Annotated in this window: 304 protein-coding genes, 1 tRNA gene, 8 pseudogenes and 1 riboswitch (1 of these 314 running past the window's edge); of the genes and pseudogenes, 117 read left to right on the plus strand and 196 right to left on the minus strand. The window is 69.8% G+C overall.

The window, feature by feature from the left end; genetic code table 11:
* Together PCC79_RS15810 and PCC79_RS15815 are read right to left on the minus strand one after the other, a co-directional pair.
* Positions 1-433: the start of an NAD(P)/FAD-dependent oxidoreductase gene (locus tag PCC79_RS15810; protein ID WP_342372400.1), read on the minus strand. Its footprint begins 632 nt before the window's first position; 433 of the gene's 1,065 nt are visible here — the first part of the coding sequence; its start codon is at positions 431-433; its stop codon lies beyond the left edge, outside the window.
* Complete coding sequence (locus tag PCC79_RS15815) at positions 430-1,749, minus strand: NAD(P)-binding domain-containing protein (protein WP_342372401.1); 1,320 nt, start codon at positions 1,747-1,749, stop codon at positions 430-432. Before PCC79_RS15815 ends, PCC79_RS15810 begins: the two co-directional genes overlap by 4 nt.
* 92 nt (positions 1,750-1,841) lie before the next feature.
* On the opposite strand from PCC79_RS15815, the gene PCC79_RS15820 reads away from it, so the two are divergent.
* Complete coding sequence (locus tag PCC79_RS15820) at positions 1,842-2,195, plus strand: metalloregulator ArsR/SmtB family transcription factor (RefSeq protein ID WP_342372402.1); 354 nt, start codon at positions 1,842-1,844, stop codon at positions 2,193-2,195.
* Positions 2,196-2,207: 12 nt separating this feature from the next.
* Here the strand turns inward: PCC79_RS15820 and PCC79_RS15825 are convergent, their stop codons facing one another.
* Complete coding sequence (locus tag PCC79_RS15825; protein ID WP_342372403.1) at positions 2,208-2,843, minus strand: DsbA family protein; 636 nt, start codon at positions 2,841-2,843, stop codon at positions 2,208-2,210.
* A 108-nt stretch (positions 2,844-2,951) separates the two neighbouring features.
* A complete protein-coding gene (locus PCC79_RS15830; protein ID WP_342372404.1) occupies positions 2,952-3,338 on the minus strand; it encodes a DF family (seleno)protein in 387 nt (128 codons plus the stop codon).
* Between the two features lie 21 nt (positions 3,339-3,359).
* Here PCC79_RS15830 and cmtR (PCC79_RS15835) point away from each other — a divergent pair, with 21 nt between their 5' ends.
* Positions 3,360-3,734: a Cd(II)/Pb(II)-sensing metalloregulatory transcriptional regulator CmtR gene (gene cmtR, locus PCC79_RS15835; protein ID WP_342372405.1), complete on the plus strand. Its 375-nt coding sequence runs from the start codon at positions 3,360-3,362 to the stop codon at positions 3,732-3,734.
* Positions 3,731-5,692: a cation-translocating P-type ATPase gene (locus PCC79_RS15840; protein WP_342372406.1), complete on the plus strand. Its 1,962-nt coding sequence runs from the start codon at positions 3,731-3,733 to the stop codon at positions 5,690-5,692. Before cmtR (PCC79_RS15835) ends, PCC79_RS15840 begins: the two co-directional genes overlap by 4 nt.
* Before the next feature lie 139 nt (positions 5,693-5,831).
* Here PCC79_RS15840 and PCC79_RS15845 read toward each other — a convergent pair whose 3' ends face one another.
* A complete protein-coding gene (locus PCC79_RS15845) occupies positions 5,832-7,238 on the minus strand; it encodes an ATP-binding protein (RefSeq protein ID WP_342372407.1) in 1,407 nt (468 codons plus the stop codon).
* A 114-nt stretch (positions 7,239-7,352) separates the two neighbouring features.
* Positions 7,353-7,823 (minus strand): hypothetical protein, encoded by a 471-nt coding sequence (locus tag PCC79_RS15850; RefSeq protein WP_232547110.1) that lies wholly within the window; start codon positions 7,821-7,823, stop codon positions 7,353-7,355.
* 387 nt (positions 7,824-8,210) lie between these two features.
* Between PCC79_RS15850 and PCC79_RS15855 the strand changes: the two genes are divergently transcribed.
* Complete coding sequence (locus PCC79_RS15855) at positions 8,211-9,443, plus strand: sensor histidine kinase (RefSeq protein ID WP_342372408.1); 1,233 nt, start codon at positions 8,211-8,213, stop codon at positions 9,441-9,443.
* A gap of 3 nt (positions 9,444-9,446) precedes the next feature.
* A complete protein-coding gene (locus PCC79_RS15860) occupies positions 9,447-10,106 on the plus strand; it encodes a response regulator (protein ID WP_232547108.1) in 660 nt (219 codons plus the stop codon).
* 17 nt (positions 10,107-10,123) lie between these two features.
* On the opposite strand, the gene PCC79_RS15865 is transcribed toward PCC79_RS15860, so the two are convergent.
* Complete coding sequence (locus PCC79_RS15865; RefSeq protein ID WP_232547107.1) at positions 10,124-10,801, minus strand: RNA polymerase sigma factor; 678 nt, start codon at positions 10,799-10,801, stop codon at positions 10,124-10,126.
* 250 nt (positions 10,802-11,051) lie between these two features.
* Positions 11,052-11,456, minus strand: a complete 405-nt coding sequence (locus PCC79_RS15870; protein ID WP_232547106.1) for a hypothetical protein — start codon at positions 11,454-11,456, stop codon at positions 11,052-11,054.
* 431 nt (positions 11,457-11,887) lie between these two features.
* Between PCC79_RS15870 and PCC79_RS15875 the strand changes: the two genes are divergently transcribed.
* Positions 11,888-12,640 (plus strand): Sir2 family NAD-dependent protein deacetylase, encoded by a 753-nt coding sequence (locus PCC79_RS15875; protein WP_342372409.1) that lies wholly within the window; start codon positions 11,888-11,890, stop codon positions 12,638-12,640.
* A gap of 6 nt (positions 12,641-12,646) precedes the next feature.
* On the opposite strand, the gene nagA is transcribed toward PCC79_RS15875, so the two are convergent.
* Genes nagA through PCC79_RS15890 form a run of 3 tightly spaced genes read right to left on the minus strand, consistent with a single transcriptional unit; the run spans position 12,647 to position 15,293 of the window.
* Positions 12,647-13,804: an N-acetylglucosamine-6-phosphate deacetylase gene (nagA, locus tag PCC79_RS15880; protein WP_342372410.1), complete on the minus strand. Its 1,158-nt coding sequence runs from the start codon at positions 13,802-13,804 to the stop codon at positions 12,647-12,649.
* Positions 13,761-14,558 carry a glucosamine-6-phosphate deaminase gene (gene nagB, locus PCC79_RS15885; RefSeq protein WP_342372411.1) on the minus strand — a complete coding sequence of 266 codons (798 nt, stop codon included), beginning with the start codon at positions 14,556-14,558 and terminating at the stop codon, positions 13,761-13,763. Before nagB ends, nagA begins: the two co-directional genes overlap by 44 nt.
* A gap of 15 nt (positions 14,559-14,573) precedes the next feature.
* A complete protein-coding gene (locus tag PCC79_RS15890; RefSeq protein ID WP_342372412.1) occupies positions 14,574-15,293 on the minus strand; it encodes a FadR/GntR family transcriptional regulator in 720 nt (239 codons plus the stop codon).
* 78 nt (positions 15,294-15,371) lie between these two features.
* Between PCC79_RS15890 and PCC79_RS15895 the strand changes: the two genes are divergently transcribed.
* The 6 genes from PCC79_RS15895 (at position 15,372) to PCC79_RS15920 (ending at position 22,486) form a co-directional block, all read left to right on the plus strand.
* On the plus strand, positions 15,372-17,015 hold the full coding sequence (locus tag PCC79_RS15895) for an ABC transporter substrate-binding protein (RefSeq protein WP_342372413.1): 1,644 nt from the start codon (positions 15,372-15,374) through the stop codon (positions 17,013-17,015).
* A gap of 102 nt (positions 17,016-17,117) precedes the next feature.
* Positions 17,118-18,083 carry an ABC transporter permease gene (locus PCC79_RS15900; RefSeq protein WP_342372414.1) on the plus strand — a complete coding sequence of 322 codons (966 nt, stop codon included), beginning with the start codon at positions 17,118-17,120 and terminating at the stop codon, positions 18,081-18,083.
* Between the two features lies 1 nt (position 18,084).
* Complete coding sequence (locus PCC79_RS15905) at positions 18,085-20,046, plus strand: dipeptide/oligopeptide/nickel ABC transporter permease/ATP-binding protein (RefSeq protein ID WP_342372415.1); 1,962 nt, start codon at positions 18,085-18,087, stop codon at positions 20,044-20,046.
* Positions 20,043-20,867 carry an ATP-binding cassette domain-containing protein gene (locus PCC79_RS15910; RefSeq protein ID WP_342372416.1) on the plus strand — a complete coding sequence of 275 codons (825 nt, stop codon included), beginning with the start codon at positions 20,043-20,045 and terminating at the stop codon, positions 20,865-20,867. The genes PCC79_RS15905 and PCC79_RS15910 overlap by 4 nt, the downstream gene beginning before the upstream one ends.
* A gap of 3 nt (positions 20,868-20,870) precedes the next feature.
* Entirely contained in the window at positions 20,871-21,809 is a 939-nt protein-coding gene (locus PCC79_RS15915; RefSeq protein WP_342372417.1) for a dihydrodipicolinate synthase family protein, read from the plus strand.
* Positions 21,806-22,486, plus strand: coding sequence for an N-acetylmannosamine-6-phosphate 2-epimerase (locus tag PCC79_RS15920; RefSeq protein ID WP_342372418.1), 681 nt, complete (start codon positions 21,806-21,808; stop codon positions 22,484-22,486). Before PCC79_RS15915 ends, PCC79_RS15920 begins: the two co-directional genes overlap by 4 nt.
* A 218-nt stretch (positions 22,487-22,704) precedes the next feature.
* Here PCC79_RS15920 and PCC79_RS15925 read toward each other — a convergent pair whose 3' ends face one another.
* Genes PCC79_RS15925 through PCC79_RS15945 form a run of 5 tightly spaced genes read right to left on the minus strand, consistent with a single transcriptional unit; the run spans position 22,705 to position 28,523 of the window.
* Complete coding sequence (locus PCC79_RS15925; protein WP_232547096.1) at positions 22,705-23,775, minus strand: ABC transporter ATP-binding protein; 1,071 nt, start codon at positions 23,773-23,775, stop codon at positions 22,705-22,707.
* Positions 23,772-24,833 (minus strand): ABC transporter ATP-binding protein, encoded by a 1,062-nt coding sequence (locus PCC79_RS15930; protein ID WP_342372419.1) that lies wholly within the window; start codon positions 24,831-24,833, stop codon positions 23,772-23,774. The genes PCC79_RS15925 and PCC79_RS15930 overlap by 4 nt, the downstream gene beginning before the upstream one ends.
* A gap of 4 nt (positions 24,834-24,837) precedes the next feature.
* Complete coding sequence (locus tag PCC79_RS15935) at positions 24,838-25,800, minus strand: ABC transporter permease (RefSeq protein WP_342372420.1); 963 nt, start codon at positions 25,798-25,800, stop codon at positions 24,838-24,840.
* Complete coding sequence (locus PCC79_RS15940) at positions 25,797-26,819, minus strand: ABC transporter permease (RefSeq protein WP_232547093.1); 1,023 nt, start codon at positions 26,817-26,819, stop codon at positions 25,797-25,799. Before PCC79_RS15940 ends, PCC79_RS15935 begins: the two co-directional genes overlap by 4 nt.
* Positions 26,820-26,822: 3 nt before the next feature.
* Positions 26,823-28,523, minus strand: coding sequence for an ABC transporter substrate-binding protein (locus tag PCC79_RS15945; RefSeq protein ID WP_342372421.1), 1,701 nt, complete (start codon positions 28,521-28,523; stop codon positions 26,823-26,825).
* 136 nt (positions 28,524-28,659) lie between these two features.
* Here PCC79_RS15945 and PCC79_RS15950 point away from each other — a divergent pair, with 136 nt between their 5' ends.
* The 3 genes from PCC79_RS15950 (at position 28,660) to PCC79_RS15960 (ending at position 32,824) form a co-directional block, all read left to right on the plus strand.
* Positions 28,660-29,544: a mechanosensitive ion channel family protein gene (locus tag PCC79_RS15950; RefSeq protein ID WP_232547091.1), complete on the plus strand. Its 885-nt coding sequence runs from the start codon at positions 28,660-28,662 to the stop codon at positions 29,542-29,544.
* Complete coding sequence (locus PCC79_RS15955; protein WP_342372422.1) at positions 29,445-30,104, plus strand: alpha/beta hydrolase family protein; 660 nt, start codon at positions 29,445-29,447, stop codon at positions 30,102-30,104. The genes PCC79_RS15950 and PCC79_RS15955 overlap by 100 nt, the downstream gene beginning before the upstream one ends.
* Before the next feature lie 158 nt (positions 30,105-30,262).
* Positions 30,263-32,824, plus strand: coding sequence for a glycogen/starch/alpha-glucan phosphorylase (locus PCC79_RS15960; protein ID WP_342372423.1), 2,562 nt, complete (start codon positions 30,263-30,265; stop codon positions 32,822-32,824).
* Between the two features lie 144 nt (positions 32,825-32,968).
* Here the strand turns inward: PCC79_RS15960 and PCC79_RS15965 are convergent, their stop codons facing one another.
* The 9 genes from PCC79_RS15965 to PCC79_RS16005 form a co-directional block, all read right to left on the minus strand.
* Entirely contained in the window at positions 32,969-33,091 is a 123-nt protein-coding gene (locus tag PCC79_RS15965) for a hypothetical protein (RefSeq protein WP_269778950.1), read from the minus strand.
* A gap of 44 nt (positions 33,092-33,135) precedes the next feature.
* Positions 33,136-33,261: a SapB/AmfS family lanthipeptide gene (locus PCC79_RS15970; protein WP_269778949.1), complete on the minus strand. Its 126-nt coding sequence runs from the start codon at positions 33,259-33,261 to the stop codon at positions 33,136-33,138.
* A gap of 49 nt (positions 33,262-33,310) precedes the next feature.
* Positions 33,311-33,436 (minus strand): hypothetical protein, encoded by a 126-nt coding sequence (locus tag PCC79_RS15975; RefSeq protein ID WP_269778948.1) that lies wholly within the window; start codon positions 33,434-33,436, stop codon positions 33,311-33,313.
* Between the two features lie 50 nt (positions 33,437-33,486).
* Entirely contained in the window at positions 33,487-33,612 is a 126-nt protein-coding gene (locus tag PCC79_RS15980) for a hypothetical protein (RefSeq protein WP_269778947.1), read from the minus strand.
* Between the two features lie 80 nt (positions 33,613-33,692).
* Complete coding sequence (gene lanKC / locus PCC79_RS15985) at positions 33,693-36,335, minus strand: class III lanthionine synthetase LanKC (RefSeq protein ID WP_232547088.1); 2,643 nt, start codon at positions 36,333-36,335, stop codon at positions 33,693-33,695.
* A gap of 252 nt (positions 36,336-36,587) precedes the next feature.
* Entirely contained in the window at positions 36,588-38,006 is a 1,419-nt protein-coding gene (locus PCC79_RS15990) for an FtsX-like permease family protein (protein WP_342372424.1), read from the minus strand.
* 3 nt (positions 38,007-38,009) lie between these two features.
* Positions 38,010-38,792 (minus strand): ABC transporter ATP-binding protein, encoded by a 783-nt coding sequence (locus tag PCC79_RS15995; protein ID WP_342372425.1) that lies wholly within the window; start codon positions 38,790-38,792, stop codon positions 38,010-38,012.
* 175 nt (positions 38,793-38,967) lie between these two features.
* Positions 38,968-39,867 carry an EamA family transporter gene (locus PCC79_RS16000; protein ID WP_232547085.1) on the minus strand — a complete coding sequence of 300 codons (900 nt, stop codon included), beginning with the start codon at positions 39,865-39,867 and terminating at the stop codon, positions 38,968-38,970.
* Position 39,868: 1 nt separating this feature from the next.
* Positions 39,869-41,311, minus strand: coding sequence for a CCA tRNA nucleotidyltransferase (locus PCC79_RS16005; protein ID WP_416046541.1), 1,443 nt, complete (start codon positions 41,309-41,311; stop codon positions 39,869-39,871).
* Between the two features lie 161 nt (positions 41,312-41,472).
* Here PCC79_RS16005 and PCC79_RS16010 point away from each other — a divergent pair, with 161 nt between their 5' ends.
* The 3 genes from PCC79_RS16010 to trxB all read left to right on the plus strand — a co-directional run bounded on the left by PCC79_RS16010 (position 41,473) and on the right by trxB (position 48,341).
* Positions 41,473-43,404, plus strand: a complete 1,932-nt coding sequence (locus PCC79_RS16010) for a hypothetical protein (RefSeq protein WP_342372426.1) — start codon at positions 41,473-41,475, stop codon at positions 43,402-43,404.
* Positions 43,397-47,260: a murein biosynthesis integral membrane protein MurJ gene (gene murJ, locus PCC79_RS16015; protein WP_342372427.1), complete on the plus strand. Its 3,864-nt coding sequence runs from the start codon at positions 43,397-43,399 to the stop codon at positions 47,258-47,260. Before PCC79_RS16010 ends, murJ begins: the two co-directional genes overlap by 8 nt.
* A gap of 112 nt (positions 47,261-47,372) precedes the next feature.
* Positions 47,373-48,341, plus strand: coding sequence for a thioredoxin-disulfide reductase (gene trxB / locus PCC79_RS16020; protein ID WP_232547081.1), 969 nt, complete (start codon positions 47,373-47,375; stop codon positions 48,339-48,341).
* Here the strand turns inward: trxB and PCC79_RS16025 are convergent.
* Positions 48,313-48,999, minus strand: coding sequence for an MOSC domain-containing protein (locus tag PCC79_RS16025; protein ID WP_342372428.1), 687 nt, complete (start codon positions 48,997-48,999; stop codon positions 48,313-48,315). The genes trxB and PCC79_RS16025 overlap by 29 nt on opposite strands.
* An 85-nt stretch (positions 49,000-49,084) precedes the next feature.
* On the opposite strand from PCC79_RS16025, the gene PCC79_RS16030 reads away from it, so the two are divergent.
* Positions 49,085-49,861, plus strand: coding sequence for a HEAT repeat domain-containing protein (locus tag PCC79_RS16030; RefSeq protein WP_342372429.1), 777 nt, complete (start codon positions 49,085-49,087; stop codon positions 49,859-49,861).
* Positions 49,862-49,873: 12 nt separating this feature from the next.
* Here the strand turns inward: PCC79_RS16030 and PCC79_RS16035 are convergent, their stop codons facing one another.
* Positions 49,874-50,944, minus strand: coding sequence for a HEAT repeat domain-containing protein (locus PCC79_RS16035; protein ID WP_342372430.1), 1,071 nt, complete (start codon positions 50,942-50,944; stop codon positions 49,874-49,876).
* Positions 50,945-51,044: 100 nt separating this feature from the next.
* Here PCC79_RS16035 and trxA point away from each other — a divergent pair, with 100 nt between their 5' ends.
* The gene (gene trxA / locus PCC79_RS16040) at positions 51,045-51,368 is read left to right on the plus strand and encodes a thioredoxin (RefSeq protein ID WP_342372431.1); all 324 of its coding nucleotides are present in this window, start codon (positions 51,045-51,047) and stop codon (positions 51,366-51,368) included.
* Here the strand turns inward: trxA and PCC79_RS16045 are convergent.
* The 4 genes from PCC79_RS16045 to PCC79_RS16060 form a co-directional block, all read right to left on the minus strand.
* Entirely contained in the window at positions 51,359-51,796 is a 438-nt protein-coding gene (locus tag PCC79_RS16045) for a hypothetical protein (protein WP_342372432.1), read from the minus strand. The genes trxA and PCC79_RS16045 overlap by 10 nt on opposite strands.
* 135 nt (positions 51,797-51,931) lie before the next feature.
* Positions 51,932-52,666: an FAD:protein FMN transferase gene (locus PCC79_RS16050; RefSeq protein WP_232547075.1), complete on the minus strand. Its 735-nt coding sequence runs from the start codon at positions 52,664-52,666 to the stop codon at positions 51,932-51,934.
* The gene (locus PCC79_RS16055; RefSeq protein WP_342372433.1) at positions 52,666-53,217 is read right to left on the minus strand and encodes an FMN-binding protein; all 552 of its coding nucleotides are present in this window, start codon (positions 53,215-53,217) and stop codon (positions 52,666-52,668) included. The genes PCC79_RS16050 and PCC79_RS16055 overlap by 1 nt, the downstream gene beginning before the upstream one ends.
* Positions 53,218-53,376: 159 nt before the next feature.
* On the minus strand, positions 53,377-53,934 hold the full coding sequence (locus PCC79_RS16060; protein ID WP_342372434.1) for a hypothetical protein: 558 nt from the start codon (positions 53,932-53,934) through the stop codon (positions 53,377-53,379).
* Positions 53,935-54,107: 173 nt separating this feature from the next.
* A riboswitch (TPP riboswitch) is annotated at positions 54,108-54,211 on the plus strand.
* 52 nt (positions 54,212-54,263) lie between these two features.
* Between PCC79_RS16060 and PCC79_RS16065 the strand changes: the two genes are divergently transcribed.
* From PCC79_RS16065 to PCC79_RS16075, 4 genes and pseudogenes are all read left to right on the plus strand, one after another.
* Positions 54,264-54,887, plus strand: coding sequence for a YkoF family thiamine/hydroxymethylpyrimidine-binding protein (locus tag PCC79_RS16065; protein WP_342372435.1), 624 nt, complete (start codon positions 54,264-54,266; stop codon positions 54,885-54,887).
* Positions 54,888-54,889: 2 nt separating this feature from the next.
* Complete coding sequence (locus PCC79_RS16070) at positions 54,890-55,528, plus strand: ECF transporter S component (protein ID WP_232547070.1); 639 nt, start codon at positions 54,890-54,892, stop codon at positions 55,526-55,528.
* Positions 55,525-55,767, plus strand: a pseudogene (locus PCC79_RS17445) (ATP-binding cassette domain-containing protein); the annotation flags it as partial. The gene PCC79_RS16070 and the pseudogene PCC79_RS17445, both read left to right, overlap by 4 nt.
* Positions 55,768-55,874: 107 nt before the next feature.
* Positions 55,875-57,650, plus strand: a complete 1,776-nt coding sequence (locus PCC79_RS16075; protein WP_342372436.1) for an ATP-binding cassette domain-containing protein — start codon at positions 55,875-55,877, stop codon at positions 57,648-57,650.
* Between the two features lie 38 nt (positions 57,651-57,688).
* On the opposite strand, the gene PCC79_RS16080 is transcribed toward PCC79_RS16075, so the two are convergent.
* Complete coding sequence (locus PCC79_RS16080; RefSeq protein ID WP_342372437.1) at positions 57,689-59,200, minus strand: ferredoxin reductase family protein; 1,512 nt, start codon at positions 59,198-59,200, stop codon at positions 57,689-57,691.
* Positions 59,201-59,364: 164 nt separating this feature from the next.
* On the opposite strand from PCC79_RS16080, the gene PCC79_RS16085 reads away from it, so the two are divergent.
* Together PCC79_RS16085 and PCC79_RS16090 are read left to right on the plus strand one after the other, a co-directional pair.
* On the plus strand, positions 59,365-60,228 hold the full coding sequence (locus tag PCC79_RS16085; RefSeq protein WP_342372438.1) for a glycerophosphodiester phosphodiesterase family protein: 864 nt from the start codon (positions 59,365-59,367) through the stop codon (positions 60,226-60,228).
* On the plus strand, positions 60,225-60,482 hold the full coding sequence (locus PCC79_RS16090; protein WP_342372439.1) for a hypothetical protein: 258 nt from the start codon (positions 60,225-60,227) through the stop codon (positions 60,480-60,482). The genes PCC79_RS16085 and PCC79_RS16090 overlap by 4 nt, the downstream gene beginning before the upstream one ends.
* 44 nt (positions 60,483-60,526) lie before the next feature.
* Here PCC79_RS16090 and PCC79_RS16095 read toward each other — a convergent pair whose 3' ends face one another.
* A complete protein-coding gene (locus tag PCC79_RS16095) occupies positions 60,527-61,042 on the minus strand; it encodes a mycothiol transferase (protein ID WP_342372440.1) in 516 nt (171 codons plus the stop codon).
* A 131-nt stretch (positions 61,043-61,173) separates the two neighbouring features.
* On the opposite strand from PCC79_RS16095, the gene PCC79_RS16100 reads away from it, so the two are divergent.
* On the plus strand, positions 61,174-62,520 hold the full coding sequence (locus tag PCC79_RS16100) for an HNH endonuclease signature motif containing protein (protein WP_342372441.1): 1,347 nt from the start codon (positions 61,174-61,176) through the stop codon (positions 62,518-62,520).
* A gap of 112 nt (positions 62,521-62,632) precedes the next feature.
* Here the strand turns inward: PCC79_RS16100 and PCC79_RS16105 are convergent, their stop codons facing one another.
* Entirely contained in the window at positions 62,633-63,610 is a 978-nt protein-coding gene (locus PCC79_RS16105; protein WP_342372442.1) for a phosphotransferase family protein, read from the minus strand.
* An 8-nt stretch (positions 63,611-63,618) separates the two neighbouring features.
* Positions 63,619-64,545, minus strand: coding sequence for a beta-1,6-N-acetylglucosaminyltransferase (locus PCC79_RS16110; protein WP_342372443.1), 927 nt, complete (start codon positions 64,543-64,545; stop codon positions 63,619-63,621).
* A 113-nt stretch (positions 64,546-64,658) separates the two neighbouring features.
* Here PCC79_RS16110 and PCC79_RS16115 point away from each other — a divergent pair, with 113 nt between their 5' ends.
* Positions 64,659-65,207, plus strand: a complete 549-nt coding sequence (locus PCC79_RS16115) for a YetF domain-containing protein (RefSeq protein WP_232547058.1) — start codon at positions 64,659-64,661, stop codon at positions 65,205-65,207.
* A 26-nt stretch (positions 65,208-65,233) separates the two neighbouring features.
* Here the strand turns inward: PCC79_RS16115 and PCC79_RS16120 are convergent, their stop codons facing one another.
* Genes PCC79_RS16120 through PCC79_RS16145 form a run of 6 tightly spaced genes read right to left on the minus strand, consistent with a single transcriptional unit; the run spans position 65,234 to position 70,434 of the window.
* Positions 65,234-68,329, minus strand: coding sequence for a LysM peptidoglycan-binding domain-containing protein (locus PCC79_RS16120; protein WP_342372444.1), 3,096 nt, complete (start codon positions 68,327-68,329; stop codon positions 65,234-65,236).
* On the minus strand, positions 68,326-68,772 hold the full coding sequence (locus PCC79_RS16125) for a TadE/TadG family type IV pilus assembly protein (protein ID WP_342372445.1): 447 nt from the start codon (positions 68,770-68,772) through the stop codon (positions 68,326-68,328). The genes PCC79_RS16120 and PCC79_RS16125 overlap by 4 nt, the downstream gene beginning before the upstream one ends.
* Positions 68,769-69,116 (minus strand): TadE/TadG family type IV pilus assembly protein, encoded by a 348-nt coding sequence (locus PCC79_RS16130; RefSeq protein WP_232547055.1) that lies wholly within the window; start codon positions 69,114-69,116, stop codon positions 68,769-68,771. Before PCC79_RS16130 ends, PCC79_RS16125 begins: the two co-directional genes overlap by 4 nt.
* Positions 69,117-69,145: 29 nt before the next feature.
* Complete coding sequence (locus PCC79_RS16135) at positions 69,146-69,340, minus strand: hypothetical protein (RefSeq protein WP_342372446.1); 195 nt, start codon at positions 69,338-69,340, stop codon at positions 69,146-69,148.
* A gap of 24 nt (positions 69,341-69,364) precedes the next feature.
* Positions 69,365-70,246: a hypothetical protein gene (locus PCC79_RS16140; protein WP_342372447.1), complete on the minus strand. Its 882-nt coding sequence runs from the start codon at positions 70,244-70,246 to the stop codon at positions 69,365-69,367.
* Complete coding sequence (locus PCC79_RS16145) at positions 70,243-70,434, minus strand: hypothetical protein (RefSeq protein WP_342372448.1); 192 nt, start codon at positions 70,432-70,434, stop codon at positions 70,243-70,245. Before PCC79_RS16145 ends, PCC79_RS16140 begins: the two co-directional genes overlap by 4 nt.
* A 29-nt stretch (positions 70,435-70,463) precedes the next feature.
* Here PCC79_RS16145 and PCC79_RS16150 point away from each other — a divergent pair, with 29 nt between their 5' ends.
* The gene (locus PCC79_RS16150; protein WP_342372449.1) at positions 70,464-71,885 is read left to right on the plus strand and encodes a recombinase family protein; all 1,422 of its coding nucleotides are present in this window, start codon (positions 70,464-70,466) and stop codon (positions 71,883-71,885) included.
* A 465-nt stretch (positions 71,886-72,350) separates the two neighbouring features.
* On the opposite strand, the gene PCC79_RS16155 is transcribed toward PCC79_RS16150, so the two are convergent.
* From PCC79_RS16155 to PCC79_RS16190, 8 genes are all read right to left on the minus strand, one after another.
* Positions 72,351-73,460 carry a hypothetical protein gene (locus tag PCC79_RS16155; protein ID WP_342372450.1) on the minus strand — a complete coding sequence of 370 codons (1,110 nt, stop codon included), beginning with the start codon at positions 73,458-73,460 and terminating at the stop codon, positions 72,351-72,353.
* 403 nt (positions 73,461-73,863) lie between these two features.
* A complete protein-coding gene (locus tag PCC79_RS16160) occupies positions 73,864-74,469 on the minus strand; it encodes a hypothetical protein (RefSeq protein WP_342372452.1) in 606 nt (201 codons plus the stop codon).
* A 26-nt stretch (positions 74,470-74,495) separates the two neighbouring features.
* Positions 74,496-74,780, minus strand: coding sequence for a hypothetical protein (locus PCC79_RS16165; protein ID WP_342372453.1), 285 nt, complete (start codon positions 74,778-74,780; stop codon positions 74,496-74,498).
* An 830-nt stretch (positions 74,781-75,610) separates the two neighbouring features.
* Positions 75,611-75,829 carry a helix-turn-helix domain-containing protein gene (locus PCC79_RS16170; RefSeq protein WP_342372454.1) on the minus strand — a complete coding sequence of 73 codons (219 nt, stop codon included), beginning with the start codon at positions 75,827-75,829 and terminating at the stop codon, positions 75,611-75,613.
* A 424-nt stretch (positions 75,830-76,253) separates the two neighbouring features.
* Positions 76,254-77,036 carry a type II secretion system F family protein gene (locus PCC79_RS16175; protein WP_342372455.1) on the minus strand — a complete coding sequence of 261 codons (783 nt, stop codon included), beginning with the start codon at positions 77,034-77,036 and terminating at the stop codon, positions 76,254-76,256.
* On the minus strand, positions 77,033-78,451 hold the full coding sequence (locus tag PCC79_RS16180; RefSeq protein WP_342372456.1) for a CpaF/VirB11 family protein: 1,419 nt from the start codon (positions 78,449-78,451) through the stop codon (positions 77,033-77,035). Before PCC79_RS16180 ends, PCC79_RS16175 begins: the two co-directional genes overlap by 4 nt.
* The gene (locus PCC79_RS16185; RefSeq protein ID WP_342372457.1) at positions 78,448-79,272 is read right to left on the minus strand and encodes a hypothetical protein; all 825 of its coding nucleotides are present in this window, start codon (positions 79,270-79,272) and stop codon (positions 78,448-78,450) included. The genes PCC79_RS16180 and PCC79_RS16185 overlap by 4 nt, the downstream gene beginning before the upstream one ends.
* Positions 79,269-79,907 carry an SAF domain-containing protein gene (locus PCC79_RS16190; RefSeq protein ID WP_232547050.1) on the minus strand — a complete coding sequence of 213 codons (639 nt, stop codon included), beginning with the start codon at positions 79,905-79,907 and terminating at the stop codon, positions 79,269-79,271. Before PCC79_RS16190 ends, PCC79_RS16185 begins: the two co-directional genes overlap by 4 nt.
* A 219-nt stretch (positions 79,908-80,126) precedes the next feature.
* Between PCC79_RS16190 and PCC79_RS16195 the strand changes: the two genes are divergently transcribed.
* The 4 genes from PCC79_RS16195 (at position 80,127) to PCC79_RS16210 (ending at position 83,514) form a co-directional block, all read left to right on the plus strand.
* Complete coding sequence (locus PCC79_RS16195; protein WP_232547049.1) at positions 80,127-81,038, plus strand: acyltransferase domain-containing protein; 912 nt, start codon at positions 80,127-80,129, stop codon at positions 81,036-81,038.
* A 78-nt stretch (positions 81,039-81,116) separates the two neighbouring features.
* Positions 81,117-81,770: an NUDIX hydrolase gene (locus PCC79_RS16200; protein WP_232547048.1), complete on the plus strand. Its 654-nt coding sequence runs from the start codon at positions 81,117-81,119 to the stop codon at positions 81,768-81,770.
* A gap of 79 nt (positions 81,771-81,849) precedes the next feature.
* Positions 81,850-83,040 (plus strand): cytochrome P450, encoded by a 1,191-nt coding sequence (locus PCC79_RS16205; protein WP_342372458.1) that lies wholly within the window; start codon positions 81,850-81,852, stop codon positions 83,038-83,040.
* 78 nt (positions 83,041-83,118) lie between these two features.
* Positions 83,119-83,514: an HsmA family protein gene (locus PCC79_RS16210; RefSeq protein WP_232547046.1), complete on the plus strand. Its 396-nt coding sequence runs from the start codon at positions 83,119-83,121 to the stop codon at positions 83,512-83,514.
* 500 nt (positions 83,515-84,014) lie between these two features.
* Here the strand turns inward: PCC79_RS16210 and PCC79_RS16215 are convergent, their stop codons facing one another.
* Together PCC79_RS16215 and PCC79_RS16220 are read right to left on the minus strand one after the other, a co-directional pair.
* Positions 84,015-87,182, minus strand: a complete 3,168-nt coding sequence (locus PCC79_RS16215) for a DEAD/DEAH box helicase (protein WP_342372459.1) — start codon at positions 87,180-87,182, stop codon at positions 84,015-84,017.
* A 308-nt stretch (positions 87,183-87,490) separates the two neighbouring features.
* Positions 87,491-89,719 (minus strand): esterase-like activity of phytase family protein, encoded by a 2,229-nt coding sequence (locus PCC79_RS16220; RefSeq protein WP_342372460.1) that lies wholly within the window; start codon positions 89,717-89,719, stop codon positions 87,491-87,493.
* A gap of 165 nt (positions 89,720-89,884) precedes the next feature.
* Between PCC79_RS16220 and PCC79_RS16225 the strand changes: the two genes are divergently transcribed.
* Positions 89,885-90,148: a YdeI/OmpD-associated family protein gene (locus PCC79_RS16225; protein ID WP_232547043.1), complete on the plus strand. Its 264-nt coding sequence runs from the start codon at positions 89,885-89,887 to the stop codon at positions 90,146-90,148.
* A gap of 7 nt (positions 90,149-90,155) precedes the next feature.
* On the plus strand, positions 90,156-90,743 hold the full coding sequence (locus tag PCC79_RS16230) for a GNAT family N-acetyltransferase (RefSeq protein ID WP_342372461.1): 588 nt from the start codon (positions 90,156-90,158) through the stop codon (positions 90,741-90,743).
* 9 nt (positions 90,744-90,752) lie between these two features.
* Here PCC79_RS16230 and PCC79_RS17450 read toward each other — a convergent pair.
* The 5 genes and pseudogenes from PCC79_RS17450 to PCC79_RS16250 all read right to left on the minus strand — a co-directional run.
* Positions 90,753-90,848 (minus strand): annotated as a pseudogene (locus tag PCC79_RS17450) (hypothetical protein); the annotation flags it as partial.
* A gap of 12 nt (positions 90,849-90,860) precedes the next feature.
* Positions 90,861-91,316 (minus strand): type II toxin-antitoxin system VapC family toxin, encoded by a 456-nt coding sequence (locus tag PCC79_RS16235; protein ID WP_232547041.1) that lies wholly within the window; start codon positions 91,314-91,316, stop codon positions 90,861-90,863.
* Positions 91,291-91,572 (minus strand): type II toxin-antitoxin system Phd/YefM family antitoxin, encoded by a 282-nt coding sequence (locus PCC79_RS16240; protein WP_232547040.1) that lies wholly within the window; start codon positions 91,570-91,572, stop codon positions 91,291-91,293. The genes PCC79_RS16235 and PCC79_RS16240 overlap by 26 nt, the downstream gene beginning before the upstream one ends.
* Positions 91,573-91,636: 64 nt before the next feature.
* Positions 91,637-94,273 carry a PEP/pyruvate-binding domain-containing protein gene (locus PCC79_RS16245; RefSeq protein ID WP_342372462.1) on the minus strand — a complete coding sequence of 879 codons (2,637 nt, stop codon included), beginning with the start codon at positions 94,271-94,273 and terminating at the stop codon, positions 91,637-91,639.
* A gap of 43 nt (positions 94,274-94,316) precedes the next feature.
* Entirely contained in the window at positions 94,317-96,287 is a 1,971-nt protein-coding gene (locus PCC79_RS16250) for an ABC1 kinase family protein (RefSeq protein WP_232547038.1), read from the minus strand.
* 266 nt (positions 96,288-96,553) lie between these two features.
* Between PCC79_RS16250 and PCC79_RS16255 the strand changes: the two genes are divergently transcribed.
* Positions 96,554-96,895: a hypothetical protein gene (locus PCC79_RS16255; protein WP_342372463.1), complete on the plus strand. Its 342-nt coding sequence runs from the start codon at positions 96,554-96,556 to the stop codon at positions 96,893-96,895.
* Positions 96,896-96,981: 86 nt separating this feature from the next.
* Here the strand turns inward: PCC79_RS16255 and PCC79_RS16260 are convergent, their stop codons facing one another.
* From PCC79_RS16260 to PCC79_RS16275, 4 genes are all read right to left on the minus strand, one after another.
* Positions 96,982-98,145 carry a uroporphyrinogen-III synthase gene (locus PCC79_RS16260; protein ID WP_342372464.1) on the minus strand — a complete coding sequence of 388 codons (1,164 nt, stop codon included), beginning with the start codon at positions 98,143-98,145 and terminating at the stop codon, positions 96,982-96,984.
* 127 nt (positions 98,146-98,272) lie between these two features.
* Complete coding sequence (locus PCC79_RS16265; RefSeq protein ID WP_342372465.1) at positions 98,273-99,763, minus strand: FAD-dependent oxidoreductase; 1,491 nt, start codon at positions 99,761-99,763, stop codon at positions 98,273-98,275.
* Complete coding sequence (locus PCC79_RS16270; RefSeq protein ID WP_342372466.1) at positions 99,760-101,889, minus strand: molybdopterin oxidoreductase family protein; 2,130 nt, start codon at positions 101,887-101,889, stop codon at positions 99,760-99,762. Before PCC79_RS16270 ends, PCC79_RS16265 begins: the two co-directional genes overlap by 4 nt.
* A gap of 16 nt (positions 101,890-101,905) precedes the next feature.
* Complete coding sequence (locus PCC79_RS16275; RefSeq protein ID WP_232547033.1) at positions 101,906-103,264, minus strand: MFS transporter; 1,359 nt, start codon at positions 103,262-103,264, stop codon at positions 101,906-101,908.
* Positions 103,265-103,491: 227 nt separating this feature from the next.
* Between PCC79_RS16275 and PCC79_RS16280 the strand changes: the two genes are divergently transcribed.
* Positions 103,492-105,144 carry an alpha/beta hydrolase gene (locus PCC79_RS16280; protein WP_342372467.1) on the plus strand — a complete coding sequence of 551 codons (1,653 nt, stop codon included), beginning with the start codon at positions 103,492-103,494 and terminating at the stop codon, positions 105,142-105,144.
* A 223-nt stretch (positions 105,145-105,367) separates the two neighbouring features.
* On the opposite strand, the gene PCC79_RS16285 is transcribed toward PCC79_RS16280, so the two are convergent.
* The 5 genes from PCC79_RS16285 to PCC79_RS16305 form a co-directional block, all read right to left on the minus strand.
* Entirely contained in the window at positions 105,368-107,320 is a 1,953-nt protein-coding gene (locus PCC79_RS16285) for a S9 family peptidase (RefSeq protein WP_342372468.1), read from the minus strand.
* A 26-nt stretch (positions 107,321-107,346) separates the two neighbouring features.
* A complete protein-coding gene (locus PCC79_RS16290) occupies positions 107,347-109,179 on the minus strand; it encodes an ABC transporter ATP-binding protein (RefSeq protein ID WP_342372469.1) in 1,833 nt (610 codons plus the stop codon).
* 161 nt (positions 109,180-109,340) lie between these two features.
* The gene (locus PCC79_RS16295; protein WP_232547029.1) at positions 109,341-109,484 is read right to left on the minus strand and encodes a hypothetical protein; all 144 of its coding nucleotides are present in this window, start codon (positions 109,482-109,484) and stop codon (positions 109,341-109,343) included.
* A gap of 25 nt (positions 109,485-109,509) precedes the next feature.
* The gene (locus PCC79_RS16300) at positions 109,510-109,635 is read right to left on the minus strand and encodes a hypothetical protein (protein WP_269778943.1); all 126 of its coding nucleotides are present in this window, start codon (positions 109,633-109,635) and stop codon (positions 109,510-109,512) included.
* Between the two features lie 161 nt (positions 109,636-109,796).
* Positions 109,797-110,504 carry a response regulator gene (locus PCC79_RS16305; protein ID WP_232547028.1) on the minus strand — a complete coding sequence of 236 codons (708 nt, stop codon included), beginning with the start codon at positions 110,502-110,504 and terminating at the stop codon, positions 109,797-109,799.
* A 197-nt stretch (positions 110,505-110,701) separates the two neighbouring features.
* Between PCC79_RS16305 and PCC79_RS16310 the strand changes: the two genes are divergently transcribed.
* The 3 genes from PCC79_RS16310 (at position 110,702) to PCC79_RS16320 (ending at position 114,581) form a co-directional block, all read left to right on the plus strand.
* A complete protein-coding gene (locus tag PCC79_RS16310; protein ID WP_342372470.1) occupies positions 110,702-110,830 on the plus strand; it encodes a hypothetical protein in 129 nt (42 codons plus the stop codon).
* Between the two features lie 8 nt (positions 110,831-110,838).
* On the plus strand, positions 110,839-112,041 hold the full coding sequence (locus PCC79_RS16315) for a sensor histidine kinase (protein ID WP_342372471.1): 1,203 nt from the start codon (positions 110,839-110,841) through the stop codon (positions 112,039-112,041).
* 101 nt (positions 112,042-112,142) lie between these two features.
* Positions 112,143-114,581: a sensor histidine kinase gene (locus PCC79_RS16320; protein ID WP_342372473.1), complete on the plus strand. Its 2,439-nt coding sequence runs from the start codon at positions 112,143-112,145 to the stop codon at positions 114,579-114,581.
* Here the strand turns inward: PCC79_RS16320 and PCC79_RS16325 are convergent.
* Complete coding sequence (locus tag PCC79_RS16325; protein ID WP_342372475.1) at positions 114,559-115,284, minus strand: sirohydrochlorin chelatase; 726 nt, start codon at positions 115,282-115,284, stop codon at positions 114,559-114,561. The two genes, PCC79_RS16320 and PCC79_RS16325, sit on opposite strands and share 23 nt — an antisense overlap.
* A 328-nt stretch (positions 115,285-115,612) precedes the next feature.
* Here PCC79_RS16325 and PCC79_RS16330 point away from each other — a divergent pair, with 328 nt between their 5' ends.
* The 5 genes from PCC79_RS16330 to PCC79_RS16350 are packed head-to-tail and all read left to right on the plus strand — an operon-like array spanning position 115,613 to position 122,259.
* Positions 115,613-117,862, plus strand: a complete 2,250-nt coding sequence (locus tag PCC79_RS16330) for a hypothetical protein (protein ID WP_232547024.1) — start codon at positions 115,613-115,615, stop codon at positions 117,860-117,862.
* A 2-nt stretch (positions 117,863-117,864) separates the two neighbouring features.
* Positions 117,865-119,385, plus strand: coding sequence for a GT4 family glycosyltransferase PelF (pelF, locus tag PCC79_RS16335; protein WP_232547023.1), 1,521 nt, complete (start codon positions 117,865-117,867; stop codon positions 119,383-119,385).
* Positions 119,382-120,662 carry a hypothetical protein gene (locus tag PCC79_RS16340; RefSeq protein WP_232547022.1) on the plus strand — a complete coding sequence of 427 codons (1,281 nt, stop codon included), beginning with the start codon at positions 119,382-119,384 and terminating at the stop codon, positions 120,660-120,662. Before pelF ends, PCC79_RS16340 begins: the two co-directional genes overlap by 4 nt.
* The gene (locus tag PCC79_RS16345) at positions 120,656-121,306 is read left to right on the plus strand and encodes a spherulation-specific family 4 protein (protein ID WP_342372476.1); all 651 of its coding nucleotides are present in this window, start codon (positions 120,656-120,658) and stop codon (positions 121,304-121,306) included. The genes PCC79_RS16340 and PCC79_RS16345 overlap by 7 nt, the downstream gene beginning before the upstream one ends.
* Positions 121,303-122,259: an endo alpha-1,4 polygalactosaminidase gene (locus PCC79_RS16350; protein ID WP_342372477.1), complete on the plus strand. Its 957-nt coding sequence runs from the start codon at positions 121,303-121,305 to the stop codon at positions 122,257-122,259. The genes PCC79_RS16345 and PCC79_RS16350 overlap by 4 nt, the downstream gene beginning before the upstream one ends.
* A gap of 27 nt (positions 122,260-122,286) precedes the next feature.
* Here PCC79_RS16350 and PCC79_RS16355 read toward each other — a convergent pair whose 3' ends face one another.
* Positions 122,287-122,964, minus strand: coding sequence for a response regulator transcription factor (locus PCC79_RS16355; RefSeq protein WP_342372478.1), 678 nt, complete (start codon positions 122,962-122,964; stop codon positions 122,287-122,289).
* Positions 122,965-123,048: 84 nt separating this feature from the next.
* Here PCC79_RS16355 and PCC79_RS16360 point away from each other — a divergent pair, with 84 nt between their 5' ends.
* Complete coding sequence (locus PCC79_RS16360; protein WP_342372479.1) at positions 123,049-124,278, plus strand: saccharopine dehydrogenase family protein; 1,230 nt, start codon at positions 123,049-123,051, stop codon at positions 124,276-124,278.
* A gap of 13 nt (positions 124,279-124,291) precedes the next feature.
* Here PCC79_RS16360 and PCC79_RS16365 read toward each other — a convergent pair whose 3' ends face one another.
* Positions 124,292-124,507 (minus strand): hypothetical protein, encoded by a 216-nt coding sequence (locus PCC79_RS16365; RefSeq protein ID WP_232547017.1) that lies wholly within the window; start codon positions 124,505-124,507, stop codon positions 124,292-124,294.
* Between the two features lie 414 nt (positions 124,508-124,921).
* Here PCC79_RS16365 and PCC79_RS16370 point away from each other — a divergent pair, with 414 nt between their 5' ends.
* From PCC79_RS16370 to PCC79_RS16380, 3 genes are all read left to right on the plus strand, one after another.
* On the plus strand, positions 124,922-125,323 hold the full coding sequence (locus PCC79_RS16370; protein ID WP_342372481.1) for a hypothetical protein: 402 nt from the start codon (positions 124,922-124,924) through the stop codon (positions 125,321-125,323).
* Positions 125,324-125,497: 174 nt separating this feature from the next.
* Positions 125,498-128,350, plus strand: coding sequence for a lamin tail domain-containing protein (locus tag PCC79_RS16375; RefSeq protein WP_342372482.1), 2,853 nt, complete (start codon positions 125,498-125,500; stop codon positions 128,348-128,350).
* A 199-nt stretch (positions 128,351-128,549) separates the two neighbouring features.
* Positions 128,550-128,942 (plus strand): antibiotic biosynthesis monooxygenase, encoded by a 393-nt coding sequence (locus PCC79_RS16380; RefSeq protein ID WP_342372483.1) that lies wholly within the window; start codon positions 128,550-128,552, stop codon positions 128,940-128,942.
* A 278-nt stretch (positions 128,943-129,220) separates the two neighbouring features.
* On the opposite strand, the gene PCC79_RS16385 is transcribed toward PCC79_RS16380, so the two are convergent.
* The 3 genes from PCC79_RS16385 to PCC79_RS16395 form a co-directional block, all read right to left on the minus strand.
* Positions 129,221-129,685 (minus strand): DUF6301 family protein, encoded by a 465-nt coding sequence (locus PCC79_RS16385; protein WP_232547013.1) that lies wholly within the window; start codon positions 129,683-129,685, stop codon positions 129,221-129,223.
* A 352-nt stretch (positions 129,686-130,037) separates the two neighbouring features.
* Positions 130,038-130,340 carry a helix-turn-helix transcriptional regulator gene (locus PCC79_RS16390; RefSeq protein WP_342372484.1) on the minus strand — a complete coding sequence of 101 codons (303 nt, stop codon included), beginning with the start codon at positions 130,338-130,340 and terminating at the stop codon, positions 130,038-130,040.
* A gap of 159 nt (positions 130,341-130,499) precedes the next feature.
* Positions 130,500-131,516 (minus strand): LLM class flavin-dependent oxidoreductase, encoded by a 1,017-nt coding sequence (locus PCC79_RS16395; protein ID WP_342372485.1) that lies wholly within the window; start codon positions 131,514-131,516, stop codon positions 130,500-130,502.
* A gap of 75 nt (positions 131,517-131,591) precedes the next feature.
* On the opposite strand from PCC79_RS16395, the gene PCC79_RS16400 reads away from it, so the two are divergent.
* On the plus strand, positions 131,592-132,398 hold the full coding sequence (locus PCC79_RS16400) for an alpha/beta fold hydrolase (protein WP_342372486.1): 807 nt from the start codon (positions 131,592-131,594) through the stop codon (positions 132,396-132,398).
* Positions 132,399-132,593: 195 nt separating this feature from the next.
* Here PCC79_RS16400 and PCC79_RS16405 read toward each other — a convergent pair whose 3' ends face one another.
* The 3 genes from PCC79_RS16405 to PCC79_RS16415 all read right to left on the minus strand — a co-directional run bounded on the left by PCC79_RS16405 (position 132,594) and on the right by PCC79_RS16415 (position 136,168).
* Complete coding sequence (locus PCC79_RS16405; protein WP_342372487.1) at positions 132,594-133,931, minus strand: ISL3 family transposase; 1,338 nt, start codon at positions 133,929-133,931, stop codon at positions 132,594-132,596.
* A gap of 178 nt (positions 133,932-134,109) precedes the next feature.
* Positions 134,110-135,858 carry a DNA/RNA helicase domain-containing protein gene (locus PCC79_RS16410; protein ID WP_342372488.1) on the minus strand — a complete coding sequence of 583 codons (1,749 nt, stop codon included), beginning with the start codon at positions 135,856-135,858 and terminating at the stop codon, positions 134,110-134,112.
* On the minus strand, positions 135,845-136,168 hold the full coding sequence (locus PCC79_RS16415; protein WP_342372489.1) for a nucleotide pyrophosphohydrolase: 324 nt from the start codon (positions 136,166-136,168) through the stop codon (positions 135,845-135,847). Before PCC79_RS16415 ends, PCC79_RS16410 begins: the two co-directional genes overlap by 14 nt.
* 229 nt (positions 136,169-136,397) lie before the next feature.
* Between PCC79_RS16415 and PCC79_RS16420 the strand changes: the two genes are divergently transcribed.
* The 7 genes from PCC79_RS16420 to PCC79_RS16450 all read left to right on the plus strand — a co-directional run bounded on the left by PCC79_RS16420 (position 136,398) and on the right by PCC79_RS16450 (position 146,848).
* Positions 136,398-137,612 carry a DUF6361 family protein gene (locus PCC79_RS16420; RefSeq protein WP_342372490.1) on the plus strand — a complete coding sequence of 405 codons (1,215 nt, stop codon included), beginning with the start codon at positions 136,398-136,400 and terminating at the stop codon, positions 137,610-137,612.
* On the plus strand, positions 137,599-139,440 hold the full coding sequence (locus PCC79_RS16425; protein WP_342372491.1) for a phospholipase D family protein: 1,842 nt from the start codon (positions 137,599-137,601) through the stop codon (positions 139,438-139,440). The genes PCC79_RS16420 and PCC79_RS16425 overlap by 14 nt, the downstream gene beginning before the upstream one ends.
* Positions 139,437-142,724 (plus strand): hypothetical protein, encoded by a 3,288-nt coding sequence (locus tag PCC79_RS16430; protein ID WP_342372492.1) that lies wholly within the window; start codon positions 139,437-139,439, stop codon positions 142,722-142,724. The genes PCC79_RS16425 and PCC79_RS16430 overlap by 4 nt, the downstream gene beginning before the upstream one ends.
* A gap of 386 nt (positions 142,725-143,110) precedes the next feature.
* Positions 143,111-144,364: an ISL3 family transposase gene (locus PCC79_RS16435; protein ID WP_342372161.1), complete on the plus strand. Its 1,254-nt coding sequence runs from the start codon at positions 143,111-143,113 to the stop codon at positions 144,362-144,364.
* Positions 144,365-144,374: 10 nt separating this feature from the next.
* Entirely contained in the window at positions 144,375-144,926 is a 552-nt protein-coding gene (locus PCC79_RS16440) for a YagU family protein (protein WP_342373638.1), read from the plus strand.
* A 105-nt stretch (positions 144,927-145,031) separates the two neighbouring features.
* Positions 145,032-145,367, plus strand: a complete 336-nt coding sequence (locus PCC79_RS16445; protein ID WP_342372493.1) for a TfoX/Sxy family protein — start codon at positions 145,032-145,034, stop codon at positions 145,365-145,367.
* Positions 145,364-146,848: an NAD-dependent succinate-semialdehyde dehydrogenase gene (locus tag PCC79_RS16450; RefSeq protein ID WP_342372494.1), complete on the plus strand. Its 1,485-nt coding sequence runs from the start codon at positions 145,364-145,366 to the stop codon at positions 146,846-146,848. Before PCC79_RS16445 ends, PCC79_RS16450 begins: the two co-directional genes overlap by 4 nt.
* 32 nt (positions 146,849-146,880) lie before the next feature.
* Here the strand turns inward: PCC79_RS16450 and PCC79_RS16455 are convergent, their stop codons facing one another.
* Positions 146,881-147,507: a GyrI-like domain-containing protein gene (locus tag PCC79_RS16455; RefSeq protein WP_342372495.1), complete on the minus strand. Its 627-nt coding sequence runs from the start codon at positions 147,505-147,507 to the stop codon at positions 146,881-146,883.
* Positions 147,508-147,815: 308 nt separating this feature from the next.
* On the opposite strand from PCC79_RS16455, the gene PCC79_RS16460 reads away from it, so the two are divergent.
* Positions 147,816-149,096 carry a hypothetical protein gene (locus tag PCC79_RS16460; protein WP_342372496.1) on the plus strand — a complete coding sequence of 427 codons (1,281 nt, stop codon included), beginning with the start codon at positions 147,816-147,818 and terminating at the stop codon, positions 149,094-149,096.
* 292 nt (positions 149,097-149,388) lie between these two features.
* Entirely contained in the window at positions 149,389-150,642 is a 1,254-nt protein-coding gene (locus PCC79_RS16465; RefSeq protein ID WP_342372161.1) for an ISL3 family transposase, read from the plus strand.
* A gap of 123 nt (positions 150,643-150,765) precedes the next feature.
* Here the strand turns inward: PCC79_RS16465 and PCC79_RS16470 are convergent, their stop codons facing one another.
* Both PCC79_RS16470 and PCC79_RS16475 read right to left on the minus strand, forming a co-directional pair.
* The gene (locus PCC79_RS16470) at positions 150,766-151,092 is read right to left on the minus strand and encodes a type II toxin-antitoxin system PemK/MazF family toxin (RefSeq protein WP_232547003.1); all 327 of its coding nucleotides are present in this window, start codon (positions 151,090-151,092) and stop codon (positions 150,766-150,768) included.
* A complete protein-coding gene (locus tag PCC79_RS16475; protein WP_232547002.1) occupies positions 151,089-151,295 on the minus strand; it encodes an antitoxin MazE-like protein in 207 nt (68 codons plus the stop codon). The genes PCC79_RS16470 and PCC79_RS16475 overlap by 4 nt, the downstream gene beginning before the upstream one ends.
* Before the next feature lie 690 nt (positions 151,296-151,985).
* On the opposite strand from PCC79_RS16475, the gene PCC79_RS16480 reads away from it, so the two are divergent.
* Entirely contained in the window at positions 151,986-153,074 is a 1,089-nt protein-coding gene (locus PCC79_RS16480; RefSeq protein ID WP_342372497.1) for a site-specific integrase, read from the plus strand.
* A gap of 99 nt (positions 153,075-153,173) precedes the next feature.
* On the opposite strand, the gene PCC79_RS16485 is transcribed toward PCC79_RS16480, so the two are convergent.
* Entirely contained in the window at positions 153,174-153,416 is a 243-nt protein-coding gene (locus tag PCC79_RS16485) for a helix-turn-helix domain-containing protein (protein ID WP_342372498.1), read from the minus strand.
* 159 nt (positions 153,417-153,575) lie between these two features.
* On the opposite strand from PCC79_RS16485, the gene PCC79_RS16490 reads away from it, so the two are divergent.
* The 3 genes from PCC79_RS16490 (at position 153,576) to PCC79_RS16500 (ending at position 156,740) form a co-directional block, all read left to right on the plus strand.
* Positions 153,576-155,237 (plus strand): N-6 DNA methylase, encoded by a 1,662-nt coding sequence (locus PCC79_RS16490; RefSeq protein WP_342372499.1) that lies wholly within the window; start codon positions 153,576-153,578, stop codon positions 155,235-155,237.
* Positions 155,221-155,955, plus strand: coding sequence for a hypothetical protein (locus PCC79_RS16495; RefSeq protein WP_342372500.1), 735 nt, complete (start codon positions 155,221-155,223; stop codon positions 155,953-155,955). The genes PCC79_RS16490 and PCC79_RS16495 overlap by 17 nt, the downstream gene beginning before the upstream one ends.
* A gap of 164 nt (positions 155,956-156,119) precedes the next feature.
* Positions 156,120-156,740 carry a hypothetical protein gene (locus PCC79_RS16500; protein ID WP_342372501.1) on the plus strand — a complete coding sequence of 207 codons (621 nt, stop codon included), beginning with the start codon at positions 156,120-156,122 and terminating at the stop codon, positions 156,738-156,740.
* Here the strand turns inward: PCC79_RS16500 and PCC79_RS16505 are convergent.
* The 5 genes from PCC79_RS16505 to PCC79_RS16525 all read right to left on the minus strand — a co-directional run bounded on the left by PCC79_RS16505 (position 156,737) and on the right by PCC79_RS16525 (position 162,699).
* A complete protein-coding gene (locus tag PCC79_RS16505) occupies positions 156,737-157,465 on the minus strand; it encodes an HIRAN domain-containing protein (protein WP_342372502.1) in 729 nt (242 codons plus the stop codon). The two genes, PCC79_RS16500 and PCC79_RS16505, sit on opposite strands and share 4 nt — an antisense overlap.
* 61 nt (positions 157,466-157,526) lie before the next feature.
* Positions 157,527-158,486: a hypothetical protein gene (locus tag PCC79_RS16510; protein ID WP_342372503.1), complete on the minus strand. Its 960-nt coding sequence runs from the start codon at positions 158,484-158,486 to the stop codon at positions 157,527-157,529.
* A 4-nt stretch (positions 158,487-158,490) separates the two neighbouring features.
* On the minus strand, positions 158,491-159,702 hold the full coding sequence (locus PCC79_RS16515; RefSeq protein WP_342372504.1) for an McrC family protein: 1,212 nt from the start codon (positions 159,700-159,702) through the stop codon (positions 158,491-158,493).
* The gene (locus tag PCC79_RS16520) at positions 159,677-162,310 is read right to left on the minus strand and encodes an AAA family ATPase (RefSeq protein WP_342372505.1); all 2,634 of its coding nucleotides are present in this window, start codon (positions 162,308-162,310) and stop codon (positions 159,677-159,679) included. Before PCC79_RS16520 ends, PCC79_RS16515 begins: the two co-directional genes overlap by 26 nt.
* An 80-nt stretch (positions 162,311-162,390) precedes the next feature.
* Entirely contained in the window at positions 162,391-162,699 is a 309-nt protein-coding gene (locus tag PCC79_RS16525) for a hypothetical protein (protein WP_342372506.1), read from the minus strand.
* A gap of 146 nt (positions 162,700-162,845) precedes the next feature.
* Here PCC79_RS16525 and PCC79_RS16530 point away from each other — a divergent pair, with 146 nt between their 5' ends.
* The gene (locus PCC79_RS16530; RefSeq protein ID WP_342372507.1) at positions 162,846-164,156 is read left to right on the plus strand and encodes an ISL3 family transposase; all 1,311 of its coding nucleotides are present in this window, start codon (positions 162,846-162,848) and stop codon (positions 164,154-164,156) included.
* On the opposite strand, the gene PCC79_RS16535 is transcribed toward PCC79_RS16530, so the two are convergent.
* From PCC79_RS16535 to PCC79_RS16600, 14 genes and pseudogenes are all read right to left on the minus strand, one after another.
* Positions 164,125-164,685, minus strand: a complete 561-nt coding sequence (locus PCC79_RS16535; RefSeq protein WP_342372508.1) for a hypothetical protein — start codon at positions 164,683-164,685, stop codon at positions 164,125-164,127. The two genes, PCC79_RS16530 and PCC79_RS16535, sit on opposite strands and share 32 nt — an antisense overlap.
* Positions 164,682-165,626 (minus strand): hypothetical protein, encoded by a 945-nt coding sequence (locus PCC79_RS16540; protein WP_342372510.1) that lies wholly within the window; start codon positions 165,624-165,626, stop codon positions 164,682-164,684. Before PCC79_RS16540 ends, PCC79_RS16535 begins: the two co-directional genes overlap by 4 nt.
* A 12-nt stretch (positions 165,627-165,638) precedes the next feature.
* On the minus strand, positions 165,639-168,581 hold the full coding sequence (locus tag PCC79_RS16545; protein ID WP_342372512.1) for an Eco57I restriction-modification methylase domain-containing protein: 2,943 nt from the start codon (positions 168,579-168,581) through the stop codon (positions 165,639-165,641).
* A 5-nt stretch (positions 168,582-168,586) separates the two neighbouring features.
* Complete coding sequence (locus PCC79_RS16550; protein ID WP_342372513.1) at positions 168,587-171,397, minus strand: helicase-related protein; 2,811 nt, start codon at positions 171,395-171,397, stop codon at positions 168,587-168,589.
* Positions 171,394-176,562 carry a DEAD/DEAH box helicase gene (locus PCC79_RS16555; protein WP_342372514.1) on the minus strand — a complete coding sequence of 1,723 codons (5,169 nt, stop codon included), beginning with the start codon at positions 176,560-176,562 and terminating at the stop codon, positions 171,394-171,396. The genes PCC79_RS16550 and PCC79_RS16555 overlap by 4 nt, the downstream gene beginning before the upstream one ends.
* Positions 176,563-176,637: 75 nt before the next feature.
* The gene (locus tag PCC79_RS16560; RefSeq protein WP_342372515.1) at positions 176,638-177,435 is read right to left on the minus strand and encodes a hypothetical protein; all 798 of its coding nucleotides are present in this window, start codon (positions 177,433-177,435) and stop codon (positions 176,638-176,640) included.
* Positions 177,432-177,884, minus strand: coding sequence for a hypothetical protein (locus tag PCC79_RS16565; RefSeq protein ID WP_342372516.1), 453 nt, complete (start codon positions 177,882-177,884; stop codon positions 177,432-177,434). Before PCC79_RS16565 ends, PCC79_RS16560 begins: the two co-directional genes overlap by 4 nt.
* Entirely contained in the window at positions 177,881-178,186 is a 306-nt protein-coding gene (locus tag PCC79_RS16570; RefSeq protein WP_342372517.1) for a hypothetical protein, read from the minus strand. The genes PCC79_RS16565 and PCC79_RS16570 overlap by 4 nt, the downstream gene beginning before the upstream one ends.
* Positions 178,187-178,611: 425 nt before the next feature.
* Positions 178,612-179,631 (minus strand): nuclease-related domain-containing protein, encoded by a 1,020-nt coding sequence (locus PCC79_RS16575; protein WP_342372518.1) that lies wholly within the window; start codon positions 179,629-179,631, stop codon positions 178,612-178,614.
* Positions 179,622-180,630: pseudogene (locus tag PCC79_RS16580) on the minus strand (catalase). Before PCC79_RS16580 ends, PCC79_RS16575 begins: the two are co-directional and overlap by 10 nt.
* Before the next feature lie 42 nt (positions 180,631-180,672).
* The gene (locus PCC79_RS16585; protein WP_342372519.1) at positions 180,673-181,182 is read right to left on the minus strand and encodes a ferritin-like domain-containing protein; all 510 of its coding nucleotides are present in this window, start codon (positions 181,180-181,182) and stop codon (positions 180,673-180,675) included.
* Positions 181,183-181,317: 135 nt separating this feature from the next.
* Positions 181,318-181,815: a TspO/MBR family protein gene (locus tag PCC79_RS16590; protein WP_342372520.1), complete on the minus strand. Its 498-nt coding sequence runs from the start codon at positions 181,813-181,815 to the stop codon at positions 181,318-181,320.
* A 168-nt stretch (positions 181,816-181,983) separates the two neighbouring features.
* Entirely contained in the window at positions 181,984-184,233 is a 2,250-nt protein-coding gene (locus PCC79_RS16595; protein ID WP_342372521.1) for an MMPL family transporter, read from the minus strand.
* Between the two features lie 68 nt (positions 184,234-184,301).
* Complete coding sequence (locus PCC79_RS16600; RefSeq protein ID WP_342372522.1) at positions 184,302-184,772, minus strand: MarR family winged helix-turn-helix transcriptional regulator; 471 nt, start codon at positions 184,770-184,772, stop codon at positions 184,302-184,304.
* Positions 184,773-184,965: 193 nt separating this feature from the next.
* Here PCC79_RS16600 and PCC79_RS16605 point away from each other — a divergent pair, with 193 nt between their 5' ends.
* Positions 184,966-185,412: an Hsp20/alpha crystallin family protein gene (locus PCC79_RS16605; RefSeq protein ID WP_425325645.1), complete on the plus strand. Its 447-nt coding sequence runs from the start codon at positions 184,966-184,968 to the stop codon at positions 185,410-185,412.
* 82 nt (positions 185,413-185,494) lie between these two features.
* Here the strand turns inward: PCC79_RS16605 and PCC79_RS16610 are convergent, their stop codons facing one another.
* The 3 genes and pseudogenes from PCC79_RS16610 to PCC79_RS17455 all read right to left on the minus strand — a co-directional run.
* Positions 185,495-187,855, minus strand: a complete 2,361-nt coding sequence (locus tag PCC79_RS16610) for an ABC transporter permease (RefSeq protein ID WP_342372523.1) — start codon at positions 187,853-187,855, stop codon at positions 185,495-185,497.
* Complete coding sequence (locus PCC79_RS16615) at positions 187,852-188,025, minus strand: hypothetical protein (RefSeq protein WP_342372524.1); 174 nt, start codon at positions 188,023-188,025, stop codon at positions 187,852-187,854. The genes PCC79_RS16610 and PCC79_RS16615 overlap by 4 nt, the downstream gene beginning before the upstream one ends.
* A 90-nt stretch (positions 188,026-188,115) precedes the next feature.
* Positions 188,116-188,478, minus strand: a pseudogene (locus PCC79_RS17455) (hypothetical protein); the annotation flags it as partial.
* A gap of 419 nt (positions 188,479-188,897) precedes the next feature.
* Here PCC79_RS17455 and PCC79_RS16625 point away from each other — a divergent pair.
* Both PCC79_RS16625 and PCC79_RS16630 read left to right on the plus strand, forming a co-directional pair.
* On the plus strand, positions 188,898-190,565 hold the full coding sequence (locus tag PCC79_RS16625; protein ID WP_342372526.1) for an HsdM family class I SAM-dependent methyltransferase: 1,668 nt from the start codon (positions 188,898-188,900) through the stop codon (positions 190,563-190,565).
* Complete coding sequence (locus PCC79_RS16630; protein ID WP_342372527.1) at positions 190,562-191,536, plus strand: hypothetical protein; 975 nt, start codon at positions 190,562-190,564, stop codon at positions 191,534-191,536. Before PCC79_RS16625 ends, PCC79_RS16630 begins: the two co-directional genes overlap by 4 nt.
* 18 nt (positions 191,537-191,554) lie before the next feature.
* On the opposite strand, the gene PCC79_RS16635 is transcribed toward PCC79_RS16630, so the two are convergent.
* A complete protein-coding gene (locus tag PCC79_RS16635; RefSeq protein ID WP_425325679.1) occupies positions 191,555-191,701 on the minus strand; it encodes a YdhR family protein in 147 nt (48 codons plus the stop codon).
* Positions 191,702-192,459: 758 nt separating this feature from the next.
* Between PCC79_RS16635 and PCC79_RS16640 the strand changes: the two genes are divergently transcribed.
* Both PCC79_RS16640 and PCC79_RS16645 read left to right on the plus strand, forming a co-directional pair.
* Positions 192,460-193,308 carry a plasmid pRiA4b ORF-3 family protein gene (locus PCC79_RS16640; protein WP_342372528.1) on the plus strand — a complete coding sequence of 283 codons (849 nt, stop codon included), beginning with the start codon at positions 192,460-192,462 and terminating at the stop codon, positions 193,306-193,308.
* A 351-nt stretch (positions 193,309-193,659) separates the two neighbouring features.
* Complete coding sequence (locus PCC79_RS16645) at positions 193,660-193,956, plus strand: hypothetical protein (protein WP_342372529.1); 297 nt, start codon at positions 193,660-193,662, stop codon at positions 193,954-193,956.
* A 116-nt stretch (positions 193,957-194,072) separates the two neighbouring features.
* Here the strand turns inward: PCC79_RS16645 and PCC79_RS16650 are convergent, their stop codons facing one another.
* Genes PCC79_RS16650 through PCC79_RS16660 form a run of 3 tightly spaced genes read right to left on the minus strand, consistent with a single transcriptional unit; the run spans position 194,073 to position 196,850 of the window.
* Positions 194,073-195,287, minus strand: coding sequence for an erythromycin esterase family protein (locus PCC79_RS16650; RefSeq protein ID WP_342372530.1), 1,215 nt, complete (start codon positions 195,285-195,287; stop codon positions 194,073-194,075).
* Between the two features lie 26 nt (positions 195,288-195,313).
* The gene (locus PCC79_RS16655) at positions 195,314-196,117 is read right to left on the minus strand and encodes a hypothetical protein (protein WP_342372531.1); all 804 of its coding nucleotides are present in this window, start codon (positions 196,115-196,117) and stop codon (positions 195,314-195,316) included.
* 25 nt (positions 196,118-196,142) lie between these two features.
* Positions 196,143-196,850 (minus strand): ABC transporter ATP-binding protein, encoded by a 708-nt coding sequence (locus tag PCC79_RS16660; RefSeq protein ID WP_131170189.1) that lies wholly within the window; start codon positions 196,848-196,850, stop codon positions 196,143-196,145.
* Between the two features lie 151 nt (positions 196,851-197,001).
* Between PCC79_RS16660 and PCC79_RS16665 the strand changes: the two genes are divergently transcribed.
* From PCC79_RS16665 to PCC79_RS16675, 3 genes are all read left to right on the plus strand, one after another.
* Entirely contained in the window at positions 197,002-198,168 is a 1,167-nt protein-coding gene (locus PCC79_RS16665) for a sensor histidine kinase (RefSeq protein ID WP_342372532.1), read from the plus strand.
* Positions 198,165-198,806: a response regulator transcription factor gene (locus PCC79_RS16670; protein WP_342372533.1), complete on the plus strand. Its 642-nt coding sequence runs from the start codon at positions 198,165-198,167 to the stop codon at positions 198,804-198,806. Before PCC79_RS16665 ends, PCC79_RS16670 begins: the two co-directional genes overlap by 4 nt.
* Positions 198,807-199,053: 247 nt before the next feature.
* Positions 199,054-199,572, plus strand: a complete 519-nt coding sequence (locus tag PCC79_RS16675; RefSeq protein ID WP_342372534.1) for a helix-turn-helix transcriptional regulator — start codon at positions 199,054-199,056, stop codon at positions 199,570-199,572.
* A gap of 63 nt (positions 199,573-199,635) precedes the next feature.
* Here PCC79_RS16675 and PCC79_RS16680 read toward each other — a convergent pair whose 3' ends face one another.
* On the minus strand, positions 199,636-200,739 hold the full coding sequence (locus PCC79_RS16680; RefSeq protein WP_342372535.1) for a tyrosine-type recombinase/integrase: 1,104 nt from the start codon (positions 200,737-200,739) through the stop codon (positions 199,636-199,638).
* 510 nt (positions 200,740-201,249) lie between these two features.
* Between PCC79_RS16680 and PCC79_RS16685 the strand changes: the two are divergent.
* The 4 genes and pseudogenes from PCC79_RS16685 (at position 201,250) to PCC79_RS16700 (ending at position 207,496) form a co-directional block, all read left to right on the plus strand.
* Positions 201,250-204,318: pseudogene (locus PCC79_RS16685) on the plus strand (glycoside hydrolase family 2 TIM barrel-domain containing protein).
* A 22-nt stretch (positions 204,319-204,340) separates the two neighbouring features.
* Positions 204,341-205,738, plus strand: a complete 1,398-nt coding sequence (locus PCC79_RS16690) for an MFS transporter (protein WP_342372536.1) — start codon at positions 204,341-204,343, stop codon at positions 205,736-205,738.
* A gap of 58 nt (positions 205,739-205,796) precedes the next feature.
* Complete coding sequence (gene galK, locus PCC79_RS16695; protein WP_342372537.1) at positions 205,797-206,963, plus strand: galactokinase; 1,167 nt, start codon at positions 205,797-205,799, stop codon at positions 206,961-206,963.
* Complete coding sequence (locus tag PCC79_RS16700) at positions 206,960-207,496, plus strand: NAD-dependent epimerase/dehydratase family protein (RefSeq protein ID WP_342372538.1); 537 nt, start codon at positions 206,960-206,962, stop codon at positions 207,494-207,496. Before galK ends, PCC79_RS16700 begins: the two co-directional genes overlap by 4 nt.
* Before the next feature lie 219 nt (positions 207,497-207,715).
* On the opposite strand, the gene PCC79_RS16705 is transcribed toward PCC79_RS16700, so the two are convergent.
* Both PCC79_RS16705 and PCC79_RS16710 read right to left on the minus strand, forming a co-directional pair.
* Complete coding sequence (locus PCC79_RS16705) at positions 207,716-209,161, minus strand: type IV secretory system conjugative DNA transfer family protein (RefSeq protein WP_342372539.1); 1,446 nt, start codon at positions 209,159-209,161, stop codon at positions 207,716-207,718.
* Positions 209,158-209,589 (minus strand): hypothetical protein, encoded by a 432-nt coding sequence (locus PCC79_RS16710; RefSeq protein ID WP_342372540.1) that lies wholly within the window; start codon positions 209,587-209,589, stop codon positions 209,158-209,160. Before PCC79_RS16710 ends, PCC79_RS16705 begins: the two co-directional genes overlap by 4 nt.
* A gap of 178 nt (positions 209,590-209,767) precedes the next feature.
* On the opposite strand from PCC79_RS16710, the gene PCC79_RS16715 reads away from it, so the two are divergent.
* The 4 genes from PCC79_RS16715 to PCC79_RS16730 all read left to right on the plus strand — a co-directional run bounded on the left by PCC79_RS16715 (position 209,768) and on the right by PCC79_RS16730 (position 213,968).
* A protein-coding gene (locus PCC79_RS16715; protein WP_342372541.1) for an IS3 family transposase occupies positions 209,768-210,933 on the plus strand; the annotation gives its coding sequence in 2 pieces (ribosomal slippage) (positions 209,768-210,014 and positions 210,014-210,933; 1,167 coding nt in all).
* A 50-nt stretch (positions 210,934-210,983) separates the two neighbouring features.
* Positions 210,984-212,111, plus strand: coding sequence for a reverse transcriptase domain-containing protein (locus PCC79_RS16720; RefSeq protein ID WP_342372542.1), 1,128 nt, complete (start codon positions 210,984-210,986; stop codon positions 212,109-212,111).
* A 90-nt stretch (positions 212,112-212,201) separates the two neighbouring features.
* A complete protein-coding gene (locus PCC79_RS16725) occupies positions 212,202-212,990 on the plus strand; it encodes an ISL3 family transposase (RefSeq protein ID WP_342372543.1) in 789 nt (262 codons plus the stop codon).
* A gap of 15 nt (positions 212,991-213,005) precedes the next feature.
* Entirely contained in the window at positions 213,006-213,968 is a 963-nt protein-coding gene (locus tag PCC79_RS16730) for a dihydrolipoyl dehydrogenase family protein (protein ID WP_342372544.1), read from the plus strand.
* Positions 213,969-214,227: 259 nt separating this feature from the next.
* Here PCC79_RS16730 and PCC79_RS16735 read toward each other — a convergent pair whose 3' ends face one another.
* Positions 214,228-215,409 (minus strand): beta-propeller fold lactonase family protein, encoded by a 1,182-nt coding sequence (locus PCC79_RS16735; RefSeq protein WP_342372545.1) that lies wholly within the window; start codon positions 215,407-215,409, stop codon positions 214,228-214,230.
* 240 nt (positions 215,410-215,649) lie between these two features.
* On the opposite strand from PCC79_RS16735, the pseudogene PCC79_RS17460 reads away from it, so the two are divergent.
* The 3 genes and pseudogenes from PCC79_RS17460 to PCC79_RS16750 all read left to right on the plus strand — a co-directional run.
* A pseudogene (locus PCC79_RS17460) lies at positions 215,650-215,802 on the plus strand (ATP-binding protein); the annotation flags it as partial.
* Positions 215,803-215,998: 196 nt separating this feature from the next.
* Positions 215,999-216,331: a heavy-metal-associated domain-containing protein gene (locus tag PCC79_RS16745; RefSeq protein WP_131169782.1), complete on the plus strand. Its 333-nt coding sequence runs from the start codon at positions 215,999-216,001 to the stop codon at positions 216,329-216,331.
* 71 nt (positions 216,332-216,402) lie between these two features.
* The gene (locus tag PCC79_RS16750; protein WP_342372547.1) at positions 216,403-218,637 is read left to right on the plus strand and encodes a copper-translocating P-type ATPase; all 2,235 of its coding nucleotides are present in this window, start codon (positions 216,403-216,405) and stop codon (positions 218,635-218,637) included.
* A 118-nt stretch (positions 218,638-218,755) separates the two neighbouring features.
* On the opposite strand, the gene PCC79_RS16755 is transcribed toward PCC79_RS16750, so the two are convergent.
* The 4 genes from PCC79_RS16755 to PCC79_RS16770 all read right to left on the minus strand — a co-directional run bounded on the left by PCC79_RS16755 (position 218,756) and on the right by PCC79_RS16770 (position 221,556).
* Complete coding sequence (locus tag PCC79_RS16755; RefSeq protein ID WP_342372548.1) at positions 218,756-219,328, minus strand: recombinase family protein; 573 nt, start codon at positions 219,326-219,328, stop codon at positions 218,756-218,758.
* On the minus strand, positions 219,294-220,229 hold the full coding sequence (locus PCC79_RS16760) for an alpha/beta hydrolase (protein ID WP_342372549.1): 936 nt from the start codon (positions 220,227-220,229) through the stop codon (positions 219,294-219,296). The genes PCC79_RS16755 and PCC79_RS16760 overlap by 35 nt, the downstream gene beginning before the upstream one ends.
* On the minus strand, positions 220,229-220,879 hold the full coding sequence (locus PCC79_RS16765) for a GNAT family N-acetyltransferase (protein WP_342372550.1): 651 nt from the start codon (positions 220,877-220,879) through the stop codon (positions 220,229-220,231). Before PCC79_RS16765 ends, PCC79_RS16760 begins: the two co-directional genes overlap by 1 nt.
* Before the next feature lie 65 nt (positions 220,880-220,944).
* Entirely contained in the window at positions 220,945-221,556 is a 612-nt protein-coding gene (locus PCC79_RS16770) for a TetR/AcrR family transcriptional regulator (RefSeq protein WP_211356503.1), read from the minus strand.
* A gap of 227 nt (positions 221,557-221,783) precedes the next feature.
* Here PCC79_RS16770 and PCC79_RS16775 point away from each other — a divergent pair, with 227 nt between their 5' ends.
* The 5 genes from PCC79_RS16775 to PCC79_RS16795 all read left to right on the plus strand — a co-directional run bounded on the left by PCC79_RS16775 (position 221,784) and on the right by PCC79_RS16795 (position 227,493).
* Positions 221,784-222,797: a saccharopine dehydrogenase NADP-binding domain-containing protein gene (locus tag PCC79_RS16775; protein WP_342373640.1), complete on the plus strand. Its 1,014-nt coding sequence runs from the start codon at positions 221,784-221,786 to the stop codon at positions 222,795-222,797.
* A gap of 125 nt (positions 222,798-222,922) precedes the next feature.
* Positions 222,923-223,519: a recombinase family protein gene (locus PCC79_RS16780; protein WP_010534181.1), complete on the plus strand. Its 597-nt coding sequence runs from the start codon at positions 222,923-222,925 to the stop codon at positions 223,517-223,519.
* Between the two features lie 7 nt (positions 223,520-223,526).
* Complete coding sequence (locus PCC79_RS16785; protein WP_342372551.1) at positions 223,527-224,072, plus strand: helix-turn-helix domain-containing protein; 546 nt, start codon at positions 223,527-223,529, stop codon at positions 224,070-224,072.
* Positions 224,073-224,722: 650 nt separating this feature from the next.
* Positions 224,723-226,684 carry a hypothetical protein gene (locus PCC79_RS16790; RefSeq protein ID WP_342372552.1) on the plus strand — a complete coding sequence of 654 codons (1,962 nt, stop codon included), beginning with the start codon at positions 224,723-224,725 and terminating at the stop codon, positions 226,682-226,684.
* Entirely contained in the window at positions 226,672-227,493 is an 822-nt protein-coding gene (locus tag PCC79_RS16795) for a TIGR02391 family protein (RefSeq protein ID WP_342372553.1), read from the plus strand. The genes PCC79_RS16790 and PCC79_RS16795 overlap by 13 nt, the downstream gene beginning before the upstream one ends.
* Before the next feature lie 194 nt (positions 227,494-227,687).
* On the opposite strand, the gene PCC79_RS16800 is transcribed toward PCC79_RS16795, so the two are convergent.
* A protein-coding gene (locus PCC79_RS16800) for an IS3 family transposase (protein ID WP_342372059.1) occupies positions 227,688-228,838 on the minus strand; the annotation gives its coding sequence in 2 pieces (ribosomal slippage) (positions 227,688-228,568 and positions 228,568-228,838; 1,152 coding nt in all).
* A gap of 75 nt (positions 228,839-228,913) precedes the next feature.
* On the minus strand, positions 228,914-232,333 hold the full coding sequence (locus PCC79_RS16805; protein ID WP_342372554.1) for a DEAD/DEAH box helicase: 3,420 nt from the start codon (positions 232,331-232,333) through the stop codon (positions 228,914-228,916).
* Between the two features lie 1,171 nt (positions 232,334-233,504).
* Here PCC79_RS16805 and PCC79_RS16810 point away from each other — a divergent pair.
* The 3 genes and pseudogenes from PCC79_RS16810 to PCC79_RS17470 all read left to right on the plus strand — a co-directional run bounded on the left by PCC79_RS16810 (position 233,505) and on the right by PCC79_RS17470 (position 235,502).
* Complete coding sequence (locus PCC79_RS16810; RefSeq protein ID WP_342372555.1) at positions 233,505-233,846, plus strand: hypothetical protein; 342 nt, start codon at positions 233,505-233,507, stop codon at positions 233,844-233,846.
* A gap of 669 nt (positions 233,847-234,515) precedes the next feature.
* Positions 234,516-234,962, plus strand: a pseudogene (locus PCC79_RS17465) (FAD-dependent oxidoreductase); the annotation flags it as partial.
* Between the two features lie 81 nt (positions 234,963-235,043).
* The gene (locus tag PCC79_RS17470; protein ID WP_425325680.1) at positions 235,044-235,502 is read left to right on the plus strand and encodes a hypothetical protein; all 459 of its coding nucleotides are present in this window, start codon (positions 235,044-235,046) and stop codon (positions 235,500-235,502) included.
* Here the strand turns inward: PCC79_RS17470 and PCC79_RS16820 are convergent.
* The 16 genes from PCC79_RS16820 to PCC79_RS16895 form a co-directional block, all read right to left on the minus strand.
* Positions 235,477-236,073 carry a cadmium resistance transporter gene (locus tag PCC79_RS16820; RefSeq protein WP_342372556.1) on the minus strand — a complete coding sequence of 199 codons (597 nt, stop codon included), beginning with the start codon at positions 236,071-236,073 and terminating at the stop codon, positions 235,477-235,479. The genes PCC79_RS17470 and PCC79_RS16820 overlap by 26 nt on opposite strands.
* Positions 236,070-236,429, minus strand: a complete 360-nt coding sequence (cmtR, locus tag PCC79_RS16825; protein WP_028708027.1) for a Cd(II)/Pb(II)-sensing metalloregulatory transcriptional regulator CmtR — start codon at positions 236,427-236,429, stop codon at positions 236,070-236,072. The genes PCC79_RS16820 and cmtR (PCC79_RS16825) overlap by 4 nt, the downstream gene beginning before the upstream one ends.
* A gap of 122 nt (positions 236,430-236,551) precedes the next feature.
* The gene (locus tag PCC79_RS16830; RefSeq protein WP_342372557.1) at positions 236,552-236,794 is read right to left on the minus strand and encodes a hypothetical protein; all 243 of its coding nucleotides are present in this window, start codon (positions 236,792-236,794) and stop codon (positions 236,552-236,554) included.
* Positions 236,795-236,805: 11 nt separating this feature from the next.
* Positions 236,806-236,946, minus strand: coding sequence for a hypothetical protein (locus PCC79_RS16835; RefSeq protein WP_282005150.1), 141 nt, complete (start codon positions 236,944-236,946; stop codon positions 236,806-236,808).
* Positions 236,947-236,952: 6 nt separating this feature from the next.
* Complete coding sequence (locus PCC79_RS16840) at positions 236,953-237,201, minus strand: hypothetical protein (protein WP_342372558.1); 249 nt, start codon at positions 237,199-237,201, stop codon at positions 236,953-236,955.
* 49 nt (positions 237,202-237,250) lie between these two features.
* Positions 237,251-237,976: a sigma-70 family RNA polymerase sigma factor gene (locus tag PCC79_RS16845; protein ID WP_342372559.1), complete on the minus strand. Its 726-nt coding sequence runs from the start codon at positions 237,974-237,976 to the stop codon at positions 237,251-237,253.
* A 79-nt stretch (positions 237,977-238,055) separates the two neighbouring features.
* Positions 238,056-238,334 carry a hypothetical protein gene (locus PCC79_RS16850; RefSeq protein WP_342372560.1) on the minus strand — a complete coding sequence of 93 codons (279 nt, stop codon included), beginning with the start codon at positions 238,332-238,334 and terminating at the stop codon, positions 238,056-238,058.
* A gap of 64 nt (positions 238,335-238,398) precedes the next feature.
* Positions 238,399-238,644, minus strand: coding sequence for a hypothetical protein (locus tag PCC79_RS16855; RefSeq protein ID WP_342372561.1), 246 nt, complete (start codon positions 238,642-238,644; stop codon positions 238,399-238,401).
* Positions 238,645-238,756: 112 nt separating this feature from the next.
* On the minus strand, positions 238,757-239,377 hold the full coding sequence (locus PCC79_RS16860) for a peroxiredoxin family protein (protein WP_342372562.1): 621 nt from the start codon (positions 239,375-239,377) through the stop codon (positions 238,757-238,759).
* 5 nt (positions 239,378-239,382) lie between these two features.
* Complete coding sequence (locus tag PCC79_RS16865) at positions 239,383-240,360, minus strand: cytochrome c biogenesis CcdA family protein (protein WP_342372563.1); 978 nt, start codon at positions 240,358-240,360, stop codon at positions 239,383-239,385.
* Positions 240,360-240,674 carry a glutaredoxin family protein gene (locus PCC79_RS16870; protein WP_246227504.1) on the minus strand — a complete coding sequence of 105 codons (315 nt, stop codon included), beginning with the start codon at positions 240,672-240,674 and terminating at the stop codon, positions 240,360-240,362. The genes PCC79_RS16865 and PCC79_RS16870 overlap by 1 nt, the downstream gene beginning before the upstream one ends.
* A 139-nt stretch (positions 240,675-240,813) precedes the next feature.
* Positions 240,814-241,434 carry a DUF305 domain-containing protein gene (locus tag PCC79_RS16875; RefSeq protein WP_129459424.1) on the minus strand — a complete coding sequence of 207 codons (621 nt, stop codon included), beginning with the start codon at positions 241,432-241,434 and terminating at the stop codon, positions 240,814-240,816.
* Between the two features lie 100 nt (positions 241,435-241,534).
* Complete coding sequence (locus PCC79_RS16880) at positions 241,535-242,710, minus strand: YibE/F family protein (protein ID WP_342373641.1); 1,176 nt, start codon at positions 242,708-242,710, stop codon at positions 241,535-241,537.
* 185 nt (positions 242,711-242,895) lie between these two features.
* Positions 242,896-243,357, minus strand: coding sequence for a hypothetical protein (locus PCC79_RS16885; RefSeq protein WP_051208216.1), 462 nt, complete (start codon positions 243,355-243,357; stop codon positions 242,896-242,898).
* Positions 243,358-243,403: 46 nt separating this feature from the next.
* A complete protein-coding gene (lnt, locus tag PCC79_RS16890) occupies positions 243,404-244,987 on the minus strand; it encodes an apolipoprotein N-acyltransferase (RefSeq protein ID WP_342372564.1) in 1,584 nt (527 codons plus the stop codon).
* Positions 244,988-245,015: 28 nt separating this feature from the next.
* A complete protein-coding gene (locus PCC79_RS16895) occupies positions 245,016-245,780 on the minus strand; it encodes a prolipoprotein diacylglyceryl transferase (RefSeq protein ID WP_342372565.1) in 765 nt (254 codons plus the stop codon).
* Between the two features lie 258 nt (positions 245,781-246,038).
* Between PCC79_RS16895 and PCC79_RS16900 the strand changes: the two genes are divergently transcribed.
* Positions 246,039-246,638, plus strand: coding sequence for a DUF305 domain-containing protein (locus PCC79_RS16900; RefSeq protein ID WP_342372566.1), 600 nt, complete (start codon positions 246,039-246,041; stop codon positions 246,636-246,638).
* A gap of 162 nt (positions 246,639-246,800) precedes the next feature.
* Here PCC79_RS16900 and PCC79_RS16905 read toward each other — a convergent pair whose 3' ends face one another.
* Positions 246,801-248,027: an IS256 family transposase gene (locus tag PCC79_RS16905; protein ID WP_342372567.1), complete on the minus strand. Its 1,227-nt coding sequence runs from the start codon at positions 248,025-248,027 to the stop codon at positions 246,801-246,803.
* A gap of 308 nt (positions 248,028-248,335) precedes the next feature.
* Between PCC79_RS16905 and PCC79_RS16910 the strand changes: the two genes are divergently transcribed.
* The 3 genes from PCC79_RS16910 to PCC79_RS16920 all read left to right on the plus strand — a co-directional run bounded on the left by PCC79_RS16910 (position 248,336) and on the right by PCC79_RS16920 (position 249,615).
* Positions 248,336-248,839: a hypothetical protein gene (locus tag PCC79_RS16910; protein WP_324511938.1), complete on the plus strand. Its 504-nt coding sequence runs from the start codon at positions 248,336-248,338 to the stop codon at positions 248,837-248,839.
* Positions 248,808-249,281 (plus strand): tyrosine-type recombinase/integrase, encoded by a 474-nt coding sequence (locus tag PCC79_RS16915; protein WP_232550221.1) that lies wholly within the window; start codon positions 248,808-248,810, stop codon positions 249,279-249,281. The genes PCC79_RS16910 and PCC79_RS16915 overlap by 32 nt, the downstream gene beginning before the upstream one ends.
* Before the next feature lie 181 nt (positions 249,282-249,462).
* A complete protein-coding gene (locus PCC79_RS16920; protein ID WP_324511937.1) occupies positions 249,463-249,615 on the plus strand; it encodes a hypothetical protein in 153 nt (50 codons plus the stop codon).
* Positions 249,616-249,629: 14 nt separating this feature from the next.
* On the opposite strand, the gene PCC79_RS16925 is transcribed toward PCC79_RS16920, so the two are convergent.
* Together PCC79_RS16925 and PCC79_RS16930 are read right to left on the minus strand one after the other, a co-directional pair.
* On the minus strand, positions 249,630-250,133 hold the full coding sequence (locus tag PCC79_RS16925) for a hypothetical protein (RefSeq protein WP_282006930.1): 504 nt from the start codon (positions 250,131-250,133) through the stop codon (positions 249,630-249,632).
* A 60-nt stretch (positions 250,134-250,193) separates the two neighbouring features.
* The gene (locus tag PCC79_RS16930) at positions 250,194-250,610 is read right to left on the minus strand and encodes a hypothetical protein (protein WP_324511936.1); all 417 of its coding nucleotides are present in this window, start codon (positions 250,608-250,610) and stop codon (positions 250,194-250,196) included.
* 252 nt (positions 250,611-250,862) lie between these two features.
* On the opposite strand from PCC79_RS16930, the gene PCC79_RS16935 reads away from it, so the two are divergent.
* The 6 genes from PCC79_RS16935 to PCC79_RS16960 all read left to right on the plus strand — a co-directional run bounded on the left by PCC79_RS16935 (position 250,863) and on the right by PCC79_RS16960 (position 258,287).
* Positions 250,863-251,057, plus strand: coding sequence for a gallidermin family lantibiotic (locus PCC79_RS16935; protein ID WP_324511935.1), 195 nt, complete (start codon positions 250,863-250,865; stop codon positions 251,055-251,057).
* A 103-nt stretch (positions 251,058-251,160) separates the two neighbouring features.
* Positions 251,161-252,354 (plus strand): lantibiotic dehydratase, encoded by a 1,194-nt coding sequence (locus PCC79_RS16940; protein WP_342372568.1) that lies wholly within the window; start codon positions 251,161-251,163, stop codon positions 252,352-252,354.
* Entirely contained in the window at positions 252,351-254,300 is a 1,950-nt protein-coding gene (locus tag PCC79_RS16945) for a thiopeptide-type bacteriocin biosynthesis protein (protein ID WP_342372569.1), read from the plus strand. Before PCC79_RS16940 ends, PCC79_RS16945 begins: the two co-directional genes overlap by 4 nt.
* A complete protein-coding gene (locus PCC79_RS16950) occupies positions 254,288-255,628 on the plus strand; it encodes a lanthionine synthetase C family protein (RefSeq protein WP_342372570.1) in 1,341 nt (446 codons plus the stop codon). The genes PCC79_RS16945 and PCC79_RS16950 overlap by 13 nt, the downstream gene beginning before the upstream one ends.
* Positions 255,625-256,572 (plus strand): DUF6895 family protein, encoded by a 948-nt coding sequence (locus tag PCC79_RS16955; protein WP_324511932.1) that lies wholly within the window; start codon positions 255,625-255,627, stop codon positions 256,570-256,572. Before PCC79_RS16950 ends, PCC79_RS16955 begins: the two co-directional genes overlap by 4 nt.
* Positions 256,569-258,287 (plus strand): ABC transporter ATP-binding protein, encoded by a 1,719-nt coding sequence (locus PCC79_RS16960; RefSeq protein ID WP_342372571.1) that lies wholly within the window; start codon positions 256,569-256,571, stop codon positions 258,285-258,287. Before PCC79_RS16955 ends, PCC79_RS16960 begins: the two co-directional genes overlap by 4 nt.
* A 65-nt stretch (positions 258,288-258,352) precedes the next feature.
* Here PCC79_RS16960 and PCC79_RS16965 read toward each other — a convergent pair whose 3' ends face one another.
* Positions 258,353-258,805, minus strand: coding sequence for a hypothetical protein (locus PCC79_RS16965; RefSeq protein ID WP_342372572.1), 453 nt, complete (start codon positions 258,803-258,805; stop codon positions 258,353-258,355).
* Between PCC79_RS16965 and PCC79_RS16970 the strand changes: the two genes are divergently transcribed.
* The gene (locus PCC79_RS16970; RefSeq protein ID WP_342372573.1) at positions 258,804-259,538 is read left to right on the plus strand and encodes a hypothetical protein; all 735 of its coding nucleotides are present in this window, start codon (positions 258,804-258,806) and stop codon (positions 259,536-259,538) included. The two genes, PCC79_RS16965 and PCC79_RS16970, sit on opposite strands and share 2 nt — an antisense overlap.
* 27 nt (positions 259,539-259,565) lie before the next feature.
* Here the strand turns inward: PCC79_RS16970 and PCC79_RS16975 are convergent, their stop codons facing one another.
* The 5 genes from PCC79_RS16975 to PCC79_RS16995 form a co-directional block, all read right to left on the minus strand.
* Complete coding sequence (locus PCC79_RS16975) at positions 259,566-260,045, minus strand: hypothetical protein (protein WP_232550225.1); 480 nt, start codon at positions 260,043-260,045, stop codon at positions 259,566-259,568.
* Between the two features lie 65 nt (positions 260,046-260,110).
* Positions 260,111-261,619, minus strand: a complete 1,509-nt coding sequence (locus PCC79_RS16980; protein ID WP_342372574.1) for a hypothetical protein — start codon at positions 261,617-261,619, stop codon at positions 260,111-260,113.
* Entirely contained in the window at positions 261,616-262,320 is a 705-nt protein-coding gene (locus tag PCC79_RS16985) for an ATP-binding cassette domain-containing protein (RefSeq protein ID WP_232550227.1), read from the minus strand. The genes PCC79_RS16980 and PCC79_RS16985 overlap by 4 nt, the downstream gene beginning before the upstream one ends.
* Before the next feature lie 96 nt (positions 262,321-262,416).
* On the minus strand, positions 262,417-263,076 hold the full coding sequence (locus tag PCC79_RS16990) for a response regulator (RefSeq protein ID WP_232550228.1): 660 nt from the start codon (positions 263,074-263,076) through the stop codon (positions 262,417-262,419).
* Positions 263,073-264,245: a sensor histidine kinase gene (locus tag PCC79_RS16995; RefSeq protein ID WP_342372575.1), complete on the minus strand. Its 1,173-nt coding sequence runs from the start codon at positions 264,243-264,245 to the stop codon at positions 263,073-263,075. Before PCC79_RS16995 ends, PCC79_RS16990 begins: the two co-directional genes overlap by 4 nt.
* 252 nt (positions 264,246-264,497) lie before the next feature.
* On the opposite strand from PCC79_RS16995, the gene PCC79_RS17000 reads away from it, so the two are divergent.
* Entirely contained in the window at positions 264,498-264,623 is a 126-nt protein-coding gene (locus PCC79_RS17000; protein WP_342372576.1) for a hypothetical protein, read from the plus strand.
* Positions 264,624-264,791: 168 nt separating this feature from the next.
* On the opposite strand, the gene PCC79_RS17005 is transcribed toward PCC79_RS17000, so the two are convergent.
* From PCC79_RS17005 to PCC79_RS17040, 8 genes are all read right to left on the minus strand, one after another.
* Positions 264,792-265,034: a hypothetical protein gene (locus tag PCC79_RS17005; protein ID WP_232550231.1), complete on the minus strand. Its 243-nt coding sequence runs from the start codon at positions 265,032-265,034 to the stop codon at positions 264,792-264,794.
* 10 nt (positions 265,035-265,044) lie between these two features.
* Positions 265,045-265,281, minus strand: a complete 237-nt coding sequence (locus tag PCC79_RS17010; RefSeq protein ID WP_232550232.1) for a hypothetical protein — start codon at positions 265,279-265,281, stop codon at positions 265,045-265,047.
* A gap of 565 nt (positions 265,282-265,846) precedes the next feature.
* Positions 265,847-267,073 (minus strand): IS256 family transposase, encoded by a 1,227-nt coding sequence (locus PCC79_RS17015; RefSeq protein WP_342372567.1) that lies wholly within the window; start codon positions 267,071-267,073, stop codon positions 265,847-265,849.
* Between the two features lie 111 nt (positions 267,074-267,184).
* Positions 267,185-267,526 carry a metal-sensitive transcriptional regulator gene (locus PCC79_RS17020; protein WP_342372577.1) on the minus strand — a complete coding sequence of 114 codons (342 nt, stop codon included), beginning with the start codon at positions 267,524-267,526 and terminating at the stop codon, positions 267,185-267,187.
* The gene (locus PCC79_RS17025) at positions 267,498-270,269 is read right to left on the minus strand and encodes a heavy metal translocating P-type ATPase (protein WP_342372578.1); all 2,772 of its coding nucleotides are present in this window, start codon (positions 270,267-270,269) and stop codon (positions 267,498-267,500) included. Before PCC79_RS17025 ends, PCC79_RS17020 begins: the two co-directional genes overlap by 29 nt.
* A gap of 103 nt (positions 270,270-270,372) precedes the next feature.
* Positions 270,373-272,817, minus strand: coding sequence for a heavy metal translocating P-type ATPase (locus PCC79_RS17030; protein ID WP_342372579.1), 2,445 nt, complete (start codon positions 272,815-272,817; stop codon positions 270,373-270,375).
* 89 nt (positions 272,818-272,906) lie between these two features.
* Positions 272,907-273,224, minus strand: a complete 318-nt coding sequence (locus PCC79_RS17035) for a hypothetical protein (protein WP_342372580.1) — start codon at positions 273,222-273,224, stop codon at positions 272,907-272,909.
* A 104-nt stretch (positions 273,225-273,328) separates the two neighbouring features.
* A complete protein-coding gene (locus PCC79_RS17040; protein ID WP_342372581.1) occupies positions 273,329-274,834 on the minus strand; it encodes a multicopper oxidase family protein in 1,506 nt (501 codons plus the stop codon).
* 753 nt (positions 274,835-275,587) lie between these two features.
* Between PCC79_RS17040 and PCC79_RS17045 the strand changes: the two genes are divergently transcribed.
* From PCC79_RS17045 to PCC79_RS17055, 3 genes are all read left to right on the plus strand, one after another.
* Complete coding sequence (locus tag PCC79_RS17045) at positions 275,588-276,301, plus strand: response regulator transcription factor (RefSeq protein ID WP_342372582.1); 714 nt, start codon at positions 275,588-275,590, stop codon at positions 276,299-276,301.
* Positions 276,298-277,443 carry a HAMP domain-containing sensor histidine kinase gene (locus PCC79_RS17050; RefSeq protein WP_342372583.1) on the plus strand — a complete coding sequence of 382 codons (1,146 nt, stop codon included), beginning with the start codon at positions 276,298-276,300 and terminating at the stop codon, positions 277,441-277,443. Before PCC79_RS17045 ends, PCC79_RS17050 begins: the two co-directional genes overlap by 4 nt.
* A gap of 176 nt (positions 277,444-277,619) precedes the next feature.
* On the plus strand, positions 277,620-278,873 hold the full coding sequence (locus tag PCC79_RS17055; protein WP_342372161.1) for an ISL3 family transposase: 1,254 nt from the start codon (positions 277,620-277,622) through the stop codon (positions 278,871-278,873).
* A 486-nt stretch (positions 278,874-279,359) separates the two neighbouring features.
* Here PCC79_RS17055 and PCC79_RS17060 read toward each other — a convergent pair whose 3' ends face one another.
* From PCC79_RS17060 to PCC79_RS17080, 5 genes are all read right to left on the minus strand, one after another.
* On the minus strand, positions 279,360-279,794 hold the full coding sequence (locus PCC79_RS17060) for an ATP-binding protein (protein ID WP_342373642.1): 435 nt from the start codon (positions 279,792-279,794) through the stop codon (positions 279,360-279,362).
* A 13-nt stretch (positions 279,795-279,807) separates the two neighbouring features.
* Positions 279,808-280,878, minus strand: coding sequence for an IS110 family transposase (locus PCC79_RS17065; RefSeq protein WP_342372584.1), 1,071 nt, complete (start codon positions 280,876-280,878; stop codon positions 279,808-279,810).
* A 219-nt stretch (positions 280,879-281,097) separates the two neighbouring features.
* On the minus strand, positions 281,098-281,541 hold the full coding sequence (locus PCC79_RS17070) for an ATP-binding protein (RefSeq protein WP_342372585.1): 444 nt from the start codon (positions 281,539-281,541) through the stop codon (positions 281,098-281,100).
* Entirely contained in the window at positions 281,541-282,770 is a 1,230-nt protein-coding gene (gene istA, locus PCC79_RS17075) for an IS21 family transposase (protein WP_342372586.1), read from the minus strand. Before istA ends, PCC79_RS17070 begins: the two co-directional genes overlap by 1 nt.
* Positions 282,771-283,188: 418 nt before the next feature.
* Entirely contained in the window at positions 283,189-283,605 is a 417-nt protein-coding gene (locus tag PCC79_RS17080) for a DUF305 domain-containing protein (RefSeq protein ID WP_342372587.1), read from the minus strand.
* Positions 283,606-284,307: 702 nt separating this feature from the next.
* Between PCC79_RS17080 and PCC79_RS17085 the strand changes: the two genes are divergently transcribed.
* The 3 genes and pseudogenes from PCC79_RS17085 to PCC79_RS17095 all read left to right on the plus strand — a co-directional run bounded on the left by PCC79_RS17085 (position 284,308) and on the right by PCC79_RS17095 (position 287,355).
* Positions 284,308-285,057: an SHOCT domain-containing protein gene (locus PCC79_RS17085; protein WP_342372588.1), complete on the plus strand. Its 750-nt coding sequence runs from the start codon at positions 284,308-284,310 to the stop codon at positions 285,055-285,057.
* 466 nt (positions 285,058-285,523) lie between these two features.
* Entirely contained in the window at positions 285,524-286,582 is a 1,059-nt protein-coding gene (locus tag PCC79_RS17090) for a hypothetical protein (RefSeq protein ID WP_342372589.1), read from the plus strand.
* Between the two features lie 210 nt (positions 286,583-286,792).
* Positions 286,793-287,355 (plus strand): annotated as a pseudogene (locus PCC79_RS17095) (DUF3090 family protein).
* A gap of 339 nt (positions 287,356-287,694) precedes the next feature.
* On the opposite strand, the gene PCC79_RS17100 reads toward PCC79_RS17095, so the two are convergent.
* Positions 287,695-287,883, minus strand: a complete 189-nt coding sequence (locus PCC79_RS17100; protein ID WP_342372590.1) for a hypothetical protein — start codon at positions 287,881-287,883, stop codon at positions 287,695-287,697.
* A 676-nt stretch (positions 287,884-288,559) separates the two neighbouring features.
* Here PCC79_RS17100 and PCC79_RS17105 point away from each other — a divergent pair.
* Complete coding sequence (locus tag PCC79_RS17105; protein WP_342371844.1) at positions 288,560-289,867, plus strand: ISL3 family transposase; 1,308 nt, start codon at positions 288,560-288,562, stop codon at positions 289,865-289,867.
* Here the strand turns inward: PCC79_RS17105 and PCC79_RS17110 are convergent.
* Entirely contained in the window at positions 289,850-290,392 is a 543-nt protein-coding gene (locus PCC79_RS17110) for a nuclease-related domain-containing protein (RefSeq protein WP_342372591.1), read from the minus strand. The genes PCC79_RS17105 and PCC79_RS17110 overlap by 18 nt on opposite strands.
* A gap of 280 nt (positions 290,393-290,672) precedes the next feature.
* Between PCC79_RS17110 and PCC79_RS17115 the strand changes: the two genes are divergently transcribed.
* Complete coding sequence (locus PCC79_RS17115) at positions 290,673-291,326, plus strand: endonuclease/exonuclease/phosphatase family protein (RefSeq protein WP_342372592.1); 654 nt, start codon at positions 290,673-290,675, stop codon at positions 291,324-291,326.
* A 106-nt stretch (positions 291,327-291,432) separates the two neighbouring features.
* On the opposite strand, the gene PCC79_RS17120 is transcribed toward PCC79_RS17115, so the two are convergent.
* From PCC79_RS17120 to PCC79_RS17130, 3 genes are all read right to left on the minus strand, one after another.
* A complete protein-coding gene (locus PCC79_RS17120; protein ID WP_342372593.1) occupies positions 291,433-291,900 on the minus strand; it encodes a hypothetical protein in 468 nt (155 codons plus the stop codon).
* 233 nt (positions 291,901-292,133) lie between these two features.
* Entirely contained in the window at positions 292,134-293,366 is a 1,233-nt protein-coding gene (locus tag PCC79_RS17125; protein WP_342372594.1) for a hypothetical protein, read from the minus strand.
* On the minus strand, positions 293,363-294,616 hold the full coding sequence (locus PCC79_RS17130; RefSeq protein ID WP_342372161.1) for an ISL3 family transposase: 1,254 nt from the start codon (positions 294,614-294,616) through the stop codon (positions 293,363-293,365). Before PCC79_RS17130 ends, PCC79_RS17125 begins: the two co-directional genes overlap by 4 nt.
* 491 nt (positions 294,617-295,107) lie before the next feature.
* Between PCC79_RS17130 and PCC79_RS17135 the strand changes: the two genes are divergently transcribed.
* Positions 295,108-295,761: a hypothetical protein gene (locus PCC79_RS17135; RefSeq protein WP_342372595.1), complete on the plus strand. Its 654-nt coding sequence runs from the start codon at positions 295,108-295,110 to the stop codon at positions 295,759-295,761.
* A 179-nt stretch (positions 295,762-295,940) separates the two neighbouring features.
* Here the strand turns inward: PCC79_RS17135 and PCC79_RS17140 are convergent, their stop codons facing one another.
* The 6 genes from PCC79_RS17140 to PCC79_RS17165 form a co-directional block, all read right to left on the minus strand.
* Complete coding sequence (locus PCC79_RS17140; RefSeq protein WP_166233252.1) at positions 295,941-296,855, minus strand: cation diffusion facilitator family transporter; 915 nt, start codon at positions 296,853-296,855, stop codon at positions 295,941-295,943.
* Complete coding sequence (locus PCC79_RS17145) at positions 296,852-298,804, minus strand: heavy metal translocating P-type ATPase (RefSeq protein WP_342373643.1); 1,953 nt, start codon at positions 298,802-298,804, stop codon at positions 296,852-296,854. The genes PCC79_RS17140 and PCC79_RS17145 overlap by 4 nt, the downstream gene beginning before the upstream one ends.
* A 41-nt stretch (positions 298,805-298,845) precedes the next feature.
* Positions 298,846-299,262 carry an ArsR/SmtB family transcription factor gene (locus PCC79_RS17150; RefSeq protein WP_166233251.1) on the minus strand — a complete coding sequence of 139 codons (417 nt, stop codon included), beginning with the start codon at positions 299,260-299,262 and terminating at the stop codon, positions 298,846-298,848.
* A gap of 78 nt (positions 299,263-299,340) precedes the next feature.
* A complete protein-coding gene (locus PCC79_RS17155) occupies positions 299,341-299,568 on the minus strand; it encodes a helix-turn-helix domain-containing protein (protein ID WP_166233250.1) in 228 nt (75 codons plus the stop codon).
* A gap of 387 nt (positions 299,569-299,955) precedes the next feature.
* Positions 299,956-300,303, minus strand: a complete 348-nt coding sequence (locus PCC79_RS17160) for a hypothetical protein (RefSeq protein WP_166233249.1) — start codon at positions 300,301-300,303, stop codon at positions 299,956-299,958.
* Positions 300,304-300,357: 54 nt separating this feature from the next.
* Positions 300,358-301,425 (minus strand): hypothetical protein, encoded by a 1,068-nt coding sequence (locus PCC79_RS17165; RefSeq protein WP_342372596.1) that lies wholly within the window; start codon positions 301,423-301,425, stop codon positions 300,358-300,360.
* 155 nt (positions 301,426-301,580) lie between these two features.
* Between PCC79_RS17165 and PCC79_RS17170 the strand changes: the two genes are divergently transcribed.
* The gene (locus PCC79_RS17170) at positions 301,581-302,234 is read left to right on the plus strand and encodes an endonuclease/exonuclease/phosphatase family protein (protein ID WP_342372597.1); all 654 of its coding nucleotides are present in this window, start codon (positions 301,581-301,583) and stop codon (positions 302,232-302,234) included.
* A gap of 85 nt (positions 302,235-302,319) precedes the next feature.
* Here PCC79_RS17170 and PCC79_RS17175 read toward each other — a convergent pair whose 3' ends face one another.
* Together PCC79_RS17175 and PCC79_RS17180 are read right to left on the minus strand one after the other, a co-directional pair.
* Positions 302,320-302,613, minus strand: coding sequence for a HigA family addiction module antitoxin (locus PCC79_RS17175; RefSeq protein WP_342372598.1), 294 nt, complete (start codon positions 302,611-302,613; stop codon positions 302,320-302,322).
* Between the two features lie 13 nt (positions 302,614-302,626).
* Positions 302,627-302,908 (minus strand): type II toxin-antitoxin system RelE/ParE family toxin, encoded by a 282-nt coding sequence (locus PCC79_RS17180; RefSeq protein ID WP_342372599.1) that lies wholly within the window; start codon positions 302,906-302,908, stop codon positions 302,627-302,629.
* A gap of 237 nt (positions 302,909-303,145) precedes the next feature.
* On the opposite strand from PCC79_RS17180, the gene PCC79_RS17185 reads away from it, so the two are divergent.
* The gene (locus PCC79_RS17185) at positions 303,146-303,862 is read left to right on the plus strand and encodes a glutamine amidotransferase-related protein (protein WP_282005683.1); all 717 of its coding nucleotides are present in this window, start codon (positions 303,146-303,148) and stop codon (positions 303,860-303,862) included.
* Positions 303,859-304,251, plus strand: a complete 393-nt coding sequence (locus PCC79_RS17190) for a Rid family detoxifying hydrolase (RefSeq protein WP_282005540.1) — start codon at positions 303,859-303,861, stop codon at positions 304,249-304,251. Before PCC79_RS17185 ends, PCC79_RS17190 begins: the two co-directional genes overlap by 4 nt.
* Positions 304,252-304,386: 135 nt before the next feature.
* Here the strand turns inward: PCC79_RS17190 and PCC79_RS17195 are convergent, their stop codons facing one another.
* The 27 genes from PCC79_RS17195 to PCC79_RS17325 form a co-directional block, all read right to left on the minus strand.
* The gene (locus PCC79_RS17195) at positions 304,387-304,644 is read right to left on the minus strand and encodes a hypothetical protein (protein WP_342372600.1); all 258 of its coding nucleotides are present in this window, start codon (positions 304,642-304,644) and stop codon (positions 304,387-304,389) included.
* 180 nt (positions 304,645-304,824) lie between these two features.
* Complete coding sequence (locus PCC79_RS17200) at positions 304,825-305,094, minus strand: hypothetical protein (protein WP_223202774.1); 270 nt, start codon at positions 305,092-305,094, stop codon at positions 304,825-304,827.
* Between the two features lie 5 nt (positions 305,095-305,099).
* Positions 305,100-305,330, minus strand: a complete 231-nt coding sequence (locus PCC79_RS17205; protein ID WP_342372601.1) for a hypothetical protein — start codon at positions 305,328-305,330, stop codon at positions 305,100-305,102.
* A gap of 261 nt (positions 305,331-305,591) precedes the next feature.
* Positions 305,592-306,767: an IS110 family transposase gene (locus PCC79_RS17210; RefSeq protein ID WP_342372602.1), complete on the minus strand. Its 1,176-nt coding sequence runs from the start codon at positions 306,765-306,767 to the stop codon at positions 305,592-305,594.
* Between the two features lie 293 nt (positions 306,768-307,060).
* Positions 307,061-307,429 carry a bleomycin resistance protein gene (locus tag PCC79_RS17215; RefSeq protein WP_342372603.1) on the minus strand — a complete coding sequence of 123 codons (369 nt, stop codon included), beginning with the start codon at positions 307,427-307,429 and terminating at the stop codon, positions 307,061-307,063.
* A gap of 119 nt (positions 307,430-307,548) precedes the next feature.
* Positions 307,549-308,397: a GIY-YIG nuclease family protein gene (locus PCC79_RS17220; RefSeq protein ID WP_342372604.1), complete on the minus strand. Its 849-nt coding sequence runs from the start codon at positions 308,395-308,397 to the stop codon at positions 307,549-307,551.
* Positions 308,398-308,938: 541 nt separating this feature from the next.
* Positions 308,939-309,499: a hypothetical protein gene (locus tag PCC79_RS17225; RefSeq protein WP_342372605.1), complete on the minus strand. Its 561-nt coding sequence runs from the start codon at positions 309,497-309,499 to the stop codon at positions 308,939-308,941.
* A gap of 23 nt (positions 309,500-309,522) precedes the next feature.
* Positions 309,523-313,272, minus strand: coding sequence for a LysM peptidoglycan-binding domain-containing protein (locus tag PCC79_RS17230; RefSeq protein ID WP_342372607.1), 3,750 nt, complete (start codon positions 313,270-313,272; stop codon positions 309,523-309,525).
* Positions 313,269-313,703 carry a TadE family protein gene (locus tag PCC79_RS17235; RefSeq protein WP_342372608.1) on the minus strand — a complete coding sequence of 145 codons (435 nt, stop codon included), beginning with the start codon at positions 313,701-313,703 and terminating at the stop codon, positions 313,269-313,271. The genes PCC79_RS17230 and PCC79_RS17235 overlap by 4 nt, the downstream gene beginning before the upstream one ends.
* A 5-nt stretch (positions 313,704-313,708) precedes the next feature.
* The gene (locus PCC79_RS17240; RefSeq protein WP_342372609.1) at positions 313,709-314,128 is read right to left on the minus strand and encodes a TadE/TadG family type IV pilus assembly protein; all 420 of its coding nucleotides are present in this window, start codon (positions 314,126-314,128) and stop codon (positions 313,709-313,711) included.
* Positions 314,129-314,136: 8 nt separating this feature from the next.
* Positions 314,137-314,526 (minus strand): TadE/TadG family type IV pilus assembly protein, encoded by a 390-nt coding sequence (locus PCC79_RS17245; protein WP_232549210.1) that lies wholly within the window; start codon positions 314,524-314,526, stop codon positions 314,137-314,139.
* 10 nt (positions 314,527-314,536) lie between these two features.
* A complete protein-coding gene (locus PCC79_RS17250; protein ID WP_166230675.1) occupies positions 314,537-314,725 on the minus strand; it encodes a hypothetical protein in 189 nt (62 codons plus the stop codon).
* Positions 314,726-314,763: 38 nt separating this feature from the next.
* Entirely contained in the window at positions 314,764-315,666 is a 903-nt protein-coding gene (locus PCC79_RS17255) for a type II secretion system F family protein (RefSeq protein ID WP_342372610.1), read from the minus strand.
* Positions 315,663-316,568 carry a type II secretion system F family protein gene (locus tag PCC79_RS17260; RefSeq protein ID WP_342372611.1) on the minus strand — a complete coding sequence of 302 codons (906 nt, stop codon included), beginning with the start codon at positions 316,566-316,568 and terminating at the stop codon, positions 315,663-315,665. The genes PCC79_RS17255 and PCC79_RS17260 overlap by 4 nt, the downstream gene beginning before the upstream one ends.
* Complete coding sequence (locus PCC79_RS17265; protein WP_342372612.1) at positions 316,565-318,100, minus strand: CpaF family protein; 1,536 nt, start codon at positions 318,098-318,100, stop codon at positions 316,565-316,567. The genes PCC79_RS17260 and PCC79_RS17265 overlap by 4 nt, the downstream gene beginning before the upstream one ends.
* On the minus strand, positions 318,097-318,906 hold the full coding sequence (locus PCC79_RS17270) for a hypothetical protein (RefSeq protein WP_342372613.1): 810 nt from the start codon (positions 318,904-318,906) through the stop codon (positions 318,097-318,099). The genes PCC79_RS17265 and PCC79_RS17270 overlap by 4 nt, the downstream gene beginning before the upstream one ends.
* 7 nt (positions 318,907-318,913) lie before the next feature.
* Positions 318,914-319,474 (minus strand): SAF domain-containing protein, encoded by a 561-nt coding sequence (locus PCC79_RS17275; RefSeq protein ID WP_342372614.1) that lies wholly within the window; start codon positions 319,472-319,474, stop codon positions 318,914-318,916.
* 163 nt (positions 319,475-319,637) lie between these two features.
* Positions 319,638-320,072 (minus strand): hypothetical protein, encoded by a 435-nt coding sequence (locus tag PCC79_RS17280; protein WP_342372615.1) that lies wholly within the window; start codon positions 320,070-320,072, stop codon positions 319,638-319,640.
* A 467-nt stretch (positions 320,073-320,539) separates the two neighbouring features.
* Positions 320,540-321,091, minus strand: coding sequence for a hypothetical protein (locus PCC79_RS17285; protein WP_342372616.1), 552 nt, complete (start codon positions 321,089-321,091; stop codon positions 320,540-320,542).
* Between the two features lie 12 nt (positions 321,092-321,103).
* Positions 321,104-323,140: a hypothetical protein gene (locus PCC79_RS17290; protein WP_342372617.1), complete on the minus strand. Its 2,037-nt coding sequence runs from the start codon at positions 323,138-323,140 to the stop codon at positions 321,104-321,106.
* 59 nt (positions 323,141-323,199) lie between these two features.
* Complete coding sequence (locus tag PCC79_RS17295; protein ID WP_342372618.1) at positions 323,200-324,645, minus strand: hypothetical protein; 1,446 nt, start codon at positions 324,643-324,645, stop codon at positions 323,200-323,202.
* Complete coding sequence (locus PCC79_RS17300; protein ID WP_342372619.1) at positions 324,642-324,932, minus strand: hypothetical protein; 291 nt, start codon at positions 324,930-324,932, stop codon at positions 324,642-324,644. Before PCC79_RS17300 ends, PCC79_RS17295 begins: the two co-directional genes overlap by 4 nt.
* A 178-nt stretch (positions 324,933-325,110) precedes the next feature.
* Positions 325,111-325,184 (minus strand) — tRNA-Ile (locus PCC79_RS17305).
* A gap of 39 nt (positions 325,185-325,223) precedes the next feature.
* A complete protein-coding gene (locus PCC79_RS17310) occupies positions 325,224-325,871 on the minus strand; it encodes a CDP-alcohol phosphatidyltransferase family protein (protein WP_342372620.1) in 648 nt (215 codons plus the stop codon).
* Between the two features lie 24 nt (positions 325,872-325,895).
* A complete protein-coding gene (locus PCC79_RS17315) occupies positions 325,896-326,396 on the minus strand; it encodes a DUF3566 domain-containing protein (protein WP_342372621.1) in 501 nt (166 codons plus the stop codon).
* A complete protein-coding gene (gyrA, locus tag PCC79_RS17320) occupies positions 326,389-329,187 on the minus strand; it encodes a DNA gyrase subunit A (RefSeq protein ID WP_425325646.1) in 2,799 nt (932 codons plus the stop codon). Before gyrA ends, PCC79_RS17315 begins: the two co-directional genes overlap by 8 nt.
* 15 nt (positions 329,188-329,202) lie before the next feature.
* On the minus strand, positions 329,203-331,257 hold the full coding sequence (locus PCC79_RS17325) for a DNA topoisomerase subunit B (protein WP_232549224.1): 2,055 nt from the start codon (positions 331,255-331,257) through the stop codon (positions 329,203-329,205).
* A gap of 573 nt (positions 331,258-331,830) precedes the next feature.
* On the opposite strand from PCC79_RS17325, the gene PCC79_RS17330 reads away from it, so the two are divergent.
* Positions 331,831-332,628, plus strand: a complete 798-nt coding sequence (locus PCC79_RS17330) for a response regulator transcription factor (RefSeq protein WP_232549225.1) — start codon at positions 331,831-331,833, stop codon at positions 332,626-332,628.
* A 21-nt stretch (positions 332,629-332,649) separates the two neighbouring features.
* Here PCC79_RS17330 and PCC79_RS17335 read toward each other — a convergent pair whose 3' ends face one another.
* A complete protein-coding gene (locus PCC79_RS17335; protein ID WP_342372622.1) occupies positions 332,650-333,726 on the minus strand; it encodes a hypothetical protein in 1,077 nt (358 codons plus the stop codon).
* Positions 333,727-333,954: 228 nt separating this feature from the next.
* Here PCC79_RS17335 and PCC79_RS17340 point away from each other — a divergent pair, with 228 nt between their 5' ends.
* Complete coding sequence (locus PCC79_RS17340) at positions 333,955-335,064, plus strand: winged helix DNA-binding domain-containing protein (protein WP_232549227.1); 1,110 nt, start codon at positions 333,955-333,957, stop codon at positions 335,062-335,064.
* Here the strand turns inward: PCC79_RS17340 and PCC79_RS17345 are convergent.
* The 3 genes from PCC79_RS17345 to dnaN are packed head-to-tail and all read right to left on the minus strand — an operon-like array spanning position 335,061 to position 338,077.
* On the minus strand, positions 335,061-335,651 hold the full coding sequence (locus PCC79_RS17345) for a DUF721 domain-containing protein (RefSeq protein ID WP_232549228.1): 591 nt from the start codon (positions 335,649-335,651) through the stop codon (positions 335,061-335,063). The genes PCC79_RS17340 and PCC79_RS17345 overlap by 4 nt on opposite strands.
* Entirely contained in the window at positions 335,644-336,876 is a 1,233-nt protein-coding gene (gene recF / locus PCC79_RS17350) for a DNA replication/repair protein RecF (protein WP_232549229.1), read from the minus strand. The genes PCC79_RS17345 and recF overlap by 8 nt, the downstream gene beginning before the upstream one ends.
* A 40-nt stretch (positions 336,877-336,916) precedes the next feature.
* Entirely contained in the window at positions 336,917-338,077 is a 1,161-nt protein-coding gene (gene dnaN, locus PCC79_RS17355) for a DNA polymerase III subunit beta (RefSeq protein ID WP_342372623.1), read from the minus strand.
* Between the last annotated feature and the right edge of the window lie 515 nt (positions 338,078-338,592).

Raw genomic sequence — 338,592 nt, forward strand, 5'->3', positions numbered from 1 at the left:
ACGCTTCGCGTCCTCGGATCTGCGGCACATACGGATTCCGGAAAGAACCTGTCGCCGCGATCACCACGTCCCCGACCACTCGACCGCCATCCGCGAGCACCGCCTCGAACCCGCCGTCGCGTGTGGTGAGGTCGGTGACGCGGGTGCGGGTGCGGATGTCGACATCGAGCCAGGTCGCATAACCGCGCAGGAAGTCGGCGACGTCATCGCGGTGCGGGTAGTCGTCGGGCAGTCCGGGGAACGGGTAGCCGGGGAAGCCGCTGAAGCGGTGCGGGGAGAACAGGCGCAGGCTCTCGTAGTACGCCGGCCACGACCCGACCGGTTCCGGTCCGGCCTCCACCACGACCGGCTCCCACCCGAGATCCCGGCCCACCCGGGCGGCGGCGAGCCCGGACTGGCCGCCGCCGACGATCAGGAGCCGCCCGTGGCTCATACCGCCGTCCTGGCGCCGAGCGGCACGAGCTGCGGACCCGTTCCGCAGCACCCGCCAGTGCTGTTCTCGGCCGGAGCATCGAAGAGACCGCTGCCGCCGCACGCTCCGGTGTCGGGTAGCTCGAGCTCGACCCGCCCGGCCGCCGCATGGTCACCCGAGAGTTCCGCGACGACGCTGCGGACCTGCTCGAACCCCGTCAGCGCCAGGAACGTCGGAGCCCGCCCATACGACTTCGCCCCGACGAGGTAGAAGCCCGGCTCGGGGTGGGCGAGATCGGCCGCGCCTGTCGCGCGCACGCTGCCGCAGGAGTGGAGGTTCGGGTCCACCTCGACCGCGACCCGGGCCGGGGCCTGCAACCGCACATCCAAGTCCAGGCGCACCTCGGACAGGAATGACAGATCCGGTCGGAACCCGGTCAGCACGATCACCCGGTCGGCCACCGCGAGTTCACGTCCGTCCTCCGCGACGAGCACTGCTCCGCCGTCTCGACGGATGATCCGTTCGGTGCGGAACCCGGTGACCAGATCCACGAGCCCGCCCGTCACGGCCCGGTGGGCGCGCTGGCCCAGTGCGCCGCGCTCGGGCAGCTCGTCCGCGGCACCGCCGCCGAAAGCGTTGCCGACCTGACCGCGCCGCAGCACCCAAGACACCCGCGTCGTCGGTTCCCGCTTCACGACCCGGGCCAGCAGACCGATCGCGGTCGCCGCCGAGTGCCCGTTCCCGAGCACGACCACATGCTTCCCGGCCAGCGCCGCCGCATCAGCACTACTCGGGATGCCGTAGTCCAGCACGCCGGCCACGGCGGCCGCCCGCTCGCCGAGGGCGGCGAGCCCATCCGCGCCCGCCGGCGCAGGCATCCCCCAAGTCCCGGAAGCGTCGATCACCGCCCGCGCCTCGACCCGCTCCTCACGCCCATCCGCGTGCCGCACATGAACGACGAACGGCTGCTCAGCACGGCCCGCATCAACCGAGAGATCCCGACCCTTCCGCCCGACCCCGACCACACGCGCCCCGTACCGGACCCGGTGACCCAGAGCGTCGGCGAGCGGCGCGAGATACCCTTCGACCCACTGCGCCCCCGTCGGATACCCCGACTCCGGCTCCCTCCACCCGCTCGTCTCCAGCAGGCGACGGCTCGCCGCATCGACCAGTTCCGGCCACGGGGAGAACAGACGCACATGCCCCCACTCGGACACCGCCGCCCCCGCACGGTCACCGGACTCCAGGATCAGCGGTTCCAGATCGCGTTCGAGCAGATGCGCCCCCGCGGCCAGCCCCTGCGGGCCGGCCCCGATCACCACGACAGGCAGCTCCATCACCACATCCTCCTCATATCGATAGACTTCAATACGTCAGAGCCTGGCATGACGCATCGACAAATGTCAATACGACGGGCAGAATGGGAGCCATGACCACCAGCACCGCGCCCGAGATCCTCGCCGACGCACTCGCCGGCTGCTGCAATACTGCCGGGCAGCCGCTCACCGACGAGCAGGCCGGCCAGCTCGCCCGCGTCTTCAAAGCGCTCGGCGACCCCAACCGCGTCAAGCTCTACTCTCTGATCGCCGCCTCCGCGTCCGGGGAGATGTGCGTCTGCGACCTGACCGAACCCGTCGGCCTCTCCCAGCCCACCGTCTCCCACCACATGAAGCTCCTCGTCGACGCCGGCCTCGTCATCCGCGAACAACGGGGACGCTGGGCCTACTACCAACCCGCCCCCGAACCGTTGACCGCCGCCGCCCGAGCCCTCACCCGAACGTGAACGGCTCTGGCCTCACTGACTGAGGGCTGCGTCCAACGCGTTGGGCAGGTCCTCGGGTGCGGTGAGTTCGAGCTGTTCCCCGTCGAGGAAGAACGTGGGCGTGCCCGACACGTCCAGGGCCAGCCCCGCGTTGAAGTCTTCCTCGACGCGTTCCTGCGTGGCCGGGTTCGCGACGGCCTGGTCGTAGGCGGCGAGGTCGAGGCCGAGGGTGTCGGCGTATCCGCGGAACCGTTCCGCCTCGGAGGTCTGTCCTTCGCCCCATTCGGCCTGCGTTTCGAACATCATCCGGTACATGCCCTCGAACTCGCCCTGCTGCGCGGCGGCCTCGACCGCGAGAGCGGCGTTCATCGAGTTGAAGTGGCCCTGGAGGGGGAAGTAGCGCACGACGTAGTTGATCTGCCCGTCGTACTGCTCGCGGATGTCTTCCATGTAGGGGTAGAACGCCCCGCACGCCTCGCACTCGAAGTCCAAGAACTCCACCAGCGTCGGCGCATCCTCTCCCGCTTCTTCCGGGTAGTGCGCGTTCTCCGACAGGGTGCGCGCCGCGCCCACACCTTCGGGCAACGCGACCGGCTCCGGTCGGTTCACGATCACGACGATGATCGCGACCGCGACGAGTGCGACGATCACCGTGACGGAGATCAGCATCGCTTTCATCGATGTGTTCAGTCGGCTCCACCAGGACGCAGGCGGGGACGGGGGCAGGGTCATGTGAAAGGCTCCTGGACGGTTGCGGCTAAGGGCGAGGACGGACGATTACTGCTGTTGGTCTGCGCGGGCGAGGATCGCGTCGACGATCTGCGCTCGACTGGGGTATCCCTTCGTGCCGGTCCCGGTGCGATAGATGCGGCAGGCGAGGGTGCTGGTCGGCGCGGTTCCGGGGATCACATCCACGCCGTCGATGAGCACCGTCGGCGACCCGGCGAACGCCGTCGCCGCTGCGTCCGCTGGTGACGTCACGCGACGCTCGACCACCGCCGTCGCCGACAATCCGAGCGACGCCAGTGCCGCTTCTGCTTCCTCGACGGCGATTCGGGAGTTCGGGCACTCATCGATGCTCAGCACTTCAACTCGCACACGCAAACCTTCTTCCTGCTCCACTCGACACTCACCATGATAGGTCACCCCTTGCTGAATGGTCACCGGCGGATGTATGGTCAGTGCATGCTGACTCTTGCTTCTCGGGTGGATGTGATGAACCGTCTCGGACGGGCGATGGCCGACCCCACCCGCTCGCGTATTCTGCTGGCGCTGCTGGGCGGGCCGGGGTATCCGGCGAAGCTCGCCCGGGAACTCGAGCTGACGCGCACGAACGTGTCGAACCATCTGGCGTGTCTGCGCGGGTGCGGGATCGTGGTCGCCGAGCCCGAGGGGCGGCAGACGCGGTACGAGATCGCGGACCCGCATCTCGCCGCCGCATTGACGGCGCTGGTGGATGTGACGCTCGCGGTGGACGAGCACGTGCCGTGCATCGACCCGGCCTGCTCGGTGCCCGGCTGTTGCGACACGCCCGCTGGCACCGGGGAGGATGTGTCGTGAGCGAGGACTGCTGCGCCCACGACGCCTCGGCCGCCGCCGGGAGCGAGGTGACGGAGGAGGCTGCGCGTGCGTGGTGGCGGGATCGGGGCATCCTGATCCCGATCTTCTCCGGTATCGCGTTCCTCACCGGCCTGGCCCTGGACTGGTCCGGGCAGGACACGCCCGCACTGGTGGTGTTCTGGGCGGGCCTGCTGCTGGGCGGCTCCACCTTTGTTCCGGGGGCGATCCGCGGCCTGGTGATGCGCCGCAAGGTCGGGATCGCGCTGCTGATGACGATCAGCGCGATCGGCGCGGTGATCCTCGGCTACGTCGAAGAAGCCGCCGCTCTCGCGTTCCTGTACTCCATCGCCGAAGCCCTCGAAGACAAGGCGATGGACCGGGCCCGCTCCGGACTGCGCGCCCTGCTGAAACTCGTCCCCGACACCGCGACCATCCGGCACAACGGCGCCACCGCGGAGATCCCGGCATCAGAGCTCACCGCGGGGATGGTCCTCGTCGTCAAACCGGGCGAGCGGGTCGCGACTGATGGCATCATCGAGGCGGGGCGGTCGAGTCTGGACACCTCGGCGATCACCGGGGAATCGATCCCCGTGGAGGTCGCCCCGGGCGACGCGGTCGCCGCTGGGGCGATCAACACCGCCGGCGTCCTGGACGTGCGCACCACGGCGAGCGGGAAGGACAACTCGCTGACCACGATCGTGGAACTCGTCGAGCAAGCCCAAGCGGAGAAGGGCGAACGCGCGCGGCTCGCCGATCGCATCGCGAAGCCCCTAGTGCCCGGTGTCATCATCCTCGCCGTCCTCGTCGGCGTCCTTGGTTCTCTCCTCGGAGACCCGGAAACCTGGATCACGCGCGCCCTGGTCGTTCTGGTCGCGGCGAGCCCGTGCGCGCTGGCGATCGCGGTGCCCGTCACGGTGGTGTCCGCGATCGGTGCGGCGAGCCGGTTCGGCGTCATCATCAAAAGCGGTGCGGCGTTCGAACGCCTCGGCACGATCCGCCACCTCGTCGTCGACAAGACCGGCACCCTCACCCGCAACCAGCCCACCGTCACCGCCATCGCCACCACCGAAGGGGTAAGCGAAGCGGAGGTGCTGGGCTGGGCGGCGGCGATCGAGCAACACTCCACGCACCCGCTCGCGACCGCGATCACCGCCGCCGCACCCGAGATCCCTGCTGCGACCGACGTGACGGAGGAGCCCGGAAACGGGATCTCCGGCACCATCGACGGCCACCGAGTCATGGTCGGTAGCCCCCGGTGGATCAGCCCCGGCCCGCTCACCACTCAGGTGGAGGCGATGGAGGCGGCCGGGCAGACCTGCGTCCTCGTCACCCGCGACGACATGCTCATCGGCGCGATCGGGGTGCGCGACGAGCTCCGCCCCGAGGTCCCCGACGTCGTCCAGACATTGACCGGGCAAGGCATGGCGGTATCGATGCTCACCGGCGACAACACCCGCACCGCCCGCGCCCTCGCCAACCAGGCCGGGATCAGCGACGTGCACGCCGAACTCCGCCCCGAGGACAAAGCCCGCCTCGTCGCAGCCTTCGCGACGGAACAGCCGACCGCGATGATCGGCGACGGCATCAACGACGCCCCCGCCCTGGCAGGTGCGACGGTCGGGATCGCGATGGGCGCCACCGGCTCCGACGCCGCGATCGAGTCCGCCGATGTCGCGTTCACCGGCCACGACCTGCGCCTCATCCCGCAAGCCCTGCACCACGCCACACGCGGCCGGGCGATCATCAACCAGAACATCGTCCTGTCCCTCTTGATCATCATCGTTCTGCTCCCACTCGCGATCACCGGCACCCTGGGTCTTGCCGCCGTGGTCCTCGTCCACGAAGTCGCCGAAGTCATCGTGATCGGCAACGGCCTCCGCGCCGCCCGCACACGACGCACCAGGCTCCCCACAACAGCAACTACCCGCCCACCGATCTCCGAGACCGCCACCCGATAGTCCCGCACACCTGATCGCGACGGATTGGATGCTCACCGAGGCCTGACCGATCCGGCAGGACATGCTGGGGTCGCATCTTCCCCGGAGATGCGACCCGACCACATCGCTGAGCACGCCTCGACCCGCATCTTCCGACGATTCAGGCTTCAGGATTCTTGAACTTGCGGGGAATTCCTGCCGCGCGGCTGCTGGTGTCGAACAAGGCGAGCTCGGCAGGGTGCAGCTGATGCTGTGTGACGAAGCTCCTGGCTTTGATTCGCCACAGCCCTTGGCCGACGCCGAGGTTCGGCAAGAGCTGTTGCTCGGTGCCGGTCAGGCCGAGGGCGGTCGCGGTCGGGCCGAGCTGGTCGGATTCCTGGCGGTACACGATCCGGGTCTCGGCGTTCGCGAGTAGCGAGTTGGCCAGCGACCGCATCGCGGAGCCTTGGTCGCCCACGTTGTCGAGGTCGGTGAGCTTGTGGAAGATCAGCATGTTCGCGATCCCGTAGTGCCTGGCGAGTCGCCAGTGCGCGTCCATCCGCCGCAGCAACGCGGGGTGGGACATGAGCCGCCAGGCTTCGTCGTAGATCACCCACCGTTGCCCGCCGTTCGGGTCGAGCAGCGCGGACTCCATCCACGCCGACGAGCACGTCATCAACACCGAGATCAGCGTCGAGTTCTCCGTGACACGGGAAAGGTCGAGGGAGATCATCGGCAACGACGGATCGAACCGGACGGTGGACGGACCATCGAACAGTCCCGCCAGGTCACCGGCCACGAGACGGCGCAGCGCGTGACCGACCAGACGACCGTCCTCTGTGAGCCTGCCGTCGGCATCCGCACTGGGGGCAAGGATGCGGTCGACGACCATCGGCAGGATCGGCACATCGTTCTCCCTAACTGTCTGGGTCAGGGCGATGTCGATCGCGGTGTGCTCCAACGGCGAGAGCCCTCGTGCGAGCACGGTCTCGGCGAGCGCACCGATCAGGTCACGGCGCCGGGCCGCGACTGTGTTGGTCCACTGCTCGTCCGAGAGGCCTGCTGGTCGGTGGCCTTCGTCGAGCGGGTTCAGGCGGGTGTTGAGTCCGTGGCCAAGGACGATCGCGCGTCCGCCGAAGGCGTTGGCGACCGCGGTGTGCTCGCCCTTCGGATCGCCGGGAACGTATACGCGCCGTCCGAACGGCAACGACCGCGTGTAGAGCGACTTCGCGAGGCTCGACTTCCCAGAGCCGACGATCCCGGCCAGCACCACGTTCGGTGCGGTAATAATCCCGCGCGCGTATAACACCCACGGGTCGTAGACGAAGCTCCCACCCGAGTACAGGTCCTGACCCACGAACACCCCATCGGCACCGAGACCACCCTCGGCGACGAACGGATACGCCCCCGCCAACGTCGCCGACGTGTCCTGATGCCGCGTCAGATGGAACCTGCCCGGCGTCCGCAACCGCGCGGCACCCGCTTCGCCCGCCTTCGGCAGGTAGATCGTGGCACGCCGCTCGGCCCGCTCTTGCTCGGCCTTTGCCTTCGCGGCCGTGAGCGCGGCCTGGCGCTGCTCGGCATGCAAGCGGGCTTCTGCGCGGCGGCGGTCGCCGCGGTCGTCGTGGTGATCGCGACGCTCGTGGCGCGGATGCGGACGCGCAGGCCCCTGGTGGGCTGAGGTCGGTGGCGCCGGGGCGGGTCAGTGCGTCGCGGTGCCGGACGCCCCGCCCAGGGCCTCGGCGCGGGCGGCCTCAAGCCGGTCACGCAGGCCCTCGAGGTCGACCAGGTGCCCGAGGCGCCCGAACCCCTTGAGCACCCGCTGCTGCAGATGGTCCCCCCGCACCACGTCGAGCACCACGGCGGTGGTCTCGATGCCCCACTCGGGCACCTCGGCCACGCGGATGGCGGTGACGGCCTCCCACGGCGTGCGCCGTTGGAACAGGGTGCGGAACCCCCGCCGGTCGAGCAGCAGGATGGCGTCGCCGGTCAGATTGCAAAAGACGCCGAACAGCGTCACGATCGCCGCCGCCGCGACGATCCTCGCCAACACATCCTCGGCCTGGACGGCCGCCACGATGAAGACGACCGACGACAGGGCCCCGAAGAGGACGATCACCCCCAACCATGGGGAAATGAGGATGCTGCGGCCACGAGAGCGCGACAGCTCCATGACCCCTTCACCCCCTTCCGTGCCCGGCGCCCCGGTGAGGCGGGACGCGGGTCGCCGGCGCCCCAGGTGGTCACCGTAGCGAATACTTCACCATTCATGTCGGGGGAGGTGGTGGGAGCCTCACCGGGAGTCACCGTGCCGGTTTTCACGGGTGCCGTCTCCGGCACGGACGCCTGGTCGCTCACACCGTGTCGGTGACGTTCGCCCACACCGCGGCGTCCCGGCGGACGCGTCGCGCGCGGAGCGCCCACGCCGCGCAGACGGCGGCGGTCACCACGGCGAGCAGACCCAACTTCTTCACGGCCCCATCTTAGGAAGGAAGGGTCCCCCAGGCTGTCCCACGCGCGAGCGACTGCGGATTCGTCCCGCCTCGTACGCTGGGGCCCGATGAGTGCGAGCGAACTGGTGTTCCCGCCCGGCGCCACCCGACGTGACTGGATGGCCGACGGGATCCTCGCCGTGTCCCTGTCCCTGGTCGTGATCGCGGTGCCGTTCGTCTGGCTCGGCGGCACCCAAGAGCCCGACCCCCGCGTCGTGGGCGTGTCGCTCGCCATGTTGCTGCCCCTGACCCTGCGCCGGCATGCCCCTCTTCTCATGCTCGCGCTCGTCAGCGTCGCCGGGGCGCTGCACCTGGTGCTCCTCGATGTGCCGTCGCCGTCGCTGATCGCCGTCCCGATCGTCGCGTACAGCGTGGCGCGCTGGGTGCCCGGCCACGCGTCGCGCTCCGTGCTGGTCATCGGCACCTTTGCCTCCCTGTTGGGTCCCATGCGCTGGTTCGAGAACACGACGTCCGGCAACCCGAGTGTCGACGTGCTCTCCTGGGGCGCCTGTCTCGGCGCGGTGCTGACCCCCTATGCCATCGGACGCCGCGCGCGCGAGGTCGCCGAGTCTCGGGGCGCCGAGGTCCGCATCGCCGAGGAGCGGTATCGCCTGCTGCTCGCGGAGCGGGAACAGCAGGGCAGGCTGGCGGAGGCGTCCGCCCGTGCCGTGATCGCGCGCGAGTTGCACGACATCGTCGCGCACTCGCTGTCGGTCATGATCGTGCAGGCCGAGGGCGGGCGGGCCGCGGCCGCGCGGAACCCCGACGTGGCCGCCGAGGCGCTCGACACGATCGCCGAGACGGGCCGCGAGGCGCTCCACGAGATGCGCCGCATCGTCGGCGTCCTGCGGGCGGGCCCCGAGGCCGGGGAGCGGCCCACGTACGCACCGACGCCCACCCTCGAGGACATCCCCGAACTGGTGGCGCGGACGAGCGACCGGGCGCGCCTCGTCGTGCACGGCGAGCCCGGCAACGTGCCTCCGGCCCTGGCCCTCACCATCTACCGCGTGGTGCAGGAGGCCCTCACCAACTTCCTCAAGCACGCCGGGGCGTCCGCCCACGCGACGGTCTCGCTGTCGTACGGCCCGCAGCACATCACGATCGATGTGCAGGACGACGGCGAGGGCGTCGAGGATCCGACCGACGGTGGCGGCAACGGCCTGCGCGGCATGTACGAACGCGTGGCGTCCATGGGCGGGTCGTTGCGGGCCGGCCCCCGCACCTCCTCCCCCCGGTTCCGCGTGCTGGCCCCGCTGCCCGCGCCACCACCGAGCCCCCCTCCCACCCACCGAAGGAGCTGACCCGTGCCCCCCATTCGCGTCTTCCTGGCCGACGACCAGTCCCTGGTGCGCAGCGGCTTCCGCATGCTGATCGACTCCTCCGAGGACCTCAAGGTGGTCGGGGAGGCGTCCGACGGCGCCGAGGCGCTGCGGGCCCTCACCGCTCACCCCGCCGACGTCGTGCTCATGGACGTCCGCATGCCCGTGCTCGACGGCGTGGAGGCGACCCGGCGCATCACCGAGGCGGGCCTGCCCTCGCGCGTGCTGGTGCTCACTACCTTCGACCTCGACGAGTACGCGTTCGCCGCCCTCAAGGCCGGAGCTAGCGGCTTCCTCCTCAAGGACGCCCGCCCGGCCGACCTGCTGAACGCCATCCGCAACGTGGCCGCCGGCGACGCCGTCATGGCCCCCTCCACGACCCGCCGCCTGCTGGACCACGTCGTGCCCACCCTCGACACCAGTCCCCACGCGCAGGATCCCCGATTGGCCCTGCTCACCGACCGCGAACGGGAGGTGCTGGGGGAGGTCGCGGCCGGCGCCACCAACGCCGAGATCGCCGCGCGGCTCTTCATGGCCGAGGGCACCGTCAAGACCCACATCGGCCGTCTGCTGACCAAGCTGCAGGCCCGCGACCGGGTGGGCCTGGTTCTCTTCGCCTACGAGAACGGGCTCGCCGGGCGCTGACCCGCCGGCGGCCGCCCTCACCCCACGAGCTCGGCGACGAGGTCGCCGGCGTGGGCGCGTAGGGCGCGCACCCCCTTGCTGCACCGCCACCGCACCGCGTCGCTGCTGGTGCCGAGTTCGCGCGCGGCGTCCGCGCTGCTGTGTCCCTCGACGTACACGCAGGCCAGGGTGCGGCGCGTCTGGGCGTCGATGACACCGAGCCGCAGGCCTGCGTCCAGCACGGCGTCGCCCACCAACGGGTCGTGCTGCTCGGCCACGGGCGCCCACGCGTGGGTCGGGCGACACGCCCGGGCAGATTTCACCGTTTTCAGTGCATCCAGTGCGAGGTTGGCCGCCACCCGGGTGGGGCGGCGCTCCACCGGATAGGTGGCGATCCGCTCCCACAACGCGGCCAGGTAGTCGGCCAGGCCCGCCTCGGCGTCGCGAGCGGCCATCCGCACCGCCTTCGGTGTCATCGCCCGCAGGACGGCCTGCCCGGCCAAGGTGTCCCCGGTGCGGTGGAGCCGCAGCAGGGCGAGCAGCACGGCGTCCGGATCGGTGCGGACGACGTCCGCAACCTCACACACCCACGTGGCCGGCGTCAACACCGGGCACGCGAGCAGCCACGCCGTCGGGACGGTCCGCCCCGGGGGCGCGAGGCGCTCCCACTCCGCATCCCACGCCCGCGCCGTCGCCTGCCAGTGCTCTGCTGTCATGGCCGCAAGATTCGCGTCCGGGTGTTGGCAGGAGTGTTGCCCGAACCACCCCCGGTGTTGTCCGCCGGATCACCCTGGGGTGGGGGGATTCATCGTTGGCGTGGTGCAGGCGCCCCCACCGGGCCGAGCAGCGAGAGCAGGGGCGGCGATGATTGCTCTGAACCCGGGGCTGGCTTACCCTTTTACTGCCCGGGGGGCTGCTGGTTGGGGTGCCGCAGCCTCTCGGTGCCTCACGTCAGGGCTGTGACGCTCACCGGCCGGCGAGAACACGGTCGAGAAACTCCTGCAGGTCACCACTTTCGCCGTCGCGTCCACCGCGGGCCACCACCAGCTCCGGCGGCGACGGCTGCAGCTTCACGCCGGTGAAACGGCTCATCCACGAGGTCGGCACCTGGAGGACGAACCACTCTCCCCCGGTGCCGATGGCGAGGGTCTGCTTCTTGTTGACGTACCACCCGATTCGGTCGGTGCGCACGCGGCGGCCGTCCAACTGGGTCGCCTCCAGCGGAACCGGCGCGATGCCCCGCGCGGTCGCCTGCTCCACGAACCGATCGACGATCCGTTGCGCTGCCCGCGACTCCCCGGCGCGCGCGGACACCGCCAGCTCGGCCATGCGCTGCGCGTCGGCGCGCCGCTCCTGCGAGGGGTCGGTCATGGTGGGGAGCCTAGCCCGTCGGGGGGCACCGGGGCAGGCTCGGGCCGCACCATCACCGGGGGCTCACCATCACCGGGGCCCACGGCCACCGGGGTCCACAGGCCCCCGCGGCCAACCTCGCTCCCCGGACGCAGCGCTGCTCCCCCGGCGCCGGAGTGCTCTCCTTGCGGGCCCCTTCCGGGCCACTCCCCTCCCTGGCCGTAGCGCCGCTCTCGCTGCAACGTGAGCACGGCGATGGGCGGGGAGCGACGTGCCTCGAGCCCCCGCCGCAGGCAAGCGGCGTGCCTGGAGCCGCCCTACGCGAGCCGCCGCCCCCCAGCCCGCCCCGCGCGGCGCAGTCTGCCCGGCGAGGGCGTCCGACAGGCCAGAGACGGAGCGGACTGGGTACGGTGTTCCCCACCGGCGACGCCGCCGGACCGCCAGGGGGTGGCATGACCGATCAGCAGTTCGAGCAGGCCCGCGCACTCGTCGCGGGGGCGTCCGCCGTGCTCGCCCTCACTGGGGCGGGGCTGTCGACGGCCTCGGGCATCCCGGACTTTCGTGGCCCCCGCGGCCGCTGGACCCTCGACCCGGACGCCGAGCGCATCTCCACGCTGAGCTGGTACCGCCGCGACGTCGAGATCCGCCGCCGCGCCTGGCAGATCCGCGCCACGTCCCCGGCTCGCACGGCGCAGCCCAACCCGGGCCACCACGCCCTCGTCACCCTCGAGCGTCAGCACCGCCTGGCCGGCATCGTCACGCAGAACACCGACGGCCTCCACCTGGCGGCGGGTTCGTCGCCCGAGCTCGTCCACGAGATCCACGGCAACGCCCGCTCGTGGCGCTGCGAGGGGTGCGACGCCACCGGCCCGCTCGCCGAGATGCTCGCCCTGGTCGAGGCCGGTGATCCCGACCCCCGGTGCCCGCGGTGCGGGGGGATCACCCGGGCGACCGTGGTGCTGTTCGGCGAGATGCTCGACCCGGCGGTGCTGGACGCCGCGGTGGACCTCGCCGACACCTGTGACCTGGTGCTCGCCGTCGGCACCTCGCTGCAGGTGCACCCCGTGGCCGGGCTGGTGCCCCGCGCGGTCGGTCGCGGCGCCCGGCTCGTCATCGTCAACGCCGAGCCCACGCCGTACGACCCGTGGGCGGACGCCCTCGTCCGGGACCGCATCGAGCAGGCCCTTCCCGCCCTGGTGGCCTGAGCCGGGTCAGGCCACGTTGACCCCGCTCCTCCACACCCCGCGCACGCTCCAGTCCGACGCCAACGCCACGGCGTCCGCGCGGGCCCCGGGGACGAGCTCGCCCACGCCATCCAGGCTGAGGTAGCGCGCCGGGTGCAGCGTCGCGGCGCGCACGGCGTCGGTCCACGGCACTCCCCAGCCGATGACGTTGCGCACCGCATCAGCGAGCACCAGCGTGCTGCCCGCGATGGTGTCGGTGCCGGCGACCAGCGCCTTGCCGTCGCGCACGTCCACCGCGAGCGAGCCGGAGGTGAAGCGCCCGTCCGGCATGCCGGTGGCGGCGAGCGCATCCGTGATGAGCACGACGCGTCCGGGCGCCTGGTCGAACACCCAGCCCACCAGCTCGGGGTGGAGGTGGACGCCGTCGGCGATGACCTCCAGCCAGACGTCGGCGTCCCGCAGCAGCGCCAGGATCGGCCCGGGGCGACGGTGGTGCAGCCCCGGCATGGCGTTGAACAGGTGCGTGACCCCGGTCACCCCCGCCGCCAGGGCGTCCCGGGTCTGGTCGAACGTGGCCGCCGTGTGCCCGATGGCGGCGACCACCCCCCGGTCGGCGAGCCAGCGGACGGCGTCCATCGCCCCGGGCCGCTCGACCGCGATGGTCACCATCCTGACGATCCCCTCGCCCGCCTCGACGATGCGGGCCACCTCCGCAAGGTCCGGGTCGCACAGGAGGTCCACGGGGTGCGCCCCGTGGAACTCCTCGGCGAGCCAGGGGCCCTCGAGGTGGACACCGGCGATCGTCCCCGCCGTGACGTGGGGCACCAGCGCCGCGACGCGCTCGGCCAACGACGCCACCGGCATGGTGACGAACGAGGCCACGACGCTGGTGGTGCCGTGCCGCAGGTGATGCTCGGCGGCGGTCACGGGATCGTCCGCGAGCTCCGCGCCGGCTCCACCGTGGGTGTGGACGTCCACGAACCCGGGGACGAGCGTGACGTCGCCGAGATCGATCTCGGCCACCGCCACCCCCTCGGACGGCGCGGACGAGACACGGGCCACCCGGCCGGCGGCGACCTCCACCACGCCGGGGGCGATCACCTCATGGCCGGTGAACACCCGTGCCGCGAGGAGGCGCGTGTCACAGGCCGGTGCGGAACCGCTGCCAGTCGGGCTTGCGCTCATAGGTCTCACGGTAGTAGTCGGCCAGCCGCAGGCCGGACGCCGCGGCCTCGTCCACGATCACGGTGGCGCGGCGCTGCAGCTGCAGCACCGAACCGGGCACCATCGCCGTGACGGGGCCCTCCACCAGACCGGCGATGGCTTCCGCCTTGCCGTCACCCTGGGCGACCAGCACCACCTCGTGCGCGGCCATGATCGTGCCGAGCCCCTGGGTGAGGCAGTGGGTGGGCACCTCGTCGGCGGACGCGAAGAACCGTGCGTTGTCGAAGCGGGTGCGGGCGGTCAACGTCTTGATGCGGGTGCGGGACGCCAGCGAGCTGGTGGGCTCGTTGAACCCGACGTGGCCGTTCGAGCCGATGCCGAGGATCTGGACGTCGACCCCCCCGGCGGCCGCGATGGCGTCCTCGTACGCCGCCGCGGCGGCCTCGAGATCCTGCGCCCGGCCGTCGGGCACGTGCACGCGGGCCGGGTCGAGGCGCAGCGGCTCGGTGACCGTGCGGCGGATCACCTCGGCGTAGGACTCGGGGTGCCCCGGCGGCAGGCCGACGTACTCGTCGAGGGCGAACGCATGGGCGTCGGAGAGGTCCAATTCTCCGGACGCGACCCGCGCGGCCAACGCGTCGTAGAGGGCGACGGGCGAGGAACCGGTGGCGACGCCGATGACCGGCTCCGGGCCCCGGTCGCGCGCCACGCGTTCGACCTTGGCGGCGGCCAGCTGGGCAACCGCCTCGGCGTCCGGGCAGATGATGACTTCCATGACTGCTGCTCCTGTTCAGGCGTCCCGCGGCGCGGGCCCGGGCTGACCCAGCATCCGCAGGATGGGTGTGTAGTGGTCCACCACCGCGGCGCGGTAGGCGTCGATGTCGCCGGCGATCGCAGCGTCCAGCATGCGTTCGTGCGCCAGCGCCGTGTCGGTCAGGTCGCGCGCACCGGCGAGACCGAGCCGGGGGGCAACCGTCATGTGGATGTCCCAGAACGCGGCGACGATCTCGCCGTACAGGTCATTGCCCAGCCGCTCCGCGAGGGTGAGGTGGAACGTGCGGTCCTCGGTGGTGAAGGATTCACCGCGGCCCGCGGCGTCCACCATCGCCTGGACGCAGGCCCTCAGTTCGGTGTCGTCGCGGCCGGCCAACCGCTCCACGATGCGCGGGGCGAGCCCCAGGTCGAGCCCGGTGCGCACCTCGACGACCTGGGTGAGCATCGTCGCGTCGTCCCCGGGGGCGAGCACGCCCCGGAAGACCATGCCCTCCACGAGCGGCCGCATCGACATCTGCCCGACGAACGTGCCGGTGCCGTGCCGCACTTCGAGGATGTCGAGGGCGGTCAGCGTCCGGACGGCCTCGCGCAGCTTGGAGCGCGACACGCCCGTCGTCTCCACGAGCTCGGATTCCGTGGGCATCGGATCCCCCGGCTTGAGGCCGCGCGCGAGCATCAGCTCCTTGATCGCCGTGGTGGTGCGCCAGCGCCCCCCCGGCAGCGGATCGTGATCCATTCGTGATTGCTCCTTCGCCTGCGTCCCTCTATATTGGCACAAACGTCAGACATCGGACGTCCGACATTAGGAGCTTCCATGAGCAACGAACTCATCCCCGGCACCACGCGCCGGCGCTTCCTGGGGCTGGCCGGGGCCATGGGCGCCGCCGCGGCTCTCACCGGCACGCTCTCGGCCTGCGGCACCACGCCGGCCCAGCGCGAGACGGCCGGCACCGACGCCGGCACCACCCCGGGCGCAGGCACGGCCGCCGAGGACGGCACCATCACCGCCGGCATCAGCTACGAGCTGGGCACCAACGGTTACGACCCCCTGACCACCACCGCCGCCCTCACGCTCGCCGCGAACTGGCACACGATGGAGGGTCTCACCGAGATCCTCCCCACCGGCGACCGGGAGGTGTACGCGGCCCTGGCCGCCGAGCTGCCCACGCAGGTCGACGACACCACCTGGGAGGCGACGCTGCGCGACGGCGCGGTGTTTCACGACGGCACCCCCGTCACCCCCGACGACGTCGTCTTCAGCTTCAACCGGGTCATGGACGAGGCCAACAACTCGCTGTACCGGCAGTTCATCACGTTCATCGAGTCCGTCGAACCGGCCGGCGACAACGGGGTTCGCATCAACCTCGCCTACCCCTTCTCCTTGGTGCCCGATCGGCTGAGCGTCGTCAAGATCGTCCCCCGCGCGGCCGTCGAGGCCGACGCCGAGGCGTTCGACGCCAACCCCGTGGGCACCGGCCCGTGGCGCATGACCGACAACTCGGCCACGTCGCGCGAGATCGTCTTCGAGCGGTTCGACGACTACACCGGCACCCACCCGGCCCGCGCCGCCCGCATGGTGTGGAGCATCATGCCCGACAACGCGACGCGCATGAACGCGCTGGGGTCGGGCGCCGTCCAAGCCATGGACCTCGTCCCGGAGCTCTCGATCGCCACCCTGGAGCAGAACGCCACGGTGGCGTCCGAGCAGGGCTTCGGTCTGCTGTTCGCCATGTTCAACCAGGGCAAGGCGCCGTTCGACGACGTGCGCAACCGGCAGGCGTTCCTGTACGCGATCGACATGGAGAAGGTCGTCCAGACCGCCTACCAGGGCAACGCCACCCCGGCCACCTCGTTCCTCCAGGAGACGCACCCCTCGTACGAGCGCGCGTCCACGGTGTACGCGCTGGACGCCGATCGCGCCCGCGCGCTCCTCGCCGAGACCGGCCTGACCTCGATGCGCATGATGTGCACCAACCACGGCTGGGTCCAGCTCGCGACCCCCATCATCAAGGAGTCGTTGGAGGCCGTCGGCCTCACCGTCGAGTTCGACGAGCGGCAGAGTTCGGAGGCCTACAACGCCATCACCGGCCCCGAGAACGTGAACGCCTACGACGTGCTCGTCGCTCCCGGTGACCCGTCGGTGTTCGGCTCGGACGCCGATCTGCTGATGCGCTGGTGGTACGCCGGGGACACCTGGACCGAGGCCCGGATGCACTGGAAGGGCACCGAGTCCTACACGCAGGTGCAGACGCTGCTCGACGAGGGCGCCCGGCAGACCGGTGCCGAGCAGGAGGCGACGTGGAGCGATATCTTCAACCTCCTCAGCGAGGAGGTGCCGCTCTACCCGCTGTTCCACCGCAAGACGACGACGGGCTACGACGCCGACACCCTGGTCGACTTCCAGCCCATCGCCCTGACGGGTCTGTCGTTCATCGACGTCGGCACGACCCAGTCCTGACCCCCCGACGCGGGTGGCCGGCCCCTCCCTCCGGGTCGGCCACCCCTCCCCGACCGGCGGCCCCTGACCGGTCCCGTCCTCGTCACCCACCTGGAGTCACCTGTGACCACCCTGCTCCGACTCATCGGACGCCGCCTCGTCGCGTTCCCCGTCATGGTGCTGGGCGTGACGCTGCTGGTGTTCCTGGTGATGTCCTTCTCCCCGGCCGACCCGGCCCGTCTCGCCCTGGGCGAGTCGGCGTCCCAGGAGGCCATCGAGGCCTACCGGGAGACCCACGGCCTCAACGACCCCTTGCTCGTGCGCTACGCCTCTTTCCTCGGCGGTCTGCTGCGCGGCGACCTCGGGATGAGCGCCGGCAACGTGCCGGTGACGGAGTACGTCGCCACGGCGTTCCCCATCACCCTGCAGCTCACCCTGGTGGGTCTGGTGCTCGCCGTCGTCCTGGCGCTCGTGCTGGGCATCACCGCCGCGCTGTACCGCGACCGCTGGCCCGACCAGCTCATCCGCGTCCTGTCGATCGCGTCCCTGGCGACGCCGTCGTTCTGGCTGGCGATCCTGCTGATCCAGTGGCTCTCGACGGTGCCGGGCGGCGCGGGCCTCTACCCGGCCGTCATCGCCCGCTGGGTGCCGTTCACCCAGGATCCGGGCATCTGGGTGAACAACATCTCGCTGCCCGCCATCGCGCTCGCGGTGCCCGTGGCCGGCTCCCTGACGCGCGTGGTGCGCACCTCGATGGTGGAGGAGCTCGACCGCGACTACGTCCGCACCGCGATCGGCGCCGGCATCCCCCGGCCGGTCGTGATCGCCCGCAATGTGCTGCGCAACGCGCTGATCACCCCGATCACGGTGCTGGGCCTGCGCGTCGGCTACCTGATGGGTGGTGCCGTCATCATCGAGATCATCTTCAACATCCGGGCCATGGGCCAGCTCATCCTCGACGGCGTGACCCGCAACGACGTGTTCCTCGTGCAGGGAGTCACGCTCACCGTCGCGATCGCGTTCATCGTCATCAACATCATCGTGGACGTGCTCTACGTCCTCGTGAACCCCAGGATCAGGACGGTCTGACATGCGCCGCCGCCTCACCGAACGCCTCTCCGAGCCCGGCCTGCGCCTGCGCGCCCTGCCGTGGGCATCCCGCATCGCGCTGGTGCTGCTCGCCGTGGTCGCTCTCATGGCGATCTTCGCGCCGCTCGTCGCCACGCAGAGCCCGCTGGCCACCGGCACCCCCGCCCAGCCGCCGAGCGCGGAGCACTTCTTCGGCACCGACCAGATCGGGCGCGACATCTTCAGCCGGGTCGTGCACGGTGCGCGCAGCTCGCTCGTGATCGGGCTGGCCGCGACCGCGGTCGCGCTGGTGGCCGCGGCCGTCCTCGGCTCGGTCGCCGCGACCAGCCACAAGTGGGTCTCCGAGGTGCTCATGCGCATCCTCGACATCATCATGAGCTTCCCCGGCATCGCGCTGGCGGCGGTGTTCGTGGCGGTGTGGGGGGCGTCCCTGCCGGTGCTCGTGTTCGCCATCGCCTTCCTCTACACCCCGCAGCTCACCCGCGTGGTGCGCGCGAACGTCCTCGCGCAGTTCGGGGAGGACTACGTGGCCGCGTCCCGCGTCATGGGTGCCGCGACGTGGTGGATCCTCGCCAAGCACGTCGCCCGCAACTGCATCGCGCCGATCCTGGTGTTCGCCACCGTGCTGGTCGCGGACGCCATCGTGTTCGAGGCATCCCTGTCGTTCATCAACGCCGGGGTCCGCCCGCCCAACCCGTCCTGGGGCAACGTGCTGGCCGACGGCAAGCAGTTGCTCCTCATCGGCGGCTGGTGGGCCACGTTCTTCCCGGGTCTCGCCATCCTCGTCACCACCCTGTGCCTCAACATCCTGTCCGAGGGGATGACCGACGCGATGGTCGCGCCGAAGGCGCGGCGTCCGGTCAGGATCCGCGACGCCGCCGCCGAGGACGGGACGGACGCCGTGGCGGCCGAGCTCGCCGCGGCCGGCGAGCCGACGGTGCCGCTGGAGGAGCGCCTGGCCGCGCTCGCCGTGGTGGAGGCCGAGCGGAACGACCGGCTCGTCTACACCGGGGACGCCCCGCCCCTGCTGGAGGTCGACAACCTGTCGATCCGCTTCCCCGAGCAGCACGGGGACGTCGCGGTGGTCGACCACGTGAGCTTCGCCGTGCGCCCCGGCGAGACGATGGGCCTGGTCGGCGAGTCCGGCTGCGGCAAGTCGATCACGTCGATGGCGATCATGGGGCTGTTGCCGCCGTCGGCGCGGCTGTCGGGATCGATCCGCTTCGACGGCACCGACCTGCTCACGCTCAGCCCGGCCCGGCACAACGCCCTGCGCGGCCACGAGATCGCCATGATCTACCAGGACGCCCTCAGCTCCCTGAACCCGTCGATGTTGGTGCGCACCCAGCTGAAGCAGCTCACGTCCCGCGGGGGGCAGCGGTCGGCCGAGGATTTGCTCGACCTGGTGGGCCTCGACCCGGCCCGCACGCTGGCGTCCTACCCGCACGAACTCTCGGGCGGGCAGCGGCAGCGGGTCCTCATCGCGATGGCACTGACGCGCAACCCGCGCCTGGTCATCGCCGACGAGCCGACCACGGCGCTCGACGTGACGGTGCAGAAGCAGGTCATCGACCTGCTCAACGACCTGCGCGAGAAGCTCGGCTTCGCCATGGTCTTCGTCAGCCACGATCTGGCGCTCGTCGCGTCCGTCGCCCACCGCGTCACCGTGATGTACGCCGGGCAGGTCGTCGAGTCGGGCGCGACAGCCGACCTGCTGCGCGACCCGCGCCACGAGTACACCCGGGGGTTGCTCGGATCGGTGCTCTCGATCGAGTCCGGGTCGGGCCGGCTGCACCAGGTGCCGGGCGTGGTGCCCAGCCCGCGGGAGTTCGTCGCCGGTGACCGCTTCGCGCCCCGCTCGTCCCACCCCGAGATCGGGCGGGACGTCCGGCCGCCCATGGTCACCGTGCCGGGCACCGACCACGTGTATGCAGCCCACCCCGAACTGGAGGCCCTCCGATGAGCCACGCAGCCACCACCGCCAGCCCCACCGACGACGCCCCGGCGCTGGAGCTGCGCGGCGTCCACGTGATCCACCGGACGCGGACCGGTGGGCTCTTCCGGCCGGGCACCGTCCATGCCGTGAACGACGTCGACTTCACCGTGCGCCGCGGCGAGACGGTGGGCATCGTGGGCGAGTCGGGCTGCGGGAAGTCTACGCTCGCCCGGGTGCTCGTGGGTCTGCAACGCCCGACGCAGGGCGAGGTGCTGTTCCGGGGCCGTCAGTTGCGCTACGGCGCCGGGTTCCGGCGCGAGCTGGGCCGCGCGGTCTCCGTGGTGTTCCAGGATCCTGCGACCGCCCTCAACCCGCGGATGCCCGTGCGCGACCAGCTGCTCGACCCGCTCGTCGTCCACCGGATCGGGACGGAGGCCGAGCGGGAGGCACGAGTGCGCCGGCTGCTGGAACTGGTCGGCCTGCCCGCCTCGGCGCTGGACGTCCTCCCCCGCCAGATCTCCGGCGGCCAGCGCCAGCGGGTGGCCATCGCCCGGGCCCTGTCGCTCGAGCCCGACGTCATCGTGGCCGACGAACCCACCTCCGCCCTCGACGTGTCGGTGCGCGCCCAGGTGCTCAACCTCCTCACCGACCTCAAGGACGGCCTCGGCCTGGGCATGGTGTTCATCAGCCACGACATCGCGACGGTCCGCTACGTCTCCGACCGGATGGCCGTGATGAACGCCGGGCAGATCGTCGAGACCGGCCCCGCCGAGGCGTTGTTCACCGACCCGCAGCACCCTTACACGCGCACCCTGCTCGGTGCCGCCCCGACCCTCCTGGAGAGGTGACCCATGTCCCTGTTGTCCGGCATCATCCCGCCCGTGCTGACGCCCCTGACACCCGGGGGTGAGCTCGACCTCCCGAGCCTCGACCGTCTCGTCGACCACCTGCTGGCCGGCGGCATGGACGGCTTGTTCGTCCTCGGTTCGTCCGGCCAGGTGGCCTACCTGACCGACGCGGAGCGCGAGGCGGTGGTCCGCCGCGTGGTGGAGCGCGCTGCCGGCCGGGTGCCCGTGTTCGTCGGGACGCCCGACCTGACCGCTCGCCGCGTCGCGGAGCTCGCGCGCCGCGTCGTGGACTGGGGTGCCGACGCCGTCGTCGTGACCGCCCCCTTCTACGCGTTGGCATCCGCCCCCGAGGTGGCCGAGCACTTCCGGATGGTCGCGCACGCCGTCGACGTTCCGGTGGTCGCGTACGACGTGCCGGTGCGCGTGAACACGAAGTTGGGCGTTGACCTCGTGGTGGAGCTGGGGCGCGAAGGGGTGTTGGCCGGGGTCAAGGACTCCTCCGGCGACGACGTCTCCTTCCGCCGCCTGGTGCGGGCCAACGCGGACGCCGGCTCCCCCCTGTCGATCTCGACCGGCCACGAGGTGATGGTCGACGGCATGGCGCTGCTGGGGGCCGACGGCGTGGTCCCTGGCCTGGCAAACGTCGATCCGGCCGGGTACCGGCGCCTCTGGGACGCCGCCCTCTTGGGCGACTGGGGTGCTGCCCGGGCCGAGCAGGATCGCCTGGCCCGCCTGTTCGAGATCGCGTTCACCACCGTGGGTCTTGGCGGCGACGCCGCCGGCATCGGGGCGTTCAAGGCAGCCCTGGCGCGGCTGGGTGTGATCGCCTCCGGAGCCATGCCCGCACCGCTCACGCCGCTGCCGGACGCGGCACTCGCCCGCATCGACGTCCTCCTGGCCGAGGTGGGCCTGGTGGCGTCGCCGCGGGGGGTGGCGTCATGACGGTGGATCTCGAGGCCCTGCGCGGTGGCCTGGTCGTGTCGTGCCAGGCCTACCCCGGCGAGCCGATGCTCGACCCGCGGACGATGGCGCAGGTCGCCCAGGCGGCGGTGGCCGGCGGCGCGGTGGGCATCCGCGGCAAGGGACTGGACGACCTGCGGGCGATGCGCCCCGTCCTGACCGTGCCGCTGATCGGGCTGGTGAAGGTGGGCGACTCCGGGGTCTACATCACCCCGACCCTCGACGACTGCCTGGCCGTGGCCGACACCGGGGTGGAGATCGTGGCCCTGGACGGGACGCGGCGGCCGCGTCCGGACGGGCTGTCCTTCGCCCGCACCGTCACGGAACTGAGGAACCGCTTCCCCGACGTGCTCGTGATGGCCGACTGCGGGTCGGCCGCCGACGCCGACGCCGCGCAGGACGCCGGCGCGGACATCCTCGGCACGACCCTGGCCGGCTACACCGGCGAGCGGCCCAAGACGGACGGCCCCGATTGGGAGTGCATCGACGAGGTCGTGGCGCTGGCGTCCGTGCCGGTGTTCGTCGAGGGCCGGATCCACACGCCGGCCCAGGCTGCACGCGCGATCCGGCACGGCGCATGGGCCGTCGTGGTCGGCACCGCCATCACCCACCCGACGACCCTCACGGGCTGGTTCACCGAAGCCGTGGCCTCGGCCTGAGTCCACCCGGCGCACCGCAGCTCCACCCGGCGCAGCTCAACACCACTGGGCAGACCTCAGTTCCACGTGGCGCAGCGCCGCTCACCTGGAGGGCCTTGGACGGGCCGCCACGTGAGCGGCACTGCGCCACGTCATTCTCGGGTGCGCCACGTGAATGCCGGGTGCGCCACGTGGACCGTCTGTTGGCCGACGCCGGGTGTTCCCGTGAATCGCCGGGGTCAGTCGCCGCGGGGCGGAACCACGGCGTCGGCGTCCGGGGCCAGCCGGCCCGCCGCGATGGACTCCGCCCAGTGGCACGCCACGCGCCGCCCCGGCGCGATCTCGCGCAGCGCGGGCACCTCGGTGCGGCACAGCTCGTCGCGCACCCAGGGGCACCGGGTGTGGAAGCGGCATCCGGTCGGCGGGTTCGCCGGGCTGGGCAGGTCGCCGGAGAGCAGGATGCGCTCGCGGGACGCCTCGGCGACCGGATCCGGCACCGGGATCGCCGAGAGCAGCGTGATCGTGTAGGGGTGCAGCGGCTCGGCGTAGAGGTCGTCGGCCGGTGCCTCCTCGACGATGACGCCGAGATACATCACCCCGATGCGGTCGCTGATGTGCCGGACGACCGCCAGGTCGTGGGCGACCACGACGTAGGTGAGGCCGAGGGCGTCCTGCAGATCCTCGAGCAGGTTGATGACCTGGGCCTGCACCGAGACGTCGAGCGCCGAGACGGGCTCGTCGGCGATCACCAGCTCGGGGTTCAGGATCACCGCGCGCGCGATGCCGATCCGCTGCCGCTGCCCGCCGGAGAACTCGTGGGGGTACTTCTCGAGCGTCGCGCGGGGCAGGCCCACCAGCTCGAGCATGCGCACCGCCTTGGCGAGGTGGGACGCCGACGAGTCGGCCCCGAACTCCTCCCGATCGGCCTCCGCCAAGCCGTGGACGCGCAACGGCTCGGTGAGCAGCGACTGGATCGACTGGCGGGGGTCGAGGCTCGCCATCGGATCCTGGAACACCATCTGCATCCGTCGGCGCAGCACCCGCAGCGGCTCGCCGCGGAGCTGGGTGATGTCGTCGCCGTCGAAGACGATCTGCCCGCCCGCGGTCTCCTCCAGGCGCAGCAGCGCCCGGCCGAGCGTCGACTTGCCGCAGCCCGATTCGCCGACGAGCCCGTAGGTGCTGCCGCGCGGCACGGCCAGGCTGACGCCGTCCACCGCGCGCACGTGGCCGACTGTGCGGTCGAACACCAGCCCCCGGCGGATCGGGTAGTGCACCTTGAGATCCTGGGCCTCGACGAGGTGATCGGTCACGGGGCCTCCTGGCTCGTGGCGGTGACGGCACCGGGCGCGGCGCCGCCCGCGGGGTGGACGCAGCGGACGTCGTGGCCCGGCCCCAGGGGGGCGAGGGCCAGGTCGCCGCGCACGCAGGCGTCCGTCACGAACCGGCAGCGGGGCGCAAACGCGCAGGCCCGATCCCACGCCACCACGTCGCGCGGCGTCCCCGGGATCGGCGTGAGCGGCAGCGACCGGTCGCCGTCCAGCCGTGGGATCGAGGCCAGCAGCCCCTCCGTGTAGCGGTGCCGGGGGCGCGCGAACAGCTCGTGACACCCCGCCCGCTCGACGATGCGGCCGGCGTACATGACGTTCACCTGGTCGCACAGCCCGGCGACGACCCCCAGGTCGTGCGTGATCATGACCATCGCCGTCCCCAGATCCCTGACCAGCTCGACCAGCAGTTCAAGCACCTGGGCCTGGATCGTCACGTCGAGCGCGGTGGTCGGCTCGTCGCAGATCAGGAGCTTCGGCTTGCACGCCAGCGCCGTCGCGATCAGCGCCCGCTGGCGCATGCCGCCCGACAGCTGGTGCGGGTACTCCCCCAGCCGGCGCGCCGGGTCGGGGATGCCGCACCGCCGCAGCAGGTCGACGGCCTGGTCGCGGGCGTCCGCCCGCGAGAGCCGCTCGTGGGCGTGCAGCACCTCGGTCACCTGGGTCCCCACGGTGACGACGGGGTTGAGCGAGGTCATCGGGTCCTGGAACACCATGGCGAGCTCGGCGCCGCGGTACCGGGCGCGCTCGCGGTCGGGCATCGTCAGCAGGTCGCGGCCGCGGTAACGCGCCTCGCCGCTGATCCGGACGCCGCGCGCCGGGAGCAGCCCCATCACGGCCATCGACGTCACCGACTTGCCCGAGCCCGACTCCCCCACGATGCCCACGACCTCGCCGCCCGCCACGTCGAACGACACGTGGTGGACCGCCGTGAACCCCGGCTGGCCGCGGCGTCCGAACACCACGCTCAGGTCACGCACGCTCAACAGGGGCCCGCCACCGACCGAACCGGACGCCGCCGCCCCACCCACCACGGTGCTCACGGCCTCACCCCCGCGACTTCGGGTCGAGGGCCTCGCGCAGGGCCTCCCCGAGCAGGGTGAACCCCAGCGCGGTCACGGCGATGCACAGGCCCGGCAACAGGGTCAGGTGCGGGTAGGACTGCAGCCGCTCCTGGCCGCGCACCAGCATGCGACCCCACTCGGCGACCGTCGGGTCGGGCGAGCCCATGCCCAGGTAGCTCAGCGCGGCCACCTCGATGATCGCGGTGGCCAGCACCAGCGTGGCCTGCACGATCACCGGCCCCAGCGAGTTCGGCAGCACGTGCGCCATCACGATCGTGCGCCGCCGCAGCCCGAGCGACGTGGAGGCCAGCACGTAGTCCTGCCCCCGCTGGCGCAGCATCGAGCCGCGCAGCAGCCGCGCGAAGATCGGCACCTGGGCGGCTGCGATCGCGATCATCAGCGCCTCGGGACGCCGCCCCACGATGGCCGCCACGCTGACGGCCAGCAGCAGGGCGGGGATGGACAACAGGATGTCGACGATCCGCATCACCAGCGTGTCCACCCACCCGCCGAAAGCGCCGGCGAGGCCACCCAGCAGCGCGCCACCGGCGAGGCCGAGCAGCGTCGAGACGATGCCGATGATGAGCGACTGCCGGGCGCCGTGGATGAGCTGGGTGAGGAAGTCCGAGCCGAACGAGTCGAGCCCCAGCGGGTGCTCGGCCGAGAACGGCGGCAGCGTGGTCGGGGTGATCTGGTTGGCCCACTGGGTGCGGGCCGGCTCGTAGGGCGCGAGCACGGGTGCGAACACCGCGACGAGCACGAAGATCGTCACGATCACGGCCCCCACGATGGCCGAGGGGTCGCGGCGCAGCCGCCGGAACGCGCCGGCCCACAGGCTGGTGCCGGTCTCCTGGGCGTCCAGGGCCGGACCCATGGCGTCCACCAGCGACTGCGGCCGGGGCAGGCCCTCGTCGGGCGTGAACGAGGCGGGGGTCACGGAGGTCATCGCACACGCATCCTCGGGTCGAAGAGGCCGTACACGATGTCGACCACCAGGTTCACCAGCGCGTAGATCAGCGCGATGAACAGGATGAAGCCCTGCAGCACGGCGTAGTCGAGCGTCGCGATGGCGTCGAACAGGTAGCTGCCGATGCCGTTGAACGCGAACACGCTCTCGGTGAGCACTGCCCCGGAGAGCAACTGCCCGGTGAGCAGGCCGATCATCGTGATGACCGGCAGCATGGCGTTCTTGAGGACGTGGCGGCGGGTGATGAGACCCCGGGCCAGGCCCTTGGCGCGGGCGGTGCGGACGTAGTCCTCGCCCAGCACCTCGAGCACCGACGCCCGCGTCATGCGGGTGATGGCCGCCAGGGGGATCGACCCCAGCGCCAGCGCGGGCAGGATGAGGTGGCGGACGGCGTCCCACGCCGCGTCCCACTCCCGTGTCATCAACCCGTCGAGCACGTAGAAGTTGGTGATGTGGGTGGCGTTGATCCGCACGTCCTGACGCCCCGACGGCGGCAGCACCGCCAGCCAGTCCAGGCCCGGCAGCCCGATCGCGAACACCACCTTCAGCAGGTAGGCGAGCACGAACACCGGGATGACGACGCCCGCGAGCGAGCTGCCGACGGCCACCAGGTCGAGGACGCCGCCCGCTCGCTTGGCCGCGAAATACCCGAGCGGGATGCCGACCACCACCGCGAACAGCAGCGCCGCCACCGAGAGCTCCACCGTGGCGGGGAAGCGCTCCACGAACGTGGCCAGCACCGGTTGGCCGGTGCGCGGGCTGTTGCCGAAGTTCCCCTGCAGCAGCTGGCCCATGTAACGCACGTACTGCACGGGCAGCGGCTGGTCGAACCCGTACTGCGCGTTGAGGCGCTCGATGCCCTGGGGCGTGGCCCGGTCCCCCAGCAGCGCGCGCGCCGGGTCACCCGGCAGCGCGCGCAGCCAGGCGAACAGCAGCAGGCTCAGCCCGAAGAGCACCGGAACCAGCAGCAGCAGCCGCCGGACGACGAAGCGCAGCATGCGTCAACGCGTGATGGTGATCGTGTTCCAGACCTCGTCCTGCACCGGGCTCGGCTCGTAGCCCTCGACACCGGGGCCCAACGCCAGCGACGGGGCCGGGTGCGCGATCGGCACGCCCGGCACGAAGTCGGCGATCATCTGGTTGATTTCGGCGTAGCGGGCCTCCTGCTCGTCGGCGGTCGCGAGCTGGCGGGCCTCGGCGAGCGCGGTGAACAGCTCGGTGTTGTCGAAGCCCCACTCGTTGCTGTGCTGGCCGAAGAACACGCCGATGAAGTTGTCCGGGTCGTTGTAGTCACCCGTCCAGCCGAGGAAGTGCACGTCGCGCTGGTCGATGCCGGCATCCGACTGCACCATGTCCAGGTAGTCGGGGCTCCAGCGGGCCGTCACCGGCTCCACCGTGATGCCCACGGCCTCGAGCTGGGCGCGGATCGCGACGAACGTGTCCTCCGGCGTGGGCATGTAGGGCCGCGAGACGCCGGTCGGGTAGGCGAACCGCAGCGTGAGGTCGGCCTGACCGGCCTCGGCGAGGAGTTCGCGCGCCCGGTCGGGGTCGTAGGCGTACTGCGTGACGTCGGGGTTGTAGCCGTTCACCGAGTCCGGCATGTACTCGATGGCCGCGATGGACCCCTCGGGCAGCGACTGGCTGATCACCGCGTCCTTGTCGATCGCGTGGTTGATCGCCTGGCGGACGCGGATGTCCTGCATCGCCGGGTTCACGTTCTGGTTGATGCCGAGGTACAAGATGTTGAAGGCGGGCCGGTTGAGCACCTGGAAGCCGGCGTCCTTCAACACCTGGATGTCGGCGGGGGCCACGAGGTCGTACCCGTCGATGTTGCCGGCCTGGAGCTCCTGGGTGCGGGCGCGGGCGTCGGAGATGATGCGGACGACGACGCGGCTGACCTGCGCGGCCTCGCCGTGGTAGTCGTCGTTGCGCACGAGCGTCACCTGCTGGCCGCGGTCCCAGCTCTCGAACGTGAAGGGGCCGGTGCCGGTCGGGTGGGCCGTCGCGTACTCGGAGAAGCGCGGGTCGTCGACGGTGCCCTGGGTGTTGTCGGCGTTGTACTGCTCCATCGCCGACGGGGACTGCATGGAGAACGCGGGCAGCGTCATCGCGTCCACGAAGGACGCGAACGGCGCGGTGAGGTGCACCGTCACCTCGTTGTCGCCGTTGGTCTCGCAGCGGTCGTAGATGCCGGGCTCGGCGCCGTCCTCGGGGTTGCGGTAACCACGGAAGAGCTTGCCGTAGTAGTAGGTGATGTTCTCGTTCTGGTTGATGCCGCTCCAGTTGGCCCAGCGCTCGAAGTTGGCGACCACGGCGTCCGCGTTGAACGGGGTGCCGTCGTGGAACGTCACGCCCTCCTTGAGGGTGAACGTGTGCGCCAGGCCGTCGTCGGAGCTCGTCCACTCCGTCGCGAGCAGGGGCGCCAGCTCGGTGGAGCCGGGCTCGACGGTCACCAGGCCCTCGAAGATCTGGCGGGCGATGCGGAACGTCTCGCCGTCCGACGCCATCGCCGGGTCGAGCATGACCGGGTCGGAGGACCCGGCGAAGATGAACGTCTCGGCCGTGGTGCCGGTGCTGCCCGGCTGGCCGGCGCTGGTGCTGGCGGAGTCCGGGGTGCGCTGGCTCTGGGCGCACCCGGCGAGGGTGCCGGCGGCGGCGACGGCGAAGATGCCGAACAGGGTCCGGCGGTGCAGGGTGCTCATGGGGTTCACCTCAGGATCGGGGAATCGGATGCGTGGCACCCTAGCCGCGGCGTCCGACACTCGAGGTTTCGTCCGGATCACGATTTGGCGTCGGTCGCCGGCAGGCAGGGTGCCTGGCCGGCCCGACAATGGGGGCATGACGCCGCTCATCACGTTCACCTGGCCGGAAACCGCCCTCGAGATCCTCACCGTGCTCGTCGTCGCCGGGATCGGCCGGCTGGTCGTGGCCCGAGCGATCAAACTGGGGGTCGCGGCGTCCCTGCACACGGCCGACCGGCGCCGCGAGGGCGTCACGGGGCGGGCCGAGCAGATCCTGCGCGAGGTCAGCGGCGCGAACGACGCGCGCCACGTCGCCCGGGTGAAAACGATCGGCTCGGTGCTGCGCAACGCCCTCGACGTGGTGGTGTTCGTGCTCATCGTGCTGACGATCCTGAGCATCCTGGGCATCCCGCTCGGCCCGCTGCTCGCGTCGGCCGGCATCGGTGGCGTGGCCATCGCGTTCGGCGCCCAGTCGCTGGTGAAGGACTACATCACCGGCATCCTGATGATCTTGGAGGACCAGTTCGGCGTCGGCGATCTGATCGACACCGGGGAGGTGACCGGCACGGTCGAGGAGGTCGGCCTGCGCGTCACGCGGCTGCGCGACTCCACCGGCCAGGTCTGGTACGTCCGCAACGGCGAAATCGTGCGCATCGGCAACCAGTCCCAGGGCTGGTCGACCGGCAGCGTCGGCGTCCCCATCGCCTGGGACGAGGATGCGGCGCGGGCCATCGACGTCCTGCAGGAGGTGGTGGACGCCGTCTACGCCGACCCGCGCTGGCAGGGCGTCCTGCTGGAGAAGCCCACGGTCGCAGGGGTGGACGCCGTCGCCGACGGGGCCGCCACCCTCCGCATCTTCGCCAAGACGGCACCGAACCAGCAGTGGGGCGTGCAGCGCGACCTGCTGGAGCGCTCGACCGAGGCGCTGCGGCGCGCCGGCGTCCGCGCACCGGCGTTGCGCCCCCCCGCCCCGCCGGCCTGACCGACCCACCGTCCCTGACCCTGCTGGCGATCACGGACGCCACCGAGGCGCGCGACGACATCGACGGGTCGAGGACGGTGGCGATGGGCGGCTCGTTCGGCGGCTACATGGCCAACTGGATCGCCGGGCACACCGACCGGTTCGCGGCCATCGTGACCCACGCCAGCCTGTGGGCGTTGGACCAGTTCGGCCCCACCACCGATGCCCCCTTCTACTGGTCGCGCGAGATGGGCGGCCTCGCCGAGGCGCACTCGCCGCACCGCTTCGTCGGGCAGATCACCACGCCGATGCTGGTGATCCACGGCGACAAGGACTACCGGGTGCCCATCGGCGAGGGGCTGCGGCTGTGGTGGGAGCTGCTGTCGGCGTCCGGCCTGCCGGCCGACGCCCACGGCCAGAGCCCGCACCGCTTCCTGTACTTCCCCGACGAGAACCACTGGATCCTGCAGGCCCAGCACGCAAAGGTCTGGTACGAGGTGGTGCTGGGGTTCGTCGGCGAGCACGTCCACGGCCGGACGCCGACGCTGCCGGACGTCCTGGGGGCACCGGCGCAGGGCTGAGTCGCGGGCCTGGGGGACGCCGGGCCGGCGCGCGCGGCGTCCTCACCCCCGGTGGCAACCGCTTTCCGGAGGAAACAGATGGAAACCCACACCGACGTCGGCAGTCGGGGGGCGTTCGCGTGACTTCGCCGTCACACAACACCCCTAGGCTTGAGGACATGCCTGATCACATCCAGACGTCCGGGCCGGCTCCCACTGCGGACGAGTCCCCGTCGACCGATCACCGCGTGTACGGCCCCAGCAGCACGCCGAGCCACCCGCTGGCGACGGCGCCCGTCTCCCCGCCGCCCTTCTCGGTGGACGGGTTCGTCAAGGAGTTCCTGCACGAGCTCAACACCAACCAGGGTGTGGCCCTGTCCCGCAGCTCGATCAACGACCAGTACCTCGCGCTCGCCAGCACGGTGAAGAACTACCTGATGGCCCGCTGGCTCGAGACCGGCCGCAAGACCCGCGAGTCGCAGGCCAAGACGGTCGGCTACCTCTCGGCGGAGTACCTGCTCGGCCGCCAGCTCGGCAACGCGCTGCTGGCCACCGACCTCGGCGACATAGCCCAGCGCGGCCTCGAGCTCTGCGGCCTCGATCTCGCGACGCTCCGCGCCCAGGAGGTCGAGCCCGGCCTCGGCAACGGCGGCCTCGGCCGGCTCGCTGCGTGCTTCATCGACTCCCTCGCCACGATGAACGTCCCGTGCATCGGGTACGGCATCCGCTACGAGTACGGCATCTTCCGCCAGACCTTCGTCGACGGACGCCAGGTCGAGCAGCCGGACACGTGGCTGGCGCTCGGCTCGCCGTGGGAGTTCCCGCACCCGGAGGCGTCCGTGACGGTGCACTTCGGCGGTCACACCGAGAAGTACACCGACGCCGCGGGCACCGAGCGCACCCGGTGGGTGCCGGAGTGGAACGTGCTCGGCGTCCCCTACAACTACATGGTGCCGGGCTACCTGAACGGCCGCGTCAACACGCTGCGGCTGTGGAGCGCCCAGGCCACGCAGGCGTTCGACCTCCAGATCTTCAATTCCGGTGACTACGCGGACGCCGTGCGGGCACAGACGTTCGCCGAGAACATCTCGAAGGTGCTCTACCCCGAGGACTCCACGCCGCAGGGCAAGGAGCTGCGCCTGCAGCAGCAGTACTTCTTCGTGGCCTGCTCGCTGCGCGACTTCATCGACAACGAGCTCGAGGAGGGCTTCGACCTCCACCGGCTGCCCGAGCGGATCCACTTCCAGCTCAACGACACCCACCCGGTGATCGCGGTGCCGGAGCTCATGCGCATCCTGGTCGACGACCACGGCTTCGACTGGGACGAGGCGTGGGAGGTCACGCAGCAGTGCTTCGCGTACACCTGCCACACGCTGCTGCCCGAGGCGTTGGAGATCTGGTCGACCGAGCTGCTCGGCCGGCTGCTGCCGCGCCACCTCGAGATCATCTACCAGATCAACGACGAGTTCCTCGCCCGCGTGCGGGAGGCCTTCCCCGGTGACGAGCTGCGCGCGCGTCGCATGTCGATCATCGCGGAGTACCCCTCGCGCGGCGTCCGGATGGCCTACCTGGCCACGGTGGCGGGCACGAAGGTGAACGGTGTGGCGGAGCTGCACAGCCAGCTGCTGCGCGACAAGGTGTTGCCCGACTTCTCCGAGCTGTACCCCGACAAGTTCACCAACGTGACCAACGGCGTCACGCCGCGCCGGTTCGTGCGCATGGCGAACCCGAAGCTCTCCGAGCTCATCACGGACGCCATCGGCTCGGGCTGGGTCACGGACCTCGAGCGCCTGCGGGAGCTGGAGCCCTACGCCGACGACCCGGAGTTCCGTGAGCAGTTCCGCGCGGCCAAGGCCTGGAACAAGTCGCGGCTCACCGACCTGCTGGCCCAGCGCGACGGCATCGAGCTGCCCGACGGGCACCTGCTCGACGTGATGGTGAAGCGCCTGCACGAGTACAAGCGCCAGTCGCTCAAGCTGCTGCACATCGTGTCGCTGTACGAGCAGGTGCACTCCGGCGCGATCGCCGCAGCCGACCTGACGCCGCGCACCGTCGTGTTCGGCGCCAAGGCGGCCCCCGGTTACAAGATGGCGAAGGACACGATCCACCTCATCAACAAGGTGGCCGCGATCGTCAACGCCGATCCCGTTCTCGAGGGACGCCTCAAGGTGGCCTTCCCCGCCAATTACAACGTGACGCTGGCCGAGAAGCTGATCCCCGCCGCCGACCTCAGCGAGCAGATCTCGCTGGCCGGCATGGAGGCGTCCGGCACGGGCAACATGAAGTTCGCGCTCAACGGCGCCCTGACGATCGGCACCGACGACGGCGCGAACGTCGAGATCCGCGAACTTGTGGGTGACAAGCACTTCTTCCTGTTCGGCATGAGCGAGCCGGAGGTCGCGCAGCTGGGTGCGCAGGGTTACCACCCGGGGTCGTACTACGAGAGCAACCCCCGCCTGAAGGCGGCGCTGGACCTGATCTGGTCGGGTCACTTCTCCGATGGCGACCGTTACCTGTTCGACTCGGTCGTGACCAACCTGGTGCACAACGATCGTTTCATGGTGCTGGCCGACTTCGACTCCTACCTCGCCACCCAGGCGAAGGTCGAGGAGAAGTACGCCGATGTCGACGCCTGGACGCGCTCGGCGGTGCTGAACGTCGCCCGCAGCGGGTTCTTCAGCTCCGATCGCTCGATGCGCGACTACCTCAAGCGGATCTGGCACACCCAGCCCGTCATCTGAGCCCGACCGCCGCGCGAGCGGCGAACGACCACCGCCGCCACCCGTGCCTCACGGGTGGCGGCGGCGTTTGTCACTCGGACCGCGGGGTCGAGGTCGGGCAGATAGGCGCTGCCCGCGTGGACCCCGGGTGATCCGGGTCGGTTGTCACCACTTCCAGCAGAACTTCTCACTGCGGTAGGAGTTGCGGCAGAACGCGTACGAGACGAACGAGCCCTTCTCCTCGGCGGGAACCTCGTCGGAATCCTGCAGATCGATGATGTCGGCCATGATGTTGTCACCTCCTCGGTGCGTGATTCGGGTGGTGCGCCTGCTCACTTGACGAAGCAGAGCGCGAGCGAGATGTAGGAGTTGCGGCAGAACCGCAGGCTCAGGCGCGACGCCTTCTCCTCCTGCGGTGCGTCCTCCGCACCATCCTGGAGATCGAGGATCTCGGCCATGGGTGTCACCTCCTTCGGGTGGTGGATGGGGATCGACGTGGTCGGCGCTTCACTTCACCCAGCACGCGACCCACGACTTGTAGCTCTTGTGGCAGAGCGCGAGGGAGTAGTTGGACGCCTTCTCCTCCTGGGGAGTGTTGTCCCAGGCTTCCTGGAGATCGATGACATCGGCCATTGAATTCACCTCCTCACATGGTGCTCGATAGGTTCACGTGCCTGCTCGCGTCACTTGACGAGGCAGAACACGTAGGACTGGTAGCTGTTGTGGCAGAAGCCCCAGCTGCGGTTGGACGCCTTCTGCTCGTCGGGAACCTCGGGGCTGTCGTCCTGGAGATCGATGATCTCGGCCATGTGCGATACACCTCCTCTCGGGTGTCGAAGGGTCAGGGGGTCAGGGGGTGCGGTCGGGGCGTGCTGCCCCGAGCCACGGGTCAGCCGTGGCCGACCATCGCGCCGGCCAGGCTGGCCGGGACAAATCCGGGCACCGGCTGCGGGGTGGGGAGCCCGGCGAGGGCGTCCGCCGTGCCCTTGGCGAGCGGCAGCCAGTCGAAGGGGCGCCCACGCCGGACGCTGTGCAGCCCGAGCGCGACCCCGGCGGCGCCGGTGGCCAGATCGGAACTCAGCCTGAGGAACCCGTCGCCGGCGGTGAAGGCCATGCCCTCGCGATGCAACAGGGTGTCGAGCACGAAGTCCTGTTGCCGCTGGATCTCCGCGTGGTCCGTCCCGTCCGCCGCGAGGGCCGCGAGCGTCCCGGCCCGACCGTGGAGCAGGCTCGGGTAGACGTAGAAGTCCGAGGAGCAGGCCCGGGCGAAAGCGGCGCGCTGTTCGTCGGTCAGGAGCTGCTGCTTGGCCAGCCGCTCCGCGATCATCACGACCACCCAGACGCCGGCGCTCCCCCACTCGAGGTAGGGCAGGGCGCGGTTGTTGTCGACGTCGCGGACCATCATGTCGCCGTCCGCCGTGACGAAGCACGCTGCCACCTCGTCGGTGATCCGGTCGATGGCGCGATCGAGCAGCGGGGCCTCGCCGGTGGCGCGGTGGGCGGAGAGGTCCACCAGCGCGAGCCCGCTGAGGCCGAAGTGGAGCCCACGGCGGTGCGTGAGTGCAGCCAGGCTGCTGCCCCCCGCCGCCACGGCCCGGTGGAGCCGTTCGTAGCTGGTGCGGCACCGCTCGAGGAGGTCGTCGTCCCGGGTCGCGCCGGCCAGCTCGAAGCCGGCGAGCAGGACGCCGGTCAACCCGGCCTGGAGGTCCAGTCGGCGGCGCGCCTCCGCACCCGCGAGGGCGGTTCGCGCGGCGGCGACGGCCTGCTCGGGTCGCCCCACCTCGCCGAGGGCCAGGGCGATGCCCGCGAGTCCGTCGACCAGGCCGGGGGCGTCCTCCGCCGTCCAGCCCTCGGCGGCGCGCTCCAGCGCCGCGATGTCGTCGTCCGGCACGGGCCGTCCGATCCGGGCCCGGGCCCAGGCCACACCGGCCCGCCCGTAGCCCCAGGTCTCGCTGACGTCTCCCGGCTGGGAGCAGTCCCCGGGGTAGGAGTTCCGGGGGGAAAACTGGCGCGACCAGGTGATGCCCTCGTCGAGGGCGACGATCGCGGCGTCCGGGTGGGGCCGCTCGTCCCACAGGCCCACCGGCTCGCGCGGTGAGAGCAGGTGACGCTCGGTCGCCGGGAAGAGCGCCATCACCTCGTCCAGCTGGGCTGCGGACTCGGCCCCGAACTCGGAGGCGAGCCGGCTCCGCGCGCGGTCCCAGAACGCGGGGGCGATCACCTCCAGCTCCCAGTCGGCGAAGTAGAGCAGCATGATCGAGCGCGACACCGCGTACCAGTCGGCCTGCTCGGCGCTGAACTCCTCGGGGGCGCAGAACTCGAAGACGCGGAAGCCGACGGCCCGGTCCTCGCCTCGTCGCGTGGCGTCCTCGAAGTCGAGAATCACCACCTCGTCGGACTCGGTGACCATGATGTTGCCGGGGTGGAGGTCCCCGATGCACCAGCCGCGCTCGTGGATCCGCTGAACCGTGTCGATGAGCTGCCGCACAACGTGGTGGGCACGCTGCACGTAGGCGCGCTTCTTCTCGCCGCCGTCGCGCACGTCGCAGGCACTGTTCTGCACCATCCACGCGGTGAGGGTGCGGCCGTCGACGTACTCGAGCTCGAGGTAGCGGTGCTCCCAGGCGCTGAAGCTGCCCAGCAGCCGCTGGACGCCGGGCACGTCAGCCAGCTCGGTGAGGGTGATCTCCTCGTCACGCTGCCGCGCGATGGCGTCCCGGCCGCGTCCGTCGAGCCCGGTGTGGGGCCGCGCCTCGCGCAGGACGTGGCGCGCGCCGTCGGGCAGGGTCGCCTTGTAGACGCCACCGGCGTTGCTGAAGTGGAGGGCCGAGATGGCCTTGAACTCGCGCAACCGGCTCGGGCTGCTCTGGCGCGACCGGGCATACGACTCCTCCAGGCAGGCCGGCAGCTGGACGCCGTCGGGGAGGCTGAACCGCGGCTGGCGGTGGTCCTCGGTGAGGGTCAGCGCGTCTCCGGTGACGATGGCGGCAACGGGCCGGTCCGTGGGGTCGGGGAAGTTGAGGGCCATGATGGCGCCGTAGCGGACGTACACGGGGGCGTCGCGGAAGCGGAGGTCGCTGAGGATGTAGGGGCCCTCCTGACCCGTCAGGGTCTCGTCGAGCTCGTCGAGCAGCTCGCCCAGCTGGGCGTCGTCGTCGGGGTAGATGGTGATGAACTTGCCCGATGCACCGCGGTCGTTCTGCTTGCCGTTGCTGTCGGCCAGCATGCCCTCGACGGGGAGGAACTTGAAGGCGACGCCGCGGGCGGCGCACACCCGCGTGGTGCGGGCCAGCGTCTCCCGCGCGCAGCCCAGGGAGGCCGACACGTGGATCTTCCAGCCCTGGAGGCGCGGCGTCCAGTCGCGGGGCGTCCAGCCCTCCCAGACGCCCCAGGTCTGCCGCAGCCAACCGGCGGGCAGTTCCTCGCCCTGGAGGCTCTCGCCGGGCCCGATCAGCTCGTCGACGCGCCGCGGACGGCCGTAGTACGGCGATCCGTGCTGCGCTGCCATGAAGTACTCGGGACGAACGCCCATGGTGGCCTCCTGGTGGGAATGGATGGGGGTGCTTTCGCCGGCAGGAATTTCAAGTGAGAACATTTCTCTTTTCCTGCCGATGACCCCATTCAACTCCGCGCGCCCCACCTCGTCAATGAAATACCGGCACCGGTGGCCGTTCGACAGCCTGGGGCTGACCATGTGGCCAAAACGATCAAGGCGGACGCCAACAAGGGCCCCGGTCACGATGACCGAGGCCCTTGCTGGGGAAATGGCGTGGTGGGTCGGGGCTCACTCCGCGGCGAGCCGGGCCACCACCCGGGGCTCGGGCAACCGGAGCGCCGAGAGCGTGGGCAGGAACGTGGCGGCCACCATGATCAGGCCGGTGGCTCCGACGCCGACCACCCAGGCGGACAGGGGTACGGACAACACCGCCACCAGGCCCGCGCCGGTGAACGAGATGTACAGGTACGTCAGCATCAGCGCCAGGGCGAGGACGGCGGGAATGGTCGCCGTCACGGTGAGGATGATCGCCTCCAGGATGGGCAACACCCTGCGCTGGGTCGGGGTCGCCCCCGTGATGCCGAACAGGGCCAGCTCGGCGTCGCGCTGCTTGCTCATCATGAAGAGGTTTCCCACCCCACCCGCGAGAGCGATGGCCAGCGCAGGCCCGAGCAGACTCAAGAATGCACCCATTCCCGCTTTGTCGAGGGTGATGGGCCCACCCTCGAAACCGCTCGCCGCCGAGGTCGCGAAAATGGTTGGCCCCAGGCTCAACAAGCCCAGCATCAGGGCGATGGTGAACACGATGGGGACGACCGAGCGGGAGAATCGTGAACCGCGGACGTAGACGTTCTTCCTCGCGATCTGCCACGTCGGGCCGCGGAAAGGCACGAGCGCCGTCCAACCGCGGGCCAACGGCCCGATGAGCAGGGGCGCCACCATGGCCACGAGCACCGTGAAGACCAACAACGCCGCCAGGGCCATCTGCATCAGCGTGCTGACCGTCTCGCTGGTGCGGAACTGCATCATCACGAAGATGCCGGCGAAGAGCGCCACGATCACCACCACGCACAGCGCCGCACCGATCCAGCGCAGCACGGTCATCCGTTCCCCGGGGGCGGCGACGGCCTGGCGCAGTGCCTCCACCGGCGGGATGGTCGCTGCCCGCCGCGCCTGGCCGTAGCCACCGAGCAGGGCCACCCCGATGCACACCGCATTGGCGAGCACCATGACCCCGACGTCGTAGACGGGGGCGGGCTGCTCGAGGACAAGGCCGGACTCGACGCCGACCGTCAGGAAGTGGAGGAACGGGTCCAGGGTTGCGGCCGCGATGATGTTGGCGATCAGGGCGCTCAGGACGGAGACCGCCACCAGCTGCGTCATGATCGAGCTGACGATCTGGCCCGGCGCGGCGCCGGCCACGCCCAGGCGCGCCAAGCTGCCGCGCCGCGAGTCGACCACCATGGACGTGCTGGTCGCGATGACCGTCAGGCCCACGATGCCGGAGAAGACGAAGTTGGACACCGGGGTGAGCGTGAAGTCGGCGCTGTCCATCATGTCGATCTTTCCGGCGGCCACGGCGGCCCAACCCGAGCGCAGCACGAGCGCGGAATTGACGAACGAGAGGTTGGTGATGACGAAGGCGAGCGAGACACCCAGCCAGGCGGGCCACGAGTCACGCAGCTCCGCCGCGTAGACCTTGCGCATCGCTCACACCTCCCGCGAGCCGAGACCGGCGAGCGTCGCGGCGACCGTGTCGACCGACGCGTCGTGGAGCTCACGCACCAGGAGGCCGTCGCGCATGAACAGGATCCGGTCACATGACGCCGCCACCTTCGGATCGTGCGTGACGACCAGGACGCAGCGGCCGGGCGTGTGCGCGATGCGCACCAGCTCGGCCAGCACCAGCTCACCGGTCCGGGTGTCGAGCGCGCCGGTGGGCTCGTCGGCGAAGATCACCTGGGGCTGCTGGGCCAGCACCCGCGCCAGCGCCACGCGCTGCTGCTCGCCGCCCGACATCGACGGCGGACGCGCGTCCGCGCGCTCGGCGAGACCCACCGTGGCCAACGTCGAGGCGATGAGATCCTGCGGCGGCTTGGCCTTGTCGAGCAGGTAGGGCAGCGCCACGTTCTCGGTGGCGGTCAGGGTGGGGATGAGGTTGTAGGACTGGAACACGAAGCCCACCTGCGAGCGACGCATCCTTGCCAGGTCGGCGCGGGACAGGGCATCGAGGGGCTTGCCGGCCAGGATGATGCCGCCGGAGGTGGGCGCCTCGAGCCCGGCGAGGCAGTACAGCAGGGTCGACTTGCCCGAACCCGAGGGGCCCATGACCGCGACCATCTCCTGTTCGTGGACGCCCAGGCTGACCCCGTGCAGGATCTCGACGGAGTCGCGTCCGACCTGGTAGGACTTGCGGACGTCGTGGGCGGCGATGAGAGGGGCCGGTGCCCCTCGGGTCGCGGTGGGCGCCTCGGCTTCGATCTGGTTGGTCATCTCGTTGCTCCTTGTGCGGCCGGCCGACCCGGCTCTGGTGTGGGCACCCCGGGGTGGGGTGGGTGGGTGATACCGAGCCCGGAGGGACGGGGGACGCCCCTTCGGCCTGTTCGCTCCCGAGCCAAACACACGCCCCACGGCCGGGCAACGGGCGGGGGCGGGAACTGGCCGAACGTTAGGCGGCGTCGCGCCGGGGGCGTCCGGGCGCGTGGACCACGCCGATGGACGCGGCGACCACGCAGGCCAGGGCGGCGACCTCCACCGGCCGTAACTCCTCCCCGAGCAGCACGAGGGCGGCCAGGGCGGCCGCCGCGGGTTCGAGGCTCATGAGGACGCCGAACACCCGCGGTTCGATCCGACGGAGGGCGATCATTTCGAGCCCGTAGGGGATGACCGACGCCAGGATCCCCACGAGCAGGCCCTGCAGCCAGGGGGTCGCGGCCGCGGGGGGCCAGGCGCCGAGCGCGATCACCGGCACCGAGATGGCGGCCAGCCCCGTCCACAGCGCGATCGTCACGCCCGTGACGCCCTCCCAGCTCCGGCCGACCGGCCGCGCGAGCAGGATGTAGCCGGCCCAGCAGGCGCCGGCGACCAGGGCCAGCAGGACGCCGACCGGATCGAGCTCTCCCGGGGTGAAGCCGAGCAGCACGATTCCGAGACCGGCCAGGCCCACCCACCCGAGGTCGCGCAGCCGACGCGAGGTGGCCACCGCCACACCGAGCGGTCCGATGAACTCGAGGGTGACTGCCATGCCGATGGGGATGCGGGCGATCGCGGCGTAGAACGAGAGGTTCATCGCGGCCATCACCAGCCCGTACCCCACGACCCACGCCCAGTCGGACGCCGGCCGCCCGGCCAGCCGCGGGCGCGCCACGAGCCCGAGCACGACGGCCCCGGCCAGCAGGCGCAGCCACGTGACGGCCAGCGGTCCGGTGACGGCGAAGAGGTCCTTCGCGGCGGACGACCCGATCTGGACGGTGGCGATCGCGATCAGCACAAGGACGACCGGTGAGGCCGCGAACCGGGCGCGTCCTCCCGTCACCGGGTGGCCCGGGTCGGTCAGGGGCGCGTCCACGTCACCGCTCGGCCCACCAGGCGAGCAGCTCCTCGCGGGCCCGCTCCTCGCCGAGGGGGCCGGCGTCGATGCGACGCTCCAGCAGGAAGCGGTAGGCCTCGCCGACCTCGCGGCCGGGCTTGATGCCCAAGATGGCCATGATCTGCGTGCCGTCGAGATCGGGGCGCAGGGCGTCCAATTCCTCAGCGGCCGCGAGTTCGTCGATGCGCCACTCAAGCTGCTCGTACGCCGTGCGCAACCGGTTGGCCTTGCGGGCGTTGCGGGTGGTGCAGTCGGCGCGGGTGAGGATGTGGAGACGCTCGAGCTGGTCGCCGGCGTCGCGGACGTAACGCCGGACGGCGGCGTCGGTCCAGTCGGCGTCGGCGTAGCCGTGGAACCTCAGGTGCAGCTCGACGAGCCGGGCGACGGCCTTGACGTCGTCGGTGCTGAACCGCAGGGCGGTGAGGCGCTTGGCGGTCATCTTGGCCCCGACCACGTCGTGGTGGTGGAACGACACCTTGCCGCCGCCCTCGAAGCGCTTGGTGGGCGGCTTGCCGACGTCGTGGAACACCGCGGCGAGGCGTCCGACGAGGTCGGGGGCGTGGCCGCGGGCGCGTTCGAGGTCGATCGACTGCTCCAGCACGGTCAGGGTGTGGGCGTAGATGTCCTTGTGGCGGCCGTGTTCGTCGACCTCGGCCTCGAGCGCGGCGAGTTCGGGGACGACGCGGGCGGCCAGACCGGTGCGCACGAGCAGGTCGAGGCCGGGGCGGGGGGCGTCGGTGAGCAGGAGGCGGCTCAGCTCGTCGCGGACGCGCTCGGCGGAGATGATGTCGATGCGCTCAGCCATGGCGGTCATGGCTTCGACCACGTCGGGAGCGGCCATGAAGCCGAGCTGCGCGGTGAAGCGTGCGGCGCGCATCATCCGGAGCGGGTCGTCGCTGAACGAGACCTCCGGCGCTGACGGCGTCCGCAACACCCCGGCGGCCAGGTCGCCCAGGCCACCGTGGGGGTCCGTGAACGCGCCGGTCACGACCGAGAGGGCCATCGCGTTGACCGTGAAGTCTCGCCGGGCGAGATCGCCAGAAAGGGTGTCGCCGAATTCAACGGTGGGCTTGCGGGAGGACGGGTCGTAGGAGTCGGCGCGGTGGGTGGTGACCTCGACGACGAGCTCGCCGCCCTGCGCGGCGAACGAGGCCCCGATGGTGCCGAAGGCGCGGCCGATGTCCCAGGTGCTGCGCGTGAGAGACCGCAGGATCGTCTCGATCTCCGCGGGCCGGGCGCCGGTGGTGAAATCCAGGTCGTGGACGGCGCGGCCCATCAGCGCATCGCGCACGGGGCCGCCAACCAGGTGGAGGTCGTGACCGGCGTCCGCGAAGGCGGCGGCGACCCGGCCGATGACGGGCTCGGCCAGCACGACGCCCTCAAGGGCGCGGCGCTGTTCAGGAGTCAGGCTGGGCACGGTCAGTCAGCTTACGCGGCCGGCACGACGGCCGGGCGTGCGGCGTCCGGCTCTGCGCGAGGGACGCTCACACTCCGGTTTGGTGCTCAAACTCCGGCTCCGGAACCGGAGTTCGAGACCGGAGTGTGCGTGTCGGCGCCCACCGGGGGCGAGCCTACGATGGAGCGGTGAGTCGACCGCAGCCACGCCGCGCGCCCGCGCTCGGGGCGCTGGTCGCGATCGTCCTGGCGCTGCTGTGGCCGCTGGCACCGCCCCGCGCGGCCGCCGCCGAGGGGCCCGCCGTCGCGCTCACCGCCGCCAGCCTCATCGGGTCCGGGCCGGACGCCGTGCTGGTGCTCACCGCCACCGTCGCCAACACCACCGGCGATCCGCTGCACGACGTCCAACTCCAGCTGTGGCGCTCCACCGCCGTGCTGCGGTCGGCCGCGGCGCTCACCCGCACCCTCGCGGCCGAGGAGCCGCCCAGCGGCACCAGCCAGGCGGTCGAGCCCAGCAACACCGCCGCGCTGACCGCTCCCGACGCGTCCCTGCCGTTCGGCACCGAGGTCTCCGGGTCGGCCAGTGGCACGCTGGGCGGCCTGGGCCTGACCCGCACGGGGGCCTCCTACTGGGTCGGCGTCCGCGTCACCGCCCGCGCCGCACCGGACGCCCCCAGCGGCGAGGTGGCCATCGCCCGCACCCTCGTCACGGTGCCGGACGCCGGGGCGGAGGTGTCGCTGACCTCCGTCGTCGACCTCTCGGCGCCGCCCCGGCAGGTGAAGGGCGATCTGTTCGTCGATGACGGTCTCGCCGACGATCTCGAGGGCCGCCTGCGCGTCCTCCTCGACGCGGCGCGCAGCCGCGACTGGGTGGTCGACCCGGCCCTGCTGGCCGAGGTGCGCGACATGGCCGACGGCTACCGCGTCCGCACCGCACCAGGCGTCTCCGAGGAGGGAACCCACGCCGACCTGGCCCAGGCCTGGCTGGGCGACTACGACCAGCTGGACCCCGACCGCGGTCACGCGGGCCTGTTCGCCACACCGGACGCCGCCCGCGCCGAGGTCGTCGCCGCCGCGACGGCGGCCGGGGAGGCCGTCCCCGACGTCGACCTGCCTGTCGCCGCCGTGCTGGACGCCCCGGCCGCCACCACCCTGGCCGCGCTCAGCGACCAGGGCCGGCCGGTGCTCGCCACCGGGCTCGACGCGGACGCCGCCCCCGTCGACGTGGGCGGCACCACGGTGGTGCCGGCGCTCGCCCCCACCGACCTGACCCTGCCGGCCTCGCTCGCCGACGAACCCCTGGCGCGCACCGCCGTGTTGACGGCGCTGGCCCGCGCCGACGGCCGGCAGGTGCGGGTGCTGCGCAGCGCCGAGGACGTGGCGATCGACGCGGCAACCCCCGACTGGGTGAGGCGCACCGACCTCGCGACGCTGCTCGCCACCACCCCGCCCGACCAGACGCTGGGTGCGGCCGACCCCACCACGGGGCTCGACGAGGCGACCCTGCTGCGCGTCGAGGACCTCATGGCGGGCATCCAGGCCTATGCCGAGGCGGCCCCGGAGGCAGACCTGGCGGGTCTGCCCGAGGACGTGCTCGCGCGGGCGGCGTCCCGCTGGTTTGCCGACGACCCCGCCGGGCGCGACGCCTACCTCGACGCCGTCGACACCCGGGCGGGCTTCTGGGCGCTCGATGCGGGGCTGGAGCTGTCGGCGTCCGCCCGCTTCTCGCTCGCCGGCTCCTCGGGCGACTACCCCGTCACCGTGACGAACCACCTCGTCGACCCGGTGGTGGTGCGGGTGGTGGCCACCACCGACAACCCGCAGCGGATTCGGTTCGTCCCGGCGGAGGCGACGCGGGTGGAACCGGGCAGCAGCACCGCGCTGTTGCTGCGGGCGGAGGCGTCGGGCGGCGGCGTGGTGGAGGCTCGGATCCACGTCGAGTCGCTCGCGGGCCGTAGGCTGACCGCCGACGAGGCGATCGTGGTGGAGACCACCAACTTCGGTCTCATCGGGTGGGTGCTGGTGATTGGTTCGGCCGTCGTGCTGGTCACGACGACCGCGCTGCGCATCCACCGCGTCCGGGCGGCCACACGAGCACAGAAGGCGGGCGAGCATGGCTGAGGCGGCACCGGAGGCCGGCGCGGCGTCCCGGCGCCTGGTCAACGCGACCGCCGTGATGGCGTCCGGCACCGCGATCAGCCGCGTGCTGGGCTTCGTGAAGGCGACGCTGCTCGTGATCGTGCTCGGCGCCAACAACCCCCTCGCCGACTCCTATGCGGTGGCCACGCTGGTGCCGAACAGCCTCTACATGATCTTCGCCGGCGGCGCCCTCAACACGGTGCTCGTACCGCAGATCGTGCGCCACGTGCGCAGCGACGCCGACGGCGGCGAGGCGTTCGTGCAACGCATCATGACGGCCTTCGGCGTGGTGCTGGCGGTGCTCGCCGTGCTCGCCACCGCGCTGGCCGGCCCACTCATGAGCCTGTGGACGGACGCGAGCTGGCGCGCCCCTGCCATGGCCGGCCACTGGCACCAGCTGGTGCTGCTGGCGCTGCTCACCATGCCGCAGCTGTTCTTCTTCGGCGCCTTCTTCCTCGTCGGCCAGGTGCTCAACGCCCGCGACCGGTTCGGGCCGATGATGTGGGCACCGATCCTCAACAACGTGGTCGGCATCGGCGTGCTCGGCCTCTACGTCGCGCTGTGGGGCACCAACCAGGCGGGCTCGGTGCCGTTCACCGACGAGCAGGTGTACCTGCTGGGCCTCGGCTCGACGCTCGGGATCATCGTGCAGACGCTCGCGTTGCTGCCGGCCCTGCGGTCGATCGGGCTGCGGTACCGCCTGCGGTGGGACCTGGCGGGCCAGGGGCTCGGCGAGACGTTCCGGTTGGCGTCCTGGATGCTCGGCTACGTGCTGCTCACCACCGTTGTGCAGGCGGTCGTGAGCCGGCTGGCCTCCTCCGCGACGGGCTCGCCGGACGGTCAGGGTGCCGGACTGGCGGCCTACAGCACCGCCTACCTGGTGTGGATCCTGCCGCACTCGCTGCTGACCGTCTCGCTGGCCACGGCGATGCTGCCGTCGGCGTCCCGGCTCGCGGCATCGGGCGACCTGCAGGGCGTCGCCGCCGAGACGACCCGCACGATGCGGCTCGCCTGTGCGTTCCTGGTGCCCGCCTCCGTCGGCTTCCTGGCGCTGGGGTTGCCGTTCGCGCGGATCGCCTTCGGCCACGGCGCCGGCGCCACGGGCTGGGACGCCATCGGCTGGACGCTCGTGGCGTTCGCCCCGGCGCTCGTGCCGTTCACCGTGCAGTACGTGTACCTGCGCGCCTACTACGCGCTCGAGGACACCCGGACCCCGTTCCTGCTCCAGATCGCGATCGCCGTGGTCAACCTCGGGGTCGGCCTGCTCCTGGTGGGGCTGGGCGGCTCGCCGGCCACCGTCGCCCCCCGGCTGGCCTTGGCGTACGGCGTCGCCTACGCGGTCGGCGCCCTCGTGACCCACGCCGCGTTGCGTCGCCGCCTCCCCGGGCTCTCGGGGGGCACCCTCGTCCAACACCTCGCCCGGCTGCTGCTGGCCGCCGCCCGGGGGGGCATCGCAGCCCTCGTCATCGGTTGGTGGGTGCTGCGTGACGGGTCCCTCCCGGTCGTGGTGGCCGGCTTCCTGGGGGCGGTCGCCGTCGTGCTCGTGGCGTTCTTCGTCACGGCCCGGCACCTCCGGATCGCCGAGCCCGGCGAGCTGCTCGCCGTGCTGCGCCGCCGACGCGGTGGCGCCGAGCACGCCGACGGCCCCGCCCCGGCCGGGGGCGGCCGTGAGGCAGACCCGGTCACCGGCGGCCCGTCGCCGGTCGGCGACCCGGGTGCAGGGTCGTTGGCAGGGCCGGGCGCGGGCGGGCGCGCCGAGGCCCCGGAGGTCCCCACCGGGGAGGCCCCCCTGCTCTCCTACCCCGATCCGCACGACCCCCACCGGACGCCGGCCACCTCCTTCCCGGCCTCCGACGTCCCGGTGGGCCACGTGGTACCCGGCCAGATCCTGAACGCCCGCTACCGGTTGGACGAGCCGCTGCACCGCCGCGGCGGCACCTCGACGTGGCGCGGGTTCGACGTGAAGCTCTCCCGGCCCGTGCTCGTTCACGTCATGGCACCCGGTGACCCGCGCGCCCTGGAGATCCTCGACCAGGCCCGGCGCGCCGCCCCGGCGGTGGACTCGCGCTTCCTGCGGGTGTGGGACGCGGTGCTCGTCGAGGAGGAGGCGCACGGCAGCTACATCGTGTGCGAGTACGCCCCCGGGCAGTCGCTGGAGCTGGCGCTCCGGCAGGGCCACTTCAGCGACCTCGAGGCCGCCTGGGTGGTGCGCGAGGTCGCCTCCGGCCTGGTCGCGATGCATGCTCAGGGGCTCTACCACCGGCAGCTCAACCCGGACACGATCATCATCACCGCCAGCGGCAACGTGAAGATCGTAGGCTTCCTCGTCGAGAACGCCCTGCACCCGGAGACGTCCGACGACGCGGACGGCGAGCGCGCCGACGTCCTCGCCCTCGGCCACCTGCTGTACGCCGCCACGGTGGGCCGCTGGCCGGGTGGCGCCCGTTACGGGCTGGCGGCGGCGCCGACGGACGCGGGCGGGCGGCTGCTCCTGCCGCGCCAGGTGACGGCCCGCGTCTCTCCGGAACTGTCCGACGTGGTCGACCGCATCGTGTCCCGGACGCCGCGCGGGCGCGCCTCGCGCCTGACCAGCGCCCAAGACATCGACCACGCGCTCACCCACCTCCTGCGTGGGCAGGACCAGTCGCACGTGCTCGACCGGCGGTTGCGCTTCCCCGTCTCGACCGTGCAGCTCACCGTGCCCAAGCCGCCGCCGACCAACCTGCTCGCCACCCCGCTCGCCCTCGGCGACCCCCTCGCACGCCTGGACGCCCCTGCCCCCCTCGACACCCCCGCCCCCCTCGACGTGCCCGCCGTGCCGCTCCCGCCGGAGGTGCCGGGCACCCCGGGTGCGACGCCGCTCGGCGTGCGGGGCCCGGGCGAACGCCCTGCTCTTCCGCCGCCGCGGGTGGTTCCGAACGCCGGAGGCGAGGACGACGACGAGGACGGCACGCAGCGGTGGGCCCCCGGCGCCGGGGACGGGGACTCCACGCAGTCCTACTGGTTCGACGCGGAGGACGGCGACGCCCGACGCCCGACGCGTGACCGTCGGCCCGCCGCCGAGCACGATGACGAGCCGGAAAACACCGACCGGATCACGCCCGTCCCGCCGCCCCGCGGGGGACGGACGGGTGGCGGCACGGCGACATCGGCGTCGTCGGCACGCTCGGCGTCGTCAGAACGCTCGGCGTCGTCCGCGCGGGCATTCGAGGCGGCGCGGCCGGGGGGCCCGGACGCCCGCTCGCTGCCGCCCGATCCGCCCCGCCGGTGGTACGGGGCCCTGCTCGGCCTGTTCGCGGTCACGCTGGTCGTCAGCCTCGTGATGGTGGGCAACGGGCTGTCGCAGACGGCACGGACGCCCCAGGAGCCGGCGACGTACGCGGTGGCGTCCGCCCGCGACTTCGACCCGGCCGGCGACGGGGGTGACGACACCGAGAATCCCGACCAGGCCTCGCTCGCCGTCGACGGGGACCCGACCACGGCCTGGACCACCGAGCGCTACGGGCGCACGGCGACATTCAATGACCGCAAGCCGGGGGCCGGTGTCATCGTCGACCTCGGGGAGGTCAGGGAGGTCGGTCGGGTGTCGGTGCTGCTGGGCAGTGGCCCCACCAGCGGGGAGATCCGGGTGCCCAACGATCCGACGGCGGTGGTGCCGCCGCTCGGCTCGGAGCGGGACTGGCGCACCGTGGCGCGGTTCGACGGGGCCGGCGGTGAGGTCCAGCTGCCGCTGGATGCGGCCGAGGCCACGCGCTTCGTGCTGGTCTACCTCACCGAGCTGCCGCGCGTGGAGCCGAACCACCAGGGCTCGATCTTCGAGGTCAGCGTCGGCCCGTGAGCCCACCCGGGGCCGGAATAGCGGCGGGGGGTGTCGCGTTGCGGCACTAGATTGGTCCACGCAACGCACACGCAACGCACACGCAACGCACACGCACCGAGCAAGGGAACTCATGAGCGACGTCCGCGAAGTCATCGTCATCGGGTCGGGTCCGTCCGGCTACACCGCAGCGCTGTACGCGGCGCGCGCCAACCTCGCGCCGCTGGTGTTCACCGGTGCGGTGGACGCGGGCGGCGCCCTGATGAACACCACCGAGGTGGAGAATTTCCCGGGCTTCCCCGAGGGCATCATGGGTCCGGATCTGATGATGAACATGCAGGCCCAGGCGGAGCGCTTCGGGGCCGAGCTGGTGGCCGACGACGTGGTGGCGGTCGACCTGACCGGCCCGGTCAAGACGGTGACGGACGCCGCCGGCACCACCCACAGCGCCAAGGCCGTGATCCTCGCCATGGGTTCCGGCTACCGCCGGCTGGGCGTGCCCGGTGAGGATGAACTGTCGGGCCGCGGCGTCTCGTGGTGCGCCACCTGCGACGGCTTCTTCTTCCGCGACAAGCCGATCGCCGTCATCGGCGGCGGCGACTCCGCGGTCGAGGAGGCCACCTTCCTCTCCCGGTTCGGCTCCTCCGTCGCGCTCGTGCACCGCCGGGGCGAGCTGCGGGCGTCCAAGATCATGGCGGCCCGCGCCGAGGCCGACCCGAAGGTCGCGTTCGAATGGAACTCCGTCGTGGAGTCGATCAACGGCGAGGGCTCGGTGGAATCCATCACCCTGCGCGACACCGAGACCGGCGCGACCCGCGACCTGCCCGTGCAGGGCGTCTTCATCGCCATCGGCCACGACCCGCGTTCGGAGTTGGTCAAGGGCCAGGTCGACCTCGACGCCGAGGGCTACGTGCTCACCAAGCCCCAGTCGACCGAGACGAACCTGGCCGGCGTGTTCGCCGCGGGCGACCTGGTCGACCACACCTACCGCCAGGCGATCACCGCCGCCGGCACCGGCTGCCAGGCGGCGCTGGACGCCGAACGCTACCTGCAGGCGCTGGCCGACGCGGTGCTCACCGAGAAGGCGATCGCCCGCGCCTGACGCGCCGGGCCAGCCGGTCGTGCCAATGGGGCGGCACGACGCCGGCCGCCACCACCCGGCGGGCGGCGTCGTCGTCGCCCATCTCGGCGGCGAACAGGGTGACCAGATCGATGTCGTGCTCGGGGGCCTCGAGCGGGGTCACGGCGTCACCGGGGCGGACCGTGCCGGGCCCGACCACCCTGAAGTACGCCCCGCACCGGCCGTGCGCGGCGAACCGCTTCACCCAGCCCCGCTCGCCCATGTGGCGGGCGAACGTGGCGCACGGTTGCCGCGAGATCGACACCTCGAGCTCGACGGCGTCCCCGACCCGCACCCGCTGGTTGACGAGCAACCGGTCGAGGTCGAGGCCCTCGGTGGTGAGGTTCTCCCCGAACCAGCCGTCGGGCAGGTCGCGGCCGAGCTCGCTGCCCCACCAGTCGAGCTCCTCGCGGCTGAACGCGTAGACCGCCTTGTGGGCACCCCCGTGGTGCTGGCTGTCGCCCACCAGATCCCCCGCCACGCCGGGGCCGTCCCCGTAATGAGGCCCGTCGCCGTCGGCCGGCCCTGGGGCGAACACCTCGATCGCCGGCGCCGACCGCTTGTCGATCCCCGTCAGGCGGGGCGTGCCCGGGTCGGGCTTGGGCCGGGCGAGGTTGGTGGACCGGATCCGCGGGGTCATGGGCGCAGGCTATCGGCCCCGGGCGACCACCGCTTGACCCTCACGCTGCGTGAGGCTCTAGGTTCACGACCAGGAGGTGGGAACCATGACCAACAACCCCACGTACACCACCGAGCTGCTCGTGACGCAGCTCCACAGCGACGACAGCGCGACGCGCTTTGACGCGGCGTCCCTCATCGGGATCGACCGCGTGACCGACGCCGCGGACGCCCTCGCCGCGCGCCTCGGCGCCGAGACCGATTGCCAGGTGCGCGAGCGCGTCACCTGGGCCACCGTCCAGGTGATCGACGCCGCGCTGCCCGCCGTCCTGGCCCTGCTGGACTCCCCGGACGCCGAGGCCCGCATGCAGGCAGCCCACGTGCTGAGCAAGGCCGCGCGCCCGGAGTTCGCCGCGCACCTCGCCCCGCTCGTCGCGGACGCCGACGCCCAGGTGGCCATCAAGGCCTACCGCGCGGCCGCCAACACCGGCGACGCCTCGGTCGTGCCGTTGCTCGCCGCCCGCCTCGGCGACGGCGACGCGCACCAGACCGATGCGCTCACCAACGCGTTCGTCACCCTCGGCGGGGCGGGCGTGCCCGCCCTGGTCGAGGCGCTGACCTCCGAGCGTGTGGCGGTGCGGCGTCACGCCGCCGAGACCCTGGGCCACCTCGGCCCGGACGCCGACGCGGCCGTGGATGCCCTCACCGGTGCCACGGCGGACGCCGACGCGGAGGTGCGCGTCATGGCCGCCACGGCGCTCGGTCAGCTCGGCCCGGTGGCCGACGAGGCCCTGGCCGCGCTGGCCGCCGGTGACGACAGCGTGCTCGCCAGCGTCGCCGGTGCGCTCGCCGCGCGTCGGAAGCGACTGGCGGCGCGGGCCTGAACCCGGCGCCGGTCAGCTGCCCGCGATCCGCCGGGCGAGCAGCCGGGTGTGCGGGTCGGCGTCGTCGGCCCGCTGCCCGGCTGCCGCACGGGCCTCGGGCGTGCCGAGAGCGCCGAGCGCCGTGAGCGCAGCGAATCGGACGCTGCCCTCGGGGTCGTCCAGGGCGGCGGCGAGGGCGTCCGTGGCGGCCGGGTCGGCCACGAAGCCGAGCGCCTCGGCGGCCTGCTCGCGCACCGCCGGGCCGCCGCCCGCGAGGGCCGCCTCCAACAGCGGGACGGCCCGCGACCCGAACCGGTCGAGCGCGGAGACCACCGCGTCGGCCAACAGCGGGTCGTCGGAGCCGAGCGCCCCGACGAGGGCGAGCAAGGCGTCCGGGCCGCCCACCTGCCCGAGCGCGAAGGCCGCCTTGGCGCGGACCGCGGCGTCGGCGTCCGCCAGCCGGGGCACGAGGGCCGGGACGGCCGCCGGGTCGGCAAGTTTGGACAGCACGTGCGTCATGCGCAGCCGGACGCCGGCGTCCCGGTCCGCCAGCTGCGGCACCACGGCAGCGAGCGCGTCCGGGTGCCGCACGATCGCCCACGTGAGGTTCTCGCGGACGCCCGGCTCGGGCTCGGTGCGCAGCTGCGCCAGCAGCGTGGCGAGCGGGGCGGACGCCGGCGCGTCGAGCGCCGCCCGGAACCGCACGTGCGCCTCGGGGTGGCACAGCCGCTCGGTGAGGGCGATGGCGTCGACCACGTCGCCCCAGCCCGCGTCGGCCACGCCCACGAGGCCGCGCAGCCGGGCGAGCAGCGCCCGCTCGGCCGCCAGGCGCTCCTCCACGACGGCGATGTGGCGGGCGAGGGCGTCCGCGGCGTCGAAGGCCGGGTCGTCGAGGGCCGCGGCGATCTCGGGCAGCGCCAGTCCGAGACTCTTCAGGTGCTGGATCGCCAGGAGCCGGCGCAGGTCGTCGGCGGAGTAGAGCCGGTAGTCACCCCCGGAGCGGCCGCTGGGCACGAGCAGGCCCAGGTCGTCGTAGTGGCGCAGGGTCCGCACCGTGAGCCCGGTGCGGCGGGCCACCTCGCCGATGCGCAGCCACTCCTCCATCGCGCCACCGTAGCGCCTGAGCGCCCGGACCCGGCGGGGACGAGGAATGCCGCGCCACCCGATAGTGTTGGACGGGTACCCACACGAAGGAGAAGCAAGCATGGGTTCCGTCGCCGAGGTCACCGATTCCACGTTCGATGAGGTCGTGTTGCAGTCGTCCAAGCCGGTCCTGGTGGACTACTGGGCCGACTGGTGCTCGCCCTGCAAGCAGATCGCCCCCATCATCGACGAGCTCGCCGCCGAGTACGGCGACAAGGTCACGTTCGTGAAGCTCGACACCAACAGCAACCCGCAGGTTCCCGCCCAACAGGGCATCATGGGTCTGCCGACGCTCCAGTTGTTCGTGGACGGCACGGTCGTCACCTCGATGACCGGCGGCAAGACGAAGGCGACGCTGATCCGCGCCCTCGAGGACTACCTCTGAGCCACCGGCGCCACGGGGCCGGACGCCGCGGGCGTCCGGCGCCGCACCCGGTCGATGCGCAGGGCCAGGCCCAGCTGCGCGCCGACGAGCAGCACCAGCGCGGCCACGACGGCCAGCGCCTCGGCATGGATGACGGCGAGCACCACCGCCGCCAGTGATCCTGCCGCTGCCGCCGCGAGCGCGAGTGTGCCCGGCTCCGCGAGCCGGGCGGCGGGCAGCACACCCAGTTGGGCGATCTGGCTGGCCCAGGCCAGCGCAATGACGAGCAGCCCGGCGAGTTGGGCGACCGTGAGGTCGGCGACCGGGGTGACCGGCAGCCACCCCGCACCGCCGAAGGCCCCGGAGGGGAACAGCACCAAGAGGGCCGCACCGGCGACGGTGAGGACCAGTCGACGCAGCACCGCGTCGAGCGCACTGGGGTCACGCATGAGAACACCCTAAGAATCCTCAGACCCGTCGCGCACCCCCGACACCCGATCCGTGGTGAAATTCATTCCTTGGGAGGACGCACCTTGCCACCGGGTCGCACCAAAGGAGTCGTTCCTTGGGACGACCCCGCAGCGTCAGGCCGCGAGGAACACCGCGCTGGCCCAGACGCGCTCCCCCGCGCTGCAGGCGAGCACGTCGATGTCGTCGAGCTCCTGGGCCCGGGCCAGCGCCTCGGGCCCGCCGGCGAGGATCGCGGTGGCCAGCACGTCGGCCGTCACGATGTCACGGGCGCACACGGTCACCTGCACGAAGGTGTCGTCGGCGCCCAGCCGCCACACGTGCTCGCCACGCTCCGCGGTGCCCGACGTCGCGACGGCCCACCGCTCGGGGCCCATCTGGAACTCGGTGAACAGCTGGGACCGGTCGAGCGGGTCGACGATGCCGACCACCCACGGCTCCCCGGAGGCCCGGTGCCCGGACGCCACCACGTCACCGCCGGCGTTGAGGCACCAGTCGGTGAGGCCCTCGGCCCGCAGCACCGCGCCGGCGTCGCGGAGGGCGATGGCCTTGACGATGCCGGAGAGATCGACGACACCGTCGGGCCGGTGCGGGGTGAACGCGCCGCCGGTGGCCAGCCGCCAGGTGACCGCCTCGTCGTACACCTGCCGGAACGCCTCGGTGGTCTCGGGCAGAGCCAGCTCGCCGCGGGCGAACCGGGCGGCCTCGGTGTCGGGACGCCACAGGCTGAAGCGATCCTCCAGGGTGGCGAAGGCGGTGAGCACGGCGTCCTGGGTGGCGCGGGGGACGGGCCGGGCGCTGTGCAGACTGATCACGGTGCCCATGGCGGCGAAGACGAAGGGGGCGCCCATCACGCGGCCGCCTGGTCGAGCGCGGACTGCAGCGAGGTGAGGTAGGCCTCGGTGGTGTAGGTCGCTCCGGAGATGGTCGCCACGTCGTCGCCCTGGGCCTTCAGCACCGCGCTGCGCATGGCCGGGACGGCCCGGGCGTTGATTTGGTTGGACTTGCGGTCGCCATCGCTCACGACGGACTCCGACACCCCGGTGATCGTGCCGTTCGCCACGGTCACGGTCACCGTGACCGACCCGTAGCGGTGCCGCGCCGTCGAGCCGGTGTAGGTGCCGTCGGCCCACGAGCCGGTGCTGCTGGAAGAGGTCGTGCCGCCGCTGGACGAGGACGCCCCCGAGCCACTCGTCGCCGCAGAGCCGGAAGACGCGGTGCCGGAAGACGCGGTGTCGGAGGCCGTTGTGTCGGAAGACGCGGTGTCGGAGGGCGTCGTGGTGTCGGTCGTGGGCGGGTTGAGTGCCAGTGCGACCTGCCCCTGGGCGGTCGCCGTGCCCCAGCCAAGCCCGAGGATTCCGAGGGACGCCAACGCTGCGGCGGCCCTGGCCCTGCTGCTCATCCTGATTCCTTTCGTCGGACAGGCATCAGCCTCGGCGCCGCACCTGTGGCGGTCCTGTGGGCGGCCTGTCGGACGGGTGCGAACCCGGGCGTGCGTCCGTTCAGCGCAGGGCGACGGCGGGCACCGGCGCGGGGGCGAGGTCGCGGAAACCCCAGCGCTTCAGCTCAGATCGGCGTCGCGCTCGGCGGAGGTGGCCGTGGCCAGGACGCGGCGGCTCTCGCTGAGCGCCACCCAGGTGTCGGGTCGGACGTCACGGGCGGAGTCCCACACCACGACGCGGTGGGCGTCCGCGGTGTCACCCTGGGCAGTCACCGAGCGGGCGTTGACCGTGGATGCGGTGCCCGAGACGTCCTCGACGCACTCGACCCGGATGACGTCAGCGCCCAGGGTGCGGGCCTGGGTGAGGAAGGCGCGCCACTGGCTGCGCTGCTGCAGCCAGCCGGCGAAGGTGATCCACAGGTAGCCGGGCAGGATGACCATCGCCACGCACCACGCGGCGAACGTCGCCTCGCTGATGCCCATGACACCGAAGGGCGTGACGTAGTGGGGCCCGAGGATCGCGTAGAACAGCTGGTGCACCGGGATCGCGGCGAGGGTGAGCAACGACAGTCGGGTCACCCACGCCAACCAGGACGGCACCCGCAGCCCCTGGACCCGGCAGGGCCCCACGACGGTGAAGACGGCACTGCGGGAACGGTTCACGCGACTGCGGGGCATGGCATCTCCTGTTGTTCGGGGGACCGGAGTGGCCGTTCGTAGACAGTTCCCACGCTAGACACCTTCACTATCAATTCACCAGTCCCCCCAGGGAGGACACTCGCTGGGCCACCCGGACCACCGGATTCCCCACGCCGGCCGCAGGAGGGGGGCCCATCGGTTAGCCTGATGCCAGCAAGCCCCCGGGGAGCGCGACGCGCTGAGAAAGTCATCCTGACTGACCCGTGGAACCTGAACTGGTTCATACCAGCGGAGGGAGTCGGGCTGGGTGGGGCGTCGCGCCGCACCCGTCGTTGCCGGCCACCACCCTCAGGGGCGGAAAGGCAGGCATGGCAGCACCCACACCGTCCGCACCCTCGGCGGCCACCTACGGCATCGGGGCCCGGATCGCCCTCCACCCCATGACCGACCGGTACGTCGACATCATCACCACCGCTCTCGCCGCCACCCCGCGGCCGCCGGAGCTCGAGCTCACCACCTCGCCCGTCAGCACCTTCGTCGGCGGCCCCGATGCCGCTGTGGTCAGGTATTGCGCCGACTTGGTGGCCGCTGCGGCCCACCGCGCCGACGGTGCCCACCTGGCGGCGCAGGTCCTCCTCTCCCGGGGCTGCCCGGGCGAGGTGACCTGCACGCTGCGGCACGGGCCCTGGGTCGACGGCGAGGCGGTCGCGGTGCCGGACGCGGGCGTCCGCGCCTGGGCCGAATGGTCGCTCTACCCCCTGCTCGACGGGCAGGGGGGCGGGGCCCACATGACCCCGATCATGGACGCCATCGCCACGGCCAGGGCGTCCGGGTTGTTCCACTCGTCGGATCACTTCGTGACCCGCCTGGCCGGCGACGTCGGCGCCATCCTGGCGCTGGTGGCGACCGCGTGGCTGCGCACGGGGGCCGGCGTCCAGCACGTGGTCACCCACCTGTCGCTGTCCATCAATTCACCGACCCAGGGGGTCTGATCGTGACCACATCGCCACGCACCCCCGGCACCCACCCCCTGACGCTGGCCGAGATCGTCTCGGTCGTCGTGCTCGGCGTCGTGTTCGGCTTTCTCTACTACGCGCTGGTGCTGGGCTGGCGCGCCCTCGGGGTGCTGATGGGCCCCTTCGGCGATCTCGCCCAGAACGTGCTCATCGGGGGCTGGATCGTCGTGGCTCCCCTGGCCGTCTTCATCACGCGGCGCCCGGGCACCGGCATCCTGGCGGAGGTGGCGGCGTCCGTCGTCGAGGTGGTGTTCCTCGGCAGCCCCGTCGGGCCCATCCTGTTGCTGAGCGCGTTCATCCAGGGGCTGGGCGCCGAGGTGGCGTTCCTGCTCACCGGGTACCGCCGCTACGGGCTCGGCGTGTTCCTGGCCTCGGGACTGACCGGCGCGGCCCTCAGCTTCGTCTACGCGACGATTCGCTTCGGCTGGTGGGGCCAAGACCTGTTCGCGCTGCGCCTGGGCCTGCACCTGACCTCGGGCGTGGTGCTGTGCGGGCTCTTGGCTTGGGCGGTGGCCCGAGCCCTGCTGCGCAGCGGCGTGCTGCGGGACCTGCCGGCCGGCCGCGCGGAGCGGGCGGAGCGCGCTCGCGGGGCACTGGCGCCGGCCGGCCAGGAATGACGGGGGACGCAGCCGAGCCGCTGCGGGCCGAGGGCATCACCGTCACCCACACCGACGAGCCGGTCGTCCGGGGCCTCGACCTGGCGCTCGCCGCGGGGGACGTGGTGGCGCTGACCGGTCCGTCGGGGTCGGGCAAGTCGACCGTGCTGGCGGTGCTGGCCGGGTTGATCCCCCACACGCGGGCCGGCGACCTCGACGGCCGGGTGCTGCACCACGGCGCGGACGTCACCGATCAGCCGCCCTGGCAGCGGCGGCCTGGCTGGGGTTCCTGGCGCAGGACCCGGCCTCGTCGCTGTGCCTGGCCAACGTCCGCGACGAGCTGGCCCTACCCCTGGAGAACGCCGGCGTGCCCCGCGCCGAGATCGGCCCGCGTGTGGCCGCCATCGCCGAGCGCTGCGGCATCACCCACCTGCTCGGACGCCAGACCGGGCAACTCTCCGGCGGGGAGGCCCAGCGCGTCGCGCTGGCGGCGACCCTGGTGGGCGGGCCCGAGGTCGTGCTGCTCGACGAGCCCCTCTCGATGCTCGACCCGGACGCCGCCGCCGACGTCGCCGCGCTGCTGCGCACGGAGCTGGGCACGGCGCGGGGCACGGAGCTGGGCGTCGCGGAGGGTGCCTCGCGGAGCGGCAGGGCCCCCGCGGCGGTCATCGTCGAGCACCGCCGGGCGGAACTGGCGCGCGCCGGCGTCCGTGCCAGCCACACGGTCGCGCTCGGGCGAGGCTGCGCCGCGCCGGCACGGCCCGTGGGGGCACCCGGCCCGGCGCCGCGCCCCGCTCCCACGGCGGCCGCGCCATTCCGCTGGCACCTCACCGATGTGCGCCGCGCGCCGGACGGGCCGGTCGTGCTGCCCGGCGTCGACATCGCGCTGCGGCCGGGCACGCTCACGGCGCTCACCGGGCCCAACGGCTCGGGCAAGTCGACGCTGCTCCTGGCGATCGCCGGCCTGCTGCCCGCGCACCGCGCCGCGTTGGGTGCCCCCCGCGTGGGCATGGTGTTCCAGCGCCCCGAGAACCAGTTCGTCGCCCACACCGTGCGCGAGGAGATCAGCTGGAACGCCGATGCCCGCCGCGCCGCTATTTTGCTGGAGCGGGTGGGGCTCGCCGGGCTGGAGGAACTGAGCCCTCACCAGCTCTCCCTGGGCCAGCAACGCCGGCTCTCGCTGGTGGCCGCCGCGGCCCAGAGCCCACCCGTGCTGCTGCTCGACGAGCCGACGTTCGGGCTCGACGACGCCGGTGTCACCGCGGTCGAGGGCGTCCTCGCCGGCCTGCGCGCCGACGGGGTGGCCCTGCTCGTCGCGACCCACGACAGGGGCCTGGTGAAGCGGCTCGCGGACGCCGAGGTGCGGCTCAGCGCCCAGCCTGCCGGACGCTCGCGGCAGGCGCGGCCGCGCGTGCCGGACTCCTTCCTGGCCCGCTGCTCCCCGGTCACCACGTTCACGCTCGTGTTCGTCGTCAGCATCGCGTTGCTGTTCACCCTCGACGTCGTGCCCGTGCTGGGTCTCTGGGCGCTGGCCACCGCGGCGGCGCTGACGCTCGGCCGGGTCCCCCTGCGCCGGCTGCTGCTGTTCCAGGTGCCCGTGGCGTGGTTCGCGCTGTCGGCGTTCCTGGTCAACGTGCTCAGCCGCAGCGGCGGCGTCCCGGTGGCACAGTGGGGGCCGCTGACGATCACCGACGACGGCCTGGCGTGGGGGCTCGCGCTGGGGGCACGCTCCCTGGCGATCGGCGCCCTGGCCGCGCTGTTCGCCCTGACCACCGACGCCATCGCCTTTCTCAACGCCGCCCACCAGCAGGCGCGCGTGCCCGCGCGCCACGCGTACGCGCTGATGGCGGGCTACCGGCTGATGGAGATGCTGCCCGAGGAGTGGTGGACGCTGCGGGCCGCGCACCGCGTCCGGGCGCGGGGCGCCGGCCGGGACAGGCTCACCCTCGACGCGTTCCGGCGGGCCGCCTTCAGCCTGCTGGTCGTGGCGCTGCGGCGTGGGCAGCAGTTGGCGGAGGCGCTGGAGGCCCGCGGCCTGGGGCGCTCCCCGCGCACCGTGTGGCGTCCCGTGCGCTGGGGGTGGCGCGACGCAGCGCTGGCCGCCGGCGCCACGCTCACGATCGTCGCGGTGCTCGCGCTGTGAGCCCTCGCGCGCGCTCGGTCACGGCGTCCGGCCCACCCTCACCAGGCGAACTCCTCCCGATGCAGCCGCTCGGGGGGCAGGCCCGCGGCGAGCGCCTCGTCGGCCACCAGCTCGGTCGCGCCCGCGGGCCCGCAGACGTACACGTCGGCCTCGGTCAGCGGCCCGGTGAGGTCGGTCAGGCGCCAGTGCAGGTGGGAGGCGGGCAGCCAGGACGCCGAGCCGTCGGCCAGGACGCCGCGGTGACCGGTCAGCACGTGCAGGCGGACGCCGCGGGCCCGGCACCACGCCTCCAGCTCGGCCCGGTGGGCCACCTCGACCTCGCTGGAGGCCCGGACGATGACCGTGGCGTGGCCCGGCACGACGTCGGTGCCCTCCAGCAGGGCGCGGATCGGGGCGACGCCGATCCCGAACCCCACGAGCACCACGTCGGGGGCCGTGCGGGCGGCGTCGGTGAACACGCCGTACGGCCCCTCGATGAGCACGGGCGTGCCCGGGCGCAGGGTGCTGGCGAGACGACGGGTGCCCTCACCGAGCATGCGGACGGTGATGCGGATGGTGTCCTTGTGCGGCGCGGCCGACAGCGAGAAGGGGTGCTGGTGCCACCACAGCCCGCCCTGCAGGAAGCGGAAGTGAGCGAAGTGCCCCGGCCGGATGCCCAGCTGAGCGATGCGGCGTCCGGTCATCTCGATGGCCACGGTGTCGGGGGTCTCCCACGTCACGGCCGACACGCGCAGGCGGTGCTCGGCGGACGCGAAGAGCGGTACGAGGACGCGGTGGGTCAGCAGCACGAAGAAGGTCGCCCCCCACAGCGCCAGCCAGAACCAGTGCGCCGGCCCCTCGGCGAACAGCCCGCCCAACGAGAACTGATGGGGCAACGCGAGGAGGATGGCGGCGTAGGTGACCAGGTGGATCCCCTGCCACACCTCGTGGCCCAGCCGGCGGCGGGCGGCGGCGACGGACGTGACCGCCACCACGGCGAGGAGGCCCGTCGCGACCACGGCGAGGACGAAGTCGCCCACCCCCCACAGGGTGGCGAACTCGGCGGACCAGCTCAGCTGGTCGGCCATCGCGTACCCGGTGACGAGGTAGACGCCGTGCAGCACCAGACCGCCGAAGGTCCACTGGCCGAGCGCCTTGTGGAGGGCCAGGGCGCGGTCGTGGCCGAGGGTGCGGTCGATGAACGGCACCCGCGCCGCGAGCCACAGCATGAGGACCATCGCGGAGGTCGCCACCAGGCCGGTGAGGATGCCGACGCCGCGCATCAGGCCGGCGGCCGAGGCGGTCAGGGCGCTCCAGCCGCCGTCGTGGAGCCGCAGGCCGATGGGCAGCACCACCACCATCCAGGCGAGCACCTGCAGGGTGTCGGCGGCCCACGTCCGACGGCGATGCTGGGCGGCGTAGCGGGCAGCGAGCTGCTCCCGGACCCTCGAGGGCGCGGTTGTCGGCTGCGCGGGTGCCGGGAGCGCGGCCGCCGGGAATGCGGGCATCGGCGCAGGGGCGGACGCGCCGGCCGGCCCGGCTACGGTGCCGGGTGGCAGGGTCGAAGTCATGCTCCCGAGGGTCGACCCGGTGGCTGTGACCGACCTGTGCGCTGCCTGACGGGTGCCCCTGAAACGTAGGGCACCGCCCTGCTCCCGGGAGCCGGAAGGGCGCCGACTATGCTGGTCCGGCAGGGCTCCCCCACCCGACCAAGCCGCGCTGACAAGGAGGTCACGTGTTCGGAGATGCCGTACACACGCAGCTGAACGGGCTGTTGAACAGCCTCGCTGCGTCGTCGCGACCGCTCGTGGTGTCGCACGCCGGCGTGGCGGTGGGGCCGTTCCCGTCCAACACGACGGCGGCCGTGCGGTGCGCGCTGCAGTCCGGGGCAGACCTGGTGAAGATCGACGTGTCGGCGTCGGCCGACCACATCTTCTACGCCTTCCACGACGGGTTCGAGGATGAACTGCTGGGCGAGGAGCGCAACATCCAGTCGCTGACCGCGGCCGAGATCGCGCAGCTGAGCTACCGCTGGAAGAACCGCCCCGGGCACCGAGCCCAGGTCGAGCGCCTGGCCTCGTTGCTCGGCGAGTTCCGGGGCAAGCCGGTGATGTTCGCCCTCGACCGGTCGTGGTGGCGCTGGCCCACCTTGTTGCGCGTGCTCGACGGGCTGAAGATGGCCGACCAGTTGCTGCTCAAGGTGCCGAGTTGGGAGACCGCCGCGCTCGGTGCCCTGCGCCAGCACCGCACGGCGTACCCCGTGCTGGCGATCTGCTCGACCCCCGAGGAGCTCGCCGCGCTGCCCCTGGGCGACGAGGCGGTCAACCTGGTCGGGGTGGAGCTCATCACCCACGACGCCGACCACCCGTGGTTCGACCCGGACGTCCTCGACTCGATTCACCGCAACGACCTCCTCATCTGGATCAACTCCGAGACCCTCACCACCGGCATCCCGTTGTTCGGCGGCTTCGACGACGAGAAGGCGGTGATGGAGAGCCCCACGGCCGCGTGGTCCCACCTGCTCGACCTCGGCGTCGACGCGGTGCAGACCGAACTGCCCTGGCTCCTGCGCGAGCTCCGCGAGGATCGGCGTCGGTGAGCGCAGACGACCGCGCAGGGCTGAAGCCGCGCGGCCACAACGAGGCGTCGGGCAACCCTGCCTCGGGCAACCCCGCCTCGGACGGCCCACCGGCCGGCCCGCTGGCGGCCGGCGTCCCACCCTCAGTTCATCGAGGATTGGCACGCCGGAACCGCGCCGCCACCGGCATCGTCGCCGTCGTGACGGTGGTCGCCGGGCTCTGCCTGCTCTGCGGCCTGGTGCTCGTGGTTGCCGCCTTCATCCTCCTGGGGTGAGTTGCGGAGTCGGAATCGTGGCGCAGCGCCGCCCCCGCCCGCCGTCACGCCGGGCCGTTCGGCAGCATCCCGCGGAGGTAGGCGATCTGGCCCAGGTGCTGGTTGACCTCGTTGACGACGCTCACGAGGCGCGACGCTGCCGTCACCGGCGGGTCGTAGCTCTCATCGACGACCCGCTCGTAGTCGCTCAGCTTCACCAGGACGCGCCGGGTCAGCGCGTGCACGTCGGCGGCGTAGCCCGCCAGGTGATCGGCCGTGCCGCGCCACGCGGACACCTCGTCCGCGGACTGGCCGTAGCCGTGGGCGTCCTCGTCGTAGGGCAGGGCGAACCGCTCCTGCCAGCCCTGCGCGAACCAGGCCTGCTGAACGCCGCCCAGCTCGGCCAGGTGGTCGTCCTGCACGCGGAGCACGTGCCAGGCGATCCAGCCGATCGGGTTGGCATCGGGCGCCGGACGCCAGCGCAGGGCGTCCTCGTCGAGATCGGTGACGGACTCGGAGATGCCCTCGGCGAACCGGTCGAACACGTCGAGGAGCAGCGTACGGGCGAGTGTGGTGTCCATCACCCGAGGATAGGCTCACACCTCCCCGCGGGGGTCTGCAATAGTATCTGTGATCTATTCGTTACCCGACAGTGCTTCCCGAAGGGCTGTCCGAGCAAAAAATGTCAGAGGCGGATCGTAGCGTGGTGGTCATGACGGAAGGCTTGGAGCACCTCGATGACGCCGCCCTGGTGGCGTTGATCGGTCGCGCCCTCGATGCGTTGACCGACGACCGACTCCGCCTGCCTTCCGACGCCGACCGGTTGGCGCTGCTCGCCGAGGCGGTGCGGGTCACCGGACGGCTGCACGCGTGGCAGGCGGGGCTGGCTGCGGCGATCGACCACGACGACGTGGCGTGGCGCGCCCACGGCACGTCGGCCTCGACCTGGTTGACCGACGCGACCCAACACACGCGCGCCGAGGCCCACCGGCTGATCGGCCACGGGCAGCGCCTCGATCGGTTCGCCATCGTCCGTGATGCCGCACGCGCAGGCGACGTGATGCCCGTCCAGAGCGACGCCATCACCGCGGTGCTCGACCAGCTGCCCGCCGACCTGCCGGAAGCGGTCGTCGAGGAGGCCCAGCACATGATGGTCGGGTTCGCCGCCACGCACACCTCCACCGAGCTCCGTCGGCTCACCCATCGGTTGGTCGAATTGCTCGCTCCGGAGGTCGCCGAGGCACACGAGGCTGCCCGCCTGGAACGGGAGCTCGCCCAGGCCACCCGGGCCCGCCACCTGACGTTCACTCCCGACCACTGCGGTTCGATCCTGATCAAGGGGTCGTTGCCGGTGGCCCAGGCCGAGCTCGTGGTGAAGACCGTCAACGCCTGGGCCGAGGGGCAGCGCCGCGCGCTGGACGCCCTCGACCCGGCCGCCGCGCTCCTGACGCCGGCGATGCGCCGCGCCGATGGGCTCGTGGCCCTCATCGACGCGCTGTCCCGCACCACCCTGTCCCCTCGGCACGGAGGCGACCGACCCCGTGTCATCGTCACGGTGACCCTCGACCAGCTGAACCAGGCAGCCCGCGATGCGCCACCACGGCTCCACGGTCGGCTGGTCGGCAGCGACACGCCCATCGACGCCGGCACCCTGCGCCAATGGCTCTGCGACTGCGAGGTGCTCCCCATCGTGATGGGCGGGCGTTCCGAGGTGCTCGACCAGGGCCGCCAGCGCCGCCTCGTCACGGACGCCCAACGCGCTGCCCTGGCCGTGCGTGACCGGGGTTGCGTGTTCCCCGGATGCGAACAACCACCCGAGAGCTGTCACGCCCACCACATCACCCCGTGGTGGGCCGGAGGACGCACCGCCCTGGCGAACCTGGTTCTCCTCTGCCCGCATCACCACGGTGTGGTGGAGCCCAGTCACGACCCCCAGGCGGATCGGTGGCGCATCCACCTGCCGGCCCACGGGCCGGCGCAGGTCATTCCACCGCTCCGCGTCGACCCGACGGGCCGTCCACGTCAACACACCCGCTACCTGACCCCGATTCGGACGTGAGTCGACCGGGTGCGGGGCCGGAGGTCCCTGGGAGAGGTGGGGTCTGGTGGCGGGCGTGTCCTGGGCTGGTTGGTGCCGGCCGGGTTCGAGATGCCCTGGCAGGATCGCGCCGTTACGCGACCGTGGACCGCAGCCACGACAGGATCGGGTCGCGCCAGCCGACGAGGTGCTCCGGGTCCATCGCGTCCATGAGGCGACGGAAGGTCTCGAAACGCTGCGTGCCCGCCACGCACAGGGCCGCCGGGACCGCCGCGCGCAGCTCAGCCATCGACGCCAGATCGCTCCAGTGTTCGAGGTAGGCGTCCACCATGCGCGCCAGGGGTGGATCGACCCCGAGATCACCGTGCACGGTGAGCATCCGGTGCGGTGCCAGCAGGGAACCCACAGGGTTCGCCCACACGGCATCACCCCAGTCGAACAGCAGGAGCCGCCCGTCAGGAGCCACGAACACGTTGCCGGTGTGGAGATCATTGTGCTCCACGCTGTCCGGCAGACCCAGCGCCACCACCTGCGCGACCGCGTCCTCCAGCCGGGGCAGCCCTGCCAGCAGCTCGGACGCCGCGGCGGCATCCAGGTGCAGTGGGTGGGTCGCATCCAACCGCGCCAGCCACTCGACCTGCCTGCGCACGTATCCGACGGCGTCGCCGCTGGGTCGCGCCGGCAACCCTGCGGCACGCAACCGGGTCCCGTGCTCGGCTGCGCGGCGCTGGACGTTGGCGCAGGTGTGCACCAAGTCGAGCAGCACCGGTTCGGTCAGCGGCCCGCGCTCGCGGAGCACTGGGCCGGCGTCGGCGGTGAGGATCCAGCCGTGGTCCCGATCGACCGCGAGCGGCGGCAGGATCTGACCGGGGGCGATGCCGACCAACTCCATGGTGAGGGCGGCCTCGAACCGCTGCCCCGGATTGTTCTCCTTGAACCACACCCGGCCCTCGGCCGTCTCCACCGTGAGCAGCACCGACCAGAACCGCACCCGATGGTGTGCCACCGGTGCCACCACCCGCAGCCCGAGTCGGGCGCAGGTGGCCAGGATCCACGTCGAGGCCTCGGCGAACCAAGCCGGGGAGTTCCAGTGCCGGACGATGTCAGCCACGGTGCCTCTCAGGATCGTTCTGCGTCGGCCAAGGCGTCGGCGGCGGCGAAAAGCTCCGCGGGGGCGTCCGGGGCGAACTTCCTGGCGAAGGGGGCCCGCGCGCCGTCGGTCAGGCGGCGGAGGCGGTCGGCGTCCAACCACAGCGGGCTGGAGGGATTCTCACCGAACTCCTTCAGCGTGGTGGGCCCCTGGACGACGCGGAGTTCCGGGTCGTCGTGCACCAGCGACTGGAGGTAGATCTCGTCGGTGATCCGCACGGTGCGGAACCAGCGGCGCAGCTGCGACTCGCGCGCGTCCCGATCCAGGACGCGGCGCAGCGCGCGCGCCGACAGCGTCATCCACTGGCTCGCCTTCACGATCGGTACCGGCGGCCTCACGCCCGGACGCCGCACGCCCACAAACCAGCGGCGGTCGCCCTCGACGAACCGGGGCAACACCTGCAGGACCGGTCGGGTCAGCGTGCCGATGCGCCAGCCGACGTGACGGACCGCGCGGTACAGCGACGGCTGGCTCGGGAAGCGCACCTCGGGCAGAAACCACCGGAAGCGCCAGTTGTCGGGCTGGTCGGGCGTCTGTTCGACGAGCGCATCGGCACCCTGGTCGACCCATTCCCGCTCCCAGGCCGCCAGGGAGCGAATGGGATAGTCCGTGCCCGAGACCAGCACGTAGTGCTCGGCGTGGAACTCCGCCTCGGCGGTCGCCAGCGCCTCGATCATCGCCGCGGTCAGTTCCCAGGACCCCCAGCGGACGTGGATCGCCGACGCCAGCGGGTGTGCGCCCGCCACACGGAGCGCCTCGGCGTCGAACCCCTGGTGGGGCTCGAACCGCACCAGCACGTTCGCGCTGGGGCTGAGGCTCCGGATACGGCGCACCAGCCGGTCCACCCCGTCCGGGTTGTGGGCCATGACGACGTAACAGAATGCGGCTTCCCCCATGCGACAAGGCTACGGCGTGGGTGAGGTGGCTCCGCACCCGCCCCCGGCCCAGGCACGCTGCGCTCCGCACCGAGCCACCTCCCGGCCCCCCGAGGCTGCGGTTCAATGGAGCCATGGGTGAGCTCTGGACGCACATCGGCATGACACCGTGGGACGCGCTGGGAGTCGTGATCGCCGCCACGGTGCTCTACCTGGCCTATTCGCTGGTGCTCGCGTGGTCGGGCCCCCGGCTGTTCTCCAGCTCATCGACCCTCAGCCTCGCCCTGCTGACCGTTCTGGGCAGCCTCATCGCCCGCGGGATGTTGGGGCCGACCCCCACCCTGGCCGGGGCGCTCGTCGCATCGACCACCCTGCTCGTTCTCGAAGCGCTGCTCGGCAGGCTGCGGCGCATCGCCGCCGTCTCCCGCCGCCACCAGCCCCGCGTGGTCATGGTCAACGGCCGGTTCGTGTCGCGTCCGGCGCGGGAGCTGCTGGTCTCCGAGGCCGACCTCATGGCCCGGCTCCGCTCGGCCGGCGTCCGCCATCTCGAGGACGCCGGTGTCGTGGTGCTGGAGCCCCGGGGCGGCGTCACGGTCATCCGGCGCGGCGAGAAGGTCGACCCGCGGCTGCTGGCCGGCGTGGCCGGCGTCGAGTTCGTACCCGCCCACCTGCTCACCGACTGACCCCTCCGGACGCCGGACGCCCCGGCTCAGGCCTCGCGCGCCCGCAGCCGCCCCTCGACCGTCTCCTGGATGAGGTCGACCGTCTCGTCCAACAGGTCCACCCCGAGCAGCCGCGACTGCCGGTGGAGGCGTCCGACGAGCCGTTCCACCTCGTCGTAACGGCCGGCGGCCTGTTCGGCGCGAATCCGTTCGCCGAGCAACAACTCGTCGTCCGGCGCCGCCATGAGGGCGCGATTCGCGGCCCAGCGGGCGGCGTCCAGATCGCCCTTCTCCCGCGCCAGGCGCGCCGTGACGACCCCCAGGTCGCGAATCAGCGCCGCCATCTCGGAACGCAGGTGCTCCGCCCAACCCCACTGCCCCGGGGCGGCATCGGCCAGGGGCGCTCCGCGCACCAGGGTCAGCGCGGCTTTGAGCCGCTCCAGCGACATCGTGTTCACGCCGCCCCGCGTCAGGGTCAGCATGTCACGCCAGTCCGAGGTCACCTCGGGGTGCAGCCGCATGTGGCCGGAGTAGGCCTCGGGAAGGTAGGGCCGCCCGTCGGGATCGGAGCCCAGCCAGGCCCGCAGCCGGCTGAGGTTGGAGCGCCGCGTCCCGTCGGTGACGAAGAGGTCCGTCGACATGTGGGACGGGGTGGCGCCGGGGTGCTCGACGAGCCACGCGCAGTACTCGACGCAGGCCCGGGTCGAGCGGGTGGGCGCCTCCCCGGTGGCACCCACCAGGTCGAGCGGGCCGAGCAGCAGCACGCGGGGGGCATGCGTGTCGGCGGGGCGGGGGTGGAGTTGGACGATGTTCACGGGTTCCTCCGGGTCGTCGGACGACCACCAGGGGGCTGGGTGGGTGAGGGTGGAATCGGCGAGCGCGTACAGGCTGCTGATCGCGGCCCGCGTCGCCGACGGGAGGGTTTGGGGCACGAGGGAGCGCTCGCCGGCCAGCACACCTCGACCTTCCTCGTTCTCGGTGAGCTCCCAGGTCGCCTGCCCGGCCTCGGCGCCCACCGGGAGTGCGGCGGCCAGGCCCACCGCCGTGCCCTCCGTGGCCGCCTGGATGCGGGCAACGTGCGCCGGGGACGGCCTCACCTCGAACAGGACGACCCAGGGGGCCCAGGCGTCCGCGCGGTCGGGATCGAGGCGCACGCGATCCCAGGCCTCGTCGCCGAGAAGGCCCTGGCGGGCATGCGCCATGCGCTCCACTTCGACGACCGCGGCCTCGGCGTCCGTGGTGGTGCGGACGCGGTGGGTACCAGCAACGTGGGTGAACGCCTCGTCATCGGTGACCACCAGCAGCTGCAGCTCGGCCGACCACGGCGCACACGCCAGTTCGACCAGCATGGCCGACAGGGCCTCGGACGCCAGCGTGGCTCCTTCGCTGCGGACGCCGAGCGTGCCGGAGGCCACGAGATCGACCATGACGAGGTTCTCTCCGACGTCCTCACCGAGCGTGACCAAGGCCGGATAGGCGACCGGATGCGGAGGGTCGTCGAGCTCCCGCAAGGCGGCCCAGGTCACGGCCAGCCGGTCGCCGACCTTCTGGAACCCGGGCGGCGCGGAGCCCGGATCGGACACGAAACGGAACTCGCCGTCGTCCGGCCCGACCACCACCTCGGCCAGCACCGGCGCGAGCAGACCCTGCTGCCACCAGTGCCGCGCCAGGTGGCGCATGGCCCGCTCGATGAGATCCTCGCGATCCGGCTCGTGGTGGTCCGGCACCAGCCCGAGTGCCGACTCGAAGCGCGTCAGCTCGGCCTCCGGCGGGGCGATCCTCCGGCCCAGCGGCCGCGATGCCTCCTGCCAGCGCCGCCGCAGCGCCAGGCCGCCCAGCACCGCCGACGCCGTGAGCGTCGTCAGCCCGCCCACCAGCCGAGCGATGGCCCGCTGGTCGTGCTCGGGCGCCAGTGTGTCCGCCGTGGGAACGGTGCTCTGCACCGGCGGGGTCGGCCGCGCCGGAGCGCCGGAGTCCGCCGATGCGGTGGGGGGCACCGAAACGTCGGGCGATGCAGCGCCCTCCTCCCCCTCGGCCATGCCATCACCCGAAGCGTGGTTCTCGGACCCGCTCGGGTCCGCGTCCTGGGCGGAATCCCCCTGTGTCTCGGCGAGCGGATCAACCGGCGGATCGGCCGGTGGATCAGCCGGCTGATCCACCGGGGTGTCCACCGACTGCTCAGCCGTCGCCGGCGCAGGGGATCCCGCGACGCCCTCGGCCGCGAGCAGGAGCGGCACCCGCAGGACCCACCCGATGTCGATCATGTCGGGATCCGCGACACGGTCGCGGTTGAGGGCGTGGATCTCGGGCCAGCGATCCGCCTCGCCGAGATGGCGCAGGGCGAGCTTGCTGAGCGTGTCCCCGGCCCGCACGGTGACGAGCGTGACCGGCTCGGCGATCGTGAGCTGCATGCCGGGGGTGAGATCAGCCAAGGGGTCGGTTCCCAGGCTGGGGTTCGCGGCGACGATCTGGCGCCACTGCGCCCCGTCGCCGTAGTAGCGGGCTCCGAGACTCCACAGGTCGTCGCCGGGACGCACCGTGTGGATGGTGGCTCGGGACGCCCTTGCACCGGATGGCCCGCGGGCGACCAGCGCGTCGGTTCGGCTGACCTCCGACCCTGTGCTCAGCTCCGCATCCGTGGCATCGCCCGCCGTCTGGCCGAGATCCTGGCGCGCCCCTCCGCCGGCGGCCCGACCCTCGGCCCGGGCGCTGGCGTCCGGGGCATCGCTCACGGTGCCGGCCAGGGGCAGCCGACCCCCACCGGGCGTGGCGGTACCGGCCCCATCCCCGGGGGCACCCGACGCCAGGGGCGTCACCTGGGCGACGAAGGCGGCGGCCAGCAGGGCCGCGGCGAGGGCCCGGGGTCCGGCGACAACCGCCCATCCGGCCGGCTGCGGGGCTGCCCGCTGGGGGCGTCCGCGATCACCCGCGAGGAGCGCGACGAGTTCGAGGACGACCGCCGCCACCCACCCCACCCACGCCACCCAGCCGACGACGGTCAGGAGGGCGAGCAGGAGCCGGATGTCGGTGACCCCGGTGAGGCTGAGCGTGGCCCAGTCGCGGAAGCCGATGGCGAGCAACACCAACGGCGGTGCGACCACGAGGCCGACCAGTGCGGCGAACGCCGCCGAACGTCTGATCATCGTCTCCCCCGGTAGCGGTCGATGGCCGAACTGGCCTGCCCTTCGATCACCCACGTGCCCGGCAGGCCTGCAACGAGGAGGTCACCCAGCGTCACGGCGCAGCGCACCTGCACCTCGACCCGCGCCTCCTGGCCCACCGCGACAAAGAACCCCGAGGTGTCGATCACGTGATCCAGACCGCCGGAACACCGCAGCCCGGCCGCAGCGGCGTCCGCCCCGATGACCTCGAGCGCGTGCCGCTGCGCGGTGGAGGCGTCGCGGGCCAGCGATGCGGACCGGGCGGCCGAGTCGGCCATCTGCTGCACGGCCGAGCGGGCGAGGGCCAGCCGTCCGCCCGCCAACACGAGGCCGATGATCAGGAGCAATGCCGGGACGATCACGACGAACTCGACCGAGGCCGCGCCGCGCTCCCCCCGGCGCGTCTCCCGTTGCGGGTGCGTCATGGCCGGGTCACCCGCTCCACGGGCCGGGTCGCCTGCTCGCTGACCCGCGTCTGACCCAGGTCGACGAACGTGGGCATCTGCCCGCTGACGACGACGCGAACCCGCTCGGTGCTCCGCTCGACGGACACGGTGACGTCCGCGAGCCCACCCCCATCGGCCAGGCGCTCGGCCATGGCGACCGCGGCGCTGTCGGTGGCGCCCAGGACGGCTGCCTCCTCGGCGCCCGCGATGGCGGCACTGGACGCGATGGTGCGCCCGTGGAGCCACAGCCCGGCCTGGATGATGCCGAGCACGGTGAGCAGGAGCAGGGGCGTCAGGATGGCCCACTGGACCGAATCCGTCATGCCCCGCTCGTCGCGGCGGGTCACGTCGGTCAGCCGATCCCCGCGAGCTTGCCGTTCACGAAGCCCGTGATGAGGGTCACGATGCCGATCGCGATCGCGACGACGCCGGCCAGCAGGATCGCCTGCTCGGTCGACTGGGAGAGGCCCCGCTGATCGCGTGCGGTCTCCGCCACGGTGTTCCTCAACACGAGGGCGGAACCGATGAGTCGGTGGACGGTTTCCATGGTGTTTCCTTTCATTGGTGGTGTTCAACTGCTCAGGAGGGTCAGGAGTGGGGGCACAAGAAAGAACAGGCCGAAGACGAGGCTGGGGATGACCATGAAGAGCGTCATGCGCTCCGATGTCTCGGCTGCGGCCATCTTGACGGTGGTGAGGTGCGCATCGCGGAGCTCCTTGACGCGGGCCCGCAGGGTGCCCGACAGGGACGCCCCCGACTCGTCGAGCCGCATCACGTCGGCCAGGTCCACCAGCGCCGGCAGCTCGAGCTGGGCGCCGACCTCCCGCAGCTCCGCGTACGGCATGCGCTGCTGCAGACGAGCCCGGTCCAGGGCGGAGCGGATGGTCGCGAAGATCGCGATGTCGGACAGGGACGCCGCCGCGTGCAGGGCCTGGGTGGCGGACTGGTTGGCCAACCGCTCGAGGGTGACCAGGTCGAAGTACACGAGCAGCGCCTCCGTGGCGTCCGAGCTCGTGGTCCGGTCCGCGGCGCGCAGCAGCAGGTCGGGTGCGATGAACCCGATCAGCCCACCGAGCAGGCTCGCCAGCACCGGCACGAGCGCCAGCTGACCCGTCACGACCCAGTAGGTCACCGCGCCGACGACCGGCAGCAGGAAGCCGGCCAGCGCGCAGACGAGCTTGATGCCGACATGCCGCGCGAGGCTCCGCCCCCGGAGCTGCAACTGCCGTGTCAGCTCGGCGGGAACCACCGTCGGACGCCGGTCGAGCCACCAGCTGCCCACCGACTCGAGCCGGGTCTGTTCCAGGTCCGTCTCAGGCTCGGGCGGGGCCGTGTCGCCGAGCACGCCGAGGGCGTCCGCCAGCCGCACGTGCTGGGGCAGGAACGCCCCGACGATGAGCACGAGCCCCAGCGCGAGCAACAGCCCGGGGCCGACGACCAGCAGGGCGTTCATGCGCGTGCCCGCAGGATGCGTTCGCGGCGGCGGGGCAGCGTCATCCGCCGCAGCATCACCAACGAGCCGACGTACAGGGTCAGCAACACGGCCAGCAGCACCTGGCCGAGCGGGGTGCCGTAGGGAGCGAAGAAGCCGCGCCCGAACAGGAAGGCGCCCGTCAGCACCACGAGCGTGATGAGCGTCACCTGCCCGACAATCCCGTTACCCTAGGCTTGTGACGCACCCACCACGGAGCCCGCAGAGCCCCAACGAGCCTAGCCACGTAGCGATCTACGCGCGTATCTCGCTCGACCGCGACGACACCGGCCTAGGCGTTGCCCGCCAGGAGGAGGAATGCCGCGCCTACGCGGAGGCGCGCGGGTGGACGGTGGGCACGGTCTACATCGACAACGACGTGAGCGCTACGAGCGGCAAGCGGCGTCCCGCCTTCGAGCAACTGCTAGAGGATCGTCCCGCCCACGTCGTCGTGTGGAACCTCGACCGACTGGCCCGCGTGAGCCGCGACCTAGAGCGCGTGCTGGACGCTGGCCTCACCGTGTGGGCGATACAGGCAGGGCAGTTGGACCTCTCGACCCCCGCTGGCAAAGCGGTCGCTCGCACGGTGACCGCATGGGCAACCTACGAGGGCGACATTCGCAGCGAGCGCCAGCGAGCCGCCTACCGCCAGCGTGCCAAGCAAGGGGGGAGGGGGTGGGTCAACCGACCCTTCGGCTACGAGCTCGACGGGACCCTCCGGGAGGCGGAGGCGACCCTGCTGCGGCAGGCGTTTGCCGACGTGCTACAGGGCGCCACCACGGCATCCATCGCGCGGACGTGGAACGAAGCGGGATTTGTCGGTTACTTCGGCAAGCCCTTCACCCCGCACACAGTGAAACAAACGATGAAGAACGCGCGGAACGCTGGTCTCAAAGTGTACGAAGGTGAGGTGGTCGCCCGGGGTGACTGGGTCGCCGTCGTTGACGAGCCCACGTGGCGAGCCGTGGTGGACACCCTCACCGACCCCAAGCGTGGACGCAATGCGAACGGTGGGAACAAGGTGACGACGATGTTGTCTGGCATCGCCACGTGCGCCCACTGCGGAACCCCCTTGTGGATCATCCGAACCGACGTGATGAAGCGCAACGATGGGCGAGAGTTCAAGGTCCGGAAGTACGGATGCCGCAAGGGTCACTGCTCGGTGGCGCAAGACTGGCTCGACTCTGTCGCCCTCCTCGCGCTTCGCGAGGCACTCCCCCGCCACATGGAAGCGTGGACGGGGCCGAGTGAGGAAGCGGACGCCTCACGAGCGCTGGAGCTACGCGCGGAGTTGGCGACGATCGAAACGAAGCTAGGGGAGCTTGCCGCAGCGTTCGCAGCGGACCTTATGACGATGGACCAGGTGACCACGGCGACGGAGGGCTTGCGCCAGCGGAGGGAGGCCACCACTAAGGAGTTGGAAAGCCTCACGGCGTCTGCCAGCGCGATGGGCTGGGTGGCAGACCTCGAAACCTTCTTCACCCTCCCCGACGCGCTAGACCTGGGGAAGCTCCGTTCCATGTTCGCGAATGTGTTCGAGTCCATCACCGTCGCCCAGATGCCGAAGGGCAGGTATGCCAAGCCCGACCGCGACCGGGTGAAGTTCACACCGCTGGCTTAGCTCGCTCGTTGGCTTAGCTCGCTCGTTGGCTTAGCTCGCTCGCGTTGGCTTAGCTCGCTCGCGTTGGCTTAGCTCGCTCGTTGGCTTAGCTCGCTCGCGTTGGCTTAGCTCGCTCGTTGGCTTAGCTCGCTCGCGTTGGCTTAGCTCGCTCGTTGGCTTAGCTCGCTCGCGTTGGCTTAGCTCGCTCGTTGGCTTAGCTCGCTCGTCGGCTTCGTCGTTGTCGCGGCCTACGTGGCCCGCTGAGCGACGACGAGAACGAGGGTGAGGGTTGGGTCCAGGTCGCTCCCCGCTGTCGCGGCAGGCGGGCCCTCAGGGGTGGGGGGTGGACCCCCGAGAATGCCCGCGATGCACCATCAAGTGTTAGCTGCTCGCAGGGTGCCACAGTTCCAGGGTCGTCGGCGTCAACCCAGGTTGACATGGAAGAGCCCCCGATCCCCTCACGTTGAAGGGATCGGGGGCTTCTGTTCACTGGAAGTCGTCGTCGTCGTCGTCGTCGTAGTCGTAGTCGTCGTCAACGTCGGCGTCCATGAACAACTCCGGGGCGGGGTTCGAGCGCTGGACGGCGACCACGGCGTAGGCCACATCGGCAGTGTGGGCGCCCACGTGATCGGTGAGCTTCACGTTCACGTCGCGCCGACCCGGGAGGGGGCTGGCGTCGGTGAGCTTCACATCCGCGACGAGGCCGAACCCCGGGATGTAGGTGTCGACCAGGGAGCGCAGCGCACGCCCAGCCGCACCCTTGGCCGCGTCGACCTCCCCGTGGAAGGCGGCGCCAAACCCGAGAGCCCATCGCTCAGTGATGCGGTCACCGTCAACGGTGGACTCTAGGAGGGTGCCGTCGAGGCCATAGCCTGCGAGCCTCACCCCGTAGTGGTGCAAGCCCTCCATTGCGGCGTCCGGCACGCGGTAGTGCAACTCGTAGAAGTTCCCGCCCCGCGTAGCCGGGAACTGGCCCCAGCCCTTGGACACGTCGAGGGTGACGGCGTGCCGCCAGACTCCCCCGTCCAGCTCTTCGGGCAGGGAGCGCATGGCCGAGACCTCCCATCCCCGCTGGACGAGCGGACGGGTGATCTCGTCGGTCTGCGGCGAAGTGAGCATCTTAGACTTCGAGTAGAGGATGACCTCCAGGTGGACCGACTCCAGGTCGAGGCCGACACTGTGGCGACGCTGGACAATGAACGTGTGCGGCAACGTCCTCTTGTCCACGGCAGCGGGTACCTTGTCGGTGATCGTCACGTTCGTGTCGTAGGTGCCCGTCTCGACGAGGATCGTGGCGACGTGGGTGGCGACCTCGTAGTCGCCAGGTGACGTGTTACGCTCGGCACGCCGCAACAGGCGCTCGGCGTAGGTGTTGAGCAGGTCGGCGCGCTTGACTTCAGCATCGGCGTTGACCAGGTCGATGGCCGTGACGGCGTCGTCACCACGGAGCAGGCGAGCGTTGAGAGCGTCGAGCGCGTGGGTGACATCGGCCGCTTCACGCTTGCGCAGCTTGACGAGCTTGCGTGCTTCGGCCTTCGCCTTCGCGGCTTTGGTCGAGGCGTCGTAGGCGCTGGGGTCTACGGTGATCGTGGGCATGGGTACTCCTTCTTACAGGTTGACTGCTAGAGCCCCCTTCGGGGGCGTGGCAGGCTGTGGGTTATGGGAGGGCGGAGCCCTCCAGTTGACGAGCCACATCGGTGAGGAGGGGTTGTCCCTCTCTGGGTTGAGAGGGGTTGTCCCTCTCTGGGTTGAGAGGGGTTCTCCCTCTCTGGGTTGAGAGGGGTTGTCCCTCTCTGGGTTGAGAGGGGTTGTCCCTCTCTGGGTTGAGAGGGGTTGTCCCTCTCTGGGTTGAACGGCTAAGGGGGGAGCGGGTAACCTCCCACCCCCCAGTCCCTTCGTCGCCGCTACAAGAAGTAGAGAGAGGCATAACGCTAAGTACGCTGACAAAGCCCCTCTCAGGGACAGAATCCGTACGTGAAGGGACAGAATCCGTACGCTCTCAGGTGGCTTGACCCACCCAGATACCGGACGGCATCCCGTTGACGCGGGTAGGGGTGGAGCCGTCGCCCACCCAACCTGCCGCGATCGCTTCGGCCAGCGCACGCCGGACGTTACTGACGCCCGTGAGGTCAGAGAGTTCCCCCGCCCCGAACGGGGCGTAGCCGCGTGGACTCATGTAGGCCCAGCTCGCAAGCGAGACTCTCACCCATCCCGGCACGGAGGGGTTGGAGAGCTGGGCCTCCAGGAATGGACGATGGACCCTACGCCACGGAGCGTTCCTCACGTTGCCTACGCTCACCACGGAGTGAGGGACGAACGCCCGATGGACGCTGGAGCCAGGTCCGATCCAGCCATTCGTCACAGCCGTGCGGACGGCGCGGGTGAGCTTCGAGGGTGGGAGGAGTTCCCCCGTGTCGAGGTCCACTTGTAGTTCCCCCTCCCCCGAGGTCCAGTTGGAGGCGGTGAGTCCGTCGAGGCCGAACGCACCGAACGAGGCGAAGCCCTTCGCATCGAGGCGATACCACGAGGCGAGGGAGACCCGGATCCACAGCGGAAGGCGTCCATCGGCTACGTGTTCGCCCAGCCAATCGGCATCGAGCTTCACCCAGGGAAAGCGAGTGCGAGAATCGCTCACGACGACCACCCCGTGAGCGCATATCGGGCTGGTCGCTGGATAGTGGAGTCGCCCCGAGCAACGAGCGCGACGAAGCCAAAGCTTCGCAGCTTGGAGAACGCCGCTTCAGCTTCCTTCGGCTTCAAGCCAGCCGCTTCGCCGACGTATCGACTCAGCCATCGGCCGGCACCGTCGAACTCCCCTTCGTTGTCGGCGTGCCCAGCGAGCACGGTGGCGATTTTGAGCGCATCCCCACGGAGGGAAGCCCTCACCATGGAGACGTAGGAAACGGGGTTGAACATGGGACTCCTTCGGTGGCGAGGGTGATTCGGTAGTAACCGCCACGGCGGATTCGTCGGAGGGTGTCGCCCTCCATCGTGTAGCCGATCCCACAGAGGGATAGGCGTAGGCCGTCGTCGTCGCGGGCAGGCTCCAGAGTGTGGCTGTGAGTGCCCTCGCAGTAGGGGCACTGGACGGAAACGGCGATCGCCCCGGGGGGGGGGGGTAGCGGTCTGAGCCGTGATTGTGGGGGTGTAGATCATCGAGCTGGCTCTCGCCGCAGAGAGGTAGAAGACGGGGTTGGACATGGCACTCCTTCAATGAGAGTCGTCCAGGAACGATTCTAAGCGGAGTTGACCTAGGGATGGGTCCTAGGTCACGTCTAGCGATCACTTCGCTTAGGATCATTCCTACACAACTTTGAGGTGAATAAACCCGAGGGTTAGCGTTACGGGATTAGAGGGGTTGAGCGGCCTTCCGAGCATCGCGGAAGGCTTGCTGGCGACAGGGGTTGGAGCAGTATCGGGAGGTGCTCCGATAGGCCCTGTAGGTGCCCTTACAGGACGCACACGTTCGAGGCTTGCCCTCCGACTTCGGAGGCCGCCCAGGGCCGCGATGAAGGGAGTTGCCAGCGTCCACGCGCTGAGCGTCCGCCACGATCGTGAGCACATCGGCTCGCGGCAGGAGGTGGTGATTGTTGTGGGAGTAGTCCCACGGCATCCAACCCGGGGTTGCGGCACGTGCCCTTCGGTAGCGATCGGTGAGGATGCCATGATCGTCGGTGCCGACAGGATGGAGCGAGGAGAGCTCCCCATCGGACATAGCGAACAAGCGGGTGACGAGCGTGTGGGCATCAATCACTGAGATCATCTCCTTCGAGGTCGTGGCGGTAGGGCTTCGTCCAGTGCCCAGACTTCGCCCATTCATCGAGGGCATCACGGTCATAGCGGATCGCACCGCTGGGCAGCTTCAGGTAGAGCGGTCCACGCCGCTCCCATCGCCAACACTCCAGCGTGTGCGCTGCGTAGCCCAGGTAGGCCGCAGCCGCCCGGGTATCGAGGTTCCATCCCATCGGGGTTCCTTCCGTTGTGGGTGAGGGACATAGATCAATCCAGAAGTTGGAGGGCCGAAAGAAGAAGCCCCCGACCGCGCAAGCGATCGAGGGCGCGCGCAAGCGATCGAGGGCAAGAGCTTGGGTTGAATGGGAGCGCATCGCCCCCGGCAAACGAAAGGTCAACAACGAACCGATCGTGTGGAGCTACCGGGAGCGACGCTCGCCCACGCCGCTAACTGACGTGGTGAAGTTCACACACCACGGAGCGGCGCACCCCCAGGCCGAAGGAGTGGGAAGCCCGAGGGGGGACATGACGAGAGGGCCACCCGATCCGGGAGGCCCTCTACTCTGTATCCTACGGTTGAGGTGCCCGAATCCGCAACAGACCGGCGGATCGTAACCATAGCGTTACGGAGACTCGACAGGGAGGGGGAGGCCGTGCTCAAACCCCTCCACTCTGTATCCTGGGGTTGAGGTGCCCGAATTTCCAGCGGCACCCCCGGATCGTTACCTTAGCGTTACGAAGCCAAGCCTTGGGTACTCGGATTGTACGATGGCGGACGACCGCCCGCGGCTTGGCGCGCTCGGCCTCGACCTCGCGCAGGGCGCGGAGCCGCTCCTGCACCGAGTCTGCGAGCGCCGCGAGGGTCACGATGGCGCCACTCCCGCCCCGCTGCACGGCCAGGATGAGGCTGGCGATGACGGTGTCGGCGTCGGCGCTGTCCAGCTCGTCGGCCAGCGCACGCAACGCGTCCGAGGGCGTCCAGCGGTCGTCGAGCCGCCGCACGAGCAGCACCATCGAGTCGCTGAGCTCGGGCGGGGCCTGGCGGGCGCTGAGGCGCAGGGCGTCCGTGATGGACTTGCCGGTCGCCATCGTGGCCGTCATGCCGCGCACCCAGCGGTCGAGGGCACCGAGCAGTTCTATCTCGACGTTGCGCGGCGCCGACAGCAGGTGGGGCAGACCCACCACGGCCAGGGGCACGACGACGAGCATCAGGGGCCAGCCCGTCCACACGGTCACGAGCACGGCCGCGACGGTGGACACCCCTGTCAGCACGAGGGTGCGGCGCGGGATGTGCTGGTACTTGTCCACAACCTTCGTCCACAGGCCTGTGGAGAACGACGCGGACCCCGGCACCCCCACGACCCCGAACGACCACGCCAGGATCAGCACGATCCCGCCGATCGTCAGCATGCTGGCGAGCACCACCGCGGCCGTCGTCATGCCTGCCTCCAGGTGCCCCAGAACGGCTCAAGCTGCTCCAGCAGAGCGGCCTCGGGGTGGTACGACGACGCCGTTGCCGGACCGCCCGCCGCGTACACGAGGTGCGTCACCGGCCGGTTGCCCTCCACCGCCCCGGTCAGCGAGCGCACCTCGGAGACATACCGGTTGCGAACGCCCCCGCGCCACGTGTCGTCGTCGAGCTGCACGTGCACGATCAGGTCGATGTGGAGCGCGATCTGGCGGTAGGCCTCGTCCATCGTGAGGACGCCACCCTGCGCCACGCGCGCGGCCAACCGGTCCATCGTGGAGGCGGCGGAGTGGGAGTGCGTCGTGCTCAGCGTCCCCGCGCCCGCCTGCATCGCCTCGAACATCGCGCCAGCCTCGACGCCGCGCACCTCCCCCACGACCAGTCGAGACAGGTTCTGGCGCAGCGCCTCGGGAATCAGGTCCGCCACCGAGAACTCGCCCACCGACCGGCCGTCGGAGATCTCACCGAGCCCCACCCGCGCCTGCAGCGCCAGCATGTTGCGGCGTCCGGGTTGGAGGTGGGTGAGGAGCTCGTAGTCCGTCTCCAGGGTGCCGAAGCGCTCGTTGGGCGGGATGGACGCGATCAGCGCGCGCAACAACGTCGTCTTGCCCGCACCCTGGTCGCCGGCGATCACGATGGACATGCGCGCCAGGATCGCCGCATGCAGCAGGCGGCCCACGTCGTCGGGCAGCATGCCGCGGTCGACCAACTCGGGCAGGTCGATGGCGGTGAGGATGTGCTGCCGGATCGTGACGCTGGGCCGGTAGCTCAGGCCGAAACCGATGGCGTGCAGGCGGTGCCGGTTGCCGAGCGCCAACGTCATCGTGGGGTGCGCGTCGTCGAACGGACGCGGCGGGGTGACCGACTCGCCCAGGAACCGGATCGCCTCGACGAGCTCCTCGTCGGAGTCGGCCACCGGCGGGTGGGCGACGCGGTGACCGTCGCCGTACTGCACCATCACCGAATCGCAGCCGTGAATCTCGATGTTCTCGGCGTCGGGCAGCGCGAAGAGGGGCTGCAACCGGCCGTAACCGAAGATCGCGTCCTCCAGCGCGACCGCGTAGGCGCGCTCGCGCTCCAGCGGCCACAACTCCCCGAGGTGGCTCTGGCCCTCGGCATGCTGACGCACGATTCGTCGGCAGACCGAACGCCCCAGCAGCCGGCGGTCGGCCTCCGCCACCACGCCGCCGGACGCCTGGGCCTGGAGTTCGGTCTCGCGGGTGATCTCCTCGCTCGCCTTCCGCCGCAGGATGACGACGAGACCCCAGTCGATGGCCGTGTCGTGGGGCACCACGGCCTCGGCGCGCCGAATCTCGGGGGCCGACAGCGCATAGTCCGCCCCTTGGAGCAGCGGAACCTCCGCCAACGGCCGCGCAGCCGGGTTCATGCCGCACCCCCCGCCCCAACCGTCACCGTCTCCGCGCCTTGGGGCAGGGTGAGCCCCTCGGTCATGGCGGCTCGCAGCTGCTCGGCCGTCCGCGCATACGACCGCGCCAACCCCTGACGCGACCAGTTGCGCGGCAACGACCCGGCCTCGATGAGGTCGGCGGCGGCCTTGGGCTCCCACGGAATCTCGGCCAACACGCGGACGCCGAACTGGTCGGCCACCTCCCGTGCCCCGTAGGGACGCCCGGGGCCCACCAGCACCAGGCCCACGCGGCCGGGCGGTCCGGAGTCCACCAACGGCGGCAGGTGCAACCGCAGGGCCGCCAGCGAGACCAGCGTGGTGCGGCAGACCAGCCCGATCATGTCGGCACCGCCGGCGAGCTCGCCGGCCAGCCCTGCGGGGCCGAGGCGCCCGGCGTCCACCACGAGATCACGATCGGTGCCCCTGCCGGCCTCCAGCAACGACCCCCAGACCCCGTCGAACAGACCGACCGACCCCAGGTGCGTGAAACCCGGGACGAAGCGGCGATCCGGCCCCGATGGGTCCTCGGCGGCCCGGGAGGCCCGGGCGTCCGGCAACGCCAGCGCGTTGGCCAGCAGCGCCTCACCCATCGGCAGGCGCTCCCGATAGGCCTGCAGCAACCCCTGGACGCCCAGCGCGTGCGGCGCCTGGCCCCGCAGGTACCCGGCGAGCACCGTGTGCGCCGCGCTGCGGTCGGCGTCCAGGAGCAGCACGTCCCTGGGCCACGCCAACGTGAGCCCGAGCGCCGTCGTGGTCACGCCCGGCGCACCCGACGCGCTCGCCAGCACCACGGTGCTCATGCGCCCGCGTCCTGCTCCACCAGGGACACCCGGTTGGCCGAGGCCAGCCGGGTCACCGACTCGGCCTGGGTCGCCGAGAGCGTCAGGTCGATGACCACCGCTCCGTCGTTCTGCGTCGCCGGCGCACTCGTGAGGGTCGCTGGCACGCTCGCAGGCAGCGCCGCCTGCTCGGTCGAGGCACTCTGCGCGTTGGCGTCGGGCAGCGCCACGACCAGCACGTTCGTGCCCGCCGTCAGGCCTGTCGGGAAGCGGCCCGCCTCGAGCCGGACGCCCACACGCGCCATCCCGTCCGGCAGCGCACCGTCGCCGTAGGTGCCGCCGACGAGCAACGAGCCGTTCGCGATGTCGAGGGTCGCCCGCTGCCCGACGACGCTGGCCAGGTCGTCGGCCGGCACGGTGTCCACGCCCGACCCGGTGCCCACCGACACCACCGTCAGGTCCCCGGCAACGATGGGCTCGCCACGATGGATCGTCCGTGTCGCACGCAACACCTCTTCGGTCGAGGCCACGCTCGTGTAGAGGTAGGCCGAGGCGAGCCCCCCGAGGGCGACGGCCAAGATGCCGGCGAGCAGCCACAAGGGGTTGCGCCGCAGGCGCAGACGAGGACGACGGGCATCCGGTGCGACGGTGGACATTGATCTCCGCGTGGTCGAAACAACAACGTGAGGGCCACGGTAAGCGGACACGCGGGGGGAAATCCACCTGTCCGGGATGTGGTGTGGATAACTTGGCACGCTTCTTTTCACCGCTCCGCGGAGCCGATCCGCCGGCCGCTGGCCCGGCACCGCGTCCGCATGGGTACGTTGGGTCACCACCGTCCGGAGCCGGCCTCCCGACCGAGCACGAGGAGCACCGTGTCAGCACGCACGACCCTGAATCCCGACGGCACCGCGCTGCCCGAACTCCTCGGACGCCTCGCGTTCCGCCCCGAGGACGCCGCGGCGTTCACCGACTGCCTGCGTGCGTTCACCGACGCCGACTGGGCCACCGTGGAGCGCCTCCACGGCCTGCTCGCCGCCCGTGTCGGCCTCCTGGAGGACCGGCCGAACCCTCTCCACGGCGAGCCGATCGACCATCCGCTTGCCCCCGAGTTGCTCGGCCTGGCCGCCCTCGTCGCGGCCGCTCCGCAGGTGCAGCACGAGCTGGTGCGCCGCGGTGTCACCCCCGACGTCGCCTGGCGCTCGGTGGCCGACCTCGGCCAGCAGGTCGCCGTCCATCGCCGCGTCCACGGCCGCTTCGGCTTCGGCACCACCGGGTGGAATGCGCCCAATTTCGCCGGCGGCCTCGTCTGGTTGGGGCGTTTGCAGTACACGTTGGAGCGCGACGAGGTGTTCGGCTGGGTGCTCGGCTGCCACATCCCCGAGACGGGCTCCTTGACGCCCGCCGCCGTCGACGATTCCTTCCGCCAGGCCCGCCACCTGGCGGACACCGCGTTCGCCGATTTCCCCATCAGCCGCATCACCTGCGAATCGTGGTTACTCGACCCGAGCATGGTCGCCCGGCTCGACCCGGCGTCCAACATGGCCCGCTTCGCTGGCCGTTTCACCCGGTACGGCACCCCGCGCGACGGGCGGCGCGACGCCCTGTACTTCGGTTTCCACCGCGAGACCCGCTCGGGGCAGCACGTCGACCTCGCCTCCCTGCCCCGCGCCACCTCCCTGCAGCGGGCGGTGCTCGCGCAACTGGACGCCGGCGGTGTCGTCGTCCAGCGCGGCTGGGCGCCCCTGCCCACGGATGGCCTGCCCACGGACGATCTGACCGGCTGACGACCGCGCCGCCCCCCGCCGGGCTCGGCGACTAGCATGGGCCCCGCCCACCCGCCGGAACTGCACGAGGACGACACGATGGATCCCCGCCCCACGTCGAACGTCTCGGTCGACGTGCTGACCCTGCGCTACGACGAGGCCGGCCGCGAGGTCGAGATCGCCGTCTACCCGCGGGCCACCGAGCCCTACATCGGGCAGCTGGCCCTGCCGGGGGTGACCCTGCTGGAGGGCGAGCGTCTGGTGGACGCCTCGCGGCGCGCCGTGGCGACCAAGCTGGGCGTCGGCGTCCGCGACCTGGGGCAGCTCACCGTGTTCGACGAACCGCACCGTGACCCGCGCGGCTTCACGCTGTCGGTGGTCATGTGGGCCGTGGCGGACGACGCCGAACCGCACCCCGACGTCACGTGGCACCGCCTCGACGCCGTGCCCCACCTGGCGTTCGACCACGACCAGATGGTCACGGTGGGCCGTCCGCTGCTCATCGACCGGCTGTGGCGCAACCTCGCCTTCACCCGCGCGCTGACCGGCCCGCAGTTCCCGGTCTCGGCCGCGGTCGCGGTCACTCGATCGCTCCACGGCGTCGAGCCCGACCGCGGCAACCTGAACCGTCGACTGGCGTCCATCCCGGAGCTGCGCGTGGCGCACAAGCGCGTCGTGCTGGGGCGGGGGCGTCCGGGCACGCTCTGGGAGTGGGCCGACAGCGAGGCACTGGACGCCGCAGCCGCCGGCTGAGCCCACCCGAACGGGCAAAACCCCCGCCCCCGGGGCGGCGGGGCTGCGCACGCGGCCGGATACAGGGTTGAATGGGTGCATGACTGGTACCTGTGACCGCGTCTCCCAGCGCGAGGGCGAGCGCACCACGCCGCGCATGGAGAAGGTGGGCGACGTCTGGCACGTCCGCTCCGCAGAGGTGGCGCGCCAGGTTCTGCGCGAGCGCGACGCCACCACGCAGGCCGGCTTCACCGCGGAGTCGATGAAGGGGCGGATGACGGACACCCCGATTCTGTTCATGGACGGCGAGGCGCACCGCCAGCAGCGGGCCAAGGTGGCCCGCTACTTCGCCCCGAAGGTCGTCTCGACGCGCTACTCCGAGCTGATCACCCAGCGGGTGGACGCCCTCGTGGACGCCATGGTCGCGGCCGACACCGTGCAACTCGACCATGTGACCCTGCGCCTCTCGGTCGACGTGGCCGCCCAGGTGATCGGCTTGACGAACTCCGACACCGATGCGATGGCGAACCGGCTGGAGAAGTTCTTCGACCAGCCCCCCTTCGACCTCGCCGAGCCGGGTCTTGGCCGCTCCCGCTTCGAGTCGCTGCGCGCGGTGCTGACCGGCAACCTGCCGGTGCTCGTGTTCTACTTGCGCGACGTGCGCCCGGCGATCCGCGCCCGCAAGGCCGAGCGCCGCGAGGACGTCATCAGCCACCTGATCGACGAGGGCTACTCCGACATGGGCATCGTGATGGAGTGCATCACCTACGGCGCGGCCGGCATGGTGACGACGCGCGAGTTCATCTCCATGGCCACGCTGCACTTCCTGCGCAACGACGCCCTTCGCGAGCGCTTCGTGGTGGCCGGGGAGGCCGAGCGCCTCGCCATGCTCGGCGAGGTGCTGCGCCTCGAACCGGTGGTGGGCCACCTGTACCGCCGCGCGCAGCGCGCCATCGAGGTGACCGACGGCGACGTCACCCACGTCATCCACGAGGGCGCCCTGATCGATCTCTCCCTGCGCCGGACCAACGCCGACGAACGGATCGTCGGCGAGCAGCCGGACGCGCTGTGCCCCGGCCGGGAGCTGCCGCGCGGGTACAGCGAGGAGATGATCAGCTTCGGCGACGGCGCCCACAAGTGCCCGGGCAACGCGCTCGCCCTGCGCGAGACCGATCTGTTTCTCACCCGGCTGTTCTCCCACAAGGTGGCGCTCGTGCGTGAACCGCGCCTGGAATGGGACGAGATCGTCGCCGGGTACGCGCTGCGGGACTTCGAGATCACCGTTTCCTGACCCCGGCATCCGGGGGTCCATCGAAGGATGGATGCCCGGCGGTGTCGGTGAAACCCCTGCTCAGGCGAGGGTGAAGGCATGCTTGTTGCTGCCATCATTCTCATCTCCCTGGCGTTGGTCGCCTACACCGCCGGCGTGTGGGCCGAGCGCATCGCCGGACGCCTGCGCCCCTTCCACGTCGTGCTGTTTGGAGCCGGGCTGGCCTTCGACGCCTCCGGCACGTGGCTCATGTCCCTCATCGCGCAGGCCGGCACGCACGACAGCGCGACCGCGACCGGCGGCGTCCTGATGAACGTCATGGCCGTGACCGGGCTCATCGCACTCGTGCTGATGGCCGTGCACTTCCTGTGGGCCGTGGTCGTGCTCGTCCGCAACCGGGACGCCGAGCTGCGCACCTTCCACCGGTTGTCGGTGATCGTGTGGGCCATCTGGCTGATCCCGTACTTCACCGGCATGATCGGCGCCATGCTCTGACCGGGCTGGTCTCCTGCCCCACGGGGCATTTGGCCCCGAGGAAACGGTGCCATGGCGCCATGTGCTCGGGTCCAATTGGGCAAGCCCCGGGGGTGGGACGCCCGCGGCGGCCATGACCCCTCCACGTGGCGCCTCTCCGCGTCACCTGGCGCACCCACGCTTCACGTGGCACAGCGCCGCTCACGTGGAGGGCCTTGCACGGGCCGCCACGTCAGTTGCACTGCGCCACGTGGGGCTGAGGTGCGACACGTGGGCCTGAGGTGCGCCACGTGGGCCGGCACAGCTGTCGAGCACTGGTGGAGCAAGCTGGCCATCACCGTGCGACCTCGCCGCCAAGCCACCATCCCCGTCGCCGAGACCGCTCCGCTGGAGCAGGCCGATCTGGCCGCGTCCGCGACACATCCCGCAGCGCTGGGACTTCGCAGGTGGGCATCTGGAACGCACGACCGCGCGGGGCGTGAGCGTCCCGCGCTGATCCTCCCGGGCTGAGGGGGACCGCCTCAGGCGTCCAGCAACCCCCGGATGTCGGCGGCGCTCAACGGAGCCGCAATGTCGGACGCCTGCCCGACCACCTGGTCGAACAGGTGGCGCTTGGTCTCCTGCAGGGCGACGACCTTCTCCTCGATGGTGTCGGCCGCGACGAGGCGGTAGACGTTGACCGGCTTGTCCTGCCCGATGCGGTGGGTACGGTCGACGGCCTGCGACTCCGCGGCCGGGTTCCACCACGGGTCGAGGATGAACACGTAGTCGGCCTCGGTCAACGTGAGCCCGAACCCCCCGGCCTTCAGCGAGATCAGGAACACCGGCGCCTCGCCCTCCCGGAATGATGCGATCCGCGCCGCGCGGTCACGCGTCCGGCCGTCCAGGTACTCCAACGCGATGCCCTCCGCCTCCAGCCGCCGCCGCACCAACCCCAGGAACCCGGTGAACTGGCTGAACACCAGCGCCCGGTGACCCTCCGAGATGACCTCGCCCAGCCGCTCGACCAGGGCGTCGACCTTGGCCGAGGCCTCCGGATAGCTCTCGTCCACCAACACGGGTGCCAGCGCCAGCTGCCGCAGCAGCGTCAGCGACCGCAGGATCGTGATCCGGTTGCGCGCCAGATCCCCCACCAGGCCCAGCACCTTCTGCCGCTCGCGCGCCAGGTGCTTGTCGTAGAGCTTGCGGTGCGCCGGGCTCAGCTCGATGGGCAGCACCTGCTCCTGCTTGTCGGGCAACTCCTTCGCCACGGCCGCCTTCGTGCGCCGCAGGATCAGCGGCCGAATCCGACGGTGCAACCGGGCCAACACCTCAGCGTCACCGTTCTCGATCGGCTTGCGATAGGTGTCGGTGAACGTCTTCGGGTCGACAAACAGCCCCGGCGCGGTGATCGACAGCAGCGACCACAGGTCCATCAGGTTGTTCTCCAGCGGGGTGCCGGTCAGCGCCACCTTCATGCGCGCCCGCAGCCGCCGGACCGCCTTGTACGCCTGCGAGCTGTGGTTCTTCACGAACTGCGCCTCGTCCAGCATCACCGCCGACCAGGGCTGCTCGGCGTAGGCGTCCGCCTCCAGCCGCAACAGTGTGTAGGATGTCACGACGACGTGCGCCCCCTCGATCGCCTCGGCCAGCGTGTGCCCGCGCCGCTTGACCGTGCCGTCGACCGCCACCACCCGCAGGTCGGGCGTGAACCGGGCGGCCTCGGACGCCCACGTGCCGATCACCGAGGTGGGTGCCACCACCAGCATCGGCCGCTCCAGCTCACCGGCCTCGAACGCCGACTGCGCCATCGCCAAGGCCTGCAGGGTCTTGCCGAGCCCCATCTCGTCGGCCAAGATGCCGCCCAACCGGGAGCGCCACAGCAGCGACAGCCAGCGGAATCCCGTCAACTGGTAAGGGCGCAACTCAGCACGCAACCCCACCGGCGGTGCCACCTCCGGCAGCGATTCGACGTCGAGCAGCGCGGTCACGGCCTCCTGCCACGCCGCGGACTGCTCCCCCACGACGCCCAGCCCGACCAGCTCCTCCCACAACCCGGCGTGCTCGGGCCGTAGGTGGAAGGTGTCGCCGTCGTGGTCGACGAGCTCGCGGGCCTCATCGATGAGCGCCCGCAGCTCCTCCAGCTCCGGGATCGCCAGGTCGAACCAGGTGCCCGATTCCAGAATCAGGTGGTCCTGACCCACCGACAGCGCGGCGAACAGCATCCCGAACGGCACCCGCTCGTCCCCGACCCACACCTCGACGCCGAGGTCGAACCAGTCCCCCACCTCGGAGTCGGTCACGGTGAGCTCGACGCGCGGCGCCTCCTCGGCTTCGGTGAAGGTCGGCGGCTCGCCGGTGCGCGTGACGTCGACGTCGTCGCGCTCCAGCAACCCCGGCAGCACAGCGGTGGTGAACGCGATGAGCCCGCGGCCGATCACCGTGGTCTCGTGCAGCTCCGGCAGCGCACCCCCGGTGCGCCACGGCCCCTGCGGCACGGACGCCGCGAGCGCGGCCTCGGCTCCGGCGTCGCGCAACGGCGGGTCGGACGCCGCCGGTCGCACCCCCAGCTCGTGGACCTCGGTGCCGACCCGGTAGGCGAACCCCCACGCCACCTGGGCGCGCCGATCGGAGAACGTGACCCGACAGAGCAACCGCGGCGGCTGCGCGGTGGGCAGGTCCAGCTCCGGGTCGACCCGGACGGCCAGCCGATCCTGCAACTGGGGCAGGAAACCGGCGGCGAACAGGGGGATGTCCGCGGCGGGGATCGCCATCGCTCCCCCCTCGAACAACCGCGCCTCGGCCTGGTCGAGCGGGCGACTCAACCGGCTGAGCACGAGGCGTCCCCCAGGCGTCTTGGCACTGACACCGTGCGGGGGGCGTCCGATGAACGACACCCCCTCGAGCGGGCCGATCTCCTCGTTGCCGGCCAACGCGGGCGTGACCCGCAGGCCCTCGTCGGCCCTCTCGACCCGCATCGCGGGCACGAACGGCTCACTCGCCAGCAGCGGGTCGGGCATGCGGCGGCGCATCCGATCCTCCCCACCCAGCAGCCGGACGCCCACGCTGACGGCCCGTTCCAACACCCCCCACGCGTCGGGCCGCAGCTCGGCCAGGGGAAGGGCGTCGACGCGGTGGCCGTAGTAGAAGTCGTTGCGGCGGCGCGATTCCAGCAGCCCCACCAGCGCCGCGAGCTGCGCCTGGTCGAACGAGGCAGCCTCCGGCCCGCGCAGGTCGGCCCACGTCGCGCCCGACTTCACCCACGTGTTCCGCGCCCCGAGGCGCAGCGGGCGCAGGCTGATGCCCTGGACGTCGTCGTCGACCTGCAACGCCAACGGGGTGCCACCCCGGGCGGACGCCGCCCGCGTCAGCAGCGGATCGAGCACCTGCTGCCAGCCCGACACCTCTCGCCGCGGCTGAGCCTCGCGCATGTGGACGATCAGCGCCGCCGCGTGCTTGCAGTCCCGGCGCACCGGGCAGGTGCACGTCGCGACCAGCGACGCCGGCCCCGCCTGGCAGACCACCGAGGTCTGGTAAGTCTGGAACTGCGAGCCGCGCACCGCGGCCATCACCAGATTGTCCGCCCGCCGGATGCGCTGCAGGCGGCCTTCGTCGGCATACTGCCGGCCGCGCTCCAGCGTGTCGTGCCCGAAGCGGCGCTGGAGGGTGTTCTCGTCGAGGGTGCGCACCCAGTCCGGATAGGTCGTCATGGCACCCGCGAGCCTAGTCCGCGGCTCTGACAATCCTGAGTGGGGGGCCGTCCCCACGGTGCGCCCGCGTGGAAACGAGGGAGAGCTCGAGGGCCCGGGGCGGTGCGGTCGCGGTGCCTGACGCCCGCGGCGGCTACGTGGCGCGCCTCAACCCCACGTGGCGCAGCGGAACTCACCCGGCGGGCCTTGGACAGGCCGCCAGGTGGATTCCACTGCGCCACGTGAAGTCCGAGCGCGCCACGTGATGCCAGACCGCGCCACGTGGACTCCGACCGCGCCAGGTATGCGCGGTCTGGGCCACCTGGGCCTCACCGCACCGCCGCGACCCCCAGGTCGGGCTGATCGGTGAAGAACTCGTCCATGCCCGCCGCCAGGAAGTCTTGGATCTCCGCGGCCAGGTCGCCGTGGTCGGCCGGGTTGGCGCTCGAGCGGTACTCCACCGGCAGGAACAGGTTCTCGGCGCGGAACGTCCACCCCACCACCGACAGCCCGGCCCGGTGGGCGTTGCGGATCGCCGCGGTGGGGCGTCCGAGGGTGCCGTCGGCCAGGCGCGGGATCATCACGTCCTTGCAGAAGCCGACCTTGTCGGCGTAGCTCGCGACGTTCCGCATCCCCTGCCGCGTCACCATCTGGGCGTACGTCAGCTCGGGCCGGTCGGCCGGGCCGCCGGAGCAGTTGACGAGCTGCACCAAGGTGACCGGCGAGCGCTGGCTCAGGTACACGAGGTTGTTCACCTCGAAGCTCTGGATCGCCACGGGTGCCGAGCGCCGGTTGAGCCCCGCCGCGCGCAAGGTGTCGACGACGGCGTCCTCCATCGCCAGGCCGATGGATCCGAAGTAGGAGGGGTGCTTGATCTCCGGCACCACGACCACCTGCTGGCCATCGCACGTGCGCGAGTGGCGGGCGAGGTCGACCACCTCGGAGAACGTCGGCACCACGTAGAGCCCGTCGAACTCCGCACTGCCCGGGCGCAGCTGCGGCAGCCGCTCCTTCGCCCGCAGCGTCCGCAGCTCGGCCAGGGTGAAGTCCTCGGTGAACCACCCAGTCACCGCGGTGCCGTCGATGGTCTTCGTCGTCCGCCGTCCGGCGAACTCGGCCCGCGTCGCCACGTCGGTGGTGCCGCTGATCTCGTTCTCGTGCCGGTCGACGAGCACGCCGTCGGCCGTCATCACCAGGTCGGGCTCGATCGCGTCCGCGCACTGCTCGATGGCGAGCTGGTAGGCGGCCAGCGTGTGCTCCGGGCGATAGCCGGACGCCCCCCGGTGCGCGATGACCGGCACCGTGTGGTCCGCCTTCCGCTTCACGGTGGGCAGGTCGACGATGATCATCTCCGTGTCGTCCGGGACGCCCGGGTAGCGGGCGTCGTTGCCGGGGTAGTTGTTGTCGTTGGCAATGAGCAGGCGCCCGTCCCGCAACTGGACGACGGTCTCGACCGACTGCTGCGGGAACGCGAACGTCTCCCCGACGCCGTAGGCGTCCGCGTCGTTCTCCATCCCGATGCGATCGGGGTTGTCGATCTTCAGCAGATCGACCACGAGTTCCTTGGCCAGGTGGCCGCCCGCCTCGGTCTTCGCCAGGTTGACGCGGTAGACGCGCTTGGTCACGGCCTCGCGCCCCCAGAAGTCGTCGCGCTCAAGCACGAGCAGCTGGTTGCCGCGCAACGCGAAGGCGTCACCGACGAGCGCGTCGTCGGTGTCGGCGCGGTACTGCCACGTCTTCTGTGTGTAGGTGCCCGTGCGGGTGTCGAACTGGTAGATCATCCGGCGGCGCTTGTCCGTGTCGTTCGGCAGGTAGCCCTCGAGGATCGGGTAGAGGTAGCGGCCCTGGGCCACCAGTGCCTCGAACCCCTTGGACCCGCGGACGGTAGGGGTCTCGCCCGGTGCCAGGAAGGGGCTGGACGGGGACTTCAGCCCGCCCGGCAGCGCCACCGGCGCGGCAAGCAGCACGCCGTCGGCCGAGAAGTGCAGCAGGAACGGGCCGAACTCCTCACCGATCCAGAACGTGCCATCGTCGGCGCGCACGACTGACTCGATGTCGAAGTCCGCACCCGTCAGCAGCCGCTCCGGCGTCGCGTCGTTCACGAGCGGGAAGCCGGCGCGGCGCTGCGGATCGCGCAGGGAGATGTGGGAGAGCACCTCGATCTCGCCGCTGCCGCCCGAGGCGACCTGCCAGTGCGGCTTCACCAGGTACAGCCGCAGCAGAAAGTCGGCGGAGTTGGCGCGGGTGCCGAACCCGTTGTCGGGCATCCCCCAGAACGTGCCGTCGGCGTTCCCGATCATCGCCGAGAAACCCGGGATCACCTGGCCCGGCCACGGGCCCTGGCGGCCGTTGCCCGGGGACGCGAGCGCCCCCGATGGCGGCCCCTCCTCGAGGTGGTCGGCCGAGAGCGTCGCCCGGGCGGCGAGGGTGGGAACGACGACGCGGACGTTCTTCTGCTTCGCCGGGGCGGCGGCGGCGGACGGGGCCGAGGTCGCGGCGAGCGAGAGGCACAGGGCCGCGGAGAGGAACCCGGCGGCGGCACGGTGGAGGATGCGCATGATCGGACGCTAGGGCCGCCCGGGCGCCCCGCGGGACCCACCTGAGATGAGCATTGGATGAACGGGCGGGGTCGGCCATCGGCCTGGGCCCGGAGGGGGCCAGGCCGAGGGCCTCCCGTTGCGGCCCCCTTCCTCGTCGCACCTCGGCTGACCAACCTGAGGCGCGTGACGACGAAGCTCCCCGGCGGGACGGTCCATGCGTTGCCCGCCGACCTGCGCACCGAGCTGTCCGCGCACGACGAGGCGCTGGCAGCGTGGCACGACATCACCCCGCTGGCTCGCAACGAATTCATCTGCTGGGTCGAGGACGCCAAGAAGGAACAGACGCGCGCGCGGCGCGTCCGCCGCACCCGGGAGGAGCTGGAGGAGGGGCAGCGGCGTCCGTGTTGCTGGCCCGGTTGCAGCCACCGGGAGAGGGACGGAGGGTAGCGGCGCCATGCGGATCGTCCCCGCCCATGAAGCGGCATGTGAGGACATCGCGGCGGTGTTCGGGACGCGCGGCGCGGCTGCGGAGTGCCAGTGCCAGCGGTACCGGCTGGCGCGCGGCGAGGCCTTCGGGAACACCCCGGTGGCGGAACGTGCCCAGCGGCTGCGCGAGCAGACGGCGTGCGGGGACGCCTCGGCGTCCACCACCAGCGGGCTGATCGCCTACCTGGACGACGAACCGTGTGGCTGGTGTGCGGTCGCCCCGCGGCCGGCGTACGGCGGGCTCGTGCGCAACGCCAACCAGACCGCGTGGCGCGGCCGGAGCGAGGACCGGGACGACGCATCGGTGTGGGCCGTGACGTGCCTGCTGACCCGGGTGGGGATGCGCGGCCGGGGCGTGGCCCGGGCGCTCGCCGCCGCGTCGGTCGGCTTCGCCCGCGAGCGCGGCGCCCGGCGGCTCGAGGCCTACCCCATCACCGTGGCCCAGGCGACGTGGGGCGAGGAGCATCCCGGCCCGCTGCAGGTCTACCTCGACGCCGGGTTCACCGTGGTGCACCGGCCCTCGAAGCGCCGAGCCGTGGTCAGCATCGACCTCTGAGGGGGCCCGTCAGCCGGTGGCGGACGCCGCCCCGTGCCGGCTCGCGTAGGCCGCCGGGGTGAGGCCGGTGACCCGGCGGAAGTCGCGGCTGAAGTGCGCCTGGTCGAACGCGTCGCGTCAGATCCCACCCGGGCCGGGGGGCGCGTCCGCATCAGGCAGCGCTGCCGGGCGCACGATGTCAATCTCCGCGATCGACGTGCCGAAGTCACGGGCATTGTTGGTGATGAAGCGCTCGGCACCGGCGTTGACCGCCGTCGCGAGGTGGATCGCGTCCGCGGCCTTCAGCTTGTACTTCGCCCCCAGAACCGATGCGAGCTCCCCGACGACCTCGGTGCAGGGAAGCAAGGTGAGGCGGCCGAGCACCTCCGCGAGAACGCCGGCCTGGTCATGAGCTCCCTCGCGCAGCGGTTTGCTCAGGAGTTCGGGCAGGAGCACGGTCGAGCCGACGCGTGGCGCGTCGCTTCGCAGCAGGGGCAGAACTCGGCGGCCCAGCACATGGTCGGGCACTGCCGCGTAGATCAGGACGTCGGCGTCAAAGGCGTCCATGTCACCCGTCGCGGCCGCGTCGGACATCGACCACCAAGGCCTGGGCGTCCGCCTCCGACAGCCGCGGTTGGAGCACCCCGGCCGCCCGGGCGCTGGCGAGGGTGTCCCTCAGGGAGCGAGCCTCCGCCAGCGCGGCGTCCGCTCGCCGGACCGCGATGGCGGACGGATGGACCATCACCGCGACCGGCCGGCCGTGCCGCGTCAGCACCACCTCGTCACCGGCCTCCACCTGTTCCACGAGGTGGGCCAACTGGGCGCGAGCCACACTGATCGGTACTGACATGGACAAGATTGTACAACTTCACGCCCGGCCACTGTCCGCCAACCTCCCCCGGGTCGCGCCGGCGTCAGTGACGTCGTCTCCAGACTGATGCCGACAGAGCACCGACGGCGCCCAGGGCGACGGCCGTCGCCAGGGCCGCAGCGACCCGCCCAGCGGCGTCCGCTGTGGCCGGCGTAGCCTCGGCCTCATCCAGCACCACCCGTGCCCCGACGCCGTCCACGGTGATCTCGTCGCCCGTCGCGATCCGGCGGGTGGCCGCACCCGTGCCCAGCACCGCCGGAATGCCGTACTCGCGCGCCACGATCGAGCCGTGGCTCAGGACGCCGCCGATGTCGGTCACCACGCCCGCGGCCCGCGCGAACAGGGGCGTGTAGGCCGGGGTTGTGATCGCGGCGACGAGGATCTCACCGGGCGCGAAGGCAGCGAAGTCCTCCGGCCCGGCCACCACCCGCGCCCGGCCCGTGACGGTGCCGCCGCTGCCCGTCGTGCCGCTCAGCACCGGGCCGTCGCCGGACTCCCGCGCCGGCATCATCGACTCCAGCCACCGCAGGCCACCGCCCTGGGGCAGGTACTGCGGCGGCGTCGCCCGGCGCTGCCCCCGCCACGCGACCTGCCGTGCCTCGACGATCTCGGAGTGCGGCGCGACCGGCGCGCCCCGGTCGAGGTCGGACGCCAACCCCTCGGCCTCCGCGCGCGTGAGCCAGTACACGTCCTCGGCGGACGCCAGCGCGCCGGCGCCGACCAACCGGCCACCCAGCTCGCGCAGTAGGCGCCGGGCCGTGGGCCAGGCCAGGCCGAGCGCGGCCAAAGCGTCCTCGCGGATCGGCGCCCACCGCTGCGCCAACGCGAGCGAGCGCCGCGCGAGGCGGCGCAGCACGGGGTCGAGGCAGCCCATCAGCTCGGCGGTGATCCTCTCCCGCAGCACGGCCTGGGCGCGCTGCCGCGCATGCGGGTCGCCCGACTGACCTTCCAGCGCGTACCGCAGGCCGACGAGCACGGGCTCGGGGTCGTCGGCCGGCACCGGATTCATCAGGTCGAGGTTGAACAGCAGGTGGCCGTGGGCGGCGAGGTGGGCATCCCACTGCCGGCGGAATTCGGCCCACACCTCCGCGGCCACCCCCTCGGGCGCGGCGTCGCCGATCTGGAGGGCCGGAGTCGTCAGCGACGAGGCCAGCTCGGAATGCTCCCGGCACCAGGCGGCGAGGTCGAACAGCGACTTCTCCGCCCGGATCGGCTCGGAGTCGAAGCCCACCAGGAACGCTGCGGCGTCCGGCCCGTGGGGCCTGGCCAGCACGCGGGAGTGCAGCGTCGTCCAGGCGATCTCCGCCATCGCGGCGACCGGGATGATCGACTGCACCGTCGTGTAGTACAGGCAGGTCGCGTCGACCAGTTCCTGCGCACCGGTCAGCAGCTCCACGGACGCCAGCGCGGCCGCCTCCTTCGCGTCCCAGGCAGCGACCGTCCGCCGGAAGCGGGGCAGCTCTCGGTCGCGCCACCGGTCGTGGACGAACCCGCTCCGCGACAGGTGCGCCAGGCCCGCGGGCGTGAACGACCACATCTGGTTCCACGCGCGGCGGCTGTAGTCGTAGAACGCGTACCCATGGATGGTCGGAAACTCCACATCGAGCGTGGCGGTGCGCGGGCTCAGCTCCGCGACGAGGCCCTGCAGCCCCGCCGGCACCGCCGTGGCCGCCATGTCGGCGAACAGGGGGCTGAGCGGGTCGGGGAGGTGCTCAACGATGCTGGCCCGGAAGTACAGGCTGCCCGGGCGGGGCACGGGCCACGTGGTCGGCACCGGGCCGGAGGGCTCCGGCAACGCGGTGATCGGACGCGCCTGCACGATCTGGAACTCCCCGCCGGCCAACACCCACTCGATGTCCTGGGGCGACCCGAAGTGAGCAGCGATGCGCGCGCCCAGTGACGCCAGCGCGCGCGCCTGGTCGTCGGTCAGCGTCCGGGCGCGACGCCGGTCGTCCGGTGTGGGCCGCTGCGTCACCCCGCCATCGGTGGCGACCGTCATGGACTGCTTGCTCCCCATCGTGACGCGGATCCTGTCCGCCCCCACCACGAACTCGTCGGGTTCGACCGTGCCGCCCACCACGCTCTCACCCAGGCCCCACGCGGCGGTGATGACGCTCTCGTCGCGGCGCCCGGTGACCGGGTGCGCGGTGAACAGGACGCCCGCCACCTCGGCCTCCACGAGAAGCTGCACGACCACCGCCATGCTGAGGTGCCCGGGGGCATCTCGTCCGGCGCGCTCGGCCGCAGCGCGATAGGCCACGGCCCGCTCGGTGAACAGCGACGCCCAGCAGCGGGCGACGGCGTCCACCACCGCGTCCGTGCCGACGACGCCCAGATAGGTGTCCTGCTGCCCCGCGAAGCTCGCCGTGGGCAGGTCCTCCGCGGTGGCCGAGGAGCGGACGGCCACCGGGCCGCCCCCCAGCGACGCGTAGGCGGCGGCCACCACGCCGGCGAGGGCGTCCGACACCGGCCGCACTGATCCCGACCCACCTGACCCCGACCCACCTGACCCCGACCCAGCTGAAGAGTCATCGAACGCAGCCGTCGTGACCACGAACCCGTCGGGCACGGGGAACCCCGCCCGCAGCAGCTCCCCCAGATTCGCGCCCTTGCCACCGGCGAGGCGGATGTCCTCGCGTCCGACGTCAGCCAGCGGGAGCACTACGCAGGGATCGCCCATGGGCCCGATGCTAAACCTGCACCCGCTCGCCCGAGGGACTTCGTCAGTGACGCGGGCCGAACACCAGCGCGACGCAGCGCAGCGCCAGGACGAAGCCGGCGAAGGCGAGGAGGGAGCCCAGCACGGGGTACAGGCCAACGCCGGAGCCGAGTTGGACCCCGCCCGGAGCGGTCGCGAGCAGGATGCCACCCAGCACGGCCGCCGCCGCCAGCACCGCGGCCACGACCTGCTGTGCCAGTCCGAGCAGGAAGCCGCGGTCGTCGGGGTCGCTCAGCACGCGGACGTGGGTGGTGAGCCGGCCCCGCTCGAGGTCCTCGGTGATCTTGGCGACCCGGCGGGGCAGGTGGTCGAGCAGCGGCAGCAGGTGCAGGGCGCGTTGGGTGAGCTCGGCGCGGACGCGCTCGGCCGACAGATCCCCCAGCACGTCGCGGCCGGCCTCGCGGGCGGCGGCGACGAGGTCGAGGTGGGGGTCGATCAGGCGCAGCGTGCCCTCGAGCGCGCCCAGGGAGCGCAGCGCGGCGGCGATCGCGGGCGGCACGCGAAAGCCGTGGCGCACCACGAGGGACAGCAGGTCGCCGAACACCTTGAGCGATCCGCCGGAGCCCAGGCCGCCGCGCACTCGCGTCATCAGGGTGCCGATCTCCCGCTGGAGGGCCCGCTCGTCGAGCCCGTCGGGGCGGTCGAGCAGCTCCAGCAGGGCATCGGTGGCGCTCACCGGGTCGTCGGCGTCGATGGCCCACAGCAGCATGCCCAGCGTCCGGCGCGAGACGGCGTCGAGGCGTCCGACGGACCCGAAGTCCAACAGGCCCACGCTGCCGTCCGGCCAGATCACGACGTTGCCGGCATGCAGGTCGGCGTGGAACACCCCGTCCCCGACGATCTGGCCGAGCACGGCGTCCAGCAACCGTTGGGCGGCGGCGGTGCGGACGCCGGCGTCCAGCCCCGCGATCAGGTTGGACGCCTGCGCGACCGGCGTACCGTCGAAACGCTCCATGACGATCAAACGGGAGGAGCAGAAGGCGTCTGCCACCCACGGCACCCGGACGCCCCGCGCGGCGAGCGACGCGCGCACCGCCGCCATGTTGTCGACCTCGACGCGGTAGTCGAGCTCCTCGGTGAGCGAGGCGGCGAACCCGCGCGCCAGGTCGTTCAGTCCGATGGCGCGCGCCCAGCCGGCGTTCCGGTCGAGGGAGCGCGTCACCTGGTCGAGCAGATCCAGGTCGGCCGCAACCTGGGCGATCGCGCCGGGCCGCTGCACCTTGACGACGACGGGGCGGCCGTCGGCCAGCGTCGCGGCGTGCACCTGGGCCACGGACGCCGACGCGAGCGGCTCGGTTTCGACGCTGCTGAAGACTTCTTGGATCGGTCGGCCGAGCTCATCGGCCACGACGGCGCGGACGTCCCACGGCTCCGGCTCGGCGCGATTGGTGAGATGGCTGAGCTCCCGGACGAAGGGCTCGGGCAGCAGGTCGGAGCGCGTGGAGAGCATCTGGCCGAGTTTCACGAACGTCACCCCACCCTCCTGCAGAGCGCGGCGGAGCGAGGCCGCGAGTTCGTCGTCGCGCCGCGCGGGCCGCAGCCCGCGCAAGGGCGCGCCCAGGCCGTGGCGCGCCGCGATCATCGTGATCTGGTGGTACCGGCGGGCCCGCGCCGTCCGGCGCCGCCACCCCAGCAGCCAGGCGCGCACGGGTGGGATCGCCCCGGTCGGCACGACGATCTCCGCCATCAGGAGCACGGCGGCCGACGCTGCGAACGCCCACAGCACGAGGACGCCGAGGTGGGCCAGCGTGCCGGCGCCGACCGCCCCCTCCCGCGGCTGACTGGTGATGACGTCACCCATCACTCCGACCAGCACGAGGATGGCGATGCCGCACACCGCGATGGTGCGGGGCCAGCCGACGCGCACACCCAGGACGCGCCGGACGGTCTGGGCCACCAGCCACGTGAGGCCGAAGAAGAGCACCGTCCAGATCGTGACGTCGACCAGGGCTGCGAGCATGGCGAGCCACTCCACGGGCGCTCCTCGTCGGTTCGGGCTGTGCGTCCAGAACACGCGTCGCGCGACGACTGACCGGTGTGCCGTCCGCCGCGGTCGCGTGCTGGGGGCACCTTAACCCACCGTCTCGACCCTGAGGTGTCCGACGTTGGGGTCACCCTCGCGGGCCGCGGAGCCCGCGGCGGTTCGGGCGTCGCAGCCCCGTCCTCCTGCCCCTTCAACAACCACCCAGTGAGGAAATTTGACAAGACACCTCCGGATGGTTGAATCTTCACCTGTGGGCGTTGGTTGAATGTTCACTTAACTGTCTGGGGGGAAATCCGAAGAGCACCATCTCGATCATTCCGGCCGCCACCGCGCCGATCGCGGACCCGTGGGTCGCACCCCGCCACCCGCGCAACCTTCCGGGCATCGTCGCCCTGACGCTGGCTCTCGTCGGCTCTCTGCTCGCGCTCGTTACGGCGACCGCAACCGCCGGGTGGTACCTGCTGCCTGGCAGCTTCCTGCTCGCGCTGGCTGCCCTCACCGTCGCCGAGCGGGACAAGAACGTCCCGGCGCTCGCCGTCATGGTCGCCCTCGCCGGGGCCCTGCTGGGCGGCATCGCCTTCGCCCTCACCAGCCTCTGAGGCCCGGCCGCACGGTTCGGGCCTCCCCCGCCGGTTGACGCGCTCCCCCGCCGCCTGACGCGCTCCCCGGCCGCGGCGCGCGAAGTTCAGGACGCCAGATCCAGCCGGTACCCGCGCCGCGGGACCGTGGTCACCACGGCCCGGTTCCCCAGGCTGTCCCGCAGGCGCGCGATGGCGACCTCGGCGGCGTGGGGATCGGCGGAGGTTCCCGGCAGCAGCGCCAAGATGTCCTCGCGCGTCACCACCCGACCGGCCGCCCGTACCAGCGCGGCCAGCACGTCGAACTGCACCCGGCTCAGCGGCAACACTCGGCCGTCGAGGCTGGCCCAGCTCCGCTTCAACCGCAGGACGCCCCCCGGCGTCCCCACCTCCACCACCCCGCGCCCGGTCAACGCCGCCGTCAGCTCCCGCACGAGCGCGCCCATCCGGAACCGGTCTGGGATCAGCGGGGTCAACCCCGCCTCCACCAGGGGCGCGGCCGTCACCGGGCCCACCGTCGCCGGCAACACCGGCCCGGCCAGGGCGGCGATCACCGCGTCCCGCAACCCCGCGCGTTCGGCTGCGGCCAGGAACTCGACGGCCCCGGGCGCGGCCGTGAACACCACCGCGTCCACGCCGGCGTCCGCCACCAGCCGGACACCGCGCCGCACGGCCTCCGGATCCGGCGGTGGCCCCCAGCGGTAGACCACCAGCGGCGTCACCCGCGCGCCGAGCGCCACGAGCAATTCGTCGATGCCGTCGGCTCCCGACCCGTGGTGCTGGACGCCGACGTGCAGGCCCGCCACCCCCTCGGCCTCGAAGAGCTCCTTGATCTCGGCGGCGGTCTCCGACTGGGCCACCCAGTCGGCCACCAACCCGGCGCCGTGGATGGCCCCCTGCGCCTTGGGGCCCCGCGCGATGAGGCGCGCCCTCCGCAACACCGCCAGCAACTCCGCGTGGACGCCGGCCGCGTCCGCCGCCTCCAGCCAGCCCCGGAACCCGACGCCGGTCGTCGCCACCACCACATCGGGTGGATCGGCGATGAGCGCCCGCGTCTGGGCGAGCAGCTGCTCGTCGTCGGCATGCGGCACGATCGACAGCACCGGCGCGTGGACGATCTCGGCCCCCCGCCGCTGCAGCGCCGTCCCCAGCTCCGTGGCGCGCCGCTTCGCGGTGAGCAGCACCCGGCACCCGGCCAACGCCTGGTCCGGACCCACCGCTGCAGGGTCGGGCACACCGGGCGGCACCGGGGGCGTCGTCGGCTGTTCCATCGGACCTCCTGGGTGGGGGCGGGCACGGGGGCGTCCCGAAATCTACGGCGTCGGCGCGACAGCCCGGCGACGCCCGTGTTTCAGCCGTGTGACGGGCCGCTCACACCTCCCAGCCCGACCCGCCCGGTCAGGCCACCGCGAACGCGCCCTCCTTCTCGGTCACAGGGGCCGACGGTGCCGCCCCCAGCGCCTCCACCAGCCGGCACACGTCGTTCGTGCAGCTCCCGCACCCGGTGGTGGCCCGCGTGACCTCGGCCACCTCCGGCACGGACGCCGCCCCGCCGCCCACCGCCGCGGCGATCGCCTGCTTGGGCACCGCATTGCAGCGGCAGATGACCGCCTCGTCCGGCAGGTCCAGCACGGACGCCGCCGGCGCGGCCCCGGCGAGCGGCCGGGCCAGCAGCGCGGCCGGATCGGCCGGCACCGGCATCCGGCTGTCGAAGGCCACGGTGAGGTCGGCGGCGATCTGCGGGTCGCCGACGCAGGTCGCCCCCACCAGTACGCCGTCGGCGACGGCGATGCGGACGCGGCGGCGTCCGGCCGCATCGACGAAGCCAAGCACCCGGGGCGCCCCCAGGGCGAATTCATCGACGGGGAACGCGCCCATCGTCACGGCGTCCACCCCGTCGGCCTTGAGCCGCACCACCCCGGCGTCGAACCCCAGCGTCGGCCGGGGCCGCGCCCGCCCGCCGATCTTCTCGGCCAGGTGGTGCGCCACGACCCGCGCCTGCTCCCAGCCCGGGCCGACGAGGCCCTGGCAGCCCCGGCCGGTCTGGGCGCAGTCGCCGATCGCGTGGATGTCGGGGTCGTCGGTGCGGCACAGGTCGTCCACGAGGACGCCGCGGCGCACGGCCAGCTCGGCGCGCGCCGCCAGCTCGATGCGGGGCTCCACGCCGATCGCGACGACGATGAGATCGGCCTCGATACGCCGGTCGTCGGTGAGCCGGATGCTCTTCAGCGCGTGGTTCCAGCGGCGCTCGATGCCGGCGATGCGGCAGTCGGTGAGCACCGCGACGCCGTGGTCGGCCAGGCTCGCGGCCACCACCCGGCCGCTGAGCGCGTCGAACTGCCGATCCAGCGGCGCCCCGCCCCGGTGGATCACCGTCACCGCGCAGCCCGCCCGCCGCAGCGCCACCGCCGCCTCAATGCCCAGCAGCCCGCCCCCGAGCACGACCACCCGCGCACCCTCGGCCGCCGCCGCGCGGATGTGCTGGGCGTCCGCCCAGCTCCGCAGCGCCGTGACGTCCGGCATCGGTTGCCCCGCCGAATCCCGCAGCCCCTCGATCGTCGGGAACACCGGGGCCGCCCCCGTCGCGAGCACGAGCGTGTCGAAGGGGTGTTCGCCCCCGGCGTCGTCCGTGACGACGCGGCGTCCCCGGTCGATGGCGGTGGCCCGGACGCCGGCGCGCGCGTCCACGCCCGGGTGCGCCGGCAGGGTCAGGCCGGCCAGGTCGAGGTGCCCGGGGAGCACGTCGGGCAACAGGATGCGGTTGTAGGCAGCCTCGGGTTCATCACCCAGCACGGTGAGCGTCACGTCCGGCAGCCCGTGGGCGAGGAGCTCCGCGACGAAGCGGTGCGCGACCATCCCGTGGCCGACGACGACGATGCGGTGGCTCATGCGGCGTCTCCCGGTGCGGGTGCGAACGAATGCGGCGCGTCCACGAGCCGTTCCAGCCGGACGGTCGCGACCTTCAGCTCCGGCATGCCGGAGATCGGATCGACGGCCGGGTTCGTCACCCGGTTGACCGCGCCGCGTCCGGGGTAGTGGAACGGCATGAACACCGTGTCGAGCCGGATGCCCTCGGTGAGCCGGGCCACCGCCTCGCACGACCCGCGCCGCGAGTGGACGCCCACGCGCTCGCCCGCCTCGACGCCGAGCCGCTGGGCCAGCAGCGGGTGCAGCTCGACGTAGCTCTCGGGTTCGACGGAGTTCAGGGCGGCCACCCGCCGCGTCTGCGCCCCGGATTGGTAGTGCTGCAGGACGCGGCCGGTCACGAGATACAGGGGGTACTCGGCGTCCAGCAGGTCGTCGGGCGGGGTCTCGTCGACCGGATGCAGCACGGCGCGGCCGTCGGGGGTGGCGAAGCGGTCGAGGAAGGTCCGCGGCGTCCCCGGGTGGCCGGGCTCGGGGCAGGGCCAGTACAGGGCCTCACCGGCGCGCAGGCGTTCGTGGGAGAAGCCGGTGTAGTGGGCCACGCCGCCCGAGCTCGCCCGGGCCAGCTCGGCGAAGACCTCGGCGGCGTCCTCCGAGAAGTCGATCGGCGCGTCCAGCCGTCGGGCCAGCTCGCGCCAGACCCACAGTTCGGTCCGGACGCCCTCGGGCGGCGGCACCGCCTCGTCGCGCAGCAGTAGACGGCCCTCCAGATTGGTCATCGTGCCGGTCTCCTCGGCCCACTGCGCCACCGGCAACACCACGTCGGCCAGCGCGGCCGTCTCCGACAACACGAAGTCGCACACCACCAGGAGCTCCAGGGCACGCAACCGCTCGGTCAGCGGCCCCACGTCCGGCGCGCTGACGACGGGGTTGGCGCCGTGAACCAGCAACGCCCGCGGCCCGCCCGGTGTCGCCAGCGACGCGAGCATCGCCACCGCGGGCGGCCCCGCCCCGGGCAGCGAATCCGCGTCCACGCCCCACACGCGGGCGACGTGGGCGCGGGCGTCCGGATCGGTGATCGAGCGGTAACCGGGCAGCTGGTCGGCCTTCAGGCCGTGCTCGCGCCCGCCCTGCCCGTTGCCCTGGCCGGTCAGGCAGCCGTAGCCGGAACCCTCCCGCCCCGGCAGGCCGAGGCACAGGGCGAGGTTGACCGCCGCGGTCACCGTGTCCGTCCCGTGGGCGTGCTGCTCGGCCCCGCGCCCGGTGAGCACGTACCCGCCGCGCCCACCCCGGGCCGGGCTGGCCGCCGCGAGCAACCGCGCGGCCGCCCGCTGCTGCACCACGGGGACGCCGGTGACGCGCTCCACCCGCTCGGGCCACCAGGCGGCCAGGCTGGCGCGCAGGGCGTCCACCCCGCTGGCCCGCTCGGCGAGGTAGCCGCGGTCCACAAGCCCCTCGGCCCACAGGATCTGCGTGATGCCGAGCAGTAGGACGAGGTCCGTGCCGGGCAGCGGGGCGAGGTGCAGGCCGCCGCCGTCCTGGGTCAGGTCGGCCGTCGGCGTCCGCCGGGGATCGATGATGACCAGCCCACCGGCCTCGCGGGCGCCGGCCAGGTGGGTGACGAAGGGTGGCATCGTCTCGGCGGGGTTGGAGCCGACGAGCAGGATCGCCTCGGCCCCGTCGAGGTCGGTGAGGGGGAAGGGCAGGCCCCGGTCGAGGCCGAACGCGCGGCGTCCGCCCGCCGCGGCCGAGGCCATGCAGAAGCGGCCGTTGTAGTCGATGTTGGGCGTGGCCAGCGCCACGCGGGCGAACTTGCCGAGCTGGTAGGCCTTCTCGTTGGTGAGCCCGCCGCCGCCGAACACGGCCACCGACTCCGGGCCGTGCGCGGCACGCAGGCGCCGCAATTCACCCGCGACCCGGTCGAGCGCCTCCTCCCACGACACCGGGGCGAGGGTGCCGTCCGCCCCCCGCACCATCGGCGCGGTGAGCCGGCCGGACGCGGTGAGGACGTCGGCCGCCGTCCAGCCCTTCTGGCACAACCGGCCGCGGTTGGTGGGGAACTCCAGCGGCGTGACGGTCGGCCCGTCCGGGGTGGGCGCGACGTCCATCGCGCACTGCAGCGCGCAGTAGGGGCAGTGGGTGGCGACCATGGGGCGGCGTCCGCCATCAGACCTTGAGGGCGGCGAGCTTCGAACCCGGGCGCAGGTAGACCGCCCAGGTGAGGACGCCCATCAGCACGTACGCGCCGATCAGCACCCACAGCGCGGCCTGGATGCCGCCGGTGGCGGTCGTCGACATCGCGAACCCGCGGGGGATGAGGAAGCCGCCGAACGCCCCGATGGCCCCCGCGATGCCGATGCAACCCGCCGCGGACCGGCTGGCGTGCAGCAGGGCGTCGGTCTGCGTGCCGGCCGTGCCCGCGAAGACGGCCGGGATCATCCGGTAGATCGAGCCGTTGCCGATGCCGGTGAACACGAACAGCCACAGGAAGGAGCAGAAGAACAGCACGAACGACTGCTGCTGCAAACCGAAGATCGCGCCCACCGCGCCCAGGGCCATGGCGCCGAAGGAGATGACGGTGACGATGCCGCCGCCCCACCGGTCCGAGAGCGAGCCGCCCAGCGGCCGGGTGACCGAGCCGACCAGCGCACCCAGGAAGGCGAGTGAGAGCGTCACCTGCGGGAACAGGTTGACGAGCAGCGTCGGGAAGGAGCCGGAGTACCCGATGAAGCTGCCGAAGGTGCCGATGTAGATGAACGCGATGATCCACGTGTGGGGGTGCTTCAGCGCGGCCGCGTAGGCGCGGGGGTCGGCCTTGGCGTGGGACAGGTTGTCCATGTACTTCCAGGCGCCGAAGGCGGCGAGCAACGCGAGCGGGATGAACATGAGGCCCGCCCGGTCGAGCGCCATGCCGCCGCCGATCACGACGACGATCGGCACCGCGAACTGGACGGCCGCGGTGCCGATGTTCCCGCCCGCGGCGTTGAGGCCGAGCGCGGCGCCCTTCTCCCGGGCCGGAAAGAAGAAGGAGATGTTCGCCATCGAGGAGGCGAAGTTGCCGCCGCCGAACCCGGCGAGCGCCGCGATCGCGACGAGGGCGCCGAACGGCAGCTCGGGGTGGTGGACGGCCCAGGCGAGCGCCCCGGTCGGGATCAGCAGGAGCAGCGCGGAGACCATCGTCCACGTGCGGCCACCGAACGTCGGCACCGCGAAGGTGTAGGGAATGCGGAGGGTGGCTCCCACCAGGGCCGGCGTGCTGACGAGCCAGAACATCTGGTCCACGCTCAGGTCGAAGCCGACCGTGTTGAGGCGGGGCACGACGATGCTCCACAGCGCCCAGACGGCGAAGCCGAGGAATTCGGCGAAGATCGACCAGTACAGGTTGCGGCGCGCCATGGGGCGGCCCACGCCCTCCCACTGGTCGCGGTTCTCGGGATCCCAGCCATCGATCCACCGGCCGGGGTTGCGCCGCAGGCCGTGGTCGAGGGTCGTGGTGGCGGTCGAGCGCGACGCGGTGCTGGTCATGGTCGCTCCTTCGGGTCGGGGGCCGTGAGCGACGCTGCTCCTGCCCTGACGGTAGACAGCGCGCATTGCAGGCAATGACGCCGCCGGTAACGCCTGTGTCACCGCCGCTTCACACCACGCGGCCACCCCCCGTGAGCGGGCGACGACTCTGCCCGAAAGCCCATGGCGTGGGCGTCGGCGCGGGGCGTGGAGTGGAGGTGACCGCCCCACGACCCGGAGGACCCGCCATGACCCCGCTCCCTCGCGCCCGACGCGCCCGCCCCCGCAGCCCTCGCACCCCCCGCGGACGCCGCACGCTCGCGTCCGCCCTGCTGGCGCTCACCTGCCTGGCGACGGTGACCGTGCCACCCCTGGCGGCGGACGCCGCCCCCACCACCTCCGCGCGCGAACGCGCCCGCGTCGACACCGTCCCCACCCCCACCCTGGCGTGGGAGCCGTGCGAGCTCGGCGAGTGCGCCACGGTCCGGCTGCCGCTCGACTACGACGAGCCCGGGGGCGCGAGCGTCGACATCGCCGTGACGCGGATCCCCGCCCGCGACCAGAGCCGCCGCCTCGGCAGCCTGTTCCTCAACCCCGGCGGGCCGGGGGCGTCGGGTGCTGCGTTTCCGCTGCGGGCCACGGAGTGGCTGGGTGAGGAGGTGCTCGACCGGTTCGACCTCATCGGCATGGATCCCCGCGGCACCAACGGCAGCACGAACACCCAGTGCTTCCCCACGGTGGCGAGGCTCGACCGGGTGACCGGCACGCTGGTCGGCATGTCGTTCCCCGTCACCGAGGCCGAGGAGAAGAGCTTCGTCCATGCCGCCCGCAGGCTCGCGAAGAGCTGCGCCGGCTTCGGTAAGGAAGTGGCCTCGGCCATCTCGACGGCCCAGGTGGCCCGCGACATGGACGTGCTACGGCGCGCCGTGGGTGACGAGCAGCTCACCTACCTCGGCTTCTCCTATGGCACGTACCTCGGGCAGGTGTACGCCAACCTGTTCCCCGACCGGGTAAGGGCCATCGCCCTCGACGGCGTCGTCGACCCGACCGCCTGGGTCGGCACCGACGCCACCGCGCAGACGCCGATGAGCGTCCGGATGGACTCGGCAACAGCCACAAGCAAGGCCCTCACCGAAGTGCTGCGGCGCTGCGCGGCGTCCGAGGCCTGCGGCGTCCCCGATCCGCAGGCGACCTTCGACCGCGTGGCGCAACGGCTGCTGGCGGGGCCCGTGACCGTGGCCGACCCTGAGGGCGCCTACGACGTGACCTACCAGATGTTCATCACCACGGTGATCTTCTCGTTGTACTCCGACGTCGGCGCCGAATCCGTGCCCGCCCTGGCAGCGATGCTCGACGAGCTGCAGTCCAGCGACCTCACCCGGGACGCCCGCGTCGACCTCTCCCGGCGCTACTCCCGGACGGCCGCGGCCTCGCTCCGCCGGGCGGCCGGCTACGAGAACACCCTCGAGCAGGTTCCGGCGATCATGTGCACCGACAGCCGCAACCCGCGCAGTCCCGCGGCCTGGGACGCCCTGGCCAACACTGAGGACACCCGTGCCCCCCACGTCGGCCGGTACTGGCTCTGGAACTCCGTCTACTGCGCCGGTCAGCTGTGGGGTGCCCACGACGAGGACGCCTACGCCGGCCCGTTCAACACCGTGACGGCCCACCCGCTGCTGGTCGTCGGCAACCTGTACGACCCGGCCACCAGCTACGAGGCGGCCCGTTCGACCGCCCGGCTGCTCCCCCGCAGCCGGCTGTTGACGAGCACCAACTGGGGCCACACCGCCTACGGCATCTCTCCCTGCGCCACCGCGCACGTGGACGCCTACCTCCTCGACGGCGTCCTGCCGGCCCCCGGCACGACCTGCGACGACGCCCACCAGCCGTTCGGCCGGTGAGCACTCCCGCCCCCGAGCCACCCCCGGGATGACCCCACGTGGCGCACTTCCGCCTCACGTGGCGGGCCCCAACCCCACGTGGCGCAGTGGGACCCACGTGGCGGGCCGCGCACGGGCCGCCACGTGAGCTGGGGTGCGCCAGGTGGGTTCAAGCCTCGCCACGTGAGGCGGCAGTGCGCCACGTGACGTGGGGGCGGACCGGTGGGCCGGGCCGACGCGCGGCTCAGGCTGCCACCTTGGCCCGTCGGCGCGCGACCGCGGCGCTGACCCAGTCGACCAACGCCGTGCGCGGCATGCCGGCGCCCCAGCAGTCGTGGGCGCCGTTCGGGTCGTACCAGAGCTCGACCGAGCCCCCCAGGGCCCGGTAGCCGAGCGCCCACTTCAGGCCCTGGCGGGGGTTGACCCGCACGTCGCAGCCGGCCACCACCACGAGCGCTTCGGCCGCCGACGGCGTCAGGTTCTCCACCGGGGAGATCGCGTGCAGCACCGCCACGTCGTTCGGGTTGGTCGGGTCACCCCATTCGTCCTCGTCGCTGGCCGAGGTCAAGGTGTCGCGTCGCACCAGGCTGGTCAGCGGGTCGACGAACCCGTTCACGACCACGCACACGTCCACCTCACCGGGGCACACGTTCACCATCGTCGCGGAGAGGAACCCCCCGGCGGACGCCCCGAGCGTCACGATGTCCGTGGCCTCGACGACGCCCACGCCGGCGCGCAGGTGGCGGATCGCGGCGGCGGCGTCCATCAGGGAGCGGCCGCGCTTCGCCCGCGTGCCGGCGAGGTGGCGCAGCTCCGGACCCCCGCCCCGCACGTGGGGGGTGGCCACGGCGAAGCCCCGGTCAAGCCACTGCTTGAGGTCGGGGTCGGAATCCAGGTCGAGATCGAGCCCGTAGGCGCCGTACAGCATGACGACCACCGGGCCCACGAAGCGGTCCCCCGCCGAGGCCGGCCACCGGAGGTCGAGATCGAAGGCGTACCCGTCGTCGGACGTGACGCGCTCCCGGCGGGCGCGGGCGAGCCCGGCGGCCCGCTGGGCGATGTCGGCCGGGTCGTTGCGGCACTCCCCGGCGCGGTTGAAGTACCAGACGAAGGGCGGGATGCCGCCGCTCATCTCGGTCGCCGCGAAGCCGATGGACGGTGTCACCTGGTTGTAGCGCAGGTCGAGCAGCCCGGGTGCGACCAGCAGGGGGGAGCGGCCCGTGGAGAAGCCGTCGATGTCGACGCGGTGCAGGGACTCCTCGCCGTCGCGGCTCACCCGGACGACGGCGTACCCCACCCCCGAGGTGATCTCGCGGGCCGCACCCACGCCGGACGCGCACGCCCAGGACCGCATGACCTGGCCGTCGTCGAGCAGGCTGGCCATCAGGGTCCAGGAACCGTCACCGTTGTAGAGCTGGACGAGGACGGGGAGGCCGTCCAGCAACGCCATGTCGAACAGGCTCGGGTCCTTCGGTGCGCCCGGGACGGCGATGGGTTGCGGGGGGTCCTGGCGCACGTCCACCACGTCCCACACCCGCTCCGAGCGGATGCCGTGACTCATCTTGAAGAAGCGTCGCACCGAGCAGGGCTTGATGCCGATGCCCCCGGTGGCCGAGTAGGCGATCACCTGCCGCGACTCCTCGAAGAGGTCGGGGTCGGCCCGAGCCACGATCGCCCGCTGCCCGCCGGTGACCTCCCGGTCGGGCTCCACGAACGCCAGGTGATGGCCGTCGTCGATGAGGCTGATGTCGGGGTAGACCCCCCTCACCAGCAGCTGGCGCACGGGACGGATCGCGCCCGCGTCGTACAACAGCGCGACGTAGGCCTCCCGTTCCGGACGCCGCATGACGGTCACCCACCGCTGCCCCGACCCGTCGATGTCGGCGCGGGCCATCATCCAGCCCAACAGATCCTCCGCGTCGTCGTCGAAGCGCATCGGCGGCTCACCGTTGGTGACATCGGGGTGGCGGGCGTCCGGAATCATGGCCCCCCACAGCCGACCACCGCTGTCGGGTTCGAGGCGCAGCCAGGCGTCGCCCAGGGGGATGAGCTGGTAGCTGGGCCCATCGGACTCGGCACCGCCCGGGGTCGCATGGCTGGGATCCCCGTCGACCTCGCAACCGTGGGTGGCCAACGCGGCGAGCAGCTGCTCGGCGTCGAGGTCGTCGACCCAGGACAGGTCGGGCAGGTCGAGCACGGGATCTCCTCTACGGGGCGACGGGGTCACTGGGCGATGAGGGAACGGAACAGCGACGATCGCGCCGCCACCTCGGTGGGATGGCCGTTCTCGACGAGCCGGCCCCGGTCCATGACGAGCACCTGGTCGGCCCAGTCGGTGCCGAACCGGCCGTGGCCGGCGGCGAGCACCGTGATGTCGCCCATCGTGGTGCGGATCAGCTCCATGATCTGCATCCGGTTGAGCACGTCGAGACCGGAGGTGATCTCGTCCAGCAGAAGCATCCGCGGCGAGCGGAGCAGCGTGCGCGCGATGGCGAGGCGCTGCCGCTCGCCCCCCGAGAAGGCGTAGGCCGACTCGCCGACGGGGGCGTCCAGACCCTCGTCGCGGTCCCGGATCGTGCCCAGCAGCCCGACGTGGTCGACCATCTCCCAGCAGGCCTCATCGGAGATGTCGGTGCGCCCCAGCAGGAGGTTGTCGCGCACGGTGCCGGCGAACAACGGGCAGGCCTGTTCGATGTAACCGATCTGGCTGCGGTAGACGTCCTCGTCGCGATCCTCGATGGGGACGCCGTCCACCAGGATCAACCCCTGGCTCGGCACCAGGAACCGCTCCATGAGCGAGAGGATCGTCGACTTGCCCGAGCCGGACGTGCCGGTGAGCACCACCCACGAGCCGGCCCGCACGTCGAAGGAGACGTCCGCGATCGCGTGTTCGCGGTCGGTGGAGCCGCCCGTGGCGTACCGCACCGAGACGTTGCGGAAGCTGATGTCGCCCTCGATGACGTCGGGGTTCGCGCGGGGCCGGTTTCCGTACTCCTCGAGCGACATCGCGTCGAGCTCGGCGCGGATGAGCTGCGTGTCGCGCGGCAGTCGTTCCGTGACGGCCTTCAACTCGACGAGCCGCTTGAGGGCCCCGAGGGTCTCGGCCATCAGCATGACCGTGTCCGTCGACCCGGCGATGGGGCCGATCAACAGCATCGTGTACATGAAGAACGCGACCAGGGAATCCACCGCCAGGGCGCCGGTCTGCACCCGCGCGAACGCGATGAGGATGATGACGAGCATGGTGCCCTGCACGAGGGCGGACACCATCGGCTCCATGAATGCCTGGGCCCGGGCCGACTTGTTGGACGCGTCCTGCAGCCGCTGCGAGGTGCCGGAGAGGCGTCCGATGGCGAACGCGTTCGCGACGAACGCCCGGATGGTCAGCACCGAGTCCAGGGCCCGCGTCATCTCGGCGACGTAGGCGCCCTGCGCCTCCTGGCGCTCGAACGCCACGCCGGTCAGGCGGCTGGAGGAGACGATGATGACGACCAGGGCCAGCACGCACAGCCCGACCGCGGAGACGGTGAGAATCGGGTCGAGCACCACCATCTGCACGAGCGAGCCGACGACGAGCACCATGCTGCCGAGCGCCTGGATCGGCCCGCGGGTGAAGACCTCGCCCATCTTGTCCGAATCGATCGAGCACCGGGCCACGAGATCGGCCGTGGGATGCTCGACGAGTTTTTCGGCCGGGACGCGCAACGCGATGGCCGCCGACTGGTCGCGGAAGGTGCGCACCAGCCGGTTGCCCGCATAGGCGACCACGAGGTTGACGCCGGCGGTCACGAGGGACGCGAACAGCGCGGCCCCGACCAGCAGACTCCCCATGGTGATCAGCTGCGGCATGTCCAGGGACTGCAGCGCCCCGACGAGGGAGCCGGTGAGGGCGGGCTGGACGAGGGACGCGAGCGAGGCGACCACCGTGCCCAGGAACGCGACCACCATGGCGCGGGGGTCGGAGCGCAGAATGAGCAGGAGCCGCCGCAGCGGGTGGGTCGGCGGGTCGGTCAGGAGGTCGCCGATGCGCTCGGCGCTGGAGACGTGCGAAGGCATCAGCGATCACCTTTCTGTGGTGGGCTCACCCCCGGCGGGGGTGAAAAGGGGATGTACTTTCGGCCACCGGGGTGGCACGATGGTGGGGGTTCAGGGAGTTCGCTCCGGTCGGATAGGCGCCGACCGGCACGGGCTCCCTGATGCGTCCGTGGCGCGATGGGTCAAAGCCGCCCGAACGCCTGGCACATCACGACGCTGACGGCGCTGTTGTAGCACTGGAAGACGCTGACCATCGACACCTTTTCCTCCGACGGAACCGCCGGGGTGTCGTCGGAGCGATTCTGAAGCCTGAGCACGTCGCTCACGGTGTGCCTCCTCGGGGTGACGGATTCAGTAGCGCCAGCACAGGGCTTGGCTCTGGTGGGAATTGCGGCAGGCGAAGTAGGAGACGTAGGAGTCCTTCTCCTCGTCGGGGACGTCGGGATCGTTGTTCTGCATGTCGATGATCTCGGCCATGGAACTCACCTCCTCGTAATGTCCGGTGTGACCTTCACACGCGGCATGTGTGTGTTCCTGCCGCCAGTCAACTGCCCCGGTCAGGAGGGGTCAATCAATTGCAGTGAAGGCTGCCCGTTGGTTACCCGCACCTGCCCGATCGGCACGCCCGGGGCCGCACCTCAGCGGGCAGCCATGTGCTCGCTGACGGCGGGCAGGGAATGAGGATCGACGATGTTGAGCTGGATGGCCCGGACGAGGATCTGGGTGCGGGACTTGACGCCCATCTTGTCGCCGACGTGGGCCAGGTACTGCTTCACCGACCCCTCCGAGACGTACATCTGCCGGCCGATCTGGACATTGGTCAGCCCCTGGGTCAGCCATCCCAGCAACTCGGTCTCCCGCGGGGTGAGGCCGATGTCGACGGGCTGGCGGCCCACCGGGTTGTCCGAGGTGACGGAGTCCACGAGCTGCCGTCGCACGGACGCCGACATCGGCATGTCCCCACGCATCGCCTGTTCGATGCCGGCCACGAGGTTGTGCGCGCCGGTGTCCTTCAAGAGGTAGCCGGACGCCCCCGCCCGCAGCGCCGCGACGATGTACTCGCGGGTGCCGAACGTGGTGAGGGCCACCACGCAGGCGTTGCTCCAGCGGGCACAGATGCGCGAGGTGGCCTCAATGCCGGAACAGGTCGGCATCTGCAGGTCCATGAGGACGACGTCGGGGAGCAGGGTGGCGTAGGTGTCGTGGGCCTCGTTGCCGTTGCGAGCCTCACCGACGAGGGTGTAGGTCGGGGTCGTCCTGAAGAACGACCGGTACGCTTCGCGGACCAGGGCGTCGTCGTCGGCGACGAGGACCCGGACCGCTCGGGTGCTGGGTGCGGTACTCATGGCCCCCATCCAACGGCAGCGTGCTGGCCGCCTGACAGTTCACTTCCGGCCAGCACCCCGGCGTGTCCGGTGAGACGGCCGCGCCGGACGAGTCGTGACGACCAATGTGTCCATTGGTGAATGGTGCCCGCCCGCCCTCGAAGCGGAGGCTGGCGGAGGCCACCCACCGTGACCACACCCTCGTGAAAGGCACCCCGATGAAGAAGTTCCTCTCCACGCTCATGATCTGGCCGCTGGTGGCCCTGGGGCCCGTCGTGCCGTCCGTCGGCGGGGATCAGCCCGACTCCTGCCTCTGGATCCCGTGGTTCCCGACCTGCCCCCGGTGACGCGCCCCATGAGCGCCCTCTCGATGAACACCTCCGAGGCGACGGCCTTCGCGCTCGTTCGGCGCCTGCGCAGTCTCGCGACCACCGACCTCGTCCGCGTCCTGCTGGCGGCGGTCATCCTGTTCCTGCTCATCGACCTGGTCCGGCTCAGCGTCACCTCACCCACCGAGTTCGAGACCCGAGCGCTCGTCACCACCATGGACGTGACGGCCTACGTCGCGATCATCTGCGCTCTGTGGCGGCCCCGGTTGGGGCTGGCGCTGGCGGCCGCCCCCCTGGCCACCGCGCTGTTCTGGCCCTCGACCAGCATGGACGCAGTGCTCCTCACCGTGGTGACCGCGCTGGCCGTCCTCCAGCTCGCGCGGCGACCGGCGCTGCTGGTGAGCGCCGGCCTCGCCGGCTACGTGGCCCTGCGTGTCGCCGTGGTTCCCGGCGCGGAGCCGCGCCTCTTCACCCTGCTCGTGCTCGGTCTCAGCCTGGCGGTCGGGCTGGTGGCCGGATGGGTGGGACACGTCGTCCGCGAACGCGGGGAGCGGACGGAACGCTCAGCCTTCCGGATGGCCACCGAGAACGCCCGCATCCGGGCCGATGAACGTCGCGCCCTCTCGGCGGACCTGCACGACGTGGTCGTCCACCACCTCTCCACCGCCTCCCTGCACCTGATGGCGGCCCACGGCAGCGGCGAACCAGCAGTGCTGCGCCGGGCCCTGACCGCGGTGGAGCGGTCCAACGCGGCCGCGCTGAGCGAGCTCCGCCTCCTCGTCCGGGTGCTCCGCGACGACCCGGCCACGGGCGCGTCCGGCACCGAGATCCGCGAGCTGGCCGAACGCGAGTCGCCCACCCAGGCGGGTGCCGACGGTCAGCTGCTGCTCATCCGGGCGGGGTTCGAGCCGGCCGTGCGCGTGCCGGCCGCAGCGGACGGGCTCGACATGACCGTCCAGCGGACGCTGGCCCGGCTGATCAACGAGACGGTCCGCAACCAGCAGCGCCACGCCCTGCCCGGATCGCGGTGCACGATCGAGGTGCAGGTCAGTGACCACCAGGTCTCGTTCCACGGCCGCAACCCGCGCGCTGCGGACGCCCCCGCCGACCCGGCGTGGGGCTGGGGGCTGCGCGGCGTCCGCGAGCGGATCAGCCTCACGGGCGGGACCTTCAGCGCCGGACCCGTCGGCGAGGAGTGGATCGTCGCGGCGACCATTCCCCACGAATGACCGCACCCACGCCCACGCGGCCCCCGCGTGGGACGCCCCGGTTCCCCGCTCGGGGGTCGTCTACGCTGAGAATGGAATCGCCACCCACAGGATGCACACAGATGTGGAATTCGCCCTCTCGTCAGCCTGACCTGCACCCTCGCGATCGGAGCGACGCGGGGATCGACCGGACGGACGCCGCGCCCCGCCGCGCGCGTGCCGCCCTGCCGCGACCGCTGCGGGCGATGCGCTGGGTGCTGATCGCGACGGCCTTCGTCGACCTGACCTCCACCCTCTCGACGCATGCGGCCTCGGGCGTCGGCGCCCCGGTGGCCGTCCCCATCGCGCTCTCCTCAACCCTCGCCGTGGTGACCACGGTGTTCCGACCCAAGCTCGGCGTGCTCCTGTCCGCCATCCCCCTGGCCTCCACGTTCGTGGTGATTCTGGGCCAGGACGTCCTCCCCCTGCTGGTCGGCATCCTCGTCATGACCGCGGTCGGTTCCCGACGGGCGGTTCTCTTGACGCTCACGGTTTACCTCGCGCACACAGTGGCGGTCGGCCTGCGCACCCACTCACCTGCCCTCGGCTTCAGCATCGCCCTCGTGCTGGGGGTCGCGGCCGCGGGTCTGGTCACCCGTGCCCTCCTCGCCCGGAGCCACCGCGTCCGAGACGACATCGCGCGGCTGCAGCGTGAGACCGAGCGGATCGCCCGCGACGAACGGGCAGCGCTGGCCGACGAACTCTCGACGCTCCTGACCGACGAGCTCGCCGACCAACAGCGCGTGCTGGGCCGGAGCCTCGCCGCGGCGGACGCCGCCGGGATGCGCGGTGCCCTCGCCGGCATCGAGGCGTCCTCCCGTGAGGCGCTGGCCCAACTCCGGGGGCTCGTGTCCACCCTGCGGGGGCGTCCCTCCTACGACCCGGCGGACGGCGGAGGTGAACCGACCGATCTGGTGATGGTGGCCGAGGAGGCCGAGGACCTCTTGGTCGGGCATGGTCACCCGGTCGCCCTGGAGATCGCGCGTCCGCCCGAGGGCGCCGGCGACTTCAGCAGCGACCTCCTCGCCAACGCCCTCCGCGCCGCCGTCCCGCTCGTGGCGTCCCACGCACCGGCCGGCGTGGAGTGCACCCTGCGCCTCGCCCACACCCCGGACGCCGCGGTCCTCGAGATCTCCCACCCGAGCCTCGACGAACCGGCCCCGCTCACCACCCCGCTGCGCTCGGTCCAGCAGCGCGTGGAGGCGACGGGTGGCGCCATGGACCTGACCACCGGCGGGGGCCTCTGGCGCCTCCGCGTGACCCTGCCGACCCGGCCCGCGGCAGCGTCCGCCGCCCCCCGTGACTCACTGCGCCACCTGTTGCGGCGCCGGAAGCTCGACGAGGTGCTCCAGTGGGGCGCCCTACTGCCCCTCACCGCGGCGACGGTCCTGGTTGCCGCCGAGGCCATCACGCTTCACCAGCAGGATGATCCGTGGCACACCACCGCCCTGTGGGCGCTGGTGCTGCTCGGCACCACCGCGTCGGTGTGGCGCTGGTGGCTCGGCATCGGCGTGCAGGTCGCCGTCCTTGTGCTCTCGCTCCTCTGGGCGCGCGCGGACGTGCTGGCCGGCCAACCGGCGCAGGCATCCCTGGTGGTGTTGACCGCGCTGGCCGTGATCCGCGACACCCGGTGGGGGTGGGCGATGGCGGGCGGCTGGCTGCTCTACACCGCGGCCTGGTTCGGCGGGGTCGACCCGCGCCTCATGACCCTCTCCCTGGTCGATCCCGGGCTGGGCGTGATCATCGGCCTCGTCGTGCAGTACTTCCTCCGCCTCCGCACGCACCAGCTGGGCCAGCTCCGCGATGAGACCCTGCGCCACGACGAGGCCCGGGACAGCGTCCGCACGGAGCTGGCCGGTGAATTGCACGACATCGTCGCGCACCAGCTCTCGCTGATCACCATGCAGGTCGGCGCCCACGCCCGCGAAAGCGATCCGTCCGCCGTGCGGAACACCCTCGAGCGTGTCGCCACCATCAACCGCTCCGCCCAGGCCGACCTGGCCCTGCTGCTGCACGTCATGCGCGCCGAACCGGCCTCGGCGGACGCCGCGCCCGCGGATGCCGATGCGGCGTGGCTCTCCCCCACCCGGGCCGCGCACGCCGCGGCCGCCACGCTGCGCGACGCCGGCCGCCAGGTGAGCGTGGACGTCGATCCGGCGGTCGATCTGACCGATCCGAGCACCCAGAAGACCCTCACCCGGATCATCCGTGAGGCCGCGACCAACATCCTGCGCTACTCCGCCGCCGGGGCGTCCTGCTCGCTCCGCGCGACCCGCGACGACGCCCACCTGGAACTCACGATCACCAACGCCCTGCCCGCGGCGCCCTTGCGCTCCGACCACTCCACCGGGTTCGGCCTTCTGGGCCTGGACGAGCGGGTTCGGCTCACCGGCGGCACCCTCACCGCGGGACCGGTGGGTCAGAGCTGGCAGGTGTGGGCCACGCTGCCGACGCGCCTCCACGTGGATCCGCGCCCGCGCCCGCCCGAGGACTCGGGGGTCAGGCGTCCGGCCGCGGCGTGAGGCCGTCCGCAACCAGCTCGGACGCTCCGGCCCGGTAGCGCTCCACCACCACGTCGATCAGCCGCGGGTGGACGCCGAGCGGTGCGCTGACCGCGTCCGCACCCGCGCGCTCGAGCTTGCGCTGGAAGAACCCCCGACCCACCAGATAGGACGCCGCCGCCACCGGCCCGTCGGTCTGCGCCCGGGCCGCCGCGACGGCGTCCGGCACGGTCGGGGAGGCCGCCGAGAGGAAGCCGACCGTGACCGGGCCGTCCCACCGAGCGGCCACCGCGTCCCCCACCCCGTGCCCGACCCTGATGGCCGCGGGACGCGACGAGCCGGCGACCGCGACCACCAGCGGCGTGCCGGGCGCGACGGACGCCTCCGCGAGCCGGCCGAGCAGCGCGTCCACGAGGGCCTCGTGCGGGCCGAGCGGGCCGGTCGAGACGACGCGCCCGGGGTGGCGGCCCACCGCCCGCGCCACGTCGACCTCGGTGTGGAACCCGAGGGTGAGCAGCACGGGCACCACGACGACGGACAGGCCTGCCACGACGAGCTCGTCCACCACCTCGCCCAAGGTGGGGCTCTGGACGTCGACGTAGGCGTCCCGCACCACGACGCCGGGCAGTCGCGCCGCCACCGCGGCGGCGATGCCGAGCACCGTCGCGCGGCCGTCGGGGTCGTCGGTGCCGTGGGCGCACACGACGACGGCTGGCTGGTTCACGGGTCCACGGTAGCGGAGTGGGCATGTCACCCCCGTGGGGGACTTTCGGGGGCGATCATCGGCCGAGCGGCCGTGCCGGCTCGCCCGGCCGGACGCGACCAACCGGGCGCGGCACCCCCTGCCACTACTGGGGATGCCGCGGCGGCCCCTGTGACTCTCCTGTGAAGGCCGTCCAAGGGCGCCGCCGCCGGGCATCCGGCCCCCCTGAGGGGGTCTTGACGGCGGCCGAACGGGAGTTTCACCATGAGAGGGCCGGTGCGGTTGGGGGCCTCCCGGCACCGGTTGTGGTGTTTCCCCCACGGGTGCTGGGGGGAGCACTGTGGTTCCAATGTCATGCGTCCGCGTCTGGGGCGGACTGGTCGGTTCGATCATCATTCTTCTCGCCGGTGCGGCTGCGCCGGCCACGGCCGCGACGGCCGTCCGCGCCGACATTCGGCTCAACGTGCTCGTGCTCGACGACGGCCAGCCCATGGTCGCCGCCCTGGCGGCGCGGCTGGCGTCCGAGGGGCAGCCGACCACGGTGGTCGACCTGAACGCGGCCGACCGGCCGACGCTCACCGCCGACTTCCTCGCGACGACGGACGCCGCCGGTGCGCACGGCCAGTTCTCGGGCGTCGTCGCGCCGAACGAGGCGCCCAGCCAGCTCAGCGAGGCCGAGCGGCAGGTGTTGGCCCAGTACGAGCGCACGTTCGGCGTCCGCGAGGTGGCGGCCTACACGTGGGCGCACCCCGAGGTGGGCCTGAACTACGCCGCCAACCCCGGCTACGTCGGGGCCGTCGACGGGCTGACCGCCACCGTGACGCCGGCCGCGCTCGCCGCCGACTTCCGCTACCTGAAGGGCACGTTCACCCTCGACGACCTCGATCCGCGCGTGGACGAGTCCTGGGGCTATCTGGCCACACCGCTGGCCCCGACGGCCACCACCTCATTCACGCCGCTCGTGACCGCGCCGATCCCGGGCTCGGCCGAGGCCGGCTCGCTGCTCGGCGTCTTCACCCACGACGGCCGCGAGCAGTTGGTCACGACGTTCGCGTCCAACCGCCACCAGGCGCACTTCCAGGTGCTCGCGCACGGCATCGTGGCGTGGCTCACCCGCGGTGTCACCCTGGGCACGTCGCGCAACTACCTCAGCGTTCACATCGACGACGTCCTGCTGCCCGACAGCCTGTGGAGCGTCGAGGGCAACTGCACCATCGGTGACGACTGCGACCCGGCCGTGTATCCGCCCGAGGGGCCGGGCGCGACCGTCCGCATGACGAAGGCCGACGTGACGGCGCTACTGGCCTGGCAGAAGCGGACCGGCGTGAAGCTCGACATGGTCTACAACGGGTTCGGGGCCACCGAGTACAAGAACGACCACAAGACGTTGATCGACCCGCTCGAGATGGCACTGCTGCTCAACAAGTACCAGCTCCGCTGGATCAACCACACCTGGTCGCACCCGTGGTTGGGCTGCACGCAGAACTACACCGCCCTCGGCACGTGGCAGTGCGGCACGGACGCCACCGGCGCCGTGGCGTGGACGTCGCTGGCGACCCTGAACTCCGAGATCGGCAAGAACAAGAGCTACGCGCAGTGGAACCTGCTGCCCAACTACGACGCCAAGGCGCTCGTCACCGGCGAGCACTCGGGCATCCGCGCGTTGCCGCAGATGCCGAACGACAACCCCAACCTCGCGACGGCGCTGGCCCAGCAGAAGATCGCCTGGATCGCCACGGACAACTCCCGCGAATCGACGGTGCGGACGATCGGGCCGGCCACCACGGTGCCGCGCTACCCGATGGCCGTGTTCTACAACGCCGCCACGAAGCAGCAGATGGCCGACGAGTACAACTGGATGTACACGGCGGCGGCCGACGGCGGTTCGGGCTACTGCGAGGCGCACCCGGAGACGACGACGTGCATCGCCCCGCTCGACCTCGCCACCGGGTACGACAGCTACATCGCGCCGCTCGAGGCGCGCATCGACCTCGGCCACGTGCTCGCCAACGACCCCCGGCCGCACTATGCGCACCAGTCCAACTTGGCCGGGGAGCGCATCCTCTACCCGGTGGTGGACCAGATCCTCACCCGGTACCAGGCGCTGTTCGCGACGAACGCACCGGTGGTGAACCCCACGATGGTCGAGGCCGGGACGGAGCTGCTGCGCCAGAGCACCTGGCCCACCCAGCAGGCGAGCATCTCGGCGACGCTCTCCGGTCAGCAGGTGACGGTGACGAACCGTGCCGGTAGCGCCGTGACGGTGCCCGCCACCGCCCCCGCGGGCACGAAGGCGGCGGTGGGACGCACGGCCTGGACGATGCCCAGCTACGGCGGGCAGGCGTCCGGCGCCCGCAGCGTCCCCGCGGGCCAGACGCTCACGCTGACGCTGCCCGCGGCGAGCGGGTACGCCACGTCGGTCGTCTGGCCGGTCGTGCCCGACGTGCCCGTCGCCACGCCGAACCCGGCGGTCGAGGCGCAGGAGCCGACCGTCGAGCTCCCCGTCCTCACCGAGGCGCCGCTGGCCCCCGAGGAGCCGATGGCGGGGGAGTCGGCACACGAACCGGCAACCGCGCCGAAGGTCGCAGCGGGGCGCTGACCATGCGCATCGCACTGCTGAACGAGGGCACCTACCCCGTGGCGAAGGGAGGGGTGAGCACCTGGTGTGACCAGCTGCTCACCCACCTGCCCGAACACACCTTCGACGTGGTGACGATCGTCGGGCTGGAGCGCACCCCGGTGTGGGACGCCCCGGCCAACGTGGCCTCGACGACGTGCGTGCCGATGTGGGACGCACATGTCGGCACCCGCCCCTGGCGACCCCGGACGACCGGCCGCGAGCTCCGCCGCACCCGCGAGGCACTGCGGGACCTGTGGGCGGCCGTCCTGCCCAGCAACCCCGCCGACCCGGAGAACATCGACCGGCTCCGCGACGCGCTGGGCCGGCTGGCCGTGCCGAGCTACCAGGCGCTGGACTGGCTGCTCACCCAGACCGGCTCCACCCGTCCGATCCTGGAGGCCTGGCAGGCCCACCGCGTCCACGTGCCCGGCACACCGGCGCTCACGGCGTCGGACGCCGCCGCCGCGGCCGTGCACGCCGACCGGGCTCTCGCCCTCATGGACGCCGACTGGCCCGAGGTGGACGTCATCCACGCCACCTCGAACGGCCCGGCCGCGCTCATGGCGCTGGCCCGCCACTGGCGCACCGGGACGCCGCTGCTGCTCACCGAGCACGGCGTGTTCCTGCGCGAGCGCTACCTGGCCCTGCACGCGGCCGGGTGGCCGTGGAACGTCCGGTACGTGCTGTTGGCCTTCCTCCGCTCGGTGTGCACGCTGGCCTACACCGACGCCGAGATCATCGCGCCCGTGAACTTCTTCAACGGCCGCTGGGAGACCCGCCTCGGCGCCGACCCCGAGCGCATCCAACCGGTGTACAACGGCGTCGACCCCTCCCTGTTCCCGATGTTGGAGAGCGAGCCCGCCGATCCGGTCGTCAGCTTCGTCGGCCGCATCGACCCGCTGAAGGACCTGGCAACCCTGATTGACGCGTTCGCCCTCGTCATGGCGCGGGTGCCGGACGCCCGGCTGCGCCTCTTCGGCCCCGTACCGGCGGGCAACGAGGCCTACCACGCCACGCTCGTGGAGCAGGTGGCGCTGCTGGGGCTGGGCGAGGTGGTGACCTTCGAGGGGCCGGCGCCCTCGGCGCGTCCGGCCATCGAGGCCGGGCAGGTCGTGGCGTTGTCGTCCATCTCGGAGGGGCTGCCCTTCACCGTGCTGGAGGCGATGATGCAGGGCCGCCCGACCGTGAGCACCGACGTCGGTGGCGTCGCCGAGTGCACGGGCCGCGACGGCGCCGCCGGGCTCATCGTGCCGCCGCGCGAGCCCGCAGCGATGGCGGACGCCCTCGTCACCCTCTTGACCGACGCCGACGCCCGCCATGCCATGGGGCTGGCAGCGCGGGAGCGGGCCCTCGAGGTCTTCTCGCTGCAGGTGTTCGCCGACACCTACCGCGCGGTGTACGACGATGCTGCGGCCCGGGCCGTCTCGGCGCGCGTGGCAACCCTCGTGCCCGACCGGGCGGGGGGCGTCCGGGCCGCCGCCACCGTTTTGGAGCCGGCATGAGCGCCAGCGGCTACACCGGCACGCCGGGGGAGGCGTGGGCGAGCATTCCGGCCACCGTGGCGGGGTCGGTCGACGTGTTCGACGCCACGGCGCGGCTCGAGTCCCAGGGGTTCGGGGACGCCCACGCCATCCGCGCCGGCTACCACGACGCGTTCGACCACGCGGCGCATCTGCTGGCCGACCAGGGGCACGGCGCCGTGGTGACGCCCCGACCCGCGGCGGGCCTCGCGCCCGCCATCGCCCGCGCGCTGGCGTTGCTGGGTGGCGTGGTGCTCTGCGTCATGACCCTCGCCAACGGCGACCATCCGCCCGCCGTCTTCGCCGCCGGGGCGGCGTCCTGGCTGGGCGGGCAGATCCTCGGCGCGGTCCTGTGGTGGGGGCTGGGGCAGGGGCGGCTCGCCGCGGCGTCCGCCACCGCCCTGCGGCTCGCGATCGCGGTGGTCGTGTGCTGCGCGGTGGTCGCTCTCGCCTGGGCCCAGCCGGCGATCGTCGCCTGGGCGGCGTGGGGGGTCGTCGGGGCGGTGGGCACCTGCCTGCTCGCCGGCTGGCGGTTCACCGGCATCGTCGCCGCGGGGGCCGCACTGTCGCTGACCGGGCTCGCCCTGCCGGGCACCCGGTTCGACGGTGCGGTGGCCTACGCCGTCATCGCCGGCGCCACCGGCTGGGCACTGCTCGTGCTCGCCCGCCGGGCCGGGGGTGCCGCTCCCGCCTGGACGCCCGCCCTGACCCGTTCGGTCGGCTGGACGACCCTGCAGGTCGCGGCCCTGCTCGGCATCCTGGCCCTGCTGTTCGGCCGGCTCGGGCCCGCGTTCATCGTGATCGCCACCGCCGGCCTGCTGGCGTCGGCCGCCGCCGACCCCCTGCACGAGTTCTGCGCCCGCTCGGCGCGCAGCGTGGCCTCGGTGTCGACGACCTGGCGCATCGCCCTGTGGGCCAGCGGCACCGTGGGGGTGCTCGCGGTCTGGGCGGTCACGGGGGTCGGCGAGCTCACGGGCTGGGCCACGGCCGCCGTGCTCGGCCTGCCGTGGACGGTGCCCCTGGCCACCGCGGCCATCGCCGTCTCGGCACTGACGGCGGCGGCGTCCATCCTGCTGCGCTCGGGGCACGCGCCCACCTCCGCCCTCATGTGCCTGGCCGGCATGGCCACCCTCGCGGCCGCGGTCTGGCTGGCCGACGGCTCGACCGACGCCGTGCGCTACGGTGCCTGGATGGCGGCCAGTCTCGTTCTCACCACCGCGGTCGGCGCGTCGCGCCACGCCTCCCCGAGCGCATGGTGACCCTGACACCGGACGGGCCCCAGCTGGCGGCGCCGTTCTACCTGCACCCGGCCGAGCACCCCACGGCCTGGGAGTTCCTCCGGCAGGGTTCGCTCGGCCTCGCATTCGCCGTGGTCAACGTGGCCAGCGGGCCGGGCCCGGAGGGCGACCCCTACTACACGGAGGCCCTGCGCCCCGGCATCCGGACGCCGCTGCTCGGGTACGTGAACACCGGGTACGGGCAGCGGGACGCCGACGCCGTCCGTCGCGACGCCGCCACGTGGCGCGAGCGGTACGGGGTGAGCGGCGTGATGTTGGACTGCGTGAGCACCGACGCGCCCAGCACCACGCTGGAGCTCATCGGCGCCCTGCGCGCCGACGGGGCGACGAAGGTGGCGCTGAATCCCGGGGCACCGTGCGCGCCGGAGGTCGTGGCGGCAGCCGACGTCACCTGCGTGTCGGAGTGCGCGTGGAGCACCTACGCCGGTCTGGCCTGGCCGGACCGCCCTGCCGCCGGGCCCACGTGGCACCTCGTGCACGGCGTGCCCCTCGCCGACATCACGGCGGCACGCGACGTCGCGGCGCGCCGCGGGGCGGCGTTCGTGTGGGTCACCGATGCGACCCTCCCCAACCCCTATGCACGGCTGCCGGAGGCGTGGCCGTGACCCACCCCCGGCGCGCCGGCTCCACCCCCACCCGGCCCGTCGTCGCGCTGGTCGCGATCGCGGGGTTCGCGATCGCGGGCTGCGGGGTGACCGGCTGCGCGGCCGCGAGCGCCGGACCGGCGTCCCCGGACGCCCGCCGTGCCCACCCGACATCCCCAGCCGCGCCCACCCCGGCCGACACCGCAGCACCGGTCGCAGCCTCGGGCGGGCCGTCGGCCTCGCCCGCAGCGGAGACGGCCGGGGCGACGCCGGAGGTCTGGGCTCCCGAGCAGGGCGCCCCCTGGCAGATCGCTTACGCCGAGATGCCCGCGCTGGAGCCGGGGGTCGGCGTCTACGACGTCGACGGTGAGGACGCCCCGGCCGACTGGGTGGCCGCGGCGGAGGCGTCCGGGGCACGGACGATCTGTTACGTGAACGCCGGCGGCTGGGAGGACTGGCGCTCCGACGCCGACGCCTTTCCCGCCCCCGTGCTGGGCGAACCCCTCGACGACTGGGAGGGCGAGCGCTGGCTCGACACCCGCCAGCTCGACGTGCTGCTCCCGATCATGACCGCGCGCCTGGACGCCTGCGCAGCCAAGGGATTCGACGCGGTCGACCCCGACAACGTCGACGGGTACGGCGCCGAGACGGGGTTCGACCTGACGCGGGGCGACACGGTGGCCTATGTGCGGGCCCTCGCCGAGGCCGCCCATGCCCGGGGCCTTTCGCTCGGGCTGAAGAACGCCGTGGAGGTGCTGCCCGAACTCGGCGGCGTCGTCGACTTCGCGGTGAACGAGGAGTGCGTCGCGTACGCCGAGTGTGACGCGTACGCCCCGATGCTGGCGGACGGCAAGGCGGTGTTCCACATCGAGTACGCCGGCGACGCGGCCGCGGTGTGCGCGGCGGTGCCCGCCGGGTTCTCGACGGTGCTCAAGGATGACGAGCTCAGCGCCGCCGTCGAGCGCTGCGGCTGACGCGGGGCGTCCTCGCCGACCCTGCCGTCAATCGTGGATGGGGGGCAGGTCGCTGGGGTCGACCACCCTCAGCTGGATCGCCCGGACCAGGATCTGCGTGCGCGAGGTGACGCCCAGCTTGTCGCCGATGCGCGCCACGTACTGCTTCACCGACCCCTCCGACAGGTGCATCCGGGCCCCGATCTGCGCATTGGTGAAGCCGTGCCCCAGCCAGCGCAGGAGCTCGGTCTCGCGGGGGGTGAGGTCGCGCTGCGGGGGCGGGCTCGCGGCGTCCCCCTTGAGGACGGCCGCCAGCTCGCGCCGCACCGTGGAGCTGAGCGGCATGTCGCCGGCCACGGCCTGGCGCAGCGCGGTGGTGAGGCCGCTGCCGCCGACCCCCTTGATGAGATACCCCGCCGCCCCGGCCCGGATCGCGGCCACGACGTACTCCTGGGTGCCGAACGTCGTCATCGCGACGACGATGGCGTCCGGCCACCGCTGGTGGATCTGGCCGATGGCGTCGATGCCGGAGACCCGGGGCATCTGGAGATCCATGAGCACCACGTCGGGCCGCAGCCGGGCGTACGCCTCGACGGCCTCGGCCCCGTCGCTCGCCTCGCCGACCAGCTCCACCTCGGGGTGGTGGGCGAACAGGTCGCGGTAGGCGGCCCGCACCTGGGGGTCGTCGTCGGCCGCGAGGAGGCGGATCCGGGGTCGTGGCGCCACGCGTCCACGGTAGCGGAGCGATCCCCGTGCGGCGTCGACCTCGGGCTGCGCCGTCACCCGTGGCGGCCATGGCAGAGTGGAGCGATGACTGATCGTGAACTCGACATCGTCCTGCTCGGTGCCACCGGTTTCGTCGGATCCCTGACCGCAGGCCATCTGGCCGAACACGCCGGCGGGGGCGTCCGGATCGGTCTGGCGGGCCGGTCGGCGTCCCGGCTGGCCCGGCTGCGCGACGACCTGGGCGAGGCTGCCGCCGACTGGCCGCTGATCGAGGTGGACGCCTCGGACGCCGCGGGGCTGCGGGCGATGGCGTCCCGCACGCGGGTCGTGGTCACCACCGTCGGGCCCTACGCGCGCGACGGCCGCCTCGTCGTCCGCGCCTGCGCCGAGGAGGGCACCCACTACGCCGACCTGACCGGCGAGCCGTTGTTCGTGCACTGGTCGGTGGACACGGCGACCGCCCGCGCCCGCCAGACCGGCGCCAAGATCGTGCACTCGTGCGGGTTCGACTCCGTGCCGTCCGATCTCGGCGTGCTGCTGTTGGCCGACCGGGCGGACGCCGACGGCGAGGGCACGCTCACCGACACCACCCTCGTCGTCCGTTCGCTGCGGGGCGGCATCTCGGGCGGCACACTCGACTCGGCGCGCCAGATGGCCATCACGTGGCGCAAGGATCCGGCCGCCCGCCGGCTGCTCGCCGACCCCCACCTGCTCAGCCCGCGGCGCGACGAGGAGCCGGAGGGCGCCCAGGAGAAGGGCTCGCTGCTGCCCGCCGAGCGCGAGCCGGGGACCGGCCGGTGGCTCGGGCCGTTCGTCATGGCGTCCCACAACGCCCGCGTGGTGCGGCTCTCGAACACGCTGACCGACTGGTCCTACGGCCGGGGGCTGCGCTACCGGGAGCTCATCGACCTCGGCCCGGGGCCGCGCGGCGTGCTGCGCGCCGGGGGCCTGTCGGCGGGGATGGGGGTGCTGTTCGCCGGGTTGGCGTGGAAGCCGACCCGCACGCTGCTGGACCGCCTGCTGCCCGCGCCGGGTGAGGGGCCGGACGCCGAACGCCGCGCCAACGGACGCTTCCGCCTCGACATCACGACCACGACCACCACCGGTGCCCGGTACCGCGCCGTCGTCGCCGCCGACCACGACCCGGGCTACGACGGCACCGCCATCATGCTCGGGGAGAGTGCGCTCAGCCTGGCGCGTGACGACCTCCCCGAGCGCGCCGGCGTCCTGACCCCCGCGTCCGCGATGGGCGAGGCGTTGGTCGACCGCCTGCGCGCCCAGGGATTCACCCTGACGGTGGAACGCCTGGGCTGAGATCAGCTGACGCTCAGGGGATGACCTCGCCGCGGGAGTCGTTGCGCTCCTCGCCGGCCTGGGTCTCGGCGCCGACCGCCTGGTCGACGCCCGTGGTGTCGCGGCCGTAGTCCTTCGGCTCGCCGTCGGCGACCTGCCCAGCGTCCACCGCGGGGGGTGCGGCATCGAGGGTCTCGGTGCCCTCCGCGGGCGCCGTCAGGTTCTGGACCTCGGACTTCTGCTCACTCATGTCGACTCCTTCGTTCGCCGAACCGGTGCGCAAAGGGCGCCCCGGTGCCCTCCCCACCGTAGTCACCCGGGCGGCCCGCGTCTCCCACCCGAGAGCAGGCATTCGGGTCGGCGCCCTCCGGGTCGTGACTCCAGTGCCTTGGGTGCCTGGTCTCTGGCGCCCTCCGGCCGCCCGCTGCGTCCGGCCGCGCTCCCCCGCCGTCACCGCGCTCCCCTGCCGTAGCCGCGCTCCCCTGCCGTAGCCCTGCTCCCCGGACGAGCCACCTCGCTCCCCGGCCATAGCGGGGCTCACCTTCCAGCAAGAGCACGGTGCCGCGCGGGGAGCGCAGTGGCTCTGGCTCGCCACCCCCGCGGGATCGGCCGCCCGATTGCCACCGACTTGGGCCCGTCCTTCGCATCAACCACACTGAAACCTGTGAAGTCACACTGGTCTCTCGTCCTGCTCCGCATCGCGGCCGTCCTGGCCGCCCTCATCGCCCTCTACCAGCTGTTCACCGGCTTCGGCTGGGCCGGCCCGTGGCCGCTGCACCCCCGCATGGGTGAGGCGACCACCACGTTCGCCGCCATCGGAGCCATCGCCGCGTTCATCTGGTCGCGGCAGAGCGGCAACCAGGGCCTGTTGTGGCACGCGCTCGGGATGACCTTGTTCGGCGTCCTCCAGATCGTGCTCGGACACATGCACCTCACGCTGGTGCACCAAATCTTCGGCGTGATCTACCTCATCGGCATCATCGCGCTCGCCACCCTGGCGTTCCGCAAGCCCGGCGCGGCCCGCACCGTGGACGCCCCCGTCGGCGCTCCCGTCGACCACCGCTGACCACCGGGGCCATCCCCGCCCCCGACCGACCCGACGCGCCCGCTCACCTGAGCCGGGCGCGTCGCCGCGTCCAGGGGCGCCCGGGGCTCCCACCCATCGCGCCATCACTCCGGTTGGCCGGCCGTTCACCCACGCGACACCGGCCCCTCACCCGCCCGGGCTTTGATGACAGGCATGCTGTCTGAGCGGAAGCCGTCCACGTCCCGCAGGTTCACTGCCCTGGCCGCAGCATCGGCCCTCGTGGCCACCGGAACCCTGTTGTCACCCACCAGCCAGCCGGACGCCCACGCAGCGGACACCAGCATCCGCATCAACGAGATCGTCACCAACGATCCCGTCCTGGCCGACGCGATCGAGCTGACGAACACCGGCACACAGGCCGTCAACGTCTCCGGATGGATCATCAAGGACGGCGACGACACGCGCACCGACGCCCTGCCCGAGGGCACGCTGATCGGTGCCGGGGAGTATCTCGTCCTGAGGCAGGACGGCACCCCGGGGTTCACCTTTGGGTTGGGCAACGGCGACGCCGCTCGGCTCTACCTCCCCGATGGCACCACGCTGGTGGACGGGCACACGTTCGCCTCCCACGCGCAGCCCAGCTGGTCGCGCTGCCCCGACGGCACCGGCGACTTCCTGCAGGCCAACAGCGTCACCCTCGGGGGCCCCAACGACTGCGACGTGGAGCAGGTCGGCCCGCACAACCTGGTGCTGAACGAGGTCGACTCCGGCCCGCTCGACGGGGTGGAGTTCTTCAACACCGGCACCCAGCCCCTCGACATCGGCGGTTACGTCCTCACCGACAACGCGCCGAACGACGCGACGCACCGCTACGCCTTCCCGTCCGGCACCCTCGTCCCGGCACGGGGTTACCTCGTCGTGGACGGCGGCACGTTCACCTTCGGTCTCGGCGGCGCAGATTCCGTGCACCTCTTCGCCCCCGGCGAGACGGCCTTCGATCCGGCCAGCGCGCTCCAGTCGTTCAGCTGGACGGCGCACCCCGCCATCGGTGGCGACGAGGCCGTCGCCGGCTTCTCCCGCTGCCCGAACGTCACCGGTGAGGAGTGGGTCGTCACGTACACCACCTCCGGTGGCTTCAACGACTGCCCCGGCGGCATCGTCATCAACGAGGTCGAGTCCGACGGCGATTCCACCGACTGGGTGGAGGTGGTGAACTCCTCTGACGCACCCATCGACCTCTCTGGCTGGACGGTCATGGACGACGACCCCTTCGGCCACGCGGGCCAGACCGCACCGCTGCCGTCCGGCACCGTGCTCGGGGCAGGTGAGTACTTCGTCTTCGACCAGGGCACCCACTTCTCGTTCGGTCTCGGCGCCAACGACGTGGCGAGCGTCCGGGACGCCGACGGGACGGTCGTGGCCGAATCCGCCTGGGCGGCCCACGCCGCCGTCTCGATCGGCCGCTGCCCCGGCACCACCGGCCCGATGGTCGACCAGATCGCTTCCACGAAGGGCCTCTCGAACGCGTGCGACGGCGTCATCCCGGAGGATCCCGAGCCCGAGACGCCGATCAACACGATCACCTGGCCCGGCTCGCCGGACGTGACCGTCCTCGACACCACCGCCACTTTCCTGGCCGACTCCTCCGGCCTCGACGTCGAGCAGACCGAGGACGGCTCGGTGCTGTGGGGCGTCGACAACGATGCCGGCACGATCTTCAAGTCCCACGTGGCCGCCGACGGTTCCTTCACGCTGGCCCGGGGCTGGGAGGACGGTAGGAACGTCCGCTTCCAGACCGACACCGGCCCGGAAGGGCCGGACGCCGAGGGCATCACGGTGTCGGGCGACGGGTCCCTGTACGTGGCCGTCGAGCGCGACAACAACGCCAAGGGCGTGAACCTCAACAAGGTCCTGAAGGTCGACCCGGACGCCGCGGGGGCGACGATCGTCGCGTCCCAGGAGTGGGATCTCACCGCCGACCTGCCGGCCGTCTCCGCCAACACCGGCCTCGAGGCCGTCGAGTGGGTGGCGGACGCCGACCTGGCCGGCGTCCTGTGGGACGACGCGCTCGGCAAGCCGTACGAGCCGGCCGATCACCCCGGCCACGGTGACGGCCTGTTCTTCGTGGCGCTCGAGGCCAACGGCCACGTGTACGGCTACGCGCTGAACGCCGACGGCACGTTCGCCCGGGTGAGCGAGACGGTCCCCTATCTGGGCGGCGTCATGGCGCTCGACTGGGACACCGACCTCGGCGTGCTGTGGGCCGTGTGCGACAACGGCTGCAACGGTCTGGCGACGCAGATCACGTTCAACGGCACGGACGCCCCCGGTCTCGTCCACGTCGAGCGGCCGGCGTCCATGCCTAACCTCAACAACGAGGGCTTCGCCACCGCGACGGCCGACCTCTGCACCGACGGCGTCCGCCCCGCGTGGTGGTTCGCCGACGGCGAGCAGCCGGGTGCGCTGCGGACGGGGACACTGCCCTGCGCGGACGCCGTGCCGCCGTTCAGCGATGTGCCGGTCGGGACGGAGCACTTCGACGCGATCGCGTGGATGAAGAACGCCGGCCTCACCACCGGCTGGCCCGACGGCACCTTCCGGCCCACCACCGCGGTCAACCGGGACGCCATGGCCGCCTTCCTGTACCGAGCGGCCGGCTCACCATCCGTGGCGGGGCTGACCGAACCATTTGCCGATGTAACCCCCACAACCGAGCACTACGCCGCGATCGTGTGGGCCGCCAACGAGGGCGTCACCACCGGCTGGCCCGACGGGACGTTCCGACCCACCGCGCCCATCGACCGGAACGCGATGATGGCGTTCCTCTACCGCTACTCCGGCTCGCCGGACCACACCCCGCCGACGGTGTCGCCGTTCAGCGATCTGGCACCCACCGATCCGTTCTACGCTGAGATCACCTGGGCCCACGAGCACGACATCACCACCGGCTGGCCCGACGGGACCTTCCGGCCCTACGCCCACACCCACCGCGACGCCATGGCCGCGTTCTTCCAACGCTTCACCCAGGACAACGGCTACAGCCACAACAGCGAAGCCAACCGCTGACGGGTCACCGACACCCTCCCCGAGAATCTGAAGCACGAGCATGGGCTGGCCCCGCAGCCCTGTCCGGTGCACGCTGGAAGTTGATGCAGGGTGGGGACACCGAATTGAACTCATCAACTTCCGCCTCGAAGCTGGTCTGAGAGCCAGAATCCGTCGGGGGCGGTTGAACGGAGCAGAGTATCGAGCCACGCTGGCAACCATGACCATCGCCAAGATCAACGCCATCACCGTCCCGGCCGACAGCGGAGACGAACTCGCCCACAGGTTCGCCCAGCGCGCCGGAGCGGTCGACGGCCAAGACGGGTTCGAGGGCTTCGAGCTCCTCAAGCCGCTGGACGCCGACCGTCACGTCTGGCTCGTCCTCACCCGCTGGCGCGACGAGGAGTCGTTCCAGGCCTGGATGAACTCCTCGAACTTCCGCGGCGCCCACGGTGGACGCGACACCGAGCTGTCCCGACAGCACGGTCAGGGCTCCCCGGCGGCGGAGTCGAACCCCACCGCGTTCGTTGAGCACCCGACCGCGTCCCCCACCCCACGCCCCGTCGGTCTCACCGCCGAGCTGTGGAGCTACGAGGTGGTGGACCTCGGCTGAGGCCCGCGCCTCAGCGGTTGGCCTCGCTGTTGTGGGAGAAGCCGTTGTCCTGGGTGAAGCGTTGGAAGAACGCGGCCGTGGCGTCGCGGTGGGTGTGGGCGTAGGGCCGGAAGGTCCCGTCCGCCCAGCCGTTCGTCAGTCCGGCGTTCTCCGACGTGTCTTCAGCACGTGCGCTTGGGCACTACCTGGGGAGTGCTTGATCGAGGTGTGGCCGATCACGAGTAGAGACCCCTCAGAAGGCCAAGGACACGCTCTCCCCGTGCCACCGCCGCAGCACGTCACTCGTCGTCGGTCGCCTCCAGCATCTCGCGCAACGCTGGCGACTCGACCTCGACCTTGATCATTCGGTCCAACCCCGCCAACATCACCTGAGCCCCGTTCGGCAGTACCCAGTCATCGCTCTTCACCCCGCGATGGGAGTGTTGCTTCGGTCGGCCCCACAGTGCCGTGAACGCCGCCTCATAGGCCGCGAACGCCGCCCACGACCGCTCCGCCACCTCCCCTTCGGTTCCCCTCGGCGCCAATGTCGACAGCCGGAAGGCCACCTCGGCCAGCAGCCCATGGTCAACGCCCAGGCTCCCGTCATGGGAATCGAGTCCGAAATCGGTGGTGAACGCGCGGGCGTCCTCTGACGACTCCGACCACCCGAGCCGATTCCTCATCGCTGCGGCCTGCTCGCTGGTGACAGGCCAGTCCATCTCGGCCCACGCACGCACAGCGCGGACTCCGGCGTCGATGGGCACCGTGCGAAACTCGACCATGAGGTCTCCTCTACTTGGCCGCGAGCCTAGTGTCGATGGCTGACTGGAGGGCGCTCAGGACCTGTTCGGTGAGCGTGAACGGCTCTTCGGTCCTGGTTTTGGCGCTCTTGGTGGTGATCACGCGGATGTTTCACTCGACCTGCCCCGTCTTCACCTGCTGCCACAAGTCTGTCCAGCAAGGACATCTGCGGGGCGAGCGCGTAGGCGTCCGTGTCGCGCAGATACTCGGACCCGTACTGGAAGCTGCTCGTGAGCGTCCGCCCCACGGTGACATGGAGCGTCCCTGCCGCGATGGTTCGGCCACCGACATCGACCGCGACCTCGATGCGTTCACTCATCGGCGGACGAGCTTGGGTAGGGCCAGCTCGGCGCGGGCGCGGCCGAGATCGGTCTCGAAGGGGTCGGTGGCTTGGACGACGGCATCACGGATTCCCAGTGCGTTGGCGACGTTGAGGAACGTCGCGAGACCGACGCCGGTGTCCCCGTTCTCCAGGCGACTGAGGGTGGAGACGGAGATGCCCGCGTGCTCGGCGATCACCGACGCAGGTAGGCCCAGCAGGCGGCGCCAAGCAGCGAGGTTGGCACCGAGGCTGTCGCCGGCGCGCTTGGTGGCGAACGGAGTGGGGCGCTTGACCATGGTGGACCTTCACATCTCGTATCCGCGGTGTTTACCGGCTTACGTGTCACTTCGCGCTGCTGACCCCTGCCCCCACCGGTCGCTCAGGTACGCAAGCCTGCGCGCCACAGCGTCGTGCGTAGCGACGTGGTGGCTTCGTAGTGAACACAGGAACCGGGCTCAGCGCCACCCCAGCTCGGGAGCGACGTGGGTCAGCAAAGACTCGATCACGTGCGCGCAGTAGTCGACGCCCAACTGGTTGGGAACCGTCAACAGCAGGGTGTCCGCGGCGGCGATCGCAGTGTCCTGCGCCAGCGCGGCCGCGAGGCGATCAGGCTCGTCCGCGTACGTCTTGCCGAAGCGAGCGAGGCCGCCCTCGAGGCGTCCCACCTGGTCCTGGCTCCGCGATTCCAATCCGAAATACGCCCGATCGGTCTCGTTGACGATCGGGAAGATGCTCCGGCTTACCGACACGCGCGGCGTCCTAGTGTGACCCGCCGCGGCCCACGCGTCGCGGAACCGCTGGATCTGCTCGGCCTGCAGCTCGTGGAACGGCACGCCGGTGTCCTCGGTGAGCAGGGTCGAACTCATCAGATTCATGCCCTGCTCCGCCGCCCACTCGGCGGTGGCGCGCGAGCCGGCACCCCACCAGATGCGGTCGCGCAGGCCGGGCGAGTGCGGTTCGATGCGCAGCAGCCCGGGCGGGTTGGGGAACATCGGCCGCGGGTTCGGCTCGGCGAACCCCTCGCCCTTGAGCACGTCGAGCAGCACCTGGGTGTGCTCGCGGGCCATGCGGGCGTGGTCGCCGTCCTCGGGCGTGTGCCCGAAGTACGAGTACCCGTCAACAACCTGCTCGGGCGAACCACGGCTCACCCCGAGCTGGAGGCGTCCGCCGGCGATCAGGTCGGCCGCGCCGGCGTCCTCGGCCATGTAGAGCGGGTTCTCGTAGCGCATGTCGATCACGCCGGTGCCGATCTCGATGCGGCTCGTCTTCGCACCGATCGCCGCCAGCAGCGGGAATGGCGAGGCCAGCTGCCGTGCGAAGTGGTGGACGCGGAAGTACGCCCCGTCCGCGCCGATCTCCTCGGCCGCGACGGCCAGGTCGATCGACTGGAGCAGCACGTCGGACGCCGATCGCGCCGCCGAGTGCGGCGAGGGCGACCAGTGCCCGAACGACAGGAAGCCGATGTTCTTCATGCGCCCTCAGCACCCACGCTGCCGCCGATATTCCATGGAGTATCCGCGCCTCGCCGCGTCGGTTAGCGTGGGGTCGTGCCGACCTACACCCACGACGGACTGACCTTCGACTACACGGACGCCGGGGCCGGCGAGCCGGTCGTGCTGCTGCACGGCTTCCCCGAGGACGCCCAGAGCTGGCAGCGCGTCGCGCCGTTGCTCCACGATGCCGGACTGCGCACGCTCGCGCCCGAGCAGCGCGGTTACTCCCCCGGGGCCAAGCCGAAACGTCGTGGCGACTACACCCTCGACAAGCTCTCCGGCGATGTGCTGGCCCTGTTGGACGCCGCCGGCATCGAGCGCGCCCACGTCGTCGGGCACGACTGGGGCGGCGGCGTCGCCTGGGATCTCGCCACCCGCCACCCGCAGCGGGTCGCGTCCCTGGTGGTGCTGGCCACGCCGCACCCCTCGGCCGCGATGTGGGCGATTCCTCGCTCGAAGCAGGCGCTACGGAGTTGGTACATGGGGTTCTTCCAGCTCCCCTGGCTGCCGGAGCGAGCCGGTGCCCGGGTGATCGAGCGGATGCTCACCTCGTCGGGCCTGAATGCCGAGGACGCCCGCCGGTACGCCGAGCGCTACGCCGACCCGGCCCGCCTGACCGGGCCGATGAACTGGTACCGGGCGATCCCCCTCTCGCAGCCCGCCACCGACCTGACCGTCCGCGTCCCCACCACCTACGTGTGGGGCAACGGAGACCCCTACCTGGACCGCGTCGCCGCAGAGAAGACCCGCGACTTCGTCGCCGCTGACTACCGGTTCGTCGAGTTGGACGCCACCCACTGGCTGCCCCAAGACGAACCGGACGCCGTCGCCACCGCGATCATCGAGCGCGTGATGTCCTGAGGTCCGACCCGTCGGGCGACGAGGGCACGCCGCCGACGCGCAGGATCTTGGCCAGCGTCTCGTCGGCGGACTGGCCGGTGGTGTCGAACCTCCAGACGCGATCGCCGAAGCCGGCCTACATGGCCCCGACGAGTTCGACGTAGCTGACGAACGCAAAGGCTCGTCCCGGTGAAATTGCACTCTCAAACTGGCTCTTCATACCTGCGGTGGGTCCAGGGTGAGTCCGCCGCCGACGAGGAGCATGCGTAGCCGGTAGTTCTCTCGGTTCCGGAAGCCTCTGGCGATGCGACGATGGAGCTCGATGAGCCCGTTCACGGCCTCGGTCCCGCCGTTGCTGGCGCGGCCGGTTTCGAAGTAGGCCAGGAAGGCGTCTTTCCACTGTTTGAAGGTACGACCGAGGCGGGCGATCTCGGGGATCGGGCACGTGGGGAAGGTAGCGACGACTTGCTCGGCGAGCTCACGTCCTCGAGCAGGGTCGGGGTGGGCGTAGGCGGCGCGAACCCGTTGGGCGCACTGCCAGGCGATGTGGACGGCGTCGTGGCGTTCATCGGCGGCGATCGCCGCCGCGAGGCGGGCATGTTGTTTGTCGGTGAGCCGCTCGGCCGCGCAGCGCAGGATGTTCCGGATCCCGTAGAGCGGGTCGCCGGAGCGGCCGCGGTGGCCGTGGATCTCCTGCTGCACCCGGCGACGGACCTCGTCGACCGCCCGCCCGGCCAACGCCACGACGTGGAAGGCATCCAACACGGCGGTGGCGTCGGCGAGCTTGTCATCGATCGCGTTCTTGTAGCCACGGAACGGATCCAACGTGGCGACTTCCACCCGTTGCTTGAACGTCTTGCCGCGTTGGTCGAGCCACGTCTTGTACACCGTCCCGGACCGGCCCGGCACCAGGTCGAGCAGCCGCGCTCGGACGCGTCCGTCCTTGTCACGAGTTAGGTCGACCATGCCGGTGAGCTCCTTGGGGCCGCGCTTGCGGGGGCTCACGTGATGCCACAGGTGCTCATCCACCCCGAGGGTGGTAACCCCGGTGAAGCGGGACTCGTCGGCGGCGGCGCGGGCGAGGATCGGCTCGATGCTGGTCCACACGGTCCGCCACGTGGTGGCCAACTGCCGAGCCAGTCCGGCGATGCTGGCGTGCTCGCGTCGGACTTGTTCGGTCGCCCAGCGGCACGCCCGGGTGGTCAGCATCGCCCGCGGGTTGGCGATACCGGTGTCCTGCTCGGTGAACGCCCCTACCGGACAGGACGGCTCGGGACACGTCCACGTGCGTTTGCGCCAACGCACGCGTGTCGGGGCGCCGAAGCAGGGGATGTCGACCAAGGTGACCGTCCGTCGGCCATGGCTGCGGGCCACCACCCCGCAGGTCGGGCAGCCCATCACCGCTGGTGGGGACTCGACCTCAACCACCAGCCCGGCAGGTCGTCGGTCCACATCGATGACGTGCACGCCGGGCAGGCCGACGAGACGGTCACAGTTGTCGCAGTAGGCGTCATCATGGGGGCAGCGCGCAGCACACGCCGTAGGCTCAGACACAGTCGGGGTCCTCGGTGGAAAGAAGCTTGGTAACTCCTGATCCTGAGGGCCCCGACCCCTACCTCAGCAGACCAGCCTCACTCGGCGTGTCGTCCCCCACCCACCGCAGGTACGAAGAGCCCTCAAACTTGCATGCCCTCAAAGATCTAGCCCGCACGATCCCACGGGCTCGCACCTGTCAGAGCACACCAAAGTAGCGTCCCAGATACTTGCGGAGTCCCGGATCGACAACGTGCAAAAAGGTGCCCCTGATCCCGCGTGTCATCAAGACGAAGTAAACATTGGTGATGTAGCGAAAGAGCATCTCATCTGTGGTGACCTGCCCTGCCATGGTATTGTTTCGCTTTCCGGCCTTATCGAAGTAGTTGCGTCGATCGATGAACAACTCCTCCGTCTCAAGGTCGTATCGAAGGTCGGGCCCGATAATAACCCCTGCATAGTTGAGGTCGTACCCCTGCACGGTGTGTATCGAACCAGACTCGTCGAGTGCCGTCGGCGAGTTGACCAAATCAACCGAACGTGTGTTCCACCGCAGCTTCGTCTCCCCCAGTTCAATGTCATACCGCGTCGGGTCCTTGGCGCTGACCCACTGCCAGGCATAGCCGGCGACGACACGCGAGAGGCCGTGCTCCGAGTCCTTTTCCCTGATCGTAGCCACCAAATCTGCAGGGCTGTCCACGATCCCCACCTCATAAGGTCGGAAGTCAAGGCGCTCTGCGGGTGGCACTCGGCTGAGTACCGCCTGAACGTAGTCAATGTAGTCTTCGCCTGCTTCACTGCGCATCTGCGTGCGAAGGCGGTACTGCGATCGCCCCAAGCGCGTGGCCTCTTGAAAAGCGACACCAATCTGCTCCTGCGACAGGTCCGCTGGCCGAACGCTCTGATCTTGGTCAAGCATCAGGATGAGGTGCTTGGTCTTCACGCGCAACCAATCGAGTTGCGAGGCTTGCGGCTGCAATCCCGCGAAGAGGCGCGAGTTGACGTCCCTGAAGCGTTTGGTCAACGATCCGTGCGACTGGGCCGCGAACTGTGTCAACCGATGCGCCTCGTCGACGATCAACACGTCAAATTGGTCCGCAGAGTCGGCGACGTCGAATGCTGTGACGACCATGCTCCGGCTCAAACCCGGGGTCTTGTCGAAGACACGTCGGATGGACATCCGCAAGGCCTGCTGCGGCACAACGAGCCCAATCTTCAATCCTTGGAACCGCTCACGGTAGCCCTCGACGAAGAAATCTGAGAAGAGCGTGTCCCGGTCCACCCCATCACCGCCGCGGTGTTGGCCAATGTCCGCGATGAGCTTCATCAAGTAGATGGCTATGACAGTTTTGCCCGTCCCAGGGGCGCCCTGCACAAAGGAGACGCTGGTGGAGTCGTCATCGCCGCCCAAGTCCGCAGCAAGCCCCTCCATAATATCGTCGACCGCAACCGCTTGATCAGTGTTGAGCGCTTTGAACGGCGACAGCTTGAACAGCTCAGAGTTGATAATCTCTGGAATCGTTCGTTGAAACAGCCCTTCCTCGCGCAGTTCCTCGAAGACCTCGTCGAAGACCTCGCGGTAGCGGCGCCTGTCAAAGTAGTTCGCATCCACGACACCATCAACTCGGTTCAACACTTCGAGCGAGCCATCACCCGCCGCGTATCGAATGAGATGGGACTCCAGGTCGAGACAGGCGGACTTGTTGAAGGTCTCGTCGAGGACCACCCTGACTGTCGTGAGTTGCCGCTTCTCTTCGGAGGCGAGGTGGTCCGCCATCCGCTTCAGGAAATTTACAGACTCCCCAAAGTAGACGCTTCCCCGAGCGGGCTGCTCAGCCGGTCGGTCAAGAACGTACACGACGGGCCAGTTCCTCATCGCCTCAATATCGTGCAGTGTCCTCAGTTCGTCCCGGTCGAACCCGTAGCGTCGGATCTCAAAGCTGGTCATACTTCGCTGCCCGTCCTCGCGCTTTGTCAGCAGGATACTTGCGCTCGGTGAGGGCCAACTTCTCCAGGATCAGTCGTCCTGGGTCAAGGTCCAACCGGTCCGCCAGATAGAAGCTGTAGGTGAGGACGTCGGCCAACTCCTCCTGCACCCGGTCCACATCGAAGCTCTCCTCGGTCCACTGGAAGCACTCCAAAAGCTCACCAGCCTCAATGACGATGCTCTTGGCGAGGTTGCCCTCCGCGTGGAACTGCGCCCAATCCCTCCGCTCACGGAACTCCCGTAGGGCGAGCATCAGGTCCGCAGTGTCCATGAGGGGAGGGTACTGGAGTTCGAGCAGGGGGAAGCCTGACCACCCAGTCATCGTCGGCGCGGTGGCTTGCGCAGCTCACCCGTGCACTTGCCGCGTACGGGCCCTCGCGGCAGGTCGTGGAGGGGAGTGTCCCCCCGCCAGGCTTCAATCTGGTTAGTATTCATCGACCAACGGGGATGGAGAGAACCACCACCATGATCAGGCCAAGACTTCAATCAGGAGTCGACCTGTGACCTCATCTCTGGCCTGGCTGGACACGTCTCCCGACGAACAGCGCCGGGTGCGCGAGATGCTGCACCTGTTCATGCAGCCGGAGAGCCGTGACGAGTTGGGCATCGGGCAGATCCGGGACGCGTTCAGTGATGCCCTCTTTCCTGGCACCTCGACGCTGCAGACGCGCGCCAAGTACTTCCTCCTCGTGCCCTGGGCGTACCTCGACGCCGAGGGCAAGGGCTGGTCACCGGAACGGGTCCGCAGCCACGCGCATGCCGTCCAGAAACGACTGGTTCCCGCCATCGAGAGCAGCGGCGACGCGCTCGGGTTGATCGGGGTGAGGGCACGCGACGCGGTCAGCCAGCTGCCGTCAGACGTGTACTGGAACGGGTTGGCGACGTTCGGCATTCTGCGCAGCCGCGGCCCGGCGGGCCAAGTTTCCTCCCCCGCCAGCGTCGATCACGAGGCCGACGAACTCCACCAACGGACGCTCAGTCCGTGGCACCCCACCATTCCGCCCGCGCCAACGGGTTTCCCCAACGCGCCACTGCCGGACGGGCTCGCCCTGACGCCCGCGGAGGCGTCCTGGCTGCGCGAACGCATCCTTGAGTCGGCGCCCGGGACCCTGCTGACCCACCTGATCGCCACCGATCGAGCGCCGGACGGCGACAGCGCGACACCATGGCATGACAGCGTCTGCCAGACGGTCGACGGCCCGGCCCGGGGCATCCTGCTCCACGCCCAACGGTTCAGCCTCGCCATGGAGGGCGCCTCCCGGCTGTACAACCTGCTCGTCGGCGAGGCGTATGAAGCCGCGGGGTTCGACCGGGTGGAGTCGCCGGTCGAGAAGCAGTCAACCGCCTACCAGGGCTGGGTGGAGGCCAGCGGCGCGGACGCGCACGCGCTCCGGTCGTGGGACCTCGACGACTTCTGGGAGCTGGCGCTCCGGCTCAACGGCCGCATCTCGCATCGCACACGCTTCTTCGTGACCGACTGGGTGACCAGCATCCAGCGGGGCGCACACCGCACCGCGCTCACCGACGAGCTTCTGCGCTCCATGGTGGCGAACCGCGAACGCAGCTTGAAGAAGACGCAATCGCGGCTCACCAACGCCAAATTGCTCGGCCAGTGGACCGGCGCGGCGGGGCTGGGCCGGCTCACCTACCGCTGGACGACCGTGCGCCGCATCGTCACAGACGTTCACGACGGGATGCATCGTGCTGGAACCTGACAGCAGGGTCGTGCTGCTCGACCAGCTCCGGCCCCCCGATGGGTTCATCCTCGACAGCGCCGTGGCCACCACGTTCACCCTGGACCTGACCACGGCCCTGGTGCCTCCCCTGGCGTTCGCCTCCTTCCAGATGCGCGGCGCCACCCCCGATCCGGTCACGGCGCTCGAAGCCGTGCGCTCCTGCGCCGAGCGCGTCAGTGTCTTCTGCCAGGCCGGTCAGATCTCCGTCCCGGGCCAGGCGTCCGATCTGATGGCGTTCCTGGAGAAGATGGTGCACGCGGTGCGGCGGCCACGGCCGGGCTTCCTCTTCCATCCCAAACTTTGGCTGGTGCGCTACACCGCCGACCGCCAGGCCGACCGGTTTCGCCTGCTGTGTTCGACGCGCAATCTCGTCGACAGCGCCGCCTGGGATGCCGTCGTGACGCTCGAAGGCGCCGCCACCACCGAACGGCAGCCGATCGACGCGCCGTTGACCACGCTGCTGCGCAACCTCCCGGAGCTGGCCGTGAGCCCTCTTCCGCCGGACCGACTGCGGCGCATTCACGATCTCGCCGATCGGTGTGATCGGGTCACGTGGCAAAGCCCGGAGGGCACGACCCTCGAGGCCTTCCACGCCTGGGGCGTCCCTGGTGTGACAGGCGCGCCGGACTACACCGGAAGCAGGCGCCTGGTTGTCTCCCCCTTCCTCAACGAGGACGGGCTGGCTCTCCTGGCGCCACGGCGAGGTGACCTGCTCGTCTCGCGCGCGGACGAGTTCGAACGCCTGGGCCCTGCGGCCCTCGCGCGTTTCGTGAAGGACAACAAGCCCACCACCTTCGTGCTCGACGCAGCCACGGTCGTCCCAACCGGGGTGTCCGATGGTCCCGGCCCTGCTGACGAAAAGGAGCCAGGGGATTCTGCGGATGGCCTCCAGCGGGCAGGCCTCCACGCGAAGATCACCCTCGTGGAGCGCAACTATCGCGTCCACATTCTCGTGGGGTCACCCAACGCCACGTCGGCCGCCCACGGTGGCAACGTCGAGTTCGCCGTCGAACTCAAGGGTTCTCGCGCCACTCACGGCATCGATCAGTTCGTCGGTGAGAATGCGTCGCTGGTGAGGTCCGGGTTCCTCGTGCCCTATGCCGCCACCGGCGGGGCACAGCCCGACCCAGAGGAGGATGCTCGCCACGCGCTGGAGAGTGCACTGCGGCAGGTGGCGTCCGAGCCGTTCATCCTCACCGTTCACCCAAGTGGCGACGGGTTCGACCTCACCGTGACGGCGGCGCACCCACCCGCCGTGGCCCCCGGCCTGCGGCTGGACGCGTCGCTGCTCACCCGCCCCGGCAACGTGCTCGCCCTGGACGCCAGACGCGCCGCGGGAAACACCTTCCGTGGCCTCCCCCTGGCGGACATCACGGCGTTCCTCGTCCTGACCTTGGCCGACGCGTCCGGGCTCTCGGTCGGCTCGGTGGTCCAGTGCCGGCTCCTGAACGATCCCCCCGACCGGTTGGACGCCGTGCTCGCCCGGCAGGTCAACACCCCCGAGAAGTTCCTGCGCTTCCTGGCCCTGCTGTTGGGCCTCACCGATCTGGACACGCTCCTGGGCTGCGGAGAAGGCCCCGGCGACGGTTCCGCCTTCGCGTGGTCGGACGCCTCCGCCGGCGTCCCGCTCCTGGAGCTTCTGCTCCGCGCCGTGGCCGGACGCCGCGAGAACCTTCACACCCTTCGCGGGCTCGTGGACCGGCTGCTGGCCACCGAGCAGGGCCGGTCGACCCTGCCGGAGGGCTTCGAGGATCTCTGGCGCACCATCGACACGGCTCTGCTTCTCCTGCCGGAGGACGCCGAGTGAACCACCGCGACGAATTCAGCGCCGAGGACGTGATACGCACGCTCACGCCCTTCCAACGCAACACCGTCGAGCACGTCATGGACCGGTTCTTCGGAACGGACCATGCCGACCGGTTCCTCGTGGCGGACGAGACGGGGCTGGGCAAGACCATCGTCGCCCGGGGCGTCATCGCCCGCACGATCGAACACCTGCAGCACGACGACGCCGTGGATCGCATCGACATCGTGTACGTCTGCTCCAACACCGACCTGGCGCAACAGAACCTGCGCAAGCTCAATGTGACCGGCGAGGCCCACCACGGCATCGCCAGCCGCCTGACGCTGCTCGCGAAGCACGCTCGCCACTTCACGCCCGAGGGAGGGGGGCAGTTCACCAAGCCCGTCAACCTGGTCTCGTTCACCCCGGGCACCTCCTTCGAGTCCGGCTGGCGCACCGGCCTGGCGGAGGAGCGCGCGATGCTGTATCTCCTGCTCGAGCGGAGACTTCGGCTCAGCACCCACCCCGAGCGCGACCGGACGGTGCTGGAGGTGCTGCGTCAGGGCGTCGGCTCGGCGGACCGCTTCCGCGACGAGTACGTTCGGCCGTTGCAGCGTGACCTCGCGGGGAGGATCGACCCGACGATCACTGCCGCCTTCCTGACCGCGATCGAACTCCCGGGCGCGAACGGCGGCGCCAGCCTGCTCGAGCGTTTCAAGCGACTCATCGACCGCCGCCGGAAGGCGAGCGGTGCGGAGACTACCGGTCGCCTCATCGGTGAGCTCCGGGCCACCCTGGCCCGGGAGAGCATCAGGGTGTTGACTCCCGATCTCGTCATTCTCGATGAGTTCCAACGGTTCCGTGACCTGCTCCGTCCCGATTCCGAGGCGGGCGAGTTGGCCCATCACCTCTTCAATTTCCACGAGGGCGGATCCGCCCACGGCGCGAAGGTGCTGCTACTGTCCGCTACGCCCTTCAAGCCGTTCACGTACGCCGAGGAGGCGAGGGTCGGGGAGGATCACCACTCCGACTTCCTCAAGGTGGTGGACTTCCTCTCCAAGGAAGATCCCGCGGTTCGGCACGGCGTCGCGTCCGCGCTCGCGGGCTACAGGGAGGCGCTCCTCACCGGTCATCCGGACGACAGCCTCACCGAGCGCGTCCAGCGCCAGCTCCTCAGGGTGATGGCGCGGACGGAGCGTCCCCGGGCACTGAACGAGGCGATGGCGTCCGAGACGATCACGCCCGCGACCGACCTGCGCGACGACGACGTGCTCGGCTTCGTGGCGATGAGCCGGGTGGCGCGCGCGGTGCAGGCGCCGTTCCAGGTCGAGTACTGGAAGTCGGCCCCCTATTTCGTGAACTTCATGGACGGGTACAAGCTCGCCCAGCGGGTGCGCGACGCCCTCGCCGACGATGTGACCCGGGCTGGGCTGGCACCGCTGCTCGCGTCCACCCAGCGGCTCGATTGGGACGCCCTCGAGCGATATGAACCACTCGACATGGGCAACGCCCGCCTGCGCCGCCTCGCTGAGGAGACGGTGGGCCAGGGCTGGTGGAAGCTGCTGTGGGTGCCACCGAGCCTGCCCTACCTCGTCCCGGACGGCCCCTACGCCGATCCGAACACCGCGGGGCTGACCAAGCGGTTGATCTTCTCCTCCTGGACGGCGACGCCCACCGCGGTCGCCGCCCTCCTCAGTTACGAGGCGGATCGACTGACGTCCGGTGACGCGTTCACGAATCGGACGTCCGATGAGCGGGAAACCGAGCGCCGGAGCCGGCGCACCCGGCTCGCGCACCGTATCGATCAGACCCGGGATCGCCCCGCCACCATGGCGACCTTGGCGCTCTTCTGGCCCATGCCCGGCCTGGCCGCTCTGGCGGATCCACTGGAGGCTCGGCGGCGTGCGGACGGCCCGGCCGATCCGGAACAGATCGTGAGCGACCTGGCCGACCGCCTCCTCGCGGATGGGTCCGAACCCCCGGCGGACGAACGCCCCGCCGTCGCGTCCCACTGGTTCGAGGCTTTCCGTCGACCGGACAGCATCCCGACTGGACTGCGTCCGGCGGACGCGGCCCTCGCCCTGGCCGGAGCAACGGAGGATGAGATCGCTGCGGCGACGACCGGGGACGAGGGTGTGCCCGCCCCCAACATTCTCTCCCGCCACATCGAGGAGGCGTACCTGGCCCACGGTCGGGCCCAGGATCGCTTCGTCACCCGTGACGTTGCCGAGCAGGTGGCCGAAGTGGCGGCACATTCCCCGGCGAACATTGCCTACCGCGCCCTCGCCCGAGTGAGCGACGGCCAGGACGGCGTGACGCCGGTGGGCCTATGGACCGCAGCCGCGCAGCTCGGGTCGGGCCTGCGTTCACTTTTCGCACGCCCCGAGACCACGCTGCTGCTCGACCAGCTCTATCCGGACTTGGTCTACTGGCAGGTCGTGTTGAGGTACTGCGCCGCCGGCAATCTGCAGGCGGTGTTGGACGAGTACGTGCATCACCTCGCCGTGAATCTGGGCGCCACTGAACTGGACGACGACGGCTTGCTCCACCTCGCCCGGGCTGCCTCCGAAGCGATGACCGTCCGTCCCGCCCGGTATGAGGCTTTTGATCCCGACTCTCCCGACACGAGGCGCGCGATCATGGCCCGGTTCGCGCTCCGCTACGGCGGACGCCGTACCAGCGACGACGGTGTCAGACTGCCGCAGGTGCGGCAGGCGTTCAACAGCCCGTTCTGGCCGTTCGTGCTCGCCACCACGAGCGTGGGTCAAGAAGGGATCGACTTCCACTGGTGGTGCCATGCGATCCTGCACTGGAACACTCCGGCCAGCCCCGTCGACTTCGAGCAGCGGGAGGGCCGTATCGACCGTTACGACGGGCACGCCGTCCGCAAGAACATCGCCCGCCAGCACGAGGGTGCGATCTTCCGCAGCGACGCACGCAACCCGTGGCAGGCCGCCTACGAGATCGCCGTCACGAACCTGCCGGCCGAGGCTGATTGGGTGGGTGACTTCGCTCCCCACTGGGTGTACCCCGGTCAAGCGCGTATCGAGCGGCACGTCACGCCGTTCCCCCTGAGTCAGGACGTCACCCGCCTGGCGGACATCAAGCGGGACGTGGCCCTGTACCGGCTCACCTTCGGCCAGCCTCGGCAGGAAGACATGATCGAAATCCTGAAGCTCCGCTTCGGTGAAGCGAACCGAGCCACGCTGGAAAGCATGCGCTTGGATCTGGCTGCTCCACCCCGCCCAGCTGACTCTGCCAACCTTTCAAGGGAAGGCGGCCCCCGAGCGGGACCTCACCAAGCGTGAGGGCCGCACGGTGATGTACCGCTCCCCCTGAAATCTCCGGCATCGGAGGGAAACCCTCGACACTCAACCATCGCGCCACAAGCACCGACGTCCAGGGTCATTGACGTGCGCTCCGGGGGCTCGCTACAGATGGACTGCCCTCGCACCCCCGCCCAGCTTCGGAAGAGGTTCCCATGGTTCTGCGGCTCTTCAACCTTGAGGTGGGGGTGAGCGCGACACGCCCGAGCGCGGGGTGATGGTGGTTGGGGGTCGAGGCCTTCAGGATCGGAAGCGTCTCTTCAACCTGACCGGAAGGCCTCGACGTGTCCGAGCCTACGGGGTGCTGCTGCGCTGCCACGACCCCTTCGTACTGTGACCACTGCGACCTGCTGGTCGGCCTGGACGGCTTGCACGTTGTCGACGTCGACAAGGTCCACGACGTGCTGGTGGTGACGATGGAGTCGGCGTCCACGGTGGTGGGTTGCCCGTCGTGTGGGGTAGTCGCTGAGAGTCGCGGCCGACGCACGACCACGCTGGTGGACATCCCGTGTTTCGCCCGGCCGACCCGGCTGCGGTGGCGCAAACGCACGTGGCGGTGCCTGGAGCCGGCGTGCCCGACCAGGGTGTTCACCGAGCAGGACGAGCAGATAGCCCGCCCGCGCGGGCTGTTGACCACCCGGGCGTGCCGGTGGGTGATCGAGCAGGTCCGCCGCGAGCACGCCTCCATCCACGGACTCGCGCGGCAGCTGGGGGTGGCGTGGAAGACGGTATGGGGCTCGATCCAACCCATCCTGGCGACGCTGGCCGACGACGAGGCCCGGTTCGCCGGCGTGACCACCCTCGGGGTGGACGAACACCTGTGGCACCACGTGAGTCCCCGCAAGCGCGGCCCGAAGGAGCTCACCGGCATGGTCGACCTGACCCGTGACAAGGACGGACGCGTCCGAGCCCGGCTGCTCGACCTCGTACCCGGCCGCTCCGGGACCGTGTACAAGACATGGCTCGACCAACGCGGCACGGCGTTCAAGGCTGGGGTCGAGGTCGCCACCCTGGACCCGTTCCACGGCTACAAGAACGCCATCGACGACAAACTCGCCGACGCCACCGCTGTCCTGGATGCTTTCCATGTGGTCGCCCTCGCCGGCCGGGCGGTCGATGAGGTTCGCCGCCGCGTGCAGCAGGAGATCCACGGTCACCGTGGCCGTTCCGGCGACCCCTTGTACGGGATCCGGAACATCCTGCGCTGCGCGGCCGAGCGGCTCACCGAGAAGCAACAGGCCCGCCTGGCCGCTGCCATCGCCGCCGACGAGCGCCACGACGCCGTCCACATCGCCTGGCAGTGCGCCCAACGTGTTCGCGCCGCGTACGCCCACCCCGACCCCGCTCGAGGCCGCCAACTCGCTGAACAGGTCGTCGCCAGCTTCCCCACGTGTCCCATCCCCGAGATCGCCAAGCTGGGCCGCACCCTCAAGCAGTGGAGGGACGCCTTCCTGGCCTACTTCGACACCGGCCGCGCCAGCAACGGCGGCACCGAGAGCATCAACGGGCTCATCGAACTCCACCGCCGCATCGCCCGCGGCTTCCGCAACCGAGACAACTACCGGCTACGCATGCTCCTCATCGGCGGCGGACTCACCCCGCCACCCCCACCGGAAGTGTGAAGAGCCGGTTCTGCAGGTTACCGATCCCGCCCGCCGCCGCTATGCGACCGCAGCCCTCGTCGGCGTCATCGCCGGTGCGATCGGCGCGATCGTGAAGTTCGGCTGGGAGGTCCCGTTCCCGCCGCGCACCCCCGAGCGCAACGCCACCAATCCTCCCCAGCAGTTGCTCGAGCAGCTCGGCGTCCCGTTCGACATCACGCACCTCACGTACACCTACTCGGGCAACGAGCTGCCGATCATCAGCTTCATCGTGCACTTCGCCTTCTCGATTGGCGTGATGGTGTTCTACGCGGTCGTCGCCGAGAAGTGGCCCCAGATCAAGTTGTGGCAGGGCGCCGTCTTCGGTTTTGTCGTCTACGTCGCCTTCCACATCGTGATCATGCCTGCGTTCGGGACGGTGCCCGCGCCCTGGGACCAGCCGTTCGAGGAGCACTTCTCCGAGCTTTTCGGCCACGTCGTGTGGCTCTGGATCATGGAGCTGTGCCGCCGTGACCTGCGCAACCGGTTCACCCATGAGCCGGACGCCGAGGTGCCCCTCTCGGTGCCGGACGCCGCCCGCTGACCCTGGTGACCGCCGGGCACTGGTTGAGGTCAGACGCCCCCCTGTGCCCTCGGCCCAGTCACCGTTTGCCCCCGCTCACTGCCCGTGACGCCTTAGCGTTGAGCTATGAGCCCACGCGATGATCTCTGCGCCCGGGTGCGCGACGCGCTGCCAGCTGGGCGTACCGTCCGGGAGGTGGCCATGTTTGGCGGCCGCGCCTTCATGGTGGACGAGGCCATGGTCGTCTCCGTCGGGAGAGACGGGGACCTGCTCGTCCGCATTGATCCCGAGCGGCACGAGGAACTCCTCACCCGGCCCGGTGCGCACCCGGCGGTGATGGGGGCGTCCGAACAGCCCATGGGGCCGGGCTGGCTGCGGATTGATGCCGACGGTGTGGCCCGGGACGCCGACCTCCATGGGTGGATCGAGATCGCCCTCGACCATCGGGACGGCGCCGCATGAGCCCGCGTCCGCCCGTGCTGCCCGCCGACCTGCCCTCGGGCCTCTTCATCGGCGGCACGTGGCGCGACGGCGCGCGCGGCACCATCGCCGTCGACAACCCGGCCACGGGCGAGACCATCGCCCACGTCGCGGATGGCGGCGTCGACGACGGCCTCGCCGCCCTGGAGGCGGCCGCCGCGGCAGCGTCCGCATGGGCCCGGACGCCGCCGCGCGAGCGAGCCGAGATCCTGCGGCGCGCCTTCGACCTGGTGACCACTCGCGCCGACGACCTTGCCACCGTGATGACGCTGGAGATGGGCAAACCGCTCGCCCAGGCCCAAGGAGAGGTCACGTACGGCGCTGAATTCTTGCGCTGGTTCTCCGAGCAGGCGGCGCACATCAGCGGGTCCTATCGGCCCTCGCCCGAGGGGTCGTTGCGCCAGCTGGTGGTCAGGCGTCCGGTGGGGCCCTGCCTGCTCATCACCCCGTGGAACTTCCCGCTCGCCATGGCGACGCGCAAGGTGGCCCCGGCGCTCGCGTCCGGGTGCACCGTGGTGCTGCGGCCGGCGTCCCTCACCCCGCTGACCTCGCTGCTGTTCGTGAAGATTCTCACCGACGCCGGCGTCCCGGACGGCGTGGTCAACGTCATCACCAGCTCCCGCCACGACGTGACCGACGCGATCATCGCCGACCCGCGGCTGCGCAAGCTGTCCTTCACCGGCTCGACCGCGGTGGGCCAGCAACTGCTCCGTCAGGCCGCTGACAACGTGCTGAAGTGCTCCATGGAGCTCGGGGGCAACGCACCGCTGCTGGTGTTCGAGGACGCCGACCTCGACGTCGCCGTCGAGGGCGCCATGGTGGCCAAGCTCCGCAACATGGGTGAGGCCTGCACCGCGGCCAACCGGTTCATCGTGCACGCGGACGTCGCGGACGCCTTCGCCGCCGGCCTCGCCGAACGATTCTCGAACCAGCGCCTGGGTGACGGGTTGGACGCCGGCGTGGACGTGGGGCCCCTGATCACGGAAACCGCTAGCGACGGGGTGCACGCGCTCGTGACGCGCGCGGTCGCGGACGGCGCCCGGGTGGTCACCGGCGGCGAACCGCTGGAGGGGCCGGGCTGGTTCTACCCACCCACCGTGCTCACCGGGGTCTCCCACGACGCCGAGATCTTGAGCGAGGAAATCTTCGGCCCCGTCGCACCGATCACGACGTTCACGACCGAGGCGGAGGCCATCGAGCTGGCCAATGACACCCCCATCGGCCTCGCCGGCTACGTGTTCACCCGCGACCTCGACCGGATCCTGCGGCTCAGCGAAAGTCTCGAGGTCGGCATGATTGGCGCCAACACGGGGCTCATCTCGAATGCCGCCGCGCCGTTCGGCGGTGTGAAGCACTCCGGTCTCGGCCGCGAAGGAGGCGATCACGGTCTGGATGAGTTCACCGAGGAGGTCTACGTCGCCCTCCCCGACCCTCACCACCCCGCGGTGTCATCCCGTAACTGAGGCGTGATCACCCGGCACCGACAGCGCTTGCGTCACTCTGGCGCCACCGCATCGATGACTGGTTGCCTCAGGACGGTGCGCAGCTTCTCGGGCGCGACGCGGCGGGGGTCGGAGAGGTAGATCTCGTGGTGCGGCCCGTTCCAGGTGACGCCCAGCGCCGGCATGACCTCGTGATGCAGCCGCGCCAGGGTCGGCCCCTCGTCGTCGTAGCTGCCCACGTGCATGATCTGCAGGCTGCGTCCCTCGGCGATGACCCGCGGCTCCACCTCCCCCACCGGTAGCTCGGACTTTCGCTGGGCTGCGTGCGTGATCCCGGCGTTGGCGTCCACGCTGCTCACCGCGTCAGGCAGGGCAATCAGCAGGGTCCAGTCCCAGGCGCTCTTCTCCCGGCGGACGAACGTTTCCGGGTCCGAGCTCGTCCACAGCGCCTCCAGCGGACCGACGACGAAGTCGTCCCCCGTGCGCTCCTTGAACGCGGCCCGGACGCCGTACCCCGCGGTGTAGAGCGCGCCGACGGCGTCCGCGTACGTGGAGGAGGTGTTCGGGTCGCCGTGACCGTCAATAGCCAGATAGGTGACACTCGGCACATCCACCTCAACGAAGTCGGCGGTAGGCGGAGCGTAGAGGTCCTTGCGCTCCTTCTTCAGGTCGATTCTCACGAGACTCCTCAGGTGCGTCGGCGCTCGCCGGGGAGCCTACGCTGAACCGGTGCCCCCCGAACCTTCGCGTCACCCCGGCATGAGCGCGACGGTGCACGACGGGGGCGTGACGTTCCGCGTGTAGGCGCCGTAGATCATCTCGTTGCGCTCAGCCGACAAGGTGGTCACGCGCGCATGTGTGTCTCGACTGATGCGGATGGCTGTCGACTCGGCCAGGGCCGCACGGTACTTGTAGATGTATCCGTCTACAAGAGGCGCCAGTGATGGCACACTCGCCGTGGGCACGATCAGACGAAAGGCGGCGACGCATGGGGTCGTTGGCTGATGAGGTCCTCCCCCTGGTGCGGACGAGGGCCGGATTGCACCGTTGGGGCGCAGCCAACAGCTACGGCTACAGCGCCCATGAAGCGGTCGCTCGCCTGAGCGAAGCAGCCCAGACCCAGCCAGCTGCCGAGGTCTTGGCCGTCACCCAGCGCGCCCTGGTAAGCGCCTTGAAAGCCAGCGCTCGCGCAGACGACTCCAGCGGCATCATTGGCGCCGCGATCTACGACCTCCTGGCCCTCCACGCCGCTCTCGCCACCACTGCTCCTCCCCCGGCAGCCCGTCTCGTGGCCTGGATGATCGCCTTCCAGTTCGACGGTGTCGTCGACTTCTTCACCCTCGACCCTGCGGCCTACGGGCCTGCGCTGGGGGATCGCGGAATGGCCTTGTACCGCGCCAACCTCGCCGAGATCGCAACAGCGCTCGGTCCACCACCCACACCTGAGGAGGAGCAGGCCTCCATGCTGGAGCGTGCGACCGACCCCTCGGGCTGGGAACAGCAGGTGCAGGATCGGCACACAGGCTTCGTCCTGGAATGGAACGTCCGCCGCTTGGCCGTTTGGGATCGTGACATCGAGGCGATCATCGCCACCCACGCCCGTGACCGGAGGGTCGCCGCCTGGTTCGAGGACACCGCCACGGCATTCGACGAGATCGGCGAGATCGACCTGGCCATCGACTGGGCCCGACAGGCAACCTTCTTCGACCGCGGCCACCAGTCCGTGAAGGCCGCCCAGCTCTGGTGCCGTCTTCTGGCCGACCACCGGCCGGGCAAGGAACTCGCAGCCCGGCTGGCGGTGGTCGAACGCTGGCCCACCGCGACCCACGCCGACGACGTCCGCCATGCCGCCCGAGACGCGTGGCCTGACCACCGCGACTGCGTCATGGATACGCTGCGACAGCGGCCGGGAGAAGCCGTAGCGTTCGCCCTGCACACTCTGGACGACGCCCAGCTGGCCTGGGACCTCGCCCACGACCTCGACCTCGACTACAGCGAGACCGGTGTGTGGCACACCTTGGCCCATCGCTACGAGAAACTCGATCCGGTCGCCGTCGTCCCCGTTCAGACGCGTCAGATCTTGGCGCACCTGGAATACGCAGACGCGCAGCACTACCGTGCCGCCGCACGCGGCTTGGCCCACCTGCGCACCCTCACCCGCGGCACCAACGAGGCCGAGAACATTGAAGCGCTCATCCGCGAACTGCGCGAAACTCACCGGCGGCGCCCGCGGCTGCAGCAAGAGTTCACCCGGGCCGGTCTCCCCTGACGAGTTGCCCCAGGCTCCCCCGGCAAGGCGTGAAGGGACCCCCTGCTCCCCATGTGGACCCGAGATTGTGGCGCCATGGCGCCATTTCCGGCTCTTCAACCTTGAGGTGGGGGTGAGCGCGACACGCCCGAGCGCGGGGTGATGGTGGTTGGGGGTCGAGGCCTTCAGGATCGGAAGCGTCTCTTCAACCTGACCGGAAGGCCTCGACGTGTCCGAGCCTACGGGGTGCTGCTGCGCTGCCACGACCCCTTCGTACTGTGACCATTGCGACCTGCTGGTCGGCCTGGACGGCTTGCACGTTGTCGACGTCGACAAGGTCCACGACGTGCTGGTGGTGACGATGGAGTCGGCGTCCACGGTGGTGGGTTGCCCGTCGTGTGGGGTAGTCGCTGAGAGTCGCGGCCGACGCACGACCACGCTGGTGGACATCCCGTGTTTCGCCCGGCCGACCCGGCTGCGGTGGCGCAAACGCACGTGGCGGTGCCTGGAGCCGGCGTGCCCGACCAGGGTGTTCACCGAGCAGGACGAGCAGATAGCCCGCCCGCGCGGGCTGTTGACCACCCGGGCGTGCCGGTGGGTGATCGAGCAGGTCCGCCGCGAGCACGCCTCCATCCACGGACTCGCGCGGCAGCTGGGGGTGGCGTGGAAGACGGTATGGGGCTCGATCCAACCCATCCTGGCGACGCTGGCCGACGACGAGGCCCGGTTCGCCGGCGTGACCACCCTCGGGGTGGACGAACACCTGTGGCACCACGTGAGTCCCCGCAAGCGCGGCCCGAAGGAGCTCACCGGCATGGTCGACCTGACCCGTGACAAGGACGGACGCGTCCGAGCCCGGCTGCTCGACCTCGTACCCGGCCGCTCCGGGACCGTGTACAAGACATGGCTCGACCAACGCGGCACGGCGTTCAAGGCTGGGGTCGAGGTCGCCACCCTGGACCCGTTCCACGGCTACAAGAACGCCATCGACGACAAACTCGCCGACGCCACCGCTGTCCTGGATGCTTTCCATGTGGTCGCCCTGGCCGGCCGGGCGGTCGATGAGGTTCGCCGCCGCGTGCAGCAGGAGATCCACGGTCACCGTGGCCGTTCCGGCGACCCCTTGTACGGGATCCGGAACATCCTGCGCTGCGCGGCCGAGCGGCTCACCGAGAAGCAACAGGCCCGCCTGGCCGCTGCCATCGCCGCCGACGAGCGCCACGACGCCGTCCACATCGCCTGGCAGTGCGCCCAACGTGTTCGCGCCGCGTACGCCCACCCCGACCCCGCTCGAGGCCGCCAACTCGCTGAACAGGTCGTCGCCAGCTTCCCCACGTGTCCCATCCCCGAGATCGCCAAGCTGGGCCGCACCCTCAAGCAGTGGAGGGACGCCTTCCTGGCCTACTTCGACACCGGCCGCGCCAGCAACGGCGGCACCGAGAGCATCAACGGGCTCATCGAACTCCACCGCCGCATCGCCCGCGGCTTCCGCAACCGAGACAACTACCGGCTACGCATGCTCCTCATCGGCGGCGGACTCACCCCGCCACCCCCACCGGAAGTGTGAAGAGCCCCATTTCCTCGGGTCCAAACGCCCGGAGGAGGCTCAAGCGCGGACGCGGGCGCGTCCAGCCGCGTGGCGTTGAGGGAGTGTCAGGGTGAGGCTGCCCGCAGCAGACGTCGGACGTGCCTATCGGGCGAGGCCGAGAAACGTCATCAAGGAGCGCTCGAACTCTGCCAGCTGCTCAGCGGTGAGCCGGCCGACTCTGGTCTGCACATTGCTGCGGCGGACGGTGGTGAGCTTGTCGACCATCACGTCGCTGTCATGGGCCAGGCCTGCCAGTTCGCTGCGTGTGATACGCACGCGAAGGAGCGGCGCGTCCGTCAGGGTGGTGGTCAGGGGCGCCACGGTCACCGAGTCGGTTGCGGTGAACAGATCGTCCTGGACGATCAGCGCCGGGCGGGGCTTTGAAGCGTAGACACCACCGGCGACCGTCCAGAGTTCACCGCGGATCACGCATCCTCCCACGGCGCCGACACGGCCTCGATGAACGCTTGGTCGTCACCGGTTCGATCGACCTGGGCCACCAGCGTGGCCTGCCGACGGGCCTCAGCGGCGAACTGTTGCGTGCGCACATCGGGTACCCAGACCTGCACCGGTCGGTACCCGCGCTCCCGCATCCGCCGCCGGTATTCGCTCACCCGCTCTCTCACCGCCATGCATCCAGTGTTTCATGTAACAGTGCGTTCGCACAGTCCATCAGGAAACGTCTTCATCCGGTACATAAGTTGGCCTTATGAGCTTGGTTGTGAAGTACCGAAGCGCCCTACATCAGGAGGAGGTCGCCCGGCTGCGACGGGCGCTGGCATTGCGCGCCCTGGTCGCAGACGGGTCCAGCCAGCGCGAGATCGCCAACTCTCTGGGGATCAGTACGACCAGATCGACACAGGCGGGCCGCAGGGCAGTCGAGAACAGTGTCGCTCGAGGGGGGCCGGATCGTTGAGTTGTCCATAAGTCACCCCGGCCGCGCAATGGTAAAACCCCCTGCCCTAGTGGGAGGGGTTTTGAACGGGTGGGCCTAACTGGACTTGAAATTGACCATTGACCCTAACGGCCTCAATGGCCAACCCGTGACACTTCGGGCCTATCAGGCATCTACTAGGTGTTTCACTGCTCTTCGTCCTAGAATCAGTCAGGTGACGAAGAAGGCGCGCGGCGCCGAATCGGGCCGCGAAGATACACGGAAGATACACAGGACCGGGGAAGAAAGATCGAGCCCGAGCTCCGAGAAGCGCCGCCACGGGCCGGCCAAGGGCACGCGCTTTCGTTCAGTCGGATCGGTTTTGAAGACCGGCAATCGATTCGCCGTGCGCTACACCGGGCCCGATAGGAAACATCATACCGCCGGCATGACCTTCAGCACCGAGGTCCGCGCTCAGACCTGGCTGGGCCAGGAACTGGGCCTCATCGAGCGGGGCGAGTGGACGCCGCCGGCCATCCGCCGCCAGCTCGCCGAGGCCCAAGCGATCACCTTCGACGAGTTCGCCCGGGAATGGATCGACAAGCGACTCGTGCGTGGGCGCCCCCTGAAGGACCGCTCCAAGGAGCACTACCTCGACATCCACCAGCGTTGGTTCGCACCGTTCCACGACCTGCCCCTGACCGCGATCACCACCGCCGACGTGGAGCGCTGGTTCCACTCCCGTCCGGACGCGCCAACCATGCGCACCCACGCCTACTCGCTGCTCAAGGCGATCTTCCGTACCGCCGTGGCACGCAGGCTGGTCACGGAGTCCCCGGTCAGCGTCGAAGGGGCCACCTCCCGCGCCGTCCCCAAGGAGATCAACCTCCTCACCGTTGCCCAAGTCCAGGAACTCGCCGACGCCATGCGCCCCCAGCACCGCCTGATGGTGCTCCTCGCCGCCTGGTGCAGCCTCCGCTTCGGAGAGCTCACCGGCCTACGCCGCCGCGACATCTACCTCAGCGAGGACCTCACCGAGGGCACCATCACCGTCGAACAGGCCGCCGTCACCGTCGCCGGCGAACGCCTGATCACCACACCCAAGTCCCTCGCCGGGCACAGGACCATCTACCTGCCACCCCACCTCATCGAGGACGTTCGGCAGCACCTCGCCACCTACACAGGAAGCGACCCCGACGCGCTGGTGTTCCCCGGCACCGACGGACGGCCACTCAGCCCGGGACAGGTCTACGGCCACGCACCCCGCTTCGACCGTAGGGGAAAGCAGACGCACCCCGGCAACGGCTTCTACAGGGCCCGCCACCAGATCGGACGCCCCGACTTCCGCTTCCACGACCTCCGCCACTTCGCTGCCACCATGGCCGCCATCAGCGGCGCCACCACCAAGGAACTCATGCAGTTCGCCGGCCACAGCGACATCCACGTCGCCATGCGCTACCAAGAAGCCGTCAACGACCGGAAGAAGGACCTTGCCAAACGCATGGCTGCGCTCGCTCAGCCTGCCGTCGAGGAGTGACAGCGCGACGCGCCCCTCGGCTACTGAATTCTCAGCACAAACGTGCAGTGCGCGCCCGCTGGGAGCGCGCACTCCAAGGATCCAGATGCGGTCAGAGGGTCACCGTCCTCGGCACTCGTCCGCGGGCACGAACAGGGCCTCAACATCGGAGGCCTTGAGCCGCAGTACCTTGCCTCCAACCACGTAACAGGGCAGCTTCCCCGCCGCGGTCAGCCGCTTCAACGATCGCACCGACAGCGTGGAGAGCTCTGCCGCCTCAGGGTAGGACAGCCACTGCGACGTGCGATCGGACGTCGGCTGCTGGGTGGTCTTCCTCGAACGGGTCGTCGTCAGGGTGGTCATGTCATCTCCTTGGTCGTCGATGGACGCTGGTGTCGTCCTTCACCCTCCAGAAGTGACCACGAAGGCCCTTCACGGACACCCCGCGCGAAATCCGCACGGGACTGTCACCGGGGCCGGATAGCCTCGTTCCTGAGCATAAGGAGAGCAACGATGGCGGTGGTGAGCGCACCCAACCGGGACCCTGAGGACACCCAGGGCCTTCGCAAGGCACGTGGTGCCTTCTTCACGCCACCCGCCATCGCGTCCTACATCGTTGACTGGGCCATCGAAGCCCCTACCGACAAGGTTCTCGAACCCTCCACTGGCGATGCTGAGTTCCTGGTCCGTGCGGTCGACCGGCTCATCTCCTTGGGCGCAGAAGCCCCGCAGGTCCACGGCTCCGAGCTCCATGCCTGGAGTGCCGAGGAGGGCCGCCGTCGCGTGGATGCGGCAGGCGGCGTCGCCCACATCACCGTCGGCGACTTCTTCGAGCGCCCCGTCGAGCCTGTCTTCGACGCGGTCGTCGGAAATCCTCCCTACATCCGCTTCCAGGACTTCGCGGGCGAACAGCGCACGCGAGCCAGAGCTGCAGCGCTGCGTGGTGGAGTAGCGCTGTCTGGGCTGGCCTCGGCATGGGCCGCATTCACGGTGACCTCGGCTCTGCACCTGCGTCCAGGCGGGCGCCTGGGCTTCGTGCTGCCCGCCGAGCTGCTGACCGCCAACTACGCAGGCGCCGTCCGTCGCTTCCTGTTCGAGCGATTCAGCTCGATCGAGCTGGTGCTCTTCGAGGAACGGGTCTTCGCCGAGGCCGAGACCGAGGCCGTGCTCCTGCTCGCCTCCGGCTACCAGGAGGGGTCTACAACCAGCGCCCAGGTCCTGCAGGTGCGCAACGCCGCGGACCTCCAGGCCATGCCGCCGGCCATCACTTGGACGCCCGCGGACCCCGCGCAGAAGTGGTCGGGCGCCACCATCGGCACCCAGGTCACCGCAGCGCTGCTCGACGCCGTCAGTGCCGACCAGCTCCAGTCACTCAGCAAGTGGGGCGGCACCCGACTCGGCATCGTCACGGGGCGCAACAACTACTTCGCTATGAGCCCGGCGACAGTCGCGGAGGTCGGCCTGAGTGCCCGCGAGACCCTTCCCCTGTCGCCTCCCGGCTCATCCCACCTGCGCGGCCTGGAGCTCTCAACTGCCGCTCTGCGGAAGCTGGGCAAGAAGGGCCGCCGGACGCACCTGTTCTACCCCGCGGAGGGCCTCCTGTCCGAGGCTGCTACTGGCTACCTAGCCACCGGCATCGCGGAGGGGGTCGATCAGACCTACAAGAGCCGCACGCGCCGCCTGTGGTGGCAGGTGCCGTTGCTGCCCCCGCCTGACCTGTTCCTGACCTACATGAACGCCGACACCGTGCGGCTGGTCACCAACACCGCGAAGGCGTACCACCTCAACAGCATCCATGGCGTGTACCTGCACCCTAAGCACTCGAAGCTCGGCCGCGAGCTGCTGCCATTGGGCGCCCTCAACTCCTTCACCATGCTCAGCGCCGAGCTGGCAGGCCGCGCCTACGGTGGCGGTGTGCTCAAGATGGAACCTGGGGAGGCCGCACGCTGGCTCGTACCCTCAGCCGAGTCCCTAGAGAAGGCCCGCGAGAAGCTCACCGCCATCCGACCCCAGGTGGGCGGCAAGCTGCGCAGCGGCAAGCTAGCCGAGGCGGTCAAGATGGTCGACGACGCTCTGCTGGTCGAGACTTTGGGCATCTCGCGGCCAACGGTGCGCGCCGTGCGGCAGGCCCGCGATGAGCTCGCGGGACGACGGGAGGCGCGCGGTCATGCTGTCCAGGGTTGAGAACCCCATGGAGGCCGCACTCAAGGGCTGTGGTCAGAAGCCCCTTGATACGGACACCCAGGCGAACAAGAAGAACTACAACGAGAGGGTGTCCGCCGCCGTGGCCCTCGCCCTCGCGGAGGAGCTGCGCCAGCGTGGCATGGCTGAGGCGCGCCCTTCCGGTCCCGGGGTCGTGGGTTCCAGCGGAGCCGAGCGGCGACTGGCCGGTGGCATCGGCGCCAAGAAGGTCGACGTTACTTGGGCGACAGAGGAGTCCGGCCTCATCCTGGCCGTCAGCGTGAAGACGATCCTGTTCAAGGACGCACGCTCTGGGAACTACCAGAAGAACCTCACCAACCGACGCGCAGACATGCTCAACGAGGCGGTCACTCTGCACCGCCGGTTCCCCTACGCCGTCCTGGGCGGCTTCCTCATACTCGACGCCGGGTCCGAGAATGATGGCACTGCGCGCCGCCGCTCGACCTTCCTCAATGTCGGGCCGCGGTTCCGGCTGTTCACCGGACGCCAGGACCCTGCTGGCCGCGACGAGCAGTACGAGAAGTTCTACGTCGTGCTCGTCGACCTCAACGTCTTCCAGCCGACGGTCCGCGTGTTCGAGGTCAACGACTTGGAGAACGAGGTGTCCCTCGACCAGATGTTCGACGACCTCATCACCCTCGTAGGCGAGCGCAACTTCGACTTCTACGAAGGCCTAAACGGTCAGGTCACCAAGCTCTAGTGGCGTGTCGTTGAAGAGGGACTTGCACACGCTGATCTGATCTCGAGGGTTGCGGTCCTGTTGCGAGCAACCGCCTGGCGCGACCGCACATCGAGGAGTCGACGATGGGCGACTGGCGTTCAAGGGGCCTGCGCGAAGACGGCGAAGGTGGCTAGGCTGCGCAGGTGACCGCACGCATCGTAACGGGTGACCTCCCACGCGATCTGGCACAGACCTTCCGGCGAGAGCACTTGGTTGCAGTCGACACAGAGACAACAGGACTTGACTGGCGGCGGGACTCCTTGGAGCTATGTCAGCTCTTCACTCCAGCAACGGGTGCGGTCTTGATACGGCGATCGGACGCGTATCCCGAGAACCTGCTTTCGCTCCTGCGGGACAGACTGATCACCAAGGTCTTCCACTTCGCGCCGTTCGACCTGCGCTTTCTAGAGGCCACTTGGCGAGCTCAAACGGGTCCCGTCTACTGCACGAAGGCGGCATCGAAGTTGCTGAATCCGCAGCTCCCCGCACGTGAACACAGCCTTGGTCCCCTGCTCGAGCGGCACTTCAGCCTGCACCTAGACAAGGGTTCGGTTCGCGTCAGTGATTGGGGCGCCTCAGAACTGAGCCCCGAGCAGGTGGCGTACGCCGCCGCTGATGTATTGAACTTGTTGCGTTTGGTGGACCAGCAGAGCTCCGAGCTCCGCGCCCGAGGGCTGCAAGCCGACTTTGAACTGATCTGCTCCTACATGCCGCTGGACGCTCGGCTGGAGGTCGCGGGGTATCCCAACCCACTCATCTACTAGCCTGCTAGCGGCTCCCAGCGCCCGTCCGTGTCGAACCTGAAGCCGAGGGGAACCGGCGTGTCGAGGTCAACGGCCAGCCGGAGGTGGTAAGGGGTTCCTGGGAGCCCGCGTCGATGCACGGTTGCGAAGCAATTCTGCGACTCCACCAGGGGGCGCAGGCTCGCGGACAGGGCACGCGGCACCCAGCCCAAGGGTATGCCGCTGACTGTCAGCAAGATCGCGTTTGGATCCTCAGGGTTGTACAGCTCCGGCTCGAGCAAGACCCGGTCGCCGACCTGAAGGCCGCCCAGAGCAGCTTCCTGCGCTTCTCGGGTGACGTCCACGGTTCGTCCGGCGAAGTGCCGAGGAGCATCGGGGATGTGACTGAACCCGTTTGCCAGGAAGCGGGCACGGGCGCGACCCTCGATAACGGCAGGGACTGGCATGAACTGCAGGGTGTCGCCTGCGCGGTCACCCCCAGACTCGACGATCTGTTCCCACGGGGTTGCCAGTCCGTCGGCCAGTCCCAACGTCTGCATGTACTCGCCGTAGTCAGGCCTGTCCGGAGACATGACCCGCTGGTTGAAAACGGCCGGGATCTGGGTGTCCTCGTACCGTGCATGCAAGTTCGTCAAGCCTGGCAGAGGCCGAAACCCCTGCACGTCCTCCGCCGCGCGGGTGTACGAGAAGCCGAAGCCCTGACCGTCGCGAGTGAAACGACCGATCGGCACGATCTCACGCGTCACGGGGTGCTGCCACAGAACAAGGAGATCGCTGATCTCGAGCGAGTCTCGCCGCGTGGGACCGTCAACCACTGCCGGTGATCGCATCTCGGAGCCTCCCTAGGTTGATGTCCAGCAATCTGCTTGAGAACGTAGCAGCGGCCTCTGACATTCCTGAGATCCCGCTCATCAGAGCCGCATGAACCGGCTCCAAGTTGAGCGCCTCCAGCCGCCCCCGCCACCATAGTGCCCCCGATGCGGAGCCCAGACCAACAGCCTGAAGCGCTAGGTCAACCAAGGGTTGTGCCGTCCCCACGTGCTCGAACCTGTGTGCCGTGCCCCGCCTTGCCCATTTCTCGAGACGTGCCGGCTCCTCCAGACAGCGCAGCCGCTCCTCATCGCGAACGTTGTAGCCAAGACTCCCGCCGTGATCGAAAGACGGGGCCAATCGTTCCGGCTCATCGATGAGGCGCGGCCGAAGCACAGCCCAGTTCTGCTCGTGCCTGTCACGATTGGCGACCAGCGCATCCAAGATCGTGAACCCAACGAAGACGTCGAAACCGGTGCTCCCACTTGGGCCGGCGAAGGCCTCGGGAGGCTCGACACCCTCCAGCACGTCCCGGATGTTCTCGAGAGTATGGCCCGGGCGCTTCACACGAGGTCGTTTCGGATCACGCACCTTTCGACTGTCGGTCTGGCGGAAGTAGCCGCACACTCCCGCAGTCTCGAGCACGACACCGCCTTCGTTCATGTCGCATCCATCTGGAATCACCGATCTCGATATTGAGCCCCGCACATCCTCCCGAAGGCATAAGGAGGTCTCCGCGCAGGGAACGCCCAGAAGCTTGGCCACTTGGGTCGCCGTGACCTCGGCCCAGTCCTCGCCTTGCGGCACGCCATTAGCCGGCACGTCGATGTTCTTGTGCAGCCACAGTTCGCCAGTCGCAGGATGCTTGAGCCAAAGAACCTTGTTGGACCCCGCTGCCTCGACGCGACGGACGGGCCAGCCAGAGACATCGATCCGTTCCCAGACGGAGTCATCCACCGGGTCACTCCTCCCTGCTGATGCCTTCGGCCGGTTTCCCCACGGCCTGCCTCATCCACCCTGCCAATGACGTCAGCACCTTCAGCAGCACGTCAGGATCGGCGTCGAGGTCGAGGGTGTGCGCGATGATCCGGACGCCAGCGTTCTGAACAAGGTGTTCACGGGCGACCTCGTATCCCTTGGCGTACACGAGGTGCCCGACCGGAAGTCCCAGCCGGATGCAGTAGGCGAGCATCTGGTAGAGGTCGGCCTGCGGGAACCCGGCGGGCTTCTCAGCCTTGTACTTCGCGTCCACCACCACCCGTGGGACGCCGGCGGCCGACCAGACGAAGTCCGGACGAACCGGCACGGTCTCCGCCTCATCCAGATGGGTGCGGTACTGCAAACGCGAACGTCCCCCGAACGGCCGAAACGCCTCTCGCAACGCGACCGTCACGAAGTCCTCGAAAATCGTCGCCATGTTGAACAGGTAGCCCGACACCACCAGCTCCCCCACCCGCTGCTCGAACGAGTGCCCCGCCAGCACCAACTCCGCCAACTCCAACGCCGGCACGTACCGCGCGTTCAACCGCGACGGCGTCCACGAAGGCCGGACGCCGCCCCGCCCAGGAGCGGTCACGTCCCCCAACTGCAACCGGAGGCGCTGCAACCCAGCCCGATGCCGGACGCCGACCCGCGGCGTCCGCAACAACCGCTCCACTGCCGCCAACAGCACCTGGTTCTCGGCGATGTCGACGGTGAACTCGTCGTACCGCACCTCCAAAGGGATGCTCCGCCCCCACCGGCGCCGCAACTGGTCCGCCTCCCGCACCCGGCCCCGCAACACCGCCAGGGTCTCATCGACGGTCACGTACCCCTTGAGCAGTCCCTGCTCCAACGCCCGCCTCGCCAACCGCACGAACGCGTCCGCCAAGGCCTCAGGGAGATCAGCGTCGGCGTCCAGAAGCACCCGGTCATCGCGCCAGAAGTCCGGCCGCCGCGCGTACCCCATCAGGAACACCAACCGGTTGATGTCGATCTTCGGCTCGATCACCACCTGCAAGCCAGCCACGCTGACGACCCCGATCTGCGTGCCCGGAGTCACCTCCCACCACCCCGGACGATCCGTCAGCGCGACCTGGACGACCCCCGCTGCGGCCAACGCGTCCGCGACCGGACGCCGCAACTCCACCAACCGCGGCGGGTCACCCTCACGCAGGATCAGCGGGTTCGCCACCACCACTCCCCGCTTGGTCGGACGCCGACCGGCCGGCCACGCGGGCGCGGATCGCGTTCAACCCGTACCGGGCACGAACGTCGGTGCCGTCGCCGTAGTGGTGCTCCTCCAACAGCGGCAGGATCGCCGTCCGCCACGCCCGCTCCAGACCGCCCTGTTCGTGCACTGCCTTCCGCATGAAGTACGACGGGCCGATCTTGAAGTCCGGATCCTCGATCCGCCGGTTCAATTCCTCCAACAGATCCGCGATCCCCATATCAAGGTCGGACGCCGCCAGCCACCTGCGCAAAACACCGTTGGTGGGCGGCTCGGACGGGTGCAGCGGCACGAACGCGAACCTGCGACGCATCGCCGCGTCCACCAGGGCGATCGAACGGTCCGCGGTGTTCATCGTGCCGATGATGAACACGTTCTCCGGGAGCGTGAACCCGATGTCGTCATCGGTGGCATACAACAGGTCGACGTTCTGGCTGCGGTACTCCAGGAGGAAGTACAACTCGCCGAAGATCTTCGCCAGGTTGCCGCGGTTGATCTCGTCGATGATCAGGAAGTACGGCGTCGACGGACTCTCCCGCGCGGCGTCCACCGTCTTCCGCAACGGACCGGGCTTGAGCTTGAACCCGCCCTCCTCCAACGGCCGGTAACCCTCGAAGAAGTCCTCATACGAATAAGCCGGATGGAACTGCACCAGCCGCACGTTGTCGCCCGCCAAGTGGGCGGCGAGGTGCTGGGCGATGAACGTCTTGCCCGTGCCCGGCGGCCCGTAGAAGATCAACTGCGGACGGTCCCGCAGGAGGTCGATGCACTCCTGCAACCACGCCCGATCCACGTTCAGCGACTCAGCCAGGGCATCGGTAGCACCCGGCAAGGTCAATTCGCGCGCGACGACCGGCTGGGCCGGTGGCTCGTCGTCCTCGACGACCGCGGTCTGCGCCGCCAGCAGCTTCTCCAACAGATCCAACTGCTGGGTCATCTCCACCACGTCGTACTGCACCTGCAGACGCGCCTTGATCTCACTGGCCAGGTCCCCATAGTCGAAGCCCTCCGGCGCCCACTCCACGGTCCGGCGCAGGTTCGAAAGACCGCCAGCCGATTGGACGTATTCGACCTGCCCCGTGACGCGGCCCAAGTACAGCTGTCCCTGGCTGGTGGTCGTGATGAGGTCACCCACCTGCATGCGCGAGAGGAAGGCGTGGAACTCGTCCAGCTTGGCCGCCTTGGCTGCATACGAGGTCTGCGAGTAGTCCTCGTCCACAATGGTCTTCAGCTCCGGACGCCCGATTCCTGGATCCACCTCGCGAAGCTTGGACGCCCGCAGCGATGCGAAGCCGTCCTGACGCCAGCTAGGAACGAGGTCATGACCGTCCACGGACGACCCCCGCACCAGCCAGGCGCGTCGCGGCAGAGCTGCGAGGACACCCTTCTCCTCGAGGAAGGCCCGAAAATCCTCGGTGCGGACATGCTGGGCTTCGCTCGCCGCCCCAGACTCATCGAACTGGACGCCCTCAGACTCCAGCACCTCCCGTAGGTTGTCGGTTCGGCCGTCAGCCCACGTGAAGCCGTCGGCGGGACGCCCATCTTTCCCAAGAACGCGGTATGCCCCCTCCGCGGAGGTCCTGTTCATGAAGTTGCCGACGGTCTGGGCATTGGTACCTGCCACGGCGGCCAGTTCGCCATACGACGTCCACTGGCCCGGTTCGAGGAGCTCCAAGGCGGCCTCGAGAATCTGGGCGTAGTCGGTCTCCGTGGCCGAGCCCGTCTTTCGGGACTTCAAGCGGTCCCGGTAGGCGCGCGCGGATTCGACGTCAAGACCGATCCCATCGGGATGCGTCTCGAGGGCCTCCCTGCCAGCCTCCGTGATCGCCCAGCCCTCACGCGACTTCGTCATCCACCCGGCCGCCACCATGTCGGTCGTCCCCCAGCCGAGATTGTGACGCCACCGGGTGGTGTCGTCAGCATCACGGAACGTCGCAAGCTCGTAGTCGGTGAGCTGACCGTCAAGCCGCTCAGCAACGCGCTCGTACGCTTCGTACCGACGCAAGGGCCGGCCGTGCTCCGCCAACACCTCGAGCAGAGTGCGGTACAGCAGCCAGCGCCGGACCGGCTCCTGAGACCCATCACCCGATCCGAAACCGGGGTCCACGCCACGATCCGCCACGAACTGAAGGCGCTCCACTGCGTCATTCCGGGAGACGCTGAAGACAGTCATGGCGCCGTTCACCATGGCCAGAAGATCCGGCTGCAGCGTCTCACGGGAGACCAGATCGGGCTGCCACTCAACAGACACGTAGTGCCGAGCAGCCTCTGCGGCCTCGGCGTCGTACCCGTAGGGGCCGGCGCACCTCCCGAACGCAAGCATGCCCCGCTGGGTCTTCAGAGGCATGACCACCAGGTCGCCCGCCGCGATGGAACTACGGAACGCCCACAGTTGGCCCGCAGTGTTGGCGCGGCTCTGAGCCGAAGCGTCGGGATAGAGCCCGTCGACGATCTCGCGAACCTGCTCGCGTGAGGTCACCGACGACATGTCCGGCACTTCGGACCACCCGATGCTTGCGCGGCCGAGCGCCAGATTGGACGCCTCCGCCTCACCCTCTCTGCCGGCCCTCACCACCCACGCGGTTCCCCCACCGCTTCCAACCTCGGGCTCAGCGATCGAGCCCGTCGCTTCCTCCTGGAAACCCATTGAGGTCATGGCTGCTCCCATTCGAATGGTGACCGGTAGGCGCCGCCGGTCTCGATTGCTGCTTGCATGGCGTCGTAGACCTCCAAGATCAGGTCCTTGGTCCGGTACGAACCGTAGGCCGCCACGTCCTTGCGCTTGACGATGGGAAACGTCTCCATGATGTAGTCGACGTCGTCCCGGGCAATCCCGAACAGGTGGAACGTCGCAGCATCGAGTTTTGCACGAACACGCCGGCGCCGTTCCGGGTCCCACACTCCTCGCGTGCGGGTGACTCCGAAATCGGTAGCTAGAGCGTTCATCTCGTCAGAGTCCACCAAGAGGTCAAGTGGCTCTTCCGATTTGAGGGTGTAGCGGGAGCCTGTGTTCGGCGGGCAGGTGGGTGGCGCGTCGGTGCCGTGCTGGGGGTCGGGGTCCCCCGAGGATGGAGGTTCCTACACCGATCCACCAGGAAGACCCCGACGTGTCCTACGCTACCTTCGCGCGCCCTGACCTGACCACGTTCGCCGGCTTGGACGGGCTCGGTTTGGAGGTGGTCGGCCAACGCGTCGAACCTCAGCGGGCCGTGCTGGCCTGCCGGATCGTGGAGCCTGACCAGTGGTGTCACCGGTGCGGGTGCGAGGGTGCCCCGCGCGACACCGTGACGCGTCGGCTGGCGCACGAACCGCTGGGCTGGCGGCCCACCACCCTGGAGGTCACGGTGCGCCGCTACCGGTGCGGCGACTGTGGGCATGTGTGGCGCCAGGACATGACCAAGGCTGCCGAGCCCCGCGCCTTGTTGTCCCGCCGCGCCCTGCGGTGGGCGCTGGAAGCGCTCGTGATCGCACACCTAACGGTGGCCCGGATCGCTGAAGGGTTGGCGGTGTCATGGGACACCGCGAACAATGCGGTGCTGGCCGAGGGACAGCGTGTCCTGATCGCCGACCCGACACGGTTCGACGGCGTGCGGGTTCTTGGCGTGGACGAGCACGTGTGGCGGCATACCCGCAAGGGCGACAAGTACGTCACGGTGATCATCGACCTTACTCCCGTTAGGGATGATACTGGTCCCGCGCGTCTGCTCGACATGGTCGAGGGACGTTCCAAGCAGGCGTTCAAGACGTGGCTCGCCACCCGGCCCAAGGTGTGGCGGGACGGAGTCGAGGTCGTGGCCATGGATGGTTTCACCGGGTTCAAGACCGCCACCACCGAGGAACTCCCTGACGCGGTCACCGTCTTGGATCCGTTTCACGCAGTCAGATTGGCCGGCGATGCCCTCGACCAGTGCCGGCGCCGGGTCCAACAGACCCTGCACGGCCACCGAGGCCGTGCTGATGATCCGCTCTACCGGGCCCGTCGCACCTTGCACACCGGCCTGGATCTGCTCACCACCAGGCAGAAGGCCCGGCTGGAAGCCTTGTTCGCCGGCGATGAGCACGTCGAAGTCGAAGCTACCTGGGCGGTCTACCAACGGATGATCGCCGCCTATCGCGAACCCAAGCCCGCTGAAGGGAAGGCCCGCATGCAGGCCGTCATCGCCGCCCTCAGCAGCGGTGTCCCCGCCGCGTTGACCGAGCTCGCCGTGCTGGGCCGCACACTGAAGAAGCGGGCCCCTGACATCCTCGCCTACTTCGACCGGCCGGGCACGTCAAACGGTCCCACCGAAGCTCTGAATGGCCGGCTGGAACACCTCCGCGGCAGCGCCCTCGGCTTCCGGAACCTCACCAACTACATCGCCAGATCCCTCCTCGAGACCGGCGGATTCAGACCGCGACTACACCGTGGTTTGGGATGAGCCGGTCAAGTACGCGGACCCCAAGCCAATCCGCCCAGGCATCCTGCGCCCAAGGGACACCCTGCGAAAGATGATCGGGTGCGGGCACCGGAAGCTGCCGCATCGTGGAGTACTTCAGGTGGGTCCCGCCGACCTTCTGCCTTGCCACGAAGTCGAAGGCGAATGAGTTCCACACTGCCAACAAGGCGGGAGCGCCATGGGGCGGCTCCGGGAATGAAAGCAACGTGCCACCCTCGGGGCTGGCGCCCTCTCCGTTGGTCGTTGCGATCATGGTGCGCTCATCCGTGCTCCTGCAGATGTCGCGCCAACCGAGGAGCCACTCGCGATCCCAGCGGTCACCCGAGCGATCGCGGACGCCCTCCGTCCGGACCCAATACCTGGGCAGCGACACGAATGTCGGATCCTGTTTCTCAGTCAGGGTGACGTCCCGCACCGTCCCATCGGGCTCGTAGGTCGCCCAGCGGTGGTCGAACTGGTGGATCATCTTCGCCTCGTAGAGGTGAAGCATGCGTTCGATGGTCTCGGTCATGCGGAAACCTCCTGGGGCCAGGGTGGCTGGTAGGTGCGACCTGACGACTTCGCCTCGGCCATCGCGTCGTAGGCGGACAGGATCAGGTCCTTGGTCCGGTAGGTCCCATAGGCGGCCTCGTCCTTGCGCTTCACGATGGGGAAGGTGTCCATGACGTATTCGACTTCTTCCCGCCCCAGCCCGTAGATGTGGAAGCAGGCCGCATCGAGTTCGCCCCTGACCACGTCCCGACTCGGAACACGCCATGACGCGGGCGACTGCAGGTGCAGGCTCCGCCGCTCGAACCATTCGACAGCCTCCGTCAGCCACGGGGCCTGAAGACTCGGAAGTGGTGCAGCAAACTGACTGAAGTAGCCAAACGTCATGTTGATGCCGCCAAGCTTCTGACGCGCGACGAAGTCGAAGACGAATGAAGAGATGATCGCTTGAAGCAGTGGCGCATGACCTCGGGTGAGGATTAGCGGCAGGCTTTGACCAACGGCCGCCGCGGGGAAGCGCGACCCAATAGTCGTTCGCTCGTCCGTTGAGCGGCAGATGTTTCTCCAGCCAAGGATCCACTCCTCACCCCATCGGTCACCGAGACGATGCCGGACGACCTCTTCGCGCACCCAGTAGCGAGGAAGGGGCACAAATGTCGGGTCCTGCTTTTCGGCCAGCGTAACGTCCCGAATGGATTCCGCCGGTTCATAGGTGGCCCAGCGGTGATCGAACTGGTGGATCATCTTCGCCTCATAGAGCGGCAACATCCGTTCGAATCGCGCCTCCCGATTCTCATGTGCGATGACGGTCTGCTCAAAGACGTTGCCGTTGAGGGTCCAGCCATCGGCTTCGAGTTCGTCCCAAGTGTGGAACAGGTGCGAGTCGTTGGACATGTGGAACATCGTCATGAACTTGATGCCCCAAGGGTTGCCGTTGACCGGGTCGGTCTCGTTGATGAGCACCGGGACGCGGCGTTAGATGCCGAGGGTGGTCTCCGCGTCGCGGCGGGTGCGGAAGATTGGGCAGGTGCCGGTGTTCGGGTTGAGGAGCTGGATCTCCTCGGGGGTGAGCCCGAAGCGGGCGTCATCCTTGAGCAGGTCCGTGGGATCGTGGGCGAAGAAGGCGAACTCAGCTCGGGCCACCCGCTCCTCGCGGCCGGTGAGGGTGAGGAGGCAGAACTTGAAGGAGCGATGCACTCCTTCGAACAGCGGCTTGGCGTTCTCGAAGTCGTACAGGCTCGCCAGACTGCCCCGCTGCACTAAGTCCTTGAAGAAGTACTGGGTGGTGGCGTCAGTCGCGATCCCGGTGGGCAGGATCATGCCCATCCGGCCGTGCTCGTTCATGAGAGCGCGGCTGCCCTCGGCGAAGACCGCGTAAGTGTTGATGTCGCCGCGCCCCGCCAACGGGTAGCGGCCCGAAACTCGCAGCAGATGCGACTCACCGGCGGCGCGCCGCAGCGCGCCGAGGTACGCCTCGTACAGCGACGGATTGGACGTCTGAAGGGCCTGGATGAGGCGCTTGCGGGCTGCGGCGTTGGGAGCTGCGGCAATCTGGGGGTCCCGGACGGCGAAGAACTCCTGTTCCTGCAGCTTCACGCGTTCCCATGGGGGGTTGCCGAGAACGACGTCGAACCCGCCGCGCCAGCCCGGTCCGTCGGCGGGTCCACTGGCTCTGAAGAGGTGCGGGAACTCCAGGTGCCAATGGAAGAACCGGTACTCGGCGGCGAGTTCGTGGATGGTCGCGAGGGTGGCTGGTGGCAGCGCTTCGCCACGTGCGAGGGCGTGCACGCTGCGGTCGGTGATGGGCTTGGGCCCGCCCGGTTGCTTGGGCCACACGAACGCGGCGCACCAGGCGTCCGCGACTAGACGCTGCTGTTGCAGCGCCGGGTTGGCCTCAAGGGCCTTGAGTCGCTGCTGGCGGACCTGGATGTCCGCCAGCGACGCGGGACGCACGCCACCGATCAGCGCACCCAGTTCGCCCGCGACGGCGGCGTCCAGGGTGGGTGAAGAGTCGTCGCCGAACAGGTCGTCCTGCCCGGAGCGTTCGGCCTTGTTCTGCTTCTTCAGGGCCGCGACGATCTTTTTGTCGTCGCCCTCGAGCGCCGCGAACGCATCGTCGGAAACGCCCTGCTCGACGAGCGCAGGGGTGGTCCCGATCAGTGAGTTGCCGACCTTGATCTGGGCGTCGAGGAACGCCAGGGGGCGTCCGGGGTCGAGGGTCTCCAGCCACAGGGACACCTTGGCCAGTTCGGCGGCCAGGGGGTTGAGGTCGACGCCGTAGAGGCAGCGGCCGACCACGTCGGCCAGCGCTTCTCGGACCCGCTCGGGCGGTGGTTCGGGGTCGCCGGTCCGGATGGCCGCGACCCGCTTGGCGATCCGGCGCGCGGCCGCCACCAGGAAGTGCCCCGACCCGCAGGCCGGGTCGCACACGGTCAAGGACAGCAGGGCCGCCTCTGGGTCGTATTCGCGCTCGGCGCGGTCGAGCACCGGGTCGAGGGCCGAATCGAGCAGGCAGTCGATCAGCGAGGTGGGGGTGTAGTACGAGCCCGTCGACTTGCGGTCGTTGCCCGCGGCCGACAACAACTCGAAGACCCGCCGGCCGGCGTCCCAGGAGGGCACGAACTCCAGCAACGCTTCATAGATCGAGCCCAGCTCCTCGGCACCAAGGTTGCGGTAGTCGACGACGCGCTTCATCTTCGAGCCGGGCTCCTCGACGAGGCTCAGGTGCCGGACCGCCCGCAGCAGCGCCTCGTTGGACAGGCCGCAGCCCCGGAACAGGTCGAGGGCGCCGGGTTCGAACAGGCCGCCGATGCCGACGAGGCCGAGCTCGGGGCGTCCGGTAACCGACCCGAGCCCGTCCCAGACCAGGTTGAGCGCGCGCCACTGGTCGGCGTGCCGGGTGCCGCGCCGGCGACGGGCCGTGCGGCGCAGCCGCTCGGTCGAGAAGTAGTCGCGGTAGCGCTGCCGGGCTGTGGGGTCGGCGTCCGGGGCGAGCAGCAGACCGCGGTCCTCGGCGACGAACGTGAACAGCAGCCGGTAGACCACCCGCAGCAGGCCGTGGTTGACGTCCTCGATGCGCAGGCTGCCCTCAGCGAGCCCGTCGCGCAGGGGGGCGTTCGCAGGGTGTGCGAGGAACCCGGTGCCGAGCGTGGTGATCGCCTGGATCACGCCGTCGCGCAGCTGGTTGAGCGCCCGTGAACCCGACTCCAGCGACTCAGTGCGCCACGCCTCCAGCCAGCAGGACGCCGCGCCCTTCTCGGGGTCACGCACTTCGAGCCGCGACTGGTGGCACACGCTGAACAGCAGTAGGAAGTCGGCAAACAGGTCCGCGTCGAAGATGGCCTCCAGGTCGAACTCGATGTAGGCCGACCCGACCAGCGACGTGGAGTCGCGCAGCAGCCGCAAGGTGAGCCCGTTGGACAGGATCGCCCACAGGTGTGCGTCCGACCGGTTGAGCAGTTCCTGCACCATCGACTGCGGCGACGAGGTCGCTGCGCCCGCGACGCCGTGGGTGCGCCGGTCCAGCTCGACACCGTGGCCGAGCAGGTGCATCGGCACGTGCTCCCACGCGTGCGAGACCGGCAGCTGCTTGCCGTCGGCGCTCAGCCCACCGGCAGGCGTGGTCGGGACGCGCCCGTACCCGAGTTCACGCAGCAGGATCAGGAGCCACCGCTCCCGGGTGAGGGTGGTGCCGCGGTCCGACTCCGGCAGCTTGTCGGCCGCCTGTCGGTAGGTCGCCCAGACGCCGGTCAGGTATGCCCACGCCCGGTTCGCCGCCTCGCGGACGGTCTCGCCGGGGGCCAGGTGGTAGTCGCTGGACGCCTGCCCGGCCAGGCCTCCCGCCGCGATCCGCGACAACAGTTCGGCGGGCAGCAGGCCACCGGCCACCCGGACGCCCACGAACGATTCGGCTGCCATGGCTCTCAACCCTTCGGGACCGGAACGAACACGTACACGCCCAACACATCGGGTGGGCTCTCGGCCCGCACGCCCAACCCGCGCACCACCGCACCGGATGCCGCGCGCACCCGCCGGTGCGAGGCCCGGAGCTTCTCGGCGAGCGCCTGCCCGTGGTCGTCCAGATGCGACTGCACCTGCGCCAGTTGGCCCAGCGCCGACGTGAGGTACTGGCCGGGGTTGCTGACGTTCCCCGACGGCGGGGCGTCGAGCAAGGCGCTGACCTCGTCGGGCTCCAGCCACGACAGGACGCCGTCGCGGGAGGTGAAGCCGAGGGTGGCGGCGTCCTCGGCCACGGCCGTCCGCTCTCCCGCGCGTGACGGCAGGGTGAGGTGGAACCGGTAGCGGACGAGCAGCAGCGTGGTGCGCGTGTCGACCGCCGCCGTCCGGACGACCGCGCAGCGGCGGGCGGGCCGGACGGAGGCGGGCAGGCTCGGGTCGAGCGCCGACTCGAGCACGTAGGAGGCGATCGCTTCGACGGCGGCGTCCGTGCGGTGCAGCACGTTCTCGCCCTTGGCGACCGGGAAGTCGCTCAGGAAAGTGAGTTGGCTCTCCCGGCCCGGTGGGAGGGCGTCCAGCAGGCCGCCGGGCAGCGGGCCGGTGGACGCGGTGAAGCCGCGCTGGGTCCTCTTGAGGGTGGCCTTGAGAGCTGTGAGCGCCTGCTCGGTGAAGGCGCGAACCTCGGCGTGGGTGCCCAGGTTGGCGCGGATCTCGGCGACCTCGTCGGCCACCTCGTCCGGGTGGATGGCACGCTGGGCGAACTTGGTGCGGGAAGCCTTCTCGCGCTCGGCGGCGGACTTCCACTCCTTGTCGAGCTCGACGGCCTTCGGGTCGTACTCGAAGTCGAGGGTGTCCTGGCGGTGATCGCTCCCCCTCAGGATCAAGCCCTCCATCAGAGCCTCCAACACAGCATCGCTGTTGTCCGGCACTGGCACCGACACCCCTGTCGCCTTCCGGATCGCCTCGTGCTTGCGGAGTAGGACGTCGAGGACGATGCCGTCGATCCGGTTGTCCTGGCCGTACAAGGTGACCGCACGGACGACGTCGCGCTGCTGGCCGAACCGGTCGACACGGCCCTCCCGCTGCTCGTGCCGGGTCGGGTTCCACGCCAGGTCGTAGTGGACGACGGCCTGGAACTGGTCCTGCAGGTTGACGCCTTCGGACAGGCAGTCGGTGGCCACGAGCACGACCGGGCCGTCGGCGTCCGCCAGTTCGGCGATGCGGGCCACCCGTTCCAAGGGCGGCAGCATGCCGGTGACGCACGCGACGGTCGTGCCCTTGCCGAGCTTCTGGGTGAGGTGTTCGGCGACGTACTCGGCGGTGTCGATGAACCGGCAGAAAACGATCGGCGCGCAGGCGTCGGCGAGCAGCCCCTTCACTTGCGCGGTGATGGCGTCGAGCTTGCGGTCGCCGGCGCCTTCGAGCGCCTTGGCGCGTTGGAGGAAGCCGCGCAGCTTGCGCTGCTGGGGGGTGCCCAACGCCGCGGAGGCGTCAGCGCCCGGCGCGACGTCGACCGATTCGAGGGCCTCGTCATCGGCCAGGTCGAGGACGGCCGAGCGGCCGAGGGCGTCGGCCTCGGCAGCGTCCTCGCCGCCCAAGGCGGCAGAGCGCGTGGCCAGCGTCTGGGCGGCGGCCCGCGGCGAGGATGCCAGCGCGCGCAGCAGGGCGAGCGCCGACCACCAGTTGATGCGTTGCTCGCGGGCGCCGTTCGCTGTGCTCACGGTCTCGCGGGCGTAGGCGATCACGTCGTCGAACAGGTCGCGGTAGGCGGGCGACAGCTTGTACGCCACTTCCTTGGACTGCCGGTCGGACGGAAACGGGGTCTCCTCATCCAGGAACTGGCGGATGTCGGCACGGCGCCGCTGCACCAGATGCCGCGCCAGCAGCTCGCGGCCCTTGGTCTGGTCGAGGTCGAGGTCGTGCAGCACCGGGTCGAGCAGGCCGATCAGGTTGCGGAACGCCTCATCCTTGCCGCTGTGCGGGGTGGCGGTGACGAGCAGTAGGTGCCGGGAGGCGTCCTTGGCCAGCTCGCGGACCAGTTCGTAGCGCTGTGTGCGGGCCTTGCCGCCGAGCCCGCCGTCCGCCACGCAGGTGTGGGCCTCGTCCACGATGACCAGGTCGGGGCAGGTGCGCAGGAACTCGTTGCGTCGCCGGTCGGACTTGATGAAGTCGGTCGACACGACCGTGATCGGGAACCGCTCGAAGATGGACTCGTCCCCGATGCACTGGCGTTCAAGCCGGCGGACGGTGCTGGGCAGAACCAGCTCGGCCTCCAGGCCGAACTTGGCGCGCAGCTCGCTAGCCCACTGTTCGGCGAGGGCCGGGCTGCACAGGACCGCCAGCCTGCGGGCGTCCCCGATGGTCAGCAGTTCGGCGGCGATGAGGGACGCCTCGATGGTCTTGCCGATGCCGACGTCGTCGGCGATGAGCAGGCGGACGGTGTCCTGCCGCAGCGCCATCAGCAGGGGTACGAGCTGGTAGGCGCGCGGTTCGACAGCGATCCCGGCCAGCGACCGGAACGGGCCGGCACTGGATCGGAAACCGATCTGCAGGGCGCTGCGCAGCAGGCGGGCGCTCTCGTGGTCGCCCAATTCGTCGGCGGTGGGCGGCGGGAAGGACGCCGTCGTCACGGGCTCGATGGCCGGCAGCACGCCGGCGATGTCGTCGTCGGTGCCGCCCAGGGGACGCAGGACGAGGAAGTCGTCGGAACTGTCCGGCAGCACGACCCACTCGCGGCCCCGCGCCGCCACCAGACTCCCCACCGCAAAGGTCGTCACACCCGCCGTCCTTCCCCGAACACGTCCGCGCGCTCGCGGAGCTTGGCCAGCCAATCCTCATCGTGCGTGAACCGGACGAGGGAATACCCCGCGTCCAGAAGGCGCTCCTCCACCGCGGCGTCCTCGGCGGTCTTGTCCGACCGGTCGTGGACCGGACCGTCGATGAACACCGCCACCCCCGCCTCGGAGTACAGGAAGTCCGGCCGGCAACGCGCGGAATCCAGCAGCGGCTGCGCGGCATCCGGCAACCGGAAGTCGCCCGCCATCAGCACCTGCAGCCAGTCGCGCTCCAGATCAGTGTCGCAGGCGGCCAGCAGCTCGTCAGCGTGCTCGCCGCGCGGCAGCTCGGACGCCGACACGCTCGTCTGGGCGCTGGTGAACCGCAGCAGCAGGTCGCGCATCAGGTGACGGTCGATCGCGGTGTGCTCGAACTGGTTGCCGTAGGACAGCAGGCAGTCGTAGCACGCCTTCTCACAGCGCTCGCTGCCCGCCTCGGACGTGCTGCGGTCCTCGCCGGTGTCCGGATCGAAGTGGGCGATCTCCAGGGCGGTGCGGGCAGCCAGCGCGAGCGCGTTCGACTCCGCCTGCAGGCGACGCAGGACGCCGGCTCCCCCTTCGGCGGACTCGGTGAACAGCATCCGGCCGCGGTGCTGGTCATCGGGCAGCGACTCGGTGGCCAACTCGGAGTCCTCCAACTGGAACGCCGCTTCGATGCCTCGCTCGAGTGCGTAGCGCAGGGTGGTGGCGACCTCGTCGGGGACGGAATTCGCCAGCCGCAGGACGAGGATGTTGCGGTTGTCCCGCACGTACGGGATCACCCGGACGCAGTTCGCCTCATCCGGGTCGGAATCACCGTCGTCGGCCTCGGCGTCGGCGCCGGCCTTGTCGGACAGCCACTGGCCCTTTACCGGGTCAAGGTAGAAGCCGACCTCGGTCGCGTCCTTGCGACGGCGACGCCCGCGGTTGGTGACCCGCACCTCGGCCGAGTCGCCGTAGGCCAGGTCGGCCAGCGGTGCGCCGTCGGCCAGCACCTCGGCACTGAGCTTGCCCGAGCGGGCACCGTGCTGGCTGAACCGGTAGGACGTCTGCAACTCGAAGCCGGCGCGGCGTCGCTCCTCCTCATCCGACGAGATCCGCTCCCGGCGACGGGTGTAGACGGTGGTCAACTGCATGAGGCCGTACGTGGTGGCGCCGAGTTCCTCGCCGCAGTTCTCGCACACATCCAGACCTGCGCGCCGGTCGTGGTGGTACCCGCACGCCTCGCAGCGGCGGGCCTCGGAGGTGTCCACGCTCGCCTGCCCCGACTGCGCCAGCGGCACCTGGACGCGGTTCACCTCATAGCGGGCGCCCTCGTGGTAGATCAGCGCACCCGGGCCGAACTCGGAGACCGCCAAGCAACGCGGACGCTGGATGTAGTCGCCGCCGTCACGCGAACCCACCCCTCCCCGGACCGCCGGGATGTAGGCGGCCAGCGGCAGCCTCGGGAAGCTGTAGCCGGGCAGGAAGCCCTCCGACGCGAAGTACCGGTAGGTGTAGAAGTCGGAGTGGCCCGACTCGTCGTCCTCGTTGCGGAGCAGCCGCAACTGGTTCTCCGCCTCGCGGCGGCGGGTGGTCGCGGCCTGGCGAGCGCGTGGAGATAGGTGGCTCTCCAGGACGATCCGGTTCTGGGCGTCCTGGTCGGCCAGCGCAGCCAGGTAGAGGCGGCGCCACCGGTCGCACGACTCGTCCAAGGTGCGCGGCGCGGCACGGACGACGTCGGCGACCCAGTCGTCCTGCCACCAGGCCGTGGCCCTGAGTTCGGGAAGCATCGGCTCGATGATCGCCTGCGCGTGCCGGGTGGCCCGCCGGATGGCGTCCGGGTCAGCGAACGCGCGCTCCTTCTCCGGCTTCATCACCAGCGACGGGGCCAGACCCTCGGCGTCCAGCAGGTCGGTCATCCGCGAGCCCAGCTTCTCGCCGGTCTCGGCAAGCCAGACCGCCTGGACGTGGCTTCGCAAGAGCGCTTCGTTCGCCAGGTCGAGCCGGGGGGCGGCGACCGAGCCGGCGACCATGTGCTGGGACCGTCGGAAGTAGTACTGGTCGTGGGAGTTGCCCGTCGCGCAGTACGTGAGCACCAGGGCCGGCTGCCCTGACCGGCCCGCCCGTCCCGAGCGTTGCGCGTAGTTCGCTGGCGTCGGCGGGACGTTGCGCAGGCCCACCGCGTTCAGGCTCGAGATGTCGACGCCCAGCTCCATCGTCGGCGAGCAGTACAGCAGCGGCAGCGTGCCCTTCCGGAAGGCGCGTTCGCGCTCCTCACGCTCCGTGGGACCCACCTGGGCGGTGTGCTCCCGAGCCGACAGACCGCGGAGTTCGCGGGCCACCCCCTGATACAGGGTGCGGAAGAAGGCATTGACTCGGCCGCCGGTGTCGGCGTCCACCGTCTTGCGGATCGGGTCGGCGGCTGCGCTCGTGCCGTTCCCGGCGGACCAGACCAACGCGGACGCCTTCAGCCGGTAGCCGCGGCGTCCGAAGCTACCGTCGGCCTCGGTGAGGAGACCGGCTCGGGTAAGCACGCCGAGGATGTCCTGGATGATGCGCTGCGCATCGTCGGCGACGAGCTTGCCGGCATGGCCGGGGAATTGGTTCGGGCGGGACAGGTAGCGTCCCAGCGCGGAGCGGCCGGTCAGGTGCAGGTCGTTGCGGCCCCTGCCCGGCTGGCTGGTGAACGCGTACACGATGCCGACCGGGGCAACCATCTCGTTGGCAGGCACAGCCCACACGCCCGTGAGCTCCTGAGACGACTGACGCTTGACCCGCTCGAAGCCGAGTTCGGTCAGACAGTCGACGTCGACGGCGAGCACCTTCCGGAACTCGTCCAGGACGATCCGGCACAACTCCTCGCGATGCCCGTCCCGCGCATCCCGCAGCGGCTCCAAGGCGCTCGACCACAGCGACTGGTCGGCGGCGATCTCCGGCAGTGACTCGTAGCCCACGTGAAGCAGGCCGGTCTGCTCGAGGTTCGGCATGGTGATCCGCCAGCCGCGCTGCAGGTCGAGGTACAGCCGGTACTCCACCAGATCGCGCAGTGCCCGCTGAGTGCGCGTCTTGGCCGAGTACACGGCGTCCGGCGCGGCGGCGTAGTCGGCGAACTCCAGGCCCAGGGCGTCCACGACCTTGGCGGCGACACCCTCGTGGGTCAGACCCCGGGGAGCCGCCTTCATGGCGGCGTAGAGGGCCCCGCGGAGCTGGGCAACCTGCACGAAGTCGTTCAGGTGGCCAGCCTGCAGGCTGGCGTCCTGCCGGTTGTCGACGAAGGTCAGCAGCTTGCGAGCCTCGGCCGGAAGCTCGGATTCAGGGACCTCACGCAGGGCGCGCACCAGGCTCGTCGACAGCACCGAGACCGCCGAACTGCGGCCCTCTGCGTCCAGGGTGATCAGCTTGGAGAAGTCGCGGCCGCGAGTCTGCTCGTAGCTGACCTGGCAGGACAGGCAGAACGTGAACGGTGACGGGATGAACGCCGCCGGCGTCCCGCCCACGTCCACGCGATGGCCGGCCGTGTCGACCCGTACCCGCTGCGGCAGGTAGCGCACCCTGTTGGCCAGCGGCAGGTTGTCGGGACCCACCCACGAGTCGGGCAGGCGGCCCTCGGCGATCGGGTCGGCCGGCCACGGGAACTGCGTGGACAGGTAGAGGTAGCCATCGACCGCATCGCCCGCGGTGATGTCGCGGGACGCGCGCGGGGCGTAGGTGGTCTCGCCCTGCTTGGTGATTGCCTTGACGACGGCGTACTCCTGGCCACACTCGCGGCAGAACGCCAGCGGGAACAGCAGCTTCTCCGGGGCCGACGGGACGGCGACCTGGTACTTCGAGGTGATGAACCGGTCCTGCTCCGGCTCCAGGGACACGTGCAGCGTGTCGCCCTTCGACAGGAACTGGTGCAGCCGAAACGCGAACAGGGGGCGTCCGGTCTCGGGATGCCGGACCCGCGAGCCCTTCAGGAGGGCCTTCTGAATCGCATCGTGGCAGTCCTGCACCGGAAGGCCCGTCACCTCGGACAAGGCAGGGGCGGCATGCTCCCGCAGGCGGCGGGGCACCTGCCGGATCAGCAGGCCCGTCGCCTCTTCGGTGGCCAGGCCAAACGTCGTCTCGATCCACGACGCCAACGGGGACGCCGCGAGCCCGGTGTAGTCGTCGGGCAGGTATCCGGACCTGACCGCTTGGGGCAGGGCTGCGACGTCCGCGCCAGCGCCTGCTGCCGTGGCCCGGGTGAGGGTCTCCCCGATCACATGCTTTGGAATCACGGTCGCCCCGAAGATGCGGGTGGCCACCTCGGCGACCGTGCGCTTCTGGTCGAGCGTCGACCCGTCGCTCGACATGGTGGCCGAGGTGCCCACGCACTGCAGGTGCGGCGACGAGCACGCCTCCCGGACGCGGCGCACCAGCATCGCCACGTCGGCGCCTTGGCGTCCGCGGTAGGTGTGCAGCTCGTCCAAGACGAGGAACTGCAACCCCTTCGCGGCCTTCACCAACCGGGCGCGCTCCTCAGGACGCGTCAGCACCAACTCGAGCATGACGTAGTTCGTCAACAGAATGTCCGGCGGATTCGCCAAGATCCGGTCGCGTTCCTCGCCCCGCTCCTGACCTGTGTAGCGGGCGAACGTGACAGGTTCGCGCCCATCACCGTAACCATTGCGCAGGAACTTCTCGAGTTCGCCGCGTTGCGAGTTGGCCAGCGCGTTCATCGGATACACGATCATCGCCTTCACCCCCGGCGTCCGGGGCTGCCGCAAGACGTGATCCACGATCGGGACGATGTACGCCAACGACTTGCCCGAACCTGTGCCTGTGGTGAGCACGTAGCTCTGGCCGGAACGCGCGACCTCGATGGCCTCACGCTGGTGGCGGTGCAGGGTGAAAGGTGCACTACCAAGGTCATCCACGTGCTGCTTCACCCGGAAGATACGGTCGCATTCGGGATGGAGGAGGCCCTCGCGCACCAGATCGTCGATCCGGCCGCCAGTCTCGAACGCGGGATTCAGCGAGATCCACGGCTCCGGCCACTGACGATCCCCATCGAGTTCGCGTTGGTAATGCTCCTTCAGCCGGGCGTCCTTGATGTCGATGGATGCCGTGGTGAAGGAGCGGTAGTCGTCGATGACCTTGTCGCGCACACTGAAGACATCCACTGAGCCAAACCCCCTTTGGTTCTTGGCACTCTATCCGGAGCGATGGGGGGATACCGGTGGCTCGCTGGCAGCCAGTCAACGGGGCTGGCCGAAAGCCGGCCACCTGGATTCGCGTCGATGCAATGACGGTGACAAGCGTGCCGAGACGTATTCGTTCCAAGCCGAACGCGAGCGAGGCAGCACGTAGCTCAGCGCAATGAACGCGAAGATGATGATCGCCGACGGCCAGCGTCCAGCCTGGGTCTCGAGGATCACGGCGATGGAGCCGACAACGAGTCGGATCCGCCAGGCGAACTGGACCAGTGGGATCCAAGCGAGGCGCCGTCCGATGCCGTGGGCGAGGCCGCGGACGAGGTCCCAAGGGATGGTCCAGAACGTCCAGAGCAGGTCGAAGCGGGTGTGGCCGTGGCGGAGACATCCGAAGCCCTGGGCGATCATCGCGGCGACCTGATGGGCGGCCACCTGGTTGGTGCAGTACGCGGCGACGACGTCCTTGCGGAGGAGGACGTGGCAGCGTCCCGCGGTGCTGACGGGCGGGCCGTGGCTGACGATCCGCAGCCGGACGCCGTCGGCGTCCAACTGGTGGGTGGCGATCCGCCACGCCGCGGCCAGCCGCTGCGCCTCGGCGGGAGTGGCACGGCGGGCCCGATACAACACCCGAACGGTGAGATCCTCGCCGAGCCCGACCGCGAGCACCACGGCGAAGATCAAGCCTCCGACCGTGAGCACGAAGCCGGCGCCCGGCGGAAGCAGGGCGATGATAACCAACCACAGCAAGCTGGCGATGATCAGCTCGGGGACCACGACAGCGGCCTTGAGCAGCAGCCCCCAACAGCGGCTGCGCGCGGGCCTTGTCGTGATCGGGTCGCTCATCGCGGGTCGTCCTCGCCGTCGAAGAGGGTGGGATCCCCCTCGTCTTCGTCGTGGTAGCCCTGCTCGCTGATGGCAGCCTGCGCGGCTTCGAGGAGTTCGCCGAGTTCGGCGGCCTTCCGGAGGGCTTGGTTGAGCAGGAGGGTGGCCTCGAGGACCGAGTCGGCCGGGTCCCGAGCGTCGTAGACCCGGTACACCTCTAGCGACTTCTGGAGTCCGCGTGTCATCTGGGCCAAGGCCTGCGGCAGGAGGTGGCCGACGCCCTTGAGTTCGCCGAGGACGCGGTAGAGCGTGGGCGCCGGGATGGGGCCGTGGCCGGTCAGGTGGTTGATGGCTCGGATGGACTCGCGGGCCACCTCGGGCCAGCCGGCCACGTACTCACCCTGGTCGTCGTAGCCGACCAGGCAGCGGCCGTCGTGGATCAGGTTCTCGACGTTGGTGATGACGGTCATGACCGGTCTCCTTCGGGCTGGAGGTTGGCGAGCCGTGCGGCTTCCTTGGTGGTGGTCTGACCGTCGGTCCAGGTGACGATGTCGGCGATGGTGAGTCCCTCGGTGATCATCGACCGGATCGCGGCGCCGGCCTGCTGCTCGAGGGCGTCCCGCTCGCGCAGGGCGACGATCAGGGCAAGGGCTGCGGCGTCCAGACGCTTGTCTCGCTCAGCAGCGTTGGCCCGCCGCTTCGCCTGGGCGGCGATCGCAGCTCGCCGCGCCACGCGGCGGATTGACTGCCCGCTCGTCTTGGTGTCTGTCATGTGATCCCTCCTGGCGTGGTGGTCCTCTCACCCTCCAGAAGTAGTTCAAGGCGCCCTTCACGGACACCAAACCGCGACCTAGTCAGTCCCTCCGTGTTGCATGGTCGCCGGGGTGAGCAGGCTGCTGTCGACCAGCTGGAGGCTCGCCTGCCGGGGGCGTCCGAGACGGCGACCTTGCCCCACCACTTCCCGTCCCCGCCGCGCACCCACGCGACCAGAAGTCCGGCCTGGCGTCCCGAAACCGTCTTCACCCACACGTGACGGGCAGGATCCACGGGCTGATCGTCCGGGACGCCGCGCGTCATGGCCGCCACGCGGTCGCCGAGGGTCCCGAACTCGGAGTGGATCCTGGACGACACGTGCTCCAAGGTAGGCACGCACGCTGACATTCAACGCTCGGCCGCTCGCAGGCGTGCCCCTGTCCGTCAGGACGACGCGGCATTCTTGGACCGCGGGAACGCTTCGTGGAGCTGCCACTGAAGCTCGGCGATCCGGTCAGCGGCGAGCGGTCCGGGCGCGGTCAGGAGTTTGGAGAGCTTCTTCGGCCACAGCACGCCCACGTCCCGGACCATGAAGTCACCACCGAAGACTGGCCAGTCGGCGTCGATGAAGCACAATATGCCCCGCACGGGTATGTCCGGCTGGTCGGCCAGGGCAGCACGGACGAGCCCCACCTGCTTGTCGACGCCGTCGACCAGCTTCGTCCGGTCTCGACCGCCGACCATCAACAGCTCAACGCGGGGACGCAGGATGCCGCCCTCGACCCTAAGTTCGGGCCGGCGATCCACGTACCGCTTGCTGTCCACCACGAACACCCCCGACGGGCAGATGACCAGGTGGTCGATGTTCGCCTTCGTCCTGGGGATCCTCCGGTCGTGCAGCACGCGCAGTTCAGGGCCGGCGACCCGCTCCAACATGCCGCCCAGCGCCTCCTCGCCATGAGCACCGCTCGACCAGGCCCGCGTCGATTGCGGGTCGTCGAACACGGCGAGCAGGAACTTGCCGATCACCGGATGGTTGGCCTGCACCCGCTCCTGTCTGGCGTCGTGCCGCCGCCGGAACTCGTGGGCCGCAGACGCACCGGCCACCCCGTCTACCACGCCCAGAGCCTGCTCGGCCGCAGCCGCAGCCGGAGGTTCATCGACGAGCGGCGGTTCCGGTGGGGCCGACACGACAGGAGGAACATCAGGCACCGCGGCCGTCGGAGGATCCGACTCCGCCAGGAGGACTCCCGAGGGAGCAGGGGCCATAGCGTGGTCTGCCGGCGCGCTGGACTGCTCCGCCCGCCAGCGCGAGACTGCGTCAGCCAGGGCGGAGTGCAGATCCGGCGTCGCGGGGTGGGCCTCATCAGTGACGAGATCCCACCAACCCACGTCGGCCCCGCTCTCGTCGTCCTTCACATAGAGCCGGTCCTTGCCGTATCGCCGCCAGCGGGTCACCACCATGCCTCGCCAGCCTGCCAGTCCCCGCCGCCGCTCTCGAATCCCGAAGGCCCTGGCCCGGCGCCACCCTCGCCGGCCATGTCCCTCCCGATTGTCCCGACGTCCTCATGTGGCACACACCTGGGAGTGGACGCGCCCTGGCGCGGCTTCCAGTGGAACTTGACGAGGCTGGTCTCGCCCGCGTCGTTGATGAGCCGGAAGGTGTGGACGCCGAAGCCCTCCATCATCCGGTACGACAGCGGCACGGCCCGGTCCGACATGCTCCGCCACGTGCGCCTGCGCCTCCGTGTGCAGCGACACGAAGTCCCAGAAGGTGTCGTGGGCGCTCTGCGCCTGCGGGATCTCCCGGTCGGGCTCGGGCTTCACCGCATGGACGATGTCGGGGAACTTGATGCCCTCTTGGATGAAGAACACCGGGATGTTGTTGCCCACGAGGTCGTAGTTGCCCTCGGAGGTGTAGAACTTCGTCGCGAAGCCTCGGGTGTCGCGGACCGTGTCCGACGACCCGCGGAAGCCCTGCACGGTGGAGAACCGCACGAACGTCGGCGTCTCGACGCCCTTCTTCAGGAAGGCCGCGCGGCAGATCTTGGTCGCCCGTCCGTTGGCGACGAACACGCCGTGGGCGCCCGTGCCGCGGGCGTGCACGACCCGCTCCGGGATGCGCTCGTGGTCGAAGTGGGTGATCTTCTCGCGGAGGTGGTGGTCCTGCAGGAGAACGGGCCCGCGGCGACCCGCCTTGAGGGCGTGGTCGGTGGTGCGCAGCCGCGCCCCCTGGGCCGTCGTCAGGTACTCGCCCTGCTGGGCCATGGCCTCGGGCGGCGCGCCCGTGGGGGCACCGGTGGGCGTCACCGTGGCCGGGCCCTGTTGGGACGCCTTGGGCGGCGGCGGAGCCACCGGGGCCGTGGGCTCGTCCAGAGAGGGGTCCTCCACGCCGGGGCCGGGAGGCCGGGGCGGGGGTGGCGCCATGTCCGCGGCGGGGGTCTTCTTCTTGGCTGGCGACATGCGGTTCTCCTTTGCTCGGGCTGGTCCCACTCCGGTCAACGGTCAGCTGTCACCCTTGGCCTCCGCCAGCGCCTCCTTGTTGGCGCCGGCGTCCGCGATCTGGGTGAGCAGGTCGTCGGTCTCGGACTCCTCGGTGAGGGTCTGCTCGAGCAGGCTCGCGGCCTCCTCCATGCCCAGCATCTTCGCCCAGCGGCGCAGGGTGCCGTAGCGGGTGATCTCGTAGTGCTCCACGGCTTGGGCGGCCGCGATCAGGCCGGCGTCCAGCGCGGCGGTGTCGGCGTAGTCCTCGGCGACCGAGTCACCCTCCTTGAGGATGCCGTCGATCGCCTCGCACTTCTTCCCGCGGGGCGTGAGGTCGATCATCCCGAACACCTTCTCCAGGCGCTCGATTTGCCCCTCCGTCTGCTTCAGGTGCGTGCGGAAGGCCTGCTTGACCTCCTCGGCGTGGGCCGCCCGCTCCATCTTCGGCAGGGACTTCAGGACCTGCTTCTCGGCGTAGTAAACGTCGCGCAGCGTGTCCTTGAAGAGATCGTTGAGACCCTTGTCCGCCATGGTTCCTCCTCGGCTCGTGGTGGCTGTGGCGTCCCAGTCTTGCGGGGACGCCGCGCACCACGCCTCACCCGTGGGGGTACCTCCGAGGGGGCCCCGCCGGGGGCCCCACCGTGGGGGCCGCCTCGGCCCGGCGGCTCAGTCGCGCGGGTTCCGACGGGCGATCTCCGCGGTCAGGATCGTCGCGAAGGAGCACCAGGCCGCATAGGGCGCCAGGGCGATCGCACGGCTCCGTCCGGTCGCGCCGGCCCTCCGCGTGAGGTCGATCGCGCTCGCGGCCAGCAGCGCCGCGACCACGGTGGCAGGGCGCAGCCGGTGCGCCCGGAAGAACGCCCAACTCCAGCCCTGGTTCAGCAGGAGGTTGACCACCAGGGCTGCCTGGAAGTCCCGGGCGCGGCGTTGATCGCCGGCGTCGTGCAGGTTCTTGATCGCGGCCGCCGACGTGACCGCGATGTCGGTGTAGAGGGCCGTCCAGACGATCGGGAAGAGCCACCCGGGGGGTTGCCAACGCGGCTTGTCGAGCCCCGAGTACCACGCGGACTTCGGATCGGTGGCCAGCGAGCCGGACACGGCGCACGCGGCCGTCAGCGCCCCCGTCATGGCCAGCGGTGTGGTCTTCAGGTCCGTCGTGTTCATTGGAGGTTCCTCCCCTGGGTCGATCGTGGGTGCTACCTCCCCAACCTAGGACCTCGCCGCATCCGGAATGCCGGCGCGGCGAAAATCACGGGATCCTGGCCGACATGGGCCGCAGGCCGGCCGCCCCTCGGGGCGACCGGCCTGCGGTGCTGCGTCCGGCAACGGGCCTCAGCCGGCCACCGGCGCCTCCTCGTGCGCGGACACAGCCGCTGCCTCCCCCACCTGGCGGTCGGGAGCCTCCGCCGGGAGGGCCCTGCGGCCCGCGGTCCCGGGGCGGCGCGGCCACCAGAAGGCGTCCCCCAGCAGGATCGCGATGGCCGGGACGAGCACGGTGCGCACGAGCAGGGTGTCGAGCAGCACACCGACGCCGATGATCACACCGATCTGGGCCAGCACCACCAGCGGGAGCACACCGAGCACCGCGAACACCGCCGCGAGCAGGATGCCCGCGCTCGTGATGACCCCGCCGGTGGCCGTCAGCGCCCGGAGCATGCCCCGCTTGCTGCCGTACCGCAGGCCCTCCTCCCGCGCCCGGGTGACCAGGAAGATGTTGTAGTCGATGCCCAGCGCCACCAGGAACAGGAAGGTGAGCAGGGGCACGCTGGAGTCGAGCCGCTCGAAGCCGAGGACCTCGACGAACAGCACCCAGGAGGCCCCGAGGGCCGCCGCGTAGGTCCCGACCACCGTGGCCACCAGGACCAGCGGGGCGACCACCGAGCGGAGTAGGACGAACAGGACGCCCAGCACCAGGGCCAGGATGAGCGGGATGATCGTGCGCTGGTCCTGGGCCGAGCCGTCCAGGCTGTCCACCGCCTGGGCCTCGGTGCCGCCCACGACGGTCATGTCCAGGCCCTCGAAGGCCGTGCGCAGGTCACGGATGGTCTGGCGCGCCTCGTCGCTGCCCGGCTCCGGCTCCAGCACGACCCGGACCTGGGTGAGCTCGTCCGCGGCGTCACCCACGGTGGCGGAGGCCACGCCCGGGACGGCCTCGGCCAGCTCCACGACCCTGGCGGGGTCGTCCTCGGTGATCACGAGGGCGGGGTCGGACTCGCCGGCGGGGAAGGACTCGCCGAGGCGGTCGAGCGCGACGATGGCCTCGGGCTTGCGCAGGAACTGGTCGGACGGGCCCAGCCCGGTCTCGATGCGGAACAGGCCCGCGCCCATGACGGCGATCAGCGCCAGGCTGGCTGCGATGAACGCGGCGGGGCGCTTCGCCACCTGGTTGCCGACCCGCGCCCACACCGACCGGTCGCTGTCGACGAGGGCGGCCTGCCCCACGCGGGGGATCAGCGGCCAGAACACCCAGCGGTTGACGAGCACGAGCACCGCGGGGAGGACGACGAGGGCGTAGCCGGCGGCGATGACGATGCCGACGGCGCTGGCGAGACCGAGGCCGCGCGTCGCGGGGAACACCGACAACAGGAGGGTCAGGACGCCCAGGACCACCGTGGAGGCGCTGGTGACGACGGCCTCACCCGCGTGGCGGAGCGCGCGGCGCATCGCCAGGAACCGGTCCTCCGTGGCGCGCAGTTCGTCGCGGTAGCGGGAGATGATCAGGAGGGCGTAGTTCGTGCCCGCACCGAAGACGAGCACCGAGAGGATGCCGATGGTGGACTCGTCCCACGGCACGCCGGCCAGGCGCAGGGTGTGCGTCGCGACGATGGCGGCCAGGCGGTCGGCGAGACCGACGACCAGCAGCGGGATGATCCAGAGGATGGGGCTGCGGTAGGTCAGCAGGAGGAGCAGGGCCACGACCGCGGCGGTCGCGGCGAGCAGCCGGAAGTTGGCGCCGTCGAAGACCGCACCCAGGTCGGCGCGGATGCCCGCGGGCCCGGTCACCTGCACGGTGACGCCCTCGGCCGCCTCGTCCACCAGCTCGGCGCGCAGTGTGGCGATGGCGTCGCGGTTCTCGGCGCCGTCGGCGGCGTCGATGGCGATCGTGCCGAAGGCGGCGGTCCCGTCCTCGCTGACCAGCGGCAGCGGGGGGATGCCGGCCGGCGGGCCGGCAGCGCCCGTGTCCACCCCGGCGGGCGGACCGGCGGCACCCGCGTCCACCCCGGCGGGCGGACCGGCGGCACCCGCGTCCACCCCGGCGGGCGGACCCCCGGCACCGGCGAACGCGTCGTCGGGCAACCGCTCGAAGAGGGACTCGCGGGCCGCGGCCAGCTGCTCCTCGGTCAGGGCCTCCCCGTCGGTGGAGGTCCAGAGGATGAGGGCCGTGCCGTCACCCTCCTGGGGGAAGCGCTCGGCCAGCTCGACGACGCGCGTGCTGTCGTAGCCCTGGGCCAGGGAATCGGTGGGCGAGGCGTCCCGCTCGGCCTCGGGCAGGAAACCGACGACGAGACCTCCCAACAGGAGGAAGAAGAGGGCGACGATCCACGATCGGCCGCGGCCGATGTAGAGGGAGGGCAGGGACATGGTGGACTCCTGGGGAGACGAGGTTGGAGGGATCGGGAGGGAACGGGAATCGTGCGTGCGGGGCCGTCTCACCGGTCCGCCTCTTGGGCGGCCAGCGTCGCGGCGTGGTCGGTGAGGTGGGTGGCCATGACTTGGAGGAACTCCGTCACGAGCTGGGCGTCCTCCGGACGCAGGGCCTTGACCCAGGCGTCGGTGGCGCCCATGAGGGGGCGCATGATCTCGACGATCTTCTGCCAGGCCAGGGGGGTCGGCTCGATGGTGACCAGGCGGCGGTCGGTCTCGGCCCGGTTCCGCTGGGCGTAGCCGGCCCGCTCGAGCCGGTCGACGATGGCGCTCGTCGTGGCCGCCGTGGTGCCCAGCGCCGCGCCCAGACCGGTCATCGTGACCGTCTCCTGGTGGGACAGCTGCTGCAGCGCCGACAGGGCGCGGTAGTCGGTGGCGTTCAGCCCCAGCAGCCGGGCGAGCTCGCGCTCGAGGACGTTCGACTGGGCGATGACGGCCTGCAACGCGAAGGTGGCGGGGTGGTACGCGTGGGACATCGGGAGCCTCTCTGACGGTAACAAGAGGACAGTGTATCAATCTTGTTTGATTATCAACCCTCTTTGAAGGTTGAATCCCGAACCGCTTGGATACTGCGGATCGGGGCTTTGAACAGAGTTGACTCCCCCACGCTCAGCTATAAGATTGAGTCAACCACGCTCAACCAGGGCGCCTGATGCGAAAGGACTACTCATGGCCATGTTCGACCCGTTCCGCGAGATGGACCGCCTCCTGGGCGACGTCACCCGCACGCCCGCCTCGGTCGCGATGCCCATGGACCTGTACCGCTCCGGTGACACGTTCGTCGCGCACATCGACCTGCCTGGCGTCGAGCCGGGCAGCATCGACATCGACATGGACGGCGCGACGGTCACGATCCGCGCCGAGCGCACGCCGTCGGTCGATGAGGACACCCAGTGGCTGACGCGCGAACGGGCCGTGGGCACGTTCGCCCGCCAGCTCACGCTCGGCCGAGGGCTCGCCACAGACCAGATCAGTGCCGACTACAGCGACGGCGTCCTGACGCTGACCATCCCGGTGGCCGAGGCCGCCAAGCCGCGCAAGATCGCGGTGCAGCACTCCACCCGGGATGTGCCGGGTGAGATCACCGAGGGTGCCACCGAGGAGCAGCCCGCCTGACCGGCACCGTCTGCGAGGTGGTCCCGCGCGTGGGCCGGCCGGAGCGCCTCGGCGCCGCCCGGCCGGCCCTCGTCGGTGGGCCCTACTCCCGGAACTTCAGCACCTCCGTCACGGGCACCGTCCTGGTGTCACGAGCCGTGGCCACGCGCACCACGGCATAGGCGCCCAGCGCGAGCCCGGCCATCAGCGCCACATCAGCCGGGGTGACCAGGAACGGGATGCCGATCGGCAGGTGGGCCGTCATCAGCCGCCAGACCTCGCCCATGATGGCCACCGACGCCGGGACGGCGATGGCGACGCTCGCCGCCACCAGCCATAGATAGTTGTCGAGGTAGAGCCTGCCCACCTCACGATCGCTGTAGCCCAGCGCCTTCAGCAGCGAGATCGAGTACCACTGACGGGCCACCACCAGGCGGACGAGCACGTAGAGCACCACCACCATGATCAACATGGACGACCACGAGACGAGCGCCACGATCCGCGACAGAAGGGCGTTGAACTTCTCCACGCCACCGAGCATCTCCTCGCGCGTGCTGTGGCTGACCAGCCGGTCGGGGTCGATGTCCAGGGGGCGGTCGGAGAACACGGCGTTGTAGTAGGGCACGACGCCGTCGCCGTCGTCGTCCGCGCCCGGGCGGGCGCCAACCATCGACCGCGCCGCGAGCAGGACCGCCGGATCCACCAACGCCCGAGCGTGTTCCGGGGTCGTGAACCCGAACGCCGAGGTGGTGTAGTCGGAGACGCCCACGACGTCGAAGGCCCACGAGAGCTCCCCATCGTGGAGCGTGAGGGTGTCGCCTGCTCCCAGCCGGTACTTGTGGGCCGCGGCCCGCGAGATCACCAGCTCCTGCGCACCCAGGGCGTCCACGTCCACCGCGAAGTAGGGATTGTCGGCGGGCACGCCGAGCACGGTCAGCGACTCCCCCGGCAGCCCGTCCGCCCCGACCACCCGCAGGGGGACGGCCACGGCCTCGTGCCCTGCGGGCGGAACGGCAGCCAGGTCGGGGAACCGCAGGGTGTAGAAGTCGTGGAAGAGGAGTTCGTCCTCGGCGCGGGTCAGGTAGGTGTCCATCGAGCTTCGCATCCCGAGCCCGAAGACCAGCAGGAGGATGCACAGGAACGTGCCCGCGGCGATGAGGAGGTAGCTGCCGGGGGTGCGGAGCGCCTGCCGCAACCGGAACATGCTCACGAAGGGCAGCCGGTCCAGGCGCACCGGCAGGCCCGGCCCGCCGGCCGGCTGGGGACGCAACAGCTCCTGCGTGGGGCGGCCCAGCGCGGCCCGGATCACGACGGCGTTGACCGCCGTCACCAGGGTCACGGGTGTCACGATGCTCAGCAGCGCGACCAGCGGGGTGGGTTCGACCGGGGCCGCGGGGAACGAGTAGTAGTCGGTGACCAGTCCGAGGAAGGGGGCCAGCGCCCGGCCCAGCAGGAGCCCCAGCAGCGAGCCGGCGAGCGTGACGGCCAGCGGCAGGACCAGGTAGTGGGCCAGCAGGGCGCGCTCGCTGGTGCCGTGGGCCGACTGGGTGCCGATGACAACGGAGTCGCGGACGATCCGGTCCCGGGAGAACTCGGCGAGGACATAGGCGACGAGCAGCAGGACGAGGACGGTCGTGACCAGGGTGACGGCCATCGTGGTGCGGGCGTCCGAGATGGCGCCGTTGATGCGCGGGTTGTCGTCGGCCGGCAGGAACAGCGACACCGCCGGGTAGCTGACGGGCAGGCCGGCAGCGCGGGCGGCGTCCGTGGCCACGGCCACGTAGGGGTTGGTCGCCCTCGCCGGATCCAGGGTCGCCTCGCCCAGGAGGCGGCGCACCTGCTCGTGGGTGGCGCCTTCGAGGGCGTAGCCGTACACCCACGAGACGGCACGCGGGTGGGCGGCCGCCACCTCCTCGAAGGCGTCCGGAGCCACCATCACCAGCGCGAACAGCTCGGGGTCGCCGGACTGGCCCACGTGGGGGGTGACCGAGGCGTAGTCGGGAAGGCTGCCGATCCCGGTGATCCGCAGGGTCCGGCCGTCCACCGCCAGGGTGTCACCCACGCCCAGGCCGTGCACCCGGGCGTGCAGTTTCTCGACCATGCCCTCGTCGTCGGCCGAGGGCAGGACGCCGGCGTCCAGCGTGGGACGGCTCAACGCCTGGTCCGCGCGGAGCACGCGCACGGTCGTGTCGGTGCCCGCGGTCCGCCCCGGGACGTTGACGAACGGCGTCGGGACGATGCGCGCCCCCAGCGCCTCCACGTCGGCGACCTGCTGCTCCGTCAGCGGGATCTCGGTGACGACCATGCCGTCGGCGAGCTGTCCCTCGCGCGCGCCGCGTTCCAGCGCGCCCAGCGTGGCGGACGCCGAGGTCAGGAGCACGGCTATCGCGGTCCAGCGCGCCCACGTGGCGCGGAAGCCGCGCCACTGGCGGCGGAGGCCGAGGGCCACGGCGTCCCTGTTCACCAGTCGAGGTCCCGGGCCGCGAGCGGATGGGGGTTGAGCCGGTCGCGGACGATGCGCCCGTCGCGCAGTTCGATGACCTGGTCAGCGAGGGCCGTGATGGCCTCGTTGTGCGTGACCATGACGAGGGTGGCGCCGTACCGCCGGTGGACGTCGTCCAGGACCTCGAGCATCTGCTGGGAGGTGTGCCGGTCCAGCGCCCCGGTGGGCTCGTCGGCGAGCAGGAGGTCGGAGCCCTTGACCAGGGCCCGGGCGATCGCGCACCGCTGCTGCTGGCCGCCCGAGAGCTGCGCGGGGAACTTGTGCCGGTGCTGGGTCAGGCCCAGGTGCTCGAGGTGCTGAAGGCGACCGGCGACGACCTGGACTGGTTCTACCTCAGCCCGCCGGCCGAGTTCGGCGCCTGGGTTCCCAGCACCGAGACCGGCGAGTACCGCACGAGCGACGATGTCCTGCTCCGCAGCCCCGATGGCAGCTCGCAGATCTCGGCGGCCGACCTGGCCCTGGCGGTCCTCGACGAGATCGATCAGCCCAGGCACCCCCGGCGCCGCTTCCACGTCGCCCACTGACCCGGCACGCCCACGGGACCACCTGCGTGACGCCGCACTCGCGCTGGGGACGCTTGACATCTGGGTCAACCACGCCGGCACCGCGGGCGTGTACGGGCCCACGTCGTCCACCCCGATAGAGGACTTCACCAGGTCGTCCGCACCGACATCCTCGGCACCTTTCACGGCTCGCGCGTGCCACTGCCGGTCTTCCTGGCCCAAGGCCAGGGCGACCTCGTCAGCGCGTCCGGACGCGACCGTCCGTCGTGCATTCGCGTGGCGTTTCGGTGCCTGACGTCAAAGACTGGGGCGCATGCTCTCCTCTCGATCCACCCAGAACGCCAGATGCCAGTTACACCGGAAATCGGACATACCCGCCCGACTCCTGGCTGTCGAGTTCGAGGTGAGAGCAAGAGCATGGGTGAGAGGTGCGGTGCGCCCCGGATTGTCAGACCGGGGTTGGAGGCTGTCGTCGGTAGGGTGGTCTTCGGGAGGGTGATGTGACGATCGAGCTGGCTGGCGATTCCGCCGAGATCCGGAAGGCGCGTGGCGCGTTCTTCACTCCGCCCGAGGTGACCCGGTTCCTGTGCGCGTGGGCGATCACGTCGCCGGGAGATCGGGTGCTGGAGCCGAGTTGTGGTGACGGCGCGTTCCTGGCGGCGGCGGCCGAGCGGCTGCGTGAGTTGGGTGGCCGAGCTCCATTGCAGGCCCACGAGTTGCACGAGGAGTCGGCTGCGGACGCGCGCGCGCTGTTGGCGTCGGCCGGCTATCCGGGTCGGGTGGTGGTGGGCGACTTCCTCGCCACCCCACCGGGGCCGTCGTTCGACGCGGTAGTTGGCAATCCCCCCTACATCCGCTACCAGGGGTTCACCGGCGAGGCGCGGGCGACGGGACTGGCGGCCGCGCTGGCCCAGGGCGTCCGGCTGAGCCGGCTGGCGAGCTCGTGGGCGCCGTTCGTGGTGCACGCGGCGGGCTTCCTTTCAGCGCAGGGGCGGTTGGCGTTGGTGGTGCCGGCGGAGTTGCTGGCCGCAAACTACGCCGCCGAGGTGCGTGACTTCCTGTTGCAGCGGTTCGCCCGGGTGAGGGTGGTGCTGATAGGGGGTCAGGTGTTCCCCGGCGTCCAGACCGAGGCGATGCTGCTCCTCGCGGAGGGTTCGGGTGGCACGGACCGGGTCGAGTTCGCGTCGGTCGCCCACGCCGCCGGCCTCGACGCGCTGCTGGTCAACACCGGGGCGTTTGAGTCCGTCCTGGAGGTCCGGGCGGGTGAGCGGTGGACAACCGCCCTGGTGTCTGCGGAGGCCACCCACGAGCTGTCGCGGCTGGCGGAGGCGGGTTGGCTGTCGCCGCTGTCGCACTGGGGGCGGATCAGCCTGGGCGCGGTCACGGGAAACAACCGGTACTTCACACTCAGCCCGGCCCAGGCCGCCCAGTGGGGCTTGACCGCTTCGGAGCTAGTGCCAATCTCGCCAGCGGGGTCCTCCCATTTGCGAGCGCTGCGCCTCACCCGCGCGGGCCATGCGGTGTTGGGGCAGGCAGGGAAGAGGACCTTGTTGTTCCGCCCCGGCGACGAGCCGTCAGCGGACGCGCGCGCGTACCTGGCGCACGGTGAGGCGTTGGGGGTGACGAAGGCGTACAAGTGCCGGGTGCGGACGCCGTGGTGGCGGACGCCTTTGCCGGCACCGCCGGACGTGTTCTTCACCTACATGAACGAGGCGACCCCGCAGCTGGCGGCGAACCCGTCCGGGTTGCACTACCTGAACTCGGTCCACGGGCTCTACCTGACCGAAGGAGCGTCCGGCCTGGCAGAGCTGGTCTCGTTGGCGGCGTTGAACAGCGCCACCGGGTTGAGCGCCGAGGTCACAGGTCGCGCCTACGGGGGTGGCGTGTTGAAGATGGAGCCGCGCGAGGCTGCGCGGCTGCTGGTCCCGTCGATCAACAAGGTCCGGGCCCACGAGCAAGAACTGTCCGATCTGCTGCCCGTCGCCCGACGGCTGCTACGGGCCGGACGTCTCGAGGCGGCCCGCGACCTGGTCGACGATGTACTCCTCACCGCCCGCGCCGGCCTGACCCCAGCGGGGTTGGCGTCGCTCCGGGAGGCGCAGGCCGCCTTGCGGCAGCGGCGTCGGCAGCGGGCAAAGAGCCGCACCACCCGCCGGGAGGCGGAATGAGCAGCCTCCGCGGCAACGCGTGGGCGTGGTTCGACCAGATTGTGGCCACCTCTCCCCTGCGGGCGGCGAACCCGTGGGTACGTGAGGACGACGGCGGCGTCCGGTTTGAACCGGACTACGACACCCTGCGCCTGCTGTTGGGGGTTCCGGCGTTGTTGCAGGCGACCAGCCAGTCCGGCGTCCCCGCGCTGGCGTTGGACGTCTGGGTGTCCTACGAACTGCGGCGTGCCGGTTTCGATCCGGACCGGGTTTGGCCGCGTCCGGTGGCCCCGCGGGTCCTGCCCCGGGAGGTCATCGATTTCGTAGCCGCCCTGCCTGCCAGGCAACGAGCCGAGCTGACCGAGCGGATCAGCGTGCGCGGCACCGGTGGCGCCCCGTCCGCGAACATCTTGGGCAAGAACTACGTCAAGCAGGTCGATGTGGTGATGAGTTCGTGGGCGACCGGTCCGGAGTTGATGATCTCGACCAAGAGGATGGATTCCTCCTTCGGGAAGAACGCCGCCAACCGGGTCGAGGAGAGCTTCGGCGACGCGATGAACCTCCGCTCCCGCCACCCGGAAGCAGCGGTCGGGTTCCTGTACGGCCTGGGCGCCAGCGCCCTGGACACCGAACCCGAAACCGCCCGCTGGCTGATCGACCTGCTCGGCAAACTGGGGCGGGAGTCGGACGCCTACGACGCCGTGGGGCTGATCATCCCGCACGTGCCCACGGCCCCGGACGCCACCTCGGAGGAGGATCCGGCCGGTCCGCTGGAGGCGGGCGCCACCGAGGGGCTGGTCGCGAACCCGGCCGACGGAGCCACCGAAGACGACCTGGACCTGGGCCTGCTGCCCGCCGTCGCCCTGCACCGGGGCGCGGTCCCTGGGGAACTCGATCCGGGCCGGTTCTTCGCGAAGATGTGCACCCTGGTTCTCGATCGGACGCCGATCAACTTCCACCGCGAGGCGCGGGCGCGGCGACGCTCCGCGTGACCCGACGCTCAGGCTCGGTCATGACAGGCCGCGGGTGGTCGCGGTGAGGGGCTCGTTGACGTCGAAGAACCGGGCGCGGATGCAGGTGATGCCGAAACCTTCCAGGCGCTTGGTGTGCATGGTGGCGTAGGCGTGGGCGGACGCCTCATCAGCGAAAAAGTAGATGCCGCCAGCGGTCTGGTGGGTGGCGTTCTCGGTTTAGACTTTCCACAGCAGCCCGTGTTCGCCCGCTGCGGGCGTCCGCCGGTGCAGCTGGTCCCTCTCGTGCTCGACCACAACCTGCGCAACACCCGTGAGATCGCGTCCACGTTCGTGCCGCACGCCACCCGGTGCAGACCGAGCGTCAGGCGTCCCTGGGGCAACAGGGCTACTGGGACCTTTTCTGGGACGCCGACGACATCTTCTACGGGCACGTGCTCGGCTTCAAGGGCATGGAACGCCGCGCCTTGGTGCTGTGCGTCAACGAGGACGGGACGCGCGACCGAGCCGCCGAACGGCTCTACGTCGGCCTGTCCCGCGCGACCGACCGTGGTCCAACCTGCTGCGCTTCAAGGAGCGGTTCAGTGACCGAACCGTCATCGGCGTCTGCCTCCACGCAGGAACCAGGTTGCGCGTCTGCACGACTGGCTGCACGTGCTGCCGATCACCTCACATTGGCAGCACTAACCTCTCGGCACCGGCTTGGATCGCGAGTCTCCTCGCCATCGCCTGGCGCATCGGCGGACCCGACGTCCACCTGCACCTCGGCACGCCGCTCGCCCCAGGGCGCATCGTGCAGGAACTCTAGGGTGCTTCCTTCAGGTCCATCCCAGGCGCGCCCGTATCCACCAGATCCTCCAAGATCATAGGCTCGACCACGGACGCCGTGTCCCCGCACGCATCCCCCGACCCATCACTTGTGACGAGCTCCTGGAGGTCTGACCGTGGCCGACAACGTCATCCCGTTCCCTGGCGCGGAGGCCGAACCCGACGACGCACCTCCGTTCAGCCAGGCCGACATCCAGGCCATCACCCAGCAATTGATCGACGAACTCGGCAGCCCCGAGGCAGTCCTCCAAGCTCTGGGGGCGTTCGGGGGCTTCGAGCCTTTCGGCGGTCGGGGTCCATTCGACCTCATGTCACCTCGGCCGAAGCCCAAGCTGCTGCGCAAGCGCAGCAAGCGGGCCACCTACGTCGTCCGCCTCGACCTCGATGACGCCAAGCCGCCGATCTGGCGCCGCCTCCGCCTGCGCAGCGACGTCACACTCGGTCACCTGCACGGCATCATTCAGGTCGCCATGGGTTGGACAAACTCCCACCTGCACCAGTTCAAGATGGGACCCTCCACCAAGGACTTCATGATGATGCCGTTCCTCACCGCCTACGACCTCAGCGAGGGCGAAACTGACGGCATTCCGGAGAACGACGTGCGCCTCGACCAGGTTCTCGGCGAACCCGGGCACCGCCTCTTCTACGAGTACGACTTCGGCGACAGTTGGCACCACACGATCAAGCTCGAGAGAGTTGAGCCATGGGTCGACGGCCAGCCCGACGCCTCCTGCGTCACCGGACGCCGCGCCTGCCCGCCCGAAGACGTCGGTGGCGTCCCTGGCTATGAGGACGCCCTCGCCGGCCTGCGTAGTGAGCCCTCCGACAACCCCGAGTGGACGCGTGAGCTGTTGGCCTGGCTGCCACCCCGCTACGACCCGGAGCACTTCGACGTCGCCGAGGTCAACGAACAACTCTGGCAAGGACTCTTCAACCCCGACGCGTGGCACCCCGGGATCGTTTAACTGCTCGCTCAGGGCGGCGCCCAACTGAGTCCGATCGCCGCGCTCGTCAGCAGGGCTACCCGCGTACGCGTCGAGCTGACCGACGCCGAACTGGACGCCACCACCCACCGTTACCGCCACCTCCTCACCCTGATTGGCGACGGGCTCAAGCTCACCCAGGCGGGATACCTGCCGCCGGCCCTGGTCAAGCAGCTCGCCGACGATCTCGAACTCATCGACTCCACGTGGCCCTTCCCAGCTAGCACCGAGGTCAACACGACCCCCGTCCTGTCACTACGGGAATCCGCGGTCAGCCTCGGCCTGCTCCGCAAGCAGCACGGCAAGCTGCTGCCCACGGCGTCCGCGAAGCGCATGGTCGACGACCCGCGCAAGCTGTTCGCGCACATCAGAGGTCGACTGCCGCTGGGCCGTCACGAATCCGATCGGGACGCCGGCCTGCTGGCTCTGCTGTTCACCGCCGCCGGCCAGGAGTTCTACGCCGCACGGCACGAGGCCGCCGGAGTGTACGGCTCCCTCGGCTGGACGTCCCCGGTCTCCTTGGAGCGCGCTCTCTGGCATCATGCCCAGGACTCTCTGTGCGTCCTCTCGCATCTAGCCCCCGGAGCCAAGGACGCCACCCGCATTGCCGGAGCCTTACTCGCCCGGTGACAGGCACCCGATCGGCGAGCAAGTGCACCCGTTCGGCCGATACACCGACTAACAGCAAGGCGCCGACGGGCGTCAGGTGGTCGGCGTAGCGCGGGCACGCCTCCCCGGGCTGCAGCTCAGCCCAGTCGCTCGGTCGGGGACGCGTCCCAGACGTAGATGAGCGCGTCCCAGGCCTCCGCGGGGTTGACGCTCACCGTGTGCAACGGCGGCACCCACGCCTGCCACGAGGCGAACGGCTCGCCGGCGCTGACCATCGTCGTGGCGCCGCGCAACAACTCGGCGTCGGCCCCGGTGACCGAGGCCAGCTCCAGGTAGCCCACCGTCGTGCCTTCGAACAGCCCGCGGATGCGCCCGTTCACCGTGAGCGTCGACACCGTTCCCTGCGAGTTCAGCCCCACGCGATGCCCGTCGGTGCCGATCACCCGGTACTCGTCACCCCACTGCCGCGCGGCCAGCCGCCCCACGGTGTCGCCCCCAACCGCGGTCGCCTGCCCCGCGCGGTCGAGGTGCCCGTTGTGGCCGAACAGCAGCGTGCGCTCGCGCCCGGACGCCGTCCCGCGCTCCACGAGCCAGGCCAGGTTGTCGAACATCATCGCGTCCCGGTTGCCGACACCGAGGCCTCGCTGCCGGGCTTGCTCCAGCACGCGCCCCGCCTGCCGCGCCTCGGCCGCCGCCTCGCTCCCGTCATCGGACGCCGTGAGCGCGGCCTGCAGGTCCGCCACGGCCGACTCGACGTCGGCGGCCACCGCCCTGTCCCACAGGGATTCATCGGTGAAGCGCGCCAGCCGCGCGGTCAGGTCGGCCGCAGCCGTGGGGTTCCGCGCGGCCAGCCACGCGAGCGCAAGCCCCTTGGTGGCGGTGGGACGCGCGGCGTCGATGCCCACGAAGCGGATGTCCTCGCCCGCCGGGTGTTGGTCATTGTGCGCGCGCACCCAGGTCAGCAAGTCGACCGTGTCCCGGGTCCGGTTCAGGCCGTAGCCGAACAAACGGGCGGCCTCCACGGCGGTGCCCGGTCCACCCTGCAGCAAGGCGTCAACCGAGGCGACGCTGCCGAAGTCTTCCTCCCACGCGACGGTCGTGAAGCCCTGCTCCGCGACCTTCTGCAGCAATTGCAGGCGCGGCGTCCGAAACTCATGGGTGCCATGCGTGGCCTCCCCCAGTGCCAGCACCCGGGCGGAGGTCATCCGTTCCGAGAGAACCGCCTCGGTGAACTCACCAGCCACAGGTGAGCCCTGCGGGCGGGACTGCCACCACGACACCATCGCCGCGACGGCCGCCACGCTGACGATGATGGCGACGAACACCAGGCCGAGGGGCTTGCGCTTCTTCATGGTCGTCTCCTTCTGGTCGGGGTTCGTCACAGGTCGTCGCGCAGCAGACGCAGCGTCCCGACGGTACCTGGGGCGACGATCCACACCATCGCAGCGACGACCACGGCCAGCGGACCGACGACCGCCGCGTCCGGAAGAAGTTCGTAGAGCGGATCGACGGCCACGAAAGCCATGGCGCGCGCTGCGGTGTCGGAGATGCTGCCGATCAGCATGGCCACCGTGGGCCACACCAGCAGGAAGGCGATCGGGGCGGCCGCGTTGCGCAGCGCCAGGGCCCACGCGAAGCCCGCCAGGACGAGGAAGGCACCATTGCCGGCCACCACGGCGAGCGAGGCGACGTCAAACGTCCACGCCAAGGTCACACCGGTGATCAGCGGCGCCACCACCATCACGAGCGCCGCCGCCACGACAGCCAAGGTCGTCGCGACGACCGACAGCCCCAGGACGGTCAGACTCTTCGCCAACACCAGACGGCCACGGCGGGGATCGAGGGTCAACGTCACGGAGGCGGTGCGGGCCGAGAACTCACCGGCCACGAGCAGCACCGCAAGCACCATCGAGATCATGGACGCCGGCACCACAGCCATCGACGCCAGGTGGCCGAAGTCGGTTCCTGTGGTGGGGAAGAGGGCACGTCCCCCGGCAAAGGCGCCCGACAGGAGAGCTGCCGCAGCGATCAGCACGGGTCCGGTGCGGGTGTTGACCAGCTTGCGGGTCTCGACGGCCACGGCGCGGGCCAGTGCCCGACCGGAGGTCTCGTTCGAGGCGACGCGCGCAGCGCGCACCGGAGCGGCGGCAGGAGCAGGGACGGAAGCGGTGTGGACGGTCATCTCGGGGTCCTTTCGAGGGTGGTGGTCAGGCGGCGCGGTCAGCGCCAGAGGTGAGGGTGAAGTACTGCTCTTCGAGCTCGGCGCTGGACGCGGCGGTGATGGGCTCGTCGGCGAGCACCCGACCGCGGGCCACCATCACAACGCGGTCGGCCAGGCGGCTGACCTCGTGCAGATCGTGGCTGCTGAGCAGCACCGCGCACCCACGCTCGGCGCGTGAACGGAGCAGACCCGCAAGCCAGCGCTGACCCTGCGGGTCGAGGCCGTTGGCCGGCTCGTCGAGCACGAGCGCGGCAGGGTCGCCGAGCAGGGCATGGGCCAGGCCGAGACGCTGCCGCATGCCCAGGGAGTAGGTGCCGACGCGACGGCGTCCCTCAGCAGCCGTCAGGCCAACCTCGTCCAGCGCGTCGTCGACGCGGCTCGCGGGCAGGCCCAGCGTGATGGACGCCAACCGCAGGGTTTCGCGTCCGGTGCGGCCGGGGTGGAAGGAGTCGGCCGAGAGCAGGGCACCCACGACATGGGCGGGGTCGGCGAGGGTGGCGTAGGCCATCCCGTTCACGGTGGCCTCCCCGGAGTCGGGGCGGACGAGACCAACCAGGGAACGCAGGCAGGTCGACTTGCCGGCCCCGTTGGGGCCGAGGAACCCGACGATTGTGCCGGGAGCGACAGAGAACGTGACATCATCGAGCGCCACGGTGGCGCCGAAACGCTTGGTGAGGTGGGTCAGGTTGATCATGGGTTCAGTTCAGCCCAGCCATCCGGGGTGCCGCATCGGGTGATCAGCCACCGTGACGGGTCGCTTCGGCGCTGGGGAAGGTCCGATCGGACCCCCCTCCGCGGGCCGCTCGGCCGACGCCCCTCGAAGGCACCAGCGTTAGGTTGGGACCGTGACCGCGCCACCCCTCGCCCCTGCCCCGCCCCGATTCGTGGTGTGGACCGTCGCGGTGCTCGCGTTCCTCTACTACCTGACGCCGGTCGCCGCCCGCCTCGCCGCTGGACGCCCACTCCCATGGTCGCTCGTCCTCCTGCTGGTCCTCCCGGCCATCGCAGCCCTTGTCGCGCTGCCTTGGCGCGAGCGAGCTCCGATCGCGATCGCACTCGTCATCGCCGCCTTGTGGGTGCCGAGCCCTGGGGTGCTCGGGGCAGCGATCGTGGCGCAGGAGTCGGTGGCCCGACGCCGGAGCCTCACCAGCGCCCTGACGACGGGTGCCGTCCTCATCGCCGCCAAGGTGCTCGAGCTATTCGCGTCGGCCTCGGGTGCTGCTGCGACGGCGCTCAGCTTCGAACTGGCGTTGGCCGTCGCTGGCGTGGTGATCGCGACCCTCATCGGATTGTTGGCGTCCAGCCGCGCTCAGGCCCAGCACGACCGCGAATCGGCGGAGCAGGCACGACGCGAGGCCGAGGCGTCCCGCATCAACGAGGCGCGTATGGCCGAACGCGAGCGCATCGCTCGCGAGATGCACGACGTCGTGGCGCACCGCCTGTCGCTGGTCGCCCTGCATGCCGGCGGCCTGGCCTATCGAACGAATCTCACCGCGGATGAAGCCCAGGCAGCGGCCAGGATGATTCAGCTCAATGCGCAGGCGTCACTCGACGAGCTTCGCACGATGCTTGCCACGCTGCGAGGAGCTGAGGCACCGCCCGAGCCTCCCCAGCCGACACTCGCCGAGCTGGACGTCCTGCTGGCCGACGCCGAAGACATCGGCCAGCGCGTCACCGTGACCCACATCGGCGACCTTGAGGCGGTGGCCACCCACGCGTCTCGGCAGGCATTCCGGATCGTCCAGGAGTGCCTCACCAACGCCCGCAAGCACGCCCCCGGAGCGCCGGTGCACCTCAGCCTCACCGCACGCGACGAAGTCTTGCACCTGCGGGTATCGAACCCGCTCGCTGACCTGGCGATCCCCGACGCGAGCGGGTCACTGCTCGGTCTGGTGGGCATCGCCGAACGCGTCGGGCTGGTGGGCGGAACGCTCACCCACGGCGTCCGAGATGGACAATTCGTGGTGGACGCCGCCCTCCCGTGGGGCGCCCCGGCGAAGGAGGGCGCATGATCCGGCTCGGAATCGTTGATGACGACGCCATGGTGCGGACCGGCCTGGCTTTCATCCTGGGCGGTGAGGCTGACATCGAGGTGGCCTGGCAGGCCGCCAACGGGATCGAGGCGCTGGAGCACCTGGCGGCGCAGGGTGCCGACCTGTTGTTGCTCGACATCCGCATGCCGGGCATGGATGGTCTCGCGACCCTGGACGCCCTTGCCGGGCGCGACGATCGGCCTCGCGTCATCGTGCTGACCACGTTCAACACCGACGACTACGTGGTGCGGGCGCTGCGGCAAGGCGCCGACGGGTTCTTGTTGAAGGACACCGATCCGGCCCGGGTGGTCGACGCGATCCGTGGAGTTCACGCCGGGGAGCGGACGCTGTCACCGGAGGTCACCGACACGCTCATCCAGGTCGCCACCGAGCGTCCGGCCGCCGAAGCACCGGCGAACGCGGCGCTGAAGCAACTCACCCAACGCGAGCGCGAGATCGCCGTCCTCATGGCCGAGGGCTTGACCAACGCCCAGATCGGCTCGCGGCTGAACGTGTCCATGGCGTCGGTCAAGGCGCACCTGTCCCACATCTTCACCAAGCTCGGCGTCGACAACCGAGTCTCCGCGGCGATGATGGTGCGCGAGGTCCGCACGTAGGTTGGTTTCCTGCCCGACCGCTGGTGATCCTGCTCCACGGCACCCGTTCCAGCTCTCGCGCGGCCAACAGCATCCGCGGGCCGCGCCCTCGTGTACCGAAGCCGACCCTGCACCTTCGCACTGTGGGCGGCAAAGTCGGTCGTGCGCCCGGGAACCGGAGCCGACAGGCTACCCTCACGCACTCTGCGGCAGAGTAGTGCGTTTGCGGACCACTCCTTCCCATAGCTCTGGATGCTATAGTCCGGGCATGGGTGGTCGGGAGGTCCTGCGCGAGGTGATGACTGAGAGCAAGGTGTCTCAGTCGGAGTTGTCGCGGATGAGTGGGGTGCGGCAGCCGAGTATCAGTCAGTTCTTGTCGGGCCGGATCGAGATGAGCGACGAGATGCTGGATCGGCTGCTGTCGTGCTTGGGGTATCGGCTTGAGGTGGTGCGTCGCCCGGTCCGGGTGGAGTTGGACCGGTCGCACCTGCGGAGTTGGCGCCTGCACCGCCAGTTGGCCACTCATCTGGACACCGGCGTGTTGGACGACTGGGTGCCGACGATCCGGCGGAGCGTGGAGCGGTTGCGGCACCGCGTTCAGGGTGAACCTCATGTGTCGAACCTGGGCCGGTGGGAGGTGTTGGTGGAGCAGCGCGACGTTCCCGGGCTGCGCCGTGTGATGACCGGCCTAGACACCGACTCGGTGCAGATGCGGGAGGTGTCGCCGTTGGTTGGATTGTTGCCGCAGTCGGAGCGGGCGAAGGTGCTGGCGGTGGTCGGCCGATGAGACGCGACCAGTTGGAGCATGCGATCCGGACGGCGTGCCAGATCATCGGGCATCCGGCGGTGATCATCGTGGGGTCCCACGCGATCCCCGGGGGCCGGGTGGGCCGTCCACAGCCTGCCGGAGGGTTCCGCCCCCGGTCAGGACTTGGCTGGCGACTGTGTGTCGAAGACGGTGGGCGTACACGCCGTCCAGGCCGGCACGTCGGCCGTACCTGAGGACGACATCCCCCACGCCGGCCCGATGCAGCGCCGTCAACGGCGGCAGGCAGCGGAGGAACACCGCCCGTTCACCGCGATCGGCGCGACGGACCCGGAGGTAGTCCACCAGCGCCTCGCCCACGTCGACGGGCATCGGAAGGACCAGAACCCGGCCGCCCTTACCAACCACCCGCAACGAGGGTTCGCGCCAGTTGAGGTCGTCCAGCCTCAGCCCGGCGACCTCACCGTCACGCACGCCTAGGCGGGCCAGCATGACGATGATCGCCCAGTCCCGCTTGCCCGCCACAGTGTCCCGATCGACGGCATTCTTCAACGCGGCGACTTGGCTGGCGGTAAGGCCTTTCGGCAGGCCGGCCCGGATACGACGCGGCGACAGGACCCCGTCAACGATCCCGTCCCGTATCCACCCGTTGGCTGCGGCCCAGGTGAGCAGACCACGGAGCAGAGCCGCCCTGCTCTGCGCGGTGGAGGAGGAGTAGCCGGCCACCACACGCACCAGGAACTCGTTGACCATGACGACGTCAACACGTTCCCAGTGGAGGTCCCCGTCCTCGTCTTCGACCAGCGGCAGGAAGCGTTCCCCGATCTGGCGGGCCTTGTAGAGCCAACTGGCACCCTGTCCCTCTTCGACCTCCAGGAACCGCAACCACGCGGCAAGACAGGCTTCTGCCGGTCGCAGCGGCGCCGTGTCGACAGGCGACGGTTTGAGGCGTCCGGTTTCCTGCAGGAACCTAACGACGGCCGAGACGTTCTCGTTGGCGGATCGATGCTCCGGGTGGCGTTCGTTGTCCCCTGAGACAAGGCCGAACACGCACGCAGCGTCAACGTCCGCGAGCTCAACCCCAGCAGCGGCCAGCCATGCACCGAGCCGAGCCGCCGCCCGCACCAGGTTGCGCTGTGTCGTCGGTGCGTACCCCTCCGTGACCAGCCAGTCGATCAACTCGGCCATTACCGCGGCGAGCGGACCAGCATCACGACGAGGCCAGATCCTCATCTGCCCACCAGCAGCCGCAGGCCCCTCACGTACCAGATCACCCATGACCCGTCCTTCTCCCATCAGGAGAAGGCTGGACCTACAGGATTATGCCGACAACCGCCCCGGACAAACCGGGATTCACAAGGTCACACGCCACCAAGGTCGGCATAACCCAGACGTCGGCATAAGCGATCAAAGGCAGGCTCGAGCACCTGCGCGGCTCGGCGCTGGGGTTCCGCAACCTGACCAACTAGATCGCCAGATCCCTGCTCGAGACCGGCGGGTTCAGACCCTGATTACACCCTTGATTCGGATGAGCCTTGCCGGTAACGTCCTGCAAGGAAGGTGCGGTCTTGGACGCGGCGAGGTGCGCAAAGAGTGGGGGCACGCTCGCCCGGCTCCGATCGTGGCGCAGCCTGCCGACCACCCTGGCTCATCACCCACTCACATGTGAAAAACAGCGGGCCGAGAGGGGATCCATCGATGATCGTTCCCAGGTACTACGAGGACTTGGCCGTTCTGCACGAGAACACGCTCCCGGCACGTTCCTACTACATCCCGAGTTCCACGCCGCTCGACCCCGGTCCGGAGGCTCGTGACTCCTCCGATCGTCTGCAGCTGCTGAACGGTGAGTGGTCGTTCCGGTACTTCGAGAGCATCCACGAGCTTCGGGACCACTTCTACGAGCGCGACTTCCCCGCGGGCGGTTTCGATCGTGTGCCGGTGCCGAGCACGTGGCAGCACCAGGGCTACGACCACCACCAGTACACGAACATCCGCTACCCCTTCCCGCTCGATCCGCCGTTCGTCCCGCAGGACAATCCGTGCGGCGCGTACGTCCACGAGTTCGAGTACACGCCCAGTGAAAACGCCCCGAGCTCTCATCTCACCTTCGAAGGCGTCGACTCCTGCTTCTACGTGTGGCTCAACGGCAAGTACGTCGGCTACAGCCAGGTCTCGCACGCCACCGCCGAGTTCGACGTCACCGAGATCATCGAGCCGGGCACCAACCGCCTGGCCGTCCTTGTACTCAAGTGGTGCGACGGCAGCTACCTGGAAGATCAGGACAAGTTCCGCGTCAGCGGGATCTTCGGCGAAGTCTACCTGCTCTCGCGGCCGGCCTCCGTCCTCTTCGACTACTTCACCACCACGACGATCGACACGACGGGGGCCACGGTCGAGATCCGGGGGCTCTACCGCGGCAAGTCCGTGCCGACCTCCGCCGACCTCACCGACGCCGATGGGACGCGCGTCGCAAGCGGTGAGTTGCAGGAGTTCTCCGGCGACGACACGTACACCCACCGGGTCCAGCTGCGCGTTGAGGACCCGCAGCTGTGGACCGCCGAGAATCCTTACCTCTATACCCTCACCCTCACCTCACCGCAGGAGGTCGTCACCGACCGCGTCGGCATCCGTGAGATCACGGTCGTGAATGCCGTCGTCCACGTCAATGGGCAGCCGATCAAGCTGCGCGGCGTCAACCGCCACGACTCCGACCCGGTCACCGGCCCGGCCATCGACCTCGATCACATGAAAACCGACCTGCGGTTGATGAAGCAGCACAACATCAACGCGGTGCGCACCGCTCACTATCCAAACGCGCCGCGCTTTTACCAGCTGTGCGACGAATATGGATTCTTCGTCATGGGCGAGGCCGACAACGAGAGCCACGGCACCCAGTTTCAGTTCCTGGAGGACCCCTCCTTCGCGAATCAGGTCGAACACTGGAACGAGCCGATCGCGGACAACCCCGAGTGGATCGAGGCGACCCTCGACCGCACCCGACTTTGCGTCATCCGTGAGAAGAACCGCCCGAGCATCGTCATGTGGTCGGCGGGCAACGAGGGCGCATAGGGGTGCACTTTCGAAGCCGCGCTCGCGTGGATGGCCGAGTTCGACCCCACCCGCCTTACGCACTACGAGAGCGCCTTCTACCGTAACAGCAAGCGGAAGTACGACTACTCGAACATCGACCTCTACAGCCGGATGTACCCCGCGCTGCACGAGATTCACGAGTACCTCGATTCCGACCCGGACAAGCCGTTCATCCTCGTGGAATACAGCCACGCCATGGGCAACGGCCCCGGTGACCTCGAAAACTACTGGGAGATCATCCGGGCCGACGAACGCATGTGCGGCGGCTTCGTGTGGGAATGGTGCGACCACGCCGTCTACAAGGGCAAGGCCGACAACGGCAAGGACATCTATTTCTATGGCGGTGACCACGGCGAAGACATCCACGACGGCAACTTCTGCATGGATGGTCTCGTCTACCCCGATCGCACGCCCCACACGGGTCTGTTGGAGCTCAAGAACGTCCACCGGCCTGTCCGCGTCCTCGGGTTCGACCAGCACACCGGCCGGCTCACCCTGCGCAACGACATGGACTTCACCGATCTGCGCGATCACATCTACCTGACCTGCGGAGTCGTTTGCGACGGCGAGGTGGTCAAGACTGTGCGCGTCGATCTCGACGAGAGCGTGCCGCCGCGGTCCGAGACAACCGTGACGCTCACGCCGACCGTGCCCGAGGCGGGCACCTGCCACCTGCTCGTGACGTCTCATCTGAAGGGCGAGGTGCCATTCCTCACGGAGGGGCATGAGCTCGGCTTCGACGAACTCGAACTGACCACCGCCGATGGACGCAACCAGAGGGCGGTCGCTCTCCTGGAGGGCACCGAGCCGGGCTCGGGCCGGTTGCGCGTCACCGAGGACGCCTCCTCCATCACCGTCGAGTCCGAGGCGTTCCGGTACGCCTTCGACACGCGCACAGGGCTGCCCCAGACCATGACCCTCGGCGGTCGGGATCTGCTCGATGCTCCCGCGCAGATCAATATCTGGCGGGCACCGACGGACAACGACATGAACATCAAAGCCGAGTGGAGACGCGCCCACTACGACGCCGCCTCGGCACGCGCCTACTCCGCAAGCGTCGAGCCAGGCGCGGATGCGGTGACGCTCACCTTCCCCCTCGCGGTCGTGGCGCCCACGATCCAGCCGATCCTGAAGGTGGAGGCCGCCTGGCACGTGAACACCTCCGGTGCGGTGCAGGCGTCCCTCTCAGTGAGGCGTGACCCTGCCTTTCCGTCGCTGCCCCGCTTCGGGATCAGGCTGTTCCTGCCTAAGGAGATGTCGCAGGTTACCTATTGCGGCTTGGGTCCGTTCGAGAGCTACGTCGACAAACGCCGAGCTTCCCATCACGGCCTCTTTAGCTCCGACGTCTTCCGCCTGCACGAGGACTACCTGCGTCCGCAGGAGAACGGCAGCCACGCGGACTGTGACTACGTCATCGTGGCCGGAGGCGGTCTGTCCCTCACCGCCGTGGGGAGCGAGACCTTCTCCTTCAACGCCTCCCCTTACACGCAGGAAGAGCTGGCGAGACGTGCCCACAGCTATGAACTCGTACCGGCGGGCAGCACCGTTTTGTGCCTGGACCACGCCAACGCCGGGATCGGGTCCAACAGCTGCGGTCCTGAACTCCCCGAAAAGTACCGCGTGGATGCCGAGACGTTCCGGTTCGACATCACGGTGATTCCCACCATCGAGCAGTGAACTAGTGAAGGGTTACAACGACGTGGCTGCCACCCAAGAGAAGACGTACCTCAAGTGGTACAACAAGATCGGTTATGGATCGGGCGATGTCGGCGGGAACGTCGTGTATGCGTTCCTGTCCGCGTTCGTCATGATCTACCTCACCGATGCCGTGGGCTTGAACCCAGGCATCATCGGCACATTGATCATGGCCTCCCGGCTTTTCGACGGGGTCAGTGACCTCTTCTTCGGAAACCTCATCGACCGCACGCACACGAAGATGGGCAAGGCACGTCCGTGGATGTTCTGGGCGTACTTCGGTTGCGCCGCCACGCTCATCGCCACCTTCGCGATCCCGACCAACGTCGGCCAGACCGCGCAATACGCCTGGTTCTTCATCGCCTACACGCTGCTGAACGCGGTCTTCTTCACGGCCAACAACATCGCCTTCTCGGCGTTGACGGCGCTCATCACCAAGAACGGTGCCGAGCGTGTGCAGATGGGCTCCATCCGCTTCATGTTCGCCTTCGGGACGAGCATGCTCATCCAGACCTTCACCGTCGCAGGTGTGCAACAGTTCGGTGGCGGCGCCGAGGGCTGGCGCACGATCGCCATCATCTACGCCGTGATCGGGCTAGCCGTGAACTCGCTGTCGGTGTTCTCGGTGCGCGAGCTTTCGCGCGAGGAGCTTGCGGACCGGCCGGGCGCCCACCATGACCCCGCGGAGCTCGCCGAGGTGGAGGTGACCAGCTTCAAGGAGGCCGCGAAGCTCGTGGTGGCCCACAAGTACTACCTCATCATCCTACTCGTGTTCCTCCTGGCGCAGATCTTCACCGCGACGCTCAACATGGGGATCTACTTCATGACGTACATCCTCGGCGACGCGAACCTTCTCGGAGTCTTCGCGTGGGCGATCAACGCGCCGTTGATCATCGGTCTGCTCTTCACCCCGTTCCTCGTGAAGCGGTTCGGTGAGATGTACCGGGTGAACATCACCGGGTATGTGATCGCGGTCGTCGGCCGGCTCGGTGTTCTCGTCGCGGCGTACATGGGCAGCATTCCCCTCATGCTCCTCTTCACGGGCCTGGCCTCGCTCGGGATGAGCCCGCTGCAAGGCACGTTGAACGCACTGATAGCCGAGGCGTCCGAGTACACCTACCTCACCAAGAACCGGCGCATCGATGGGGTCATGTACTCCTGTACCTCGTTCGGCGTGAAGCTGGGCGGCGGAATCGGGACGGCACTGGCAGGATGGCTGCTCGCATGGAGTGGCTACGTCGGTGGTGCGGACACGCAGCCGGAGTCCGCGCTGCAGATGATCAGCTTCATGTACCTGTGGATCCCGGCCATCATGAACTTCATCATCCTGCTGCTGCTGACGCGCCTCGACGTGGAGAAGGCCAATAGGAGGGTCAAGGCGGAGATCGCCGTCACCGCGTGACGCCTCGACCCACGACACCACCGACGTACCCATCTCAAGAGATGAAGGAAATGCACCCATGATCGCCACTGCTCCGCTGTCGGAGTTCTTCGAGGGGTTGTTCGGCGGGGAGCCGTCCGGGTTCTGGGCGGGGCCGGGTCGGGTGAACCTGATCGGTGAGCACACCGACTACAACGACGGGCTCGTGCTGCCGTTCGCGATCGACCGATGGGCGGTGGCTGCCCTGCGGTTGCGGTCGGACCGGACGATCCGGCTGGCCACCGACTACGTCGACGGTGTCGTCGAGACCACCCTGGACCGGATCGGACCCGCTGGGCTGTCGGGCTGGTCGGCCTACCCGCTGGGCGTGGTGTGGGCGCTCGGCGAACACGGCGCCGACCTGACGGACCTGCCCGGATTCGACCTGGCCCTGACCTCGGACGTGCCAGTCGGGGCGGGCTTGTCATCGTCGGCAGCGATCGAGAGTGCGGTCGGGATGGCGCTCAACGAGGCGTGGCAGCTGGGCCTCGATCGACAGACCCTCGCCCGCGTCGGGCAGCGTGCCGAGAACGTGGTCGTGGGCGCGCCGACCGGCATCATGGACCAGTCGGCATCCCTACTGGGCGCACCGGACTGTGCGGTGTTCCTCGACTGTCGGAGCCTGGACGCCGAGGTCGTGCCGTTGGGCCTGGACGCCGCCGGTATCGAGGTCCTCGTGGTCGACACGCGCGTCAGCCACGCCCACGCCGACGGCGGCTACGCCTCCAGGCGCACCGCCTGTGAGGCGGGCGCCCGGATCCTGGGCGTTCCCATGCTCCGCGACGTGACGGTCGCCGACCTCGACCGGGTCCGCACCCTGTTGGATGACGTGACGTTCCGCCGGGTGCGGCACGTGGTGACCGAGAACCAACGCGTCCTCGACACGGTGCGCCTGCTGCGCCACGAAGGCCCGTCGGCGATCGGCGCGTTGCTGGACGCTTCGCACGCGTCCATGCGCGACGACTTCGAGATCTCCACCCCGGAGCTGGACCTGGCCACCGACGTCGCCCGCGCCCATGGTGCGATCGGTGCGCGCGTGACCGGAGGCGGGTTCGGCGGCTGCGTGATCGCCCTGGTGCCTGTGGACGCCGTCGCGACGGTGACCGACGGCGTCCGGGAGGCGTTTGCCTCTGCTGGGTTCACGGAGCCGGGCATCTTCAACGTCCGCCCGGTGGCCGGCGCCGGCCGGATCGAGGTGACGCCATGACGTCGTGGCTGGTGACCGGTGGGGCGGGCTACATCGGCTCTCACGTGGCCCGGGTGTTCGCCGAGCGGGGCATCGGCGTCGTCGTGGTGGACGACCTGTCCAGCGGACACCGGGAGTTCGTCGACCCCGGCGTCCCGTTCGTGGAAGGGTCGATCCTGGACGGCGACCTGCTCGGTCGCACGTTCGCCGCGCACGACGTTGAGGGCGTGATCCACATCGCCGGCTTCAAGTACGCCGGCGAGTCGGTCAAGCGTCCGCTGCACACCCTGCGGCAGAACGTGGTCGGCACCATGGTCCTGCTGGAGGAAATGCAGCGGGCGGGCGTCGGCAAGGTCGTGTTCTCCTCCAGCGCGGGAACCCGGGCAGGGTGTAGCGGTGCCACTCTTCGAGGGCGTTGGAGTCGAGGGCGACGCTGGCGCGGCGGCGTTGGTCGGCCATCACGGCGACTTCCTGGACGATGTGAGGGTGCAGGGGCCAGCAGGGCGGGATGGTGCCCTCGGGGTCCCACACGTACTCGTGGTTCACCCAGATGACGACGGCGTCGAGCCACGTCCAGAGTTCGGCCCGTAGTTGGGGATTGCGGCAGGTGGGTGGGTCCCACGGCTTGGGCAGCAGGTTGGGGTCGCCGATGGTGGCTTTCTGGTTGTCGCTGCCCTCGGCGGCCAGGTAGAGGTCGCGGTAGGCGGTGCCGAGTAACGGCCCCGGGGTAGGGAACGCGCGGACGAGCCCGGCGTCGGCGTCCGGCGTGGTGGTCATGGGATCTGCCTCTCGGCGACCAAGCCACCCCGTTGGGCGGCGACGAGGGCAGCGGTGGCGCGGGCGTCCGCCGGTATCTGGCCATGCCGGACTGCGGCGACACGATCACGGGCAGCGCGCTGGCGTTCGAGAAGGGCGCGTCCGGTGGGGCCGTCGATGCAGCGAATGAGTTTGGCGATGATGGGTTTGCTGTTCTCCGCGACGACGAGGGCCTGACGTTCAGGGAGCTGCCGGATCTCCTCAGCCCGCAGGATCGGGATGTCCTCCCCCGAGATCGAACGCCCACCGCGTCCTGTCTGCCAAGTGGTGCGAGCGACGCGGACGGTGCCGACCAGATCGGCGATCTCCTGGTTGAACGCGACGTCCTTGCTGCCGCCGAACACGACGATCACGTTCGTGAGCCCGAACAGGGCTTTGGCTTCGGAGTCGCCGAAGATCGCCGTGAGTTGCCTCCAGGTTTGGGCGGCGTAGATGAAGGAGATCCCCAGCGCGCGTTCGTTGGCCATCCGAGTCCGCAGCGTGGGCAGCGGAGCAGTGGACGGCAGTTCGTCTAGGCAGGCCAGCATCGGCGGGCACAGCCGGCCCCACGGCGAGGTGTTCGCCAGCGCGAGGGCGGTGTCGAGGACGTGTTCGGCCAGCGCGGTCATCAGGGGGGACGCCGAGGCGTACGGGTCTTCGCGGCCGAGCAGGTAGATGGTTCCCCGCCTACGGATCAGGTCAGCGATGTCGGTGGCCGGCCGGGACGCCGAGGGGATGCAGCGGCGGCGCAGGTCGGCCTGGAAGAACAGCGCGAGAGCTTGTTGGACGGTGGTGACGGTGTTGCTCGAGGTCCGTTCATCGCCGTGCAGCGCTCCGTGGAGGAGGCCGTGCCAGAACGGGGCGGCGTGGGGATGTTCGCGCAGGATCTCCGACGGTTCGGTGGTCGCCAGAGGTTGGGCGACCCAGCGGAGGACGTCGTCGAGGGTGCCTCCGGTGAGTGCGGCTGCGTGGAAGTATGCCTGCAGGACCTTGGCGGCTTCCGCGGCGTAGAAGCGGGCGGCGCTGTCGCCGTTCCCGGCGTGGATCGAGCCCTTGACGGTGCCAGCGGTGAACGCCTTCGCTCGCCGTTCGGCGACCAGAGGGTCGACGCAGCCAACCACCGGATCCCACACCAACTCGGGGAGGCCCGCGGCGAGTCCGAACGGGTCCAGCACCACGCAGGGCCGGTCATCGCTGCTCCGGTCAGTGATGGTCAGGAGCAGGTCGTCGGGCTTCGTGAGCGTTACGAGGGCGGCGCCGGGGGCGTTCAGGAGGGCGGGGGTGAGCAGGTCGAGTTTTTTGCCGGAGCCTTGGGGTCCGATGACGCCGGCAGTGCGGTCCCATGGGCACCACAGTTCGCCGGCGCGGGGTTCCCAGGAGCGGCCGATCTTCCAGCCGATCTGGGTGGGGTCGAAGCGTCTCATCGGAGTTCTCCTCGGGTGCGGCGGGTGGTGTGGAGGTCGGGTCGCACGACGGGGGCGACCTTGTGGAGGCGGGTGAGCCCGAGGAGCTGCTCGGCCTGGTCCCGGGTGGCGACGCCCTTGAGTCGGGTGGGTCCCCACCGCTGCCAGCTGACGCCGGCAGCCCAGGCGAGGCTGACGATCAGCGACAGTTCGATGGCGATGATCCAGACACGAACGCCGACGGCGTCGGTCGAGGTGTTCAGGATGCTGGGGAGGCTGGTGAACAGCTGCGCGGTGGCAGGCCAAGTCCAGCCGTGGCCGCTGGTGAGGTGGGCCAGGCCGTTGCCGAGGTGGACGCCAAGCGCGAGCACCAGCAGCACGGCGCAGGCAATCGCGACAGGGACCTCCCAAGTCCACGGGTGGGGATTGTGGCGACGTTCACGCTGCATGCGAAGCTCCGGTCAGCGGGCAAGGGGGAGGCCGTGGGTTGGCGTCCGGACGGTGGTGTGGCGGGCGGTAGCGGCGCCGTCCAGCCGCGGGGAGGTGACGGTCTCCCTGAGGTGAGGGATTGTTTCCGGACCAAGAGCCCCCACCGGTAGAATCCGTGGGAGAAATGGAAGGGATCGAATGACCCGGAAGAAGTTCAGCCCGGAATTCAAGGCGGAGGCGGTTCGTGCGGTGATTGAGTCGTCGCGGACTGTTGCCGAGGTCGCGCGTGATCATGGTATCGGCTCGGAAACACTCAGGAATTGGGTGAATGCGTATCGGCGGGACCACCCGGATGAGTTACCGGAGATCAGCGAGCCGGAGCGTGCTGAACTGGCACGGTTGCGTAAAGAGGTCCGCGAGTTGAAGGCCGAGCGGGAGTTCCTGGGAAAAGCGGCGGCCTTCTTCGCCAAAGAGTTCCGGTGACCGCGAAGTACGCGTTCATCAACAGCGAAGAAGGCAACTACTCGATCCGGAGCATGTGTCGGTGGGCGAGGGTGTCGCGGGCCGGCTACTACGAGTGGCTCAACCGGCCGGTCTCGGTGACCCAGCGGTGGCGCGACGAGCTCGGCGACATCATCGAGGTCCTGTTCGCCGACTCCGACGCCACCTACGGCTACCGACGGATCCATGCCGCCTTGGTGCGGGCAGGCAGGCCGTGTGACCCGCAGACGGTGCGTGCGATCATGGCCGAGCGCGGCTTGGTGGCTTGTCAGCCGCGCCGCAGCGGGCCCAGGACCACGATCCCGGCTGACGCGAAGGATCTGCCGGATTTGGTCAACAGGGACTTCACCGCCGACGAGCCCGGGCTCAAGCTGGTCGGCGACATCACCTACATTCCGACCTGGCAGGGGTGGGTGTATCTGGCCACCGTGCTGGACTGCTGCACGAAGAAGGTCGTCGGGTACGCGATGGCCGAGCACATGCGAACCGAGCTGGTCACCGACGCCCTGGCCATGGCGATCAGTAATGGCCATATCCGCAGCGGGGAGACGATTTTCCATTCGGATCGCGGGACTCAATACATGTCGGCCGGGTTTGCCGAGTTCACGCGCGCGGCTGGGATTGTTCGGCCGGTCGGACGGACTGGGATCTGCTATGACAATGCGTGGGCTGAGTCGTTCAATGCGACCTTGAAAGCGGAGCGGGTTCATCGGACCGTGTATCCGACTCGGCGGCATGCTATCCGGGATATTGCACGCTACATCGAGTTGCGTTACAATCAGAAACGGCTGCATTCCGCGCTTCAATATCGTACCCCGAACGAAGCAGAGCAGGACTGGTACGAAACCAACAAGGCAGCCTGAAACATGAATATCAAGCGGTCCGGATTCCATCCCGCAGCCCACTGCGCAAGTTGGGCATCACCACCGTCACCGACCGGGTGGTGCAGGCCGCCTTGAAGCTGGTACTGGAACCTATTTTCGAGGCGGACTTCCAACCGTGCTCGTACGGGTTCCGCCCCAACCGGCGCGCTGCTGACGCGATCGCCGAGATCCACCACTTCACCAGCAAACGGTATGAGTGGGTGTTGGAGGCCGACATTGAGGCGTGTTTCGACATGATCGACCACACCGCGTTGATGGACCGCCTGCGAGCGAGGGTTTCGGACAAGCGTGTGCTGGCGTTGGTGAAGGCGTTCCTGAAGGCGGGGGTGCTCACCACGGTGGGTACCACCGAGGGAACGGTGACCGGCACCCCGCAGGGCGGAATCTTGTCTCCGTTGCTGGCCAACATCGCTTTGTCCGTGTTGGACGACGAGTTCGCACGGCGCTGGACCCAGGAGATGGGAACGGCGAACCAGCGGAACCGGCGCCGCTATCACGGCGAGGCGACCTACCGGCTCATCCGGTACGCCGACGACTTCGTGATCGTGGTCAAAGGCGAACGGGCTGATGCCGATCAGTTGCGCGAGGAGGTGGCAGTCGTGTTGGCCCCGATGGGGCTGCGACTGTCGCCGGACAAGACCCGAGTGGTCCACATCGACGACGGGTTCGACTTCCTCGGCTTCCACATCCGACGGATGCGGAAACGCGGGAGCCACAAGTCGTTTGTGTACACCAAGCCGTCGACGAAGGCGATCGCCTCGATCAAGGCACGGGTGAAGGCCATGACGTACAGAGCAACCCTGCACCGCGACCCGGGCTACCTGATGGCCTACCTGGGTCGAGTGTTGCGTGGGTGGGCGAACTACTTGCGGCACGCGTGGCCAAACGAGCCTTCAACGCGGTCGATTCCTACACGTGGGAACGGATCACGTCGTGGCTACGGAAGAAGCACCGTCGTATCGGATGGCCAGAGCTCCGGCGCAGGTACTGTCTGCCGGGCAGTTGGCGGCTCGCCCACGACGGGGTCAGGTTCAAGGGCGCAGCCAGCGTCCCCATCGTCCGGTACCGCTACCGCGGCTACCAGATCCCGACCCCGTGGACCCCATCGACCGTCACAAGCTGACCAACCCCCTCACGTGGAGAGCCCGGTGCGGTGAAAGTCGCACGCCGGGTTCGGCGGGCGGGCTGTGGAAACCCACCACGGGTAACCGTGGCCGGGCGCCACAGCCCGACCCAACTGGCATCACGTGAGTCCCCGCAAGCGCGGCCCCAAGGAACTCACCGGCATGGTCGACCTGACCCGTGACAAGGACGGACGCGTCCACGCCCGGCTCTTGGATCTGGTCCCGGGACGTTCGGGGACGGTGTACAAGACGTGGCTCGACCAACGCGGCAAGACGTTCAAGGCTGGGGTGGAAGTCGCCACGTTGGATCCGTTCCATGGCTACAAGAACGCCATCGACGACAAACTCGCCGACGCCACCGCTGTGCTCGACGCCTTCCACGTGGTCGCCCTGGCCGGCCGGGCGGTCGACGAGGTCCGTCGCCGGGTGCAGCAGGAGATCCACGGCCACCGCGGTCGTACCGGCGACCCGCTCTACGGGATCCGCAACATCCTGCGCTGCGCGGCCGAGCGGCTCACCGACAAACAACACGCCCGCCTCGCGGCGGCGATCGCCGCCGATGAACGCCACGACGCCGTCCACATCGCCTGGCAGTGCGCCCAACGCGTCCGAGCCGCCTACGCCCACCCCGACCCGGCAGCCGGCCGCCAACTCGCCGAGCAGGTCGTCGACGGCTTCCCGTCCTGCCCCATCCCCGAGATCGCCCGCCTCGGCCGAACCCTGAGACAGTGGAAGGACGCGTTCCTGGCCTACTTCGACACCGACCGCGCCAGCAACGGCGGCACCGAGGCAATCAACGGGCTCATCGAGCTCCACCGCCGCATCGCCCGAGGGTTCCGGAACCGAGAGAACTACCGGCTACGCATGCTCCTCGTCGGCGGCGGACTCACCCCGGACCCACCGCAGGTATGAAGAGCCGTTTATCTCGTGGCCACCGGCGCCGAACCTCACGTGCCCGCGATCCCGGGCCTCGAGCACGTCGATTACCTCACCTCGACCACCGCTATGGCGCTCACCACACTTCCCGTCTCGCTGGTGGTGATCGGGGGCGCCTTCGTCGGGCTCGAACAAGCCCAACTCTTCTCCCGCCTCGGTGTCCAGGTCACCGTCGTCGGTAGGCTCGCCCCGCATGCCGAGCCCGAATCTTCCTCCGCGCTCCGCGGAGTCTTCGAGGCCGAGGGCATAACCGTCATCGACGACCGCGCCGTCGCGGTCACCCAAGACCACGCCCGGGTGCGGGTGCGCACCCGCACCGCGAGAGAAGCCGCCGGTGAACGCGTCCTCATCGCTACGGGCCGCACCCCCCGCGTTGACGGACTCAACCTCGCAAGCGCTGGAGTTGAAACCAACGACCACGGCTTCATCAGAGTCGACGCATACCAGCGGACCACGAATCCGGCGGTGTTTGCCGCCGGTGACGTCACGGACGCGCCCCAGTACGTGTACGTTGCCGCCATGGCTGGGAGGGTTGCGGCCCGCAATGCGCTGGGTCACCACGAGCACGTCGATTACACCGGGCTTCCCTCCGTACTGTTCACCTCACCCCAGCTCGCCTCGGCGGGGATGACCGAATCCGACGCCATCGCCGCCGGCTACCGGTGCGCATGTCGCTATCTGCCAATGTCTGACGTGCCCCGGGCCATCACCAACCACGACACCCGCGGCGGCATCAAAATCGTCGCCGATGCCGATACCGGCACAGTCCTCGGCATCCACGCCCTTGCCGATACCGCCGGCGAAATGATGCTCGCCGCGACCTACGCCATCAAGTCCGGATTCACCGTCACCCAACTCGCTGACACCTGGGCCCCGTACCTCACCATGGCGGAAGGCATCCGCCTCACAGCGAACCTCTTCCGCAACGAACTTCCCACGTCCTGCTGCGCCTAATGCACGCGACAGCCCAGCCCAGCCCTGCTCGAGCACGGAGCCGCCATGCTGGACGTCCAGCAGGACACTTGAGCTCATCGCCGGTCCCGCCTGTCAAGCAGTAGCGGCTCGGCTCTTCTGGGCCCGCCGATACCGCGCAGACCTGACCGGGAACGGATCCGCTCAAGGTCGTGCGGGGACTGGGCACCCCGACTGCTGATCACCACCTGCAACGCGAGGACGCACTGCAGAGCAGGATGGGGCCCAACAGCTGGGGTGGTCAGTGCTCCGCGTGGTCGCCCTCAGCCCCGGTGGCGTAGTTGGGGACGCTGATGCTGGTGGTGGCGGGTCCGGGGGCCGGCGGTTCGGGGCTGTAGCTGACGCCATTGGGCTTCTTGCCCACCGGCACAGTCGTGATGGTCTCGTCGGTCGACAGGTCGATCACGGAGACGGTGTCGTCGTAGAGGTTGGTCACCCACGCTCGCTGCCCCGTCGGTTCGATGACGACCCCGTGCGGGCCGCTCCCTGCGGGGATGGTGGCCTCCACCGTCATGGCGCCTGGGTCGATCACTGAGACCGTACTGCCCGGGGCGTCCTCGGTTCCCTGGTCGGCCGACAGGAGACGGGTCCCGTCCTCGGTCAGGTACAGCTGGACCGGCGGCGACGGAACCGATACCGATCCCGTGACCCTCTTCTCAACGAGGTCGACCTTCACCACGGAGCTAGACCCGACCAGACTGACGTAGGCGTATCGCCCGTCTGGTGCCACGGCAACCTGCGGTGGGGAGTCCCCGACCGGGATCGTCGCGGTGACTTCATAGGTGTCGGTGTCGACCACGTCGACAGTGCCGGCGGTGGTGTTGGCCACGACCACCGCCGTCCCGTCCGGGGTGGGACGCAGGCCGTGCGGCCCGGCGCTGAGGTCAAGGGTGGCCCGGAGCTCCAGCGATGCGGCGTCGTAGACGCTGAGCGTGTCATCCCCCGAGTTGGTGACAAGAACCTGCTCACCATCAGGACTGACGACCACGTGCGCAGGGCTCGCTCCGGTCGGGGCGGTGCCCAACAGCTCGTAGGTGGCGGCATCCAGTGCCACAAGGGCATTCGCATGCCCACTGACAGCCCAGACCGTGCCCCCATCAGGGCTCACCTGAACATTGTGAGGGCTCTCGATCCCGCTCACCGTGGTCACCACCGCACCGGTGGCCGCGTCGATGCCCGACAGCGAATCGCCGTCCTCGTTGGCAACCCACACAGTGCCCTCGATCGCCGTCGGCCCCTGAGATTCCTTGCCTTCATCAGTAGCAGCGCTCTCGTCGCTCTGCGCCGCGGCGGTAGCACCCGAGGACGCAGCCGAATCTGCGACGGGTGAATTCTGACCACAGGCGGTAAGCGAGAAGGCGGTCGTCATCACCAGAACGGTGAGGAACAGGGGGCGGCGCAGACTGCCGTGGCGAACGAACACAAATTTCTCCTAATGACATGTAGAAACGTGCCACCACTATGACGCGCCAGTCGTGTGCGTTCGATGCTCATTCCGGTCAAGGTTTCGTCAAGACCATCGCCCCACCCGAGGAGCCTCTGTGAAGCGCGGCGCTGTCGCGATTCAGATCGCTGTCACCGGCCCGAGCGCCGCCGCCGGCCCGAGCGCCGCCGCCGGCCCGAGCGCCGCCGCCGCCGGGCTGATGTTCAAGCCATCTGAGTCGTGGTTCTTGGACGGTGTCTCCCCACCACTCTCGAGCATCTGCCGCACATCTTCGAACGCTTCTACCGCGGGGACACCGCCCGCGACCGGGACCACGGCGGCTCCGGGGTCGGCCTGGCCATCTCCCGCGCCCTGGTCCAGGCCCACGGCGGAACCCTGACCGCGACCTCCACCACGGCCGGGGCGACGTTCACCATCGACCTGCCCACCGAACAACCCACGGACCGGCGCACCCGTTCATCCACCGCGAACATCGGCGTCCCATCCCTTGAAAATTATACCCCTGGGGGGTATATACCGGGGGTGGAGGTGCCGTCCGGCGCCGCCCCAAGACCTGTAGGAGACCGTCATGACCGAATCCCCCCGCACCCCGCTGCCGATGGCCACCACCGACTGCTCGTGCTGCGCCCCGGCCGCCGACACCCCGGCCCCCGCCGGGCGCCAAAGTGCCGATCCGACCGGGACGAGCGCAGGCACCGCGACCTACCAGGTGGAGGGCATGACCTGCGGACACTGCGTGGGCTCCGTCGCCGAGGCGGTGAGCGCCCTGGACGGGGCGGACGACGTCCGGGTCGAACTGGTCGCCGGCGGGGCCTCCCCCGTCACCGTGACCGGGCCCGCCTCCGCGGGGGCCGTGCAGGCCGCTATCGAAGCGGCCGGCTACCGCGTCCTCACCCACTGACCCATCCCCTCAGCGCCGGAGCTTCATCCCCGAGTAGGCCACCGCGTAGGCCGCCGAGCAGAAGGAACACCATGAGCACACCGCACCACCCCGAGCACCCCACCGGCCAGACCGCCGAGCACCCAGACCCGAACCCCCACGCCAATCGCGACCGGCACGCCGGCCACGCCCACCACCCCGCGGACGCCGACACCCACGGTCAGGCCATGCCGCAGGGTCACGCCCACTCGGCCCTGGACGAGGACCACCAGGTCCACGACCACGGTCAGCACGCCGGGCATTCCACCGCGATGTTCAAGAACCGGTTCTGGGTCTCACTGGTGCTCTCCATCCCGGTGGTGTTCTTCAGCCACATGGTCGGGCAGCTGCTGGGCTACCACGTCCCCGAGTTCCCGGGCTCGGCGTGGATCGCCCCGGTGCTGGGCACCGTGATCTACCTCTATGGCGGCATGCCCTTCCTGAAGGGCGGGCTGACCGAGTTGCGCGCCCGCCAGCCCGGGATGATGCTGCTGATCGCGATGGCCATCACGGTGGCCTTCGTCGCCTCCTGGGTCACGACCCTGGGCATCGGGGACCTGATGCTGGACTTCTGGTGGGAGCTGGCGCTGCTGGTGGTCATCATGCTGCTGGGCCACTGGATGGAGATGCGCGCCCTGGGCGCGGCCTCCTCCGCCTTGGACGCGCTGGCGGCGCTGCTGCCGGAGGAGGCCGAGAAGGTCGTGTACGGTGAGACCATCACCGTGCCGATCACCGAGTTGGCCGTGGGCGATGTGGTGCTAGTGCGGGCCGGGGCCCGGGTGCCGGCCGACGGGACTATCCTCGAGGGCGCCGCGGAGTTCGACGAGGCGATGATCACCGGGGAGTCGAAGCCCGTGCTGCGCCAGGCCGGGGACACGGTGGTCGCTGGGACCGTGGCCACCGACAACACCGTGCGGGTGAAGGTGGCCGCCGTCGGGACCGACACGACCCTGGCCGGGATCCAGCGGATGGTCGCCGACGCCCAGGAATCCTCCTCCCGCGCCCAGGCGTTGGCCGACCGGGCGGCGGCCCTGCTGTTCTGGTTCGCCCTGGTCGCGGCGATCATCACCGCGATCGTGTGGACCGCGATCGGCCAGCCCACCGACGCGGTCACCCGCACCGTGACCGTGCTGGTCATCGCCTGCCCGCACGCCCTGGGCCTGGCCATCCCGCTGGTGATCGCCCTCTCCACGGAGAAGGCCGCCAAGTCCGGGGTCCTGATCAAGGACCGGATGGCCCTGGAGCGGATGCGCACCATCGACGTGGTCCTGTTCGACAAGACCGGCACCCTGACCGAGGGCGCCCACGTCGTCACCGCCGTCACCGCGATGCCCGGCGTGTCCGAGGCAGAACTGCTGGCGGTGGCCGCCGCGGCCGAGGCTGACAGCGAGCACCCCGTGGCCCGGGCCATCGTCACCGCCGCCGGGCAGCACCCGCAGGCCAGCACGTTGCGCAAGCGCGGCACGGACTTCAGTGCTGCCATGGGCCGCGGGGTGCGCGCCACCGTGGACGGCTCCGAGATCCTCGTCGGGGGCCCGAACATGCTGCGCGAGCTTAACCTGACCATGCCGGCGGAGATCACTGAGCACACCGCCTCCTGGACCGCGCGCGGGGCCGGGGTGTTGCACGTGGCGCGCGAGGGGTCCGTTATCGGCGCGGTCGCCGTGGAGGACAAGGTCCGCCCCGAGTCCCGGGCCGCCGTGGCCGCCCTGCACGCCCGCGGCATCAAGGTCGCGATGATCACCGGCGATGCCCGCCAGGTCGCCGAGGCCGTCGGGGCGGACCTGGGCATCGACGAGGTCTTCGCCGAGGTCCTCCCCCAGGACAAGGACACCAAGGTCACCGAGTTGCAGTCCCGGGGACTGTCCGTGGCCATGGTGGGCGACGGCGTCAACGACGCCCCGGCACTGGCGCGGGCCGAGGTCGGCATCGCCATCGGCGCCGGCACCGACGTGGCCATGGAGTCCGCCGGCGTTGTGCTGGCCAGCAACGACCCCCGCGCGGTGCTGGCGATGATCGAGCTCTCCCAGGCCAGCTACACCAAGATGATCCAGAACCTGGTGTGGGCCACCGGCTACAACGTGCTCGCCGTGCCGCTGGCCGCCGGCGTGCTCGCCCCGATCGGGTTCGTGCTCTCCCCCGCGGTGGGCGCGATCCTGATGTCCGCCTCCACCATCGTCGTCGCCCTCAACGCCCAACTGCTGCGCCGGATCAACCTGGACCCGGGCCACCTGGCCCCCCTCGGCGCCCCCCGGCCGGAGGCTGCCCTTCAACCCGCGACCTCCTGATCGCGCCTCTTGGCGCGAACTCTGATGTGAACCCTCAACCCTACGGGATCGACAAGGATGCCTACTCCGGCCCAGAGGAGATGTTCGACCTGGTACACCAGGTGCGCACACGTATCACTTAGACCGCCGAGTAGCTGCCCCTGCCCTCCAACGCCGAGTAGAGGGTCTGGCGGCTCACGCCGAGGTCCTTGGCCACCCGCGCCTTGGACACCCCGACCTCGATGCGCAACCGCGCGGCAGCGATCTCCTCAGCGGTGAGCCTTCGGGCCTTGCGGTACTTGCCTGCGGCCTTCGCGAGGGCTATCCCTTCGGCCTGACGCTCGCGGATGGCCTCGCGCTCGAGTTCGGCGAAGGCCGCGAAGACCGTCAGCATCGCGCGCCCTTCCTTGGTGGTCACGTTGAGCATGGGTGAGTCCAGGAACTCGATCGCCACGCCCTTGGCCTGGAGCTCGTCCACGATCCGCAGCAGGTCCCGAGTGTCACGGGCAAGCCGGTCGATCGACTTCACCCGGATGGTGTCCCCCGCCTGCGCGAACGCCATCAGCGTACGGAGCTTCTCGCGATCGGCGACATTCTTCCCAGAGACCTGCTCCTCGACCAGCACATCGACGCCGGCGAGCGCTTCACGTTGGCGCTCCAGGTTCTGATCCTTCGAGCTAACTCGCGCATATCCGTACACCCGTCCACCCACGTCTAGACCTTCCGTCGCATTCGTCAAAGTGTCGCATGCGAGGCTTGGGTTTACGTTGAAGCCAAGAGCAGTTTCGAGACGTCCATGGAGTACAGGCCGCATCTCGCACCAGCGCGGCGAACTCCTGGGGGTGGCTGAGGTGCGGCGCGTGGCCGGCGCCGGGGATCACCCGGAGTTTCGCCTGCGGGAGCGCGGCCACCAGCGCCTGCACGACGCCGTCGTATGCCGTGGGGCCGGAATCGCCGTGGGAGAGCACTACCTGATACGGGTAGTCCTGGAGCAGCGCTGGCCGCAATGCCAGCCGCTCGGGGTCGCGGGACTGGTCCAGCCAGGTGTCGGCATGGGCGCGGCAGGTCTCGCGGAGCTCCTCGGTGAACAGGCCCTCCCAGGTGCCGGGACCGAAAGCTGCCTCGTCGACGAAGTGCCGTACGCCCTCCTCGACTGCCCCTGATTCGATCAGTTGCGCGGCGCGGCGCAGCGCCGCGGTCGCCTCGCGGGCGATCTCCGCGGTCGCGGGGTCGTCGGCGAGCACCGAGAACAGCGGTGGCTGGTGCAGCAGCACCCCACAGGTCAGCTCGGGCTGCTCGGCGGCGAGCACCATCGCCACGCACGCGCCGTAGGAGTGGCCGACTACCAGCGCGGGCTCCGGGCTCGACGTCCGGATCACGGCGGCCAGGTCGGCGACGTCGTCGGACAGGTGTCCCTGACCCGGCGGGCAGGTGCTTGCGCCGTGACCGCGACGGTCCCAGGTGAGCACCGTGAACCTGTCGGTCAGGGCCGGCACCACGTGGTCCCAGGACCGGTGGTCGTCAAGGGAGCCGTGCACGAGGACGACCGGCGGTCCGCTTCCGCGGTCCTGTACCGCGAGCTCGGCCCCCGCACTGTTGATCAGGCTGGTCATCAGAGGTCGCGCAGCAGCAGCTTGGTTCCGAGACAGCCGTAGGTGTCGAGGAAACGCTGATTGCAGTAGTCGGCCTTGACGACGAAGCCTTGCCGCTCCCAGGCTCGCTCGGCCCGGACGTTGCCGTTGAGGCAGAGGATCTGGGCGGTGTCGTGGCCGCGCTCGTGTCCGTGGCCGAGGACGGCAGTGAACAGCTCATCGACCACGCCGGTCCCGCGGTTCTGTTCCGCGACCGCGACGTTCTCGACACCCCAGGTGCCGGGGAAGTCCGCCGGTGTTCCGTCGCGCAGGACCTGACCGCGCTCGAGGACCCGCAGCAGGGCGGTCTCGTCGAGGCCGAGGACCACGGCCTGAGCGGCCAGCTCGCGTTCGAGGACGTCGGAGCCCTCGGTCGCGGTGTCGAACCCGCTCATCGCTCCCACCGGCCGCCCGTCGGCCTCGGCGATCCAGAACCGCGACACGTGGCACCAGTGCGGCTGCTCGGACTCCGCGACCCGACGTAGGACGGTGTCGGTCCGGTCGGGCGGCAGGTCCAGCAGGACGTCCCACACGCAATGCGGCAGGTGGGACGTGGCCGCGATGCGCATCACGTGGACGAGGAAGTCGACGTCGTCACTCTGGGCTGCTCTGATCACGACGGGGTCTGCCATGGCAGTCGGGCAGCCGGCCCGGGGGCCGGTGCCCGTCACCTCCTTCGGGTGGGTTCGGGGCGGGGTCACCGGGATGGGGCAGGGTCGCGTGCGAAGCACGGCAGGATCGTCGAGGTGATCAGGTCGGCCGCGCTGTCGCTGTCGAGACGACCGGCGGTGATCTCGTCGGCGGCGCCGTGCAGCACGCTGTAGAAGGTCGCCACCATCCAGGTGGTCGGCAGGTCGGTGCGGAAGGCCCCTACGGCCTGCCCGCGCTCGATGAGGTCCTGCACCCGTCGCATGGGCCGGTCGTGCAGCTCGCGGATGCGTTCGGGCGGAAGGGTGCGCTGCGCGGCCACCAGGATGCTGCGGGAGCGGGCGATCAACGTCCAGGAGGAACCGATCAACCGGGCCAACCCGTCGCGCGCGTCACCACTGAGATCGACCTGGTCCAGGGTCTCCTCCGCTCGGGCCATCGAGCGGGCAAAGGTCTGGTCGACCAGCTCGAGGCGGCTGCCGAAGTGCCCGTAGAGCGTGACCCGCCCGACCCCCGCCGCCCGGGCGATCTCGGCAGTGCTCGCGTCCGGATCGAGGGCGAGGCAGGCCTGCGCGGCCTCCAGGATCGCAGCGACGCTGCGTTGGGCGTCGGAACGTCGAGCACGCGTGCTCTCCGACGTGCGTGCCTGTGAGTCGGTCACGGCGGCCCCCTTCCTGACGTATCTCGAACAGTACTGTACAATTTGGAGGTACCGGAGTAAACCGAACATGCCTGTTCACATTCACCTCGACGATGGAGGCCGCGATGCATTCAGCTCCTGAGGTCCCAACAACCAGCGCCGATGCGGCGCACCCTCGCCGCCCGGCACGTCCAGGCGTCCTCGTCCTCGGCGGGTCCGGGGCCGTCGGTCGCGAGCTACTGCGGCTACTGAACGGCACCGAGCACCGGGTCCTCGCGGCGTCCCGCCGCCGACCGACCGCGCTTGGCTCCGAGGTGGAGTTCCATGCCCTCGATGCCCGCGACGCCACGACACTGGCCGCCTTCGCAGCCGAGAGCCGGGTCGTAGTCGACGCCAGCGGCCTCGACGACCACGGCCAGATCGCGCGCACCGTGCTTGGCGCCGGCTGTCACCTGATCGACCTCAGCGCCGACACCGACCACCTCACCGCCCTGCGCCACCTCGAAGCCGAGGCCCGAGCTGCGCAACGCACCGTCGTCACCGAAGCCGGCCTCGCCCCAGGACTGACAAACCTGCTCGCGGCTGCTGCGCACGCCCAAGCACCCGCGATGGGATTCCTCGACCTAGACCTGGTGCTCGGACTCGGTGAGCAGCACGGCCCGAGCGCCACCCGCTGGATGCTCGACCAGCTCGCCGCCCCACCCCGCCATCCCGCTCGTCATGCGTCGCTGCCGGCCGGCTTCGGTCACCGCACCCTGCACTGGGTCGACTTCGCCGAGCAACACACCCTGGCCCGCGACCTCGGCGTCGACGTCGTGTCCCGGATCGCGCTCGACCCACCCCAGCTCGGCGCCCTCACCGTGCGAGCCGCGCGCCTCCACGGCCTACGCCCCGCACTGCTCGCCTCCGCCAACACCGCACCCGCCCTCACTCGACGGGATTGGTGGCTCGCCGCAGCCACCACCTCCGACGGCACCCGGGCGTGGGCCAGCGGCCGACGGCAGAACGCCGCCACCGCCGTAGTGGCCGCCTGGGTCGTGAGCAGGCTGACCCACACCGAGCCCCCGCCCGGCGTTCACGCGCTGCACCACCTCACGGATCTGGCGGCCCTCGCGCCGTGGCTATTTCTTCACGGCATCGCGACCGCCCTCGACTGCGCCACCAAACCGGGGATGCCCGGGAGGTGGACCCGACCTCGTCGAACGCCGGACACTGGGCCCTCACCAGCGACCGAGACAACGCGCAACCAGGCGCTCCGGTAGGGGAACCCCCACCGGACACCACCGCTACTTATCGAGAGGAACGACGGCACGCCTGGCGGGCTGTCCCGTAAGACCCGTCCGGTGAACTGTCCGGTGAAGGGAGGCTATATGACACACTGGGGAGCATGTCCCCCTTGAAGGTCGGCTATGCCCGAGTCTCCACCGACGAGCAGGACCTGACCGCGCAGCGTGACGGACTCGCGGCGTTCGGCGTCGATCCCAAGCGCATCTACGTCGATCACGGGCTCACGGGCCGCAACGCCGACCGTGAGGGCCTGCGGCAGGCGCTGGCTGCCTGTCGGGACGGCGATACGTTCGTGGTCACCAAGCTCGATCGGCTGGCGCGTTCAGTCCGTGATGCCCACCAGATCGCCGACGACCTCGCGGCGCGGGAAGTGAAGCTGAGCATCGCCGGATCGGTGTACGACCCGACCGACCCGATGGGGAAACTGTTGTTCAACGTGCTGGCGATGGTCGCCGAGTTCGAAGCCGACCTCATCCGTGCCCGCACCCGCGAGGGGATGAAGGTCGCCAAGGCCAAGGGCCGGCTGCGCGGGAAGTCACCGAAACTCACCCCCCGGCAAGAAGCTCACCTCGTCCAGCTACATGCTGCCGACGAGCACACCGTGGGCGAGCTGGCCGAGCTGTTCAGCGTGGGCCGCTCCACGGTCTACCGCGCCCTTCAGCGCGCCGAGCGCGGGCGCGAGAACGCCTTGCAGTAGGTGCGTCGTGGACGCTCGAGCGCGGTGGCGAATCCTCAGGCTCCACGTCGAGGACCATGTGCCCCTCGCGCGCTTAGCTCGCGAGACCGATGTAGGGCTGCGGACCCTGGAGCGCTGGCACGCCCGCTACCGCGCCGACGGCTACGCCGGACTGGAGACAGCCTCACGGGCGGACGCCGGCTCCCGCCGCCTTCCGCCCGACCTCGTCGACCTGATCCTGATCGGCATGCCCGGCCTGGAGAAGCAGTTCAGCCACTACCCCCAGTTCTACAGCCGAGTCGGCTTCGCCCACCAGTACCGGCCCCTGCGACAAGACGAACTGCTGTTCGTCCTCGAGCGACACTGGCGATCCCTCGGCAAGACCCTCGACCCCGACGACTTCACCGACGCCCAAGCCATCGCAGCCATCGCACGGATCACCCGCGGCAACTTCCGGCTCCTCGAACGCCTCTTCCCCCAGATCCAGCGGGTCCTGAAGATCAACGAACTCGACACCATCACCAACGACGTCATCGAAGCCGCACAGAGCACCCTGGTCATCGGTGTCACCTGACCCCGCCACGAAGCGACCGAAGAACCCCGCCATTCAGCAGACGAAGTCACAGTCAGGCTGGGAGCTGTTTCAGCCGTCCATGGAGTACACCCCGTTGGACACCGAACAGCTGCGCGCGAGAAGGCCGGCAGCCTGTCTACCCACCCAGCAGACACCCGCCACCCCCGTGGTTACCCCTCTAGGAATCTCAAGTAGATCTCCTACCGGCCGACGCCGCGGCGCCGGTCCGCGCTCGTGTCCCAGGGGACTCGAAACCGAACGTCAGTGAGTCGCGAGTGGTCGTCGTCTCCTGTGCGTGACCACGTGCGCGCTCGACTGGACTGGCTCGGTCCCTTGGCTCAAAGGCAGACTGCGCTTATGACGGACGACAGTGTGTGGGTGGCTCGGTTGGTGGCCGCGGCCAGGTCGGGCACCCAACTGGATCTTGCCGGGGAAGGCTCAGCCAATCCGGCTGAGGCCGACGAGTGGGATCCGGGTAGGACGATCCCAGCCGCTGCTGTCCGGGCCGCGCTACTGACCAAGGGCCTTGACCCGACCCCCGAGGGCTGCGAATCCGGGGCGCCAACATCATCGGGTCTCTTGATCTAGAACACGCCACATTGCCCTGCACGCTCACCATCACCGACTCGCGATTCAACGAGCCCGTCTTGATGGAAGGCCTTGCCTGCCGCCAGCTGGTCTTAACCGGCAGCCACACCCCCGGCCTCGACCTGGACGGGGCTACGATCACCGGCGGGATGTTCCTCACCGGGGGGTTCGCCGCCACCGGCGAGGTGCGGGCGCTCGGGGCCAACATCGGCGGCCAGCTGGCCTTGCGGGGGGCCACCCTCACCAGCCCCGACGGCGACGCCCTCTACCTGGACGGGGCCACGATCACCGGCGACGTGTTCCTCACCGGGGGGTTCACCGCCACCGGCGAGGTGCGAGCGCTCGGGGCCAACATCAGCGGCCAGCTGAACTTGCGGGGGGCCACCCTCACCAGCCCCGACGGCCACGCCCTCGACCTGGACGGGGCCACGATCACCGGCGGGATGTTCCTCGACGAGGAGTTCGCCGCCACCGGCGAGGTGCGAGCACTCGGGGCCAACATCGGCGGCCAGCTGACCTTGCGGGGGGCCACCCTCACCAACCCCGACGGCATTGCCCTCAACCTGGACGGGGCCACGATCACCGGCGGGGTGTTCCTCGGCGGGGGGTTCGCCGCCACCGGCGGGGTGCGGGCGCGCGGGGCCAACATCGGCGGCCAGCTGTCCTTGCGGGGGGCCACCCTCACCAACCCCGACGGCGACGCCCTCAGCTTGGACCAAGCCACGATCACCGGCGGGATGTTCCTCGACGAGGAGTTCACCGCCACCGGCGAGGTGCGGGCGCTCGGGGCCAACATCGGCCTCCTGTCCTTGCGGGGGGCCACCCTCACCAACCCCGACGGCAACGCCCTCAGCCTGGACGGGGCCACGATCACCGGCGACGTGTTCCTCGACGAGGAGTTCGCCGCCACCGGCGAGGTGCGGGCGCTCGGGGCCAACATCGGCGGCCAGCTGTCCTTGCGGGGGGCCACCCTCACCAACCCCGACGGCAACGCCCTCAACCTGGACGGGGCCACGATCACCGGCGACGTGCTCCTCGACAGGGGGTTCGCCGCCACCGGCGGGGTGCGGGCGCGCGGGGCCAACATCGGCGGCCAGCTGTCCTTGCGGGGGGCCACCCTCACCAACCCCGACGGCGACGCCCTCAGCTTGGACCGAGCCACGATCACCGGCGACGTGCTCCTCGACAGGGGGTTCGCCGCCACCGGTCAGGTGACGATGAGATTCGCCACCTTGAACCTGCTCGTCGGCAGTGACAAGCCCCCGGGTCAGCTGGTTGTGACGGGTTGGCGGCTGGGCGACATCCATGGCGGACTCAACGACCCCAAGACGATGACCAGCTGGCTGGACGCAGTGCCCGCAAAGGAGTTCGCGCTGCAACCATGGCATGAGGCGGCCGCCGTCTACGACCGACAGGGCCGCCCAACCCATGCCAAACGGATGCGCGTCGCGGCCGCCCGGAGGGTGACAGCTCGCAGCAAACTCCCATCCAAGCTGCTGAGAACCCTTTACGGCTGGTTCGCCGGCTACGGCTACTACCCACTGCTGGCCGGGGCCTGGCTGATCGCCGCAGCAATCATGGCCGGGACTCTCACCTTCTTCTTCGGGGCCACCCAGGCCTCAACCAGTGGCGCACCGCTCGATCCGGGGCTCTACGGGGCAGCCGTGGTGATCCCACCGGCAGCAGGAATCATCCCGTCCAGCTGGACCATTACCAGCCCCCTCTGGTTGGCCTGGACCCTGATCGCCCTCAAAGCCTCGGCTGGCTACAAACCGCCATCCTCATCGCCGGCCTCACCGGGCTACTCAAGAAGAACTGAGAAGCACACCCCGTTGGACATCCGAGCAAGCGGCCAAGCGGCCCTCATCCCCTTGGGCGCCCATCGGTGTGCTCGACTCTGCCGACGGGCGTGTGGTTACTCAACTGCCCATGTGCGACTCTTGGTGATCACGATTGTCGGGTGCGCTGGCTATGGTCAAACTGCGAAGGAGGAACAGAAGGGATGTGAAAAGTGGCGACGTTGAGCCCGTGGAGCTTGGCCACCTACGAATCGATCGCCGAGGTACTGGCCGACACAGACACCGGGCTCACCGGCAAAGAGATCGGGGATCTACTGACTAGCTTGCACATCAACGACCCCCAGCCGACCGCATCCAAGCGAGACAGACTGACAGCAGCGTTCGTTGACCGGCACAACAAGGACAAGGGTGACCCCAAACGCATCATCACATTCATCGCTCGAGCCATGGCGCCGATCAAGTACCGTGAACGGCCCGAACTGTTCACCCTGCGGCAGGACCGGCTCAATGAGCGACTGGCGTTCGTGGGCTTGCGGGTACTCGATGACGGCCAGGTGGCCCGAGGTGCGCAGTCACGCACCTTGGACGAAGCCACCCGCATCGCCACCTCCATCCGCGACGAGCTGCGACGTCGCAAAGCACATCCCGAGGTTCTCCGGTACTGCTCGGTCGAGGTGCTGAAGAAGGCGAACTTCCACGCCTGTCTCGAGGCGACCAAGAGCGTCCTCGACCGGTTGCGTCACCTGACCGGCCAAACCGGCGACGGCTCATCCCTGGTCGACGAGGTACTCGCTCTCGGAAAGACCAGGATCCCCAGGCTCGCGATCAACTCATTGACCACGCAGACCGAGAAAGACGAACAGTCCGGCTTGGCCAACCTGGTGAAGGGCATGGTCGGGCTGTACAGGAACCCGACGGCCCATGATCCCCGGCTGAAGCGCTCAATCACCGACGACGAACTGCTGGAAGTGCTCAACCTCGTCTCAATGGTCCACCGCCGGCTCGATGAGGTTTGGCGGACCGAGAGGACCTGACTGTGGGTCATCCCACAGCCCAGGGGGTTCGTACGAATTCCTCCCCACAACCCGGTCGTTCCAGCGGCGGTGGGGAGTCGCGGGGAGGTGTGGGCAGTGCCCTAGGAACGTGGCCCGAGAGTAAGAAGACTCGAACTCAAGGTCAGTCGTCGTTGCCGGCGTTCACCGAGTTAAGCTCGGCTGGGCCGCCCCCGTCATTCGGTCCGGACGGTGTGTGAGTCGTCGGTTTCGATTTGATGGGTGCATTGCCGAGCGTACTCGGCTGGGGTTAGGTAGCCGAGCGAGGAGTGCCGGCGGTGGTGGTTGTACTCGTCCTTCCAGTCGCCGATCACGACCTGTGCGTGCAGTAGCGAGTAGAAGCTGTTGATGTTGAGACACTCGTCGCGGATCCGGCTGTTGAATGACTCGACGTACCCGTTGCGCCACGGCGAGCCCGGCGGGATGTAGGACAGGCCGGTGCGGGTGCCGGCCCAGTCGGCCATCGCCTCGCTGATGAACTCCGGCCCGTTGTCCGACCTGAGCACCGCCGGGGCGCCCCGGGCGGCGACGAGGTCCTCGAGGTGGGCGGTGAGTCGGTCGGCGGTAATCGAGCGCTCCACGAGGCCGCCGATGCACTCCCGGGTGTGTTCGTCGACGATCGAGCAGATCTTGATCGGTCGTCCGTGCTCGTCGGCGTCGAACTGGAAGTCCACCGCCCACACCACGTTCGGCGCGTCCGCCGTCGGCGCGTCGACGGTCGAAGATCCGACGCGCTTGCGTCGACGCCGCTGCGGGACCCGGAGCCCTTCGTCACGCCACAGGCGTTGGATCTTCTTGTGGTTCACCACCCACCCCTCGGCGCGGGCGTCGTGATACGCCCGCCGATACCCGTAGCGGGGATGGTCCTTCGCCCAGGCGCGCAGCCACTCCCGCAGCGCCCGATCCGGGTCCGCGACCGTGTCGCCCTTGAGCGGTCGCCGGTACGCGGAGCGGCTCAGCCCGACCAGACGGCACGCCATCCGCTCGCTCACCTGCAGTGTCCTGATCAGGTGCGCGACGGCGGCACGGCGCCTGCCCGGGCCTAGAAGTTTCCCTCAGCCAGCTCCTTGAGCGCGGCCTTCTCCAGCTCCGCTTCCGCGAGCAGACGCTTCAGGGTCGCGTTCTGCTTCTCCAGCTCCTTCAGGCGCTTTGCGTCGTCGGCCTTGAGGCCGCCGTACTGGTTCCGCCACCGGTAGTACGTCTGCTCGGACACCCCCAGCTCCCGGCACACCGCCGCGACATCCTGACCATCGGCGAGCATCCTGTCGGCCTGCCCGAGCTTACGGACGACCTGCTCCGGAGTGTGACGCTTCCTACTGTTCGTCATGATCTGACCAGTCTCCCTGCCCGCCACCGCGGGCAACAGGACGACTCTCATAACGACCGGACCTACGAAACGGGGTCAGCCCACGGCGTCTAGCTCCATGAGTTCGATGGCGACCACCGTATCCATCGGCATGAACAATCGGTCGGCTCCGGCCGCTTCGGCGAGGTACTTCCGCCCGAGGGCGGATACCTGGACACGATCAGCACCATCGCGTACGAGGTAGCACAAGGATGCATCGAACGTGCCGTACCGGATGCGGCTGGGGGCGAGCCGATCGTGGCCTGCGTCACGCAGGGCGGGATCATTCGCGAGTGCGGCGACAATCTCGAGCGCTCCCGTGCAAGCCCACGGGAGCATCGTGTCGAGATGTCCAGGACGCAGGCTCTCCCACACCTCGGGATACCGATCGGTGATGTCTTTTTCGTCGTCGCCTGCAATCCATGCCGTAAGGGCGTTGCTCAGCGATTCCTCGTCCAAGTCACGTAGATCCTTCAGCTCCTCAAGGCACGCGATGCAGGACCGGATCATGCGGAGAAGGAGTGCGTCGTTCAGTTCGGAATCTGGGGGTGTCGCGCGGAGGACGTTGGTAACCTCGTCGACGTAGGCCGCGAGAGCGTCTCGGAGTTGTAGGCATCCGCGTAGTTTGAGTCCCGACCGGTAAATGGCCGCCCGCATCGTGCCGTCGGGCACGACAGCGCTGAGACTGGCCGCGTAGGCCGCCCCGTTGGACAAGGCGGGGCTCACGTTGGGAGCTGGCGCGGTTGTCGCCCACCAGAAGGTTCGTTCGAGCGCTTGTTCGAGCGAACGCCGAAGGTCCCCGTCCGCGGCGGCTGACTCGGCCAGCGCTTCGATCGTCAGTGCGTCGATCACGTCGCGGTCTTGGGCTTCCATCTGTTCGGGGGTGCGGCGTTGAAGCTCGCGCAGTGCCCGTGTCAGAGCAGTCTGGGTCGGGGGAAGGGCTTGCCGCATAGCTCGACGCCACTTGCGTGCCTGAGCGAAGTCGCTGGTCATCACGACGAGGCGTCCGCTCGTGAACTTCCCTGCTCGTCCGGCGCGGCCTTCGAGATTGCGGAGTCGTGCGATGTCGGGAGCACGCTGGCTGTTGTGAGGGGGATAAGCGGCGATGACTGTGCGTGCAGGGAAATCGACGCCTTCAAGCAGCGTTGGCGTGCAGACGATGCAACGCAGAAGGCCCCCATCCTTCCGGGCCGCGGTTTCGATGGCACGACGAACCTCGGGGTGAACCTCACCGTGATGCAGGCCTACTCCTTGGCGCAGGGCTGCTGCCTCTGCGGGATGGGCTTGTTGCAGCTGCGACGCGATTGAGAGCAGAGCGGGCGGCGGTGTCGGGTCTTCTGGCAGTTCGCTGGTTATCGCTTCCAGCAGGTTGGGTGCATATCTCTTGATCTCCGTGAAAGCGACCACGAGGCCGTCCGGGGCGTATGCCTTGACGAGTGCGGCCGCCTCGAACGGTCTGTCTCGGACACAACCGTCGGTCTTCGTCTTCGCGCTCGACTTGAGTGGGAACAGGGGCAACGCGTCGGCGCCTTCGGACCACAGGTAGGCCTGAGTAGTGCCCGTCGGCTTGGCACCCTCTGGACCGCGGGTGTAGACGTGTCGCTCGAGCCACGCCGGACGCCAATCCGATTCCAAGGCGTCGCCGTTGATCCAGTTGGCGATCGCATGGACGTTCGAGAACTGGCTCGCGAGGAGGACGACCCGAATGCCTCGTCGCAGCGCCTTCGCGATCAAACGCTCCAACGTGGCTCCGCGGACGCCGTTATCGATGTGCTGAGCCTCATCAACGATCAGCAGTTTGATGTCATCGAGGATGCCGGGTTCATCCCCGGTGACGGCGCGACGCCAATCAAGATCAAGTCGTTCCGGTGTAGTGACGGCGACCCCCGGGCCTTCGAAAACGCCTCCTTGCGATGGTGTTTCCAAGTCGTAGTCCAGCCCGCCTTGGGACGACCTGACGTCGATCGCCTCGGGCAATCCGTTACGCATGTCTTGGGCCAACTGTCGGACGAGGGCGCGCGTCGGGGCTAAGACAGCGACAACGCAGTCGGGGTGGTGGTCGAAGGCATCGGCCGCCACGAGTTGCATCAAGGTAGTCTTGCCGGCGCTGGTGGGCATCTTGATGGCCAGCGACCGCTGCGCCCGATCCAGCAGACCGCCCCTGACCGCCGCTGCTTGCGAGGGCCAGAACGCGTGTCGGCCGAAACGGCGCATCTGGGCAACGACGTGCAGGACGGCGTCACCCGACGATCCCTGTGCCGTCACCATGGTCAGCGGATGACGGTCGAGCCTGTGTATCAGGGCGGCGGCCACGTGGCGAGCTGCATCGGCGGTGGCGTTATCCAGCGGGGCGGCTGAGATCGCGGTAAGTAGCGTGTCGGCGGGTTCTCGCAGATCCAGGACGCATGCGGCATGCTCGGCAAACTCCACGAGTGGCCGGCCGCTCAGGGAGCTCTGTGCCTTCTTGAGTGCCCCCGTCAACAGTTCCGCAAGCCCTCGAACGTCCGGGACCGATGACCCGGCTGCCGCTCGCGCGCGAGCCAGCGCAATGCCGTCTTCATCAGCGAGGTACCAGAGGCTGGCTTCGATGACGCTCTTGAACGGGGTATCACCAGCGTAGGAGGCCGCCACATCAGGGCTGAGAAGCCCGGCGACTCCTGGCTTCGCAGGGTCAAGCAGGATGGACGCGCCTCTTGTCAGGTCCGCATAGGTCAAACGTGAGGCTGCTTCGAACAGAGCGTTGATGGTGTCTAGGAGGTCCGGGACAACGACGACATGGAGCTGACAAACAGGTGGGCTGTCGGACCAACGCTCCTTTATCTTCATGAGGGTCAGGCGATCTTGTGGCACGACCACGACAGCGTGCCGCAAATGGGGCGGCAACGCCGCGTCGGGGTCGGTCAACCGGCCCAGGTGTTGAGCGGCGGTGAAAGCGAATTCACGTCGGTAGTCCGGATGAGCTCGCATCATCTGAACACCAGCGGCCCAGCCCTCGATGCAATACTCCTCGGAGACGCCGCCGAAGCTACCTGCAATCGCATCCAGAACTTGGGACGGGCTGCTGGACGTCCTCGCCTTCGCTTCGACAATGACGGGTTCGACGCTCTCCCCCTGGTCGATGGTCAGACACAAGGTATCCGGCCCTTGGACAGTGGCGTTCGAGACCGGCTTGGCGAGCTGAAGCTTCGTAAAGGGGACCTCGCTGCCCATCCGCGTGCTGTAGAGGCCCTGAGCAATGAGCTCTCCGAAGTCCCCCTTGCGCACGGATGCGCTCTGCGGAACCTTGTCGGAAAGCCGCGCTTGCGGGTAAGCGAGCATCATGTCAGCGGTCACATATGCCCTTCCCACCGTCCGCGCCAGCTCTGGGAGATCCATGCGGGCCGGGTCGAAGACCCACCGGTACACGCTGAGTTCTCCATCGCAGGTCGTCTCGGGCCCCGACACCAAGCGCAGTCTGGCCCCGAACTCGGTGCTCACTGGACCGAGCCGGCCGATTGGGGGCTCCTAGCGGCGGACACTGCCCTATAGGGGGTGGTGCGGTCGATGCCGAGGGTCGCTGCCACTCCTGTCCGCGCATGGACCAAGTTGCGACTAGCGAACCATGCTGCCGCAATCTGGCCCCGCGTCCGCCGGACCTGTGGTTGGCTGGGGCGACGATCTAGCCCGCGGATCCTCCCTGTTTGCTCGGCGATGGCAAGGCCCTCGACTGCGCAGTCGCCTTGGGACCAGCCATGTGACAGTGCCTGGCTCGCGCGAAGTAGGGCAAGGTCGTTCAGTGTCGACACCGCCGCCAAGAAGGCCTCGAGAGCTGAGAGCGACGCCGCACGCCGTTGAGGCAGCGAAACGTTGTACGGGCGCGACATGAGACTCCTTCTCGGGGGTTGTGCCCAGTGTGCCTCAAGGCGCGACGCGTGCAAGCTGGGCGTCGGGAGGCGCGGCCCTTTCCATACGCTCGGTCATGCCGCTCGGAGGAACGTCTCAGCCGTCCCGGCGAGCTCGCCAAGCCAGTGCTGCCAGCAGGGCGGTTGTGGGAGTCCACGTCGCTCGCTCGGGCCAGGAAGGCGAGATGCCGTTCAGGACGGCACCCACACCCATCAGTGCGGTGATTCCGGTCAGGACATGGCGGCGCACCCTCAGCGGGGTGCGACGACTCACGATCGCGACAGAGAGTCCGCTGTAGAGGAGCGCGGCTCCTGCGCTCACGACCCTGAGGCGGCTGGGAAGCACGCCGATGTGAGCGCCGCCGTAGCTGGCTCGGCCCCAAGGGGTCCCGATCGCAAGGGCTGCTTGGAAGGCGGCCAGCCCTGCCAGCCCCACGGCCACTGCTCCACGCTCCACGGAGCGTCGCTGGTGCTCAGCACCCTGTCGCGTCTGCCTCGGCCCAGTCACACGGCCATCATGCCTCGGCCGGTCATGCCGCGATGAGCGACTGACGGTCAGTGTTGGCTCGCACCCAGTCTCGCGCGGCGTTCTCGTTGATGGGCCTACCCTGTTGGTGTCTCTTCTGGCTGACGCCCCCCAATTACGAGGAGCCGACCGTGGTCCGCTGTGCAGTGCGTCTGTTCGTCCTGCGGGTGTTGCTGTGAGTCGCCAGAGGTGGACTCCGGACGAGCTTGCCCTCTTGGACGGCCCTGCGAGTGATGTTGAGGTGGCCGAGCTGGTGGGGCGGTCGGTGCGTGCGGTGGTGATGAAGCGGTGGCGTCGACGGAATCCTGCTGCGGTGGCTCGGGACCGTGTGTATGCGGAGGAGAACCGGGACCGGAACAAGCGTCGCGCGGTGATCTACAGCCACACGCAGCGGGACAAGATCAACGCTGCTGCTCGAGCTGCCGCGGCAGCGGATCGTGTGGCTGCGACCCGATCGGGAACCTTCACCCCGGAAGAGGATGCGCTGGTGTTGCGTCCCGACCTGACGGCTCGACAGGTGGCCGGGCTGTTGGGTCGAACAGCGGCTTCGGTGGCCCGGAGACGCAAGCGGCTACGCGCATGAGGGGAGCCGGCGGCCTGTCTTAAACCGGCTTGTATGACTTGGAGTGCCTCCTGGTGACGGGTGGTGGTCGCTACGGTGGCTGTGGGAGGAGGCTCCGCGTCTCGCCGCTATCCGGCTGCGCGTGATGGCTCGTGAAAGAGATCGGTGGGCTCTGGGGTCGACTCTCCCGGTCGAGGCTGGCCCGGTTCAGGGAATTGGTGGCCGAGGCGTGGACCTGCCACGCGGGTGACTCGTCTTGGGTGGCACCGGATCACGCACAAGCGTGGGTTCGCCGACCGTGGCGTTGGTTGCGGTCGCTGGGTGGCGATGAGCGGGAGTGTCTGCGCGTCACTGTCTGTCGACGGGGACGAGGGTTCTCCCGTCCAGGAAGACGATGCCCGTCGTGCGGAGTCACTGGCCGGTGGTTGGGCCCGGCGGGGTCGTGTCGTTCACAGCGAACAGTGAGACTGTTTGTGCTGGTGTTCTCGAGGGTCCTGACCCACACAGCGACGGACGCGCAAGGATGCTGGTGCCGGGTGTTCTCAGGGGTTCCTGACCCTCACTCCGATCGACATCTGCTGTCTTTCCTCGGATCTGTCGGTCCCTTGAGAACACCCGGCGAGGCGTCACGCCTCGCCGCCGGAGTGACCTAAGTGGGGTTCCGCTCCTTGCAGGAGCCACGTCCCGGAGTCGCTGCTGGTCATCGGCGGCGGCTACGTCGCCATGGAGCAGGCCCAGCTCTTCTCCCGCCTCGGTGCCCAGGTCACCATGCTCGTCCGCTCACGGCTGGCCTCCCACGAGGAACCCGAGGCCGCCACCGCCCTGGAAGAAGTCCTCGCCGACGAAGGCATCAAGATCATCCTCGGCGCGGTGCCCACCGCGGTGCGCCGCGACCCGGCCACCGGCGAGGTCACGGTCACCGCCACCACCGCCGACGGCTCACACGAGCTCCGCGCGGCCGAGCTCCTCGTTGCCACCGGCCGCCGCCCGGTCACCGGCACGCTCGGCCTCGACACCATCGGCGTGCGCGCCGGCAAGCGCGGCGAGGTCATCATCGACAGCCACCTGCGCACCACGAACCCGCGGATCTGGGCCGCGGGTGACGTCACCGCCCACCCGCAGTTCGTGTACGTCGCCGCGGCCCACGGCGCCCTGGTCGCCGACAACGCCCTCACCGGAGCCGGCCGGGAGGTCGACTCCCGCCACCTGCCCCGGGTCGTGTTCACCAGCCCCGCCCTGGCCTCCGTCGGAATGACCGACCAGCAGGCCCGCACTGCCGGGATCCGCTGCGACAGCCGCGTCCTGCCCCTGGCGCACGTCCCGCGCGCCATCGTCAAACGTGACACCCGCGGGCTCATCAAGATCGTCACCGACGCCGACACCGGCCGCATCATCGGCATCACCGCCCTCGCCCAGGACGCCGGTGACCTCGCCGCCGCCGGCGTCTACATCCTCGAGGCCGGCATGACCACCGACCAGGTCGCCAACCTCTGGAGCCCCTACCTGACCATGGCCGAAGGCCTCAAACTCACCGCCCAAACCTTCACCACCGACATCACCAAACTCTCCTGCTGCGCAGCAATGAACCCGCACAGGGATCCCTATACCGGAGCGTCGAGCCTGGCGACCTCCGTCGTTCGCTTTGGCTCCGTCAGAGACCGAACGCTCCTCCGCTGACGAGGATGACGATGCCGAGGCCGATCAGGACGATGGGGAACAGGATGTGTTCCCAGCGCTCGAGGACTTCAGCGATCGGCGGCCGGGTGGCAACGAACTTGGCGACTACGACCAGGACCGCGACGAGCGCGAGGAAGACGAGGCAGTAGGCGACCACTGCGATGGGTTCCACGCTGAGGAAGACGGGGACATAGACGCCGATGTTGTCTCCGCCGTTGGCGAAGGTGACTCCTGCGACGGTCCACGCGCTGACCTTCGTGCCCGTGACCTTGGCGTCATCGTCGTCATCGTCTCCGCGCCAGGCTTGCCATGCAGCCCAGAGACCGAGGGCCAGGGGGATGAGCCCGAAGTACGGGATAGCTGCTGAGGGCAGCAATGCTCCGGCTCCGATAGTCACCAGCACAGCGGCACCGAGGATGCAGGCGAACCCCACGTACTGGCCGACCAAGATGCGGGTGGTCGTCCCGCGTTGGCCCGCGCCGCGGGCGAAGAACAAGGAGAGCACGATGATGTCGTCGATGTTGGTCGCGATGAACAGGCCGATTGCCTGCAGGACCGCAGCCAGGATCATGCGCCCGCCTCTGCTGCGTCGCATCCGTGCACCGAGCAGGCAGGATCGATGCACGGGGCGTTCTCGTCAACCGCGAGGGTGACGTCAACCAGGGCGGTCAGCGCCTGCGTCAGGTGGGGATCGGCGATCTCGTAGCGCGTCTTGCGGCCCTCGGGTTCGGCAGCAACGATGCCGCAGTCGCGCAGGCACGCCAGATGATTGGACACGTTGGAGCGTGTGAGGTCCAGATCGCGGGCCAGCTCTGCCGGGTAGGCCGGCCGGTCGAGCAGCGTCAGGATGATCCGGGACCTGGTCGGGTCGGCCAGCGCGCGGCCCAACCGGTTCATCACGTCCAGGCGAGAAGCAATGGTCAGCATGCGCTGAACTATACAGCGAGGACTGAAGTGGTTTTACGCAGCCCGGAGTCGCTAAGCGTGCGAACGAGGCTGTGTCAGTTGGGGATCGACCCACGGGACGATTCGCCCGATCATCAGGGAACTCACGAAGCGGCGACAGAACCCCGCCACATAACGGCCAAGGCCACAGCCATCCGCACCGAGCGGCGATTCAGGCCCGTTCGCTCGGCGATCACCGTTTCCGCAACCCCGGCATCCGCAGTAGCGATGACCGCCCCCGTCAGCCGACCCATGGCCTCCCGCTCAGCCACGCGCGCCCGCGACCACTCCTGCGCGAGACCCTCCAGCGTGTCATCGCCCAGCAGCACCCTGATCGCGCCACTCATGGCCTCCCCCATCATCTCCTCGTCGGGATGCTGTCCGTGGTCCCGGCCGGGTAGCGGGCGGCGATCATGTCGATACTCCGCTCGAAGTCCTCGCGCTGGTCCCTGGTCAGCTCGGTGTCGCCGAGCCAGGCGTCAAGCTCGTAGGGCTGCATGGGGGGTCATCGGAGGATCTCCCCGGTGTCGGGGTCGACTTGGCTGCCGTCGACCAGGCGGAGGTTGGGGCGCGCTGTCGGTTCGGCCAGGAGGGCGGCCCGGTGGTGCTCGGCGAGTTGCTGGGTGAGGGTGGTGACGTCGCTGCCGTAGGCGCGCAGGCGGGTGTCGTACTCGTTCATGAGGCGGGCGTGGCGGCCGCGGGCGGGCCAGCTGGGGTGGCTGTCGTCGCACTGGTTCTTCAGGCGGGCTTTCATCCGGTCGATGAAGGCGGGGACGGCGTAGCGGTGCCAGTCCTCGAGCAGGTCAGCGCTCGAGGTCGGTAGGCCGAGGTCGTGTCGGGGCCGGGTGTTGATGGCTGGGCGGCGACGGGGTCGCCTCAGTGCGAGATCCTGCATCGGCCGGGATGTCGAGCAGCTTTTCCAAGCGTTCGCGCGCGTTCGCAAGCCTCTTTCGCGTCGTTGACGCCTGGACGCCGAGCTCCTCCCCGATCGCGGCGTGGGTCTTTCCCTCCAGCCGGCCCACCACCACCGCGCGCTCAGCAGCCGGAAGCGCATCCAGTTTCTCCCTCAGGGTGGCTGCCGAAACTGAGTCGAGGGCTTGGTCTCCGACCGAGCGGTCCCGCGCGGACCAAGTCCGCTCCAGGTCCAGTCCCTCGAACGATCCCGTCCAAACCTGTGCAGCAAGAGTCTCCGCGCGCGGGCGTCGCACGCCAGCAGCATCGACCCCCCTCCTGTTCGTGTGATCCAAGATGCTCCAGGCGTAGGCCGCCCATCCACCATCCTTCAGGTCAGGCTGCGGCCGGAACCTGTAGGCGGCCTGCAGCAGAGCGATGGACAGCTCGCTGCCCTGATCATCCCGTCGGCGGTTGGCACGCACCTTGTTTCCCACCATGGGCAGAGCAGTCACCACGAGGTCGGCCACAGCCTGTCGCCCCGCCTCGACCAAGTCGGGCCACGTGGCTGGATCGACCGCGATCGTGAGCTTGCTGCGATGGGTGCCCTGCGGCGCGTGGACGTGTTCGGCGCTCATGCTGGTGCTCTGTCCAGGGCGGGCGTCAGGGCAGGTGCGTGAGCTCGGGTCCGCCAGCTTTGCTGTGGATCAGGGGAGATCACGAGCGAGCGTCCTGTCCCCGGAGGGGCCGGCGGTGACTGCGGCGGGCGATGTAGTCGAAGCCGATCTCGTCGACCAGGGCTCGGATGTCCTCGGCGCTCACGGCCTCCGCGGGGGCGATCGTGAGGGACGATTCACCCGCAGGCTCAAGGTCGACGGTTACCTCCCGAACCCCGTGCAGGTGTCGGACGCGCTCCATGAGCAGGACGAGGCAGTCCGGGCAGGTCAGACCGCTCACCCCGAAGGTGCTGACTCTCCTGGTCGTGGCCCTCGTCACGGTGCGCTCCTTGGGTAGTTCGTGGCATGCAGGGGGGGCGGGGTCGGCGCCCCCCCCGCAGGGTTCAGCGTTGGTCGTTGAGGATCCGTCGGCGCTGCTGGTAGTCGTCGGGTTCGATCTCCCCGCGAGCGAGGCGTTCGTCCAGCAGTTCCAACGCGGTCGGCCGCTCGCGCTGGGGCCTGGGCGCCTCGACGCGGCCGATCCTGCTGATGGCCCACAACAACAGCGCGATCAGGACGACGAGGATGAGCGTGCTGATCCCCATTCCCAACCACATCCCCCAGCCGCTGTTGTCTCCCCACATCATCATTGGTTCCCTTCTTGAGCTGGCCTTCGGGCCAGGGTGCTGCGTGAACGGCGTGCGGCCCGTCTGCGGTCGGTCAAGATCGCTACAAGGTCGGCGGTGCAGCGTTCGCGCCCGTTCACAGGCGGCTGGTGGCTTCCTTCAGGAGCTCGGCGGGGTCGAGCCACATGGAGGGGTAGTTTCCCTCCCAGACCTGGTTGCCGTCGGCGTCGATCAGGACGAAGCCGTGCCCGGGCAGGCCTGGGTGCATGCCCTTGTCGAGGGTGTCGTAGGCCTTCGAGACCGTGCCGTCGTCGAGCAGGTAGGGGGTGGTGACGCCGAAGCGGTCCAGGTCGGGTTGGATCTGGGCGGCGGTGTTCATCACGATGGGGAGCACGGTGATGCCGGCTGCGGCGAAGCCCGGCTCCTGCTCGATGAGGGCCATCTGCTGGGTGCAGGAGCCGCAGCCGGCGCCCTCGTTGAAGTAGAGGATCACGGGCTGGCCGCGGTAGTCGGCCAGGGACACGGTGGTGCCCGCGGTCGTAGGCAGGGTGAACGCGGGCGCCTGGCCGGACGGGCCACCCTCGACGGGGCGGGCGCTCCACAGGCCGAACCCGACGAGGGCGACGATGAGCGTGGTCAGCAGTCCGGTCGCGATTCTGAACAGGCGGCGACGCTTGGTCTCCTTGGCTGATTCGCGTGCCCGTTGGTCTCGGAGCTGTTGCCGGCGGCTGATGGTGGTGCGCTGGTTGCTGGGCATGGTCGTCAGTTCCTTGCGGTGTCGTGGTCGGCGATCGGGTGGTCGGCGTCGGTCGTGCTGTGGCAGTGCGGCAGGGTGGGGTCGGCGTCGGCGTGCTCTTCGGCTCCCTGGCGCGCGTCGCGGCGGCGGTCGCGGAGCGTGGTCCACACGAACACCCCGGCCAGCCCCAACAAGGCGAGGCCGAGGACGGGCTCAGGGACCGGGGCAAGCCAGCCGAGGACGGCCTGCGCGGCTTGGGTGATCCAGTCGCCGGCGGCGAGCTGCACCCAGGTGCCCGACCCGGTCATCGTCGCCGTGCCAGCGAGGGTGATGACCCAGACGCCCATGATGACGAACGCGACCGCGACGAGCAGGTTGACGCTGTTGGTGTGCAGCGTGCGGCCGGCGACGGTCACCCTGATGGGCTTCGCCCGGCCCCAGCGTCGTTCGTTGAGGCGGGCGGCGTCCCACACGAGTGCCATGACGAGCAGCGGGATGACCATGCCGAACACAAACGCCAGCCCGAGGACCAGGCCGCCGAGCGGGTTGCCGGAGAGAGCGGACAGGGTCATCACGCCTGCCAGGACGGGGGCGCAGCAGCTGGACGCGATCCCGGAGAACACGCCGAGGCTGAAGAAGGTCGCCGTGTCGCCGCGGGTGGTGTCGGGGGCGCGCAGCATCGACGGCATCGACCACATCCGGCCGCTGAGGGCCAGCAGGCCGAGGCCGATCATGAGCAGGCCACCGGCCCAGTACAGGATCACGTGGTACTTGGCGATCGCACCGGCCAGCAGACTCACCCCGAGCGTGATCGGGACCAGGACGAGCGCCAGGCCTGCCGCGAAGACGAAGGTCAGCGGGAGGAGGCGCCACCGGTTGTTCTTGACCGCAGCAGCCAGGTACGACGGGGCGAGGAAGACGATGCAGCAGGGTGCGAACAGTGCCACCGTGCCCGCGAAGAAGGCGGCCAGGATGCTGCCAGTTGCCAGGAGTTCCGAGCCCATCACGAGGCCTTCCGTGCCGCGAGGGCGCGGTCGAGCTTGCGGCGCGGGAGGCGTCCGGCGCTGAGGAACGCGCCGTCGAGCAGCACGAGGGGGAACATGGCCGGGCGGTGTTGATGGAGGAGCTTCTGGCCCTGCGGTGATTCGGCGTCCACCTGGTCGAGCAGTAGCTGCCCTTGGGTCGCGCGGTTCAGGAGTTCCGTGTGGGCGTCCTCACAGAGGTGGCAGGCCTCTGCGGTTACCAGGGTGACCATGGGCGACGCAGCCCGGTCGGTCTGGTGGCCGACCCGGGCCCAAGTGTTGTTCGTCGTGTTCACGACGACCATGGTGGTTCCCCTCACCGGGGGGACCGGTCAAGGCAGCCTCAAGATCTCGTCTGGCCTGAGAACAGCATGTGCGGTCGTCCGAGGGCGAGGGGCCGGCAGCACCTGCCGGCCCCTCGCCACGGTCGGGTTCCTACGCTGATGCGAGCAATCCCTGCATCTCCTCGATCTCTGCTTCCTGGTCGGCGATGATCTTCTGCGCCAGCTCGATGGCTTGCGGGTCCCGGCCGTCGGCGAGTTGGGTCTGGGCCATCTCGATCGCTCCTTGATGGTGGGCGATCATCGAGGTGAGAAACTGCCGGTCGAAGTCGGCGCCCGATAAGCCTCGCAGCTCGGCCATCACCTCTTCCTGGCTTCTGCCGTCCATGTCCATGCCCGAGTGGTCCATCCCGGCCATGTCGCTGTCGGCTGGCATCGGATCCTCGCCCCACGCCGAAAGCCAGCCGCTCATGGTCTCGATCTCGGGGCCCTGAGCCGCCGAGATGCGTTCGGCCAGGGCCTGGACGTCCGCGCTCTGGGCCTGCTGGGCGGCGAGGTCGGCCATCTCGATCGCACCCTGGTGGTGCACGATCATCATCTGCGCGAACGCCGTGTCTGCCTCGTTGTGGGCTGCCGCATTGCTCGGGTTCGCTGACCCTGCTGTCGTCAAGGCTGGGCTGGGAGTGGCCGCCGGCGTGGCCGAGCACGCCCCCAGCATGGTCGCCGCTACCGCGGCGCCCATCACGATCGTGACCCACTTCGGTGTTGCGCTCATGGTTCTCCTGTTTCTCGCAGACAATCGGCCGCACCCCCGAGGGAAGCGGGGCACCCGCCGTCTTTCAAGGCTGCGCAACGAAGCTTGACCATACCTTGACCTAGATCGCTCGCCGGGGGCCCGGGGCGGCCCGCTCGGGGTCGTCGGCTCCTCTACCCGATCGGCGAGCCGCCCCAGCCGCGCCGGCGACGGTGAGAGCGGCCACCCCGGTGGTCAGGGGCACGCTCAACACCAGCCCGATGCCGCTGCCCAGGGTGCGGATGATCTCCTCGGAGAACTGCTCGGTCGACAGCAGCAGGTTCAGCGGCTGCTCGTACAACGACAGCAGGAGCGACAGCGACAACGCGGCGCCGGCGTACGCGAACACGATGGTGTAGATCGTCGAAGCGATGTGGTCACGCCCGATCCGCATGCCCGAGGCGAACAACTGCCCCCGGCTCAGGTGCGGCCCGGCGGCCCGGACCTCCCACACCGACGACGCCTGCGTGATCGTCACGTCGTTCAGCACGCCCAGGCCCGCGATCACCAGACCACAGGTGAGGATGTCAGGGAAGTCGAGGTCACCGAGCAGGTTGGTCAGCGCGAGGGTCTCCTCACTGGAGATGCCGCTCAGCCGGGCCATCGAGACGCCCAGCGCGCCGAGGCCGGTGGTCACCAACAGGCTCAACCAGGTGCCGACGAACGCTGACGTGGTCCGCCACGACACCCCATGGGCCAGATAGAGCACCACGAACATGATGGCGGTCGACCCCACGATCGCCACCCACACAGCCGGCTGTCCCGACGTGAGGGCCGGGATCATGAACCCGAACAGCACCACCCCGGACACCACCAGCCCCAGCAGCCCGAAGAAGCCCTTGCGGCCGGCGACGACCAGCACCGCCACCACGAACAAGATCGTGAAGATCGCCAGGACCGGGATCCGGTCAACCGTGATCAACGACCATCCCCCGGGCACCCCCTCGGTGGCGCCGACCTCGGTCACGTGGACGCCGTCGCCGGGCTGCAGGCCGCTCCACGCGGTCTCTCCCACCAGCTCCACGTCCACGAGTTCGCCCGCCCGGCGGTCCAGTTCGACCTGGGCGACGAGGCAGGCGTGTTGGACGCCGGCGTCCGGCCCGGTCGGCGGGGCGTCCGGGGCCGCCGGGCACGGCTCGATCGCGGTGATCTGCCCGCGCACGGGCACGATCCCCTCGGTCGTCAGCACCGAACCCTCCGGCAACACCCGTTCCGTGGGCCACAACCACACCAAGTCCGCCATGGTGATCGCCGCCACGACGGCCAACAGCACGAGTGTCGCGAGCGGGCCGTCCGGGAGACGCGCACGTCGGCGTCCCCCCCATCATGCCCGTGGTGATGGTGACCCCCGCTCATGGGGTGGCCACCGGAGGGACCGAGGCGAGGTGTGGTCACGATCGTCCAGCGTGGCAGCCAGCGCATGAGCCGGAGGTCAAGGCCGGGTCAAGATCTGGTCTGGTTCGTGTCTGGGTGGTGCCCGTCGTGTTCCTCCAGCGGCTGGCCGGTGGGGCCAGTGGTCGCCGCGGGCTGGGGTGCGACGGGTGTCGGGTTGAGGGCGGGCCCGATCACGAACGCGGACAGTGTGAACAGGCTGGTGAAGGCGATCGCCCCGAGCGCTGGCGCCTTCCAGGTGCCGAACCGTTTCCGGAGGCGGTTGAGCATCGGGATGCTGAGCAGCATCCCGGCTGCGTAGAGCACCGTGTTGCCCACGACGCCGGTCAGGAGGGCGGCGCCGGCGAGGAACCCGACGTGGTGCAGGACATGCGGTGCGAGCCCGAGCAGGGCCCCGAACGTGGCTCGGGTGGCCGCCCACGCCCCGGCGGCGCGGGCCCGCCACGGGGTGGCCGCGGTGACGCTGTCGGCGGCCAGAGTAGATGCCGGGGGGTCGGTCAGGCTGGTGTCCATACCGTCGAGGGTGCGTGACGTCGGTGTGGTGTCGGCCCGGCTCTGGTCAAGATCCGACCAAGGGATGAAAGCGCCTGCGCGGCGAAGGCGTCAGCGTGAGCGCCGTGATCCAGAGCGCGGCGGCCACGGTCGCGGTGACCTCCAGGGGGGTGGCGAGCCAGCTGGCGGTGGTGGTCCCGGTGCGCAGGCCGAGCTGCACCACTCCAACGGCGGGACCCGGTTCGGTGACCTTCACGGTGACCCGACCGGTGGGATCGATGAGTCCGGTGATGCCGCTGGTGGTGACGACGAGGGTGTCGCGGCGCAGTTCCGCTGCCCGGGCCCGGGTGATGGCGAACTGTTGCTCGATCTGGGCGGTGCCCTGGTACATGGCGTTGTTGCTTTGCACGATGACGGCCTGCGCGGTGGCGAGGTCGTGCACGACGGGGTCGAAGGCGACGTCGAAGCAGGCCAGCACGCCAAGGGTGATCGAGCGTCCGTCGGGGAGCTGTACGTCGAGAAGACCCGGATCAGTGCCGGCCACGGACTGGGCGCCGACGTAGCGCAGGGCAGGGATCAGCGGCAGCAGCACGTCTCGGAACGGGATCCATTCGCCGAACGGGACGATCGAGCGTTTCTGATAGGTGGGCCCGATCCGGCCGTCGGGTTCGCGCCATTGGGCGGCGGTTCGCCGCTGGCGGGGTCCGGGACCGTCGAGGATGGCGCCGACCAGCACGGGACGCCCCACGGCCGCGACGGACTGCTCGACGAGCTGGCCGGTGCGCTGGTCGGTGTCGGGGTCGAGGTCGGTGGCGTTCTCGGGCCACACGACGAAGTCGGGGGCCGGCAGGCGGCCGGCGTCGATCGCGGCGGCCAGTTCGCGGGTGGCCCGTGCTTGGTTGGTGGTGATGGTGCGAGGCGGGCCGAGGCCGTAGACGCCGCCGCCGGGTGCGCCACCCTGGACCCAGCCCGCGGTGACGACGCCGTCAGGGGGCGGGGTCGGGGTCACGGTACCGGCGGTGGCGGCGCCGGTGACGACGACCAGCCACGCCGCGGACCAGGCCAGGCGCCGCCTGGAGGGCCCCAGCAGGATCCAGGCGCCCAGCTGTCCCGTGAGGACCACGGAGAAGCTGACGCCGGCCACCCCGATGAAGGGGTACAGCCCGGCCAGGGGCGAGTCGATCTGGGTGTAGCCGAGCCGCAGCCAGCCGAAGCCGCCGAACGGGACGCGGGCGGCGAGGAACTCCACGCCCAACCAGGCCAGGGCTGCCAGTACGGGCCAGCCGCGGCTCCGGCCGGCGGCGCGGACCAGCACGGCCGTGACCGCAGACCAGCTGGAGGAGAGCAACAGCAGCCCTACCAGGGCGGCCGGGTGGATGGCGGCCATCCAGCCCAGGGTTGGTCCGGACAGGCCAAGGCCGTAGGCCAGCCCCACGGCAGCCGCAGCCCGGAGCGACGTGCTCCGGTGCACGGCGACGGTGAGCACCATGACGCCAAGCGGTGGGGCGAGCCACCAGCCCAGCGGTGCGACACCCGTGCCCGTCATCAACCCCGCCGCACCCGCCGCCCCCGCCGCGACCAGCGGTGCCCAGTGGCGCGGCCACCGCTGCCGGGCCCATGACGCGTCCCGTGCGGTCCGCAGGGTCGTCATCGCGGGCGTGGCCGTTTCACCGAGTGGATCACACGCGTGCCGGCTCGACCGGGTGTGCGGCGGCGGGCTCGGGGGTCCGCTGTCGGCGGTCGACCGCGATCAGCATGACGCCGGCGATGATGCTGAGCACGCCGAACAGTTGCGCTTCGGTGAGGCCGAGCAGGACGCGGTCGTTGACCCGGACGATCTCGACCAGCAGTCGCGCGGCCCCGCTGAGGGCGAGGTAGCCGCCGAACACTGACAGCGGCAGCCAGCGGCGGGCGAGCAGCCAGAGCACGGCGGCGATCGCGAACGCGCCGGCAGCCTCGTACAACTGGGCCGGGTGAACCGGGACGGTCACCGGCACGACGCCGTTCGGGAAGGCCATCCCCCAGGGCAGGTCGGTCGGCGTGCCGTAGGTGCCATCGCCCGCCAGGAAACAGCCGATCCTGCCGATCCCGTACGCCACCGACAGCGGGAGCGCGGTCGCGCCGGCCACGCTGGCCAGAGGCAGCCGGTAGCGGCGGGTCAGGACGACGACGGTGAGGATGCCGCCGATCAGCCCGCCGTACCAGACGAACCCCGAGCTACCGAGCAGGTGCCAGCTGAACTGGGCGCGGTTGTCGATCAGGAAGTACACCTTGGCGGCCACGAACCCCCACACCGCCGCCCACAGAACCAGCGAGTGCGCCTGCTCCACCGGGAAGCCGAGCCGGCGGAAGGCCCGGCCGAGCAGCCACGCGGCGACCAGCGCCGCGAGGGCCTTGCTCACCCCGTACGACTGGATCTGGATTCCGAACACTGAGAACAACACCGGCCACACGGCGAGACTCCTCCATCAAGCGACGCACCCGCGTGGCACGCCGGCTCCCACTGTCGCGGGCCGGGGTCAAGGGCCCCCTGAGCGGCAGCCAAGATCACGTCAAGAAGCCGATGAAACTGGGCGGGGGTGCCTGGCGAAAACCTCAAGATTCGGCCAAGAACCCCGATCCGGGGCTCGACGCCGCGAAACCCCGGTGGGTAGCGTCGATGCCCATCCTCACACCTGAGGCGAACAACCAAGGGAGGCATGATGGAACACACGAACCTGACCCGACGGGTGGCGTCCGGCTTGACTGCGGCCCTGCTGGCGACCGGCGCCCTGACCGGGGTGGCGGTGGCGGCCGCACCACCGGCACAGGCGAGCGCACCGGCGGCGTCCGATCAGGCGGCCCGGTTCGAGGTCGACTTCCTGACCGGGATGATCGACCACCACCACATGGCGGTGATGATGGCCGAGATGTGCGTCGAGAAGGCGGTCCACGACGAGCTCGCAGCGACGTGTGAGTCGATCGTGGCCACCCAGTCGGCCGAGATCGCGACCATGCAGCAGTGGCTGGAGGACTGGTACGGCATCTCCCACGAGCCGGACATGACTGGGATGCAGTCGATGCACCGGTTCCACGACCTGGACGGCGAGGAGTTCGAGGTCGCGTTCCTGCGGTCGATGATCCGCCACCACCGGGGTGCGATCCGGGAGGCCGAGAAGTGCCTGGCGAACGCCGAGCACGACGAACTGCTGACCCTGTGCAGCGACATCCGCGAAGCCCAACTGGCCGAGATCGCCCAGATGCAGGACTGGCTGCAGGAGTGGTATGACCTGCCGGGCGGCCGACCGGTCGGCACAGCCTGATCGAGGCCCTGCCCCCGCGGGCGGCCCGACGGAGGCGTGACGCGCAAGGGCGGGGGGTCGCGTTCGCGACCCACCCGCCCTTTTCACACGCAGGACCAGCTTCAAGTGCGGAGCAGCCGATAGTGCCCCGCTGAGTGGTGGGCTTTCGAGGGATCCTCGGTGTCACGCCTCGCCGTCGGTGATGGCGGCGATGGGTTCATTATCGCGGTCGGGGTAGAGCAAAGCCATGGATCCTTCGGACAGGTAGCGGCGTTCGTCGGTGACCCATTCATCGTTGGTGTCAGCGAGGATCATCCCAACCAGTCGGATGACGGAGGCCTCGTTGGGGAAGATCCCGACGACCCGGGCCCGGCGTTTGATCTCCTTGTTCAACCGCTCGAGGGGGTTGGTTGACCAGATCTTGCGCCAGTGCACGCGGGGGAACGTGTTGAACGCGAGCACCTCGGCTTTGGCGTCGTCCATGTGGGGTGCGATCTTCGGCAGCCGGGCGGCGAGCTGGTCGCGTACCTGGTCCCAGGTGGTGCTCATCGACTCGGGGTCGGGTTGGGCGAAGATCGTGCGGAACACGGCCGCGACCATGTCCATCTGCGCCTTGGGCACCAGCGCGAGCAGGTTACGGGCGTAGTGCACGCGGCAGCGTTGATGACCGGCTCCTTGGAAGCAGCGCCTGATCGCAGCGACCAGGCCCGCGTGTTGGTCGCTGATCACCAACCGCACCCCACGCAGGCCGCGGCCCTTCAACGCGGTGAGGAAGCCGCGCCAGAACACCTCGTCCTCGCTGTCCCCGACGTCGAGTCCGAGGATCTCGCGGCGGCCGTCGGCGGTGACCGCGGTGGCGACGACCACCGCTTTGGAGGTGACCAGCCGGTCGTCGCGCACGTGCAGGTAGGTGGCGTCCAGGAAGACGTAGGGGTACTCGATGGCATCCAGCCTGCGGGTGCGGAACTTGCCGACCTCCTCGTCGAGGGCGGCACAGATGCGCGATACCTCTGATTTGCTGATCCCGGTGCCTCCGAGGGCTTGGATCAGGTCGTCGACGGCACGGGTAGAAACCCCGTTCACCCACGCCTCCATGACGACCGCGTAGAGGGCCTGGTCGATGCGGCGGCGTGGTTCCAACACTGAGGGGAAGAACGAACCCTTCCGCAGTTTCGGGATGCCGACCTCGACGGTGCCAGCCTTGGTCATCAACTCCCGCCAGCGGACACCGTTGCGTTCGGTGACGCGTTCGGGAGTGCGTTCGTAGCGGTCGGCGCCGATCACGGCGCTGGCTTCAGATTCGATCAACTCCTGCAACACGATCCGCACGGACTCGCGGACCAGATCGACTCCCTCCCCGGAACGAAACGCCTCAAACAGGTCGGACACGGCAGACTGGATGTGGGCCATCGGTGATAACTCCTTCGATGCGTGCTTGGCCGTACACACCGAAGATCTCGCCGATGGCCCTCCCATCAGCTCAGGACACGCCCTCCTCCAAAACCCACCACTCCACGGGACTCACACGTCGTTGGCTCCCTTACACTCCAAAATCGCCCGAAGCGAGCCAGCAGAATCGAACACCACGAAGTCGGGAGCGGGATGCACGGCAAGTCCGAACTGAGCCTCCACCGCGCTCTGATTGTGGGACCCAGTACGGATATGTGACACACCATGGGTCATGAACAGTTCCTCGACCGCATCTTCGATGAAACAGCATGCGCAATCTCAAGGTGACCACCACCCTCGCACTGGCCTGCGCCCTGACCGTGCTGTCCGGGTGTGCGCCAGAGTCCTCGACGCCGACCCCCACGCCGACGATCCCGTCACCCACGGTCGCCCCCACCCCGACCCCGACTCTCTCGGTGGACCAAGCGCAAGCGGCGAGAGTCGTCACGAACTTCTACGAGGTCCAGAACCAGGTCGCCTCGAACTACGAGATCCCACTCGAGGCCTTCTACGGTGTCGCGTCTGGGGATCTGGCTGCCGACGTGCTGAAGGAGTATCAGCAGTTGCGTGGGTTGGGTGTCCGCCAAGTGGGGGATGACACCGTCGAGATCAAGAGCGTCGAGCCGTCGGCTGCTCCGTTCTTGGTGGACGTCTGCGTCGACACATCTTCCTCCGACCTTGTGGACGCCGATGGCCAGTCCATCGCGGGCGGAGGGCCAACTCGGGTCCTGCATCGGTTCGGTGTTGCTCCGCACCGGGCTGCGGGTCAGTGAGTTCACCGCGCTGCCCGCCGACGCCGTGGTCATGTTCGGCCAAGCGCCGTGGCTGCACGTGCCGGTCGGGAAGCTCCGCGACGACCGCTACCTGCCCCTGCATCCCGACCTGGTCGACCTCATCGACCGCTACCGCGCCGAGTACGTCCCCGACGACCACCCGTTGCTGCTGCCCCGCGAGAACGGCCGGGCCGCGGACCGGCACTCGGTCACCCGGATCCTGAACAACGCCGCCACCGCAGCGGGGCTGGGCCACATCCACCCCCACCAGCTTCGGCACACCCTCGCCACCCAGGCCATCAACCGGGGCATGAGTCTGGAGGCGGTCGCGGCGATGCTGGGCCACCACTCCCTGACCATGACCCTGCGGTACGCCAAGATCGCCAACCGGGCCGTCGCCGAGGAGTTCTTCGCCGTCACTGACGCACAGCCCGAGCCTTAGTCGATCTTCAGTTAGGTCCGGGGCGCTCCGAGTTGTCGCCAGCGCCCAGCAGGTGCCGCTCGCCCGGCTGGTGCCGGCTGGCCCGAACACGCCGGTGTCGGACGAGGCCACCTCGCTGATCCACCCAGCACCGCGCGGCACCTCCAGGGCTCGATGCACGTCCTGCTGGCGGGGCAGGACGGTGGTCCCGATCGCGCACCGGCTGCATACCGCCCACGACGCCTACCGGATCGAGGTCGTCGTCAACGGCCGCATCGCCGAGCTGGGGTCGCACGAGGAACTGATGGAGTTTGACGGTGAGTATGCCCGGCTGTGGCGGACCTGGCGCAGCTGAGCCACGCGGTCCCTTCAGGCGCGCGGCGGAATCGGAGGGTGCGCCGCGCCCGGGTCGGGGCGGGTGAGGCGGAGGACGAGACCCCAGCGCTGCTCGAGCGCGTCGACCAGGGCGGCGGAGCCTGGGTCAACGTTAGTTCCGGGGGCGATCTCCACGGTGGCGCCGCCGTCCTCGTCATCGATCACCTGGACCACGGCCACACCACGCGCCAGCAACTCCTCGCGTGCCAACAGCCCGCACAGCATGCTGAGAGACGTGAGGTAGCGGCCGCGCTGGGGGGCCTCGCCGCCGGTCACCAGGTCAAGGGCGCCGTCGGGAGCGACGAGGCTGATCGGCACGCCGTAGGTTTGATCCGCGCGGCGCACCAGCCGCACGGCCCTGTCGGTCACGCCTGCGCCGACGCGGACCTCGAGGCCCTGCGGCGTCCGCGTGGACTCGGCGTGCACGCCCGCAGCGGTTAGTTCGGCCAACACGAGGAGCCGGACGAGCTCCACGCGATCCGTCTGGTTCTCGTTCATGAGTTGCCTCTCTGCGCTGGGGTCGGCGCCCCGGGGTGCCCACCCGGGATGGGGTCACCATCAGTAGTAGTAGGCGCCTTCGCAGATCTTGAAGCCGTCGTCATCGTAGAGTTCGGCCAACACCCAGTGCATGCTGCTGGAGGTGGAGTACGTGTTGTCGAACTGCCGGTAGCCGCTAACGTTTGTACCACCGGACTTCATGAGCCACGGGGCGCGGCCGTCCCGCGACACGAAGATCCTCGCAGTGCCGTAGTGGTCCGGGGCCAGCATCCAGTAGAGGTCCGAGGAGAACGCGTAGATGCGGAACCCTCCTGAAACGCGCTGGACGTGGAACAGGGCGCCGCAGGCCGATTCGGACTCCATCGGCACGGCCACACCGGTCGGGGCCGGGGCGGCGGCGGTGGCGGGCGCCATCGTGGGGAGGAACAGGGCGAGCATCGTGGCGAGCGCCAGCGCGATGCGTGATAAGAGCTTCATGGGGCCGTCCTTTCGATCGTCGGAGACCACGGGTGGTCGTGATCGAGTCCACCCCTTGACAGCGTCGGTGGGAACCCTTCGGGGGGGGATCGGCAGACGGTTTGCAGTCAACCGCCACGTCTCGCATCACGCGCTGCCAAGTCACTGCCGCGTCGCTGCCAACGCCTTGCCGGGTACTCCGCAGGGGATCGAACCTTCTGTCAGCGGCCGATCCGAGCCGTATCCGCTGGTACTTGATCCTGAGGAGGAATCATGACCGCCATCGCCGTCGATCCCCAGTACACAGACACCCTGGACGAGCTGAATTTCGACTTCGAGTTCTCCGTCGACACCGAGATCGTCGACAAGGACGCGACCCCGGACATCCTGAGCATCATCCTCTGCACCCCAGGCTGCACGAGCCCCGGCGGCGGCAGCTTCTGCAGCTGGTGCTGCATCTTCAAGTGACCTCAGCAGCGTCCACCCTCGCGAGCGGGGCGGGCTTCGGAGCCCGCCCCGCCGCCTGACCGAGAACGATGGGAGTGGTGCATCCATGTCGACGGCATCCCCAATGGCAGCGTGGGACTCCTTCCTCGTGCGAGGGCCCCTGCCGCCCCCGACGATTGAGTTAGCAACCCTCCGGTCGGACGAGGGCGAGTCGCTCGACGCCGGCGGGATCATCATGGCCGCCGCGCGCGACGACAGGCTCTTGGCCGCTCTCACGGTCGCAGCTCCCACCGTGAGCCGTGCCCTGCGCAAGGCGCTGGACGCCGGGCGTCCCCCTGCCGCGGCCAAGGACGCCAGGAGGCTGGCGCTGACCATCCTCCGCTACGACATCCGGCGGCGCCGCCGCCCAACCCCCTTCGGCCTCTTCGCGGGCATCGAGAGGGGGACCTTCGGCGACTGCACCCGCGTGGACTCAGACCGACCTTCCATTCAGGCGGAGCCCGACCTCGGGTGGGTGCGCGGACTCGTCGAGACGATCCAGGGCCGAACTGACATCCTGCCCCACCTGCGTCTTCGCCGCCACGAACTCGCCGGCATCCGCGCGGGTCGGCTGGTCCTGGACACGCCTCCAGGCCAAGGCCGCCCCACAGGGAGCGGACTCCGCGGCACGGTGTCCCTGCCCGCCACTGCCGCCGTGCTGCGGCTCTGGGAAGCGTGTGCGGGGGAACGCACCTGCGCCGAGGTGATCGCCGAGGTCGCGGACGGAACCGGTGCATCGATCGACACCCTGCTGAAGGCCGTCGGCGTGCTCGTCGCGAACGACCTGTTGGTGACCGACCTGCACGTGCCGCTGGACGGCAGCGATCCGATGGACCACCTGCTGCGGACGCTGGCGCGGTGCGACGCGACGAGTGAAGTGGCGGCCCTGCGGACCGCCTTGGGCGACATCGCGGATGCCTGCGCGCGGCTGGACGTCGGCAGCGAGGATCTCGCCACCGTCCGGAGTTCCCTGAACGCCCTGATGACCCACGACACACCCCTGCACGTCGACACACGCCTGAACACGCGTGTCCAGATCGGGGAGAAGGTGCGGCAGGCCTGCGAGGACGCCGCTGAGGTCCTCGTCCGGCTCACCCCGTCCGCGACCGGCACGGTCGCGCTCCGCTCGTTCCGCCAGCGTTTCCTGGAGCGATTCGGCACCGCCCAGCTCGTCCCCGTGAGCGATCTCCTTGACGATGCGGTGGGGCTGGGCGCGCCCGAGGGTTACCAGTGGCCCGTCGCGGGCGCGGGAAGGGCAAGGACGGTCGTGATGGATTGAATCGCCGCGACGTCCACCTGGCAGCCCTCCTGTCGACGACTCTCCAGGCCGGGCGCCGCGAGCTGCGGCTGACGAGCGAGGACATCGAGGCGTTGGAGTACCGCGACGGCACGCCACGCGGGATGGACCTTTACTTCGGACTCCTTGCGGCCTCGCCCGAGGCGGTGGACGCCGGCGCATTCACCCTCGTGGTCTCCCCCAACCCGGGCTCGCCTGAGGCCGGGACCACCGCCGCCCGGTTCGCCCACCTGTGGGGCGACGGCGGCGATCTGTCCCACCAAAGGGAGGACCACCTCCTGCAACGGCATCCCGGAGCGTCCTTGCTCGACATCGCCTTCGCGCCGCGGGCCGCGCGGGCCGCCAACCTGATGAACGTCCGGGGTCCGGCAACCATGCGGGTTGCGCCGGGACTGCCGACCGGCCGCATCCCGACCGTGTCGCTCGACGACCTCTTGGTGGGCGCCACCGGTGAGCGCCTGTACCTTCTAGACCGTCGCACCGGCGGCGAAGTGCTTCCCACCACCACGTCGATGGTGAACATGGAGTCGCAGGCCCCGAACGTCGCACGCTTCCTGTGGGAGCTGGGGTTCGAGGGGCAGCGGGTGTGGACCGGGTGGGATTGGGGCCTGTGCTCGCACCTGCCCTTCCTGCCCCGGGTCAGCCATGGCGAGAACCTCGTCCTCAGCCCGGCCACGTGGAAGGTCGACCAAATCCGCCATGTGTTGGCGGGCAGTCCGGCCGCCGAGCATGCCGCCATCTGGGCCCGATGGGCCGCTGAGCAGGGGGTGCCGCGCCACGTGTCCCTCCTGAGCTCCGACCAACGCCTCGACGTGGACACCGAAGTGCCCTGGCACGTCGCCCTGTTGTTGGACGAGATCGGCCGGGACCCTGCGGTCGTGATCCAGGAGTCGTTCGCCGCGCCGACGGACATCGGATGGTTCGAGGTCGACGGCGTACCGGCGCCCTGTGAACTCGTCGCCTCGTTCGGGTCGCGCCTGCCGGCCGACGCCCACGGCGCGCATCGCACCGCGTCGCGCCTGCCCGTCACAGCGCCCCAGCAGGACGACCGGCTGGTGCACGGGCTGGCGTCGTCCTGGGTGTCGCTCCACGTCGGCGTTCCCCGCAAGTGGCACGACCACGTCGTTCGGGTCGAGCTGCCACGCCTCTTGGCCGAGCTGAACGGCCGCATCGACTCCTGGTTCTTCCTGCGCTACTCCGAACCCCAGGGACCGTGTCTCCGGATTCGCCTCCACACGGCGCGCGACGAGGACTGGCCGGTCACCGTCCGGGCGAGCGCGGCGTGGGCGGCTCGCCTACGCGAGACGGGGCTCAGCGCCTGGAACGCATTCCGTGAGTACGAGCCAGAGGTGGCGCGGTACGGAGGGCTGGAGGCGCTGCCCGCAGCGGAGGACCTGTTCTGCGCGGACAGTTCCGCGGTACCGAGGCTCTTGGCGCTGAGGGCGGCCCACCGCCACCTGGACGACGTGACGTTCGGCGCCACGCTCATCTCGCTGTTGACGGCGGCGTTCGCCGGGGGGCTGGTCCCCGGGTGTGACGACGACCCGGCTGTCGTGGTGGCCCTGCTGGGCGACATAGTCCCTCGAGACCCACTGGGCGACGATCGGCAGCACCTGGCGAGGTTCACGCGGCTCCTCAATCCCCGGGAGGGCTGGCAGGGCCTCCGGGAGGAGGTCTGGGGCCAGGCGCTGGTCCAAGTTACCGAGGGTTCGCGCGTTGCGATGCGCGCGTGGGCGGCACGGCTGGGAGGACTGCCGCCGGAGGCCGTCGCCCCCGCCTTCGCGAGTGCCCTGCACATGACGTGCAATCGCCTGCTCGGCCCCACGACCGAGTTCGAACGCCGCCTCCACCTCGTGGCGCATGCTGCGGCACACGCGAATGCGCAGCGGGAGGTGCACCTGATGGGAGAGCAGACATGTCGACAGTGACCGAGCGCGTGACGACAGCAGTCGAGACCCTGGCCGTCCGCTTGGCCGACCCTGTGCGGTGTCGCGCCGTCGCCACAGACCCGGGCAACACGGATCCATTCCGGGAGATGACCCCCTGGGAGCCGATGGGCCTGGCGCACGGCTACCCGGGGGCGGCTCTCTTCTGGGCGGAGCTGGCCCGCGAGGACCCGGCCGCCGGCCGCGTCGCGAACGGCTTCCTGCGCGAAGCCATGAACAGTGGTGACCGGGCGAGCAACGGCCTGTACTACGGCCCGGCGTCACTCCTCGCGGCTGTGCAGACGCTCGTCACGGCGGACGGGCGCGAGCGCAGAATGCACGCCGATCTCGTCCGCTGGGTCGCCCACAACCAGATCGCGCGGGCGGACGCGTGGCTGACCCGGCTACAGACCGGCGGGGGTGTGGCGTGGGGGGCCTACGACGTCATCAACGGCTTGGGCGGGGTCGGACGCCTGCTGCTGGACGAGCAGGGCACGGACGAGGTCGACCGTGCGCTCCGGAAGACCATGGAGGTGTTCCTAACCCTGGCCGCCGACACGGACGTGGAGGGTCATCGTGTCCCCGGCTGGTGGGTGTCGGCGGCCGGCCAACCCATCCCTTCGGACGCCGAACAGTACCCCCGCGGTGACTTCAATCTGGGGATGGCGCACGGGGCGGCGGGCATCCTGGCGTTCCTGGCGGCGTCCGTCCTGGCAGGCGCCGGCGGCGCCGAGGTCGAGGAGGCGCTCGCCCGCACCAGGACGCACCTGCTCGGTGCGGCCGTGCGGGACGAGGCCGGCCCCTACTGGCCCGCACGGCTGTCGTTCGACGCGTGGGTGGACGGTGCCGAAGTCCCGCTGGACGAGACCCGCTCCGCCTGGTGCTACGGCACTCCCGGGGTGGCCGCCGCCATCCTCCAGTCCACCTTCGCCGTCCCGGACCCAGAGGCCGCTGGCACGGCGATCGAGGGGCTCCGCGCGATGGCCGAGCGGCCGCAGTCCACGTGGGGCGTGGACGGCGCCACCGTGTGCCATGGGCTCGCGGGCGTCCTCGCCGTCGTCACGACTGCCAAGGCGTGCGGGGCGGACGTGGACGTGCTCGAGGAGATCGCACTGGAGGGGATCCTCAAGGCTGTGGACGGAGACCTGCCCTTCGGCGTCCGGCACCAGGTGAGGATCGGGCTCCCGGATGAGGCGGGCGTCGTGCCCTACGCAGGACTCGATGCCGTGGGCACGCTCGAAGGAGCTGCCGGAGTCGGTTGCGTCCTGTGGGACTGGCTTCGCGGTGCTCCGGCCGAGCGCTCGTGGGCGCGGACGGTGGCGCTGCAGTGAGCGCCATCGGCGCGCGCTGCGAGAGGTGGCTCCTCGCGTCCCTGGACTTCTTCCACCCCGACCGGGCGATCCGGCTGGACCCCGTGGCCCAAGCCTTCCCCCCCGCTCGGCTCGTGGAGCTTCTGCTGGTGCTGCGGTTGTCCCCTGCTCCCCATCACCGGCTGCAGCGACGCGCCTCGGCCATGGCGGCCCACGCGTGGCGGGCGCTGGACGTCGCGAGCAACGACATCGCCGACCACCTGCTCCCCCATGTGGTGCTGTTCGCTGCGCTCTTGCCGGACGATGTTCTGCAGCCCGCCGAGGTCGACTGGATCCGCCGGTGGACCGCGAGCGTCCGGGTTCCGGACCAACACCTGCAACTCGCCCACGCCCTGCAGAGCCTCGGCCTGCCGAACACGGCCGGCGAACCGATGAAACTGACCGGAGCCTCGTCGCTGGCCTGCCTGGCGAACCCCGCCACCTTGTCACGGAAGCAGGCCTACCGCCTCACGCACGACCTCCTGTACGCCGACCTCCTCGGGACACTCGGGTCCCTGCCGGACGCCGCCCTGGAGCGACTGGTCACGTCCTTGGACGTCTTGGCACTCGCGGCCCGACGCGCACGCGACTTCGACCTGGGGTCGGAGTTGCTCTGGTGCCTGGACCGGCTGAGCCAGCCCCATGCGCACCTGCACGGTGCGCTGTGGGCCCTCGTGGAGCGCTCCCAGCAACCGGACGGGGCCGTGCCCGGCCCCCACCACCGCGAGGGCTCCTCCGCCGAGGAACGGTGGGTAACCGACGCCCACACCACGCTCGTCGCGCTGTTGCGCTCCCAGACCGCGGGCGTCCTCCCAGCCGACCCCGGCCACGCGGATCCCGCCGAGGTTGCGGACACCCGGGTGTGTCGTGTGCGGGCCGTGGCGAACGGTGCCGGTTGGCCGTTGGGCCAGGGGGTCGCGGCATGAAACTCATCGTCGGTCAGATCAAGCAGCAGGCCGTCCTACTGGCGATCGCCCTGCTCGTCCAGCTCGGAGCCCTCGGCGTCAGCCTCTACCAGCCGGTCGTCGTCCAGGAGTTGTTCGCCTCGGTCCTCGCGGGGGCCCTGCCCGCCGGAGCGCTCGCCCAGCTCGGCAGCCTGCTCGGGGTCTCCACGGCGCTGAGCGCCGTCGGCGCCTACCTGTCCGGTCGCGCGGGCGAGGACTGCGTCGCGGATCTGCGCCGTGGTGTCGCGCGCCGGCTGGTCCACCTGCGCCTGGACGTCACCGAGCGCGGTGGCGTCGGCGACCTGGTCGCCCGGGCGACCGCCGACGTGCCCGTGGCCCGGGTGGGTGTCGTGGGTGCGCCCCTCAACGCGATCCTCGGGCTGGCGGGTCTCGTTGGCGCGGTGGCGATGATGGCGTTCACGAGCGTGCTCCTCACCACAGTGGTGGGACTCGCGCTGGCCTTCGTGGGCCTCGCGATCGCGCTGCTCTCCCGACGGGTGCGAACCGCGATGGTTGTCGTGCAGGCCGGGGCGGGGCAACTGGCCTCGCGCCTGGATCGGACGGTGTCCGGGGCCCGGGTGATGAAGGCGAACACCGCGGAGGACAGCGAGGTGCAGGCCCTCGACGGGATCGTGCGCACTTTACGGTCGGGAGGCTTGGCTGTCGTCCGGGCCCAAGCGGCGCTCTCCGCTGTTGGCTCGGCGGGCTTCGCGGCCCCGTTCCTGGTGGTGCTGGTCACCGGGGTGGTCCTGATGGATGCCGGTCAGTTGACGCCGCCGCAGCTGGTCGGCGTCCTGATGTACGTCTTCCTGCTGTTCGGCCCAGTCCAGCAGCTGACTGGGGCGGCGGCGTCCTTCGGTCAGGCCTTGCCGGCCGCCGAGCGCATCCTTGAGCTCGCCGAACTGGAGGGCGAGCCCGGTGCCGGCTCGCAGTGCTCCCCGGATGGCACGGCGGGCGACACGCTGGTGTTCGGCGACGTCACGTTCTCCTACCCCGGGGCGTCCGTCCCGACGTTGGTCGGGCTGACGTGCGAGTTCGGGCCGCGCGGCGTGCACGTGATCGTCGGGCCCAGCGGTGCGGGCAAGTCCACGCTGCTCGGCCTGGCGACCCGCTTCCGGGATGCGACGACCGGGCACATCCGCCTAGGGGACCAGGACGTGCGCGGCCTCACGCCGGCCGACGTCCGCAAGAAGGTCGGCCTGGTTGATCAGGAGAGCTTCGTGCTGGAGGGAGGCGTGGCTGAGTGCCTGCGCTACGGCTCCCCTGGGGCCACCGAGGGAGATCTCTGGGCCGCCCTCGACCACGTGCACCTCGGTGCGACGGTCCGGGCGCGCCCGGGCCAACTCGACGCGCCGGTCGGCCTGCGGGGACTGGGGCTCTCGGGGGGCGAGCGGCAGAGACTGGCGATCGCCCGGGCACTCCTGCGGGAACCCAGCATCCTCGTCCTCGACGAGGCGGGCAGCGGTCTGGATGCCGAGGGTGAACGTCTGCTCAACCTGATCCTGCAGGAGCAAGGACGCCTTCGCACGGTGATCGTGGTCGCCCACCGGCTCTCCACGGCGGTCGCCGCGGATCGTGTCTACCTCCTCGCGGGGGGACGCCTCCAGGCGGCGGGCCACCACGACGACATGATGCGGATCAGTTCGCAGTACGCCGCCATGGTGTCCACGCAGCGGGCCGGCCTGTTCGCCGCGTAGACGGAAGCGTCGGGCGCGGATACCAGTGCCCGACGCTTCCGCCCGTACCGGCTCGATGGTTCAGTTCAGTCGCACAGGTCCCAGCGATTGCCCGGCGTCCCGCTGGTGTACATCGTCACCACATCCTTGGCCGAGGTGCGCCAGACGATGTAGGCGTAGACGCCGCTGGGAGTCCGCCACCGCTTGGCGCTGTTGCCGGTCGAGGCGCTGATCGGTGTTCCGTAGGCGATGATGTTGTTCATGCATTCGTTGACATTCACGTCGTCTGCGCCCGATTCTCGAATGGGGTGCGACATGTCGATGTGAATCACGCCCTTGGTGGTGTCGCCACACTTCAGGGAGCTGCCGCCGTACGAATTGACGACTGCGTAGGGGCCCGAGTAGCCGTTGAGGCAGGCGCTGGCGGATGTGGTGGCCGCGACGGCCATGGGCGGCGTGGCTGCCGTGAGTGCCGTCAGCGCCACGGTGACCGCGGCGAGTCCGGCCAGCGAACGTGTCGGGCTGAAGACGGGTTGCATGATGTTTCTCCTCGGTTCGGTGGTGGGAACGCGGCTGTCGTCCCGTTCCGAGCATCTCGGAAGCCGACTGTCGCAACAACGGATTCATCCCCAGTTGGCAGTGTGGTTCGCGAAATCGTCAGACTCGGCCTTGAAATGGCAGTCCCTGGAGGGTGCCGATCCGCCCTCGGGGGCGATCCGAGGTGACGGTCAGGGCTACCATTGTGCAATGGAAATCACGAGCTTCGACATTGCTTTTCGTGGCGGCCAAGGCATCCTCACCCTCACCACTGACACGGGTAGCTGGTCGTTGACGAACCACTGGCTGAACGACCGCTTCCCCGCGCTGGTGGCCGCGGTGGAGCAGGTGCTCGCCGGCGTCGAATCGGTGGCGTGCCGCTGGCCCGGGCCCGTCAACGACGGCCACATCATCGATCTTGTCGCCGATGCCGAGTGCGGTGTCAGCCTCGCCGTCCACGCGTTCGCCCACGAGGAGGGGACGTCGGCCGCCGAGATCTGGAGCGCCGCGCGCGGCGCGCTGGTCCTGGAGTGCCACCAGTCGCTGGCCAGTTTCGTCATCCTCTTCGCGGACGCCGTGCGGCGGGTGCGAGCCGCGTCGGTCGACGGGAGTGGGCTGATCGTCGACTATCCCCGGCCCTTCCCGGCGGCTGCCTTCGAGCGCATCGAGACTCAGGCCATGCGGCTCGGCTACCGGCCGATGTCGATGCTGGACATGGGCTGGCGCCCCGAGTGACCTGGGCACGGCCAGCTGAGCGGCCGCTCAGCTGGCCTCGTCCGCGACGAACGGAGTGTTCGCATCGGCGCACCGCAGACCCGACAGACAGCGCACGCTGACCTGGTTCCTGCCGCCCAAGTGGTGCGTGGTGTAGAGCTCCCGCAACCGCCGGTACAGCGTCCTCTCGGACCAGAAAAAGCGGCGCGCGATCATGCGGATGGAGTCGGGGGAGAGCAGCAGGCAGAGCAGGTTGCGGTCGCAGCGCGGATCGTGGCAGCAGGGCTCGGGACGGGGCGGAGTCGGTCCGAGGGCGCGTGGCTGAGGAGTCCTGCCGACGTGGCGCGTGTGCGTGACGGTCCGGTCGGCCAGGGCCACCGGAGTTGCCGGCAACGCGGCCTGGGCGTCCAAGGATGCGCGCACCGCGGCGTGGACGGCCTGCGTCAACTGGGAGTAGCCGGAGGAGGCGGGATCGCAGGCGACCTGGATGATGACGACGATCGTGGGATTAGGGGTGGTGTCGTTCATGGGGACCTCGACGGTGGGAGTGGGTGAGGCGGGGAGGGCGAGCCAGGAGTCGCGGACTCCCAGGTTCATCGGTCCGTGGACGTGGTTCGTGCGGCACGCTTCAGGGCAGCCAGCCACAAGAGGGTGGCAACGCCTCCCACGGCAAGCGTGAGACCGGCAGCGACGACGCCGCGCCCGCCCACGGCCGACTCCGGCCAGCCGAGGAGACCCAGCCACCACCAGCCCGTGCTCGCCAACGCACTGCCGCCCAGAACCAGGCTGAACGTGTACACCACGAGCGAGGCGCCCAGTGCCGTCGGGACCCCGAACCGGGTCGTCAACCACAGGTTGACGGCGTACCACATCATGGCCACGAGCCACAGCAGCAGTCCGTAGCGGCCCGCACCGACGCCCAGGACGGGCAGGGCGGCGCCGGCCGTCACGAGGGCCACGGGCGTCAGGAGGGCCGCGCCGGCGACGAGGCTGCCGAGGACGAACCCGGGCCGCGAGACACGCAGCGACGTGATGCGCCAAGCCTCCCGCTGTGCAGACCAGACCAAGCCGCCGAGCAGCGTGGAGAGGACGGGGAGGGTCACCCACGTCCCGAATGTGGCCGAGTGCCGGCCGCCCCACGTGATCGCCACGGCGACGGTGAGGATCAAGGCCGTCACGGTCGTTCCACCGAGCCAGGTGTGCCGCAAGGAGACAGCCACCGCTCGCAGAGGGGAGGCTATGCGTCCGGCTCGCGTCGTGCCAGCAGCAGAACGCGGGAAGCCGAGAGGCGTCACAGGCCTCGCCTCAACGTCCTTCAGCCTGCGGGACGGGCTGGGCCGGTCCAGCAACGGCGCAGCCAAGATCTCGACGAGCAGGAAGGCGGCGGCCACCAGCGTGGCGGCGACCGTCGGCACGATCGGGTTCCACGACCAGACCGGCGAGTCGGCTTCCAGGGCGACGCCGTTCGCATGAATGCCCAGGAGGGGCATGGTGGCCTGCACGGGCCAGGACCACGGCAACCACGCTCCCGCGGGGGTCTCCGCCGTGAGCGTGCCAGCGACTTGGATCACGAGGGCGACCCCGACGGCGGCGTAGCGGCCGAGCAGTCGTGTCGTGATGAAGGCCAGGCTGGCCGGGGCCCACGCGGTGAGCCACATGACGGCGGTGAGCGCCGCGAGCCGTCCCGCGTCCGCGGGGGTGACGATGCCCTTGGCGGCGCCGAAGACCAGCCACGGGAGCGTCAACGCCATCGTGGTGGCCAGCAACTGGATGGCCGCCACCGTGGCGCGCGCCGCCATCGTCGTCCTGCGGTCCACCGGACGCCAGAGCGTTCCGCCTCCGCGAGCCGCAGCCTCCCGCACCAGGGTGGTGGAGACGAGGAGCGCTGCCGTCGGGCCCTGCAGCACGGTGGTGTAGAGGGACAGCCACGCGAGCGTCCGTCCCCAGCCTTGTTGCGGCCCGCTGCCGATGGCGAGCCAACTGAGCCCCAGCAGTACGCAGAGGACCAGCGCCGCCCACGGCAGGCGGGCTGCTGTGCTGTGCTTCGAACGAGCCAACTCCGAGGCCAGCGACGGACGATAGGTGATCACATGCAGGGTCATGCCACACCCCGCTGGACCGCGTCGAGGTAGACCGCCTCCAGGTTGTCCGTGAGTGAGCCCGTGGTCGCCTCGAACACGAGGGCACCGTTGGCCAGGATGCCGACGTCGTCGGCGAACTGGGTGACCTCGGCCAGCTGGTGGGAGCTGACGAGCACGGTGCGACCTTCGGCGGCGAGGGATCGGATCATCGTCCGAAGCTGGATGATCCCGTCGGGATCGAGGCCGTTCTGCGGTTCGTCGAGGATGACGACGGGGGGGTCCGTGAGCAGGGCGATCGCCAGCGCGAGGCGTCCCTTCATGCCGGTGGAGAAGGTGCTGACGCGCTGGTGGGGCAGCCCGTCAAGGCCCACCTGGCGCAGCACGGCGGCCACGCGCTCCCCGCTCGTGCCGGTCAGCAGGGCGTGGACGCGGAGATTCTCCGTCGCGGACAGGTGTCCGTAGAGCGCCGGCCCGTCGATGGTCGCCCCGACGTCGCCCAGCGCTGCCCGCTCGAAGGGCCTGCCCAGCAGGTACACCTCGCCGGCGTCCGGTTCCAGCAGACCCAGCAGGATCCTCAGGGTGGTCGACTTGCCCGCGCCGTTGCGGCCCAAGAGGGCATAGACGCGTCCGGGCTGGACCGACAGGGTCATATGGCGAAGGACGGTCCGGCCGTGGAACGACTTGGCGACATCGGTGCATCCCAGCATCGGGAGGTTGGTCATGACCCCATGCTCGTGCGCCGCGACGAGGCCGGGCATCGTGCTTGGGAAGGGTTTCCGACGCCGCCTTGCCGTCGCGACTCCGCCTGGAGAAGGAGATCACCGAGGCGACAGGGGATCACCGCCCAGCCCGACCGTGTGCGCGAGGATGGCGAGCGCCACGCGGTCCCGCGCGCCCAGCTTGGCCAGCAGGCTGCCGACGTGCGTCTTGACCGTGGTCTGGGCGATGACCAGGTGGGCCGCGATCTCGGCGTTGGTCAGCCCTTGGCCGACCAGGCGCAGGACTTCGATCTCGCGGTTCGTGAGCGCGTCGATGGCGGTTCCCCTCGCGTTCGTACGTTCGTGCCGCAGCGCATCGAGGAGGGCTGGGGCGGCCTGGGGGGACACAACCGCCTCGCCGCGGTGGATGGCGCGGATGCCCGACAGGACGATGTCGGGTTCCGCGTCCTTCAGCAGGAAGCCACGCGCGCCGGCAGCGACCGCGTCCAAAACGAGTTGGTCGGTGTTGAAGGTGGTGAGGATGAGGATGTTGGGCGTGCCGACGCGTTCGACCAGCAGTCGGGTCGCCTCGATGCCGTCCATGACCGGCATGCGCACGTCCATGACGAGGACGTCGACGGCGGTGTGCTCGCAAAGGCGCAGCGCTTCCTGTCCGTTAGCGCCCGTGCCGACCACGAGCATGTCGGGTTGGGCCCGGATCAGGGCGGCGAAGGCCGACACCATCAGCGGCTGGTCGTCGACCACGGCGACGCGGATCATGGGGCGACCCCTCCGATCGGAATCGTGCAGGCGAAGTGGAAACCCGAGCCGCGGGGGCCGTAGTCCAAGGTGCCTCCCAGCAGCTCGACGCGTTCGCGCACCCCCAGGAGCCCGAAGCCCGGGGAGTCCGACTCCCGGTAGCGGTCGTTGTCGACCTCGGCCACCACGCGGTCCGGGTCGTCCTCCTGCCGGATGGACACGACGGCCTGCGCGTCGGGACCGCCGTGCTTGATGACGTTGGTGACGGCCTCCTGGGTGACCCGCAGCAGGGTCGCCCGGACCAGGTTGGGCCAGCGGGCCTGCCACTCGGCCAGCGTGTCGTCGTCAGGGAGGTCGGCGTCCACCCGGATGCCTGCAGCTCGGGCCGCCTGGACGAAGGTGCGCACCTGCGAGAGGTCGCCCGCGACTGCCCCGGTCTCCTGGTCCCGGAGGAGACGCACCAGTGTGCGGATCTCGGTCAGCGCCTCGCTGCTCGTCCGCTTGATGGTCAGCATCGACTCCCCGAGTTGCTCCTCAGAGCCGACGGCGATGGACGTGCTCGCCTGCACCTGGATGACCGCGAGGTTGTGCGCGACGATGTCGTGCACCTCGCGTGCGATGCGCTCACGTTCGCCGGTTCGGGCTCGGTCGATCCGAGCGACAGTCTGGGCGTCGAGCCGCTCCCGCTCCCGACTCAACTTCCCCTCGTAGACGATGTCGCTGTGGCGACGAGCCGCGCCGAGCACGAAGGCGCCGAGGATCGTGACGAGGAAGAGGAGGGTCCAGACGTTCTGGTCCGTCCGGCTCGGCAGGAGCCGCATGGGGCTGAAGTAGCCCACCGCGATCGCGGCCACGAAACCCATCGACGCCCACCCGAAGGGTTCTCTCCGCGCCGTGAGGTGGACGGCCAGTGGCAGGGCGAGGAGCACGGGAGAGACACCCAGGTTGACGGGGGACTGCCACGCGAGCACGTCGAGGTAGCCCAGCGCGATCACCGTGACCGCTGTGCTCACCCGCGGCAGGTCATGGCGAACAGCCAGAGCCCCCGTCACCGCGACGTGCACGCCGAGGTTGCCGAGCGTAATCCACGTGGCTCCATACCTGGACAAGAGGGTCGCCTCGAGCGCGGTCACGACCAGCGCGCCTGCGGCCAGCACAATGGCCGTCGCTCTGAGGGTGGCGGCGTGCATGATGCCACCCTAGCGACCCGGGCACGGTCCGCCACCTGGAGGGCTCGATGCGCGCGCTGCTGACGGGCCTGATAGGATAGGGTGGTCTGGCGGTGCTGGGGGCTCTTGGGCGCAGGTGGGGGACGCCGCATCCACGGTCGCTTCACCCCGACCCCAGGCTCTGGGCTGAACCTGGTCGAGGTCTGGTTCGGCATCATCGAACGCCAAGCCATCCCCGGGTAACCTTCGCCTGAGCCGGTCAAGTCCAGCGCGGTGGTGTACGAGCGATTCTTCGTTTCATGCGGGGAGTTGGACGGGTTCCTCCTGTTCGGTGGTGCCGGGGATGTCACGACGGTGTACTGGGCGATCCTGCTCGCCGGAGCCACCGTCAACCCCTGAGGCGGCCGCCCGGAACATGCGCTCGTAGATTCGCGCGCAGGACGGGCTCCTGGAGACGGTTGTAATGCCGCGCACCCTGCCCGGGTTGGCACTCTTGGGTGCGTCATGACTTCGTGCCGGCCCTCATTCCTGGCCGACAGAACGCCCTGCCTGCCGCTGGCAGCGCTGTCAGTCGCGGCCGAATCGCTGGAAGGCGGCTTGGCGGGTGGTGTCGAGAGCGGCGCCGATGACCGTCCAGGAGTCGCCGGCATCCCGGGCGGCCTTCACGGCATCCCGGAGTTCCTGCTCGGCATCGGCTATGGCCTTGCGGGCGGCGATGATCCGTCGGAAGTGGGCGGCGTCACGTGCCGGATGGGTCGTCGGGTCGACCTGGTCCAGCCCGTTGGCGTTGTTGCGCGTCTTGATCGTCATCGTGTTCACCTCACTTCAAGTAGTCGTAGAACTTCGGTCGCAGGAGATCTGCATGGATGATCCGGGTCGGTTGTTCAGCAGGGACTGCTACCAGCTCCAGCAGCCGACCTTGTCGGTCGGCGCCGATCACGAGGAGACGCTCCTGCCCGGCGTACTCGTACTCGACGAGACGGATGGCATTGCGCCACGCGTGGTCGATGTCGGCGTCCGTGATCCCGTGCTTGCGCGCCGAGCCGCGGATCTCCACACGTCAAGACTACCTTGACGCTGAGCGGGGTTGTCAAGCTCATCTTTACATCTGGTCTTGCCGCATGGAGCCGTAACGACAAGGTGCCCACCCGCCAGCCTGCGCTTGTGGAGGGTCCACATCGGCACCAAACCCGGAACCGAAAGTCCTGGCGTCGGCGGGCCGTTCGTGTTACGGATCGGATTCCGAATCGGCGTGTCGCGAAGGCGACAACCATCCCAAGGTGGCCCGCAAGGGAACGATTCCGCATGAGGACGCGAGGTTGTGAGATCCCCACAAGGTTCCCGGCTCGTGCGGTCACGTCTCGGTCTCCCTGTCATGCCTGTTATGCACGTGATCTTGCCCTGTCTGTTCCTGTTGGCTTCGATGGCCCTGAGGGTGTGCCTGTCGGTTGGGATGGGGGTTTCGGGGTGTCGATCGTTGTCGGAGTGAGTCGCCCGCAGGGCTCGTCGGGCAGGCCGATTGTCACGTGTGATGAGCCGTTGGTCGCGGACTACTTGGAGTTCTTGGCGGGCCGGGCTGATAGTGCCCCGCTGAGTGGTGGGCTTTCGAGGGATCCTCGGTGTCACGCCTCGCCGTCGGTGATGGCGGCGATGGGTTCATTATCGCGGTCGGGGTAGAGCAAAGCCATGGATCCTTCGGACAGGTAGCGGCGTTCGTCGGTGACCCATTCATCGTTGGTGTCAGCGAGGATCATCCCAACCAGTCGGATGACGGAGGCCTCGTTGGGGAAGATCCCGACGACCCGGGCCCGGCGTTTGATCTCCTTGTTCAACCGCTCGAGGGGGTTGGTTGACCAGATCTTGCGCCAGTGCACGCGGGGGAACGTGTTGAACGCGAGCACCTCGGCTTTGGCGTCGTCCATGTGGGGTGCGATCTTCGGCAGCCGGGCGGCGAGCTGGTCGCGTACCTGGTCCCAGGTGGTGCTCATCGACTCGGGGTCGGGTTGGGCGAAGATCGTGCGGAACACGGCCGCGACCATGTCCATCTGCGCCTTGGGCACCAGCGCGAGCAGGTTACGGGCGTAGTGCACGCGGCAGCGTTGATGACCGGCTCCTTGGAAGCAGCGCCTGATCGCAGCGACCAGGCCCGCGTGTTGGTCGCTGATCACCAACCGCACCCCACGCAGGCCGCGGCCCTTCAACGCGGTGAGGAAGCCGCGCCAGAACACCTCGTCCTCGCTGTCCCCGACGTCGAGTCCGAGGATCTCGCGGCGGCCGTCGGCGGTGACCGCGGTGGCGACGACCACCGCTTTGGAGGTGACCAGCCGGTCGTCGCGCACGTGCAGGTAGGTGGCGTCCAGGAAGACGTAGGGGTACTCGATGGCATCCAGCCTGCGGGTGCGGAACTTGCCGACCTCCTCGTCGAGGGCGGCACAGATGCGCGATACCTCTGATTTGCTGATCCCGGTGCCTCCGAGGGCTTGGATCAGGTCGTCGACGGCACGGGTAGAAACCCCGTTCACCCACGCCTCCATGACGACCGCGTAGAGGGCCTGGTCGATGCGGCGGCGTGGTTCCAACACTGAGGGGAAGAACGAACCCTTCCGCAGTTTCGGGATGCCGACCTCGACGGTGCCAGCCTTGGTCATCAACTCCCGCCAGCGGACACCGTTGCGTTCGGTGACGCGTTCGGGAGTGCGTTCGTAGCGGTCGGCGCCGATCACGGCGCTGGCTTCAGATTCGATCAACTCCTGCAACACGATCCGCACGGACTCGCGGACCAGATCGACTCCCTCCCCGGAACGAAACGCCTCAAACAGGTCGGACACGGCAGACTGGATGTGGGCCATCGGTGATAACTCCTTCGATGCGTGCTTGGCCGTACACACCGAAGATCTCGCCGATGGCCCTCCCATCAGCTCAGGACACGCCCTCCTCCAAAACCCACCACTCCACGGGACTCACACGAGCAGCCGTTCGACGGCCCGGAGGGCCTGCTCCACCTGTTTTGTCTGCTCGTCGGCCAGGGTGGTGGCTGCCCCCCGCTGCAGGCAGTCGCGGAGGTGTTGGTCGACCAGCATCAGGGCTGCGGCTTCGAGGGCGTGGGTGACTGCGGCCACCTGGGTGAGGATCTCGATGCAGTCGGCGTCGCCGTCGACCATCCGGGCGATCCCGCGGACCTGTCCCTCGATGCGCCGCAGCCGGCCCAGCAGGGCACGTCGGGTCCGTGGGCCCGACGCGCTCCGCTGGGCTGCGGGTGTTGCAGCGCCCGGGTCAGTGGTGGCCGGCGCCGGAGGGTCCATGCGCGTAGCGGTGGGGGTCGGTGTCGAACGCGGCTGCGCAGTGGGTGGAGCAGAAGTGGATCGTGGTGCCGTCGTGGTCGCGGGTGGCGGCAGCGTCAGCGGGGTTGATCTTCATACCGCAGACCGGGTCGACGACCTTGGCGGTGGTGGTGTCCTTCTTCTTGCCGAACAGGCGGAACATGGTGGTTTCCTTTCGTTGGGTGTGGGGTGAGGCTTCGACGCTGCCGCCCACCTCGACGAGCGGGTCGACGCCGGCCACCTGGGTGGTGGCGGCCAGTGGGCGGGGGGTGAACCGGCGGAGCCGGTTGGCGTTGGCGACCACTGACAGCGACGACAGGGCCATCGCGGCGGCGGCGATGATCGGGCTGAGGGTGATCCCGAACGCCGGATAGAGCACGCCGGCGGCGATCGGGATGCCCAGGATGTTGTACAGGAACGCGAACACCAGGTTCTGTTTGATGTTGCGCATGGTGGCCCGGGACAGGTCGACGGCGGTCACTATGCCCACCAGTGCCCCCGAGACCAACGTGATGTCGGAGGACTCGATCGCGACGTCGGTGCCGGTCCCGATCGCCGACCCGACGTCGGCCTGGGCGAGGGCGGGGGCGTCGTTGATGCCGTCGCCGACCATGCCGACCACCTTGCCGTCGGCTTGCAGGCGCCGCACCTCGGCGGCCTTGTGGTCGGGCATGACCTCGGCGACGACGCGGGTGATGCCGACCTGGCGGGCGATCGCGGCGGCGGTGTGCCGGTTGTCGCCGGTCATCATCACGACCTCGATGCCGCGGGCCTGGAGGGCTGCGACCGCCGCCGGGGCGCCTTCCTTGAGGGTGTCGGCTACAGCAACGACGCCGGCGGGGTGTCCGTCGACCGCGACCAGCATCGCGGTCTTGCCTTCGGCGGCCAGCCGGTCGTGGGCGGCGAGCAGGACGGCCGCGTCCACCCCGAACGCGTCCAGCAGCCGGCGATTGCCGACCAGCACGGGCCGCCCGTCGACCCGCGCCATCACCCCTTGGCCGGTGACGGACTCGAACCCGTCGACCTCGGGCACAGCGAGCCCGCGCTCGGTCGCCCCGGCCACGATCGCGGCCGCCAGCGGGTGCTCGGAGGCGCGCTCGACCCCGGCGACAGCGGCCAGGAGGCGGTCCTCACCGCCGTCGGTCACGGGGATGACGTCGGTGAGGGCCGGGACGCCGCGGGTCAGGGTGCCGGTCTTGTCGAGGATGATCGTCTGCAACTTGTGGGCGGTCTCGAGCGCCTCGGCGGAGCGGATCAGGATGCCGTGCGCGGCGCCCTTGCCGGTGCCGACGGTGATCGACATGGGCGTGGCGAGCCCTAGGGCGCAGGGGCAGGCGATGATCAGCACCGACACGGCGGCGACGAGCGCGAAGATGAACACCGGCGGCGGGCCGACCAGCACCCACGCGACGAAGGTCCACACCGCGATCACGATCACCGCGGGCACGAAGTAGCTGGACACCTGGTCGGCGAGCCGCTGGATGGGCGCCTTGGAGCCCTGGGCTTCGCGGACCAGCTTGATGATCTGGGCCAGCATCGTGTCGGCGCCGACCTTGGTGGCGCGGTAGCGCAGGGCGCCGGTGGTGTTGATGGTGGCGCCGATCACGGTGTCCCCGACGGACTTGGTGACCGGCATGGATTCGCCGGTCACCATCGACTCATCGATCGAGGAGGAGCCGCTGGTCACCTCGCCGTCGACCGGGAGCTTCTCCCCGGGCCGGATCAGCACGATGTCTCCGACCCGCACCTCATCAACGCCGACCTCGAGTTCGGCACCGTCGCGCTCAACCCGGGCGGTGCGGGGCTGCAGCCCGATCAGAGCTCGGATTGCCTCACCGGTGCCGGCCTTCGCTTTCGTCTCGAGCAGCCGCCCGAGCAGGATGAGGGTGATGATCACCCCGACGGCCTCGTAGTACACGTGCCGCAACGCGTCGGGCAGCAGCCAGGGCAGGAACGTGACCACCAGGCTGTAGCCGAAGGCGGCAAACGTGCCCAAGGTGATCAGCGAGTTCATGTCGGCGGTCCGGTGCGACAGCGCCTTCCAGCCGGTCCGGTGGATCGGCCAGCCGGTATAGAACATCACCGGAGCGATCAACGCCAGCTGTAGCCACGGGTTCATCAGGAACTCGGGAACCCACATCGCCTGGAACAACTCCACCGCCATCACCGCGACCAGCACCGGCGCCGACAGCACCGCACCCACCAGCAGGCGGCGGGTCAAGTCGCGGATCTCGGCGGCACGCTCAGCCTCCTCCGCCTCCGCGTCGGGGGCGGTGCCGCCGGCCGCGGTCGTTCCGTCCACCGGCCGGGAGGCCTGCTCCACCACGGTGCCGCCGCCTTGGGTATCGGCCGGCGGGCTCCCGCTGACCCGGACCACCCCGGACACCATGGTCATCCCGCACGCGAACCGGTACTCCCCCGTTTCGGTGGGAAGGAACTCGACCGCCGTGGTCCGGAACGCCGGCAGCGCTGCGTTGACCTTGAAGTCGGGCATGACCACCCGCGAGGTGCACTCACCGCTCTCCTGCCGGTCGAACAGGAGCCTGACCGGTACGCCCGGGCGGACGCCCTCGATCACGTCCGGGCTGTAGCCACCGTCCACGGTGACCCGCACCACCTGGACGCCGTCCTCCAGGCTCACCTGTCCGGCCCGCTTCGGACCGAAGAAGAACCACCACAACAACCCGGTGACGACCACCGCGCCGCCGATGACGAGCCAACTCATCACAACCACCTCACCCTGTCCTGATACCCCCCAGGGGTACCGCTTCTGGTGTCAGGTTAGGTGGGTCTCGTGTCCGGATCGGCAGGATCGGATCAAGGTCGCGTCAAGATCCCGACGCAGCCTGCGCGGCCGGGGTTCCTGGTCGGCGGTGGTGCTCGTCAGGAAGCCGCAACCGCTTCAGCAGCAGGGCGTTGACAGCGACGATCAGGCTGGAACCGGACATCGACAGCGCAGCGATCTCTGGCCGTAGGGTCAGCCCGACGCTGGCAAACACGCCGGCCGCGATCGGCAGGGCGACCACGTTGTAACCGACCGCCCAGCCCAGGTTCTGCCGCATCTTCCGCAGCGTGCCACGGCCGATGGTCAGGGCGGTCGGCACGTCGAGGGGGTCCGACCGCATGAGGACCAGGTCGGCCGTCTCGATCGCCACATCGGTGCCCGCCCCGATCGCGACCCCCACGTCAGCCTGGGCCAGAGCAGGGGCGTCGTTGACACCATCACCGACCATCGCCACCACCCGCCCCTGGCGTTGTAGATCGGCCACATGGGCGGCCTTGTCGCCGGGCAGCACGTCCGCGATCACCGTGTCGATCCCCAGCTGGGCGGCGATCCGCTGTGCGGTCGCCTGATTGTCCCCGGTCAGCATCACCACCTGCACTCCCTGGTCGTGCAACGCCGCGACCGCCCGGGCGGAGGTCTCGCGGGGGGCGTCCGCCAACCCGATGACCGCCACGATGCGGCCGTCCACCGCTCCGAACACGGCGGTCTGGCCCTGGGCGGCGACCCGCTCGCGGATCGGCCCCGCCGCCGACAGGTCGACACCGAGGGACTCCATGAGCCGCCGGTTTCCGACCGCAACGTCCAGTCCGTCGACGACGGCGGTGGCCCCGTGGCCGGGCACGTTGCGAAACTCGGCAGCCTTACGGGTCGCGACGCCGAGGGCGTCGGCATGGGTGACCACGGCGGCCGCGAGCGGGTGTTCGGATTCGCGCTCCACCGCCGCGACCAGGTCGAGGTGGGGGTCGCCCCCGACGGCGATGACCTGGGTCACCTCGGGTTCGCCGCGGGTGAGCGTGCCGGTCTTGTCCATCACCACCGTGTTGACCTTCGCGGAGGTCTCCAGGGCGGTGGCGTTCTTGAACAACACTCCTCGCTTGGCGCCCAGACCGGTGCCGACCATGATGGCGGTCGGCGTCGCCAGTCCGAGGGCGTCGGGGCAGGTGATGACCACCACCGTGATCGCGAACAGCATCGCCGTCTGGACCGACGCGCCGGCCAGCAGCCAGGCCCCGAACGTGAGCCCTCCTCCGATGATGGCCACCAGCACCAGCCAGAACGCCGCCCGGTCCGCGAGCCGCTGGCCGGGGGCCTTCGAGTTCTGCGCCTGCTGCACCAGCGCGACGATCTGCGCCAGGGCGCTGTCCGCGCCCACCTTGGTGGCCTCCACCCGCAGCGTCCCCGTGGTGTTGATCGACGCCCCCACCACCGCTGAACCGACCGTCTTGTCGACCGGCAAGGACTCCCCGGTCACCATCGACTCGTCCACCTCGGAACGGCCCTCCCGGACGACGCCGTCGACGGGCACCTTCGCGCCGGGACGGACCAGCACCAGGTCGCCGACCAGCACCTCGCTGGTGGGCACGTCGGCCTCGACCCCGTCACGAATCACCGTCGCCATCGGCGGCGCCAGGTCCAGCAACGCCCGGATGGCGTCGTTCGCGCCGCCGCGGGCCCGCATCTCGAACCAGTGCCCCAACAAGACGAACGTGGTCAGCACCGCGGCCGCCTCGAAGAACACCTCGCCACCACCGGTGAGCGTGACGTACAGGCTGTACAGCCACCCGGCGCCGATCGCGATCGCGACCAGCACCATCATGTCCAGCGTCCGGTTCCGCAGGGCGCGGAAAGCCCCGTCGAAGAAGATCCAGCCCGCGTAGAACACCACCGGCAGCGACAACACCAGGGCGAACACCTCGTCCCGCAACCCGAACGGCGCCGGCAGCCCGAAGCCGAGCATGTCGCGTCCCATCGGGGAGAACAACGTGATCGGCACCGACAGCACCGCCGCGACCAGGAACCGGTTGCGCATGTCGGCGACCATGGCGTCCATCGACATCCCCCCATGACCGCCATGACCCATCGCGTCATGCGGCGAGATCACCACCCCCGCGGCGTGGCTCGCCGCCTGGTCGTGCCCCCCATGACCGTGCGGCACCGTGGTTCCGGGGCCGCCGTGCCGCGCGTGGGCGTCCGGGCCTGCGTGCCCGCCGGGATGACCTGCCGGTTCGATGCGGGGAACGCACACGTGGGTGGGCTGTGACTCGCCGGCACAGTGGTAGCCACACTCGCGCACCCAGCCCTGAAGTTCGGCGACGTCGGTCCGCGTCGGGTCGAACGTGACGGTCGCCGTCTGCGAGATCGCGTTCGCGTCGACCGCCAGCACGCCTGGCCGGGTCAGGAGGGTCTGTTCGACGCCGTGGGCGGTGGTGGCCCAATGCAGGCCACCCACGTGCAGCACGACCGACTCGGCGGTGGAGTTCAGGTTCATCACATTCTCCTGTCAGGGCGGACGGGCCATCGCCGAGCCACTCGGGGGATCGGGGTGGCTCGGCGATGGGGTTCGTGGGGGTGTCGGGGTCAATGCTTGTGGCCGCCAGCGGAGCCCTGGTTCATGAACAGCATCATCGCGCCCATCATCGCCATGCACAGCAGGGCGTAGCCGATGACGCCGCCGCCCGCCGCCCCGGTGGCGACGAGGAATCCGACGACAGCCAGCATCGGGGCGCACATCAGCAGGTGCATCCACCACCGGTGCCGCACGGGCTGGGCCGTAGGGGCCTGCTGCCCAACGGGCGGTGCCGGGGTGGTCGGCGCGAACGGGTCGGCGGCGAACCGGTCGTACGGGTCGCTGCTGGCCGCCGGGATGGCGCGGTGGTCGGTGTGGTCGTGATTCATGGCAGGGACTCCTTGACGTCGTTCGGATCGTTACCCCAACGAGGCTGGTCGACGAAGGTCGGGTCTGGTTGTGGGAACCGTCAAGGTCGCGTCAACGTTCCCGCTCAGCCGCGGTAGAGCAGGCCGATCATCATCCCGGCCTCGGCGTGATAGATGTTGTGGCAGTGGACCATCCAGTCACCGACGTTGTCGGCGTCCAGGTCGAGCGCCATCGACTGCATCGGCGCCAACAGCACCGTGTCCTTCCGCAGCCCCGACGGCAGCGCGAACGTGTGCCCGTGCAGATGCAGGGGGTGGGTCATCATCGTCATGTTCATCACGTTGAGCCGCAGCCGTTGCCCCTCACGCACGGTGAGCGGCTGGTTCTGCCCGAACGGGGCCCCGTTGATGCCCCACCGGTACGGGCTCATCGACCCCTCCAACGACATGTGCGCGGTGGCGTCCGGCGATCGTGAAGGCAGCCTCCCCGACTCGTGGGGACGCAGGTCGGTGGCCAGCAGGATGCGCCCGGCCAGTTCGGCGGGCGACACGTCGGGGCCGGGGGCCTGACCCGAACCGGTCCTGACCAGGGCCAAGCCCTGGCCGCCCTCGGTCTTGCCGAACGGACGAGCCACCAGGGGGAACACGCCGTCGTCGAGGGTGACGAGGGCGTCGTAGCGCTCGCCCATGCCGAGGTAGAGGGCGTCGACCTCCCGCGGTTCCACGGGGAAGCCGTCGCTGTGGGTGACCGTCAGTCGGTGGCCGCCGAGCGCGACCGTGAAGATCGTGTCGGACGCCGCATTGATGAGCCGGATCCTGACGCGCTGGCCCGGCTTGGCCTCGAACGTGTCGGGTGCGGTGGGGACGCGTCCGTTGATCAGGAAGTAGGGGTAGGTGACGTCGCCGGCATCCCCCCACGGTTGCGGAGCGTTGCCGCCACCGTGACCGCCGTGGTCCATGCCCCCCATCCCACCCATGCCGCCCATGCCGCCGCTGGGGGCAGGGCCGCCGTCGGCGATCAGCTTCGCGAGGACGTCGTCGGGGGTGCGGCCGGTGCCGTCGACCCAGTCGTCCAGCACGACCACCCACTCGGCGTCGTAGGCGCCCGGCTCGTTCGGGTCGTCGACGATCAGGGGGGCGTACAGGCCGCGGTCGAGTTGAACGCCGACGTGCGGGTGGAAGAAGTACGTGCCGGGATCCGGCGCGGTGAACTCGTAGGTGAACGACCCGCCGGCCGGGACCGGGTCCTGCGTCATGCCGGGCACCCCGTCCGCCTTGTTGTGCAGCCGGATCCCGTGCCAGTGGATGGTCGTGTCCGCGGGCAACTGGTTGTCAAGACGTATCCGGAGGAAGTCACCCGCGGTAGCCCTCACGAGCGGACCGGGCGCGGTGTCGCCGTAGGCCCAGGTAGGGACGGTGGGTCCGCCGAGGTCGAGGGTCACAGGCTTGGCGGTCAAGACCTGCTCGACGATCCGTTGCCCGGGTCTCGGGGTGGCCGGCGGGAGCGTCGGCATCGGGCCAGACGCGGAGGGGACGGGGCCGGCGGCCGGCGCGGAGGTGCAGCCCGTCAGGGCGGCGGCGCCGAGGCCGAGTCCGCCGAGCAGGAGCGTGCGTCGGGACATGCCAGTCATGGGTGCCTTTCGATGGGTGCTATTCGAGACGTTGAGGAGGAGTCGGTCCGGGCCGGCGGCTCGGCCGAAGCCCGAGGCTGCGAGCGCCCGGCGGTGGCGTCGTTCTCGGGTGCATCGCGGAATCGCGGCTCAGGCGTTTTTCCGCCCGCCAGGAACAGCGCGCGGATGCCCAACAGGACCACTGCCCAGAAGCCGGCCATGCCGATGAGCATGAGGACCCACATCTCCCAGCCCATAGCGCTCCCCTCTCCTGGCCTCCTGCCACTGTGGCCGCCTGCTGTGGCGCCGCCGTATGGCGCAGGTTCAGGTTCGGTCAAGATCGGACCACCTGGTGATGTCGCCCAGCGAACCCTGCCAACGCCGGCTGGGCGAGGCTGCGACGGCCTTGTCGGCCGTCGACAAGCTCGTCGAGCCCACCCGCCTACCGATGCGGCCATCAACCAGCTGCACGGCGTTCACCTCACTCGTCCATGCAGGTCCCGCCTGACACCCCAGCCGCGCTCGGCACCCAATCGCAAATCGAAGGGGTCGCAATCCCGCCTCGAAGTCCCTCCCCGATAGGAGGCGCCGTACGGTTCCACGGCGCGGTCGAGAGAACGGCGTCCCTCCAGCGCTGGCTCGAACACCGGCTGGACACAGCGCCCGGCGCTGCCACATCGTCCGACCGGGCCCTTCTCAAGATCGCATCAAGACCCGCGCGAGAGCCCGGCCCCGCCGACCGCCGGCGCGCCGGCCGCGGCCATACTGGCTGACATGAACAGCGAAGGTGCACTGCCGACCAAGGTGCTGGTCGTCGATGACGAACGCGCACTCGCCGCCGTCATCGCGTCCTACCTCACCCGGGCAGGCCACCACGTCACTCAGGCCCACACCGGTCCCGACGCCGTCGCCCAGGCGAGGGCCGAGGACCCCGATGTGATCGTGCTCGACCTCGGGCTGCCCGGGCTCGACGGCATCGAGGTGTGCCGCCAGATCCGCACCTTCTCGGACTGCTACATCCTGATCCTGACCGCCCGCGGGGACGAGGTCGACCGGCTCATCGGATTGTCCGTGGGCGCCGACGACTACCTCACCAAGCCCTTCAGCAACCGGGAACTCGTCGCCCGCGTCCAGACCGTGCTGCGGCGCCCCCGCCGCCCACCCGCCGCCGCCCCCGCGGTGGAGGATCAGCGTGTGTTCGGCGACCTGCGCATCGACGCCGCCGGCCACGAAGTGTGGATCGGCGACCACCCCGTCGCCCTCACCCGCACCGAGTTCGACATCCTCGACGTCCTGTCCGCCCAACCCCGCTTGGCGCTCAGCCGCCGCCAACTGATCGACGCCGTGTGGGACACCGCGTGGGTCGGCGACGAACACGTCGTGGACGTCCACGTCGCCAACCTCCGCAAGAAAGTCGACGACGACCCGACCGAACCGCGCTACATCACCACCATCCGCGGCGTCGGCTACCGGATGGGACGAGGGTGACCCGCCCGTTCCACGCTGTGGGCGCCTGGCGGCTCGGCACCAAGCTGTTCGTCGCCCAAGCCATCGTCCTGTTCGCCATCGTGGCCAGCGCCGGCCTGACCGCCGCGATCATCGGGCCACCGCTGTTCCACGCCCACCTCCTGGACACGGGCCACCCGCCCGACTCTCCCGAGATCGTCCACATCGAACGCGCCTTCGCCGACGCCAGCATGATCTCCCTCACCGTCGGGCTGCTGGTCGCGCTCGCCGCCTCCCTCGGGATCTCGTGGTACCTGACCCGCCGCATCGGCCATCCCGTCGAGCTCCTGACCCAGGCGGCCGGCCGGCTCAGCCGTGGCGACTACGACGCCCGGGTCACCGTCACGGGCGGCGGCCCCGAGTTGAGCACCCTGGGCGACACGTTCAACACCATGGCCGACCGCCTCGGCGACGTCGAGAACACCCGCCGGCGCCTCCTGTCCGACCTGGCCCACGAAATGCGTACCCCCATCGCCACCCTCAACGCCCACCTCGAAGGGATCGCCGACGGTGTCCTCACCTGGGACGACAACACCCAAGCCGTCGTCGAGCAACAAGCCCAACGCCTCACTCGGCTCGCCCGCGACCTCGACGAGGTGTCCCGAGCCGAAGAAGGACGCATCGAACTCCAGACCAGCGTGCAACCGCTCACCGATCTGGTCGAGCCGGCGATCCGTCAGGCCAGGCACGCCTACGACACCAAAGGCGTCACCCTCACCGTCCGAGTCGACGACGTGCCGGTCCGAGCCGACCCCCAGCGCGTCGCCCAGATCCTCGGCAACCTGCTCACCAACGCCCTCCGACACACCCCCCAGGGGAGACGAGTCGACGTGACGTCAACCTCGACCCCGGACGCCGTGACCATCAGCGTCGCCGACACAGGCCAAGGCATGACCGCCGAACAACTCGCGCACATCTTCGAGCGCTTCTACCGCGGCGACGCCGCCAGGGAGGCCGACAAGGGCGGATCCGGCATCGGGCTCACCATCGCCAAAGCACTCGCCGAAGCCCACGGGGGCAGCCTCACCGCCACCAGCGACGGGGAGGGCACCGGCGCCACCCTGCGACTCACCCTCCCCAGGGAAACGCACCAATCGGGCTCTTCAACCTTGAGGTGGGGGTGAGCGCGACACGCCCGAGCGCGGGGTGATGGTGGTTGGGGGTCGAGGCCTTCAGGATCGGAAGCGTCTCTTCAACCTGACCGGAAGGCCTCGACGTGTCCGAGCCTACGGGGTGCTGCTGCGCTGCCACGACCCCTTCGTACTGTGACCATTGCGACCTGCTGGTCGGCCTGGACGGCTTGCACGTTGTCGACGTCGACAAGGTCCACGACGTGCTGGTGGTGACGATGGAGTCGGCGTCCACGGTGGTGGGTTGCCCGTCGTGTGGGGTAGTCGCTGAGAGTCGCGGCCGACGCACGACCACGCTGGTGGACATCCCGTGTTTCGCCCGGCCGACCCGGCTGCGGTGGCGCAAACGCACGTGGCGGTGCCTGGAGCCGGCGTGCCCGACCAGGGTGTTCACCGAGCAGGACGAGCAGATAGCCCGCCCGCGCGGGCTGTTGACCACCCGGGCGTGCCGGTGGGTGATCGAGCAGGTCCGCCGCGAGCACGCCTCCATCCACGGACTCGCGCGGCAGCTGGGGGTGGCGTGGAAGACGGTATGGGGCTCGATCCAACCCATCCTGGCGACGCTGGCCGACGACGAGGCCCGGTTCGCCGGCGTGACCACCCTCGGGGTGGACGAACACCTGTGGCACCACGTGAGTCCCCGCAAGCGCGGCCCGAAGGAGCTCACCGGCATGGTCGACCTGACCCGTGACAAGGACGGACGCGTCCGAGCCCGGCTGCTCGACCTCGTACCCGGCCGCTCCGGGACCGTGTACAAGACATGGCTCGACCAACGCGGCACGGCGTTCAAGGCTGGGGTCGAGGTCGCCACCCTGGACCCGTTCCACGGCTACAAGAACGCCATCGACGACAAACTCGCCGACGCCACCGCTGTCCTGGATGCTTTCCATGTGGTCGCCCTGGCCGGCCGGGCGGTCGATGAGGTTCGCCGCCGCGTGCAGCAGGAGATCCACGGTCACCGTGGCCGTTCCGGCGACCCCTTGTACGGGATCCGGAACATCCTGCGCTGCGCGGCCGAGCGGCTCACCGAGAAGCAACAGGCCCGCCTGGCCGCTGCCATCGCCGCCGACGAGCGCCACGACGCCGTCCACATCGCCTGGCAGTGCGCCCAACGTGTTCGCGCCGCGTACGCCCACCCCGACCCCGCTCGAGGCCGCCAACTCGCTGAACAGGTCGTCGCCAGCTTCCCCACGTGTCCCATCCCCGAGATCGCCAAGCTGGGCCGCACCCTCAAGCAGTGGAGGGACGCCTTCCTGGCCTACTTCGACACCGGCCGCGCCAGCAACGGCGGCACCGAGAGCATCAACGGGCTCATCGAACTCCACCGCCGCATCGCCCGCGGCTTCCGCAACCGAGACAACTACCGGCTACGCATGCTCCTCATCGGCGGCGGACTCACCCCGCCACCCCCACCGGAAGTGTGAAGAGCCACCAATCGGGGCGGTGAGGGCAAGACCGTGACACCCGCTCCTCCGCTGTGGACGCTGACCGGACAGCCGCTCATTGCGCCGGCGTCACGCCCTCGTCCGGGTGGCCTGCGAGCTGACGCCAAGCCGTCCGCGTCGTCCAGGAGACAGTAGGCAGAACGTCCGCTTCCATATGACACCCGGCACGACTCCGGGCCGAGGTCCACAGGTCGGTCATCAGGTATTTCCGTCAGCAGTCAGCCTGATCAAGCGGCGCATGCGGCTCGCATGAGGACCACGGCGACGGCGACGGCGCCGTTGACGGCGGACGCGACCACCGAATGCCAGCCCGACGCCCACGTTCTCCAACTGGAGCGGGTTGAGGAAAGCACCACCGAGGTCCACAGGATGAACGCCACAGCGACCAATATCATGATGTGTCGACAACGCTCGAATATGAGGCCGATCCGACGCTCGAAAACGAGGCCACCGGTTCGTCGAGTCCTAGTCTGCCGCGTCTTGGGTTCTGATGCTGGGCAGGGTGTCGATCCCGCGGTTGCGTAGCCGGTAGCTGGCGCCCTTCAGGGTGAGGACGTCGGCGTGGTGGACGACCCTGTCGATCATCGCGGCGGCGACGGCCTGGTCGCCGAATACGCCGCCCCAGCCGCTGAAGGGCAAGTTGGAGGTGAGGATGAGTGAGGCGTGTTCGTAGCGGCTGGACACGAGCTGGAAGAACAGGTTCGCGGCGTCTTGCTCGAAGGGCAGGTAGCCGACCTCGTCGACGATGATCAGCCCGTAGCGCCGCAGCCGGGTGAGTTCCTGGGGTAGTCGTCCGGCGCGGTGGGCGTCGGTGAGTCGGGTGACCCACTCGGTCGCGGTCGCGAACAGCACCCGGTGGCCGTGATTCGCGGCCGCGATGCCAAGGCCGGTGGCCAGGATGCTTCTATGTCTGTCAAGCGGTGATGGGCAGGCTCCTTGCGACGGCGGCGGCGTGGGTGTTCATGAGTCGGTAGACCTCTCGGGCGATGGCTCGTTTCAGGCAGCGTTTGATGTCGCGGGCACTCTTGCCCTCTTGGGTGCGCCGGGCGGCGTAGGCCTTGGTGGGTTCATGGATCCGGAGTCGGCTGAGGGCGACGGTGTGAAGGGCGCGGTTGAGTTGGCGGTCGCTGAATCGGTTCAGTCGGTGGCGGGTCACTTGTCCACTGCTGGCGGGAATCGGGGCCGCGCCGGCGAGGGACGCGAAGGCGGACTGGGAGCGGATCCTGCCGATGTGGGACCACGAGATCAGGAACTGGGAAGCGGTGATGGTGCCGATCCCGGGCTGGTCCAACAGGACTGGGCAGATGGCGACCACCAGCCGCTCGAGTTCGGTCTCATACTCGGCTGCCTCGGCTTCCAGGGCGAGCGCCCTGCGCGCGGTGCCGCGGATGGCTTGGATGGTGGCGCGGTGTTCGATCGAGTGGGTCGGCAGGGTCCGCAAGCGGGCGCAGCGTTGGAGTTGCTCGTCGGTGGTGCCTCGTCGTAGCTGGTCACGCAGGGCTTGGGGTGCGTTCACGATGAGTGCCTTGAGCTGGCCGATGGCCTTGGTACGGCCCACGACGGCACCTTGGCGAGCGGCCATCAGTACCCGCAATGCCTCGCGATCGCCGCGAGCGCGGGGCTGCGCCAGGTGTTGCCTGCTGAGCGCCTCACGGGCCGCACGAACCGCGTCCAGGTCGTCGGACTTTGCACCGTCGCGTCGCGCCGGTCGGGCGGGGCGGTCGATCTCGACGACCCATTCGCCCGCTTCCAGCAGCGACGTGGTCAGGCCGGCGCCGTAACTGCCGGTTCCTTCGATGGCCCACACGCGGCTGCCGTCAGCATGTTGGTCGGCGAACGCCTTCAGGCGTCGGTATCCGAATGCATCGGTGGCAACGGACAGCTGGTCGACGACCCCGCCAGTGGCCGCGTTCACGATCGCGGCCGTATGGGTGTCGCGATGGGTGTCGACGCCGATGACGAACTCGACGGCGCCTGCCAACATAGGTTTCATGGTGCTTCCCTTCCAAGAGGAGTGCCCAACGGGTCGGCACCGGCCTGGGTGAGGTCACCGCGCGGCAGGACTGTGATGAGGCACGACCCTGACGGGTCGGCCAAGCTTCTGATCAGGCCAACGATGGTGGGCCAGGTCGGTGCCGGCGATCACGACGACAGATCCATAGCCAGGACACCACCCAAGGGCGAGTCAATGAGTCGTTTCGGGTCAGTCGCGATCACCAGCACCGACACTGGCATCCCGGCGCCGGGAAGGCCCGTAGGCCCCACTGCAAGTCTCACAGTGGGTCTTCCCGGTGCCCGGCGGGCCGAGCAGCACGACGTTGCGGGCTTCGGTGAGGAACCCGCCGGATGCCAGCGCGGCGACCTGCTGGCGGACGGCAGGTTGGGCGTCGAAGTCGAACTCCTCGATTGTCTTGCGTGCGGCGAACCCGGCGGCGCGGATCCGCAGTTGGGCGCCGGATGCGTTGCGGGCGGCGACCTCGCGGTCGAGGATCGCGGCGAGGTACTCCTCGTGTGTCCAGCCGGCATCCCTGGCGTGGTCGGCCAATCTCGCGGCGGCTTCGGTGATCCGGGGGGCCTTCAACGCTGATGCCAGGTAGGTGACCTGCTTGAGCGCCTCGGTCGCATCGGTCTTCGTCTTGCCCGCCATCAGGCCACCTCCTCGCCGTCGACAGGGCCGTCGATGAGGCCGAAGGCGCGGTCGTAGTCGGCCAGGTCCCGCACCAGCTCCGTGTGCGGATCTGGTGCCGGCCGGGGTCGCTGGAACTGCTCGCGCAGGACCTTCGCGGCCGCAACGTGGGCGGGGTCGGTGATCGTCATGCCGCGGGCCCAGACCCGGTCATGGGCAGCGACCAGGCGTCCCTCGTGGCGGACCTCGACGCGGGTCAGGTCGGCGGTGACATCGACGAACCGGCCGATCACGCCGGGGTCGACGGAGTAGTCGTTGCTGTCGATGCGAACGTAGTAGTCGCGTCCCAGCCGGACCCGGTTGACCCAGCCCACCGCCGGTGGCACCGGCGGCAGCGGCAGCATCGCCGCCCGATCGGCGTCGAGCAACTCGATCGGCCGTGCCTTGATCGTGCGCACGATCCGGGCGTTGGCGATGGTGAGCCACTCGCCGAACTGGGCGTCGAAGTCAGCCGGGGACTCGAACTCGCGGCCCGGCATGAAGGACGTCTCGAAGTAGCCGTTCCTGCGTTCCACCACACCCTTCGATTCAGGGTCGTTCGGCTTGAGTCGCTGCAACGTCGTGGCCAGCGTCCCGGTGAACGCACCCACGCCTTCGGCATGCCACTTCCCGCGGCCGATGCCTGACTCGTTGTCCCAGATCAGCCGCCGTGCAACCCGTCCGAGCAGCTGCAGCAGCATCCACATCCCCAGCAGCAGATCGGCCGTGGTCCGGGTCGGGATCATCCGCCCAACCATGAACCCGGAGTGCGCAGCGGTGATCACCAGAACCGGCAGCAGCGTCCTGGTGCCGTCCTCGAGCGGGATCTTCTTCGGCGGGAACCACAGGTCGCACTGCGCCGCATCACCAGGCAGCCAGATCAACCGGTCCGATGGGTCGACCGGCCGGTGATCAGGCCGCAGCCCTCGGACGTTGTCGCGGAACCAGCTGATCGATCCGGTCCAGCCGACCCGCTCGGCGATCACCGTCGCCGGCATGTCCGGCGTCGTGACCAGCAACTGCCGCACCGCCGGCTCGAACGGCGTGAACGATGTCGACACCGCCGGCCGCTCGTACTTCGGCGGCCCGTCCGAGGCCACCGCCCGCGCCACCGTCGACCGCCCAATGCCCAAGTCCCGCGCCACCTGCCGCTGCGGAACACCGTCCGCGACCAGCCGCCGGATCAAAGCCCAATCCTCCATAGAGATCACCCATCCAATCTGTCTGGGTGGCCTCGTTTTCGACCGTCGCTATGGCCTCATTTTCAAGCGTCGTCGACAATGATGCCTTCGATCACGGCGGAGGTGCTCGGCCCCGTCGCCGAGAGGCCGGTCCAACGCACAAATCGCCGACGCGCGCTCCGGTCAGTGGCAAGACCCACGCCAACTATCTGTCGGCGTTCCTCAGCTCCCTCCATGCCGCCACCGATCGCACCTCACAGAGCTGGTCAACTGGCGGCCTCCAAGCCCTCCACTCGCGCCCCCACCAGCAGATCGGCCTCGCTGACCACGCGTTCGGGTTGCGGCCCGTGCACGGAATCGCCCTCCACGATCACCACGCGGGCTGGTGCACGGGACGTCGCCGAGCATCGCGCGTCGCCTCGGCCGCCTGCACCGGGAGCCCGTTCCCCTACTCCAACTCCTTGATGTAGGCCTTCATCTCCTCGATTTCCTTGCGCTGCGCCTCAATGATCGAGTCCGCCAACTCACGGACCCGCGGATCCTCGAGGTGGGCGCGCTCGCTGGTGAGGATCGCGATCGAGTGGTGCGGGATCATCGCCCGCATCCACGCGACGTCGCCGACGGTGGCCTGGGTGCGGACCAGGGCAAGGCCCGCACCGAACACCACGACAGCTCCCACCACGATCACCGCGTTCACCATCCGGTTGCGGTACATCCCCAGCATGAAGGTCAACATGACGACAGTCATGGTCGCCGCGGACATCATCGTCATGAAGAACCGCGTCCAACTCCAGAAGACGTGGTCGATCGAGTAAGTGTTCAGGTACATGACGATGTACATCACCACTGAAGAGGTCAAGATCATCAGACCGAAACGCACGTAAGTACCCAGGCCGGGGTCACTGGCCTTCCCCGAACGATCGTGTGAAGTGTGGCCTGTCCCCTGATGCGACGCCCGCTCTGAGGATCGATCGTCTTCGCTACTCATGGCTTCTCCTTCGGATCACTAGGGTCTGTCAGATAAACGGTGTGTGAGGCCCGGCGGTTTCTAGTGAGTGGCTCTCTCGAACCTGCCTGCGAAGGTGATCGCGAAGGCGTTCAGGGCGGGCTTCCACCTGACGACCCAGCGTGCCTTTCCGTGGCCGGTGGGGTCAAGCGATCGGGTGGTCAGGTACACCGTGTTGGACGTCCGAGCATCAGGCAACCTGCCCTCATCCCCTTGGGCGCCCATCGGGTGTGCTCGACTCTGCCGACGGGCGTGTGGTTACTCAACTGCCCAGAGTGGGATGTTCGCAGGTGCCCATGAGTGCACCGCGGCGAGCTGACGACTGGTTGGGCTCGAAGCTAGAGAGACCCTCGCCCGCCTCATTTTTCATCTCGTGCGCGGCGCGCTAGCGTCGCTGGCAGAATATCCCGTCACGAGGCCCCCAGCAGGTGGCAAGGAAGGCGGCACACTATGGCTCGCGTCGAAGTGGCGTGCCGGGACTGCAAGAAGTGCACGAACTCGGCGGTGAGCAACCTAGGCCGCAACGCCGGGCGGGCCACAGCCGCTGCTATGACACTCGGCATGTCTGAGGTCGGGTTCTTGGTGACGAAGAAGTGTAGGCAGTGCGGTCACCCCCTCAGCCTCCATTCGGGTCGCACTCACCTCACCCAATCGAACCGTGAATGGGCGGAAACGCCGAGCCCACCGACGGGCTCGCCGGCTCCTCGCGCGCCCATCGCAGCCACGCTTCCAAGTGAGCACGGTCTGGCGGATGCTGCGGCAGGCCTCACCGACCAGGACTTGTCCCCCCACCGGGACGGACTCAACGGCTTGCAGTACCTACTTGTCGATGACGAGCAGGCAGTGCTCCTCTCTACCGGCTCTTTCATCCCGGCCGGGAAGTTCATGCCCGTCAACGCACTGGTAGTTCTCACCGACAAGCGCGTCATCGTGTACCGGAGTAGGGGTGAGGTCGGGCCGCTTGCGTGGTGTGACGCCCGCGATCCGGGTCTGAGGCTGGAACTGAAGGAGGGGTTCTTGGTCGACTCGCTGCGCGCTGCCATGCCAGACGGGCAGGAGTTCCAATTCTCGACCATCTCACGCAACGCGCGCCAACTCAATGCAGCACTGGGGAATGTGCGACACGAGTTAAGCCGGCCAGTGGAGCGTGCACCGGAGATTCGCCAATCGATCGATGACGCCCCGGCGGCCGCAGGAAGCGATGTAGATCCGCTGTCACGGCTCCAGCGGCTGGGGGAACTCCACCAGGCGGGCATCCTTACCGACGAAGAGTTCGCGGCTCAGAAGGCCAAGCTTCTCGGGCAGCTCTAGAACGTTCATGGGCTGCTTGCATCGCAGCCCGCAGCAGCGTCCCGCCACGCTCGCAGGCCAGCTCGGGCACGCCCGATGGGAAAGTGCCGCCGCCCGGATAGTCCCGCACCAGCATCCCGTCGGGGACGTCCGTCCAGCCTGCCTCGACGTTGACGATCCGCTCGCCCTCGACCAGCAGGATGGCCCCACGGGCAAGACGGGTTCCATCTGTCGGAGGCAAGCCGGGCACGGATGGCGTACATGGCACCAAATGCCACCGTCGGCCCGTCCCAGCAAGAAGGGGAGTCACGCTCGTGCACGGCGACCGGCGGACCTTCGAACCACGCAACTGCCGCGCTATGCGAGGGGCGATGTCTTCCGGGTGAGATGGCGCACCCGATTGGCGCGCAGGCGTGGCTGGCTGGGGATCCTGTCGGCGGTGGCCGCATAGGATTCGGAGAGGCTACGACGAGGCAGGCGGGTTGGTATGACGCTGTTGATTCGCGATGGGCAGGGTGCTTGGCGTGAGCCGGTGGGGCATGGGTACGACAATGAGGCGGCGTTGCAGGCGATCCTGACCGAGCACCCGTCGTTGGTGCCCGGGGTGGCCGGTGAGGCGATTGCCTGCCGGGAGTTCGAGAGCAGCGTTGGGCCCGCCGATGTCGTCATTCTCGATGCCGAGGGTGCCATCACCGTCGTTGAGTGCAAGCTGCGAGCCAACGCGGAGGTCCGGCGGACTATCGTCGGTCAGGTTCTCGACTACGCCTCCAGGTTGTGGCAGATGGATGTCGAGCAGTTCGAGCAGCGTTGGATCCGCGCCGATGCGGGTCGAAGCCCGTTCGACCGCCTCCATGACGATGACAGCGAACTGCGCTCCCGAGTGGCTGCGAATCTGGCCGCGGCTCGGTTCAACTTGGTGCTTGCTGTGGACGCCTTGAACGATGACCTGCGCCGGGTTGTGGAGTACCTGAACGCGATCACGAAGCCGACGACCGGGGTCATGCTGGTGGAGTTCACTAGGCACCACGAAGAGTCCTTGGAGATCTTGATCCCGCGGAGCTTCGGCGCGGAACTAGTCGACGCCAAGGTCGACGCGGAGGCGAGGATGCGCCCCCGCTGGACGGTCGCGCAGTACACGGAGTGGTGCAGTGAGCACCACCAGGCATCCCTTCCGGCTGTCGAGGCCGTCTTGGACGGCTTCAGTGAGCAGGGCTTTGAGATTGTGGGGGGCCGAGCCGAGACGCCCTCCCTCAATGCCGCCTTCCCCCGGGACACCGGTGAGCGCGTCTGGATCCTGAACCTGTACACCGACAGAGCGAGGGGCCCACTCGTCGAGGTCAGGTTCAACGCGTTTGGCGACACCGAAGAGGCGGCCCATTTCGCATCCGCAGTCTGCGCCGTACCCGGAGTCACCATCACCGCGAAGCAACTGGAAGAACTCCACTTCCGGCGCCGGCCCAACATGCCGCTCGCTGGCTTCACCCCCGAGTCGGCCCGGCTGCTGGTCCGGACCATTTCCTCCGCGCTGGCCTCACACGACGCCTGAACAGCATCAAAGCCCTACGTCAACGCGCACATCTGCCGCAGTGCGCCAGGCGATGTTTGCCGATGATCCGGGTTCTCGTTGCGGCCAGCTTGTTGCGAGGTGGACGGCGTTCAGGATGCGCGAATGATTGGCTGGGTGGGCCGTCTGCACGCCTACGCGCCCGGATCGGCGGCCAGGCGCCCGAAGTGGCGGGGCTCGTAAGATGCTCCTATGCCCACGATCGTCCACGAGTTCCCCTGGCCGGATCGACTCGTGGTCGGGACCGTCGGGCGACCATGCGCCCGTGAGTTCTACCTGCAGGCCCGCACCAAAGCCCGGATCTGACGGTCGCTCTCGAGAAGGAGCAGTCCGCGCTCCTCGCCCAAAAGATCGACGAGGTGCTCGACCAGCTGAAGTCCACCGAGGGCAATCCTTTCAGGGTTCCCGACTCAACACCCGTCGAGCTCGTCGACAACGACCCGCTCCAGCAGCCGCTCGACACGCAGTTCCGCACGGGCGCCCTGGGCCTCGGCTGGGATCCGACGACCGCGGAGATCGTCATGGAGTCCTACGCCATGGCCGAGCTCAACGACGTCGCCCGCGAGGAGCCCCGCTCCGAACCCATCGACGTAGAGGCGCCCGAGGCGCTGTTGGTGCGCATCCCGGTCGGCACAGCCCGCGCGTTCGCGAAGCGCACCCTCGAGGTGGTTAGCGCGGGGCGGGCCAGCTGCCCGCTGTGCGGCTACCCCATGGACCCGGCGGGGCACGTCTGCCCGCAACTCGGCGCACTCTGACAACGGAGGCATACCGGAGCACGACGTTGGCACCGCTCCGGTGCCACCCCGAACGGCGTTGTGCTGGCCCTATGAGTGGTTAACACGCGGGCGCGTCGCTCAACGCAGACTTGGGGACGTCACCGACCAAGCACCGGCGTCAGGAGGGCGACGAGGGCTCATGCCTGGGCGAGGCGCCGTGCGATCCCGGATACGTTGTAGGGACTTCGCCGTCGGCCCCGGGTACGAACGTCGGTTGCGTCGCCGTAGCGAAGCACGTGGGACATCTACGTCCTCACGTGGTCTTCAGCCACTCAGCAGCGGCGACGCGTGTCACGAGCCGAGATAATCGACACCCCGCTACATCGCAGCGGCGGACCCTCCACCGTCCTCGATCTCCTCGCCGCCATCGCGCTTCTTCTGGCGATACGCCCGATCCCACAGGAACACAAGCGGGGCGACGATCACCGCGACAACGACAAGCAAGACCCACGAAGGCCCGGCATTGGTCTCGAGGAGAGGCAGGGCGAAGGAAAGAAGTCCCGTCATTTCCTCAGCGTAGCCACTGCCAGAGGAGGCTCAATCGCGTCGGAGATTGTCCACGGCACCGCCCGGCGAGCATCGGTCAACAGTCAGCGTAAGACCGCACACGAATGCTCCACGCACCGACCGGACATCCGACTTTGCCGCTCTGGGTGACAGCACAGCGCCATCCCGGAGCTCATCATGGGAAGGGAAGGGCTGCTGCAGATGCCGGGGGCTCGGGAGGCCAGCGAGTGCCGGATCTGGGGTGCATTGACAAGCCATTCGGGAGGCCTGCGCCCGCCTTGGCGGGTGGATGCCGACGGGATCACGCCGGTTGCCTGGAATCCGCTCGTCTCCTAGGGGCCGCTTGGCCGGTTCCAGGCTTGGGTGGCCGCCGCAGTGATGCGGGGGAGGACTGATTCGTGGACGGGCTGTGGTTGTGCGAGAAGCCACTCCACGAGGTGGTCACCGGCGACGAACGTGCAGGAGGCGCCTCCGGTCCGGGCTTCGAACTCGGCCCAGACCACAACGACAGGCTGGACCCATTGCTTGATGCGGGTGTTGGCACGAATGCGTTCTGCGGTTTGACGGCTCTTCACAGATGAGGGTGTAGTCGGCACTGGCGCGTCGGTCCGGAGGGAGGTGTCGAGGTCTTCCGAAGATGGAGGTTCCTACACGCAGCCATCCGAAAGACCTCGACGTGCCCGACGCTACCTTCACGCGCCCCGACCTGACCACCTTCACCCGCCTGGACGACCTCGGCCTGGAGGTGACCGGGCAACTCCTCAAGGCTGACCGTGCGGTGCTCGCCTGCCGGGTCGTCGAGCCCGACGACTGGTGCCGCAGGTGCGGCTGCCAAGGCGTCCCGCGCGACACGGTGACCAGGGAGCTGGCGCACGAGCCGTTCGGGTGGCGACCCACGACCTTGCTGGTCACCGTGCGCCGGTATCGGTGCACCGAATGCGCGCACGTGTGGCGCCAGGACACCACCGCCGCGGCCGAGCCACGGGCCAAGATCTCCCGCGCCGGGCTGCGCTGGGGCCTGGTCGGGATAGTGATTCAGCATCTGTCCATGGCCCGCGTCGCCGAAGGACTCGCGGTGTCGTGGAACACGGCCAACGACTCGGTCCTGGCCGAAGGCAGGCGCCTGCTGATCGACAACCCGGCGCGCCTGGACGGCGTCCGCGTGGTCGGGGTCGACGAGCATGCCTGGCGGCACACGAGGAAGGGCGACAAGTACGTCACGGTCGTCATCGACCTCACCCCGGTGCGTGACGGCACCGGCCCCTCTCGTCTGCTGGCGATGCTCGATGGCCGCTCGAAGAGGGCGTTCAAGGACTGGCTCGCCGAGCAGGACCAGGCCTGGCGCGACGGGATCGAGGTCGTCGCGATGGACGGCTTCGCCGGGTTCAAGACCGCCACCACCGAGGAACTGCCGCAGGCCGTCTCGGTGATGGACCCCTTCCACGTGGTCCGCCTCGCCGGCGACGCCCTCAACGAGTGCCGCCGCCGAGTCCAGCAAGAGCTGCACGGACACCGCGGACGCAAGGGCGACCCGCTCTACACCGCGCGGCGGACCCTGCACACCGGTGCCGACCTGCTCACCGACCGCCAGCACGAGCGCCTTGACAAGCTCTTCGCCGGCGACCGCCACATTCAGGTCGAGTGCACCTGGGGGATCTACCAGCGCATGATCTCCGCCTACCGTCACCCCGACCGGAGGGCCGGCCGCGTCGAGATGAGCTCCGTGATCGACGCCCTCGCCGACGGTGTGCCCAAGGCGTTGGTAGAACTGCGCAAGCTCGGTCGCACCCTGGCCAGACGCGTCTGTGACGTCCTGGCCTACTTCGACCGGCCGCGCACCAGCAACGGGCCCACCGAAGCCGTGAACGGTCGACTCGAGCACCTGCGTGGCCTGGCCCTCGGCTTCCGCAACCTCACCAACTACATCGCCCGAGCGCTCCTCGAGGCCGGCGGATTCAGACCACAACTACACCCTGCATTGTGAAGAGCCGGTTTGACCTGCCAAGGCTTTCACGGCTTTGGAGTCATCCCAGACCCAAGGCTTCTGTCGCCCCCAGCGACCGATGATCGCTCGATCTCCCTCAAGGGTGACGGGTCCTCCCCAGAACTTGGAGTCGAGCACGAAGACGCCGGCTGGGCCGCATACCAAGTGATCGATGTTGCCGTGGTCGGTGTCGATGTCATGCTCGACCGTCCATCCTGGGGGGAGGGAGTCGAGCTGCTTCTGGGTCTTCTTCTCGCCCTCGGCGCCCAGCATCCAGTTATCGACCCAATCGGGGGTGAACTCACGCATCGCGAGAAAGGTTGCCAACGCCATGCCGGTGAACATGCCGGCCACGTAGGGGAAGGGGAAGACGTGGAGGTAGATCACGTTCATAACCGCGGCGCCGACGAAGAGAATGAGGAAGGCGACCACGAAGAGTCGGCGCTTACGCTTTAGCCACTCCTTGCGTAGTTCCTCGTAACGGCGCATGGCGCTTGTGCCCGCTTTGACCCGTTTCGGCTTCACAACGATTCCTCCGGCCTTCCGAGTACTCAACCCCAACATTGTCGCGTCATGCCGACCACATTCTGCCGCGCTTCGAGCCGGTCCGCAGGCAACCGAGTCGCTAAGACTGACCGCGAACCGCCGTTCTCGGCCTCCTTGCAGCGCACGGCGACGGCCGACTGCCGACCTTTGTCATGAGGTCAAGAGGCGCTGCCCGGCGCGAGCCGAACGCTCGCACATGCCCGGATGGTTCGTTGTGCGCTGACCCCCGACGGGTCGGCCCGTCGGGCAGGATGACCAAGTGCGCGTCGGGACGTGGAATCTGGAAGGCCGCTGGAGCCAGGACCACCTCGCGCTGCTGGCTGCCCAAGAATGCGACGTGTGGCTCCTCACCGAGGTGCGCGACGACACATCCTTACCGGGCTTCGAGTCGCACCTCACCACCGCCAAAATGAGCGAACGAAAGCACTGGGCCGCAGTCTTCTCCCGCAGCCAGATCCAGCCGTTGCCTGACCCGCACCCAGCCAGTGCCGCCGCCGTCGGCATGGGATTGGTGTCGTGCAGCAGCATCCTGCCGTGGCGCACCTGCGGGACCGTCCCCTGGGGAGAGGGCACCACCACCGAGAAGACCTCCCGGGCACTGGAGCAACTGATGGCTGCACTCCCCGTCGGCGGCTTGGTGTGGGGCGGCGACTGGAATCACGCCATGGAGGGCAGCGAGTACGCCGGCAGTCTCGGCGGCAGAGCCGCAATCAAGAACGTGCTCGCTGACCGCCACTTGCAGCTGGCCACGAATGGTCTGCCACATTGCATTCCCGGCTTGTTCACCATCGACCACCTCGCCGTCCCGAAGTCCGCGCAGATCGTCGACGTCACTCGGATCGTTGCCGAGGACCTGCGCGGCGATCGGCTGTCTGACCACGACGCCTACGCGGCCGAGATCGCCCTCACCTGAACGCGCGCAATCGCCGCACAGGGTTTTGGAAATTCATGAGGCTGGCCGTCGGCGCTGGCGTCCTGCGGGGTTGCCAGAACGTGCTCACAAACGGCGATGAGAACGGTCACCGCAGGGACGCTCGGCAGGCATCCTTGAGGTCAGCTATGGCAGCCCTCAAGGGCTGGCTCAGATGCTCCGGGGCGTCCTCGCTGGGGTCGCCGCTGCTCCCAACTTCAGCCCACCATTGCAGCGCCTCCCAAGCGGTGACAAATGCCTGCCAGGCTTGCTCGACCTCCTCGTCCGCCAGCAGGCGCATCTGAACAGTGATCTCATCTCGTGCAGCAAGAGTCAGTGGACCGCCGGGCGGGTCGGGCGATATTTTAATGGATCGTTCCCCGTCGGAGGCCCACATGGTGTCAAGTTGACGTTCTTGGTCAACGGCGTGAGACAGGGCGCTTGCATATACCTTGAGTCGCTCGTGGCGAAGCCTGTCCTGGTCGGCGTGCTCATGGTTCTCGGTTGCGAGATGCTCGGCGTGCTTTCGACCTTGGGCTGCGGTGCGCAGCGTGGCCGCTATTCCTGCAAGCGCCACGACGACCGTCCCTACCGTAGGAATCCATTCACAAGCCATGTGGACAAGATGCCACAAGGGCGACCCACATTACTGCTGAGCCAGGTCAGCGACGTCTCATGGTGCGTTAGGTCCGGCTGAACGTCCGCAACTGCCGCTGCGCGGTGGATCGTGAGTCAGGCCATCCCGCTGGTTCCGCTTGCTTCTCGTCAAATGGGAAGGTCCTCACATTGGTCAGCGTGTGTTTTGTCGAGCTAGTCGCCTTGCCAGTCTGGGGGTGCCGAGTTCGGGTGCCTGCCCCACTGATCTGGATCCTGCGAGGGTCCGCTGGTCGGGGTGGCTTGACCCGAGTAGTACCAAACGTCGACGAAGCCGAGTTCATTGAGGGTGAGGCCCCTTGCGAGCCACCATCCGGACACAGTTTGACGCTGTGCCCAGAAGCTGGAGCGGTCGGCGCTCGTGTGGGTGGTCACCCCATGAGGCGCCCTGAGGCCGCGCTTCTCCATCGCTTCGTTGGTCATCAACTCCTCAGAAGCCCGTGCATCGAAGTGCCTCGTTCGTCGAGCCCAACTTGCTTGGTGAGAGCAGACCTCGTAGAGCGCGTTCCTCGTGACTCTGAACTCGCGGTCGTCAAGTCGCCGGCCACGTTCATTGAGTTCTTGACTCCCCGCGTGTGGTGACCCGCGTGATGCGTCGACCTTGAGTGATCGTTCGTGACCGCGTGGCATCGCCCACTGCACAACCAGGTCGAGCAGTGACCAGTACTTGGAGCTGTTCGCGAAGGTGTCGAACGCGACCTCCTGTCCGTGTGCGATGCCGTGCCGTAGCCACGATCCCTCTGCTTGCGCTTTCGTCACACCCTCGCTGTACAGGTCTTGAAGGCGATCGAGTGACGCCTGGATCGAGGCCAAGTCGCTGGGATCGACAACGTCCGCCTTGCGGTCAGTGCGTTTGGAGAAGAAGAGCCGTCCTTGGGCGCCTTCGGGCGATGCAGTTACCTGAGCAGTGATGCCCTCGAGCTGGGAGAGGACAATCAGGATGCTCGCGGCGTACTCGCCAGCGAGATGGTGGCGGGCTGCCTGGTTGAGGAGGCGCTGGCGTTGTTCGAACGTGCGCCGCCCGTCCGGAGTGCCATCCTGGAGGATCCCTACCCGTGCAATAATGCGCGCGATCCATTGGTCGTCGAACCATGCCGCAACTACTGCGTCAGCCCCGTTGGCGTCATTGGCGTCGAGGAGTGCACCGGCTTCTCGGATCACGTCAAGCCCTACGTTTGCGATGCCCCATCCGCGTTCTGTGAGGGGCTGCCAATACCTCTCAGCAAGAGCGATGTTTGCCTCGTACTCGGCAGCAACACGCCGCAACTCATCGAACGGGGCGCCTGCCGGGAGGTGTCGAGCAGCTTCGATATCTCGCTGCATCCTCCCGTCAGGATCGAGAGCCCTCAACACCTGCACTCGGATCGACGCGGTTATCGGGCTCTTCACACTTCCGGTGGGGGTGGCGGGGTGAGTCCGCCGCCGATGAGGAGCATGCGTAGCCGGTAGTTGTCTCGGTTGCGGAAGCCGCGGGCGATGCGGCGGTGGAGTTCGATGAGCCCGTTGATGCTCTCGGTGCCGCCGTTGCTGGCGCGGCCGGTGTCGAAGTAGGCCAGGAAGGCGTCCCTCCACTGCTTGAGGGTGCGGCCCAGCTTGGCGATCTCGGGGATGGGACACGTGGGGAAGCTGGCGACGACCTGTTCAGCGAGTTGGCGGCCTCGAGCGGGGTCGGGGTGGGCGTACGCGGCGCGAACACGTTGGGCGCACTGCCAGGCGATGTGGACGGCGTCGTGGCGCTCGTCGGCGGCGATGGCAGCGGCCAGGCGGGCCTGTTGCTTCTCGGTGAGCCGCTCGGCCGCGCAGCGCAGGATGTTCCGGATCCCGTACAAGGGGTCGCCGGAACGGCCACGGTGACCGTGGATCTCCTGCTGCACGCGGCGGCGAACCTCATCGACCGCCCGGCCGGCCAGGGCGACCACATGGAAAGCATCCAGGACAGCGGTGGCGTCGGCGAGTTTGTCGTCGATGGCGTTCTTGTAGCCGTGGAACGGGTCCAGGGTGGCGACCTCGACCCCAGCCTTGAACGCCGTGCCGCGTTGGTCGAGCCATGTCTTGTACACGGTCCCGGAGCGGCCGGGTACGAGGTCGAGCAGCCGGGCTCGGACGCGTCCGTCCTTGTCACGGGTCAGGTCGACCATGCCGGTGAGCTCCTTCGGGCCGCGCTTGCGGGGACTCACGTGGTGCCACAGGTGTTCGTCCACCCCGAGGGTGGTCACGCCGGCGAACCGGGCCTCGTCGTCGGCCAGCGTCGCCAGGATGGGTTGGATCGAGCCCCATACCGTCTTCCACGCCACCCCCAGCTGCCGCGCGAGTCCGTGGATGGAGGCGTGCTCGCGGCGGACCTGCTCGATCACCCACCGGCACGCCCGGGTGGTCAACAGCCCGCGCGGGCGGGCTATCTGCTCGTCCTGCTCGGTGAACACCCTGGTCGGGCACGCCGGCTCCAGGCACCGCCACGTGCGTTTGCGCCACCGCAGCCGGGTCGGCCGGGCGAAACACGGGATGTCCACCAGCGTGGTCGTGCGTCGGCCGCGACTCTCAGCGACTACCCCACACGACGGGCAACCCACCACCGTGGACGCCGACTCCATCGTCACCACCAGCACGTCGTGGACCTTGTCGACGTCGACAACGTGCAAGCCGTCCAGGCCGACCAGCAGGTCGCAATGGTCACAGTACGAAGGGGTCGTGGCAGCGCAGCAGCACCCCGTAGGCTCGGACACGTCGAGGCCTTCCGGTCAGGTTGAAGAGACGCTTCCGATCCTGAAGGCCTCGACCCCCAACCACCATCACCCCGCGCTCGGGCGTGTCGCGCTCACCCCCACCTCAAGGTTGAAGAGCCGGTTATCGGCGCGATGGTCATGAGACGAGGATCGCAGGTGGCGCTGACAGCCGCAGGACCGCTGTGATGGCGTCGGAAACCGCCCTGATCCGCTGGGCGCTGGTGATGCCTCTGCAGACCAAGCACGGGCTAGATCGGTTCGACGGTCAACTGCCGGCCGACAAGGTGTGGCCGCTGGCCGCCCGACGCCGTCCACTGGTGGATTTTCCGCCGCCACGAGAGCCAACCAGCTTGGCCACGTCCGCCTGCCCCGCTGGGGGCCCCATGGGCCCGGATACCGTGGCGGTCATGGATCCGAACGCCTTGGCCGCCATCGTTGCCGCAGCAGCAGCCATCCTCTCAGTGCTCGTGTCGATCGTATTCGGCGCCCTGAATGCCCGCTCCGCCAACCGGTCCGCCGTTGCCGCCGAGGAAGCGCAACGGCTCGCTGGCCGCCAGTTGGAGGCTGGGGTGTCAGCGACCGAGCAGGCGCTGCAGCCCTACTTGTGGGCCGACCTCCGACCGAGGGCCGATGGAAGCCTCCTTGTCCTCCACATCGGCAACAGCGGACCGACAGTGGCGACGCGCGTGCGGGTCCTTTTTGAGCCGCCCCTCGCGGACTTGGCGGAGGAAGAGCGGCGCGACCGCATGACGGCGACAGGCGCGGCACTTGCCTCCGGGCTAACCTCCTTGGCGCCAGGCCGCACGCTGGAGTGGACCCTGGGCCGCGCCGGTGTTCTCGTACCCGCTGACAAGCCTGCGCCGGCGGTGCGAGTGACGATCGACGCTGATGGCCCGTACGGTCTCCTACCGACGCTCGTGTACGTGATCGACCTGGAGCAGGTGAAGTATTCAAGCGGTCGGGGGGAGGGGTTGGGGCTGATCGAGCGGGCGATCAATTCGGTTGCCCAAGAGGCGAAGCAACTGCACCAGACCGTCCGCTCCCTTGGCGACTCCGGGTAGACCGGCAAACAACGACCGCTGCGTGTTGCATGCGTGCCGAGGAACTGCTCTCCCAAGCGATACTGATCCGCTCATCGTTCCTCCATGACGTCGTCAGCGACCCCAGCTGAACGTCCCCATCTGCCGCGGGGCGGGAGCACGATTGCGCTCCTGGCGCTGGTCGGGACTGAGGGATCGAACTAGCTGTGTGTGGTGTGTTCGCGTTGCGCGTGGTCGGGTGATTCGAGTTGGAAGGTGGAGTGCTCGACGCTCACGTCGAAGTGGTCGGCCACACACGCTTGGAGATCGGTCAGCATCTGGGCGGCGTGGCCGTCGGCGAAGCAGGCCTCCTCGACCACAACGTGGGCGGTGAGGACCGGCAGACCGGTGGCGATGGTGGAAGCGTGCAGGTCGTGCACCCCCACCACGTGCGGCACCTCCAGGATGTGACGACGGACCTCTTCGAGGTTCAACCCCGGAGGAGTGGACTCCAGCAGGATGCTCCCCGCCTCCCGCAGGATGGTGATCGCCCGCGGCACGATCAGGGTCGCGATCAGCATGCCTGCGAGGGCGTCGATCCGGGTCCACCCTGTCAGCGCAATGACGACCGCGCTCACGATCACCGCCACCGATCCGAGGGCGTCGTTGACGACCTCAAGGAAGGCGGCGCGCATGTTGAGGTTCGCACCGCGGCCCGAGCTGAGTACCAGCATCGAGACGATGTTGCCGACCAGACCGACGACGCCGAACACCAGCAGCCCGCCGGCGGTGACCTCCGGGGGCGTCCACAGGCGCCGAACACCCTCGACGAACGCGTACACCCCGACCCCGAGCAGGACCGCGGCTTGGGCTCCAGCGGCCAGCACTTCGGAGCGCCGCCAACCCCAGGTGCGTTCGGGGGTGGGTGGACGAAGGGCGAGGTTTGCGGCGATGAGCGCCATCAGCAGGCCCGAGGCGTCGGTGAGCATGTGGCCGGCGTCGACCAACAGCGCCAGGCTGTTGGTCCACCACGCGCCGATGAGCTCGGCGACCAGGATGGTGGCAGTGATCCCGAACGCGATCGCCAACTTGCCCCGATGGGTGCCCTGCGGCGCGTGGTCGTGGCCCGTGCTCACGCTGTCGCTCCTTGCAGGGCGGGCCTGTCGGCCAATGCGGTGAGGGTGGGCAGGTGGGTGGTGCGGCCCGCGCGGACACCGTTGGCGATCACGAACACCTCGGCCACCTCGTGAACCAGCACCACGGCCGCCAACCCCAGGACGCCGAAAAGGGCGAGCGGGATCAGGACCGCGAGCAACGCGATCGACAGGACCACGTTCTGCAGCATGATCCGGCGCGTGTAGCGGGCGTGATCGAACGCGTGCGGCAGGAGGCGCAGGTCGTCGCCCATCAGGGCGACGTCGGCGGTTTCGATGGCGACGTCGGTGCCCATGGCGCCCATGGCCACGCCCAAGTCGGCGCTGGCCAGCGCGGGGGCGTCGTTGACGCCATCGCCGACCATCGCGGTGACCTGGCCCCTTTCCCGCAGCCTGTGGATGATGGTCGACTTATCCTCGGGTCGCAGGTCGGCGTGCACGTCGGTGATCCCGGCCTCGGCGGCGAGGGCTCGGGCGGTGGTGGGGTTGTCCCCGGTGAGCATCGCGACGGCGTAGCCGTGGGAGCGGAAGTGGGCGACGACATGGGCGGCTTCGGGGCGGAGTTCGTCGCGGACCGCGATCGCGCCGGTGGTCTGCCCGTCGACCTCGACGAGGACGGCGGTGGCCCCGGCTTGTTGCATCCGGTCGATGTCGCCGGCGAGTGGGCCTGCCTCAATCCAGCCGGGACGCCCCAACCTTAGGCTGTGCCCGTCCAGGGTGCCGGTCAGTCCGGCGCCGACGGCCGCCTGCACGTCGTCGGCGGTCGTGGTGGTTTCGGTGGCGGCGAGGATGGCCTTGGCGAGGGGGTGCTCGCTGCGTGCCTCAAGCGCGGCGGCCCAGGCGAGCACCTGCTCGCGGGTGTGCGGGCCGGTGGTTGTCACCTCGATGACGACGGGTTGGTTGCGGGTGAGGGTTCCGGTCTTGTCCAGGGCGACGGTGCGGACCTTGCCGAGGACCTCCATCGCGGCGCCACCCTTGACGAGGATGCCGCGCCGGCTGGCCGCCCCGATGGATGCCACGACGGTGACCGGCACCGAGATGGCCAGGGCGCAGGGGGACGCGGCGACCACCATGACCAGCGCTCGTTGCAGCCACAGGCCGGGGTCGCCCACGGCGAAGCCGGCGACCACAGTCAAGGCCGCTGCAAGCAGGATCCCCGGCACCAACGGTTTCGCGATCCTGTCGGCGAGCCGTTCTGTGGCCCCGCGCCGGGACGACTCGGCCTCGACGATGTGCACGATCCGGGCCAGCGAGTTGTTGTCCGCGGTCGAGGTCACCTCCACCTCGAGGATGCCGGTGCCGTTGATCGCACCGGCGTACACCTCGCTGGAAGGGCCGACCTCGATCGGCATGGATTCGCCGGTGATCGCGGACGTGTCCAGAGCGGTCCGGCCGGTGCGGATGACGCCATCGGTGGCGAGCCGCTCGCCCGGCTTGACGACCATCAGGTCGCCCACGACGAGCTCGTCGGGATCGACGACGACCTCCACACCGTCGCGCAGCACGGTGGCCTGACGCGGGACCAGGTCGAGCAGGGCGCGCAGGCTGTGCCGGGTCTTGGCCAGCGAGTAGTCCTCCAGGCCTTCGCTGAGGGAGAACAGGAACGCCAGGGTCGCTGCTTCCTCGACCTGGCCCAGGAGAGTCGCGCCCACGGCGCCGATGGTCATCAGTAGACCAACCCCCAGCTTGCCCTTGGCAAGTTTCTTCAACGCACCTGGTACGAACGTCGACCCGCCGACCAGCAACGCCACCCAGCTGAGGACGAGCCTGACCGTCTCCCATCCGGCCAGGCCGGTCAGGAAACCGGCCAGCAGCAGGGCGCCCGATGCCAACCCGAACTGGATGTCGCGCACCTGCCACAGGTGCTCCACCGCGTCGTCGTCGTCGCTAGGCGCCTTGGCAATGGGGGCGTCACACCCGCACGCCGACATGCCTTCCTCGCGCTCGTCGCCGTGCGGATCCTCCTGCCCGCTCACCGGTCCGCCCCGACCGTGGCATGTACTTTCAGCTCTTCCGGTGTGGGGTTCGTCGTGGTGCCCACCCCGTAGTTCGGACACAAGGCCACCCCCTGGCCGGTGGTAGCCAGCAGTCGCTCCGCTGCAGCCAATGCCGCCAGCAACTCCGGTGCGCTCACCAGCGAGAAGACCGATGCCCGCCCTTGTGGACGCGACGCCACGAGCCCGCACTCCCGCAAGCACGCCAGGTGGGCACTCACCGTCGATTGCGCCAACCCCAGGTGCTCGGTCAAATCGCGGACTCGATGTTCTCCGAAGATCAAGTGCTGCAAGATGGCCAGCCGAGACGGGTCGGACAGGCTGTGGAACAAGGCAGCCGCGACCTGCAGGTCGCCACCATCGGGCGCACTCTCAGCGCCAGTCGGTATCGTCATGTGACGATAGTAGCGTCATGCATCGTTAGTGTCGCGTGGTGCTGAAGCGGGACTGGCTGCCCGTTCCGTCGAGCCAGGCTATGAGGCCCGTTGAGCGGTCCGGGCCCTCGCTGAGGCCTGCGGCGCTGTCGACCATTGGGGATACCGGCTGAACATGGCATCGACGTCGTCTGGGTCCAGCCTGAGGATGCGGCCGCAGCGGTACACGGGGAGGACGCCCTCGGCGATCCGGCGGCGGATGGTCTTCACGCTGACCCCGATGCGCGCAGCGGCCGTGGGCAACGACTCGTAGGTTCGCATGGTCATGGCGCTGTCCCTTTCTGGGCCCACGTGGGCCTCCAGGGACACAAGACCAGCTCGACGAACTCCTGGCCGCAGCCCCGGCTCGGTCTCCGATGACTCCCCAGGTCGCTTCCTGGGCGAGCGACGAGCAGTCATCCCTTGTGGGAGCGGGGTTGCGCGCACCGCGAGGCCTTAACGGCACCAAGGTCAAGGCCAGGCCGTTCTTGTGCCGGACGGCTGGCCCGGTGACCGTGCCCAACAACCGCCCTGTCGCTGGGCACGGCCTCACGCGAACGTCACGCCTTGTGAAGAAGGAGTTAGGCCGTTTGCGTCGGGGGGCAGGCGGCGTCCGTAGCCCAACTCGCACGCACCGGTTCCCGTTCGGTGATTGGAACTGCACCCGGCCGCCCGTCAACCTGCCGCAGTCGGGGATTGGGCGGAAGGTGTGGTGGCCTGGATGAGCGCCCGTAGGTCCGCGTGGAGCTTGGCGTTGTTGAGCGTCCAGCGCGTGAGGCGCCGTCGGCGGTCCCTGAGGGGAGGGTCGCCGCTGACGTAGCCGTGGTCTTCGAGTTCATGGAGATTGCGAACGATCGTGGTGCCGGCGACGGTTCCCTCCAGCGCAGCGACCAGGCCGGGGGTACTCAGGGTGCCGCCGTGCTCAGCCAGCGCGACGGCGATGGCGAGCTTGACGCGGTTCATGCCCATGCCGACCAACGCGTCCAACCCGACAGGGAGCGGGGCGTCGGAGTAGGCAGGCACGCGCCCATTGTTTCAGTGGTCCGCGGCAAGGGGAGACGAGACACGATCAGCAATCTATACCGCTAAACGGTGTAGATGTGGTAACGTTCGGAAGGGATGGGGCTCGAAATCCCCAAGATCCATGCTTAGTCTTCCCGTACAAGATTCCGCCCTGGAGAGCTTGGAGCCAGTCATGGCCGCTTCTGAGATTGGCCGCACCCGCACCACCGCGGCCCGGCGCCACGGGCGCCAGACGCACTCCGGAGCTTGGGTGCTGCCGCTTGGTTGGCGGCGATCAGGTGTGTCGATGCGCAGCGCCGCTCCGCGTGAGCGCCACTTCACCTCAATGCCGAGGGTCTCGCACCGTGCGATGATGCTGCGAACCGCGTCGCGGTATGCGGGATCTCCGATGCTGGAGAGGTACTCGGCCTCCTCGACATCCTTCCTTGCGCCTTCTGTTGTTGATCGGGCAGCGTTCCAGCGTGCTGGTGCTGCAACGACCTGGGTGGCGTGTGCGATGAGCTCTGCGCCGGTCAGCTGGATCACCTCCACGAGGTAGAAGCGCCCGCGTCGCATGGTGGCGTTAAGGTAGTCGAGGCTGTTCTTCATCGAGTCGGTGAATCGCTGCGCGGCGATAACAAAGGCGAAATCGCCTGTTTGGAGCACCTCGGTGAGCCGTTCGAAGAGCGCCGTTCGATCATCACTGGTCAGGTCCCATGAGGTCCGCTCGATCGCCTCGGACAACGTTCGTGCACCGCGGAAGGCCGCGTCCACTCTCCCGCCGGCGAGATACCGTTGAACCACGCCGCGGTCGAAGTCCTCGACGCTGAGACGCCATAGATCCGAGCCATAGTCGATCGCCTGCGCCAAGGCATGGCGGAAATCAGGGTTCTGCGGGCCGGTCTTGAATTCGACAAGCACCAGGTCACCTGACCTCGCCAAACAAAGCAGATCGATATAGCCCGAGGCGAGACTCGTCTCCCTGCCCACCACCAAGAGATCCCCGTCGAGCCCGAGGTCGTCAGCCGGAATCAATTGGGGGCTCGTCTTCACTACCTCCTGGAGGTGGTGCTCGCTCGGCGCGGGCGCTTCAATCAGGTCGAACGACTGCTCAGAGCGCGTTACCAACACACGACGCGGCATCGGGCCTCCCTCTCGACCGCACTCTATCGGCAGCTCCTCCGGAGGCATCCAAGTCACAGCGACGGCCACTTGCCCGCTCCGAACGACCGCTTCTGCCGCCGATGGCTCATTGTGCGCTCACCGCCGAGCGGCGGGCTGTCGGGCAGGATGACGGGGTGCGCGTCGGGACGTGGAATCTGGAGGGCCGCTGGAGCGAGGCCCATCTTGAGTTGCTGGCTGCCCAGGAGTGTGATGTGTGGCTGCTCACCGAGGTGCGCGACGACACATCCTTGCCGGGGTTCGGGTCGCACTTCACCGTCGCCAGGATGGGCGAACGAAGGCACTGGGCGGGTGTCTTCTCCCGCAGCCGGATCGAGCCGTTACCGGACCCGCACCCGGCCAGTGCTGCCGCCGTCGTGATGGGGTGGGTGTGGTGCAACAGCGTCCTTCCGTGGCGCACCTGCGGGACCGAGCCCTGGGGAGAAGGCACCACCAGCGAGAAGACCTCCCGGGCACTCGAGCAACTGATGGCTGGGCTAACCGTCGGCGCCCTGGTGTGGGGCGGCGACTGGAATCACGCCATGGAGGGCCGCGAATACGCCGGCAGTCTCGCTGGCAGGACCGCGATCAGGAGCGTGCTCGCTGACCGCCAGTTGCAGCTGGTCACGCGGGGTTTGCCGCACTGCATTCCGGGCTTGTTCACGATCGACCACATCGCTGTCCCGAAGGCGGCGGAGATCGTTGGCGTCACTCGGGTCGTCGCCGAGGGCCGGCGAGGCGATCGGCTGTCTGACCACGACGTCTACACCAGCGAATTGGCCCTCGGCTGAGCGCGCGCACATGCCGCAGAGTGCGCGAGGGTAGCCTGTCGGCTCCGGTTCCCGAGCGCACGACCGACTTTGCCGCTCCGAGAAGTCAGACGGCCTTGAGTGGCTCGATCCGATCAAGGGCGCTACCGAGATTGTCCTTCTCGATTTCGAGGTCGAAGCGGGTCTGGAGGTTGAGCCAGAAGCGGTCGGTGGTACCGAAGTAGCGAGCCAAGCGGAGGGCGGTGTCGGCGGTGATTCGCCGCTTGCCGTGGACGATCTCGTTGATCCGCCGCGGGGGCACGCCGATCGCGACGGCGAGCCGGTTCTGGCTGACCCGTAGCGGCTCCAGGAACTCCTCCATCAGGACCTCGCCCGGATGGATCGGGGTAATCGTGGTCATGGGTGGCACCTCCTCAGTGGTAGTCAACGATCTCGACGTCGGCCGGTCCCGCGTCGGTCCAGGTGAAGCAGATCCGCCATTGCTGGTTGATCCGGATGCTGTGCTGCCCGGAGCGGTCCCCGCGGAGTGCCTCAAGCCTGTTACCCGGGGGAACTCGGAGGTCCTCCAGGACCTCGGCGGCGTCCAGCATTACCAGCTTCCGAAGGGCGACACGTTCGATGCGTGGGTCGATGGTCTTGGCTCGTTGTCGTGACCAGAGCCGTTCGGTTGCCGGGTCCCGGAACGATCTGATCACTCACCACTATAACGCATGACGTCATACTCGCTCATGCCGCGCTGTGCGAGGGTGGCCTTTCGGCTGGCCTCCGCGCGAGCACGACCGCCCTGAACGCCGCACCGACGGGAGCGGTGGCCGAGCCGGCGATGGCTTGGTCGGTGACATCGCCTGGGGTGAGGCTGGGTCGACGTGGGACGATTCGGAGGGTCACTGGTTGGGGCCTTTGCGGTCAGGTGTAGGAGAAGTGCGTTGAGGGTGCAGTTCATCGTGCATGAGGCGTTCGAGGCGCCCGGCGTCTACGAGGGCTGGGGTATGTCCCGCGGACATGAGCTGGCGTACGCCCGGCTCTACGCTGGCGATTCTCTGCCTCAGCGGGTTGACGACATCGACATGCTGGTCGTGATGGGTGGGCCGCAATCTCCGGCCACGACCGTGCAGGAGTGTTGGTACTTCGATGCGGCCGCGGAGGAGGCGCTGGTCGCCCGATGTGTCGCTGCCGGCAAGGCGGTCGTCGGGATCTGTCTGGGCTCGCAGCTGGTTGGTCAGGCGCTGGGGGCACCGTTCGAGCCGAGCCCGGAGAAGGAGATCGGTAAGTTCCCGATCGACCTCACCTTGGCTGGACGGGCGAACCCGAAGTTCGCCCACTTTGGTGACCGGCTCGAGGTCGGCCACTGGCACAACGACATGCCTGGCCTTACCGAGACCGCCACGATCATCGCCACCAGTGAGGGTTGCCCTCGCCAGATCGTGGAGTACACCGACCTGGTGTACGGCTTCCAGTGCCACCTGGAGTTCACCCCGACGGAGATCGAGCTGCTGATCGAGGCCGAGCATGACCTCCCTACCTTCACCGGGCACCGGTTCGTCCAGCAGGCCGACGCACTGCGCGCGAACAACTGGACCGACATGAACGAGAAGCTCGGAACCTTCCTGGACGCCCTGGCCCACACCTACGCCACACGATCCGCATGACGCGTCGCACCACTGACCACGCGAGCGGGGCGCCGTCGCCGATCGGTCCGTACGCTCTCGCCGCCCACACCGACCCGGGACTCGTGTTTCTGTCCGGGCAGACACCCATCGATCCCGCCACCGGCCGGCTCGTCGACGGAGACATTGCCACCCAGACCCGCCAGGTCTTCGCGAACCTGACAGCCGTCCTCGCGTCCGCGGGCCTCTCCCTCGACGACATCGTGAAGGTGAACGTGTATCTCACGAGCATGGCCGACTTCGCCGACATGAACGAGATCTACCGATCCACCTTCGCCCCGCCCTTTCCCGCACGCACCACCGTCGCCGTCCACGAACTCCCCCTCGGCGCACACGTCGAGATCGAAGCCATCGCAGTCACGCGCCCCTGAGCCAGCCTGCAAACGCCCGCTTCTGCCGCTGTGCGCGAGGGTAGCCTGTCGGCTTTCCGGTACCCAAGGCGCACACCCGCTCTTGCCGCCAGCCCTGTGGCCGGAGAACGTCGCACGATGGGCGACGTCCACGGGCTACGCCTCCACGTGGCCCCGGTGGGCTGGCTTCTTGCGCGCCAGCCAGAACCCAAGGATGGCTCCACTCAAGCCGCCGATAACTGCGCCGACTCTCGCCCCGATGTTCCCAGTGGCGATGTACCCGCGCGCTCCTTCGAACTCGAAGTCGGAGAAGTAGTTACCACCGATCTGGATTCCGGTGATCAACCCAATCACGAGACCCACCAACGCCAACAGTCCTGCTCCGATAAAGGCGCCCACGACCCCGCGTGCCATCTTCTCTCCTCACGACCGGAGACGAGCCAGAGCGTCGACGACGCCGCGCATCATCCCCAGTGCCATGGTCACTTGCCTCACTGGGTCGGTCAATATCCCCATCCTGTCGGGCAGCGACCAACATCCGCTCTTGCCGCTGGGTGGCTGGGCGTTTTTGCTGGCGGTGGGATAGGTGCCAGCTCAGGCGACCTTCTTGCTGTAGCGCTGGCGGGCGGCCTCGCCGCTGGTGCCGACGAAGGAGCCGATGGCCGACCAGGGCATCCCAGCCTCGCGCGCCTTGCGCACTGCCTCGATCAAGTGGCGTTCGGCTTCGGAGCGTTCAGCGACAGCGGCGCGCAGTAGCGTGACGGCGCCGGAGTCGAGTTCGTCGGCAGGGTCCGGTTCGTAGGACTCGAAGCGCGCCGCGAGTTCGTCGGCGTGCTGCAGGATCTCGTCAACAGTGCGCGGCATGGTCATCACCTCAGGAACTTCTCGCGGGCTCTCATTGCATGGACGATGACGTGGACATGGTCGCCATCGACATAACCGATCTCCAGGAAGATGGCGGACTGGTTCGGGCCGACGATCATCGTGAACCCGTCGCCCAGATCCCAGATCCTGACGGGATTTCGGTACGCGTGGAGAATCTCGAGTTCGTCGAGTCCGTGCTTGAGCGCGGACGGCGCGATAATGGGATCCTCCGTCACGAGTCCAAGGTAACTTGTCGGCCCGGCGGGGTCAACGCCCGAGCCGAACATCCCCATCTGGCTCCCTTCTGTGTCAAGCCCGGGGCGTGGCGTTTTTCGGTTCCTCCGCTGTTGATGGTGTGCCGGTGCTCGGCGCGGTCAAGATCGTTCCTCCGGTGGGGGGCTCCATCTTGACCGCGCCTGCGCTCCGGCAGGTGGGCAGCGGCGAGGAACCGGCGGCGGTGTGAGCATCCCGGCCGGTCTGGCGTGCGACCTCGGTGTTCAGGTGGTGGCGGGTTGGGGTGTCCTACGCTGGCGGGTGACGGGTCCGGGAAGTGACTGATCCGAAGAGCCGGTGTGGGGATGTGAGCCGGCCACGCTGGATGTCAGTGTCGTTCCCCGGTGTCCTCCCGGGCCTGTCGCCATGGTGATGTAGTCGGTGAGCATCGTGCGGTAGACGATGTCGGACAGGCGCCGTTTCAGGCAGCGCATCGCCTCCATGGACGTCTTTCCGCTGGCCTTCTTGCGGTCGTAGTAGGCGCGGCCCTCGGTGGCGTTGCGGAGCTGGACGACGGCCATCAGGTGCAGCACCCGGTTGATCTGCCGGTTCCCGCCGCGGGACAGCCGATGGCGGACGTGGTCGCCGGAGGACGCGTCGATCGGGGCGGTCCCGGTCCACGACGCGAAGTGCGCCCGATTCGGGAAGCGGGTGATGTCACCGACCTCGACCAGGAGCCGGGCTGCGCCGGAGGGGCCGATGCCGTGCAGGTCGAGCAGCGCGGTGCGGGTGGCTTTCACGTGGGCGACGAGTTCCTTGTTGGCCTGCTTCTTGCGTTGGTAGATCCGCTCGAGGTCTTCAACCAGCTCCAGGGCGACCCGTTTGCGAGTGACGCTGACAACGTCGGATGGCTGCACGCCGGCCAGCAGTCGACGGGCCTGGGCGGCCGAGAGGTACCTTTTGGCGCCGCCGGGGATCAGCTCCAGCAGCAGTTGGTGCAACTGGCACACCTTCACGGTGTGTTCCTCACCGATCCGGCGGCGACGATCCACCAGCAGCCGCAGGATCTCGATCTGCTCGTGGGCCACGACCGGCCGCAGGCCGGCCATCCGGACCCCGACCAGGGTGATCGAGTGGGCGTCGGTGTCGTCGGTCTTGCGGCCCTGCCCGGTGGCGTAGAACCGGAGCCGTGCCGACAGCTTCGCCGGCACGTCCAGCACCGGCTCGGCGTCGGCGATCAGCCGTTGGGCGATGTGCCGGCCGATCCCTTCGCAGCCCTCCACCGCCCACACCCTCTCGGGCCATTGCCGGCCGTAGTCCCGCATCGCGGTGTAGCCGTCGGTGTCGGTGGTGAACTGGCCTCCACCAACGATGATCTCGTCGGCGGTCATCACCTCGATGGTGGCCGTCCGCTTGTGCGGATCCATCCCGATCACGACCCGTGGCATGTCCTGACTCATGATGTGCCCCCTTCCCCTTGTCCAATGAGGTTTCGGGCATGGGAGGGCACCGCTTCTACGAGCAGAGCATTCCCTTCTTGAGCCTCTCCCGCCCGTCGTCGGTGACCGGGGCAGCGCAGTCCAAATGAGAGTCACACGCGCCTTCATCGTGGACAGCCGCAAACGAGAGCGACCACCCCGGACACCTGAACCGAGCCTCGGCCAAGACCCGATCTACCGTCAATGAAACTAGAAGCCGCCGGGTGTGTGTGACACGGCTCAATCGCTCGACCCGACGCCCCGGGCGTCACGAGTTACGTATCGCGGTTTTGGATGAGTCGTAACAGGCTGGCGTCAGGGTCGAGCAGAGCGCCGATTCGCAGTCCGGAGGCCTCATGTCTGGGAGGCTCGATACGTGGCCAGCCGACGGTGGTCTCTGGAATGCCTGCCTTCCGGCATTCGCTGTAGAAGGCGTCGAGGTCGTCGAGGCGAAGGCACGAGCCGAAGGAAGACGCGGCGGGGTTGAGGTTGGCGTCGGGGAAGAACTCGAGGATGAGGTCGCCGCGACTGAGGATCAGCCAGCCTGCGTCCCGGAAGACGACTGTGAATCCGAGCGCTGCGTAGAAGTTGATCGTTGCTTCGAAGTGGCGTGACGGGAGATTGGGCGTCGCATGGTCGACCATGCTCGATCCTACATCGGGCTTGCGCTCGCCCCAGGGCACATCCGATCACGCCGCCGTGGTGCCTGAATGTCAAGTTGCACGGGGTAACAGCAAGGCGCCGTCTGCGGCCGCCGGTTAGGCTAGTTCCGGTTCAGTCCGTGCTTGCGGGACAGCAGGGCCGACTTGAAGTGGGCCTCTGCCGCGTCGACCTCCGACTGGGGAACCTGGGGCCCGAACACCCGCAAGATGCTGAGCAGGTACCGACCCGGCTGATTGGGGTCGCGTCCGACTAGCTCGCGCATCTCCACGTTGCCGCCATGACCGTCCCGGGCGTATGTCGTCCAGCGGCCCCAGATCCGCTCCCCTCCATCGGCCTTCCCGACGTACAGCTTCCCGGTCGCCGTGTCGGCGATCAGGTAGACGCCCTGCACCGCGCCCAACGCGGCATGCCACTTCGTGTAGCGGGAGTCGCCTACCATCTGGCGGAGCTGCGCGTACGACAGCAGCACTTTGTCGTACCCGGGGAACTCGACCACCTGTGGGTCGGCGATCTCGACGACGGGGAACTTCGCTCCGGCCGGGCCGCGCTTGGCCCAGTTCACCGGATCCTTCGACCACTCGATCAACAGGCGGCCGTGCAGCGACGCCAGCGCGTCCGACTCGTGCAGGTTGAACGACCGGCGGGTGTCGGTCCGTTCCTCGAGTGCCTCACCAGAGTTGTCGTACACCGTCAGCAGCCGGCAGCGTCGGCCGGCTTCGGCCATGAAGATAAGCCACCACCGGGGCGGCACTGCTGGGATCTTGCCGGGCTTCAGGTGCTGGACTCGGGTGTAGGCCAACACCGCTTCCGGGGTCGCGTCGGCTGGGGAGGTCAGCCCGTCCGGTTTGTACGTGTGGCGGATCACGAGCACGTCGGTAGCCTCTATGCCGGCCGCATGCAGCACGTCACCCAGAGTGAGCGTGAATGGCTTCGGAAGGTCGGACCCCATGGGGTGAACCTACCGGGCCGAGCTTGAACTCGATGACGCGGGCAATCGAGGCAGTGGACGCTGTAGAGCCACGCAACCGCCACTTCATGTCGCCGCCGCCCAAGGGCCCACCGCGCTCAAGCCGCGGCGCGGCCCGACGGCCTGCGGCAGGCGGCCCCCAGCGTGCCGCCGCCCGAATATGGCGGGTGGGCGTACAACTCTCGGGTCCGACTTGTGCCACGGTGAGAGGGTGACAGACTTCAAGGACTTGACCCAGTGGAGCACCAGCCGCCTCCTGCGGTCCTACCTTGCGATCCTGGAGGAGCTGTTGCGGCGCGGAGTTATCCGAACTCGCAACGCGCCCGCCGGAGATCTGGCGGAGCGTGTTGTGGCCCTTGCGTACAGTGGGGAACTTGCGCCCAATTCAGAGAAGAGTTGGGACGTGCGAGCGAACGATGGTCGGCTGTTGCAGGTGAAGAGCCGCGTGATCTTCCCTGGCGCCCATAAGTCCCAGGTATTTTCGCCGTTTCGCAGTTACGAATTTGACGCATGTGTTTTTGTGCTATTTGACGGACGCAACTATGAAATCAGTCAAGCCATCGAGGTGCCTCGGCAATCGGTGATGGATATAGCAAGACGATCTGAGTGGGTTGCCGCCAGCCGTGTCCGAGTCTTCGCCGACCTTATCGCCGCGCCTGGGGCCCGCGACGTGACAGAGGCAGTCCGGCTCTCCTTGGCCAGCCTGTGACTGGGACGCTGTCCACGTCCGGTCATGCCGTGAGGTGCCGGTGTTGACGCTAGTGCTGGGGAAGGTGATGCGTGTCGCATTGGCGACGTGGAGTTCAACGCGGCCACCGATGGGGAAGGTGATCAAGGGGGTGGTATGGCCGAAGTCGACGTTGGCCACAATGGGCTTGCCGGCCAGCGACGGGATGGTGGCGACGATGGCTTCAAGGTCCTCGCGTGCCATACCGCTGGCGTTCTGGAACCGGCCGAGCACGAGCCCGCGGACGGTGTGCGCGTCGGGGAGTTGCATGAGCGAGTTCAGGTCTCGCCGGAACTTCACGGGATCGCTCAACTCGTCATCTTCCAGGAACAAGACGACGTCCCGCACCGACGGCATCCACGGGGTTCCCTGCAGCAGGTTCAGCGTGCACAGGTTCCCGCCGATGATCTGCCCGGGAATACGGCCTGGTGGGTGTGGGGCCGGGGGGGCATCAGGGCAGGTGGGCGCGGTTGAGTTCTGCCATGAGGGCAGGTCGGCGCCGGTAGGCCTCGCGCAGCCTGATGAGGTGGCTGACTGCTTCCTCGTTGTGCCCGGCCTTGTCGTACAGGGAGCGCGCCCGCACCAGCAGAGCGACGATTGACGGGTACTGCTTCGAGTTCGGAGTGGTGAGTTGCGCCTCTGCTTGGGCCAGGCACAACCGTGCGGCGCGGAGGGGGTAGTCGTCCTCGGAGGCGTCCACGAGTTCGCGCCAGGCCTGACCGGCACCGTGGGCGTCCGCTGCTGCCCAGGCGTCGGTGAGGTTCCCGTCGCCCAGGTGGAGCCAGATCAAATGGTGGCCGCCGGCGCCCGCGCGGCTGGTGGCCTCCTCGATGGCCCAAGTGCGTTGTTCGGCCAGGTCGCCTGACTCGTCGGCGACCGCGCACAACAGGCGGTAGGCGGTCTCGCTGAGGTCGACGGCGAACTGGTCTCGGGCCACCGCGAGGGCTGCGTCGGGACGCCCCGCGTCCAGGTAGGCGCGGGTCGGCGCGCTCGGCGACACCCACGAGTGCGTCAGCGTTGTCGCTTGCGCGATGGTGTCCTTGGGACGCAAGCGCGGCGGCGAGATCCAGCTGGGCGGTCTCCTCGGCTGGCGCGACACGGACGGCGAGCTGGGCAGCTTTTTGGGCCGCGGCGTGGTCGCCCAGGGCGAGGCTGGCAGTCGTGACGAGGTGGGTAACGTCGACGATCGAGCACAGGAGGACCTGGTCGAGCCGCTGCCCTTCGCTGAGCCAGGTGCCACCGTTCCGGCGGAGTTGTCCGAATGGCGTGCCGCTGACGAGACTCAGGGCCCGACGAAGGTCGTCCAGGCCGGCAGAACCTCGCGCCTCACCCCGCGCGCGGAGGCGACGGAACAGGTCCGCGTCGACCAGAAGGTCTTCGACTTGATAAGCAGCTCGTCCTCGGACGCTCGCTGCTGTGGTTTGGCGGCTGTCGGGCACGTGCGGACGGCCGGTGCGCGGGTTGACGCCCAGCCAGGTGCGGAGGGCGAGGACGTCCTTGCGGACGCGTCCGGAGGGGATGCCCATGGCGTCGGCGACTTCCTCAGTGGTAGCGCCGTGCGGGCGGGTGGCCAGGAACGCGAGCAGTTCGCTGAAGTAGGGTTTGCGGTCCACGGCTGCGGTTGGCGTCCCGGTGGGGGCGACCCGGACGGTGAGGGGACCCAGCAGCATCAGCTTGGGCAGGTCGCAGCTCGGATCGAACCACGTGCTGACGTCGTCGTCGAGGGTCGGGTCGTCTTGTTCAACCAGCTCGCGGACGCTCTCGGGGATGTGGGGGGCGAGGGCGGTCAGGTCGTCAGGAGTGACGGCCGCGGCGTCGACGTAGACCTCATCGATCTCGGGCAGCACGTTGGTGACAGGCTCGTCAGGGACCTGGTCACGCGCGACGATGTGCTCCGGCAACAGTTGGCCTACTTGGTTGGTGTGGGCCCTCCATCCCTCGGCAGGTTCGGGGTGCTGGGGGTACTCGACGTCGGGCTCGTCGGCTTGGGCGAAGATCGCGGCGCACCCGGCCGTATCCCGTGCGGTGAGCCCGGCGGCGGTCAGCGTGAGCCCGACCCCGGGCAGCTGAAGGCGGCCGTCACCTGTGACCCGAAGCACCTCAGCGTCGATGTCTTCGTGACCTCCGTCGACGTCGATCATCATGAGCGCGGTGCCTGTTTGGCGGGGTTGGTCGTTGAGGAGACGGGCCAGTTGTTCGGTGAGGTCGGTGCGGTCTGTGTCCAGGAGGAGGAGCCGGCTGTCCCACAGGGGGTCGTCCAGCAGAGTGGCGCGGCCGGTGTGGATGTCCAGACCGGCTTCGCGAGTGCGGTCGATCATGGCGACGGTGTCGGCAATGACGTGAGCGGTGATGTCGGCCGTGTCGTGGTGGCGGACGCGTCGTCGGTTGAAGGCGACGGCTTCGGCAGCGATGCCCACGCATTCGACGTGGACGTCTCGGGTCCAGGGGTGGACCGCGAGCTCAGCTGCGGCGTGGCGGACGAAGTCGCGTGCCCGATCGGGGTCGCCGATGACACGAAGGACGCCGGCCTCTTCGAGGTTGTACAGCCAGCGGTGGCCGCCCTCGTCCAGGCCGAGGGTGACCAGCTGCGGGTAGGGCGCGGGTAGTGCACCGTCGAGCGGACCCACCTCGACGAGGTCGCTCTGGATAGGGAGTTCCCAGCGCAGCCGGTCCGGGGCGTGCCGCCAGGGTTCGCGTAGGTCGGCCGGGTCGGCGAGATGCAGCCGGATCACGTCGTCGGCCTGTTCCACGGCGGCGAGGTGAGGCATGGGCTCGCCGGCTCGACCGCGACGGGACGCCAGGCGCCGGAGTGCTTCGTCGAGGAAGGCGACGTCGAGCGCGGCCGAGGCACCTTCGGTACGCAGCGTCTTGTCGATCGGGTCGAGTGCGGGGGGCGGGGTGGCGATCATCCGGCCGGGACGCCGGGCGCGCAGTTGTGCGGCACGGCGGTGGCCCAACGCCACCCAGAGAGATCCGGCCAGGAGGCTGCCCGCACCGACCAGCCCGGGCACCAGCCAGCCGGGAATGGGTGCCGCCTCGTCCACGGTCACGGTGGAGGTGTCGGCCGCCTCGACGGCTCGGGTCGTCTGCACCGGCGCCGGTTCGGGGGCGGACGGGACGGGCGATGCTGCAGGCATCACCGCCGGTTCAGCTGGCGCGGGGAGCTCGTGCGTGACTGGCTCTTCCACGACCGGCTCCGGAGTCACCGCGTCGCGCGTCGGTTGGGTGGGTGATGCAACTGGTGCCAGATTCTGGCCAGTGTCGGGTCTCGGCTGAGGGATCGCCAAGGTCCAGCCGACGTCGATGACGTCAGGGTTGGTGAGGTGGCGGCCGCCGGGTTGCGTGATGGTCCGGGACGCCTCGACGATCTTGGGGAACGCTTGGGCGTCGCCGAGGTGGTCGTGGGCGATCTCGCTGAGGGTGTCGCCCTCGCGAACCGTGTAGGTCTCGGTGGGAGCTTGGTTGGTGGTGGAGTCGGTGCCGCCGACGGGGAGGGCCAGGACCCAGCCGGCACGAAGGAAGTCGTCTCCTTTGCCGTCGAGGAGGCGGGTGTTGAGGGCGGCGATCTCGGTGTAGCGGCGTCCGTTGCCGAGTTCGGCGGCTGCGATCGACCACAGCGACTCGCCGCGCTTGACGGTGTGCTGCCTGGTCTGAACCGGAGGCGCCGTGTCCTCGACGGTGTGAGGCGCCGTGTGTGAGGCGGTCACCTGCGGCGCGGGAGGCGCGGTCACGGTGGCGATGGACGCGGGCGCCGGGAGGGGATCGGCATACGCGAGCGTGGGGCCTGGCGCAACGAACAGGGCCGCCGCGGCCGCGACGAGCTGGCGGGCGGCGACCTGCGACAGGTGGAGGCCGGGTAGATCGCGGGGTTGGACGCCGCGGATCCGGGTCACGATCTCCAAGAGGATCAGTGCTCCCAGCATCGCCCACGTGACCCAGCCGAGGGCCTTGATCACCACCAGCGCGAGAGTGCCGTCATCGCGTCGCAGGAGCAGGGCAACCACGTCGCTCCAGTCGGTGATGGTCGGCAGGTTGCCGAGGCCAACTTGGAGCAGGAGGGCGGGCAGGCCGACAAGCAGGACGGCAATGCCCACGGTGGCGGCCAGTCCGGTGAGTCGTTGCCGGATCATCGTTCGGTGCCTTGCACAGCGCGGACCAGTCGGGCCGTGGAGTGGCCGGTGACGGTGAGGGAGCGGACGCCGATCGAGGTGAGGAACATCGGGGTGTAGCTGTCGGTCACGGTGACCTCCAGGACGTTCCCGGACCGGACACCCACGCTGCCCGTGACCCCGGCTTGAGCGAGGTAGGCCGATGCAGCTTGCTTGGCGGCCGCGACGTCGACGGTCGGGGTCTGGCCGCGGACGGCTTGGGCGGCCGCCACTTCCTCCCCGGCGGTGCGGGCAGCTTGGGCGGCAAGACTACGGGCCCGCTGCTGGGCATGGACGTGACCACCGAGATCGACGGCGATTCCGACGCACAACACGATCGTCAATGCGGCCAGCGCGAGCCAGACGCTCACCGAGCCGCGCTCGTCATGGCGACGTCGGATGTGAACGGTCATGGTGGTCACCTTCCCCGGTAGGTGTCCAAGGGGCTGGACATGGTGGCAGTGATGGTCTTGGTGCCGCCGAGTCCCGGCAGCCCGATGTCGTCCAGTCGCAGCGCGCAGGTCACGGTCGTGGACACCTGTCCCGGCGTCCCCACCGGGGTGCCGAACGCCGCGGTGTCGACACTCACCGAAGTGGTGGCGCAGTCGAGGTCCTGGTTGGCCAAGCTGCTGTGGGCAGCATGGCTCGCAGTGCTGCGTGCTGCGGCCGGGGTCCGGGCGATGGAGGCCGATCGAGCGGCGTCCGCGGCGGCGGCCTGAACGGCTTGTTGGGCGATCGCGGTGCGGCCACCGAGGACGAGCAGGCCGACCAGCAGCAGCAGCGCGGGGACGCCAATGACGGCTTCGACCGCGGCTGACCCCCGCTCGTCCCGCTTCATTCTGGCCATTATCGGGTGATCCGTTCGACGGGAAGACTGGCGGAACGTTCCACCGTGGGGGTCCAGCCAGGTACGAGGCTCAGGCTGGACCCACGGACGGTGATGGTGACGGTGACGGCCGTGCGTGATCCGGTGATCGCGACGGAGCTCAGGGAGTCCCCAGCGGTGTCGGTCACGAACGCGGTCGCTGCGGAGGTTCCCGCAGCGAGGGTGGCGTTCTCGCGCGCGGCTGCGCGGGCGCCCTCTTGGGCCGCCGCCAACGCGAGCGTGCTGGCGTGGTAGTACACCGCTCCTTGGACGCCGCTGAAGAGGATCAGCAGCAGCAGCGGCATCAGGACGACCAACTCGACCGACGCGGAACCGCGCTCGTCGGCGCGGAAGAACCGGGGACCCTTCACGATGCTGCGTTCAGCCGAGGGCGGCGATCTTGCCCTGGGCGTACGCGGTGATCGCGGCGCCGATCGCGATAGCCAGCAGCACGACTGCCGCGGTGATCACGGCCTGTTCGGTGCTGACACTGCCGCGCTCGTCGCGGAGCTTCGGGTCGAGCCAAGCCTTGATCAGCAGGAACGTGGTCATCAGGCGGGTGGTCAACATGGGGTTTCCTCTCGGTTGGGTTGGGTTGTTGCGGGAGGTCAGGAGGTCAACAGGCGGAGCAGGGGCGGGGTGACGAGCAGGGCGATGAAGACGACTCCGAGCAAGCTGCCGGGCACCACCATCCGTTCGGACAACTCGTTCGCCTTGCCCTGGGCGTTGGTGAGCAGGGCGGTGCGGAGCGCCGTGGAGCGAGCCCTGAGGGTGGCGTACACCTGGGCGCCCTCCTCCCCGGACAGGCGCATGATGTCGGCCAGGTCGGCCAGTTCTGGGACGCCGACCTCGTCAGCCAGCTTGGTGAGCGCGTCCCAGGGTGCTTGGCCGGACCAGCGGGATCGGGCGAGTTCTTCGCCGACGCGGTGGAAGACCCAGCTGTGGCCGATGCCGGCGGCCGCTTCCATCGCCTGCCTCGGCCCCGAGCCGGAGTTGCGTTCGAGGGCGACCAGGTCGACGTACGCGCCCAGCGCGCGGTGGAACTCCAGCCGGCCCCGTTTGGCATCGTCACGGACGTTCAGGTTCGGTAGGAACCACAACGCCCCAGCCAGGGCGAGGCTCGCGGCCACGGGCACGACCACCGGTACCTGGAAGCCGAATAGTCCCACCACCAACACCAGCACGCTGGGGAACACCAAGCCGAGCAGCGCGAAGGTGATCTTCTCACCGTAGTAGCGCGGCAGGCTGATGCGCAGCAGCGCTAGTTCCCGGTTGGGCACCCTGCCCCACACACCGCCCGGCAGGTTCCGCATCGCCCAGAGGCCGACACGCTCCTTGCCGCCGGTGACCGGCACGTCAACGGCGCCGCGCCGGCGGCGTCCGTAGGTGGGCGACAGCCGCTCGACGACGTCGCCCAGGTCCGGCGCAGCGGGCACGAGCCGCCACACCGCGAGTACCAGCCCGAGGGTGATCAGTGCGCCGGAGGCAAGGGCGAGTTGGGCGCCAGTCATGACGCCCTCCCCGCACGGTCCGCCACCAGATCGACTTCAGCGGCGAAGCCTTGGCTTTCGCCGAGGAACCGCGGGAGGGGCTCACCCACCGACATCCGCCGTAGCCAGACCAATGTGCCGGCGTACGCGCCCAGCAACACCGCCAGCAGGGCTTGGCCCAGCGGGGTGCCATAGGGGGCCATGAACTGGCCGTTGAAGGCGAGGAACCCGAGCACCCCCAGAGTGATCAAGGTGACGTTGCGGGCGGTGGCGCGGGGCTTGGCCCGGTCAGCTTCGACCTTGCGGCGGGCGGTGACGTCGTCGGCCACCGACTCGGCCAACCCCTGCAGCACGCTGGCCAGGCCGGCGCCGCGTCGCCGGGCACCCAGGATCAGGTAGGCGGCCACCAGGTCCCCGGTCGCGTCGTCCAGCTCGTCAGCGAACTTCAGCAGGGCGTCCTCGGTCGACCAGCGGGCACGCAGCCGGGCTACCAGCCTGGACACCTCCGGCTTGATCGGTTCGGGGGTGGAGCGCAGGGTGGCGACCAGTGCCTGCTCCAACCCGACCCCGACGGTGAGGACGCCGGCGAGGTTCCTCGTCCACTCCGCCATCGCCTCGAGGCGTTCGATCTGGGCCGTCTCAGCCGGGGACCGCAACAGGCTGGGCAGACCGACCACGGCCAGCGGGATCGCCACCACCGCGACCAGCCAGCCCGACAGCACCGCGACCAACGCGCCGGCGCCGAAGCCGACCAGCGCCAACACGCCGGTGCGGGTCGGGATCTTCCGGACGCGCCGCCGCAGGGCAGCGGTTCGGCGCGGGTTGGTGGGCGGGGCCACCGGGCGGGGGCGGAGTGACGCGATGACACCCAGGACGCCAGCGGTCACCAAGGCGCCGGAGAGCGCAGCGAGGAGGGCGGTCATGCGATCACACCGCTCGAGCGTGCCTCGGTGAGGAAGCCAGCCAGGTCGAACCCGTGACGCTCCAGCCGCCGCAACTCGTCCGGGAGCGTGTGCGCGACCGCGACCCGGCCCTCATGGGCGTCGAACACCGTGGTGGTGGCGTAGCCGAGGTCCTTCTCGCCGGGGCTGATGGCGACGATCTCGGACACCCACCGGTGGCGCCGTTCGGTGCCGTCCGGCAACTCCTCGACCTCCATGTCCAGCTGCACGATCAGGTTGATGGTTTCGGCGAGCTTGCGGGTGGCCAGCTCGTGGGTGACCTGCGGCCCAAACTCCATCGCGCAGGTGACGAGCTTTCGCATTGCACCGCGCGCGTTCACGCTGTGGGTCGTCGAGATCGACCCCGACCCGGACTCCATCGCCTTGACCATCAGCCAGGCCTCCGGGCCACGGACCTCCCCCACGATCGTGCGCCCCGCCGTAAACCGAAACGAGTCGTGCAGGGCCTCATTCAGCGTGAACTCCCCCGACTGTCGACCGTCCGGGCCGCGTTCCCCCGAGCCGGGCCGCGACTGCCACGCGTACACGATCTTGTGCCGGTCCGGCATCTCGTGCAGACCCAGCTCGAACTCCGACTCCAGCGTGGCGATCGACTCCTTGGGGTCGAATGCGCCACACAAGGCGCGGGCCATCGTCGTCTTCCCGAACCCCTGCGCCCCCGCCACCACGACCGACAACCTGGCCCGGACCGCTGCGGTCAGGAACGACGCGGCCAACGGCGACAATGCCTGACGATCAACCAGGTCCTGCAGGCTGACCTCGGTGAGCCGGTGCCGGCGGATCAACACGAGCGGCCGTGGGCTCACCCAGGCGGTGGCCGCCAGCCTCGACCCGTCATCCAGCTGGAGGTGCAGTTTTGGCTGGGCCTCGCTGAAGGGGCGAGCCGAAATTTCCGACCGGGACGCCAGGAAGGTCAGGAAGTCCGTCAACTCCTGGTCCGAGTCAGCGACCGGCGGTCCCGGGACCCGGCTGCCGTCGGCCAGGTCAAGCCACACCCCGTCGAACCCGACGATGGAGATGTTCTCGATCCTGTCATCCTCGATCAAGGGCTGCAGGCGACCCATGCGGAACAAGGCGTTGAAGATCGCCTGCGCCAACTCGTCCTGCTGGACAGGCGTCCACGATGGCCGGCCGGCGGTCACGGCGTCCGCTGCCGCAGCCTCCAGCAGCTCCACGATGATCGAGCGGCCCAAAGCCTCCTGAGCGGCCTTGTCCAGGTGCAGCCGATCGCCGCCGAGCTGCTTGGTCAACAACTCCGAGGCCTGTGACCGGAACGCGGCCACCAACTCCCAATCCACCTCAGATCCCGTGGCGCGGCGCGGGGTGGGCGTGCCCGAAGGCTCGCCGGCGGGCACGGCATGCAGCCCGGAAGCCGATCGCGGCCGAGCCGGCCGCCCCACGTGCTCCTCACCGGCGTCAGCGCGCCGGGCGCGGGACGCGAACAACGGCAACGACCGCGGGTCGGGTCGCCTCTCGTCAAGGGGCAGCGTCATCGGGAACCTCCCAAAGTCTGCGGAACGGAACGGGCCAACCACGCCAGCGGGGACACCGGACGACCCACTCCTGCTGAGGCGTGGACGCGGATCGCCTCTCCCAAGGCCGACAACCCCGAGCGCAATGGAGCGCGCCTGGAGAAGGAGCCGCGGGCCCTGGACAAGACCGCGGCCGAGCGGCGGTCCCACGGCAGGGTGCCCACCAAGGGCAGACCCAGCGCGTCGGACACCTCGCGGGCCGAGTACGGGTGGCCCTCACCAATCACCACCACGCCCACGCGGGTGGCGGTGGCCTCGGTCTGGTCGCGGAGGGTCTCGGCCCACGACGTGGCCGCGATCACCGCGGGCAAGGTGCTGCGCGTCAACAGCAACGTCAGGTCCGCGCCGTACAACAGTGGGGCCGGAGAGCCGACCAAGCCGAGGCGGCCCGCGTCGACCAAAACGTCCTGTCCGGTTGCGTCCAGATCCCGTAAGGCATCCAACAGCACCGGCCACAAGGTGGTCATGCTGCCTGCCTGGGCGTGGGAGCGGCTGCCGGGCAGCAGCCGAGCCTGCGAGCCAGGCAGATCGAGGAGCTGGTGCGCCAGCTCGGCGGCAACCAGGTCCTCACGTTGGGCCATCGCCAATTCGATCAGGCCGCCGTCGTGGGCGACCTGGCCTTGGAAGTAGCCGGCCAAGATCCCCGACCCGCCCGTCGGGTCGGCCTCCACCAGCACCACCGGACGCGGCCAGCACAGCGCGAGGCCCACGGTCGTGGTCGACACCCCCGGGGAGCCGGAGCCTGCCGTCAACGCGATGATCGCCATGGCCGACTCACCGCTCCCTGGAATCAAGCACCAGAGCCACCTTGCCGGTGGCCGCCCGCGCCGCCAGATCCACCGCGGCCTCCGCAGGGACCACCACATCGACGATCGTCTGGTCGCCCGTCTCCGAAGGATGCACGCCCACCACGGTCGCCGAGACTGTCACCGGTGCATCGGCGACCTCACCCTGGGCGCCAGGGGTCTGCACGACGCGCACCGCGTCGCCCGGCGCGATCGGCTCAGCTGGCAACATGCCCGGCGCAAGGCCGACGCCCACCACCGAGGTTCCTCGTGCCGGCAGCACCGAGGTGGCGAAGTCGCTGGGGGTGAGCAGGCCGCCGGGTGCGAGGTCGAGCGCGGCTCGTTGGCCGGCGACGGCGTCCGCTTGGGTGGCTGCCACTGTCTGGACTGCCGGGTCAAGGCTGACCCGCACCGTCATCAGGTCGTCGCGGTCGATCACCTCACCGCGATGTACCAGCGTGCGAACCGCGAGGACTTCGGTGGTGTGGCCGGCGGCGGTCCACAACCACAATCCGCCCAGCGAGCCGAGGACGATGGTGGCGACCGACACCAGCAGGGCGACGGGTCGTCGGCGCAACTTCGGTGGCGTGGCCAGCGCCGGCGGTTCCTGAGCCGGCGCGGCGGCCGGCTTGGTGGTGGACGGGCGAGTGGTCACTGACATGGGGTGGCTCGCTCTCGTGGGGGGTGCGTGCACGGAAGGGGGGAGGGCTCGGTCAGCCCGTCGTGAGGACCTGCAATTCTCCGACCGTGATCGTGGTCGCTTGGTTCAACGTGACGGGGATCGTCCCGGATTGGCCCATGCCCGACCATGCCACCGACCACTGCGTCTCGGCCTGGACGGTGTAGGTGCCCGGCTTGCTGTACGTGTAGCCGCAGGTGGGTGAGTCGGTCTTGCCGAACCGGTCCTCGTAGACGGTGCCCGGCCCGGCGCAAACCACCACGGCGCCGTCGCCCATCTGCCAGCGGACCCGCTCGACCTTCGCCGTCGCGGTCACCGTCACCCCGGACGCCGACGCGCTGCGGGTGATCGGGCCCCACGACTGCGCGTCCGGGCTGGATGCCCACAACCAGACCGGCATCCCGACCAGACCCACCGAGCCCGGTCGGTCCTCCGGCACGATCCCGATCGAGATCGGTCGCAAGTTCATGCTCGCGATCGCCTGTTGCGCCAACACGACGGGATCAGGACCCGCGGGGGCGGTGGCGGACCAGAACCTGTACTGAAGCCCGCCAAAACCCCCTGAACGAGGGAGCGAGCAGTCGTAAATGGCGCCGTCGGTGTGGCCTTCCCAGGCGGGCGCGGTGGCCGGTGGCTGGGGGTTGGTGAGCTGGACGTAGCAGCTCTTGGAATCCGACCACCAGCCGAATTCGGCATCCTGGCAGGGCATTGCGATCGAACCGTAGGCGCAGGTTCGGGGTGCCGACTCCCCGCTTCCGCCGCCGTCGCTGAGCGGTGTCTTGCCAGACCGACCGGGGTTGGTGGCGGTGATCTTGCACTGGCGGCCGTCCCACTGAGCGTCGGAGCCGCAGTCCACCGGCGGCCCGGCCGCGATCACCGGGACGGCTCCCAGAAGCACCGATGCGACAGCCAACCCGATGGTCGCGAACACCCGGGTCAGCATGTGCCCAGCACTTCGTCTTGGTCGACCCGCAGGGCCCCTGACCTTTCCACCACGACCGAACGGTGCTGGAAGCGGTACGGCGGTGCTGTGACGTTCTTGCCGGAGGTGTCAACCAGCTTGGTGTCACTCGTGTCGACGCAGGCGGTGACGGTCCACGTGGGAAGGCCCTGGCTGTCGTTCCCGGACGGTTGGGCTGACTGGAGCTCAACAACCGAACTGCCCGACCCGGTGAGCTGTTCGAGTCGGTAACCGGTGAGGTTCTTACGGAAGAACTCCAACGCCTCCCCGGACGCCACGGTGTCGAGGTCCTGCAGTGATGCTTGGGGGTCATTGGTCAAGCGATCAACGACTGACCAGAGGTTCGTCACGGCCTGCTTGGCGTTGGCGAGGTCCTGCTCAGCCGGCGACAGCGTCGGAGCGGTCTGCGTCGGCGTCGGAGCGACGGAGGCGGAAGGGCTCGATGCTGGCGCAGCCGTGCAGGCAGCCATGACGGGCGCCAGCGCGAGCGCGAGCAGGGCCCGTCCGAGGGTGTTCTTGTTCACCATGGGGTTTCTCCTTCACCTACCAGAAGTAAGGAGGAGGGCCGTTGGCGGACACCCCGGGGCAAAGTTCTTTGAACGACTTCGTTCACTCGAGCCGGGGGTGACTCGGCCAGGGAGCCCTGGTCCTGTTCTGTTGAGCGTCGTCCTGGGGGACAGTGCCCCGAATGTAGGGCGCGAAATCAGAGCGGCTTCGGGCGTCCCACGAAGTGACACCAGTCCCACTAGCGTTTCCGGTCGGCGGCGAAGCGTCCGTCGAGCGGCCGCAAAGTCAGCTCGTCCGTTGTGACGTCGGGGGTGGGGAGGCCATGAACGCGCTTGTCGGACGCGTTGGGAGCCACGCTGAGACCGCACCGTGCGCAGCTGCTCGACTTCGGTGCACCACCAAGCCCACAGGGTCCGCTCGACGGCGTAGAGGTCGGCTCGTCGCTGCCCTACTCCGTTGGTACCCAGGGCGATCGCGACTTGGTCAATCTGCGCGGTGTCAACGCGCCGCCAGCATCGCTCGCGCCACTCAACCAGGCCGACCGAATTCAACCGATCAAGCATGATGGTCGTCTTGTCGATCGACCACCCCAGAAGGTAGGAGCACTCCGCGGCGTCCATCGGTTCCCTCAAGCGTCCGTAGAGGGTGCCGGCGTCGGGGCCCAGGCCACCGTTGGTGGCGAAGGCATCGTGTGCGTTGTCGTTCAGCCGGTCCGCGAGCTGGTTGAGGAGCGCGGAGCGCAGGGCGGAGCCGGTGCCAGCGGGGCGCGGGTCCGCTTGTGACAGCAGCTCGCTGATGCGGCTGTGGACGGCGCCGCCCGGGTCGATGGACCAGCGAGCACCGCGGCGCCCGGCGGCGGACTGGGTTCGGGTGATCCAGCCGTCGGTCGTCAGCGCGAGCAGGGATCGCCGGGCGGTCTCGCGGTCGAGGCCGCAGGTCATTGCCAGGCGGCGGATGTCGGCCTCGACCTCATCGGGACGGACGCCTTGGAGGTGGAACAGGCACAGCGCATCCAGGACGCGCCGCTGCGCGTGGCACGCTCGGGAGCGGCCCCACCGACCGGCAGTGGCGTCCGCTCGACGCTGCACGGTGCGGACGAGTTCTGTGACGACCTCAGCGCGGGTGTCGAAGCTCTTATCGGTGCCCTCAATGGCTTGGCCGGGGCCGAGTTGGGCGACTGCCTGGACGGCGCGGGTCCACTGGCGGCGCAGCATCGCCGTTGGGGACGCTGGCCCGCGTGTCGGGCGTGGCATCCGGGTTGCCCCCGCGCGGAGGGTGCGGGCGTGCTCGAGCCCTGGCGCGTCGGCGAGCGCCAAGACGTCCCTGAACCGCCAGCGGGCCGCCGCTGCGCCGCAGAGCACCCGCCACAGCACGGTTGACAGGTCTCCGGTCGGGGTCGCCTCCAGCAGCCCTCGGCAGGACGCTGAGAGGGCCCGCTTGGTCCCGGGCAGGAACGGCATTCCGTCCACCACCGCAACGGGACGGGATCGCGTCGGCTGGGTCGCCGGCTCGACTGCATGGACGTGGTCGGCGACCCGGCTCATCAGCGCGTGGATCTGGCCTGTGGTGACGGTGGGTTCGGTGAGCACCGCCACCGATCCGGCGATCACTTGCGAGTTACCCCCGAGGCGATGCGGTGCACCCGGGGGGCGCGCGCATCCCGAAGTCGGGTTGGTCAGCGGTGCGACATCGAGGGAGGGCAGCCAGGCCTTCAGCAGGTACGCCAGGGCGCGGACCGCCTCGGCGTCCAGTGCGTCGCGCAGTCCGATCCACACGTGCCGGCCGCCCGTGGGTCCGGACGCGCACACCAGGTGCTCGATCCCCAGTTCGGACACCAGCTCGCCGAACTGAGTGGCGTCCGCGGCGGCGGCCTCGGACGAACCGTTGGCGTCCAAATCGACGCACAACAGTCGATAGCGACCGGTCGCGTCGGCGAGGTGCACGGCCCACGGCGTCCGGGGTCGTGCCCCTGCGATGGGATGGACCAGCGGGTAGCTGTTGAGCGGCTGACCATCGCCATCCACCCCTGCGGAGCGCACCACGCGTCGCGGGCTGATCCGACCAGTCAACACCCAAGCGTCGACCTCCCCGCGCGGAGCGTCGCTGCGCGGCGGGGGGATGGCAGGGGTCACCGTCGCGGTCCCGGCGCGGGACGGCCGCCGAGCTGGATCGGGTTCCGCTGTTCGGCCCGGAAGCCGGCCAAGGGCGAGGAACGAACGGTCTCGAACAGGACGGGCTGGTCCGTCGTCTCGACTGCCACGATCCGGGCGCGGTCCCACCGCAGCCCACCGTCGGACTGACGGGTGGTGACAGAGGCTGCGGTGCGGTCCAGAGCAGCAAGGGCCATCGTGGTCATGTCGAGGGCGTGTTTCGCGTCGGCATGGAGTGCACGACCGGCGGGCTCGCCTAGCGGCATCTGGACCCAACCGTGACGGAGAGCGGCCTCAATGGTCGTTGGCCCGCGGTAAGCCGCTTGGGTGACTGCGGATGCAGCGATCCACAGTCGGCCGCGTCCACGCACCAGCGTGTCGAGAGCTTGGAAGTGGGCCAACGCCACGTTTCCTACCCCATGAACGCCGCGGCGCATCGTGCCCAGTAGTAGCCCCATGTCGAACCGGTCAGCCATGCGCTCGGGCGGCAACCAGTCCCGCCCCTGGCGCAGGTTGTCGGTGACCAGCTTCCGGAGCTGACGCGACGCGTGGACATGTTCGGGGTCACGGACTCCCTCCAGTCGGACCGTTTCCGGCCACGCTGCCGGCCGCCGCCAAGCGGCGTGCGCCGCTCCCAGCGCCGAGGTGGCCACGGCTGCCCGGTCTGCGTCCACAAGTCCTAGCCGGCGGGCCGCCGCGCAGACCGTTCCTGCCGTCGCGGTGAGGATCAAGGCGTCACCCGCGGCGACCTGGAGGGCCGCCTGGCTCACCCCCCGGCGCGAGCTCAGGATGTCTACCGTGGCGTGCACCCAGGTCGAGATCGCAGCGTCCAACGACTTCGACGTGACCGCGCCCACGTCCTCGTATCGGCCGCTCCGTCGTTCGGCGGGGATCATCGCGAACCGTTCCGTGCGGGCCTTGACAGCAGCCAGCACCGATCGAGGCGCCTGCAGATGGTCCCGGTCCTGCAGGAGTGGCAGGGACACCGTGGCCACGGCGTGAACGATCGAGACGACGTTGGCCTGTAAGCCCTCCAGAGCAGCCCGGTCCACATCGGTGCGCGCCGGCTTCTCGCCAACCAGCAGGTCCGCGATCAGCCCCAATCGGAGCGCCAGCTCGCCCACCGCCGGATCGGGCTTCAGGGACGCTGCTGCGGAACCGTTGTCGGCCGTGGCCTCGAGCACCCCTCGCCCGACTTCGCCCAACACCAACCGGACGGACCCCATGTCGTCCAGCCATGCCGGTTCCAGTGGCACCGCGTCCAGGACGCGGAGAGCTGCGGTCGCCAACCTGGGCCATACCGCCAGAACCTCCAGGCCGCGCTCGCCGTAGCGATTCTCGGCACGCCGGTCCTCGAGTTCCGCACACAGGTCCCAGGCGCGGGTGTGGACGTCGTCCAGCAGCATCCCGACCGTGGTGGTCATCGTGCTGCCCTCGCCCGCACCGCCTGTAACGCGGCCCACAAGGCCAGCGGCACCACCTGCCGCGCTGCGACCAACACATTGGACGCGGCGTCCAGCGACGCGATCGCGTCCAAGCCGGGATCGACTTGCTGTGGCACGACCCCGAAGTCACCGAACAGGCCCTCCAGGTCCAGACACTCCGCCGCCAGGAACAGTGATTCCCCGGTTGGGTCGTCCGCCGACACGAACGCGACCACCGCGCTCCGCACGTGACCCAGCGCCAACCCGAGTGCCAACGACTTGTCCATGCCGTCCCGCCTTCCAGATGCTCTCGCCATCCAGAAGCGCGGAAACGGCCCGCTTGCGGACACCCATGCCTGCACAAGTTCGCCGGAGGGACTCCAAAAGGGGCCTCAAAGTTCCCCACAAGTTCCCCAGCAGGGGATGAGAAAACCCCCTTCCCTAGTGGGAGGGGGTTTGGAAGGGTGGGCCTAACTGGACTTGAACCAGTGACCTCCGCCTTATCAGGGCGGCGCTCTAACCATCTGAGCTATAGGCCCGTGCTGTGCACCGAGTGCTTACCCTACCGCCCCGCTCGGTCAGCGCTCAAATCCGCTGGGTCCGGTTGCCCGGGCGCGCGGTTCGACGCCGTCGGTCGCCGCCCCCGTCGTCGGCTCAACACCTCCATCGGACGCCGGCCGCTTGCGCTGGGCGCTCCAGATGTACCCCGCCCCCGCGATCACGTGCAGCACGACGCCGGTCACCATCAGCCCCTGCGCCCACCCCAACACGGCCGGCCACACGCTGACCCCCAACACCAGCAGCACGATCGCGGTCATCAGCACCGCCGTCCGCGTCTTGCCCGTCCAGCTCACGTGCAGGCTGCCGTCGCGCGCGGCGCGGTGGGCGAACACGATCACGAGGGCGTCCACGGCGACGATTGCGACCAGCCACCACCACTGCACCACGCCGGCCACCCCGAGCGACACCAGGATCGCCGTGATCCCCAGCCGGTCGGCCAGGGGATCCATGATCTCCCCGAACCGCGAGCGCTGGTCCAGCATCCGCGCCAGCAGGCCGTCCACCCAGTCGGTGCTCGACCACACGGCGAGCAGCACCACCGGCGTCCACGTGCCCGCCGCCGTGCCGGTGACGATCATCCAGCAGATCGGCCCGATCAGCAGGAACCGCAGCACCGTGATGACGTTCGGAACCGTCCAGACCCCCGGGTCTCGCCCGGCAGCCACCCGGCTCGTCGCCCCCACGGCGCCTCAGTCCTCGGCCAGGGTCAGCTCCAGACCACCCAGGATGTTGGCCGACAGGTTGTACAGGAACGCGAAGATCGTCCCCAGCGCGGTCAGCAGAATCACGTTGACCACCGCGAACAGCGCCGTGATGCCCATCACCCGGTTGGTGTTGACGAAGTCCTCCATGCGCACCGGCGTCTGGTCCTGCGGGTTGCTCAGCAGCATCGTCAGGCCGGCGTCGATCGCCTCGAACATGCCGGACGCCCCCAGCAGCGTCCAGATCACGTACACCGCGACCCACGTCATGATGCCGCCGGCGATCGAGAACAGGAACGACGTCTTCATCACCGACCACGGGTCCACCCGCGAGATGCGCAGGCGCGCGCGCCGCGTCCGCACGGCACTCGCGGCGGGACGGGGCCGGGTGTCGGCGAGGTTGCCGGTGCGCCGGTCGTTGGGCTCCGGCGACAGCGTCAGACCGTCGTCGAAGGACGCTGTGGCCGAAATCGGCCGCGAATCACTCACCGTCGTCCTCCTCACCCCGGTCATCCACCCGGGCCGACCCCTCCGGATCAGTGTCCACAACCGTAGCCGCTCCGGCCTCCTCCGGGGAGTCGGCAACCTCGGACGCCGCCGCGTCACCCTCGCCCGACTCACCCGCAGCCAGCTCGCCCGCAACCAAACCGTCCATCCCCGCCTCGGCGAGAATCTCCTCGGCCCGCGCCTCGGGGTAGAGCGCGATGATCGACACGCTGTCGCCGGACGCCAGCCCGACGAACTTCACGCCCATCGTGTCGCGACCCTTGGCGGGCACCTCGCCCACCGACGAGCGCATGACCTGGCCGGACTCCTTGATCGCGATCACCTCGTCGTCGGCCCCGACCACGAGCCCGCCGACGAGCGAACCCCGGTCCTCGTTCAGCTTCATGGCCTTGATGCCCAGGCCGCCACGGCCCTGCAGCCGGTACTCGCTCACCGCCGTGCGCTTGGCGAACCCGCCGTCGGTCACGGTGAACACGAACCGGTCATCCTCGGGGGTGTCCGCGCCGATGACGGCCATCGACAGCAGCTCGTCGTCCCCGCGAAACTTCATGCCGGTCACGCCCGACGTCGCCCGCCCCATCGGCCGCAGCTGCTCGTCGGTGGCCTGGAAGCGGATCGCCTGCCCCTTGCGCGAGATGAGCAGCACGTCGTCCTCGGGTCCGCAGACCCCAGCGCCGATGAGCTCGTCGTCCTCGTCGCGGAAGTTGATCGCGATCAGGCCGGCCTGCCGGGCGCTGTCGTACGTGGTCAGCGCCGTCTTCTTCACCAGCCCCCGCTTCGTGGCCAGCAGCAGGTACGGCTTGGCGTCGTACCCCGAAATGGTCAGGATCGACGCGATGTGCTCCTCGGGCAGGAAGCTCATCAGCCCGGCGACGTGGCCGCCCTTCGCGTCCCGCCCCGCCTCGGGCAGCTGCCACACCTTGGTGCGGTAGACCCGGCCGAAGTTGGTGAAGAACAACAGCCAATCGTGGCTCGCGGTGGTGAACAGGTGCTCCACGGCGTCGTCAGCCCGCAGGGACGCCCCCCGGACGCCCTTGCCGCCCCGCTTCTGCAGCCGGTACTGGTCCGACCGCGTTCGCTTCACGTACCCGCCGTGCGTGATGGTGACGACCATGTCCTCGTTCGGAATGAAATCCTCGTTCGAGAGGTCGCCGTCGGCCGCGATGATCCGCGTCCGGCGCTCGTCGCCCCACTTGTCGACGATCTCCGCCAGCTCCGAGCCGACGATCTCGCGCTGCCGGGCAGGCGAGGCCAGGATGTCCTTGAGGTCGGCGATCTGCCGCTCGAGCTCCGCGAGCTGGTCGATGATCTTCTGCCGCTCCAGAGCCGCCAGGCGCCGCAGCTGCATGTCGAGGATCGCCCGGGCCTGCACCTCGTCGATGTCCAGCAGCCGCTGCAACCCGGTGCTGGCCTCCTCCGTGGTGGCCGACGCCCGGATCAGCGCGATGACCTCGTCAAGGGCGTCCAGCGCCTTCACCAGCCCGCGGAACACGTGCGCCCGCTGCTCGGCCTCGTCGAGGCGGAACTGCGTCCGGCGCTGGATGACCTGGATCTGGTGGCGGATCCAATAGCCGAGGAACTGGTCGAGCCGCAGCGTCCGCGGCACGTCGTCGACGAGGGCGAGCATGTTGCAGCCGAACGTGTCCTGCAGCGGGGTGTGCTTGTACAGGTTGTTCATCACCACGCGCGGCTGGGCGTCGCGCTTGAGCACGATCACGAGCCGCTGGCCGGTGCGGGCCGAGGTGTCGTCGCGGATGTCGGCGATGCCGGTCAGCCGGCCGGAGTTCACCAAATCGGCGATCTTGAGCGCCAAATTGTCCGGGTTGCACATGTACGGCAGCTCGGTGACCACCAGCGAAGTGCGCCCGCGGGCGTCCTCCTCGACGTCGATCACCGCGCGCATGGTCACCAACCCGCGGCCGGTGCGGTACGCGTCCTCGATGCCCTTGCGCCCGACGATGTAGGCGCCGTTCGGGAAGTCCGGGCCCTGGATGCGCTCAATGCACGCCTCCAGGATCTCCTCCTTGGACGCCTCGGGGTTCGCCAGCATCCACTGGACGGCCTCGTTCACCTCGCGCAAGTTGTGCGGTGGGATGTTGGTGGCCATGCCCACTGCGATGCCCGTCGAGCCGTTCACCAGCAGGTTCGGGAACCGCGCCGGCAGCACCGTGGGCTCGGTGTCCTTGTTGTCGTAGTTGGGCTGGAAGTCGACGGTGTTCTGGTCGATGTCGCGCACCATCTCCATGGCGAGCGGGTTCATCTTGCACTCGGTGTACCGCATGGCCGCGGCGCCGTCGTTGCCGGGCGAGCCGAAGTTGCCCTGCCCGTCCACCAGCTTGTGCCGCATCACCCACGGCTGCGCGAGGCGCACGAGGGTGTCGTAGATCGCCGAATCACCGTGGGGGTGGTACTTGCCCATCACGTCCCCGACGACGCGCGAGCACTTGTTCCAGCCACGGTCGGGCCGGTAGCCACCGTCGTACATCGTGTACAGCACGCGGCGGTGCACCGGCTTGAGGCCGTCGCGGACGTCGGGCAGCGCCCGGCCCACGATGACGCTCATCGCGTAGTCGAGGTAGCTCTTCTGGATCTCCTCGTTGAGGTCGATCTCCTCGACCTTGCCCTGCAGCGTCACCGTGCCCTGGGCGGACGCCGCCGCGTCGCTCGCCGCCGCCGCGTCACCCACGACGGGGTCGGACGCCGACGGCCCGTCGCCACCGGGGCCCTCGCCACCGGGGCCGTCAACGGGGGGCTCGTTCGGAGTGTCACTCATGCTGGTTCCTCCTGGTCAGATGTCGAGGAAGCGGACGTCCTTGGCGTTGCGCTGGATGAAGCTCCGGCGCTGCTCGACGTCCTCCCCCATGAGAATGCTGAACATGTCGGACGCCGCGGCCGCGTCCTCGAGCGTCACCTGGGCGAGCGTGCGCTGATCGGGGTCCATGGTGGTGTTCCACAGGTCCTCGGCGTCCATCTCGCCCAGACCCTTGTACCGCTGGATCGGGTTGACCTGCGGCAGCTTCTTGCCCGCGGCCAGGCCGGCCTCCCGCAGCCCGTCCCGCTCCTCGTCGGAGTAGGCCAGCTCGTGCGGCGCGTTCGTCCAGCGCAGCCGGAACAGCGGCGGCTGGGCGAGGTACACGTGGCCGGCCGAGATCAGCGGGCGCAGGAAGCGGAACAGCAGCGTCAGCAGCAGGGTGCGGATGTGCGCGCCGTCGACGTCGGCGTCCGCCATCAGGACGATCTTGTGGTAGCGCAGGCGCTCCACGTCGAAATCATCACTGAACCCGGTGCCGAGGGCGTTGAAGATCGCCTCGACCTCCTTGTTGGCCAGAATCCGATCCAGCCGCGCCTTCTCGACGTTCAGGATCTTGCCGCGGATCGGCAGGATCGCCTGGGTGCGCGGGTCGCGTCCGCCCTTGGCCGAGCCGCCGGCGGAGTCACCCTCGACGATGAACACCTCGCACTCGGCCGGGTTGCGGCTCGAGCAGTCCGAGAGCTTGCCCGGCAGGCTGCTGGAGCCGAGAAGCCCCTTGCGGTTGCGGGCGAGGTCGCGCGCCTTGCGGGCCGCCATCCGCGCCTGGGCCGCGGCCTGGGCCTTGCGAATGATGTCCTTGCCCTCGGCCGGGTTCTTCTCGAACCAGTCGCCCAGCAGGTCGTTGACCACGCGCTGCACGAAGCCCTTCGCCTCGGTGTTGCCCAGCTTCGTCTTCGTCTGGCCCTCGAACTGCGGCTCGCCCAACTTCACCGAGATGATCGCGGTGAGGCCTTCGCGGATGTCATCACCGGAGGGACGGTCCTCGGGTTTCTTGATCATGCCCCACTGGGCGCCCCACCGATTGACGGTGTTGGTGAGCGCCGCGCGGAAGCCCTCCTCGTGCGTGCCGCCCTCGTGGGTGTTGATGGTGTTGGCGAAGGTGTGCACGCTCTCGGTGAACGAGCTGTTCCACTGCATCGCCACCTCGAGGGCGAGCTGGTCGTCCGGAGCCTCGGCGTCGATCGCGATCACCGTGGGGTGGATCGTGTCCTTCGTGCCGGTCAGGTAGGTCACGAAGTCGATCAGCCCGTCGTCGTAGCGGAACGTGACCTCGCGCGCCTCCTCCTCGGCATCGTCGACGAAGTCGGTCAGGCCCGCCTCGTGGTCGTCCGCGTTCATCTCGTCGGCGCTCGTGGGCCGCTCGTCGACCAGCCGGATCGTCAGGCCCTTGTTGAGGAAGCACATCTCCCGGAAGCGCCCGGCGAGCGTCTCCCAGTTGTACGTCGTCGTCTCGAAGATGTCGGGCGAGGCGAAGAAGGTGACGGTGGTGCCCACCTCGTCGTCGGGGCCGAGCGGCTCCAGGCGGGCGAGGTCGGCGTCCGGGACGCCGAGGGTGAAGCTCTGCTGCCAGTGGTAGCCGTCGCGGCGGACGTCCACGGTGAGCCGGTCGCTCAAGGCGTTCACCACGGACGCGCCCACGCCATGCAGGCCGCCGGAGACCTTGTAGCCACCCGCGCCGAACTTGCCGCCCGCGTGCAGCACCGTGAGCGCCAGCGTGACCGCCGGGATCTTCTCCTTGGGGTGCAGGTCGACCGGGAAGCCGCGGCCGTTGTCGGTGACGCGAACGCCGTCGCCCGGCAGCAGCGTCACCGTGATCATGTCGGCGTACCCGGCCAGCGCCTCGTCGACGGAGTTGTCGACGATCTCCTGCACCAGGTGGTGCAGGCCCCGCTCGCCGGTGGAGCCGATGTACATGCCCGGACGCTTCCGGACCGCCTCGAGCCCCTCCAGCACCTGGATGGCGCTGGCGTCATAGACACCCTCGGCCACCGATGTCGCCGAGGGCCGCGGCCCGTGATTCTCAGTCGTCACCGAAACTCTCTCCCTGCGCACGGTCGCCGCCCAGCGCGCAACGGGCGGGCGGCGACCTCGAAACAGTGTGATTCTACCCGACCGGCACCGGATTCCGTGGTCGTCACGCCTCCGAAATGCCCACTCACACGGACGTGACGCCCCTCAGAGCCGACGATCTCCCCCCAATCGACCCCGGACACCACCCCAGCCGCCCGAAGCGGCCGACGGGCCCGGCCCGCGGCCCGCGCCGACACTCACACTTCGGGCTCAAACTCCGCTTCCGGTGGCGGCGTTCGAGCACCAAACCGGAGTTTGAGGGGTGGAGGTAAGCCCTGCTGGCCGCCTCGACCCGCAGGCGTTCCTGGCCGAGCACCTCACCGACGGACGCCCGCAGCTGGGGTGACGCCCGGACGCGTCCCCCGGGCCTGCGCCGACGTCCGCAGCTGCGCTGCCCGCTCTTCTTGCCAGGTGATGATTTCCTGCCCAGAAGACGGCTCTGGTGCGGCCCGCTCCACAGGCGTACCGTCGTGAGCACGGCCTGACCGGTTGGTGATCCCCCAGCGACCGGCGGGGCGTCAAGGGGTGATATCGGTGGGACTCACTCGCGGCGATCTTCTGAGTGCCCTGGATCTCGTGGAGCAGATGCTCGACATCCGTACCTTCGCGGAGGTCGAAGATCGACTGCTGCCCGGAATCGCCACTTTGCTGCACTCCGATCTGGCCGTCTACCACCACTGCGATCTGGCGCCGCTGCTGGAGATCGACATCTTCTGGCCGTCCGACGTCTTCCGGCCCAGCCTTGAGGCCTACAGCTCTGTCATGCACACCCATCCCTTCGTGCGGACGTTCGCGCGCGAACTACCCAAGATCCCCGTCACCATCCTTGACGTGGTGAGTGCTCGCGAGTGGAGGGCCAGCGCGCTGTTCGCCGAGTCCCACGGTCCGATGGGCGCACACCACCAGATGACCGTGAACATCGCGGGACGACTGCCACGCGTCAGAGCGGTGTCGGTTGCGCGTGCCTCACCTGCCTACTCCCTGCGCGAGCGGGACATGTTGAACGTGCTCGCCCCGCACGTGCGCGCGACGATGCGGCGGGCCTACCTGCTGTCCACCGGTTACCTGGCCCAGGCCGTCGTCCCTGTGGTCGACCGCGTGGTTCTCGGCCGTCACGACCCGGTGCTCCACCTGCCGGACGCCATGGCGGCCCGCCTGACCGCGCGGCAGGTGGAGGTCCTGCACCTGGTCGCGGACGGCCTCAGCAACCACCAAGCAGCCCGGCGACTCGGCGTGGCTCCCAGCACCGTTGCCAAGCATCTGGAGAACGCGTTCGACCGCCTGGAGGTGGACAATCGGACGTCCGCCGTGCAGCTGCTCCGTCCGATGTGACGGCCGGGACCCAGATCGCCATCAGGCAGCCTTGAGGACCTCCTGCCCTCGTCGATCGACCAGCCCGGTCAGCAGCTCCTGGGCGAGCCCGAAGACGATCGCCCCGCCCAGGAGGCCGGCGGCGGTCGACACGTCCTCGAGCGCCACGATCATGCCGGAACGCAGCACCAGCAGCCCGAGCACCGCCATCAGCGCGCCGGACGGCACCTTGAGCAGGGCCAGTGCGACCGGCACCCGGTAGGGCGTGGCCTCCTCATGCATGCGGCGCAGGGCGACGACCCCCGCCACGGCACCTGACGCCGCGCCCACCAGGGCGATCAGCGTCACGTCCCAGGACGAGGGGCTGTTCCCCAGCAGGCACACCGCCCGGTCCCCGCTGCACATCGGAAGGGCTGCGGGCTGCAACCAGCCCACGAGCATCAGCAGCAGGGCGGCGAGCAACAGCCCCGCCGAGGTCGCCAGCACGAGGTTGCGGAAGTGGCGTGCCCGGGCGTGGGCCGCATCGCTGAGCTGGTGTGCCTTCTGAACCACCTGCGCGACCAGCAGCGGTGACGGCGCACCCGCGTTGGGGTCGGTCAGCCGCGCCAGCGCTGCACCTTGCGAACGATCCTCGGGCATTCGCTTCGCCGCGAGGTCGACAGCTCGGGGAATCACGGCCGACAGCTCGTCGGGCCTCATGGTCCTGATCGAGATCACCTCGGCCGCATGGAGATTGGTCCATGCCCACTCGACCCGCACTCCCGAGATCCTCTGCGGCAGCGTCTCCCGGGTCGTGCAGATGCGAACGACATCGGCCAGCAAGCCGTTGTACACGGCACTCGCCCCGCCGCCCGACCGGTGCTCCACCTGGAACTGCAGCAGGCGCGCCCGGGCCAGAGCCGTCGCCTGCCATGGGCGATGGGGGGCCGGGGTGGAGACGCCGCGGTTTGAGCCGAACGGGCCCGAGGTCTTTGGCGGCGAGGCGGTGGGTCTCGACCTTGTCTCGGCCAGCTTTTCGACTGAATCGATGAGTTCGTGTCGCCCACTCCAAGGGCAACGATCGGTGCTCAGACTCGACGGCGCATGCTGCTGTCTCAAACCCTTCGTGAAAATTGACACGTCGAAAGTCCTCCCCGGTCCGCCTTGCTCGACAGTCGGTCATCTGGTCAACCTCAGGAGAGCTGATCATCCATCGTTGATACCGACGGCGAAATACGTAGATCTACGAACACGACCGGCACCAGGGAGACCGCACCCCAGGCGCCCCCACACCGCCCACCCCGGGGGGCCGCATCGCGGCGATCCAGACACTCGCGCGCTCGCTGCCGGTGCGGCTAGTTTGCGTTCATGGAGACCTCACTCGCCGATGTCGCTCGCATGCGCCTGGTGGCGCAGGGCCTCGTGCCGCCGCTCGCCGGCGTGGTCGACGTGGTGCGGCATCTGACGTGCGTGCAGGGTCAGGACTTCCCGGGGTCCTGCCTGTCGTTGGCGCTCCGCAGCGAGGCGCGATCCCTCGCCGCGGTGACCGCCGCCTACGACGCGGGACAGATCGTCCGGACCTGGCCGATGCGCGGCACCTTGTTCGTCGTGGCCGCCGAGGATGCCGGCTGGGTCACCGCACTGACGGCGGAGAAGACCCGCACGGCGACGGCGCGCCGCCGCGACGAGCTCGGCCTGACCCCCGCCATGCTCGAGCGGGCGGAGGCGACCGCCCGCACGGTGCTGGCCGGCGGTGGGCTGGCCGGCAGTGGGCTGGCCGGCGGGGGGCTCACCGGCCACGGTCTGCCCCGCGCCGAACTCTTCGCGCGGTGGGAGGACGCTGGCGTCCCCACCCATGACGGACGCGGCTACCGCCACCTGTTCCACCTCGCCGTCGCGGGGGTGATCTGCCAAGGGCCGACGCTGGGCCGCGAGCAGCGCTTCGTACTCACCGACGCGTGGATCCCCGCCCCCCGGCGCCTCGACCGCGCCGAGGGCGTGCGCGAGCTTCTCTCCCGCTACCTCCGGGCGCGCGGACCGGCGCCGGTCGACGACTTCTGTTGGTGGTCCAAGATCGGCAAGGCCGAGGCGCGACCGCATGTGGCCGACCTCGCCGCCGCCGGCGACATCGTGTCCACCCAGGTCGATGGGCGGGAGTTCTGGATGGCTCCGGACCTGCCCCATCGCTTCGCCGAACATCGCCGGGCCACGGCCGCCCCGCTGTTGCTGCCGGGATTCGACGAGATCGTGCTCGGCTACGGCGACCGCTCCGCCGTCCTGACCCGCGAGGAGGAACGGCTGGTCGTCCCGGGCGGCAACGGCGTGTTCAAGGGTACGGTCCTCCACCGCGGCCATGCGGTCGCCACCTGGAAGAAGGCCACGACCGCGGGGAGGCCCGTCGCCCTCGCCCCGTTCGGGTCCCTGCCCGCGGCCGTGGCCAGTGCTGTGCCGAGGCTCAGCGCCGCGCTGCCCCGCTAGCCATAGGTGTCGCGCGGTCCACGGCCCTTGACGGTACGCGGGCCGTGCTGCCAGCTCGGCGCCTCGGGGCCCAGCACCTTCACCAACCGGATGGTGCCGTCGCCGAGCGAGGAGTTCATGCGCGCGACAAGCTGGGGAGCCATGAGCCGCAACTGCGCGGCCCAGTTCGTCGACGATGTCCGGACGACCACCACCCCGGCCCGGAACGCCTCGGGCGTGCTGTGCTCGGCCACCGCCGGGCCCACCAGCTCGGCCCAGCGGCCCAGCAACAGGTGGACGTTCACCTCGGTGCCCCACCCACGCGTCGTGATGACATCCTCCAGCGCGTCACCCACCGGGGTCGGATCACCGCTGCCGCGGCCCTGGGATCCGCGCGGACGCCGACGCCCGGCCGCTGCCTTCTTCCGCGGCGGCGGAGGCACCACCGCCCGGCCGGCGGCCTGGGCGGTCTGACGGGCCAGGTCCAGCCCCGTCGGTTCGAACGCGGGTGGTTCGAGCTCCGGCGGATCGAAGGCGGGCGGATCGAACGCATCGGCGTCGGTGGGCTGCTCGGCCGACCCCTCGGGGGCGATCGGCTCGTCACTCATCGGGACTCACCTGTCCGTCCGCGATCCGAAATCGGCGACCGGCCAGAGCATCGGGGACATCGGAGGCCACCGCGGCCGTGATGAGCACCTGCTCGGCCCCCGAGATGCGCTCGGCCAGCCGGGAGCGACGCACCTCGTCCAGCTCGGCGAACACGTCGTCGAGGATGAGGACGGGTTCCACGCCGTCCTCGCGCAGCAGCGCGTAGGCGCCGAGGCGCAGGGCCAGCGCGAACGACCACGACTCGCCGTGGGAGGCGTAACCCTTCGCCGGGAGGGGCCCCAGGGTCAGCACGACATCGTCGCGGTGCGGCCCCACGAGGCTCACCCCCCGCGCGATCTCCTCGCCGCGCCGGCGCTCCATCGTGCCACGGAGTTGCTCGGCGAGCTCGTCGGGCGAACGGTCGGCCCACTCGCCCGCGGGCGGGTGCTCCGGCGGCCCCTGCGGCCCCGCCCCACCGGACGGGGCCGCCCGATCGGACGGGGCGGCAGCGTCGGGGGTGGGATCCAACCCGAGCGACGACGACTTGTACGCCACGCGCGCGTCGTTGTTGGACGGTGCGATGGCGAGGTAGGCGTCGGCCACCGACCCGGCCATGTCGGTGAGGGTCCGCAGCCGCGCATGGACGATCTCCCCGCCGAGCCGGGCCAGGGAGTCGTCCCAGACATCGAGCGTGGCCGCGGCGCCGGCGTCCACCGCACCGCGGCGTCCACCCAGGGACTTCAGCAGCGTCGAGCGCTGCCGCAGCACCCGGTCGTAGTCGGCCCGGACGCCTGCCAACCGCGGCCATCGCTGGGTGAGGAGGTCGTCGATGAACCGACGCCGGTCGGCCGGATCGCCCTTGACGAGCGCCAAATCCTCCGGGGAGAACAGCACGACACGCAGCGCGCCGAGCAGGTCGCGCGGCCGCTTCAGCGGGCCCCGGTTGAGCGAGGCCTTGTTGGCGCGCCCGGCGATGATCTCGATCTCGAGCGCGAGGGTGCGCGGATCGTCCGCACCGGCTTGGACGCGGGCCCGCACGATCGCCCGCGGCGCGCCGAACCGGATCAGCGGGGCGTCCGCCGCCACGCGGTGCGAACCCAGCGTCGCGAGGTACTCCACCGCCTCCACCAGGTTCGTCTTGCCCTGGCCGTTGCGGCCGGTGAGCGTGGTGACGCCGCGCTCAAGCGCCAGCTCAGCCAACGGCCAGGAGCGGAAGTCGGCCAAGCTGAGGTGCGTCACGAACACGGGGTCACCGGCCGTCGCGTCACCGTCACTGCGGCACCTGTCACTGCGGCAGGCGCATCAGCATGATCACGTGCTTGTAGTCGTCGGACGCCTCGCCGTCGAGCTCGAGCAGCGGTGTCAGCAAGCAGGGCTTGCCGGGCGCTGTGAACGCGAAGTTGACGTACGGGGTGTCCAGCGCGTTGAGCGCGTCGAGCAGGTAGTGCGGGTTGAAACCGGCCGCCGTCATGGCGAGCCCTTGGCCCGTCTCGTCGACCACCGTGGCCTCCACGGCCTCGACCGCCTGGGCCTGGTCACCGGTGGCGGCCTCGAGGGTGATGTGGTCGTCGGCGATCATCATGCGCAGGCTCGTGTTGCGCTCGGCCACGAGTGCCACACGGCGCACGGCCGCGACGACCTCGCTGGTGTTGGCGCGCACGGTCACCGACGGCTGCACGCTCATCAGGTGCCGCACCTTCGGGAACTCCCCGTCGAGCAGCCGGGTCGTGGTCTCCCGTACGCCGTTGGCGCCCTCGCCGGCGAAGCCGATCAGGCCGTCGCCGCCGTCGGAGGAGGAGAGGCTCAGCGTGACGCTCTCGCCCGCGGTCATCGACTTCGATGATTCGGCGAGCACGCGGGCGGGCACGAGCGCCGCGCCCTCCGCCCGCCCGGACGCCGGCCGCCACGGCAGCTCCTTCAGCGCCATGCGGTAGCGGTCGGTGGCGAGCAGGGAGAGGGTGTCGCCCTCGATCTCGAGGCGGACGCCGGTGAACACAGGCAGCAGCTCATCACGCCCGGCGGCGACGACGACCTGGGAGACGGCCTGGGCGAAGGCGTCCGGGGTGATCGTGCCGGTGGCCTCGGGCATGGTCGGCAGCTCGGGGTACTCGGCCACGGGCAGGAGCTGCAGCGTGAACCGGGCGCTGCCGCAAGTGAGCTCCATCTTGGTGGAGTCGGCCTCCATGTCGACGGGCTTGGCCGGCAGGCTGCGGGCGATGTCGGCGAGCAGGCGCCCCGAGACGAGCACCGTGCCCTCCTCGGAGACATCGGCGGGGAGCGTCACCTTGGCCGACGTCTCGTAGTCGAAGCTCGACAGGACGACCTCGTTGCCCGCGGCCTCCAGACGCATGCCGGCGAGGATGGGCACGCTGGGCCGGTTCGGCAGGCTGCGCGCCACCCACTGGACGGCGTCGGCCAACACGTCGCGCTCAACTCGGATCTTCACTGACTTCTCCCTTGTGGTTCGCTCGCGCCCACGGTGCGGGCGCTGTCGATCATATCGAGCAGGACGCGGCGCGTCCCGATGGGCGCGGTGTGGGGAGGAACCACCTGTGTGCTCCCGGCTCGTGAGGTGACGACCGGGTGGGTTGGGTTACCCACACCGGGGCGGGGAGATGAGTTCAAAGAGAAGGAGATGTCTATGTCTTCTTCATGGTCATCACGGGTGTGGATCGTGTGCACAACGGGTCTCGACCCTTCTCAGTGCGGCGAGTCGCCCGTGCAGGGGGTGTGGAGCGATGCCGAATCACACGGGGAGGATTTGTGGGCGGCCCGAGCCACCGATCCGGTTTTCCACATTTCACACTGGTTGTCCACAGGTTTGTTGTGCAGAACTCCCCGTGTTGCCCACAGGATCCTGACGAGGGGAGCGGTGCCGTGCTGGGAGAGCGCAGTGCGCCCGGCGGGGGTGGAGTGGGGCTCGGGCGCTGCGGCGCGCCCGCGAACGGCGGCCAGGCGGGG

The sequence above is a fragment of the Propioniciclava soli genome (genome assembly GCF_038502305.1).
Lineage (GTDB): Bacteria > Actinomycetota > Actinomycetes > Propionibacteriales > Propionibacteriaceae > Propioniciclava > Propioniciclava soli.

Coding starts and splice junctions, on each gene's coding strand:
- PCC79_RS15815 (WP_342372401.1), bottom strand. CDS start 1,749: ATGGAGCTGCCTGTCGTGGTGATCGGGGCCGGCCCGCAGGGGCTGGCC.
- PCC79_RS15820 (WP_342372402.1), top strand. CDS start 1,842: ATGACCACCAGCACCGCGCCCGAGATCCTCGCCGACGCACTCGCCGGC.
- PCC79_RS15825 (WP_342372403.1), bottom strand. CDS start 2,843: ATGCTGATCTCCGTCACGGTGATCGTCGCACTCGTCGCGGTCGCGATC.
- cmtR (WP_342372405.1), top strand. CDS start 3,360: ATGCTGACTCTTGCTTCTCGGGTGGATGTGATGAACCGTCTCGGACGG.
- PCC79_RS15850 (WP_232547110.1), bottom strand. CDS start 7,823: ATGGAGCTGTCGCGCTCTCGTGGCCGCAGCATCCTCATTTCCCCATGG.
- PCC79_RS15855 (WP_342372408.1), top strand. CDS start 8,211: ATGAGTGCGAGCGAACTGGTGTTCCCGCCCGGCGCCACCCGACGTGAC.
- PCC79_RS15865 (WP_232547107.1), bottom strand. CDS start 10,801: ATGACAGCAGAGCACTGGCAGGCGACGGCGCGGGCGTGGGATGCGGAG.
- PCC79_RS15870 (WP_232547106.1), bottom strand. CDS start 11,456: ATGACCGACCCCTCGCAGGAGCGGCGCGCCGACGCGCAGCGCATGGCC.
- PCC79_RS15875 (WP_342372409.1), top strand. CDS start 11,888: ATGACCGATCAGCAGTTCGAGCAGGCCCGCGCACTCGTCGCGGGGGCG.
- nagA (WP_342372410.1), bottom strand. CDS start 13,804: ATGAGCGCAAGCCCGACTGGCAGCGGTTCCGCACCGGCCTGTGACACG.
- nagB (WP_342372411.1), bottom strand. CDS start 14,558: ATGGAAGTCATCATCTGCCCGGACGCCGAGGCGGTTGCCCAGCTGGCC.
- PCC79_RS15890 (WP_342372412.1), bottom strand. CDS start 15,293: ATGGATCACGATCCGCTGCCGGGGGGGCGCTGGCGCACCACCACGGCG.
- PCC79_RS15895 (WP_342372413.1), top strand. CDS start 15,372: ATGAGCAACGAACTCATCCCCGGCACCACGCGCCGGCGCTTCCTGGGG.
- PCC79_RS15905 (WP_342372415.1), top strand. CDS start 18,085: ATGCGCCGCCGCCTCACCGAACGCCTCTCCGAGCCCGGCCTGCGCCTG.
- PCC79_RS15910 (WP_342372416.1), top strand. CDS start 20,043: ATGAGCCACGCAGCCACCACCGCCAGCCCCACCGACGACGCCCCGGCG.
- PCC79_RS15915 (WP_342372417.1), top strand. CDS start 20,871: ATGTCCCTGTTGTCCGGCATCATCCCGCCCGTGCTGACGCCCCTGACA.
- PCC79_RS15920 (WP_342372418.1), top strand. CDS start 21,806: ATGACGGTGGATCTCGAGGCCCTGCGCGGTGGCCTGGTCGTGTCGTGC.
- PCC79_RS15935 (WP_342372420.1), bottom strand. CDS start 25,800: ATGACCTCCGTGACCCCCGCCTCGTTCACGCCCGACGAGGGCCTGCCC.
- PCC79_RS15940 (WP_232547093.1), bottom strand. CDS start 26,819: ATGCTGCGCTTCGTCGTCCGGCGGCTGCTGCTGCTGGTTCCGGTGCTC.
- PCC79_RS15945 (WP_342372421.1), bottom strand. CDS start 28,523: ATGAGCACCCTGCACCGCCGGACCCTGTTCGGCATCTTCGCCGTCGCC.
- PCC79_RS15950 (WP_232547091.1), top strand. CDS start 28,660: ATGACGCCGCTCATCACGTTCACCTGGCCGGAAACCGCCCTCGAGATC.
- PCC79_RS15960 (WP_342372423.1), top strand. CDS start 30,263: ATGCCTGATCACATCCAGACGTCCGGGCCGGCTCCCACTGCGGACGAG.
- PCC79_RS15965 (WP_269778950.1), bottom strand. CDS start 33,091: ATGGCCGACATCATCGATCTGCAGGATTCCGACGAGGTTCCCGCCGAG.
- PCC79_RS15970 (WP_269778949.1), bottom strand. CDS start 33,261: ATGGCCGAGATCCTCGATCTCCAGGATGGTGCGGAGGACGCACCGCAG.
- PCC79_RS15975 (WP_269778948.1), bottom strand. CDS start 33,436: ATGGCCGATGTCATCGATCTCCAGGAAGCCTGGGACAACACTCCCCAG.
- PCC79_RS15980 (WP_269778947.1), bottom strand. CDS start 33,612: ATGGCCGAGATCATCGATCTCCAGGACGACAGCCCCGAGGTTCCCGAC.
- lanKC (WP_232547088.1), bottom strand. CDS start 36,335: ATGGGCGTTCGTCCCGAGTACTTCATGGCAGCGCAGCACGGATCGCCG.
- PCC79_RS15990 (WP_342372424.1), bottom strand. CDS start 38,006: ATGCGCAAGGTCTACGCGGCGGAGCTGCGTGACTCGTGGCCCGCCTGG.
- PCC79_RS15995 (WP_342372425.1), bottom strand. CDS start 38,792: ATGACCAACCAGATCGAAGCCGAGGCGCCCACCGCGACCCGAGGGGCA.
- murJ (WP_342372427.1), top strand. CDS start 43,397: ATGGCTGAGGCGGCACCGGAGGCCGGCGCGGCGTCCCGGCGCCTGGTC.
- trxB (WP_232547081.1), top strand. CDS start 47,373: ATGAGCGACGTCCGCGAAGTCATCGTCATCGGGTCGGGTCCGTCCGGC.
- PCC79_RS16025 (WP_342372428.1), bottom strand. CDS start 48,999: ATGACCCCGCGGATCCGGTCCACCAACCTCGCCCGGCCCAAGCCCGAC.
- PCC79_RS16030 (WP_342372429.1), top strand. CDS start 49,085: ATGACCAACAACCCCACGTACACCACCGAGCTGCTCGTGACGCAGCTC.
- PCC79_RS16035 (WP_342372430.1), bottom strand. CDS start 50,944: ATGGAGGAGTGGCTGCGCATCGGCGAGGTGGCCCGCCGCACCGGGCTC.
- trxA (WP_342372431.1), top strand. CDS start 51,045: ATGGGTTCCGTCGCCGAGGTCACCGATTCCACGTTCGATGAGGTCGTG.
- PCC79_RS16045 (WP_342372432.1), bottom strand. CDS start 51,796: ATGCGTGACCCCAGTGCGCTCGACGCGGTGCTGCGTCGACTGGTCCTC.
- PCC79_RS16050 (WP_232547075.1), bottom strand. CDS start 52,666: ATGGGCGCCCCCTTCGTCTTCGCCGCCATGGGCACCGTGATCAGTCTG.
- PCC79_RS16055 (WP_342372433.1), bottom strand. CDS start 53,217: ATGAGCAGCAGGGCCAGGGCCGCCGCAGCGTTGGCGTCCCTCGGAATC.
- PCC79_RS16060 (WP_342372434.1), bottom strand. CDS start 53,934: ATGCCCCGCAGTCGCGTGAACCGTTCCCGCAGTGCCGTCTTCACCGTC.
- PCC79_RS16065 (WP_342372435.1), top strand. CDS start 54,264: ATGGCAGCACCCACACCGTCCGCACCCTCGGCGGCCACCTACGGCATC.
- PCC79_RS16080 (WP_342372437.1), bottom strand. CDS start 59,200: ATGACTTCGACCCTGCCACCCGGCACCGTAGCCGGGCCGGCCGGCGCG.
- PCC79_RS16095 (WP_342372440.1), bottom strand. CDS start 61,042: ATGGACACCACACTCGCCCGTACGCTGCTCCTCGACGTGTTCGACCGG.
- PCC79_RS16100 (WP_342372441.1), top strand. CDS start 61,174: ATGACGGAAGGCTTGGAGCACCTCGATGACGCCGCCCTGGTGGCGTTG.
- PCC79_RS16110 (WP_342372443.1), bottom strand. CDS start 64,545: ATGGGGGAAGCCGCATTCTGTTACGTCGTCATGGCCCACAACCCGGAC.
- PCC79_RS16115 (WP_232547058.1), top strand. CDS start 64,659: ATGGGTGAGCTCTGGACGCACATCGGCATGACACCGTGGGACGCGCTG.
- PCC79_RS16120 (WP_342372444.1), bottom strand. CDS start 68,329: ATGATCAGACGTTCGGCGGCGTTCGCCGCACTGGTCGGCCTCGTGGTC.
- PCC79_RS16125 (WP_342372445.1), bottom strand. CDS start 68,772: ATGACGCACCCGCAACGGGAGACGCGCCGGGGGGAGCGCGGCGCGGCC.
- PCC79_RS16130 (WP_232547055.1), bottom strand. CDS start 69,116: ATGACGGATTCGGTCCAGTGGGCCATCCTGACGCCCCTGCTCCTGCTC.
- PCC79_RS16135 (WP_342372446.1), bottom strand. CDS start 69,340: ATGGAAACCGTCCACCGACTCATCGGTTCCGCCCTCGTGTTGAGGAAC.
- PCC79_RS16140 (WP_342372447.1), bottom strand. CDS start 70,246: ATGAACGCCCTGCTGGTCGTCGGCCCCGGGCTGTTGCTCGCGCTGGGG.
- PCC79_RS16155 (WP_342372450.1), bottom strand. CDS start 73,460: ATGCCCACGATCACCGTAGACCCCAGCGCCTACGACGCCTCGACCAAA.
- PCC79_RS16165 (WP_342372453.1), bottom strand. CDS start 74,780: ATGTTCAACCCCGTTTCCTACGTCTCCATGGTGAGGGCTTCCCTCCGT.
- PCC79_RS16170 (WP_342372454.1), bottom strand. CDS start 75,829: ATGGGATGGAACCTCGATACCCGGGCGGCTGCGGCCTACCTGGGCTAC.
- PCC79_RS16175 (WP_342372455.1), bottom strand. CDS start 77,036: ATGACGACGGCCGCGGTGGTGCTCGCCAGCATGCTGACGATCGGCGGG.
- PCC79_RS16180 (WP_342372456.1), bottom strand. CDS start 78,451: ATGAACCCGGCTGCGCGGCCGTTGGCGGAGGTTCCGCTGCTCCAAGGG.
- PCC79_RS16185 (WP_342372457.1), bottom strand. CDS start 79,272: ATGAGCACCGTGGTGCTGGCGAGCGCGTCGGGTGCGCCGGGCGTGACC.
- PCC79_RS16190 (WP_232547050.1), bottom strand. CDS start 79,907: ATGTCCACCGTCGCACCGGATGCCCGTCGTCCTCGTCTGCGCCTGCGG.
- PCC79_RS16200 (WP_232547048.1), top strand. CDS start 81,117: ATGGATCCCCGCCCCACGTCGAACGTCTCGGTCGACGTGCTGACCCTG.
- PCC79_RS16205 (WP_342372458.1), top strand. CDS start 81,850: ATGACTGGTACCTGTGACCGCGTCTCCCAGCGCGAGGGCGAGCGCACC.
- PCC79_RS16210 (WP_232547046.1), top strand. CDS start 83,119: ATGCTTGTTGCTGCCATCATTCTCATCTCCCTGGCGTTGGTCGCCTAC.
- PCC79_RS16215 (WP_342372459.1), bottom strand. CDS start 87,182: ATGACGACCTATCCGGACTGGGTGCGCACCCTCGACGAGAACACCCTC.
- PCC79_RS16220 (WP_342372460.1), bottom strand. CDS start 89,719: ATGCGCATCCTCCACCGTGCCGCCGCCGGGTTCCTCTCCGCGGCCCTG.
- PCC79_RS16230 (WP_342372461.1), top strand. CDS start 90,156: ATGCGGATCGTCCCCGCCCATGAAGCGGCATGTGAGGACATCGCGGCG.
- PCC79_RS16235 (WP_232547041.1), bottom strand. CDS start 91,316: ATGTCCGACGCGGCCGCGACGGGTGACATGGACGCCTTTGACGCCGAC.
- PCC79_RS16240 (WP_232547040.1), bottom strand. CDS start 91,572: ATGTCAGTACCGATCAGTGTGGCTCGCGCCCAGTTGGCCCACCTCGTG.
- PCC79_RS16245 (WP_342372462.1), bottom strand. CDS start 94,273: ATGGGCGATCCCTGCGTAGTGCTCCCGCTGGCTGACGTCGGACGCGAG.
- PCC79_RS16260 (WP_342372464.1), bottom strand. CDS start 98,145: ATGGAACAGCCGACGACGCCCCCGGTGCCGCCCGGTGTGCCCGACCCT.
- PCC79_RS16265 (WP_342372465.1), bottom strand. CDS start 99,763: ATGAGCCACCGCATCGTCGTCGTCGGCCACGGGATGGTCGCGCACCGC.
- PCC79_RS16270 (WP_342372466.1), bottom strand. CDS start 101,889: ATGGTCGCCACCCACTGCCCCTACTGCGCGCTGCAGTGCGCGATGGAC.
- PCC79_RS16275 (WP_232547033.1), bottom strand. CDS start 103,264: ATGACCAGCACCGCGTCGCGCTCGACCGCCACCACGACCCTCGACCAC.
- PCC79_RS16280 (WP_342372467.1), top strand. CDS start 103,492: ATGACCCCGCTCCCTCGCGCCCGACGCGCCCGCCCCCGCAGCCCTCGC.
- PCC79_RS16290 (WP_342372469.1), bottom strand. CDS start 109,179: ATGCCTTCGCACGTCTCCAGCGCCGAGCGCATCGGCGACCTCCTGACC.
- PCC79_RS16300 (WP_269778943.1), bottom strand. CDS start 109,635: ATGGCCGAGATCATCGACATGCAGAACAACGATCCCGACGTCCCCGAC.
- PCC79_RS16305 (WP_232547028.1), bottom strand. CDS start 110,504: ATGAGTACCGCACCCAGCACCCGAGCGGTCCGGGTCCTCGTCGCCGAC.
- PCC79_RS16310 (WP_342372470.1), top strand. CDS start 110,702: ATGAAGAAGTTCCTCTCCACGCTCATGATCTGGCCGCTGGTGGCCCTG.
- PCC79_RS16315 (WP_342372471.1), top strand. CDS start 110,839: ATGAGCGCCCTCTCGATGAACACCTCCGAGGCGACGGCCTTCGCGCTC.
- PCC79_RS16320 (WP_342372473.1), top strand. CDS start 112,143: ATGTGGAATTCGCCCTCTCGTCAGCCTGACCTGCACCCTCGCGATCGG.
- PCC79_RS16330 (WP_232547024.1), top strand. CDS start 115,613: ATGTCATGCGTCCGCGTCTGGGGCGGACTGGTCGGTTCGATCATCATT.
- pelF (WP_232547023.1), top strand. CDS start 117,865: ATGCGCATCGCACTGCTGAACGAGGGCACCTACCCCGTGGCGAAGGGA.
- PCC79_RS16340 (WP_232547022.1), top strand. CDS start 119,382: ATGAGCGCCAGCGGCTACACCGGCACGCCGGGGGAGGCGTGGGCGAGC.
- PCC79_RS16345 (WP_342372476.1), top strand. CDS start 120,656: ATGGTGACCCTGACACCGGACGGGCCCCAGCTGGCGGCGCCGTTCTAC.
- PCC79_RS16360 (WP_342372479.1), top strand. CDS start 123,049: ATGACTGATCGTGAACTCGACATCGTCCTGCTCGGTGCCACCGGTTTC.
- PCC79_RS16365 (WP_232547017.1), bottom strand. CDS start 124,507: ATGAGTGAGCAGAAGTCCGAGGTCCAGAACCTGACGGCGCCCGCGGAG.
- PCC79_RS16375 (WP_342372482.1), top strand. CDS start 125,498: ATGCTGTCTGAGCGGAAGCCGTCCACGTCCCGCAGGTTCACTGCCCTG.
- PCC79_RS16380 (WP_342372483.1), top strand. CDS start 128,550: ATGACCATCGCCAAGATCAACGCCATCACCGTCCCGGCCGACAGCGGA.
- PCC79_RS16390 (WP_342372484.1), bottom strand. CDS start 130,340: ATGGTCAAGCGCCCCACTCCGTTCGCCACCAAGCGCGCCGGCGACAGC.
- PCC79_RS16395 (WP_342372485.1), bottom strand. CDS start 131,516: ATGAAGAACATCGGCTTCCTGTCGTTCGGGCACTGGTCGCCCTCGCCG.
- PCC79_RS16410 (WP_342372488.1), bottom strand. CDS start 135,858: ATGACCAGCTTTGAGATCCGACGCTACGGGTTCGACCGGGACGAACTG.
- PCC79_RS16415 (WP_342372489.1), bottom strand. CDS start 136,168: ATGGACACTGCGGACCTGATGCTCGCCCTACGGGAGTTCCGTGAGCGG.
- PCC79_RS16445 (WP_342372493.1), top strand. CDS start 145,032: ATGAGCCCACGCGATGATCTCTGCGCCCGGGTGCGCGACGCGCTGCCA.
- PCC79_RS16450 (WP_342372494.1), top strand. CDS start 145,364: ATGAGCCCGCGTCCGCCCGTGCTGCCCGCCGACCTGCCCTCGGGCCTC.
- PCC79_RS16460 (WP_342372496.1), top strand. CDS start 147,816: ATGGGGTCGTTGGCTGATGAGGTCCTCCCCCTGGTGCGGACGAGGGCC.
- PCC79_RS16475 (WP_232547002.1), bottom strand. CDS start 151,295: ATGGCGGTGAGAGAGCGGGTGAGCGAATACCGGCGGCGGATGCGGGAG.
- PCC79_RS16480 (WP_342372497.1), top strand. CDS start 151,986: ATGACCTTCAGCACCGAGGTCCGCGCTCAGACCTGGCTGGGCCAGGAA.
- PCC79_RS16485 (WP_342372498.1), bottom strand. CDS start 153,416: ATGACCACCCTGACGACGACCCGTTCGAGGAAGACCACCCAGCAGCCG.
- PCC79_RS16495 (WP_342372500.1), top strand. CDS start 155,221: ATGCTGTCCAGGGTTGAGAACCCCATGGAGGCCGCACTCAAGGGCTGT.
- PCC79_RS16535 (WP_342372508.1), bottom strand. CDS start 164,685: ATGACCGAGACCATCGAACGCATGCTTCACCTCTACGAGGCGAAGATG.
- PCC79_RS16545 (WP_342372512.1), bottom strand. CDS start 168,581: ATGGCAGCCGAATCGTTCGTGGGCGTCCGGGTGGCCGGTGGCCTGCTG.
- PCC79_RS16560 (WP_342372515.1), bottom strand. CDS start 177,435: ATGAGCGACCCGATCACGACAAGGCCCGCGCGCAGCCGCTGTTGGGGG.
- PCC79_RS16565 (WP_342372516.1), bottom strand. CDS start 177,884: ATGACCGTCATCACCAACGTCGAGAACCTGATCCACGACGGCCGCTGC.
- PCC79_RS16570 (WP_342372517.1), bottom strand. CDS start 178,186: ATGACAGACACCAAGACGAGCGGGCAGTCAATCCGCCGCGTGGCGCGG.
- PCC79_RS16575 (WP_342372518.1), bottom strand. CDS start 179,631: ATGGTGGTGACCCGCTGGCGGCGATACGGCAAGGACCGGCTCTATGTG.
- PCC79_RS16585 (WP_342372519.1), bottom strand. CDS start 181,182: ATGGCGGACAAGGGTCTCAACGATCTCTTCAAGGACACGCTGCGCGAC.
- PCC79_RS16590 (WP_342372520.1), bottom strand. CDS start 181,815: ATGAACACGACGGACCTGAAGACCACACCGCTGGCCATGACGGGGGCG.
- PCC79_RS16595 (WP_342372521.1), bottom strand. CDS start 184,233: ATGTCCCTGCCCTCCCTCTACATCGGCCGCGGCCGATCGTGGATCGTC.
- PCC79_RS16600 (WP_342372522.1), bottom strand. CDS start 184,772: ATGTCCCACGCGTACCACCCCGCCACCTTCGCGTTGCAGGCCGTCATC.
- PCC79_RS16605 (WP_425325645.1), top strand. CDS start 184,966: ATGGCCATGTTCGACCCGTTCCGCGAGATGGACCGCCTCCTGGGCGAC.
- PCC79_RS16615 (WP_342372524.1), bottom strand. CDS start 188,025: ATGCTCGAGGTCCTGGACGACGTCCACCGGCGGTACGGCGCCACCCTC.
- PCC79_RS16630 (WP_342372527.1), top strand. CDS start 190,562: ATGAGCAGCCTCCGCGGCAACGCGTGGGCGTGGTTCGACCAGATTGTG.
- PCC79_RS16645 (WP_342372529.1), top strand. CDS start 193,660: ATGGTCGACGACCCGCGCAAGCTGTTCGCGCACATCAGAGGTCGACTG.
- PCC79_RS16650 (WP_342372530.1), bottom strand. CDS start 195,287: ATGAAGAAGCGCAAGCCCCTCGGCCTGGTGTTCGTCGCCATCATCGTC.
- PCC79_RS16655 (WP_342372531.1), bottom strand. CDS start 196,117: ATGACCGTCCACACCGCTTCCGTCCCTGCTCCTGCCGCCGCTCCGGTG.
- PCC79_RS16660 (WP_131170189.1), bottom strand. CDS start 196,850: ATGATCAACCTGACCCACCTCACCAAGCGTTTCGGCGCCACCGTGGCG.
- PCC79_RS16670 (WP_342372533.1), top strand. CDS start 198,165: ATGATCCGGCTCGGAATCGTTGATGACGACGCCATGGTGCGGACCGGC.
- PCC79_RS16675 (WP_342372534.1), top strand. CDS start 199,054: ATGGGTGGTCGGGAGGTCCTGCGCGAGGTGATGACTGAGAGCAAGGTG.
- PCC79_RS16680 (WP_342372535.1), bottom strand. CDS start 200,739: ATGGCCGAGTTGATCGACTGGCTGGTCACGGAGGGGTACGCACCGACG.
- galK (WP_342372537.1), top strand. CDS start 205,797: ATGATCGCCACTGCTCCGCTGTCGGAGTTCTTCGAGGGGTTGTTCGGC.
- PCC79_RS16700 (WP_342372538.1), top strand. CDS start 206,960: ATGACGTCGTGGCTGGTGACCGGTGGGGCGGGCTACATCGGCTCTCAC.
- PCC79_RS16705 (WP_342372539.1), bottom strand. CDS start 209,161: ATGAGACGCTTCGACCCCACCCAGATCGGCTGGAAGATCGGCCGCTCC.
- PCC79_RS16710 (WP_342372540.1), bottom strand. CDS start 209,589: ATGCAGCGTGAACGTCGCCACAATCCCCACCCGTGGACTTGGGAGGTC.
- PCC79_RS16745 (WP_131169782.1), top strand. CDS start 215,999: ATGACCGAATCCCCCCGCACCCCGCTGCCGATGGCCACCACCGACTGC.
- PCC79_RS16750 (WP_342372547.1), top strand. CDS start 216,403: ATGAGCACACCGCACCACCCCGAGCACCCCACCGGCCAGACCGCCGAG.
- PCC79_RS16760 (WP_342372549.1), bottom strand. CDS start 220,229: ATGACCAGCCTGATCAACAGTGCGGGGGCCGAGCTCGCGGTACAGGAC.
- PCC79_RS16765 (WP_342372550.1), bottom strand. CDS start 220,879: ATGGCAGACCCCGTCGTGATCAGAGCAGCCCAGAGTGACGACGTCGAC.
- PCC79_RS16780 (WP_010534181.1), top strand. CDS start 222,923: ATGTCCCCCTTGAAGGTCGGCTATGCCCGAGTCTCCACCGACGAGCAG.
- PCC79_RS16790 (WP_342372552.1), top strand. CDS start 224,723: ATGGAAGGCCTTGCCTGCCGCCAGCTGGTCTTAACCGGCAGCCACACC.
- PCC79_RS16820 (WP_342372556.1), bottom strand. CDS start 236,073: ATGATCCTGGCTGCGGTCCTGCAGGCAATCGGCCTGTTCATCGCGACC.
- cmtR (WP_028708027.1), bottom strand. CDS start 236,429: ATGCTGACCATTGCTTCTCGCCTGGACGTGATGAACCGGTTGGGCCGC.
- PCC79_RS16830 (WP_342372557.1), bottom strand. CDS start 236,794: ATGAGTGGCGCGATCAGGGTGCTGCTGGGCGATGACACGCTGGAGGGT.
- PCC79_RS16835 (WP_282005150.1), bottom strand. CDS start 236,946: ATGCAGCCCTACGAGCTTGACGCCTGGCTCGGCGACACCGAGCTGACC.
- PCC79_RS16840 (WP_342372558.1), bottom strand. CDS start 237,201: ATGAAAGCCCGCCTGAAGAACCAGTGCGACGACAGCCACCCCAGCTGG.
- PCC79_RS16845 (WP_342372559.1), bottom strand. CDS start 237,976: ATGAGCGCCGAACACGTCCACGCGCCGCAGGGCACCCATCGCAGCAAG.
- PCC79_RS16855 (WP_342372561.1), bottom strand. CDS start 238,644: ATGATGATGTGGGGAGACAACAGCGGCTGGGGGATGTGGTTGGGAATG.
- PCC79_RS16860 (WP_342372562.1), bottom strand. CDS start 239,377: ATGCCCAGCAACCAGCGCACCACCATCAGCCGCCGGCAACAGCTCCGA.
- PCC79_RS16865 (WP_342372563.1), bottom strand. CDS start 240,360: ATGGGCTCGGAACTCCTGGCAACTGGCAGCATCCTGGCCGCCTTCTTC.
- PCC79_RS16875 (WP_129459424.1), bottom strand. CDS start 241,434: ATGAGCGCAACACCGAAGTGGGTCACGATCGTGATGGGCGCCGCGGTA.
- PCC79_RS16885 (WP_051208216.1), bottom strand. CDS start 243,357: ATGGACACCAGCCTGACCGACCCCCCGGCATCTACTCTGGCCGCCGAC.
- lnt (WP_342372564.1), bottom strand. CDS start 244,987: ATGACGACCCTGCGGACCGCACGGGACGCGTCATGGGCCCGGCAGCGG.
- PCC79_RS16900 (WP_342372566.1), top strand. CDS start 246,039: ATGGAACACACGAACCTGACCCGACGGGTGGCGTCCGGCTTGACTGCG.
- PCC79_RS16905 (WP_342372567.1), bottom strand. CDS start 248,027: ATGGCCCACATCCAGTCTGCCGTGTCCGACCTGTTTGAGGCGTTTCGT.
- PCC79_RS16910 (WP_324511938.1), top strand. CDS start 248,336: ATGCGCAATCTCAAGGTGACCACCACCCTCGCACTGGCCTGCGCCCTG.
- PCC79_RS16925 (WP_282006930.1), bottom strand. CDS start 250,133: ATGAACGAGAACCAGACGGATCGCGTGGAGCTCGTCCGGCTCCTCGTG.
- PCC79_RS16930 (WP_324511936.1), bottom strand. CDS start 250,610: ATGAAGCTCTTATCACGCATCGCGCTGGCGCTCGCCACGATGCTCGCC.
- PCC79_RS16935 (WP_324511935.1), top strand. CDS start 250,863: ATGACCGCCATCGCCGTCGATCCCCAGTACACAGACACCCTGGACGAG.
- PCC79_RS16940 (WP_342372568.1), top strand. CDS start 251,161: ATGGCAGCGTGGGACTCCTTCCTCGTGCGAGGGCCCCTGCCGCCCCCG.
- PCC79_RS16950 (WP_342372570.1), top strand. CDS start 254,288: ATGTCGACAGTGACCGAGCGCGTGACGACAGCAGTCGAGACCCTGGCC.
- PCC79_RS16960 (WP_342372571.1), top strand. CDS start 256,569: ATGAAACTCATCGTCGGTCAGATCAAGCAGCAGGCCGTCCTACTGGCG.
- PCC79_RS16970 (WP_342372573.1), top strand. CDS start 258,804: ATGATGTTTCTCCTCGGTTCGGTGGTGGGAACGCGGCTGTCGTCCCGT.
- PCC79_RS16965 (WP_342372572.1), bottom strand. CDS start 258,805: ATGCAACCCGTCTTCAGCCCGACACGTTCGCTGGCCGGACTCGCCGCG.
- PCC79_RS16975 (WP_232550225.1), bottom strand. CDS start 260,045: ATGAACGACACCACCCCTAATCCCACGATCGTCGTCATCATCCAGGTC.
- PCC79_RS16980 (WP_342372574.1), bottom strand. CDS start 261,619: ATGACCCTGCATGTGATCACCTATCGTCCGTCGCTGGCCTCGGAGTTG.
- PCC79_RS16985 (WP_232550227.1), bottom strand. CDS start 262,320: ATGACCAACCTCCCGATGCTGGGATGCACCGATGTCGCCAAGTCGTTC.
- PCC79_RS16990 (WP_232550228.1), bottom strand. CDS start 263,076: ATGATCCGCGTCGCCGTGGTCGACGACCAGCCGCTGATGGTGTCGGCC.
- PCC79_RS16995 (WP_342372575.1), bottom strand. CDS start 264,245: ATGCACGCCGCCACCCTCAGAGCGACGGCCATTGTGCTGGCCGCAGGC.
- PCC79_RS17005 (WP_232550231.1), bottom strand. CDS start 265,034: ATGACGATCAAGACGCGCAACAACGCCAACGGGCTGGACCAGGTCGAC.
- PCC79_RS17015 (WP_342372567.1), bottom strand. CDS start 267,073: ATGGCCCACATCCAGTCTGCCGTGTCCGACCTGTTTGAGGCGTTTCGT.
- PCC79_RS17020 (WP_342372577.1), bottom strand. CDS start 267,526: ATGGACCCTCCGGCGCCGGCCACCACTGACCCGGGCGCTGCAACACCC.
- PCC79_RS17025 (WP_342372578.1), bottom strand. CDS start 270,269: ATGAGTTGGCTCGTCATCGGCGGCGCGGTGGTCGTCACCGGGTTGTTG.
- PCC79_RS17030 (WP_342372579.1), bottom strand. CDS start 272,817: ATGAACCTGAACTCCACCGCCGAGTCGGTCGTGCTGCACGTGGGTGGC.
- PCC79_RS17035 (WP_342372580.1), bottom strand. CDS start 273,224: ATGAATCACGACCACACCGACCACCGCGCCATCCCGGCGGCCAGCAGC.
- PCC79_RS17040 (WP_342372581.1), bottom strand. CDS start 274,834: ATGACTGGCATGTCCCGACGCACGCTCCTGCTCGGCGGACTCGGCCTC.
- PCC79_RS17045 (WP_342372582.1), top strand. CDS start 275,588: ATGAACAGCGAAGGTGCACTGCCGACCAAGGTGCTGGTCGTCGATGAC.
- PCC79_RS17065 (WP_342372584.1), bottom strand. CDS start 280,878: ATGTTGGCAGGCGCCGTCGAGTTCGTCATCGGCGTCGACACCCATCGC.
- PCC79_RS17070 (WP_342372585.1), bottom strand. CDS start 281,541: ATGGCGGGCAAGACGAAGACCGATGCGACCGAGGCGCTCAAGCAGGTC.
- PCC79_RS17080 (WP_342372587.1), bottom strand. CDS start 283,605: ATGATCTTGACCTCTTCAGTGGTGATGTACATCGTCATGTACCTGAAC.
- PCC79_RS17085 (WP_342372588.1), top strand. CDS start 284,308: ATGTCTGAGGTCGGGTTCTTGGTGACGAAGAAGTGTAGGCAGTGCGGT.
- PCC79_RS17090 (WP_342372589.1), top strand. CDS start 285,524: ATGACGCTGTTGATTCGCGATGGGCAGGGTGCTTGGCGTGAGCCGGTG.
- PCC79_RS17100 (WP_342372590.1), bottom strand. CDS start 287,883: ATGACGGGACTTCTTTCCTTCGCCCTGCCTCTCCTCGAGACCAATGCC.
- PCC79_RS17135 (WP_342372595.1), top strand. CDS start 295,108: ATGGATCCGAACGCCTTGGCCGCCATCGTTGCCGCAGCAGCAGCCATC.
- PCC79_RS17145 (WP_342373643.1), bottom strand. CDS start 298,804: ATGTCGGCGTGCGGGTGTGACGCCCCCATTGCCAAGGCGCCTAGCGAC.
- PCC79_RS17150 (WP_166233251.1), bottom strand. CDS start 299,262: ATGACGATACCGACTGGCGCTGAGAGTGCGCCCGATGGTGGCGACCTG.
- PCC79_RS17155 (WP_166233250.1), bottom strand. CDS start 299,568: ATGACCATGCGAACCTACGAGTCGTTGCCCACGGCCGCTGCGCGCATC.
- PCC79_RS17165 (WP_342372596.1), bottom strand. CDS start 301,425: ATGCCGCGTCGTGTGTTGGTAACGCGCTCTGAGCAGTCGTTCGACCTG.
- PCC79_RS17175 (WP_342372598.1), bottom strand. CDS start 302,613: ATGACCACGATTACCCCGATCCATCCGGGCGAGGTCCTGATGGAGGAG.
- PCC79_RS17190 (WP_282005540.1), top strand. CDS start 303,859: ATGACGCGTCGCACCACTGACCACGCGAGCGGGGCGCCGTCGCCGATC.
- PCC79_RS17195 (WP_342372600.1), bottom strand. CDS start 304,644: ATGGCACGCGGGGTCGTGGGCGCCTTTATCGGAGCAGGACTGTTGGCG.
- PCC79_RS17200 (WP_223202774.1), bottom strand. CDS start 305,094: ATGCCGCGCACTGTTGACGAGATCCTGCAGCACGCCGACGAACTCGCG.
- PCC79_RS17210 (WP_342372602.1), bottom strand. CDS start 306,767: ATGAGTCAGGACATGCCACGGGTCGTGATCGGGATGGATCCGCACAAG.
- PCC79_RS17215 (WP_342372603.1), bottom strand. CDS start 307,429: ATGGTCGACCATGCGACGCCCAATCTCCCGTCACGCCACTTCGAAGCA.
- PCC79_RS17220 (WP_342372604.1), bottom strand. CDS start 308,397: ATGGGGTCCGACCTTCCGAAGCCATTCACGCTCACTCTGGGTGACGTG.
- PCC79_RS17225 (WP_342372605.1), bottom strand. CDS start 309,499: ATGCCGTCGGTGCGGGACGTCGTCTTGTTCCTGGAAGATGACGAGTTG.
- PCC79_RS17230 (WP_342372607.1), bottom strand. CDS start 313,272: ATGATCCGGCAACGACTCACCGGACTGGCCGCCACCGTGGGCATTGCC.
- PCC79_RS17235 (WP_342372608.1), bottom strand. CDS start 313,703: ATGACCGTTCACATCCGACGTCGCCATGACGAGCGCGGCTCGGTGAGC.
- PCC79_RS17240 (WP_342372609.1), bottom strand. CDS start 314,128: ATGAAGCGGGACGAGCGGGGGTCAGCCGCGGTCGAAGCCGTCATTGGC.
- PCC79_RS17250 (WP_166230675.1), bottom strand. CDS start 314,725: ATGTTGACCACCCGCCTGATGACCACGTTCCTGCTGATCAAGGCTTGG.
- PCC79_RS17255 (WP_342372610.1), bottom strand. CDS start 315,666: ATGACTGGCGCCCAACTCGCCCTTGCCTCCGGCGCACTGATCACCCTC.
- PCC79_RS17260 (WP_342372611.1), bottom strand. CDS start 316,568: ATGACCGCCCTCCTCGCTGCGCTCTCCGGCGCCTTGGTGACCGCTGGC.
- PCC79_RS17265 (WP_342372612.1), bottom strand. CDS start 318,100: ATGACGCTGCCCCTTGACGAGAGGCGACCCGACCCGCGGTCGTTGCCG.
- PCC79_RS17270 (WP_342372613.1), bottom strand. CDS start 318,906: ATGGCGATCATCGCGTTGACGGCAGGCTCCGGCTCCCCGGGGGTGTCG.
- PCC79_RS17280 (WP_342372615.1), bottom strand. CDS start 320,072: ATGAACTTGCGACCGATCTCGATCGGGATCGTGCCGGAGGACCGACCG.
- PCC79_RS17285 (WP_342372616.1), bottom strand. CDS start 321,091: ATGGTGAACAAGAACACCCTCGGACGGGCCCTGCTCGCGCTCGCGCTG.
- PCC79_RS17295 (WP_342372618.1), bottom strand. CDS start 324,645: ATGACCACCACGGTCGGGATGCTGCTGGACGACGTCCACACCCGCGCC.
- PCC79_RS17300 (WP_342372619.1), bottom strand. CDS start 324,932: ATGGACAAGTCGTTGGCACTCGGGTTGGCGCTGGGTCACGTGCGGAGC.
- gyrA (WP_425325646.1), bottom strand. CDS start 329,187: ATGAGTGACACTCCGAACGAGCCCCCCGTTGACGGCCCCGGTGGCGAG.
- PCC79_RS17340 (WP_232549227.1), top strand. CDS start 333,955: ATGGAGACCTCACTCGCCGATGTCGCTCGCATGCGCCTGGTGGCGCAG.
- PCC79_RS17345 (WP_232549228.1), bottom strand. CDS start 335,651: ATGAGTGACGAGCCGATCGCCCCCGAGGGGTCGGCCGAGCAGCCCACC.